This window comes from Pseudomonas frederiksbergensis (assembly GCF_001874645.1).
GTDB classification, from domain to species: Bacteria; Pseudomonadota; Gammaproteobacteria; order Pseudomonadales; family Pseudomonadaceae; genus Aquipseudomonas; species Aquipseudomonas frederiksbergensis_B.
In genome coordinates this window covers 1,291,267-1,744,037 of record NZ_CP017886.1, presented here as the reverse complement: position 1 = coordinate 1,744,037, position 452,771 = coordinate 1,291,267, and the positions used below count along the sequence as shown (strand labels likewise).

421 protein-coding genes, 4 tRNA genes and 10 pseudogenes (2 of these 435 only partly in view) are annotated in these 452,771 nt (G+C 59.0%); 246 read left to right on the top strand and 189 right to left on the bottom strand.

Annotated features, from left to right (window positions below; all coding sequences use genetic code 11):
- From BLL42_RS08690 to BLL42_RS08675, 4 genes are all read left to right on the top strand, one after another.
- A protein-coding gene (locus BLL42_RS08690) for a DsbC family protein (protein WP_071551689.1) crosses the window boundary here: on the top strand, positions 1–75 show its end. It extends 657 nt beyond the left edge of the window; 75 of the gene's 732 nt are visible here — the last part of the coding sequence; its start codon lies off the left edge, out of view; its stop codon occupies positions 73–75.
- A 136-nt stretch (positions 76–211) separates the two neighbouring features.
- Positions 212–1,516 carry a homoserine dehydrogenase gene (locus BLL42_RS08685; protein WP_071551688.1) on the top strand — a complete coding sequence of 435 codons (1,305 nt, stop codon included), beginning with the start codon at positions 212–214 and terminating at the stop codon, positions 1,514–1,516.
- A 66-nt stretch (positions 1,517–1,582) separates the two neighbouring features.
- Entirely contained in the window at positions 1,583–2,992 is a 1,410-nt protein-coding gene (gene thrC, locus BLL42_RS08680; RefSeq protein ID WP_071551687.1) for a threonine synthase, read from the top strand.
- 255 nt (positions 2,993–3,247) lie between these two features.
- Complete coding sequence (locus tag BLL42_RS08675; protein WP_071551686.1) at positions 3,248–3,535, top strand: DUF3509 domain-containing protein; 288 nt, start codon at positions 3,248–3,250, stop codon at positions 3,533–3,535.
- Between the two features lie 167 nt (positions 3,536–3,702).
- On the opposite strand, the gene BLL42_RS08670 is transcribed toward BLL42_RS08675, so the two are convergent.
- Together BLL42_RS08670 and BLL42_RS08665 are read right to left on the bottom strand one after the other, a co-directional pair.
- On the bottom strand, positions 3,703–4,656 hold the full coding sequence (locus tag BLL42_RS08670; protein ID WP_071551685.1) for a TIGR02285 family protein: 954 nt from the start codon (positions 4,654–4,656) through the stop codon (positions 3,703–3,705).
- Entirely contained in the window at positions 4,610–5,809 is a 1,200-nt protein-coding gene (locus BLL42_RS08665) for a CaiB/BaiF CoA transferase family protein (RefSeq protein ID WP_071551684.1), read from the bottom strand. Before BLL42_RS08665 ends, BLL42_RS08670 begins: the two co-directional genes overlap by 47 nt.
- 149 nt (positions 5,810–5,958) lie before the next feature.
- Between BLL42_RS08665 and BLL42_RS08660 the strand changes: the two genes are divergently transcribed.
- The 3 genes and pseudogenes from BLL42_RS08660 (at position 5,959) to BLL42_RS08650 (ending at position 9,593) form a co-directional block, all read left to right on the top strand.
- Positions 5,959–6,501, top strand: coding sequence for a YaeQ family protein (locus BLL42_RS08660; RefSeq protein WP_008151638.1), 543 nt, complete (start codon positions 5,959–5,961; stop codon positions 6,499–6,501).
- 66 nt (positions 6,502–6,567) lie between these two features.
- On the top strand, positions 6,568–8,277 hold the full coding sequence (gene recJ / locus BLL42_RS08655) for a single-stranded-DNA-specific exonuclease RecJ (protein WP_071551683.1): 1,710 nt from the start codon (positions 6,568–6,570) through the stop codon (positions 8,275–8,277).
- A 210-nt stretch (positions 8,278–8,487) separates the two neighbouring features.
- A pseudogene (locus BLL42_RS08650) lies at positions 8,488–9,593 on the top strand (NADH:flavin oxidoreductase/NADH oxidase).
- Between the two features lie 120 nt (positions 9,594–9,713).
- On the opposite strand, the pseudogene BLL42_RS08645 reads toward BLL42_RS08650, so the two are convergent.
- Positions 9,714–9,980 (bottom strand): annotated as a pseudogene (locus BLL42_RS08645) (glucan biosynthesis protein); the annotation flags it as partial.
- Between the two features lie 447 nt (positions 9,981–10,427).
- On the opposite strand from BLL42_RS08645, the gene BLL42_RS08640 reads away from it, so the two are divergent.
- From BLL42_RS08640 to BLL42_RS08570, 15 genes and pseudogenes are all read left to right on the top strand, one after another.
- Positions 10,428–10,613: a hypothetical protein gene (locus BLL42_RS08640; RefSeq protein WP_071555721.1), complete on the top strand. Its 186-nt coding sequence runs from the start codon at positions 10,428–10,430 to the stop codon at positions 10,611–10,613.
- A 204-nt stretch (positions 10,614–10,817) separates the two neighbouring features.
- A pseudogene (locus tag BLL42_RS08635) lies at positions 10,818–11,167 on the top strand (DUF6124 family protein).
- A 155-nt stretch (positions 11,168–11,322) separates the two neighbouring features.
- On the top strand, positions 11,323–12,945 hold the full coding sequence (locus BLL42_RS08630) for a methyl-accepting chemotaxis protein (protein ID WP_071551682.1): 1,623 nt from the start codon (positions 11,323–11,325) through the stop codon (positions 12,943–12,945).
- Positions 12,945–13,481 (top strand): chemotaxis protein CheW, encoded by a 537-nt coding sequence (locus tag BLL42_RS08625; protein ID WP_071551681.1) that lies wholly within the window; start codon positions 12,945–12,947, stop codon positions 13,479–13,481. Before BLL42_RS08630 ends, BLL42_RS08625 begins: the two co-directional genes overlap by 1 nt.
- Positions 13,478–14,743 carry a CheR family methyltransferase gene (locus BLL42_RS08620; protein WP_071551680.1) on the top strand — a complete coding sequence of 422 codons (1,266 nt, stop codon included), beginning with the start codon at positions 13,478–13,480 and terminating at the stop codon, positions 14,741–14,743. The genes BLL42_RS08625 and BLL42_RS08620 overlap by 4 nt, the downstream gene beginning before the upstream one ends.
- Complete coding sequence (locus tag BLL42_RS08615) at positions 14,740–15,423, top strand: chemotaxis protein CheW (RefSeq protein WP_071551679.1); 684 nt, start codon at positions 14,740–14,742, stop codon at positions 15,421–15,423. The genes BLL42_RS08620 and BLL42_RS08615 overlap by 4 nt, the downstream gene beginning before the upstream one ends.
- Entirely contained in the window at positions 15,420–17,708 is a 2,289-nt protein-coding gene (locus BLL42_RS08610) for a hybrid sensor histidine kinase/response regulator (RefSeq protein ID WP_071551678.1), read from the top strand. The genes BLL42_RS08615 and BLL42_RS08610 overlap by 4 nt, the downstream gene beginning before the upstream one ends.
- Positions 17,705–18,715 (top strand): chemotaxis response regulator protein-glutamate methylesterase, encoded by a 1,011-nt coding sequence (locus BLL42_RS08605; protein WP_071551677.1) that lies wholly within the window; start codon positions 17,705–17,707, stop codon positions 18,713–18,715. The genes BLL42_RS08610 and BLL42_RS08605 overlap by 4 nt, the downstream gene beginning before the upstream one ends.
- A 42-nt stretch (positions 18,716–18,757) precedes the next feature.
- A complete protein-coding gene (locus BLL42_RS08600) occupies positions 18,758–19,759 on the top strand; it encodes a response regulator (protein WP_071551676.1) in 1,002 nt (333 codons plus the stop codon).
- 106 nt (positions 19,760–19,865) lie between these two features.
- A protein-coding gene (prfB, locus tag BLL42_RS08595; protein ID WP_129586940.1) for a peptide chain release factor 2 occupies positions 19,866–20,961 on the top strand; the annotation gives its coding sequence in 2 pieces (ribosomal slippage) (positions 19,866–19,937 and positions 19,939–20,961; 1,095 coding nt in all).
- A gap of 110 nt (positions 20,962–21,071) precedes the next feature.
- A complete protein-coding gene (gene lysS, locus BLL42_RS08590; RefSeq protein ID WP_071551674.1) occupies positions 21,072–22,574 on the top strand; it encodes a lysine--tRNA ligase in 1,503 nt (500 codons plus the stop codon).
- 114 nt (positions 22,575–22,688) lie between these two features.
- Positions 22,689–23,393 (top strand): TetR/AcrR family transcriptional regulator, encoded by a 705-nt coding sequence (locus tag BLL42_RS08585; RefSeq protein WP_071555720.1) that lies wholly within the window; start codon positions 22,689–22,691, stop codon positions 23,391–23,393.
- A 153-nt stretch (positions 23,394–23,546) separates the two neighbouring features.
- The gene (locus BLL42_RS08580) at positions 23,547–24,824 is read left to right on the top strand and encodes a flavohemoglobin expression-modulating QEGLA motif protein (protein ID WP_071551673.1); all 1,278 of its coding nucleotides are present in this window, start codon (positions 23,547–23,549) and stop codon (positions 24,822–24,824) included.
- Between the two features lie 30 nt (positions 24,825–24,854).
- Positions 24,855–25,769 (top strand): alpha/beta hydrolase, encoded by a 915-nt coding sequence (locus tag BLL42_RS08575; RefSeq protein WP_071551672.1) that lies wholly within the window; start codon positions 24,855–24,857, stop codon positions 25,767–25,769.
- Complete coding sequence (locus tag BLL42_RS08570; RefSeq protein WP_071551671.1) at positions 25,766–26,092, top strand: PA3694 family proteiin; 327 nt, start codon at positions 25,766–25,768, stop codon at positions 26,090–26,092. The genes BLL42_RS08575 and BLL42_RS08570 overlap by 4 nt, the downstream gene beginning before the upstream one ends.
- Before the next feature lie 186 nt (positions 26,093–26,278).
- Here BLL42_RS08570 and BLL42_RS08565 read toward each other — a convergent pair whose 3' ends face one another.
- Positions 26,279–26,623 carry a pilin assembly protein gene (locus tag BLL42_RS08565; RefSeq protein WP_071551670.1) on the bottom strand — a complete coding sequence of 115 codons (345 nt, stop codon included), beginning with the start codon at positions 26,621–26,623 and terminating at the stop codon, positions 26,279–26,281.
- A gap of 181 nt (positions 26,624–26,804) precedes the next feature.
- On the opposite strand from BLL42_RS08565, the gene ppc reads away from it, so the two are divergent.
- The 7 genes from ppc (at position 26,805) to BLL42_RS08530 (ending at position 34,086) form a co-directional block, all read left to right on the top strand.
- Positions 26,805–29,435, top strand: a complete 2,631-nt coding sequence (gene ppc, locus BLL42_RS08560; protein WP_071551669.1) for a phosphoenolpyruvate carboxylase — start codon at positions 26,805–26,807, stop codon at positions 29,433–29,435.
- 289 nt (positions 29,436–29,724) lie between these two features.
- Positions 29,725–30,372 (top strand): adenylate kinase, encoded by a 648-nt coding sequence (gene adk / locus BLL42_RS08555; protein ID WP_071551668.1) that lies wholly within the window; start codon positions 29,725–29,727, stop codon positions 30,370–30,372.
- Between the two features lie 93 nt (positions 30,373–30,465).
- Complete coding sequence (tsaB, locus tag BLL42_RS08550; protein ID WP_071551667.1) at positions 30,466–31,140, top strand: tRNA (adenosine(37)-N6)-threonylcarbamoyltransferase complex dimerization subunit type 1 TsaB; 675 nt, start codon at positions 30,466–30,468, stop codon at positions 31,138–31,140.
- 208 nt (positions 31,141–31,348) lie between these two features.
- Entirely contained in the window at positions 31,349–31,657 is a 309-nt protein-coding gene (locus BLL42_RS08545; protein WP_071551666.1) for a hypothetical protein, read from the top strand.
- Complete coding sequence (locus BLL42_RS08540; protein ID WP_071551665.1) at positions 31,657–32,517, top strand: DUF72 domain-containing protein; 861 nt, start codon at positions 31,657–31,659, stop codon at positions 32,515–32,517. Before BLL42_RS08545 ends, BLL42_RS08540 begins: the two co-directional genes overlap by 1 nt.
- A 32-nt stretch (positions 32,518–32,549) precedes the next feature.
- Complete coding sequence (locus BLL42_RS08535; protein WP_071551664.1) at positions 32,550–33,371, top strand: isocitrate lyase/PEP mutase family protein; 822 nt, start codon at positions 32,550–32,552, stop codon at positions 33,369–33,371.
- Between the two features lie 16 nt (positions 33,372–33,387).
- On the top strand, positions 33,388–34,086 hold the full coding sequence (locus BLL42_RS08530; RefSeq protein WP_071551663.1) for an extensin-like domain-containing protein: 699 nt from the start codon (positions 33,388–33,390) through the stop codon (positions 34,084–34,086).
- Between the two features lie 22 nt (positions 34,087–34,108).
- On the opposite strand, the pseudogene BLL42_RS08525 reads toward BLL42_RS08530, so the two are convergent.
- Positions 34,109–34,728: pseudogene (locus tag BLL42_RS08525) on the bottom strand (energy transducer TonB).
- A gap of 93 nt (positions 34,729–34,821) precedes the next feature.
- Between BLL42_RS08525 and BLL42_RS08520 the strand changes: the two are divergent.
- The gene (locus BLL42_RS08520; RefSeq protein ID WP_071551662.1) at positions 34,822–35,604 is read left to right on the top strand and encodes a class I SAM-dependent methyltransferase; all 783 of its coding nucleotides are present in this window, start codon (positions 34,822–34,824) and stop codon (positions 35,602–35,604) included.
- 133 nt (positions 35,605–35,737) lie between these two features.
- Here the strand turns inward: BLL42_RS08520 and BLL42_RS08515 are convergent, their stop codons facing one another.
- Entirely contained in the window at positions 35,738–36,385 is a 648-nt protein-coding gene (locus BLL42_RS08515; protein ID WP_071551661.1) for a TetR/AcrR family transcriptional regulator, read from the bottom strand.
- A 93-nt stretch (positions 36,386–36,478) separates the two neighbouring features.
- Here BLL42_RS08515 and BLL42_RS08510 point away from each other — a divergent pair, with 93 nt between their 5' ends.
- From BLL42_RS08510 to BLL42_RS08500, 3 genes are all read left to right on the top strand, one after another.
- The gene (locus BLL42_RS08510) at positions 36,479–37,567 is read left to right on the top strand and encodes an efflux RND transporter periplasmic adaptor subunit (protein ID WP_071551660.1); all 1,089 of its coding nucleotides are present in this window, start codon (positions 36,479–36,481) and stop codon (positions 37,565–37,567) included.
- Positions 37,568–37,573: 6 nt separating this feature from the next.
- On the top strand, positions 37,574–40,639 hold the full coding sequence (locus BLL42_RS08505) for an efflux RND transporter permease subunit (RefSeq protein WP_071551659.1): 3,066 nt from the start codon (positions 37,574–37,576) through the stop codon (positions 40,637–40,639).
- Between the two features lie 198 nt (positions 40,640–40,837).
- Positions 40,838–42,190 (top strand): Fic family protein, encoded by a 1,353-nt coding sequence (locus BLL42_RS08500; protein WP_071555719.1) that lies wholly within the window; start codon positions 40,838–40,840, stop codon positions 42,188–42,190.
- A 53-nt stretch (positions 42,191–42,243) separates the two neighbouring features.
- Here the strand turns inward: BLL42_RS08500 and BLL42_RS08495 are convergent, their stop codons facing one another.
- The 3 genes from BLL42_RS08495 to plsB all read right to left on the bottom strand — a co-directional run bounded on the left by BLL42_RS08495 (position 42,244) and on the right by plsB (position 46,453).
- Positions 42,244–42,618, bottom strand: a complete 375-nt coding sequence (locus tag BLL42_RS08495) for a DUF6124 family protein (RefSeq protein ID WP_071551658.1) — start codon at positions 42,616–42,618, stop codon at positions 42,244–42,246.
- A gap of 610 nt (positions 42,619–43,228) precedes the next feature.
- Entirely contained in the window at positions 43,229–43,918 is a 690-nt protein-coding gene (locus tag BLL42_RS08490) for a DUF4197 domain-containing protein (protein WP_071551657.1), read from the bottom strand.
- Between the two features lie 30 nt (positions 43,919–43,948).
- Positions 43,949–46,453 (bottom strand): glycerol-3-phosphate 1-O-acyltransferase PlsB, encoded by a 2,505-nt coding sequence (gene plsB, locus BLL42_RS08485; protein ID WP_071551656.1) that lies wholly within the window; start codon positions 46,451–46,453, stop codon positions 43,949–43,951.
- Between the two features lie 247 nt (positions 46,454–46,700).
- Between plsB and BLL42_RS08480 the strand changes: the two genes are divergently transcribed.
- Positions 46,701–46,910 (top strand): cold shock domain-containing protein, encoded by a 210-nt coding sequence (locus BLL42_RS08480; protein WP_071551655.1) that lies wholly within the window; start codon positions 46,701–46,703, stop codon positions 46,908–46,910.
- 98 nt (positions 46,911–47,008) lie between these two features.
- Here BLL42_RS08480 and BLL42_RS08475 read toward each other — a convergent pair whose 3' ends face one another.
- The 4 genes from BLL42_RS08475 to BLL42_RS08460 form a co-directional block, all read right to left on the bottom strand.
- The gene (locus BLL42_RS08475; RefSeq protein WP_019692072.1) at positions 47,009–47,386 is read right to left on the bottom strand and encodes a hypothetical protein; all 378 of its coding nucleotides are present in this window, start codon (positions 47,384–47,386) and stop codon (positions 47,009–47,011) included.
- Positions 47,387–47,484: 98 nt separating this feature from the next.
- Positions 47,485–48,294, bottom strand: a complete 810-nt coding sequence (locus BLL42_RS08470) for a putative RNA methyltransferase (RefSeq protein WP_071551654.1) — start codon at positions 48,292–48,294, stop codon at positions 47,485–47,487.
- Positions 48,294–49,445: a succinyl-diaminopimelate desuccinylase gene (gene dapE / locus BLL42_RS08465; RefSeq protein WP_071551653.1), complete on the bottom strand. Its 1,152-nt coding sequence runs from the start codon at positions 49,443–49,445 to the stop codon at positions 48,294–48,296. The genes BLL42_RS08470 and dapE overlap by 1 nt, the downstream gene beginning before the upstream one ends.
- Positions 49,446–49,590: 145 nt before the next feature.
- Positions 49,591–52,182: a glycosyltransferase gene (locus BLL42_RS08460; RefSeq protein ID WP_071551652.1), complete on the bottom strand. Its 2,592-nt coding sequence runs from the start codon at positions 52,180–52,182 to the stop codon at positions 49,591–49,593.
- 268 nt (positions 52,183–52,450) lie between these two features.
- On the opposite strand from BLL42_RS08460, the gene tcdA reads away from it, so the two are divergent.
- The gene (tcdA, locus tag BLL42_RS08455) at positions 52,451–53,260 is read left to right on the top strand and encodes a tRNA cyclic N6-threonylcarbamoyladenosine(37) synthase TcdA (RefSeq protein ID WP_167368535.1); all 810 of its coding nucleotides are present in this window, start codon (positions 52,451–52,453) and stop codon (positions 53,258–53,260) included.
- Between the two features lie 94 nt (positions 53,261–53,354).
- On the opposite strand, the gene BLL42_RS08450 is transcribed toward tcdA, so the two are convergent.
- The 7 genes from BLL42_RS08450 to map form a co-directional block, all read right to left on the bottom strand.
- Positions 53,355–53,762 carry a SufE family protein gene (locus BLL42_RS08450; RefSeq protein WP_071551650.1) on the bottom strand — a complete coding sequence of 136 codons (408 nt, stop codon included), beginning with the start codon at positions 53,760–53,762 and terminating at the stop codon, positions 53,355–53,357.
- On the bottom strand, positions 53,759–54,964 hold the full coding sequence (locus tag BLL42_RS08445) for an aminotransferase class V-fold PLP-dependent enzyme (RefSeq protein ID WP_071551649.1): 1,206 nt from the start codon (positions 54,962–54,964) through the stop codon (positions 53,759–53,761). Before BLL42_RS08445 ends, BLL42_RS08450 begins: the two co-directional genes overlap by 4 nt.
- Positions 54,965–55,039: 75 nt before the next feature.
- On the bottom strand, positions 55,040–56,074 hold the full coding sequence (gene dapD, locus BLL42_RS08440; RefSeq protein WP_071551648.1) for a 2,3,4,5-tetrahydropyridine-2,6-dicarboxylate N-succinyltransferase: 1,035 nt from the start codon (positions 56,072–56,074) through the stop codon (positions 55,040–55,042).
- Positions 56,075–56,107: 33 nt separating this feature from the next.
- Positions 56,108–56,416, bottom strand: coding sequence for an arsenate reductase (locus BLL42_RS08435; protein ID WP_236721989.1), 309 nt, complete (start codon positions 56,414–56,416; stop codon positions 56,108–56,110).
- 345 nt (positions 56,417–56,761) lie between these two features.
- Positions 56,762–57,961, bottom strand: a complete 1,200-nt coding sequence (dapC, locus tag BLL42_RS08430) for a succinyldiaminopimelate transaminase (protein WP_071551646.1) — start codon at positions 57,959–57,961, stop codon at positions 56,762–56,764.
- 43 nt (positions 57,962–58,004) lie between these two features.
- The gene (locus BLL42_RS08425; protein ID WP_071551645.1) at positions 58,005–60,707 is read right to left on the bottom strand and encodes a [protein-PII] uridylyltransferase; all 2,703 of its coding nucleotides are present in this window, start codon (positions 60,705–60,707) and stop codon (positions 58,005–58,007) included.
- Positions 60,708–60,750: 43 nt separating this feature from the next.
- The gene (map, locus tag BLL42_RS08420) at positions 60,751–61,533 is read right to left on the bottom strand and encodes a type I methionyl aminopeptidase (protein ID WP_071551644.1); all 783 of its coding nucleotides are present in this window, start codon (positions 61,531–61,533) and stop codon (positions 60,751–60,753) included.
- Between the two features lie 371 nt (positions 61,534–61,904).
- Here map and rpsB point away from each other — a divergent pair, with 371 nt between their 5' ends.
- The 23 genes from rpsB to ispD all read left to right on the top strand — a co-directional run bounded on the left by rpsB (position 61,905) and on the right by ispD (position 88,128).
- The gene (gene rpsB, locus BLL42_RS08415) at positions 61,905–62,642 is read left to right on the top strand and encodes a 30S ribosomal protein S2 (RefSeq protein ID WP_003219330.1); all 738 of its coding nucleotides are present in this window, start codon (positions 61,905–61,907) and stop codon (positions 62,640–62,642) included.
- A 205-nt stretch (positions 62,643–62,847) separates the two neighbouring features.
- Positions 62,848–63,711: a translation elongation factor Ts gene (gene tsf, locus BLL42_RS08410; protein ID WP_071551643.1), complete on the top strand. Its 864-nt coding sequence runs from the start codon at positions 62,848–62,850 to the stop codon at positions 63,709–63,711.
- Between the two features lie 210 nt (positions 63,712–63,921).
- The gene (gene pyrH, locus BLL42_RS08405; RefSeq protein ID WP_019692086.1) at positions 63,922–64,665 is read left to right on the top strand and encodes a UMP kinase; all 744 of its coding nucleotides are present in this window, start codon (positions 63,922–63,924) and stop codon (positions 64,663–64,665) included.
- Entirely contained in the window at positions 64,662–65,219 is a 558-nt protein-coding gene (gene frr, locus BLL42_RS08400; protein ID WP_071551642.1) for a ribosome recycling factor, read from the top strand. Before pyrH ends, frr begins: the two co-directional genes overlap by 4 nt.
- A 13-nt stretch (positions 65,220–65,232) precedes the next feature.
- Complete coding sequence (gene uppS / locus BLL42_RS08395; protein ID WP_071551641.1) at positions 65,233–65,988, top strand: polyprenyl diphosphate synthase; 756 nt, start codon at positions 65,233–65,235, stop codon at positions 65,986–65,988.
- A complete protein-coding gene (locus BLL42_RS08390; protein WP_071551640.1) occupies positions 65,988–66,794 on the top strand; it encodes a phosphatidate cytidylyltransferase in 807 nt (268 codons plus the stop codon). The genes uppS and BLL42_RS08390 overlap by 1 nt, the downstream gene beginning before the upstream one ends.
- Positions 66,791–67,981 carry a 1-deoxy-D-xylulose-5-phosphate reductoisomerase gene (ispC, locus tag BLL42_RS08385; protein ID WP_071551639.1) on the top strand — a complete coding sequence of 397 codons (1,191 nt, stop codon included), beginning with the start codon at positions 66,791–66,793 and terminating at the stop codon, positions 67,979–67,981. The genes BLL42_RS08390 and ispC overlap by 4 nt, the downstream gene beginning before the upstream one ends.
- Positions 67,982–68,035: 54 nt before the next feature.
- A complete protein-coding gene (rseP, locus tag BLL42_RS08380; protein WP_071551638.1) occupies positions 68,036–69,388 on the top strand; it encodes a sigma E protease regulator RseP in 1,353 nt (450 codons plus the stop codon).
- Positions 69,389–69,462: 74 nt separating this feature from the next.
- Positions 69,463–71,841 (top strand): outer membrane protein assembly factor BamA, encoded by a 2,379-nt coding sequence (bamA, locus tag BLL42_RS08375; RefSeq protein WP_071551637.1) that lies wholly within the window; start codon positions 69,463–69,465, stop codon positions 71,839–71,841.
- A 45-nt stretch (positions 71,842–71,886) separates the two neighbouring features.
- Complete coding sequence (locus tag BLL42_RS08370) at positions 71,887–72,390, top strand: OmpH/Skp family outer membrane protein (RefSeq protein ID WP_071551636.1); 504 nt, start codon at positions 71,887–71,889, stop codon at positions 72,388–72,390.
- A gap of 3 nt (positions 72,391–72,393) precedes the next feature.
- Positions 72,394–73,449 (top strand): UDP-3-O-(3-hydroxymyristoyl)glucosamine N-acyltransferase, encoded by a 1,056-nt coding sequence (gene lpxD / locus BLL42_RS08365; protein ID WP_071551635.1) that lies wholly within the window; start codon positions 72,394–72,396, stop codon positions 73,447–73,449.
- Positions 73,450–73,557: 108 nt separating this feature from the next.
- Complete coding sequence (fabZ, locus tag BLL42_RS08360) at positions 73,558–73,998, top strand: 3-hydroxyacyl-ACP dehydratase FabZ (protein ID WP_071551634.1); 441 nt, start codon at positions 73,558–73,560, stop codon at positions 73,996–73,998.
- Positions 73,995–74,771, top strand: a complete 777-nt coding sequence (gene lpxA, locus BLL42_RS08355) for an acyl-ACP--UDP-N-acetylglucosamine O-acyltransferase (protein WP_071551633.1) — start codon at positions 73,995–73,997, stop codon at positions 74,769–74,771. Before fabZ ends, lpxA begins: the two co-directional genes overlap by 4 nt.
- Positions 74,772–74,773: 2 nt before the next feature.
- Complete coding sequence (gene lpxB, locus BLL42_RS08350) at positions 74,774–75,907, top strand: lipid-A-disaccharide synthase (RefSeq protein WP_071551632.1); 1,134 nt, start codon at positions 74,774–74,776, stop codon at positions 75,905–75,907.
- A gap of 11 nt (positions 75,908–75,918) precedes the next feature.
- Positions 75,919–76,545, top strand: a complete 627-nt coding sequence (rnhB, locus tag BLL42_RS08345; protein ID WP_071551631.1) for a ribonuclease HII — start codon at positions 75,919–75,921, stop codon at positions 76,543–76,545.
- A gap of 139 nt (positions 76,546–76,684) precedes the next feature.
- Positions 76,685–80,206 (top strand): DNA polymerase III subunit alpha, encoded by a 3,522-nt coding sequence (dnaE, locus tag BLL42_RS08340; protein WP_071551630.1) that lies wholly within the window; start codon positions 76,685–76,687, stop codon positions 80,204–80,206.
- Between the two features lie 152 nt (positions 80,207–80,358).
- Positions 80,359–81,306 (top strand): acetyl-CoA carboxylase carboxyltransferase subunit alpha, encoded by a 948-nt coding sequence (locus tag BLL42_RS08335; protein WP_071551629.1) that lies wholly within the window; start codon positions 80,359–80,361, stop codon positions 81,304–81,306.
- Positions 81,307–81,435: 129 nt separating this feature from the next.
- Entirely contained in the window at positions 81,436–82,773 is a 1,338-nt protein-coding gene (gene tilS, locus BLL42_RS08330) for a tRNA lysidine(34) synthetase TilS (protein WP_071551628.1), read from the top strand.
- Between the two features lie 274 nt (positions 82,774–83,047).
- Positions 83,048–84,679, top strand: coding sequence for a CTP synthase (gene pyrG, locus BLL42_RS08325; RefSeq protein WP_071551627.1), 1,632 nt, complete (start codon positions 83,048–83,050; stop codon positions 84,677–84,679).
- A gap of 5 nt (positions 84,680–84,684) precedes the next feature.
- On the top strand, positions 84,685–85,530 hold the full coding sequence (gene kdsA / locus BLL42_RS08320) for a 3-deoxy-8-phosphooctulonate synthase (RefSeq protein ID WP_071551626.1): 846 nt from the start codon (positions 84,685–84,687) through the stop codon (positions 85,528–85,530).
- 156 nt (positions 85,531–85,686) lie between these two features.
- On the top strand, positions 85,687–86,976 hold the full coding sequence (gene eno / locus BLL42_RS08315) for a phosphopyruvate hydratase (RefSeq protein WP_071551625.1): 1,290 nt from the start codon (positions 85,687–85,689) through the stop codon (positions 86,974–86,976).
- A 169-nt stretch (positions 86,977–87,145) separates the two neighbouring features.
- A complete protein-coding gene (gene ftsB, locus BLL42_RS08310; RefSeq protein ID WP_019692104.1) occupies positions 87,146–87,424 on the top strand; it encodes a cell division protein FtsB in 279 nt (92 codons plus the stop codon).
- Complete coding sequence (ispD, locus tag BLL42_RS08305) at positions 87,421–88,128, top strand: 2-C-methyl-D-erythritol 4-phosphate cytidylyltransferase (RefSeq protein WP_071551624.1); 708 nt, start codon at positions 87,421–87,423, stop codon at positions 88,126–88,128. The genes ftsB and ispD overlap by 4 nt, the downstream gene beginning before the upstream one ends.
- Positions 88,129–88,609: 481 nt before the next feature.
- Here the strand turns inward: ispD and BLL42_RS08300 are convergent, their stop codons facing one another.
- Entirely contained in the window at positions 88,610–89,506 is an 897-nt protein-coding gene (locus BLL42_RS08300; protein WP_071551623.1) for a LysR substrate-binding domain-containing protein, read from the bottom strand.
- A 106-nt stretch (positions 89,507–89,612) separates the two neighbouring features.
- Between BLL42_RS08300 and BLL42_RS08295 the strand changes: the two genes are divergently transcribed.
- The 8 genes from BLL42_RS08295 (at position 89,613) to rpoS (ending at position 96,743) form a co-directional block, all read left to right on the top strand.
- On the top strand, positions 89,613–90,725 hold the full coding sequence (locus BLL42_RS08295; protein ID WP_071551622.1) for an S-(hydroxymethyl)glutathione dehydrogenase/class III alcohol dehydrogenase: 1,113 nt from the start codon (positions 89,613–89,615) through the stop codon (positions 90,723–90,725).
- An 8-nt stretch (positions 90,726–90,733) separates the two neighbouring features.
- Complete coding sequence (gene fghA, locus BLL42_RS08290) at positions 90,734–91,579, top strand: S-formylglutathione hydrolase (RefSeq protein ID WP_071551621.1); 846 nt, start codon at positions 90,734–90,736, stop codon at positions 91,577–91,579.
- A gap of 42 nt (positions 91,580–91,621) precedes the next feature.
- Entirely contained in the window at positions 91,622–92,095 is a 474-nt protein-coding gene (gene ispF, locus BLL42_RS08285) for a 2-C-methyl-D-erythritol 2,4-cyclodiphosphate synthase (RefSeq protein WP_071551620.1), read from the top strand.
- On the top strand, positions 92,092–93,150 hold the full coding sequence (truD, locus tag BLL42_RS08280; protein ID WP_071551619.1) for a tRNA pseudouridine(13) synthase TruD: 1,059 nt from the start codon (positions 92,092–92,094) through the stop codon (positions 93,148–93,150). The genes ispF and truD overlap by 4 nt, the downstream gene beginning before the upstream one ends.
- A complete protein-coding gene (surE, locus tag BLL42_RS08275) occupies positions 93,138–93,887 on the top strand; it encodes a 5'/3'-nucleotidase SurE (protein WP_071551618.1) in 750 nt (249 codons plus the stop codon). The genes truD and surE overlap by 13 nt, the downstream gene beginning before the upstream one ends.
- A 41-nt stretch (positions 93,888–93,928) precedes the next feature.
- Positions 93,929–94,564, top strand: coding sequence for a protein-L-isoaspartate(D-aspartate) O-methyltransferase (locus BLL42_RS08270; protein ID WP_174553351.1), 636 nt, complete (start codon positions 93,929–93,931; stop codon positions 94,562–94,564).
- A gap of 211 nt (positions 94,565–94,775) precedes the next feature.
- Positions 94,776–95,633: a peptidoglycan DD-metalloendopeptidase family protein gene (locus BLL42_RS08265; protein WP_071551616.1), complete on the top strand. Its 858-nt coding sequence runs from the start codon at positions 94,776–94,778 to the stop codon at positions 95,631–95,633.
- 105 nt (positions 95,634–95,738) lie between these two features.
- Positions 95,739–96,743, top strand: a complete 1,005-nt coding sequence (rpoS, locus tag BLL42_RS08260; RefSeq protein WP_071551615.1) for an RNA polymerase sigma factor RpoS — start codon at positions 95,739–95,741, stop codon at positions 96,741–96,743.
- Positions 96,744–97,326: 583 nt separating this feature from the next.
- Here the strand turns inward: rpoS and fdxA are convergent.
- The 3 genes from fdxA to BLL42_RS30995 all read right to left on the bottom strand — a co-directional run bounded on the left by fdxA (position 97,327) and on the right by BLL42_RS30995 (position 101,679).
- Entirely contained in the window at positions 97,327–97,650 is a 324-nt protein-coding gene (gene fdxA, locus BLL42_RS08255) for a ferredoxin FdxA (protein ID WP_071551614.1), read from the bottom strand.
- A 139-nt stretch (positions 97,651–97,789) separates the two neighbouring features.
- The gene (gene mutS, locus BLL42_RS08250; protein WP_167368557.1) at positions 97,790–100,357 is read right to left on the bottom strand and encodes a DNA mismatch repair protein MutS; all 2,568 of its coding nucleotides are present in this window, start codon (positions 100,355–100,357) and stop codon (positions 97,790–97,792) included.
- Between the two features lie 1,127 nt (positions 100,358–101,484).
- Positions 101,485–101,679 carry a hypothetical protein gene (locus BLL42_RS30995; protein WP_408004020.1) on the bottom strand — a complete coding sequence of 65 codons (195 nt, stop codon included), beginning with the start codon at positions 101,677–101,679 and terminating at the stop codon, positions 101,485–101,487.
- A 393-nt stretch (positions 101,680–102,072) separates the two neighbouring features.
- Here BLL42_RS30995 and BLL42_RS08240 point away from each other — a divergent pair, with 393 nt between their 5' ends.
- Both BLL42_RS08240 and BLL42_RS08235 read left to right on the top strand, forming a co-directional pair.
- Entirely contained in the window at positions 102,073–102,651 is a 579-nt protein-coding gene (locus tag BLL42_RS08240) for a PglD-related sugar-binding protein (protein ID WP_071551612.1), read from the top strand.
- Between the two features lie 138 nt (positions 102,652–102,789).
- Entirely contained in the window at positions 102,790–104,436 is a 1,647-nt protein-coding gene (locus BLL42_RS08235) for a hypothetical protein (RefSeq protein WP_071551611.1), read from the top strand.
- 55 nt (positions 104,437–104,491) lie between these two features.
- Here the strand turns inward: BLL42_RS08235 and rffA are convergent, their stop codons facing one another.
- The 5 genes from rffA to BLL42_RS08210 form a co-directional block, all read right to left on the bottom strand.
- The gene (rffA, locus tag BLL42_RS08230; RefSeq protein ID WP_071551610.1) at positions 104,492–105,631 is read right to left on the bottom strand and encodes a dTDP-4-amino-4,6-dideoxygalactose transaminase; all 1,140 of its coding nucleotides are present in this window, start codon (positions 105,629–105,631) and stop codon (positions 104,492–104,494) included.
- 13 nt (positions 105,632–105,644) lie between these two features.
- Positions 105,645–106,397, bottom strand: coding sequence for a class I SAM-dependent methyltransferase (locus tag BLL42_RS08225; RefSeq protein WP_071551609.1), 753 nt, complete (start codon positions 106,395–106,397; stop codon positions 105,645–105,647).
- Positions 106,394–106,804 (bottom strand): GtrA family protein, encoded by a 411-nt coding sequence (locus tag BLL42_RS08220; protein WP_071551608.1) that lies wholly within the window; start codon positions 106,802–106,804, stop codon positions 106,394–106,396. The genes BLL42_RS08225 and BLL42_RS08220 overlap by 4 nt, the downstream gene beginning before the upstream one ends.
- Before the next feature lie 78 nt (positions 106,805–106,882).
- Complete coding sequence (locus tag BLL42_RS08215; protein WP_071551607.1) at positions 106,883–107,806, bottom strand: glycosyltransferase family 2 protein; 924 nt, start codon at positions 107,804–107,806, stop codon at positions 106,883–106,885.
- The gene (locus tag BLL42_RS08210; protein ID WP_071551606.1) at positions 107,803–108,489 is read right to left on the bottom strand and encodes a WbqC family protein; all 687 of its coding nucleotides are present in this window, start codon (positions 108,487–108,489) and stop codon (positions 107,803–107,805) included. The genes BLL42_RS08215 and BLL42_RS08210 overlap by 4 nt, the downstream gene beginning before the upstream one ends.
- Before the next feature lie 256 nt (positions 108,490–108,745).
- Here BLL42_RS08210 and BLL42_RS08205 point away from each other — a divergent pair, with 256 nt between their 5' ends.
- The 20 genes from BLL42_RS08205 to recX all read left to right on the top strand — a co-directional run bounded on the left by BLL42_RS08205 (position 108,746) and on the right by recX (position 124,506).
- Positions 108,746–109,480 (top strand): XRE family transcriptional regulator, encoded by a 735-nt coding sequence (locus BLL42_RS08205; protein ID WP_071555718.1) that lies wholly within the window; start codon positions 108,746–108,748, stop codon positions 109,478–109,480.
- 506 nt (positions 109,481–109,986) lie between these two features.
- Positions 109,987–110,334 (top strand): phage holin family protein, encoded by a 348-nt coding sequence (locus BLL42_RS08200; protein WP_071551605.1) that lies wholly within the window; start codon positions 109,987–109,989, stop codon positions 110,332–110,334.
- 162 nt (positions 110,335–110,496) lie between these two features.
- On the top strand, positions 110,497–111,081 hold the full coding sequence (locus BLL42_RS08195) for a phage tail terminator protein (RefSeq protein WP_071551604.1): 585 nt from the start codon (positions 110,497–110,499) through the stop codon (positions 111,079–111,081).
- On the top strand, positions 111,078–111,260 hold the full coding sequence (locus BLL42_RS08190; RefSeq protein ID WP_071551603.1) for a DUF2635 domain-containing protein: 183 nt from the start codon (positions 111,078–111,080) through the stop codon (positions 111,258–111,260). Before BLL42_RS08195 ends, BLL42_RS08190 begins: the two co-directional genes overlap by 4 nt.
- Complete coding sequence (locus tag BLL42_RS08185) at positions 111,260–112,756, top strand: phage tail sheath subtilisin-like domain-containing protein (RefSeq protein WP_071551602.1); 1,497 nt, start codon at positions 111,260–111,262, stop codon at positions 112,754–112,756. The genes BLL42_RS08190 and BLL42_RS08185 overlap by 1 nt, the downstream gene beginning before the upstream one ends.
- Positions 112,757–112,822: 66 nt before the next feature.
- Positions 112,823–113,170 (top strand): phage tail tube protein, encoded by a 348-nt coding sequence (locus BLL42_RS08180; RefSeq protein WP_071551601.1) that lies wholly within the window; start codon positions 112,823–112,825, stop codon positions 113,168–113,170.
- Complete coding sequence (locus BLL42_RS08175; protein WP_071551600.1) at positions 113,167–113,463, top strand: phage tail assembly protein; 297 nt, start codon at positions 113,167–113,169, stop codon at positions 113,461–113,463. The genes BLL42_RS08180 and BLL42_RS08175 overlap by 4 nt, the downstream gene beginning before the upstream one ends.
- A 130-nt stretch (positions 113,464–113,593) precedes the next feature.
- On the top strand, positions 113,594–115,111 hold the full coding sequence (locus tag BLL42_RS08170) for a phage tail tape measure protein (RefSeq protein WP_071551599.1): 1,518 nt from the start codon (positions 113,594–113,596) through the stop codon (positions 115,109–115,111).
- On the top strand, positions 115,098–116,336 hold the full coding sequence (locus BLL42_RS08165) for a DNA circularization protein (protein WP_071551598.1): 1,239 nt from the start codon (positions 115,098–115,100) through the stop codon (positions 116,334–116,336). The genes BLL42_RS08170 and BLL42_RS08165 overlap by 14 nt, the downstream gene beginning before the upstream one ends.
- 3 nt (positions 116,337–116,339) lie before the next feature.
- Positions 116,340–117,380, top strand: a complete 1,041-nt coding sequence (locus BLL42_RS08160; RefSeq protein ID WP_071551597.1) for a phage baseplate assembly protein — start codon at positions 116,340–116,342, stop codon at positions 117,378–117,380.
- A gap of 146 nt (positions 117,381–117,526) precedes the next feature.
- A complete protein-coding gene (locus tag BLL42_RS08155; protein WP_071551596.1) occupies positions 117,527–118,036 on the top strand; it encodes a phage baseplate assembly protein V in 510 nt (169 codons plus the stop codon).
- On the top strand, positions 118,036–118,434 hold the full coding sequence (locus BLL42_RS08150) for a phage GP46 family protein (RefSeq protein WP_071551595.1): 399 nt from the start codon (positions 118,036–118,038) through the stop codon (positions 118,432–118,434). Before BLL42_RS08155 ends, BLL42_RS08150 begins: the two co-directional genes overlap by 1 nt.
- Positions 118,424–119,464 (top strand): baseplate J/gp47 family protein, encoded by a 1,041-nt coding sequence (locus BLL42_RS08145; protein WP_071551594.1) that lies wholly within the window; start codon positions 118,424–118,426, stop codon positions 119,462–119,464. The genes BLL42_RS08150 and BLL42_RS08145 overlap by 11 nt, the downstream gene beginning before the upstream one ends.
- The gene (locus tag BLL42_RS08140; RefSeq protein WP_071551593.1) at positions 119,452–120,051 is read left to right on the top strand and encodes a YmfQ family protein; all 600 of its coding nucleotides are present in this window, start codon (positions 119,452–119,454) and stop codon (positions 120,049–120,051) included. Before BLL42_RS08145 ends, BLL42_RS08140 begins: the two co-directional genes overlap by 13 nt.
- A gap of 11 nt (positions 120,052–120,062) precedes the next feature.
- A complete protein-coding gene (locus BLL42_RS08135) occupies positions 120,063–121,211 on the top strand; it encodes a phage tail protein (RefSeq protein ID WP_129586939.1) in 1,149 nt (382 codons plus the stop codon).
- Between the two features lie 18 nt (positions 121,212–121,229).
- Positions 121,230–121,793: a glycoside hydrolase family 19 protein gene (locus BLL42_RS08130; RefSeq protein ID WP_071551591.1), complete on the top strand. Its 564-nt coding sequence runs from the start codon at positions 121,230–121,232 to the stop codon at positions 121,791–121,793.
- The gene (locus BLL42_RS08125; RefSeq protein WP_071551590.1) at positions 121,775–122,311 is read left to right on the top strand and encodes a lysis system spanin subunit; all 537 of its coding nucleotides are present in this window, start codon (positions 121,775–121,777) and stop codon (positions 122,309–122,311) included. Before BLL42_RS08130 ends, BLL42_RS08125 begins: the two co-directional genes overlap by 19 nt.
- Before the next feature lie 82 nt (positions 122,312–122,393).
- A complete protein-coding gene (locus tag BLL42_RS08120) occupies positions 122,394–122,894 on the top strand; it encodes a CinA family protein (RefSeq protein WP_071551589.1) in 501 nt (166 codons plus the stop codon).
- 83 nt (positions 122,895–122,977) lie between these two features.
- Positions 122,978–124,030 carry a recombinase RecA gene (recA, locus tag BLL42_RS08115; protein WP_054595966.1) on the top strand — a complete coding sequence of 351 codons (1,053 nt, stop codon included), beginning with the start codon at positions 122,978–122,980 and terminating at the stop codon, positions 124,028–124,030.
- Positions 124,031–124,038: 8 nt separating this feature from the next.
- Positions 124,039–124,506: a recombination regulator RecX gene (gene recX / locus BLL42_RS08110; protein WP_071551588.1), complete on the top strand. Its 468-nt coding sequence runs from the start codon at positions 124,039–124,041 to the stop codon at positions 124,504–124,506.
- Positions 124,507–124,548: 42 nt separating this feature from the next.
- Here the strand turns inward: recX and BLL42_RS08105 are convergent, their stop codons facing one another.
- Positions 124,549–125,664, bottom strand: coding sequence for an LOG family protein (locus tag BLL42_RS08105; protein ID WP_071551587.1), 1,116 nt, complete (start codon positions 125,662–125,664; stop codon positions 124,549–124,551).
- 505 nt (positions 125,665–126,169) lie between these two features.
- On the opposite strand from BLL42_RS08105, the gene BLL42_RS08100 reads away from it, so the two are divergent.
- A complete protein-coding gene (locus BLL42_RS08100; protein ID WP_071551586.1) occupies positions 126,170–126,364 on the top strand; it encodes a hypothetical protein in 195 nt (64 codons plus the stop codon).
- Here the strand turns inward: BLL42_RS08100 and BLL42_RS08095 are convergent, their stop codons facing one another.
- Positions 126,365–126,790: a PA3611 family quorum-sensing-regulated virulence factor gene (locus BLL42_RS08095; RefSeq protein WP_071551585.1), complete on the bottom strand. Its 426-nt coding sequence runs from the start codon at positions 126,788–126,790 to the stop codon at positions 126,365–126,367.
- Between the two features lie 189 nt (positions 126,791–126,979).
- Between BLL42_RS08095 and BLL42_RS08090 the strand changes: the two genes are divergently transcribed.
- The 3 genes from BLL42_RS08090 to BLL42_RS08080 all read left to right on the top strand — a co-directional run bounded on the left by BLL42_RS08090 (position 126,980) and on the right by BLL42_RS08080 (position 129,051).
- Entirely contained in the window at positions 126,980–127,738 is a 759-nt protein-coding gene (locus tag BLL42_RS08090) for a tRNA-uridine aminocarboxypropyltransferase (protein ID WP_071551584.1), read from the top strand.
- A 224-nt stretch (positions 127,739–127,962) separates the two neighbouring features.
- On the top strand, positions 127,963–128,613 hold the full coding sequence (gene erdR / locus BLL42_RS08085; RefSeq protein ID WP_071551583.1) for a response regulator transcription factor ErdR: 651 nt from the start codon (positions 127,963–127,965) through the stop codon (positions 128,611–128,613).
- A 75-nt stretch (positions 128,614–128,688) separates the two neighbouring features.
- Complete coding sequence (locus BLL42_RS08080; protein ID WP_071551582.1) at positions 128,689–129,051, top strand: diacylglycerol kinase; 363 nt, start codon at positions 128,689–128,691, stop codon at positions 129,049–129,051.
- A gap of 25 nt (positions 129,052–129,076) precedes the next feature.
- Here BLL42_RS08080 and BLL42_RS08075 read toward each other — a convergent pair whose 3' ends face one another.
- Complete coding sequence (locus BLL42_RS08075; RefSeq protein ID WP_167368534.1) at positions 129,077–130,003, bottom strand: LysR family transcriptional regulator; 927 nt, start codon at positions 130,001–130,003, stop codon at positions 129,077–129,079.
- A gap of 148 nt (positions 130,004–130,151) precedes the next feature.
- Between BLL42_RS08075 and fpr the strand changes: the two genes are divergently transcribed.
- A complete protein-coding gene (gene fpr / locus BLL42_RS08070) occupies positions 130,152–130,931 on the top strand; it encodes a ferredoxin-NADP reductase (RefSeq protein WP_003189055.1) in 780 nt (259 codons plus the stop codon).
- 143 nt (positions 130,932–131,074) lie between these two features.
- Here the strand turns inward: fpr and tsaA are convergent, their stop codons facing one another.
- The 5 genes from tsaA to rimO form a co-directional block, all read right to left on the bottom strand.
- Positions 131,075–131,779, bottom strand: a complete 705-nt coding sequence (gene tsaA, locus BLL42_RS08065; RefSeq protein ID WP_071551580.1) for a tRNA (N6-threonylcarbamoyladenosine(37)-N6)-methyltransferase TrmO — start codon at positions 131,777–131,779, stop codon at positions 131,075–131,077.
- A gap of 2 nt (positions 131,780–131,781) precedes the next feature.
- Complete coding sequence (locus BLL42_RS08060; RefSeq protein ID WP_071551579.1) at positions 131,782–132,249, bottom strand: YehS family protein; 468 nt, start codon at positions 132,247–132,249, stop codon at positions 131,782–131,784.
- 67 nt (positions 132,250–132,316) lie between these two features.
- The gene (locus BLL42_RS08055) at positions 132,317–133,027 is read right to left on the bottom strand and encodes an rRNA pseudouridine synthase (protein ID WP_071551578.1); all 711 of its coding nucleotides are present in this window, start codon (positions 133,025–133,027) and stop codon (positions 132,317–132,319) included.
- 82 nt (positions 133,028–133,109) lie between these two features.
- The gene (locus tag BLL42_RS08050; protein WP_071551577.1) at positions 133,110–133,583 is read right to left on the bottom strand and encodes a GNAT family N-acetyltransferase; all 474 of its coding nucleotides are present in this window, start codon (positions 133,581–133,583) and stop codon (positions 133,110–133,112) included.
- A gap of 115 nt (positions 133,584–133,698) precedes the next feature.
- On the bottom strand, positions 133,699–135,033 hold the full coding sequence (gene rimO, locus BLL42_RS08045) for a 30S ribosomal protein S12 methylthiotransferase RimO (protein ID WP_071551576.1): 1,335 nt from the start codon (positions 135,031–135,033) through the stop codon (positions 133,699–133,701).
- A 322-nt stretch (positions 135,034–135,355) separates the two neighbouring features.
- On the opposite strand from rimO, the gene BLL42_RS08040 reads away from it, so the two are divergent.
- A complete protein-coding gene (locus BLL42_RS08040) occupies positions 135,356–137,257 on the top strand; it encodes a potassium transporter Kup (RefSeq protein ID WP_071551575.1) in 1,902 nt (633 codons plus the stop codon).
- A gap of 153 nt (positions 137,258–137,410) precedes the next feature.
- Here BLL42_RS08040 and BLL42_RS08035 read toward each other — a convergent pair whose 3' ends face one another.
- The 5 genes from BLL42_RS08035 to BLL42_RS08015 all read right to left on the bottom strand — a co-directional run bounded on the left by BLL42_RS08035 (position 137,411) and on the right by BLL42_RS08015 (position 142,370).
- The gene (locus BLL42_RS08035) at positions 137,411–137,704 is read right to left on the bottom strand and encodes a DUF3077 domain-containing protein (RefSeq protein ID WP_071551574.1); all 294 of its coding nucleotides are present in this window, start codon (positions 137,702–137,704) and stop codon (positions 137,411–137,413) included.
- Between the two features lie 75 nt (positions 137,705–137,779).
- The gene (locus tag BLL42_RS08030) at positions 137,780–139,075 is read right to left on the bottom strand and encodes a virulence factor family protein (protein WP_071551573.1); all 1,296 of its coding nucleotides are present in this window, start codon (positions 139,073–139,075) and stop codon (positions 137,780–137,782) included.
- The gene (gene mprF, locus BLL42_RS08025; protein WP_071551572.1) at positions 139,075–141,717 is read right to left on the bottom strand and encodes a bifunctional lysylphosphatidylglycerol flippase/synthetase MprF; all 2,643 of its coding nucleotides are present in this window, start codon (positions 141,715–141,717) and stop codon (positions 139,075–139,077) included. The genes BLL42_RS08030 and mprF overlap by 1 nt, the downstream gene beginning before the upstream one ends.
- Before the next feature lie 278 nt (positions 141,718–141,995).
- A tRNA-Met gene (locus BLL42_RS08020) sits at positions 141,996–142,072 on the bottom strand.
- A 221-nt stretch (positions 142,073–142,293) separates the two neighbouring features.
- A tRNA-Met gene (locus tag BLL42_RS08015) sits at positions 142,294–142,370 on the bottom strand.
- Positions 142,371–142,669: 299 nt separating this feature from the next.
- Between BLL42_RS08015 and dinB the strand changes: the two genes are divergently transcribed.
- Positions 142,670–143,731 carry a DNA polymerase IV gene (gene dinB / locus BLL42_RS08010; protein ID WP_071551571.1) on the top strand — a complete coding sequence of 354 codons (1,062 nt, stop codon included), beginning with the start codon at positions 142,670–142,672 and terminating at the stop codon, positions 143,729–143,731.
- A gap of 79 nt (positions 143,732–143,810) precedes the next feature.
- Here the strand turns inward: dinB and BLL42_RS08005 are convergent, their stop codons facing one another.
- The 4 genes from BLL42_RS08005 to BLL42_RS07990 all read right to left on the bottom strand — a co-directional run bounded on the left by BLL42_RS08005 (position 143,811) and on the right by BLL42_RS07990 (position 148,547).
- Positions 143,811–144,764, bottom strand: a complete 954-nt coding sequence (locus BLL42_RS08005; protein WP_071551570.1) for a hypothetical protein — start codon at positions 144,762–144,764, stop codon at positions 143,811–143,813.
- A 17-nt stretch (positions 144,765–144,781) separates the two neighbouring features.
- Positions 144,782–146,497, bottom strand: coding sequence for a proline--tRNA ligase (locus tag BLL42_RS08000; protein ID WP_071551569.1), 1,716 nt, complete (start codon positions 146,495–146,497; stop codon positions 144,782–144,784).
- Positions 146,498–146,626: 129 nt separating this feature from the next.
- A complete protein-coding gene (locus BLL42_RS07995; RefSeq protein ID WP_071551568.1) occupies positions 146,627–148,189 on the bottom strand; it encodes an AmpG family muropeptide MFS transporter in 1,563 nt (520 codons plus the stop codon).
- 43 nt (positions 148,190–148,232) lie between these two features.
- Positions 148,233–148,547, bottom strand: a complete 315-nt coding sequence (locus BLL42_RS07990) for an MGMT family protein (protein WP_236721988.1) — start codon at positions 148,545–148,547, stop codon at positions 148,233–148,235.
- Between the two features lie 203 nt (positions 148,548–148,750).
- Between BLL42_RS07990 and BLL42_RS07985 the strand changes: the two genes are divergently transcribed.
- Positions 148,751–149,758 (top strand): DUF481 domain-containing protein, encoded by a 1,008-nt coding sequence (locus BLL42_RS07985; protein WP_071551566.1) that lies wholly within the window; start codon positions 148,751–148,753, stop codon positions 149,756–149,758.
- 63 nt (positions 149,759–149,821) lie between these two features.
- Here BLL42_RS07985 and BLL42_RS07980 read toward each other — a convergent pair whose 3' ends face one another.
- On the bottom strand, positions 149,822–150,031 hold the full coding sequence (locus tag BLL42_RS07980) for a cold-shock protein (protein ID WP_002554837.1): 210 nt from the start codon (positions 150,029–150,031) through the stop codon (positions 149,822–149,824).
- 353 nt (positions 150,032–150,384) lie between these two features.
- Between BLL42_RS07980 and dcd the strand changes: the two genes are divergently transcribed.
- Together dcd and BLL42_RS07970 are read left to right on the top strand one after the other, a co-directional pair.
- On the top strand, positions 150,385–150,951 hold the full coding sequence (gene dcd / locus BLL42_RS07975; protein WP_071551565.1) for a dCTP deaminase: 567 nt from the start codon (positions 150,385–150,387) through the stop codon (positions 150,949–150,951).
- 107 nt (positions 150,952–151,058) lie between these two features.
- Positions 151,059–151,277: a hypothetical protein gene (locus tag BLL42_RS07970; protein ID WP_071551564.1), complete on the top strand. Its 219-nt coding sequence runs from the start codon at positions 151,059–151,061 to the stop codon at positions 151,275–151,277.
- Positions 151,278–151,300: 23 nt separating this feature from the next.
- Here the strand turns inward: BLL42_RS07970 and BLL42_RS07965 are convergent, their stop codons facing one another.
- The 6 genes from BLL42_RS07965 to BLL42_RS07940 form a co-directional block, all read right to left on the bottom strand.
- Positions 151,301–152,065, bottom strand: coding sequence for an ABC transporter ATP-binding protein (locus BLL42_RS07965; RefSeq protein ID WP_071551563.1), 765 nt, complete (start codon positions 152,063–152,065; stop codon positions 151,301–151,303).
- Between the two features lie 13 nt (positions 152,066–152,078).
- Positions 152,079–153,197, bottom strand: a complete 1,119-nt coding sequence (locus BLL42_RS07960) for a succinylglutamate desuccinylase/aspartoacylase family protein (RefSeq protein WP_071551562.1) — start codon at positions 153,195–153,197, stop codon at positions 152,079–152,081.
- A gap of 12 nt (positions 153,198–153,209) precedes the next feature.
- Entirely contained in the window at positions 153,210–153,920 is a 711-nt protein-coding gene (locus tag BLL42_RS07955; RefSeq protein WP_071551561.1) for an ABC transporter permease, read from the bottom strand.
- Positions 153,917–154,645 (bottom strand): ABC transporter permease, encoded by a 729-nt coding sequence (locus tag BLL42_RS07950; RefSeq protein ID WP_071551560.1) that lies wholly within the window; start codon positions 154,643–154,645, stop codon positions 153,917–153,919. Before BLL42_RS07950 ends, BLL42_RS07955 begins: the two co-directional genes overlap by 4 nt.
- A gap of 58 nt (positions 154,646–154,703) precedes the next feature.
- Positions 154,704–155,483, bottom strand: coding sequence for a transporter substrate-binding domain-containing protein (locus tag BLL42_RS07945; RefSeq protein WP_071551559.1), 780 nt, complete (start codon positions 155,481–155,483; stop codon positions 154,704–154,706).
- 240 nt (positions 155,484–155,723) lie between these two features.
- Positions 155,724–158,174, bottom strand: coding sequence for a penicillin acylase family protein (locus BLL42_RS07940; protein WP_071551558.1), 2,451 nt, complete (start codon positions 158,172–158,174; stop codon positions 155,724–155,726).
- A 209-nt stretch (positions 158,175–158,383) separates the two neighbouring features.
- Here BLL42_RS07940 and BLL42_RS07935 point away from each other — a divergent pair, with 209 nt between their 5' ends.
- A complete protein-coding gene (locus BLL42_RS07935; protein ID WP_071551557.1) occupies positions 158,384–158,932 on the top strand; it encodes a cysteine hydrolase family protein in 549 nt (182 codons plus the stop codon).
- A gap of 46 nt (positions 158,933–158,978) precedes the next feature.
- Here the strand turns inward: BLL42_RS07935 and BLL42_RS07930 are convergent, their stop codons facing one another.
- The 4 genes from BLL42_RS07930 to BLL42_RS07915 form a co-directional block, all read right to left on the bottom strand.
- Positions 158,979–159,197 (bottom strand): SEC-C metal-binding domain-containing protein, encoded by a 219-nt coding sequence (locus BLL42_RS07930; RefSeq protein ID WP_046046248.1) that lies wholly within the window; start codon positions 159,195–159,197, stop codon positions 158,979–158,981.
- A 5-nt stretch (positions 159,198–159,202) separates the two neighbouring features.
- Positions 159,203–159,688 carry an LEA/WHy family protein gene (locus BLL42_RS07925; RefSeq protein ID WP_071551556.1) on the bottom strand — a complete coding sequence of 162 codons (486 nt, stop codon included), beginning with the start codon at positions 159,686–159,688 and terminating at the stop codon, positions 159,203–159,205.
- An 88-nt stretch (positions 159,689–159,776) separates the two neighbouring features.
- Complete coding sequence (locus tag BLL42_RS07920) at positions 159,777–160,253, bottom strand: YchJ family protein (protein WP_071551555.1); 477 nt, start codon at positions 160,251–160,253, stop codon at positions 159,777–159,779.
- 4 nt (positions 160,254–160,257) lie between these two features.
- A complete protein-coding gene (locus BLL42_RS07915) occupies positions 160,258–160,755 on the bottom strand; it encodes a DUF6231 family protein (RefSeq protein ID WP_071551554.1) in 498 nt (165 codons plus the stop codon).
- 252 nt (positions 160,756–161,007) lie between these two features.
- Here BLL42_RS07915 and BLL42_RS07910 point away from each other — a divergent pair, with 252 nt between their 5' ends.
- Positions 161,008–161,286, top strand: coding sequence for a DUF1145 domain-containing protein (locus BLL42_RS07910; protein ID WP_071551553.1), 279 nt, complete (start codon positions 161,008–161,010; stop codon positions 161,284–161,286).
- Entirely contained in the window at positions 161,279–162,037 is a 759-nt protein-coding gene (locus BLL42_RS07905) for a collagen-like triple helix repeat-containing protein (protein WP_071551552.1), read from the top strand. The genes BLL42_RS07910 and BLL42_RS07905 overlap by 8 nt, the downstream gene beginning before the upstream one ends.
- A gap of 130 nt (positions 162,038–162,167) precedes the next feature.
- Here BLL42_RS07905 and BLL42_RS07900 read toward each other — a convergent pair whose 3' ends face one another.
- The gene (locus tag BLL42_RS07900) at positions 162,168–162,542 is read right to left on the bottom strand and encodes a DUF6124 family protein (RefSeq protein ID WP_071551551.1); all 375 of its coding nucleotides are present in this window, start codon (positions 162,540–162,542) and stop codon (positions 162,168–162,170) included.
- A 510-nt stretch (positions 162,543–163,052) separates the two neighbouring features.
- Between BLL42_RS07900 and BLL42_RS07895 the strand changes: the two genes are divergently transcribed.
- Together BLL42_RS07895 and BLL42_RS07890 are read left to right on the top strand one after the other, a co-directional pair.
- The gene (locus tag BLL42_RS07895; RefSeq protein ID WP_071551550.1) at positions 163,053–164,477 is read left to right on the top strand and encodes a pyocin-S2/colicin E7-DNase domain-containing protein; all 1,425 of its coding nucleotides are present in this window, start codon (positions 163,053–163,055) and stop codon (positions 164,475–164,477) included.
- Positions 164,474–164,731, top strand: a complete 258-nt coding sequence (locus tag BLL42_RS07890) for a bacteriocin immunity protein (protein WP_071551549.1) — start codon at positions 164,474–164,476, stop codon at positions 164,729–164,731. The genes BLL42_RS07895 and BLL42_RS07890 overlap by 4 nt, the downstream gene beginning before the upstream one ends.
- A gap of 256 nt (positions 164,732–164,987) precedes the next feature.
- Here the strand turns inward: BLL42_RS07890 and BLL42_RS07885 are convergent, their stop codons facing one another.
- A complete protein-coding gene (locus tag BLL42_RS07885; protein ID WP_071551548.1) occupies positions 164,988–165,452 on the bottom strand; it encodes a CopD family protein in 465 nt (154 codons plus the stop codon).
- Positions 165,453–165,551: 99 nt separating this feature from the next.
- On the opposite strand from BLL42_RS07885, the gene dinG reads away from it, so the two are divergent.
- From dinG to pdxH, 5 genes are all read left to right on the top strand, one after another.
- Positions 165,552–167,696, top strand: a complete 2,145-nt coding sequence (gene dinG, locus BLL42_RS07880) for an ATP-dependent DNA helicase DinG (RefSeq protein ID WP_071551547.1) — start codon at positions 165,552–165,554, stop codon at positions 167,694–167,696.
- A gap of 94 nt (positions 167,697–167,790) precedes the next feature.
- The gene (locus BLL42_RS07875) at positions 167,791–170,175 is read left to right on the top strand and encodes a beta-galactosidase (protein ID WP_071551546.1); all 2,385 of its coding nucleotides are present in this window, start codon (positions 167,791–167,793) and stop codon (positions 170,173–170,175) included.
- 152 nt (positions 170,176–170,327) lie between these two features.
- Positions 170,328–171,473 carry a serine hydrolase domain-containing protein gene (locus BLL42_RS07870; protein WP_071555717.1) on the top strand — a complete coding sequence of 382 codons (1,146 nt, stop codon included), beginning with the start codon at positions 170,328–170,330 and terminating at the stop codon, positions 171,471–171,473.
- A gap of 142 nt (positions 171,474–171,615) precedes the next feature.
- Complete coding sequence (locus BLL42_RS07865) at positions 171,616–172,662, top strand: OmpA family protein (RefSeq protein ID WP_071551545.1); 1,047 nt, start codon at positions 171,616–171,618, stop codon at positions 172,660–172,662.
- Between the two features lie 40 nt (positions 172,663–172,702).
- Positions 172,703–173,350, top strand: a complete 648-nt coding sequence (gene pdxH, locus BLL42_RS07860) for a pyridoxamine 5'-phosphate oxidase (protein WP_071551544.1) — start codon at positions 172,703–172,705, stop codon at positions 173,348–173,350.
- Positions 173,351–173,355: 5 nt separating this feature from the next.
- Here the strand turns inward: pdxH and BLL42_RS07855 are convergent, their stop codons facing one another.
- Positions 173,356–173,592 carry a hypothetical protein gene (locus BLL42_RS07855; protein WP_071551543.1) on the bottom strand — a complete coding sequence of 79 codons (237 nt, stop codon included), beginning with the start codon at positions 173,590–173,592 and terminating at the stop codon, positions 173,356–173,358.
- 168 nt (positions 173,593–173,760) lie between these two features.
- On the opposite strand from BLL42_RS07855, the gene BLL42_RS07850 reads away from it, so the two are divergent.
- Positions 173,761–174,225: an outer membrane lipoprotein gene (locus tag BLL42_RS07850; protein ID WP_071551542.1), complete on the top strand. Its 465-nt coding sequence runs from the start codon at positions 173,761–173,763 to the stop codon at positions 174,223–174,225.
- Positions 174,226–174,304: 79 nt separating this feature from the next.
- Here the strand turns inward: BLL42_RS07850 and nhaA are convergent, their stop codons facing one another.
- Positions 174,305–175,492, bottom strand: coding sequence for a Na+/H+ antiporter NhaA (gene nhaA / locus BLL42_RS07845; protein ID WP_071551541.1), 1,188 nt, complete (start codon positions 175,490–175,492; stop codon positions 174,305–174,307).
- 277 nt (positions 175,493–175,769) lie between these two features.
- Between nhaA and BLL42_RS07840 the strand changes: the two genes are divergently transcribed.
- A complete protein-coding gene (locus BLL42_RS07840) occupies positions 175,770–176,864 on the top strand; it encodes a PLP-dependent cysteine synthase family protein (RefSeq protein WP_071551540.1) in 1,095 nt (364 codons plus the stop codon).
- Between the two features lie 99 nt (positions 176,865–176,963).
- Here the strand turns inward: BLL42_RS07840 and BLL42_RS07835 are convergent, their stop codons facing one another.
- The 3 genes from BLL42_RS07835 to BLL42_RS07825 all read right to left on the bottom strand — a co-directional run bounded on the left by BLL42_RS07835 (position 176,964) and on the right by BLL42_RS07825 (position 180,081).
- Positions 176,964–178,577 (bottom strand): NAD(P)/FAD-dependent oxidoreductase, encoded by a 1,614-nt coding sequence (locus BLL42_RS07835; RefSeq protein WP_071551539.1) that lies wholly within the window; start codon positions 178,575–178,577, stop codon positions 176,964–176,966.
- A gap of 110 nt (positions 178,578–178,687) precedes the next feature.
- Entirely contained in the window at positions 178,688–179,362 is a 675-nt protein-coding gene (locus tag BLL42_RS07830) for a COG3650 family protein (protein WP_071551538.1), read from the bottom strand.
- A gap of 119 nt (positions 179,363–179,481) precedes the next feature.
- On the bottom strand, positions 179,482–180,081 hold the full coding sequence (locus tag BLL42_RS07825) for a short chain dehydrogenase (protein ID WP_071551537.1): 600 nt from the start codon (positions 180,079–180,081) through the stop codon (positions 179,482–179,484).
- 104 nt (positions 180,082–180,185) lie between these two features.
- Between BLL42_RS07825 and BLL42_RS07820 the strand changes: the two genes are divergently transcribed.
- Complete coding sequence (locus tag BLL42_RS07820; protein WP_071551536.1) at positions 180,186–181,094, top strand: LysR family transcriptional regulator; 909 nt, start codon at positions 180,186–180,188, stop codon at positions 181,092–181,094.
- A gap of 139 nt (positions 181,095–181,233) precedes the next feature.
- On the opposite strand, the gene BLL42_RS07815 is transcribed toward BLL42_RS07820, so the two are convergent.
- The 9 genes from BLL42_RS07815 to BLL42_RS07770 form a co-directional block, all read right to left on the bottom strand.
- Positions 181,234–181,746 carry a DoxX family protein gene (locus tag BLL42_RS07815; protein ID WP_071551535.1) on the bottom strand — a complete coding sequence of 171 codons (513 nt, stop codon included), beginning with the start codon at positions 181,744–181,746 and terminating at the stop codon, positions 181,234–181,236.
- On the bottom strand, positions 181,743–182,516 hold the full coding sequence (locus tag BLL42_RS07810) for an HvfC/BufC N-terminal domain-containing protein (RefSeq protein ID WP_071551534.1): 774 nt from the start codon (positions 182,514–182,516) through the stop codon (positions 181,743–181,745). Before BLL42_RS07810 ends, BLL42_RS07815 begins: the two co-directional genes overlap by 4 nt.
- Positions 182,513–183,403: an MNIO family bufferin maturase gene (bufB, locus tag BLL42_RS07805; protein WP_129586938.1), complete on the bottom strand. Its 891-nt coding sequence runs from the start codon at positions 183,401–183,403 to the stop codon at positions 182,513–182,515. Before bufB ends, BLL42_RS07810 begins: the two co-directional genes overlap by 4 nt.
- Positions 183,404–183,428: 25 nt before the next feature.
- Positions 183,429–183,737 (bottom strand): BufA1 family periplasmic bufferin-type metallophore, encoded by a 309-nt coding sequence (locus tag BLL42_RS07800; protein ID WP_071551532.1) that lies wholly within the window; start codon positions 183,735–183,737, stop codon positions 183,429–183,431.
- A gap of 288 nt (positions 183,738–184,025) precedes the next feature.
- A complete protein-coding gene (locus BLL42_RS07795; RefSeq protein WP_071551531.1) occupies positions 184,026–184,727 on the bottom strand; it encodes an ABC transporter ATP-binding protein in 702 nt (233 codons plus the stop codon).
- Positions 184,728–185,495, bottom strand: a complete 768-nt coding sequence (livG, locus tag BLL42_RS07790; protein ID WP_071551530.1) for a high-affinity branched-chain amino acid ABC transporter ATP-binding protein LivG — start codon at positions 185,493–185,495, stop codon at positions 184,728–184,730. It lies immediately after the preceding gene.
- Positions 185,492–186,748, bottom strand: a complete 1,257-nt coding sequence (locus BLL42_RS07785; RefSeq protein ID WP_071551529.1) for a high-affinity branched-chain amino acid ABC transporter permease LivM — start codon at positions 186,746–186,748, stop codon at positions 185,492–185,494. Before BLL42_RS07785 ends, livG begins: the two co-directional genes overlap by 4 nt.
- The gene (livH, locus tag BLL42_RS07780; RefSeq protein ID WP_019692183.1) at positions 186,745–187,668 is read right to left on the bottom strand and encodes a high-affinity branched-chain amino acid ABC transporter permease LivH; all 924 of its coding nucleotides are present in this window, start codon (positions 187,666–187,668) and stop codon (positions 186,745–186,747) included. The genes BLL42_RS07785 and livH overlap by 4 nt, the downstream gene beginning before the upstream one ends.
- A 231-nt stretch (positions 187,669–187,899) precedes the next feature.
- Positions 187,900–189,027, bottom strand: a complete 1,128-nt coding sequence (locus BLL42_RS07770) for a branched-chain amino acid ABC transporter substrate-binding protein (protein ID WP_071551527.1) — start codon at positions 189,025–189,027, stop codon at positions 187,900–187,902.
- Between the two features lie 347 nt (positions 189,028–189,374).
- Here BLL42_RS07770 and BLL42_RS07765 point away from each other — a divergent pair, with 347 nt between their 5' ends.
- Entirely contained in the window at positions 189,375–189,680 is a 306-nt protein-coding gene (locus BLL42_RS07765) for a DUF2288 domain-containing protein (RefSeq protein WP_071551526.1), read from the top strand.
- A 262-nt stretch (positions 189,681–189,942) separates the two neighbouring features.
- On the opposite strand, the gene BLL42_RS07760 is transcribed toward BLL42_RS07765, so the two are convergent.
- The gene (locus BLL42_RS07760) at positions 189,943–192,120 is read right to left on the bottom strand and encodes a hypothetical protein (protein ID WP_071551525.1); all 2,178 of its coding nucleotides are present in this window, start codon (positions 192,118–192,120) and stop codon (positions 189,943–189,945) included.
- A 194-nt stretch (positions 192,121–192,314) separates the two neighbouring features.
- On the opposite strand from BLL42_RS07760, the gene BLL42_RS30990 reads away from it, so the two are divergent.
- Positions 192,315–192,491, top strand: a complete 177-nt coding sequence (locus tag BLL42_RS30990) for a hypothetical protein (RefSeq protein ID WP_201788757.1) — start codon at positions 192,315–192,317, stop codon at positions 192,489–192,491.
- A 158-nt stretch (positions 192,492–192,649) separates the two neighbouring features.
- Here the strand turns inward: BLL42_RS30990 and rapA are convergent, their stop codons facing one another.
- Positions 192,650–195,496 carry an RNA polymerase-associated protein RapA gene (gene rapA / locus BLL42_RS07750; protein ID WP_071551524.1) on the bottom strand — a complete coding sequence of 949 codons (2,847 nt, stop codon included), beginning with the start codon at positions 195,494–195,496 and terminating at the stop codon, positions 192,650–192,652.
- A 207-nt stretch (positions 195,497–195,703) separates the two neighbouring features.
- Here rapA and BLL42_RS07745 point away from each other — a divergent pair, with 207 nt between their 5' ends.
- The 3 genes from BLL42_RS07745 to ccoM all read left to right on the top strand — a co-directional run bounded on the left by BLL42_RS07745 (position 195,704) and on the right by ccoM (position 196,616).
- Positions 195,704–196,045, top strand: coding sequence for an aspartate-semialdehyde dehydrogenase (locus tag BLL42_RS07745; protein WP_071551523.1), 342 nt, complete (start codon positions 195,704–195,706; stop codon positions 196,043–196,045).
- Between the two features lie 147 nt (positions 196,046–196,192).
- Positions 196,193–196,354 carry a hypothetical protein gene (locus BLL42_RS30190; RefSeq protein WP_007906621.1) on the top strand — a complete coding sequence of 54 codons (162 nt, stop codon included), beginning with the start codon at positions 196,193–196,195 and terminating at the stop codon, positions 196,352–196,354.
- 145 nt (positions 196,355–196,499) lie between these two features.
- Entirely contained in the window at positions 196,500–196,616 is a 117-nt protein-coding gene (gene ccoM, locus BLL42_RS30850; RefSeq protein ID WP_007926603.1) for a cytochrome c oxidase subunit CcoM, read from the top strand.
- 523 nt (positions 196,617–197,139) lie between these two features.
- Here the strand turns inward: ccoM and BLL42_RS07740 are convergent.
- From BLL42_RS07740 to BLL42_RS07730, 3 genes are all read right to left on the bottom strand, one after another.
- Positions 197,140–198,615 carry an inorganic phosphate transporter gene (locus tag BLL42_RS07740; RefSeq protein ID WP_071551522.1) on the bottom strand — a complete coding sequence of 492 codons (1,476 nt, stop codon included), beginning with the start codon at positions 198,613–198,615 and terminating at the stop codon, positions 197,140–197,142.
- Positions 198,616–198,992: 377 nt separating this feature from the next.
- Positions 198,993–199,193 carry a hypothetical protein gene (locus BLL42_RS07735; protein ID WP_071551521.1) on the bottom strand — a complete coding sequence of 67 codons (201 nt, stop codon included), beginning with the start codon at positions 199,191–199,193 and terminating at the stop codon, positions 198,993–198,995.
- Positions 199,194–199,197: 4 nt separating this feature from the next.
- The gene (locus BLL42_RS07730) at positions 199,198–199,503 is read right to left on the bottom strand and encodes a hypothetical protein (protein ID WP_071551520.1); all 306 of its coding nucleotides are present in this window, start codon (positions 199,501–199,503) and stop codon (positions 199,198–199,200) included.
- A 412-nt stretch (positions 199,504–199,915) separates the two neighbouring features.
- On the opposite strand from BLL42_RS07730, the gene pcaR reads away from it, so the two are divergent.
- The 12 genes and pseudogenes from pcaR to pcaC all read left to right on the top strand — a co-directional run bounded on the left by pcaR (position 199,916) and on the right by pcaC (position 209,715).
- Positions 199,916–200,758, top strand: coding sequence for a pca regulon transcriptional regulator PcaR (pcaR, locus tag BLL42_RS07725; protein ID WP_054596029.1), 843 nt, complete (start codon positions 199,916–199,918; stop codon positions 200,756–200,758).
- Positions 200,759–200,944: 186 nt separating this feature from the next.
- A pseudogene (locus tag BLL42_RS29560) lies at positions 200,945–201,085 on the top strand (aromatic acid/H+ symport family MFS transporter); the annotation flags it as partial.
- Positions 201,085–201,210, top strand: a pseudogene (locus BLL42_RS30440) (hypothetical protein); the annotation flags it as partial. The pseudogenes BLL42_RS29560 and BLL42_RS30440, both read left to right, overlap by 1 nt.
- A gap of 259 nt (positions 201,211–201,469) precedes the next feature.
- Complete coding sequence (locus tag BLL42_RS07720) at positions 201,470–202,327, top strand: CoA transferase subunit A (protein ID WP_071551519.1); 858 nt, start codon at positions 201,470–201,472, stop codon at positions 202,325–202,327.
- Entirely contained in the window at positions 202,324–203,106 is a 783-nt protein-coding gene (locus BLL42_RS07715; protein ID WP_174553350.1) for a CoA-transferase subunit beta, read from the top strand. The genes BLL42_RS07720 and BLL42_RS07715 overlap by 4 nt, the downstream gene beginning before the upstream one ends.
- Positions 203,103–204,308 (top strand): 3-oxoadipyl-CoA thiolase, encoded by a 1,206-nt coding sequence (gene pcaF / locus BLL42_RS07710; protein ID WP_174553349.1) that lies wholly within the window; start codon positions 203,103–203,105, stop codon positions 204,306–204,308. The genes BLL42_RS07715 and pcaF overlap by 4 nt, the downstream gene beginning before the upstream one ends.
- Positions 204,309–204,348: 40 nt before the next feature.
- Positions 204,349–205,053: a protocatechuate 3,4-dioxygenase subunit beta gene (pcaH, locus tag BLL42_RS07705; RefSeq protein WP_071551516.1), complete on the top strand. Its 705-nt coding sequence runs from the start codon at positions 204,349–204,351 to the stop codon at positions 205,051–205,053.
- A gap of 1 nt (position 205,054) precedes the next feature.
- The gene (gene pcaG, locus BLL42_RS07700; protein WP_071551515.1) at positions 205,055–205,621 is read left to right on the top strand and encodes a protocatechuate 3,4-dioxygenase subunit alpha; all 567 of its coding nucleotides are present in this window, start codon (positions 205,055–205,057) and stop codon (positions 205,619–205,621) included.
- Between the two features lie 171 nt (positions 205,622–205,792).
- Positions 205,793–207,088 (top strand): MFS family transporter, encoded by a 1,296-nt coding sequence (locus tag BLL42_RS07695; protein ID WP_071551514.1) that lies wholly within the window; start codon positions 205,793–205,795, stop codon positions 207,086–207,088.
- 49 nt (positions 207,089–207,137) lie between these two features.
- Positions 207,138–208,499 carry a 3-carboxy-cis,cis-muconate cycloisomerase gene (locus BLL42_RS07690; protein ID WP_071551513.1) on the top strand — a complete coding sequence of 454 codons (1,362 nt, stop codon included), beginning with the start codon at positions 207,138–207,140 and terminating at the stop codon, positions 208,497–208,499.
- A gap of 12 nt (positions 208,500–208,511) precedes the next feature.
- Positions 208,512–209,312 carry a 3-oxoadipate enol-lactonase gene (pcaD, locus tag BLL42_RS07685; protein ID WP_071551512.1) on the top strand — a complete coding sequence of 267 codons (801 nt, stop codon included), beginning with the start codon at positions 208,512–208,514 and terminating at the stop codon, positions 209,310–209,312.
- A gap of 10 nt (positions 209,313–209,322) precedes the next feature.
- Positions 209,323–209,715 carry a 4-carboxymuconolactone decarboxylase gene (gene pcaC, locus BLL42_RS07680; protein WP_071551511.1) on the top strand — a complete coding sequence of 131 codons (393 nt, stop codon included), beginning with the start codon at positions 209,323–209,325 and terminating at the stop codon, positions 209,713–209,715.
- 75 nt (positions 209,716–209,790) lie between these two features.
- Here the strand turns inward: pcaC and BLL42_RS07675 are convergent, their stop codons facing one another.
- Positions 209,791–210,690, bottom strand: coding sequence for a polysaccharide deacetylase family protein (locus BLL42_RS07675; RefSeq protein WP_071551510.1), 900 nt, complete (start codon positions 210,688–210,690; stop codon positions 209,791–209,793).
- 151 nt (positions 210,691–210,841) lie between these two features.
- Positions 210,842–212,104, bottom strand: a complete 1,263-nt coding sequence (locus tag BLL42_RS07670; RefSeq protein WP_071551509.1) for an OprD family porin — start codon at positions 212,102–212,104, stop codon at positions 210,842–210,844.
- Between the two features lie 756 nt (positions 212,105–212,860).
- On the opposite strand from BLL42_RS07670, the gene BLL42_RS07660 reads away from it, so the two are divergent.
- A complete protein-coding gene (locus tag BLL42_RS07660) occupies positions 212,861–214,021 on the top strand; it encodes an aKG-HExxH-type peptide beta-hydroxylase (protein ID WP_071551507.1) in 1,161 nt (386 codons plus the stop codon).
- Positions 214,022–214,184: 163 nt separating this feature from the next.
- Here the strand turns inward: BLL42_RS07660 and adeC are convergent, their stop codons facing one another.
- From adeC to emhA, 3 genes are read right to left on the bottom strand one after another with little or no spacing between them, the layout of a single operon-like run.
- A complete protein-coding gene (gene adeC, locus BLL42_RS07655) occupies positions 214,185–215,645 on the bottom strand; it encodes an AdeC/AdeK/OprM family multidrug efflux complex outer membrane factor (RefSeq protein ID WP_071551506.1) in 1,461 nt (486 codons plus the stop codon).
- Complete coding sequence (emhB, locus tag BLL42_RS07650) at positions 215,642–218,806, bottom strand: efflux RND transporter permease subunit EmhB (RefSeq protein WP_071551505.1); 3,165 nt, start codon at positions 218,804–218,806, stop codon at positions 215,642–215,644. The genes adeC and emhB overlap by 4 nt, the downstream gene beginning before the upstream one ends.
- A 3-nt stretch (positions 218,807–218,809) precedes the next feature.
- On the bottom strand, positions 218,810–219,967 hold the full coding sequence (emhA, locus tag BLL42_RS07645; protein ID WP_071551504.1) for an efflux RND transporter periplasmic adaptor subunit EmhA: 1,158 nt from the start codon (positions 219,965–219,967) through the stop codon (positions 218,810–218,812).
- Positions 219,968–220,233: 266 nt separating this feature from the next.
- Between emhA and emhR the strand changes: the two genes are divergently transcribed.
- Together emhR and BLL42_RS07635 are read left to right on the top strand one after the other, a co-directional pair.
- Entirely contained in the window at positions 220,234–220,866 is a 633-nt protein-coding gene (gene emhR / locus BLL42_RS07640) for an efflux system transcriptional repressor EmhR (RefSeq protein WP_071551503.1), read from the top strand.
- A gap of 162 nt (positions 220,867–221,028) precedes the next feature.
- Positions 221,029–221,913 (top strand): DMT family transporter, encoded by an 885-nt coding sequence (locus BLL42_RS07635; protein ID WP_071551502.1) that lies wholly within the window; start codon positions 221,029–221,031, stop codon positions 221,911–221,913.
- A 71-nt stretch (positions 221,914–221,984) separates the two neighbouring features.
- Here the strand turns inward: BLL42_RS07635 and BLL42_RS07630 are convergent, their stop codons facing one another.
- Genes BLL42_RS07630 through BLL42_RS07620 form a run of 3 tightly spaced genes read right to left on the bottom strand, consistent with a single transcriptional unit; the run spans position 221,985 to position 224,562 of the window.
- Positions 221,985–223,034 (bottom strand): alkene reductase, encoded by a 1,050-nt coding sequence (locus BLL42_RS07630; protein ID WP_071551501.1) that lies wholly within the window; start codon positions 223,032–223,034, stop codon positions 221,985–221,987.
- 15 nt (positions 223,035–223,049) lie between these two features.
- Positions 223,050–224,222, bottom strand: coding sequence for an MFS transporter (locus BLL42_RS07625; RefSeq protein WP_071551500.1), 1,173 nt, complete (start codon positions 224,220–224,222; stop codon positions 223,050–223,052).
- Positions 224,223–224,256: 34 nt separating this feature from the next.
- Entirely contained in the window at positions 224,257–224,562 is a 306-nt protein-coding gene (locus BLL42_RS07620) for an ArsR/SmtB family transcription factor (protein ID WP_071551499.1), read from the bottom strand.
- A 154-nt stretch (positions 224,563–224,716) separates the two neighbouring features.
- On the opposite strand from BLL42_RS07620, the gene BLL42_RS07615 reads away from it, so the two are divergent.
- Positions 224,717–225,289 (top strand): acyl carrier protein phosphodiesterase, encoded by a 573-nt coding sequence (locus tag BLL42_RS07615; protein WP_071551498.1) that lies wholly within the window; start codon positions 224,717–224,719, stop codon positions 225,287–225,289.
- Between the two features lie 87 nt (positions 225,290–225,376).
- On the opposite strand, the gene BLL42_RS07610 is transcribed toward BLL42_RS07615, so the two are convergent.
- Positions 225,377–226,171: a lysophospholipid acyltransferase family protein gene (locus BLL42_RS07610; RefSeq protein WP_071551497.1), complete on the bottom strand. Its 795-nt coding sequence runs from the start codon at positions 226,169–226,171 to the stop codon at positions 225,377–225,379.
- A complete protein-coding gene (gene olsB, locus BLL42_RS07605; protein WP_071551496.1) occupies positions 226,171–226,926 on the bottom strand; it encodes an L-ornithine N(alpha)-acyltransferase in 756 nt (251 codons plus the stop codon). Before olsB ends, BLL42_RS07610 begins: the two co-directional genes overlap by 1 nt.
- 140 nt (positions 226,927–227,066) lie before the next feature.
- Between olsB and BLL42_RS07600 the strand changes: the two genes are divergently transcribed.
- The 5 genes from BLL42_RS07600 (at position 227,067) to BLL42_RS07580 (ending at position 231,280) form a co-directional block, all read left to right on the top strand.
- The gene (locus BLL42_RS07600) at positions 227,067–227,948 is read left to right on the top strand and encodes an acyl-CoA dehydrogenase family protein (protein WP_071551495.1); all 882 of its coding nucleotides are present in this window, start codon (positions 227,067–227,069) and stop codon (positions 227,946–227,948) included.
- 80 nt (positions 227,949–228,028) lie between these two features.
- The gene (locus tag BLL42_RS07595) at positions 228,029–229,123 is read left to right on the top strand and encodes a serine hydrolase domain-containing protein (RefSeq protein ID WP_071551494.1); all 1,095 of its coding nucleotides are present in this window, start codon (positions 228,029–228,031) and stop codon (positions 229,121–229,123) included.
- Entirely contained in the window at positions 229,120–229,446 is a 327-nt protein-coding gene (locus tag BLL42_RS07590) for an amidase (RefSeq protein ID WP_071551493.1), read from the top strand. Before BLL42_RS07595 ends, BLL42_RS07590 begins: the two co-directional genes overlap by 4 nt.
- A gap of 84 nt (positions 229,447–229,530) precedes the next feature.
- Positions 229,531–230,121 carry a YceI family protein gene (locus BLL42_RS07585; RefSeq protein ID WP_071551492.1) on the top strand — a complete coding sequence of 197 codons (591 nt, stop codon included), beginning with the start codon at positions 229,531–229,533 and terminating at the stop codon, positions 230,119–230,121.
- Position 230,122: 1 nt separating this feature from the next.
- Positions 230,123–231,280, top strand: a complete 1,158-nt coding sequence (locus tag BLL42_RS07580; protein ID WP_071551491.1) for a phospholipase D-like domain-containing protein — start codon at positions 230,123–230,125, stop codon at positions 231,278–231,280.
- A gap of 97 nt (positions 231,281–231,377) precedes the next feature.
- Here BLL42_RS07580 and bglX read toward each other — a convergent pair whose 3' ends face one another.
- Positions 231,378–233,669, bottom strand: coding sequence for a beta-glucosidase BglX (gene bglX, locus BLL42_RS07575; protein ID WP_071551490.1), 2,292 nt, complete (start codon positions 233,667–233,669; stop codon positions 231,378–231,380).
- Positions 233,670–233,909: 240 nt separating this feature from the next.
- Here bglX and BLL42_RS07570 point away from each other — a divergent pair, with 240 nt between their 5' ends.
- The 3 genes from BLL42_RS07570 to BLL42_RS07560 all read left to right on the top strand — a co-directional run bounded on the left by BLL42_RS07570 (position 233,910) and on the right by BLL42_RS07560 (position 235,299).
- A complete protein-coding gene (locus BLL42_RS07570; protein WP_071551489.1) occupies positions 233,910–234,527 on the top strand; it encodes a TPM domain-containing protein in 618 nt (205 codons plus the stop codon).
- A gap of 123 nt (positions 234,528–234,650) precedes the next feature.
- On the top strand, positions 234,651–234,953 hold the full coding sequence (locus tag BLL42_RS07565) for a response regulator transcription factor (RefSeq protein WP_071551488.1): 303 nt from the start codon (positions 234,651–234,653) through the stop codon (positions 234,951–234,953).
- Positions 234,940–235,299 carry a putative holin gene (locus BLL42_RS07560; RefSeq protein WP_071551487.1) on the top strand — a complete coding sequence of 120 codons (360 nt, stop codon included), beginning with the start codon at positions 234,940–234,942 and terminating at the stop codon, positions 235,297–235,299. The genes BLL42_RS07565 and BLL42_RS07560 overlap by 14 nt, the downstream gene beginning before the upstream one ends.
- A 300-nt stretch (positions 235,300–235,599) precedes the next feature.
- Here the strand turns inward: BLL42_RS07560 and BLL42_RS07550 are convergent, their stop codons facing one another.
- Positions 235,600–236,025, bottom strand: coding sequence for a helix-turn-helix domain-containing protein (locus tag BLL42_RS07550; protein ID WP_167368533.1), 426 nt, complete (start codon positions 236,023–236,025; stop codon positions 235,600–235,602).
- Between the two features lie 300 nt (positions 236,026–236,325).
- Here BLL42_RS07550 and BLL42_RS07545 point away from each other — a divergent pair, with 300 nt between their 5' ends.
- From BLL42_RS07545 to BLL42_RS07535, 3 genes are all read left to right on the top strand, one after another.
- Entirely contained in the window at positions 236,326–236,601 is a 276-nt protein-coding gene (locus BLL42_RS07545; RefSeq protein ID WP_071551486.1) for an Ogr/Delta-like zinc finger protein, read from the top strand.
- Between the two features lie 2 nt (positions 236,602–236,603).
- The gene (locus tag BLL42_RS07540) at positions 236,604–236,966 is read left to right on the top strand and encodes a hypothetical protein (RefSeq protein ID WP_071551485.1); all 363 of its coding nucleotides are present in this window, start codon (positions 236,604–236,606) and stop codon (positions 236,964–236,966) included.
- A gap of 134 nt (positions 236,967–237,100) precedes the next feature.
- A complete protein-coding gene (locus BLL42_RS07535) occupies positions 237,101–238,318 on the top strand; it encodes a class I SAM-dependent methyltransferase (protein ID WP_071551484.1) in 1,218 nt (405 codons plus the stop codon).
- Positions 238,319–238,348: 30 nt separating this feature from the next.
- Here the strand turns inward: BLL42_RS07535 and BLL42_RS07530 are convergent, their stop codons facing one another.
- A complete protein-coding gene (locus BLL42_RS07530) occupies positions 238,349–239,278 on the bottom strand; it encodes a DMT family transporter (protein ID WP_071555715.1) in 930 nt (309 codons plus the stop codon).
- A gap of 288 nt (positions 239,279–239,566) precedes the next feature.
- On the opposite strand from BLL42_RS07530, the gene BLL42_RS07525 reads away from it, so the two are divergent.
- Positions 239,567–240,148: a DJ-1/PfpI family protein gene (locus BLL42_RS07525; protein WP_071551483.1), complete on the top strand. Its 582-nt coding sequence runs from the start codon at positions 239,567–239,569 to the stop codon at positions 240,146–240,148.
- 14 nt (positions 240,149–240,162) lie between these two features.
- Complete coding sequence (locus tag BLL42_RS07520; protein ID WP_071551482.1) at positions 240,163–240,468, top strand: ribbon-helix-helix domain-containing protein; 306 nt, start codon at positions 240,163–240,165, stop codon at positions 240,466–240,468.
- 27 nt (positions 240,469–240,495) lie between these two features.
- Here the strand turns inward: BLL42_RS07520 and BLL42_RS07515 are convergent, their stop codons facing one another.
- The 3 genes from BLL42_RS07515 to BLL42_RS07505 all read right to left on the bottom strand — a co-directional run bounded on the left by BLL42_RS07515 (position 240,496) and on the right by BLL42_RS07505 (position 244,674).
- Positions 240,496–243,054: a TonB-dependent receptor gene (locus tag BLL42_RS07515; protein WP_071551481.1), complete on the bottom strand. Its 2,559-nt coding sequence runs from the start codon at positions 243,052–243,054 to the stop codon at positions 240,496–240,498.
- Between the two features lie 121 nt (positions 243,055–243,175).
- Positions 243,176–244,141 carry a FecR family protein gene (locus BLL42_RS07510; RefSeq protein WP_071551480.1) on the bottom strand — a complete coding sequence of 322 codons (966 nt, stop codon included), beginning with the start codon at positions 244,139–244,141 and terminating at the stop codon, positions 243,176–243,178.
- Positions 244,138–244,674: an RNA polymerase sigma factor gene (locus BLL42_RS07505; RefSeq protein ID WP_071551479.1), complete on the bottom strand. Its 537-nt coding sequence runs from the start codon at positions 244,672–244,674 to the stop codon at positions 244,138–244,140. The genes BLL42_RS07510 and BLL42_RS07505 overlap by 4 nt, the downstream gene beginning before the upstream one ends.
- A gap of 170 nt (positions 244,675–244,844) precedes the next feature.
- Here BLL42_RS07505 and BLL42_RS07500 point away from each other — a divergent pair, with 170 nt between their 5' ends.
- Positions 244,845–245,189 carry a YegP family protein gene (locus BLL42_RS07500; protein WP_071551478.1) on the top strand — a complete coding sequence of 115 codons (345 nt, stop codon included), beginning with the start codon at positions 244,845–244,847 and terminating at the stop codon, positions 245,187–245,189.
- A 20-nt stretch (positions 245,190–245,209) separates the two neighbouring features.
- Here BLL42_RS07500 and BLL42_RS07495 read toward each other — a convergent pair whose 3' ends face one another.
- On the bottom strand, positions 245,210–246,229 hold the full coding sequence (locus BLL42_RS07495) for a DUF4917 family protein (RefSeq protein ID WP_071555714.1): 1,020 nt from the start codon (positions 246,227–246,229) through the stop codon (positions 245,210–245,212).
- A 155-nt stretch (positions 246,230–246,384) separates the two neighbouring features.
- Here BLL42_RS07495 and yiaY point away from each other — a divergent pair, with 155 nt between their 5' ends.
- Positions 246,385–247,533 carry an L-threonine dehydrogenase gene (yiaY, locus tag BLL42_RS07490; RefSeq protein WP_071551477.1) on the top strand — a complete coding sequence of 383 codons (1,149 nt, stop codon included), beginning with the start codon at positions 246,385–246,387 and terminating at the stop codon, positions 247,531–247,533.
- 94 nt (positions 247,534–247,627) lie between these two features.
- A complete protein-coding gene (locus BLL42_RS07485; RefSeq protein WP_071551476.1) occupies positions 247,628–248,368 on the top strand; it encodes a PA3715 family protein in 741 nt (246 codons plus the stop codon).
- 13 nt (positions 248,369–248,381) lie between these two features.
- Here the strand turns inward: BLL42_RS07485 and BLL42_RS07480 are convergent, their stop codons facing one another.
- Both BLL42_RS07480 and relB read right to left on the bottom strand, forming a co-directional pair.
- A complete protein-coding gene (locus BLL42_RS07480; RefSeq protein ID WP_071551475.1) occupies positions 248,382–248,666 on the bottom strand; it encodes a type II toxin-antitoxin system RelE/ParE family toxin in 285 nt (94 codons plus the stop codon).
- Positions 248,656–248,895 (bottom strand): type II toxin-antitoxin system RelB family antitoxin, encoded by a 240-nt coding sequence (relB, locus tag BLL42_RS07475; RefSeq protein WP_071551474.1) that lies wholly within the window; start codon positions 248,893–248,895, stop codon positions 248,656–248,658. The genes BLL42_RS07480 and relB overlap by 11 nt, the downstream gene beginning before the upstream one ends.
- 126 nt (positions 248,896–249,021) lie before the next feature.
- Here relB and fos point away from each other — a divergent pair, with 126 nt between their 5' ends.
- The 4 genes and pseudogenes from fos to BLL42_RS07455 all read left to right on the top strand — a co-directional run bounded on the left by fos (position 249,022) and on the right by BLL42_RS07455 (position 251,777).
- On the top strand, positions 249,022–249,435 hold the full coding sequence (fos, locus tag BLL42_RS07470; RefSeq protein WP_071551473.1) for a fosfomycin resistance glutathione transferase: 414 nt from the start codon (positions 249,022–249,024) through the stop codon (positions 249,433–249,435).
- A gap of 35 nt (positions 249,436–249,470) precedes the next feature.
- A pseudogene (locus BLL42_RS07465) lies at positions 249,471–249,671 on the top strand (LysE family translocator); the annotation flags it as partial.
- A gap of 106 nt (positions 249,672–249,777) precedes the next feature.
- Positions 249,778–251,121 (top strand): sensor domain-containing protein, encoded by a 1,344-nt coding sequence (locus tag BLL42_RS07460; protein WP_071551472.1) that lies wholly within the window; start codon positions 249,778–249,780, stop codon positions 251,119–251,121.
- 131 nt (positions 251,122–251,252) lie between these two features.
- A complete protein-coding gene (locus tag BLL42_RS07455; RefSeq protein WP_071551471.1) occupies positions 251,253–251,777 on the top strand; it encodes a DUF4142 domain-containing protein in 525 nt (174 codons plus the stop codon).
- A gap of 145 nt (positions 251,778–251,922) precedes the next feature.
- On the opposite strand, the gene BLL42_RS07450 is transcribed toward BLL42_RS07455, so the two are convergent.
- From BLL42_RS07450 to BLL42_RS07430, 5 genes are all read right to left on the bottom strand, one after another.
- Entirely contained in the window at positions 251,923–252,462 is a 540-nt protein-coding gene (locus tag BLL42_RS07450) for an AidA/PixA family protein (protein ID WP_071551470.1), read from the bottom strand.
- A gap of 122 nt (positions 252,463–252,584) precedes the next feature.
- The gene (locus BLL42_RS07445) at positions 252,585–253,088 is read right to left on the bottom strand and encodes an inclusion body family protein (RefSeq protein ID WP_071551469.1); all 504 of its coding nucleotides are present in this window, start codon (positions 253,086–253,088) and stop codon (positions 252,585–252,587) included.
- A gap of 316 nt (positions 253,089–253,404) precedes the next feature.
- Entirely contained in the window at positions 253,405–254,391 is a 987-nt protein-coding gene (locus BLL42_RS07440) for a hypothetical protein (protein WP_129586937.1), read from the bottom strand.
- 144 nt (positions 254,392–254,535) lie between these two features.
- Positions 254,536–255,732, bottom strand: coding sequence for a DUF1501 domain-containing protein (locus BLL42_RS07435; protein ID WP_071551467.1), 1,197 nt, complete (start codon positions 255,730–255,732; stop codon positions 254,536–254,538).
- Between the two features lie 21 nt (positions 255,733–255,753).
- Positions 255,754–257,289 (bottom strand): DUF1800 domain-containing protein, encoded by a 1,536-nt coding sequence (locus BLL42_RS07430; RefSeq protein WP_071551466.1) that lies wholly within the window; start codon positions 257,287–257,289, stop codon positions 255,754–255,756.
- Between the two features lie 306 nt (positions 257,290–257,595).
- Between BLL42_RS07430 and BLL42_RS07425 the strand changes: the two genes are divergently transcribed.
- Positions 257,596–257,925 carry a YXWGXW repeat-containing protein gene (locus tag BLL42_RS07425; RefSeq protein ID WP_071551465.1) on the top strand — a complete coding sequence of 110 codons (330 nt, stop codon included), beginning with the start codon at positions 257,596–257,598 and terminating at the stop codon, positions 257,923–257,925.
- Between the two features lie 195 nt (positions 257,926–258,120).
- Complete coding sequence (gene tam / locus BLL42_RS07420; protein WP_071551464.1) at positions 258,121–258,891, top strand: trans-aconitate 2-methyltransferase; 771 nt, start codon at positions 258,121–258,123, stop codon at positions 258,889–258,891.
- Between the two features lie 24 nt (positions 258,892–258,915).
- Here tam and BLL42_RS07415 read toward each other — a convergent pair whose 3' ends face one another.
- From BLL42_RS07415 to BLL42_RS07380, 8 genes are all read right to left on the bottom strand, one after another.
- Entirely contained in the window at positions 258,916–259,323 is a 408-nt protein-coding gene (locus BLL42_RS07415) for a type II toxin-antitoxin system HicB family antitoxin (protein WP_071551463.1), read from the bottom strand.
- 31 nt (positions 259,324–259,354) lie between these two features.
- A complete protein-coding gene (locus BLL42_RS07410; protein ID WP_071551462.1) occupies positions 259,355–259,537 on the bottom strand; it encodes a type II toxin-antitoxin system HicA family toxin in 183 nt (60 codons plus the stop codon).
- A 469-nt stretch (positions 259,538–260,006) separates the two neighbouring features.
- The gene (locus tag BLL42_RS07405; protein WP_071550690.1) at positions 260,007–261,032 is read right to left on the bottom strand and encodes an IS110 family RNA-guided transposase; all 1,026 of its coding nucleotides are present in this window, start codon (positions 261,030–261,032) and stop codon (positions 260,007–260,009) included.
- A gap of 151 nt (positions 261,033–261,183) precedes the next feature.
- Positions 261,184–261,257: transfer RNA gene (locus BLL42_RS07400), tRNA-Gly, on the bottom strand.
- A gap of 248 nt (positions 261,258–261,505) precedes the next feature.
- Positions 261,506–262,390 (bottom strand): alpha/beta fold hydrolase, encoded by an 885-nt coding sequence (locus tag BLL42_RS07395; RefSeq protein WP_071551461.1) that lies wholly within the window; start codon positions 262,388–262,390, stop codon positions 261,506–261,508.
- Between the two features lie 311 nt (positions 262,391–262,701).
- Positions 262,702–263,394 (bottom strand): pseudouridine synthase, encoded by a 693-nt coding sequence (locus BLL42_RS07390; RefSeq protein WP_071551460.1) that lies wholly within the window; start codon positions 263,392–263,394, stop codon positions 262,702–262,704.
- 44 nt (positions 263,395–263,438) lie between these two features.
- Entirely contained in the window at positions 263,439–263,645 is a 207-nt protein-coding gene (locus tag BLL42_RS07385; protein WP_071551459.1) for a cysteine-rich CWC family protein, read from the bottom strand.
- Positions 263,638–265,125 carry a sensor domain-containing diguanylate cyclase gene (locus tag BLL42_RS07380; RefSeq protein WP_071551458.1) on the bottom strand — a complete coding sequence of 496 codons (1,488 nt, stop codon included), beginning with the start codon at positions 265,123–265,125 and terminating at the stop codon, positions 263,638–263,640. Before BLL42_RS07380 ends, BLL42_RS07385 begins: the two co-directional genes overlap by 8 nt.
- Positions 265,126–265,340: 215 nt before the next feature.
- Between BLL42_RS07380 and BLL42_RS07375 the strand changes: the two genes are divergently transcribed.
- The gene (locus BLL42_RS07375; RefSeq protein ID WP_071551457.1) at positions 265,341–265,619 is read left to right on the top strand and encodes a hypothetical protein; all 279 of its coding nucleotides are present in this window, start codon (positions 265,341–265,343) and stop codon (positions 265,617–265,619) included.
- 245 nt (positions 265,620–265,864) lie between these two features.
- Positions 265,865–266,269 carry a hypothetical protein gene (locus tag BLL42_RS07370; protein WP_071551456.1) on the top strand — a complete coding sequence of 135 codons (405 nt, stop codon included), beginning with the start codon at positions 265,865–265,867 and terminating at the stop codon, positions 266,267–266,269.
- Positions 266,270–266,321: 52 nt separating this feature from the next.
- Here the strand turns inward: BLL42_RS07370 and dspII are convergent, their stop codons facing one another.
- The gene (gene dspII / locus BLL42_RS07365; RefSeq protein WP_071551455.1) at positions 266,322–267,434 is read right to left on the bottom strand and encodes an enoyl-CoA hydratase/isomerase DspII; all 1,113 of its coding nucleotides are present in this window, start codon (positions 267,432–267,434) and stop codon (positions 266,322–266,324) included.
- A 131-nt stretch (positions 267,435–267,565) separates the two neighbouring features.
- Here dspII and ung point away from each other — a divergent pair, with 131 nt between their 5' ends.
- Entirely contained in the window at positions 267,566–268,258 is a 693-nt protein-coding gene (gene ung, locus BLL42_RS07360) for a uracil-DNA glycosylase (RefSeq protein ID WP_071551454.1), read from the top strand.
- A 99-nt stretch (positions 268,259–268,357) separates the two neighbouring features.
- Here the strand turns inward: ung and BLL42_RS07355 are convergent, their stop codons facing one another.
- From BLL42_RS07355 to BLL42_RS07345, 3 genes are read right to left on the bottom strand one after another with little or no spacing between them, the layout of a single operon-like run.
- Positions 268,358–269,866, bottom strand: a complete 1,509-nt coding sequence (locus tag BLL42_RS07355) for a tripartite tricarboxylate transporter permease (RefSeq protein ID WP_071551453.1) — start codon at positions 269,864–269,866, stop codon at positions 268,358–268,360.
- Position 269,867: 1 nt separating this feature from the next.
- Positions 269,868–270,326 carry a tripartite tricarboxylate transporter TctB family protein gene (locus tag BLL42_RS07350; protein ID WP_071551452.1) on the bottom strand — a complete coding sequence of 153 codons (459 nt, stop codon included), beginning with the start codon at positions 270,324–270,326 and terminating at the stop codon, positions 269,868–269,870.
- Between the two features lie 58 nt (positions 270,327–270,384).
- Positions 270,385–271,374 (bottom strand): Bug family tripartite tricarboxylate transporter substrate binding protein, encoded by a 990-nt coding sequence (locus BLL42_RS07345; RefSeq protein WP_071551451.1) that lies wholly within the window; start codon positions 271,372–271,374, stop codon positions 270,385–270,387.
- Positions 271,375–271,844: 470 nt separating this feature from the next.
- Here BLL42_RS07345 and tctD point away from each other — a divergent pair, with 470 nt between their 5' ends.
- Both tctD and tctE read left to right on the top strand, forming a co-directional pair.
- The gene (gene tctD, locus BLL42_RS07340) at positions 271,845–272,516 is read left to right on the top strand and encodes a two-component system response regulator TctD (RefSeq protein WP_071551450.1); all 672 of its coding nucleotides are present in this window, start codon (positions 271,845–271,847) and stop codon (positions 272,514–272,516) included.
- On the top strand, positions 272,509–273,894 hold the full coding sequence (tctE, locus tag BLL42_RS07335) for a two-component system sensor histidine kinase TctE (RefSeq protein ID WP_071551449.1): 1,386 nt from the start codon (positions 272,509–272,511) through the stop codon (positions 273,892–273,894). The genes tctD and tctE overlap by 8 nt, the downstream gene beginning before the upstream one ends.
- A 6-nt stretch (positions 273,895–273,900) precedes the next feature.
- Here the strand turns inward: tctE and BLL42_RS07330 are convergent, their stop codons facing one another.
- Together BLL42_RS07330 and ygfZ are read right to left on the bottom strand one after the other, a co-directional pair.
- Positions 273,901–274,722 (bottom strand): HDOD domain-containing protein, encoded by an 822-nt coding sequence (locus tag BLL42_RS07330; RefSeq protein WP_071551448.1) that lies wholly within the window; start codon positions 274,720–274,722, stop codon positions 273,901–273,903.
- Positions 274,723–274,758: 36 nt separating this feature from the next.
- A complete protein-coding gene (gene ygfZ / locus BLL42_RS07325) occupies positions 274,759–275,700 on the bottom strand; it encodes a CAF17-like 4Fe-4S cluster assembly/insertion protein YgfZ (RefSeq protein WP_071551447.1) in 942 nt (313 codons plus the stop codon).
- 149 nt (positions 275,701–275,849) lie between these two features.
- On the opposite strand from ygfZ, the gene BLL42_RS07320 reads away from it, so the two are divergent.
- Positions 275,850–276,104 (top strand): FAD assembly factor SdhE, encoded by a 255-nt coding sequence (locus tag BLL42_RS07320; RefSeq protein ID WP_007944081.1) that lies wholly within the window; start codon positions 275,850–275,852, stop codon positions 276,102–276,104.
- A complete protein-coding gene (locus BLL42_RS07315; RefSeq protein ID WP_071551446.1) occupies positions 276,088–276,540 on the top strand; it encodes a protein YgfX in 453 nt (150 codons plus the stop codon). Before BLL42_RS07320 ends, BLL42_RS07315 begins: the two co-directional genes overlap by 17 nt.
- Here the strand turns inward: BLL42_RS07315 and nadB are convergent.
- The gene (nadB, locus tag BLL42_RS07310; RefSeq protein WP_071551445.1) at positions 276,509–278,125 is read right to left on the bottom strand and encodes an L-aspartate oxidase; all 1,617 of its coding nucleotides are present in this window, start codon (positions 278,123–278,125) and stop codon (positions 276,509–276,511) included. The two genes, BLL42_RS07315 and nadB, sit on opposite strands and share 32 nt — an antisense overlap.
- A 556-nt stretch (positions 278,126–278,681) precedes the next feature.
- Here nadB and rpoE point away from each other — a divergent pair.
- The 4 genes from rpoE to BLL42_RS07285 all read left to right on the top strand — a co-directional run bounded on the left by rpoE (position 278,682) and on the right by BLL42_RS07285 (position 282,526).
- Entirely contained in the window at positions 278,682–279,263 is a 582-nt protein-coding gene (gene rpoE / locus BLL42_RS07305; protein ID WP_019692537.1) for an RNA polymerase sigma factor RpoE/AlgU, read from the top strand.
- A gap of 31 nt (positions 279,264–279,294) precedes the next feature.
- Positions 279,295–279,882, top strand: coding sequence for a sigma-E factor negative regulatory protein (locus BLL42_RS07300; RefSeq protein WP_071551444.1), 588 nt, complete (start codon positions 279,295–279,297; stop codon positions 279,880–279,882).
- An 8-nt stretch (positions 279,883–279,890) separates the two neighbouring features.
- A complete protein-coding gene (locus tag BLL42_RS07295; protein ID WP_071551443.1) occupies positions 279,891–280,850 on the top strand; it encodes a MucB/RseB C-terminal domain-containing protein in 960 nt (319 codons plus the stop codon).
- A gap of 248 nt (positions 280,851–281,098) precedes the next feature.
- Entirely contained in the window at positions 281,099–282,526 is a 1,428-nt protein-coding gene (locus tag BLL42_RS07285) for a DegQ family serine endoprotease (RefSeq protein ID WP_071551441.1), read from the top strand.
- A 62-nt stretch (positions 282,527–282,588) separates the two neighbouring features.
- Here BLL42_RS07285 and BLL42_RS07280 read toward each other — a convergent pair whose 3' ends face one another.
- A complete protein-coding gene (locus tag BLL42_RS07280; protein ID WP_071551440.1) occupies positions 282,589–284,022 on the bottom strand; it encodes a M48 family metalloprotease in 1,434 nt (477 codons plus the stop codon).
- A gap of 97 nt (positions 284,023–284,119) precedes the next feature.
- On the opposite strand from BLL42_RS07280, the gene BLL42_RS07275 reads away from it, so the two are divergent.
- Positions 284,120–284,359: a sulfurtransferase TusA family protein gene (locus BLL42_RS07275; protein ID WP_071551439.1), complete on the top strand. Its 240-nt coding sequence runs from the start codon at positions 284,120–284,122 to the stop codon at positions 284,357–284,359.
- A gap of 30 nt (positions 284,360–284,389) precedes the next feature.
- Positions 284,390–285,460, top strand: a complete 1,071-nt coding sequence (locus BLL42_RS07270) for an AI-2E family transporter (protein ID WP_071551438.1) — start codon at positions 284,390–284,392, stop codon at positions 285,458–285,460.
- Between the two features lie 88 nt (positions 285,461–285,548).
- Here the strand turns inward: BLL42_RS07270 and BLL42_RS07265 are convergent, their stop codons facing one another.
- The gene (locus tag BLL42_RS07265; RefSeq protein ID WP_071551437.1) at positions 285,549–286,022 is read right to left on the bottom strand and encodes a peroxiredoxin; all 474 of its coding nucleotides are present in this window, start codon (positions 286,020–286,022) and stop codon (positions 285,549–285,551) included.
- 10 nt (positions 286,023–286,032) lie between these two features.
- Complete coding sequence (locus BLL42_RS07260; protein WP_019692529.1) at positions 286,033–286,593, bottom strand: glycine cleavage system transcriptional repressor; 561 nt, start codon at positions 286,591–286,593, stop codon at positions 286,033–286,035.
- Between the two features lie 329 nt (positions 286,594–286,922).
- On the opposite strand from BLL42_RS07260, the gene dapA reads away from it, so the two are divergent.
- From dapA to BLL42_RS07230, 5 genes are all read left to right on the top strand, one after another.
- Entirely contained in the window at positions 286,923–287,801 is an 879-nt protein-coding gene (gene dapA / locus BLL42_RS07250) for a 4-hydroxy-tetrahydrodipicolinate synthase (RefSeq protein WP_054596114.1), read from the top strand.
- Between the two features lie 17 nt (positions 287,802–287,818).
- The gene (bamC, locus tag BLL42_RS07245) at positions 287,819–288,934 is read left to right on the top strand and encodes an NlpB/DapX family lipoprotein (protein ID WP_071551436.1); all 1,116 of its coding nucleotides are present in this window, start codon (positions 287,819–287,821) and stop codon (positions 288,932–288,934) included.
- Between the two features lie 4 nt (positions 288,935–288,938).
- Complete coding sequence (locus BLL42_RS07240) at positions 288,939–289,697, top strand: MBL fold metallo-hydrolase (RefSeq protein ID WP_071551435.1); 759 nt, start codon at positions 288,939–288,941, stop codon at positions 289,695–289,697.
- A gap of 28 nt (positions 289,698–289,725) precedes the next feature.
- A complete protein-coding gene (gene purC, locus BLL42_RS07235) occupies positions 289,726–290,436 on the top strand; it encodes a phosphoribosylaminoimidazolesuccinocarboxamide synthase (protein ID WP_071551434.1) in 711 nt (236 codons plus the stop codon).
- Between the two features lie 84 nt (positions 290,437–290,520).
- Positions 290,521–290,610: transfer RNA gene (locus BLL42_RS07230), tRNA-Ser, on the top strand.
- Between the two features lie 197 nt (positions 290,611–290,807).
- Here the strand turns inward: BLL42_RS07230 and BLL42_RS07225 are convergent.
- Both BLL42_RS07225 and BLL42_RS30775 read right to left on the bottom strand, forming a co-directional pair.
- Entirely contained in the window at positions 290,808–292,025 is a 1,218-nt protein-coding gene (locus BLL42_RS07225) for a multidrug effflux MFS transporter (protein ID WP_071551433.1), read from the bottom strand.
- A 3-nt stretch (positions 292,026–292,028) separates the two neighbouring features.
- The gene (locus BLL42_RS30775; protein WP_269086209.1) at positions 292,029–292,160 is read right to left on the bottom strand and encodes a hypothetical protein; all 132 of its coding nucleotides are present in this window, start codon (positions 292,158–292,160) and stop codon (positions 292,029–292,031) included.
- Between the two features lie 92 nt (positions 292,161–292,252).
- Between BLL42_RS30775 and pdxR the strand changes: the two genes are divergently transcribed.
- Entirely contained in the window at positions 292,253–293,806 is a 1,554-nt protein-coding gene (pdxR, locus tag BLL42_RS07220; protein WP_071551432.1) for a MocR-like pyridoxine biosynthesis transcription factor PdxR, read from the top strand.
- 128 nt (positions 293,807–293,934) lie between these two features.
- Here the strand turns inward: pdxR and BLL42_RS07215 are convergent, their stop codons facing one another.
- Positions 293,935–295,353, bottom strand: a complete 1,419-nt coding sequence (locus BLL42_RS07215; protein ID WP_071551431.1) for an MFS transporter — start codon at positions 295,351–295,353, stop codon at positions 293,935–293,937.
- Between the two features lie 158 nt (positions 295,354–295,511).
- Here BLL42_RS07215 and BLL42_RS07210 point away from each other — a divergent pair, with 158 nt between their 5' ends.
- Positions 295,512–296,126 carry a helix-turn-helix transcriptional regulator gene (locus tag BLL42_RS07210; RefSeq protein ID WP_201788752.1) on the top strand — a complete coding sequence of 205 codons (615 nt, stop codon included), beginning with the start codon at positions 295,512–295,514 and terminating at the stop codon, positions 296,124–296,126.
- 108 nt (positions 296,127–296,234) lie between these two features.
- Here the strand turns inward: BLL42_RS07210 and BLL42_RS07205 are convergent, their stop codons facing one another.
- The 11 genes from BLL42_RS07205 to BLL42_RS07155 form a co-directional block, all read right to left on the bottom strand.
- The gene (locus BLL42_RS07205; RefSeq protein WP_071551429.1) at positions 296,235–297,104 is read right to left on the bottom strand and encodes a TauD/TfdA family dioxygenase; all 870 of its coding nucleotides are present in this window, start codon (positions 297,102–297,104) and stop codon (positions 296,235–296,237) included.
- Positions 297,101–298,648: an AMP-binding protein gene (locus BLL42_RS07200; RefSeq protein ID WP_071551428.1), complete on the bottom strand. Its 1,548-nt coding sequence runs from the start codon at positions 298,646–298,648 to the stop codon at positions 297,101–297,103. Before BLL42_RS07200 ends, BLL42_RS07205 begins: the two co-directional genes overlap by 4 nt.
- Positions 298,645–299,253 carry a thermostable hemolysin gene (locus tag BLL42_RS07195; protein ID WP_071551427.1) on the bottom strand — a complete coding sequence of 203 codons (609 nt, stop codon included), beginning with the start codon at positions 299,251–299,253 and terminating at the stop codon, positions 298,645–298,647. Before BLL42_RS07195 ends, BLL42_RS07200 begins: the two co-directional genes overlap by 4 nt.
- 580 nt (positions 299,254–299,833) lie before the next feature.
- Positions 299,834–300,703: a glutathione S-transferase C-terminal domain-containing protein gene (locus BLL42_RS07190; RefSeq protein ID WP_081427293.1), complete on the bottom strand. Its 870-nt coding sequence runs from the start codon at positions 300,701–300,703 to the stop codon at positions 299,834–299,836.
- Between the two features lies 1 nt (position 300,704).
- Complete coding sequence (locus tag BLL42_RS07185; RefSeq protein WP_071551426.1) at positions 300,705–301,352, bottom strand: FMN-dependent NADH-azoreductase; 648 nt, start codon at positions 301,350–301,352, stop codon at positions 300,705–300,707.
- A 222-nt stretch (positions 301,353–301,574) separates the two neighbouring features.
- The gene (locus BLL42_RS07180; RefSeq protein WP_071551425.1) at positions 301,575–302,012 is read right to left on the bottom strand and encodes a PaaI family thioesterase; all 438 of its coding nucleotides are present in this window, start codon (positions 302,010–302,012) and stop codon (positions 301,575–301,577) included.
- A gap of 10 nt (positions 302,013–302,022) precedes the next feature.
- Complete coding sequence (locus BLL42_RS07175; protein WP_071551424.1) at positions 302,023–303,099, bottom strand: acyl-CoA dehydrogenase family protein; 1,077 nt, start codon at positions 303,097–303,099, stop codon at positions 302,023–302,025.
- Positions 303,100–303,109: 10 nt separating this feature from the next.
- Positions 303,110–304,234 carry an FAD-dependent monooxygenase gene (locus tag BLL42_RS07170; protein WP_071551423.1) on the bottom strand — a complete coding sequence of 375 codons (1,125 nt, stop codon included), beginning with the start codon at positions 304,232–304,234 and terminating at the stop codon, positions 303,110–303,112.
- Entirely contained in the window at positions 304,231–306,177 is a 1,947-nt protein-coding gene (asnB, locus tag BLL42_RS07165; protein ID WP_071551422.1) for an asparagine synthase (glutamine-hydrolyzing), read from the bottom strand. The genes BLL42_RS07170 and asnB overlap by 4 nt, the downstream gene beginning before the upstream one ends.
- A gap of 99 nt (positions 306,178–306,276) precedes the next feature.
- Positions 306,277–307,059, bottom strand: a complete 783-nt coding sequence (locus BLL42_RS07160) for an enoyl-CoA hydratase-related protein (protein WP_071551421.1) — start codon at positions 307,057–307,059, stop codon at positions 306,277–306,279.
- Positions 307,059–308,258, bottom strand: a complete 1,200-nt coding sequence (locus tag BLL42_RS07155) for a hydroxymethylglutaryl-CoA synthase (protein WP_201788751.1) — start codon at positions 308,256–308,258, stop codon at positions 307,059–307,061. Before BLL42_RS07155 ends, BLL42_RS07160 begins: the two co-directional genes overlap by 1 nt.
- 819 nt (positions 308,259–309,077) lie before the next feature.
- On the opposite strand from BLL42_RS07155, the gene BLL42_RS07150 reads away from it, so the two are divergent.
- On the top strand, positions 309,078–310,001 hold the full coding sequence (locus BLL42_RS07150; RefSeq protein WP_071551420.1) for a LysR family transcriptional regulator: 924 nt from the start codon (positions 309,078–309,080) through the stop codon (positions 309,999–310,001).
- Between the two features lie 33 nt (positions 310,002–310,034).
- On the opposite strand, the gene BLL42_RS07145 is transcribed toward BLL42_RS07150, so the two are convergent.
- From BLL42_RS07145 to BLL42_RS07130, 4 genes are all read right to left on the bottom strand, one after another.
- The gene (locus BLL42_RS07145; protein ID WP_071551419.1) at positions 310,035–311,423 is read right to left on the bottom strand and encodes a TolC family outer membrane protein; all 1,389 of its coding nucleotides are present in this window, start codon (positions 311,421–311,423) and stop codon (positions 310,035–310,037) included.
- 89 nt (positions 311,424–311,512) lie between these two features.
- The gene (locus BLL42_RS07140) at positions 311,513–314,599 is read right to left on the bottom strand and encodes a MexW/MexI family multidrug efflux RND transporter permease subunit (RefSeq protein ID WP_071551418.1); all 3,087 of its coding nucleotides are present in this window, start codon (positions 314,597–314,599) and stop codon (positions 311,513–311,515) included.
- 46 nt (positions 314,600–314,645) lie between these two features.
- Entirely contained in the window at positions 314,646–315,761 is a 1,116-nt protein-coding gene (locus BLL42_RS07135) for an efflux RND transporter periplasmic adaptor subunit (RefSeq protein ID WP_071551417.1), read from the bottom strand.
- 1 nt (position 315,762) lies between these two features.
- Entirely contained in the window at positions 315,763–316,422 is a 660-nt protein-coding gene (locus BLL42_RS07130) for a DsbA family oxidoreductase (RefSeq protein WP_071551416.1), read from the bottom strand.
- Between the two features lie 422 nt (positions 316,423–316,844).
- Here BLL42_RS07130 and BLL42_RS07120 point away from each other — a divergent pair, with 422 nt between their 5' ends.
- From BLL42_RS07120 to BLL42_RS07110, 3 genes are all read left to right on the top strand, one after another.
- On the top strand, positions 316,845–317,036 hold the full coding sequence (locus BLL42_RS07120; protein WP_071551414.1) for a YegP family protein: 192 nt from the start codon (positions 316,845–316,847) through the stop codon (positions 317,034–317,036).
- A 165-nt stretch (positions 317,037–317,201) separates the two neighbouring features.
- A complete protein-coding gene (locus BLL42_RS07115) occupies positions 317,202–318,140 on the top strand; it encodes a LysR substrate-binding domain-containing protein (protein WP_071551413.1) in 939 nt (312 codons plus the stop codon).
- 84 nt (positions 318,141–318,224) lie between these two features.
- The gene (locus BLL42_RS07110; protein WP_071551412.1) at positions 318,225–319,415 is read left to right on the top strand and encodes a low temperature requirement protein A; all 1,191 of its coding nucleotides are present in this window, start codon (positions 318,225–318,227) and stop codon (positions 319,413–319,415) included.
- Positions 319,416–319,463: 48 nt separating this feature from the next.
- On the opposite strand, the gene BLL42_RS07105 is transcribed toward BLL42_RS07110, so the two are convergent.
- Together BLL42_RS07105 and BLL42_RS07100 are read right to left on the bottom strand one after the other, a co-directional pair.
- The gene (locus BLL42_RS07105) at positions 319,464–320,399 is read right to left on the bottom strand and encodes a LysR family transcriptional regulator (protein ID WP_071551411.1); all 936 of its coding nucleotides are present in this window, start codon (positions 320,397–320,399) and stop codon (positions 319,464–319,466) included.
- A 195-nt stretch (positions 320,400–320,594) separates the two neighbouring features.
- Positions 320,595–321,506 carry a DMT family transporter gene (locus BLL42_RS07100; protein ID WP_071551410.1) on the bottom strand — a complete coding sequence of 304 codons (912 nt, stop codon included), beginning with the start codon at positions 321,504–321,506 and terminating at the stop codon, positions 320,595–320,597.
- A 318-nt stretch (positions 321,507–321,824) separates the two neighbouring features.
- On the opposite strand from BLL42_RS07100, the gene cynR reads away from it, so the two are divergent.
- Positions 321,825–322,697, top strand: coding sequence for a transcriptional regulator CynR (gene cynR, locus BLL42_RS07095; RefSeq protein ID WP_071551409.1), 873 nt, complete (start codon positions 321,825–321,827; stop codon positions 322,695–322,697).
- On the opposite strand, the gene BLL42_RS07090 is transcribed toward cynR, so the two are convergent.
- The gene (locus BLL42_RS07090) at positions 322,691–323,479 is read right to left on the bottom strand and encodes a transporter substrate-binding domain-containing protein (RefSeq protein ID WP_071551408.1); all 789 of its coding nucleotides are present in this window, start codon (positions 323,477–323,479) and stop codon (positions 322,691–322,693) included. The genes cynR and BLL42_RS07090 overlap by 7 nt on opposite strands.
- Positions 323,480–323,739: 260 nt before the next feature.
- Between BLL42_RS07090 and tssI the strand changes: the two are divergent.
- The 3 genes and pseudogenes from tssI to BLL42_RS30435 all read left to right on the top strand — a co-directional run bounded on the left by tssI (position 323,740) and on the right by BLL42_RS30435 (position 328,865).
- Positions 323,740–327,098: pseudogene (gene tssI, locus BLL42_RS07085) on the top strand (type VI secretion system tip protein TssI/VgrG).
- Positions 327,091–327,759 carry a DUF2931 family protein gene (locus BLL42_RS07080; RefSeq protein ID WP_071551407.1) on the top strand — a complete coding sequence of 223 codons (669 nt, stop codon included), beginning with the start codon at positions 327,091–327,093 and terminating at the stop codon, positions 327,757–327,759. The pseudogene tssI and the gene BLL42_RS07080 overlap by 8 nt, the downstream one beginning before the upstream one ends.
- A 14-nt stretch (positions 327,760–327,773) precedes the next feature.
- A complete protein-coding gene (locus tag BLL42_RS30435; RefSeq protein ID WP_236721976.1) occupies positions 327,774–328,865 on the top strand; it encodes a hypothetical protein in 1,092 nt (363 codons plus the stop codon).
- 142 nt (positions 328,866–329,007) lie between these two features.
- Here BLL42_RS30435 and BLL42_RS07070 read toward each other — a convergent pair whose 3' ends face one another.
- Positions 329,008–329,283, bottom strand: a complete 276-nt coding sequence (locus BLL42_RS07070) for an HU family DNA-binding protein (RefSeq protein WP_071551405.1) — start codon at positions 329,281–329,283, stop codon at positions 329,008–329,010.
- 160 nt (positions 329,284–329,443) lie between these two features.
- Between BLL42_RS07070 and BLL42_RS30185 the strand changes: the two are divergent.
- From BLL42_RS30185 to BLL42_RS07050, 5 genes and pseudogenes are all read left to right on the top strand, one after another.
- A pseudogene (locus tag BLL42_RS30185) lies at positions 329,444–329,551 on the top strand (hypothetical protein); the annotation flags it as partial.
- Positions 329,552–329,659: 108 nt separating this feature from the next.
- Positions 329,660–330,322, top strand: a complete 663-nt coding sequence (locus BLL42_RS07065; RefSeq protein WP_071551404.1) for a class I SAM-dependent methyltransferase — start codon at positions 329,660–329,662, stop codon at positions 330,320–330,322.
- Positions 330,323–330,434: 112 nt separating this feature from the next.
- The gene (rnd, locus tag BLL42_RS07060; protein ID WP_071551403.1) at positions 330,435–331,568 is read left to right on the top strand and encodes a ribonuclease D; all 1,134 of its coding nucleotides are present in this window, start codon (positions 330,435–330,437) and stop codon (positions 331,566–331,568) included.
- Entirely contained in the window at positions 331,565–331,858 is a 294-nt protein-coding gene (locus BLL42_RS07055; protein ID WP_019692499.1) for a YcgL domain-containing protein, read from the top strand. The genes rnd and BLL42_RS07055 overlap by 4 nt, the downstream gene beginning before the upstream one ends.
- Positions 331,859–331,985: 127 nt before the next feature.
- Positions 331,986–332,918 (top strand): D-2-hydroxyacid dehydrogenase, encoded by a 933-nt coding sequence (locus tag BLL42_RS07050; protein WP_071551402.1) that lies wholly within the window; start codon positions 331,986–331,988, stop codon positions 332,916–332,918.
- A gap of 90 nt (positions 332,919–333,008) precedes the next feature.
- On the opposite strand, the gene BLL42_RS07045 is transcribed toward BLL42_RS07050, so the two are convergent.
- Entirely contained in the window at positions 333,009–333,602 is a 594-nt protein-coding gene (locus tag BLL42_RS07045; RefSeq protein WP_071551401.1) for a nitroreductase family protein, read from the bottom strand.
- Between the two features lie 156 nt (positions 333,603–333,758).
- Between BLL42_RS07045 and BLL42_RS07040 the strand changes: the two genes are divergently transcribed.
- Both BLL42_RS07040 and BLL42_RS07035 read left to right on the top strand, forming a co-directional pair.
- Positions 333,759–334,208 (top strand): YcgN family cysteine cluster protein, encoded by a 450-nt coding sequence (locus tag BLL42_RS07040; RefSeq protein ID WP_071551400.1) that lies wholly within the window; start codon positions 333,759–333,761, stop codon positions 334,206–334,208.
- A 39-nt stretch (positions 334,209–334,247) separates the two neighbouring features.
- Positions 334,248–335,477 (top strand): hypothetical protein, encoded by a 1,230-nt coding sequence (locus BLL42_RS07035; protein WP_071551399.1) that lies wholly within the window; start codon positions 334,248–334,250, stop codon positions 335,475–335,477.
- 94 nt (positions 335,478–335,571) lie between these two features.
- Here BLL42_RS07035 and BLL42_RS07030 read toward each other — a convergent pair whose 3' ends face one another.
- The 4 genes from BLL42_RS07030 to BLL42_RS07015 form a co-directional block, all read right to left on the bottom strand.
- Positions 335,572–335,874 carry a YgaP family membrane protein gene (locus tag BLL42_RS07030; protein ID WP_071551398.1) on the bottom strand — a complete coding sequence of 101 codons (303 nt, stop codon included), beginning with the start codon at positions 335,872–335,874 and terminating at the stop codon, positions 335,572–335,574.
- A 77-nt stretch (positions 335,875–335,951) separates the two neighbouring features.
- The gene (locus BLL42_RS07025; RefSeq protein WP_019692493.1) at positions 335,952–336,422 is read right to left on the bottom strand and encodes an RNA methyltransferase; all 471 of its coding nucleotides are present in this window, start codon (positions 336,420–336,422) and stop codon (positions 335,952–335,954) included.
- Positions 336,423–336,566: 144 nt separating this feature from the next.
- Positions 336,567–336,941 carry a YajD family HNH nuclease gene (locus BLL42_RS07020; RefSeq protein ID WP_003184246.1) on the bottom strand — a complete coding sequence of 125 codons (375 nt, stop codon included), beginning with the start codon at positions 336,939–336,941 and terminating at the stop codon, positions 336,567–336,569.
- Between the two features lie 49 nt (positions 336,942–336,990).
- On the bottom strand, positions 336,991–337,677 hold the full coding sequence (locus tag BLL42_RS07015; protein WP_071551397.1) for a spermidine synthase: 687 nt from the start codon (positions 337,675–337,677) through the stop codon (positions 336,991–336,993).
- 117 nt (positions 337,678–337,794) lie between these two features.
- On the opposite strand from BLL42_RS07015, the gene BLL42_RS07010 reads away from it, so the two are divergent.
- Positions 337,795–338,085 carry a hypothetical protein gene (locus tag BLL42_RS07010; RefSeq protein WP_071551396.1) on the top strand — a complete coding sequence of 97 codons (291 nt, stop codon included), beginning with the start codon at positions 337,795–337,797 and terminating at the stop codon, positions 338,083–338,085.
- On the opposite strand, the gene BLL42_RS07005 is transcribed toward BLL42_RS07010, so the two are convergent.
- Positions 338,082–338,555: a cyclic nucleotide-binding domain-containing protein gene (locus tag BLL42_RS07005; protein ID WP_071551395.1), complete on the bottom strand. Its 474-nt coding sequence runs from the start codon at positions 338,553–338,555 to the stop codon at positions 338,082–338,084. The two genes, BLL42_RS07010 and BLL42_RS07005, sit on opposite strands and share 4 nt — an antisense overlap.
- A gap of 86 nt (positions 338,556–338,641) precedes the next feature.
- Positions 338,642–340,696 carry a S9 family peptidase gene (locus tag BLL42_RS07000; RefSeq protein ID WP_071551394.1) on the bottom strand — a complete coding sequence of 685 codons (2,055 nt, stop codon included), beginning with the start codon at positions 340,694–340,696 and terminating at the stop codon, positions 338,642–338,644.
- Positions 340,697–340,796: 100 nt separating this feature from the next.
- Between BLL42_RS07000 and BLL42_RS06995 the strand changes: the two genes are divergently transcribed.
- The 3 genes from BLL42_RS06995 to BLL42_RS06985 are packed head-to-tail and all read left to right on the top strand — an operon-like array spanning position 340,797 to position 342,659.
- The gene (locus BLL42_RS06995) at positions 340,797–341,294 is read left to right on the top strand and encodes an MFS transporter (protein WP_071555712.1); all 498 of its coding nucleotides are present in this window, start codon (positions 340,797–340,799) and stop codon (positions 341,292–341,294) included.
- Positions 341,295–341,326: 32 nt separating this feature from the next.
- Positions 341,327–342,103, top strand: coding sequence for a class II glutamine amidotransferase (locus BLL42_RS06990; RefSeq protein WP_071551393.1), 777 nt, complete (start codon positions 341,327–341,329; stop codon positions 342,101–342,103).
- 13 nt (positions 342,104–342,116) lie between these two features.
- On the top strand, positions 342,117–342,659 hold the full coding sequence (locus tag BLL42_RS06985) for a DUF2937 family protein (protein ID WP_071551392.1): 543 nt from the start codon (positions 342,117–342,119) through the stop codon (positions 342,657–342,659).
- A gap of 73 nt (positions 342,660–342,732) precedes the next feature.
- Here the strand turns inward: BLL42_RS06985 and BLL42_RS06980 are convergent, their stop codons facing one another.
- A complete protein-coding gene (locus BLL42_RS06980; protein WP_071555711.1) occupies positions 342,733–343,920 on the bottom strand; it encodes an MFS transporter in 1,188 nt (395 codons plus the stop codon).
- A 283-nt stretch (positions 343,921–344,203) separates the two neighbouring features.
- Between BLL42_RS06980 and BLL42_RS06975 the strand changes: the two genes are divergently transcribed.
- The 3 genes from BLL42_RS06975 to BLL42_RS06965 are packed head-to-tail and all read left to right on the top strand — an operon-like array spanning position 344,204 to position 346,571.
- A complete protein-coding gene (locus BLL42_RS06975) occupies positions 344,204–344,956 on the top strand; it encodes a 5-oxoprolinase subunit PxpA (RefSeq protein WP_071551391.1) in 753 nt (250 codons plus the stop codon).
- On the top strand, positions 344,953–345,657 hold the full coding sequence (gene pxpB, locus BLL42_RS06970; protein ID WP_071551390.1) for a 5-oxoprolinase subunit PxpB: 705 nt from the start codon (positions 344,953–344,955) through the stop codon (positions 345,655–345,657). The genes BLL42_RS06975 and pxpB overlap by 4 nt, the downstream gene beginning before the upstream one ends.
- Positions 345,654–346,571 (top strand): 5-oxoprolinase subunit C family protein, encoded by a 918-nt coding sequence (locus tag BLL42_RS06965; RefSeq protein ID WP_071551389.1) that lies wholly within the window; start codon positions 345,654–345,656, stop codon positions 346,569–346,571. The genes pxpB and BLL42_RS06965 overlap by 4 nt, the downstream gene beginning before the upstream one ends.
- A 100-nt stretch (positions 346,572–346,671) precedes the next feature.
- Here the strand turns inward: BLL42_RS06965 and BLL42_RS06960 are convergent, their stop codons facing one another.
- Both BLL42_RS06960 and BLL42_RS06955 read right to left on the bottom strand, forming a co-directional pair.
- Entirely contained in the window at positions 346,672–347,850 is a 1,179-nt protein-coding gene (locus tag BLL42_RS06960) for a vWA domain-containing protein (protein ID WP_071551388.1), read from the bottom strand.
- A 32-nt stretch (positions 347,851–347,882) separates the two neighbouring features.
- Positions 347,883–348,728 (bottom strand): AAA family ATPase, encoded by an 846-nt coding sequence (locus tag BLL42_RS06955; RefSeq protein ID WP_071551387.1) that lies wholly within the window; start codon positions 348,726–348,728, stop codon positions 347,883–347,885.
- A 256-nt stretch (positions 348,729–348,984) separates the two neighbouring features.
- On the opposite strand from BLL42_RS06955, the gene cysK reads away from it, so the two are divergent.
- Entirely contained in the window at positions 348,985–349,959 is a 975-nt protein-coding gene (gene cysK, locus BLL42_RS06950) for a cysteine synthase A (RefSeq protein WP_071551386.1), read from the top strand.
- A gap of 260 nt (positions 349,960–350,219) precedes the next feature.
- Entirely contained in the window at positions 350,220–351,158 is a 939-nt protein-coding gene (locus tag BLL42_RS06945; protein WP_071551385.1) for an aspartyl/asparaginyl beta-hydroxylase domain-containing protein, read from the top strand.
- 86 nt (positions 351,159–351,244) lie between these two features.
- On the opposite strand, the gene BLL42_RS06940 is transcribed toward BLL42_RS06945, so the two are convergent.
- On the bottom strand, positions 351,245–352,153 hold the full coding sequence (locus tag BLL42_RS06940; protein ID WP_071551384.1) for a DMT family transporter: 909 nt from the start codon (positions 352,151–352,153) through the stop codon (positions 351,245–351,247).
- Positions 352,154–352,283: 130 nt separating this feature from the next.
- On the opposite strand from BLL42_RS06940, the gene aceK reads away from it, so the two are divergent.
- From aceK to BLL42_RS06910, 6 genes are all read left to right on the top strand, one after another.
- The gene (gene aceK, locus BLL42_RS06935; protein ID WP_071551383.1) at positions 352,284–354,005 is read left to right on the top strand and encodes a bifunctional isocitrate dehydrogenase kinase/phosphatase; all 1,722 of its coding nucleotides are present in this window, start codon (positions 352,284–352,286) and stop codon (positions 354,003–354,005) included.
- A 220-nt stretch (positions 354,006–354,225) separates the two neighbouring features.
- Positions 354,226–358,137, top strand: coding sequence for an ATP-dependent RNA helicase HrpA (gene hrpA / locus BLL42_RS06930; protein WP_071551382.1), 3,912 nt, complete (start codon positions 354,226–354,228; stop codon positions 358,135–358,137).
- 331 nt (positions 358,138–358,468) lie between these two features.
- On the top strand, positions 358,469–359,590 hold the full coding sequence (locus BLL42_RS06925) for a beta-ketoacyl-ACP synthase III (protein ID WP_071551381.1): 1,122 nt from the start codon (positions 358,469–358,471) through the stop codon (positions 359,588–359,590).
- Positions 359,591–359,616: 26 nt separating this feature from the next.
- On the top strand, positions 359,617–360,231 hold the full coding sequence (locus BLL42_RS06920; protein WP_071551380.1) for an RNA polymerase sigma factor: 615 nt from the start codon (positions 359,617–359,619) through the stop codon (positions 360,229–360,231).
- A complete protein-coding gene (locus tag BLL42_RS06915; protein ID WP_071551379.1) occupies positions 360,225–360,461 on the top strand; it encodes an anti-sigma factor family protein in 237 nt (78 codons plus the stop codon). The genes BLL42_RS06920 and BLL42_RS06915 overlap by 7 nt, the downstream gene beginning before the upstream one ends.
- A 123-nt stretch (positions 360,462–360,584) precedes the next feature.
- Positions 360,585–361,709, top strand: coding sequence for a GNAT family N-acetyltransferase (locus tag BLL42_RS06910; RefSeq protein WP_071551378.1), 1,125 nt, complete (start codon positions 360,585–360,587; stop codon positions 361,707–361,709).
- A gap of 128 nt (positions 361,710–361,837) precedes the next feature.
- Here BLL42_RS06910 and BLL42_RS06905 read toward each other — a convergent pair whose 3' ends face one another.
- The 4 genes from BLL42_RS06905 to BLL42_RS06890 form a co-directional block, all read right to left on the bottom strand.
- Positions 361,838–363,670, bottom strand: coding sequence for an ABC transporter ATP-binding protein (locus tag BLL42_RS06905; protein ID WP_071551377.1), 1,833 nt, complete (start codon positions 363,668–363,670; stop codon positions 361,838–361,840).
- A gap of 88 nt (positions 363,671–363,758) precedes the next feature.
- Positions 363,759–364,325, bottom strand: coding sequence for a peptidylprolyl isomerase (locus BLL42_RS06900; RefSeq protein ID WP_071551376.1), 567 nt, complete (start codon positions 364,323–364,325; stop codon positions 363,759–363,761).
- 3 nt (positions 364,326–364,328) lie between these two features.
- Entirely contained in the window at positions 364,329–365,132 is an 804-nt protein-coding gene (locus BLL42_RS06895) for an alpha/beta fold hydrolase (protein WP_071551375.1), read from the bottom strand.
- A 14-nt stretch (positions 365,133–365,146) separates the two neighbouring features.
- Positions 365,147–366,070, bottom strand: a complete 924-nt coding sequence (locus tag BLL42_RS06890) for a PA3225 family LysR-type transcriptional regulator (RefSeq protein ID WP_071551374.1) — start codon at positions 366,068–366,070, stop codon at positions 365,147–365,149.
- 49 nt (positions 366,071–366,119) lie between these two features.
- Between BLL42_RS06890 and BLL42_RS06885 the strand changes: the two genes are divergently transcribed.
- From BLL42_RS06885 to BLL42_RS06875, 3 genes are all read left to right on the top strand, one after another.
- Entirely contained in the window at positions 366,120–366,434 is a 315-nt protein-coding gene (locus BLL42_RS06885; RefSeq protein ID WP_071551373.1) for a 3-phosphoglycerate kinase, read from the top strand.
- A gap of 149 nt (positions 366,435–366,583) precedes the next feature.
- Entirely contained in the window at positions 366,584–367,183 is a 600-nt protein-coding gene (locus BLL42_RS06880) for an FMN-dependent NADH-azoreductase (protein WP_071551372.1), read from the top strand.
- Between the two features lie 250 nt (positions 367,184–367,433).
- The gene (locus BLL42_RS06875) at positions 367,434–368,300 is read left to right on the top strand and encodes a carboxylate/amino acid/amine transporter (protein ID WP_071551371.1); all 867 of its coding nucleotides are present in this window, start codon (positions 367,434–367,436) and stop codon (positions 368,298–368,300) included.
- Positions 368,301–368,380: 80 nt separating this feature from the next.
- Here BLL42_RS06875 and BLL42_RS06870 read toward each other — a convergent pair whose 3' ends face one another.
- The gene (locus BLL42_RS06870) at positions 368,381–369,679 is read right to left on the bottom strand and encodes a mechanosensitive ion channel family protein (protein WP_071551370.1); all 1,299 of its coding nucleotides are present in this window, start codon (positions 369,677–369,679) and stop codon (positions 368,381–368,383) included.
- A 193-nt stretch (positions 369,680–369,872) separates the two neighbouring features.
- On the opposite strand from BLL42_RS06870, the gene BLL42_RS06865 reads away from it, so the two are divergent.
- The 5 genes from BLL42_RS06865 to BLL42_RS06810 all read left to right on the top strand — a co-directional run bounded on the left by BLL42_RS06865 (position 369,873) and on the right by BLL42_RS06810 (position 389,512).
- Complete coding sequence (locus tag BLL42_RS06865) at positions 369,873–371,219, top strand: DEAD/DEAH box helicase (RefSeq protein WP_071551369.1); 1,347 nt, start codon at positions 369,873–369,875, stop codon at positions 371,217–371,219.
- A gap of 229 nt (positions 371,220–371,448) precedes the next feature.
- Positions 371,449–373,167 (top strand): ShlB/FhaC/HecB family hemolysin secretion/activation protein, encoded by a 1,719-nt coding sequence (locus tag BLL42_RS06860; protein WP_071551368.1) that lies wholly within the window; start codon positions 371,449–371,451, stop codon positions 373,165–373,167.
- Positions 373,168–373,192: 25 nt separating this feature from the next.
- A complete protein-coding gene (locus BLL42_RS06820) occupies positions 373,193–388,525 on the top strand; it encodes a two-partner secretion domain-containing protein (protein ID WP_081427292.1) in 15,333 nt (5,110 codons plus the stop codon).
- On the top strand, positions 388,507–388,995 hold the full coding sequence (locus BLL42_RS06815; protein ID WP_129586935.1) for a hypothetical protein: 489 nt from the start codon (positions 388,507–388,509) through the stop codon (positions 388,993–388,995). Before BLL42_RS06820 ends, BLL42_RS06815 begins: the two co-directional genes overlap by 19 nt.
- A gap of 34 nt (positions 388,996–389,029) precedes the next feature.
- On the top strand, positions 389,030–389,512 hold the full coding sequence (locus tag BLL42_RS06810) for a tetratricopeptide repeat protein (protein ID WP_071551366.1): 483 nt from the start codon (positions 389,030–389,032) through the stop codon (positions 389,510–389,512).
- Positions 389,513–389,573: 61 nt separating this feature from the next.
- Here BLL42_RS06810 and BLL42_RS06805 read toward each other — a convergent pair whose 3' ends face one another.
- On the bottom strand, positions 389,574–390,959 hold the full coding sequence (locus tag BLL42_RS06805; RefSeq protein ID WP_071551365.1) for an IS4 family transposase: 1,386 nt from the start codon (positions 390,957–390,959) through the stop codon (positions 389,574–389,576).
- A gap of 275 nt (positions 390,960–391,234) precedes the next feature.
- Between BLL42_RS06805 and BLL42_RS06800 the strand changes: the two genes are divergently transcribed.
- The gene (locus tag BLL42_RS06800; RefSeq protein WP_071551364.1) at positions 391,235–391,729 is read left to right on the top strand and encodes a hypothetical protein; all 495 of its coding nucleotides are present in this window, start codon (positions 391,235–391,237) and stop codon (positions 391,727–391,729) included.
- A gap of 303 nt (positions 391,730–392,032) precedes the next feature.
- Positions 392,033–393,195, top strand: a protein-coding gene (locus tag BLL42_RS06790) for an IS3 family transposase (RefSeq protein ID WP_129586922.1) whose coding sequence is annotated in 2 segments (ribosomal slippage) — positions 392,033–392,288 and positions 392,288–393,195 — 1,164 coding nt in all. Because the reading frame shifts where the segments join, the coding sequence is not laid out codon by codon here.
- Here the strand turns inward: BLL42_RS06790 and BLL42_RS06785 are convergent.
- A complete protein-coding gene (locus BLL42_RS06785; protein ID WP_236721975.1) occupies positions 393,126–394,505 on the bottom strand; it encodes an IS4 family transposase in 1,380 nt (459 codons plus the stop codon). The two genes, BLL42_RS06790 and BLL42_RS06785, sit on opposite strands and share 70 nt — an antisense overlap.
- A 140-nt stretch (positions 394,506–394,645) precedes the next feature.
- Between BLL42_RS06785 and BLL42_RS30310 the strand changes: the two genes are divergently transcribed.
- On the top strand, positions 394,646–395,404 hold the full coding sequence (locus BLL42_RS30310) for a hypothetical protein (RefSeq protein WP_201788750.1): 759 nt from the start codon (positions 394,646–394,648) through the stop codon (positions 395,402–395,404).
- A complete protein-coding gene (locus BLL42_RS06775; protein WP_071551363.1) occupies positions 395,401–395,691 on the top strand; it encodes an immunity protein CdiI family protein in 291 nt (96 codons plus the stop codon). Before BLL42_RS30310 ends, BLL42_RS06775 begins: the two co-directional genes overlap by 4 nt.
- A 92-nt stretch (positions 395,692–395,783) precedes the next feature.
- Here BLL42_RS06775 and BLL42_RS30430 read toward each other — a convergent pair.
- The 6 genes and pseudogenes from BLL42_RS30430 to BLL42_RS06740 form a co-directional block, all read right to left on the bottom strand.
- Positions 395,784–396,032 (bottom strand): annotated as a pseudogene (locus tag BLL42_RS30430) (IS4 family transposase); the annotation flags it as partial.
- A gap of 257 nt (positions 396,033–396,289) precedes the next feature.
- Positions 396,290–396,556, bottom strand: coding sequence for a short-chain dehydrogenase (locus BLL42_RS06765; protein WP_071551362.1), 267 nt, complete (start codon positions 396,554–396,556; stop codon positions 396,290–396,292).
- Positions 396,553–396,837, bottom strand: coding sequence for a DUF3077 domain-containing protein (locus BLL42_RS06760; protein ID WP_071551361.1), 285 nt, complete (start codon positions 396,835–396,837; stop codon positions 396,553–396,555). Before BLL42_RS06760 ends, BLL42_RS06765 begins: the two co-directional genes overlap by 4 nt.
- 671 nt (positions 396,838–397,508) lie before the next feature.
- Positions 397,509–398,243 carry a DUF899 domain-containing protein gene (locus tag BLL42_RS06750; protein WP_071551360.1) on the bottom strand — a complete coding sequence of 245 codons (735 nt, stop codon included), beginning with the start codon at positions 398,241–398,243 and terminating at the stop codon, positions 397,509–397,511.
- A 102-nt stretch (positions 398,244–398,345) separates the two neighbouring features.
- Positions 398,346–399,233, bottom strand: a complete 888-nt coding sequence (locus tag BLL42_RS06745) for a DUF6279 family lipoprotein (protein WP_071551359.1) — start codon at positions 399,231–399,233, stop codon at positions 398,346–398,348.
- Positions 399,234–399,408: 175 nt separating this feature from the next.
- Positions 399,409–399,597 (bottom strand): PFL_1563 family small protein, encoded by a 189-nt coding sequence (locus tag BLL42_RS06740; RefSeq protein ID WP_030131898.1) that lies wholly within the window; start codon positions 399,595–399,597, stop codon positions 399,409–399,411.
- 351 nt (positions 399,598–399,948) lie between these two features.
- Here BLL42_RS06740 and BLL42_RS06735 point away from each other — a divergent pair, with 351 nt between their 5' ends.
- Together BLL42_RS06735 and BLL42_RS06730 are read left to right on the top strand one after the other, a co-directional pair.
- Positions 399,949–400,785: a CvfB family protein gene (locus tag BLL42_RS06735; protein WP_071551358.1), complete on the top strand. Its 837-nt coding sequence runs from the start codon at positions 399,949–399,951 to the stop codon at positions 400,783–400,785.
- A 97-nt stretch (positions 400,786–400,882) separates the two neighbouring features.
- A complete protein-coding gene (locus BLL42_RS06730) occupies positions 400,883–401,812 on the top strand; it encodes a DMT family transporter (protein WP_071551357.1) in 930 nt (309 codons plus the stop codon).
- On the opposite strand, the gene BLL42_RS06725 is transcribed toward BLL42_RS06730, so the two are convergent.
- Positions 401,760–402,938, bottom strand: coding sequence for an MFS transporter (locus BLL42_RS06725; RefSeq protein WP_071551356.1), 1,179 nt, complete (start codon positions 402,936–402,938; stop codon positions 401,760–401,762). The genes BLL42_RS06730 and BLL42_RS06725 overlap by 53 nt on opposite strands.
- A gap of 103 nt (positions 402,939–403,041) precedes the next feature.
- Between BLL42_RS06725 and ptrR the strand changes: the two genes are divergently transcribed.
- Together ptrR and BLL42_RS30770 are read left to right on the top strand one after the other, a co-directional pair.
- Positions 403,042–403,977: a putrescine utilization regulator PtrR gene (gene ptrR / locus BLL42_RS06720; protein WP_236721974.1), complete on the top strand. Its 936-nt coding sequence runs from the start codon at positions 403,042–403,044 to the stop codon at positions 403,975–403,977.
- A gap of 72 nt (positions 403,978–404,049) precedes the next feature.
- Positions 404,050–404,178 carry a PA1414 family protein gene (locus tag BLL42_RS30770; protein ID WP_009042667.1) on the top strand — a complete coding sequence of 43 codons (129 nt, stop codon included), beginning with the start codon at positions 404,050–404,052 and terminating at the stop codon, positions 404,176–404,178.
- 169 nt (positions 404,179–404,347) lie between these two features.
- On the opposite strand, the gene BLL42_RS06715 is transcribed toward BLL42_RS30770, so the two are convergent.
- Both BLL42_RS06715 and speB read right to left on the bottom strand, forming a co-directional pair.
- Complete coding sequence (locus tag BLL42_RS06715) at positions 404,348–405,727, bottom strand: sodium:solute symporter family protein (protein ID WP_071551355.1); 1,380 nt, start codon at positions 405,725–405,727, stop codon at positions 404,348–404,350.
- 175 nt (positions 405,728–405,902) lie between these two features.
- Complete coding sequence (gene speB, locus BLL42_RS06710) at positions 405,903–406,853, bottom strand: agmatinase (protein ID WP_071551354.1); 951 nt, start codon at positions 406,851–406,853, stop codon at positions 405,903–405,905.
- A 195-nt stretch (positions 406,854–407,048) separates the two neighbouring features.
- On the opposite strand from speB, the gene BLL42_RS06705 reads away from it, so the two are divergent.
- Positions 407,049–407,942, top strand: a complete 894-nt coding sequence (locus tag BLL42_RS06705) for a LysR family transcriptional regulator (protein ID WP_071551353.1) — start codon at positions 407,049–407,051, stop codon at positions 407,940–407,942.
- Between the two features lie 13 nt (positions 407,943–407,955).
- Positions 407,956–408,549: a tRNA-uridine aminocarboxypropyltransferase gene (locus BLL42_RS06700; RefSeq protein ID WP_071551352.1), complete on the top strand. Its 594-nt coding sequence runs from the start codon at positions 407,956–407,958 to the stop codon at positions 408,547–408,549.
- 86 nt (positions 408,550–408,635) lie between these two features.
- Here the strand turns inward: BLL42_RS06700 and BLL42_RS06695 are convergent, their stop codons facing one another.
- The 4 genes from BLL42_RS06695 to BLL42_RS06680 all read right to left on the bottom strand — a co-directional run bounded on the left by BLL42_RS06695 (position 408,636) and on the right by BLL42_RS06680 (position 412,784).
- Positions 408,636–409,598, bottom strand: a complete 963-nt coding sequence (locus BLL42_RS06695) for a class I SAM-dependent methyltransferase (RefSeq protein ID WP_071551351.1) — start codon at positions 409,596–409,598, stop codon at positions 408,636–408,638.
- 105 nt (positions 409,599–409,703) lie between these two features.
- Positions 409,704–411,644, bottom strand: coding sequence for a cyclic di-GMP receptor LapD (lapD, locus tag BLL42_RS06690; RefSeq protein ID WP_071551350.1), 1,941 nt, complete (start codon positions 411,642–411,644; stop codon positions 409,704–409,706).
- Positions 411,645–411,790: 146 nt separating this feature from the next.
- The gene (locus BLL42_RS06685) at positions 411,791–412,186 is read right to left on the bottom strand and encodes a YbaN family protein (protein WP_071551349.1); all 396 of its coding nucleotides are present in this window, start codon (positions 412,184–412,186) and stop codon (positions 411,791–411,793) included.
- A 10-nt stretch (positions 412,187–412,196) separates the two neighbouring features.
- Positions 412,197–412,784, bottom strand: coding sequence for a UPF0149 family protein (locus tag BLL42_RS06680; protein ID WP_071551348.1), 588 nt, complete (start codon positions 412,782–412,784; stop codon positions 412,197–412,199).
- A gap of 276 nt (positions 412,785–413,060) precedes the next feature.
- On the opposite strand from BLL42_RS06680, the gene recQ reads away from it, so the two are divergent.
- The 4 genes from recQ (at position 413,061) to BLL42_RS06660 (ending at position 417,924) form a co-directional block, all read left to right on the top strand.
- On the top strand, positions 413,061–415,190 hold the full coding sequence (gene recQ / locus BLL42_RS06675) for a DNA helicase RecQ (protein WP_071551347.1): 2,130 nt from the start codon (positions 413,061–413,063) through the stop codon (positions 415,188–415,190).
- A gap of 118 nt (positions 415,191–415,308) precedes the next feature.
- Positions 415,309–415,743: a MarR family transcriptional regulator gene (locus tag BLL42_RS06670; RefSeq protein WP_071551346.1), complete on the top strand. Its 435-nt coding sequence runs from the start codon at positions 415,309–415,311 to the stop codon at positions 415,741–415,743.
- A gap of 125 nt (positions 415,744–415,868) precedes the next feature.
- On the top strand, positions 415,869–417,512 hold the full coding sequence (locus BLL42_RS06665; RefSeq protein ID WP_071551345.1) for a motility hub landmark protein FimV: 1,644 nt from the start codon (positions 415,869–415,871) through the stop codon (positions 417,510–417,512).
- A gap of 130 nt (positions 417,513–417,642) precedes the next feature.
- A complete protein-coding gene (locus BLL42_RS06660) occupies positions 417,643–417,924 on the top strand; it encodes an Rdx family protein (protein ID WP_071551344.1) in 282 nt (93 codons plus the stop codon).
- A gap of 45 nt (positions 417,925–417,969) precedes the next feature.
- Here BLL42_RS06660 and BLL42_RS06655 read toward each other — a convergent pair whose 3' ends face one another.
- Together BLL42_RS06655 and BLL42_RS06650 are read right to left on the bottom strand one after the other, a co-directional pair.
- Positions 417,970–418,863, bottom strand: a complete 894-nt coding sequence (locus BLL42_RS06655; RefSeq protein ID WP_071551343.1) for a DMT family transporter — start codon at positions 418,861–418,863, stop codon at positions 417,970–417,972.
- A 112-nt stretch (positions 418,864–418,975) separates the two neighbouring features.
- Positions 418,976–419,734, bottom strand: a complete 759-nt coding sequence (locus BLL42_RS06650) for a helix-turn-helix transcriptional regulator (protein WP_071551342.1) — start codon at positions 419,732–419,734, stop codon at positions 418,976–418,978.
- Positions 419,735–419,868: 134 nt separating this feature from the next.
- On the opposite strand from BLL42_RS06650, the gene BLL42_RS06645 reads away from it, so the two are divergent.
- A complete protein-coding gene (locus tag BLL42_RS06645) occupies positions 419,869–420,690 on the top strand; it encodes a UDP-2,3-diacylglucosamine diphosphatase (protein ID WP_071551341.1) in 822 nt (273 codons plus the stop codon).
- A gap of 92 nt (positions 420,691–420,782) precedes the next feature.
- Here BLL42_RS06645 and BLL42_RS06640 read toward each other — a convergent pair whose 3' ends face one another.
- The gene (locus BLL42_RS06640) at positions 420,783–421,373 is read right to left on the bottom strand and encodes an HD domain-containing protein (RefSeq protein ID WP_071551340.1); all 591 of its coding nucleotides are present in this window, start codon (positions 421,371–421,373) and stop codon (positions 420,783–420,785) included.
- 227 nt (positions 421,374–421,600) lie between these two features.
- Between BLL42_RS06640 and BLL42_RS06635 the strand changes: the two genes are divergently transcribed.
- Complete coding sequence (locus tag BLL42_RS06635) at positions 421,601–422,662, top strand: AraC family transcriptional regulator (protein WP_071551339.1); 1,062 nt, start codon at positions 421,601–421,603, stop codon at positions 422,660–422,662.
- Here BLL42_RS06635 and BLL42_RS06630 read toward each other — a convergent pair.
- Positions 422,619–424,073 carry a TrkH family potassium uptake protein gene (locus BLL42_RS06630; protein ID WP_071551338.1) on the bottom strand — a complete coding sequence of 485 codons (1,455 nt, stop codon included), beginning with the start codon at positions 424,071–424,073 and terminating at the stop codon, positions 422,619–422,621. The genes BLL42_RS06635 and BLL42_RS06630 overlap by 44 nt on opposite strands.
- A 120-nt stretch (positions 424,074–424,193) precedes the next feature.
- On the opposite strand from BLL42_RS06630, the gene BLL42_RS06625 reads away from it, so the two are divergent.
- On the top strand, positions 424,194–424,760 hold the full coding sequence (locus tag BLL42_RS06625; RefSeq protein ID WP_071551337.1) for a nitroreductase family protein: 567 nt from the start codon (positions 424,194–424,196) through the stop codon (positions 424,758–424,760).
- Between the two features lie 109 nt (positions 424,761–424,869).
- Here BLL42_RS06625 and BLL42_RS06620 read toward each other — a convergent pair whose 3' ends face one another.
- From BLL42_RS06620 to BLL42_RS06595, 6 genes are all read right to left on the bottom strand, one after another.
- Entirely contained in the window at positions 424,870–426,222 is a 1,353-nt protein-coding gene (locus BLL42_RS06620) for a sensor histidine kinase (RefSeq protein ID WP_071551336.1), read from the bottom strand.
- A gap of 67 nt (positions 426,223–426,289) precedes the next feature.
- A complete protein-coding gene (locus BLL42_RS06615; RefSeq protein WP_071551335.1) occupies positions 426,290–426,730 on the bottom strand; it encodes an LTXXQ domain protein in 441 nt (146 codons plus the stop codon).
- 239 nt (positions 426,731–426,969) lie between these two features.
- Positions 426,970–427,647 carry a response regulator transcription factor gene (locus tag BLL42_RS06610; protein WP_071551334.1) on the bottom strand — a complete coding sequence of 226 codons (678 nt, stop codon included), beginning with the start codon at positions 427,645–427,647 and terminating at the stop codon, positions 426,970–426,972.
- Between the two features lie 7 nt (positions 427,648–427,654).
- The gene (locus tag BLL42_RS06605; RefSeq protein WP_071551333.1) at positions 427,655–428,065 is read right to left on the bottom strand and encodes an SH3 domain-containing protein; all 411 of its coding nucleotides are present in this window, start codon (positions 428,063–428,065) and stop codon (positions 427,655–427,657) included.
- A 108-nt stretch (positions 428,066–428,173) separates the two neighbouring features.
- Positions 428,174–428,473 (bottom strand): YciI family protein, encoded by a 300-nt coding sequence (locus tag BLL42_RS06600; RefSeq protein ID WP_071551332.1) that lies wholly within the window; start codon positions 428,471–428,473, stop codon positions 428,174–428,176.
- Position 428,474: 1 nt separating this feature from the next.
- The gene (locus tag BLL42_RS06595) at positions 428,475–429,071 is read right to left on the bottom strand and encodes a septation protein A (RefSeq protein ID WP_071551331.1); all 597 of its coding nucleotides are present in this window, start codon (positions 429,069–429,071) and stop codon (positions 428,475–428,477) included.
- An 87-nt stretch (positions 429,072–429,158) separates the two neighbouring features.
- On the opposite strand from BLL42_RS06595, the gene BLL42_RS06590 reads away from it, so the two are divergent.
- From BLL42_RS06590 to arfB, 9 genes are all read left to right on the top strand, one after another.
- The gene (locus BLL42_RS06590; RefSeq protein WP_071551330.1) at positions 429,159–430,022 is read left to right on the top strand and encodes a PHP domain-containing protein; all 864 of its coding nucleotides are present in this window, start codon (positions 429,159–429,161) and stop codon (positions 430,020–430,022) included.
- Between the two features lie 13 nt (positions 430,023–430,035).
- Positions 430,036–430,665 carry an L-threonylcarbamoyladenylate synthase gene (locus BLL42_RS06585; RefSeq protein ID WP_054598268.1) on the top strand — a complete coding sequence of 210 codons (630 nt, stop codon included), beginning with the start codon at positions 430,036–430,038 and terminating at the stop codon, positions 430,663–430,665.
- On the top strand, positions 430,666–431,484 hold the full coding sequence (locus BLL42_RS06580) for a segregation and condensation protein A (RefSeq protein WP_071551329.1): 819 nt from the start codon (positions 430,666–430,668) through the stop codon (positions 431,482–431,484). It begins immediately after the preceding gene.
- A gap of 12 nt (positions 431,485–431,496) precedes the next feature.
- Entirely contained in the window at positions 431,497–432,486 is a 990-nt protein-coding gene (gene scpB, locus BLL42_RS06575) for an SMC-Scp complex subunit ScpB (RefSeq protein WP_071551328.1), read from the top strand.
- Positions 432,487–432,776: 290 nt separating this feature from the next.
- Positions 432,777–434,048, top strand: coding sequence for a 23S rRNA pseudouridine(2605) synthase RluB (gene rluB, locus BLL42_RS06570; RefSeq protein ID WP_071551327.1), 1,272 nt, complete (start codon positions 432,777–432,779; stop codon positions 434,046–434,048).
- 910 nt (positions 434,049–434,958) lie between these two features.
- Positions 434,959–436,377, top strand: coding sequence for an amino acid permease (locus BLL42_RS06565; protein ID WP_071551326.1), 1,419 nt, complete (start codon positions 434,959–434,961; stop codon positions 436,375–436,377).
- 142 nt (positions 436,378–436,519) lie between these two features.
- Positions 436,520–437,020, top strand: coding sequence for an Hcp family type VI secretion system effector (locus BLL42_RS06560; protein WP_071551325.1), 501 nt, complete (start codon positions 436,520–436,522; stop codon positions 437,018–437,020).
- Between the two features lie 70 nt (positions 437,021–437,090).
- Positions 437,091–437,702 (top strand): DUF4225 domain-containing protein, encoded by a 612-nt coding sequence (locus tag BLL42_RS06555; RefSeq protein WP_236721973.1) that lies wholly within the window; start codon positions 437,091–437,093, stop codon positions 437,700–437,702.
- Positions 437,703–438,410: 708 nt separating this feature from the next.
- A complete protein-coding gene (gene arfB / locus BLL42_RS06550) occupies positions 438,411–438,824 on the top strand; it encodes an alternative ribosome rescue aminoacyl-tRNA hydrolase ArfB (protein ID WP_071551323.1) in 414 nt (137 codons plus the stop codon).
- On the opposite strand, the gene BLL42_RS06545 is transcribed toward arfB, so the two are convergent.
- The 6 genes from BLL42_RS06545 to phhA all read right to left on the bottom strand — a co-directional run bounded on the left by BLL42_RS06545 (position 438,821) and on the right by phhA (position 443,193).
- On the bottom strand, positions 438,821–440,035 hold the full coding sequence (locus BLL42_RS06545; RefSeq protein ID WP_071551322.1) for an MFS transporter: 1,215 nt from the start codon (positions 440,033–440,035) through the stop codon (positions 438,821–438,823). The two genes, arfB and BLL42_RS06545, sit on opposite strands and share 4 nt — an antisense overlap.
- Before the next feature lie 115 nt (positions 440,036–440,150).
- On the bottom strand, positions 440,151–440,333 hold the full coding sequence (locus BLL42_RS06540) for a hypothetical protein (RefSeq protein WP_071551321.1): 183 nt from the start codon (positions 440,331–440,333) through the stop codon (positions 440,151–440,153).
- A gap of 74 nt (positions 440,334–440,407) precedes the next feature.
- The gene (locus BLL42_RS30765) at positions 440,408–440,539 is read right to left on the bottom strand and encodes a hypothetical protein (protein ID WP_256676601.1); all 132 of its coding nucleotides are present in this window, start codon (positions 440,537–440,539) and stop codon (positions 440,408–440,410) included.
- A gap of 229 nt (positions 440,540–440,768) precedes the next feature.
- Positions 440,769–441,965, bottom strand: coding sequence for an amino acid aminotransferase (locus BLL42_RS06535; RefSeq protein ID WP_071551320.1), 1,197 nt, complete (start codon positions 441,963–441,965; stop codon positions 440,769–440,771).
- Complete coding sequence (locus BLL42_RS06530; protein WP_071551319.1) at positions 441,965–442,321, bottom strand: 4a-hydroxytetrahydrobiopterin dehydratase; 357 nt, start codon at positions 442,319–442,321, stop codon at positions 441,965–441,967. Before BLL42_RS06530 ends, BLL42_RS06535 begins: the two co-directional genes overlap by 1 nt.
- An 80-nt stretch (positions 442,322–442,401) precedes the next feature.
- On the bottom strand, positions 442,402–443,193 hold the full coding sequence (phhA, locus tag BLL42_RS06525) for a phenylalanine 4-monooxygenase (protein WP_071551318.1): 792 nt from the start codon (positions 443,191–443,193) through the stop codon (positions 442,402–442,404).
- A 278-nt stretch (positions 443,194–443,471) separates the two neighbouring features.
- Between phhA and BLL42_RS06520 the strand changes: the two genes are divergently transcribed.
- The 8 genes from BLL42_RS06520 to BLL42_RS06485 form a co-directional block, all read left to right on the top strand.
- A complete protein-coding gene (locus tag BLL42_RS06520) occupies positions 443,472–445,031 on the top strand; it encodes a sigma-54-dependent transcriptional regulator (protein WP_071551317.1) in 1,560 nt (519 codons plus the stop codon).
- A gap of 263 nt (positions 445,032–445,294) precedes the next feature.
- The gene (locus tag BLL42_RS06515; RefSeq protein WP_071551316.1) at positions 445,295–446,035 is read left to right on the top strand and encodes a flagellar basal body rod protein FlgF; all 741 of its coding nucleotides are present in this window, start codon (positions 445,295–445,297) and stop codon (positions 446,033–446,035) included.
- A 45-nt stretch (positions 446,036–446,080) separates the two neighbouring features.
- Positions 446,081–446,866, top strand: coding sequence for a flagellar basal-body rod protein FlgG (gene flgG, locus BLL42_RS06510; protein WP_071551315.1), 786 nt, complete (start codon positions 446,081–446,083; stop codon positions 446,864–446,866).
- A 51-nt stretch (positions 446,867–446,917) separates the two neighbouring features.
- Positions 446,918–447,598 (top strand): flagellar basal body L-ring protein FlgH, encoded by a 681-nt coding sequence (gene flgH, locus BLL42_RS06505; RefSeq protein WP_071551314.1) that lies wholly within the window; start codon positions 446,918–446,920, stop codon positions 447,596–447,598.
- A gap of 15 nt (positions 447,599–447,613) precedes the next feature.
- Entirely contained in the window at positions 447,614–448,723 is a 1,110-nt protein-coding gene (locus tag BLL42_RS06500; RefSeq protein WP_071551313.1) for a flagellar basal body P-ring protein FlgI, read from the top strand.
- Between the two features lie 10 nt (positions 448,724–448,733).
- On the top strand, positions 448,734–450,029 hold the full coding sequence (gene flgJ / locus BLL42_RS06495) for a flagellar assembly peptidoglycan hydrolase FlgJ (RefSeq protein ID WP_071555709.1): 1,296 nt from the start codon (positions 448,734–448,736) through the stop codon (positions 450,027–450,029).
- 23 nt (positions 450,030–450,052) lie between these two features.
- Positions 450,053–452,116 carry a flagellar hook-associated protein FlgK gene (gene flgK / locus BLL42_RS06490; protein ID WP_071551312.1) on the top strand — a complete coding sequence of 688 codons (2,064 nt, stop codon included), beginning with the start codon at positions 450,053–450,055 and terminating at the stop codon, positions 452,114–452,116.
- Between the two features lie 13 nt (positions 452,117–452,129).
- On the top strand, positions 452,130–452,771 hold the start of the coding sequence (locus tag BLL42_RS06485) for a flagellar hook-associated protein 3 (protein ID WP_071551311.1). 927 nt of this gene lie beyond the right edge of the window; 642 of the gene's 1,569 nt are visible here — the first part of the coding sequence; its start codon is at positions 452,130–452,132; the stop codon falls past the right edge of the window.

Below are 452,771 nucleotides of genomic sequence, written 5' to 3'. Positions count from 1 at the left end.
TTGGCCGATGGCCAAGTGATTCCGGGCTACCAGCCAGCACCACAAGTCGCCAAACTGGCACTGGGTGCGAAATAATCCTGCGTCGTCACGGTAAGCCTTTGACGATCATGGAGCGACGACAGCAGTCGCCGTTCCATTAATAGAGAGCCGCACAGCGTGCGGCTGTTTTCCACGGCCGACCTTGAGTCGGCCGTTTTATGGGGAGTTCACAGTGAAACCGGTCAAAGTAGGCATCTGTGGGTTAGGGACCGTCGGTGGCGGTACCTTCAACGTACTTCAGCGCAACGCCGAGGAAATTGCTCGTCGTGCCGGGCGTGGAATCGAAGTGGCACAAATTGCCATGCGCACGCCAAAGCCTCAGTTCCAGACGACCGGTATTGCGATTACCAACGATGTCTTCGAAGTGGCCACGAACCCTGAGATCGACATCGTTATAGAGCTGATGGGCGGCTACACCGTTGCCCGCGAGCTGGTACTCAAAGCCATCGAGAATGGCAAGCATGTGGTCACCGCGAACAAGGCACTGATCGCCGTTCACGGTAATGAAATTTTCGCCAAGGCCCGCGAGAAAGGCGTGATCGTCGCGTTCGAAGCGGCCGTGGCCGGTGGCATTCCGGTGATCAAGGCGATCCGTGAAGGTCTGTCGGCCAACCGCATCAACTGGGTCGCCGGCATTATCAACGGTACCGGCAACTTCATCCTCACCGAAATGCGTGAGAAGGGCCGGACCTTCGAAGACGTGCTCGCCGAAGCCCAGGCCCTGGGTTACGCCGAAGCCGATCCGACCTTCGACGTCGAAGGCATCGACGCGGCGCACAAGCTGACGATCCTGGCGTCCATCGCGTTCGGTATCCCGCTGCAATTCGACAAGGCTTACACCGAAGGCATCACCAAGCTGACCACCGCTGACGTGAACTACGCCGAAGCGCTGGGTTATCGCATCAAGCACCTGGGCGTGGCGCGTAGCACGGCTGCCGGCATCGAACTGCGTGTGCACCCGACGCTGATCCCGGCCGATCGCCTGATCGCCAACGTCAACGGCGTGATGAACGCCGTGATGGTCAACGGCGACGCTGCCGGTTCGACCCTGTTCTACGGTGCCGGTGCCGGCATGGAGCCAACGGCTTCGTCGGTGATCGCCGACCTGGTGGATGTGGTTCGCGCCATGACTTGCGACCCGGAAAACCGCGTACCGCACCTGGCCTTCCAGCCGGATTCGCTGTCGGCCCACCCGATCCTGCCGATCGAAGCCTGCGAAAGTGCCTACTACCTGCGCATCCAGGCCAAGGACCATCCGGGCGTGCTGGCCCAAGTTGCGAGCATTCTGTCGGAGCGCGGTATCAACATCGAATCGATCATGCAAAAGGAAGTCGAAGAGCACGACGGCTTGGTGCCCATGATCCTGCTGACCCACCGTGTGCTGGAACAGCACATGAACGACGCCATTGCAGCGCTCGAAGCCTTGCAGGGCGTGGTCGGTCCGGTGGTGCGGATCCGCGTCGAGCACCTGAACTAAGTCGTTATTGTTCACCGGGCTTGTGCGCGAGCCCGGGTTTGCGAACTCTGAATAGTGGAGCCAGTCATGCGTTATATCAGTACCCGCGGCCAGGCACCGGCCCTGAATTTCGAAGACGTGCTGTTGGCCGGTCTGGCCAGTGACGGCGGCCTGTACGTGCCGGAAAACCTGCCACGTTTCACCCAGGAAGAAATCGCTTCCTGGGCCGGCCTGCCATACCACGAGCTGGCTTTCCGGGTGATGCGCCCGTTTGTCACCGGCAGCATTCCTGACGCCGACTTCAAAAAAATCCTTGAAGAAACGTACGGCGTGTTCTCCCACAACGCTGTGGCGCCGTTGCGTCAATTGAACGGCAACGAATGGGTGCTGGAACTGTTCCACGGCCCGACCCTGGCGTTCAAGGACTTCGCCCTGCAATTGCTCGGTCGTCTGCTTGACTACGTGCTGGAAAAACGCGGTGAACGCGTCGTGATCGTCGGCGCCACCTCGGGTGATACCGGTTCGGCCGCCATCGAAGGCTGCAAGCACTGCGAAAACGTCGACATCTTCATCCTGCACCCGCACAACCGTGTGTCCGAAGTGCAGCGTCGCCAGATGACCACTATCTTCGGCGAGAACATCCACAACATCGCCATCGAAGGCAACTTCGATGATTGCCAGGAAATGGTCAAGGCGAGCTTCGCCGACCAGAGCTTCCTCAAAGGCACGCGTCTGGTGGCGGTGAACTCGATCAACTGGGCGCGGATCATGGCCCAGATCGTCTACTACTTCCACGCAGCCCTGCAGTTGGGTGGCCCGGCGCGCTCGGTGTCGTTCTCGGTGCCAACCGGCAACTTCGGTGACATCTTTGCGGGCTACCTGGCACGCAACATGGGCCTGCCGATCAACCAGTTGATCGTCGCCACCAACCGCAACGACATCCTGCACCGCTTCATGAGCGGCAATCAGTACGTCAAGGAAACCCTGCACGCCACACTGTCGCCGTCGATGGACATCATGGTTTCCTCGAACTTCGAGCGCCTGCTGTTCGACCTGCACGGTCGCAACGGTGCCGCCATTGCCGGCCTGATGGACACCTTCAAGCAAGGTGGCGGTTTCAGCGTCGAGCAAGAGCGCTGGACCGAAGCGCGCAAACTCTTCGACTCGCTGGCCGTGGATGACGCGCAAACCTGCGAGACCATCGCAGACGTCTTCGAGCAAACCGGTGAGTTGCTCGATCCGCACACGGCCATCGGCGTCAAGGCTGCGCGTGAGTGCCGTCGAAGCCTGGATATTCCGATGGTGATTCTGGGAACGGCCCATCCGGTCAAATTCCCTGAAGCCGTCGAAAAAGCCGGTGTAGGAAAAGCGCTTGAACTACCAACCCATCTTTCTGATTTGTTCGAGCGAGATGAGCGCTGCACCGTTTTGCCAAATGACCTGAAAGCTGTGCAGGCCTTTGTCAGCCAGCATGGCAACCGCGGCAAGCCACTCTGACCGGAAAACCTGTCACAAGTTGAAGCCCGTCTCCTGACGGGCTTTCTCATCTCTGCAGGGCACACGTGTCGTCTCTCCGCTCCTCAAGCGCCCGTTAAACCTGCTGTTTTTTTCTTGTCATCTTTCCCATGCATGCTCTGACGACTCAGGGTAAAGCGGCATACCGTCAGTTGAGTTCAGAACTTTCTTCTCGGGCCAGTGGTCATTTATCACGCCCTTGGCACTTTGTTTTCGGACTATTGAGTGGTGATCGAGATGGAAAGTATCAGCCTATTGCTGGGTGAGGCATTGAGCCCGTATCAGGTAACGCTGACCCCGTCAGGTGCCCGTGGCGAATGCCTGGTGACATTGAAGAGTGCCACTGGCGCGATCGTGGTCGAACGTGAGTTCAATCAGGCGCAGTTCACGGACAAACGACTACTGACAGACGTTGTCGACGGCTTGCATCGCGATGTGCTGATTGCCGAGGGGCGGCTGGAGCCCAGTGTGATTGCGGCTATGCGCAATGTTGCGCAAGACAAACGTCTGGTTGGCAGAAACTGATGTGTTTTTTGTGGGAACCTTCCTGCAATCAGGTTAGTCAGACCCTGTATCAACAAGAGCAAGCATTGTGCTCCGGTGCTTGTCGCTTGTTGTACGGGTCCTTGTAGGCCACGTTTAACCCCGAGTCGTCTCCCCACTTCTCGGGGTTTCTTTTGCCCGGCGTTTGGTCAGGGCGTTTCATTCCGGAAAAATTTCCTGGCGTCTTCCAGATACTCGCTGCGCATTTGTGGGTCGAGCCATTGGGCGTAAAGCTCGACCAGCCTGGTCTGCCCCGGTCCGCGCAATATCGTGTTGATGTGAGTGATGGCCTGACGACCCTGCTCGGTATCCGAGCAAGCAATGTGAATCGACTGGTACTTGTCCGTGCCGCGAATCGCGTAGAACTCCAGTTCGTCGGGCGAAATGCCTTGCTGTTGCGCCTGATAACGAATTTCCGGCCAGTACCCCAGCAGGGCAGTCAAACGCCCCAGGCGCTGCATTTGCAGCAGACTGCCAAGGGCGTCGTTGCCGTAATGGGCTGACAGACTGTTGCTCGGTGCCCGTTGCAGCAGGCGGTCAACGACCTGACCGTAACTGCGCTCGGCGACCACCCCCAGTTTCTTGTCCTGGTGAGCCAGCAGTTGTGCCAGATCGACGCTGTTGTCGATGATGAAGGGCGCAAGCGCTCCGCGGTCCGCATGGCGTATCACAATGCCGTTGCCAAGGACTCGATAGGCCGCGATGGAATAGGTGATGTGTTTTGCCCGCTCCGGGCTCCACAGCAACGAAGGATCGCAGGTGAAGCTGGGTTCCAGGAGCATTTGCATGCCTCGTGCGCGGTTGACTCGAAACGTTGTGTGTTGGTACTCGGGCATGCTGGCGATCAACACCGGTAAAAACCGGTCGATCACGCCCTGGCTTTTTTGCGGCCCGTCGAAAATCGTCAGCGGCGGTAAATCGCGCAGCAACCAGATCAGCGTGTCCTTGGCTTGAGCGGCCGGGGGAATTGCCAGCAGGCATGATAGTGTTGCGCCGAAACCCAGCACGCGAAGGTGCTGCGCCACGCACCTGCGAATGGCTGATAATCCTTTCAGCTTAGATAGCCCCATCTGCACGCAGTCGCGTGATCTGTTCCGCGTCATAGCCAAGCTCGCTCAACACCTGCACGTTATGTTCACCCAGCTCTGCTCCGACCCATTCGCAAGCGCCTGGTGTTTCAGAGAGTTTCGGCACGATGCCCGGCATCTTGAAGTCCTTGCCGTCGGGCAGCTTGGCTTGCAGGAACATTTCCCGGGCAAGAAATTGCGGGTCGCTGAACATGTCTTCGGCGCTGAAGATACGGCTGGCCGGCACTTCAGCCAGGTTCAATTGCTCGATCACCGTATCCAGCGGCAACGAACTGACCCACCGATCAATGACCCCATAAAGCTCATCACGACGGCTATCGCGGCCATCGTTGCTGGCAAGCAGAGGATCGTTGGCCAAGTCGTCGCGACCGATGGTCTGCATGAAGCGCTTGAAGATCGCATCGCCATTGGCACCGATCTGAACGTGTTTGCCGTCGGCGCTGGTGTGGATGGAGGAGGGCGTGATGCCGGGCATGATGTTGCCGGTGCGCTCGCGGATAAACCCGAACACATCGAACTCCGGGACCATGCTTTCCATCATGGCGAAGATCGCTTCGTACAACGCCACGTCCACCACTTGCCCCTGACCACCGTTGACCTCGCGGTGACGCAAGGCCATCAGCGCGCCGATCACGCCCCAGAGCGCGGCAATCGAGTCACCGATGGAAATCCCGGTGCGCACCGGCGGTCGATCCTCGAACCCGGTGATGTAACGCAAGCCGCCCATGGACTCGCCAACCGCGCCGAAGCCCGGTTGATCCTTCATCGGCCCGGTTTGCCCAAAGCCGGACAGACGGACCATCACCAGTTTCGGGTTCAACGCATGCAGCACGTCCCAGCCCAGGCCCAGTTTTTCCAGCACACCGGGGCGGAAATTTTCGATGAGAATGTCGGCTTCACTGAGCAGTTGTTTGAGGATCGCCAGGCCATCGGGGTGCTTGAGGTTCAGCGTCAGGGATTTTTTGTTGCGTGCCTGGACGAACCACCACAGCGACGTGCCCTCGTAGAGTTTGCGCCACTTGCGTAACGGATCACCGCCATCCGGAGATTCGATTTTGATCACTTCGGCGCCGAACTCGGCACAAATACGCGAGGCGAAAGGCCCGGCGATCAAGGTGCCGAGTTCGATGACTTTCAGGCCGGCAAGCGGTTTGGCGGTGAGCGGCATGGGCAATCCTGTAGGACAAAGGCTGAGCGAATACAGCGTTTTAGCATAGCCCGAGCCTCATCGCCCACGCTTGATGGCGGTCATGATTCGTTGATTGCCCCCGGCATCGGTTAGACTTGCCGCCTTTCCTCGTATCAAGAAGCCCGTTCATGGCCCAGCCGTCCACGACCTACAAGTTTGAACTGAACCTTACCGACCTCGACCGCAGCGTGTACGAGAGTGTCAAGCAGACCATCGCCCGTCACCCTTCGGAAACCGAAGAGCGCATGACCGTGCGGCTGCTGGCCTATGCTTTCTGGTACAACGAGCAACTGTCCTTTGGTCGCGGTCTGTCGGACGTGGACGAGCCTGCGCTGTGGGAAAAGAGCCTGGATGACCGCGTTCTGCACTGGATCGAAGTCGGTCAGCCAGACGCCGATCGTCTGACCTGGTGTTCGCGCCGTACCGAACGCACCAGCCTGCTGGCTTACGGCAGCCTGCGTGTCTGGGAAACCAAAGTGATCCCAGCGATCAAAAACCTGAAAAACGTGCACATCGCTGCCGTGCCTCAGGACGTGCTGGAAACCCTGGCCAAAGACATGCCCCGTGTCATCAAGTGGGATGTGATGATCAGCGAAGGAACGATTTTCGTCACCGACGACCGTGGTCAGCACGAAGTCCAGTTGCAGTGGCTGAGCGGCGAACGCGGCTGATTTTTCGCCGCAGGATCGCATCACCTGGCTTTATCCTACGTATTCAAGAGAAGCACCTGTCACCCCATGCGCATCGAACCTCGCCTATTGCCCGACACCCTGCCATTCCTCGGTGATATTCCACCCCTGCTGACCCGTTTGTACGCGGCGCGGGGCGTGCAGTCCGAGGCGGAACTGGACAAGGGCCTGGCGCGCTTGATCCCGTATCAACAGCTCAAGGGGATCGAGGCGGCGGTGGACTTGCTGGTGGTGGCGCTGGAGCAACGTCAGCGGATTCTGATCGTCGGCGACTTCGACGCGGATGGCGCGACTGCCAGTGCCGTCGGCATGCTGGGGTTGCAGCTACTGGGCGCGGCTCACGTCGATTATCTGGTGCCCAACCGCTTTGAGTACGGCTACGGCCTGACCCCGGAAATCGTCGCGGTGGCGCTGGAACGCCAGCCACAGTTGCTGATTACCGTGGACAACGGCATTTCCAGTGTCGAAGGTGTGGCGGCGGCGAAAAAGGCCGGGCTCAAGGTCCTGGTCACCGATCACCACTTGCCCGGTGACGAGCTGCCGTTGGCCGATGCCATCGTCAATCCGAACCAGCCAGGTTGTGAGTTCCCGAGCAAGGCGCTGGCCGGTGTCGGGGTGATTTTCTATGTGCTGATGGCGTTGCGCGCACGCTTGCGCAGCCTGGGCTGGTACGAAAGCAAGCCGCAACCCAATATTGGCGAGTTGCTCGATCTGGTAGCGCTGGGCAGTGTTGCCGACGTGGTGCCACTGGACGCCAACAACCGGATTCTGGTGCATCAGGGCCTGGAGCGGATTCGCGCCGGTCGGGCTCGGCCGGGCATCAAGGCGATCCTTGAAGTAGCCAAGCGCGATCACTCGCGCATCACCTCGACCGATCTGGGCTTCATCCTCGGCCCGCGCCTGAATGCGGCTGGGCGTCTGGACGACATGAGCCTGGGCATCGAATGCCTGCTCACCGAAGACGTGGCAATGGCCCGTGAAATGGCTGCGCAACTGGACGGCATGAACCAGGACCGCAAATCCATCGAACAAGGCATGCAGCGCGAAGCGTTGGCGCAGCTCAAGGACTTGCCACTGGAGTCGATGCCGTTTGGCCTGTGCCTGTTCGACCCCGAGTGGCACCAAGGTGTCATCGGAATCCTCGCGTCGCGTATGAAGGAGCGTTATTTCCGTCCGACCATTGCCTTTGCCGATGCCGGTGACGGCATGCTCAAGGGCTCGGGACGTTCGGTGCAGGGCTTTCATATTCGTGACGCCTTGAGTGTGGTGGCGGCGCAGCATCCGACACTGATCAGCAAGTACGGTGGCCACGCCATGGCGGCGGGTTTGACGCTACCGGAAGTGAATTTTCCGTTGTTCGCCGAAGCCTTCGACGCTGAAGTCCGCCGGCAAATGCGTGAAGAGGATCTGACCGGGCGGTTGCTGTCGGACGGCACCCTGGCGGTCGAAGAGTTTCACCTGGAACTGGCCCGCGCCCTGCGCCATGCCGGCCCTTGGGGCCAACACTTCCCGGAGCCGCTGTTTCACGGGGTGTTCCAGTTGGTCGAGCAGCGAGTGGTCGGCGAGCGCCACCTCAAAGTGGTGCTGAAAAGCGAATGTGGCTCGGTGAAACTCGACGGCATTGCCTTTGGCATTGACCGTGACGTCTGGCCGAATCCGACCATTCGCTGGGTTGAGCTGGCCTACAAACTCGACGTCAACGAGTTCCGAGGGCAGGAAACCGTCCAGCTGATGATTGCCCACATCGAACCGCGCTGAAAAAAACGACAGGTGTACGCCATTCCTGCGATCTTTTCTTGAGCCCTCCCTCATCCGCCGATGTCGACTAGGCTCTAATCACTGCTTGATTGGCCTTGTGACGTTTTGTCCATTTTTTACCCGCGGGGGCGGGTGCCGCATCCTTTCCTGTCACTCGTCGACTATTCAAACAGAACCCTGGAGCCTGCCCACTGATTTGAGAGGTGCCCCATGAGTCTGCTGCTTGAACCCTACACCCTTCGTCAATTGACCCTGCTCAACCGCATCGCGGTGTCGCCGATGTGCCAATACTCCAGCGTCGATGGACTGGCCAATGACTGGCACCTGGTACACCTCGGCAGCCGTGCCGTGGGCGGGGCCGGTCTGGTTTTTACCGAAGCCACGGCAGTCACCGCCGACGGTCGGATCACCGCTCAGGACCTGGGCCTTTGGAACGACGATCAGATCGAACCACTGCAACGCATCACCCGCTTTATCACCGCCCAAGGCGCCGTCGCCGGTATTCAACTGGCCCATGCCGGACGCAAGGCCAGCACTCACCGGCCGTGGCTGGGCAAACACGGCAGTGTCAAACCGGCGGATGGCGGCTGGACCCCGGTCGGCCCCTCGCCGATTGCCTTCGACCCTCAACACACCCCCCCACACAACTGACCGAGGCGCAGATCGCCGAAGTGATTCAGGCGTTCGTCGAATCGGCCAAGCGTGCGCTGACCGCAGGCTTCAAAGTGGTTGAAGTGCATGCGGCTCACGGCTATCTGCTGCATCAGTTTCTGTCGCCGTTGAGCAATCAGCGGCGCGATCAGTACGGCGGGTCTTTCGAAAACCGCATTCGTCTGGTGCTGCAAGTGACTGAAGCGGTGCGCGCGGTCTGGCCTGAAGAGTTGCCCTTGTTCGTTCGTGTATCGGCCACCGATTGGGTCGAGGATGGTTGGAACCCGGATGAAACCGTAGAGCTGGCGCGTCGTTTGAAAGCGTTGGGGGTCGACCTGATCGACGTGTCATCCGGCGGCACTGCGGCGAATGCGGAGATTCCGACCGGGCCGGGTTATCAGACACGGTTTGCCGAGCGCGTGCGCAAGGAGTCGGGGATTGCTACCGGCACTGTCGGATTGATTACTGAACCGGCGCAGGCTGAACACATTTTGCGCACCTGTCAGGCCGACATCATCCTGCTGGCTCGCGAACTGTTACGCGACCCGTACTGGCCGCTGCACGCCGACGATGACCTGGGCGGCCGCAAAGCTACCTGGCCGGCGCAGTATCAACGAGCGACGAGCCGCGATCAGCCGATCCATGAGTCGGATTTGCGGGACTGAGTGAGGTTGTAATACCACGGGGGCTTTTAACATCAAAAGATCGCAGCCTGCGGCAGCTCCTACGTGGGATCGTATTCCTTTGTAGGAGCTGCCGCAGGCTGCGATCTTTTGATTTTGCCGTCAGGTGTACTTGCGTTTGTCTGGCGCTGGCGGGAAATGCTGATACAACCAGGTCTCGCTCAATGTCCGGTCATGGGTGCGGATGAACATGCGCAGCTCTACCGGCGCCACGCTATCGTCGGCAGGGACCCAGTCGAAGGTGATTCGATAGCCTTTGATGTCATCCAGACCCAGCACATTGAAATCCTTGACCTGACCGTTCGACGTCGTGACCACCGGTTCGATTCCGGTGCCTTCAGGCAAGCGATCCAGACCACCGCCGGTATAGAGGCTCGGACAAGCCTTCGGCCAAACGCGTCGGATTTTAAACACATGCCAAATAAGATAAAGCGTTCGAAACAACTCGAGAAATGATGGGTTTTCACTTCACACAAACCACCTGCAGATCACTTCAGAAGGGCGCCCACGCTCAGCGAACGGCGCGAAGTGAGCAATGAGCTTTACGCGTGCAGGACGGCCAGCGACTGCTGTGTCGCAGCATCTGTTTATCGAACCACTGCTGCGTTTCAAATAAGTGTTTTCATTTATTTGACTAATTACTCTAAAAACAGCTCGCGAACGTTTTTTTGACCCTATTCTTAGGCTCATGACCGGTCTTTGCCCTTGAGGCCGGTGAACGTTCAGCCGGGCTCACGCAAGTGCCGGCATGGTTGAAACAGGAGCAGGGCGATGAGGTATCTGAAGTTTTATTTCACGTGCAGAGGGACATCGTCCATGGCAAAAGCGCAAGGCATCATCGGATTTTTAGGGGTTTTCTCAGGCTTGAGCATCTCGCGAAGGTCGCGCCGGCTCAGTTCAGAGGAGGTGAAACTCGTCGAGCAATACCGCGAGTTATCGGAGAGTGACCGCATTGCAATGCGCTATCTGGTGGATGCGATGCACCGTGTTTCGCAATTTTGAGGCGGGTTGACGGTCCCTCCCATGTTCGCTTATGGGGGTGACCATAGATTTTTGTGCTCGCAGTTCTGCGTTATGGCGGTTGTGCGTGGGAGACCTTCGGGTCTGCCGGGTACCTTTTGCCTTGGTTTTCCAGCCCGCGTACAACTGCCACCCTTTCGCCTGGAAACGAAAACGGCAGCTCCTCAACGCAAAAGGAGCATCACCATGTTCAAAGCCACACCCAATCCCCCCGAAACCGACCCCGTTTCCCGCTGCGCCTCCCTCGATTCAAAAGAACTCCACGCCGCCGCGCACCGTGCGCTCGATCACTATCTGGAATTGTTAGCCGACCGACGCCCCGGCTGCATTTTCGTCATCGCCCCGACGTCGACAGCGAAACCCTGCTGGCCCACGCCTGCGAGACCGTCGCCTCGGCGAATGTCATGGCCAGCGATCTGGCGTTTGAACTCGAAGGCCCCAAGCGCAATACTGCGCTGGCGATTCAGCAGATGATTTCCCTGGCCGAACGGGCGATGAATCGGGCGCTGGATAACGTTGATCAGCCAGAGACTTAGTCGCACCACATTGATCGTTCCCACGCTCCCGCGTGGGAACGATCAAAGCAGATACACGCTTTTCACTCGGGATGAGGCGCCGTGCGCAACAGCTTATAAAACGCCGCGATCCCTCGGTATACTCACCTCCATTTGAACCGCCTCGAGGACTGACTGTGAAGAACTGGACGTTGCGCCAACGCATTTTGGCGAGCTTTGCGGTAATTATCGCCATCATGCTGCTGATGGTCATGGTCTCGTTCTCCAGTCTGCTGAAGATTGAAACCAGTGAGGAAACGGTCCGAACGGATGCCGCTCCGGGGGTGTATTACAGTTCGATGATTCGCAGCGCCTGGGTCGACAGCTACGTCCTGACCCAGCGGATCGTTGGCCTCTCTGAACATCGCGACATGACTGCCGCTGATCTGGAACTGTACAAGAGCTACGAAGCGCGCCTCGAACAGGAGATGGACAACTATCGGAAAACCATTTTCGATGCCGGGGATCAGGCCGATTTCGACGCATTCGAAGTTCGTCATAAAACGTTCAATCAGGCGTTTAATAAAGTCATCGATCTGTATCAGCACAAACAATACGAACAGGCCCGCATAGCGCTGGAGCAGGAGTTGACACCCGCGTGGGTCGATGGCCGCAAGCAGTTGAGTGTTGTGATTGATCGCAATCGTGATCAGTCCGCTGATGCCACCGAGGCAATCCGCCAAGCGGTCACCGCGGCAAAAATCAGCATGGGCCTCTCTTTGCTGATCGCGATTCTCGCTGCCGGTCTCTGCGGCCTGCTATTGATGCGCGCGATCATGGCGCCGATGAACCGCATTGTGCAGATCCTCGACATCATGCGTACCGGCGATCTCAGCAGCCGTCTGAACCTGGACCGCAAGGACGAATTCGGCGCGGTGGAAACCGGCTTCAACGACATGATGACCGAGCTGACCTCACTGGTGTCCCAGGCTCAGCGCTCCTCGGTACAGGTCACCACGTCGGTGACCGAAATTGCCGCCACCTCTAAACAGCAGCAGGCGACCGCCACTGAAACTGCGGCCACTACCACCGAAATCGGCGCCACCTCGCGCGAAATCGCTGCGACCTCGCGGGACCTGGTGCGCACCATGACTGAAGTCTCCACCGCCGCCGATCAGGCCTCGGTGCTGGCCGGTTCCGGTCAGCAGGGCCTGGCGCGGATGGAAGACACCATGCACTCGGTGATGGGCGCGGCTGACCTGGTCAATGCCAAACTGGCGATCCTCAACGAGAAGGCCGGCAACATCAATCAGGTGGTGGTGACCATCGTCAAGGTCGCCGATCAGACCAACCTGCTGTCGCTGAACGCCGCCATCGAGGCCGAAAAGGCCGGTGAATACGGGCGCGGTTTCGCCGTGGTCGCCACCGAAGTTCGACGTCTGGCGGACCAGACTGCCGTCGCTACCTATGACATCGAACAGATGGTTCGCGAGATCCAGTCGGCGGTGTCGGCCGGGGTCATGGGCATGGACAAGTTCTCCGAAGAGGTGCGCCGCGGCATGTCCGAGGTGCAGCAGGTCGGCGAGCAGCTGTCGCAGATCATCCACCAGGTTCAGGCGCTGGCGCCGCGGGTGTTGATGGTTAACGAAGGCATGCAGGCCCAGGCCTCTGGGGCTGAACAGATCAATCACGCGCTGGTGCAGTTGGGCGATGCCAGCAGTCAGACAGTCGAGTCCCTGCGCCAGGCCAGTTTCGCCATCGACGAGCTGAGTTCGGTGGCCGTGGGGCTGCGCAGCGGCGTCTCGCGATTCAAAGTCTGATGAGCGAACTCGTGGCGAAACGCGCGGCAGGCATGGCACCCCGGCAGTCATTGTTTCTGGTGTTTCGCATCGGCGACGAGCGCTATGCGCTGCAAGCCATCGAGGTGGCTGAAGTGCTGCCGCGCCTGGCACTCAAGCCGATTGCCAGGGCGCCGTCCTGGGTCGCAGGGGTGTTTGCCTATCGCGGCGCGGTGGTGCCGGTGATCGATGTCGGCGAGCTGGCGTTCGGTCAGCCGGCCCAGGCTCGCACCAGCACTCGATTGGTCCTGGTGCACTATCAACCGGACGACGCTACGCCAGGGCAATTGCTCGGGTTGATTCTTGAACAGGCCACCGACACCCTGCGTTGCAACCCGGCGGACTTCCAGCCTTATGGCCTGGATAATCGCCAGGCGCCGTATCTGGGGCCGGTGCGTGAAGACGCGCAAGGGCTGCTGCAATGGGTTCGTGTCGCGGACTTGCTGGATGCTCAGGTGCGGGCGCTGCTTTTCCCGTCGCCGCCGCTCGACCTGGCGATGCTTGAGGAGCACCCATGAGCGATGACCAGCGTTTTTTCGATTTCCTCAAAGAGCGCATCGGCCTGGACGTGAACTCCGTCGGCCCGGCGATCATCGAGCGGGCAGTGCGTCAGCGCACGGCGGCGCAGCACCTGGAAACAGCTGATGAGTACTGGCAGCGGCTGCAAGGCTCACGAGACGAACAACAGGCGCTGATCGAAGCAGTGATTGTCCCGGAAACCTGGTTTTTCCGTTACCCGGAATCCTTTGCTACATTGGCCAGACTGGCGCTCAAGCGTCTGGCCGAGATCAAGGGCATGCGCGCGTTGCGGATTCTCAGTCTGCCGTGCTCCACCGGCGAAGAGCCGTATTCGATTGCGATGGCGTTGTTCGATGCCGGGCTTGCGCCGCATCAATTCAAGGTCGAAGGATTGGACGTCAGCCCGCTGTCGGTTGAGCGGGCCAAATGTGCGCGGTACGGCAAGAACTCCTTTCGTGGGCAACACGCCGATTTCCGCGAGCGGCATTTCAGCGCTGAAGATGAGGGCTATCGCCTCAGCGATCGGGTGCGCGAACAGGTGCGTTTGCAGGTGGGCAACCTGCTGGATCCGGCCCTGCTGGCCAATGAGCCAGCTTATGACTTCGTATTTTGTCGCAACCTGCTGATCTATTTCGATCAGCCAACCCAGAAGCGGGGTTTTGAGGTGCTCAAGCGCCTGACTCATGGGGAGGGCGTGCTGTTTATCGGCCCGGCAGAAGGCAGTTTGCTGGGAGGTATGGGCATGCGCTCGATCGGTATTCCACAATCCTTCGCCTTCAGCCGTCACTGCGAGCCTGAGACCGCACCGCCCCCCGCGTTTATTGCACCGCCGTTGCCGGTGCGCAGCGTTCCATTGCCTCCGGTGTCCAGCCGACCTTTTGCCGCCGTTGCACTCGCACCGCGCCCGAGCGTTGAGAGGGTGTCAAATACCGACGCCAGCGTTCTGCTGGCAAACATTGCAACCTTGGCCAACGAAGGTAAAAGCCTCGACGCGCGGGCTGCCTGTGAGCTGTACCTGCGCAGCCATGAGCCGCAGGCGCAGGTGTTTTACTGGCTGGGCCTGCTCAGCGATGTCGCCGGCAGTGTGCTGGAAGCCCAGGGTTTTTATCGCAAGGCGCTTTATTTGCAACCGCAGCACCCCGAAGCGCTGATGCATCTGTCTGCGTTGCTGGCGTCCCAGGGCGATGTGGTTGGCGCCCGGCGATTGCAGGAGCGTGCCGCCCGCAGCGAGCACACCGCTGACAGTGAGCGTAAACGATGACCGGTTCTGTTGTGTTGAACGTGACTCATGAAGATGCCCAGGCCATTGACGACTGCTGGAACCGTATCGGTATCCACGGCAACAAGTCCTGCCCCCTGCTGGTCGAGCACATTCACTGTCGCAATTGCGCGGTGTATTCCGCCGCGGCGACGCGTTTGCTGGATCGTTATGCCTTGCAGCAGGACGACCGCGCACAAGCGTCCATTGGTGTCGAGTCGGATGTCGTCACGCGCTCGTTGTTGATGTTCCGTCTCGGCGAAGAATGGTTCGCCCTGGCCACCCGCAGCCTGGTGGAAGTGGCGCCGTTGCAGGCGATTCATTCGCTACCGCATCAGCGTTCGCGGGCCTTGCTGGGGGTGGCGAATGTGCGTGGCGCGCTGGTGGCTTGCCTGTCGTTGGTGGAGTTGCTGGGGCTGGACGCGGTCACAGGTGTCGCCTCGGCAGCACGGATCATGCCGCGCATGTTGATCATTGCTGCTCACGGCGGCCCGGTGGTGGTGCCGGTGGATGAGGTGGACGGGATTCACGCCATTGATGAGCGGATTCTCAACGCCGCGTCTCGGTCAGGCCAGCAGGCCAGCGCCAAATATACCCGTGGCGTACTGCAATTCAGAGGTCGCAGTCTGTGCTGGCTGGATGAAGAACAGTTGTTGTCCGCCGTGACCCGGAGCCTGACATGACCCCCGATCAAATGCGCGACGCGTCACTGCTGGAACTCTTCAGTCTTGAAGCCGAGGCCCAGACCCAGGTGCTCAGCGCCGGGTTGCTGGCGCTCGAACGTGACCCGACCCAGGCCGATCATCTGGAAGCCTGCATGCGCGCCGCGCATTCGCTCAAGGGGGCGGCGCGGATTGTCGGCGTGGATGCCGGGGTCAGCGTTTCCCATGTGATGGAAGATTGCCTGGTCAGCGCGCAGGAAGGTCGACTTTTTCTGCGCCCCGAACACATCGATGCGCTGCTGCAAGGCACGGACTTGCTGATGCGCATCGCCACGCCAGACAGTGCCAACGTGGGGCCAGGCGACATCGAAACCTACGTGGCGTTGATGGGGCGTTTGCTGGATCCCTCGTCGGTCGTTGCACCTGCCGTAGTGCAGCCCTCATTGCCCCCCGAGCCACCGGCACCGCGAGTCGAGCCACCAGACCTGGTGTCAGAACTCGAGTCGTCGCTGGCGGCCTCGGTAGAGGCATCGCGTAAAGCCAAACGCGTCACCGAGGGCGGCGAGCGGGTGTTGCGGGTGACTGCCGAGCGCTTGAACAGCCTGCTTGATCTGTCGAGCAAATCGCTGGTGGAAACCCTGCGTCTCAAGCCCTACCTGGCGACGATGCAGCGCCTCAAACGCACGCAGAGCAACAGCCTGCGCGCCCTGGAAGCCCTCAACGTTCACCTCAAGGAGCAAGACCTGAGTCTTGAGGCCCAGGAGGCACTCGGCGATGCACGGCGGCTATTGGCCGAATCCCAGCAGTTGCTGGCAGAGAAAACCGCTGAGCTGGATGAGTTCGCCTGGCAGGCGAGTCAGCGCGCTCAAGTGCTGTACGACACGGCGCTGGCCTGTCGCATGCGGCCGTTTGCCGATGTGCTGACCGGGCAGGCGCGGATGGTTCGCGATTTGGGGCGTAGCCTGGGCAAGCAAGTGCGGTTGGAAATCGAGGGTGAAAAGACCCAGGTCGACCGCGATGTGTTGGAGAAACTCGAAGCACCGCTGACCCATTTGTTGCGTAATGCCGTGGACCACGGCATTGAAATGCCCGAGCAGCGCCTGCTGGCCGGCAAGCCTGCCGAAGGGCTAATCCGATTGCGCGCATCCCATCAGGCCGGGTTGCTGGTGCTGGAGTTGAGCGATGACGGTAATGGTGTGGATCTGGAGCGGGTCCGCCGCAGCATCGTCGAGCGTCAATTGTCACCGGTCGAGACCGCGGCGCAGCTGAGCGAAGCAGAGCTGTTGACGTTCCTCTTCCTGCCGGGCTTCAGCCTTCGCGACAAGGTCACCGAGGTGTCCGGGCGTGGCGTTGGCCTGGATGCGGTTCAGCACATGGTCCGCCAGTTGCGTGGCGCAGTGGTGCTGGATCAGAAGGCGGGCGAGGGCAGTCGTTTCCATCTTGAGGTGCCACTGACGTTGTCGGTGGTGCGCAGCCTGGTGGTGGAAGTCGGTGAGGAGGCGTATGCCTTTCCACTGGCGCACATCGAGCGCATGTGCGATTTGGCGTCGGACGACATCGTCCAAGTGGAAGGTCGTCAGCACTTCTGGCACGAAGGTCGGCACGTTGGCCTGGTCGCGGCGAGCCAGTTGCTGAACCGTCCGCCGAGTCAGAACAGTCCGGAAACACTCAAGGTCGTGGTCATCCGTGAGCGCGACGCGGTGTACGGTGTGGCCGTCGAGCGCTTTATCGGCGAGCGCACGTTGGTGGTGCTGCCGCTGGATGAACGCCTGGGCAAGGTTCAGGATATTTCTGCCGGAGCCTTGCTCGATGACGGTTCGGTGGTGCTGATCGTCGACGTCGAAGACCTGCTCCGCTCGGTGGACAAGCTGCTCAATACCGGTCGCCTGGAGCGGATCGCCCGGCACAGCCAACAGGCCATCGTTGCGCGCAAACGTATTCTGGTGGTCGATGACTCACTGACGGTTCGTGAGTTGCAACGCAAGCTTCTGCTCAATCGTGGTTATGACGTGGCCGTTGCGGTTGACGGCATGGACGGCTGGAACGCGCTGCGGGCCGAGGATTTCGATCTGCTGATTACCGACATTGATATGCCGCGCATGGACGGGATCGAGCTGGTTTCGTTGTTGCGACGTGACAATCGGCTGCAATCGCTGCCGGTGATGGTGGTGTCCTACAAAGATCGTGAAGAAGACCGTCGTCGTGGGCTGGACGCTGGAGCCGACTACTATTTGGCCAAGGCCAGCTTTCATGACGATGCGCTGCTCGATGCAGTGGCAGAGCTCATAGGAGGAGCGCGTGCATGAAGATCGCTATCGTCAACGATATGCCCATGGCCGTGGAGGCCCTGCGTCGAGCCTTGACGTTCGAGCCCGCGCATGAGTTGGTCTGGGTTGCCCGTAACGGTGCCGAGGCAGTGCAACGCTGTGCCGAACTGACCCCGGACCTGATCCTGATGGACCTGATCATGCCGGTCATGGATGGCGTCGAAGCGACCCGCCGGATCATGGCCGAGACCCCGTGCGCGATCGTTATCGTCACGGTGGACCGGCAGCAGAATGTCCACCGGGTGTTCGAGGCCATGGGCCACGGCGCGCTGGATGTGGTTGATACCCCGACCCTCGGCGCAGGTGGTCCGAAAGAAGCTGCAGCGCCACTGCTGCGCAAGATCATGAATATCGGCTGGCTGATCGGCGAACGCGGTAACCGCGTGCAATCAGCACCGACCCATCCTCGTATCTCCGGGCAACGCCAGAGCCTGGTGGCCATCGGTTCTTCTGCCGGTGGGCCGGCGGCGCTGGAAATCTTGCTTAAGAGCCTGCCACGCGATTTTGCGCCGGCCATCGTACTGGTTCAGCATGTTGACCAGGTATTCGCGGCAGGTATGGCTGAATGGCTTGGCAGCGCCAGCGGTCTGGATGTACGCCTGGCTCAGGAAGGCGAGCCGCCGCAAAGCGGGACGGTGTTGCTGGCGGGCACCAATCACCATATCCGTTTGTTGAAGAACGGTACGCTGGCCTACACCGCCGAGCCGGTCAACGAGATCTATCGACCCTCGATCGACGTTTTTTTTGAAAGCGTGGCCACTTACTGGAACGGGGATGCAGTAGGGGTGCTGCTGACCGGCATGGGGCGCGACGGCGCCCAAGGACTTAAATTAATGCGCCAGCGGGGCTACCTGACCATTGCTCAGGATCAGCGCAGCAGTGCGGTCTATGGCATGCCGAAAGCGGCCGCCGACATCAACGCCGCTGTAGAAGTTCGCCCGTTGGATAAGATAGCGCCACGATTGCTGGAGATCTTTGCAAGATGACTCATTATTTCAGCTGTACTTGCCTGACTCAGGTGCCCGCACATGGATGATTTACAGCTCGACGCCTTTAAAACCGATGAAAACGCCGCGATGGTGCTGCTGGTCGACGATCAGGCGATGATCGGCGAAGCCGTGCGCCGCGGGCTGGCAAACGAAGACAATATCGACTTCCATTTTTGCGCCGATCCGCACCAGGCCATCGCCCATGCGATTCGTATCAAGCCGACCGTGATCCTGCAGGACCTGGTTATGCCCGGTCTGGACGGCCTGTCACTGGTGCGCGAATACCGCAACCACCCGGCGACCAAGGACATTCCGATCATTGTGCTCTCGACCAAGGAAGACCCGCTGATCAAGAGCGCGGCGTTTGCTGCGGGGGCCAACGATTACCTGGTCAAGCTGCCGGACAACATCGAACTGGTAGCGCGCATTCGTTATCACTCGCGCTCCTACATGACCCTGATCCAGCGCGACGCGGCTTACCGGGCGCTGCGGGTCAGTCAACAACAGTTGCTCGACACCAACCTGGTGCTGCAACGCCTGATGAACTCCGACGGCCTGACCGGCCTGTCTAACCGCCGCCATTTCGACGAATACCTCGAACTGGAATGGCGCCGGGCCTTGCGTGAGCAGACGCAACTGTCGCTGTTGATGATCGATGTCGACTATTTCAAGTTGTACAACGACAGCTTCGGCCACCTGGAAGGCGACGAAGCCCTGCGCAAAGTCGCCACGGCGATCCGCAATGCCAGCAGCCGTCCTTCCGATCTGCCGGCGCGTTATGGCGGTGAAGAGTTCGTCCTGGTATTGCCCAATACCTCGCCGGGCGGGGCGCGTCTGGTCGCGGAGAAACTCCGGCAGACCGTGGCCGGAATGAAAATCCCGCATGTTTGCCCGGCCGAAGGTGCGAGCCTGACCATCAGCATCGGCCTCTCGACCATGACCCCGCAATCGGGCACGGATTGCCGTCAATTGATCTCGGCGGCGGACAAGGGGTTGTACCTGGCGAAGAACAATGGGCGCAATCAGGTGGGCATCGAATGAACCAACGCGTTCATTCACCGCTAAAGCCGCCAGGCGGGCTGCCGTGACAGCTTGATTACGTTATACTCGCCGGCTTTCAAAAGTTCGCCAACGAGTGCTGCCCGCCATGGAAATCAACCCGATCCTTAACAGTATCAAGGACCTGTCCGAGCGCTCCGAAACTATTCGGGGGTATCTTTGACTACGATCAAAAGCATGAGCGTCTGACCGAAGTCAATCGCGAGCTTGAAGATCCGAATGTCTGGAACAACCCGTCGTACGCTCAGGAACTGGGCCGCGAGCGCTCGCTGCTGGCGCAGATCGTCGAAACCCTCGACCAGATGCACAGCGGCCTTGCCGACGCCAAGGACCTGCTGCTGATGTCCGCCGAAGAAGAAGACCAGGCCGCCGTCGATGACGTCGCTGCCGAAGTCGAGCGTCTGCGCGAGGCCCTGGAAAAACTCGAATTCCGCCGCATGTTCAGCGGTGAGATGGACGCCAACAACGCCTACCTGGACATCCAGGCCGGCTCCGGCGGTACCGAAGCCCAGGACTGGGCCAACATCCTGCTGCGCATGTACCTGCGTTGGGCGGACAAACGCGGTTTCGACGCGACCATCATGGAACTCTCTGCCGGTGAAGTCGCCGGGATCAAAGGCGCAACCCTGCACATCAAGGGTGAATACGCCTTTGGCTGGCTGCGGACCGAGATCGGCGTGCACCGCCTGGTGCGCAAGAGCCCGTACGACTCCGGTAACCGTCGTCACACCTCATTCTCGGCCGTGTTTGTGTCGCCGGAAATCGATGACAACATCGAAATCGACATCAACCCGTCGGACCTGCGCATCGACACCTACCGCTCCTCGGGTGCCGGTGGTCAGCACGTAAACACCACAGACTCGGCCGTACGTATCACCCACGTACCGAGCAACACCGTGGTCAGTTGCCAGAACGAACGTTCCCAGCACGCCAACAAAGACACCGCGATGAAAATGTTGCGGGCGCGCTTGTACGAGCAGGAAGTGCAGAAACGCAACGCTGCCTCTCAAGCCCTGGAAGACACCAAGTCGGACATCGGCTGGGGTCACCAGATTCGCTCATACGTGCTCGACCAGTCGCGAATCAAGGATTTGCGTACTAACGTCGAACGCAGTGACTGCGACAAGGTGCTCGACGGCGACATCGACGAATATCTGGTAGCCAGCCTCAAGCAAGGGCTGTAATCAGGCAACACCGGAAATCTGCGAAGCCGCCACGGTCCTGTAGGAGCGTGGCGAAGCCCGCGAACCCTCGAAGCCGGGGGCAACGAACCTGTGATGGAATTTTTAAAGACATGAGCGACCTAGAACTCGATCCGCAAGCCCTGCAACAGGAAGAAAACTCCCTGATCGCCCTGCGCAAGGAAAAGCTTGCTGCCGAGCGCACCAAGGGGCAGGCCTTCCCCAACGACTTCCGCCGCGACGCCTACTGCGAAGATTTGCAGAAACAGTACGCGGACAAGACCAAGGAAGAGCTGGCAGACGCTGCGATCCCGGTCAAGGTTGCCGGTCGTCTCATGCTCAACCGTGGCTCGTTCATGGTGATCCAGGACATGTCCGGGCGCATTCAGGTTTACGTCAACCGTAAAACCCTGTCCGAAGAAACCCTGGCCGCGGTGAAAACCTGGGACCTGGGCGACATCATTGCTGCCGAAGGCACCCTGGCCCGTTCCGGCAAAGGCGACCTGTACGTTGAAATGACTGACGTACGTTTGTTGACCAAATCCCTGCGCCCACTGCCAGACAAACACCACGGCCTGTCCGACACCGAGCAGCGCTATCGCCAGCGTTATGTTGACCTGATCGTCAACGAAGACGTGCGTCAGACCTTCCGCGTGCGTTCGCAAGTGATTGCGCACATTCGCAGCTTTCTGATGAAGCGTGACTTCCTGGAAGTCGAAACCCCAATGCTGCAAACCATTCCGGGTGGTGCGGCAGCCAAGCCTTTCGAGACTCACCACAATGCGCTGGACATGGGGATGTTCTTGCGCATTGCGCCTGAGCTGTACCTCAAGCGGCTTGTTGTGGGTGGGTTTGAAAAGGTGTTCGAGATCAACCGCAACTTCCGTAATGAAGGTGTCTCGACTCGTCACAACCCTGAATTCACCATGTTGGAGTTCTACCAGGCGTACGCCGACTATGAAGACAACATGGACCTGACCGAAGAACTGTTCCGTGAGCTGGCGCAGCTGGTTCTGGGCAGCACCGACGTGCCTTACGGCGACAAGGTGTTCCACTTCGGCGAACCGTTCGTGCGTCTCTCGGTGTTCGACTCGATCCTCAAGTACAACCCGGAGCTGACCGCTGACGACCTGACCGACATCGACAAGGCCCGCGCCATCGCCAAGAAGGCCGGCGCCAAAGTGCTGGGCTTCGAAGGTCTGGGCAAGCTGCAGGTGATGATTTTCGAAGAGTTGGTCGAGCACAAGCTGGAACAGCCGCACTTCATCACCCAGTACCCGTTCGAAGTGTCGCCGCTGGCCCGCCGCAATGACGAGAATCCGAACGTCACTGACCGTTTCGAACTGTTCATCGGTGGCCGCGAAATCGCCAACGCCTACTCCGAGTTGAACGACGCGGAAGACCAGGCCGAGCGTTTCATGGCTCAGGTGGCCGACAAGGACGCCGGCGACGACGAAGCCATGCACTACGACGCTGACTTTGTTCGCGCGCTGGAGTACGGCATGCCGCCGACCGCCGGTGAAGGTATCGGTATCGACCGTCTGGTGATGCTCCTGACCAATTCACCGTCGATACGCGATGTGATCCTGTTCCCGCACATGCGGCCGCAAGCGTAAATGTTTCAATTAAAAAGCCGCCTATAACAGGCGGCTTTTTATTGCCTGTCTGGTACAAACGTATCAATTGGTTACTTTTGACGTTAGAGAGGAATACCGGTCGTGAATCGTGCAATTGCTCAAGAAGGAGCAGCTGGCATCGCCACTGCGGTCGCTGAAAGCGTCCAATACCAGGGTCGCAAAGCCAGTCGACAGGGAAGTGAGCAGCGTCGACAGGAAATTCTCGATGCGGCGATGCGCATCGTCGTGCGCGACGGTGTCCGTGCGGTACGTCACCGTGCAATAGCCGCCGAAGCCGGTGTGCCGCTGTCGGCGACGACTTACTATTTCAAGGATATCGATGACCTGCTTACCGATACCTTCGCTCAATACGTCGAACGCAGTGCCGCCTACATGGCCAGGTTGTGGGCCAATAACGAAGGCTTGTTGCGTGAGTTGGTCATCAGCGGTGATGGCAGCCCCCAGTCCCGCTCACAGTTGGCTGACGATATAGCACGGCTGATGGCGGACTATGTCCAGCGGCAATTGATCAACCGCCGCGAGCACTTGATGGCCGAGCAGGCCTTCCGTCAGGAAGCGTTGCTCAATCCGCGCCTGGCACTGTTGGTGCGCTCGCATCAGCAAATTCTCTTGCAGGGCACTTGCCAGCTTTTCCAGGTATTGGGTTCCCGAGAGCCGCAGCAGGATGCCAAGGTGTTGACGGCGATTGTCGGACGGATGGAATATCAGGGCCTGCTCAACGACGCAGAGCCGCAGGCCGAGCAAGAGATGCTCGGCATCCTGACGCGGTACATGCACCTGGTGCTGGCGTCGGTGTAACACGATCCCTGTAGGAGCTGCCGAAGGCTGCGATCTTTTGATCTTGCTGTACAAAAAAGAAGATCAAAAGATCGCAGCCTGCGGCAGCTCCTACGCCAAGCCAAGCCAGGCCAAGCCAGGCCAAGCCGTCCAATTTTTCAAAGGGAGCACCGGGTGGACGAATACCAGCAGACGATACGCACCTTGTCCGATCGCATAGTGCTGGCGCAAACGCCGATTCGGGTACTCGATGCGGTCAAGTGGGACGACAACATCCGCAAGGGTTTCCTCAAGGCCAAAGGCAAGGAAATGCCGGCCGTGGACCGCGACTACTACCTCAATCGGCCGCTGTCCTTCGACTCCAGCAAAGTGAAGCTGGAATTCCAGAACATCGAACGCGACATCACCCGTCAGCTCGGTCAGTTCAACCCGGTCGGGCAGATCATGCGGCGCATGTGCAAGGAATACCGCATGGTGGTGCGGATGCTCGAAGCGCGTGGCACCGAAGATTTCGGGTTGATCTCCCAGGAGCTTTACGGCGCGGCGTCCGATGCGTTCCACGCCGGTGACCCGACCCTGGCCGACCTCGGCTTGATGATGTCCGACTACCTGAACAACATCGATGGCCGGGGCGACCTCAAGGATGAGCCGAAGATTCTCACCGCTAAAGAAGCGGTGCACTTGCTGCAAACCCGCTTGAACAAGGTCTTTGGCGAAGCCGAGGAAACCATTCGGGTGTTCGAGTCCGACGGCATCGTCGCGGATGCGGCGGCCGGTGCCGACTACATCAAGATCCGCGCTGACGCGATGTTCAACGAACGCGATGTGCGCGCCCTGGAAGTCCATGAAGGGCTGGTGCATGTCGGCACCACCCTTAACGGTCTTAACCAGCCGATCTGCACCTTCCTGTCCAAGGGGCCACCGTCCTCGACCGTGACCCAGGAAGGCCTGGCGATCCTGATGGAAATCATCACCTTCGCGTCCTACCCGAGTCGCTTGCGCAAACTGACTAACCGTACTCGTGCGATTCATATGGTCGAGGAGGGCGCGGACTTCTTGCAGGTCTTTGAGTTCTTCCGCGCACAAGGCTTCGAGATGGCTGAAAGTTATAGCAATACCAGCCGGGTTTTCCGTGGTTCGGTGCCAAATGGTCTGCCATTTACCAAAGACTTGTCCTACCTCAAGGGCTTTATCATGGTTTACAACTACATTCAGTTGGCCGTGCGTAAAGGCAAGCTTGAGCAGATCCCTTTGCTGTTTTGCGGCAAAACCACTTTGGAAGACATGCGAACCCTGCGTCAGTTGGTGGATGAAGGTCTGGTGGAGCCGCCCAAGTATCTGCCGGACCAGTTCCGTGACATGAACGCCTTGTCGGCCTGGATGTGTTTCTCCAACTTCCTCAACCACCTGAGCCTGGACCGGATCGAAGCGGATTACTCGAATATCCTGTAACACTGATCGTTAATTGCGAGGCTTCAACGGATGAGAATCCTCGGCATCCTTTGCCTTCTCCTGACCCTCGGCGGCTGCAGCTCCTTGCTGTTCTACCCCGATCCCGGTCTACCGTTTACCCCGCGCAAAGCCGGGCTTGAATACCATGACGTCAGCCTGACCACCGCCGATGGCGTGAAACTCAGCGGTTGGTGGCTGCCGGCCAAAAAAGGTGTAGCAGTCAAGGGCACGGTGCTGCACTTGCACGGTAATGGCGGGAATCTCGCCGGGCATCTGGGGGCCAGTTGGTGGCTACCGAAGCAGGGTTACCAGGTGCTGCTGGTGGACTATCGCGGGTATGGACTGTCGCAGGGTAAACCCAGCCTGCCGGCGATCTATCAGGACATCGACGCAGCATTCAAATGGCTGGACCAGGCGCCCGACGTTCAGGGCAAACCGTTGATCGTCCTGGGCCAGAGCCTTGGCGGTGCGCTGGCCGTGCATTATCTGGTTGAACACCCCGAGCGTCAGCGCCAGCTCAAGGCGCTGGTCCTCGACGGTGTGCCGGCCAGTTACCGGGATGTCGGGCGGTTTGCGCTGAGTACGTCGTGGATGACCTGGCCGTTTCAGGTGCCGTTGTCCTGGCTGGTGCCGGACTCGGACAGCGCGATCAACTCGATGCCGCAGCTCAATGGCGTGCCAAAGCTGATCTACCACAGCATCGACGATCCGCTCGTGCCTCTTTCCAATGGCATCCGACTGTATCAAGCTGCGCCGCCGCCGCGAGTGCTGCAATTGACCCGAGGCGGTCACGTGCAGACGTTCGCCGACCCGGTCTGGCGCAAAGTCATGCTGCGCTACCTCGAAGACCCGCAGCACTTCAACGGTCTGCGCCGCCTGGGCGAAACGTCCAATTACCCGGCACCCCCGAATTCAGAAGTTGAACCTCCAGAGAGCCCGCAATGAGTGAAGAACGTAACGCCATCCCGCTGATCATCACCGGTATCTGCAGCATCCTCGGCACCGTCGGGGCCCTGTGGTTCTACGGTTACCTGCACTTCGCAAAACCCGAAGATGCACTGCTGCTCAACGACTTCACCATGCTCAAGACCGTACCGGGCGAAGACTATAAAGTCTCCCTGGAGCCGGCCGCGGAAGTCGCCCAGTGCGTCGATGGCGTGCTGGTGTTGTTCGACACCGAACAGAAAGGCCTGACCGGCGTGCTGGTCAACAACAAGAAGAAAGCCGTGCGCTGCATGGGGCAGGAAACGCCACAGCTGGAACAGTAAACACTGCCGGCCCCAAAGATCGCAGCCTGCGGCAGCTCCTACGTAAGCCCGTTGCGATCCGTTGATTTTCAACATGCCAAAGCCCGGTCCCCCGTAGGCGCTGCCGAAGGCTACGATCCATTGATTTTCAACATGCAAAAGCCCCGCCTGATCAGATCAGGCGGGGCTTTTGCTTTACAGGCTGTCTCAGTGTTTTTGCTTGCCGCTCTGAGCCGATAAATCGTGTAAATGTCGCCGCGACAATTCGAGAAAACGCGGTGTCGGGCCGACGTCTTCGTAGAGCGGGTCACCTTCCTCATCGGTCGCGACCACATGTTGCCCCTTGATGTAGGGAAAGCTCGCTTCGAGCTCTTCCAGGGCCGCACCGATCAGTTCGCCCAGCAGTTCTTCTGGGTGGCGTTTGGGGTACATCTCGGTAATCGCCGCCAACCGCGCCGCGGCTTCGACGTCCAGGTGAATGGTGTAGCCGGTCTTGGTCAAACGGCCTGTGGCGGTTTCTTCCCAATGCTGGGCTAACTCACGGATTTTCATGATGACCTCACTATGCACCTGCTCGTGGCAGGGTGTGATGAGTGTCCGGCCGTGGCCGGTGGCAAGCCTTTGTACGGCTTATCTATGAGACTAGCTTTAAAGTCGATTCGTCGCCCGGCTTGTAAGAACCCGCTGCGGACGGCACTCTTGGGGTCGACTGCCATTCGCTGGAGAACTGCTGATGACTGATATCGATGCACGCTTGCGCGAGGATGTTCACCTGCTGGGTGAGTTGTTGGGCAACACTATTCGTGAGCAGTACGGGGATGGTTTTCTCGACAAGATCGAGCTGATCCGCAAAGGCGCCAAGGCTGACCGACGTGGCTCGACGGACGCCGAACTGCGCGCCAGCCTCAACCAGTTGACTGAAGATGAACTGCTGCCAGTAGCGCGAGCATTCAACCAGTTCCTGAATCTTGCGAACATCGCCGAGCAATATCAGTTGATTCACCGCCGTGAAGAATCCCAGCCGGCACCGTTCGAGGCGCGGGTGCTGCCCGAACTGCTGGCCCGCCTGCGTGCCGAAGGGCATGGCAGCGACGCGCTGGCGCGACAACTGGGGCGGCTGGAGATCGAACTGGTGCTGACGGCGCACCCGACTGAAGTCGCCCGCCGGACCTTGATCCAGAAGTACGACGCCATCGCCGCGCAACTGGCAGCGCAGGATCACCGCGACCTGACGACCGTCGAGCGCGAGCAGATCCAGCAGCGTTTGCAACGCTTGATCGCCGAAGCCTGGCACACCGAAGAAATCCGCCGGACCCGGCCAACCCCGGTCGATGAAGCCAAGTGGGGCTTTGCGGTGATCGAGCATTCGCTGTGGCAGGCGATCCCCAACTACCTGCGCAAGGCCGATCAGGCCCTGCATGCCGCTACCGGCCTGCGTTTACCGCTGGAGGCGGCGCCGATTCGTTTCGCCTCGTGGATGGGCGGCGACCGTGACGGCAACCCGAACGTCACTGCTGCGGTGACCCGTGAAGTCCTGCTGCTGGCGCGCTGGATGGCGGCTGACCTTTACCTGCGCGATGTCGATCAGTTGGCCGCCGATTTGTCGATGCAGCAGGCCAGCACCGAGTTGCGGACCCAGGCCGGGGACAGCGCCGAACCTTACCGTGCCGTGCTCAAACAACTGCGCGAGCGCCTGCGTGCGACCCGTCACTGGGCGCAGGCCTCCCTGACCGAGACCACTGCGGCATCGGCCGAGGTGCTGCAACACAACCGCGAGCTGCTCGATCCGCTGGAGCTCTGCTATCAGTCGCTGCATGAATGCGGCATGGGCGTGATCGCCGACGGTCCGTTGCTCGATTGCCTGCGTCGGGCGGTGACCTTCGGCCTGTTCCTGGTGCGCCTGGATGTGCGCCAGGACTCGTCGCGGCATGCGTCGGCGATGACCGAAATCACCGACTATCTCGGGCTCGGTCGCTATGAAGACTGGGACGAGGAAGCGCGTATTCGCTTCCTGATGGGCGAGCTGAACAATCGTCGGCCACTGTTGCCGGCCTATTTCAAACCTTCGGCCGACACCGCCGAAGTCCTGGCGACCTGTCGCGAAATCGCCGCGGCGCCGGCGGCGTCGCTGGGCTCTTATGTGATCTCCATGGCGGGCGCCGCTTCGGACGTACTCGCCGTGCAGTTGCTGCTTAAAGAGGCCGGCGTGCTGCGGCCGATGCGCGTGGTGCCGCTGTTCGAAACCCTCGCCGACCTGGACAACGCCGGACCGGTGATCGAGAAGCTGTTGCTGCTGCCGGGTTACCGCTCGCGTTTGCAGGGCCCGCAGGAAGTGATGATCGGCTATTCCGACTCGGCCAAGGACGCCGGCACGACAGCGGCGGCCTGGGCGCAGTATCGGGCGCAGGAGCGCTTGGTGGATATCTGCCGCGAGCAGCAAGTCGAACTGCTGTTGTTCCATGGTCGCGGCGGCACCGTGGGCCGTGGCGGTGGCCCGGCGCACGCGGCGATTCTGTCGCAGCCTCCGGGATCGGTGGCCGGGCGTTTCCGCACCACCGAGCAGGGGGAAATGATTCGTTTCAAGTTCGGTCTGCCGGACATCGCCGAACAGAACCTCAACCTGTACCTGGCCGCGGTGCTGGAAGCAACGCTGTTGCCGCCTCCGCCGCCGGAACCGGCGTGGCGTAGCTTGATGGACGAATTGGCGGCTGATGGCGTCAGCGCTTATCGCGCCGTGGTGCGGGAGAATCCGCAGTTCGTCGAGTATTTCCGTCAATCCACACCTGAGCAGGAGCTGGGGCGTCTGCCGCTCGGCAGCCGTCCGGCCAAGCGTCGTGCTGGCGGGATCGAAAGCCTGCGGGCGATTCCGTGGATTTTCGGCTGGACCCAGACCCGCCTGATGCTGCCGGCCTGGCTCGGCTGGGAAGCGGCGTTGAGCAACGCCTTGGCGCGGGGTGAGGGTGAGTTGCTGGCGCAGATGCGTGAGCAGTGGCCGTTCTTCCGCACGCGCATCGACATGCTGGAGATGGTGCTGGCCAAGGCTGACGCGGACATAGCCCAGTCCTACGACGAGCGATTGGTTACGCCTGATTTATTACCTTTGGGGGTGCATTTACGCGACCTATTGTCGCAGGCGTGTTCGGTGGTCCTGGGCTTGACTGGTCAGTCGCAACTGCTGGCCCATAGCCCCGACACCCTGGAGTTCATCCGTTTGCGCAACACCTACCTCGACCCGCTACATCTATTGCAGGCTGAACTGTTGGCCCGCTCGCGGCAGCCGGAAGTGGCGCAGGGCAGCCCGGTGGAACAGGCGTTGCTGGTGTCTGTGGCGGGGATTGCCGCCGGTTTGCGCAATACCGGCTAAGGTATTTGCGGGGTGTCGCAGGCCGCTTTACTGTGACAAGCGACCGGTCCGCAGGGGGCGGTCGCGGTTGTCAGGCGACACTTTGTTATGGGGGGGCGACTTGGATCGCCTCGTCGCCAGGGTGTAACAGGCACGGGTTGCTCCGACTTTCGGCGGCTTGTGTGGTCAGGGCCTGCTGTGTATCTTGATCAGCCTTTGGCCGTTTGGGCGGCCCACGACCCTATTTTTGAGATTGGCCCCACGCGGCAAATCCGATCGTTATCTAAATAAGAAATTGAGGAGCACATCGATGCGCGTCATTCTGCTGGGAGCTCCCGGGGCCGGTAAAGGTACTCAGGCTCAGTTCATCACTGAAAAATTTGCTATTCCACAGATCTCCACTGGCGACATGCTGCGTGCTGCAGTCAAGGCTGGCACCGAGCTGGGCATCAAGGCCAAGGGCATCATGGATGCGGGCGGTCTGGTTTCCGACGACCTGATCATCGCGTTGGTCAAGGATCGTATCGCTCAGGCTGATTGCGCCAACGGTTTTCTGTTCGACGGTTTTCCGCGCACCATCCCTCAGGCTGAAGCCTTGGTCGATGCCGGTGTAGAACTGGACCATGTGGTTGAAATCGCCGTCGATGACGAAGAAATCGTTCAGCGTATCGCCGGTCGTCGTGTACACGAAGCCAGCGGCCGCGTTTACCACACCGTGTACAACCCGCCGAAAGTCGCGGGCAAGGACGACATCACCGGTGAAGCGCTGGTGCAGCGTAAAGACGACACCGAAGAAACCGTGCGTCATCGTCTGTCGGTCTACCACTCCCAGACCAAGCCGCTGGTGGATTTCTACCAGCAGCTGTCGGTTGCTAAAGGCAAGCCGGTTTACAGCCACATCGCAGGCGTTGGCTCCGTAGAAGCGATCACCGGCAAGGTGCTTGAAGCGCTGAGCTGAGAAAGCTGATTGGCTTTACGTTCAACGGCCCGCTTGCGGGCCGTTGTTGTTTATACTGGCGCACTTTTTCCACTTCTCTTTACGGAAACATCGATGAGCACCTTGCTGGCCCTGGACACCGCGACTGAAGCTTGCTCCGTTGCCTTGCTGCATGACGGCAAGGTTACGAGTCATTACGAGGTGATCCCGCGCCTGCATGCGCAGAAGTTGCTGCCGATGATCCAGCAGTTGCTGGCCGACGCGGGCACCACCTTGCAGGCGGTCGACGCGATTGCCTTTGGTCGCGGCCCGGGTGCGTTCACTGGCGTGCGAATTGCCATCGGCGTGGTTCAAGGCCTGGCGTTTGCGCTGGATCGTCCGGTGCTGCCGGTGTCCAACCTGGCGGTGCTGGCGCAGCGCGCATTGCGTGAGCACGGTGCACATCAGGTTGCGGCGGCCATCGATGCGCGGATGGATGAAGTCTATTGGGGCTGCTACCGAGAAACTGCCGGTGAAATGCGTCTGGTGGGGGCTGAGGCGGTACTGCCGCCGGAAGTTGCAGCATTACCGGCAGATGCCACGGGCGACTGGTTCGGCGCAGGCACCGGTTGGGGCTATGGCGAGCGAATCGCGGTCAATCTGATCGGTCAGGATGCTGGCATGTTGCCTCACGCCGAAGACTTGCTGACCCTGGCCCGTTTCGCCTGGGAACGTGGCGAAGGCATCCCGGCGGACGACGCACAACCGGTTTACCTGCGCGACAAAGTGGCGACCCCCAAGGCCCGTTGAGCTTCGAAGATCAAAAGATCGCAGGCTTCGCCAGCTCCTACAGGCGATCCGGAGTAGCCTGCGATCTTTTGATCGCCACTGCCAATCGTCAGTTTCTACACGGCGCGTTTAAACCTTTTCCGGTTTATGTGCTCTAGTTATCACTTGGGAGTTTGCGCACACCGGTAAGTGCCGCTAAATTGCCATCATCGATAGCGAGATTGTACATATGCGCATAGACGGCCTTTCCTCTCAGTCCTACCCCATCAAGCGCAAGCCTCGCAAAGGCAATGTGTCGGTGGACGAGTCTCTCGAGGATATCGATGGCGAGCAGGAGTTCCCTTCTGAAGAGCAACTGGCCGCCCGCGCCGCCAAGGCTTCTGCGCAACGTCTGAGCAATCTCCCCGCCCGTCAGCAGGACATGATCTACCACCGCGCCATGAGCAAAAGCGTGGCGATGGCCCTGGCCAGCTACCTGAGCACCGCGGCTTTCGTCGATTGGGATATGGAAGTGCTGGGTCTCGACCTGCACATCTGATGCGGCTGCCCTATTGCCTCGGTTGCCCGTCCTGGAGCGAAAACGCCTGGCGCGAGTACCTGTATCCGCAAAATGCCCGTCCCAATGAATTTCTCGGCCTGTATTCGCAGGTGTTCAATGCCGTTGAAGGCAACACCACGTTCTACGCGCGCCCTGCACAGGCGACGGTGGAGCGCTGGGCGCAGACGATGCCGGAACACTTTCGTTTTACCGCCAAATTCCCCGGCGACATCAGCCACGGCGGCGACCTGCGCGAGCAACTGAGCGCCGCCGAAACCTTCGTGCAATTGCTCAGTCCGCTCGGTGAGCGGGTTTCACCGCTCTGGCTGCAGTTGTCGGCAGCGTTTACCCCGCAACGGCTCGCCGAGCTGGCCGGGTTTATCGATGGGCTGCAGCGGCCTTTGGCGGTCGAAGTGCGGCATCGGGATTTCTTCGCCAAAGGCGATGCCGAACGCAGACTCAATCGCCTGTTACTGGACCGTAGCGTGGAGCGCATCTGCCTCGATCCACGGGCGCTGTTCAGTTGCACGTCGACTGAACCCTCGGTGCTCCACGCACAAGCGAAAAAACCCAAGGTGCCACCTCGTCCGGCGGCCTTCACCCAGTTCCCGCAGGTGCGTTTCATCGGTCATCCGGTGCTTGAAGCCAACGATTCGTTCCTGACGCCGTGGGTCGAGAAAATCGCCCAATGGATCGAAGAGGGCCGCACTCCGTACATCTTCCTGCACACCGCCGACAACCTGCTGGCCGCCGCTTTGGCGCAACGCTTTCATACTCGGTTGATGGCACGATTGCCTGGCTTGCCGGCCCTGCCTGAGCTATACAGAGAGCCCGCCGCCGAGCAGCTTGGGTTGCTCTGACGACGGGTTTTCCCTTCTACAGGAGCGAGCCAATGGATGCGCAAACCCTTAGAGCCCAGGCGTTCAAGGCCTTACATGAAAGCCCCGGGGCTTTTGTGATTCCCAATCCGTGGGATGCCGGTTCGGCAAAAATGCTCGCCAGCCTGGGTTACCAGGCATTGGCGACCACCAGTGCCGGTTATGCTTTTTCGCTGGGCCGCCCGGACGGCGCGGTAAAACTTGAAGAGACGCTGGCCAACGTTCGGGCGATTGTCTGTGCGAGCGATCTGCCGGTCGCGGTTGATCTGGAAAATGGTTTTGCCGACAGCCCGCAGCAATCCGCCGAGAGCCTGCTGCGCGCCGCCAGTGTGGGTGCGGTCGGTGGCTCGATCGAAGACGCCACCGGCCGTGAAGACGGCCCGATTTACTGCTTTGAACACGCCGTCGCGCGGATCGAAGCGGCTGTCGCCGCAGCGCGCAGTTTGCCGTTCCCGTTCATCCTGACCGCGCGTGCCGAGAATTACCTGCACGGTAATCCGGATCTGGTCGATACCATTCGCCGCTTGCAGGCCTTTGCCGAGGCCGGCGCCGATGTACTTTATGCGCCGGGCCTGCGCAGCGCTGAAGAGATACTGGCGGTGGTGCGTGCCGTGGCGCCGAAACCGGTCAATGTGTTGATGTCTGGCGGTCTCAAGTTGAACGTGGCGCAGCTCAGTGAAATGGGCGTCAAGCGGATCAGCGTCGGCTCGGCCATGGCCCGTGCCGCCTACGGAGCGTTTTATCAGGCCGCGCAGGAAATTCAGGGGCAAGGCACCTTCGACTTCGCCGATTGCACGCTGCCGTTTGGGCAGATCAATCAGATGTTCAAAGGCTGACTCACAGGGAGTTGTCGTGCGGGTTCTGAAAGTGTTGTTGGGGGTGATGCTGGTGATTGGCGGGTTGCTGGTGGGGGTCTGGCGCGGCTGGCTGCCGTTGCCAGCGGCCTGGAACCCTTGGGCGCCGCTGGATGTCCGGGCCCCGCCGAACCTGCTGACACGCTTCAAGTTGATGAGACTGCGCGATAATCCGCCACTCTGCGACCAGGTGCTCAGCGGTGCCGGGTTGAAGTTCACCCGCCAGGCCGACAGCAACCCGGACGTTGATTGCCCGCTGAACAACACGTTGCGCGTGCAAGGCGGCGAGGTGGCGCTGAGCAGCAGCTTTCTCGCCAGTTGCCCGTTGGCAGTGGCATTTGTGCTGTTCGAGCGGCACGCCCTGCAACCGGCAGCAGAGGCCACTTATGGGCAGGCAGTGGCGCGGGTCGATCACCTCGGCAGTTTTGCCTGCCGCAATATGTACAACCGCGAAAACGGTTCACGCAGTCAGCACGCGACGGCCGATGCACTGGATATTGCCGGCTTTCGCCTGGCGGACGGGCGCAGTATCAGCGTGTTGCGGGACTGGCCGAAGGACAATGACGATGCGCGCTTTCTACGCAAGGTTCGCGATGGCGCGTGTGACATGTTCAGCGTGGTGTTGAGCCCGGACTACAACGCCGCTCATCGCAACCATTTTCATCTGGATGTCGGGCCGTGGTGGGTTTGCCGCTAGGGGAAAAGGCTAAAACTCAGGATCAGGCAGCGATGCGCAGGTTTTGCAGGACAATCGGGCGGGCCCAGCCGTTATCGAAGTCGAATTGCTTCTGTTGCTCGACCAGCTCTGCGTGAGGGTAGGGGGTTGCCGGCTTGTCCAGCAGATCGAGTTCGAACTCGGCAATCGGCAGGTGCAACGGACGCGGTTGCGGTGCCGGGCCCGGCGTAGGCGGTGGCTGACCGGCAGCCAGGACGATCGGGCGCACCCAAGCGCTTTCGAAGTCGTGTTGTTTCTGTTGCGCGAGAATTTCTTGCGGCAGGAACGGCGGTGCCGGTTTGTCGGCCAGGTCCATTTCGAACTCGGCAATCGGCAGGAACAGCGGCTCCGGCGGGCGGACTTCGGTGTCCTTCACGTCGCAGGTGCGCTGCGTGACGATGTGTTCGAGCAGCTCAGCACCAGCGGTCGGTTCGACCGGGCCATCGACGGCGACGGGGGTGAAACTGCCAGGAGCCGGTGCAGCATCGCCCAAATGATCAGCCAGCGCCTGGGCAAAAAATCCTGCCACAGGTGACTGACGCCGCTCAGTGCTTGGGAATTGCGCAGGCCATAATCGCCGACGGGCGAAAGGTAGCCTACTGATGTGCGTTGAATGTCTGACATTTCTCTCGGTCGACGCTCAGCTCTGGCAAAATGCTCGATAGTTTTGTTATCGGCCGTTTTTGCCGATCATTAATTTTTTGAGTGTGTTTTCTGATGAGTGAGCAACCCGCGGCCAGCCGCATCAAAGTCCAGGCCCTGGCCGAGGCGTTTCAGGCACGCGCCGAACAGTGGGCCGAGCGATTGAACTTGCCATTGCTGCTGGACGATGCCGAGTTTGCACTGCAAGTGGGTGAGCACGGTTTGCAACTGCAACAGCTCGGCCCGGACGCACCGGGGCCGGTGCGGGTGGACTTTGTCGAGGGCGGCGCCGCCCATCGCCGGTTGTATGGCGGCGGCAGTGGTCAGATGATTGCCAAGGCTGTCGGGGTCGCTCAAGGCGTGCGGCCGAAGGTGCTGGATGCCACGGCCGGGCTGGGCAAGGATGGTTTCGTGCTGGCAAGCCTGGGCTGCGAAATGAGCCTGATCGAGCGTCAGCCGTTGATTGGCGCGTTGCTGGAAGACGGTTTGGCTCGCGCCGCGGAAGATTTTGAGGTGGCGCCGATTGTGGCGCGGATGACGTTGCTCAAGGGCAACTCGATCGAGTTGATGCGCAACTGGGAAGGTGAGCCGCCGCAGGTGATCTACCTTGACCCGATGTTCCCGCATCGTGAGAAAACCGCGTTGGTGAAGAAGGAAATGCGCCTGTTTCGCCCGTTGGTAGGCGATGACCCGGACGCGCCGGCACTGCTCGAAGCCGCACTCGCACTGGCCAGCCACCGAGTGGTGGTCAAACGCCCACGCAAGGCGCCGTGCATCGAAGGGCCAAAGCCGAGCCATGCGCTGGACGGCAAGTCCAGCCGGTACGACATCTACCCCAAGAAAGCGCTCAAACCCTGATGTGTCCCCGGCGTAGGAGCTGCCGAAGGCTGCGATCTTTTGATTTTTTGGTGCCTTGAAAAGATCGCAGCCTTCGGCAGCTCCTACGCAAAGCAAAGCAAAGCAAAGCAAAGCAAAGCAAAGCAAAGCAAAGCTATCGCGTTGTGTCTGGCCGATACGCCCGTATAAACAACCCCACCACTTCCTGTATGTGAGCCTCGGCCGCGTCCTCGGTCAAGGGTTCGCCACAGCCGTAGAGCAAGCGAAAGTTCGCTGCGCCTTTGAGCAGGCAGAAGAAGTGCTCGGCGGCATTGAGCGGCTTGTCGATGCTCAAGGCGCCGATCTGGTCGATCCTGGTCAGCAAGCGCTCCATGCCCAGCAACATCCGCTGAGGACCTGCTTCGAAGAAGATCAGCGAGAGTTTCGGGTCCTGACTCCCCAGCGCCATGATCAGGCGATGCAGGTTCACCGATTCAGCGCTGTTGATCAGCAGATGAAAGCCTCGGGCGATGTTCAACAGCACGTTCTCGATCGGCATGCCGTCGGGCAGTTCGAAGAACAGTGTGGGCAATTGCTCTTCGCATTTGGCCATCACGGCGGAGGAGAACAGCGTCTCCTTGTCGTTGAAGTGACTGTAAACGGTCAGCTTCGACACACCGGCTTCAGCCGCCACCGTGTCCATGCTGGTGCTCGCGTAACCATTGCTCAGAAAAAGACGTTTCGCCGCTTCGAGGATCGCCTCGCGCTTGGCGAGGTCCTTCGGGCGGCCGGGGCCGTTAGGTGCAGGAAGATTGTTGGACATTTTTCGCTTTAATACTGGACTGGTGAGTTTGCTATTAATAACATACTGGCCAGTATAATTATTCAAAGCTCCATTAGCGAAGGATCGTTCACCATGTTGCGCTTTGCGTTGCCAGTCAGCCTGGCATTCCTGTTGTCTGCGTGCGGCCACGAAGAGCCGGTGCAAGTCACCGTGCGTCCGGCCATGGTGGTTCAGCCGGAGCCTTCCGCGCAGGCAATGGACAGCTATCCCGGCGAAGTCCGCGCGCGTTACGAGCCAGACCTGGCCTTCCGTATTGGCGGCAAAGTCAGCCGACGACTGGTCGAGGAAGGCGAGCGGGTCAAGGCGAATCAGCCACTGGCAGAACTCGATCCCCAGGACGTACGCCTGCAACTGGAAGCGACTCGCGCGCAGGTTGCCGCCGCCGAGGCCAACCTGAATCTGGTGCGTGCCGAGCGTGATCGCTACAAGACCCTGATGGAGCGTCAGATGGTCAGCCGCTCGCAGTACGACAATTCTGAAAACCTCTACCGGGCAGGTGAAGCACGACTCAGGCAGATCAAGGCCGAGTTCGACGTCGCCAGCAACCAGGCCAGCTACGCCGTGCTTCGAGCCCCGCGTGACGGTGTGGTGGCCAAGCGCGCCGTGGAAGTTGGGCAAGTGGTGGCTGCCGGGCAAACCGTCTTCACCCTGGCCACCGACGGCGAGCGTGAAGTGCTGATCAGCCTGCCGGAGCAAAGCTTCGGCCGTTTCAAGGTCGGCCAGCCTGTCACCGTTGAACTGTGGACCCAGCAAGGTCAGCGGTTCGCTGGCAGCATTCGTGAGCTGTCGCCAGCCGCCGATCCAAAATCGCGGACCTTTGCCGCGCGCATCACCTTTACCGCTGGCAAGGTCCCGGCCGAGCTTGGCCAAAGCGCCCGGGTATTCATTCAAATCGCCGACGTGGTGCCGCTGTCGGTGCCGCTCTCGGCGCTCACCGCCGAAAACGGCGCGACGTACGTCTGGGTCGTGGGTGCCAACAACACCCTGAAAAAGGCTCCGGTTCGTGTAGGCGCCTTCGGTGAGAAAACCGTGCCGGTGCTTGACGGCCTGAGCCCCAGCGACTGGGTGGTGGCGGCCGGGGTTCATGTGCTCCATGAGGGCCAGCAAATACGGCCGGTGGATCGCTCCAACCGCGTGGTCAATCTGGCGGTCAAGGAGTAATCCCCGATGCGTTTCAACCTTTCCGAATGGGCGCTGCATAACCGCCAGATCGTACTGTTCCTGATGATTTTGCTGGCGGTCGTCGGCGCGTTGTCCTACACCAAGCTGGGCCAGAGCGAAGACCCGCCGTTCACCTTCAAGGCCATGGTGATCAAGACCAATTGGCCGGGTGCGACGGCCCAGGAAGTCTCGCGGCAAGTCACCGAGCGTATTGAAAAGAAACTGATGGAAACCGGTGAGTACGAGCGGATTGTCTCGTTTTCTCGCCCTGGTGAATCCCAGGTGACCTTCATGGCCCGGGACTCGATGCATTCGGCGCAGATTCCCGACCTCTGGTATCAGGTGCGCAAAAAGATCAGCGACATTCGCCAGACGTTGCCGCCGGGTGTTCAGGGACCGTTCTTCAACGATGAGTTCGGCACCACCTTCGGCAACATCTATGCGCTGACCGGTGAGGGTTTCGATTACGCGGTGCTCAAGGATTACGCCGACCGTATCCAGATCCAGCTGCAACGGGTCAAGGATGTGGGCAAAGTCGACTTGCTCGGGCTGCAGGACGAGAAGATCTGGATTGAACTGTCCAACGTCAAACTCGCGACCCTGGGGCTGCCGTTGGCCGCGGTGCAGCAAGCGCTGGAAGAACAGAACGCGATGTCCAACGCCGGGTTCTTTGAAACCACCAGCGAGCGTTTGCAGCTACGGGTGACGGGCAACTTTCAGACCGTCGACGAGATCAGGAATTTTCCGATCCGCGTCGGTGACCGGACCTTCCGTATCGGCGATGTGGCTGACGTGCGCCGAGGCTTCAACGATCCACCGGCACCGCGCATGCGCTTCATGGGCGAGGACGCTATCGGTCTTGCCGTGGCGATGAAGGAGGGCGGCGACATTCTGGTGCTTGGCAAGGCGCTGGAGCTGGAGTTCGAGCGTATCCAGAACAACCTGCCGGCCGGCATGCAACTGCGCAAGGTCTCTGACCAGCCAGCCGCGGTGAAAACCAGCGTCGGCGAGTTCGTCCAGGTGCTGGTAGAGGCACTGGCGATTGTCTTGCTGGTGAGCTTCTTCTCCCTCGGTGTGCGCACCGGCATGGTGGTCGCGTTGGCCATTCCACTGGTGCTGGCAATGACGTTTGCCTGCATGTATTACCTCGGAATCGGCCTGCACAAAATCTCTCTCGGCGCGTTGGTACTGGCCTTGGGGCTGCTGGTGGACGACGCGATCATCGCCGTGGAAATGATGGCGATCAAAATGGAGCAGGGCTTTGACCGGCTCAAGGCTGCCAGCTATGCCTGGACCAGCACTGCATTCCCGATGCTCACCGGGACGTTGATCACCGCGGCCGGTTTCCTGCCGATTGCCACCGCGCAATCCGGCACCGGTGAATACACCCGCTCGATCTTCCAGGTCGTGACCATCGCGTTGTTGGCCTCGTGGGTCGCTGCCGTGGTGTTTGTGCCCTATCTCGGTGAAAAGCTGCTGCCGGATCTGGCGAAAATTCACGCCGCGAAACACGGTGCCGGCCAGCCGGACCCTTACGGCACGCCGTTTTATCAACGTGTCCGGCGTCTGGTTGAGTGGTGCGTGCGCCGACGCAAAACTGTCATTGCGCTGACCATCTTGTTGTTTGTGGCCTCGGTGGTGCTGTTCCGTTTTGTGCCACAGCAGTTCTTCCCGGCCTCGGGGCGGCTGGAGCTGATGGTTGATCTGAAACTGGCCGAAGGCGCCTCGTTGAGCAACACCAACGAAGAGGTCAAACGGCTGGAAGCGATGCTCAAGGAGCACGCCGGCATCGACAACTATGTCGCCTATGTCGGCACCGGTTCGCCGCGTTTTTACCTGCCACTGGACCAGCAGTTACCGGCGGCGAGCTTCGCGCAATTTGTGGTCCTGGCGAAAACGATCGAGGAGCGTGAAAACCTGCGCACCTGGCTGATCGCAACCCTCGATGAACAATTCCCGGCCTTGCGCTCGCGGGTCACGCGCCTGGAAAACGGTCCGCCAGTGGGGTATCCGGTGCAGTTCCGGGTGACCGGTGAACACATTGAAGAGGTTCGCGCCCTGGCACGTAAAGTCGCGGCCAAGGTGCGTGAGAACCCGCATGTGGTCAACGTGCACCTGGACTGGGAAGAGCCGAGCAAGGTGGTGTACCTGAACGTCGATCAGGACCGCGCGCGAGCCTTGGGCGTGAGCACGGCAAACCTGTCGAAGTTTTTGCAAAGCTCGCTCACAGGTTCCAGCGTCAGCCAGTACCGCGAAGACAACGAGTTGATCGAGATCCTCTTGCGCGGCACCTTGCACGAACGCACCGAGCTGTCGTTGCTGTCTAGCCTGGCGGTGCCGACTGACAACGGCAAAAGTGTCGCGCTGTCGCAGGTGGCTACCCTGGAATATGGCTTCGAAGAGGGCATTATCTGGCACCGCAACCGCTTGCCGAATGTAACGATTCGCGCCGACATCTATGGCAAGGAGCAACCGGCAACCCTGGTCCAGCAGATTCTTCCGACACTGGAGCCGATTCGCGCCGAACTGCCTGACGGCTATTTGCTGGACGTCGGCGGCACGGTGGAAGACTCGACCCGTGGCCAGAACTCGGTGAACGCCGGCGTGCCGTTGTTTATCGTCGTCGTGCTGACCTTGTTGATGCTGCAATTGCGCAGCTTCTCACGCACCGCGATGGTATTTCTGACTGCGCCGTTGGGATTGATCGGCGTCACCTTGTTCCTGATGGTGTTCCGTCAGCCGTTCGGTTTCGTGGCCATGCTCGGGACCATCGCGCTGTCGGGGATGATCATGCGTAACTCGGTGATTCTGGTGGACCAGATCGAACAGGACATCCGCGCCGGGCTCAAACCCTGGCAAGCGATCATCGAAGCCACGGTACGGCGTTTCCGGCCGATCGTGTTGACCGCACTGGCCGCCGTGCTGGCGATGATTCCGCTGTCGCGCAGCGTGTTCTTCGGGCCGATGGCGGTGGCAATCATGGGTGGACTGGTGGTCGCGACAGCGCTGACCTTGCTGTTCCTGCCGGCGCTGTATGCGGCGTGGTTCAGGGTCAAGAAAGAGCCGCTCTGACCCCGGAACCGCAACCCCGCGACCGTGACCCCGCAACCGTAGGAGCTGCCGCAGGCTGCGATCTTTTGACTTTCAAACATCAAAAGATCGCAGCCTGCGGCAGCTCCTACGGTTGTCTCAATTTGTTGAGATATTGAGACAATCCTGCATCTATGCTGTACTCCTGACTCAGTTTCACGAGTTTTTGAGACAGCGATGATGAAAAGCCCTCCAGCCATAGACCCCAGCCTTTTCGAAGCGCTCGGGCAATCGCCCCACAAGGAAAAACTGGTCGACTATCTGGCACTCCTCAAGCCGCTGGATGATCAGGGGCGCTATCTGCCGTTCGATGATCTGCGTTTTCGCTGGCCGCCCGGTCTTGATCCGACCTTGTGCTGGGCCTTGGTGAAAAAGGCCCGAGTGGCGCAGTACGTGCGTTTGTTGCCGCTAGGCGAACCGAGTCAATGGGGTCAGTTCGTTCTTACACCGCTGGCACAGAAAACCCTCTCGACGGTTGATCGTCAGGCAACGACCGCCGCGCTGGAGTACATGACTCATCATATCGGTGAGACGGCGCATTTCAGTTACCTGCTCAATGACCTGATCGAAGACGAAGCCATCAGCAGTAGCCAGCTTGAGGGCGCCGCGACCACCACGCTGGTGGCCAAGGACATGCTCAAGCGCAATCGCCTGCCGCGTACCCCGGATGAGCGGATGGTCATCGGCAACTACAAAATGATGATTTTCGCTTGGGAAAAACGTCACGAGCCATTGAGTGTCGAGCTGATCCGGCAACTTCATCGCGTCGGCGTCGAAGGCATTGATGACTCGCTGTATTCGCCGGGGCTTTTTCGCAGCAATGATCAGGTGGTGGTGCAGGATGGTGAGGGCAATACCGTTCACACACCGCCACCTGCAGCGGGTATCAGCGCTCGGCTCAATGGATTGGCGACCTGGATCAACCAGCCCCACGACGACCCTCTGCGCGCTGATTATGTGCATCCGATGATCAAGGCCATCGCCCTGCATTTTGCGCTGGGCTACGAGCATCCGTTCCGCGATGGCAATGGCCGGGTGGCGCGGGCGTTGTTTTACTGGTTCATGTTCAAGAATGACTTCTCGGCATTTCGCTACATCGCGATCAGCATTCTGCTGCGCAATGCGCCGGTGAAGTACGGTCGCTCTTATGTGCATACCGAGAGTGATGGGCTGGACCTGACGTACTTCATCGATTACCAGTGCTCGGTGATTCTGCGGGCGGTAACCGGGTTCACGGCGGCTTATCAAAAAAGCCGGGTCTACGCCGAAGGTTTTGATCGTTGGCTCGAGGAGTCCGGGCTTTTCAAGCAGTTGACCGAGAAGCAGCGCACGCTGTTTCAGATCGCCAAGAGCGGCATGGCCAAGGAGTTCACCGCGGTCAATGTGAAGGAAAACCTGAACTGCTCCTACAACACCGCTGCCACGACCTTGAACGGATTGGTTGAGTTGAAGCTGTTCGAGAAGAAAAAGATGGGACGCGAGTGGGTGTTCTTTTTAAGTGGCTCATCACACATCGAAACAGATCAGACGTAGGAGCTGCCGAAGATCAAAAGATCGCAGCCTGCGGCAGCTCCTACGCTGTGGTGCTAAGTCTCTGGCTGATCAACGTTATCCAACGCACGGTTCACCGCCAGTTCCGCCAGGGCAACCATCTGTTGAATCGCCAATGCGCTGTTGCGTTTGGGACCGTCGAGTTCAAACGCCAGGTCGCTGGCCATAACATTGGCCGAGGCCAGGGTTTCGCAGGCGTGGGCCAGCAGGGTTTCGCTGTCAACCTGCGGGGCGATGACGAAGATGCAACCGGGCCGGCGGTCGGCCAGTAGTTTCTTGGTTTCAGGTAACAGCAGGTAATGATCGAGCGCCCGGTGAGCGGCGGCGTGAAGCTCTTTGGAGTCGAGGGACGCGTAGGGGGAAACGCTTTCGGCGTCGGCTTCGGGGGGATTGGGTGTGGGTTTGAACATGGCGAAACTCCTCAGTGAGTGGAGTCGCAACCTATGGGCTACCAACCAATAGGGTGGCGACTGAACGCAGGTTGGTAGCCCGGCCACCAAGGAAACCGGTGCGCCCGAAGGCGCCCTGCGCACAGCCGCCATAACAAACAGCAGGCCAAAAGAAAGCGCCCACCGTATGGAAATGTCGGCGCTGTGCGCCTTGGAAAAAGCTCGGGCTACCAAACCCGGTCGCTGAATATGCAGCGACTCGGTAACGATAGAGACGAGGCCCAAAGCGCACAAGCCGGCGGATTCTGGCGTAGGTGTAGGGCGCAACGCAAGGCGCTGTGGCTTGTGACGAATGCAGTTGCCATGCAATTAAACACCACAAACCTGATGGAGGAGTGGCGGTGCGGCGACCCGAAGAAAGAACCGCTCAGACCCCGCAACCGGACCCCGCACCGTGACCCCGGAACCGTAGGAGCTGCCGAAGGCTGCGATCTTTTGATCTTGATCTGCCATTGATTTTCAAGATCAAAAGATCGCAGCCTTCGGCAGCTCCTACGGGGACGGGGTGTGTTGGTTATCGATCGTTCCCACGTGGGAACGATCGAGTCGTTTCGGGGTGTGTTTTCGCGGCTTAGAGCAAGCCGAAGACTTTCTTCGCCAGGCTGGTCGCTGCTTCCGCCGGGTTGGCGCGGATGCCTTCTTCCTTCTGGGCGATCATCTTGAACAGACCGTCCAGGGTCTTTTCCGTCACGTAGCCTTCAATGTTGGCACTCTTGGCATCGAGCACGCCGAAGGTTGCCGCCTGCCCGGCGAACGAGTTGTACTGCTTGGCCAGGCCCACCTGGTCGGTGGCTTGCTTGACGATCGGCAGGAACCTGGCGCGGATTTGTTCGCGGCTGGTCTTGTCCAGGTACTGGGTGGCCGAATCCTTGCCACCGGTAAGGATGCCCTTGGCATCGGTCACGGTCATCTTTTTCACCGCATCCACCAGCAGGGCCTGGGCCTGCGGCATGGCCGCCTCTGCCGCCTTGTTCATGCTGGTTTCCAGTTGATCGACCTGGGCCCCCATGCCGAACTGTTTCATCTTGCTGGCGACCTTGCCCAGATTGCCCGGCAGTTCGATCTTCACTTCAGGGTTATTGCTGAAACCGCCCGGTTTGCCGAGCGTGGTGACGGCCGCTACGGCCCCTTGGGCCAGGGCGTCCTTGAGGCCGCCCGAGGCTTCTCCCTGGGAAAGGCTGCCCAGAGACAGGGCCAGAGCGCTGGCGGAGATCATCAAGCCTGCGCACAGGCCGGCGAAGCGAAGGGTAGGGCGGAGCATGGCAGTTTCCTTGTTCGATAAAGGTAGTGGTTAGTCGGCTTGCGGCGCAGGTACGGGTTGATCCGCCGCATCTTCGCTGCGATGCAGCGCCACCTGACGGATCGACAAGCGAATCTCCGCCGGCAATACCCGTTTGGCGGCGCCTTCAGCCAGTTCGCCGAGCAGTTCGTGATGGCTCAGCTTGCCGGCTTCGTCGCGCTTGAGCACGTCGAGGTCCAGCAGGGTCTGGATGAAGTGGCGGAACAGGCTCTTGTCGAAGAACTCCGGGGCGTTCAGGCCATGCAGAATCGACAGGCGCTGGGCCATGACCGTGCACAGGTCTTCCAGCTCTTCGGCGCTGAGGGTGTTCTGGCCGCTGTTGAGCAGCAGGGAAACCGTCATGTAGAAGCGCTGCAAGGTCTGCGCGATGCTCTTGGACAGCAAGGTCAGCAGCACGAAATGCCGGGAGCTTGGCGCCGGGCGCAGGTACACATTGTTCTCGAAGCGCAGCAGGCCTTGTTCGACAAAGGCGTCGAGCCATTGATCGATCACCGCATCCAGTTCGTCCAGCGACCAGCGGATGAACAACTCCGATTGCAGGTACGGATACAGCGCGCGGGCATAGCGCAGGATCTGTTCGCGGCTCATGCGCGATGCGCTCTGGAAGAAGCTCGCGAGCAGCGCCGGCAGGGCGAAAATGTGCAGCACGTTGTTGCGGTAGTAGGTCATCAGAACGGCGTTTTGCTCGTCCAGATAGAGGATTTTGCCCAGTGCATCGCTTTGCTCGCAAAGCAGGTCCATGTCCTTGACGTGTTCGATCAGCGCACGGCCGTCACCTTCCGGCAGCGTGGTGTGCGGCGAGTAAGGTACGCGGCGCAACAGCGCCAGATACAGGTTGAGCACCCGCGCCATGGCGCGATCGTCCAGCGCCAGACGGCTGGTGGAGAGCAGGGCCAGCGCCACCAGGTTCACCGGGTTGATGGCGGCCGCTTCATTCAAATGCCGCGCCACACGTTCGCCGAGGCGGTTGGTGGTTTCGTTGAGCCAGGCCGGCTTGAACTGCGGGCCGAGCTCCTGAGTGCGCCAATCCGGTTGTTCGCTGTCGAGGAATTGCGCCAGTTTGATTGGCTCGCCGAAGTTCACCGCCACCTGGCCGAAGCGCTGTTTGAGCGCACCGATGACTTTGAAGATGTCGAAGATCGACTCTTTCTTCTTGCTCGCGCCACGCAGTTCACCGAGGTAGGTCCGGCCTTCCAGCACCCGCTCGTAACCGATGTACACCGGGATGAACACGATCGGCATCCGCGACGAACGCAGGAAGCTGCGCAGGGTGATCGCCAGCATCCCGGTTTTCGGTTGCAGCATGCGCCCGGTGCGCGAGCGGCCGCCCTCGACGAAGTACTCCACCGGGAAGCCTTTGGTGAACAGGGTGTGCAGGTATTCATTGAACACCGAGCTGTAAAGCGGATTGCCCTTGAAGGTGCGGCGCATGAAGAACGCCCCGCCACGGCGCAGCAGGCTGCCGATCACCGGCATGTTGAGGTTGATCCCGGCGGCGACGTGCGGCGGGGTCAGGCCGTTGCGAAACAGCAGGTACGACAGCAACAAATAGTCGATATGGCTGCGGTGGCAGGGCACATAGATCACTTCGTGACCCTGGGCGACTTTCTGCACGCCTTCGATGTGGTTGACCTTGATCCCGTCGTAGATCTTGTTCCAGAACCAGCTCAGTACCACTTCCATAAAACGGATCGCGGTGTAGGTGTAGTCCGAGGCGATCTCATTGCCGTAGCGCAGCGCTTGAGCCTTGGCCTTCTCGGGCGAGATGTTCTCGCGCTCGGCTTCGTCGATAATCGCCTGTTTGACCAGTGGCTGATTCAGCAGGCCTTTGACCAGGTTGCGACGGTGGGAAATGTCCGGACCGATGACCGCGGCTTTGAGGTTGCGAAAGTGCACCCGCAAAATGCGTTGGGCCATGCGCACGGTGCGTTCGTGGCCCTTGTTGTGTTCGATCAGCTCGCGCAAGTGGATCGGCGCGGAAAACTGCACGCGGGTCTTGCGCCCCAGAATCATGATGCTCAGCAGACGGCGCAGGCGCCCGGTCACCGCCCAGCTGTCAGCGAAGAGCAATTTCCACGGGCTCGACTCGCTGTCCGGCGACTGGCCCCAGAACACGCTGACCGGAATGATTTGCGCATCTTCGGCCGCATTCTGGCTCAGGGCACTGACCAGCCGGGTCAGGGTGGGCGGTGCGCCGCGTTTGTCCTGGCGGCCAAGCCAGTCGGGCTCGGGAGTCAGGTAGAAGAACGCCGCAGGCTCCAGCAGATTGCCCACCGATGTTGGCAGTACCGGGCGCGGCAGCCCGGCTTTGCTGCATTCGGTATCGACCACGGCGAGGTCGGTTAGCGAAGGATTTTGCAGGACGTAGAACACCGGACGACTGCGGTCGAGGTTGAGGGTAAAGGACGATTGGTTGATCGTCTCCGAGCGAACCCAGAGGTACAACAGTCGGCGCAAGGTGCCAAACACCAGACGGCGGAACGGGGAACGGGTCATACGGCTTCTGCTTTAGTTGAAAAAACCGAGCAAGCGCTCGGGGCCGGTAGTGTGCCGTATTCGTCGAAAATCGGCAAAAAAGCGCCGAAGTAATCTTGAGTTGAGAGTTTTTGCGGCTGTCATATACTCGGCCGGCCGTTTGCCACTATCGGTGCTGTTTCTTACAGTCAACCGAGTGCGGGCAAACGTTATCAAGGCTTGTCCGTGAACAGGCCGACTCAATAATAAAAAGAGGGGGTATTGATTGATGGCAACGCGCGAGACCGGCAACGTGAAGTGGTTCAACGACGCCAAGGGCTACGGCTTCATTCAGCGTGAAGACGGGGCAGACGTGTTCGTGCACTACCGCGCGATCCGTGGCGAAGGCCACCGCTCGTTGGCCGATGGCCAGCAGGTTGAATACGCAGTGGTAGACGGGCAGAAAGGCTTGCAGGCTGAGGATGTAGTAGGTTTGTAACCTTTAAGATCAAAAGATCGCAGCCTGCGGCAGCTCCTACGGGGGCCGGGTACACCTGATCGGCGTAGGAGCTGCCGCAGGCTGCGATCTTTTCGGTATTACGCGGTTTTCCAGGTGATCTCTTCTTCACCGTCGACGCTGATCCGAATCCAGCGGTCCGCCGATTCTTCACCTTCTTCCTCGACCCAGGTTCCCGGCGCGCAGCGCACTTCGACGTTCAGCGCAGCAAAGGCGGCGCGGGCGCAGGCGATGTCGTCGTCCCACGGCGTCTGGTCGCTTTCCAGGTACAGGCTGTTCCACTTGCCCACGGCTTTTGGCAGCCAGGTCACGGGCACGTTGCCGGCCTTGCACTTGTAGGTCTGACCTTTCTGAACCCAGTCGGTGCAAGGGCCCAGAGCCGCGCCGAGCCAGGTCGCAATGGCCTTGTAGTCGACGTCGGCGTCTTTCAGGTAAATCTCGATATCGGGTTGGCGCATGGATGTTCCTCACTGCGGGTTTCGAAAAATCCACTCGCGGATTTAGCCGGCCTCAAGCCACTGCTCAAGACCAAAAGTTAAAGGGTGCTCTCAAACAATTACTGCAGAACGAAATAATCGTAGCGCATCGACACGCTGACCTCGAACGGCTCGGCCTGCTCGATCACATTGGCCCGGCGTTCGGCACTCGCGCGCCAGCCGTGAGGCGTCATGGCCAGCAGGTTGGCGCGGTCCTGGCCGCTGACCAGATTCAGTTTGAATTCCAGGGTTTCGCTGTGTTGCAGCGTCATGCCTTCCGGCACCAGCGCCAGGTGCTTGTCATCGGTGTATTCGCGCACTTCGTCGTACAGACGCTCACGCAGTTCCATCAAATGACCGCTGGTCGGGCCGACTTTCATCAAGCCGCCACCCGGGCTGAGCAGGCGTTTGGCTTCCTGCCAGTCGAGCGGGCTGAACACGCTGGCAAGGAACTGGCAGCTGGCATCGGCCAACGGCACTCGGGCCATGCTGGCGATCAACCAGGTCAGCTGCGGGTTGCGTTTGCAGGCGCGTTTGACCGCTTCGCGGGAGATGTCCAGCGCGTAGCCGTCGGCGTTTGGCAGGGCGTCGGCGATTTGTGCGGTGTAATAACCCTCGCCACAACCGATGTCCAGCCAGCGCTGCGGCGCACGTTCGGTGGCCAATTCGGCAAGACGCTTGGCCACCGGCGCGTAGTGCCCGGCATTCAAGAAGTCACGGCGGGCTTCGACCATGGCCTGGTTGTCGCCCGGATCACGGCTGTTCTTGTGCTGCACCGGCAGCAGGTTCAGGTAACCCTGGCGGGCGCGGTCGAAGCGATGCCCGGCCGGGCACGCTACGCCGTTGTCGACCGCATTCAGCGGCGCGCTGCAGATAGGGCAGGCGAGCATCAGGCGAGCAACTTGATCAGGGTCTGGTAGTAGATTTCGGTCAGCAGATCGAGGTCGCTGGCCAGCACGCGTTCGTTGACCTGATGGATCGTCGCGTTGACCGGGCCAAGCTCGACCACCTGGGTACCCATGGTGGCGATGAAGCGCCCATCCGATGTGCCGCCGCTGGTGGACGCCTTGGTCTCGCGACCGGTGATGGCCTTGATGCTCGCCGATACCGCATCGAGCAGTGCGCCCGGTTCGGTGAGAAAGGGCAGGCCGGACAGCGCCCAGTCGATGTGCCAGTCCAGGCCATGTTTGTCGAGGATAGCGGCCACTCGCTGTTGCAGGCCTTCAACGGTCGATTCGGTGGAGAAACGGAAGTTGAATACGGCCACCAGATCACCCGGGATCACGTTGGTCGCGCCGGTGCCGGAATTGACGTTGGAAATCTGGAAACTGGTGGGCGGGAAGAAATCGTTGCCGTGATCCCAGTGCTCGGCGGCCAGTTCGGCGAGGGCCGGGGCGGCGAGGTGGATCGGGTTCTTCGCCAGGTGCGGGTAGGCCACGTGACCTTGCACACCGCGCACGGTGAGCTTGGCGCCCAGGGAGCCGCGACGGCCGTTCTTGACCACGTCACCGACCAGGGTGGTGCTCGACGGTTCGCCGACGATGCACCAGTCCAGACGTTCCTTACGCGCCACGAGGCGTTCGATCACAGCTTTGGTGCCGTGATGCGCCGGGCCTTCTTCGTCGCTGGTGATCAGAAACGCAACCTTGCCCTTGTGGTCCGGGTAGTCGACGACAAACCGTTCGGCCGCCACGGTCATGGCTGCGAGGCTGCCTTTCATGTCCGCCGCGCCACGGCCGCAGAGCATGCCGTGTTCGTCGATCACTGCGTCGAACGGATCGATCTGCCAGGCCTGCACCGGGCCGGTCGGCACCACGTCAGTGTGACCGGCGAAGCACAACACCGGGCCTTCGTGTTTGCCGTGGGTGGCCCAGAAGTTATCCACATCTTCGATGCGCATGGGCTCAAGCGCAAAACCGGCATCGCCCAGGCGCTGCATCATCTGCTTCTGGCAATCGGCGTCGAGCGGCGTCACGGACGGACGACGGATCAGGTCGATGGCGAGTTGGAGGGTCGGCGAAAGGTCGGCGTGGGCCGTCATGTGAGAACTCCGATAAGCGCACGTATAAAACCGTAGGAGCTGCCGCAGCCTGCGGCAGCTCCTACCAGTTATCTGGCATGGAAAATGGCAAGTATTCTAAAGCAAAACGGCGGCCAGAGGCCGCCGTTTAGTGGTTTGCGCAGATTTAAGCGGCAGGTGCCGGCTCGGTCTCAGGCGCAGGTTTTGGCAGCGAGGACAGGAAGGCCATGATCAGCGCTGCCAGATACGGCAGCGACTGCACCAGCAACATGGTCACCCAGAAGCGCATGTCGTTGCTCGGGATGCCCTGCACCAGGTAAATCCCCAGTGCCGCGCCCCACAACAGCAGCATGATGAACAGCTCTTCGCGCGCTTCCGAAATCGCCACCCAGAAGCCGTGGTTATCGGCATTTTTCGGGGTGCGGAAAAACGGAATACTGCTGGTGAAGAAGCCGTACAGCACCGCCTTGGCGATGGTGTGAGACAACGCCAGACCGGCCAATGCCGCGCAAAATGCGTCCTTCAGGTTGACCCCGACCGCACGGCGGTAGAGGAAAATGATCTTGCCCACCTTGAACACGAACAGCGCCAACGGCGGGATTGCGAAGATCAGCAGTGGTGGATCGACCCGTTGCGGCACGATGATCATCGCCGCCGACCACAACAGGGCGCCGACCGTGAAGAAGATGTTCATGCCATCCGCCACCCACGGCAACCAGCCCGCGAGGAAGTGGTAACGCTGGCCACGGGTCAGCTCGGTGTCCTTGCCGCGCAACAGGCTGGCGGTGTGCCGCTTGATGATCTGAATCGCTCCGTAAGCCCAGCGGAAACGCTGTTTCTTGAAGTCGATAAAGGTATCGGGCATCAGGCCCTTGCCATAACTGTTGGGGTAGTACGCCGCCGACAGGCCTTTCTCGAACACTCGCAGACCCAGTTCGGCGTCTTCACAGATGCACCAGTCCGCCCAGCCGAGCTCTTCGAGCACGGAACGGCGGGTCATGGTCATGGTGCCGTGCTGGATGATCGCGTCACGGTCGTTACGGGTGACCATGCCGATATGGAAGAAGCCTTTGTATTCGGCGTAGCAGAGCTTCTTGAAGGTACTTTCGTTCTGGTCGCGATAATCCTGCGGAGACTGCACGATGGCGATTTTCGGATCGGCGAAGTGCGGCACCATGTGCTTGAGCCAATTCGGATCGACACAGTAGTCAGAGTCGATCACGGCGATGACTTCGGCATCCTTGGCGGTGTGCGGCAGCAGGTAGTTCAGCGCGCCGCCCTTGAAACCGGCCAGCGGCGCGACGTGGAAGAACTTGAAGCGCGGGCCGAGGGTTTCGCAATAGGCCTGCACCGGTTCCCAGACGGCCGGGTCCTTGGTGTTGTTGTCGATGATCAGGACTTCGAAGTCCGGATAGTCGAGGTTGGCCAGGGCGTTGAGGGTCTGTTTGACCATCTCCGGCGGCTCGTTGTAGCACGGGACATGGATCGAGACTTTCGGGCGGTAGTCCGAATCACCCACCACCGGCAGGAATTCACGCCGGCGTTTGTGAGTCCAGACGGCCTCGGCCAGTTCATGAGCCTCGGTGAGAAGGACGATAAACACCCCGAGCGCGCCGAGGGCGAGCAAGAAGCCCACCGTCAGGCTGAACCAGGTGCTGTATTGCTGGCTGTAGTCGTAACCGATCCACACCAGCACCGATCCGCAGAGGAACGCGATGAAGGTCAGGAAGGTGCGACCACGCTGGCGCAGGGCCGAGCCGTCGATCATCAGCAGGGTCAGGGACAACAGCGCAAACACGACGGAGCCGATAGCCAGCACTCGCCATTGCGGAATTGCAACCACCGGGCCTTCAAAGTTGAATTTCTGCTGACGCGCAGCGTTGAACACGCCCCAATAGGCGCCTACCGAACCTTCGTCGCTGGCTTTCCATGGCTGGTCAAACGCTTCGATCACGAAGTAGTTGAAGCCCTGGCGATTGAGCTTGTTCACCAGCGTGCGCAGGTAAATGGCCTGGTCAGCCGGGGTCGCATCAGCTCCACCGCGCATGCGGCCATTGCTCGGCCAGCCCACTTCGGACAGCAGCAGCGGCTTTTTCGGGAACAGCTTTTTCAGGTCACGGGCACGGTCCAGAACAAACTGACCGGCCTGGTCCACCGGGATGAATTCCCAATAAGGCAGGATGTGAGCCGCGATCAAGTCGACGTGCTTGGCCAGCATCGGGTTTTCTTCCCAGACGTGCCACTGTTCGGAAGTGGTTACCGGGACTTTGACCGCTGCGCGTACGCGATCGAGGATCACGCTTAACTGCTCGGCGGTGATTTCCTTACGGAAGATCGCTTCGTTACCGACCACCACGCGCACGACACTGCGCGAGCTGTTGGCCAACTCGATGGCGCGCTGGATCTCGCGCTCGTTGCGCTCAAGGTCCGGGCTGATCCAGATCCCGAGCGTCACGCGCAGGCCGAATTCTTCCGCCAGTTTCGGGATGTCCTCCAGCGTACCGTCGACGGAGTAGGTCCGAATGTTGTCGGTCAGCTTGCTCATGATCTCCAGGTCGCGACGCATTTCATCGTCGGACGGGAACTGGTTTTTCTGTGGGAACTGGCCTTGCTGGAACGGCGAGTAAGAAAAACCGGAGATCTGCTCAGGCCAGTTGGGGGTCGTGACCGGGCGGTTGATTAGCGCCCAGAAACCGGTGAACAGCGCGGCAATCGCCAGCACTACCACCAGATTGAGTCCAAATTTACGCGATGACATAGCTATTTCGGGTTCCAAAAGGTGCGGAACGAGGGGACGGTTGGCACGCGCCAATCGGCGCGCATCCTACACTGGCCTTGAACTGAGCGTATAGCAGACAGAAAAAAGCCGGACATTGGGCAAGCCATCTTCGCTTAAGTTCTTTTGTGTGACAAAAAATGTACAAATGTTGGCTTAATTAAAGCAGGACTCGCTGCCGTTTATAGCGCAAAGATGTTCTTGGCACGCATCGGCCCTATAATGCGCGCCGGTTTTTAGGGTAGTGGTCATGAGTACAGAAGATCCGCGGTTTGCTGGCATTGCCCGTTTGTATGGCATCGAAGGCCTTGCGCGTTTGCGCGCGGCCCATGTGGCGATTGTTGGCGTCGGTGGCGTCGGTTCCTGGGCGGCCGAAGCCATGGCCCGTTGCGGTGTCGGCGAAATCTCGCTGTTCGACCTCGATGACGTGTGCGTCAGCAACGTCAATCGTCAGTTGCATGCACTGGACAGCACCGTCGGAAAACCCAAGGTCGAGGTGATGGCTGAGCGCCTGCGCGGGATCAACCCGGAGTGCATCGTGCACACGGTGACGGATTTCGTCACACGCGAGACCATGGCCGAGTACATCACGCCAAACATCGACTGCGTAATCGACTGCATCGACAGCGTCAACGCCAAGGCTGCGCTGATCGCCTGGTGCAAACGTCGCAAGATTCAGATCATCACCACTGGCGGTGCAGGCGGGCAGATCGATCCGACGCTGATCCAGGTGTGTGACCTGAACCGTACCTTCAATGACCCGCTGGCCTCGAAAGTGCGCTCCACGCTGCGTCGCGATTATGGTTTCTCGCGCACCGTGACCCGTCACTACAGCGTGCCGTGCGTATTCTCCACCGAGCAACTGCGCTATCCGAAACCCGATGGCAGCATTTGCTTGCAGAAAAGCTTTGTCGGCGATGGCGTGAAACTCGACTGCGCCGGCGGTTTCGGCGCCGTGATGATGGTGACCGCGACTTTTGGCATGGTCGCCGCGACCAAGGCTGTGGATAAGATTGTCGCAGGTGTGCGGCGCCCTGCGGACAAGATCAAACCCCTGTAGGAGCTGCCGCAGGCTGCGATCTTTTGATCTTTCTTTTGATCTTCGGCGTAAGTGATCACGCTATAGATCAAAAGATCGCAGCCTGCGGCAGCTCCTACACGTCGCTCAAGCTCCGCATCCGTTGCAACACCGCATTCAAGCCATTACTGCGTGACGGCGACAGCTGTCGGCTCAGGCCCAATTGATCAAACCAGTCCGGCAGATCAACCTGCTGCAGTGCTTCAGTGGATAACCCGTTGACCCGCGCCAGCAGCAACGCCACCAGTCCGCGTATCAACCGCGCATCGCTGCTGGCAGCAAACTGCCAATGGCCGTCTTGCAGCGCGCCCACCAGCCACACCTGACTTTCGCAGCCGTGTACGCGATTGGCGTCGGTCTTGTCTGCATCGCTCAACGCTGGAAGTCGTTCGCCCCATTGCATCAGCAACCGGGCACGTTGTTCCCAGCCAGCGGCGGCCTGAAAGGTTTCCACTGCCGTAATGGCATCCGCCGGCAGGCTCATCGCAACAACTCCAGCGCCTGATCAAGCGCTTCGAAAAAGCGCTCAAGGTCTTCCGAGTCGTTATACAGCGCCAACGAAACCCGTATCGCTCCCGCCAGTTCGAAGCTTTTCAGCAACGGCATGGCGCAGTGGTGCCCGGCGCGCACGGCAATGCCCTGTTCGGTGAGCAGATGCGCCAAATCGGCGTTGTGCACGCCTTCAACGACAAAACTGGCCAGTGCCAGTTGCGGTTTGCCCAGCAGGCGAATGCCATTGCGCGCCTGCAAGCCCTTCAACAGGTAATCATGGAGCGCGGCTTCGTGGGCGCACACGGCGTCCTGGTCCAGGCCGGTGAGATAGTCGAGGGTCGCCCCCAGGCCAATCACGCTGGCAATCGGTGGTGTGCCGGCTTCAAAGCCCAGCGGGGCCGGGCGGAAACGCGCATCGTGGTAGTTGGCGTCCAGCACCATCTCGCCGCCGAACTGCCATGGGCGCAGCTGTTGCAAGGCTTCGTTGCGGCCATACAACACGCCGAGACCGTCCGGGCCATAGAGTTTGTGGCTGGAAAAAACGTAGTAGTCGCAACCCAGCGCCTGCACGTCATGACGGCCATGGACCACGCCTTGGGCACCGTCGACCACGGTCAGGGCGTTCTGTGCCTTGGCCAGCGCCAGCAACGGCGCTAACGGCTGCCACGCGCCGAGCACGTTGGACAACTGGCTGACCGCCAGCAACCGCGTGCGTGGGCCGATCAGTTGAGCGGCGGCATTGAGATCGATCAGGCCGCCCACGTCCAGTGGCAACACCACCAGTTTCAGCTCGCAACGGTGCGCCAGTTGCTGCCACGGCAACAGGTTGGCGTGATGTTCCAGGGCACTGATGACAACTTCATCGCCAGGATTGAACAGGTGCTCCAGGCCATAGGCCAGGAGGTTCAGCGCGGAGGTTGCGCCATGGGTAAAGATGATTTGCCCGCTGTTGCCAGCATTGAGCCAGTGCGTGACTTTGCTGCGGCTGTCTTCGAACGCCTGCGTGGCGTGGGCGCCGGGCAGGTGTTGCGCACGATGGACGTTGGCCGCGCCGTTGGCGTAGTAATGCGCCAGCGCATCGAGCAGGGCTTGGGGTTTCTGGGTGGTGGCGGCGTTGTCCAGATAGGTCTGGTCTTGCCGTTGCAGAGCGGCGATGGCCGGAAAATCGGCGCGCCAGGGCGAGGGCACAAGCATGGTGGTCAAGACTCGTTTGAGCAGGCCGGGCGCTGATAATAGCGCCCGGTTGCTCGTAGGGCATCGAGTGGCTGCTTAGTTGTGAGCGTGCAGCGCTTCGTTCAGTTCGATGGCCGATTTGTGGGTTTTGCATTCCACGGCACCGGTCTCCGAATTGCGGCGGAACAACAGGTCAGGCTGGCCGGCCAGTTCGCGGGCCTTGAGCACTTTGACCAGTGTGTTGTTTTCGTCCAGCAACGCCACTTTGGTGCCTGCGGTCACGTACAGGCCCGATTCAACGGTGTTGCGGTCGCCCAATGGAATGCCGATACCGGCGTTGGCGCCGATCAGGCAGCCTTCGCCGACCTTGATCACGATGTTGCCGCCACCCGACAGGGTGCCCATGGTCGAGCAGCCGCCGCCCAGGTCCGACCCCTTGCCGACGAACACGCCAGCAGAGACGCGGCCTTCGATCATGCCCGGGCCTTCGGTGCCGGCGTTGAAATTGACGAAACCTTCGTGCATCACCGTGGTGCCTTCGCCAACGTAGGCGCCCAGACGGATACGCGCGGCGTCAGCGATACGCACGCCAGCCGGCACGACGTAGTCGGTCATTTTCGGGAACTTGTCGACCGAGAACACTTCCAGCAGTTCGCCACGCAGACGGGCTTCGAGTTGATGCTCGGCCAGTTCGTTCAGGTCGATTGCGCCCTGGCTGGTCCAAGCCACGTTCGGCAGCAACGGGAAGATCCCGGCCAGGTTCAGGCCGTGTGGCTTGACCAGGCGATGGGACAGCAGGTGCAGCTTGAGGTAGGCCTCAGGGGTGGAACTCAGTTGTGCGTCTTCGGCCAGCAGGGTGGCGACCAACGGCTTGTGGCTTTCGGCCAGGCGGGTCAGCAGCGCCGCTTGTACAGCGTCGATACCTTTCAGGGCCTCAGCCAGTTGCGCGGCCTGGGCGGTGCTGAAAGCGATGGCCTGATTGCCTTCGGTGTAGCCCAGAATCGGGGCAATAGCGGCGACCAGTTCGGCCGATGGCTTGAGGACTGGGGCTGCGTAAAACACTTCCAGCCATGCACCTTGACGGTTTTGCGTGCCGACACCAAAGGCCAGGCTGAACAGGGTAGTGGACATGTTTATACCTCTAACAAAATTGAACGGGCTGGCTTACTTGAGCGCTGCCGCGTAAATGTCTGGCTTGAAGCCAATCAGGGTTCGGTCACCGAGATCGAGCACCGGGCGCTTGATCATCGAAGGTTGTGCGAGCATCAGTTCGATAGCTTTCGTCTGGTCGAGATCGGCTTTGCGTTCGTCGTCGAGTTTGCGAAAGGTCGTGCCTGCACGGTTGAGCACCACTTGCCAGCCGTGTTCGTTGCACCACTGGGTCAGGTGTTCACGGTCGATTCCGGCCGTTTTGTAATCATGAAAGTCAAAATGAACAGCGTTTTCATCGAGCCAGGTGCGCGCCTTCTTCATGGTGTCGCAGGCTTTGATGCCGAAAAGGTGCAACGTTTTGCTTGAAACGGTCAAGGAATTGCCCCCCTTTGGAGGTGCTGAAAATAAAAGGTGAAGGATTATGCCATGACCGGACGGGTTCGGCGTCGACCACGACCGGGCTTTGCCACATTGCCAGTTGCGACTTTTGTACAGCTGTCAGCAGGCAGCTTAAGCGAGCAATATGGCACTTCAATGGCGATTGATTAGGAGCCCTGGGCGGATTTCATGCAGGAGCTGCCGCAGGCTGCGATCTTTTGGCGCCATCAAGGGCGCCGGAAATCAAAAGATCGCAGGCTTCGCCAGCTCCTACGGGCGACGTAACTGTTATCGACGGCGCTGGATGAATGCGCGAATCCGCTCGGCGGCCTCAACGCATTCAGCCAGCGGTGCGACCAATGCCAGGCGCACCCGGCCAGCCCCCGGATTTAAACCGTCAACTTCACGGGACAGATAAGACCCCGGCACCACCGTCACGTGTTCTTCGACAAACAGATCACGGCAGAACGCGGCATCATCGCCTTCAACGTTCGGCCACAGGTAGAAACCGCCGTCCGGGCGCTGTACATCCATGACCGGGCTGAGGATTTCCAGTACCGCATCGTATTTCTCGCGGTACAGCGCACGGTTGGCCCGTACATGCACTTCGTCATTCCACGCGGCAACGCTGGCGAGTTGGGTCTGAATCGGCATCGCGCAGCCGTGGTAGGTGCGATACAGCAGGAAGCCTTTGAGAATGTCGGCGTCCCCGGCGACGAAACCCGAGCGCAGGCCCGGCAGGTTGGAACGCTTGGACAGGCTGTGGAAAACCACGCAGCGTTTGAAATCCTTGCGACCCAGTTCCACGCAGGCGCTAAGCAGGCCTGGCGGTGGAGTCTGTTCGTCGAAGTAGAGCTCGCTGTAACACTCGTCGGCAGCGATGACGAAGTCGTGTTCGTCGGCCAGGGCGATCAGTTTTTTCAGGGTTTCGGCCGGGATCAGCGCGCCAGTCGGGTTGCCCGGCGAGCACAGGAACAGGATCTGGCAGCGTTTCCAGATATCGTCCGATACCGCGTCGAAGTCCGGGTTGAAGCCGTTTTCATCCAGGCACGGCAGGTAATGCGGTTTGGCGCCTGCGAGGAACGCTGCGCCTTCATAGATCTGGTAGAACGGGTTCGGGCTGACAATCAGTGCGTCGTCGCCGCGGTTGACCACGGTCTGAGTGAAGGCGAACAGCGCTTCGCGAGTGCCGTTGACCGGCAGCACGTTGCGCGCCGGGTCGATCCAGCCACTCGGTACGCCAAAGCGGCGCTCGCACCAGCCTGCAATGGCTTCGCGCAGGGCCGGGATGCCGAGCGTGCTCGGGTACACCGCCATCTGATCCAGATTGTTCGCCAGCGCTTCCGCCACAAAGCTTGGCGAGCGGTGCTTCGGCTCGCCGATAGACAGTGCAATCGGGCGCTTGTCAGGGGTTGGCGTCACCGCACCGAGCAGGGCGCGCAGTTTCTCGAACGGGTAAGGCTGGAGCTGGTTCAGGGCGTTGTTCATCGGTGCGGGGTCTCACTCAAAGCAGTTAGATCTTGGTGTGCATTCAGATGCTGATGCGCGCCAGTTCGATAGAGGGTTCAGGGCTGACGCTCAGTTGTTCGACGATCGCCTCCTGCAAGCGGCTGCACAGCTGTGGGTCGGACAACGGGTGATGGTTCGCGTCGGTGATGAAGAACACGTCTTCGACCCGTTCGCCGAGGGTGGCAATCTTGGCATTCTGCAGTGACAGGTCGAATTCGAGAAAGATTGTTCCGATCCGCGCCAGCAGGCCAGGACGGTCCGGGGCGCTGAGTTCCAGCACCGTCACCTGGCGCAGGGCGTCGTTGTGGATCGTCACTTGCGGTGCGAAGGCGAAATGCTTGAGCTGGCGCGGTACACGGCGCTGGATAATGGTCGGGTAGTCGTCCGGGTTGTGCAGGGCTTCGGTCAGGCCGTCGCGGATCTGCTTGACCCGCGCCGGGTTATCGCCAATCGAGTCGCCGTCGGTGTCGAGCACGATATAGGTGTCGAGGGTGAACTGGCTGGTAGAGGTGATAACCCGGGCGTCGTGAATGTTCAGGTTGAGTTGGTCCATCGCCGCCACGGTCACGGCGAAGAAGTCGTGCTGGTCCGGTGCATAGATGAAGATCTGCGTACCGCCCTCGAATTCGCGCTGGGTGGTTTCCTTGATCAGTACCAGTGGCCCGCCGTCGGCTGGCTGCTGGAGGATTGCATCACTGTGCCAGGCCACGTCACCCGCGGTGTGACGGAGGAAATAATCATCGCCCAGTTGCGACCAGAGTTGTTCGACATCGTCCGGGTCGGTGCCGCCGCGCACCAGAATGTCCAGGGCGGCACTTTGGGTCTGGCGAATCTGCTCTTCGCGATCGACCGGGTTTTCCAGGCCGCGGCGCAAGGCCCGCTTGGTTTCGGTGTAGAGCTGGCGCAACAGGCTGGCGCGCCAGGAGTTCCATAGCGTCGGGTTGGTGGCGTTGATGTCCGAAACGGTCAGCACGTACAAGTAATCGAGGCGGATTTCGTCGCCGACGATCTGCGCGAAGTCGTGGATCACTTGCGGGTCGGACAGGTCCTTGCGCTGTGCGGTGGTCGACATCACCAGGTGGTTTTGCACCAGCCAGACAATCAGTCGGCTGTCCCACACGGGCAGTTGATGCCGCTGGCAGAATGCTTCGGCGTCGACCGCACCGATATCCGAGTGATCGCCATGCCGGCCCTTGCCAATGTCGTGGTACAGCCCGGCAAGGTAGATCAGCTCCGGCTTGGGCAGCTTGCCCATGAGCTTGCTGGCCAGCGGGAATTTCTCGGACACCTGGGTGTACTGCAACTTACGCAGGTGTTTGATCAGGTTCAGGGTGTGGGCGTCGACCGTATAAATATGGAACAGGTCGTGCTGCATCTGCCCGACGATAAAACCGAACTCTGGCAAGTAGCGCCCGAGAATGCCGTAACGGTTCATCCGTCGCAGATTGCGGTGGATGCCGATCTTGCACTTGAACAGTTCGATGAACAGGCTGGTATTGCGAATGTCATTGCGGAAATCGTCATCGATCAGGTGCCGGTGTTCCCGCAGCAGACGAATAGTGTCAGCCCGCACGCCTTTGATTTCCGGCTGTTGGGCCATCAGCACGAAAATTTCCAGCATGGCAAACGGCGTGCGTCTGAACACGTTGGTGTTGATCGCCTCGATGTAGCCGTCATGCAACTGGAAGCGCGAGTTGATCGGTTGCGGCGGCGCTTCATCTTCCGGCGCGAGGATCACTTCTTCGAAATGCTGGATGATCAGGTCGCTGAGCTGGGCAATGCTCATCACCACCCGGTAGTACTGCTGCATGAAGTTTTCGATGGCGTGTTTGGCGTCATCGCCTGCAAAACCCAGCAGCCCGGCGATCGAGCGCTGGTGGTCAAACAGCAAGCGGTCTTCGGAGCGACCGGCGAGCATGTGCAGGGCGTAGCGAACCTTCCACAAAAACTCCTGGGACGAGGCCAGCAGGGCGTTCTCGCTTTCGACCAGGAAGCCTTCGCCCGCCAGTGCGCGCAGGTTGAGCGTGCCGTATTGGCGGCGTGCCACCCATAGAATCGTCTGAATATCCCGTAGGCCGCCAGGCGAACCTTTGACGTTGGGTTCCAGGTTGTATTCGGTGTCGTTGTATTTGTGGTGACGTGCCTTTTGTTCAGTGTGTTTGGCCAGGAAAAACTCCTTGGCCGGCCACATGTGCTCGGTGCTGGTGACATCGAGCATGCGCTGACGCAAATGCTCGGGGCCGGCAATGGTACGGCTTTCCATCAGGTTGGTGATGATGGTCAGATCGGCGCGGGCTTGTTCGGCGCATTCGTCCACCGAGCGTACGCTCTGGCCAACTTCCAGGCCGATGTCCCATAGCAGCGTCAGAAAGCGCTCGATGGAATCGCGGAAAACTTCGTGATCGGCGTTGTCCAGCAGAATCAGCAAATCGATGTCGGAGTAGGGGTGCAACTCGCCGCGGCCGTAGCCGCCGACCGCGACCAGCGCGATGTCGGCGTCTTCACTCCAGTTGAACTGCTCCCAGGCCTTTTGCAGGATGTTGTCGACGAACCAGGCACGATCCTCGATCAACCGGCGAATATCGCGCCCGCTGCGAAAACGCTCGTCGAGCACCTCTCGCGCCTGGCGGATGGCCTTCTTGAAGGCCGCAATCGGGCTTGCCTTCAGGGCCAGTTCAGCCTGGAACTGGCCGCGGTCGAAGAGTTCGGGGTCCACCTGCGGCATCGATTGGCTTTCCTTCTATAGGCTGGGTGCAGAGCGTGTCAGATCAGGCCGAAACGCGAGGGATGGTGTCATCGCTGCGCAGGGTGAATATCTCGTAGCCGGTTTCGGTCACCAGCAGGGTGTGCTCCCACTGGGCCGACAGCTTGCGATCCTTGGTGATTGCGGTCCAGCCGTCGCCGAGTACCTTGGTGTCGGCACGGCCCTGATTGATCATCGGCTCGATGGTGAAGGTCATGCCGGCTTTCAGTTCCATGCCGGTACCGGCGCGGCCGTAATGCAGGATTTGCGGTTCTTCGTGGAACACTTTGCCGATCCCGTGACCGCAGAACTCGCGAACCACCGAGAAGCCATTCTTTTCAGCGTGCTTCTGGATGACTTCGCCGATATCGCCGAGGCGGCAGCCAGGCTTGACCAGCTCGATGGCCTTGTACATGCATTCCTGGGTGACTTGTGACAGGCGTTCGGCCCAGACCGGCACGCTGCCGACGTGGAACATGCGGCTGGTATCGCCGTGATAGCCATCTTTGATCACAGTGACGTCGATGTTCAGTGTGTCGCCATCTTTAAGCGGCTTCTCGTTCGGGATGCCGTGGCAGACCACGTGGTTGATCGAGGTGCAGATCGACTTCGGAAAGCCTTTGTAGTTGAGCGGGGCAGGGATGGCTTTCTGCTCGTTGACGATGTAGTCGTGGCAGATGCGGTCCAGCTCTTCGGTCGTGACGCCCGGCTTGACGTATTCGGCAATCATTTCCAGCACATCGGCGGCAAGTTTGCCGGCGATACGCATTTTTGCGATGTCCTCTGGGGTTTTGAGGGTGACGGTCATACAGGCTCTCTCTACGCTCAGTGGCGCTTTCTATACGGAATGGGCTCTGCGTGATGCTGCTCGCAGCCCTGAAAAACGCGATTCTAACAGACGATCACGGCAAATCTGCGCCTCTGTGCATCGCTTCTGTTTATAGAATGGCGCATTCTGGGGGGATTCCAAGGGCCGGAACAAAAGCACTTATCGGGTTTTAAGAATCCGGGTTTCGTTTTCGCCCTCCTTGTGGTATAAAATGCGCCGCTTTCCGGGTATACCCCGAAAAGCTTAAATCCACACACGTGTCGACACGATGACCTGGGTGCCTTCAGCTGATGCTGCTGGTTGGTCATTGGGATACGTGGAGGCCAAACCCGACTTATTAAGGAACTATCATGTCCCAAGTCAACATGCGCGATATGCTGAAGGCCGGTGTGCACTTCGGTCACCAGACCCGTTACTGGAACCCGAAAATGGGTAAGTACATTTTCGGCGCGCGTAACAAGATCCACATCATCAACCTTGAAAAAACCCTGCCAATGTTCAACGAAGCTCTGACTTTCGTAGAACGTCTGGCCCAGGGCAAAAACAAGATCCTGTTCGTCGGCACCAAGCGTTCCGCTGGCAAGATCGTTGCTGAAGAAGCAGCACGTTGCGGTTCGCCGTACGTCGATCACCGCTGGTTGGGCGGCATGCTGACCAACTTCAAAACCATCCGTGCTTCCATCAAGCGTCTGCGTGACCTTGAAGTGCAAGCCGAAGACGGTACTTTCGCCAAGCTGACCAAGAAAGAGGCGCTGATGCGCACTCGCGACCTGGAAAAGCTGGATCGTTCCCTGGGTGGTATCAAGGACATGGGCGGTCTGCCTGACGCACTGTTCGTTATCGACGTTGATCACGAGCGCATCGCGATCACCGAAGCCAACAAGCTGGGCATCCCGGTTATCGGCGTAGTCGATACCAACAGCAGCCCGGAAGGCGTTGACTACATCATCCCAGGCAACGATGACGCAATCCGCGCTATCCAGCTGTACATGGGTTCGATGGCTGACGCTGTAATCCGCGGTCGCAACCACGTTGCTGGCGGCACCGAGCAGTTCGTTGAAGAAGCTCCGGTAGCAGCAGCTGAGTAATTGACGCCTTGGCGTTGACTCAGTAAGCAAAAAGGGGGCTTGGCCCCCTTTTTGCCACCTCGAAAACCATTTGTTGGCGCCTGTTTTTAGAGGTGTCGCTACTGCATCTGTAATGTGCAGCAGCTAACAAGGGTGGTTCGGGAAGAATTGAACGCCCGTTCGGTCGGGTGGAATGGTTGATAACCTATCCAAGAGGAATTTTGAAATGGCAGAGATTACTGCAGCGTTGGTCAAAGAACTGCGCGAGCGTACCGGCGAAGGCATGATGGATTGCAAAAAGGCCTTGACCAAGGCTGGCGGCGACATCGAAAAAGCCATTGATGACATGCGTGCTTCCGGCGCCATCAAGGCTGCCAAGAAAGCAGGTAACGTCGCTGCTGAAGGCGCTATCGCTCTGAAGGAAGACGGTAAATCCGCAGTCCTGCTGGAAGTGAACTCGCAGACTGACTTCCTGGCTCTGCAGGACGACTTCAAGGCATTTGTTGCTGCTAGCGTTGAAAAAGCGTTCGCTGACAAACTGACTACCGTTGAGCCTCTGATCGAAGCTCAAGAAGCCGCTCGCCTGGTATTGGTCGGCAAGGTTGGCGAAAACGTCAACATCCGTCGCCTGGCTCGCGTTGAAGGTGATGTTGTCGGTGGTTACCTGCACGGCAACAAAATCGGTGTAGCTGTTGTTCTGAAGGGCGGCAACGTTGAGTTGGCCAAAGACATCGCTATGCACGTAGCGGCGACCAACCCTGAATTCCTGCTGCCATCGGAAGTTTCCGCTGAAGCGGTCGAGCGCGAGAAAGGCGTGTTCCTGACCCTCAACGCTGACAAGATCGCCGGCAAGCCAGAAAACATTGTTGAAAACATGGTCAAAGGCCGTATCAGCAAGTTCCTGGCTGAAGCAAGCCTGGTTGAGCAGGCGTTCGTTAAGAACCCTGAAATCAAGGTTGGCGAACTGGCTAAGAAAGCCGGTGCTGAAATCGTTTCCTTCACCTACTTCAAAGTAGGCGACGGCATCGAGAAGCCAGTCGACAACTTCGCTGAAGAAGTTGCTGCTCAACTGGCTGCTGCCAAGCAGTAAGACGGTTTTTTAAACTGTCGCCCTGAAGAGGCTGCCCGCTTACGCGCGCAGCCTCTTTTCAGATGGGGAGCCAATTTATTTGGTTTTCTGTCGGAACTGGCTTACAAAGCCGTGTTCCGATGGCGCTGTGATAGCGTCACGTTAGAGTGAACGCAGGCTGCAAACAGCCCGCAAAGAATTTTTTAAAATACGCCGCAGGAGAGATTCGCAATGGCTCAGCAGGGCAGTGGTTATCAGGCTCGCTATAAACGCATTCTACTCAAGCTTAGCGGCGAGGCCCTGATGGGCTCCGAAGAGTTCGGGATCGACCCCAAGGTTCTGGATCGCATGGCGCTGGAAGTCGGCCAACTGGTCGGTATCGGTGTTCAGGTCGGTCTGGTGATTGGTGGTGGTAATCTGTTCCGCGGCGCGGCACTGAGTGCGGCCGGCATGGATCGGGTCACTGGCGACCACATGGGCATGCTGGCCACTGTGATGAACGCTCTGGCCATGCGTGATGCGCTGGAACGTGCGAATATCTCGGCCATCGTGATGTCGGCTATTTCCATGGTAGGCGTGACCGATCACTACGATCGCCGCAAAGCCATGCGTCACCTGAACGCCAAGGAAGTGGTCATCTTCGCTGCCGGTACCGGCAACCCGTTCTTCACCACGGACTCGGCAGCCTGCCTGCGTGCGATCGAGATCGATGCTGATGTCGTGTTGAAAGCGACCAAGGTTGATGGTGTGTACACCGCTGACCCATTCAAAGACCCGCATGCCGAGAAGTTCGATCATCTGACCTACGATGAAGTGCTGGATCGCAAGCTGGGTGTGATGGATCTGACGGCTATTTGCCTGTGCCGCGACCACAAGATGCCGCTGCGCGTATTTAACATGAACAAGCCCGGCGCCCTGCTGAACATCGTACATGGCGGCGCTGAAGGAACCCTGATCGAGGAAGGCGAACAATGATCAACGAAATCAAGAAAGACGCTCAAGAGCGCATGACCAAATCCTTGGAATCGCTGGCGCACGCGTTCAGCCGAATCCGTACTGGCCAGGCTCACCCAAGCATTCTGGGTGGCGTGATGGTGCCTTACTATGGCGCTGATACTCCATTGAACCAGGTGGCCAACGTCACCGTTAAAGATTCGCGGACCCTGCAAGTCGTGGCCTTCGAGCGCAACATGCTGGCGGCCGTCGACAAGGCAATCCAGAGCTCGGGCCTGGGCTTCAACCCGACCAACCTGGGCGAGCTGTTGCTGATCTCCATGCCGGCGCTGACCGAAGAAACCCGCAAGGGCTTCACCAAGCAGGCGCGTGAAGCGGCAGAAGACGGTCGTGTGGCTGTGCGCAACATCCGCCGTGACGCTTTGAGCCAGCTCAAGGACCTGGTCAAAGAGAAAGAGATCAGTGAAGACGAAGAGCGTCGCGCAGCTGACGATATCCAGAAGCTGACTGACAAGTTCGTCGCGGAAATCGAAGCAGCCGTGAAGCAAAAAGAAGCGGATTTGATGGCCGTATAAGGGTCGCGCTTTTATGGAAAAGACCAAGCAGCCAGTGCCGTCCTCGGTGCCGCGTCACGTCGCGATCATCATGGACGGCAATAATCGCTGGGCAAAAAAACGTTTCTTGCCCGGTGTTGCCGGGCATAAGGCTGGCGTCGATGCTGTACGCGCGGTCATTGAGGTGTGCGCTGAAGCCGGGGTTGAAGTACTGACCCTGTTCGCCTTCTCCAGTGAAAACTGGCAGCGTCCAGCCGATGAAGTCAGCGCCTTGATGGATTTGTTTTTCAAGGCGTTGCGTCGCGAGGCCAAGCGCCTCAACGACAACAACATCACGTTGCGTATCATCGGCGATCGTTCGCGTTTTCATCCCGAGCTTCAAGCAGCCATGCGTGAGGCAGAGGCAATGACAGTCGGCGCCAATCGTTTTGTCCTGCAGATCGCGGCCAACTATGGCGGCCAATGGGATATCGCCCAGGCTGCGCAACGTCTGGCGCGAGAAGTTCAGGCCGGGCATTTGCGTCCGGATGACATCACTCCAGAGTTGCTGCAGACCTGTCTGGCTACCGGTGATCTGCCGTTGCCGGATTTGTGCATTCGTACCGGCGGCGAACATCGCATCAGTAACTTCCTGCTGTGGCAGTTGGCGTACTCCGAGCTGTATTTCTCCGACCTGTTCTGGCCGGACTTCAAACACGAAGCCATGCGTAATGCATTGGCCGATTTCGCTTCTCGCCAGCGTCGCTTCGGTAAAACGAGTGAGCAGGTCGAGGCTGGAGCCCGGGTTTAATGCTTAAACAACGAATCATCACTGCGCTGATCCTGCTACCGATCGCCCTGTGCGGATTTTTTCTGCTCGAGGGTTCCGGTTTTGCCCTGTTTATCGGCCTGGTCGTGACTCTTGGTGCCTGGGAATGGGCGCGTCTGGCGGGTTTCACTGCGCAACCGATCCGCGTCGCTTATGCGGCGGTGGTCGCGTCGATGCTGTTTGTCATGCATGTGCTGCCGGGGCTTTCGCCTTGGGTGCTGGGTGCGGCGGTACTCTGGTGGGCGGTGGCAACCTACCTGGTGCTGACCTATCCCAAGACCAGCGAGCATTGGGCCTGCGCGGTCTGCAAGCTGGTAATCGGCCTGCTGATCCTGTTGCCGGCCTGGCAAGGTTTGATCCTGATCAAGCAGGAACCGCTGGGTAACTGGCTGATCATGGCCGTGATGGTGTTGGTCTGGGGTGCAGACATTGGCGCTTACTTTTCCGGTCGGGCATTCGGCAAACGCAAGCTTGCTCCGCAGGTCAGTCCTGGCAAGAGCTGGGAAGGCGTGTACGGCGGCTTGTTGCTGAGTCTGGTGATCACCGCCATCGTTGGTCTGATGCGTGACTGGACGACTGGCGAGATGCTGAAAGGGTTGATCGGCGCAGCGATTATCGTGTTTATCTCGGTGGTCGGCGATTTGACCGAAAGCATGTTCAAGCGCCAGTCGGGCATCAAGGACAGCAGTAATCTGCTGCCGGGTCATGGTGGCATTCTGGACCGTATTGACAGTCTCACCGCCGCGATTCCGGTGTTTGCGGTATTGCTGTGGATGGCTGCATCGTGAGCCGCCCACAACAGATCACTGTCCTGGGGGCGACCGGCTCTATTGGTCTGAGCACCCTTGATGTCATCGCGCGTCATCCTGAGCGCTATCAAGTCTTTGCCTTGAGCGGCTTCTCTCGCCTGAGTGAGCTGTTGGCTTTGTGCGTCCGCCATGTGCCGCGCTTTGCTGTTGTGCCAGAGCCCGTGGCTGCCCGGCGTCTGCAGGACGATCTGCAGGCTGCGGGCCTTTCGACACGGGTGCTGGTGGGGGAGGAGGGCTTGTGTCAGGTCGCCTCCGACGCTGAAGTCGATGCGGTGATGGCGGCGATTGTCGGTGCGGCGGGATTACGTCCGACACTGGCGGCGGTCGAGGCAGGCAAGAAGATTCTGCTGGCCAACAAAGAAGCGCTGGTGATGTCCGGCGCGCTGTTCATGCAGGCTGTCCACAAGAGTGGGTCGGTGCTGCTGCCGATCGACAGCGAGCACAATGCGATCTTTCAGTGCATGCCCGCAGACTTTTCCCGTGGGCTCGGCGCGGTAGGTGTTCGACGGATTTTACTGACAGCCTCTGGCGGTCCGTTCCGGCAGACATCCATGGCTGAGTTGGCGCATGTTACGCCAGAGCAGGCGTGTGCCCATCCCAACTGGTCGATGGGGCGCAAGATTTCGGTCGATTCGGCCAGCATGATGAACAAGGGCCTGGAGCTGATCGAGGCGTGTTGGCTGTTTGATGCCAAGCCGTCACAGGTCGAAGTGGTGATTCATCCGCAAAGCGTGATTCATTCGCTGGTCGACTATGTAGATGGTTCGGTATTGGCGCAGTTGGGCAATCCGGATATGCGGACGCCGATCGCCAATGCGCTGGCATGGCCTGAGCGCATCGACTCCGGGGTTGCGCCACTTGATCTGTTTGCAATCGCGCGTCTGGATTTCCAGGCGCCCGACGAAGAGCGCTTCCCGTGCTTGCGTCTGGCGCGTCAGGCGGCGGAGGCCGGGAACAGTGCTCCGGCGATGCTGAACGCCGCGAATGAGGTGGCTGTTGCAGCCTTTCTCGATGGGCGTGTCCGTTACCTGGAGATCGCGAGTATCATCGAAGAGGTGTTAAACCTCGAACCTGTGGTTTCGGTCGATGATCTCGATGCGGTTTTCACTGCGGACGCGAAAGCGCGTGTCCTGGCCGAGCGTTGGTTGAGTCGTCACGGGCGATAGGTGTTGCGGCTGGTTGGCTTGCGGCAGCACTGAATAGGATTGCGGAGAAAGTAGATGAGCGCACTCTATATGATTGTCGGCACCCTGGTGGCTTTGGGCGTGCTGGTCACCTTCCATGAATTTGGCCATTTCTGGGTCGCGCGTCGCTGTGGCGTCAAGGTTCTGCGTTTCTCCGTGGGCTTCGGCTTACCGTTGCTGCGCTGGCATGACCGGCGCGGCACCGAGTTCGTGATCGCCGCCATCCCTTTGGGTGGTTACGTGAAGATGCTCGATGAGCGTGAAGGCGAAGTGCCGGCCGATCAGCTTGATCAGGCCTTTAATCGCAAATCCGTTCGTCAGCGCATCGCCATCGTTGCTGCCGGGCCTATCGCCAACTTTTTGTTGGCGTTGGTGTTTTTCTGGGTGCTGGCGATGCTTGGCACCGAGCAGGTGCGCCCCGTCATCGGTGCGGTTGAAGTCGGCAGCATGGCCGCCAAGGCCGGTTTGAATCCGGGGCAGGAAATCGTCGCCATCGATGGCGAGCCGACTTCGGGTTGGGCGGCAGTGAATCTGCAACTGGTCCGGCGTCTTGGTGAAAGCGGTTCGTTGCAATTGCTGGTGCGCGAACAGGGCTCTACCGCCGATTCTCCGCGTGAGCTGGTCCTGGACCATTGGCTCAAGGGGGCCGATGAGCCGGATCCGATTCGTTCGCTGGGTATTCGTCCTTGGCGTCCGGCATTGCCGCCCGTGTTGGCTGAGCTGGATCCTAAAGGCCCGGCGCAGGCTGCAGGCCTGAAGGCGGGTGACCGTCTGCTGGCGCTCGATGGCCAGGCGCTGACCGATTGGCAGCAGGTGGTTGATTGGGTCCGTGTGCGTCCTGATACCAAAATTGTGCTGCATATCGAGCGTGACGGTGCTCAAATCGACGTCCCGGTTACCTTGGCAACCCGCGACAAGGCGAAAGTGGCCAGTGGTTATCTGGGGGCCGGGGTGAAGGCTGTCGATTGGCCGCCATCCATGATTCGCGAGGTCAGCTTCGGTCCTGTGGCAGCCATTGGCGAAGGTGCTCGACGCACTTGGACCATGAGTGTGTTGACCCTTGATTCACTAAAGAAAATGTTGTTCGGCGAGCTCTCGGTAAAAAACTTGAGTGGACCGATAACCATTGCTAAAGTGGCGGGCGCTTCTGCCCAGTCGGGTGTCGCTGATTTCCTGAATTTCCTGGCTTATCTGAGTATTAGCCTGGGCGTTCTGAATTTGTTGCCCATTCCTGTACTGGATGGGGGGCATTTGTTGTTTTATCTGATCGAGTGGGCGCGTGGTCGTCCCTTGTCGGATCGGGTGCAGGGTTGGGGGATACAGATCGGTATCAGTTTGGTGGTCGGGGTGATGTTGCTTGCTCTGGTCAACGATCTGGGTCGACTGTAACGCTTCGCTGAATTGCGAATCTGCCGCATTTTGCGGCAGTTTGTTTATTGCCAGTTGGAATAAGAAAGGACTTCATGAAACGTCTGCTGCTAACTGCGGTTCTCACCGTATTGATGATCGCCGAAGTTCACGCCGAGTCCTTCACTATCTCTGATATTCGTATCAATGGCCTCCAGCGGGTATCCGCGGGTAGCGTCTTTGGTGCCTTGCCGTTGAACGTCGGTGAACAGGCGGATGATCGTCGCCTGGTGGATTCCACTCGTGCGCTGTTCAAAACCGGGTTCTTTCAAGATATCCAGCTGGGCCGCGATGGCAATGTCCTGGTCATTACGGTAGTCGAACGCCCGTCGGTCGCCAGTATCGAGATCGAAGGCAACAAGGCGATCTCCACTGAAGACCTGATGAAAGGCCTTAAACAATCCGGTCTGGCCGAAGGCGAGATCTTCCAGCGTGCGACGCTTGAAGGCGTGCGTAACGAACTGCAGCGTCAGTACGTCGCTCAAGGTCGCTACTCGGCCACCGTCGACACTGAAGTTGTTCCTCAGCCGCGCAACCGCGTTGGCTTGAAGGTCAATATCAACGAAGGCACTGTCGCGGCTATCCAGCACATCAACGTGGTGGGTAACACGGTTTTCCCTGACGAAGACCTGATCGACCTGTTCGAACTCAAGACCAGCAACTGGCTGTCGTTCTTCAAGAACGATGACAAGTACGCTCGTGAAAAACTTTCCGGTGACCTGGAACGTCTGCGTTCCTACTACCTGGACCGTGGCTATATCAACATGGATATCGCTTCGACCCAGGTTTCGATCACTCCGGACAAAAAACACGTCTATATCACCGTTAACGTCAACGAAGGTCAGAAGTACAACGTTCGTGACGTGAAGCTCAGCGGTGACCTGAAGGTCCCTGAAGACCAGGTCAAGGCGTTGCTGCTGGTGCAAAAAGGTCAGGTGTTCTCGCGCAAGCTGATGACCACCACCTCTGAATTGATCACCCGTCGTCTGGGTAACGAGGGTTACACCTTCGCCAACGTCAACGGTGTACCGACTCCGCATGACGACGATCACACGGTTGATATCACCTTTGTGGTCGATCCGGGCAAGCGTGCTTACGTAAACCGTATCAACTTCCGCGGCAACACCAAGTCGGAAGACGAAGTGCTGCGTCGTGAAATGCGCCAGATGGAAGGTGGCTGGGCTTCGACCTACCTGATCGACCAATCCAAGACCCGTCTGGAACGTCTGGGCTTCTTCAAGGAAGTCAACGTCGAGACTCCGGCTGTACCGGGTGTCGATGACCAGGTTGACGTGAACTACGCCGTTGAAGAGCAAGCTTCCGGTTCGATTACTGCCAGCGTTGGTTTTGCTCAGAGCGCCGGTTTGATCCTGGGGGGTTCGATTACCCAGAACAACTTCCTGGGTACCGGTAACAAGGTCAGCATCGGCTTGACCCGTAGCCAATACCAGAGCCGTTACAACTTCGGTTATGTCGACCCGTACTGGACTGCCGATGGCGTGAGCCTGGGTTACAACGCTTTCTATCGCACCACTGACTACAAAAACCTCGACGTCAACGTATCCAGCTATGCGGTAGACAGTCTGGGTGCGGGTGTCAGCGTCGGTTATCCGATCAGCGAGACTTCGCGTCTGACCTTTGGTCTGACTGCGCAGCAAGACAAGATCAAGACCGGTCAGTACACCGTTGACGAGATTTTTGACTTCGTTAACCGTGAAGGCGACCAGTACCTGAACTTCAAGGCTTCGGCCGGTTGGTCTGAATCGACCCTGAACAAAGGCGTGCTGGCGACCCGTGGTCATTCCCAGAGTTTGACGATGGAAGCGACGACACCGGGTAGCGACCTGTCTTTCTTCAAGCTCGATTACCGTGGTCAGCTGTTCCAGCCATTGACCGATAACTACACCATGCGTCTGCATACAGAGCTGGGCTATGGTGATGGTTACGGTTCGACCAATGGCCTGCCGTTCTACGAGAACTACTACGCGGGTGGTTTCAACTCGGTTCGCGGCTTCAAGGACAGCACTCTGGGTCCTCGCAGTACGCCGAGCCGTGGCGTTAACCCGGGAACTTCCGTCGACCCGGACCAGAATCCGCTGCCGTTTGGTGGTAACGTCCTGATTCAGGGCGGTGTAGAGGTTCTGTTCCCTCTGCCGTTCGTGAAGGATCAGCGTTCCTTGCGCACTTCGGTATTCTGGGACGTGGGTAACGTGTTCGACTCGAGTTGCACGCAGAGCACTAACGCCGATGGTTCGAAGTCCAAAACACTGTGCAACGACATCAGCCTGGCCAATATGGCGAGTTCGGTGGGTGTTGGTGTGACTTGGGTTACCGCCCTTGGTCCGTTGAGCTTCGCCTTGGCAATGCCGGTCAAGAAACCGGACAGCAATGCAGAGACTCAGGTGTTCCAATTCTCCCTCGGTCAGACTTTCTAATAGTCTGATCCAAGATAATGACAATGGATTTTGTAGGAGTGCATCGTGCGTAAGTTGACTCAATTGGTTCTCCTGGCAACTGTCCTGGTAGCAACCCCGGCATTTGCCGAAATGAAAATCGCGGTACTGAACTATCAAATGGCGCTGCTGGAATCTGACGCGGCGAAGAAGTACGCCGTGGATGCCGAGAAGAAGTTCGGCCCGCAGCTGACCAAGCTCAAGACCCTGGAAAGCAGTGCCAAAGGCATCCAGGATCGTCTGGTTAGCGGTGGCGACAAAATGGCCCAGGGCGAGCGCGAGCGTCTTGAGCTCGAATTCAAGCAAAAGGCCCGTGACTTCCAGTTCCAGTCCAAAGAACTGAACGAAGCCAAAGCCGTTGCTGACCGTGAAATGCTGAAGCAGCTCAAGCCGAAACTGGACAGCGCTGTGGAAGAAGTCATCAAGAAAGGTGCTTATGACCTGGTCTTCGAGCGTGGCGCAGTGATTGATGTCAAGCCTCAGTACGACATCACTCGCCAGGTTATCGAGCGCATGAATCAGCTGAAGTAATCCATGACAGCGACTATAAAGCTCGGCCAATTGGCCGAGTTCCTCGGCGCCACTCTCCGTGGCTCCGCGGAGAAAGAAATCACTGGGCTAGCCACTTTGCAGGAGGCTGGCCCAGCTCAGTTGAGCTTTCTGGCAAATCCCCAATACCGTAAATATCTGGCCGACAGCCAGGCCGCAGCCGTGTTGCTGAAGGCCGCTGACGCAGAAGGCTTTGCCGGTGATGCGCTGGTTGTGCCTGATCCGTACCTGGCGTATGCACGGGTTTCCCATCTGTTTGATCCCAAACCAAAGGCTGCTGCCGGTATCCATCCGACAGCGGTTGTGGCAGTGGATGCAGTGGTTGATCCGGCGGCGAGTATTGGTGCGTTTGCCGTGATCGAAAGCGCTGCGCGGATCGCCGCAGGCGTGACGGTCGGTGCACACTGCTTCATTGGTGCGCGCAGCGAGATCGGTGAGGGCGGCTGGCTGGCCCCGCGTGTGACGCTGTACCACGACGTTCGCGTCGGCAAGCGCGTGGTCATTCAGTCCGGTGCGGTGCTCGGTGGTGAAGGCTTTGGTTTTGCCAACGAAAAAGGCATCTGGCAGAAAATCGCCCAGGTCGGTGGGGTGTTGATCGGTGACGATGTGGAGATTGGCGTGAATACCGCCATCGACCGCGGTGCGTTGGCCGACACCATCATCGGCAATGGCGTGAAGCTGGATAACCAGATTCAGATCGCCCACAACGTGCAAGTCGGTGACCATACCGCCATGGCGGCGTGCGTGGGGATTTCCGGCAGCACCAAAATCGGCAAGCACTGCATGCTGGCGGGTGGTGTAGGGCTGGTCGGGCACATTGATATTTGCGACAACGTATTCCTGACCGGAATGACCATGGTGACTCACTCGATTACCGAGCCGGGTTCCTATTCGTCCGGGACGGCCATGCAACCGGCTGCCGAGTGGCGCAAAAGCGCGGCACGTATCCGTCAGCTCGATGATATCGCGCGACGTCTGCGACAGCTGGAAAAGCGTGTTGGGGGCGTGACCCCTGACAGCAATGCTTCATCAGATGGCTGATACCATTTCCATATCAAGTGTGCACAGCCGTTAGACTGCCTCCTTGATTTGCTAGAGGAGTGTGCATCAGTCGCGCGCTCCCAATCTTTACATAGGCTTCCCCCCGAAATGATGGACATCAACGAGATTCGCGAATACCTGCCTCACCGTTACCCGTTCCTGTTGGTGGACCGGGTAGTGGAGCTGGATGTTGAGGGCAAGCGCATTCGCGCCTACAAGAATGTCAGCATCAACGAGCCGTTCTTCAACGGTCACTTCCCGGCGCATCCAATCATGCCGGGCGTACTGATCATTGAAGCGATGGCTCAGGCTGCCGGAATCCTTGGTTTCAAAATGCTCGACGTCAAGCCTGCCGATGGCACGCTTTACTACTTCGTCGGCTCCGACAAGCTGCGTTTCCGCCAGCCGGTTCTGCCGGGTGATCAGTTGATTCTTGAAGCCAGGTTCATCAGCTGCAAGCGTCAGATCTGGAAGTTCGAATGCCAGGCTTCGGTCGATGGCAAGCCAGTCTGCTCTGCTGAAATCATCTGTGCGGAACGCAAACTATGAGTTTGATTGACCCTCGCGCAATCATCGATCCGACGGCCATTCTGGCCGACGACGTCGAGGTCGGCCCGTGGTCGATCGTCGGCGCTGGTGTGGAAATCGGCGAGGGGACAGTGATTGGGCCGCATGTGATTCTCAAAGGCCCGACACGTATCGGTAAGCACAACCGCATTTACCAGTTTTCCTCGGTAGGTGAGGACACGCCCGATTTGAAGTACAAGGGTGAAGAAACCCGTCTGGTGATCGGTGACCACAATGTCATCCGTGAAGGCGTGACGATTCACCGTGGCACCGTTCAGGATCGTTCCGAAACGACCCTGGGTGATCACAACCTGATCATGGCCTATGCCCATATTGGCCATGACAGCGTTATCGGCAATAACTGCATCCTGGTCAACAACACTGCATTGGCCGGTCATGTGCACGTCGACGACTGGGCGATCCTGTCCGGTTTTACCCTGGTCCATCAGTATTGCCATATTGGCGCCCACAGCTTTTCCGGCATGGGCACGGCCATCGGCAAGGATGTTCCGGCCTATGTCACGGTGTTCGGCAACCCTGCCGAAGCCCGCAGCATGAACTTTGAAGGCATGCGTCGCCGTGGCTTCAGCGAAGATGCGATCCACGCATTACGCCGTGCCTACAAAGTGGTTTATCGCCAGGGTTTGACGGTCGAGCAAGCACTTGCCGAGTTGGTCGAGCCGTCGGAGGAGTTCCCGGAAGTCGCGGTGTTCCGTGACTCCATCCAGTCTTCGACTCGCGGCATCACCCGTTAATCATGGCCAGTCTGCGTATTGCGCTGGTGGCGGGCGAAGCCTCCGGCGATATTTTGGGCGCGGGTCTGATGCGTGCGCTCAAGGCACAGCATCCTGCGGTTGAGTTCATCGGCGTCGGCGGTCCGCTGATGCAGGCTGAAGGCTTGACCTCTTACTTCCCGATGGAGCGCTTGGCGGTCATGGGCCTGGTCGAGGTGCTCGGTCGATTGCGCGAGTTGTTGGCCCGCCGCAAAAAGCTGATCGCGACCCTCATAGCCGAAAAGCCGGATGTTTTCATCGGCATCGACGCTCCGGATTTCACCCTTAACATCGAACTCAAACTGCGCCAGGCCGGGATCAAGACCGTGCATTACGTCAGCCCGTCGGTTTGGGCGTGGCGTCAAAAGCGCGTGCTGAAGATTCGCGAAGGCTGCGATCTGATGCTCACGCTGTTCCCGTTCGAAGCCAAATTCTACGAAGAGAAAGGCGTACCGGTGCGGTTTGTCGGTCACTCCCTGGCCGACGCGATTCCTCTTGAGGCTGACCGCTCAGCTGCGCGCGCCGAGCTGGGATTGCCAGAAGGCAGCCCGTTGGTTGCGCTGATGCCCGGCAGTCGGGGGGGGGAGGTTGGGCGCCTGGGTGCCTTGTTCCTCGACACCGCCGAGCGTTTGCGGGCCATGCGCCCCGGCGTTCGGTTCGTCATGCCATGCGCCAGCCCCGAACGCCGTGTGCAGCTCGAAGAACTGTTGGCTGGCCGCGATTTGCCGGTGACCTTGCTTGATGGTCGTTCCCATCAGGCACTGGCTGCTTGCGATGCGGTGCTGATTGCTTCGGGAACCGCGACGCTGGAAGCCCTGTTGTACAAGCGGCCGATGGTTGTGGCTTACCGCTTGGCGCCGCTGACGTTCTGGATTCTCAAGCGCATGGTGAAAAGCCCTTACATCTCCTTGCCGAACTTGCTGGCTCAGCGTCTGCTGGTGCCCGAATTGCTGCAAGACGATGCGACCCCCGAGGCATTGGCGCTGACGCTGTCGCCGTTGATCGATGGCGGTGAAGAGCAAACCACCGGTTTTGACCAGATTCACCGGACCTTGCGCCTCGACGCCTCGAACCAGGCCGCCGAAGCCGTCCTCAATCTGATCGGCACACCTCAATGAGTAGCGGAAAGATGCAAATGGGCCTGGATTTTACCCTCGTCGCAGACGCCGAGGACCTGGTCGCCGGTGTCGATGAGGTGGGTCGTGGCCCGCTCTGCGGCGCAGTGGTGACGGCGGCGGTAATCCTCGATCCGAACCGGCCGATCCTGGGTCTCAATGACTCGAAGAAGCTCACCGAAGCACGCCGTGAAAAGCTCTACGACGAAATTTGCGAGAAAGCCCTGAGCTGGTGCGTTGCACGTGCCGAAGTCGAAGAAATCGATGAGCTGAATATTCTGCACGCCACCATGCTGGCCATGCAGCGTGCCGTCGAAGGTCTGCACATCACGCCGAAGCTGGCGATGATCGACGGTAACCGCTGCCCGAAACTGGCCATGCCGGCTGAAGCGGTGGTTAAAGGCGATAGCAAGGTCCCGGCCATCGCAGCGGCATCGATTCTGGCGAAAGTCAGCCGTGATCGCGAAATGGCGGCATTCGAATTGATTTACCCGGGTTACGGTATCGGCGGCCACAAAGGCTACCCGACGCCCGTTCATCTGGAGGCCTTGGCCCGACTGGGGCCGACACCGATTCACCGTCGTTCGTTCGCTCCGGTGCGCCTCGCTTATGAGGCGCGTGAAGGCCTGACTGAGGTTTAGTCGACAGGCTGATGTTTTGCTCCGGGCCCGGTACAATCCGGTGCTTTAAAGCGTAACGAGCGCAGGATTACCAAGCGCAGTCGCTTTAAAGTACCGGATTTCCGGGCCTTGTCGTTTAAAAGCTTCCTACAGGATCACTATGCCGGCTTCATTCATTCACCTACGCCTGCACACTGAATATTCCCTGGTCGACGGTCTGGTGCGGATCAAGCCGCTGGTCAAGACCCTGGTCGGCATGAACATGCCTGCCGTGGCGGTCACCGACCAGAACAACATGTGTTCCCTGGTCAAGTTCTACAAAAACGCCATGGGCGCCGGGATCAAACCGATCTGTGGCGCCGACCTGTGGCTGTCGAACAAGGACCCCGATAACCCGCTGAGCCGGATCAGCTTCCTGGCGATGAACGCCGTAGGCTACCGCAACCTCACCGAGTTGATTTCGCGCGGCTTCATCGACGGCCAGCGCAATGGCCAGATCATCATCGAGCGCGAGTGGGTGGCCGAGGCGAGCGAAGGCTTGATCATGCTCTCGGCGGCGAAAGAGGGCGAGATTGGCATTGCCTTGCTCAGTGGCAATCCGGACGAGGCCGAGACTCTGGCCCGTGAGTGGATGGCGGTGTTCCCGGATCGTTTCTATCTGGAAGTTCAGCGCACTAACCGCCCAAACGACGAAGAACAACTGCACGCCGCCGTGGGCCTGGCCGACAAGATCGGCGCGCCGCTGGTGGCGACCAACGATGTGCGCTTCATCAAGCGCGAAGACTTCGAAGCTCACGAAACCCGCGTTTGCATCGGTGAGGGGCGGGCGCTCGACGATCCGCGCCGTTCGAAGAACTACAGTGATCAGCAGTACCTCAAAAGCGCCGAGGAAATGGCTGAGTTGTTCAGCGATTTGCCGGAAGCGCTGGAAAACACTGTCGAGATCGCCAAGCGCTGCAATATCGATGTGAAGCTCGGCAAACACTTCCTGCCCAACTTCCCGATTCCCGATGGCATGACCATCGACGAGTATTTCCGCAAAGTCTCCTTCGACGGCCTGGAAGAGCGTTTGAGTGTTCTGCTGCCCAAGGACACTACCGAGGATTACGATGCCAAGCGTCAGGTCTACGTTGATCGGTTGAATTTCGAGCTGGATATCATCATCCAGATGGGGTTCCCCGGTTACTTCCTGATCGTTATGGACTTTATCCAGTGGGCCAAGAGCAACGGCGTACCGGTGGGGCCTGGCCGTGGGTCGGGTGCCGGGTCACTGGTGGCCTATGTGCAGAAGATCACCGACCTCGACCCGCTGGAATATGACCTGCTGTTCGAACGTTTCCTTAACCCGGAACGGGTTTCCATGCCCGACTTCGACGTCGACTTCTGCATGGACGGTCGCGACCGGGTGATCGACTACGTGGCCGAAAAATACGGCCGCAACGCGGTCAGCCAGATCATCACCTTCGGTTCCATGGCCGCCAAGGCCGTGGTCCGTGACGTGGCGCGGGTCCAGGGCAAGTCCTACGGACTGGCGGATCGTCTGTCGAAGATGATCCCCTTCGAAGTCGGCATGACCCTGGAAAAAGCCTACGAACAGGAAGAAATCCTCCGGGACTTCATCAAGGTTGATGAAGAGGCCGCAGAAATCTGGGAGATGGCACGCAAGCTTGAAGGCGTTGTGCGTAACGTCGGCAAGCACGCCGGTGGTGTGGTTATCGCGCCGACCAAGCTGACCGACTTCTCGCCGATCTATTGCGACGAAGAGGGCGGCGGCCTGGTCACCCAGTTCGACAAGGACGACGTCGAGGCTGCTGGTCTGGTGAAGTTCGACTTCCTGGGTCTGCGAACCCTGACCATTATCGACTGGGCGCTGAAGACCATCAACCGTGACCGCGCCAAGGTCGACCAGCCGCCGCTGGACATCGCCTTCATCCCACTGGATGACAAGCCGACGTACCAATTGCTGCAAAAAGCTGAAACCACCGCGGTGTTCCAGCTCGAGTCGCGCGGTATGAAAGAGTTGATCAAAAAGCTCAAGCCCGACTGTCTGGAAGACTTGATCGCACTGGTGGCATTGTTCCGTCCGGGCCCGCTGCAATCGGGCATGGTGGATGACTTCATCAACCGTAAGCACGGTCGTGCCGAACTGGCGTACCCGCACTCGGACTACCAGTACGAAGGCCTCAAGCCGGTATTGGCGCCGACCTACGGCATCATCCTGTATCAGGAACAGGTGATGCAGATTGCTCAGGTCATGGCCGGTTACACCCTCGGTGGTGCGGACATGCTGCGTCGGGCCATGGGTAAGAAAAAGCCCGAAGAAATGGCCAAGCAGCGCGGCGGTTTCATTGAGGGTTGCGCGACCAATAATATCGATGCCGACCTGGCCGGCAACATCTTCGACCTGGTAGAGAAATTCGCCGGTTATGGCTTCAACAAATCTCACTCCGCCGCCTATGGCCTGGTGTCGTACCAGACGGCCTGGCTGAAAGCTCACTACCCGGCGCCGTTCATGGCCGCGGTACTGTCGGCGGATATGCACAACACCGACAAGGTCGTGACCTTGATCGAAGAAGTGCGGACCATGAAGCTGCGCCTCGACGCGCCGGACGTGAACACCTCGGAGTTCAAGTTCACGGTGAACGACGAAGGCCGCATTATTTACGGTCTGGGGGCAATCAAGGGGGTTGGCGAAGGGCCGGTTGAAGCGATTACTGAAGCGCGTCAGGAAGGGCCGTTCAAGGATCTGTTCGATTTTTGCGCCCGGGTCGACCTCAAACGCATCAACAAGCGGACCCTCGACGGGTTGATCCGCAGTGGTGCGCTGGACCGACTTGGCCCGTATTTCCATGATGAGCCTAAAGCCTATCAGGCCAATATCGACCGCAATCGAGCGGTCTTGCTGACGGCCATGGAAGAAGCGATCAAGGCGGCCGAGCAGACTGCACGGACTCACGACAGTGGTCACGCTGACCTGTTTGGCGGCCTGTTTGTCGAAGAAGACGCCGACGTCTACGCCAATCACCGCAAGGCCAAGGAGCTGACGCTCAAGGAGCGCCTGAAGGGTGAGAAAGATACTCTGGGGCTGTATCTGACCGGTCACCCGATTGATGAATACGAAGGTGAAATCCGCCGCTTTGCCCGTCAACGCATCATCGATCTGAAACCGGCGCGTGATACACAGACAGTCGCCGGCATGATCATCGCCTTGCGGGTGATGAAAAACAAAAAGGGCGACAAGATGGGCTTCATCACCCTCGACGACCGCTCGGGACGGATCGAAGCGTCGCTGTTTGCCGAGGCGTTCCATTCCGCGCAGTCGCTGTTGCAGACCGACGCGATGGTGGTGGTCGAAGGCGAAGTCAGCAATGACGACTTCTCCGGTGGCCTGCGCTTGCGGGTCAAGCGGGTGATGAGCATGGAAGATGCGCGCACCAACCTGGCCGAAAGCCTGCGCTTGAAGGTCCAGACCCAGGATTTGAAAGGTGATCAGTTACGCTGGCTGGGCGAGTTGTTCAAGCGTCACCGCGGCGCGTGCCCGATTACCATGGAGTACACCAGCCCTGACGCCAAGGCCTTGTTGCAGTTCGGCGAGACCTGGCGAATCGATCCGGCGGATGCCTTGATTCAAGCCCTGCGTGACCAGTTCGGGCGAGACAACGTCTTCCTCCAATACCGTTGACGGTCAGGTGCCATTCTTTACCATTTAGAGCGTGGCCTGATCTCGACCCCATTTTTAATCTCGACCTGAACGCGCCTGTCCCTTAAGGTAGGGCGCGAATAGACAACCGGCCGGCCCAAGCTCTCTTGGACGTCGACCCAAGACGGACGCCTATGAACCCGAATTTTCTTGATTTCGAACAGCCGATCGCCGACCTGCAAGCCAAGATCGAAGAGTTGCGCTTGGTCGGTAATGACAATTCGCTGAATATCGGCGATGAAATCTCCCGCCTGCAAGACAAGAGCCGCACGCTCACCGAAGACATCTTCGGCAAGTTGACCAGTTGGCAGATTGCACGGCTGGCGCGTCACCCGCGTCGCCCGTACACCCTGGACTACATCGAACACATCTTCACCGAGTTCGATGAATTGCACGGTGACCGTCACTTCTCCGACGACGCTGCAATTGTCGGTGGTGTTGCCCGTCTGGACGACCAGCCGGTGATGATCATCGGCCACCAGAAAGGCCGTGAAGTGCGTGAGAAGGTTCGCCGCAACTTCGGCATGCCGCGCCCGGAGGGCTACCGCAAGGCCTGCCGTCTGATGGAAATGGCTGAGCGTTTCAAAATGCCGATTCTGACTTTCATCGACACCCCGGGTGCATACCCTGGCATCGACGCTGAAGAGCGCAACCAGAGCGAAGCGATTGCCTGGAACCTGCGTGTCATGGCCCGCCTGAAAACCCCAATCATCGCCACCGTGATCGGTGAGGGTGGTTCCGGTGGTGCACTGGCGATCGGCGTTTGCGATCAGCTGAACATGCTGCAGTACTCGACCTACGCGGTGATCTCGCCGGAAGGTTGCGCCTCGATTCTGTGGAAAACTGCCGAGAAGGCACCGGATGCCGCTGAAGCCATGGGCATCACCGCCGAGCGCCTGAAAGGCCTGGGTATCGTTGATAAAGTGATCAGCGAGCCAGTGGGTGGCGCTCACCGTGATCCGGCCGCTGCTGCTGCCTCGATCCGTGCCGAGCTGAGCTCGCAACTGGCGATGCTGAAGAAGTTCGACAACGACGCGCTGTTGGCGCGCCGTTACGAGCGTCTGATGAGCTACGGTCTCTGATTCGCGGCTGACCTTGTGCCCGGGGTTGCCGATTAAAAGATCGCAGCCTGCGGCAGCTCCTACATATGACACCGTGTAGGAGCTGCCGCAGGCTGCGATCTTGGCGATCTCGCTGGCAAAGGTATTAAAATGCTCACCCACTTGCGCAACAGCAATGATTTGCCCGCGAAGCTGCTTCAGGTGTTGACCCCCTGGCGCACCGCGCCGACCTGGCGTGTCGCCTTCTCCGGTGGTCTCGACTCCACCGTTCTGCTGCACCTTCTCGCGCAACTCGCAAAAAGCCATTCCCTGCCCAAACTCAACGCTATTCACATCCATCACGGCCTTCAGGCTGCGGCTGATGCGTGGCCGGGACATTGTCAGTCGGTGTGTGACGCACTGGGTGTGCCATTACAGGTTATTCGGGTTCAGGTCCTGCCTGGTGCGAGTCTTGAGCGTGCGGCCCGTGAGGCGCGGTATGGCGCCTTTGTCGAGGTCACCGAAACCAATGGGGTGCTACTGACGGCCCAGCACCGCGACGATCAGGCCGAAACTTTGTTGTTTCGTCTACTGCGCGGGGCAGGGGTGAAAGGATTGTCGGCGATTCCGCCGCAGCGTCCGTTGGGTCGTGGGTATTTGGTGCGGCCGTTGCTCGACGTCTCAAGGGCTGAGCTCGAAGCCTATGCCGCCGAACATCAATTGAGCTGGATCGAAGATCCCTCGAACGTTGATCAGCAGTTCTCTCGTAACTACCTTCGCCTGCAGATTTTTCCAGTGCTCACTCAGCGTTGGCCGCAGGCCGTGACCACCATTGCCCGCAGTGCCGCGCACTTGAGTGAGGCGCAGGGTCTGCTCGATGAGTTGGCCGAGATAGATCTGGCTCACGCCACAACCGTCAGCGAATTCGATTGGTTGGGCGTGCCGTCTCTGGAAATGGCCGCGCTTGAAAAACTTTCCGCCGCTCGCCAGCGCAATGCCCTCAGCCACTGGTTGTCGCCGTTGACGCGTATGCCCGACAGTGACCATTGGTCGGGTTGGGAAAATTTGCGCGATGCAGCGACGGATGCGCGGCCGATCTGGCGTCTGGCAGAAGGTGAATTGCATCGTGCGAACGGGCGAATCTGGTGGTTGACCGGCCATTGGCTGAGCCTCCCCGAGCCAGCGCAGCTTTGGTCTGATCCGTCGGCGGCACTGCTGCTGCCCAATAACGGCCGGTTGACCTTCAGTGGGACCGTTCCTGCCGGTGTGTTAAGCGTGCGCTACCGGCAGGGCGGTGAAGTCATGCATGTGCCTGGGCGGGGACATCGGAACCTTAAGCGTTTGCTCAATGAAAGCGGCCTGCCGCAGTTCGCCCGTGGCAGATTGCCGCTGCTCTACTGCAATGAACAATTGCTCGCGGTGGCAAACCTGCGCGGGCTCGATGGTAGCGCGGGGGGAAGCTGCCTTTTGCAGTGGCAGCCAGTGATCAACGATCAAGGTTTGAGCTGAAAGGGGCTTTCCGGTAGACTACGCTCCCTTCTTGATACAACTTCTGTGGATTCGCCTGAATTGCAGGAGTTGCCGATTACCAAGCAGTCTTTGCTGGGCGATTCCAAAAAATGTGTAGCGAGCAACGTACCGGTGATTCTTCTTCCGGTCTGTCCCAACGCGGCGGTTTTTTTGAAAGATGCACTGTAATTAATGCAGGTGATCGGGGGCTTCGGCCTTCCTTCGCTTTCCCCGGCGGCTCGGACCGCTTTAACGCAGACTTCTAGGGTTTTTCATGACGCGCTACATATTCGTCACGGGCGGTGTTGTTTCTTCATTGGGGAAAGGCATTGCATCGGCTTCATTGGCGGCCATCCTGGAGGCGCGGGGACTTAAGGTCACCATGCTCAAGCTGGACCCGTACATCAACGTTGACCCGGGCACCATGAGCCCGTTCCAGCACGGTGAAGTGTTCGTCACTCACGACGGCGCCGAAACCGACCTGGACCTGGGCCACTACGAGCGGTTCATCCGCACGACCATGACCCAGAACAACAACTTCACCACCGGCCGTGTCTACGAGCACGTCCTGCGCAAAGAGCGCCGTGGTGATTACCTGGGCGCAACCATCCAGGTGATTCCGCACATCACCGACGAAATCAAGCGCCGCATCATCAAGGGCGCTGGCGATGCCGACGTGGCCATGGTCGAGATCGGTGGCACCGTGGGTGACATCGAATCCCAACCGTTCCTCGAAGCCATCCGTCAATTGCGTTTCGAAGTCGGCGCCAAGCGCGCGATGCTGATGCACCTGACGCTGGTGCCGTACATCGCCACTGCCGGTGAGACCAAAACCAAGCCGACTCAGCACTCGGTCAAGGAACTGCGCTCCATCGGCCTGCAGCCAGACGTGCTGGTGTGCCGTTCCGACCACCCGATCGATATCTCTTCGCGTCGCAAGATTGCGCAGTTCACCAACGTTGAAGAACGTGCGGTCATCGCGCTCGAAGACGCCGACACCATCTACAAGATCCCGGGCATTCTGCACTCCCAGGGCCTGGATGATTTTGTCGTCGAGCGTTTCGGCCTGCAATGTGGTGGTGCCGATCTGTCCGAGTGGGAAGCCGTGGTCGATGCCAAGCTCAACCCGGAGCACGAAGTCACCATCGCCATGGTCGGCAAGTACATGGAGCTGCTGGACGCCTACAAGTCGCTGATCGAAGCGATGAGTCATGCCGGCATCAGCAACCGTACCAAGGTCAACCTGCGTTACATCGACTCCGAAGACATCGAGAACCAGGGCACTGCGCTGCTTGAGGGCGTTGATGCGATTCTGGTTCCAGGCGGCTTCGGTCTGCGTGGCGTGGAAGGCAAGATCACCGCCGTTCAATACGCTCGCGAAAACAAGGTTCCGTACCTGGGTATCTGCCTGGGTATGCAAGTCGCCGTGATCGAGTTCGCCCGTAACGTGCTGGGCTGGAAAGACGCCAACTCCACCGAATTCGATCGCGCCAGCGGTCACCCGGTCGTGGGTCTGATCACCGAGTGGGAAGATGCCACCGGCGCTGTTGAAACCCGTACCGAATCGTCCGATCTGGGCGGCACCATGCGTCTGGGTGCTCAGGACTGCCTGCTTGAAGCCGGCTCCCTGGTCCACGATTGCTACGCCAAGGACGTGATCGTCGAGCGTCATCGTCATCGCTATGAAGTGAACAACAAGCTGCTGCCGCAACTGACCGAAGCCGGTCTGAAAATCTCCGGTCGTTCCGGTGACGGCGCGCTGGTTGAAGTGGTTGAAGCGCCGAACCACCCATGGTTTGTTGCTTGCCAGTTCCACCCTGAGTTCACCTCGACGCCGCGCGACGGTCATCCGTTGTTCAGCGGTTTCGTCAAAGCAGCTTTGGCTCAACACCAGAAGAAGGCTTGAACCTGATGGCTCAAAAGATCATCCGCGTAGGCAACATCGAAATCGCCAACGACAAACCGATGGTGCTGTTCGGTGGCATGAACGTGCTGGAAAGCCGTGACATGGCGATGCAGGTCTGTGAAGAGTACGTAAAGGTCACCGAGAAACTCGGTATCCCTTACGTGTTCAAGGCCAGCTTCGACAAGGCCAACCGCTCGTCGGTAACTTCCTATCGGGGCCCCGGTCTCGAGGAAGGCATGCGGATTTTCCAGGACATCAAGCAAGCCTTTGGCGTGCCGATCATCACCGATGTCCATGAGCCTGAGCAGGCTGCGTTGGTTGCTGAAGTCTGCGACATCATCCAGTTGCCGGCCTTTCTGTCGCGCCAGACCGATCTGGTCGTCGCGATGGCCAAGACTGGCGCGGTGATCAACATCAAGAAAGCCCAGTTCCTCGCCCCTCAGGAAATGAAACACATCCTGAGCAAATGCGAAGAGGCCGGCAACGATCAGTTGATCCTCTGCGAGCGTGGGTCGAGCTTCGGCTACAACAACCTGGTAGTGGACATGCTCGGCTTCGGCATCATGAAGCAGTTCGAATACCCGGTGTTCTTCGACGTGACCCACGCGCTGCAAATGCCGGGTGGTCGCTCCGACTCTGCCGGCGGCCGCCGCGCCCAGGTCACTGACCTGGCCAAGGCGGGCATGAGCCAGTCGCTGGCGGGTCTGTTTCTGGAAGCCCATCCGGACCCGGACAATGCCAAATGCGACGGCCCTTGCGCCTTGCGTCTGGACAAGCTGGAACCATTCCTGGCTCAGCTCAAGGCTCTGGACGAACTGGTGAAGAGTTTTCCGACGGTAGAAACCGCGTAATCCTCAATTCTCCGGTAAAGTACCGCACGATTTAAGGCTCAGACCCTCGGGCCTGAGCCTTATCGTCCGCAAGTCTGCCCGCTGCATATCACTTGCCGACGGTAAAAAATTTCCTACAGCTGCGTCGTTTTCGTCAACTCTGGAGTGTTTACAACAATGGCAAAAATCGTCGACATCAAAGGTCGTGAAGTTCTCGACTCCCGTGGCAATCCCACCGTCGAAGCGGACGTGCTTCTCGATAACGGCATCATCGGCAGCGCCTGTGCGCCGTCCGGTGCTTCTACCGGCTCGCGTGAAGCGCTCGAGCTGCGTGATGGCGACAAGAGCCGTTACCTGGGCAAGGGTGTACTGAAAGCCGTGGCCAACATCAATGGCCCGATTCGCACCGCGCTGCTGGGTAAAGACCCGGTTGACCAGAAAGCCCTCGACCGCATCATGATCGAGCTGGACGGTACCGAGAACAAAGGCAGCCTGGGCGCCAACGCGATCCTCGCCGTGTCGCTGGCTGCTGCCAAAGCTGCTGCCCACGACCAGGACCTGCCGCTGTACGCACACATCGCCAACCTGAACGGTACTCCGGGTGTTTACTCGATGCCGGTTCCGATGATGAACATCATCAACGGTGGCGAGCACGCCGATAACAACGTCGACATCCAGGAATTCATGGTTCAGCCAGTTGGCGCCAAGACTTTCTCGGAAGGTCTGCGCATGGGCACCGAAATTTTCCATCACCTCAAAGCTGTGCTGAAGGCTCGTGGCCTGAGCACTGCGGTGGGCGACGAAGGTGGTTTCGCACCGAACCTGGCATCCAACGAAGATGCACTGAAAGTGATCTCCGAAGCCGTGGCCAATGCTGGCTACAAACTGGGCACCGATGTGACCCTGGCTCTGGACTGCGCGGCCAGCGAATTCTACGAAGATGGCAAGTACAACCTGTCCGGTGAAGGCCAGGTGTTCACCGCCGAAGGCTTTGCCGACTACCTCAAAGGCCTGACCGAACGTTACCCGATCATCTCCATTGAAGATGGCCTGGACGAGTCCGACTGGGCTGGCTGGAAAATCCTCACCGACAAGATCGGCGAAAAAACCCAGCTGGTGGGCGACGACCTGTTCGTGACCAACACCAAGATCCTGAAAGAAGGCATCGACAAGAAGATCGCCAACTCGATCCTGATCAAGTTCAACCAGATCGGTACTCTGACCGAAACCCTGGAAGCGATCCAGATGGCCAAGGCCGCTGGTTACACTGCCGTGATCTCGCACCGTTCCGGCGAAACCGAAGACTCGACCATTGCCGACCTGGCTGTGGGCACCTCGGCAGGCCAGATCAAAACCGGTTCGCTGTGCCGTTCCGATCGCGTTTCCAAATACAACCAACTGCTGCGCATCGAAGAGCAATTGGGCGCTAAGGCCAAGTACAACGGTCGCAGCGAGTTCCGCGGCTGATTGGTAAATGATAAAAGGACACCGGATTGTGTCGGAAAAATCGCTACAGCGACGTTTTTGCCACTAATCTGATGCCTTATAAGTACGAGCCTGGTTCTTCCAGGCTTCGTGCTATCAGAAGCTTCAAAGTTGGCATGGCTGTCTTTTTTCACTGGATACCTGATATTCGATGCGCAGTCCTTACTGGTTGTTTCTTGTCTTGCTCTTGCTGCTGGCTGGCCTGCAATACCGCCTGTGGGTGGGGAATGGCAGTCTGGCGCAAGTGGCCGAGCTGACTCAGCAGATTGCCGATCAGCACGCTGAGAACGAATCGTTGCTGGAGCGCAATCGGGTCATGGACGCTGAGGTCAGTGAATTGAAAAAAGGCATGGAGACCGTTGAAGAACGGGCTCGCCATGAGTTGGGCATGGTCAAGGACGGTGAAACCCTTTACCAGTTGGCTCAATGATGCACACGTTACCGGCCTTCTGGGCCGTGATTCCTGCCGCGGGCGTCGGTGCCCGTATGGCCGCGGACCGTCCCAAGCAATATCTGCAACTGGGCGGGCGCACTATTCTCGAACACAGCCTTGGCTGTTTCCTCGATCATCCAGCCTTGAAAGGTCTGGTGGTCAGTCTTGCAGTTGATGATCCTTATTGGCCGACCTTGGCTTGTGCTACCGATCCGCGTATCCAACGAGTGGACGGTGGTGAAGAGCGCTCGGGTTCGGTGCTTAACGCGTTGCTGCATTTGCACGCGCAAGGGGCTGCCGATGAAGACTGGGTGTTGGTCCACGACGCTGCACGACCGAACCTGACCCGCGACGATCTCGACAAGTTGTTGTCGGAATTGGCTGACGATCCTGTCGGCGGGTTACTCGCAGTACCTGCGCGTGACACGCTCAAGCGTGTGGACAAGCGCGGTCGGGTCCTTGAAACCGTTGACCGCAGTTTGATCTGGCAGGCGTACACGCCGCAGATGTTTCGTCTTGGTGCTTTGCATCGGGCGTTGGCGGACAGTCTGGTGGCTGATGTGACTGTTACCGATGAGGCCTCTGCGATGGAATGGTCGGGTCAGGCGCCGCGCTTGATCGAGGGGCGATCCGATAACCTCAAAGTCACTCGCCCCGAAGACCTTGAATGGCTGCGTCAGCGTTGGGCTAATCGCCACTGATACCTGTGTCGCACTGCTCAACTAATGTGGGGCTTGCTCGCGATGGCGGCCTGACAGCCGACCTATCTTTTGCAGGTGTACATATCCGTTGCTGCGGTAACGGCCGCTTAGGGTTCCGCCCTTACGGCGCCTCACTTTTTTTACAAGCGCCTAAAAAAAGTAAGCAAAAAAACGCTCGCCCCAAGCGTACGGCACCTCGCTTAGGCTCTGCGTTCCCTCTCTCCGGTGTCCATCAGGGGGCATCGCCTACGGTCTGCTGCGCGACGACCTCCTCTCGATGTGTCCGGCTGCGCCGTACGGCGCTGCGCGCCCACCCCCTGATGAACACCTGCGCTCGGCCTGCCGAAGGGGCGGGTGGATCAAGATCAAAAGCGGCAGGCGAGCTAACGCTCGGCCTGTTGAGTGGTGGGGGCGCGTCACTTCATTGTGGGGGGTGATGTCCGTAGGAGCTGCCGAAGGCTGCGATCTTTTGATCTTTTGATCAAGCGCGGTATTCCGGCCTTTTTGCCAACCCTTCCTTTAAGTAGTCCACCAGCTTGCGCACCTTCGGTGACAGATGCCGTTGCTGTGGATACAGCGCCCACACGGCAGTGTTCGGCGGTTGATGAGGATCCAACAACGACACCAGTGCGCCGCTGTTCAGGTGTTCCAGCACGTAATAGTCCGGTAGCTGACACAATCCGACGCCTTGTAGCGCTGCATCGAGTACTGCTTGCCCACTGTTGCAGCGCCAATTGCCTTGTACCCGCTGGGAAAACTCTCTGCCGTCCTGCTCCAGTTGCCAGATATCCGAGCTGCCGATCAGGCAGTTGTGCCGACTCAGCTCGGACAAACTGTGTGGTCGGCCATAACGTTCCAGGTAGGACGGCGAGGCGCACAAGTACATGCGCCGTGGTGCCAGGCGCGTGGCCACCAGTCGTGAGTCTTGCAGGCGGCCAAGCCGGATCGCCAGGTCCAGGCCTTCGTGCACCAGATCGAGTGGGCGGTTGCTCAACTCGATATCGACCCGCAATTGTGGATAAAGCCCCATGAAACTGGTCACCAACGGCACGATGAAACGCTCGCCGTATGCCACTGCACAGGTCATGCGCAGCATGCCTTTGGGTTCGCTGGTCAGGTCGCCGACGGCGCGCAAGGCTTCTTCGCGTCCGTCTTGCAGGCGTTGGCAGTGTTGCAGGAACGTTTGCCCGGCTTCGGTCAGCGTTACCCGGCGGGTACTGCGATAGAGCAGACGGGTTTGCAGACGCTCTTCAAGGCGTACGATTTGTCGACTGATGTGCGAAGACGAAACCCCAAGGCGTTCGGCGGCAGCCGTGAACTGGCTGCATTCGGCGACGGCAACGAACTCATCGATGCCTTCCCAGCGGTTCTCGGACATGAAGATTATCCCTGTGCGGCAATAATGTTTTGCTTTTGGCTGGATTATTCATCGTCTGGTGGTGATTTACACTCGCTGTCTCGTTTTTATTCGCTGGAGAGTCAGGATGATCAAGTCGCGCGCCGCCGTTGCCTTCGAGGCCAAGAAACCCCTTGAGATCGTTGAAGTCGATGTCGCCATGCCCAAGGCGGGTGAAGTCCTGTTGCGTGTGGTCGCGTCCGGCGTTTGCCATACCGACGCCTACACCCTGTCTGGCGCCGACCCGGAAGGCATCTTCCCGTCGATCCTCGGCCACGAAGGTGGCGCGATTGTCGAAGCCATCGGCGAAGGTGTGACCTCGGTCGCGGTGGGCGATCACGTGATTCCGCTGTACACCCCTGAATGCGGCCAGTGCAAGTTCTGCAAGTCGGGCAAGACCAACCTCTGCCAGGCCATCCGTGCGACCCAAGGCAAAGGCCTGATGCCAGACGGCACCACGCGCTTCTCCTACAAAGGTCAGCCGATTTTCCACTACATGGGCACGTCGACCTTCTCCGAATACACCGTGTTGCCGGAAATTTCCGTCGCGAAGATTCCTAAAGAAGCGCCACTGGAAAAAGTCTGCCTGCTGGGCTGCGGCGTCACCACCGGCATTGGCGCTGTCATCAACACCGCCAAGGTCAAGCCGGGCGATACCGTGGCCATTTTTGGTCTGGGCGGCATTGGCCTGTCCGCCGTCATCGGCGCGGTCAAAGCCAAAGCCGGGCGAATCATCGCGATCGACATCAATCCGGCCAAGTTCGAAATCGCCAAGCAGTTGGGCGCCACCGATTGCGTGAACCCGAAAGACTTCGACCGTCCGATTCAGGAGGTGATCGTCGACATGACTGACGGCGGCGTCGACTTTTCCTTCGAATGCATCGGCAATGTGCAGTTGATGCGTGCGGCGCTGGAGTGTTGCCACAAGGGTTGGGGTGAGTCGGTGATCATCGGTGTTGCCGGTGCTGGCCAAGAAATCTCCACCCGTCCGTTCCAGTTGGTGACCGGCCGCGTCTGGCGCGGTTCGGCATTCGGCGGCGTGCGCGGTCGCACCGAGTTGCCAAGCTACGTGGAAATGGCTCAGACCGGAGAAATCCCGTTGGACACTTTCATCACCCACACCATGGGCCTGGAAGACATCAACAAGGCATTTGACCTGATGCATGAAGGCAAAAGCATCCGCTCTGTCATCCATTTCTGAGGTCGGCCATGAGTCTGGAAAATCTCTCATGCCAGAAGAGCTTCGGTGGCTGGCATAAACGCTACAAGCATCATTCGCAAGTGCTGGGCTGCGACATGGTGTTTGCCGTGTACCTGCCGCCGCAAGCGGAGCAGGGCGGAAAACTGCCGGTGTTGTACTGGTTGTCGGGATTGACCTGCACCGACGAGAACTTCATGCACAAGGCCGGCGCCCTGCGCATGGCGGCCGAGTTGGGGTTGATCATCGTCGCGCCGGACACCAGCCCGCGAGGCGCCGATGTTCCGGGCGATCCGGATGGCGCATGGGATTTCGGCCTGGGTGCCGGGTTTTATCTGAATGCCACGCAGGAGCCATGGTCCAAGCACTATCGGATGCATGACTACGTGGTGCAGGAATTGCCTGCGTTGGTCGAAGCGCACTTTCCGGCATCGGATAAGCGCGGCGTCAGCGGCCATTCCATGGGGGGGCACGGCGCGTTGGTCTGTGCCTTGCGTAACCCTGGGCGGTATCAGTCGGTGTCGGCTTTCGCGCCCATCAACAATCCGATGGATTGCCCGTGGGGTCAGAAGGCGTTTTCGCGCTACCTGGGTGAAGAGCGTTCGAAGTGGCGCGAGTGGGATGCCAGCGTGCTGATCAGCGAGGCCAGCGAAAAGCTGCCGTTGCTGGTGGATCAAGGCGATAGGGATGACTTCCTCGCCACTCAGCTCAAACCCGAAGCGCTGCAGCAGGCGGCGAAACTGGCCGGCCATCCGCTGACCTTGCGTCTGCAACCGGGCTACGACCACAGCTATTTCTTTATCGCCAGCTTTATTGATGATCACTTGCGACATCACGCACACGCTCTAGGCGCCTAAAGCAGGTAGAATCACGCCCTGACTAAATCGGGGCGTTTTTTTATGCGTATTGGCCACGGCTATGATGTGCACCGTTTCGCTGAAGGCGATTTCATCACTCTGGGCGGTGTGCGGATTGCACACAGCTTCGGGCTGCTCGCCCATTCCGACGGCGACGTCTTGCTGCACTCGTTGAGCGATGCCTTGCTCGGCGCAGCGGCGCTGGGTGATATCGGTAAACACTTCCCGGACACCGACCCGCAATTCAAAGGCGCAGACAGCCGCGTACTGTTGCGTCACGTTGTTGCACTGATCCACGCCAAGGGCTGGAAGGTCGGCAATGTCGATAACACCATCGTTGCCCAGGCGCCGAAAATGGCCCCGCATATCGAATCGATGCGCGCGCTGATTGCCGCGGATCTTCAAGTTGAGTTGGATCAAGTGAACGTGAAAGCTACCACCACCGAAAAGCTTGGCTTTGTCGGTCGCGAAGAAGGCATTGCCGTGCACTCCGTTGCCTTGTTGCTGCGCGCATGAATGAACTGCAATTGCTCGGCCCTCGTGCTTACGGTGAAGCCCTCGGTACAGCTGTACTGAAAGCCATTGCGGAAGATTTTCAGGTCGATGAAGTCCTCGACATTCCACTGACCGGCGAAGGCGAACACCTGTGGATCTGGGTGGAAAAACGCGGTCTGAACACTGAAGAGGCGGCCCGGCGGATTGCCAAGGCTGCCGGCGTGCCATTGCGCACCGTCAGTTATGCCGGGTTGAAAGATCGCCAGGCACTGACCCGCCAGTGGTTCAGCGTGCAATTGCCCGGCAAGGCCGATCCTGACTTGTCCGCGGCAGAAAACGACACACTGAAAATCCTCAAGACCGCACGGCATAAACGCAAGCTGCAGCGCGGCGCGCATTCGGCCAATGGCTTTACCTTGCGCTTGACCCAGTTTGCTGGCGACAAGGACGCGATTGACGCGCGTCTGCAACTGATCGCCAAACAAGGCATTCCCAACTACTTCGGCGCGCAGCGTTTCGGCCATAACGGCGGCAACGTGGTGGATGCTCGTGACTGGGCAGCCCGCAAAGCCTTGCCGGAGCAGCGCAACGTGCGTTCACGCCTGCTTTCTACCGCGCGCAGCTTTCTGTTCAATCAGGTGTTGGCGGCGCGAGTCGCCGATGGCAGTTGGCAGTGCGCCCAGGTGGGTGACTTGCTGGCCTTCACCGACAGCCGCAGCTTCTTCCCGGCAGGTGAGGCCGAATGCAGCGACCCGCGTCTGGCGATCCTTGACCTGCATCCGACCGGGCCGCAGTGGGGCGAGGGCGAGTCACCCGCGAGCGGTGCGACTCATGAACTTGAGCAACAGGTCGCGGCACGCGAAGCGGATCTGCGCGATTGGTTGATAAACGCTGGAATGAGCCATGAACGTCGTATCCTCCGGCTGCCCATTGGCGGGTTGACGTGGCATTATCCCGAGCCTGACATTCTGCAACTGGAATTCGTCCTTCCGGCCGGATGCTTCGCCACCGTATTGGTGCGTGAACTCGTCGATCTGGTGCCGGTGGGGCAGACGGATAGCCCATGCGTATTCTGATTTCTAACGACGATGGGGTAGCAGCACCCGGTCTCGCTGCGCTTCATGCTGCGCTGGCGGATTACACCGAGTGCGTGGTTATCGCCCCTGACCAGGACAAAAGCGGCGCCAGCAGTTCGCTGACGCTCGACCGTCCGTTGCATCCGCAAACGCTGGCCAATGGCTTTATCAGCCTTAATGGTACGCCCACCGATTGCGTGCACCTGGGCCTCAACGGTTTGCTGGAGCGCGAGCCGGATATGGTGGTTTCCGGGATTAACCTGGGGGCCAACCTGGGCGACGATGTGCTGTATTCCGGCACGGTCGCGGCGGCGCTCGAAGGGCGTTTCCTTGCGCTGCCATCCTTTGCCTTTTCGCTGGTATCGCGGCAAGTGGAAAACTTGCCGACGGCGGCCTACTTTGCGCGCAAACTGGTAGAGGCTCATGCCGAGCTTGAATTGCCACCGCGTACGGTGCTGAACGTGAACATTCCCAATCTGCCTCTGGATCACATTCGAGGCATCCAGCTGACCCGCCTGGGCCACCGCGCCCGTGCTGCTGCGCCGATGAAGGTGGTTGACCCGCGTGGCAAGTCCGGCTACTGGATTGCCGCGGCCGGCGATGCGGAAGATGGCGGGCCGGGCACGGATTTCCATGCGGTGATGCAGGGTTATGTCTCGATCACCCCGCTGCAACTCGATCGCACCTTCAATGATGCCTTTAGAAGTCTTGATGGCTGGCTGGAGGGGCTGCGCTGATGGCTCGTGAACAAGACGATATGCTGCGTCGTGGTATCGGGATGACCTCCCAGCGCACACGCGAACGGCTGATCCAGCGTCTGTATGAGGAAGGTCTGTCCAACGCCCAGGTGTTGGAGGTGATCCGTCGTACACCACGTCATCTGTTTGTCGATGAAGCCCTGGCGCACCGTGCCTATGAAGACACGGCGTTACCGATCGGCCATAACCAGACCATTTCGCAGCCCTATATGGTGGCTTGCATGAGCGAACTGCTGTTGGAGGCCGGTCCTCTGGATAAAGTGCTGGAGATCGGCACCGGGTCCGGTTACCAGACGGCAGTGTTGTCGCAATTGGTCGAGCGGGTGTTTTCCGTCGAGCGCATCAAGGTTTTGCAGGATCGCGCCAAGGAGCGCCTGGTCGAGTTGAACCTGCGCAACGTGGTGTTTCGGTGGGGCGACGGTTGGGAAGGCTGGCCGGCGCTGGCGCCGTACAACGGCATTATCGTCACTGCGGTGGCGACCGATGTGCCTCAGGCGTTACTGGATCAGTTAGCGCCAGGTGGGCGGCTGGTGATTCCGGTTGGTTCAGGGGAGGTTCAGCAATTGATGTTGATCATCCGTGAAGAACAAGGCTTTTCCAGACGCGTTTTGGGCGGGGTACGCTTTGTGCCATTGCTCCATGGGCCACTGGCTTAAGCATTTATTTAAAGACGTTGAATTCTGTTTGATTACCTGGGTCTTACAGCGGCATTGATCGGTTAAACGCGATTGAACAGCGATCAGTAAACGTTTGCGTGTGTCGATTTTGCTTTGCCGTCGGTAAAGCCCGAACGGCCAGTTATACTGGCGACATTTCATGCCTGAATACGGCGATTTTTATCTTCAACCACCACAAAGGGAGCGGCGGGTGAGTCTCACAGTCATTGCGCAGCGTATCGGTACAACAAGCTTTCAGCGCCTGGTGACTGGCCTTGTCTTGAGTTCCTTGTTGGTCGGTTGCTCCAGCACGCGTTCAAGCGATGTGCGAGTGGTCGATCGTAATAACGCGGCGGCCCAACGCCCCGCAGTAACCACCGGCCAATACGTGGTCCGTCGCGGCGATACGCTGTTCTCGATCGCCTTTCGCTACGGCTGGGATTACAAGGCCCTGGCGGCACGCAACAACATTCCTACGCCTTACACAATCCATCCAGGTCAGACGATTCGCTTCGATGGGCGTTCCGGCTCAACGCCGACTGAGGTGGTGACCCAGTCCGGAGCAACCGATTCTTCTTCGAGCAAATTTACCGTCACCCGGCGTCCGGCATCCGGTGCTAGCCCTGCCAAAGAGACGGCTGCACCGTCCGTCGCAAACAAGCCAGCGCCTGCGCCACTGCCTCCTGCAGGGCCTGCGCCGACAGGCTGGGGATGGCCATCTAACGGCATTTTGATTGGAAAATTCTCTTCAAACGGTAGTTTGAATAAAGGAATTGATATCGCCGGGGATTTGGGACAGCCTGTTTTAGCCGCGTCTGATGGGACGGTGGTTTACGCCGGGAGTGGCTTGCGGGGCTACGGCGAATTGGTCATCATCAAACACAGCGATACCTACGTCAGTGCCTACGGTCACAACCGCAGGCTGTTGGTTCGGGAGGGGCAGCAGGTCAAAGTCGGACAGACAATTGCCGAAATGGGGTCAACGGGTACAGACCGGGTGAAACTGCATTTTGAGATTCGCCGACAAGGTAAACCTGTAGATCCGCTGCAATTCCTGCCACGTCGTTGATTTGTTACCAGCCTGTTCCGTCACGTAGAGGGAACAGGCTCCAGCGCTGCCAAGGATAAAGGCGCCGCTTGAGCTTGAGGTCGAACTCACCAAAGGACTATAACAATGGCTCTCAGTAAAGAAGTGCCGGAGTTTGACATCGACGATGAGGTTCTCCTGATGGAGGCCGACGTCGCATCGGATGAGATGTCGAATGAAGGATCAGCTACGCCTTCAGTTCGCGCCAAATCCAGACACTCCGCAACACTCAAGCAGCATAAGTACATCGACTACACCCGAGCACTCGATGCGACTCAGCTGTACCTCAACGAAATCGGCTTTTCCCCCTTGTTGTCGCCGGAAGAAGAAGTTCATTTTGCGCGCCTGTCGCAAAGTGGCGATCCGGCTGGGCGCAAACGCATGATTGAAAGCAACCTGCGACTGGTGGTGAAAATCGCCCGACGCTACGTCAATCGTGGACTGTCGCTGCTTGACCTGATCGAAGAGGGTAACCTCGGGCTGATCCGGGCAGTGGAAAAGTTCGACCCGGAGCGCGGCTTCCGCTTTTCGACCTACGCTACCTGGTGGATCCGTCAGACCATCGAGCGTGCGATCATGAATCAGACCCGGACCATCCGGCTGCCGATTCATGTGGTCAAAGAGCTCAACGTCTACCTTCGGGCAGCACGGGAGCTGACGCAAAAGCTCGATCATGAACCCTCACCCGAAGAAATCGCCAACCTGCTGGAAAAACCGGTGGGAGAGGTCAAGCGCATGCTGGGCCTGAACGAGCGGGTTTCTTCGGTCGACGTCTCGTTGGGTCCGGATTCGGATAAAACCCTGCTGGACACCCTCACCGATGACCGCCCTACTGATCCTTGTGAGCTGCTTCAGGATGATGACCTGTCGCAGAGCATCGATCAGTGGCTCTCGGAGCTGACGGACAAACAGCGCGAGGTGGTGATCCGCCGCTTCGGTCTGCGCGGCCACGAGAGCAGTACGCTGGAAGACGTAGGCCTGGAAATTGGCCTGACCCGTGAACGGGTCAGACAGATTCAGGTTGAAGGTCTGAAACGCTTGCGTGAAATCCTTGAGAAGAATGGCCTTTCGAGCGAGTCGCTATTCCAGTAACTGGAACGCGTTTGCCCGATAACAAAAAGCCCCGTCTGTTTCGGGGCTTTTTGTTATTCGCCTATCAATGTGCTGTTTAAGCTTTGTAAGAGTTATTCGGACGCTTTCGCAGGTTGGCGTAAGCCATGGCTTACTCTTTCGTAAGTGTTCGGTTTTTCTACCGGGTAGTGGTCGTCTATCTTTGGTGGCTAAATTAAATAACTAATTGATTTATAATGACATTTTTTATAGTTAAACATTCCGTTTCACCCAGGCTTACCCGTGGCAGATGATTGCTCTTGTCGGGGAACTCTTTAATATCAGCCCTGTGTCGACGGATAGACACAGCCATCAAGGACGATGGTCAAGGAACATCGCAGGGACGTGATTCATCAGGACGATGAAAAGGAACACAGGGAATAGGGAAAAAATGTGGGCGGGTCATACCGCCCCTTTTTTTGCCCGCAGAAAAGTCAAAAGATCGCAGGCTTCGCCAGCTCCTACGGATGTATACAAAACCATGTAGGAGCTGCCGAAGGCTGCGATCTTTTGATCTTAAAAACAAAAAAGGCCCGCAAGGGCCTTTTCGAGAGCGCAGCGATGATCAGCGAACGAGGTCTTTGATCTTGCCTTTGACGCCATCAAACTCTGCCGCGTCTGGCAGCGGATCTTTCTTCTCAGTGATGTTGGGCCAGATCTCGGCCAGATCAACGTTCAGCTGAATAAATTCCTTCATCTCATCCGGGACTTCGTCTTCAGAGAAGATGGCCACAGCAGGGCATTCTGGCTCGCACAGGGCGCAGTCAATGCACTCATCCGGGTGAATCACCAGGAAGTTCGGGCCTTCGTAAAAGCAGTCCACCGGACACACTTCTACGCAGTCGGTGTACTTGCACTTGATGCAGTTGTCGGTGACGACGAAGGTCATTTCTAATTCTCTCCTCAGGCGCGGCTTGCTGCGCCCCTTCACGGTGGGGTCGCCAGGTTTGGGAGCGATAGTCTGCAAGCAGGCTAAGCCTGCAGCATCCCAAACCGCGCGAGATTCTAACAGCTTGCAGGCATCTGCGTTAGATCCGTGTCTTCAGTGTATAGAGCATTTCGAGTGCGCGACGCGGCGTCAGGTCATCCAGATCGAGTTTTGCCAGTTCATCCAGCACCGGATGCGGCAAGCTGGCGAACATATCGCTCTGTTGCGGTGCGGCCAGTTTGCCTTTGGTTGGTTTCGCAGTTTCGTGAGGCAGCGCCGTGGCTTCCAGGCGACCCAGATGCTCGCGAGCCCGCACGATTACCTCGGTGGGTACGCCGGCCAGTTGCGCAACCGCCAATCCGTAGCTCTGGCTGGCAGGGCCAGGCAGTACGTGGTGGAGGAATACGATGCGCTCGTTGTGTTCGGTGGCGTTGAGGTGGACGTTGGCCACCAGCGGCTGGCTTTCCGGCAGTACTGTCAGCTCGAAGTAGTGGGTGGCGAACAGTGTGTAGGCGCGCAGCTGAGCCAAACGCTCGGCTGCTGCCCAGGCCAGCGACAGGCCGTCGAAGGTGCTGGTGCCGCGGCCGACTTCGTCCATCAGCACCAGGCTGCGTTCGGTGGCGTTGTGCAAGATGTTCGCGGTTTCGCTCATCTCGACCATGAAGGTCGAACGGCCACCGGCCAGGTCATCGCTGGAGCCGATCCGGGTGAAGATCCGGTCCACCAGCGATAATTCGCAACTGGCGGCCGGCACGAAGCTGCCGATATGCGCCAGCAGCACAATCAGTGCCGTTTGCCGCATGTAAGTGGATTTACCGCCCATATTCGGACCGGTAATCACCAGCATCCGTGTGCTGTCGTCCAGGCCCAGGTCGTTGGCCACGAACGGCGTGGTCAATACTTGTTCGACCACCGGGTGACGACCCTGGCTGATACGCATGCAAGGCTCGCTGACGAACCGTGGGCAGTTCAGGTCAAGGTTCAGCGCGCGCTCGGCCAGGTTGCTCAAGACATCCAGCTCGGCCAGTGCCGCGGCGGTGTCCTGCAGCGGTGGCAGTTGGTCGATCAGGTCTTCGAGCAAGGCTTCGTAAAGCATCTTCTCGCGGGCCAGCGCACGGCTCTTGGCCGACAGCGCCTTGTCTTCGAAGGCTTTGAGCTCAGGCGTGATAAAGCGCTCGGCACCTTTGAGGGTCTGGCGGCGGATGTAATCGGCCGGCGCCTGTTCTGCCTGTTTGCTTGGCAGTTCGATGAAGTAACCGTGAATCCGGTTGTAGCCGACTTTCAGGTTGGCCAGGCCGGTACGAGCCTTCTCGCGGGCTTCGAGGTCGATCAGGAATTGCCCGGCGTTTTCACTCAGCGATTGCAGCTCGTCTAGCTCAGCGTCGTAACCGGTTTTCAACACGCCGCCGTCACGGATCACCGCGGGTGGGTTGTCGATGATGGCTTTTTCCAGCAGGGCGGCCAGCTCGGGATAAGTGCTGGTGGTCACGGCCAGTTGGTTCAGGTGTGGCGCCTCAAGCTCGGTCATCGCCACTTGCAGTTCTGGCAGGGCGCCGAGGGCGTCGCGCAGGCGAGCCAGGTCACGAGGACGAGCGTTACGCAGGCCAATACGCGCCAGGATCCGCTCGATGTCACCGATTTCTTTCAGCTGCGGTTGCAGTTTCTCGAAGCGGTATCCGTCGAGCAGGCAGGTGATCGAGGTCTGGCGTGCCAGCAGCACGGTCAAATCGCGCAGTGGGCGGTTCAGCCAGCGGGTCAGCAAGCGGCTGCCCATGGCGGTCTGGCAACGGTCGACTACCGATTGCAGGGTGTTCTCACGGCCACCGGCAAGGTTGGTGTCCAGCTCCAGGTTGCGACGGCTTGCGCCGTCCAGCACCACGGTATCGTCCAGGCGCTCATGACGCAGGCTGCGCAAATGCGGCAGGGCGGTGCGCTGGGTTTCCTTGGCGTAGCTCAACAGGCAGCCGGCGGCACCGATGGCCAGGGTCAGGTTCTCGCAGCCAAAACCTTTGAGGTCCTGGGTGGAAAATTGCTGGCAAAGACTTTTCAGCGCCGAATCACGTTCGAAATCCCACGGTGCACGACGACGAACGCCACGACGCTTCTCTGCCGGCAAGTCTTTTGGCCAGTCATCCGGAATCATCAGCTCGACCGGATTGACCCGCTCCAGCTCCGCCAGCAGGTTTTCCCAGCCTTTGATCTCCAGCACGCTGAAGTTGCCGCTGGTGATGTCCAGCACGGCCAGGCCGAACAGACGTTCGTCACCCAACACGGCGGCGATCAGGTTATCGCGACGTTCATCCAGCAGCGCTTCATCACTGACGGTGCCGGGGGTGATGATCCGAACCACCTGACGATCCACCGGGCCTTTGCTGGTCGCCGGGTCGCCGACCTGCTCACAGATCACCACCGATTCACCGAGCTTGACCAGTTTCGCCAGGTAACCTTCCGCAGCGTGGTAAGGAATCCCGCACATTGGAATCGCCTGCCCAGCTGATTGCCCACGGGCGGTCAGGGTGATATCCAGCAATTTGGCGGCCTTCTTCGCGTCTTCATAGAAGATCTCGTAGAAGTCGCCCATACGGTAGAACATCAGCTGGTCGGGGTGCTGGTTCTTCAGACGCCAGTACTGCTGCATCATCGGGGTGTGGGAGGACAAGTCGGAAATTGCTTTATTCATCAGTGGCTTATGGGTAAATATCAAAGTCTTTGGGGCGAAAATGAGGCATTCCGATTCGCAAATACCGAACCTATAGCCTCGCGTGATCAGCACATATCATAAGGTTAACATGCCTGCGCCCAAGGTTGCCGACAGGCTGCGGGACCATTGGCTGCGGCCCTGTTTTGTGACGTTAATACGCCATCATGACCTTGGATAGGGTTTCGTGTGAAAGATATTTTCTCTACTTGTTTTGCTACAGATGAGGAGTGGTGCAGCAAAATCTGGCAAGAGTGCTTCCTGGTTTTTTATAAGAGCTTCCTGATTGCTGTCTATAAAGCGCTCCGAGCATGCGCGCTATGACTTTGTCCGGTCGTTAGGTGTCTGGCTGTGAAATTTTTGCCGGGTTGGGTATGAGTTTCAGGCGGTTCGATAAGTCAGCGCTTCTCGATAGGCGACTTCTAATTGGGGGCTGAAAGCCTTTTTCTCTTAGGTTGAAAAATGTGCTTTATAAAAGCGGGGGCGGTAGTTAAATATATTTGTAACTTGCATACGGACATGGCAGGGCAGTGGCGCAAATTGATATAAAAGTAATGGTTGGGTATAAGTCGGTTCTTTTTTTTGGAAGGCGGGCACATAAAATATAGTTATCGAGTGAGATGAGTAAGTTTAGTAAGACCAGTCCCCGAGCTTGCTTATGTGCAACCTTTCGCAGAGGCGGTGCTCTTGCGAAAACAGGGTAAGTACTATAGCTGCACATGGCAACCCAATGCGCAAGGGGGGGCGACGGATCCTGAAGTGGCAATTACGATTGTAGATGTTGCGAGGATAAATATTGCTGCAGTTAGAGGTGCCGATTGGTGGTGGCCGCGCTTATAAATCTCGGTAATAAAAATTCCAAGCAGGAAATTGTAAATTGTTGGTGTTCCGTAGAGGGTGAATGCGCCTCCGAGTTTTGGTGTGGATGTTTGCATGAGTACTATTCCAATAAAAGGTCCTGTCGCTAAAAAATATTTAGGCATGAAAAGAGATAAAGCCCAAACAACATAAAAAGCCGCTTCGAAATTTAAAGTCCGCCCTGCAGATACTACTGGGAGTGATCTAGGTTCTGGGAGCTGGCAAAAATAATATGTTTTTTAGAAAAAATACAAGTTGCTGCCAAGGGCCGGCATTGTGTTGGCAGCACTAACTATTGTTAGTGCTGTGATAAGGGTGTATAGCCAGTACGCTGGGACTATTCGAGCTATTCGGTGTGTTGCAAACTCTTTTGGAGAGATTGTTTTTTTAGAGGCTGATGCGTCAATCACAAAGCCGCTGATGGTAAAGAAAATATCTACGCCTATTGACTAGTGGCTGTGGGGTGGTGGTGTAGTCATGTTGCTGTCTTTGTTTTCGGAAAGTTGTACGTAGTGATGCAGTACTACGATCCATGCGGCAAAAGCCCTAAGGAACTCTATGGAATTTAGCATTTATTTGTGTCTTGAAACTTCCAGGTATATCAGTGGTGATAAGGGCGTGTAGTCTTTTATAGGTTCCATGGGCATGAAGCTGCGTAGTATGAAACCTGGCTTCAATGACTCTCATCTCCTGCCGGCTATCGAGTGGGTGTTTTTTTCCTGGTGCTGATTTGATTTTTACTTCAGGGAGTCTGATACCTTAGAGCGTATGCATGAGGAGCTAGGCTTCCTGGCATGTAATCGACTTTGAGGAAGTGGCCGCGATCAATGAAGAAGAAAATTCTCGTTTATGGTTCTACAGAGTTTGGCGTCGTTGTGCGCGAGCTGGTACGGCACAGCGGGGCGTATTTCGCCGGTTTCGTCGATGACTGGCATACCGGAGAGGGTATTGTCGGAACGCTGGAAGACGTCATCCATAAATGCCCGCCTGATGAGTATGATTTTGCCATTGCCATCGGGTACAAACACCTTGAGGCACGTCAGCGCAAGTTCGACGAGCTGCTTGCTCACGGCTACAGTCTGCCGTCTTTCATTCACCCGCAGGCCTATGTGAGCGACAGCACCACGGTTGGCGCTGGCGCCATGGTCATGGCTCGTGCTGTTCTCGACATCAGGGCGCATGTCGGGGATCTGGTTGTCGTATGGCCCGGGGCTGTGATCAACCACGACTGCGTGGTAGATGGAAACACGTTCATTTCCCCGAACGCCACCCTCTGTGGGTATTCCCGAGTAGGAATCGATACCTTCATTGGTGCTGGTGCGGTGGTGGTCGACCATACGGCTGTGCCAAGTGGTTCCTTCATAAAGGCAGGATCGGTCTATGTTCAGAAGCGGGCGAGCCACTAAATATCTAGAGAGCATCAAGGCAACTAGCGGGCGATTTGAGTGCAGCCCGAAGAGGTTTGTTGTAACTACGCGCTTCACTCACTGGCCGGCTAATGATAGCGTGCGCACCTCCTTCGTCTATCGGCTTGGCGTTTAACCATGCGTAACGCTGTATGTAAAAAAATTCTCCAGCTGATGCCGATGGTGCTGATCTGTGCGCTGCTCAGCGGAGTGTTTTTGCCGGTTTACTCTGATGAGATTATGACCAAGTTCAACAACGCGCGCTTTTTCCTGGAAAGCGGGCAGATGCTCTCGTTTTTTCCACAATGCACCACTACTGTCGGCCATGGGGTAGCTTGGGTCTTTTATCCGGCGGCAATACTGATTTCTTCAGTTTATGCTTACCTGGAGCCTTTGGGCCTACGTGTGAGTGGCGTTGTACTCGCGTTGGCTTGGTTCGGGCTGTTGGCTTACTGGTGTCATAGACAGGCCGCTGGGGAAGGAGCCAAGCGCTTTACCTTTCTGGTTGCTTTCGCGTCACTGGGGGTAATGCCCTATCTCTGGGTGCTGTCGCGCCCGGAGCAGTTTATGTTGTTGCCGGTTCTGATCTTTTGCATGTTGGCAGTGCTCACCCCTGCGCAGGGCAGCGGAGGAAGGCAATTGGCCGTAATGGGCGGGTTGGGGCTGCTGCTGTCGGTGTTTTTCTATGCTCATCCCAAGAGCCTGTTTTTCACGCCATTTCTTCTTGCTACCGTGTGGATTGCCACCCGAGGCTTCAATCTGCTGATTCGCGCGGGCCTGGTTCTCTATGTACTTGCGTTGAGTGTGCAAGTGTTGCGCGATGCCAGTTTGTTGGGGGGATGCCAGGATGCACCAGCCATCCAGGCGTTGCTGGCTGCCAACAGCCTGATGCCCGGTATGCTATTGAGCGACCCTGTTGCGTTCTTTGGAGCTGTTTGGCAAAACATCAGCCTGTTTCCCCAGCGCATGCTCGTTCACTTGACCTTCAGTCCGACCTTTCAATCGGGTTGGCTTCCGCCCTTGACGGAAAAACCTGACCTGTTGCTCTGGTTGAATCCACTCATTTACAACACCCTTCTGGTGTTAGTGGTGGGCAGCCACTTGCTGGCGTTGGGGATGGCAGTGATCTCCCTGGCACGTCGGCGGATGTCGGCTGCACTTCTCCTGGCGTCACTGCTGGCCGCGGGCGATCTGATCAATGTCGCGCTGTATAACCTCCAGAACTTTTATGCCGGCATTCAGTATGTCCCACTGTCTATTGTTATCGTCGCCTTGCTGTTCCAATGCCTGCCGGTTGTCCGGCCATGGTTTGCGGTCAGGGTAGCTGGGCACCTGACATTGGCGTTTGTGGCCGGTCTGTCGCTAATATCGTTGTTCACGCTGTTCTACCTGGTAACACCGAACCTGCTGCGCAATGCCGAATACGCAAACGCCAGTATTCCTGGTCAGCCGCTGTCCGTACCGGTACTGGGCGCCAAGGCACACCTGGATTCGATCCGGGAACTAGGCGAGTCCTGTCATATTCCGGCGGATCACGCTGAGCACGTGGTGGTCGATCACATGACCTACTTCGCCTATCTGAAAGATCGTAGCCCTGTACACGTCCTGTATGTTTCGGAGTTTGGCTACGGCGGGGATCTGCTCAATGGCAAGTTGCTGCCATTTCTCAAGGAAAGGAATAGCCCGGGCCTGATCACGCGCTGTGAGTGGGTGCCCAATGAGTTTCGCGATGTCCAGCGGCAGAATGACCGTGGTTATTGCTGCGTCGATTTTGGTGTCAGGTAGGAGGGGCGCCCGCTCCTACAGCGCAGGCGCGTAGTGAGCGGGACTACTGAGGAACTCAGCCAATAGCTGCAACGAGTACGGCAATGACGCGATCCTGCTGTTCAGGCGTCAATCCTACCCACAGGGGCAAGCGGATCAGTCGTTCCGATTGCTGGTCGGTCACGGCCATTGAGCCATGGACCCTGCCATAGCGTTTGCCGGCTGGCGACGAATGCAGGGGAACGTAGTGGAACACTGAGTGAATGCCCGCGCTTTTTAGCGCATTGAGCACCGCCTGGCGGTCAATCTGCGAGTCCAGCAGTACGTAGTACATGTGGGCGTTGTGGGTGCAGTCGGCGGGTATGATCGGGCGTCTGAGCAGACCCTTCTGCTCCAGGGGCGCCAAGGCATCATGGTAGTGCTGCCAGCAGGCCAGCCGCTGCTCGGTGATGCCTGTAGCTTCCTCCAGTTGTGCCCAGAGAAATGCTGCGATCAATTCGCCAGGCAGAAATGACGATCCGACTTCTTGCCAGGTGTACTTGTCCACTTCACCACGGAAGAAGCTGCTGCGGTCTGTGCCTTTTTCGCGAATGATCTCAGCGCGTCGAACCAAGGCCGGATCGTTGACCAGCAGCGCGCCGCCTTCGCCGGATATGACGTTCTTGGTTTCATGGAAGCTCAATGCGCCAAGGCTGCCAAGGCTTCCCAGTGGACGTCCTTTGTAACTGGCCATGATGCCTTGTGCGGCATCTTCGACAACGTGCAAGTCGTGTCGTTGTGCGATCGCCAGAATGCTGTCCATCTCGCAGGCTACGCCCGCATAGTGCACGGGAACAATAGCCCGGGTGCGCGGGGTGATGGCTGCCTCGATCAAGCGCTCGTCGAGGTTAAGCGTGTCTTCGCGAATATCCACAAACACTGGTACACCACCACGCAGCACGAACGCGTTGGCGGTGGAGACGAAGGTGTAGGACGGCATGATGATCTCATCGCCGGGCTGGATATCCAGCAGCAGGGCAGCCATTTCCAGCGCTGCGGTGCAAGAGTGAGTCAGCAGTGCCTTGTTGCAACCGCTGGTGTTTTCCAGCCACTGGTGACAGCGCTTGGTGAACGGCCCGTCGCCTGCCAGCATGTTGCCGAACTTGGCTTCGGCGATATAGTACAGTTCCTTGCCGGTCATGTGAGGGCGGTTAAATTGAATTTTTTCGCTAGTCATCGCAGTATTCCGATCAGGGTTTAGTGGCGATCATCAACAGTGAGCCGCCGATGGGAAAACGTACGCCCGTCTTGATCAGCAGCAGTTCGATTTGCATCACCGTTTCCAGGGAACGGTTAAGCCAGCGAGGGATGTTCAGTTCGTTCATGGGGTCATGCTGCTTGCTCGCGCGTTTTCTGGAGAGCCACATCAAGGGGATCAGTAGACTGACGAAAGAGCTGACATAGCTCACTTGTAGGCCGGCTCGCTGAACCTTTTCCACCAGTTCGGCTCGGCTGTATCGACGCACATGGCAGGCATATTCGTCGACCTGCGACCAAAGCCAGCGATGTTGCGGTACCGTCAGCACCAGGGAGCCTCCAGGACGGATGGCCCGGGCAAGGTTGCGCAATACTGTCTCGTCCTGCTCTATATGTTCGATGACGTCGAATGCACTGACTACGTCATATCGATCGACTTCATCCAACTGGGTCGCGTCCAGCTGTCTGAGCTGCGCGGTTGGAATGCGCTTGCGGGCGTACTCAAGTCCTTCCTCGAAGTATTCCGAACCGTGTAGCTCAATCTGCGGCCAGACACGACTGATTCCTTCGAGTACATAACCGGTGCCACAGCCAATCTCTAGCAGGCTGTTAAAGGGCCTTACTTTTTTTGTCAGGGCCCAGAGCACTAGCTTATTGCGCACTTTGAACCACCAATGACCCGACTCCGCCTGAGCAAGTTGACCATAGGACGAGGACGGAAAAGGCGAACGATCGGACGAGGTCATTGGGTTGCCTTGAATACGAAGAGTTTGAGGGTCACGAACAGATAGCCGGCGACCACTAAGATGGCCGCCGCTTGTACCCACTGGTGCGCATAACCGAAGTGATCGACAAACACGGCGAGTAGACAGAAGTTGATGCCATAACCAATAGTGTGGGCCAGGATGTAGCGTATGCCTGAACCTAGGATCCCACCTTGGTAGGAGAAGGTCAGACGGCGGTTTCCGAAGAAACCGATCAGCGCGCCAGCCACATAAAGTGCAGTCATGGTCAGCTTCGGAGTGCTCCCCAGTTCAGTCAGCAACAGATAAAGGGCATAGCCACAGGCATTGCTGAGTAAGCCGACCAAGGCATACTTGAGCAGTTGCGCAGTGGGTATCCGGTTTTTCAGTCGAGCGGTCAGGCTGTTCATTCAGTTGCCACGTCCAGCGCTAGGGTGAGAGCCAATATACTTACACCGCCAAGGCAGAGGAAAACCAGCCGCTTGTCGTCATGAGCGACCATAAATATTCCTGACGATGGTGTAGGGGCGGCGCTTGCTTTCGGAGAATATTTTGGACAGGTAGATGCCGATGACGCCCATGCATGAGAGGACCAGACCGCCAAGCAACCATATCGAGACCATCACTGAGGTCCAGCCCGCCATGGTATAGGAGAAGAACAGCGAGTTGATCGTCAGATAGACGGTATAGCAGCAGGCAAATGAGAAGATAATCAGGCCGAGGTAGAAAATGGCGACCAGCGGCAGGACGCTGAAAGAGGTGACGGAGTTTACCACCAGCGACAACTTGCGCCTCAAGGTGTAGGTCGACTGGCTACTGCTGAGTTTTTGTATGGTGACAGCCTTTTGTACGAAGCCGGTGATTTGAAACAGCCCTGCCATGAACACCTCTCGTTCTTCATGGCACAACAGCGCATCGACATAACGCCGACTCATCAAGCGAGCGGTGACCACGTTGGCGGGGATCGACAGACCCGACAGCCGGTTGATCAACGTCCAGAAGAGACCTCCGCTCAAGCGTTCGAACCAGCTGCCTTTGCGCTGCTCCTGCACCCCAAAGACCACGTCACAGTCCTCGCCGCGCATTTGCTCGGAAAAGGTCAGCAGGCACTCTGGAGGCTCCTCCAGGTCGCTGTCAATCAAGAACACCTCGTCGCCCTTGGCGTGGGCGAGCCCTGTCATCATCGCCTTGTGATGGCCGAAGTTTCTTGAAAGATCGACCAACACCACATGGCGATCAGTTTCCGTCAGGCGAATGGCTCGAGCCAGGCTGTCATCGGGCGAGCCGTCGTTGACCAGGACGATTTCATAGTCATCGCCTGCAAGTGCATGCGCGACGCTGCTGCAGCGTGCATGAAACTCTTGGAGGTGGAGGGCTGACTGATACAGGGTGGCGACGATGGACAGTCTCATAAGGTGACATGCTTCATGTAAGTTTTAGATCCAGTGCCGCAGTTGAAGAGCAGGTCAAGAATGCTGACCCCGTGGACGAACGGGCCCCACAGTTGCGGGTATTCGCGGTAGTCACTGTAGTCGAACCAGTGCAGACCGATGCCTTGCGCCTGGAATTGTTCGGGCTGCAAGTAATCCTTGGCGGATGGCCCGGAAATATAGTCACTGGCGCCTGCCTGCCGGCACAAGTCGACCAGACGCTCGGTCTTTCCTTCGCTCATCTGGTAATCCCAGGAGCAAGAAATCCGTGTATTGATGCCCAGGTAGACGCAGATGGCCTTTATCAGGTTGCTGTTCAATTGGGTTAGGTGGCTGTAGGACGTTTCTAAGTACAGTGGACGAAGCCAGGTAGCGATAGCATCGAAATGTGCTGCCCGTCGGTAGTTACTCTCTAGGGTCTTCCAGTGTTTGATCTGCCAGCCATCGACCAGAGGTACATCACGGATACGCCGACGAATATCCTGCCCGACTGGCACTGTAAGCCACTGTACGCCCTGTGGCGTCTTGATCTGGTTACGGTTGCGCCAGTCGTTTTTGGTGAACTGCATATCATCGTAAAGGATAAATTCATCCACCGCAGCGATGAGGTCGAAGTAACCCTTCCAAGGGATATAGTTGGACTGCAGGATGGCAATTTTCTTCACATTGAAATCCGTTCGCGAGCAAGCGCACTGCCTATTTTGGAATCAGTGCTGTTGCCTGTGTATATTCGGAGGCTTTTCCATATGCTAACAGTAACAAGCGCAGTGGGTTACCCAAGGCATCCGCAGTCGCTTGAACCCTGGTGCTCGATATGCCCGGCGCAGGCATGAAGATCCCGCGATACGTTTCTGCGATTCATGCATTTTTTATGCAAATCAGCATTTGTCATCTTCGAAAAGAACACGCACTATGCGCGTTATGCAAAAACGCAATGTTTCTACCGTCTTAAGAGCGCTGCTCGATCAGCACGGGATCTCCCCTACGGAGCTTCACCGTCGCACCGGCGTGCCTCAATCCACCCTCTCGCGAATTCTCGGCGGGAAGATTGTCGATCCTTCGGATAAACACATTTCGAAGATCGCCGAGTACTTCCGTGTGAGCACCGACCAGTTGCGTGGCCGCGCAGACGTTGCGCCGGCCTCTGTGTCTGCACGCGAAGAGTCGCATTCGGAACTCAAGGACATAAGCCTGTGGGATGACGATACCCCCGTTGATGACGACGAGGTCTCGGTTCCCTTTCTTCGCGAGGTTGAATTGGCTGCTGGATCAGGAAGATTCGTCATCGAAGAAAGCGAGCGCTCAAGCTTGCGCTTCGGCAAGCGCAGCTTGCGACATAACGGTGTGCAGTTCGACCAGGCCAAATGCGTGACAGTGCGCGGCAACAGCATGTTGCCGGTGCTGCGCGATGGCGCGACGGTCGGGGTCAACGCCGGCAAGTCCGGAATTGGCGACATCGTTGATGGTGATCTGTATGCCATCAACCATAACGGCCAACTGCGGGTGAAACAGCTCTATCGTCTACCGACCGGTATTCGTCTGCGTAGCTTCAATCGCGATGAACATCCGGATGAGGACTACAGCTTCCAGGAGATCCAGGAAGAGCAGATCGTCATCCTCGGTCACGTCTTCTGGTGGGGCATGTACGCCCGTTAACCTCACCGCTGTCAGATAAAACCCGCTACCCAGCGGGTTTTTTTCGTCTGCCGAAAACCGCCAACGCCTTTGTCTACGGGGCTTCCATGCGTTTGTGCATTTTCAATGCATAAATAAATGCATTTATGCATTGACTGTATATGCATTCATGCATATTCTTTGTCTCAAGCCGCTCAACAACGGCTCGTAACGAAGCTCTTTAGTTTCACAGCAAAGGCAGCGATGAACCGGCCTCAACGGTTCAGAGGGTTGGCAACTGACCCGGGTGTGCAGCGTAAAGCACCAGAAGCAGTTATCCGGCGGACAGGGTCGCGGTCGGAGGAACAATTTGAATGGATCCGTACCGCGCCAGTCGCGCCGAAAGATCAGATAGCTGGACCGCATTACTGAAAAGCCCGGCAGGCGACGGGCTTTTTGGAATGCCTACCTACCGTCAGGCACATCCAGAGACAACGTTTGAACAATACACAAACCCATCACCTATTTATCAACGCAGGAGGCGTGACATGACAAACGAGCAGCAAGCGTTGCTGGACATGCCTATCTGGCTTGTCATTGCGCTGGCGGTCGTCGGCGGGGTGTCCGGAGAAATGTGGCGCGCCGACAAGGAGGGCGCTCGCGGCTGGCCACTGTTGCGGCGCCTGGCGCTGCGCTCCGGGGCCTGCATGGTCTGCGGGGTCTCGACCATCATGCTGCTGTATGCCGCCGGCATATCGATCTGGACCGCCGGTGCTTTCGGTTGCCTCACCGCGATGGCCGGTGCCGACGTCGCCATCGGCTTGTATGAGCGCTGGGCGGCCAAGCGGATTGGCGTCGGTGAAGTGTCGCCGCGTGATTCCAGCCAGGACCGCTAATGGTATTGGCAGCAAAGAGGATCACCGCTGAACAAGTCCAATGGACTGGCTGACGGGGGGCGTAGACAACGACCCCGACCTGCAAGGATGCGGGTTATCGACGGCAACTGCCCTTTACTCAAACCCGCCTCCGAGCGGGTTTTTTATTGCCCGGTGAATCCCATGCACATCACCCCGATCCTCAAGCAACTCCGCGATCAATGCCCATCGCTCGCCAACCGTGTGGTTGTTGGCATCGATCCGCAAACCCCACCCACCTCCCCATCGCAACCCACTCCCGTTGCTTATGTCGCGGTGATCGCCGATCTGGCGAGCAAGAACACTGCGCAAAACGCGTTTCGGCAAACCATCCGCGACCGCTTCGAAGTGACGCTATTGCTCGACGCCACGGATGCCGCGCTGGCGCTGGATCAGTTGCAGCGGCTGCGGGCCGAGTTGTGGCGGGCGTTGGTGGGGTTCAAACCTGGCGGCGATTACGACGCCATTGAATACGACGGCGGTGAGTTGGTTTCGATCAACGCCAGCCGCGTGCTTTACCGCCTGCGCTTTTTCGCCGAGTTCCAGTTGGGCCGCAACCGCTCCAGTGAACCGGCGGAAACCTGGCATGAGCGTGAACTGGACGGTTTGCCGTCCTTTACCGGGGTGACCGTGCGGGTCGATGCGATCGACCCGGCGGACCCCAACCTGAAACGTCCGGGGCCTGACGGGCGCCTGGAACTGACTTTCTCTGGAGACGTAAAGCAATGAGCAAACGCATCACTGTGCTGCCGGCCGAAGGCCGTGCCGTGCCCGACCCGGAAGCGGGCGATCTGTTGCCTCTCGAAGGCCGTGAAGTGCTGGACAACGCCTGGTGGCGTCGACGTTTGGCCGATGGCGATATCACTACCAACGCCGTGGAAGCGGCAAAACCACAGGGAGCCCAATAATGGCGATCGGATTCAGCAACATTCCTGCGGACATTCGTGTTCCGCTGTTCTACGCCGAGATGGACAATTCGGCCGCCAATAGTGCGTCGTCGGCCATGCGCCGGTTGATCGTTGCCCAGGTCAACGACAACGTCGCCAGCGCCGAGGTCGGCAAACTGGTGCTGGTGTCCAGCGTGGCGCTGGCCAAAAGCATCGGTGGTCAAGGCTCGATGCTGGCCTCGATGTACGAGACCTGGCGCAAGACCGACCCGGTCGGCGAAATCTGGTGCCTGCCGGTGCATAACACCGTGGGCAGCATTGCCAAAGGCGTGCTGACCCTGACCGGTACCGCCACAGAAAGCGGCGTGCTCAACCTGTACGTCGGTGGCGTGCGTGTTCAAGCGGCCGTGGTCAACGCCGCAACCGCGGCTCAGGCCGCCACTGCACTGGCCTTGAAAATCAACGCCAACGCCGATTTGCCGGTCACCGCCGCTGCGGTTGAAGGCGTGATTACCCTGACCGCCAAATGGACGGGTGACAGCGCCAACGATATCAGTCTGCAGTTCAATCGCCTGGGCAAGAGTAATGGCGAAGACACGCCGGCGGGTCTGACCACTGCGATCACCCCAATGGTCGGTGGCGCTGGCGTGCCGGATCAGGTGGCAGCAGTCGCTGCACTCGGCGATGAGCCGTTTGAATTCATCTGCATGCCGTGGACTGACGCAGCGACCCTCAATACCTGGCAAGCCGTCATGGATGACAGCGTCGGTCGATGGTCGTGGGCCAAGCAATTGTTCGGTCACGTCTACACCGCCAAACGCGGCACCGTTGGCACCCTGGTGGCCGCCGGCCAAACCCGTAACGACCAGCACATGACCATTCAGGCGCTGGAGTTGGGTGTGCCGCAACCGTTTTGGGTTCAGGCTGCCGCACTGGCTGCGCGCACCTCGGTGTTCATCTCCGCCGACGCCAGCCGTCCGACCCAAAGCGGCAGCCTGCCGGGTGTCGAACCGGCCCCGGCCAGTGAGCGTTTCACCCTGACCGAGCGCCAGTCGCTGCTCAACTACGGCATCGCTACCGCGTACTACGAAGGCGGCTACGTACGCATTCAGCGTGCGATCACCACCTATCAGAAAAACGCTTATGGTCAGGTGGACAACTCCTACCTGGACAGCGAAACCATGCACCAGTCGGCGTTCATCGTACGTCGCCTGCAAAGCGTGATCACCAGCAAGTATGGTCGCCACAAACTGGCCGCCGACGGCACCCGTTTCGGCGCCGGCCAGCCGATCGTTACTCCGAGCTCCATTCGCGGTGAACTGATCGCCCAGTACGCCAAGCTCGAACTGGAAGGCCACGTGGAAAACGCCGAGCTGTTCGCCGAGCACCTGATCGTCGAGCGCGACAGCCAGGACCCGAGCCGCGTCAATGTGCTGTTCCCGCCGGATTACATCAACGGTCTGCGCGTGTTCGCGCTGCTCAACCAATTCCGTCTGCAGTACGACAACGCGGCTTGAATGCCGCGTTTCACTGTATGAGTTCAGCCCACCTTGAGTGGGCTTTTTATTGAAGGGAGAAACACCATGGGTCAACTGATTGCGGGCACCTGCTACGTCAAAGTGGACGGCGCTCAACTGACCATCAACGGTGGCTGTGAAGCACCGCTGATGTCCACCAAACGCGAAACACTGGTGCCGGGTTTCTACAAGGAAACCGACATCACCCCATCGTTCAAAGTCACGGCGCTGCACACCCCGGACTTCCCGCTCAAGCAACTGGTCGCCGGTACCGACATGACCGTCACCTGCGAATTCAGCAACGGTAAAGTCTTTGTGCTGGCCGGTGCCTATCTGGTCGATGCCCCGATTTCCAAGGGCGATGACGCGTCCATCGCGTTGGTCTTCGAAGGCGTGAAGGGGACCTGGCAATGACTCAAGCCGTGAAGCTGCAAGTGGCCATTGAGGCCCACGGCGAGCCGCTGACCGAACTGACCCTGCGCCGTCCGACGGTGCAGGAGGTGCGGGCGATCAAGGCCCTGCCGTACAAGATCGACAAGAGCGAAGAAGTCAGCCTGGACATGGACGTCGCGGCCAAATACATCGCGGTTTGCGCCGGCATCCCGCCGTCGTCGGTCAACCAGCTGGACCTGGCTGACTTCAACGCGCTGAGCTGGGCCGTCGCGAGTTTTTTCATGAGTGCGGCATCGGCGCCATCACCGAGCTGATCGCTGCCGCCTATGACCTGGCCTGGTTCTGGAAGGTTGACCCTGAACAGATGATGGCCAGGCCACTGGACGTGCTCCGTGAATCACTGGAGCACGCGCAACGGATCAATGCGATGCAGCAGGTGCAGTGATGGCAGAGACAGAAAAGATTGAGAAAAAAGCGGTCTTGCTGACAGGCATCGATGAACTTTCACCCAAGCTCAAGGACCTTCGGGCGAAAGTCGATGGCTTCAAAACCAACCTTGAACAGGCCGGCATGGGCAAGCTGGACATCAGCGGCTTGTTCAAGGGCGGCAGCGTGGTCACGCCCTTCGTTGAAGGTATCAAATCGGCCGCAGCGTTCCAGGGCAAATTGGCCGAGGTCAGCGAGTCGGCAAAGAGCGTTGATGTACCCAGCGTGCCCAGCAGTGCTGCACAAAACCTGAACGTTTTCAGCGCTTCGATGGACAAGGTGTCGGTCGCGGTTGACGCGGCATTGCTGCCGGCGGTCAGCGCTGTAGTGGTCGGTCTGGAGCCGTTGCTCAACGGCGTCGGGACGTTGCTCAACGACAACCCGGAACTGGTCCAGGGAATTGCTGCGGGTGCTGTCGCGTTCTCGGCGATTCAATCGGCGGTGACGGGTGCTTCACAAGCGCTTGATCTGATGAGCACGGTGCTCAAGACCAGTCCGCTGATGCTGATTGCCATGGGCATTGCGTTGGTGGCCGGGGTGATCGTTGCGAACTGGAAGCCGATCTCGGCGTTTTTCGCCGGGCTCTGGCAAGAGATTGCGCCGGTGGTCATGCCGATGGTCGAGTTCTTCAAGACGATGTTCGCCTTCACGCCATTGGGGCTGATCATCAACAACTGGGGGCCGATCAGTCAGGTATTCGCCGCGCTCTGGGACGTGATCAAAGCGGCGGCTTCGTTGCTGTTCGATGCGTTCAAGGTGATCTTCAGTTGGACGCCACTGGGGATGATCGTCAATAACTGGCAACCGCTGGTTGGATTGTTTTCAGCCATCTGGGATTTGCTTCGGGCATTGTCCGTGCCCGTGATCGACTTCTTGAAAGGCCTGTTTGACTGGTCGCCGATGGCTCTGGTCAGTGCGGCGTGGGAACCATTGAGTGGATTCTTCTCTGGCTTGTGGGACTCGCTGACCAACGTCACGGCACCGGTCAGGGAACTGTTCAAAACGCTGTTCGATTGGTCTCCGATGGAGATGATTACCGCGAACTGGACGCCGATCATCGCGTGGTTCAGTGGGCTGTGGGAAAAACTCAAGGCGATAATCGAGCCGATCAAGGACATGTTCGGCGGTAGTTTCAGTGGCTTCATTGCGAAGATCACCGGCAAGGTCGAAGGCTTGACCGAGGCGCAACAGAAAACCAACGCCGAGGGCAAAGGTGAACTGGCGCCAGCTTTTTTCGGTGCCAGTAACGATCAACCGTTGCTGTCGAGCGATTTGCCTAAAGGCTCCAACGCCCTGGTGCAACAAAGCGCCGCCAACAACCGCGCGCAACTGGAGGGCGGCCTGACGGTGCGCTTTGAAAATGCACCGCCCGGCATGCGCACCGATCAACCACAGACTAACCAACCTGGCCTGGCCCTGACGTCGCAGATCGGCTATCGCTCACTTTCTCTAGGAGGTTCCAATGAGTTGGCGTGATCGTTTGTTGCCGGCGTCTTTTCGTGGCGTCGGATTCTGGGTCGATCAGGCGAAAACCCCGGTCGGCCAGAAAGGTCAGCTGCATGAGTATCCCCAGCGTGGCCAGCCGTTCTTCGAGGGCCTTGGCCAACAGGCGAAGATTCACGACCTGACGGCCTTTATCGTCGGGCCGGATTGCCTGGAGCAGCGTGACACACTGCTCAAGGCGCTGGAGGAGGGCGCGGGTGAACTGGTTCACCCGTGGCTGGGGCGGATGCAGGTCAAGGTCGGCGAATGCGAAATGACTCAGACCCGTCAGGACGGCGGGCTGGTGACGTTCACCCTGAAGTTCTACCCCGATCAGCCGCTGCAGTTCCCCACCGCTCAGGTCAACACTCGCGAGCAATTGCTGGTGTCGGCTGACAGCTTGTTGGGGTCGATGGTGCGACGCTTCGAGGATGCCATGAGCCTCATCAAGGCGGCGCGGATCGGCATCAAAGAACTGCGCGATAGCCTCAAAGACGTCTACGAGGTCATCGCGCACGAGTTCAAGGCGTTGATCGAGACCTATAAGGAACTCAGTTTGCTGGTCAAGGCCATCAAGGAACTGCCCCGTGAAGTGAGCGCGGAGTTCAAGGGGTTGCTCGGCGACATCAAGGAACTCGGGGACTTCGCTCGTGAGGGTTACCGTGGCGTTCTCGCCAGTGCCTCACAGCAGGTCGAAGCGCTGAAAAAGATCGATGCACCCAAGCTCACCACCGGCAAGGACACGGTGGCGGCGGCTCAGGCTTTGGCCAATCTGGTGCAGGACGCGTTGTTGGTGAAGCTCGGCTATCAGGTGGCGCAGATGCCGGTGGCCACCCCGGTGGTCAAATTGAACGCCACGCCGTCCCTGGCGCAGCAAGCGGTGCAACCGGTGCGGCGAGTGGACGTGCCGGTGGCCGACGATGTGCTGACCTTGCGTGACGCGCTCAACGAAGCGATCTGGCAAGCCGCCCTCAAGGCTGACGCTGTGCACTATCAAACGCTCAATGCATTGCGCCAGCAACTGTTTGGGCATCTGACGGCAGTGGCATCGTCCGGTGTGCGGCTGATCACCCTGTTTCCCAATCAGAGCATGCCGGCACTGGTGCTCACCTATAAATACCTGGGGGATGCCACGCGGGTGGGTGAAGTAACGCAACGCAACGGTGTGATTCACTTTGGATTCCTGCCCCCGGGCGGCCTGCAAATCGCCCGGGAGTAAACCATGACCGACCTTGCAAACGCTGTCAGCCTGACTGTTGACGGTCTGGATTATGGCGGCTGGAAAAGCGTTGAAATCAGTGCGGACCTGGAGCGTCAGTTCCGCACCTTCACACTCAACATCACCTGGCAATGGCCAGGGCAAACGCTGGCGGTTCCGATCAAACCCGGTTCGCGTTGCCAAGTGCGGATCGGTTGCGATCTGGTACTCACGGGGCACGTCTACAAGGCGCCGATCAGTTACGACGGCAAGCAGATCAGCCTGAGTATCGAGGGCAGTTCGCTGACCCAGGACCTGGTGGATTGCGCGGCGATCAACCGTCCGAGCCAATGGCTGGAGCAAAGCGTGCTGAGCATCGTCCAGGCCCTGGCATCGCCTTATGGCGTGGGGGTGGTCAGCGAGATTCCACAAACCGCCAAGCTGAGCAAACACAGCATTGTCCCGGGTGAAACGGTGTTTCAGTCCATCGACCGCTTGCTGACCCTGTACCGGGTGTTCTCCACCGACGATGCCGAAGGCCGTGTGCTGTTGGCGAAACCGGGCAGCGGCGGGCGGGCCAGTGATGTGCTGGAACTGGGCAAGAACATCCTCTCGGCCACTGCACCGATGGATTTCAGCCAGGTGTTTTCCGAATACCGGGTGATTGGCCAGCACAAGGGCAGCGACACCAAAAGCGGTAGTGCGGTGAGCGAGGTGTCGGGTGTGGCGACCGATGCCACGACCCCGCGCAAACGGGTCACGGTGATCAGCGAAAGCGCGCAACTGACGACGGAGCTGGCGCAGCAACGCGCCGACTGGGAAAGCGCCACCCGCACCGGCAAGGCATTGACGACGACCTACCGTGTGCAAGGCTGGCGACAATCCAACGGCGACTTGTGGCGGCACAACACGCGGGTAAAGGTGATCGACAAGGTGCTGGGTTTTGATCAGGACATGCTGATCTCGAAGGTCACTTACTCGCTCTCTGAACAGGGCTCCATCACCACCCTGCAAGTGGCGCCGCCGCATACCTTCGACGCCAACCCGGTGCCACCCAAGAGCTGATTTCGGTCGGCCCTCCAAAAGATCGCAGCCTCCGGCAGCTCCTACAGATAAACGACCTACCTCCGTAGGAGCTGCCGAAGGTTCGGGCCGCGTTCGGACGATCTTGGACACCTCGGGGCACCCTTTTCGTATCCAAGGAAAACCCAATGAGCCTACTGACACGCCTCTTGGCGCGCGGCACTGTCGTGCTCGCCAATTCGGCTACCAAGCTGCAATCGCTGCAAATGCGTCTGACTGCCGGTGAAGTGAATGACGACATGGAGCACTTCGAACCCTACGGTTTCACCAGCAACCCGCTGGCCGGCGCCGAAGGTATTGCGACCTTTCTCGGCGGGGATCGCTCTCACGCCGTGGTACTGGTGGTCGCCGATCGCCGCTATCGCCTCAAGGCGCTGGCACCCGGTGAAGTGGCGATCTACACCGACGAAGGTGACAAGGTCCACTTCAAGCGCGGACGGATCATCGACATCGAAACCACCACGCTGAACATCCGCGCCAGCGCTGCCGTCAACATCGACACGCCGACCCTGACCCAGACCGGCAAGATCGTCTCTCAGGGCGATCAGATCGCCGGCGGTATCAGCCAGATCAAACACGTGCACCCGGGCGTCCAGCCGGGCAACGGCCAGACCGCAGCACCGGCAGGAGGTCAATGATGTTTATCCGTCGTGACCTCAAAGCCGCCCTGACCCGTTCGGTGCTGATCAGCCTCTTCACCTGGCGCCGCGCCGCCGCCGATGACTTCCTCGGTGACGACGAACGCTTCGGCTGGTGGGGCGACAGTTTCCCCACGGTGGCCGACGACCGTATCGGCTCGCGACTGTGGTTGCTGCGTCGGGTCAAGCTGACCCGGCAGACCCAGGTCGACGCCGAATTTTATGCCCGCGAAGCCCTGCAATGGCTGATCGACGACGGCCATTGCAGCGCTATCGAGATCCTCAGCGAGCGCCTCGACGACCAGCGCTTGAACCTGCGCACGGTATTGACCCTGGCCGACGGTGAGCGTCTGGACATCAACCCTGAACACAGTTGGCAGGTGACCTATGCCGTTTGAAACGCCTTCGCTGCCGGTGCTGATCAAACGCACCCAAAGCGACCTGGCCAGCGATTCGCTGCGCCAGTCCGATGCGCAAGTTCTGGCCCGAACCCTCGGCGGCGCCGCCTTTGGCCTGTATGGCTATCTGGACTGGATCGCCGAGCAGATTCTGCCGGACAAAGCCGATGAAGCCACTTTGGAACGCATCGCCGCGCTACGCCTCAACCAACCGCGTAAAGCGGCACAATCAGCCCGCGGATCTGTCAGCTTTACCGCCACGGCTGGCGCGGTGCTGGATATCGACACCCTGCTGCAATCGAGCGATGGTCGCACTTACAAAGTGACTGCCGCGAGCACCACCAGCAATGGCCTCAACAGCACCACCATCGCCGCGCTGGACGCCGGATCTCTCGGCAATGCCGACGCCGGCATGACGCTGATCCCGGTGCAACCGATCCAGGGTATTGGCGGAGTCTTCACCGTGTTGGCGCCGGGACTGACCGGAGGTGTTGCTCGTGAAAGTGTCGAGTCGCTGCGCTCGCGGGTGATTCGCTCGTACCGCATCATCCCTCACGGTGGCTCGGCGCAAGACTATGAAACCTGGGCGCTGGAGTGCCCGGGGATCACCCGCGCCTGGTGTCGCGGCAGCTATTTGGGGCCGGGCACGGTCGGTTTATTCGTTATGCGTGACGACGACCCGCAACCGGTCCCGGACGCGACACAGCTGGCGTTGGTCCAGGCGTACATTGAGCCTTTGCGCCCGGTCACTGCCGAGTTGCATGTGCTGGCGCCGGTGCAATTGCCGGTGACCTACCGTCTGCGCCTGACCCCCGACACCAGCGCCGTGCGCGCCGCCGTCGAAGCGCAGTTGCGCGACTTGCACAACCGCGAGGCCGGGCTCGGTGACACTTTGCTGCTGACCCACATCGCCGAAGCCATCAGCAGCGCCACTGGTGAAAGCGATCACAAACTGGTCGCGCCAGCCGCCGACGTTACGGCCGGGAGCAATCAGCTGCTGACGTTCGGAGGTTGCGTATGGCTGCAATAAGAACCGCCGCGCAATACCAGGCCCAACTGCGCAGCCTGCTGCCCAGCGGCCCGGCCTGGGATCCCGAGCGAGTGCCGGAGCTGGAACGCGTCCTGGAAGATGTCTCTCAGGAACTGGCTCGCCTCGACGCCCGCGCCGCCGACCTGCTCAACGAAATGGACCCGGCCGGCGTCAGCGAACTGGTGCCGGACTGGGAGCGGGTGATGAATCTGCCCGACCCGTGCCTGGGCTTGAACCCACTGTTCGACGACCGCCGCCTCGCCGTACGTAGGCGATTGCTCGCGGTTGGTGCTCAGACCGCGGTGTACTTCGTTGAAATCGCCCGCAGCCAGGGGTATCCGAATGCCACTGTCACGCAATCGCGAGCACCACGCATGGGGCGCTCAAGGTTTGGATCGGCGCACTTCGGTACATGGCAGGCTCAGTTCATGTGGACGCTCAATACCGGCGGCCGCCTCCTGCTGGGTCGCCGCTTCGGCGCCAGCTACTGGGGCGAGCGCTTTGGCATGAACCCAGGGTCCGCCCTGGAGTGCCTGATACACCGCAGTGCACCTGCTCATACGCAGGTGCAAATCAATTATGACTAGGGGATAGAAGAGTGGATTACCCAAAGAGTGTGCCCAGCGTAGGGCTGGTAAATGGAAAGTTTGTCGACGAGAACCCGCTGAATGGTACCCCGGGGTCACTGATACCTGCCGCGTGGGGGAACTCGGTTACAGAAGAGTTACTGGCTGTGATCAAAGGCGCGGGGGTTGTTCCTGACGAAGTCGAGCTCGGGCAATTGCTGCTGGCTGTACGCAAAATCAATCAGGCGGGATTGGTTGATTATGCATTGGACACTGGCAAGGCCGATGCCTATGCCGCCAATTATGCACCGGTGCTCATCAATCTGGTCGACGGCCTGGTGTTGCGCTTCAAAGCGTTGCACGCCAATACCGGAGCGAGCACCTTTTCGCCTAACGGGCTGGCTGCCAAACCCATCGTCGGTACTGACCATAACGCCGTCCAGGAAGGAGAGATCACTGCCGCAGGCGATGTTTGGGTGCAATGGAACAGCTCGATTGCGGAGGGGGCCTGGGTGATGGTCGCCAGCACCGGAATGATCAAGCAGACCGGCAGTGATATTGGTGACATCAAAACCGTAGCGACTGCAGAACCGTCAAAAGGCTGGCTGAAATGCAACGGTGAAATCGTTTCTCGCACGCAATATGCCGCGCTTTTCGCGGCCATCGGTACGCGTTTTGGCGCAGGTAATGGAAGTACGACCTTTGCCCTGCCGGATCTGCGCGGTGAATTTGTACGTGGCTGGGACGATGGCCGCGGAGTCGATGCAGCACGGGAATTGGGCAGCGCGCAAGGCGGACAAAACGCCTCGCACACCCATGCGGCCTCGACTGCCGGCGCGGGTACACATACCCATGGCGCCTCGACAGGAGGCGCAGGCACCCACACCCACACCGGCATCACTAACAATTCCGGGGATCACCAGCATGGCGTTTATGCCAATGGTAACAACACGTCTTATGGTCGTCAGGGCACCGGCAGTGGGCCGGGCGACTATAACGCGGTGACTGCAGCAGGGGGCAACCACGGCCATAGCCTGGCGATCAATGCTGTGGGTGACCACGCCCACACCGTCGCGGTAGCTGCCGTTGGCGATCACGCTCACACCGTTACCGTGGCAGCGGTCGGCGGCAATGAATCGCGTCCTCGCAACGTCGCGTTGCTGTACGTAATCAAATACTAGGCAGCAGGACATTGGTTTATGCCTCTAACAGAACAGCAACTGCTCAACATCATGCCGAACGCCCGCCCTCAAGCGGGCGTTTTCGCTTCTGCTCTCAACACCGCCATGACCCACCACAACATCAATACCCCCAAACGCATCGCCGCGTTCCTTGCGCAAGTCGGCCATGAGTCGGGGCAGTTGCGTTACGTGCGTGAGTTAGGCAACGACCAGTACCTCAGCAAATACGATACCGGCGCGCTGGCCATTCGCTTGGGCAACACGCCTGAAGCTGACGGTGATGGGCAGCTTTACCGGGGGCGAGGACTGATCCAGATCACCGGGCGCGACAACTATCGTCGATGCAGCCTCGCGCTGTTTGGCGATGAGCGTTTGCTGTCCTTGCCTGAGTTGCTTGAGCAGCCGCAGTGGGCGGCCGAATCGGCGGCCTGGTTCTGGGAGCTGAACGGCTTGAACGAACTGGCCGATCGTGGGCAGTTCAACAGCATCACCCGCCGGATCAACGGTGGGTTGAATGGGCTGGAAGAACGTTTGCAGCTCTGGGCGCGGGCGAGGGCGGTGTTATGCCAGCCTTCGGTCTGATGCCGATTTCTTACCGGGCAATTGGCGTCGCTGTACTGTTGGCCATTGTGGCTGGCGGTGCCGCGGCACTGTCCTGGCACATTCAGGATTGGCGTTACGGCCGGCAGTTGGCGGATCTCGCCAAAACCCAGGCTGAGGCGCTGAACCAACTGACCCTGGCGGCGGCGAATCAACAGCGCGCCGAACAGGACAAGCGCCTGGCTCTGGAGCAGCGTCTTCAAGCCAGCGATCAAACCTATTCAAAGGCCTTGAGCGATGCACAACGTGATCAAGGTCGCCTGCGCGACCGTCTTGCCACTGCTGATTTGCGCCTGTCAGTCCTTGTCGACCCCAGTGATGCCGACGCCGGTTCTGGTGTGTCAGCCGCCTCCGGAGCCGGCGGCATGGTTCATGGAACCGTACGAGCCCGACTTGAGCCAGCGCATGCTCAACGAATTATCGGCATCACCGACGCAGGCGACCGCGGACTGATTGCCTTGCAGGCCTGTCAGGCCTATGTCAGAGCGCTCGCTCGCTAACATTTTGATCTAGCCTGCGTCTTGCAAGCGTGATTCGCTCGTGTACGGTAGAGCGCATGCCCGCCTGATCAAGGAGAGAGTCGTGAACGAAATTACCCAGCTTGCCGCGGAACTAGGCCGGCGTTTACAGGTTCTCAATGCCCACGTCAGCACGGCTGAGTCTTGCACGGGTGGCGGGATCGCCGAAGCGATCACCCGGATTGCCGGCAGCTCGGCGTGGTTCGAGGCCGGCTATGTCACCTATTCCAATCGCCAGAAGACCCAGCAACTGAATGTGCCCGCCGAGTTGTTCACTGAGGTCGGGGCGGTCAGCCGTGAAGTGGTCGAAGCCATGGTACGTGGCGCCCAGCACAAGAGTCGCGCGCGTTTTGCCGTGGCGGTCAGCGGTATTGCGGGGCCGGACGGCGGTACGCCGAACAAACCGGTGGGCACCGTGTGGCTGGCCTGGGGTGTCGCAGATGCAGTGTATTCGGAGTACCGACACTTCCCCGGCAACCGCGATGAAGTCCGCCGACAAACGGTGAAGGCCGCGCTAGAGGGGTTGCTGCAGTATGCCGCCGGAGAAATCTCAAATCAGGGGTAGGCGATCCCGAAACGCTGTGGAATAATACTGGCTACTTATACAGGTGTTGGCCGTCAGGCCTTATTGATTACGTGAGGACTTTAATGGACGACAACAAGAAGAAAGCCTTGGCTGCGGCCCTGGGTCAGATCGAACGTCAATTCGGCAAGGGTGCCGTAATGCGTATGGGCGATCAGGACCGTCAGGCGATCCCGGCTATTTCCACTGGCTCTCTGGGTCTGGACATCGCACTCGGCATTGGCGGTCTGCCAAAAGGCCGTATCGTTGAAATCTACGGTCCTGAATCCTCCGGTAAAACCACGCTGACACTGTCCGTGATCGCCCAGGCTCAAAAAGCCGGCGCGACCTGCGCATTCGTCGACGCCGAGCACGCCCTGGACCCGGAATACGCCGGCAAACTGGGCGTCAATGTCGACGACCTGCTGGTTTCCCAGCCTGATACCGGCGAGCAAGCCCTGGAAATCACCGACATGCTGGTGCGTTCCAACGCGGTTGACGTGATTATCGTCGACTCCGTGGCGGCCCTGGTACCGAAGGCTGAAATCGAAGGCGAAATGGGTGACATGCACGTCGGCCTGCAAGCCCGTCTGATGTCCCAGGCGCTGCGTAAAATTACCGGTAACATCAAGAACGCCAACTGCCTGGTCATCTTCATCAACCAGATCCGGATGAAAATCGGTGTGATGTTCGGCAGCCCGGAAACCACCACCGGTGGTAATGCGCTGAAGTTCTACGCTTCGGTTCGTCTGGACATCCGCCGCACCGGCGCGGTGAAAGAAGGCGACGAAGTGGTCGGCAGCGAAACCCGCGTCAAAGTCGTCAAGAACAAGGTGGCTTCGCCGTTCCGTCAGGCCGAGTTCCAGATTCTTTACGGCAAGGGCATCTACCTCAATGGTGAGATGATCGACCTCGGCGTACTGCACGGCTTCGTTGAAAAATCCGGTGCCTGGTATGCCTACAACGGCAGCAAGATCGGTCAGGGCAAGGCCAACTCGGCCAAGTTCCTGCAGGACAACCCGGACATCGCTGCCACCCTTGAGAAGCAGATTCGCGACAAGCTGCTGACGCCGACTCCAGACGTCAAAGCTTCGCCGGTCAAAGAGACCGCCGATGATCTGGCTGATGCTGATATCTGATTGATCCGATGACCGCCGTACTCGATACCCTCGTCGCGGTGCGGCGAACCGCAATGGACCTGCTCGCGCGACGCGAGCACGGTCGAGTCGAGCTGACGCGTAAACTGCGTCAGCGCGGTGCTTCTGATGAAATGATCGACACAGCACTCGACCGTCTGACGGAAGAGGGGCTGCTGTCCGAATCCCGCTACCTTGAAAGCTTCGTTTCCTACCGTGCCCGTTCCGGTTATGGCCCTTTGCGCATCCGCGAAGAGTTGAGCCAGCGCGGCTTGCAACGTGCCGATATCGAACTCGCCCTGCGTGAGAGCGGAATCAGCTGGCAAGAAAACCTGGAAGACACCTGGCGACGCAAGTTTGCCGGGCATTTGCCGATAGACGCCCGTGAGCGCGCCAAGCAAGGGCGCTTTCTTGCCTATCGGGGATATTCCATGGAAATGATTGGCCGCTTGTTCAGCGGCCGAGGATTGGATGACTGACTGAAGAGGCCTGACTATTGAAATAGTCGGGCCTTTTTTTGATCAAGTGACCTTGACCGGTTCCCGTTTGCGCTGTGATGCGGGCTGGGCCGTGGCCCAGTTTTCCGGCAGGTTGATGTAGTCGACCAACTCACGCAGGCGTCCGTGATCACGGGCGTTGAAGGTGAAGGACAGTCGCGCCAGATGACTGAACTGAGCCTCGTCGTGCTCCTCGCCACTGTAAGCATGTTGATGAAAGTGATCGCTTAGGCACAGGTCGGCAAAGGCCTCCTGCATATGCTCAAGCGCTTGGTCGTTGAGTGGGTGATTCATGCGAATCACGAACTGACGTTTCAGCCAACGGCTGGAGTGGTAGTTGCTGTAGAACTGATTGATCTCCGACACGGCCTCATCGACGTTGTACACCAGACGAATCAGCTTCAGGTCGCTCGACAGGATGTAACGGTTGGCCTCCAGTTGATTGCGGATGAAGTCCAGCACACTTTCCCAGAAACTGCCACCGGGAGCATCCAGCAACACCACGGGAACCAGTGGGCTTTTACCGGTCTGGATCAGGGTCAGTACTTCCAGGGCTTCGTCCAGGGTGCCGAAACCGCCTGGACAGAGCACCAGTGCATCGGCTTCTTTGACGAAGAACAGTTTGCGGGTAAAGAAAAAGTGGAAGGGCAGCAGGTTGGCTGTGCCGCCGACGGTCGGATTCGCATGCTGCTCGAAGGGCAGGGTGATATTGAATCCAAGGCTGTGATCCCGGCCTGCACCTTCGTGGGCGGCGGCCATGATGCCGCCACCGGCACCGGTGATGACCATCAGGTTCGATTGAGCGAGTTTTTCGCCCAGTTCCCGGGCCAGGGCGTACAGCGGATGTTCGACCGGTGTACGAGCGGAGCCGAAAACGGTGACTTTGCGCCGTCCCTTGAACTGCTCCAGCACGCGGAAGGCGTGCTCCAGTTCGCGCAGGGCTTGCAGGGTGATCTTGGCGTTCCAGCGATTGTGGTCTTCTTGCGCCATGCGCAAGACCGTCAACATCATGTCGCGATAAATCGGAATATTCGGGCTATTGGGTGAAACCAGGTTGAGTTGCTCTTCGATCTTGCTGGTGAGATCGACGCCGATGCTTTGAAAATGACGCACCAGAAGGTCATTTGGTTGGTAAGGCATTCAACTTCTCCTTCTACACAGAACCTTCGGCCCGAACGAGAAATTCGCCTGAGCCGCGACACTGCTTGTGTCGCTGTCAGCCCGCAAAGAGGGCTGGGCACTACACCCGACTCGACAGCACCGTGAAGCGTTGAAGTAGCGGTCGAGTCATCCAGACGGGTTCTGTTTATCCCTTGGATGAAAGAAACGTTCGCACGACAAGACTCTGAATGGGCAGCCCCTTTTCTGCCTTGAATATTGAACACGAATACACTGAATCTAGACGCTCGCTGTGAGTTGTGCTGACTTGATCATGGTCCTCGAAAGTCTTTGCTGGCAATCACTTATTACGGGTTTGCAATCGCCTTTCACCGCCCGTCAGAACCTCTGCCGGATGTCCATGGCTCTGATTTACTAAGTGACAGGCACAACAAGACAGCATTGCGTCCAAGGCAAGGCGCAACGCTTCAGGAGCTGTGGGGAATCATCGCGCAATGACTGGCGATCAAATGCAAGGAGGCAGGCAATGAGCCTGATGATTCTGGAGGTCGATACGCAACTGTATCGATTGCTGCAGTCGGCGGCCGCGCGCAATCACGTGAGCCTCGAAGAGGAATGTCGTCGACGCCTGGAAGGTACAGAACAACGCTCGCCTTATTTGCAGGCGCTGGTGGCAGAGCTGCGCGCCGAAGATGAGCAACGACGCGCGGGCTCGCAGTGATTACTTTTTCTTTTGCGCAGTCTGCGCAGGGCAATCCGATTCCTGGTAGCTGGCCGAGCCTACGGGGCGATTGGTTTTGTTTTCCGAGAAGTCGTAACGCATGATCGCGCCCTTGGCCATCAGCTTGCGATAGTTCGCGTTGCGGCAAACGCTGGCGCCCAGTTGCAGATAAACGGCTTTCGGATTGGCACGCATTTCGTCGGCATAACCGGATTGCACGCTGATGTGGTCGATCAGTTGTTTGCCTTCAACCGTATAGCCTTGGTCGAGCAGGTTCTCATTGATTTCCCGAGGCAGGCCGACGTTACTTTCCGCAGCAACCTTCTCCAGCATCTTGCCCAGATTCAAGTCATTCAGGGAGGCTGCTTGAGCGCTGAAAGGCAGGGCCAGCAGAAGGGCAGCGGTGGGGACGATAAGGCGCAGCATGAAACTCTCCTGGTTCAGTGACTGGTGCTTCGACCAGCCACATGGCGGTGCGTTCAGTGGCGGCGGATTATAGGCGAGCGGGGGTAGGCGGTACAGGCTTGGGCTGGCTGCTCTGGTAAACTGCCGTGACTTTCTGCCCTGCCGAGTGTGTTTCGTGTCGATTTTCCTTCCCCGCCGGCGTTGCCAGCGATGAGTCATGCAGTTTCGCGTTTCGCCATGAACGCTGTAGCCCGCCTGCGCGATGAGCGCGAAGAAGAGAGCACCAAGCCTTTTCTGGCCCGCGGTTCACGGGCACCTCGTTGCCACACATGCCGTGTGATCGAGAGTCACTGTCTATGCAGCTGGCGCCCTCAGGTCGAATCGCGGGCCGGCGTTTGCCTGATCATGACCAGGAAGGAAGTGTTCAAACCGAGCAATACCGGCTGGCTGATCGCTGACGTGGTGAGGGATAACTTTGCCTTCATCTGGTCGCGTACCGATGTCGATCCTGAACTGATCAAGCTTCTATCTGACCCGCAGTGGCAGCCTTACCTGGTCTTTCCCGGCGAATACGTTGCGCCCGAACGGGTGACTCATACCGTTGAGGCGACTGGCGAGAAGCGCCCACTGTTCATCCTGCTGGATGCAACCTGGACCGAGGCGAGAAAGATTTTTCGCAAAAGCCCTTATTTCGACGGGTTTCCGATTCTGAGCCTGCTCCCCGAAAAGCTCTCACGATACCGCTTGCGAAGGTCGACCCGCAGCGAACACCTGTGCACCGCGGAAGTGGCTGCCTTGTGCCTGGATCTGGCGGGGGATGTAGATGCTGCATCGGCACTGGATGCCTATTTCGATGTGTTCAGCCAGCATTACCTTGATGCCAAACATCAGCTGGAATTGAATGTCTCGACCCCGGCCCATACAGAGTTGTTGCCATTCGTTGAACACACAGCGCCGGTCATGCCCTGAGAGTCGCCCATACTGAGTTAACCACGGGTTTGCGGCTTGACCACCCAGGCTTCGCTGGGCATCCTTGGCGCCGATTGGGGTGCGGCCGAAGATTGAAACGCTGGTTTTATGGGCTCTTGGCGTTGAACGTGCCCTGTTGGTGCCGCTGTCTGGTGGTGCCTCGAGTTGCCTTGGCGAGGCCTGAATGCATCAGGTCAGCCATAAAAAACAGGATCATTTGAAAAATGGCCACATACGAAATCCTGATTGCCGATGACCACCCACTCTTTCGTAGCGCGCTGCACCAGGCCGTGACCCTGGGCCTTGGCCCCGAGGTTCGTCTGGTGGAAGTGGCGAGCATTGCCGAGCTGGAAGCCCGTCTGACCGAAAAGGCTGACTGGGATCTGGTGCTGCTGGACCTGAACATGCCGGGCGCGTACGGGTTTTCCGGGCTGGTGCTGTTGCGCGGTCAATACCCGCAGATCCCGGTGGTGATGGTTTCGGCTCAGGAAGAAGCCTCGATCATGGTGCGTTCCCGTGAGTTCGGGGCCAGTGGTTTCATTCCAAAATCCAGTTCATTGGAAGTGATTCAACAAGCCGTGCGCTCTGTGCTGGATGGCGATGTCTTTTGGCCACCGCAGGCATTTGAAGCAGTCAGCGTTTCGGACGAGGCCAAGGCTGCCAGCGAAGGCTTGGCCAGTCTGACGCCACAGCAGTTCCGTGTATTGACCATGGTCTGCGAAGGTCTGCTGAACAAGCAGATTGCCTACGAATTGAGTGTGTCGGAGGCGACGATCAAGGCGCACGTGACGGCGATATTCCGCAAGTTGGGTGTGCGTACCCGGACTCAGGCGGCGTTGCTATTGCAACAACTTGAGTCGATTTCGAGCCACTAAAGGCTCTTTCATTCACGCTTTTTTAACTTCTGTTGATCTAGCTTTTCTACTCCTTCTGGTTCAGTTGCCTACTCTATGTCGCCTTTCAAAGGTCAAACCGGTCTCAAGCGCATTCTCAATGCGGGTGGTTATTCTCTTGACGGTCTGCGTGCAGCCTTCATCGGCGAAGCCGCATTCCGTCAACTGGTTCTGCTCAATGTCATCCTGATTCCGGTAGCGTTTGTGCTGAACGTCAGCCACGTCGAGCGTGCCTTGCTGATTGCCGTCTGTATGCTGGCGCTGATTGTCGAGTTGCTCAATTCGGCCGTGGAAGCGGCAATTGACCGGATTTCCCTTGAGCGGCACCCGCTGTCGAAAAATGCCAAGGACATGGGCAGCGCTGCTCAGTTAGTGGCCTTGAGCATGATCGCGATGGTGTGGACAGTCATTCTGATCTAATACCCGGGAAGTTTTCGTACGGGCCCTAGGCAATCGTCGGCAAAACGATCTCGTCGCTGCGCTGAACCCCTGCGGTGAAAGCGCGGCACAGTTCGAGAAACTCTCGCATGGCCGACGTCTGATATTTCTGCTTGTGCCAGATGAAATAGAACTGCCGCGCCAGATCCAGATCCGGCGTTTCCACCGCCACCAGACTGCCGCGTCGGAACGCGTCGCGCAGCGCCAGCCGCGAAATACAACCAATCCCAAGACCAGACTCCACCGCGCGTTTGATCGCTTCGGTGTGTTCCAGCTCAAGCCGGATGTTCAGTGTGCTACGGTGATGACGCATGGCCTGGTCAAAAGTCAGGCGCGTGCCGGAGCCCTGTTCGCGAAGGATCCATGCCTCGTGGGCCAGTGCTTCCATTGTCGCCTGACCACGGGCGGCCAGCGGGTGTTGCGGGGCGCAAAACACCACCAGCTCATCCTCGACCCAGCTTTGTACCTCGATGTCCGGGTGGCTGCAGTCGCCTTCGATCAGACCTAGATCAATTTCATAGTGGGCGACTTGTTGCACGATGTTGGCGGTGTTCTGCACGTGCAGCTTCACCTGGCTTTCCGGATGGCGCTGCATGAAGCTGCCGATCAGCAAAGTCGCCAGGTAGTTGCCGATGGTGAGGGTGGCGCCGACCGCCAGCGAGCCGAAACCGGACTTGCCGTTGAGCAGGTCTTCGATTTCTTTGGCCTGGTCCAGCAGTGCCACCGCCTGCGGCAATAGCTGCTTGCCCATGGCGTTGAGGCTCAGCCGCTTGCCTGCGCGGTCGAACAATTGGCAGCTGGATTGGCGCTCAAGTTCGGTGATCGAGGTGCTGGCCGCCGACTGCGAAAGGTTGAGCAGACCTGCAGCACGGGACACACTCTCTTGCTGAGCGACGGCGACGAAGACTTGAAGTTGACGTAGAGTAAATCGCATATCTATATAACCGATAACCCTTATCTTAATAATCCATTTAACAGATATTGTCGCTGCCATTAGAATGCTATGCAATCGCGCTCAGCAGCTCATTTTTGCGGAGCAGGCGCAGAGCATGCGCAGACAAATTTCCAGGAGTCCCCCGTACATGAGCAACATGAACCACGAGCGTGTCCTCAGTGTTCATCACTGGAACGACACTCTGTTCAGCTTCAAGTGCACCCGCGATCCGGGCCTGCGCTTCGAGAACGGCCAGTTCGTGATGATCGGCCTGCAACAGCCCAACGGCCGCCCGCTTATGCGCGCTTACTCGATTGCCAGCCCGAACTGGGAAGAGCATCTTGAGTTTTTCAGCATCAAGGTTCCCGATGGTCCGCTGACTTCCCAGTTGCAACATCTGAAGGAAGGCGACGAGATCATTATCAGCAAAAAACCGACCGGCACCCTGGTGCTGGACGATTTGAAGCCTGGCAAGCATTTGTACCTGCTCAGCACCGGCACCGGTCTGGCGCCGTTCATGAGCGTCATCCAGGATCCGGAAACCTACGAGCGTTTCGAAAAAGTGATCCTGTGCCACGGCGTACGTTACGTCAACGAAGTCGCTTACCGCGAGTTCATCACCGAGCACCTGCCGCAGAACGAATTCTTCGGCGAGGCCCTGCGTGACAAGTTGATCTACTACCCGACCGTGACTCGCGAGCCGTTCGAAAACGAAGGTCGTCTGACCGACCTGATGCGCAGCGGCAAACTGTTCAGCGACATCGGCTTGCCGCCGATCAATCCAGAAGACGACCGCGCCATGCTCTGCGGCAGCCCGAGCATGCTCGACGAAACCAGCGAAGTGCTCAACAGCTTCGGCCTGAAAGTTTCGCCGCGTATGCGTGAGCCGGGTGACTACCTGATCGAGCGTGCGTTCGTCGAGAAGTAAACAGACGCCTCATTGAAAAGCCCGCGTTGCCTTCCCAGGCAACGCGGGTTTTTTTATTGGCGCCGTTTCTGTAGGAGCTGGCGAAGCCTGCGATCTTTTTGCTGGCGGGAAGAAGATCAAAAGATCGCAGCCTACGGCAGCTCCTACAATTTGGGTGCGACCGGGATGACTTCCAGGACGCGGATCAGCCCGGCCTCGGGGTAATGCCAGCGTACGTCCAGGTCCCAGAACTGTGCGCCGTACTCGCGTTCGGGTGCAGGCGTCTGGTAGGCCGGGCGTGGGTCTTGCGCCAGGCATTGCTCGATCAGCTCGACCAAGGGCTCTTCAAGGCGCTGAGCATGCGTACGAGCCTGTTGCAATGCGGCATCCACCCACTGCACTGGAATCAACTGCGGCGCGGCGCTGGCGATCTCGTTGGACGCGCCCGGGATGATGTCGGCGTAGGGCACGTAGGGTTTGATGTCGAGAATCGGCGTACCGTCCAGCAGGTCGATGCCGGAGATCCATAGGCGATTGGCTTCAACCTTGTCCAGCTTGACCACCGATTGGCCAATGCCATTGGGCCGATGGGTCGCACGCGTGGCGAACACGCCCATGGACTTGTTACCGCCCAAGCGCGGCGGGCGGACCTTGAGTCGCGGTTTGTCTTCCAGCGCCTGATGAAACAGGAACAGCAGCCAGACATGGCTGACCTGCTCCAGGCCTTGCACCGCATCGCCTTGATCGAACGGCGCCACCAGTTCCAGAATGCCGCGAGCGGCCGGGGCCAGTTGCGGCTGACGCGGAATGGCGAACTTCTCCTTGAAGCAGGAGCGCACGAAGCCGATGGGGGAAACGCTGTAGGTCATCGTCAGCCGCGAACGCGCAGGGTCAGGCCCTTGAGGAAGTTGCGCAGCAACTGGTCGCCGCATGGGCGGTAGTTGGTGTGGCCGAACTTGCGAAACAGCGCGCTCAGCTCCGGCTTGGAGACCGGGAACTCGGCAGCCTTGAGAATCGCGTGCATGTCGTCTTCTTTCAGTTCGAAGGCCACGCGCAGTTTTTTCAGGATGATGTTGTTGGTGACCGGCAGCTCGATCGGCTGCGGCGGACGGCTTTCATCCTTGCCACGCTTGAAAATCACCAGGCCATCAAGGAAGTGGGCCATGACTTCGTCCGGGCAGCGTACGAAGCCTTCCTCATCTTCTTCTTTCTTGTCGAGGTACGTCACCAGATCTTCCAGGGTGACGTCCATTCCGCCGAGCTTGATGAGCTCGATGACTTTCTTGTCACTGATGTCGAGCATGTAGCGCACGCTGCGCAGTACGTCGTTATGAATCATGTGTGCAGTCCTGATCATTCAGCTATGGGCGTTGCCGGTACCGGCGACGCCGAAATGTGTGGCCGCCTTAGAATTTCTCTTTGGCAGACAGATAGCGCCATTGGCCCACCGGCACTTTGCCGATGGAAACACCGCCGATACGGATGCGGCGGATGGCGACGACCTTGAGGCCGACAGCCTGGCAGAGCTGGGCGATGATGCCCGGTTGCGGGTTTTTCATCGCGAAGCGCAGGCGATTTTCGTTTTGCCAGCTGGCTTTGACCGCTGGCAGTTCCTTGCCCTTGTAGGACAGGCCGTGGGTCAGGCGATTGAGCCCGTGAGCGACCATGTCGCCTTCGACCTCGACCACATACTCTTGCTCGATCTTGCTGGCATCGGCCGTGAGCTTGCGCAGAATCTTCCAGTCCTGGGTGAACACCAGCAGTCCGCTGGCATTGGCTTGCAGATCGGCGCTGGCGGTCAGGCGCAGGAAGTGGCCTTTGAGCGGGCGTTTGCTGAAGCGGTGTTCTTCGCTCAGGGTCTCGGGGCCGATCAGTTGCAGGGCGGTGTCGGCATCCATGCCCGCGGGTGCGTGCAGCAGGATGGTCACTGGTTCCGGCGCGGTGGCCTTGGCTTCGGGGTCGAGTTCGACTTTCTGGGTGTCGACCTTGAACTGCGGCTCATCGATGACTTCGCCGTCCACGGTGACCCAGCCGCCCTCAATGAACAGCTCAGCCTCCCGACGGGAACAGCCGACGAGCTCGATGAGGCGTTTGGAGAGACGAATCGGGTCAGTCATGACAGGGGCCGTTACAAAAGGGGGGAGGCATTGTACCTGCCTCGCGCCGGTTAATCGCGGGTCCTTTTGTCTCGTGTGGCTTTTAACCGCGCCGAGCCTGTTGATTGGCCTGCTTCAAGCGCATGTGCAGCAGCGGATACGGCTGGCCCATGCCATCGACTTCCGAGCGTCCGATGACTTCAAAACCTTGCTTGAAATAAAACCCCAAGGCTTGCGGGTTTTGCTCGTTGACGTCCAGTTCATCGGCGTTCAGGTGCTCGAGCGCGTAGCGCAGCAGCTGTTTGCCCAGACCCTCGCCACGGTGTTCGGGGGCGATAAAGAGCATTTCGACCTTGCCTGCCGCAACGCCGGCGAACCCGGTGATGTGCCGGCGTCGGTCGCGGGTGCAGATCAGCATGACGGCATCCAGATAGCGGGTGAGCACCAGATTCTTCAGCAGTTCGATGTAACTGTCCGGTAAAAAGTCATGCGTGGCGCGTACCGACGCCTCCCAGACCCGGGTCAGTTCTTCGTAGTCGCTGTGTTTCGGTGTGTGGATGACCGAATGATGGCGCATGCCCGCCTGCCCCTTGTGCCGTGAGTGAGGTTAAATCCTCTTGCTGAACAATACGATAGACGTAAAAAAGCCCCGCATCTCGTGAAGAGAGCAGGGCTTTTCATATTTTTTGCGTTTAGATCTGTTCAGCCCACAGGTCGTATTCGTCGGCGTCGGTCACTTTGCACCAGACCTTGTCGCCCGGCTTGAGGTTGCTGCCGTTGTCGATAAACACGTTGCCGTCGATTTCCGGGGCATCGAAGAAGCAACGGCCGACCGCGCCTTGCTCGTCGACTTCATCGACCAGCACTTCGATTTCACGGCCGATGCGCATTTGCAGGCGCGCCGAGCTGATGGCCTGCTGGTGCGCCATGAAGCGATCCCAACGGTCTTGCTTGACGTCATCCGCAACGATCTCCAGATCCAGATCGTTGGCGGGTGCGCCTTCAACCGGCGAGTACTGGAAGCAGCCGACGCGATCGAGCTGGGCTTCGGTCAGCCAGTTCAGCAGGTACTGGAAGTCTTCTTCGGTTTCGCCCGGGAAGCCGACAATGAAGGTCGAACGGATGATCAGGTCCGGGCAGATCTCGCGCCAGTTCTTGATGCGCGCCAGGGTCTTGTCTTCGAACGCCGGGCGTTTCATCGCCTTGAGTACTTTCGGGCTGGCGTGCTGGAACGGGATGTCCAGGTACGGCAGGATTTTCCCGGCGGCCATCAGCGGGATCAGCTCGTCGACGTGCGGATACGGGTAAACGTAGTGCAGGCGAACCCAGACGCCGAGCGTGCTGAGCGCTTCGCAGAGTTCGGTCATGCGGGTTTTCACCGGCGCGCCGTTCCAGAAACCGGTGCGGTACTTGACGTCAACGCCGTAGGCGCTGGTGTCCTGGGAAATCACCAGCAGCTCTTTGACGCCGGATTTGACCAGGCGCTGGGCTTCGTCGAGCACATCGCCGACCGGACGGCTGACCAGCTTGCCGCGCATCGACGGGATGATGCAGAAGCTGCAGCTGTGGTTGCAGCCTTCGGAAATTTTCAGGTAGGCGTAGTGGCGCGGAGTCAGCTTGATGCCTTGCGGCGGCACCAGGTCGATCAGCGGGTTGTGGTCCTTGCGCGGTGGCACGACGTCGTGCACCGCGTTGACCACTTGCTCGTACTGCTGCGGACCGGTGACGGCCAGCACGCTTGGGTGTACGTTGCGAATGTTGCCTTCTTCGACGCCCATGCAGCCGGTGACGATGACCTTGCCGTTTTCCTTGATGGCTTCGCCGATCACTTCCAGGGATTCGGCCTTGGCCGAGTCGATGAAGCCGCAGGTGTTGACCACCACGACATCGGCGTCCTGATACGTGGACACGACGTCATAGCCTTCCATGCGCAGTTGGGTAAGGATGCGCTCGGAGTCGACCAGTGCTTTCGGGCAACCCAGGGATACGAAACCAACTTTAGGGTTGGCCGGCGTTGTGGTGGACATGTCTAACCTCGGTGTTTTGTGACGCCTCCAGCCGAAAACGGCAAGGCGACAGATGGGCGCTTGACGCGCCTCTGATCAAAAAGTGCGCAATTCTAGCGATGGCCAGCGCACTTGACCAGCATTATGCAGGGAAATACGACGAGTGCTGCGCTATGCTTCGCGCCGTTACACCCAGGCGTATTTTTTCAGTCAACAAATCGTCTGTATCAATAAGTAAAACGGTGCATGCTGCATGGCAGTCTGCGCAGGTTGCAAAGCGTAGGCGCTTGCTAGGCGCTGTGCTTTTTATATGAAGCCCCGGTCTTGGTGGCAGGAGTGGTTGATGAGTCAGGCAAGTAGTCAGGCAGTAGGCTCAGGGCATTCCGGGGCAAAGCCCTTGGGAATGCTGGTGGCGGCGGTCGGGGTGGTTTATGGCGATATCGGTACCAGCCCGCTCTACACCCTCAAAGAGGTGTTTACCGGCGGCTATGGGGTACAAGTCAACCATGACGGGGTGTTCGGGATTCTGGCGCTGATTTTCTGGTCGCTGATCTGGGTCGTCTCGATCAAGTACGTGTTGTTCATATTGCGTGCCGACAACCAGGGCGAAGGCGGGATCATGGCCCTGACTGCACTGGCGCGGCGAGCGTCGGCATCGTATCCGCGGCTGCAATCGGTGCTGGTGATCCTCGGCCTGATCGGCGCTGCGCTGTTTTACGGCGACAGCATGATCACCCCGGCGATTTCCGTATTGTCGGCGGTGGAAGGTCTGGAGCTGGCGTTTGACGGCCTCGAACGTTGGGTCGTGCCGTTGTCGCTGATCGTGCTGGTAGGGTTGTTCCTGATCCAGAAACACGGCACAGATCGCATTGGCAAGTTGTTCGGCCCGGTGATGGTGTTGTGGTTCGTGGTGCTGGGTGTACTGGGTGCTCTTGGCATCTCCCAGCACCCGGAAGTGCTGAATGCGCTGAACCCGGTCTGGGGCGTGCGCTTCTTCACGAATCATCCCGGCATGGGCATCGCCATTCTCGGTGCTGTGGTGCTGTCGCTGACCGGTGCTGAAGCGCTGTACGCAGACATGGGGCACTTCGGTCGCAAGCCGATTGCCCGTGCCTGGTTCGCCTTGGTGTTGCCGGCGCTGGTGCTTAACTATTTCGGCCAGGGTGCCTTGCTGCTGGAGAACCCGGACGCGGCGCGTAACCCGTTCTATCTGCTGGCGCCGGGCTGGGCGTTGGTTCCATTGGTGGTGCTGTCGACGCTGGCGACCGTGATCGCTTCTCAGGCAGTGATTTCCGGGGCGTTCTCCCTGACTCGTCAGGCGATTCAACTCGGTTACATTCCACGCATGCACGTTCAGCACACCTCCAGTGCCGAGCAAGGCCAGATCTACATTGGTGCAGTGAACTGGACCCTGATGGTCGGCGTTATTTTGCTGGTGATCGGTTTTGGATCGTCCAACGCTCTGGCTTCGGCCTACGGTGTCGCGGTGACCGGGACCATGCTGATCACCAGTATTCTGGTGGCGGCGGTCATGCTGTTGCTGTGGAAATGGTCGCCTATCCTGACGGTGCCGATCCTGGTTGGCTTCCTGCTGGTGGACGGGCTGTACTTCGCTGCCAACGTACCCAAAATCGTGCAGGGCGGTGCCTTCCCGGTATTGGCGGGGATTGTGCTGTTTGTCCTGATGACCACCTGGAAGCGCGGTAAAGAGCTTCTGGTGGATCGGCTGGATGAGGGCGGTCTGCCGTTGCCGATTTTCATCAGCAGTATTCGCGTACAGCCACCTCACCGGGTCCAGGGCACAGCGGTGTTCCTCACGGCACGAGCGGATGCGGTTCCTCATGCGTTGTTGCACAACTTGCTGCACAACCAGGTGCTGCATGAACGGGTGGTGCTGCTGACAGTGGTTTACGAGGACATTCCACGGGTGCCGATGCAGCGACGGTTTGAGGTCGACTCTTACGGCGAAGGCTTCTATCGGGTGATCCTGCACTTTGGCTTTACGGACGAGCCGGATGTGCCGCAAGCGCTGAAGCTGTGTCCTCTCGATGAGCTGGACTTCAGTCCGATGCGTACGACTTACTTCCTCAGTCGAGAAACGGTCATCACCTCCAAGCTCGTCGGCATGGCTCGCTGGCGTGAGGTGTTGTTCGCCTTCATGCTGAAAAACGCCAACGGCAACCTGCGGTTCTTCAAGTTGCCGGTGAACCGGGTGATTGAGCTGGGTACACAGGTAGAGATGTAAGCCCCACAAAAAGATCGCAGCCTCCGGCAGCTCCTACGCGAAAACTGCGTACAACTTGTAGGAGCTGGCGCAGCCTGCGATCTTTTGATTTTGCTGCTCACAAAAAGCCCCCGTTGCCAGTTTGGTAGCGGGGGCTTTTTCGTCTCTGTGCCTTTAGTTGCTTTCAGGCCGTTGGTCTTCAGATTTGGTCTTTGTCCGGGCAGGTCGCGGGGTCAGGACCTTTACCACATCATCAATCACTGCCTTACTCATTGCCGTCAGATAATGCGCGGCCCAGGCGTGGCGGTCGGTGCCTTTTGCGAAGGCGGCATCCTGAGCAAATGATCTGGCGAGGAACAGCAAATCGGAGGCTTGTGTCAATGCTTCGACGATGGGGACGCCGGCGCGGACGTTGAATAACGCCTGATCCGAGCAGTAGATCAGTGGCGTGAAACCGATGGTTTTCAGTTCTGAGGGTGAGAACCATAAAAAAGCCCCCGTTACCTTGCGGTAACGGGGGCTTTTTGTTGAGCCCGGTTCAGATCACTGTTCAGCAACCTTGTCCTTGCTCTGGCGCTTCACGATGGCATCGACCAGACGTTTGGCCAGGGCCGGGTAGTTCTCGTCGAAGTGGTGGCCGCCGGGTAGCTTCATGGCTTCGCCAACAGCAGTCTTGTCGGTGCATCCGCTCTCGGCGATTTCTTCTGCGCCGTAGATGCATAGCACCTTGTCGGCCGGCAGCTTGGCCATTTCCGGGCCGGTGGCGGCTTCTTTGCCGGCGTTGCCGAGCCAGCCATCAACTTCGATTTCGAAGCTGCCGGTGCGAGCGAACGCCAGCAGGATGATTGCATCGACCCGTTGCTGTTCGCTTTCCGGCATGCGGTTGTAGATCGCTGGCAAGACGTCAGCGCCGAACGAGTAGCCCGTCAGGATGAAGCGTTTGGTGCCCCACTTCTGGCGGTAGTGCTGCATCAGTTCGGCAAGGTCGATGGCGCTTTGCTCAGGGCTCTTGTGCTGCCAGTAGTAGCGCAGGGTGTCGATGCCGACCACCGGGTAGCCGATCTTCGCCATTTCACCGGCCACGTCACGGTCCAGGTCGCGCCAGCCACCGTCACCGGAAAGGAACAGGGTAACGGTGTCCTTGGCCTGGCCGGCAGGCACTTCGACCACCGGAATATTCAGGCCGCCGTTGCCCTTGTCGGCGCCGACGAGGATCTTGCGCAGTTCGTTGTTGAGGACTTGCGGCAGGTTGATGTCGTAGTCGCTGATGCTGGTTTCGGCATTGGGTTGATCGCGTACAAATCCGGCGCTGGTGTCGTCCGGGTTATCGTTCCATGCGACCAGCCAATGACCGTGAGCTGCGCTTTTTGGCAGCAAGTGGGTGCAGCCGGGTTTTTCCAGCGCCAGGTCTACTGAAACGGCCTGGGACTTGTCGTCTTTTTGCTCGGCCAACCAGCGCCAGGCCAGGACGGCGCCAGGGCCGATGCCGCTGACCAGGGTCGCTGGGCCTTTGAGCTGTTGGATAGCCGATTGCAGGGCGCTGCCTTGCTGCGTGCAATCCGTGGGCAGGACCACCTGAACGATTTGCGCGGCACCGCCTTGGCTCAGGGTCATCAGCTGCTTGTCGCTGAGCTTTTGATCTTCGTTCACCGCGACCACCACCTGGGCGCGCGGCGTGGTGCCGGGAATGACACGGGTCATTGCCGGACCATCAATGGGCGTCAGCAGTTCGAGCGTGGGCTCTGGTGCCGGGCGGTTCCAGTACCAGTAACCGCCACCGAGGATCACAGACAGCACCACCAGAGTGGCCAATACATACCGCCAGGAGCGTTGAATCATCAGCGTTTCACCAATCCAGTCAAGCCGCCCGCAATCAGGGCGGCGGTATCGGCCAGTGCCACCAACGGATCGAGTCCGGCGGGCACGGCCATGTAACGAGGTTCCCAGTCAGGCTGGAATTTGTCCTTGAAGCGGCGCAACCCCTGGAAGTTATAGAGCTGCTCGCCACGGCGAAACACCATAGAGCCGAGGCGTTGGGTCAGTGGCGCGCCACGACGGGGTTGCAGACCCGACAGCGGCACCATGCCCAGACTGAAACGTGCATATCCATGGTTTTTATAATGTTGAATCAGGCCGACCATCATGAACTCCATGGTCAGCTTGGGGGCGTCCGGGTGTGCGCGCATCAGGTCGAGGCTGGCCAGGTCGTGGCTATACGTCTCGAGCAGGTTGGCGAATGCCACCGGGCGACCTTCAAAGTGAATGATCGCGATACGGAAGTGCTTGAGGTAATCGTCGCTGAAACGGCCGAGAGAGAAGCCTTTCTCGCGAACGTTCTTGCCGGTCAGCCAGGCATCGGAAATGACCTTCAGTTCATCCATTGGTGCGTGACCCGGTTCGTAGATTTCCAGCGACAGGCCATCGCGGGAGCCACGGTTCCAGGTGTAACGCAGGTCCTTCATCTCTTTGCCCTTGGCTTCGAGATCAAAGCGCAGCAGGTCAACCCGGGCTTCTTCGCCCAGTTTGATCGCGGTCAGGCCGATGTCCATGTAGTACGGCAGGTTTTCGGCGCGGACCTGATAAAACACCGGACGGGCGTGATGAAGGTCGCAGAGGTCACGGAACTGCCAGATCATCTCCGCGCGTTGCTGGGTCGGGCCGATCGGGTCGTACAGGGCCACCAGGCTGCGGCCACGACGCGCATACATCAAGAACGCTTCGTCGTTAGGGTGGAACAGTAGCGCCTTGTCACCGGTCAGCGCCAGACCACCGTCCGGTTGCGACGAGGCCATCAGGATTTTCACCGCCTTATCCAGTTCTGCGGCGTCGGGCTGATGAATCACCGGGCGCGCAGTGCGCAGCAGCCAGGTCAGAGACACCACCACCAGCAAGACTGCCGCGCCAAGCAGCGAGCGCAGGCCGCGTGGGGCATCAGAGTCCAGGGTGAACTGCCACCACAGTTGATGGCTGTACGGCACATCCTGATAGGCGAACAGCAGCAGCCAGATCGAGGCACCCAACACGCACAGGCTGGCCACCAGGTACAGCGGCGAGAACGGCACTTCGGTCAAACGGCTTGGACGGTAGAAGGAGCGACGGAAGATCGCCAGCAGGCTGGCGGTCAGGATCATCAGGCAGGCTTCTTCCCAGTCGAACCCTTTGAGCAGCGAGAGCACGGCACCGATCATCAGCAAAATGGTGGTCAGCATCCACGCGGCCGAGAGGCGACGGCGCAGGCCTTGAGCCAGCAGCAGGCAGAGCACGCCGATCAGACTGGCACCGAAGTGCGAGGCATCGACCAGGCGATGGGGGATCAAGAATCCGATGTGTTCCAGGCGGGTGTCGATTTCCGGTGTCGCACCGGAGAACAGCAATACGACGCCAGACAGGAACACCAGTATCGCCAGTACCGGCGCGGCCATGCCCGAGGCGGCGCGCAGCGATTGACGGGTGTTGAACAGGCGTTGTGCTTCATTGATCAGCAGCAGGACGCAAGCCGCCAATAGCGGCAGAACCACATAGATCAGGCGATACAGCAGCAGGGCGGCCGCCAGTGGCGCAGCGCCGAGTTTGTCGGCAAAGGCCGCCAGCAGAATCGCTTCGAATACCCCGACACCGCCCGGCACGTGGCTGAGCACACCAGCGGCCAGGGCCAGCAGATAGACCAGCAGGAAGGCGCCGAACGGTGGCGCTTCCGGCAGCAGCAGATAAAGCACGGTCGCAGCGGCTGCCACGTCCAGTGCGGTAATCACCAATTGCAGGAAGGTCAGGCGACGACCCGGCAAGCGTAGCGTGCGTCGACCGATGCGAACCAGCAGATTATCCGTATACGGTTGCTCTGGCAGGCGGCGGCGGTAGATGCCGATGGCCAATACCGAGCAGAGCAGCAGCACGGCAATTGCAATTGCGCCCAGCAACGGCTGTGACAAATGCAGCGCAGTGGAAGCGGCAGGCAGGTTGCTGAGTGTCGCCAGGGCCGCGAGCGGTGGCAAAGCGCAGCCCAATGACAGGCTGGCAAACAACGTCATGTGGGCGACTTCCGACGCCCCGAGACCGTGACGTGCGTACAGGCGGTAACGCACCGAACCGCCGGACAGCAGCGAAAGGCCAATGGCGTTGCCGATGGCGAATGCGGTGAAACCACCCAGAATCATCGTGCGCGGCGGCAGGCTCACGCCAGCGTAACGAGTGGCCGACCATTCATAGCCGAGCAATATGATGAAGCCTGCAATGGTTGCGCCCAATGCGCCGAGCAGGGCCGGCTTCGGCACTTCCAGAATCGAGTCGTGCAGGGCGTAGAGATCGAGTTCGCTTAATAGATGGCGACAGGCAATCAACGCGATAGCGAACAATAGCAACGTGACCGCCAGGCCAATGGGCTGACGGTACTTGCTGACCAGATCCAGCCAATGTAGACGGGTGGCAATGATCGGTTGTGTCGCTGTGACGGTGTCTTGTGAATCAGACGAGTTGGCGCGCATCAATCACCTCTTGGATTGTGCGCGACAGGATGGGGGTATCCAGCCAAGTTACCAATCCCTGTAGAAAAAAATAATCACAAATATTAACGCGTATCACCGAGCATCGGGGATTACGCACACTCAATCGTAGAGAGGCTTGCCTGCGACTCAGCATAGCCTGATCTGGTGGACCCTGAAGAGCGCCAAAGGTTCTTGACACATTGCCAGATCATTGTTGCGAAAGGACTTTTCTACAGATACAAAAAAGGCCGCTCTTTCGAGCAGCCTTTTTTGATGTTTGGTTGCGGGAGCCGGATTTGAACCGACGACCTTCGGGTTATGAGCCCGACGAGCTACCAGACTGCTCCATCCCGCGTCTGTGTGGCGGCATTCTACAGGCGATCGCCTGAGTGTCAACCGTTAATAGTCCGCTTGGTCAAATTAACGTTAATTAGCGTCGAGCGGTCGCTGCGCTCAGGTTAAGTATAAGAAGCGAAAAGGGTTTTTCTCGGCTCAGGCGACGAGAGGGGAGGATGAGAGACGAAAAACATACGCGCACAAAAAAGGCCACTCTTTCGAGTAGCCTTTTTTGATGTTTGGTTGCGGGAGCCGGATTTGAACCGACGACCTTCGGGTTATGAGCCCGACGAGCTACCAGACTGCTCCATCCCGCGTCTGTGTGTCGGCATTCTACAGAGGATCGCTGGGGTGTCAATCGCTAATTCAGAAAAATCTGTTCCTGTTCAATTGCTTAGCGTATCAAGCTGGAGGTCGAATAGGGCTTGAGGGCTTGCTGTGCAAGGCTTTCAGCTCTATTGACGGATTAAGTTCGATTGAAAAAATAAATCCAGCGAAGGCGTTTCCTACTGCTAATAGAGAAGAATCAAAGCACTGGTGCTATATACAGTTGTCAGTGAGATACTGGCGATCCGGTTCGCCGTAGTCCCTTTTCCTTCATCGAACACCGCCTTATATGACGCAGCGCAAAATCATCCACGTCGATTGTGACTGCTTCTATGCCGCCATCGAGATGCGTGACGACCCGACTCTGGCGAGCAAACCGCTGGCGGTGGGTGGCTCGGCGGATCATCGCGGTGTTATCGCGACGTGTAATTATGAAGCGCGGGCGTATGGGGTGCGCTCGGCCATGTCATCACGGCATGCCTTGAAGCTGTGCCCGGACCTGGTCATCGTCAAGCCGCGAATGGATGCCTATAGAGAGGCGTCGAAAGAGATCCAGACGATTTTTCGTGATTACACCGACCTGATCGAGCCACTGTCGCTGGATGAGGCGTACCTGGATGTGTCCGAAAGTACGCATTTCGCTGGCAGTGCCACGCGAATTGCCCAGGACATTCGGCGCCGGGTCTCCAATCAGCTGCATATCACCGTCTCGGCGGGTGTGGCGCCGAACAAGTTTCTCGCGAAGATCGCCAGTGACTGGAAAAAGCCCAACGGGTTGTTTGTGATCACGCCGGATCAGGTCCAGGACTTTGTCTCACAGTTGCCGGTGACCAAGCTGCACGGCGTCGGCAAAGTCACCGCCGACAAGCTGGCGAAGCTCGGTATCGTCGATTGCCTGCAGTTACGCGATTGGAACAAGTTGGCGCTGGTGCGCGAATTTGGAAGTTTTGGCGAGCGTCTGTGGGGTCTGGCGCGTGGGATCGATGATCGGCAGGTGCAGAACGACAGTCGTCGGCAGTCGGTGAGTGTCGAAAACACCTACGATGTGGACCTTCCGGATCTGCTCAGTTGCCTGGATAAGCTGCCGGAGCTGCTGGAAACCCTGAACGGGCGTATGGCGCGGATCGATAGCAGCTACCGTCCGGGAAAGCCGTTCGTCAAAGTGAAGTTTCATGACTTTACCCAGACGACGCTGGAGCAAGCCGGGGCGGGGCGAGACCTTGGCAGCTATCAGCTGTTGCTGGCACAGGCTTTCAATCGGGGTGGCAAACCCGTGCGATTATTGGGGATTGGTGTGCGTTTGCAGGATCTGCGGGGCGGGTTCGAGCAGTTGGATCTGTTTGAGCGTTGAAAAGATCGCAGCCTGCGGCAGCTCCTTGGGGATAGGTGTGCATTCTGTAGCTGCCGCAGGCTGCGATCTTTTCAAACTATCAATTGGCGCCTGGATCCGCCACCAATCGCCCGGCATCCTTGGTCAACGACTTGAGAAACTCGCTTTGCAACTCGGGATCGTTGCGGGTCAGTTCGATCAGGCTTTGTTCCAGCTCGCTGGCTTCTTCTTCCAGACCCAACTCCGACAGGCGTTTGACCCGGTGCACCCACTGGCTCACTTCGTCGTCTTCAAGGTCGTCGTAAATCAGCGAATGAGCTTCCAGCAGCTTGCTGCGCAAGGTGCTGCTGATTGTCAGGGACGAGTCGGTGTGCACGTCGTCCTGAGCATCTTCGACAGTGATCTGCAGCTTGCCGATATGATTCAGGTCCTGCTCCGCGAACGGGCTGTCGAGCAGGTTCAGGCGCAACACGCCGTTGCGGTCAGTGGTGAGCTCGAAGGTCTGCTTGCCGGCCCTGACCTCTACCGGGCGCTCGTTCCATGGCAGACTTGAGTATTCCATGCGTTTATCACGCTGGACTTCATCGATGCCGGCCAGGTTCTGTTGTGCGCGACCGCGGGACTGTACGTTCATGAACGGGTTGAGCCCGTCAATGCCAGTGCTGATCCAGTCCCTTGTCATGCTGTCTGGCAGATTACCGAGGGCGAACACGTTGACGATGTTCGCGCCGACGCCAGCCACCAACGCCACCGCGCCCAGCGGGATCTCGTAGACCTTGCGCCAGGGTTGGTACGGCGTGTAGCGATCGTAGCGGCGGGTGACGTCGTATTCGGTGACTTCGAAGGTTTTCTGCTCGTGAATCCGTACCCGGCGTTGCGGCAGCTCAAGCACCTTAGGCTCACCGACATCGATCTGCAGGCTGTGATCGAGCAGTTTGCGCTCGATGCGCTCCTCGTGCTCGCTGCGTTGTGACATCTGATTGGCGCAGCCGCTGAGCAACAGGGTGCCGCACAGGGCGGCACCACCGAGGTTTAAGGTGTTTCGCTTGAACATGACTTCTCTATCTGGTGTCAGCGGCGGATACGAGCCTGGAGAAACGACAGTACGTCAGCGACCGGCAACGCTTGTGGCTCGGCCTCGGTACGGCTCTTGTATTCCAGGTTGCCGTCGGCGAGGCCGCGGTCACTGACCACGATCCGGTGAGGAATGCCGATCAGCTCCATGTCCGCAAACTTGATGCCCGGGCTGGTTTTCTTGTCGCGATCGTCCAGCAGTACCTCGAAGCCGGCGGCGGTCAGTTCCGCATACAGCTTGTCGGTAGCTTCGCGAACCTGCTCGGTCTCATAGCGCAGAGGCACCAGGGCGATCTGGAATGGCGCGAGGGCGTCGCTCCAGATGATGCCTTTCTCATCGTTGTTCTGCTCGATGGCCGCCGCTACTACGCGGGACACGCCGATGCCATAGCAACCCATTTCCAGGGTTACCGGCTTACCGTTCTCGCCGAGCACTTCGCACTTCATCGCTTTGCTGTACTTGTTGCCCAGCTGGAAGATGTGCCCGACTTCGATGCCGCGTTTGATTTCCAGGGTGCCTTTGCCGTCAGGGCTCGGGTCACCGGCCACGACGTTACGCAGGTCGGCCACGGTCGGTACTGGCAGATCGCGCTCCCAGTTCACGCCGAAGTAGTGCTTGTCGTCGATGTTGGCACCGATGCCGAAGTCGCTCATCAGCTCGACGGAGCGGTCGATGATGATTGGCAATGGCAGATTCAGCGGGCCGAGAGAGCCAGCGCCGGCACCGATAGCGTCACGCAGTTCAGCTTCGGAGGCCATGACCAGTGGGCTGGCAACGCCAGGCTGGTTGGCGGCCTTGATTTCGTTGAGTTCGTGGTCGCCACGAATGATCAGCGCGATCAGCTTGCCGGCTTCTTCGGCGTGAACCACCAAGGTCTTGATGGTTTTTTCGATCGGCAGATTGAAGCCTTCCACCAGTTGCGCGATGGTTTTTGCGTTCGGTGTGTCGACCAGGCGCAGTTCTTCGGCAGGTGCAGGGCGAGAAGTCTCGCGTGGCACGGCTTCGGCTTTTTCGATGTTCGCTGCGTAGTCGGAACCGTTGCTGAAGACGATGTCGTCTTCGCCGGATTCGGCCAGTACATGGAACTCGTGGGAGCCGGCGCCACCAATGGAGCCGTTGTCGGCTTCAACCGGGCGGAATTTCAGGCCGAGTCGGGTGAAGACGTTGCAGTAGGCCTGATGCATGCGGTCGTAAGTGACCTGCAGCGATGCCTGATCAGCGTGGAACGAGTAGGCGTCCTTCATGATGAACTCGCGGCCGCGCATCAAACCGAAGCGTGGGCGGATTTCATCGCGGAATTTGGTCTGGATCTGGTACAGGTTGATCGGCAGCTGCTTGTAGCTGCTCAACTCGTTGCGCATCAGGTCGGTGATCACTTCTTCGTGAGTCGGGCCGGCGCAGAAGTCGCGACCGTGGCGATCCTTGAAGCGCAGCAATTCAGGGCCGTACTCTTCCCAGCGACCGGATTCCTGCCACAGCTCAGCCGGTTGAGTGCTCGGCATCAACACTTCGAGAGAGCCGGCGGCGTTCATTTCTTCACGAACGACGGCTTCGACCTTGCGCATCACTCGCAAGCCCATCGGCAGCCAGGTGTACAGGCCGGAGGCGAGTTTGCGGATCATGCCGGCGCGCAGCATCAGCTGATGGCTGATGACGACCGCATCGGAAGGCGTTTCTTTCTGTGTGGCGAGCAAATATTGACTGGTACGCATGGTAGGCCGTTGTCGGTTGCTGAAGACTAGAAATGACGGAGCATTGTACGGGCGAGATTTGCTGGCGTACAGGATTGCGGCCGGCGGCGTGGCTCGAAGGCGGGGAAACTCCCGCGCCTTCGAGGGTTCTTACGATTCTTCTGCGGCGGTAGCGGTCTGGGCCGGCTCGGGCGTTGGTGTCGGACCTTCGCGACGGTTTTCCTGGAACCAGTGCAGGGCGATCAATAGCAGGGTCGGCACGCCAAGCAGCGTCGTGATGATGAAGAAGTTGTGATAACCGTACTTCTCCACCATGACTCCAGAGTAGCCGCCGATCAGGCGTGGCAGCAGGAGCATGATCGAGCTGAGCAGGGCGTACTGGGTCGCGGAAAACTTCAGGTTGGTCAGGCTCGACAGGTAGGCGACGAAGGCTGAGGTGGCCATGCCCGAACTGAAGTTGTCCAGGGAGATGGTGACGATCAGCATCTCCAGGTTGGCGCCCATGTCGGCGAGCATCACAAACAGCAGGTTGGTGGCGGCTGACGCGAACCCGCCGATGAACAGAATCGGCAGAATGCCGAAGCGCACGATCAGCAGGCCGCCCATGCCGGCGCCTATCAGGGTCATGATCAGGCCGAAGATCTTGCTGACGCCGGCGATCTGATCCTTGGTGAAGCCCAGGTCGATGTAAAACACGTTGGCCATTACGCCCATGACGGTGTCGGACATCCGATAGGTGGCGATCAGGCCTAGCAGCAGAAAGGCCTGCCAGCGGTAGCGTACAACAAAGTCGTTGACGGGCGTCAGCACCGGGGCCAGGCCGCGGCGTCCCATGGCAGAGAGGCACAGGCTGGTCAGGATGATGTAGAGCAGCGCCCGTAGAAACGCTCGATCTTCCAGCAGTAGATCCATTGGGCTCATGGCGCCCGTGATCACGCTGGCGAAGTCAGTGTTGTAGAGCTGAGTAAACATCGCGGGTACGGATACCAGCAAGACGATGAGTACGAATACCGACACCAGTTGGTGCGCAAAGCTGTAGCGTCCGGCGGACAGTTGGGTGCGCAGCGGCACGGGGGGCTCGCGCATGAGCAGGGTGGTCACCAGCGCCGGGATCATCAGCAGGCCGAACAGCGCGTAGGTGCCGGTCCAGGCCGAGTGTTTGTAATTGAATCCGGTGGAACCGAAGCCTTCGGCAATGAATAGCGCGCCCGCTGTCGCCAGGAGGGCCGCGACCCGATAGCCGGACATATAACTGGCCGCCAGTGCTGCCTGGCGCGTGTCGTCGACAATTTCCAGGCGATAGGCATCGACGGCAATATCCTGGGTGGCGGAGGCGAATGCGACCAGAACGGCAATCGCAATCAGCCAGGACAGGTGTTTTTGCGGGTCGCAGAAACCCATGCCGATCAGGCCGAGGATCAGCAGTATCTGCGCCAGGACCAGCCAGGAGCGTCGTCGGCCGAGTTTGCCGAGTAATGGCAGGCGCCACTGGTCGAGAAGTGGCGACCACACCCATTTAAACGCGTAGGCCAGCCCGATCAGGCTTGCATAACCAATCGTTTCACGGGCGACACCAGCCTCACGCAGCCAGACGGAAAGCGTTGAGAACACCAGCATGTAGGGTAGGCCGGCGGCGAAACCCAGTAGCAACAGTACGAGCGTCGAGGGGCTGGCATAAGCAGCGAGCGCGGCGCGCCAGGTTTTACGGGGCATGGGCTGGAGTCTGCCTCAAAATTGCGAAAACAAAGCGCGCACTCTAACCGCTGTGCTCTACCGGACGCCAGCCATGACGCTGAATATCAACGCGATTGTTCAGGATACTGACCCCTTCCATGTGTAAGCGTGCCCGCTGTTCATCCCCTGAGGGGCTGCCCACTGGCAAGCTGAGGCGACCGCCGGCACCCAATACGCGGTGCCAGGGCAGTTTGGTGTCGCCGGGCAACTGACTCAATGTGCGTCCCACCCAACGCGCGGCCCGCCCCAGGCCTGCCAGTTCGGCGAGCTGACCGTAACTCACCACTTTGCCTTCCGGAACCTGGGCCAGGGTCAGGTAGAGCGTGGTTCGGCGCATCTGTGCCGGGTTTTCGGTTTCATTGTTGGCGTCAGTCACGTTGCCGCTTCCTGATGAAGGTGTTGAGGCTTTCTCTAGAGTAAATCTTCAGCGGGCGAATGAGAAATCAACTCAAAACAAATGCTTGGGTCAGTCCTTGCCAAGGCATTTACGGAGGGGATAATACCGCCTCCTTACAGCAAACCTGAGTCTTGTCCTTGTTTATGTTGTCCAGAACCCTGATGTGTCTCGCCGTTATCAGTGCTTCTACGCCCTTGCTGGCCGATACGGTCTGGTTGAAAAACGGTGACCGCTTGAGTGGCAAGATCAAGGTCTTCGACGGCGGGAAGCTGTTGATTCAGACTGAATACGCCGGGGCGATAGCGATTGACTGGAAGCAGGTCAAAACGCTGGAAAGCGATCAGGAGTTGCTGGTCAAGCAGGATGCCTATACCGGCGAAAAAGCCAAATCACTGCGGGCTGCCGAAGCCGGCAAAGTGACCCTGGCCAATGGGGAGGCGCCGAAAACTGTCGAACTGGCGAGTATTCAGCAGATCATCAAGCCCAGGCCGGTCATTGAAGACATGGTGTGGAAAGGCAATGTCGATATGGCGCTGGATTACCAGCGAGCGGAAAAGGACACCAATAGCTACGACATTGATTTCAAGACCAGCGCCCGTCATGGCAAGTGGCGTCATACCGCTGAGGGTGAGTACAACCGCGAATTCCAGAATGACGTGGTCACCACGGATAATTGGCGTGCTGAATACGCCCTCGACCGCTTCATCACCGAAAAATGGTTCTGGGAAGGGCGTTTGACCTACAGGCGCGACAAGGTTGAAGACCTGTCCCGCCAGCGCACGGTGGGTACCGGCCCGGGCTATCAATTCTGGGACGATGAGCTGGGGGCGTTTTCTCTGGGCTCGCTGCTCAACCGTACCGACTATGAGTACAAGGGTGGCGGTCAAGACAACTTCTATTCCCTGGCAATGAAGTGGGACTACAACCGCTACCTGATCGGCAAGACAGTTCAGCTTTTCTCCAGTGGTGAGGTCGGCAAGCCGTTGTCTGGCGTCGCGAACTACGCCCTCGATGCGGAAGTTGGGTTGCGCTACAAGGTGACGGAGTGGGCATCGCTCAATCTGAAGGCCGAGCGAGACGTGATCAGCGGCACTGAGAATAGTGATCTCAGCAAGACTCGCTATACGGCAGGCTTTGGTGTGGCCTGGTAAAAACAGACGGGCACAAAAAAGCCCCGCTTTTGAGGGCGGGGCTTTTTACTAAATCAGGACAAGTTAGATAACTTGAACTTCTTCAGCTTGCATGCCTTTCTGACCGCGGGTAGCGATGAAAGAAACCTGTTGGCCTTCTTTCAGGCTTTTGAAGCCGTCGGATTGGATAGCTTTGAAGTGAACGAACAGGTCGTCACCGGATTGTGGAGTGATGAAGCCGAAGCCTTTTTCATCGTTGAACCACTTAACGGTACCGGTTTGGCGATTAGACATGGTGTAACTCCTTGAACAAAGATAACTGCGACTCAGGAAGAACCCTGGCCGAGACTGAGTGCAAAGAGCAGGAAAAATTCTTGTAGATGGTTGGATCGAAATTCAACATATCGTGTAGAGATTCTCAGTGACACAAGCAGCACAGTGGCGCCACCTTAACCCTTTTTCCTGAACGTGCCAATGGTCTTTACGAAGGTTTCTCTGTTTTCATGACTGACGGTGCGCTGTATTGCCGCGAAGACCCGGAAGTCGTAGGGGATCGGCGAGAATTGTGCCCCGGACTTTGAACCGGCGGCGCGCCCCGGTAAGATGCCGGACAGAATTTTTCCACCTCGCTATTCAGGACACCCGCCATGAGCATCAAATCGGACAAGTGGATTCGCCGCATGGCCCAAGAGCACGGCATGATCGAGCCCTTCGTAGAGCGCCAGATGCGTGGCGAAGGCTCCGAGCGGCTGATTTCCTTCGGCGTATCGAGCTACGGCTACGACGTGCGTTGCGCCGATGAATTCAAGGTGTTCACCAACATCAATTCGGCGACCGTCGATCCGAAGAACTTCGATGAGAAGAGCTTCGTCGACGTCAAAAGCGATGTGTGCATCATTCCGCCCAACTCGTTCGCGCTGGCCCGTACCGTCGAATTTTTCCGTATTCCGCGTAACGTATTGACGATCTGCCTGGGCAAGAGCACCTACGCTCGCTGCGGCATCATCGTTAACGTCACGCCGCTGGAGCCGGAGTGGGAGGGCCACGTGACCCTGGAGTTCTCGAACACCACCACGTTGCCGGCGAAGATCTACGCCAACGAAGGCGTGGCACAGATGCTGTTTTTCGAGTCTGACGAAGAGTGTGAAGTGTCCTACAAGGACCGTGGCGGCAAGTACCAGGGCCAGCGTGGCGTGACCCTGCCGCGTACCTGAGTCAGCCGTCTGACAAGCCGTTGGAATTCCTGAGCGGGCGTACACTCTATGGGGTGTACTGCTCCGATGCGCGCAAGGCGCATCGGGCCATCGCTCAGGAGTGATTCATGAAGATCGATCCGCGAATAAGTGCCGAACTGGCAAGGCTTGAGCCCAATCAAGTGGGCCTGCTGGCCTGGTCATTGCTGGCGCATCCGCCTGTCACGCTGGCCGGCGGAATCCCTGGTCAACCCGACCCCGATACCCCGAACGAACAACCGACCGAGCCTGGCGAGCCTGGCGAACCCACCTTGCCGGATAAGCCGCCTCCCGCGCCGGTTGCCTGACGAAAAGCGAGGCAGGGCCGGGGTTACTTGAGATTGCCGCTAAGGAATTGCTTGAGGCGTTCGCTTTTCGGGTTACCGAGCACGTCTTCGGGCGCGCCTTCTTCCTCCACCCGCCCCTGATGCAGGAACAGCACCTGATTGGACACCTTGCGGGCAAAGCTCATTTCATGGGTCACCATGATCATGGTCCGGCCTTCTTCGGCCAGCCCCTGGATCACCTTGAGCACTTCGCCCACCAGTTCCGGGTCCAGCGCCGAGGTCGGTTCGTCGAACAGCATGACTTCCGGCTCCATCGCCAGGGCGCGGGCAATCGCCACCCGCTGTTGCTGGCCGCCCGACAGAAACGCCGGGTATTGATCCGCCACACGCGCCGCCAGGCCGACCTTGTCCAGATAACGCCGGGCGCGATCTTCTGCGTCCTTCTTGCTGACCCCCAGCACCCGGCGCGGGGCCATGGTGATGTTTTCCAGCACCGTCATGTGGCTCCACAGGTTGAAGTGCTGGAACACCATGGCCAGTCGGGTACGGATTCGTTGCAGTTCGGCTTCGTCGGCCACCCGCATGCCATGGGGGTCCTTGATCATGCGAATCGCTTGACCGTCCAGGCTCATGGCGCCGTCGTTGGGTTGTTCGAGAAAGTTGATGCAGCGCAAAAAGGTACTTTTGCCCGAGCCGCTGGCGCCGATCAGGCTGATCACGTCACCGGTCTTGGCCTTGAGCGAAACACCCTTGAGCACTTCATGGGTGCCGTAGCATTTATGCAGGCCTTCGATGGTCAGTTTGTACATGGGGCATGCATCCTCAAGGCGAAAGTAGGTAACCGGTGCGATAGGCTTCGAGCCCCGCAACATGGGCGATCACCATGCCGGCAGTGGCCATCCGGCGAGTCGAACGGGCATAGAGCAGGCCGGCGTTGGCGCAATGAACCGGGGTCACGCGGTCGCCGATCGGATCGATGATTTCGGCGATCAATTGTCCCGGCTCAAGGTATTCGCCGGGCATCACGCTGTACACCAGCAAGCCGCCGACCGGGGTCGCGACCGGCTCTACCGCGGCCAGCGGAGTGGCAGGGTAGGGCAGTTCGGGCAACGGCGCGGCCTCACCTTCGATGGCACCGAAATGAATCAGATAATCGATCAGCGCCTGGCAGTCGAGGCTGGCCAGCGGATGATTGACGTCGCCTTGACCGCGCAATTCGACGGTCACCGAGAAACTGCCCAGCGGAATGTTGAAGTGCTCACCGAAGCGTTCCTGCATTTGCCACCAGACCAGCGTGAAGCACTCGTCGAACGAATGACCGCCGGAGTCGGTGGCCAGCAGGCTGGCTTCGGCGCCGATGTAGCGCGCCAGTGGCTCGACCTGCGGCCAGGCCTCGGGCGTGGTGTACAGGTGCGCAACGGCCTCGAAGTCACAATGCAGGTCCAGCACCATGTCGGCATCGCAGGCCAGTGTTTGCAAGGTCAGGCGCTGGGATTGCAGTTGAGTACTGGCGGTTTGCCGAGCCAGCGCGTTGCGCAGGCTGCTACGGATCAGCTCGAGGTTGTGTTGCGGGTCGCCGTTCAGTTGCCCTTCGATCTCGTTGCCGATTTCTTCACCGAGGTCAACGAACCAGCGGTTGAAGTTCTGTCCGCTTTCCAGCTCGTAGCGGCCCAGTGGCACGTCCATCAGCACTTGTTCGAGGCCAATTGGGTTGGCCACGGGCACCAGCACGATCTCGCTGCGCAGACGGCCGGCGGCTTCGAGCTCCGCCAGACGCAGCTTGAGGTGCCAGGCCACCAGCATGCCGGGCATTTCGTCGGCGTGCAGCGAGGACTGGATGTAAATCTTACCCTTGGCCTGGGTCGGGCCGAAGTGGAAGCTGTGGATCTGTCGTGCAGTGCCCGGCAGCGGGGCAAGCAGGTCATGGATCTGGTGGCGCATTTGAAAAAAATCCTAGTGGGTCGGTCCGAGGAACGCCAGCCATCGGCGTTCGGCCAGTCGGAACAGGCCGACCAGTGCAAAGGTGACGGTCAGGTAAATCAGCGCGGCAATGCCGAACGATTGAAAGGTCAAAAAGGTCGCCGAGTTGGCATCCCGCGCCACTTTCAAAATGTCCGGGACGGTGGCGGTGAAGGCCACAGTGGTCGAGTGCAACATCAGGATCACTTCGTTGCTGTAGTACGGCAACGAGCGGCGCAGGGCCGACGGCATGATCACGTAGGCATACAACTTCCAGCCCGTCAGGCCATAGGCCTTGGCCGCTTCGACTTCGCCGTGGTTCATGCTGCGAATCGCCCCGGCGAAAATCTCCGTGGTGTAGGCGCAGGTGTTCAGGGCAAAGGCGAGGATGGTGCAGTTCATCGCATCGCGAAAGAACGCATCGAGCACCGGTTGCGCGCGGACCGCGGCCAGGCTGTAGATCCCGGTGTAGCAAATCAGCAGCTGGATATACAGCGGCGTACCGCGAAACAGGTAGGTGTAGAACTGCACCGGCCAGCGCACGTAGAGCGTGCGGGAAACCCGGGCAATCGACAGCGGAATCGACACCAGGAAACCGATGAAGATCGAGGCGCTGAGGAGCCACAGGGTCATGGCCAGGCCGGTGATGTGGTAACCGTCGGTGTAAAGAAACGGTTTCCAGTAGTCCTGTAGAAGTTCGATCATCGTATGGCCTCCCGGGCACCGGCGGCATAACGGCGTTCAAGCCTGCGCAGGACATAGTTCGAAGCGCTGGTGATCAGCAGGTAGATCAAGGCGGCCAGCACCAGGAAGTAGAACAGTTGATAGGAACTTTTACCGGCGTCCTGAGCTGCTTTGACCAGATCGGCCAGGCCGATGATCGACACCAGCGCGGTGGCCTTGAGCATCACCATCCAGTTGTTACCGATACCCGGCAGGGCGAAACGCATCATTTGCGGGAACACCACGAAGCGGAACCGCTGACCGCGTTTGAGGCCGTAGGCAGTGGCGGCTTCGACCTGACCCCGGGGCACGGCAAGGATCGCACCGCGAAAGGTTTCAGTGAAGTACGCGCCATAAATGAAGCCCAGGGTGATGACCCCGGCGCTGAACGGGTTGATTTCGATGTATTCCCATTCCATAAAGTCGGTCAGGGAGGTCAGCCAGGTTTGCAGGCTGTAGAAAATCAGCAGCATCAACACCAGGTCCGGTACGCCGCGAATCAGTGTGGTGTAGACCTGGGCTGGAACTCGCAGCAGTTTGAGGCTGGAGAGTTTGGCAGTGGCGCCGAGCAGGCCGAGCAACACGGCTACCAGCAGCGACAACACCGATAATTTGAGGGTCATCCAGGTACCCTGTATCAGCAGCGGGCCAAAGCCCTTCAAGCTGAAGGCAGAAAGCCCGAGGTTTTGTAACAGCTCTTCGAACATAAAATCTGCGACCTGATAGCGTGAAAAAAGCGCCCATCACGAGGATGGGCGCCGGGCATTATTTGCCGCTGTACAGATTCAGATCACCGAAGTGTTTCTTTTGAATGGTCGTGTAGGTGCCATCATCGTGTAACGCTTTGATACCTTTATCGAGAAGGGCTTTGAGCTCTTTGTTACCTTTCGAGATACCGACAGCTGTTTTGGCCGGCAGCAAAGGATCGTTGACCGGCTTGCTGACTTCGTAAGCGGCACCTTGTGGCGACTTCAAAAAGCCCAGTTGGGCTTGCAGCATGTCCTGGATCGAGGCGTCCAGACGGCCGGAAGTCAGGTCAGCGTAAACCTGGTCCTGGTTGGCGTAGGCCTGAGTGGTCACGCCAGCCTTGTCCAGCACGGCCTTGGCGTAGGCTTCCTGGATGGTGCCTTGCTCGTAGCCGACCTTTTTACCCTTGAGCGAGGCCACGTCAGAAATGCCGGAGCCTTTCTTGTAGACCAGTGCGGTCGGGCCGGAGAACAGCTCGCTGGAGAAGTCGATGACTTTTTCGCGGGCTTCGGTGACGGTCATGGAAGAGATCACACCGTCGAATTTATTGGCCTTGAGGCCCGGAATCATACCGTCGAAATCGCTTTCGACCCATTTGCACTTGACCTTCAGCTCGGCGCAGATCGCGTTGCCCAGATCGATGTCGAAGCCCACCAGGCTGCCGTCGGCCGCTTTGGACTCGAACGGAGCGTAGGAAGGGTCAACGCCAAAACGCAGTTCTTTGTATTCCTTGGCCAGTGCGGAACCAGCGGCCATGCACAACGCCAGTGCAGAAAGGGTCAGCAATGCTTTTTTCATTATTCAATCCCTAAGAACCAAGATGAGCGCTTGTGGCGCGGAATTATTGTTACTGGAAAGCGTAAGACCTTATGAAAGTAGCAATTTCCGAACCAGAGTCCCGAACAAGCGTTTTAAAAGTTGATTCAAGAGCGTCTGGAGAGAAATCGTGCCCGAAAACGGGCACGAACAATTTGTCGCACCAAAGTAGAGCGATTCATCGCAAGGAAGCAAGCGCCCTTGCCACAGATCCCCAACGCATTACTTACCCGGCACCAGGGTCAGCCGCGTTTTGCCATACGCCTTGTCGAAGTTCTGCGGTTGCATCGGCAAGCTCATGTATTGGCCTTTGAGCCACGGGTCGATGCTGTCGATATAATTCGGGCTGGCCGGGTTTCCGGATTGGCCGGTACCGTTCTGGCCCATTAGCGGTTCGGCCTGGCCGAAGTCGACAATGAAACGCATCGTCGGCACCAGTGTCACGTTGAAATCCTGTCCCCAAGTGTAGGCGGCAGCGTTCAACGTGGAGTGGTCACCTCCGGCAGACAGGGCACTGCGTACGGTCTGGCCGCGGGTGTTTTTCCATTCGTAGTGGTGCAGTTTGCCCCACTGCCAGGCTTTGTGGTCGGCGCCCATCTGGCTCTCGCCAGCCGTGATGGCCGCGGCCAGGCTGCGGGCGAGAATGGTCGGTTTGTCTTCTTTTTGCGGCGTGCGGATGTCATCCCAGAACGGGCTGTCTTCGCGGCCCAGCAAATGGTCGGCCTGGGCCGAATAGGACAATTTGCCGTTGGCGACGAAGGCCTTCCACGTCGGGCTGGACTCCGGGCCGAGTTCGTCGAGGAAGATTTGCTTCATGCTTTCTTGCAGGAACAACTCGTAGATCGCTGCGTCGGTCGAGGTCGGGCTGAGCTTGCCGTCGAACGCCATCAAGCGGCTGAACGCCTCGCGCGCTTTGTCGGCTTCAGCAGCGGGCAGGGCGTTGATTGCCTGTTTAAGCGGCTGCGACATGCCGGGGGCTTCAAACATCTTTTTCAGCTTGGCGGCGAACAGCGTGGTCTGGTCGTACTGCATGGCAATCATGCTGCGGCTGTCATGCTTGCTGGCACCCGCCAGCTCGGCGATACGCTCGCCACGCTCAGGGGCGGCCCAGGAATTGGACAGCTGCATGCCGTAACCGTGGGGGATGACCCGCTGGTTGGCGGTGCCGATCCAGCCCTGGGCCGGGTCCTGGTCGTAAGGGTGAAGCATCGGGTCGGCATAGCCGTCCCAGTCGTAACGACCTTCCCAGCCTGGCGACGGCAGCAAGCCTTCACCTTCGCGGCGGTTCGGGAAACGCCCGGTGACTTGCCAGCCGATGTGGCTGGCGTCGGCGAATACCATGTTCAACGCGATAGCGCGGATCTCACGGCTGGCGTCTGAGGCTTTCTCTGCGCTCTGCGCCCGGGACAGGTCGAAGAAAGCGTCCAGGCTCTTGTCGTCCGTAAAGTTCGGCATCTGCAATGCCAGACCGAAACCATTGCCCAGTGCACTGCCTTGGGCGCTGTTGAGCAGTGGTCCGTGGCGGGTTTCGTACACGACTTCGCGAATCGGCCGCTGGCCTTTGACGAAGTAGGTTTCGTTGCGAACGGTTGCTGGCTGCCATTTGCCTGCGACTTCGTAGGCAAGGCCATTGCCCTGACGCTTGAGCTTCTCGAGGAACAGGTCCTGGTTATCGCCCATGACCGCAGTCATGCTCCACGCCACCTTGCCGTTGAAACCGGCGAGGACCATAGGAATACCGGCGATGGAAACCCCGGCAGCCTGGTACTTCGGCGCACGAATTTGCACGTAGCTCCACAGCGACGGCACGCCAATCGGGAATTGGCTGTCGCTGGCCAGCAGGCTTTTGCCGCTGCGGCTGCGTTGCGGGGCAATTGCCCAGTTGTTCGACGCCGTGGCGCCGAGCAGATTCAGCGCGGACAGCTGTTCGCCGGCTTTGCTGAGTTCGCTCAGGCCCGGGATCGTACCGTTGAGCTTCACGCCTTTAAGCTTTTCAGCTTCGGCGAGCGGCAGTTTTTCATCCGGATAGGACGGCGACAGCCACGCGAGTTTGTCTGTAGTGACGGTTTGCGCCATCACCAGCGAGGCGATTTCTTGCGGCAGATTGGCTGACTGGCTGAAGTTCAGCAGGCAGAAAATCAGCGCCGAATCTTCCGGTTTCCAGTATTCCGGCTTGTAGCCAGTGGCGGCCAGGTCCGACGGCAGCTTGTCGCGATAACGGAACAGGTAGGCGTTGACCCCGCGGGCATAGACTTCGAAGAAGCGTTGCAGGCGCGGTGAGGACGCTTTGTAGAGTTCGTCGGCACTTTTCTTCAGGTTGACTGCGCGCATGTAGCGGTCAGCGTCCAGCATTTCCGCGCCGGACATTTCCGATAAGCGACCCTGGGCCAGCAGGCGCATGGTAACCATCTGGCTGATGCGATCACTGGCGTGTACGTAACCGAGGGTGAACAGCGCATCGTGGAAGGTGTTGCTTTCGATCAGCGGCATGCCCATGGCATTGCGGCGCACTGATACGTTCTGCGCCAGCCCTTTGAGCGGCTGCACGCCGGAAGTGGGTGGCAGGCTGTCCTGGGCATTCCAGGTCTGGCAACCGGTGAGGCTGAGCACACTGGCCACTGCTGCGGCAACGCCGAACCGGGGAAGAAAAGATGTAAGGGCTGGCGAGGCCATGGCAAAGCTCCTGCGGGGGTAGTACCGATTAGTGGCGCTACGTTAGTGAGCGGCAGGGGGCCGCGCAAGCGGAGGGCGATCTTATTTCAAGGTTTGTCCGATAAATCACAGGATTTGACGCAGGTGGTAAGCGTTCCACGACTTGCCTATCGGAAAAGGTGGTGCTCAAGTGTCAGGATTTCGATGACTCGTACAGGAGAAGATTTGCCATGGAGCTACACACCAACGCAGCGTTGATCCTCATTGATCAACAAAAAGGCATTCACCACCCCAAGCTCGGACCACGTAATAACCCCGACGCCGAGGAGTACATGGCGCAGTTGCTGAGCGAATGGCGGCGCATGGCGCGGCCGGTGATTCATGTGCAGCACTTGTCCCGCTCACCGGAATCAGTGTTCTGGCCGCAGCAGTCGGGTGTCGAGTTTCAGGAAAGGTTCGAGCCGCTATTGGGCGAGCGTGTGATCCAGAAGCAGGTGCCGGATGCGTTCAGTGGGACGACGCTTGCGGCGAGTCTGCGTGAGGCGGGAATCGAGCAACTGATCATTGTCGGCGTGGCGACCCACAACTCGGTCGAGTCCACGGCGCGTACGGCGGGCAATCTGGGGTTTGAAACCTGGGTCGTGGAAGACGCCTGCTACACCTTCGACAAGGTCGACTTCTTCGGCAAGAAGCATTCGGCGCAGGAGGTGCATGCCATGTCGCTGGGCAATCTGCACGGGGAATACGCAACGGTGATCCGAATCACAGAGATCCTGTAGGAGCGGCCGGGCGGCGTTCCTACAGGGGATGCGTTCGGCTAGAGAATCAAGCGCCGTGGCACTTCTTGAACTTCTTGCCGTTGCCGCATGGGCAAGGGTCGTTGCGGCCAACGTCTTTCAACGCGTTGCGCACCGGCTCCTGGTGAGCGTGGCCGCAGTTCGGGCCGTGGACATGGCCATGGTCGTGATCATGGTGGTCGTGATGGTCGTGATGGTCATGATCGTGGTTGCAGTCAGGTCCATGGACATGGGGTTGCTGGGTCATCGAGGTTACTCCGGAATAAAATCGCCGGGAATTATCTCGCCATAACGGGCCTGGTGCACGTCATTGCCGATGAATAATCCGGTTTTCAACTCACCCTCCAGGCGATAGGGGATCGGCTGGTCGGGTTTCTTCAGCAATTTCACCACCTCGCGCAGGTGCTGCCAGAGGTTGGTACGAATCGGCACCTCGAAATAGCTGCTGCTTTTTGGGTCGACGGTGAACCATTCGCTGGACTCGCCTTCGGCCAGCAGGAACTCGTTCAAGTGAATCCGGTACACCAGGCCGCGAACCGTAAGGTTGGAGTCGTTGGGGTTGTCGACGCGAAAATACAGCATGAATTTCTGCTCAAGGAGTTTGGCGCGCACCACTTCGACTTTGAGCAGGTGAACTTGCGGGTCGAGGGTGTCGTCAGCGAACCAGGATGCACAGCCGCCGAGGCTCAGGACCATTAGCAGGGTGAGGGTTTGTAAGGCACGTCGCTGACTGGTCATGGTGGTGTTTCTCCTGGCCCCCAAAGATCGCAGCCTGCGGCAGCGTACACCCTGAGCTGCCGCAGGCTGCGATCTTTTAGGGCCCACCTCACGCAGTGAAATAACTCGCGCAGCATTTCTTGAATTTCTGCCCGCTGGCACAGGGACATGCATCATTGCGTCCGGCCTTGAGCTGCACAGTCGGGTCGATGAAGTACCAGCGACCGGCGTTTTGCACAAAGGATGAACGTTCGCGGTGGCTGTGCTCGCCGGTGCTGTCGTGCCAGCGTGCGGTGAAGGTGACGAATGCATGTTCGGGCTGGCCGCCGAATACCTCAGAGCTTTCCACTTCAAGGCCAAGCCAGGTGCTTTGTGCGCTCCAGTCGCTGATTGACTGGCGATCCAGGCCAGCCTGTTGGGCGGGCAGGGTGGTGGCCAGCAGATAGTCGATAAGGCCCAGCACATAGGCGCTGTAGCGCGAGCGCATCAAGGCTTCCGCGCAAGGCGCGGGGTGGCCGGCGTGGTAGTGGCCGCAGCAGGCATCCAGCGGGGTGCCACTGCCGCACGGGCAAATGGATGTACTCATCGTGTTACCACCAGTATTTTCCGAAGTTTTCCGGATTGGCCCAGAACCGTGAATTGAGCCAGTCAGGCACTTGTTTGTAGTCAAGCAGATCGTAGGTAAACAGCGTAAGGACCTGTTCGTCACGCTGGAAGCGTTCGCTGGCCTGCAGTGCCAGGGAAAAGAAGTCGGTTTCTTGCCAATCGCAGGCTTTCAGGTCCGCAAGCACTGCGATGCGGTTGGCGTTGAGATTGCGAATCCCGCCGAGCAGGTTCAAGCCATCGCGTTTGGGCAGATGCTCAAGGCAGTCAAGCGCCAGTACCAGGTCGAAGCGTTGTGCAGCAAGCGCAGGTGGCAGAGGGCCGGGGGCGACGTGAGCGACACAGGCATCCGGGTGCGCGAGCTTGAACGCTTCGAGCGCGGGGAAGTCGCTGGCGCCGATCAGCAACAGACGTTGTGGCGCATAACGGTCGAGCAAGGCGGCGAGCGCTTGCTGGGGCGTGCGCGAAGAAATACCTGCGGTCATCGAAGATCCTCAATCAGATGTGCGAAGACTAGCCTGCCCCGGCTTCGGGGCCTAGAGCCGGTTTGCAGGCAATGGCGGGAGCTGCCGTAAATACGGGGCGCAAAGCCGTTGGGTTGAACGGCTGATGGGTCGCTGATCGACAGTTGCGACGCTCTAAACCGCCCGTTCAGAAGAATTTTCGTTGGCCTCTGGCTTATCCGTTGTGGAAGTCGGTACTGTGCGCGCAAAGAATAATGATCTGCGGGGGCGTATATGAAGGTGCTTTGGGGCTTGGGGAAGGGTTTGACCCTGTTGTTCTGGCTGGTGCTGCTGGTGAATCAGATCAGCCCGTTGAACAGTCCGTTTCATCTTATGATCAATCTGGCCGGTAGCCTGTTGCTGATGACCCATGTTGTGGAGCTGGTGCTCTATAACCGTAATCTTAAAGAGCGGGCTCATCCGTGGCGTGATCGCTTGCAGATCCTCGTTGTCGGTATTTTCCATGTGCAAACCCTTGCAGCTCCTGCCGCCGGGGAGGTTCGTCATGCGTAAGCTCTGCCTGCTCGCCGCCTTGATCAGCCCAATGGCGATGGCTCAAGTGGTTACGGTCGAGACCAACTCGCTGCTGCGTTTGCCCAATACCGCCAGCACCTTGCAGCTGGAGCGCCTGGAAGTCGCCGATAATGGCACGCTGCTGATCCCCTCGAACGTGACCGAGCTGAGCGTTGGCGAGTTGCGTCTGGGCCGTGAGGCGCGGATCGCCATTGTCCCCAGCGAACAGGGGCTGCAACTGAATATCAGCCGTGCGCAGCTTGCCAGTGGCAGTCAGATCACCTCGCGAGGTGCGCCGGGTACCTACCTCAAGGCCGCCCGCGCCGGGCGCAACCTGAATCTGCGGATTGCCTCGCTGAACGCTCCCGAGTTGTCGGTGGATGCCCGCGGCGGTGCCGGTGCGCCGGGTTACGAGGGGCTCGATGGCGGCAACGGTCAGGAACCGGGTTGCACGTGGGGCCAGGCCGGGCATGGGGCGGATGGCGATAATGGAGGCGATGGTCATGCCGGGGCGCCGGGCGCGCAGGTGCGTGTGGAATTACCACGTGATTATCCGGCCCGGCAGATCAAGGTGTTGGTCGACGGTGGCGCCGGCGGCGTGGCGGGTGCCGGCGGCAAACCGGGCGCGGGCGGCAAGGCCAAAGGTTGCTTCGTCTACCGTACCGACGGCGGCAAAAGCGGTCGTGCGGGGGCGCAAGGTCAGCCAGGTCCTGCCGGCGCGGCAGGTGCCGTGACGGTGCAACGGTTGTAAGTAATCGTTCTCACACACTGCGCTGATCGTTCAGTGGCATGCACGGCAAGGGGGAGCAAGCTCCCCCTTCTTCAGTTTTTCCCGGGCACTAGTGATGCGTGAGCGTGGGAACGATCAACGCCTTGGCTCACTACTGCGGCGAGTCCGGTGGATCGAGGTGATCCAGTGCGCGATTCACCGCCAACTCGGCCAGAGAAATCATCTGCTGAATCGCCAGCGCGGTATTGCGCTTGGGACCTTCAAGCTCAAACGCCAGATCGCTGGCCATGACATTGGCCGAGGCGAGCGTCTCGCAGGCATGGGCCAGCAGGGTTTCGCTGTCGACGTCGGGGGCAATGACGAAAATGCAGCCGGGACGTCGGTCGGCTAACAGTGCCTTGGTTTCAGGCAGTACCAGGTAATGATCAAGCGCACGGTGCGCGGCGGCGTGGAGTTCTTTCGAATCGAGAGAGGCGTAGGGGGAGGTGCTTTCGGTATCAGGGGGATTGGGAGTGGCTTTGAACATGGTTACGGGTCCTTAAGGTTGGAGCTGCCACCGCTTCGCGACTAAACAAAGGGTGGCGGCTGTACGCAGGTTAGTCGACCGGGGACCCAAGGAAATCCGGCGCGCCGAAGCGCCCTGCGCACAGCCACCATCAAGTGCAGGGATAGGGAATGCCTGACTGATTGTTGCGTGATACGCCTTGGAGAACCGCGAGCGACTAAACCCGATCACTGATGAGCAGTGACACGGAAACAATAGGAGCCAGGGCCAAAGCGCACAAGCCGGCGGATTCTGGCGCAGGTGTAGGTTGCGACGCAAGGTGATGTAGGGAGTGGGTGGTGAGACACACACGACGTTATGGTACTCGCGGTCCAAAGGGATAGATTCCGCTTCCGGGAAAATCGCGAAGCCCCGGCGAGAATTTAGCCATAACGTCCATTATGCGAAGCCTTCTTTTGGACTGGCTATCAGCCAGCATTTGAGAGCATTTTCACCGCCGTTATCCTTGTCGTCTTAAACAAGGAAAGTGATATGGCCAGAAACAAGGACTTACCTCAGGTTTGGCAATCTTATAGTGGCGGTGGTGGCTCCGGCGTTGGAGGCCGTTACCTGCGCGACATGACAGCGGCCGAAATCGCCACGCGTGAGGCTGAACAAAAACCTTATGCCGATATGCTGGCCAGACAGCAGGCGTATGAAGATCAGCTGGTTAAACCTTCTCAAAAGCAAGAACGGGTCGCTGCCGGGTGTTCATTTACTAAACCCTGCAAGCTGCCTGATGGCACCATCAACTACGTCAGTCCCTCCGGAGCCATTCCCACCGATGCGATCAAAGAGTATGGCGAGTTCGCCTTGCTCGGTGGTCGTGAAACGGATGCTGCGGGCAACATCGAGCTGAAGAAAATCAGTGGTAGCGCCTTACCTGCTGCACTGGGAACCATCTTGCTGGGCGGATCGGCTGTTGCCACTTCCGGTGCTTCCTGTGGCGGCCTTTGCACCGCTGGAGCAGCTGTTTCCGGGGTGGGTACAGGGACTGCTGCAACCGGCGCGGGGACTGGAGCAGGCGTATTCACGGCAGGTGTTGCAGCCGGTGCCTTGGCTGGTGTGGTTGCGCTGCTCTGGCCGTCAAGCCTCGGCGACAGCAGCCTGTACACTGACGAGCAGCTCAAGTCGCTCAAGGAAGGCCGAACGCGTGTTCGCTTGTATATCGAGCAACAAGCCGATGGCACCTTGAAGGGGTACGGTTACAACACCCAGAAGCGCCGCGATTGGGAAATGATTCCGGTTGTGCAGTTCCAGGCAAAAGGCTCTCAGCAAGTGGCCGATTTCGGTGATGGGGTAACCCTGATATGGACACCAGCGGTTGACCCATCCAGCACTTCGGGGATTCCCCCATTAGAAGGCGCACCACAAGCCCCGCAAATCTGGATTTATCCGCCGACCGAACAAGCGGATAACATCATCATCAATCCGATCTACCCGCCTGAATACAAGGATTTTATCCTTGTGTTCCCGGCTGATTCCGGTGTCCAGCCGCTGTATATCGTGATGAATGTTCGCCTTGACCCAGGCGTAGTGACAGGGCAGGGGCAGGACGTAACAGGTATCTGGCTGGCAGGGGCTGGGACGGGTCTCGGTGCCCCCATTCCGACACGGATTGCCGAACAGTTGAGGGGCAAAAGTTTCAGTAGTTTTGACGCATTCAGGAAGGCATTTTGGATTGCAGTGGGCAATGATTCTGAACTACTCAGCCAGTTCAAGCCAACCAACCAAGGCAAGCTCTTGAGCGGCAAAGCGCCATTTGCCCAAAGACCCGAACACAATGGGGAAAATGCTCGCTATGAAATCCATCACATCGAAAATATTCAGCATGGCGGTGCGGTTTATGATGTGGACAACCTCGCAGTAGTGACGCCGAAACGACACGTCGAGATTCACAGGGAAGACAGACAATGACTTTGAAAAATAGTGTTTCAGATTACACAGAAGAAGAGTTCGTCGGGCTGCTTCAGCGCATCATTGGGAACGATACAAGTGAAGAGGAAGAGAACAAGCTTGTGCATCATTTCAACACCATATGTGAGCACCCGGCAGGCTCTGATTTGATCTTTTACCCGGAGGACGGCGCGGATGATTCCGCGGAGGGCATCACCCAAACGGTCAAGGCTTGGCGTGCAGCCAATGGTTTGCCGGGTTTTAAAGACGCTTGAGGCCATACCTCGACCTGCCCGAATGGCAATAGGCACCAAGCACACCCAATGCCAGACACTGAAGCTTTCGCGCCGATACCCGGCAACGCCGGCCCGATCCGCCCAAAGGAAAACCCCAGCGATCGTCAATTCACTGGGTTTTTTTTCGCGTACAAACCTCTCGCAGCACCTCATAGCCATGTCGCGCATTGTTCAAGCAGGAAAGCGCCTTCAGTTTTCCCCGGACGCTAGTGGCGCAGGGCCGTGGGAAGGGGAATCAGAGCATCGGCCGAGCCGAAGCCACCGCCACCAGCAACAATCCCAGTAACAAATTGATCCCCACCAGACGCCGAATCTTGCCCAAAGTCGCCGCCCCCGTCGGCCAATCCTCGGCCAGCACCGCTTTACGCAACTCCGGTAGATTCAGCGCCTGAATGCGGATAAACAGCGCGGTCATCACCAGATACAACCCCATCATGATCTGCACGTAACGCGGTGCGGTTTCAAAGCCGCTGAAGCGCAGATGAATCAGCCCGACGCCACTGATCGGCAAGATCACCACGGCGACCCACACCCAGACAAAAAAACGCTGAAACACTTCTACCCAGAGCTTCAGCCGCGCAGGCCCTTCAAGTGCCTTCATGGCGGCGGGGCGCAGGACCATCCAGGCGAAAAACATCCCGCCGACCCAGATCAGGGCCGCCAGTACATGCAGGGTATATATGAGTGCGAAAGGTGTCATTGAGGTACTCCGTTCTGCGCGGGATTAATTAGCGGGGTATGATAGCGGCCGATCCGAACCACTGAAAATTTATCCAGCGTTTTTTGCGCCCGACAATCCATGATCAGCACTGAACTCAAAACCACGATCCAGGGCGCCTACTCGCGTTTTCTCGAAGCCAAGAGCCTCAAGCCGCGTTACGGCCAGCGCCTGATGATCGCCGAAATTGCCAAGGTCCTCGGTGACATCGACACCGACGACGAAGGCCGGCGCAGTGGCGACCCCGCGATTGTCGCGGTGGAAGCCGGCACCGGTACCGGTAAAACCGTGGCCTACAGCCTGGCAGCGATTCCGACCGCGAAGGCCGCCGGTAAACGCCTGGTGATCGCCACTGCGACCGTCGCCCTGCAAGAACAGATTGTCTACAAGGACCTGCCGGACCTGATGCGCAACAGCGGGCTGAACTTCAGTTTTGCGCTGGCCAAGGGCCGTGGCCGCTACATGTGCCTGTCCAAGCTCGACATGTTGTTGCAGGAAGGCCACGCACAAACCGCTACCGCACAGCTGTTCGAAGAAGAAGGCTTCAAGATCGAAGTCGATGAGGCCAGTCAGAAGCTGTTTACCAGCATGATCGAAAAGCTTGCCGGCAATAAGTGGGACGGCGATCGCGACAGTTGGTCCACGGCCCTTGAAGATGCGGACTGGGCACGTCTGACCACCGATCACAGCCAGTGCACCAACCGGCATTGCCCCAACTTCGGTCAGTGCGCCTTCTACAAGGCCCGCGAAGGCATGGGCAAGGTTGACGTGATTGTCACCAACCACGACATGGTCCTGGCCGACCTGGCATTGGGCGGCGGCGCCGTCCTGCCCGACCCGCGCGATACGATTTACGTGTTCGACGAAGGTCACCACTTGCCAGACAAGGCGATCGGCCACTTCGCCCATTACACGCGTCTGCGCTCCACCGCCGACTGGCTGGAAGCGACCGCCAAGAACCTCACTAAATTGCTGGCCCAGCACCCGTTGCCGGGCGATCTGGGCAAGTTGATCGAGCAAGTGCCGGAGCTGGCCCGCGAAATCAAGACCCAACAGCAGTTCATGTTCACCGCCTGCGAACAGGTCGCCGATTTCAAACCCGGCGAAGACGTCGAGGGCCGCGAACGGCCGCGTCATCGTTTCGTCGGCGGGGTGATTCCCGAACATATGCGCGAGATGGGCATCGAACTGAAGAAAGGCTTTTCACGCCTGACCGACGTATTTACCCGGCTCACCGAACTGCTCAAGGAAGGCATGGATGGCGAGGTCAACATTGGCATCGCCAGCAATCAGGCCGAAGAATGGTATCCGCTGTTCGGCAGTTTGCTGTCCCGTTCTCAGGGCAACTGGGAGCTGTGGACGGCATTCACCGCCGAAGACCCGGAAGACAACCCGCCGATGGCGCGCTGGCTGACCTTGGCCGAAAGTGGTTCGCTGTTCGACATCGAGGTCAACGCCAGCCCGATCCTGGCGGCGGAAATGCTCCGACGTAACCTGTGGAATGTGGCTTACGGTGCGCTGGTGACCTCGGCCACCTTGACCGCACTCGGCACCTTCGATCGTTTCCGCATGCGCGCCGGTCTGCCGAAAAAAGCCGTGACGGCGGTGGTGCCGAGCCCGTTCCATCATGCCGACGCAGGCGTGCTGCGGGTGCCGGACCTGCGCGCCGACCCGCGGGACGCGGCAGCCCACACCGCAGCGATCATTCGTGATCTGCCGGAGCTGGTCGAAGGCTCGCGCGGCACGCTGGTGCTGTTCTCTTCGCGCAAACAGATGCAGGACGTGTTCGACGGCCTGGACCGCGACTGGCGCAAGCAAGTGTTCATTCAAGGCAACCTGTCGAAGCAGGAAACCCTGAACAAGCACAAGGCGCGGGTCGATGGCGGCGATTCCAGTGTGCTGTTCGGCCTGGCGAGTTTCGCCGAGGGCGTCGACTTGCCGGGCGCTTACTGCGAGCACGTGGTGATTGCCAAGATCCCGTTCTCGGTCCCGGACGATCCGGTCGAAGCCGCACTGGCCGAATGGATCGAAGCCCGAGGGGGTAATCCGTTCATGGAAATCTCGGTGCCCGACGCCTCGCTCAAGCTGGTTCAGGCTTGCGGGCGTCTGCTGCGCACCGAAGAAGACCGCGGCACCATCACCTTGCTTGACCGGCGTCTGGTCACGCAGCGCTACGGCAAAGCGATCCTCAACGCGCTACCGCCGTTTCGCCGCGAAATATCTTAAGACACGGTGGGCGAAATCGCCCACTTCGTTGTCTATCCCCCGTCATCGATTCCACGCAGGCCGTTCACTGGTCGTTAGGGAGAACCTGGTTCATATGATTCGCCGTTCGTTACCCGCTGTTTTTGCACTGATGTTCGCTGCGCCACTGCTGGCGGCTCCGGCCGGACAACAGACGCTGTTCAACTTTGTCCGGCCCGCCGATGTGGTCCAGGTGGCGACTCAGGACGCCAGCCTGCCGCAGTCCAATGCGGAGCAAACGGCCGAAGGTGAAGTGCTGCGCCGGGTGACCTTCAACCCGGCGGCTCAACCGAATCTGCGCCTGACTCCGCAAACTGGCGCCTGGGACTGGTCGCAGTCTGGCGTCATGAGCCTGCGTATCCAGAGCGCGATGAACTGGGCCATGACGCTCTACGTGAAAATCCAGAGTAACGACGGCAAGACCCTGGTCAGCCGCATCGATCTGCCGGCCGGGCCTGCGCAAACCTTACTGGTACCGCTGACACCGAGTTCGCCACTGAGCCAGGGCATGAAAGCCGGGCCGCCGATGCCGATCACTGTCGAAGGCCAGCGCGTATTGCTGGCCAGCAGCGCGGGTGAACTGGATCGCAGCCAGGTGGTGTCGGTGACGCTGTCGATGGATCAGCCAAAAGTCGCCCAGAGCATCATGCTTGAGCGCTTTGGTGTGCAGGACGGTGAGGCGGTGGTCAAAGCCGCCTACGGCTCGTTAGTGGACGCTTATGGTCAGTCCACACGAGCGAAATGGCCGGAAAAAGTCGCCAGCGACGAGCAGCTCAAAGCCGCGGCGAATAAAGAACAACAGCAACTGAAAACCTGGCTGGCCGAGCGCGAGCTCTCCTCCCTGGACACGTTCGGTGGCTGGAACAAAGGCCCGGCGTTCAAGGCCAGCGGCTTCTTTCGTACTGAAAAACGTGATGGCCGCTGGTATCTGGTGACACCGCAAGGTCACCCGTTCTATTCCCTGGGGGTCAATACGGTCACCGCCGATACCAGCCAGACCTACGTCGGCGGGCGGGAAGCCATGTTCGAGTCGTTGCCCGCTAACGACGAGCCATTGGCCAGCCATTACGGTGACGGTGACAACCGCAGCGGTAATGGCGCCGATCAGGGGCGTGGGTTCAATGCCGGTCGCTGGTATGACTTCTACGGTGCCAACCTGCAGCGCACTTATGGCCAGCCGTGTGCGGTCGTGAGTGAAACCAGGGCTGATGAAGCCAAGGCAGACGCCGCCGCACCGTGCAATGCGCATGCTTTCGACGAAAAGCGCTGGACCCGTCATACCCTCGACCGTCTGCAAGCCTGGGGATTCAACACTGTCGGCGACTGGAGCGCTCCGGCACTGGGCCTGAATGACCGTGTGCCGTACACCTTGCCGTTGTCCATCGTCGGCGATTACGCCAGCATCAGCACCGGCACTGATTGGTGGGGCGGCATGCCGGATCCGTTCGACCCGCGTTTCGCCATGGCCACCGAGCGTGCCGTGGCCATTGCTGCACGCGATCACCGTGATGATCCATGGCTGATCGGTTACTTCGCCGATAACGAACTGGCCTGGGCCGGTCCCGGCGATGACCCGAAAGCCCGTTACGCCTTGGCGTACGGCACCTTGAAAATGACCACCGATGTGCCGGCCAAACGGGCGTTTCTCAAGCAACTGCGCGACAAGTACCGTAACCAGGCGGGCCTGTCGAAAGCCTGGGGCATCGACCTGCCGGCCTGGGAATTGATGGAAGACCCGGGTTTCGTGCCGCCGCTGCCGAGTCCGGAACACCCGGAAATCGAAGCCGACTTCAAATTTTTCCAGAAAGTCTTCGCCGACACCTATTTCAAGACCATTGCCGACTCGCTGAAATGGCACGCTCCCAACCACCTGCTGCTGGGTGGTCGGTTTGCCATCAGCACACCTGAGGCTGTCGAGTCCTGCGCGCAGTATTGCGACGTCCTGAGCTTCAACATGTACACACTTAAACCACAGGACGGTTATGACTTCGCCAAGCTACAGGCGTTGGACAAACCGGTGCTGATCACCGAATTCAACTTCGGCTCGCGTGATCGTGGTCCGTTTTGGGGCGGTGTGACGGAGCTGGCGAAGGAAGAGGACCGAGGGCCGGCCTACGCCAATTTTGTCAAGCAAGCGGTGAGTGAGCCGTCGATTGTCGGCGTGCATTGGTTCCAGTACCTCGATCAACCGGTGACCGGCCGTCTGCTGGACGGTGAAAACGGCCATTTCGGTCTGGTCGGGATCACTGACCTGCCGTTTCAAAGCTTTGTCGAGAGTGTGCGCAAGGCCAACTTGCAGGCCGTCGATCAGCTCGGCAAAGAAGCCGAGAAGGCCAAGGCTGCGGCCGATAAAGCCGACAGTGCCAGTCATGACGACGCTGGCGGGAAAAAAGGCCACGACAGCAAAGGTGCAGGGCAGGGCGAAGGCCATGCGGGTGGGCATTCCGGCAATGGTCATTAAAGCCGCAGCCTCTGTAGGCGCTGCCGCAGGCTGCGATCTTTTGATCGATCAACGATAACGCCAACCACCGAACCTGCCCCCTGTTCCCAAATCCCTCAAGGGCTGGAACAATGCAGGCCATTGTGTCGAAACGTTTTTTCGGAGAATTACGGGTGCTGATTCAGGGTCATTACGAGCTTAAATTTGAAGCGGTGCGTGAGGCTTTCGCTGCTCTCTTCGACGATCCCCAGGAACGCGGCGCGGCACTGTGCATTCAAATCGGCGGTGAAACCGTCGTCGACCTCTGGGCCGGTACCGCCGACAAGGACGGTCGCGAGGCTTGGCACAGCGACACCATTGCCAACCTGTTCTCCTGCACCAAGACCTTTACCGCGGTGACTGCCCTGCAACTGGTCGCCGAAGGCAAGTTACAGCTCGATGCGCCGGTCGCCCGGTACTGGTCGGAGTTCGCCGCGGCCGGCAAGGACGCGGTCACACTGCGCCAGTTGCTCTGCCATCAGGCCGGTCTGCCGGCATTGCGCGAGTTGCTGCCGCCTGAAGCCCTCTATAACTGGCAAACCATGGTCGACGCGCTAGCCGCCGAAGCCCCTTGGTGGACACCCGGTGAAGGCCATGGCTATGCGGCGATCACTTATGGCTGGCTGGTCGGGGAATTGCTGCGCCGCGCCGATGGCCGTGGTCCGGGCGAGTCGATCGTGGCGCGTGTTGCACGACCGCTGGGTCTGGATTTTCATGTCGGCCTGAAGGATGAAGAGTTTCATCGCGTGGCGCACATCGCGCGTGGTAAGGGCAATGTCGGCGATGCGGCGGCGCAGCGCTTGCTGCAAGTGACGATGCGTGAGCCGACGGCCATGACCACGCGCGCTTTCACCAATCCGCCATCGATCATGACCAGTACTAACAAGCCCGAATGGCGTCGTATGCAACAACCGGCGGCGAATGGCCACGGCAATGCTCGCAGCCTGGCCGGGTTCTACAGCGGTCTGCTCGATGGCAGCCTGCTTGAAAGCGAGATGCTCCAGGAACTGACGCGTGAGCACAGCCTGGGCGAAGACAAGACTTTACTGACCCGGACCCGTTTCGGTCTGGGTTGTATGCTCGATCAACCGGATGTACCCAACGCGACTTTCGGCCTCGGCCCTCGAGCGTTTGGTCATCCGGGTGCTGGTGGCTCCATCGGTTTCGCTGACCCGGAACATGATGTGGCCTTCGGTTTTGTGACCAATACCCTTGGGCCGTATGTGCTGATGGACCCGCGTGCGCAGCAGCTTGTGCGGGTTTTGGCCGCTTGTCTGTAAAGGGTGGCTGTAAGGCATTTTTTGGAAAAAAACTTGCCCAATGGTCACAGGGCGGAATCCTGTGGCTTCTATAGTTTTAAAGCGTCTGTTTATACGGGTCGTAGCGACCCACAGCTTTCTATCTCATTTTGTGGATATCCCCATGTCACCGAACAAATCTCTAGCCTTGGCACTGTGTCTCAGCATTACCGGTTGCGCGCAAACTCCACAAAATGATGCAGACGGGGGGCACTGGTGGTCATTCGGTTCCGGTTCGGACAAGGTTGCGGACAAAGCGCCTGCCGCACCGGACGTGAAACCGGACGCCAAGGCGGCTGAAGCTGCTGCCGCCGCCAAGGCCAAAGCGACCGCAAGTGCTGCTGCGCCAGCCACCCCGGCAGCCGTTCCAACCACCGCAGCTGCTGCAGCGGCCAAAGCCGATAGCGAAAGCAAATGGTGGTGGCCGTTCGGCGACCAGCCAAAGGCCATAACCAAGGCCGATATCAAAGACGTGCCAATGCCTGATCCGAAAATCACCCAGGCTTGGCTGGACAGCTACGAGCCACGCTTGCGGGCTGCGGTCCAGGACAGCCATTTGCAGGTGGAACGTCGCGAGAGCGTGCTGGTGGTCGTAGTGCCAGTGGATGACTCTTTCAACGCGAAACGTCCAGCCATGTTGCTGCCGTCGTCCCTGGGTCAGTTCACCAAGATCGCCAAGCTGGTTGAGACTGACACCCAGGCTTCCATCCTGGTACTCGGCCACGGCGACACGACGGGCACCGCTTCCGAGGCTCAACAGTTGAGCAAGGACCGTGCGACTTCCGTTGCGTCGATCTTCAGTCTCAGTGGTTTGAAGCGTGATCGTCTGATGCTGCGTGGTATGGGTGCCCTCATGCCGCGCGCTGCCAATGACAGCACCCAGGGCCGCGCCTTGAACCGTCGCGTGGAAATCATGCTGACCCAGCGCACCACCATGCTGGCATTGCTGAACAAGTACAGCCAGCCGACCCCACCACCGGTGGAAATGCTTGCAGTGCAGACCGCTAAGCCAGCAGCGCCAGCCGTGGCCGAGAAAAAAGCGACTTCGAAGAAGAAAGGCGCTGCCTCGAAAAAGGCTCCGGCGAAGAAAGCTCCGGTCAAAAAACAGCCGGCCAAGAAGCCAGCTGCAGACAAAGCGGATACGGCGGCAAAAAGCACCAGCGGCCAGTAACCAGGCCAGGAACTGACTGATCAAGTACAAGGAAAACGCCATGCCCCGGACTCTGGCTGATATGCGTCGTGATTACACTCGTGATGGTTTGACCGAGGCTCAGGCCCCGGCCGAGCCATTCGCACTGTTCCATCAGTGGTTCGCCGAGGCGGTGAATACTGAACAACCTCCGGTCGAGGCGAATGCCATGACTGTGGCCACTGTTGATCAGGACGGTCGCCCGCATTGCCGGATCCTGTTGCTCAAGGGGCTTGATGATCAGGGCTTTACCTTCTTCACCAACTACGACAGTGCCAAGGGTCAGCAGCTGGCGGCCAATCCGTTTGCTGCCATGACCTTCTTCTGGCCGACCCTGGAGCGCCAGGTGCGTATCGAGGGGCGGGTGGTGAAGGTCACGCCGCAGGAATCCGATGCCTATTTCCAGGTACGGCCGCTGGGCAGTCGCCTGGGGGCCTGGGCGTCACCGCAGAGTCGGGTGATTGCCGATCGTACCGAGTTGGAAGGATTGATCAAAGCCACCGAACAGCGTTTTAGCGATAGCCAGCCGGATTGTCCGGAACACTGGGGCGGCTATCGTTTGCTGCCAGAACGCATCGAGTTCTGGCAAGGTCGTGCGAGCCGTTTGCATGATCGTCTGAATTATCGCCTGCAAGGCGCCCGCTGGAGTCGCGAGCGCCTGGCGCCCTAAACCGGTTACACAGTGGGGTAGGTGGCTGCGGCCGCCTCCAGCCACTGTGGCAGGTCCCGACGTTTGACTTTCTGCTGCCGGGCACTGGCCAGTTGTTGCAGCATGAACGCCTTTTTCTGCTCGTCATTGCCGGCAAGTGCCAGCGCCAGATCACGGTCCATCCAGCGTTTGATCCGTACATACAGCCACCAGTGGAAGTACAGTCCGGCAACGGTGGTGACGACAATGATGAAGTAATCCATGAAAATCCTTGGTGCAATGGCGCAGATTCTGGAATTTGGCGCTACTGTGTGCTGAGTTCTCAAGTGCGACTGTACTGCACCTGAATGAAACCAATTTTATCCGGGCGGTGCCGTGACAGGCGTCAAGCTGCGGAGTTTAATGAATACCTGTCCTTTGGAGTTGATGCTATGCGTAAGTCTGTTTTGCTGGTTGCTTCTTTTTCTACGATGGCGATGTTGCTCACCGGTTGCCAATCGAGCCTGACCGGTGACTCCTACTCCCGTGACGAAGCACGTCGGGTGCAGACGATCCGCATGGGTACCATCGAGTCCCTGCGTCCGGTGAAAATCGAAGGCACCAAAACCCCGATCGGCGGCGCAGCCGGTGCGGTCGTGGGTGGCGTCGGCGGTAGTGCCATTGGCGGTGGCAGAGGCAGCATTGTCGCTGCGGTAATCGGCGCAGTAGCCGGCGGCCTGGCGGGTTCTGCTATCGAAGAAGGCGTGACCCGCACCCAAGGCGTGGAAATCACCGTTCGCGAAGACGACGGCAGCATGCGCGCCTACGTTCAGGAAGTTCAGCCGAACGAAGTGTTCCGTGTGGGCGAGCGTGTGCGCATCTCCACCGTCGGTGGCACCAGCCGCGTTTCGCACTAAGTTTTACGCGTTTAAAACAAAACCCCGATCAGGTGACTGGTCGGGGTTTTGTGTTTTCAGCCTTTAAAGCCATGGTTGCTTAAGCGCTCGACACCGCATTCTTGCGACTGGCTGCTGCGGTCACCGCGTAACCGATCAATGCGGCGAGGATCGAGCCCGTGAGAATGCCCATGCGGTCCATGCCGGCGTATTCGCTGCTGCCCGGCACAAAGGCCAGGGAACCGACAAACAGGCTCATGGTGAAACCGATACCGCAGAGGATCGCCACGCCGAGTACCTGGCCCCAATTGGCGCCAGCGGGCAGGGCGGCGATACCGGTTTTGACGGCCAGCCAGGTCAGGCCCAGGACTCCGATGGTCTTGCCCAGCAGCAAACCGGCGGCAATGCCCATCGGTACATGATGGGTGAAGCTCTCAAGGTTGACGCCAACCAGTGAAACACCGGCATTGGCGAAAGCGAACAGTGGCAGGATACCGAAGGCCACCCATGGGTGCAGCGCGTGCTCCAGGCTCAGCAGCGGTGAAGGTTCGGCGTTTTTCGTACGTAGCGGAATGCAGAACGCCAGTGTCACACCGGCCAGCGTCGCATGGACACCACTCTTGAGTACGCAGACCCAGAGGATCAGGCCGATGATCATGTAGGGGCCGAGCTTGACCACGCCTAGCCGATTCATCGCCACCAGCGCCACCAGACAGGCGGCGGCCAGCATCAACGACAAGGTCGACAGTGCGCCCGAGTAGAAGATCGCGATGACGATGATTGCACCCAGGTCATCGATGATCGCCAGCGTCATCAAAAACAACTTCAGCGAGACTGGCACACGCTTGCCCAGCAAGGCGAGCACGCCCAGTGCAAAGGCGATGTCAGTGGCCATCGGGATCGCCCAGCCACCTAGGGCTGGCGGGTTGTCCTTGTTGAGGAACCAGTAGATCAATGCCGGCACGACCATGCCGCCGATGGCCGCAGCGCCAGGCAGTACGATCTGCGAGGGTTTGGACAGGTGGCCTTCAAGGATTTCGCGTTTGACCTCAAGGCCGATCAACAGGAAAAACATCGCCATCAGGCCGTCGTTGATCCATAACAACAGGGGTTTGGCGATTTTCAGGGCGCCGATCTGGGCGACCACGGGAGTGTCCAGCAGGCCGTTGTAGAGCCAGGACAGCGGTGAGTTATTGATGATCAGGGCAAGAGCTGCAGCGGCAATCAGTAACAGACCGCTGGCAGCTTCCAACTGAAAGAAACGCGTGAAAGTGCTACGCAGAGGCAAGGTCGCTCTCCATCTATCGGTTCAAAAGGTGGACCACCCTAACCCGTACGGTTAGTTGTTAAAACAAAAGTTATATTCTTTTTTGTTATATGTCGTTACAACCAAGGTTGTCGCGCTGAGCCTAGCAGTTGGCTGGCGTATTGGGCCTCAGCTGTACCTGTGCGTTATGCAGGTTTTTTCCTAAGCTTACTGACTGAGCCTTTCGACCAGGTCAATCCGTTGCCTGTTGTCACCGCCAGGTTTCCCTACGCCTAATCGATTCAACGAGAAAAAGACCATGAGCGACAACCGTCAGTGGGCCCGCGAAGCTATCCGGATCATCGAAGCCGACTTCCAGCGCAGCGCCGATACGCACCTGATTCCTTTGCCACTGCCGGGATTGCCGGGCATCGAGTTGTACTTCAAGGATGAATCCAGTCACCCCACCGGTAGCCTCAAACATCGACTGGCGCGTTCATTGTTTCTCTACGCGCTGTGTAACGGCTGGCTCAAGCCAGGGGCGCCGGTGATTGAGGCGTCCAGCGGCTCGACGGCGATCTCCGAGGCGTATTTCGCGCGCTTGCTCGGCTTGCCGTTTATTGCCGTGATGCCGGCCACCACGTCTCAGGAAAAGATCGCACAGATCGCTTTTTACGGCGGCAAAAGCCATCTGGTGCAGGACCCGACTCAGATCTACGCCGAATCCGAGCGTCTGGCTCGGGAGCACGATGGCCATTTCCTCGATCAGTTCACCTACGCCGAGCGTGCGACCGACTGGCGGGCGAACAACAACATTGCCGAGTCGATCTTCCAGCAGATGCGTTTTGAGCGTTACCCGGAGCCGAGCTGGTTGATTTCCAGCCCTGGCACCGGCGGTACGACGGCAACGCTGGGGCGCTATGTGCGTTATCGTCAGCATTGCACCCGCGTGTTGTGCGCTGATGCCGAGCGTTCGGTGTTCTTCGAGTACTACCAGACCGGCGACGCGAGCTTGCGTCTGGATTGCGGTTCACGGATCGAAGGTATTGGGCGGCCACGGGTCGAGGCGTCGTTCTTGCCAAAGGTCATCGATGCGATGGTCAAGGTGCCGGACGCGTTGTCGCTGGCGGCCATGCATTACCTGGCGCAGCGCTTGGGCCGGCGGGTGGGTGGTTCCAGCGGGACTAACCTGATTGGCGCCTTGATGGCGGCGCAGCAGATGGTGACAGCGGGGGAGAGTGGCTCGATCGTGGCGATTCTGTGTGATGGCGGCGAACGCTACGCGACCACCTATTACGATCAGGACTGGCTGAAGGCTCAGGGGTATGAACTGAGTGGCCTGATCGCGGCCGTTGCGGCCAGTGTCGAACGCGGTGAGCCTCTGCCGGCCAGCGTGTTGCGCGCCGGTATTTAAACAGGCCTGAAAAAGATCGCAGCCTGCGGCAGCTCCTACGTCGGATCGACGTACATCCCGTAGGAGCTGCCGCAGGCTGCGATTTTTTGATCTAGAGGTTTAGGCCTCGATGCCGAGGATATCCCGCGCCACCGCTTCGGCAATGCGAATCCCGTCGACACCCGCCGACAGAATCCCACCGGCATAACCGGCGCCTTCACCGGCCGGGAACAGGCCTTTGACGTTCAGGCTCTGCATCGACTCATTACGGGTAATCCGCAGCGGCGAAGAGGTGCGGGTTTCGATCCCGGTCAGCACCGCGTCGTGCAGCGAATAGCCGCGAATCTGCTTCTCGAAGGCTGGCAAGGCTTCACGAATGGCGTCGATGGCAAACGCCGGCAAGGCCAGCGCCAGATCGCCCAGTGCAACCCCGGGTTTGTAGGACGGCTCGACGCTGCCCAGAGCAGTCGACGGCTTGCCTGCGATGAAGTCACCGACCAGTTGCGCCGGTGCTTCATAGTTGCTGCCACCCAGCACAAAGGCGTGGGATTCCAGACGCTCCTGCAACTCGATTCCGGCCAGCGGGCCGCCTGGATAGTCGACTTCCGGGGTGATGCCCACCACAATCCCGGAGTTCGCGTTACGTTCGTTACGCGAATACTGGCTCATGCCGTTGGTCACCACACGGTTCGGCTCGGATGTCGCCGCCACCACGGTCCCGCCCGGGCACATGCAGAAGCTGTAGACCGAACGACCGTTCTTGGCGTGGTGCACCAGTTTGTAGTCGGCGGCACCGAGTTTCGGGTGGCCGGCATATTTGCCCAGGCGCGCGCTGTCGATCAGCGATTGCGGGTGTTCGATACGGAAACCCACCGAAAACGGCTTGGCTTCCATGAACACGCCACGGCCGTGGAGCATGCGGAAGGTGTCGCGGGCGCTGTGGCCGAGGGCGAGGATCACGTGTTTCGAGTGGATCTGTTCGCCACTGGCAAGCTCGATACCGGTCAACTGGCCGTCTTCGATCAGCACGTCGGTGACGCGCTGCTGGAAGCGTACTTCACCGCCCAGCGCGCGAATCTGCTCACGCATGTTTTCGACGACGCCCGTCAGACGGAACGTACCGATGTGCGGTTTGCTGACGTAGAGGATCTCTTCCGGCGCGCCGGCTTTGACGAACTCGTGCAGGACTTTGCGGCCGTGGTGCTTGGGGTCCTTGATCTGGCTGTACAGCTTGCCGTCAGAGAATGTCCCCGCGCCGCCTTCACCGAATTGCACGTTGGACTCAGGATTCAGCACGCTTTTGCGCCACAGGCCCCACGTGTCTTTGGTGCGCTGACGCACTTCTGTGCCACGCTCAAGAATGATCGGCTTGAACCCCATCTGCGCCAGCAGCAGCCCGGCGAAAATCCCGCACGGACCGAAACCGACCACGATCGGCCGTTGGCTCAAATCCGTCGGCGCCTGGCCGACGACCTTGTAGCTGACATCCGGCGCCGCATTGACGTTACGGTCATCGGCGAACGTGTGCAGCAACGTCGCCTCATCGCGCACGCTGAGGTCGATGGTGTAGATGAAGCACAGTTCGGAAGATTTTTTGCGCGCATCGTAGCTGCGCTTGAACAAGGTGAAGTCGAGCAGGTCATCACTGGCGATGCCCAGGCGCTGCACGATGGCAGGCCGCAGGTCTTCTTCGGGATGGTCGATCGGCAACTTGAGTTCGGTGATTCGTAACATGACGGGATCCGGTTCGCGGGGCGCACAACTGCGCCAAAGGCGTTTCACAAACCGGCGATTATAAGCCTCAACGGCCCGTTCCGGTGAGGCTAAAACAGCATCCTGTCGAATCAGTCGTTACGTGAGCCGCCGAAATACGCGCAGCCACGTTGTACCTGGCCGTTGACCCGCAGCTCGGCGCTCATGAATTGAACGCTGCCGTGGGCGCTGTCGACGCAGCGTTGTGGTGCGATCCAGAGTTCAACGTGTTGGTCATTGGCTTCGCTACTGAGGCTGAAACGCCCGTCACCGAGTTGTTCTTCCAGAAACGGCAAGGCCAGCGCTGGCTGGCCGGCGCGCTCGATCACCATGCCCTTGGTGTTGACCTTGACGTTCCAGTCGGGCGTGTTGCCGCTGGCACGCAGGATCAGCCGCTGGAAGTTGGGGTCTTCACAGGCCGCGGCCGAGCGTTCGACACGGTATAGCTGCTGCACGTCGAACCGGGCACCCGCATCAGCTGATTTGCCCGCGGCAACCCGGCCACGCACGTCAGCGAAAATGGTGTGCTGCGTGCCTGCCAGTGTTGCGGCTTCCTGCAGGATGCTGGTGCTGCCGGCGTCATTGACGACATACAGCTTGTTTTCCTGGCACGGCTGAAACACCAGCTTGCCGTTGTCCATGCTGAGTTCGCCCTGCAGGCGGGTCAGGCCCGCCGTGGACGGTTTTTCAGGCTGGCTCTGCAGCAGCTGGCAACCGGCGAATACAGGAAGCAGGGCGACAAACATCAGGGAACGGGCAGCACGCATCGTAGGGTCTCCAGACAAGTGCCGCCACGTTACTCAGGCTGACCGCTCATCACAACCCTGCATTGCGCCGACCTTCTGTAGGAGCTGGCGCAGCCTGCTCCTACAAAAACGTGTTGGTCTTAGCCGACGTTGTAGGTCTGGCCGGTTTGCAAGCCTTCGACACTTTTAGCGTAGGCCAGCGCCACATCGGCGGCTGGAACCGGTTTGAATCCGCGGAAGTACGGTGCGTAACTGCCCATGGCTTCGAGCAGGACGTTCGGGCTGACCGAGTTGATGCGCAGACCGCGCGGCAATTCGATAGCTGCCGCGCGGACGAAGCTGTCGAGGGCACCATTGACCATGGCCGCCGAGCTGCCGGTACGAATCGGGTCGTGGCTGAGAATGCCGGTGGTGAAGGTGAAGGAAGCACCGTCATTGGCGAACTCGCGACCGATCAGCAGCAGGTTGACCTGGCCCATCAGCTTGTCCCGCAAACCCAGCTCGAAGTCTTTTTCGGTCATGTTCGCCAGCGGCACGAAGTTGACGCTGCCGGCGGCGCAGATCAGTGCATCGAAGGTGCCGGTCTGTTTGAACAGTTTGCGGATGGACTCGCTGTCACTGATATCCACCTGAAAATCCCCGCTCTTGCGGCCAATGCGGACGATTTCATGGCGCGGTGCCAGTTCGCGATCAATGGCTGAGCCCACAGTACCGCTGGCGCCAATCAGTAGAATTTTCATCGTGCTGCTCCTTAATGGGTTGGACCAGGTTTCAGTTTAGTGTGGTTTTTTTCATTGATAAGCGTGCTAATGGGCAACCTTTGGTTTTCAAATGGAAACAATCCATGAGCGAAATGGACGATCTGGCGGCGTTTGCAGTGTTGATCGAAGCCGGCAGTTTCACTCTGGCAGCGCAGCAATTGGGGTGTAGCAAAGGGCAGTTGTCCAAGCGCATCAGCTTGTTGGAGACACGTTTCAGCGTGGTGCTGCTGCAGCGAACAACACGGCGCTTGAGTCTGACAGCGGCGGGTGCGGCGTTGTTACCGCAAGCGCAGGCGCTGGTGATTCAGGTAGAGCGGGCGCGACAGGCCCTGGCACGGTTGAAGGACGATATGGCGGGGCCCATTCGGATGACGGTCCCGGTGTCGCTGGGAGAGACTTTTTTCGATGGGTTGCTGCTGGAGTTTTCCCGAGAGTACCCCGAAGTGCAGATCGAGCTTGAGCTGAACAACAGTTACCGGGACTTGTCACGGGATGGGTTCGATCTGGCGATTCGTTCAGAAGTGGCCAACGACGAGCGAATGGTGGCGAAGCCGCTGTTGGCCTGGCACGAGATGACCTGCGCGAGCCCGGCTTATCTTGAGCAGTTTGGTGAGCCGCAGACACCGGCGGACCTGGCCGATCATCGTTGCCTGCTCAACAGCCATTACAGCGGCCGGGAAGAGTGGCTGTATCACCAGCAACATGAACTGTTGCGAGTGCGGGTTTCGGGGCCGTTCGCCAGTAACCACTACAACCTGTTGAAGAAGGCTGCGCTTGCCCACGCGGGCATTGCACGCCTGCCTTCTTACTTGTTGCAGGCTGAACTGGCCGATGGCCGTTTGCGCTGGCTGCTGCGCGACTATCAGACCCGCAGCATGCCGATGTATCTGGTGCATCCGTATCAGGGCGGCTTGCCCAAGCGTACGCAGGTATTGGCCGACTATCTGATGGGGTGGTTCAAGCGCAGCGGCGAAGCGCTGGATCGGCTGTAGCAGCTGCCGAGCTGGCGAGGCTGCGTCCGGGGACGAAGTCCTCGCAAACCCTGAATATGCAGTTTACTTGAAAGCGCGTGTCGCCTGATGTACGAGCGCTTCGCACTCGAACGCAGCCTTCGGCAGCTGCTACAAGGGCTTAGCGTTTGGCGGAGTAACGTTTGGCGATCAGATGATCGATCGACAGCACGCCCGGACCTCTGGCCATCAGGTACAACAGAATGGCTGCCCAGGTGCCGTGAGTCGGGTAGGCGTCCGGGTAGACAAAGGTTTGAATGGTCAGGGTCATGCCCAGTAGCGCCAAGGCCGAGAAGCGTGTGGCGAAGCCGACGAGGATCAGGATCGGGAAGAAATGCTCGGCGAAGGCCGCCATGTGCGCCGCCAGTTCCGGGGACAGCAGCGGCACGTGGTATTCGCTTTGGAACAGCGGAATGGTCGAGTCTGCCAGGCGCGGAATACCGAGTTGGAAGGTCCCGTCGAACAGGTCGATAGCCAGGCCCTCGACCTTGGTCTGGCCAGACTTCCAGAACACCGCGGCAATGGAGAAGCGTGCAACGAAGGCGATCAGGCTGTGGGGGATCCTTTCGAACAGTTCGATGAACCGTTCGATCAGGCGGGTGATGGCATTCGGGTGCTCTGTGCGGGTGTTCATGGCGATACCTTGTCGTGTTGTAAATGGGTAATGCCGTTGTGGCCGATCAGCAGTGCCAGGCACTGGCTCAGGTCGAACACCGGCGCGGCGTACAGGGCATCGGCTACCGCTTGCCCCAGAGGACGGTTGTTTTGCAGGCTGTGGATGAAGGTCGCAGTGCCGACATCAATCGCAAAGACCTCGACCTCCAGGCCGTTGCGCAGCACCAGCGCGCTTTGCGGGTGATACGGCTCAAGGTCCTGGGGTGGCGTGTCAGCCTGGTGGGCGGCCCATAGGGCAACCACGGCGTACGGGGAGTTCAGCGTGAACGTTGAGGGATGCAGATGAATGTGCAGTTGTGCGAGCGCTTCGGGCTCGCTCATGGCCGCTGCAATGTGTGCAGGGTCGACGACGTTGGCATCCGCCGCGTGATAGGCCATCACTCGCAAGCGCTCCAGGCGTGCGACGTCCGCCAGATACGGCACCGAAGCGGCGGGTGCAAAGTGTTCGATGAAGCCTGAAAAGTCGCTGCCATAATCGTTGATCAGTGGGCTGGTGGGTACAAATGTTTTTACGTAGAACTGGGCCATCGCCCGAAAAAACTCTTCCCCTACCAACTGCAAGACCACCGGATAACTGTCGGCCAAGGCGTTGATCAGCGAACCCTGCACGTTGTTGCGGTACACCGCGAAGCGGCTATCCGGCTCAGCGCCGTTGGCGCTGAACAACCCGTCAGGGCAGGGTCGTTGAGGATCAAACAGGGCGGCGGCGAAATCGGCTTGAGTGCTCATCGGCGAACCCCGGTGTAACCCAGCAACTCATCGGCCTGACGGGCCTCGGCGTGCAGCACGGAGAACGTGGGTATTTGATTGTCGCGTTCAATCAGCGTGGCTACCGGGCCTATGCGCTCCAGAACGCGCGCGTACAGCGCCCATACGGTGTTATCGATGGGCGCGCCGTGATCGTCGATCAGCAGACGATCACCGAGGCTGTCGGTGTCTTCGGCAAATCCGGCCAGATGAATCTCACCCACAGCGTGCAGTGGCAGTGCGTCGATGTAGGCCAATGGATCGCGCTGGTGATTGATGCAAGAGACGTAGACGTTGTTCACATCCAGCAGCAGTCCGCAGCCGGTGCGGCGGATGACTTCAGCGATGAAGCTGGCTTCTTCCATGCTGGAGCGTTGGAACTGCAAGTAGGTCGCCGGGTTTTCCAGCAGCATGGGGCGTTTCAGATGGTGCTGGACCTGGTCGATATGTTCGCAGACACGCTGCAGTGTCGACTGGTCATAGGCTAATGGAAGCAGGTCATTGAGAAACACCGGGCCGTGGCTCGACCAGGCCAGGTGTTCGGAAAAGGACTGGGGTTGATAGCGTTCGATCAGATGGGCGAGCCGGGCAAGGTGCTCAGTGTTCAACGGGCCTTCGGCACCGATTGACAGGCCGACACCATGCAGCGACAGCGGATACTGCTCGCGAATCAAACCCAGGTAATGATGAAACGGGCCGCCGGCCACCATGTAGTTTTCGGCGTGGACTTCGAAGAAGCCGATGTCCGGGCGGGTGCCGAGAACTTCACCGAAGTGCTCGGTCTTGAGCCCTAGCCCCGCGCGGGGCGGCAGCTCGGACGCCAACGCCTGAGTGTGAGGATGTACGCTGTGCAGCGATGAAGTGGTCATCATCAACACTCAGGCAGAGGTGGGGTTACGACTTGGCTTTGTAGGCGGCCAGTTGACCGAAGCCGGTCGGTGAGGTTGGGCTGGCAGTCTTCTCGCAAGTGCCTTTAGGCATCAGCTTGAAGTGGTTGCTCTCGTAGTCGACTTTTGAGGTGCCGGCGCAGGTAGTGCCTGCACCTGCGGCGCAATCGTTCTTGCCTTTCATGGCGACGCCAAAGCATTTTTCCATGTCGGCAGCTGCGGCATGGGCGGTGGTCGGCAGAGCCGTGATGCTCAAAGCAGAACCCAAGGCCAGGGCAAGGGCGGCAGCGGACAGGGTGCGAGTGGTAGCAGTCATGATGTTTCTCCAAACAAGGGTGGGTTCAAGTAAGCGTGGTTGCTTGCTTACCCTAGTAGAGAAAGGTCATTCGGGTTCGTTACAGCCGACTCAAAATTTTTTCAGAAAAGCGCATGTCCTCCCGTAGAAGCTGCCGCAGGCTGCGATCCTTTCTCTCGATGTCACTTGAGTTTCAAGTGAAAGATCAACAGATCGCAGCCTGCGGCAGCTTTTACAGTGGTTTTACAGTGGATTGTCTCAGGCAATAAAAAACGGCCCGCAGGCCGTTTTTCATGGTTGCAGCAGTACTTAGCCGCCCAGGTATGCGTCGCGTACTTTAGGGTCGTTCAGCAGGGCTTCACCGGTGCCTTGCATCACCACCCGGCCGTTTTCCAGCACATAGGCGCGGTCGGCGATTTTCAATGCCTGATTGGCGTTCTGTTCTACCAGGAACACCGTCACACCATCCCGGCGCAGTTGTTCGATGATGTCGAAGATCTGCTGGATGATGATTGGCGCCAGCCCCAGCGACGGCTCGTCGAGCAGCAGTAGCTTGGGTTTGCTCATCAGCGCCCGGCCGATGGCGAGCATTTGCTGCTCGCCGCCAGACATGGTGCCGCCGCGCTGGGCGAAGCGTTCCTTCAAGCGTGGGAAAAGTCCCAGGACCTTATCCATCTGCTCCTGGTAATCACCCTTGTCGGTGAAGAACCCGCCCATCGCGAGGTTTTCTTCCACGGTCAGACGGGCAAACACCCGACGACCTTCTGGAACCACGGCGATGCTTTTACGCATGATCCGCGCGGAGTCCTGGCCGACCAGTTCTTCGCCCATGTAGCGAATGCTGCCGCTATGGGCTTGCGGCGAACCGCACAGGGTCATCAGCAGGGTGGACTTGCCGGCACCGTTGGCACCGATCAGCGTGACGATTTCGCCCTGACGGACTTCGACGGTGACGCTGTGCAGGGCCTGGATCTTGCCGTAGAAGGTGGAAACGTTTTCGAACTGCAGCATTTACGCTTCCCCCAGGTAGGCTTTGATCACATCAGGATTGTCGCGGATCTGTTCCGGCGTGCCGTTGGCCAGTGGAGTGCCCTGGTTGATCACGAAGATGTGGTCGGAGATGCTCATGACCAGTTTCATGTCGTGTTCGATCAGCAGCACGGTGACGTCATGCTCTTCACGCAGGGTGCCGATCAGCGCCTTGAGGTCGTCGGTTTCTCGTGGGTTGAGGCCGGCGGCCGGTTCGTCGAGCATGAGGATGCTGGGACGGGTCATCATGCAGCGGGCGATTTCCAGGCGACGCTGCTGACCATAGGCCAAGGTGCCGGCCGGACGGTTGGCGAACTCCTTGAGGTTGACCTTGTCCAGCCAGAACTCGGCGTATTCCATGGCCTCGCGTTCGCTGCGGCGAAACGCCGGCGTCTTGAACAGACCGGCCAGGAAGTTGGTATTCAGGTGCCGGTGCTGAGCAATCAGCAGGTTTTCCACGGCGGTCATTTCCTTGAACAACCGCACGTTCTGGAAGGTCCGCACCACGCCTTTACCGGCGATCTTGTGGCCGGGCAGGCCTTCGATCGCTTCACCGTTGAGCTGGATAGTACCGGCGGTGGGTTTGTAGAAACCGGTCAGGCAGTTGAACACGGTGGTCTTGCCGGCGCCGTTAGGGCCGATCATCGACACCACCTGTTTCTCTTTCACGCTCAGGGCAACGCTATTGACCGCCAGCAAGCCGCCAAAACGCATGCTCAGGCCATCTACTTTCAGGATCTCTCTGCTCATTTACGCAGCTCCATGTGAGGACGTTGCATAGGCAGCAGACCTTGAGGACGCCAGATCATCATCAGCACCATCAAGGCGCCGAACATCAACATGCGGTATTCGCTGAAGTCACGCATCAGCTCGGGCAATAGAATCATCACGACGGCCGCGAGGACCACGCCCAATTGCGAGCCCATGCCGCCCAGCACCACGATGGCGAGGATGGTGGCCGACTCGATGAAGGTGAACGACTCCGGCGTGACCAGACCCTGACGCGCGGCGAAGAAGCTACCGGCAAAACCGGCGAAGCAGGCACCCAGGGTGAAGGCGGAAAGCTTGATGATCGTCGGGTTCAGGCCCAGGGCACGGCAGGCGATTTCGTCTTCACGCAGCGCTTCCCAGGCACGGCCGATCGGCATGCGCAGCAGACGGTTGATCACGAACAGTGCGAACAGCGCCAGCAACAGCGCTACCAGGTAGAGGAAAACCACCTTGCTGACCGGGTTGTACGTCAGGCCGAAGAACTCGTGGAAGGTCTGCATGCCTTCGGCGGCCGTTCTGTCGAAGCTCAGGCCGAACAGCGTCGGTTTGGGAATGTTGCTGATGCCGTTCGGTCCGCCCGTGAGGCCCGTCAGGTTACGCAGGAACAGACGGATAATCTCGCCAAAGCCCAGGGTCACGATTGCCAGATAGTCACCGCGCAGACGCAGTACCGGGAAGCCCAGCAGGAAACCGAAGGTCGCCGCCATCAAGCCGGCGATGGGCAGGCAGATCCAGAAGCTCAGGCCGTAGTAGTGCGACAGCAGCGCATAGCTGTAGGCGCCCACGGCATAGAAACCGACGTAGCCCAGGTCGAGCAGACCCGCCAGACCGACCACGATGTTCAGGCCCAGACCGAGCAGCACATAGATCAGAATCAGCGTGGCGATATCCACCGCGCCGCGCGAACCGAAGAACGGCCAGACCAGAGCGGCGGCGATCAATCCCATGATCACCCAGCGCTGGGTGCTGGGCAGGGTCAGGAAGTGGCTCGCGCCGGCCGGGATCAATTTACCTTTGGGCACGGAGCGCATGGCGGCCGTGTATTGGCGGTCGAATATCACCCGCAGGAACATCAGCACCGAGCAGGCGGCGATGATGATCAGCGTGGAGGTACTGGCACCCTGTACTTCGAGGTTGATGCCGGCGATGGACAGTTTCAGACCAAGTACCGGGTACGCCACAGCCCAAACCAATAGCGCGCTGAACAGCGCCTGTTTAAGATTCTTAGTCATACTTTCTCAACCTCCGGACGGCCCAACAGGCCGGTTGGCCGGAATAACAACACCAGAACCAGAAGGCCGAAAGCCACCACGTCCTTGTACTGGTCACCGAATATATCGGCGCCGAATGCTTCGGCCACCCCCAGCACCAGACCACCGAGCATGGCGCCCGGAATGCTGCCGATGCCGCCCAGAACCGCCGCGGTAAAGGCCTTGAGGCCCACCAGGAATCCGGCGTTCGGGTTGATCACGCCGTACTGCATGCTCAGCAGTACAGCCGCCACAGCCGCCAGGGCGGCACCGATGACGAAGGTCAGGGCGATGATGTTGTTGGTGTTGATGCCCAGCAGATTGGCCATCCTGATGTCTTCGGCACAGGCCCGGCAGGCCCGTCCCAGACGTGAACGCGAAATGAACGTGGTCAGGCAGAGCATCACCACCAGGGTCACCACGAACACCAGGATCTGCATGTAGGAGATCAGCACTTCCTGTGCTCCGCCCGGACCGAAGCTGAAGCTGCCCGGAATCAGGTTGGGGATCGATTTGTCCTTGGAGTCCTGCGAGAGCAGTACGGTGTTTTGCAGGAAGATCGACATGCCGATGGCCGAGATCAGCGGGATCAGGCGGTTACTGCCCCGCAGAGGGCGGTAGGCGATCCGTTCGATACTGTAGCCGTAGGCACTGGTGACTACGATGGTCGCCAGGAATGCGGCGGTCATCAACAGCGGTAGAGAATGGATACCCAGCATGGCCAGTCCGGCAAGGACGATGAAGGCCACGTAGGAACCGATCATGTAGACCTCGCCGTGGGCGAAGTTAATCATTCCAATGATGCCGTAAACCATCGTATAGCCGATGGCGATCAGGGCATACGTGCTGCCAATGGTCAGACCATTAACCAGCTGTTGGAAAAAGTGATAGATCTCAGGCATTACAGCGCTCCTAAAAACCTGATACGCATTTCACTGGTGGAGTCATTTTCCCGCTCAGGCCCCGTGGATCTGCATCCACTTCGAACGTGAGTTTTGCCAGCGAACCGCTGATGACGGTTTTGAGATTTTCAGGTGGGGAGGCTTCCGGATCACGGAGGCACGGCCCATTACCTCGTAAAACAAAGCCCACGGCACGCCGTGGGCTTTATTGGCAGTCAGTCAGGCAGCACCTTACTGAGGCGAAACTTCGGTTTTAGGTTTGCCAAAGTGCCACTGGTAAACCACGAACTTGAAGTTCTTCAGGTCGCCCTTTTCGTCGAACGACAGGTCGCCAGTAGGGGTCTTGAAGGTGCCGGCGCGGATAGCAGCGGCCACTTTGGCGGTGTCTTCGCTCTTCGCTGCCTTGATGCCTTCAGCGATCACTTCGACTGCCGAGTAGGCCGGGAACACGAACGGACCGGTCGGGTCCTGCTTCTTGGCGGCGAACGCGTCAACCAGCGCCTTGTTGGCCGGGTCCTGGTCGAAAGACTTCGGCAAGGTCACCAGCAGGCCTTCGGAAGCGTCCTGGGCGATCTGCGAGATGGAGTCGTTGCCGACGCCTTCTGGCCCCATGAACTTGGCGTTCAGGCCTTTTTCCTTGGACTGACGCAGGATCAGGCCCAGTTCCGGGTGGTAGCCGCCGTAGTAGACGAAGTCGACGTTGGCTTGCTTGAGTTTCTGGATGATCGAGGAGAAGTCCTTGTCGCCGGCGTTCAGGCCTTCGAACACGGCAACCTTGACGCCTTTGCTTTCGAGGGTTTTCTTCACGGCGGTGGCGATGCCTTCACCGTATTGCTGTTTGTCGTGCAGAACAGCAACGATTTTCGGTTTTACGTGATCGGCGATGTAGTTGCCGGCCGCAGGGCCCTGGGCGCTGTCCAGGCCGATGGTGCGGAACACCATTTTGTAGCCACGGTTAGTGATGTCCGGGCTGGTGGCGGCTGGGGTGATCATGATCACGCCTTCGTCTTCGTAGATATCGGACGCTGGCTGAGTGGAGCTGGAGCAAAGGTGACCGACCACGAACTTGACGCCGTCGTTGACCACTTTGTTGGCAACGGCAACGGCCTGTTTAGGGTCGCAGGCGTCATCGTATTCCTTGGCTTCGAGCATCTTGCCGTCGACACCGCCCTTGGCGTTGATCTGCTCGATGGCCATTTTGGCGCCGGTGAACTGCATGTCACCGTACTGGGTCACTGGACCGGTTTTAGGGCCGGCGATGCCGATCTTGATGGTGTCAGCTGCGAACGAATGGCTGGCAACCCCGGCCAGAACCATAGCGGCAAACAGTTTGGAAATCTGCTTAGTAGCCTTATTCATAGTGCTCCACTCTTACTGTTGTAGTTTTTATAGTCCTGGCAGCCTGAGCCACAGAACCGGATCGATATCTTGGATATCCCCCGGAAATGCCCCCGGCAACTGTACCGGTACAGTGTAGAGCGCCGATTGTTCGCTTGGAAAGCTGGCGCTCAGGGACAAAACCTGAGGGTGTCGCATTTTTGAAAGAAAAAGACAGAATTGCGGCGGGATTTTGGCTGCGTAGTGACCCGATTCAGCGGCTATCCTTGCTTTCCTGCAGTTCTCGATCAATGACTCTATTGCATCCGGGTTTTTCTGCCAGAGCTCCGACGTTATGATTGCGCCGATTTCAATTCCGGACAGGGCCCATGACTCAAGAACCTAGCACCCTCTATGCCAAGCTGCTTGGTGAAACCGCATCTATTACCTGGAAGGAACTCGAACCGTTCTTCGCCAAGGGTGCCCTATTGTGGGTCGACCCAGGTCTGGATTTGATCGCTGCTGCCGAGGCGGTTGCCCAGGACGAAGGCGAGAAAGTGGCTGCCTGGCTGGCCGCCGACAAAGTCGCCAAGCTGTCTGAAACGCGGGCGCTGGATCTTTTCGAACGCGATCCAGAGTTGTGGGCAGTGGTTGTTTCGCCGTGGATTCTGATCCAGGAAAGGGCGCAGGTCTGAAGACTTGCACCTATTTGGTGCTTATGACGCTCGTGCAAAAGTGTGTAGCCGAGTAGCGCGATGGCAGGTTTCCGTAGAGAAATACCACAGACGGGGATGGGGGAAGGTTACGTAAACGTAACGAGAACAGTTGAGAGAGCAGCCTGAGGGCTGCTTAATTGTTTCTGATATTTTGAAAAACAAAAGATCGCAGCCTGCGGCAGCTCCTACGGCTGGGTCGGTGGAGCTGCCGCAGGCTGCGATCTTTTCGGCGGCTACGCCATTACGCCGTCTTGCCGGTGTGGTTATTCAGCGAAATGACCTTGGTCTTGCCGATACGGTGACGGTAGATCTCGCGCAGGTACTTGATGGCCTTTTTCACGCAATCACGCGACAGGCGGATGTCGTTGATCGAGACAAATTTGTCTTTGTCGTTGATCAGCTCGCGGTACTTCTTCTCGTACATCGGCTTGATCGCGTACCAGTTGGTGTCGAGGATCTTCGCCGGGTTTTCGAACTCGTTGAGCAACTCGTCGATCCTGTCCTCGTCGAAGTCTTCATGAATGATGAAGTCGAGGATCGAGTTGTCCAGTGTTTCGTCGAAACGGTACGGAGTGCGGGCAAAGCAGCGTTTGATGAACGCCACGATCAAGGTCAGGAAATCGTCTGACAGACACGGGCTCTTGGCGATCAGGGTGGTCAGCGAAAGGTTGGCCGAGGCGCCGATCACCAGTGCATAACGCTTGAGCGTGGTGTTGGGGAACAGGCTGTTGAGGTGGGTCTTCAACCGGTTCAGGTCCATGTAGGACAGCTTGTAATCCTTGGGCAGCGACACGATCGATACCACCGACGAGCAGTTCTTGAAGAAATGCAGGTCATGCAGGGCCGCAGCGTCGTAACCCGAGTTCTTGTATTGCTCCAGCGACGCGCGGTACCGCTTGGACTCAATCGGCAACAGGCTGATGCCTTCGATGGCCTGGGTCACTTTGTTGAAGTGCGGCAGGTCGATGGAGCGGAAGAACAGGTCGTCGATGTTCAGGCGCAGCGGCTCTTTGTCGAACACCTTGAACTTGTCACTGCTCGGTGCCGGTTGTTCTGGCACCACCGACTCGGCGTAGGCAATTGCTACTGGCCCGGCCAGGCTCATGAACAGATCATTGGCGTCCAGGCGAATGGTTTCGCCGATGTCGATCCCAGCCCGACGGAAGTAGTTCTGGTCGTAGTCGGTGGTGACCGCCTGGGCCGTCAGGATGTTGAAGATCTGCTGCGAGATGTACTGGTTGGCGTGCTTTTCCATGGCATTGACATCAATGTTCTGGATATTGCCGTCATCGTTCTCTTCGGCGTAACGCATGATGTCGTTGGAGATCAGCATCATTGCATTCCATGGACGGATACGGCCCATGACGCTGGCTTCACTGCTGTCTTCGTTGGCGAAGTTGTATGAGAAATCCCATTCTTCCGACAGGTACTTGCACAGTAGACGACCGGCGTTGATGTGCAGTGCTTCAGACATTTCGCTGCGGTGATCGGAAATGTTCGGCAGTACGCAAATGCCGCTGGTGAAGATCGGCTCGAAAACGAAGGAGTGGCCGCTCTTGCTGTCGTGCTCGTCCACCGGTTTGGTGTCGAACGTCTTGTTCATGTACGAGTGTTGCTGGGCCAGGCCGAACTCCGAGGCCATACCCGAACCGGTACCGCCACCGGCGCTGAAGATCGAGAAATACAGGCGCGACTGGTTAGCCTTGATGCCGCAGCTGTCGATCAGGTACGAGTGGATCATTTTCCAGTCGGGGCTGGAGAAGCGCTGGGTGTCCTTGTTCAGGATGATCTTCGCCAGGTACTGGCCGAGGATCGGCGCGTTACCGGCGCCGCCGGCATGGACTTCCGAGAGGTCCATGATCTTCATTTTGCTGTAGTCGCGCAGGAAGCCGCTTTTTTCGCCCTTGCGCGAGAAGCGGATACGTCCGGCGATGTCTTTGTCCAGGTCGCCGAGCATCACCAGTGGCTCGACCAGGAACACCGGTTTGGTGGCCTTGCCGACACCCAGTTTCAGGTTGTTACGAATCCATTGCGCAGGGCTGTAGCCCTTTTCAGCATAGGGCTTGTCTTCGTTGTTGAACTCGTTGAGGTAGAACTTGCGGGCGTTGTACACCAGTTCCGCGACGTCCAGCGCAATGTTCGAACCGCAGCGACCCAGGCCGATCAGGCACACCGAGGGGAACTCCTGCTGATGCAGTTCGTGGGCGTCCTCCAGGTGTGGCGGCTTGGGAAACACCAGATCACGCAGGCCATCGAGGTTGTCGAGGATGCGATCGGTGTTGGTCTCGGTGAAGTACAGGTACTGCTGAGTCGCAAGCGGGCGTGAGCTGGTCAATGGCTTCGGGGCTGAGGGTTTATCCGTGGCGGCGGTGAGCGTCAGTTCGGATACCGCTGGGGCAGGATTATTTTTAGAAGTCATTGTGCGCCATGTGCCTGGACTGGTTGGTTCGGCGGCGAGATATCATCAAGCCATCACGAATATAGAACTCGCGACTTTACAGCGCGATAGTGTCCCCAGCGATAGGGCTTTACCTGAGCGTCGCTAGGGGGAATCCTTTCCTGATTCATGATGAATCGGCCAATATTCGGCGATCTTTAATCGAACAGAGGCAAATGGGTGGCAACGTTACCTTCGCTCGCGTTCGCTGGAATCGGCTTGATGGGGTTACCGATGTGCCGGCGCTTGTTGGCCGCGGCCTATTGCCGCGCCTGCATGGTGGGCAGGGCTATCTGGAAAAAGATCCCGCGACATTGATCCATCTTTACCGCGAGCCAGACTCAAAGGATTGATGGCGTGTGCGTGCTTGCGCTGGTTGATCTCGTTCAGTACCGAACGTAGTTCAACCAGCGGCACTTCGGCTCTTTGCTGCGCATGGGAACGATCGGATCAAGAACAAAAAAGGCCCGCATCGCTGCGGGCCTTTTGTTTTAACGCGGTAGGGGAGGGATTAACCCGCCACCAGCACCCGGATCGCTTCCAGTCGCAGTGCCGCTTTGTCGAGCATGGCCAGGCCTTGCTCGCGCTGCTGACGCAAGGCAACCAGTTCGCTGTCGCGCACGGTCGGGTTGACCGCTTGCAGGGCGGTCAGGCGCGCCAGTTCTTCTTCGGTATCGGCCGCCAGACGGCGTTGCGCTTCGGCGACACGTTCGGCGTGGCGCGGGGTGATCTTCTCTTCACCGGCATTGATGCGCGGTGTCAGTTGATCACGCTGAGCCTGGACAAACTTGTTGGCGCTGGCGCGTGGCACGCTTTCGAGCTGGTCGTTGAGGGTTTCGAATGAAACGCGACCCGACAGGTCGTTGCCGTTGGCATCGAGCAGGCAGCGCAGGGCGGCCGGCGGCAGGTAACGGCCCAATTGCAGCGAGCGCGGGGCAACCACTTCGCTGACGTAAAGCAGCTCCAGCAACACGGTGCCGGGCTTGAGTGCCTTGTTTTTGATCAGCGCCACGGCGGTGTTACCCATCGAGCCGGACAGGACCAGGTCCATGCCGCCCTGAACCATCGGGTGCTCCCAGGTGATGAATTGCATGTCTTCGCGAGACAGCGCCTGGTTGCGGTCGTAGGTGATGGTTACGCCTTCGTCGTCGCCCAGCGGGAAGCTGGCGTCGAGCATTTTTTCGCTCGGCTTGAGGATCAGCGCGTTTTCCGAGTGGTCTTCGCTGTCGATGCCGAACGCGTCGAACAGGGTTTCCATGTAAATCGGCAGGGCGAACTGATCGTCTTGCTCAAGGATTGCCTCAACCAGCGCGTCACCTTCGCCCGCGCCGCCGGAGTTGAGTTCCAGCAGGCGGTCACGGCCGCTGTGCAACTCGGCTTCCAGGTTTTCACGGGTGGTACGGGCTTCGTCAATCAGCGCTTGCCACTCACCGTCATCGGCGTTTTCCAGCAGTGGCAGCAGGCGTGGGCCGAACTGATGCTGCAAGGCGTTGCCGGTCGGGCAGGTGTTGAGGAACGCGTTCAGCGCTTCGTGATACCACTGGAACAGGCGCTCTTGCGGGCTGGTTTCCAGGTACGGCACATGCAGTTCGATGACGTGCTTCTGACCGATCCGGTCGAGACGCCCGATCCGCTGTTCCAGCAGGTCCGGGTGCGATGGCAGATCGAACAGCACCAAGTGGTGGGAGAACTGGAAGTTGCGACCTTCACTGCCGATTTCCGAACAGATCAGCACCTGGGCGCCGAACTCTTCGTCGGCGAAGTAAGCCGCCGCACGGTCACGTTCAAGGATGTTCATGCCTTCATGGAACACCGTGGCCGGGATGCCGGAACGTACGCGCAGGGCGTCTTCCAGGTCCATGGCGGTTTCGGCGTGGGCACAGATCACCAGCACTTTGGTGCGCTTGAGCATTTTCAGCTGGTCGATCAGCCACTCGACCCGTGGGTCGAAGCGCCACCAGCGTTGTTCTTCATCGATATCCGGCTGAGCCTGGAAGCTGACTTCCGGGTACAGCTCGGCGTGTTCGCCCAATGGCAGTTCGAGGTACTCGTCCGGGCACGGCAGCGGGTACGGGTGCAGTTTGCGTTCCGGGAAGCCTTGTACCGCGGCGCGGGTGTTACGGAACAAAACGCGGCCAGTGCCGTGGCGGTCCAGCAGTTCGCGAACCAGGCGGGCGCTGGCCTCAGCGTCGCCTGCGTTGACGGCAGTCAGCAGGGCTTCGCCTTCATCACCGAGGAAACCCTGGATGGTTTTGTGTGCGGCCGGGGACAAGCGCCCCTGGTCCATCAGCTCCTGAACGGCTTCGGCCACCGGGCGATAGTTTTCGCTCTCGGCGCGGAAGGCTTTCAGGTCATGGAAGCGGTTTGGATCGAGCAGGCGCAAGCGAGCGAAATGGCTGTCCTGACCCAGTTGCTCTGGGGTCGCGGTCAGCAGCAGCACACCGGGAATGGTTTCTGCGAGTTGCTCGACCAGCGAATACTCAGAGCTGACCTGATCTTCGTGCCACACCAGGTGGTGCGCTTCGTCGACCACCAGCAGGTCCCAACCGGCAGCGAACAGCGCGTCCTGGGCCTTCTCGTCGTCCACCAGCCATTCCAGAGCTACCAGGGCGAGCTGGGTGTCTTCGAACGGGTTGCTGGCATCGCTTTCGATGAAACGTTCTTCGTCGAACAGTGCGACTTGCAGGTTGAAACGGCGGCGCATCTCCACCAGCCACTGGTGCTGGAGGTTTTCCGGAACCAGGATCAGCACGCGGTTGGCGCGTCCCGAGAGCAGCTGGCGATGGATGACCAGACCGGCTTCGATGGTCTTGCCCAGACCGACTTCGTCCGCCAGCAGAACCCGCGGCGCGATACGGTCAGCGACTTCGCGGGCGATATGCAGTTGGTGGGCGATAGGCTGCGCACGTACGCCACCCAGGCCCCAGAGCGAGGATTGCAACTGGCGGCTGGTGTGTTCCAGGGTGTGGTAACGCAGGGAGAACCAGGCCAGTGGGTCGATCTGCCCGGCGAACAAACGGTCGCTGGCCAGACGGAACTGGATGAAGTTCGAGAGTTGGGTCTCAGGCAGCGTCACTCCTTCGTTCTGCGCGTTGAGCCCGTGGTAGACCAGCAAGCCGTCGACGTCGTCGACTTCACGCACGGTCATTTTCCAGCCTTCGAAGTGAGTGATCATGTCACCCGGCGAAAACCTCACGCGAGTGAGGGGCGCATTCCGTAGCGCGTACTGACGAGTGTCGCCAGTGGCCGGATAGAGCACGGTCAGCAAGCGACCGTCCTGTGCCAGAACGGTGCCTAAACCTAGCTCGGCTTCGCTGTCACTAATCCAGCGTTGCCCCGGTTGATACTGCTGCGCCATGCTGCCTGACTCCCGCCTTGAAAAAGCCGACTATGTTAACGGATCAGTGCCTTCAGAGCCAAAGGACTCTCATAAAAACTACTAGGCTTACGGTAGCGCAAGGAGGCGATTGTCGATTGTATGTGTCAAGCGGGTCGCAAGTTTGCGACCGATGGCTCAAGTCACCCCTCCAGCAGCCGACAGCCTGCCGTCAGGAGACTAACAACTATGCTGCCACCGATGCTCCCCTTGAGTGCCGTACCGATCACTTCCCAGCAGGATCCGGTCCGCCAGCGGCCGGATATTCCGCCGGTGGTGCCGGTGGAGGCGAGCTCCAGCGAAAGTACGATCGACCTGCACAAGCGCCATGCCGAAGAGTCGGCGCTGTTGTTACGCGAAGAGCAGCGGCGTCAGCAAGAGCGCGACAAGCGTCGCCGCGAAGCCGAAGATGATCCTGAAAAGCACCTGGCCGTGCCGGGTGACGAGTTGAACGCCGACAACACGGTGCCCGTGGTCCCGCTGATGGAAGATCAGCCGCGTCAGGGGTTGTGGGTCGATATCGAGGTCTGACGTTCACACACGTTTTGTTGCGCTCTGATGCTGCTGGCGGCTGGTCAGCGCCGGCCATTGGCCGCATTATTGGCAAACCTTGAGCGGGCAGGGTGACGGTGGTCGCTGTGCTACGCCTGTATTGACCTTGAAGATGTAAGCCACGCCATGAGCCAAGACGACAAGCTGATCGACCTCAACACCGAGCGTGCCAAGCGCGTGCATGACCTTAATGAAAAGCGCCTGAATGAAGTGCGTCAGGCTTTCGAGCAGGCCATGCCTTTGGGTAAAGCGAAGAAAAAGCCGAAAAACAAACCGAAAAAGCGTTGATCCTCCCTGTTTCTATTGATACAGGTCAGTTATTTCCCTTCCTTTTACGCCCGGTCTTGGGCGGCATTGATCCCGATCAATTTTCTTCTGCGCCCGATTGGTTAACTTAGCCCCATCGCAACAGGGCAAGTGCAGGAGGCCAGTCATGTTTTTCGATAATGTGGTGATCGCCGGAGTGCTGACAGTTGGCCTCATGGTTCTGTTTTTTGCCGGGTTTGGATTCTTTATCTGGAAAGACGCACATAAGCGTAAAAAGCCTTAGGTCTTTCTGGAAGCACGAGCACGCAAGGCATTTTGGGCGACTTCGGTCGCCCTTTTTTTTGCCTGCGGTTTCTTGCCGAGTCAGCGCTTGCGGGTGTACATATCCGTTGCTGCGGTAACGGCCGCTTAGGGTTCCGCCCTTACGGCGCCTCACTTTTTTTACAAGCGCCTAAAAAAAGTAAGCAAAAAAACGCTCGCCCCAAGCGTACGGCACCTCGCTTAGGCTCGGCGTTCCCTCTCTCCGGTATCCATCAGGGGGCATCGCCTACGGTCTGCTGCGCGACGACCTCCTCTCGATGTGTCCGGCTACGCCGTACGGCGCTGCGCGCCAACCCCTGATGAACACCTGCGCTCGGCCTTCCGAAGGGGCGGGTGGATCAAGATCAACAGCAACAGCACGGCGGCCTGACAGCCGGCCTGAGTGGTTGGAGCGCAGAGCGTGGGAACGATCAACGATCCAAAAAAATCGGCAATAAAAAAGGCGCGACCTCCGGGAGGGCGCGCCTTTTTGGTTTGGCGATGAATCAGCTGCCGAGTGCCTTCGATGCCAGCCAGAACAGGCCGGCCGACAGGGCCACCGTCGCAGGCAGGGTCAGGACCCAGGCCAGCAGGATGGTTTTCACGGTGCCGCCTTGCAGGCCGCTTTTGTTGGCGATCATGGTCCCGGCCACACCCGAAGACAGCACGTGGGTGGTCGATACCGGCAGGCTGAAGATGTTCGCCAGACCGATCATGCCCGCCGTGGTGATTTGTGCCGACATGCCTTGAGCGTAGGTCATGCCTTGCTTGCCGATTTTCTCGCCGATGGTCAGTACCACGCGTTTCCAGCCCACCATGGTGCCCAGGCCGAGAGCCAGGGCGACTGCCAGAATCACCCAGAACGGGGCGTATTCGGTGGTGGTAGTCAGGTCTTTACGCAGTTTGTCCAGGTCGGCCTTTTCGCGGGCATCGAGGCCAGGCAACTTGCCGACCTTTTTCGCCGTGTCGTCCAGGCAGAGCAGGTAGCGACGCACTTCAATGCGGCTTTCCTGCGACAGCGAGTGGTAGTCCGCTACACCCTTGAGGGTGCCGAGCAGGGCGGCAATGGTCGGTTCGGTCTGTTGCGGGTTGCAGCGGAACTTCTCCGGCAAATCGCCATCCAGACTTTTGCCCAAGGCCAGGAACTCACCCAGAGTATCGGCATTGCGCTTATAGAACTGGCTCAGGTGCAGGGTCGCATCGCGAGTCCGTTCGATCTGGTAGGTGCTGCTGCTCAGGTCGAGTACGAACTGTGCCGGTACGATACCGATCAATACCAGCATGATCAGGCCGATGCCTTTCTGGCCATCGTTGGAGCCGTGAACAAAGCTGACAGCCATTGCCGAGATCACCAGAACCAGGCGGTTCCAGAACGGCGGGTGTTTCTTGTCGTCAAGATTGCGGCGCTGGTCCGGTGTCTTGTGCATCTTGGACAGGGGACGCCACCATTTCAGGCCAATCAGCACCAGTGCGGCTACCAGGAAACCGGCCATTGGCGAGAACACCAGCGAGGAGCCGATATCAATCGCTTTCTGCCAGTTAACACCGTCAGCCAATGGAATGTCGTTGATCAGGGCGTTCGCCAGACCCACACCCAGGATCGAACCGATCAGGGTATGAGAGCTGGAGGCCGGGATACCGAAGTACCAGGTCCCCAGGTTCCAGGTGATGGCCGCAGCGAGCAACGAGAACACCATCGCCAGCCCGTGGCCGGTATTCACATTGATCAGCAACTCTACCGGCAGCAGGTGGACGATGGCATACGCCACGCCAACGCCGCCCAGCAACACGCCGAGGAAATTGAACACACCGGAAAAGAACACTGCCAGATGAGGCGGCATGGCTTTGGTGTAAATAACAGTGGCAACCGCGTTAGCGGTGTCATGAAAGCCGTTGATGAACTCGAAGGCGAGGACAAAGGCCAGGGCGAGCAAGAGGCTCACAAGCACCCAAGCATCCAGTCCGCTGAATAAATCGATCATGAAGGTTTTCTGACCCGGTCATAAGGGGGCGCGATTATGCCAGAAAACCCTGCTAATCAATGCACTTGCTGCTCATCGGTTACATTCTTCAACGATTTAGTGTGTAACAAGGCCTTAAATCCCAGCGTTGTCGTAGGTTTTTCAAGTCTTTGATTTCATTGGCTGTTGTGGCGCGCGCCAGCATTTCAGCTACTTCGATGGGAGGCTGAATCGGGTGTGTGAAATATCTGTAAGGAGGGCCAGCCAAGCGCCAATAACCTCATCCGGTGGGATTAAGGTGGCAATCGCCGGCTTTTAGCAGGCGCGATATGGAACGCCAATCCATTCAGCGTGTGGCTGAAGGCGACGCAGGCCCTTGAGGACTCAAGCCTGAGCGATTATGGCTCTTCGGCTTTGAGTTCCTTTTCCATCTTCTGCAGTTCCTGGGTAAAAGCCTGATCGAGGATGCTGGCGCGTTTACGCCAAGGTTTGCGTTCCGGGTCGGGCTGAGCGGCGTAGGTGGTGACTTCCCCGCCGTAAACTTCCTTGTAACGTTGTTCCTGGCGCTCAAGTTCCGCGCGCAGTTCGTCTTTCGTCACAGTGTTACCTAATTGAGTTGAGATAAATTCTGGTGATACGCACTGCATTCGTTGTGTCGGTCACAAACGTCTCGAGCAAAGTGTCCGGGAAGGCACCCACTGCGACGGCGTTGTGCTTGACAGCTTCCTTCTTGCAGGCGGCCACGGCACCAGAGCAGAACCACTGACGTAGCATCAGTTTCTTTGTTTTTTGCAAACGCATGGGTCGGGCATTCGAAATGAACGTCAAGCGTTTGCCAGCAGGAAGCGGCGTTGAAACCTCGCGCTGCCTGAGTGATTGGACCCCGTAGTTGCCAAAAAGTACGGTCATCACTGAGTTGCATTATAGCGACCGATCGGCAGAACACTATCTCGAATAATTTAAAAGTGCTTCGTTCTGTGAATTTGTTTTGTTACCCGCAAGTTTTGTGTGCAGTGCACTTTTTGGCAGCGTCTTTACAAGCCTGTTTCCTGGCGCCATTAAGTCGTACAAGTTGAGTGGATTAGAACGCGGCTGTTATTCAGTGTCAGCTAAAGTGTCAAAATCTGTAATGAGCGTTTCCCGGTCTTATAGGAAAATGTCCCTGCGGTCGTTGGCAACCCTCATGCCATTTAGCCATGTCGTCAGTTGATTGCGATTATCGATTAATGGTTCGATAATCGCCCAGCCTTGGCTGCCGATGCTTGTGCGCAAGATCCGGAGCAGCTTGTAATAGCTATCGAACTCTGGGGAATGACCTGAAATGAACGATCAATTGCGCAATTCCTTTGCTTCAGTGGCGCCGCCGATCGTTGCTTCGCCGGCCAAGCGGATTCAGGCATTTACTGGCGATCCGGACTTCATGACTTCCCTGGCCCGTGGCTTGGCGGTGGTGCAAGCCTTTCAGGAGCGCAAGCGGCACCTGACCATCGCGCAGATCAGCCATCGTACGGAAATTCCCCGCGCCGCCGTACGCCGTTGCCTGCATACGCTGATCAAGCTCGGCTATGCGACCACCGACGGTCGAACCTATTCGCTGTTGCCCAAAGTCCTGACCCTCGGCCATGCCTATCTGTCCTCGACGCCGCTGGCGGTATCGGCCCAGCCTTATCTGGACCGCATGAGCGAGCAACTGCACGAGGCTTGCAACATGGCCACGCTGGAAGGTGATGACATCCTGTACATCGCGCGTTCGGCAACGACCCAGCGTTTGATCTCCGTCGACCTGTCGGTGGGTGGGCGTTTGCCGGCTTATTGCACCTCCATGGGTCGGATTCTTCTGGCCGCGCTGGACGATGCATCGCTGCACGATTATCTCGAACATGCCGAATTGCAGGCCAAGACCAGTCGCACCCTGCATACGCGCGAGTCGTTGCTCGAATGTCTTCAGGAGGTTAGGCAGCAAGGCTGGTGCATTGTGGACCAGGAGCTCGAGCAAGGCCTGCGCTCGATTGCCGTTCCGGTGTACGACGCATCCGGTCAGGTGCTGGCTGCGCTGAATGTCAGCACACACGCCGGACGGGTCAGTCGCAACGAACTGGAGCAGCGCTTTTTGCCGGGGTTGTTGAGTGCCAGCCGTGAGTTGAGTGCCCAGCTGTTTGCGTAAGCTGTTCGATAAACGCACAGAGTCGCGTTGGGTGAATTGACGCTGTTTCCCTTGCCTCATTAATGTCGCGGCAGCGTCATCCGGTGCTGTTGGCCACTGCGCCCAGCACCGGGTGGCGACCCAATAATAATGATGAGGCGATTGCCCGCACGTGTTCGCCTGCGTTTCTTGCGTGGAATAACAATAATGAACCAGCCTCAATCCGTTGTCGGGAACTGCCTCGATGTGCAGTCCTTTATCAATACCCACCGCTGTCGCGCTATCAATGGCGGGTGGTGATCCTGTGTTTCCTGATTGTGTTTCTCGATGGCCTGGACACAGCGGGGGGGGCGACGTTGCTGGGCCTGGGCTGGAATTTCGAACAGGTGCTGACGGCATTGGTGATTCCGGCGGCGTTGGCCACCACGGCGGTGGTGATCAAAGGCATGGTCAGCCATGCGGATGCGACTTGAGTTGATTGAACGGTTGAAAAGATCGCAGCCTCCGGCGGCTCCTACAGGAATAATTACCTCCGTAGGAGCTGGCGCAGCCTGCGATCTTTTGCGCCTCTACAGAACCGATAGCCTGACAACAATATGTTCGATAAACGAACACTTAGTCGATTATCGGATTGTTTGGGGTTTTTCGGCGGCTTAATCTTCAGTCATTCCGGCGCTGCTTATCGCGCCTTGTCCTCCACATCGGTTTACTGAGAATCGGGAGTCCAACCCCATGGCTGAAATCCTTTCGCTGCACGACGCGGTGAAGCAATTCGTCAACGACGGCGATACCGTCGCGCTTGAAGGCTTCACTCACTTGATTCCGACCGCGGCGGGTCATGAAATCATTCGTCAGGGCAAGAAAGATCTGACGCTGGTGCGCATGACCCCTGATCTGGTCTATGACCAGTTGATCGGTGCCGGTTGCGCTCGCAAGCTGATTTTCTCCTGGGGCGGAAACCCGGGCGTGGGTTCGCTGCACCGTCTGCGCGATGCCGTCGAGAAACAGTGGCCGCATGCGCTGGAAATCGAAGAGCACAGCCACGCCGATCTGGCCAATGCCTACGTTGCGGGCGCTTCCGGCCTGCCGTTTGCCGTGTTGCGGGCTTACGCCGGTTCCGACTTGCCGAAGGTCAACCCGCGGATCAAAAGCGTGACCTGCCCGTTCACCGGCGAAGTGCTGGCGGCGGTGCCATCGGTGCGCCCGGACGTCACGGTGATCCACGCGCAGAAGGCCGATCGCAAGGGCAACGTCTTGCTCTGGGGCATTCTTGGAGTGCAGAAGGAAGCCGCATTGGCCGCCAAGCGCTGCATCGTCACGGTCGAAGAAATCGTTGATGACCTGAAGGCACCAATGAACGCCTGCGTATTGCCGACCTGGGCCTTGAGCGCGGTGTGCCATGTGCCCGGTGGCGCGCATCCGTCCTACGCCCACGGTTATACCGAACGCGACAACCGCTTCTACCAGGCTTGGGACCCGATTGCCCGCGACCGTGAAACCTTCACCGCGTGGATCAACGAATACATCCACGGCAGCGCTGACTTCAGTGAGTTCCAGGCCAAGCTGGCCAAAGCGTCGGAGGCTCAATAATGGCTTACTCCACCAATGAAATGATGACCGTCGCCGCTGCTCGCCGATTGAAGAATGGCTCGGTGTGCTTCGTCGGCATCGGCCTGCCGTCGAAAGCGGCCAACCTGGCACGCCTGACGTCTTCGCCGGACGTAGTCCTGATCTATGAATCGGGTCCGATTGGTGCCAAGCCGACGGTATTGCCGCTGTCGATCGGTGACGGCGAGCTGGCGGAAACCGCCGACACTGTCGTGCCGACCGGTGAGATTTTTCGCTACTGGTTGCAAGGTGGGCGCATTGACGTCGGTTTTCTCGGTGCCGCTCAGGTCGACCGTTTTGGCAACATCAATACCACCGTGGTCGGCGATTACCATCAGCCGAAAGTCCGTCTGCCGGGTGCCGGCGGTGCACCGGAGATCGCTGGCTCGGCGAAAAGCGTGTTGATCATCCTTAAACAGTCGGCTCGCTCGTTTGTCGACAAGCTCGACTTTATTACCTCAGTCGGCCATGGCGAAGGCGGCGATTCGCGCAAGCGTCTCGGCCTGCCGGGCGCCGGTCCCGTGGGGATCATCACTGACCTGTGCATCATGGAACCGCAAGCCCCCAGCAATGAATTCGTGGTCACTGCGCTGCACCCAGGCGTGACCCGCGAGCAGGTCATTGCCGCCACCGGTTGGGCCATCCGTTTTGCCGATCAGGTGGAACACACCGCCGAACCGACCGAGGTCGAATTGTCTGCGCTGCGCGATCTTGAAGCGCGTACCGCTGCTGCCCACGGCCAAGCACCGGGAGAAGCCTGATGCGCGAGGTTTATATCTGCGACGCAATTCGCACCCCCATCGGCCGTTTTGGTGGCGGCTTGTCGACGGTTCGTGCCGACGATTTGGCCGCTGTGCCGATCAAGGCACTGATGGAGCGCAACCCGAGCGTCGATTGGAGTGCAGTGGACGAAGTGTTCCTCGGTTGCGCCAACCAGGCCGGCGAAGACAACCGCAACGTGGCGCGCATGGCATTGTTGTTGGCCGGGCTGCCGGAAAGCATTCCCGGCGTGACCCTCAATCGTCTGTGCGCCTCGGGTATGGACGCCATCGGCACGGCGTTCCGGGCGATCGCCAGCGGAGAGATGGAGCTGGCGATTGCCGGCGGTGTCGAGTCGATGTCCCGCGCGCCGTTCGTGATGGGCAAGGCTGATGCGGCGTTCTCGCGCACCATGAAACTGGAAGACACCACCATCGGCTGGCGCTTCATCAACCCGTTGATGAAGGCTCGGTACGGCGTCGATGCGATGCCGCAGACAGCCGACAACGTGGCCGATGATTACGCGGTTTCCCGCGCTGATCAGGATGCCTTCGCACTGCGCAGTCAGCAACGGACGGCGGCCGCGCAAGCGGCAGGCTATTTCGCCGAAGAAATCGTCCCGGTGCGCATTGCTCACAAGAAGGGTGACAGCGTGGTCGAGCAGGACGAGCATCCTCGCGCTGACACCACCCTGGAAACCCTGAGCAAACTCAAACCGGTCAACGGCCCGGACAAAACCGTCACCGCTGGCAATGCCTCAGGCGTGAACGACGGTGCCGCAGCGCTGATTCTGGCGTCCGCCGAAGCCGTGAAAAAACACGGTCTGACGGCCCGCGCTCGGGTGTTGGGCATGGCCAGCGCTGGCGTTGCGCCACGGGTGATGGGGATCGGCCCGGTGCCGGCGGTGCGCAAGTTGATCGAACGCCTGGGCGTGGCGGTCAGCGATTTCGATGTGATCGAACTCAATGAAGCCTTTGCCAGCCAGGGCCTGGCGGTGTTGCGTGAACTCGGTCTGGCCGACGACGCAGCGCAGGTCAACCCGAACGGTGGCGCCATCGCTTTGGGGCATCCGCTGGGCATGAGCGGTGCACGGTTGGTGCTGACGGCCCTGCATCAGTTGGAAAAGACCGGCGGCAGGAAAGCGCTGGCAACCCTGTGCGTTGGCGTTGGCCAAGGTCTGGCGCTGGCAATCGAACGGGTCTGAGGCGCACCCGCCCTACCGAACAACAAAAGAGGACAGTTTCATGACTGACAAGCCTGGTTACCGTCGCCCGCAAGCGGGCACCCAGCCGGAATATTTGCACCCAGCCTATCAATCGACCAACCGTCGTTCGCCGTCCAAGCCGTTGGTGTTCTTGCCTCACTCATTGTCGGAAATCACCGGCCCGACCATCGGCGCCGAGTCTCTGCAAGAGCGGGACAATGACCTGACCGCTCAGCATTCGGGCGAGCCTTTGGGTGAGCGAATCATCATTCACGGCCGCGTGCTGGATGAGAACGGTCTGCCGGTGCCAGGAATTCTGCTGGAGATCTGGCAGGCCAATGCCGCCGGTCGCTACCACCATGACCGCGACCTGCATGACGCGCCGCTGGACCCGAACTTTACCGGTACCGGCCGCACCGTGACCGACGCCGATGGCGGTTACCAGTTCCAGACCATCAAGCCCGGCGCTTACCCGTGGGGCAATCACCACAATGCCTGGCGCCCGGCGCATATCCATTTTTCGCTGTTCGGGCCGAGCATTCTGACGCGTCTGGTCACGCAGATGTACTTCCCCGGTGATCCGCTGCTGGCCTACGACCCGATTTACAACTGCGTACCCGATACCGCCGCCAAAGAACGCTTGATCGCCAGTTTCGACCTGGAAAAAACCATCCCGTCCTACGCCCTCGGTTATCGCTGGGACATTGTTTTGCGCGGCCGCGATGCCACGCCGATGGAGAAATAAGATGACGCTGAACGCGACGACGTCCCACACCGTAGGGCCGTACTACCACATTGGATTGACCTGGCTGAACCGTGAAAACCTGACCGTTGAACACACCCTCGGCGAGCGGGTGGCGATCGCCGGGCAAGTGATCGATGGCAACGGCGATTTCGTCAACGACGCGATGCTGGAAGTCTGGCAGGCCAACGCCGCTGGCAAGTATGACCATCCAGACGACGAGCAGGACAAACCGCTGGACCCGAATTTCGAAGGGTTTGGCCGAGTGCCGGTGGACGCAGAAGGGCGATTCCGTTTCACCACCATCAAACCGGGAACTGTTCAGGGCCTTAAGGGCAGCACTCAGGCTCCGCATCTGGTGGTGCTGGTGTTTGCCCGTGGCCTGGTCAAGCACTTGTTGACGCGAATCTACTTCGACGGTGAACCGGCCAACGCCAGTGACCCGTTGCTGGCCTGCGTGCCTGAAGAGCGACGCACGACCTTGCTGGCGAAAGCCAATGGGACGGGCGCGTTGCAGTGGAACGTGATCCTGCAGGGCACCGATGCCGAGACGGTGTTTTTCGATTACTGAGATTAAGGTCAAAAGATCGTCCGAACGCGGCCCGAACCTGCGGCAGCTCCTACAGGGGGCGCGTGTTCTCCCGTAGGAGCTGCCGCGGGCTGCGATCCTTTTCGGTCTCTGTGAAACGGGGCTGTTGCAAAGTATGTCTAGACTCTCACTGTCCCCATCGAGTGAAAAACCATGACAACAATAACCGGTCTCTACACCGCTGAAGAGCGTGGCAAAAGGATCTTTGCGATTGTCGGGGCGTCTTCCGGCAACCTGGTCGAGTGGTTCGACTTCTATGTTTACGCCTTCAGCGCGATTTATTTTGCCCCGGCGTTTTTCCCCTCCGACAACCCCACGGTGCAACTGGTTAATACCGCCGGGGTGTTCGCCGCAGGGTTTTTGATGCGTCCCATCGGCGGCTGGCTGTTTGGCCGGGTGGCCGACAAGCACGGGCGCAAGAATTCGATGATGATTTCGGTGCTGATGATGTGCGCCGGCTCACTGCTGATCGCCTGCCTGCCGACCTACAAGGACATCGGCGTCTGGGCACCACTCCTGCTGCTGCTGGCTCGCCTGATTCAGGGCGTGTCGGTGGGCGGTGAATATGGCACCACCGCGACCTACATGAGTGAAGTCGCGCTCAAAGGCCAGCGCGGGTTTTTCGCCTCGTTCCAGTACGTGACCCTGATCGGTGGACAGTTACTGGCGGTGCTGTTGGTGGTGATCCTGCAACAGTTCCTGACAGAGGACGACCTGCGCGCCTGGGGCTGGCGGATTCCGTTCGTGGTCGGTGCTGTCGCGGCCTTGATTTCGCTGTTCTTGCGTCGTTCGCTGAAAGAGACCACCAGCAAGGAAATGCGCGCAGACAAGGACGCCGGCAGCATGGCCGCGCTGTTCAAGAACCACACTGCTGCATTTATTACCGTGCTTGGCTACACCGCCGGGGGGTCGCTGATTTTCTACACCTTCACCACGTATATGCAGAAGTACCTGGTGAACACCGCCGGGATGCCCGCCAAGACCGCCAGCTACATCATGACCGGCGCACTGTTCCTTTATATGTGCATGCAGCCATTGTTCGGCATGTTGGCCGACAAGATCGGCCGGCGTAACTCGATGCTTTGGTTTGGTGCCCTGGGGACGCTGTTCACCGTACCGATCCTGCTGACCTTGAAATCGGTGAGCAGTCCGTTCCTGGCGTTTGGACTGATCACCCTGGCGCTGGCGATTGTGAGTTTTTACACCTCCATCAGCGGTCTGGTGAAAGCCGAGATGTTCCCGCCGCAAGTCCGTGCGCTGGGTGTGGGCCTGGCCTACGCCGTGGCAAACGCGATCTTCGGTGGTTCGGCCGAGTACGTGGCCTTGAGCCTGAAATCGGTCGGTATGGAAAACTCCTTCTACTGGTACGTGACAGTGATGATGGCGGTCGCCTTCCTGTTCAGCCTGCGTCTGCCGAAACGGGCAGCGTATCTGGAAAACGATCTTTGAATTGTCGGCGCGCGCCTGAATCGGGCGCGCGCCGCGTAAGGAATCCCCTATGCAACGACCGAGCAATCAACTGTTCGATAGCTATTTCACTGCTCGAAATATGCGTGAAGTGTTCAGCGATCAGGGTCGGGTTCAGGCCATGCTCGATTTTGAAGCCGCACTGGCGCGGGCCGAGGCGTGGGTCGGACTGATTCCGGCGTCTGCCGTTGCACCAATAGAGGCGGCCTGCCGAGCCGAGCACTACGACTTTTCTGCCCTTGGCGAGGCGATAGCGATTGCCGGTAACTCGGCGATTCCGCTGGTCAAGGCGTTGGGCAAGCAGATCGCTGCGCATGACCAGGACGCCGAACGGTACGTGCATCTGGGCGCGACCAGTCAGGATGTGATGGACACGGGCCTGGTGCTGCAACTGCGCCAGGCACTGCAATTGATTGAGAGCGATCTGGCGCGGCTTGGCGAAGCATTGGCCATTCAGGCCCGGCGCCATGTGCTCACGCCGCTGGCCGGACGCACCTGGTTGCAACATGCGACGCCGGTCACGCTGGGGATGAAAATCGCCGGTTGGCTGGGGGCGGTGACGCGCAGTCGGCAACGTCTGCAAGCACTCAAGCCGCGCCTGTTGGTGCTGCAATTTGGTGGCGCCAGTGGAACCCTCGCGGCCCTCGGCGAGCAGGCCATGCCGATCGCTGAAGCGCTGGCGCAGGCGCTGCAACTCACGTTGCCGGAACAACCCTGGCACACCCAACGTGACCGGTTGGTGGAGTTCGGCGCAGCGCTTGGCCTGATCGCCGGCAGCCTCGGCAAACTGGGCCGCGACATCAGCCTGTTGATGCAGACCGAGGCGGCGGAAGTCTTCGAACCGTCATCGCCAGGCAAGGGCGGATCCTCGACCATGCCGCACAAACGCAATCCGGTGGGCGCGGCGGTGCTGATCAGTGCCGCGACCCGTGTTCCCGGTTTGCTCTCGACATTGTTCAGCGCCATGCCTCAAGAGCACGAACGCAGCCTGGGGTTGTGGCACGCCGAATGGGAAACCCTGCCGGAAATCTGTTGCCTGGTGTCCGGCGCCTTGCAGCAAGCGTTGCTGGTGGCCGAAGGGCTGGAGGTCGACGCCGAGCGCATGGCGCAAAACCTCGATTTGACCCAAGGCCTGGTGCTGGCCGAAGCGGTGAGCATCGTCCTCGCCCAACGGATCGGTCGCGACAGCGCGCACCATCTGCTGGAACTGTGCTGCAAGCGTGCGGTGGCCGAGCAGCAGCATTTGCGTGCGGTGCTCGGCGATGAGCCGCAAGTGACCGCCGAGCTCTCAAGCGCTGAGCTCGATCAATTGATGAACCCTGCGCATTACCTCGGCCAGGCTCAAGCCTGGGTTGAGCGTGCGCTGGCCGAGCATTTTGCCCTGACTGCCTGAAGGAGTATTTCTGTGGGATTCGTACAACTCGCCGACGGCGAACTGAACTACCAACTCGACGGTCCTGAACACGCCCCGGTGCTGGTGCTGTCCAACTCGTTGGGCACCAACCTGCACATGTGGGACGTGCAGATTCCGGCGTTCACCGAGCACTTTCGGGTGCTGCGTTTCGACACTCGCGGTCATGGCCGTTCGCTGGTGACGCCGGGGCCGTACAGCATCGAGCAGTTGGGCCGTGACGTGCTGGCGTTGCTGGATGCCTTGCGTATCGAACGTGCACATTTTTGCGGTCTGTCCATGGGCGGGCTGATCGGTCAGTGGTTGGGGATCAACGCCGCTGAGCGTCTGCGCACACTGGTGGTGTGCAACACCGCAGCGAAGATCGGTGATCCTTCTGGTTGGAACCCGCGTATCGAAACCGTACTGCGCGACGGTCCGGCGGCGATGGTCGCACTGCGCGATGCGTCGATTGCCCGTTGGTTTACCCCGGACTTTGCCGACGCCAATCCGGCGGTGGCGAAGCAGATCACCGACATGCTCGCCGCCACTTCACCACAGGGCTACGCGGCCAATTGTGCAGCGGTACGCGATGCTGATTTCCGTGAGCAACTGGCATCGATCACGGTGCCGACCCTGGTCATCGCCGGCACTGAAGACGCGGTCACGCCACCTTCCGGCGGGCACTTTATTCAAGAGCAGGTGAGAGGCGCCGAGTACGCCGAGTTCGTTGCGGCGCACCTGTCCAACGTTCAGGCCGGTAGTGCGTTCAGCGAACGAGTGCTGGACTTTCTGTTAGCTGAAAAGCATCTCTGAGGGGTTACTTGTGGACGAGAAACAACGTTATGACGACGGCATGCACGTGCGTCGCGCCGTGCTCGGCGACGCCCATGTCGATCGCAGCCTGGCGACCCTGACCGAGTTCAATTCGGAGTTTCAGGACATGATCACCCGCCACGCCTGGGGTGACATCTGGACCCGCCCCGGCCTGCCACGTCACACCCGTAGCCTGATCACCATCGCCATGCTGATCGGCATGAACCGCAACGAAGAACTGAAAATGCACCTGCGTTGCGCGGCGAACAACGGCGTCACCCGCGCCGAGATCAAGGAAGTGCTGATGCAGAGCGCAATCTACTGCGGCATCCCGGCGGCCAATGCAACCTTCCACCTGGCCGAGTCGGTGTGGGATGAGTTGGGCGTCGAATCGCGCGAGTAGTAACAACCTCAGGCCCTGACACGACTGTCAGGGCCGCAATGCCTCAGCGCGGACTCCCCGTTTACACGGTGTGCCTCAATGGGAGTTGCTGTCCCAGAACCAACTCCACACGCCAGGCAAATGGACCGGTTGGTTGGCATCGCGAACCGTGCGGGCCAGAGCCGCATCTCGCAAGGCTATATGTTCGTCGTAAAAAGGTTTGGCGGCGGTGGTCACGCCGGTCTCGCGTGCGCTGTCGAGCAGAATCTGCAGGTATTCCTCCATATGCCAGGACGTGTAGCGATTGAGGTCGTGAAACGTCACGACCACCGGAATGACGCCATCAACCGTCGGCAGTTCGCCGGCCGCTATTCGTTCGCGTACCTCGGACATTTGCCTGAGCATGTTGGCACGCCGGCGCGGGCTGCCATTGAACCCCCATATTTTGCCGTCATTGGCGCTCAGATCGGTCAGCAACACTTGTAAGCCATGCTGTTGATACGCCGCGAACGTGCGTTTGTCGTAATTCCAGAACGGTGGGCGCAACAGCATCGGCGGGCTGCCGGTGATCGAAGCTATGTCCGCAGAGCCTTGGGTGAGCGACCGTTCGAGTTCTTCCGGGGAAAGCGAGCGGTGATTGGTATGCCATGGCGTGGCCGTGTGGAAGCCCAGGATGTGCCCCTCGGCCTGTTCACGCTGCATGATTTTTTTGCCCAGTTCGCTGCCACCGGCCCGGGGGGCTTGGGTCTGCACGAAGAACACGGCCTTGATCCCCGGTTCAATCGGGTTGTTGGCGAGTGCGTCGAGAACGGCACTGGTTGGATTGAAGAAACCGGACGCGCTGGGACCATCGTCGAAGGTCAGCAGAAAGCGGATCGGCGGGGTCGAACGCAGAATCTGCTCGGTCTTCGGGGTCAGTTCGATCGGTGGGCCGATACAACCGCTGAGGCCGACCGTAACGGCAAGGACTGATAAGGCAGCAGCGATCAGTTTCATGTCTTTTGCTTTGGCCTACGACAGATCAGGACGAATGCAGACTGTCGGCGCGCAGTGATTCACCACGCCGCAAACCGTCGCTCCTATGGAAGTCTCCATAGGAGCATAACGATGCTGAACGGTTCATGTCCTCGCGGTATTTTTTATCGAGTCAGAGCAGGTTGATTGGATAGCTGACGATCAGGCGGTTTTCGTCGAATTCGTTGTTGCTGTAATCCCGACGCATGCTCGAGTTACGCCACCTGACGTTGAGGCTTTTCAGGCTGCCGCTTTGCACGGTGTAGCCGATTTCGCTCTCGCGCCCCCATTCCTTGCCGTTGGTGATGGTCCCGGTGTGTACGTTATCGCCGCTGATGTAGCGGTTCATCAGGGTCAGGCCGGGAATGCCTGCGGCGGCGAAGTTGTAGTCGTGGCGCAGTTGCCAGGATTTCTCCTGGGCGTTGTCGTAGCTTGAGTTGTAACTGTCGTTGGCCAGCGTCCCGCCGCTGGTGCCGTTGACCCGCATCCAGGCACTGTCGCCGGTGAGTTTCTGCAAGCCGACATAGAACGTGTTGCCGCCATATTTGGCCGAGAACAACCCGGACCAGGTTTTGTTATCGAGGTCGCCGGCCCGCGCGCTGCCATCTTCCTTGCCATAGAAAAAGCCCAGGTTGGCACCGAGGGTCCAGTCACCCAATGGCTGGGTGTGGACCAGGTTGATGAACTGCTGACTGTAGATGTCCTTGAGTTGGGCGTTCCACAACCCGATCATGCTGCGCTTGTCGTTGAAGGTGTATTCGCCGCCCTGGAAGTTGAAACGGTCGGAAGTGATGCCCGGTTTACCGTTCATGAACATGGCGGTCATGCTCGAGTCGTTGCGTGGGCTGTTGTTCTGGAACTGGCCACCGTAAAGCGTCAGGCCGTCGATTTCCTTCGAGGTGATCTGCCCGCCACGAAAGGTTTGCGGCAGCGAGCGACCATCGTCAGAGCGCAGGATCGGCAGCACCGGCATCCATTCGCCGACCTTCAGTTCAGTCTTGGAAATCCTCGCCTTGAAGGCCACGTCCAGGCGCCCGAAGTTGCTCGCGGGTTCCCCGTCACCGTCCAGCGGCAGCAACTGCGTACCACCGGTACCACGCCCACCATCGAGCTTGACCGAATACAGCCCCAGCACATCCAGACCAAAACCGACGGTGCCTTGGGTGAACCCGGATTTGGCATCGAGGATGAAGCTTTGCGTCCATTCTGCCTGCGTGTGTTGCGCATGGGTCGGGTTGGTGAAGTTGCGGTTGAAGTAGAAGTTGCGCAGGTTCAGGTTGGCGCTGGCGTCCTCCAGAAAACCTGACTCAGCGGCCATGGCCGGCAGGGCCGCGCTGACCAGTGCGGTGGTCAATAGAGTCGGAAAAAGCTGTTTTGCACAGGTGGAAGGCTTCATGAAGTCAGGTCTCTCTAATTGTTAGGGATGAAGCAGGACACAGCCGCAACCAGGGTTGCAGACAAAAAATCGAATTCGAATAAAGCGAAGGGGCGAGGTCAGCCGGAGCGGGTAGGGCACGCAGTCATGGTGTCGGACCTGTTGTTATTGGTTCTTGTCGGTGCGGGGGAATGGTGCGGGGGATCGATGAGGGGGTTCAATCGGGGAGACGGGTTTTTGGGCGATCAGCGAACACTAATCGACGACGGTCGGGCTGCTGATGCATGGAACATTGTTAATTAAAATCACTGGTTATCCGGGGCAATGGTGGGGGGGCGGCGTCGCGTTCTATTAATGGCGCATGTGTTCTGTTGGTTGATAGTAAATAGAAGTGTTTATTACTTTGGTTGTAAGAGGTTTCCTATGGTTGTTTCTGTTATTAGGCGGCGATCGATAATTGCCAGTTAACCTTAAGAATCGGTGTTGTCGATTATCGTGAAACGGTTTAAAGGGAACCCTGGGCATGGCTGGAAAAGAGCAGGGGTCTTGCTATATTCAAGGTCCTCAGGGCGGGAAAAGGAAAGTTTCATGCTTCGTCAGGGGGGTACGTTTTTCGTCATGCCGAAATAACAAGGAGAAGTTTAATGAGTCATGAAGTCAATCAGGAATGTTTGGCCTCGGTTCTTGGGTGCGTCGTCTTTACGAACAATTAGGGTATGGCATCGCCAGTCTGACGATGGCGAAGCCGTTGCCGTCAGCTTAAGGGAAGGTTGCAAAATGGATATCGGGAACAGTGGTCTGCGTGAGCTATCCGATGACGAGTTATTTCAGGGCACGACATTCCTGCCGGATGCGGAGCTTTCACGATTTGAGGTATTGCTGGAGCGTGTCAGTCGGAATCGCTACACGCGCTTTGACGCGCTGTACACCGAACTTTTTCAACGGTTTCCCAATGCTCCGCAGTTGGCGGAGTTTTTCGAGCAAGCGTTTAATCTTATCGTGCCTCCGACCCGTGAGCAGCGTTTGATTATTAATGATCCGGTGTTTCAAGTGTGGAATGTATTGACCGCTCATTATGCCCATCGGGTCATCACGAAAAAGGTTGCTGATACGGATGCGTTAGAGAAAATGCTGATCGGGTTTCCACAGATGCTGGCGCGGGTGAAAACAACCGACAGTGTTCGCACGAACGATTATTGCCCCCCTGTGTATCGGTTTGATGTCGATCCGCTGGTGGCGAGAGTGGCGCCGCCCAGTTATGAGTTTCCGAAAGATGAAGCGACCCGCAAACAATTGGAGCGTAATGGTCATTCCGTGAATTTCTTTTGCGACGTGGTGAATATTGCGCTATTGCGGATAGAACACACGTGGCCCGCCTGTCGCGAACAGTTTAGAAAACTGGTCAAGTCCATTTGTTATTTGCCCGATGGTTCATTTCGAAGCTGTTCGGCGTCGCGCTTCATCGGGATCATCTTCATATCGAACCGGGATGATTCGATACTCGACCTGGAAGAGTCGCTGGTGCATGAGGCCACCCATCAATTGCTCTACAACATTGTCGAAGTGTGCCCAGTCGTCAAGGATGAGACCTCGCGGGAGGTGTTGTTCACTTTGCCGTGGTCGGGGCAGGCACGTGATTTTCATGGCTATTTCCATGAGTTTTTCGTGTGCGTCGCATTGGTCAAATACCTGGGACGGGTTCGCTCACGCTCGTCGCATGAACTGCAACGGGCGCAAAACCGTCTGGTGTTCATCCTGCAAGGCTTGATCAAGGCGTTGCCGGATTTTGAAGCCAGCACGGATTTCACACCTCAAGGACGTCAGCTTCTGGAAAACCTGGCCAAAGAGGTCAGAGGGCTGGAAAGTCACCACGCCGGGCTGTTGGCGATATCGGGAACTGCGGAGGGGGCTGCACGCTTGCTGGGTATGACCGGTTGATGCCAGGGAGGCGCGAGTTTCTGCACATGCCCCGGCGGCTGTGCGACAAAACCCGCTGTTGGCTTCATCACCGGTGAAAGCGAGTCGCCAGCTTTTTTATGGACAACAAAAAGCCCACCGGAGGGTGGGCTTCATTTTTGCCGTTGTTATCAGAGCATTGCTATCAGAACATCTTCAGTTTCGGTGCTTCTTCTTTCACCGGCTCGTTCTTTGCGGTTTGCGCGTTCCAGCCACCACCCAGAGCCTTATACAGGTTCACTTCACTGACCAGTTGCGACAGGCGGTCGGTGATCAGCGATTGCTGCGCGCTGAACAACTGACGCTGGGCGTCGAGGAAGGTCAGGTTGCTGTCGACACCGATGCGGTAGCGACGCTCGGCCAGGCGGTAGTAATTCTGGTTGGCGGCCACCAGATCACGCTGGGCCTGCAACTGTTCGTTGAAGGTCAGGCGTGCGGCGAGGCCGTCGGAGACTTCCTGAAAGGCTGTCTGAATCGACTTCTCGTACTGCGCGATCGTGATGTCTTTCTGGATTTTCGAATAATCCAGGCTGGCGCTCAGAGAGCCGGCATTGAAGATCGGCAGGTTGATTTGTGGCTGGAACAACCAGGTCCCTGAACCGCCCTTGAACAGACCGGAAAGGTCCGGGCTCAGGGTGCCGGCATTGGCGGTCAGGCTGATGCTCGGGAAGAACGCCGCCCGCGCTGCGCCGATGTTGGCGTTGGCGGCCTTGAGCTTGTGTTCGGCTTCAAGGATGTCCGGGCGACGTTGCAGCAGGTCAGACGGCAGACCGGCCGGTACTTCGCTGAGCAGGTCATCGGACAACGGCTGGCCCGCTGCCAGGTTGGCCGGTACACCGGTGCCCAACAGCAGTGCCAGGTTGTTTTCATCCTGGGCAACCAGGCGAGTGAATTTCGCCTGTTGTACCTTGGCGGTCTCCACGGACGTACGCGACTGGCTCAGGTCCAGCGCCGACGCCACGCCGACTTCGTTGCTCCGGGCGGTGAGCCGGTAGCTTTCTTCGAAGGCGGCCAGGGTGTCCTGGGACAGTTTCAGCTGTTCCTTGTCGGCCTGCCAAGTCAGGTAGGCGTTGGCCACACTGGCCACCAGGCTGATCTGGGTACTGCGGCGCGCTTCTTCAGTGGCGAAGTACGATTGCAGCGCTTGTTCGTTCAGGCTGCGAACCCGACCGAACAGGTCGAGCTCATAGGCGCTGACGCCCACGGTGGCCGAATAGGAACTGCTGATACCCGCTTTGCCAGTCTGCGAGGCTCGCGCCGGAACCCGCTGACGGCTGCCGGTGCCGGTCGCCGAGACGGCCGGGAACAAGTCGGCGCGCGAGATGCGGTATTGAGCCGCAAAAGCGTCGATGTTCAGTGCCGCGACACGCAGGTCGCGGTTGTTCTCCAGAGCGGTCTGGATCAGCTGTTGCAGCGCCGGGTCATGGAAAAACTGCTTCCAGCCTTGTTCGGCGGCTGCCTGGCTTGCGGCCTGGGCCGGTGAGTACGCCGGACCTTGTGGGTATTGCGGCGCAATCGGTGCGGCAGGCTGCTGATAATCCGGTATCAGCGAGCAGCCACCGAGCACGAACGCGGCGATGGCTAGGGAGAGTAGCGACTTGCTCATTGGCTAGCCTCTTTAGGAGTTTCAATAGCGTCATCCTGGTCCGCAGTCTTGCGTTGACCTATCGACGACACGGTGACAAAGAACAGTGGGACCCAGAAGATCGCCAGTACGGTGGCGGTCAGCATACCGCCGATGACCCCGGTACCGATCGCATGTTGGCTACCCGAACCTGCGCCGGTGGAAATGGCCAGAGGTACCACACCGAGGACGAAGGCCAGCGAGGTCATGATGATCGGTCGCAAACGCATCCGACACGCTTCGATGGCTGCGTCCGTCAGGCTGCGCCCTTGTTCATGCAGTTCCTTGGCAAATTCGACAATCAGAATGGCGTTTTTCGCCGCCAGACCGATGGTTGTCAATAGACCCACCTGGAAGTACACGTCGTTGGACAGACCGCGAAGGCTCGTGGCGAGCAGGGCACCGATGATCCCCAGCGGTACAACCAGCATCACCGCAATCGGAATCGACCAGCTTTCGTACAGCGCCGCCAGACAGAGGAAGACCATCAGCAATGACAATGCGTACAGCGCCGGAGCTTGCGAGCCGGACAGACGTTCCTCATACGACAGACCGGTCCAGGAAATACCCACGCCCGTCGGCAGTTTCTGGGCCAGGGCTTCGACTTCGGCCATGGCCTCACCGGTACTGTAACCAGGCGCTGGAGCCCCGAGGATTTCCATCGCTTCTACGCCGTTGTAACGCGCCAGCTTCGGTGAGCCGTAGATCCACTCGCCCTTGGCGAACGCAGAGAACGGAACCATGGTCCCCTGGCTGTTGCGTACGTACCATTTCTTCAGGTCTTCAGGGCTCATGCGAGCACCCGGCTGGCCTTGTACGTAAACCTTTTTCACTCGACCACGGTCGATGAAGTCGTTGACGTAGCTACTGCCCAATGCGATCGACAGCGTGTTGTTGATCTCGGTCATCGTGATGCCCAAGGCACTGGCCTTTTCATCGTCGATTTCCAGTTGGTATTGCGGTTCGTCGTTCAGACCGTTCGGACGGACCTGCGACAACACCTTGCTCTGCGCCGCCATACCGAGGAACTGGTTACGGGCAGCCATCAACTTGTCGTGACCAATGCCGGCACGATCCTGAAGGAACACGTCGAAACCGGTGGCGTTACCCAACTCCAGTACCGCGGGTGGCGCGAACGCAAACACCATGGCGTCACGGAAGGTGAAGAAGTGCTGTTGGGCACGGGCCGCGACCTTGAACACGCTGTTGTCGGCGTTCCGCTCGCTCCATGGCTTGAGCATGATGAACGCCATACCCGAACTCTGACCACGGCCGGCGAAGTTGAAGCCGGTCACGGTAAACACTGAGTTCACCGCATCGCCTTCACCGCCATCCTTGCCAGGACGCAGCAGGAATTCACGCATCTCGTCCACGACCACTTGGGTGCGCTGGGAGGTGGAGCCGGCCGGGGTCTGGACCTGGGCAAAGAGTACGCCCTGGTCTTCTTCCGGCAGGAACGCCGTTGGGATGCGGGTGAACAGCCAGATCATGCCGACGATGATGATGATGTAGGCCAGCAGGTACGGCGCCTTGTGTTTGAGCATGTTGCCGACACCGCGCTCGTAGCTTCTGACGCTACGGTCGAAGTTGCGGTTGAACCAGCCGAAGAAGCCGCGTTTCGGAACGCCGTGCTCGCCTTTCGGAATCGCCTTGAGCATGGTGGCGCAGAGCGCCGGGGTGAAGATCAAGGCGACCAGGACCGACAACGCCATGGCCGAAACGATGGTGATCGAGAACTGCTTGTAGATCACCCCGGTCGAGCCGCTGAAGAACGCCATCGGCAGCAATACCGCCGACAGAACCAGTGCGATACCGACCAGTGCACCCTGGATCTGGCCCATGGATTTCTTGGTGGCTTCCTTGGGCGAGAGTCCTTCTTCGCTCATCACCCGTTCGACGTTTTCCACCACGACGATGGCATCGTCCACCAGCAAGCCGATGGCGAGCACCATGCCGAACATGGTCAGGGTGTTGATGCTGAAACCGAACGCCGCGAGGATCCCGAACGTACCCAGTAGAACCACGGGTACGGTCATGGTCGTGATGACCGTGGCGCGGAAGTTTTGCAGGAACAGGAACATCACCAGGAACACCAGCACGATTGCTTCAACCAGGGTTTCAACCACACCCTTGATCGACTCGGTCACCACCGGAGTGGTGTCGTACGGGAATACCACTTCCATCCCTTCCGGGAAGAACGGCTTGAGGTCGCTGATGGTCTTGCGCAGGGCTTTAGCGGTGTCGAGGGCGTTGGCACCGTTGGCCAGTTTCACCGCCAGACCGGAAGCCGGGCTGCCGTTGAATTGGGCGCTGATGCTGTAGTTCTCGCCACCGAGGCCGACATCGGCAACGTCCGCCAGGCGAACCTGCGAACCATCCTTGTTGACCCGGAGCAGGATTTCCTTGAACTGCTCGGCCGTCTGCAAGCGGGTCTTGCCGATGATCGTGGCGTTCAGTTGCTGGCCGGGCAGGGCTGGCAGGCCGCCGAGTTGGCCGGAGGAGACCTGGACGTTCTGTGCCGCGATGGCGGTTTTGACATCGACCGGGGTCAGGTTGAAGTTGTTCAACTTGGCCGGGTCGAGCCAGATACGCATGGCGTACTGGGCACCAAACACCTGGAAGTCACCGACACCCGCCGTCCGCGAGATCGGGTCCTGCATGTTGGACACGATGTAGTTGGACAGGTCGTCCTTGGTCATGCTGCCGTCGCGCGAGACCACGCCGATGACCATCAGGAAGTTTTTCACGGCCTTGGTCACGCGGATACCCTGTTGCTGCACTTCTTGCGGCAGCAGCGGGGTGGCCAGGTTCAGTTTGTTCTGGACCTGAACCTGCGCGGTATCGGGGTTGGTGCCCTGCTCGAAGGTCGCGGTAATGGTCATGCTGCCGTCGGAGTTACTTTCCGAGGACACATAACGCAGGTTATCGATACCGTTGAGCTGCTGCTCGATCACCTGCACCACGGTGTCCTGCACGGTTTGTGCAGAAGCACCCGGGTAGGTGACGGAAATGGCGATCGCCGGCGGGGCGATGCTCGGGTACTGGTTGATCGGCAACTTGAGGATCGATAGTGCCCCGACCAACATGATCACCAGGGCAATTACCCAGGCGAAAATTGGACGGTCGATAAAAAATTTCGACATGGTTTACTCCCCTTTGCCGCCGGCGGCATTGTTAGCTGCCTGTGCGGGGGCTGGGTTCTTTGCGCCAACGTTAGTTGCTTCAGTGGTTTTGACTTCAACGCCAGGTCTGACGAATTGCAGTCCTTCGGTGATCAGGCGATCGCCGGCCTTGAGGCCATCTTCAACCAGCCATTGGCTGCCAACAGTGCGGCTGGCCTTGAGCTGACGCAGTTCGACCTTGTTGTCCGCACTGACCACCAGAGCGGTTGGCGTCCCTTTGAGGTCACGGGTCACGCCCTGTTGCGGCGCAAGAATCGCGGCGGCATTCACACCGGCTTGCAGTTGGGCGTGAACGAACATGCCCGGCAGCAACGTGTGATCAGGGTTCGGGAACACTGCGCGCAAGGTCACGGAACCGGTGGTCTGGTCAACCGTGACTTCGGAGAACTCAAGCTTGCCCTGTTGCTTGTACTGGCTGCCGTCTTCGAGGGTCAGTTTGACCATGGCGGCATTCTCGCCAGCCTTTTGCAAACGACCGCTTTCCAGTTCGCGGCGCAGTTCCAGCAGTTCGACCGAGGACTGGGTAACGTCGACGTAGATCGGGTCCAGTTGCTGGATGACGGCCATGGCGTCGGTCTGGCCATTGTTGACCAGTGCGCCTTCGGTGACCGAAGAGCGGCCGATGCGACCGGAAATCGGTGCATAAACCTTGGTATAGCGCACATTGATCTGCGCGGTTTTCAGGGCAGCTTCCGATTGCAAGCGGTTAGCCACGGCGGTGTCGTATTCCTGACGGCTTACGGCTTGCTCGTTGACCAGTTGTTTGTAGCGATCGGAAATCGACTTGGTCGATTGCAGATTGGCTTGCGCACTGTTCAGCGTGGCTTCATAGACCGAAGGGTCGATCTGGTAGAGCTGTTGGCCTTCCTTGACTTCACCGCCTTCTTTGAACAGGCGCTTGAGAATGATGCCATTGACCTGTGGGCGAACTTCCGCCATGCGGTAGGCCGTTGTGCGGCCCGGCAGCTCGGATGTCAGGGTAAAGGCTTGAGGTTGAAGGGTTACGACGCCGACCTGAGGGGCTGGAGCGGCAGGGGCCGCCTCTTCCTTTTTACATCCGCTGAGCAGCGATGCCAGGGCGACGGCAGTAACCAGAGCGGTAACAGCTGGCTTGAATTGCATGAAGATCCTCGGGTCAGGCGCGCAAAATGCGCACAAGAAAAGTGGAAAGGTAAAAAAACTGTGCTGGGTGGATAAGTAGCTTGCTAAGGAATATACTTACGTTCATGGTTGTTTGTAAATAGCTTGGCTGAGTACCAACCCGGTTACAAAAGTCGAGGCAAGGCGTGAATTGTAGGCCGGGGACGAGACTCCAGAGAGCTCGCCCCACATTTGTTCAGACGGTGTGCAGACATCGCTGAAGCATTCCTGATTGAGGTTTTACTGCCATGGTCCGTCGCACCAAAGAGGAAGCTCAAGAAACCCGTAGCCAGATACTCGAAGCGGCAGAAAAAGCCTTTTACGAAAGGGGCGTGGCGCGCACGACACTGGCGGACATTGCTACCCTGGCCGGTGTTACGCGTGGGGCCATCTACTGGCATTTCAGCAATAAGGCCGATCTGGTTCAGGCCATGCTCGACAGCTTGCATGAGCCGCTGGATGAAATGGCCAGGGCGAGCGAAAGTGAAGAGGAAGAGGATCCGCTGGGATGCATGCGCAAACTGCTGATTCATTTGTTTCATCAAGTTGCCCTGGACCCGAAGACCCGACGCATCAATGAGATTCTGTTCCACAAGTGCGAATTCACTGATGAAATGTGTGATCTGCGCCAGCAGCGCCGCACCGTCAGTCTGGAGTGCAATGTGCGTATCGAACTGGCATTGCGTAACGCGGTGAAACGGGGTCAGTTGCCGGATAATCTCGACACGGCCCGCGCTGCGATCAGCATTCATGCCTATGTTGACGGCATCCTGTATCAGTGGCTGCTCGCTCCCGACAGCTTTCAGCTACACACTGAAGCCGCGCGCTGGGTCGACACGGGTCTGGACATGCTGCGCTTGAGCCCCAGCTTGCGTCATTAAGACAACATGCGTAATTGAGTCCAGTTGTGTCAACACTTAAGGCGAGCGAAGATCCTGTCTTCGTTCACCTTGTTGCGATGGGGTGCTTTTATATACGCACGCTCGCCAAGTTGATAGATAGCGAGCTACGTATTTTGTAGGGAATTTGTTGCGGGTTTGTGAATGAGTGTGAGTAACCCGATTTTCAAAGGCACGGAACAGCCCATCAAAGGCATTGCGTTGATTTGTCTGGCGGTATTGTTGTTCGCCAGTCATGACACGTTGTCCAAATACCTGTCAGGTTTTTATCCCATCGTCATGGTGGTCTGGGCCCGTTATGTGGTGCACACGCTACTGATGTTGGTGATCTTCGTGCCGCGCAGTGGTTTTTCTGCGGTGGTGCGCACCAAGCGCCCGGGGCTACAATTGCTTCGTGGGTTGTGCCTGATCGGCACCAGTCTGTTTTTTACCACCGGGCTGCGCTACATCCCGTTGGCGGAAGCTACGGCCGTTACGTTTCTCGCCCCTTTGTTAGTGACCGCGCTTTCTGTGCCGTTTTTGGGTGAGCGCGTCACTCGTAATCAATGGCTGGCGGTGCTCGCCGGTTTTGTCGGGGTGCTGATTGTGGTACGTCCAGGCGGAGCGTTGTTCACCCCGGCGATGTTGCTACCGATGTGCTCGGCGTTGTGTTTCGGTTTCTATCAATTGCTGACCCGCAAACTCAGCGGCATTGACAGTCCGACCACCAGCAACTTCCTCACCGGTATTCTCAACAGCCTGATCATGAGTGCATTGCTGCCATTTTTCTGGAGCACGCCGACGTTGACGCACGCCGCGTTCATGCTCGGATTGGGGACTTGCGGCATGTTCGGCCACTTGCTACTGACCCAGGCGTACCGTCACGCGGCACCGGCGATGCTGGCGCCGTTCAGTTACGGGCAGATTCTGTTCGCCGGGATGTACGGCTACCTGATCTTCGGCCATACACCGGATAGCGCCGCAATTGCCGGGATCGCGGTTATTTGCTTGAGCGGTCTGGCGGTGGCGTGGGGGCAGCGCAAGCGCTAGCCCTGAAATGATCACACTGCAAAAAGCCCCGACTCGCGAGAGTCGGGGCTTTTGTTTTTAGCGCGATTTACTTACAACGTCGGATAGTCGATGTAACCGACCGGGCCTTTGCCGTAGAACGTTTCAGGGCGCGCTTCGTTGAGCGGTGCATCGGCTTTCAGGCGTGCCGGCAGGTCCGGGTTGGCAATGAACGGTACGCCGAAGGCGACCGCATCGGCCTTGCCGCTGGCGAGCCAGGCGTTGGCGCTGTCCTTGGTGAAGCGTTCGTTGGCAATGTACGGGCCACCGAAGGCTTCTTTCAGTTGTGGGCCGAGGCTGTCGCCGGCTTCTTTCTCACGGGAGCAAATGAACGCGATGCCGCGTTTACCCAGTTCGCGAGCGACGTAGGTAAAGGTCTCGGCCAGGTTGTCGTCACCCATGTCGTGGGAGTCGGCGCGTGGTGCCAGGTGCACACCGACGCGACCTGCGCCCCAGACTTCGATCGCTGCGTCAGTCACTTCCAGCAACAGGCGGGCACGGTTTTCCAGGGAGCCACCGTAATTGTCGGTGCGCTGGTTGGTGCTGCTTTGCAGGAATTGGTCGAGCAGGTAGCCGTTGGCGCCGTGGATTTCCACGCCGTCAAAACCGGCCGCTTTGGCGTTTTCCGCACCGACGCGGTAAGCGTCGATGATGTCGGCGATTTCAGCGGTTTCCAGTGCGCGCGGCGTTGGGTAGTCGGCCAATGGACGAACCAGGCTGACATGACCTTTTGGCGCAATGGCGCTCGGTGCAACCGGCGCTTCGCCGTTCAGGTAGGACGGGTGGGAAACCCGGCCAACGTGCCACAGTTGCAGAACAATCTTGCCGCCGGCGCCGTGGACCGCTTTGGTCACGTTGCTCCAGCCACGCACCTGGTCGTTGGACCAGATGCCGGGGGTGTCCGGGTAGCCGACACCCATCGGCGCGACCGAAGTGGCTTCGCTGAGGATCAGGCCAGCAGAAGCGCGCTGCACGTAGTATTCAGCCATCAGCGCGTTTGGCACACGACCTTCGTCGGCGCGGCAGCGGGTCAATGGCGCCATGATGATGCGGTTCGCCAGTTGCAGGTCGCCCAGTGTGATCGGATCGAAAATAGTCGTCATGAGATACAACCCTCGTTAATGATCAGTGATAGCAGGAGCCAGCTCGGCATTGCCGCTCTGACGGAAAGTAATCAAGGTCACCAGCAGCGCCAGGATCGCCAGCACAGCGGCCGCGAGAGGCACGCTGGTCAGGCCGAAACCGTGGGCGATGACGCTGCCGCCGACCCAGGCACCGAGTGCGTTGCCGACATTGAAAGCGCCGATGTTCAGGGTCGACACCAGGTTCGGTGCTGCCTTGCCGAAGGTCACTACATTCACTTGCAGGGCGGGTACGGCGGCAAAGCACGCGGTGGCCCAGAGGAACAGCGTGATTTCGGTCGGGATCAATGCAACGCTGGTCCAGGTCAGCACGGTGGAGACCACCGCCATGGTGATGAACACGCCGATCAGCGTCGTCGCCATGCTTTTGTCAGCCAGCTTGCCGCCGATGATGTTGCCGACCGTCAGGCCCAGCCCGATGAGCATCAGGCTCCAGGTCACGCCGCGTGGCGAGACACCGGTGACTTCGCCCAACAGCGGTGCGACATAGGTGAACAAGGTGAAGACCGACGCGGCGAACAATGCGGTCATGCTTAGCGACAGCCAGATCCCGGCGCCTTTGAGGGCCGCCAGTTCGGCGCGCATGTCGAGTTTTTCTTCGTCACGTTTGGCCGGCAGGAAACGGATCAGGCCGATCAGCGCAATCACACCGATCACGGTCACCGCCCAGAAGGTCGAACGCCAGCCGGCTTCCTGGCCGAGCGCGGTACCCAGCGGCACACCGAGTACGTTGGCCAGGGTCAGGCCGGTGAACATCAGGGCCACGGCCGAAGCGCGCTTGTTGGCCGGAACCAGACCCGCAGCGACCACCGAACCGATACCAAAGAATGCGCCGTGGCAAAGGGCAGTCACCACACGGGCAAACATCAGCACGTTGTAGTCACCGGCCAGGGCGCAGAGCAGGTTGCCGATGATGAAAATGCCCATCAACGCAACCAAAGCAGCCTTGCGCGGCAGTCTGGCGGTGGCCAGTGCCATGAACGGCGCACCGATGGCCACGCCCAGGGCGTAACCAGTCACCAACCAGCCGGCACCGGGGATCGACACGCCGAGGTCGGTCGCCACATCGGGCAGCAAGCCCATGATGACGAACTCGGTGGTGCCGATGGCAAAGGCGCTCAGGGCCAGAATGAGTAGCGAGAGGGGCATTGTCGATTCCTTATCGGCGTACTGACGTAAAGGGTCAGAGCTCTTTGCTGAAGCTGCGGAGGAATTCCTGAATGGTTTCCTCGTTGCGTTTGAAAAAATGCCACTGGCCGACTTTACGGCTGCTGATCAGGCCGGCGCGTTGCAGGGTCGCCAGATGGGCAGAAACAGTGGACTGCGACAAACCGCAACGTTGATCGATCTGTCCGGCGCAGACGCCGTGCTCGTTGCTGTGGGATTGGTCGGGGAATTCGACGGTCGGGTCTTTGAGCCAGTGCAGGATTTCTCGCCGTACCGGGTGCGCCAGGGCTTTTATTATTTCGTCGAGGTCAATGGTGGACATGGCAGTGCTCGGGTTGGGTAAAACGTTATATCGCGATGAGGCGAACTTTAAATCGGTATTTCGCGATATACAAATATGATTTTGGTCTGAGGTCAGCCAAAATCGGTATATCGAGTTATAACGATATGAATGGCGCAGTGCTAAGCTACGCGTCATGAACTATCTCGCACATCTTCATCTCGGTGGCCAGCGTCCCGGTCAATTGCTCGGCAGTTTGTATGGCGATTTCGTCAAAGGTCGGCTGCAAGGGCAATTCAATCCGGAGATCGAAGCGGCCATTCAGCTGCATCGCAGCATCGACGTGTTTACCGACCGCCATCCGTTAGTCGACCTGGCGTTGTCGCGATTTACGCTAACGCGACGACGGTATGCCGGCATCGTGCTCGATGTGTTTTTCGACCATTGCCTGGCGCGGGACTGGACACTTTACGCTGACCAGCCGCTGGAACAGTTCACTTCGGATGTGTACCGGGTGCTCGCTGCCGAACCGCAGCTGCCAGGACGACTGGCGCAGATTGCCCCGCACATGGCAACGAATGACTGGCTCGGTTCTTATCGCGAATTTGCGGTGCTGGACCAAGTGCTGCGGGGGATTTCACGGCGCCTGTCGCGGCCTGAAGAACTGGCCGCCGCGATGGCGGATCTGGAGCGATTGTATGAACCGTTGAGTGATGATTTCCGGTTGTTCTATCCGCAGTTGCAGGATTTTGCGGGGCGGCGGTTGTAGATCAGGTCAAAAGATCGCAGCCTGCGGCAGCTCCTACAGTGGGAACGTGTACACCCTGTAGGAGTTGCCGCAGGCTGCGATCTTTTTTCAGGCGGCGATCAATTCGCCGGCACGCCGCGGTTCGACAGGTTGAGCCACGTCGCCAAACAACGCCTTCTGCACCGCTTGCTGAGCCGCAAAGGCCAGCGCTGCGCGTTCCTGGCCGTGGCAGGCAATCGGTTTGAGCAGATGGATCTCGACGTCGCCCTGATCGTTGGCGAACAAGCGCATCAAGTGAGAGAGCAAGTCGTCATCACCAATGAACGGTGCAAGCGGGTCGATCTGACCGTCGCGCAGATAACGAACGGCCACCGGTTGCAGCGCCACGTCTGCGTCGATGGCTGCGGACAACAAGCGACCGTGAAAGGTGCGCAACGAACGGCCATCGGTGGTGGTGCCTTCCGGGAACATCAGTAACGGATGGGCTTGCTCCAGGTGGCGGCTCATCTGCTTGCGGATCAGTTGGCTGTCACCCGAACCTCGACGAATGAACAGGCTGCCAGCCTTGGCCGCGAGCCAGCCGGCGACCGGCCAGGTGCGCACTTCGGCCTTGGACAGGAAAGACAAGGGCGTGAGCATGCCCAATAACGGAATGTCGGTCCAGGACACATGGTTGCTGACCCAGAGCATCGGCTTTTGCGGCAGTTCGCCGTGGACTGTCACGCGAAAGGGCAGGGCGTTGCTCAGCCGCGTCATGAAAAACCGCGACCAGCGTTGGCGCCGCACCATCGAGTTGGCAATACCCATGCGCTCGAACAGCCCGAACACGCTGGCCATGCTCAAGCCCAGTGCGACCACCAGCAGCACTCGCGCGATCCGCGCGTACACCCGCAGCCGGCTCATCAGACTGCTGCCTTGAAGTGTTTGGCATAACGCGGGCACAGCTCGTCGCGTTTAAGCAGGATGAACACGTCGGCGACCTGGAAGTCTTCGTCCCAGCACGGCTCGCCACAGATCTTCGCACCCAGACGCATGTAGGCCTTGAGCAGCGGCGGCATTTCTGCGATCACGTTGGACGGAATGTCGAGGGCCGGCAGCGGTTTCTTCGGTTCGGCGCGCAGGTGTTCGGTGCACAGATACCGTTCACGCAAGCGCTGCATGATCGCCTGGGCCTGAATCCCGCCGTCCTGCATCGGGATGCTCGCGCAACCCATCAGGTAGCTGTAGCCGCCCTGATTCAGCACTTCGGCCAGCTCGCCCCAGAGCACGGCGATGGTGCCGCCGTTGCGGTAGGCCGGGTCGACGCAGGTGCGACCGATTTCCAGGATGGGACCTTGCAGATGTAACAGGCCGTGCAGGCTGAATTCTTCTTCGCTGTAGAAACGCCCCAGGCTGCTGGCGGCCTGGTGGTCGAGCAAACGCGTCGTCGCGACCAGGCGTCCGGTATTCAAATCACGCACGCCAATGTGGGCGCAATGAACATCATAGTCATCCATGTCCAGACCTAACTCTGCGCCTTTGAGCTTGGCGTTGAACTCGCCGCTGAACACGTTGAAGCGCAGGGCCTGGGCTTCCTGCAACGCCTCGGCGCCGATCAGGCGTTCGGCTTGCAGGCGGCGTTCATTGCCGGTGTCGCTGATGCGGGCGAGCTGAGTCATTGCGAATCTCCGTACGGGCTGCTCACCCGTCTTGGGTTGCAGTCGATCGACTTTGTTGTGCAAAGTCAGGCTATGTAGCCCCGGTGTCATCGCCATGAAGCTTTGGTGATGCTTGTGTGACAGCCCTTGAGGACCCGTTTATGCCTTGGCAAGCCTTGTTGAACTGCGACCAGCGTCAGCTCGAAAACCCTGACCTGGCAGAGGGATATGCGACGTTGCTGCATGTGTTGGGTACAGTGACGCCGTTCGAGTTGGCGGTGCGCGGCGGGCGGATGATGGCAACGCCGGGGTTGGCCTTTCTGGTGGGTTACCAGGCTGCGTTGCGCATGTTGTGGCCCAGCGCGCCGCCGAGCCTGGGGGCATTGTGTGCGACCGAACAGCGCAGCCTGCGCCCGGCAGACATGCAAACCCGTCTCACAGATCTTCGCTTGAGCGGGCGCAAGGATTTCGTCACCGCGGGTGATGCGGCGGGCTGGTTGCTGATTGCTGCGCGCAGCGAAGAGCAGGGCCAGTCACCGCGTTTGAGTCTGGCGGTGGTTTATCCCGGCGAACCCGGCGTACGGGTTGAAAAACTTCCGGCCATTGCGTTGATGCCGGACATCAGTCACGGTCGGCTGTTTCTTGACAACGCGCTGTGTGAATTGCTCGCTGGAGATGGCTGGGACGCGTATGTCAAACCGTTCCGCACCCTTGAAGACATCTATGTACTGAGCGCCATGAGTGCCTGGTTGTACGGTGTCGGTCGGGACAGCGACTGGCCACAAAGCCTTCAACTGAAATTGCTGGCGTTGCTGGCGGGGTGTGCGGAAGCCAGCCGCCAACCGCCGAACAGCAGTGTCGGGCATGTGTTGCTGGGCGGACTGTTTGCGCAGTTTGATGGGCTCAAGGCGTCGCTTTATGAAGCCTTTGCCGACGGGCCGCCGCCATGGGCGGCGTTGTGGACGCGCGATCAGACGGTGCTGGAGCTGGCGGCGGGGGCGCGGGCCAAACGGTTGGCCAAGGCGTTGGCGGGATCTATGTAATCGCTGGTTTTGGTATTCACATTCGAAACCGTCATCTGCCTCGACTACGCTCAGAGGGTTAATCCCTCCGAGTGACTGCCGTGTTCAAACGCCTGTTGCTGCTGTTGATGTTGCTGGTCAGCCTTCCGGTTCTGGCGGAAAACTGGCCCACCGAGCAATGGTCGTCTGGCCCGAAAATCACCGGCCCGCAGCTTCAGGCATTGGAGAATTACGCCTTTGCGCCGCGTGATGACGTCAGCCGTAAAGGCGTTCGTACCGATGCCTTGCTGGTGATTCGTGACGGGCAATTGATCTACGAACGCTACGCTGGTCCAACGACGGCCGACACTGCGCACCTGACCTGGTCCGTCAGTAAAAGCCTGATAGCCACGGTGCTGGGCGTGGCCTATGGTGAAGGCTTGTTCAAATTGCAGGACCCGGCAGCGAATTTTTACCCACCCTTGCAGAGCCATCCGAATGTTTCCATCGCCGATCTGCTGCACTGGGCCTCGGGGCTGGACTGGCAGGAAAGTTATGAATATGCGCCGCTGAATTCTTCGGTGGTGGCGATGCTCTACACCCATGGACGCCAGGACATTGCCGCATTCGCCGCCGACCATGGCGAGTTCAGCCTGCCGGGCGAGGCGTTCCGTTACTCCAGCGGTGACAGCAATCTATTGTCCGCAACGCTGAAGACCATGGTCGGTGCGCAGCGCTACGCCGACTATCCATGGACCGCGTTGTTCGGCCCCTTGGGGATTCGCAGTGCGGTTTGGGAAACCGATGCGACGGGGACATTTGTTGCCTCCTCCTATGCCTATATGACGGCTCGCGATCTGGCGCGGATCGGCCTGTTGATGCAACGCGACGGTCGCTGGGGTAACCGGCAGTTGCTGCCAAAGGACTGGGTCGAGTTCAACCGCCAACCGTTCAATCGCTTCAAAGCCAATCAGGATGAAGCCGTTCCCGGGGGACATTGGTGGCTCAATCGTGCGGTCGACGGTGCGGAGAGACCCTGGGAGGACGCCCCTGATGACACCTTTGCCGCCCTCGGCCATTGGGGGCAGGCGTTGTATGTGATGCCCAGCGAGAAACTGGTGATCGTGCGCTATGGCGATGATCGCGACGGCAGCTACCAGCACAACGAATTGCTCAGACTGGCACTGGCGGCATTCGCGCAGAAGGTGCAGCCATGAATTTCGGTGTTATTCGCCGTCGACCACGGCTCAGCGTGTTGCTGTTGTTGATCGCCGTGTTGCTCGGCTGGGTCTGGCAGGAGCGGGTCGCGTTGTGGGCATTTCCAGACATCATTAGCGCCTACACCGCCAAGGAATATTGCTCGTGCCGTTATGTCGAGAACAACCCGGCGGATTATTGCCAGGCCTATGTGAAGCAGTACGTGCCCATCAGCGGTTTTCTCGATGACGCCCCAAACAAGCGTGTGACGGCCAGCGGCATGGGACGCAGCCATACCGCTGTATGGCTCGGTGCCCGTCAGGGTTGCCGCTTGACTCCGTAGGCGGTGGTCTTTTGCCCTGCGCGGTTTGCAAGCGCGTTCACTCAGGCTAAGGTTCGGCTCAGGTTTACTGACTCATGAGTGTTTATGTTCAAGCGGTTTTGCTGCACAGCCCTGGCCTTGCTGCCGTTGGCTTTCGTTACCTCGCCAGCCCACGCCGACTGGTATCTGGACGGTGAGTCTTCACGTCTTTCGTTTATCTCCACCAAGAACGCCAACCTCTCCGAAGTTCAGCGCTTTCTGGTGCTGCATGGAAAAGTCGACGCCACAGGCCAGGCGCAAGTGCAGGTCGAACTGGAGTCGGTCAATAGCGGAATCCCGCTGCGCGATGAGCGTATGCGCAAGGCGCTGTTTGAGATCAAGACGTTCCCTGAAGCACTGATCAGCGCGCAGATCGATTTGCGGCCGATCAAGGATCTGGCCTCCGGCGCGCAACTCGAATTGCGTTTGCCACTGACGGTCAGCCTTCACGGTAAAGAGCACGCTTACAACGCCGAGTTGCTGGCGACACGGCTCGATGATCGGCGCTTTCAAGTGGTGACCCTGGAGCCGCTGGTGCTCAATGCTGCGGATTTCGATCTGCTGCCAGGGCTGGAAAGCCTGCGTACCGTCGCCGGCCTGTCGGCCATCAGTTTGTCGGTGCCGGTGGGTGCGGTGCTGATTTTCACGGCGCGCTGACATGAAGGGTGCAGTGTTTCCGTGGCGAGAAGGCAATCGCTATGAGCTGTTGATCGACGGGCCACAGTTTTTTCCACGGATGCTGACGGCAATTGCCAGCGCGCAGGAGCAGATCGAACTGGAACTGTACCTGGTGGAGGCGGGCGCTTGCGCCGAAGCGATGGTTCAGGCGCTGGTGCAAGCCGCCGAGCGCGGTGTACGCGTGCGTTGTCTGTTCGATGACTATGGAAGCCTGGCGTTCACCCTGAGTCTGCGGCGACGCCTGATCGAGGCTGACGTGGAGCTGCGCTTCTACAATCGCCTGAGCTGGCGGCGCTGGGTGCGCAATCTTTACCGTGACCACCGCAAGTTATTGCTGGTCGATCAGACGCTGGCGGTGGTCGGCGGCACGGGTGTCACTGATGAGTTCTGGACGCCCGGCCATGACACCAGTGAATGGCATGAAGTGATGGTGGAAATCAGCGGCCCGCTGGTGCTCGACTGGCAGTTGCTGTTTGACCGTCAATGGATCGCCAACCGTCACCGTCGTGCCTGGAAACCCGCCTCACACTTCGGTTTACCGCGTTTGCCACGGGTGCCGTCGATGAGCGAAGGGATGGGCCGGGTAGCGTATGCCGACGCCAGGCAACACCGGGACATCCTGCAGTCGCTGTTTCGCGCCTTGAACAGCGGCCAGCGTCGGATCTGGCTGGCCACGCCTTACTTCCTGCCGACCTGGAAAGTCCGCCGCTCGCTGCGCAAGGCCGCCGCACGGGGCATTGATGTACGCCTGCTGCTGACCGGACCGCGCACCGATCATCCGTCGGTGCGTTACGCCGGGCATCGCTATTACCCACGCCTACTCAAGGCCGGGGTGAAGATCTTCGAATATCAGCCGTGTTTCCTGCACTTGAAAATGGTCCTGATCGATGATTGGGTGAGCATCGGCTCGTGCAATTTCGATCATTGGAATCTGCGCTTCAACCTGGAAGCCAATCTGGAAGCCCTTGATCCGGCGCTGACCCTGGCGGTGGCGGCAAGTTTCGAAAAGGACTTTGCCTTGAGTCAAAGAGTCAGTCTTGAGGAATGGCAACGCCGGCCGCTATGGCGACGGGTCAAGCAGCGGGTGTGGGGATGGGTGGATCGGGTGGTGGTGAATCTGCTGGATCGGCGGGGGTAGGTTTCAAGATCAAAAGATCGCAGCCTCCGGCAGCTCCTACAGGGTTTTGTGTACGCCTGTAGAGGCTGCCGAAGGCTGCGATCGTTGCTTTACAAGGTTAAAGCAACTCAAAGCTCTGCTGCGTCACGTCCTCGGAATCGAGGCCGATCTGCACGTTGAACTTGCCAGATTCTGCTGCGTATTTGAGCTGGGCGTTGTAGAACTTCAGGTCGTCCTCTTCGATGGTGAAGTGGATGACTTTCTGTTCGCCGGCCTTGAGCATTACCTTCTGGAAGTTTTTCAGCTCTTTGACCGGGCGGATTATCGAACCGATCACGTCCTGAATGTACAGCTGCACCACGGTTTCGCCGTCGCGCTTGCCGGTGTTTTTAACGGTCACGCTGGCGTCGATCTTGCCGGTTTTATTCAGTGTGGTCGACGACAGGGCCATGTCCGACAAGCTGAAGCTGGTGTAGCTCAGGCCGTAGCCGAATGGATACAAGGGACCCGTGGTGTCATCGAAATACTGCGAGGTGTAGTTACCCGGTTTGCCTGGGGTGAACGGGCGACCGATGCTCAGGTGGTTGTAGTAGGTCGGAATCTGCCCCACCGAACGCGGGATGCTGATCGGCAGTTTGCCGGACGGGTTGTAGTCACCGAACAGTACGTCAGCAATCGCGTTACCGCCTTCGGTGCCGGTGAACCAGGTTTCAAGGATCGCGTCAGCCTGTTCCTTCTCATCGAGAATCGTCAGCGGACGGCCGTTCATCAGCACCAGCACCAGCGGTTTACCGGTGGCTTTCAGGGCCTTGATCAGGTCGCGCTGGTTAGCCGGGATGTTCAGGTCGGTACGGCTCGAGGACTCGTGGGACATGCCGCGCGATTCACCCACCGCCGCCACGATCACATCGGACTGCTGCGCGGCTTTCACCGCTTCGTCGATCATGACCTGCGCCGAGCGCGGATCATTCACCACTTCCGGAGCGTCGAAGTTGAGGAAGTTCAGGTAGTCGAGGACTTTCTTGTCCTCGGTGATGTTGGCGCCGCGGACGTAGGTCAACTTGGCCTGATCGCCGAGGGTACGGGTCATGCCATCGAACAAGGTGACCGACTGTTCCGGTTTACCGGCGGCAGCCCAGCTGCCCATCATGTCGATCGGTGCCTTGACCAGCGGACCGACCAGAACGATTTTCGCGGTTTTCTTCAGGGGCAAGGTTTCGTTCTGGTTCTTCAGCAACACCATGCTGCGACGGGCAACGTCACGGGCTTCGGCGCGGTGCAGACGGCTGTCGGCGTAAGTGTCGGCCGGATCATCCTCGGCCTTGCCGATACGCAGGTACGGGTCTTTGAACAGGCCCATGTCGTACTTGGCGCCCAACACTTCACGCACGGCGTTGTCGATGTCGCTCTGCTGGATCTCACCGGATTTCAGCAGCCCTGGCAATTCCTTGCCGTACAGGGTGTCGTTCATGCTCATGTCGATGCCGGCCTTGATTGCCAGCTTCGCCGCTTCGCGACCGTCGCGGGCCACGCCATGCTTGATCAGCTCGAAGATCGCCCCGTGGTCACTCACCGCCAGGCCTTTGAAGCCCCATTCTTTGCGCAGCAGGTCCTGCATCAGCCACAGGTTCGCGGTGGCCGGTATGCCGTTGATCGAGTTCAGCGCAACCATCACCCCACCGGCGCCGGCATCAATGGCGGCGCGGTACGGCGGCAGGTAGTCCTGGTACATCTTCACCGGACTCATGTCGACAGTGTTGTAGTCGCGACCGCCTTCGACCGCGCCGTACAGGGCGAAGTGCTTGACGCTGGCCATGATGCTGTCGGCCGCGCTCGGGGTCTCGCCCTGATAGGCCTTGACCATCACTTTGGCAATGCGCGAGACCAGATAGGTGTCTTCACCGAAACCTTCGGAGGTGCGACCCCAACGTGGGTCGCGGGAGATGTCGACCATCGGTGCGAAGGTGATGTCGAGGCTGTCGGCCGCGGCTTCCTTGGCGGCAATGCGCCCGCTGCGGCCGATGGCGTCCATGTCCCAGCTCGAGGCCAGGGCCAGAGGGATAGGGAAAATGGTCCGGTGGCCGTGGATCACGTCATAGGCGAAGAACATCGGGATCTTCAACCGGCTGCGCATGGCCGCGTCCTGCATCGGACGGTTTTCCGGGCGAGTGATCGAGTTGAATGTGCCGCCGATGTTGCCGGCGGCGATTTCCTTGCGGATCAGCTCGCGCGGCATTTCCGGGCCGATGCTGATCAGGCGCAATTGGCCGATCTTTTCTTCCAGGGTCATCTGCTTCATCAGGTTGCTGACGAAAGCGTCCTTGTTTTCAATCGGTGCAGGCGTTGTGTCGGCCCATACCGAGTGACTGGCCAGGCCGATGGCAAGGCCCAGCAAACACAGCTTCTTCATGAATAGTTTTCTCAAAAGCCTAAACGGACGCTGTGGTTACGCGCCGGTCAGCCAAAAATTAGGGAGCGTCTGTTGTTGTTCGGGTAAATGCAGCAAACTTCTGAACGCTTTTCGCGCTGGGCATCTTTTAGCCGATTGGCTCGATGCAATCCAGTGGCGGGGCAGATTATGCCTCAGTACTTGGGGGGAGTGGTTTCAGAGGCAGCAGGTCATAACAATAATGAATGAGCGTTCAACACCATGGCATTACTGAGTGAGTACGAACAGCGTCAGGTCGCCGAAGCGATTGCCCGTGTCGAGCGCGACACCGACGCTGAACTGGTCACCGTGCTCGCGGCCCGGGCCGACGACTACGCCTACATCCCGTTGCTTTGGGCCAGCCTGCTGGCGCTGATCGTGCCGGGCATCGTGCACTACGTTTCCGGCTGGCTGAACATGCACACTTTGCTGCTGGTGCAGTGGGCAAGTTTTATCGTGTTATGCCTGGTGTTCCGGATTCCGTCGATCACCACGCACTTGATCCCGCGTTCCGTGCGCCACTGGCGCGCCTCGAACCTGGCGCGTCGGCAGTTTCTGGAGCAGAACCTGCACCACACCGCTGGCAGCACCGGCATGCTGATTTTTGTCTGCGAGGCGGAACGCTATGTGGAGATTCTGGTGGACGAAGGGATTTCCAAACGGCTGGGCAACAAAACCTGGGAGCCGATCGTCGTAGCCTTCACCCGACAGGTGAAACAGGGCCAGACGTTGCAAGGCTTTGTGACCTGCATCGAGGCCTGTGGCGCGTTGCTCAAGGTGCATGTGCCGGCGACTCATGCGCGCAACGAGTTACCCAATCGCCTGGTGGTGCTCGGCTAGTGTTGTGTAGGACTTCACGCTACAACGGGTGATCGTTGTCTGAGTGCCGGCCGATCTTCATCATCTTTCTTTATCTGAGAGCGCCCAGATCACGGACGTTCTGACGTAGAGGGAGTTCTTGTCATGTCAAAGCATCAACCATTCGACTCGTTTGACGGTGTAGCTCATGCGGGTGGGGTTCAGTCTGCGCCGGCCATGCTGACCGCCAAAGAGACGCAAGCCCTGCTATGGAGCTTTCAGGGGAAAACCTCCTGGGAGATCGCCAGGATTCAGAATTGCTCGGAAGCCACGATCAATTTTCACTTCAGTAACATTCGCCGCAAATTTGCGGTGACCTCGCGTAGCGCAGCCTTGCTCAAGGCCATTGAGTCGGGCGTGATTACCGTTGCAAAGACCGGTACGCGAGGCGCCCATGAGCCTGACTGATTCGGCGTACAGCAGCATCAGTGCGTTGTTGCTGGGGTTGGGCATGGCCGCGACATTACCCGTGATCGATGGGGAGGCACTGTTTGGTGCTGCCCTCGGCGCCTGGCTGGTCACGACCACCCGCAACAACTTCAAGGCCTGGCAGCGCGTCGGTTCATTGTTGTTGTCGGCGGGGGTTGGCTACCTGTTCACCCCCGTGGCGTTGCCGCTGGTCCCCTTTTTGACCGGGGGTGTGACGGCATTTCTGTGTGCGCTGATCGTCATTCCGATCAGTATCAAAATCATGCTGTGGGTCGACGGCACCGGTATCGCAGAAATTATCCGGCACTTGAGAGGGAAGGGATGATGGGCAGTGAAATGCTTGTTCTGGTCTGTATAACCGCTGCCGCCCATTTGCTCAGCGCATTCAGACTGGCATGTTACCAGTGCGACGAAGAGCGCTATTGCTGGCGAGATGGGTTATGGACCGGCCTGTGCGGGGGGTGTTTTGCCTGGCCGGTATGGATGTAATGCTGGCACTTCAACCCGTGAGCCCGTGGCATGCGCTCCTCAGCGTTTTGTTATGTGCACTGATTATTCGCCGCGGCGGCAACATCGCTGTTTTGTGGCATACCTTGAAATAGCAAATGCCGAGCAACTTATGAATTTATGTGTCGTTGGAAAGTTGAAGTGCTGACAGGAGTGTGGCCATTTCCGCAAGTTTGAGTTCCATCTCGCGCAGACGTTTCTTTTCCTCCAGTGCTCTTTGAATGGCGCAGCGATCATCTTCGTTGAGTAATCGCCATAGCGCGAGAATCGTATGTTCGCGTGTTGTACTTTCTTGAGTGTGCTCAGTGTTATTGGCATGCGCATGCCGCTGTATGGGTCCTTCACCTAACAGAAGCCAGTCCAGAGAGATGCCACGCGCTTGCGCTATATCTACGCATAATGCGTATGGCGTGCTGTCGCGTCCTTTCCAGCTGCTGAGGGTTTGAGGGCTGATCTGCAACGCTGAAGACAAGGATGTATCGGTTTTTGTGCCGGTAATTTGCTTCAGGCGATCCAGAACAGCTTGTGATTTTTTGCTACGCAATTTGAGCCTCTTCCTTTTGACATATTCTTTTTGAGTGCCTAACTTATGCGTAATGAGTACTTTTTTTTGTATGAGTAATCAACCGTCAACTATGAATCAGAAGAATACGATGCCGAAACGTCCTAATAGTATCAGGGGAATTTCCTACGGGCTTGGCTCATACCAATTACGTGTCTGCTCACTGCACTTCCTTATGTCTGGCAGACGTTTGTCGCAAGCGCGGACAGCGCCGATCAATGCAGCAGGCAGTATTGCGTTTGATCAAGTTGATTGCCACCAGATGACCAGTGGGAGCCCGGCATGAGTACCTACAAAATGGTCTGTCCGCACTGCTTGAGCAGGATGCGTATTCGCACCAGCGAAGGCCGTCATATTTTCCTGCGGGTGGCATATTTACAATGCACATCGGAAGTCTGCGGCTGGTCGGTTCGGGCGGAGTTCGAAATGACCCATGAACTGTCGCCCAGCGGTATGCCCAACCCGGCCGTGCGTTTGCCTTGCGCAGGCCCCGACCTGCGTCGTGCTGCGCGACCTGTTGCGGTGGAGCTCGCGACGGAAAAACCAGTGGAGTCGTGAGCATGAGTGGAACCGATGACAGTCTCGATCTGAACGAGGAGTTACTGGCCATTGCCCAGGCATTTCTGGCCCGTCACGAGAGCGATGTCTCCGTCGACGATCAGGTGCTGTTCTGCCGCGCAGTGAAGCACTTGCAGGGCATTGATGTGCCGTTGCACTTGGCTGAAAGGCAGGTGAGCCACGCCTATGGCATTCTCAAATCCAGCCATGATCGTCGGCGTCTGGATATCGCGGCCAGCTCCGAAACCGTGGCGGTGGTCACTGATCCGGCCAATGGCCTGACGTGGGCGGTGCCGGTGGGGTTGATTGTCAAGTACGTCATCAACTCGCCAAGCAGCCGCAAACTCCGGCTGGTGGAACCCTGAGGTTTTTTGGGGGTGTGATCAGGTCTTGGGTTGCGCTTCCCGGGCCTGGTGAAAAATAAGCCCGTGCCCTAACCCCCCATCCCCCCTAAAATACCCGCCATTCCCTGATCCGCATCGCCCGAGGCGTTTTTGACATGTCCGTTACCGTAACTCCCGCCAGCCTCACGCCGGATCATCACGCGCAATTTATCGACCTGCTGAGCACCAGTCTGGCGCAGAACGCCTTTATCAAACTGGTGCTGGCCAAGTACGTCGGTGCTGAAGTCGACTTGCAGCGAATCATCATCAAGCAGCTGACAGTCAAGGATCAGCCGTGCCTGTCCTTCGTCTATCGCTACAAGACGCGCGACATCACCAAGAATTTTCCGATTGAAGAGGGCGTGGCGACGATTGCTGCGCTGTTGCCGCAGGACTTCAAAAACGCTCACTTGCTGTCGCTGACCGATGAAGCCCAGCTCGAATACAGCAAGAAGGGCAAGAGTTCGCTGTTCAAGAGCAAACCGCAGCAACTGCGCGAAGTGCCGTCTGCCGAGCACAACCGCGAGAAGAACCGCTTCCTGGACCTGAGCCGGCCGTTCCTTGCGGACCTGGGCGTGACCAACAAGCAGCATGAGCTGATCCCGGCGATGTCGCGCAAGTGGAAGCAGATCAACAAGTTCATTGAAGTCTTCAGCCATGCACTGACGTCTTCACCGCTGGCGCTGGATAAACCGGTACGGGTGGCGGACTTCGGTTCAGGCAAGGGTTACCTGACCTTCGCCATTCACGATTATCTGCGCAACACCTTGCACGCCGAAGGAGAGGTGACCGGGGTCGAGCTGCGTGAAGACATGGTTACCCTGTGCAACACCGCGGCCGCACGCCTGGAGCATCCGGGTCTGGTGTTCAAATGTGGTGATGTGCGCAGCGTGGCGCCGAGCGAGCTGGACGTGATGATCGCCTTGCATGCCTGTGACATCGCCACCGATTACGCGATCCATACCGGCATTCGCTCCGGTGCGGCGATCATCATGTGCTCGCCGTGCTGCCATAAGCAGATTCGCCTGCAAATCCAGAGCCCGGCGCTGCTCAAGCCGATGCTGCAATACGGTTTGCACCTCGGTCAGCAGGCGGAAATGGTTACCGACAGCCTGCGGGCGTTGTTCCTCGAAGCGTGCGGTTATGAAACCAAGGTCTTCGAGTTCATCTCCCTGGACCACACCAACAAGAACAAGATGATCCTGGCGGTCAAACGCGCTGAACCGGTGGACCCGGCCCAGCTGTTGGTGAAAATTCAGGAGCTCAAGGCGTTCTACCACATCACCGAGCATTGCCTGGAAACCCTGCTGCGGGCCGATGGCTACCTAAATTAAGAGCGAAAAGATCGCAGCCTGCGGCAGCTCCTACGGTTTCCCGCGGTCGGCGTAGGAGCTGCCGAAGCCTGCGATCTTTTGCTGTTCAGCCGGGCGCACGCTGGTTTTGCGCCCGAGCATCACGGTGACGATCACCCCGACCGCAAACAGCCAGGTAATCGGTTCGATGTGTTCGCCAAAGAACAGCGCCGAGAAGGCGATGGTGAAGAAGATCTGCAGCAATTGGATCTGACTCACCCGGGCGATGCCACCCATCGCCAGTCCGGCGTACCAGGCGAAGAAACCGATGAACTGCGAGAACAGCGACACATAACCGAAGGCCCACCAGGTTTTCGCCGAAATCCCGCCTTGGTGCTGTAGCGCCAAATACGTCACCGGGCCGATCAACAGCGGTGTCGACAGCACCAGCGCCCAGCAGATCACCTGCCAGCCGCCTATCTCCTTGGCCAACCGGCCACCTTCGGCGTACCCCAGACCGCCGATGGCAATCGCTCCGAGCATCAACACATCACCGGCCTGGATGCTGCCGGCACCACTGATCAACGCGTAACTCAGGACCAATGCACTGCCCAATGCAGCACAGGCCCAGAAGGCTTTCGACGGTCGCTCATGGGACAACCACGCCGCATACAGCGCCACGCACAGCGGCTGCAAACCGTTGACCAGCGCGCCATGGGACGCTGGCAGCGTTTGCATGGCCCAGGCCGAGAGCACCGGGAAGCCGAGAATAACTCCGGCGATCACCAGGCTCAGACCTTTGATCTGTTTCCAGGTTGGCCATTTCTCCCGTCGCCAGAGCAGCAACAACGCCGCCGGAATCGCCGCGAACAATGCTCGGCCCAGACCATTGAGCAACGGATGGACTTCCTGCACCACGATCCGGGTGAAGGGCAGGGTCAGGCTGAAGATGACGACGCCGAGCAGGCCCAGAGCCATGCCGGTGTTTTCGCGCGAGGACATAACGGTAACCAGCATTCGAAAGTGGCGGGAGAGCTTTCATCTAGCCATAAACCCCGGATTTACGCGCTTACAGCTGGCCGCAAAGTTATCCGTACAGTTGGGGGTGATGCCCCCAACGTAGGAGCTGCCGAAGGCTGCGATCTTCTAGCGATTCCAGCAACACCAAAAATCAAAAGATCGCAGCCTGCGGCAGCTCCTACGTAGTAGCTGGTTATTACCCGTCCCGCAGGATTCGGACTACCTTGAATACTCCTTCCTGCCCAAGTATTTACCAGAGGAGTCATCCCCATGGCCGCGAAAAAAATTCTGATGCTGGTCGGCGATTATGTCGAAGACTACGAAGTGATGGTGCCGTTTCAGGCGCTGCTGATGGTCGGTCACACGGTGCACGCGGTGTGCCCGGACAAAACCGCCGGGCAGACCGTGCGCACTGCGATCCATGATTTTGAAGGCGACCAGACCTACAGCGAGAAACCCGGTCACCTGTTCGCGCTGAACTTCGACTTTGCCAAGGTCGATGCGGCGGACTACGACGCGTTGCTGGTGCCGGGTGGTCGGGCGCCGGAATACCTGCGCCTGAACGAAAAAGTCCTGCAACTGGTGCAAGCCTTCGACAAGGCCGGCAAACCGATTGCGGCGGTTTGCCATGGTGCGCAATTGCTGGCGGCGGCGGGGATTCTGGAAGGTCGCGAATGCAGCGCTTATCCCGCCTGTGCGCCAGAAGTGCGTTTGGCCGGTGGCACGTTCATCGATATTCCGGTGACGCAAGGCCACGTTCAGGGCAATCTGGCGACGGCACCCGCCTGGCCGGCGCACCCGAGCTGGCTGGCCGGTTTCCTCGGTCTGCTGGGCACCCAAATCACCTTGTAAGCGGAGGGCTGCGCATGTGCGAGCTGTACGTCAAAGCCGACCCGATTCTGTACGAGTCACGCTCGCGCTCGCTGCGCATCTGTGGGGTGGTGACCACGCTGCGGCTGGAGAACTCGTTCTGGGACATCCTCAGCGAAATCGCCGAAGTCGATGGCATGACCACCAACCAGTTGATCGCCAAGCTCTATGAAGAGGTAATGGACTACCGTGGCGAAGTGGTGAATTTCGCTTCGTTTCTGCGGGTCAGTTGCACCCGCTACTTGAGCCAGCGCCGGGTTGCACCACCGGAGTTGGCGGTGGTGCGTACAGCGCAGAAATGATCGTTCCCATGCAGGAACGATCTGCTGTCAGAAGAACCGCGTCACGCTGACCTTGGCATTGCGCCCTTGGGTGTAGGCGCGGTCACCGCTGAGGGCCGGGCGGAACTCGCTATTGAACAGGTTATCGACCGTGAAGTTGACCTCGGTGCCTTTGAGGTATGGCTGCTGCGGTTTCCAGTTGGCGAACAGTCCCTGGGTGTTGTAGCTGTCGTTGGGGTACTGGTCGTAGAACACGTCACCGACGGTGTTTTTACCTGAGCCGTAGTGGTCACTGGGCAGGCGATCAGTCTTGCGCACGAACTCACCTTGCCAACCGACCTGAGCGTCCCAGCTCGGGATTTTCACACCCAATACGGCAATCCATTTGGCCGGCGGAATATCTCGCGCCCACACGTCCGGTCCCCATGGGTTGGTGTAGGCACCTTCATGCTTGCCGGTAATCCATGAGTAGGACAACGAGCCGAACAGATACGTGGAGTCGTAGAAACTTTCGACTTCGAAGCCCTTGATGGTCAAACCACCGATATTGCGGTAGTTGCCCATCGGCCCCATGTTCTTGCAGTCCGAGGCAATGGTCCCGCCCTTGATCGCCTGATGCTCGCAGCCGACACCGGTGGCCCGGAAAATCTCGTCTTCGATCTTGTTATGGAACAGCGTAGTGCGGATCTGCACGCTGTCGCGGTCGGCAAAGACGTTGGCGAAACTGGTGATGTTGCCGGCGCGCAACGCAGTGATGCGTTCCGGATCGAGATCGGTGCTGGTGGCGGTGCGACTGCCCAGGCCCTGCACTTCGTACTGCTCGTCGATGACCGGCGCGCGCCAGGTTTTGCTGTAGTCGGCGAACAGCGCCACATTGGGTGTGACTTTCCAGAACGCCGACAGCCGTGGCGACCATCCGGTGTAGGTCTGATCGCTGTAGTCGTGGCCGAAGGCCGGATTCGGGTTGTTGTAGTACGGCGCCTCGTTGGCCTCGCCACGGTTGCGTACGTGGTCGTAACGCAGGGATGGCGTCAGGGTGAAGTCGCCCAGGGTGACGGCGTCCTGCACGTAGAAACTGTGGGTGTCGACTTTACCCTGCGGCATGAAGTTGGGCTGGAAGTAACCGTAGTTGTACTTTGCCGTGTCGTAGGCCTTGCCCGGCATCCACATTTCGGTATCGCGGGAGTGTTTGCGGATTTGCACGCCGGTGGTCACGGCATGTTCCAAAGGCCCTGAGGCAAACAGGCTGATGTTGCGTAGCTCAAGGATCCGATCCTTGTAGGCCGTGTCCATTTTTCGCCCGCCGGTAGCGGTCTGGTAAAACGCCGTTTCACCGCGTTCGTCGGTCTGGTCGGTGTTGGACTCCGAATAGCTGATCTTGAAATCCACCAGCGGGTTATCCAGCGGTTGATACAGGTACTTGGTCGACCAGGTGGTGTCGGTGGTCTGGCGGTTGGCGAGGAAGCGCTTCAAGGCATTTTCGTAGCCGTACTTGTCGATGGCGGCCTGGTTCGGCGGGCTAGGGAAACTGGCCGACGAAAACGGTGTCCAGCGCTCACTGTAGGAGCGCGAGTAGGACATGCCGACGCTGTGCCCATCGTTCAGGTGCAAATTGAGCTTGAACAGCTGACCGTCCAGGTCCTGCGCGCTGTTCGGCAGGCGCTGAGGGTTGATCGGGAAATTATGCTCAGGGTCGTCGATTTTTCCGGCCAGCTTCATGTCGCCGCCGTCACGTTGGGTGATGTACACCAATGCATCGGCGCGGCCATCGTCGGTACGCCCGAACAGCGCCGAGCTGTAAACCTGCTGATGGTCGTTGCTGGAGTAGCCATATTTGACCATGGCACCGGTGTCGCGACCTTCTTGCAGCAGGTCCGGGGCGTCCTTGGTTTCCATGTGCACGGTGCCGCCGAAGCCACCGTTGCCGGTGAAAGGCGAGTGCGGACCTTTTTCGACTTCGATGCTTTTGATCAGCTCGGGCTCGATGAAAATCGTCCCTTGCTGATAACGCTCGAAGCCACTTTTAGTCGCACCGTCGACGGTCATCGGTACGTCTTCAGCATCGCCCAGGCCCCAGATGTTAATGGTCTGGCCACCCGGTTTCATCGAGCCGCCCATGGTGACGCCGGGCAGGGTTGCCAGCAGGCTGGGGATGTTGTTGGGCTGGTGGCGGTCGATGTCGGCCTGGTTCAGGGTTGAGCGACCGACCGTGCTGGAGTCGACTTCGGTGCCGGTGCCGATCACGCTCTGGGCATCGAGTTGCAGGGACTGGCCACTGCTGGTGCTGCTGCCCTCCAGGCGCACGACGAACGTCTGGTCGATCTTGATCAAACTGAACGGGCTGTTCTTCAGCAATTGGCGGATGGCCGCTTCCGGGCTGAACTCGCCATCGAGCGCCGGGGCAGTGACAGTGCGTAACTGCGCCTCATCGAACAGCAACTGGATCTTCGCCTGCTGGCCAATCTGACTCAGCGAGGTCGCCAACGGTTGGACTGGCAAGTGCAGGCTGATCGATTCGGCTTGGGCTTGCAGGCTGAACGCCAGGCAGGCGGCGATCAGGGTCGGGCGAGAGCACAGCAGTTGAAGATGATCAGACGCGCGAAACATTAAATCCCCCGGGGCGGCAACAAAGGCCAAAAAGGCGTGCGTACACAACGCAGACCCGAGGAAGACGCGGTAGCGAAAAAAAACCTCACATGCGAATGAAAAATATTCTCATGTGGGTACTTCATCGGGCTTCAATGCGCACCCGACCGTCTGCCAGGGCCACGGTTTTGACCGGGATCAGCGCCGGCAGGGCTTTGATCAATGCATCCGGATCGTCGACGTCGAGCGTGCCCGAGACCTTGAAACGGCTCAGCGGGCCATCGGCCAACAGCACTGGTTTGGCTCGGTACAGGTTCAACTCATCCACCAGGCTGGCCAGTTCGCGGTTGCGAAACGACAAGTGCCCGCTGCGCCAGTCAGCCACTTCGCCGTCGCTCAGGGTTTGCTGTTGCAAGGTGCCCTTGGTGAAATCCCAGGTGGCTTGTTGTCGGGCGCCGAGCAAGGTCGAGGTCGTGGTGGTGCTGTCCGGGGCGAACGCCACCTGACCGTGGGCGACACTGACAACCATCTGCTGGTGCCCGCGACGTACGTCAAAACCGGTGCCGACCACGCGTACAGTGGCCTCGCCAGAATGCACCCACAGCGGGCGCTCCTTGTCTGGCGCGACTTCCAGATAGAGCTGACCCTGATCGAGGTAGAGGTTGCGTTGCTGGTTGTTGAAGTCGATGCGCAATCGGGTATTGGCGTTCACATGGAGCGTGCTGCCGTCCGGCAAATTGAAGGTTCGCGAGCCTTTGACATGTGCGGCGATCTGGCGCTCGAAGACTTCATGGGGCGCTCCGAGGTTGAAAGCCAGTAGCGCGCAGACCAACGCCGCGGCAATCGCCAGGGACGCACGCCACGCAGCGGGTTTGCGCACGGGCAACGGCAGGGAAATGTTGAGTGGCTGCAATTGGACCAGATCAGCCCACAGCTGTTCGAACTCATGGTAGGCCAGGGCGTGGGCAGGTTCGGCCATCCAGAGGCTGAAGGCCTTGCGTGTGGCATGGCTGTGGTCGTTGCGATTGCGCGTGAACCAGTCAGCAGCCTGAGCATCGATGCTGTTGTGACGATCGATGTCGTTGTCGATGCCTGAAAGGCCGGTCATTCTGGCTGCTCCTTGCTGCGTTCTTGTTGTAGGCGTTGTTTGCAATGCAGCAGGGCAAAGGCGATGTGTTTTTCCACCATGCTGATGGAGATCCCCATGCGTTCGGCGATCTGCGCCTGGCTCAGTCCTTCGAAGCGGTGCAGCATCAGGGCTTCCTTTCGGCGTGGCGAGAGTTCGGCCAGCACCTCTTTCAAGCGCTCCAGGTGTTGCAGGCGTTGAGCGGCCGGCAAGGGATCGTTTTTCTCATCGGCGGTTGGCTCGTTATTGACCGCCGATTCAGTGTGCACAACATGCCGGACTTTCTGTCGTCGCCAATGATCGCGGAGCAGGTTGCGCGCCATCTGAAACAGAAACGCACGCGGCTGCTCGACCTTTGCCCGATCACGGTAATCGAGCCATTGGGTGAAGACGTCCTGGGTCATGTCCGCCGCATCGCTGGCGTTGTCTGTGCGTTTACGCAGGTAATGCAGGATGTCCGCATAAAATCCGCGAAAGGAGTCAGCCGACAGTGGGTCGGGCTTGAGGTGAGGCATGGATATCCTTCTTGTCGAAGTCGGGCGCAGAAATGCCGCGAATGATATCGAGAATTATTACTATTTGTCTCGTGGCATATGAGCTGTGCCTTTCGAAGTGGTCAAATGCTTAAGAAGGGCTTTACTCAGTGGGCGTAGTCCCAGCCCTTTCAATCGACAGGAGTAGATGCATGTCTGGATGGTATGAGTTGAGCAAAAGCAGCAATGGCCAATTTCGCTTTGTGCTGAAAGCGGCCAACGCCGAAACCATTCTCACCAGCGAGCTGTACACCACACGCAGCGCCGCTGATAGCGGCATCGCCTCGGTTCAGACCAATAGCCCACTGGATGAATGCTACGAGAAAAAGTCCACCAAGGATGGCCATCCTTATTTCAACCTCAAGGCTGCCAACCATCAGATCATCGGCAGCAGTGAAGCTTATTCTTCCGACGCTGCGCGGGAAAAAGGCATCGCCAGCGTCAAGGCCAACGGGCCGACCAAGGTGATCAAGGACAAAACCTTGCCGGTGTTTTGAATACATTGGGGAACGATCCGTCAGACCTCGACCGGAACGGTCAATTGGGGGCTACCCAACGCATGGCTCTTCGAATCAAAAAACCGTAGCTCCACGCCGATTCCTTCAAACACCTTCGCGTAATGCCGCTTCTGGCTCTGGATGAACGCCGCGCTGCGCGGGTAAATCGAGATCGCCACGGTCTTCGGTTGCGCCTGGCGCAGCGCATGAATGATGTGATTGTCCTGCTTGCCCAGGCTGTGGCCGAAGATGCACAGTGCGTCGTGCTGGCTCAGTAACTGGTCGTAGCAGAACGACAGGTAATCCGAACTGCGGATGGTCTTGAGCTTGTCTTCAGAGGTGCCTTCGCTAACGAACAGCGGCACATCGTCGAGGGTTTTGATCGTGTTGTTGATTGCAAAACTGCCCAGCAGCGTGCCCTCGGTCGAGGTCAGTTTGCGTGCGGTGCCGTCTTGGTTGCGCACCAAGTGCAGGCCGCCGTGCAGGTAAAGCAGGCGGGTTTTGTCAGCGGCGCTGGCACTCAGGTCGAAGCTCGGCTCGGTGCCGTGAAACAGGTCGCTGATAGCGTCGGGTTGGTGCTGGATCGCCCAATAGTTGAGCAGGTCGTAGTTGGTGGTGAACACCGTCGGATACGTGCTCAATTCCTGATTGATCGCCGCCAGGCTTGCGGCTTGCACCAGGCGCCACGGGATGTGCACCGTGTGCACGGTGTTGATCAGTGCTTCCTTGATCGCGTAGTAGCGATTGCGTGGTGCGGCGGAGCTCACGGCCAAGGCCTTGTTGACCCGGCTGGTGGTTTTCAGCGCCCCCAGCACTTGTTCAAAGCTGCGGGTTTGCATCGCGTCGAACACGCTCAGCTCGGACTGGCTCAACGGCTTTTCTTCGACCGTGCGGGCGTTCTCGAACAGCGAGTCGTAACCAAAGTCATCCCACACCGCGCGGCTGGCGCCGTTACCCACCAGCAGGCCGCTGAACGGGGTGGTTGCGCGCAACGCATTCCAGTCTTCTAGTCGGGCATCAAATTCCTGGAAATCGGTCATCGCGTCGGTCATCTCAAGCAGGTGGAGTGCAGGGCGCAGACTTTATCACGACCGGGTGTTGAGCCAGATCAACATGCGCGGTAACGGATGGGTCGATCCTTTGGGGATCCGCTGAATCGGGGTTGCCGGTTCGGCCCTATCGAAAAGGAATGGTCATGACCAGCACGTTTTTCATTCCCGCCGTGAACATCATGGGCATCGGTTGCCTCGACGAAGCCATGACCGCCATTCGCAACTATGGCTTTCGCAAGGCCTTGATCGTGACGGACGCAGGATTGGCCAAGGCTGGCGTGGCAACCCTGATCGCGGAAAAACTGGCGGTGCAGGACATCGACTCGGTAATTTTCGAGGGTGCCAAACCGAACCCGACCATTGCCAACGTCGAGAGCGGCCTGGAACTGCTCCGGCGCAACCAGTGTGATTGCGTGATTTCCCTGGGCGGCGGCTCGCCCCACGACTGTGCCAAAGGCATCGCCCTGTGCGCCACCAACGGCGGCAAGATCGCGGATTACGAAGGCGTCGACCAATCTATCAAGCCGCAGTTGCCGCTGATCGCGATCAATACCACGGCCGGTACTGCCAGCGAGATGACCCGTTTCTGCATCATCACCGACGAATCGCGTCACGTAAAAATGGCCATCGTCGACCGCAACGTCACGCCGCTGCTGTCGGTCAACGACCCGGCGCTGATGGCCGCGATGCCCAAAGGCCTCACCGCAGCGACCGGCATGGACGCCTTGACCCACGCTATCGAAGCTTACGTCTCCACGGCCGCCAATCCGATCACCGACGCTTGTGCGCTGAAAGCCATCGAGCTGATCAGCCGCAATCTGCGCCTGGCCGTGCGCGACGGCAGCGACATGATCGCCCGGGAAAACATGGCCTACGCGCAGTTCCTCGCCGGCATGGCATTCAACAATGCTTCGTTGGGGTTTGTGCATGCGATGGCTCATCAGTTGGGCGGCTTTTATGACTTGCCTCACGGTGTATGCAACGCGGTACTGCTGCCGCACGTGCAGAGCTTCAACGCCGCCGTCTGCGCCGAACGCCTGGCGGTGGTGGCGCGCGCTCTGGGTGCTGACACCCGTGGTGTCAGCCCGGAGGAGGGCGCCCAGGCGGCCATCGTGGCGATCCGCACGTTGGCCAGGGATGTGGAGATTCCCGGCGGTTTGCGCGACCTCGGCGCCAAGCTGCAAGACATCCCGATCCTCGCCGCCAATGCCTTGAAAGACGCCTGCGGCCTGACCAATCCACGGGCGGCGGATCAGCGGCAAATCGAGGAGATCTTTCGTAGCGCGTTTTGAATGGCGGCATTGAACGGGTTGAATCGACAGATCGGGCAGGCGATAGTGCATGGCTGATTTTTTATCGATTGATGACGTTCGCAAGGAACAGGGAATGACCTTGAAATACAGCTGGCTGGGATGTGTAGCAATGAGTGGTGCGCTGGGTGCGACCCAGGCGTACGCAGAGTGTGGAACACCGCCGTTGCCCGAGGGGGTACCGGGTTATTCGGTGTGCAAGGACTGGCCGGCCTACGACGGTCAGACCATCACCGCGTTGTCGCAGATCGAGCCGGATCCGACCCTCACCGATGAGCCTGCCGGCACTGGGATGTACGACTTGAAACTGGCCGTGGTGTCCAACGTCGACGGCAAGCCGCTGGCCCGCTATTCCAAAGCCTCGGTGTTCAGCTCCGATGCCTTTCGGTTCGATGGGCTGAGCATTGACACCGCGCGCTACAAGCTCACCTCCGACCTGCGGGCATTCGGTGTGCGTGCGGGTTTCACCGGCTCGTCACGGGCCAATCCTTTCGACGAGGCCTGGCTGTCGCTGTATGTTCGCGAGGGCAACACACTGCGCCCAGTGCTGGAACAACTGGTGATCGAATCCGGTAGCGGTGAGTGGGATACCAACTGTGCCGGCGAATTCTCGCGCACCAAACGCACCTTGGACATGGCCAAAACCAGCAGCCATGGTTTTGCTGACCTGATCGTCAAATCGGTGACCACCGGCTCGCTGAATACTGTGAAAAACGGCGAGTGTGAGTACAACGATACGGTGGGGAAAACGGTACTGACGACGCTGCGGTATGACGGTCGGCAGTATGTGGTGCCGAAAGAAATGCAGGGTTCATGACACAGGTTGAGACCTAGCATGCTCCGGGTGGTAGACGGCGGGTGTGGAACACTCGTAGAACCTGAAGACGCCCTTGGCGAACACGATAAGGGATGAGGTAGGGGCGGTCAGTTAGTACCCACTCTCGGGTACCGGGCAGACGGCCTTCACGGCCAATCGCAGGAAATTGGGCAAGGTGGTCGACACTGGCGAAGATGGTTTTGACGAAGTCAGCGGCGGCTTTCGGGTTTTCCAGCGCGATGTAAGCGGCTTCGTCATCAATATTTTTTAGTGCGGTTCTCAGCCACTCAACGCGCATTGCTGGCCCACTTGTTGGCGAGGGCGTTTACTTCTTCATCACTGGCAAAGTCTCCAGCGTCAGCCTCTTTCAAGGCGTGTTGAATTTCCTCTATTTGCCAGGCTTCTCGAGCCAGGTATTCACGTAGAGCATCTACGGCGAGAAAAGATTTGCTGCGGCCTGTCGCTTTAGCCAGATTGGCGAGGGTGTCGGCGATTTCGTCTGGCAGACGCAATGACATGACGGACATGGCAGTCTCGATGTAGTGGTTTGTAATACAACATACTACATCGCTGTCAGGGGGGCGGTGCTAGCTCCATTCGTCTGTTGCCCCCAAAACCTTTGATTCAAAACATCACCCACAAGGTATTCCTGCATGCTCTCCGGCCTCAACCACCTGACCCTGGCGGTCACCGATCTGGACCGCAGCGTGGCGTTCTATCAGGGCGTATTGCAACTGCGCCTCGACGCCACCTGGGACAGCGGCGCCTACCTGTCGTTGCCGGGGTTGTGGTTGTGTCTGTCGCTCGACCCAATGCGTCAGCCTGAAGCCGCAGCCGATTACACCCATTACGCCTTCAGCGTTGGCGCCAACGACTTTTCGATGTTCGTTGAACGCCTGCGAGCCGTGGGTGTTCTAGAGTGGCGGGACAATCGCAGCGAAGGCGCGTCGTTCTATTTTCTGGATCCGGATGGACACAAGCTCGAAGCCCATGTTGGAGATCTGATATCGCGGCTTGAGGCATGTCGTCAGAAACCTTATGCCGGGATGAAGTTTTTTACGTCGTGACCGGGCGTGCTCGCGGTATTCGGGATTGGCGCGGCCCATGGCTGATATTTCTGAGCCTCGCTGGCGGTATCGCCGCATACGCTATTCTGATCGGCATTCTGGGCACTCGTCGGATACGCACGCTGTATCAGCGTCATGAGCTGGCAATTACCCGGATGTGCGGGGTAATGTTCATCGGCTTCGCCGCCAATGCCTTGCTGCACGCGGTGCCGGGGTTGCTGGCGAATAAGGTTTGAGGCTGCGCGCAGGGCTGCGACAGCTGCATCAGGACATCCTTTTTAGCGATGGCCCGGTCCAGGGATTGATACTCACAGCTGTACTTTTGGACAGTATCTTTCCACGATGACCACCAGAAATTCCGCGCCGCTGGCGAGCTACATCGATCTTTTGCTCGACGTCGTGTGTGCGGTCGATGGCCAAGGGCGCTTCGTCTTTGTCAGCGCCGCTTGCGAACGAGTGTTCGGTTACACCCCGGACGAGTTGATCGGTCAGCCGATGATCGAGATGGTCCACCCGACCGATCGCCAACGGACTCTGGACGCCGCCCGAGAAATCATGCGCGGCCAGCCCAACCCTAATTTTGAAAACCGCTACCTGCGCAAGGATGGTCAGGTGGTGCATCTTCTCTGGTCGGCGCGTTGGTCTGAAGTCGACCAACTGCGCATCGCCGTGGCCCGTGACATCACCGAGCGCAAACAGGCCGAATCCCGGCAGGCCGCACTGTACGCGATCTCCGAAGCCGCCCATGCCGCTGAGGATCTGCTGGCGCTGTTCAAGCTCGTTCATCAACTGATTGGCGAATGGTTACCGGCGTTGAACTTTTCGGTGGCGCTCTATGACGAGCACTGCGAACAATTGAATTTCCCGTACCACGTCGATGATCACGAGCACGATCCGCTGTTCAGCGTTACCGGCCGGCTCTGCGCCGAGGTGATTCGCACGGGGCAGCCGGTTCTGGTAACGCCTGACCAACCTGTCTCGATGCCCGGACTGTGCGAGGTCGTCAATGACCAGGATTCACCCTGCTGGCTGGGCGTGCCGCTGAACTCACAAAAAGGCACCATCGGTGCGCTGATCGTCAAAAGCGTACCCGGTGGCGAACACTATACCGAGCGTGACAAGGAGCTGCTGCAATACGTCTGCGCCCAGGTCGCGGCGGCCATTGAGCGCAAGCAATTGCACAGCCGGCTGCAATTCATGGCGCAGCACGATCACTTGACCCGATTGCCCAATCGCGAACTGCTGCGTGAACGCCTGTTGGCCGCTCTCGGTAAAGCCAGAAAAGAGTCGGGGCGCATGGCACTGCTGTACGTCGACCTGGACCACTTCAAACAGGTCAACGACACCTATGGCCATGGCGTCGGCGACATGTTGCTGCAAGCGGTGGCCAATCGACTTCAAGGCTGCGTGCGTGAGTCCGATACGGTGGCGCGCATTGGCGGTGATGAGTTTGTCGTCCTGCTCGACAGCATTCAGGCTGCCGAAGACGCGGCCCGTGTGGCGATCAAAATCCGTCAGGTGCTCGGCCAGCCGATGCGCCTGGACAGCCACAGCCTGAACATTCTGCCGAGTATTGGCATCGCGCTTTACCCCGAGCATGGCAGCGAAGAAAAGCAATTGTTCAAGCATGCGGATGAGGCCATGTACGCTGCCAAACGCCTGAGTGGACGCCTGGACCGCGTCTGATCCGGCTTTCATGCGGGGCGCCGTTCGTCGCGTCCGGCTCAATTTTTCTAAACCTTTGTGGTGTTTTAACTTCAGACGTCAGGCGGGGGAAACCCGCAGCACTCATTTGTCAGTTCAAGGAGGGCGTGACCATGAAGCGTATGGCCAGCCGATTATTGACCATCAGTTTTGCCGTGTTGCTGGGCTTGGGCGCTAGCAATGCTTTTGCCCAGTCGCCAGCCGACTTTATCAACGACACCTCAGTCAATGGCATGGCCGACATCGAGGCCAGCCGCCTGGCTCACCAGAAAACCGAATCCAAAGAGGTCAAGGATTACGCGATTGTGGTGATTAACGACCGCACCACCGCCAACCAGCATCTGGCGAAAATCGCCAAAAAACTCGATCTGCCCGTTGCCCCCAGAGAGGAGGTGGCCAGCAAGGCCAAGGCGTTGATTCCTGAGGTCAAGGAGGGCGACTCATTCGACGCGACCTTTGCCGCCAGCCAGGTACAAACCACCCAAGAAGCCATTGAGCAGTTGAAGCAGGAAGCACAAACCACCGACGTGCCGGAGATCAAGGCCTTCGCTGCAGAGACGCTGCCCAAACTCGAAAACCACCTGCAAATGGCCAAAGCGCTTCAGGCCGGTCGTCAATCTGCTCGGGTGGATGGCTGACTCAGGTGCCGTTCAGCACTGACGTTGATCGTTCCCACGCGGGAGCGTGGGAACGATCAGGCCGAGCGCAACCTTTGGCAGATGCTACGGAACATGTGGTGGGCCAGGACCGCTTCGAGCCAAACCACAAAACAGTCCAGGCGCTTCAAGCCGACAGCTTCACTCCAACCGTCCAACTGAAATACCCCAGCGTTTCACAGTTGCTGTTCACCAGCATGAAACTCAGCTCGCACTGCTCGATACCGGTGCTCAACTGCTGACAGTGCCAGTAGTAATCATCGGCTTTTACCGCGATCGGTTCGGTGGGGGTATCAGGGTTGGGGGCGGGTAAGGTCTGGCCGTTGTGCACCACCAGATGCGGTTTTGCGAACACCCCGGCACTGCCCACGGACAGGTCGTAAAACACCACGCTGTGTTCGGCGTGCAGGCCGACGGTTCGGCCACGTAAATGGAAGGTTTTTGCGGCGTTTGCGGCCAGCTCAAGGCAGGTGCCCTTGGTCGCAGGCGTTGTCCCTTGAGCTGCGCCAAAGGTGAAAATGAAGCCGTCCTCGATCACGGTCGGGTGCAGGGGATCGAGGCTCGGTTGTGGGTAGCGGGTGAGCAGGGTTTCGGCGTCGACAATCAGCAACACATTGGTGGCCTGCTCAGTGGTGGGTGACGGGTTTGCGCAGGTATCTGTCGACATCACGGCTTCCTTTCATGATGTGGGTGGATTGCGGCGCGCCGCTGCGGCTTACGCAAGACATCCAGTTCCAGTCGGGGCGCGAGGCGAGGGGAAAGCCCCTTGTCGCCAAGGGGCCGCCCAGATCAGTTACGGATGGTGATGAACGGATCCCACGAGCAGCAACCTACAATTTTGCAGTCCCGATCCACGATCAGGAAGTTGAAGTGATAGGTCACGCTGCCGGTGGCGAGGGTTTCCGAAGACCAGTAATGGTTATCGACTTTCTGGCAGCTAGGTACTGACGGGTTGCTGGTGTTTGGCACGGCAACACACGCGGTGGCTTTACGCGGAGTCGGTGTAGAGATCAGCTCGTTACCCACGTTGCCGATGAACTTGTAGAAAATCACCGCTGTTTCGAAACTCTGCGACAGGCTGGTTTCGCGCCAGCGAATCAGGTCGCCGACCTGGGCTCTCAAGTTGAGCTCGCCACCGGCCTGGCCATTGATCACGTTGTTCTGGTTGGTGACCATGTACACGTGATTGACATCGATCATGGTTGGCGCGGCAGGGTTTTTGCTGATGTTCGGGTAGTTTTTCAGAATGGTTTCGGTGTCGATCGAAACAAGCACATCCGTGACTCGAGACATAGTAAAGCTCCTTGTTCATAGTGAGCGCCTGGCATCTACCAGGCACAACAACGCTTGATTGCCTTGCGACTGTTGTTGAGCGCGCTACTACGGGGAACCCACCGATCACAGGGTACGAGCTGGCCTGGCTCCTTGCCTATAAAAGTGACCGGCCCGGGTTCCTTCCAACAGGCCGCGTCTGCACTATAGATGCCCATCTGAAGCTGTCAAAACAGAGGACGCTTCGCTCGACGGGCGGTCGTTTTGCTTTTAACTTCCGATGATTTGGCGATAAGGAAACAGCGATACAGAGCGTTTCCCAGGCGTTGATTTCTCTCTAAATCGTGTGCCATCGAGCAACGATTACCGATCCGGGCAGTTTCACTTCCAGGGTGCCGGCGAACTGATCGTCGATGGCTTTGAGCAGGCCGTGCGCAGGTGTACGCCCCAAGCTGATGGCCTTGAGTCCGGAGCTTGCGACCATCAGCGTCTTGAGGTCTTTCAACGGTCCTTTGATGGCTTTGGCACTCGACAGATCCTTGGTGTGCAGCAAGTCGGGCGAGGCGAAAAACTCCGCATCTCCCAAGCCCGCCGCCGTCATTTGTTCCAGGTTGTCCGGGTCAATTTCCGCGTAATGCGTTGCGCCTGCGAGGAACTTTCGGTTCGCTACCTCGCCGTCGATCGCCAACAGAAAGAAGGTAAACGCCGTGTTGCCCAGGCGCACCCAATCATCCTGGTTGGTGTTGCTGCCCTGGGTTCTTTGCAGGGTTTTGATCTTGCGGTGCACCAGTTCAAAGTTCGATGAAATGGTGTTGAACGGTGGGGGACCGTCCTTTGACGTGGTGTAGTGCCGGAGGGTGAATTTCTTGTCCGCGACTTTCGCGAGATCGGCGTCGGTCGCCTTCTTGTTGCTGAACTTCAGGTTGTCATCCGTGACCGAATGCATGATGTCGAACGGCTGAGTCCGGTCCTGTGGCTGATAGTTCGCCTGGTGCTGTTCATACATTTCCAGCGCCGAAGCCGGCTTTTGCGAAGAGGATGATGCGGCGCTGGAAGGTTGAGTCAGGCAGGGGCCTTGGTGATTGGATTTGCACACGGCACATAGTTTGGGGACTAGAAACGCTGTGGGTTTTGGGACGATGGCAGGCGCTGCTTGAGGGGGCGGTGCCGATGCGTTTGATGAAGACGCCAGGGAGCTTTCGATCGGGGGAAAGACATTGCTGTTCCTGGGTTTTTGACCCGCAGGCGGCGTGTTGGGTGTTGCAGGAGACGGCACGATGGGCATGGGGCCTTTGCCCGCATTCGATCCGGAGTTTTTCAGCACAGTAGTCACTCTCTTGTAGTAGACGGTGCTCCGTTACGTCTTGAAGCGATTGCCCATGTTTATAACCGAGGTCTGTGTGAGAGTTGCCGGAGGAATTGTTAGATGAAATTTCCTACGTGTAGTGATGCATGTTTCTTACGCCTATCACAGCAACTGCAATGCATCCGGACGTGCACCGGGAAATACGCTCTGCAACTGCGAAGCGGACAAACCCCACGTCCGGCCAAGCAATCCACCGAGCAGGTTCCGGTAATTGTTGAGCACCGGGTAATCGCGATTTTGCAGCAGACTTTGCGGGTTGACCGCTACCTGTTCGCCAACGATGCGCCCGCCGCGAACGTTACCGCCCAGTACCCAATACACCGTGCCATGCCCGTGATCGGTGCCCCTGGCGCCGTTTTCACGAAAGGTGCGGCCGAACTCCGAGACCACTACCACAGTGGTGTTATTCCATTCATCACCCAGCGCCTGGGCATAGGCGACCAGACCTTCGCCGAGGTTCGCCAGGTTGTTGGCCAGTTGGCCGCTGGTGCTGCCCTGATTGACGTGGGTATCCCAGCCGCCGACATCGACGAAACCCAGTCGGTACTGGTCGCGCATCAGCGTTGCCATACGCCGGGTCTGGGCAGCGAAATTCTGCGCATTTGGCGCACCACGATTGGCCTTGACCATCTCTTCTTGCAGATCCTTTGACACCTGCTGGCGCAGTTCAAGGCCATCGGCTGCGGAGGCAGCGTAGGGTGTGTTTTTGTACATCGACGAGAGAATCTCCGACTGCCGGGCATCAAAGGCCGGTTTCGAGGCGCCGCGCATCGAGAGGTTGGGGATGGCGTTGCCGCCCTGAAAACTCAGGGGCAAGGCATCGGTGAAGGCAATGGGCGCACTGTTCGGCACCTGACGCGACAAGCGTGCAAGAAAGCCCGAGTGGTAACGGTTGCGCTGTTGGGTCGGTTCGCCAGACTCGATGTTGTCCTGAGTCTCGAAGTGACTGCGGGACAAGTCATCGGTCCCGGCGAATGGCACGAAGGCGATCTGTTTGCGTTGCCACAACGGGTAGATCGAATCACGTAAAACCGGGTTCAGACCCCAATGGCTGTCCAGTGCAATGGCGCTGTTGGGGTTATGCGATTCCGGGCGGGCAATGGCGAGAGTCGGACGCGACTCGTAGTAAAAATCGCTGGAGTAGGGCACCAGCAGATTGTTGCAGTCGTAGCCGCCGCGCAGAAAGACCATCAGAAAGCGTGGCGCCGAAACCGGGGCGGCGAACAGCTTCGCGGAAAAGGACAAGGACGGCAGAGTCGCGGCTGCCGCAGCGGCAATCAGCAGTTCTCGACGATTCATGGCGGTACCTCATTTCGCAGCTTAGCGGTTATTGAAGTCAGGTGAGGCGAGCAAAAAGGTGTTCCATTCCTGAGGCGACACGGCCTTGTTCAGCGCGCTAAGGGTCGCTGCTGAAAGGTGTGGAGAGATGGCCTCGTAGAACAAGGGTGTGGTGATCATCGGAAACCCGGGACCGGGCAGGTTGCTGCCTTCCGGGGTAAACAAACGGTTATCTCCGCGCCCGATTGCCCGGGCGATTTCGAAGCGTTTGGACATCTGCCCTGAGCTCGACCAACCGCTGGATTCCAGCGGCCAGCCATCTGGTGTCACGCGGCCGAACACCGGTTGCCCCAACTGGTTGAGCCAATTGATCATCGGTCTCGCGTTGGCCAGCGGTTTCCCGTCATAGGCCAGCCGCACCGCCGACACGACAAACTGCATCGGGTCCTTGAACTTGGTGCCGGTGCTTTGCAGTAACTCCTTCGACTCGAACAACGTGTGCATCACTTGGGCGATATCACCATCGCTGTTCTGGAAGGTTTTGGCCATCCGTTCCACCAGCGCGGGCGGGGGCTGATCGGCAACGAAGTACTCGGCCAGTTGCTGCGAGACAAAATGCGCACAGGCCTTTTGCCGGGTAATCAGTTCCACGGCCTGACGAATCTCGTCAAAACCGCTGCCTGTGATCGGTTGGCCGAGCAGCACCTTGTCGCTGAAATCGTGACGGCGCGGGTTGAATTCGAACAGCCCCTCGCGCACGACTCTGGCCTGCTGCTGGGGTCCGAATTTCTGCACCCGGCCGTCGAGCGGTGCCAGCCCGGCACCGGTCAGAATCAACGCCAGCTGCTGCACATCTTGCTGGGTGTAGCCCGAGCCGACGCCCAGGGTGTGCAGTTCCATCAATTCGCGGGCGTAGTTCTCGTTGACCTTGCCCTGGGCATTTTGCGCGTTATCCAGGTATTCAAGCATCGCCGGACTCTTGAGGGTGGCCATCACCAGGTCCTTGAACTTGCCCAATGCGTGTGGGCGGATCGTGTGTTCTGCGTAGTCCGCGGTCAGCACCCGTATGCGACCTTTGCCCTGAAACACGCTGAAGTGGTTGAGCCAGAAACCCACCAACTGCTCTTTGAGCTGATTGGGCCCATATACCGCACGCAACAGCACGGCTTCACGTGCTTGCTCTGCGAGTTCGTTGGCTTGTTGTTGTGCATCTTTTTTCGCGGCGTTTTTGGCGTCGCCTTCGGGCATGGCCTTGAGCTGTTCCTGCTGGCTCTTGAACGCCAGCAACAAGGATTCGGGCGGCGTGCTCAGTACCGGATAATTGTGCAACAGCGCGTTGATCGCGGGTGGCAACGGGTCGTTGATGCGGTCGGCCAATTGAGCTTGAAGCAGCCCCTCGCGGCCCATGCTACGCAATCGCGCCAGGTTGGCGGCATCCAGATCGAAGCCATCGCGGCGTAGCCAGGCAATGTCGCTCGGGTTGAGCGCCACGGGCGTGCCGGCCAAGGCCAGGGAGGAAAACAACAGCAAACAGGCCGACAGACACAAGAGGCGAAAAACGGCATGTGGCACGTGCATGTAGGAGGTTCCCGAGTATCAAGAGAGACGTCGACAGCAGCTAGTGTAGTTTCCACCCGCGTAGCTGACGTTATGCTGAATAACGTGCATCTAGAACAGCTCAACAAAGAAGGCGTTGCACTTTTTCTCGCAGGTTCTGCGAGTTGTGGAAGGTCAACTTTTCTTTACACACTTCCTGTGGGTGGGTTCAGGTATTAGACAGATATCTGCTGGTACAAATATTCATACGCCAAGCAGGAGCGCGGCGGTAAAGGGGGCATGGTTTTACGGGGTTACTCTATTGGCCGATGAGCCTCAGGAGGCAGCATGTTGTTACGTTACGCGGCATTGGTAGCAGTGGTCATCGCGGCCTCCGGTTGCGTACAGGAGCGGGTGGTTCACGACCGGCGTCCGCCGCCGCGCGAGTACGTCGAAGTGATCGCACCGCAGCCGCCACCGGTGCGTGTCATTGAGGTGGAGCCAGAGGGCCGGCCGGGTTATGTCTGGTCGCACGGTTACTGGCGCTGGGAAGGCGGACGTTATGTCGCCATTCGCGGGCACTGGGAACCGGAACGCCGGGGCTATCGTTACGTGCACCCGCATTGGGAACAGCGCAACGATGGCTGGCATTGGCGAGGGGGCGGCTGGGTCAACTAGATCCAGCGTTTCGCCAAATCAAAAAGAGCGACCTTCGGGTCGCTTTTTTTGTGCCGCTCGGCAGAGTGGTTCAGATGTTTCAACCGGTTACCGAGTCTTGACGAGATTGGCAGGGCCGTCGCTTACTGGCGCCCCACGAGCGAAACGCAGAGTCTAGCGCGTCGCTCACTTCCTGACCTGTCACAGGAGTACGCGATGAGTTGGTCTGCCAAACAGTATGTGGCTTTCGAAGATGAGCGCACGCGCCCGGCGCGTGACTTGCTGGCCGCTATCCCCAACACCGATGCGCGTTCGGTGATCGACGTTGGTTGCGGCCCCGGCAACTCTACCGAATTGCTCGTGCAGCGTTTTGCCAACGCCACGGTGCGTGGGCTGGACAGCTCGGCGGACATGATCGACGCCGCCCGCAAACGCTTGCCGGACGTACGCTTCGACACTGCCGATATCGCCACCTGGAGCGAGCCTGGCCCGTTCGATGTGATCTTCGCCAACGCGGTGTTCCAGTGGTTGCCCGACCACGCCACGCTGTTGCCGTCGCTGGTGGCCAAGCTCGCGCCCGGTGGCAGCCTGGCGATTCAAATGCCTGACAACCTCGATCAACCGTCGCATCGGATGATGCGTGAAGTGGTCAGCAAGGGGCCTTGGGCCAGCAAGCTGGCGGACGTCGCCGGGCAACGGACGACCCTGGACGATGCCAATACTTACTACCAGATGCTGTGTTCGTGCTGCTCGCGGGTCGATGTGTGGCGCACTACTTACCATCACCCGCTGGCGGGTGGTCCTGCGGCCGTGGTCGAGTGGTTCAAGGGGAGCGGTTTGCGGCCGTTTCTTGAGCCGCTTGATGAGGCGGAAAAGGCGCAGTACCTCGAGCTGTATCTGGAAGCACTTGAACCCTTCTTCCCGGTGCTGGCCGATGGCTCGGTGCTGCTGCCGTTCCCGCGCTTGTTCATCGTCGCGACCCGCTAGGGGGGGGCGCCGCTGCATCTGGCTTCAGCCTTGTTGCAACACTTTCAACGCCGCCGAGGCCAGAAAGCCGGAGCGGCTTTTCTCTTCCGGGTGATGCAGTACGTATTCGTCGATACGGGTCAGCAGATAGCCGGGCAGGGTGATGTTGAGTTTCTGCGCCTTGCCCAGGTACTTGGTGACATCAATGTCCACCAATGCCCAGGTGACGCCGGCGTACTGCGGATTGGCCGCATGCACGGTGACTTTGTTGGCGGGCGGAATCGCCGAGCCGTCTTCGGCGAGTATCTCGAAGTGGCCTTCGATGGCTTCGCGCGCCATGGCGATCGCATCGTCCAGGTCATCACCGGCCGAGAAACAGCCCGGAATATCCGGCACCTCCACGCCCCAGGCGTGTTCGTTATCGCCCATTGAAATCGCAATTGGGTAAAGCATGTTCGTTGTCCTCTGGGTGCTGTTCGCCGATTCAATACAGCAGGGCCTGTTGCAAGATGCTGACGGCAGTCTTGGTCAGTAAATCCTTTTTCGGGTGTGGGACGTTGACCAGACCGGGCTTCGTTGGATGCTTGAAGTGGTGGTGGCTGCCCCTGACCCGTACCAGATACCAGCCGTCTGCGACGATTTGGGTTATCAAATATCGGCTATTCACATCACTTCCCTGTGCTGTGTAGGTGGTTACTATACCTACTGAAATTTAGTTATCAACACTATAACCACCACTGGCGGTGACAGAATGGATGAGTGGTAGGGGACAGTGTAGGAACCACCGCAAGGCGCAGTGTCCGGGAACAGCGCTGGAGTGTTGCTGATTCCTTCAACACCAGCGCAACGTGTGTTGTTGCTGAACGACACGCATAAAAATCTATGGTCACCCCCGTTTTTGCAATACTGATTAATGGGTGAAGTGGTTGGCTTGCTTAAATCTATCCGGCGTCTGTTTGGGGCATGCCCCGCGCCACGATGAGAGTCGCGCCTGACGATCCTGAAAAAACCGACGGCTTTCTAAAGCCGATTTTTGTGCCAGGTTGTTCGTCAGGCCGGTGGGCCGTTCACGTCATCCGTTGTTCAGCTATCGCAAAACCTGAAGGGTGGTTCGTGGTACTGCAACAACCGCAGGGTCAGGCGTTCAGCGCGTCTGGCCCTGCTTCATACTGCGTATGGTGGGCCGCTAGCGCCCACGCGATCCGCGCCAGCTTGTTAGCCAAGGCACAGGCCACCACGTTCGAGTGGCGTCGCGTCAGCATTGAGCGTACCCAGTCGGCCAAACGGCCGCGCTGGTAGTCCAGCCTTTGCATGTAGACCCGAGCACACTGCACCAGCAATTGCCGTAGGTGCTTGTCACCGCGCTTGCTGATGCCGAGCAAATTCGCCTTGCCACCGGTGCTGTATTGTCTGGGCACCAGACCCACAGACGCGGCGAAGTCGCGACTGCACTTGTACTGTTGGCCGTCGCCCATTTCGACAGCCAACAGGCTGGCGGTGATCGGGCCGACACACGGCATGCTCAGCAGGCGACTGCCCAGATCATCGGCGGCCAGTTGGCTTGCCAGCTCTTTATCCAGTTCCTTGATCTGCTCATCCAGGCAAACGAAGTGATCGTGCAGTTGTTGCAACAGCCCGGTGAGCCGAACCGGCAACTCATGCTCGGCCAAGATACTCGCCAAACGTTTCATGATCGCCAGACCTTTGGGCAGGCTGATACCAAACTCCAACAGGAAACCGTGCATCTGATTGGCGGCTTTGGTGCGGTCGTGCACCAGCGATTCGCGCAGGCGGTGCAGAACGGAAAGAGTCTGCTGGGCCTCGGTTTTAGGCGAGACGAAGCGCATCGACGGACGTGAAGCGGCTTCGCAAATGGCCTCGGCATCCACGAAGTCGTTTTTGTTGCCCTTGACGAAGGGCCGGACGAACTGCGGAGAAATCAGTTTGGCCTGATGCCCCATGGCGATCAGCTGACGAGCGACAAAATGCGCGCCGGCACACGCCTCCATCACCACGGTACAGGCCGGTAGGTTGCCGAAGAACTGCATCATCTGTGGGCGCGAGAGCTTCTTGCGAAACACCTCTCGCCCGGATTTGTCCTGGCCGTGCAGATGGAAACTGTGTTTACCGAGATCGATTCCGATCAGCGCTGACTCGCTCATGATGATGGCCTCCGAAAACAAAACACCCTGCGAAAGCGTAGCCCTCGCAGGGTGTGGGGGTGACCATCTCATTAAACCGGTCACTGAGGACCGGTTTTTTCTTGTCTCTGCATCCCCCGTCAAAACCATCGCGACGTTGGACTCAATAATGTGGAGCGGGTGAAGGGAATCGAACCCTCGTTATCAGCTTGGGAAGCTGGAGTAATGCCATTATACGACACCCGCTCAGAGCGGCTGACTTTGTACCAGATGTGGCCTTGGATTTGAAGTTTTTCTTTGTCGGATCTGCGGTTACGTGGTTTTTTGCAGGTATTGGCAGGCAAGGCAATGCGTTATCGGCAGCAGGGGCCAGCGCGGGCGATGTGGACGATACACAGGGTTTGAAAGCGTGTTGCGGCCTGTCGCGGGCAATCCTCGTTCCTACAGGTAATGCGTGTAGTCAGGAAGACGAGGTTGCTCGCGAGGACGCTGTTTCAAATGGCCAATGCATGGTGTTCCTGGGTGGAGTAGGAGCGCGTTCGGCCGTCATGATGAGCCGGTTTCAGGAACCCCATCAGTGCATGGCGGCTGTCTCGGCAGGCGGCTTTGTGCTCCATGTCGAGAAAGTGCCCGGTGGCCCGGAGGGTGCTGAACGTGCTGTGTTGCACGTGGCTGGCGAACAGATGGGCATCGCTGGCGGCGGTGTACTCGTCCCATTCACCGTTCATGAACAGCACCGGCACGTCGATTTGCTTGGCTGCCTTTAGGTAGCACAGGCGATCGCTGTTGAGCACGTGGCTGATGTGGAAGTGCATTTGCCCGTATTCGTGTTCGGCCAAGGTGCTGACGTGACGATAGTTGAAGCGTTTGAACAGCGATGGCAGGTGCTTGCCGATGGTGTTGTTGACCAGGTGGCCGACACGGTCGCGGTCGAGCTTGCCGAGGTAGTCGACACCGCGCTCCAGATAATCGCGCATGTGCTCGTTGACCACCGGCGAGAACGAGCTGATCACGGCCTTTTCGATCCGGCGCGGGCGCTGCGCCAGAGCGATCATAGTGGCTGCGCCGCCCCACGAGAACGACATCACGTGTTCTGCGGCGAAATGATCGATCAGCTCAAGGAGGATCTGCCCTTCGACTTCCTTGGTGAGCATTTTCTCGTGCAGATTGTGGGCTTTGGACTTGCCTGCGTAGGGTTGGTCGTACAGCACCACATTGAACTGCGGGTGCAGATTTTTCACGGTCTGTGCAAACGACGCAGTGGTGGCCATCGAGCCGTTGACCAGAATAATGGTCTTCTCTGCGGCGTCTGCGCGATAGAACTCCGTGTAAACCCGGTACTGACCTTGTATATCCAGCACAGCGATTTCTGGCCTCATGTCGTAAGACTCCTGGCAAGCGGGTATGCGCGCAACTGAGTGTGCACGGGCTTTATGACAGGTAGGCATACGCCTGGAATTTAATGGCCCATGTCGATCCGGTGACGGCTGGTCGACGGGTATTGTTATAGGCGGGCAGTCTGTCGGGGAGGTGGAGCCTAGAGGCTCTCTGCCGACAAAAAGTTTCTTAGAAGTATGTTATGACTTGCCGGTCACATTTCGGCCGACGTCCTGATTCAAGCAGGAGAGTGGCCATCGCGCAAGTGCCGTTAGTAAATTGTTCGACAACTTCTGCTCGACGGTCGCTTGCTTCAGATCAGCTGGATCTCTTCGTCGCTCAGTGGGCGGTACTCACCCGGTCTCAATGTGTCATCAAGTACCAGCGCCCCCATGCGTTCGCGATGCAGGCGCAAGACCTTGTTATCGAAGTGACCGAACATCCGCTTCACCTGGTGATAACGGCCCTCGACGATGCTCAATCGTGCACATTTTTCGCCCAGCACCACCAGTTCGGCGGGCTGGGTGGTCAGGTCCTCAAAGGCGAAGTACAGGCCTTGGGCGAAGGTCTGTGCGTACTTTGGCGTGATCGGCTGTTCGGTTTCGACGTAGTAGATCTTCGGCAGTTTGGTCTGTGGTTGGGTCAGGCGCCGCGACCAGGAACCGTCGTTGGTGATGAGCATCAGCCCGGTGGTGTTGAAGTCCAGTCGCCCGGCGATGTGCAGGTCGTCCTTTTCAGGTTCAAGGATCAGGTCGAGGACGGTCGGGTGTTCCGGGTCGCGAGTGGCGCTGACGCAGCCTCGTGGTTTGTGCAGCATGAAGTAGCGCGGGGGTTTGCCGGCTTGCAGCACTTCGTCGTCGCACTCGACACGGCTGAACTCGCGCACTTCAAAATGCGGGTCGCTGACGATCTGCCCGTCGACCTTGATCCGCCGTTCGACCAACAGCAGACGCACCTGTTTACGGTTGAAGCGGGGCAGGTTGCTGAGGAAGCGGTCAACGCGCATGACGGTCGGCAGATCGGAAAAGGGTGAGCATCTTACTCGACAGGCTAACGGGCTGCTTGCAGCTGCGACTCGACCTGAGCGCAGCGCGGGCACAGGCACGACTGGTCGCGCAGTTCGGCGGGTAACGCCAGAAGCACTGCCGGGTCGATAGTCACGGCGTAGCACCAGCAGGCCTGGTCGGCGGTTCGCGGGTCGGCCAGACTGCAATCGTTGCCGGCGCCGCAGGCCGGGCAGAGGTCAGGTTTACTCATAGCTGGAGTGAGGCATTTCTGTGCAGGTTCGGTTACGGCCGGTTTGTTTGGCTCGGTACATCGCCTGGTCGGCGCGCGACAGCAGGTTGTGCAGGGTGTCACCGGGTTGCAGGGCGGTCAGGCCGATGCTGACGGTAACCTGTAGGACTTGTCCTTCATAGAGGTAGCGTTGTAACTCGATCAATTGGCGAATTTTCTCGGCTATTTTCAGACCGTTGGTAGAGTCGGTGTCCTTGAGCAGCACGATGAATTCTTCGCCTCCCCAGCGGCAGACAATGTCGGACTGGCGCAAACAGCTTTCGAGGTCACGGGCGAATCCGGCCAGCACATGGTCACCGGCGAGGTGACCATAGGTGTCGTTCAGGCGCTTGAAGTGGTCGAGGTCGAGCAACATCGCCATCAGTGACTTGGGTTCGCGTTGGGCCTCCTGCATCGCTTGCACTGCCAGCAGGTCGAAACCGCGCCGGTTGGGCAGACCGGACAGGCTGTCGAGGGTGGCCTGGGCTTCGATTCTTGTTTGGTAACGTTTGATCACCCGGTTGAGCAGGGCCAGCACGATCAACGTGATGATCAGGCAGATCAGCAGGTTGAGGTAGAGCGACTGACGGATTTCGTTGAGGGCACTGCCTTCACGTTTGTCGACGAACAGGTACCAGTTCAACTCAGGGATAAATCGTACGTTGAGGAAATGCCCCTGACCTTGAGTCGAATATTCGTAGCTGCCGCTTTGCGGTTTGGGCAGTTTGGTCATCAGGTCTTTCATGCTTTCCAGCTCGCTCAGGGCTTGCCCGACCCGGGCGCCCTGTGGTCCACCCTCGGCACCGGTGAGCACGACTCGTCCGTCGGTGTCGACGAAGTACACGCTGCGTTGGTAGCGTTGCTGATAGGTATCGATCAGCTTGATCACCGAATCGACCGTCAGACCGACGCCGGCCGCGCCGATGAAGTTGTCCTGGTAGTCGTAGACCTTGTAGTTGATGAAGAAGGTCAGGTTGTCCTGATTGGCCATGTCCACATCAACGTTGATCTCATAGGGCGTGGACATGTCGCGCACGCGAAAGTACCAGGCATCGCGCGGCTCATCGGTGCTGACCTTTTTCAACACGCCTTTGGCCTGATAGTAGGTCAGGCTGTTGTTGGACACGAAGAACGCGGTGTAGGTGCCATAGTGGGTCATGACCTCCTTGAGGTAGCGGGTCATTCGCTCGGGATCGCGCTCACCGGCCACCACCCAGTCACGCAGGAAGGTGTCACGCGACATCATCGAGGAGATCAGGACGGGGCGGACCAGGTCTTTCTGGATCTCTGAATAGACCGTGTCCGAGGTCAGCGGCAGTTCGGTGTTGATGATGTTGTCGCGAATCGAGGTTCGCGAGGCGTAGTAGCTGAGAAAGGACGTGGCAAGAAATCCTGCACCCAGCAGGGCGATCACTGTGAGGACCAACGAACGTTGCGAAAACAGCGCAGAGCGAAGCGGCATGATGATTCCGTTGGCGGAGATTCAATCAGAGCATTCTAGTGGCACCGAGGGGATATGACGGAGTCATTTTCGCGTGCCGGCCACTGATCTGAAGTCTTGCGTGGCGAGGCACTTGGCGGTTGTTTCGGTGTCTTAAATGATGTCAGCCGCTCAGTGTTCCGACTGATGCCGACCAGCGTTGCTGGTATGTGCTGCCTGCGGTCCAGGAGGCCGCCATGTATCGTCGAATCTTGCTCGGTGCGTTGCTTGGATTGAGTCTTTCTGCCTGTTACTACTACGCAGAACCCGGCTATTACGGTTCTGCGGTGTACACAACGCCAGCACCTTATTACTACGGTGGTTATTACTCGCCTTTTTACTACGGCGGTTATTACTACTACAGCCCTCGCTTTTACGGCGGCTTCCGGCCTTATTACTACGGTGGCTACTACCCCTATTACTACGGCGGTCATGGGGGGCGTTATCACGGTGGCTACGCTCACGGGCACCGTTAAACCCTAGTAAATCGGACCGGCTTGATCGATTTTCAGTTTCTCCGTAGGCGGCGCTTTCTGGTGAGGGAAGCGCCGTTTTTTATGCAGGCTAATCGGCGGTCGAGAAGCGTTATCTGTTACTTGTTTCAATATTTGTTGAATCGCACCAGATTCCGATTTTGATGTCAGATATTTCGTCAGTCAGATAATTGGCTGCCGCCGACCAGCGTCGCTGGTATGGCTCATTCGCGGTCCAGGAGGCCGCCATGTATCGCCGACTTCTGCTCATCGCTTCATTGGGTTTGACTCTTTCTGCGTGTGCTCCCTATTACGACGAAGGTCCCGGTAATTACGGCTCTGCGGTCTACACTTCGCCGGCGCCGGCTTATTACTACGGCGGTGGCCCCTATTACTCCGCACCCCCTGCGCGTTACTACTCGTCGCCGCGCTATTACCAGCCAGCGCCGCGTTATTACCAGGCACCACCGCGAGTCGAGTACCGGGCTTACCAGAGCCGCGGCTGGGATGACCGCGGCCGCCAAGGCTGGGGTCATCACGAAGAGGGTGGCCATGGCCGCCGGGGCTGGGATGATGACGGCCATCGTGGCGGGCGTGACCACGACAGGCGTGGCGACCGCGAGGGTCATGACAGAGGCGACCGTAACCACTAAGTCTTGCAATGAACAAGCGGCGTACTCAGCGCCGCTTTTTTTGTCTGGAATTTCAGTAGCCCGACAAATCCGCCAGCGGATGTCGACCTTCCCAGACCTTATGAAAATGCGCCTGAACCACCGCCTCAGGGATCGTGTTGATGTCCGGCCAATGCCAATGCGGCTTCTGGTCCTTGTCGATCAAACGCGCACGAACGCCTTCGCTGAATTCCGGGTGCCGACAGCAGTTCAGGCTCATGGTGTATTCCATCTGGAAGACCTCGGCCAATGACAGGTGCCGAGCACGCTGGATCTGCTCCCAGACCAGATGGGCGGTCAGCGGGCAACCCTCGTGCAGGGTTTTCGCCGCGCGGGCCAGCAGCAAGTCGCGGTGATCGCGCAACAGACTGATGGCGCGCCAGGCACTGCGTACATCGCTGACATCCAGCCACTCATCAATCTGCTGGCGTCGTGGCAGCCATTGGGCCTCGGGCATTTGCCCGACGGCTTCTTGCTGCAAGGCCTTGAGCAGGCTGTTGAGCTGCATTGGCGTCTGTTCCTGCCAGTTCAATTGCAGCAGACCTTCGATGAGCTCTTCCTGTTGCTCATCCAGCAAGAAGCGGTCAGCCAGGTCCAGATCAATGGCGTCGCGTCCATTCATCTGCGCGCCGCTCAAGCCAAGAAACAGGCCGAGCTTGCCAGGCAGTCGTGACAAAAACCAACTGGCACCAACATCCGGGTACAGGCCGATGCTGATTTCGGGCATGGCCAGGCGGCTGCTGGGGGTGACGATGCGGATGTTCGCGCCTTGCAGCAAACCCAGGCCACCGCCGAGGACGTAACCGTGGCCCCAGCAGATCAGTGGTTTGGGGTAGGTGTGCAAGCGAAAATCAAGGCGATATTCCGCCGCAAAAAACTGCGCGGCCAGGGGCGGGACTTCACCGGGATGGGTGCGACAGGCTTCTACCAGGCTGCGTACTTCACCGCCGGCACAAAACGCCTTGGCGCCGTGACCGCGTAACAGCACGCAGACAATTTGAGGCTCTTTGGCCCAGACCTCCAGTTGATCGCTCAAGGCCCTGATCATCGGCAGCGAGAGGGCGTTCAGGGTTTTTTCGGCATCCAGGCTGGCGATACCAATGCGTGCGCCGTCCGTGCCGGTGAGTTCTTCGAAGTGCAGATTCATTTTGACCTCGATGACTGAATTGAACGTTCAGTATGATCGCTGTATGAGAAAGTGCTGGATCTGTGTCAGATCAATTGACAAGCGCGGTGGGCTTTCCTAGGGTTCGCCCCATTGAATACTCGGGTGTAACCATGACTGCTGAAGACCGTATCAAACTCGAACCGAGCTGGAAGGAAGCACTGCGTGCCGAATTCGACCAGCCTTACATGGCTGAGTTGCGCGAGTTTCTGCGGCAGGAAAACGCTGCAGGCAAGGAAATCTATCCGCCGGGGCCGATGATCTTCAACGCCCTCAACTCGACGCCGCTGGACAAGGTCAAAGTGGTGATCCTCGGCCAGGACCCGTACCACGGCCCAGGTCAGGCCCATGGCTTGTGCTTCTCGGTGCAACCGGGTGTACCGGCACCACCGTCGCTGGTGAATATCTATAAAGAGTTGAAGCGGGACCTGAACATCGACATCCCGAACCACGGTTACCTGCAAAGCTGGGCCGACCAGGGCGTGCTGATGCTCAACACCACCATGACCGTGGAGCGGGCCAATGCGAACGCCCATGCGGGCAAGGGCTGGCAGTTCTTTACCGACCGGATTATCGAGTTGGTCAGTGAGCATCAGTCGCATCTGGTGTTTTTGCTGTGGGGCGCTCACGCGCAGAGCAAGCAGAAACTGATCGACGCGACCAAGCATCTGGTGCTGACGTCGGTGCATCCGTCGCCGCTGTCCGCTTATCGCGGATTCCTCGGTTGCGGACACTTCAGCCGCACCAACAAGTTTCTTGAGCAGAATGGCGAGACGCCAATCGAGTGGCGGTTGCCGCCGGTCTGAGAATGCCATCGCGGGCAAGGGCTAGGCGCCCCCCCGCCCCTACAGATATCGGTGATCTGTAGGAGCAAGGCTTGCCCGCGATGGGTTCGACTCGGTTCTTCAGGCGCTAGCGCGCCGTGCCGCGGAGCGTTTGCGCCAGATGCGCAGGATCGGCATCAGCAACATGATCGCCGTCAGCACCCAGCAACCGAAGGTGATGGGGCTTGACCAGAGGATCTCCAGCGCACCGTTGGAAATCGACAGCGCACGACGCAGGTTCTGCTCCATCAGCCCGCCGAGAATGAAACCCAGCAGGACCGGTGACAACGGGAAATCGAGCTTGCGCAGGATGTAGCCGAAGATGCCGATGCCGATCATCAGGAACAGGTCGAAGGTCGTCGCGTGCACGGCGTAGACGCCGATCCCGGTTATGATCGCGATCACCGGCACCAGTGCCCAGTTCGGCACGGCAAGGATACGGGTGAAGAGGCGGATCATCGGGATGTTGAGGATCACCAGCATGACGTTGGCGATGAACAACGAAGCGATCAGGCCCCAGACGATGTCCGGTTGTTGTTGGAACAACAGTGGCCCTGGGGTGATGTTGTACAGCGACAATGCGCCGATCATCACTGCGGTGGTGCCCGAACCCGGTACGCCGAGCGTCAGCATCGGTACCAATGCGCCGCAAGCTGCACCACCGATGGCAGTTTCCGGTGCCGCGAGGCCGCGTTTGTCGCCCTGGCCGAAAGTGCCGTTGGCACCCGCAATACGTTTCTCGGTCATGTAGGCAACGGCACTGGCCAGCGTTGCGCCAGCACCCGGCAACACACCCATGATGAACCCCAGAACGCCGCAACGGATGTTCACCACGAACACCGAGGCGGCTTCCTTGAAGTTGAACATCATCCGCCCGGTGGTTTTCACGGCTTCCTGGCCATGATGGGTTTTTTCCAGCAGCAACAGGATTTCGCTGATGGAGAACAGGCCCAGCACCAACACCACGAATTGAATACCGTCAGTGAGGTGGATGTTGTCTCCGGTGAAACGGTAGACACCGCTGTTGGCGTCGATCCCGACGCACGACAGAAACAACCCGATCAGCGCGGCAATAAAGGTTTTCAGTGGTCGATCACCGGCCATGCCACCGAGACAGACAATGGCGAAGACCATCAGCACGAAGTATTCCGCAGGGCCGAAGGCAATGGCCCATTTCGCCAGCAGCGGGGCGAACAGCACCATGCCGCAGGTGGCGATGAAAGCGCCAATGAACGAACTCCAGGCCGACAACGACAGCGCCACCCCGGCCATGCCCTGGCGGGCCATCGGGTAGCCGTCGAGGGTGGTCATGACCGTGGACGCTTCGCCCGGGATGTTCAGCAGAATCGAGCTGATGCGCCCGCCGTATTCGCACCCCAGGTACACCGCCGCCAACAGGATCAACGCGGACTCCGGCGGAAGGCCAAGGGCGAAAGCGATCGGGATCAATAGCGCGACGCCGTTGATTGGCCCCAGGCCCGGCAATAAGCCGACCACGGTACCGATCAGGGTGCCGCACAACGCGGTGACCAGGTTGTAAGGGGTCAGTGCGACGCCGAAACCCTGGCCGAGGTAGTTAAGGGTATCCATGTCAGTTCTCCAGAATGTCGAGCAGACCCAACGGCAGTGGCACGTCCATTAACCGATCGAACAGCATGTACAGAGCAACGCTCATCAAGCTGATGATCGCCACGCTCGGCAACCAGCGACCACCATACAAACGGGCCATCGGTACACCGATGAGGATGCTCGAAACAATGAACCCGAGGGGTTCGAAGGTTCCGGCGAACACCAGCAGCAGAACGACACAGATACCGATCTTGGTCAGGGTTTCGCGGTCCAGTGGCGGCTCGTCTTCACTGTGTTTGATGGGCGCGGGGCGAAACACCATGTACAACAGTGCCACGCCCATCAAGCCGAGCATCAGCAGCGGAAAGGCTCTAGGGCCGACAGGTTCATAGGAAAAAGCCGCCTGATAAGGCCAGGCCATCAGTGCCAGGCCGAGACAGGCCAGTAACAGCACCGAAGCAACGATACGTTGTAAGAGCATGACAAACTCCTGGGCCAGCCCCTGGATGCGCAAGGGGATGACCGCGAGACAGAGGCGATTACTGAATCAGGCCGAACTCTTTGGCCAGCAGTTTGTAGTCCGCTACCTGCTTCTTCACGTAGGTGTCCAGCTCCGGCCCGGTCATGGCGAACGGGAACAGTTCACGCTGATCGCGCAGCGTGGCGAAGTCTTCCGAAGCGAGCAGTTTGTCGAAGGCGTTTTTCCACCAGGCGTATTCCGCATCGCTGACTTTTGGCCCGAGGTAGAAACCCCGAACTACTGGCCAGACGATGTCGTAGCCTTGCTCTTTGGCGGTCGGAATATTCTTCATTTCCGGCTCGTCCAGACGCTCGTTGGCAAACACGGCCAGCAGGCGCATGTCACCGCTCTGAATGTGCGGCATGGAGTCGGAGATGTCGGTGCTGCCGACCTGAATGTGACCACCCAGCAGTGCGGTAGCGATTTCGCCGCCGCCTTCGAGGGCAACGTAGCGCAAGTCACGCGGGTTGATCCCGGCAGCCTTGGCGATCAAGGCGGTTTGCATCCAGTCCTGACTGCCGACCGTGCCGCCGGAACCGATCACCACTTTGCTCGGGTCTTTCTTCAACGCCTGAACCAGATCGTCGAGGTTCTTGTAGGGCGAATCGCTTTTCACCGCGATGGCGCCATAGCTGGTGCCGACCGCCGCCAGCCAACGCACGGCGTTTTCATCAAAACGACCGAACTTGCCTTGGGCCAGGTTCAGCAGCGAGCCGCTGGACCAGGCCACCAGGGTGCCAGCATCCGCAGGGCGCTGGGCGACAACGGCGTTGTAGGCTACCGCGCCGACACCGCCGGGCATGTAGGTCACGCGCATCGGTTTGGTCAGGATTTTTTCGTTCACCAGCGCGCTTTGCGCCAGTTTGCAGGTCAGGTCGAAGCCCCCGCCAGGGGATGCCGGGGCGATGCATTCCGGGCGCTTGGGCTCGCCGGCAACGTCGGCGAACAGTGGGCCGGCGAACAGCAGGCAGCTGGCGGCCAGGGCGAATTTACGCAGTGATGGGTTCATGTGAATCTCCATATTGTTGTTATTGGATGAGTCTAATGACCAAAGTACAAGGCTATCGCTCACCAGCCCCGGTGGTGCTGCGAACGTCGCGGTTGTAGTACCTGTTGCGGATTTCGAGGGGCGCGCGACTGTCTTCGAGTGAAGGCAGGTTCACTGATCGGCGAGAGTCCGGTGAGGGCGGTGGAGCCGAGACGGGAATAACGAGCAGGCAGGCATGCGTTTGGCTGTGTGGACAGCATCTTGAACGACTCCGTTATTGTTCTTATTGGCGAAAACGCTTCGAAGCGTTTTGCGGGTATCTACTGCCTGTGTACGGCAGACGAAACTGCCCGTGACTGGACTCTAACGATCCAACCTTTCACGAACCTTTCAGCAGGCTTTCACGGTTTTCAGGCTTCACAGCGACGGATGCGGCTGTAAACTCCGCGCCAAAGAATGGCGTCGACCATCCCCAATTGAGGTAAGAATCCATGCGTGTTCTTCTCGTCGAAGACCATCTGCAGTTGGCCGAAAGTGTCGCCCAAGCGCTCAAGAGCACCGGCCTCACCGTCGATGTGCTGCACGATGGGGTGGCCGCCGACCTGGCCTTGAACAGCGAGGAATACGCGGTGGCGATCCTTGATGTCGGTCTGCCGCGCATGGACGGTTTCGAGGTGTTGGCGCGTTTGCGCAGTCGCGGCAAGAATCTGCCGGTGCTGATGCTCACGGCCCGTAGTGACGTCAAGGATCGGGTTCACGGGCTCAACCTTGGCGCCGATGACTACCTGGCCAAACCCTTTGAGCTGACCGAGCTGGAAGCGCGGGTCAAGGCCCTGTTGCGCCGCAGCGTACTCGGCGGCGAACGTCAGCAACGCTGCGGCGTGTTGGTGTATGACCTGGACACTCGGCGCTTCACCCTCGGCGACGAGTTGCTGACTCTGACTTCCCGCGAACAAGCGGTGCTCGAAGCGTTGATCGCACGACCGGGGCGAGTGATGAGCAAGGAGCAGCTCGCCTCCCAGGTGTTTGGTCTGGATGAAGAGGCCAGCCCCGACGCCATCGAAATCTACGTCCACCGGTTGCGCAAGAAACTCGACGGCCATGCGGTGGCAATCGTGACCTTCAGGGGGCTCGGTTACCTGCTGGAAACCCGCGATGCATAAGCCCGGCAGTCTGCGCTGGCGGTTACTGTGGAACCTCGCACTGCTGCTGGTGGTGCTGATGATCGCCAGCGGTTTGAGTGCTTACTGGAACGGTCGCGAAGCAGCCGACACGGCGTATGACCGAACCTTGTTGGCCTCGGCGCGAACTATCGCCGCCGGGCTTTCTCAGCGAGACGGCAGCCTCAGCGCCGATGTGCCATACGTGGCGCTGGACACGTTCGCCTACGACAGCGCCGGGCGCATTTACTACCAGGTTAACGACATCCATCAGAATCTGATTTCCGGTTACGAAAACCTGCCCGGGCCACCGCCAGGTACGCCGCGAACCGACGATTATCCAGCGCTGGCGCGGTTCTATGACGCCATTTACCAAGGGCAGAACGTGAGGGTGGTGAGCCTGCTCAAGCCAGTGATCGAGCCGAATATGAACGGCATGGCAGAAATCCGTGTGGCGGAAACCGACGAGGCGCGCGTGCGTATGGCCCGCAGCCTGATGACCGATACCCTTCTGCGTCTGGGCATGCTGGCGGTGGGGGCGTTGCTGTTGGTGTGGTTTGCGGTGAGCGCTGCATTGCGCCCGCTCGAGCGTTTGCGCACGGTGGTGGAAGAGCGGCAATCGGATGACCTTCGGCCTCTACCGTTGGTGGAAGTGCAGCGTGAATTGTGGCCGCTGGTGCGAGCTCTTAACCACTTTACCGAGCGCTTGCGTGGGCAGTTCGAGCGCCAGGCGCAGTTCATCGCCGATGCGGCCCATGAGTTGCGAACGCCGTTGGCGGCCCTCAAGGCAAGGCTCGAATTAGGGCTGCGGGCGAGCGAGCCAGATACCTGGAGAAATACGTTGGAGAGCGCCGCTCAGGGCACCGATCGGCTGACTCATTTGGCGAATCAATTGCTGTCGCTCGCGCGCGTCGAGAACGGTGCGCGGGCGATTTCCGAGGGTGGGGCGCAGTGGCTCGATTTGAGTCAGCTGGCTCGCGAATTGGGCATGGCCATGGCGCCGTTGGCCCACGCGCGGGGCGTCGCTTTGGCGTTGGAGGCTGACGAACCGGTATGGCTGCGTGGTGAGCCAACGCTGTTGAATGAACTGTTGAGCAACCTGGTGGATAACGCCTTGGCCCACACGCCCCCCGGCGGCAATGTGATCTTGCGCGTCAGTGCGCCAGCCGTGCTGGAGGTCGAGGATGATGGTCCGGGAATTCCTCTTGAGGAGCGCGACCGGGTGTTCGAGCGCTTCTACCGGCGTAATCAGCAGGTGTCGGGTTCAGGTCTGGGCCTGGCGATTGTCGGTGAAATCTGCCGCGCCCATCTGGCGCAAATCAGCCTGCACGATGGTGCGCAGGTCGGGTTGAAGGTTCGGGTCAGTTTTATCGCGGGATAAGGGGGCTTAATAGAACATTGATCGTGATTCTTCGAGGTCGTTGCACATCGCCATGTCCTCTGGATCAATCCCCAGTTTTTTGAACGCCGGCACGCTGAGTTCATCGATTCTGGACAGCGGATGATCGGTGTCCTTATGGCAATACAGGCTGGCGATCTGCACCAGGTCAACATAGTCGACCTGCTCGGACTGACGCTTGAAGTCCAGATACTGCCCCGGCAGTTTCACCAGCATTTCCGGGAACTCCCAGACCTGCAGCAGCTTGTCGCCGAGCAACGGATGAATCTGCTCGATGACATGGTTGAGGCTGACCGGGTCCGACAGCAGCTCGTAGTGGTCTTCTGCGTAGGTCAGAATCGGCAACACGCCGATCTGATGCACCAGTCCGCCAAGGGCCGCCTGATCCGGTTTCAATTGGGTGTGGCTGCGGCACAGCGCATAGCTGACGCCAGCGATTTGCAGACTCTTGCGCCAGACTTCGCGCATCTTCTGTTCCACCACTTCGGAACGGGCATGGAAAATCTGTTCCATGACCAGGCCGATGGCCAGGTTGCTGCTGTAATTGATGCCCAGTCGGGTGATCGCCGTGTGCAGATCGGTCACTTCCTGAGCGGCACGAAGCAACGGACTGTTGACCACCTTGATCAGTCGCGCCGACAGCGCGGTGTCGCGGCCGATGACTTTGCTCAGGGTGGAGACGCTGATTTCCGGGTCTTCGGCGGCCTTGCGAATCTGCAGGGCCACTTCCGGCAACGTTGGCAGAACCAGGTCATCGTTATCGATGGCCTCAACCAAATCCTGTTGGACCTTTTCCGCCAGCTCGCTCATTTATGTTCTCTAGGGTATTGCAAAAAAATGCTGCAATTAACGCTGGATTTCGCGGTCGCGATCCAGTGGGTAAGGCAGGTCGAGCAGGTGCAGGGCAGGGCCATCGAGAGCGCCAAGGTACAGGTCGCCACTTTCCGCGGCTTCGGCTTGCAGCACCGCCAACAGCTCGATGTTCTGTTCGGCACGAGCGGCAATCACCACTTCACCAATGGAGCTGCCGTGAGTTGGGGAAAACAGTGCGGTGCCTGGCTCGGGCAGTTTGGTGGTGTCGAGTTGCAGGCGATACAACCGACGTTTGAGTTTGCCCAGGTACTGCATGCGCGCGACGATTTCCTGGCCGGTGTAGCAACCTTTCTTGAAACTCACACCGCCCACCGCTTGCAGGTTGAGCATTTGCGGAATGAACAGCTCGCGGGTGCTCGGCATGACCTGGCCAATTCCTGCGCGGATCTGCCCCAGCAGCCACTGATTGAGCGTGCCGTGCGCCAGTGTTGCCGAGAGTTTTTCTTTCAAGGCTTCGGCCTGGTCGGCAGCGGCCCACAGCTCGGTACGGCCGGGAGAAACTCGAATGGCGATCAAACCGTTATTGCGCGTGATCGAGTCGGTTGCCGGGGGAACGTCGAGGCCAAGGGCAGCCAGCGCCACATCGGCATCGCTCAGGCCGAAGCGAACCCAGGCAGCGCTTTCGTCGGTCAACTTGGATTTGGAGAACACCGCGTACTTTTTCAGGTCTGCCAGTTGTGGCTCCAGCAACTCGCTGGCCATCGCCAACAGAACCCCGTCACCTTCCAGCAGGATGCGAAAACTCGACTGCATGCGGCCTTTTTGGGTGCAGCGCGCACCGAGGCTGGCCTGGGTGTCGCTCAGGTAATTGAGGTTGCAGGTCAATTGTCCCTGAAGGAACTTGCTGGCATCGGAGCCGCGGACGGCGAGCACGCCTTCATGGGACAAGGTGCAGAAAAAAGCAGAATCAGCCATGGGTCATCGCAGGGTAAAGAGTCTGGAGGACATCATAAGGGGGCGCCCTTGAAATGGGTAGTTCACAAAGGTTCGAGGGTGCCCGACCAAAGCCGACTGTTCGACAGGGATTGGGGCTGTATACTTGCGCTCTATTTGAGGAGCGCTCCATGGTCGAAGATGTTGAACTGAACCGCCTCTACTGGCACAGCCGTCGCGGCATGCTTGAGCTTGACGTGTTGCTCGTGCCGTTTGTCAAAGAGGTCTATCCGCACCTCAACGATGTAGATCGCGACTGCTACCGCAAACTGCTCGAATGCGAAGATCAGGACATGTTCGGCTGGTTCATGGAACGCGCCGAATCGGAAGACCCTGAGTTGCAGCGCATGGTTCGCATGATTCTGGACCGTGTCCAACCCAAGTAACTCGTTTGAGTGCCGCTGGCATGCCTCACGGCAGTTGCTGGCGGCTTATCTTCTCGCCCAGCTGTTCGCGCTGGGGTCGCTGTTTCTGCTTTCTATACCGGTATGGGCCAGTTTGCTCGGCATCGCGTTGTGCGTGGCTCACTGTTTCTGGGTGTTGCCGCGACAGATTCTGCTGACACACCCGCAGGCATTTTGCGGCTTGCGCCGGGACGCCGATGGTTGGCAGTTGTGGAATCAGTTGTCGGGTTGGCAGGCAGTCCAGTTGTGTCCAGACAGCCTGGCGCTACCGTTGGTCGTCGTGTTGCGTTTTCGTTTGCGCGGTGAGCGGCGGGTACGGGCGATCTGTGTGCCGCGTGATGCGCAGGCGGTGGATGTTCACCGACGCCTGCGGGTCCGGCTCAAGTTCAGTCGGCGTAGGTGGGCGGCACCAGAATAGTGTCCAGCGCCTCTGGCAGCATGTTCGGGTAATCGAGGGTGTAATGCAGGCCGCGACTTTCCTTGCGCTCCATGGCTGAGCGAATCATCAGCTCGGCCACCTGAGCCAGATTGCGCAGTTCGATCAAATCCCGGCTGACCTTGTAGTTACTGTAGAACTCGTCGATCTCGTCCAGCAGCAGGCGCACACGATGCTGCGCGCGTTGCAGGCGCTTGTTGGTGCGCACGATGCCCACGTAGTCCCACATGAATCGCCGAAGCTCATCCCAGTTGTGCGCAATGATCACGTCTTCGTCGGAGTCGGTGACCTGACTGGCGTCCCAGGCGGGCAGGGCGCTCGGAATCGCGACGTGCGGCAATTGTCCAAGAATGTCTGTCGCCGCCGAGCGGGCGTAGACGAAGCACTCCAGCAGCGAGTTGCTGGCCATGCGGTTAGCGCCGTGCAGGCCGGTGAAGCTGGTTTCGCCAATCGCATACAGGCCTGACACGTCGGTGCGACCGTGTTGGTCGACCATCACTCCACCGCACGTGTAGTGTGCGGCCGGAACCACCGGGATCGGCTGCTGGGTGATGTCGATGGAGAATTCCAGGCAGCGTTCGTACATCGTCGGGAAGTGCGACTTGATGAAGGCCGCTGGCTTGTGGCTGATGTCCAGGTATACGCAGTCGATACCCAGGCGCTTCATTTCATGGTCGATCGCCCGGGCGACGATGTCCCGTGGCGCCAATTCGGCGCGCGGATCAAAGCGCTGCATGAAGCGTTCGCCGTTCGGCAGCTTCAAGTGCGCGCCTTCACCGCGCAGGGCTTCGGTAATCAGGAAGCTTTTGGCTTGTGGGTGGTAGAGGCAAGTAGGGTGGAACTGGTTGAACTCCAGATTCGCCACCCTGCAGCCTGAACGCCAGGCCATGGCAATGCCGTCGCCGCAAGCCCCGTCGGGGTTGCTGGTGTAGAGATAGACTTTCGCGGCACCGCCGGAGGCGAGGATCACGAAGCGCGCGCCATAGGTATCGACTTCGCCGGTGCTGCGATTGAGTACGTAGGCGCCAAGGCAGCGATCACCTTCCAGGCCCAGGCGCTTTTCGGTGATCAGGTCAACGGCAACCCGTTGCTCCAGCAACTCGATGTTCGGTCGTTGCCGTGCTTGATCAAGCAAAGTATTGAAAATCGCAGCGCCTGTGGCATCGGCGGCATGAATAATGCGCCGATGACTGTGGCCGCCTTCGCGGGTCAAATGAAACTCGAAACCGCCGTCTTCAGTGCCGGACTGTTCGTCGCGGGTGAACGGCACGCCCTGATCGATCAGCCATTGAATCGCTTCGCGACTGTGCTCGACGGTAAAGCGCACGGCATCTTCGTGGCACAGGCCACCGCCGGCATTGAGGGTGTCATCGACGTGGGATTCAACGGTGTCGGTGTCATCCAGCACGGCAGCGACACCGCCCTGGGCCCAATAGGTCGAACCGTTGGCGAGGTTGCCTTTACTCAGTACGGCAATGCGCAAATGATCGGGCAAGGTCAGTGCCAGACTTAAACCGGCAGCGCCGCTGCCAATTACCAGAACATCGTGTTGAAACTGTTGGCTCATTTCAGGATTCCGCTCAAAGCGACCCGGGTCGGGGTTGGCGCAAGACACCTGATCGGCGAGTCGAGACAGCCACGCAGCGTACTAGTATATAGAGGGGTGGATCGGCACAATAGTCGGTCCTACGTGGCAATGTGGAACTATGGTGACGAAAAAGGTTGGGTGTTGTGTCGGATAATTTACCCATTCAAATGCTGAATCGGCAGCCTGATCGCCGAAGAAACGCTATTTTTCGCCTCACGCTAGCACATTGTTCGTTTCACGCGACTATAAAGATTGGGAACTTTGCCAGGCGCCGAAGCTCAATAGAAGGTTGCCTGAGACAAGGGACAGCGTCGGTTTCACGCAGGATTTGTGTTTTGGTCTTTGCGGGTGGATTCGACGACAAGATTATTCGCGCAGCCGGCCCAGCCCGTGCTGCGTCTTTCGTGTGTGCCAAATCAGAGCGCGCAGGAAACTTGCTTGGAGGGGGAGAACTTTTGCGAAAAGCCCGAGTCTATGTTTGCAAGCCTGATCGATTAGTTATGCAAGCCTCCTCCGAGCTTATCGAGGAGTGTTCATGCTAACCCAGGAAGAGGATCAGCAGCTGGTCGAGCGCGTTCAACGCGGCGACAAGCGCGCTTTCGATCTGCTAGTGCTGAAATACCAGCACAAAATTCTCGGGTTGATCGTGCGTTTCGTGCACGACACCCATGAAGCCCAGGATGTCGCACAAGAAGCCTTTATCAAGGCCTACCGTGCACTTGGAAATTTTCGCGGCGACAGCGCGTTTTATACGTGGCTTTACCGCATCGCCATTAACACGGCGAAAAACTATCTGGTTTCACGTGGCCGTCGGCCGCCGGATAGCGATGTCAGTTCTGAGGATGCGGAGTTCTACGATGGCGATCATGGCCTCAAGGATCTCGAGTCGCCGGAACGTGCATTGCTGCGTGATGAGATCGAAGGCACCGTCCATCGAACCATCCAGCAACTGCCAGAAGATTTACGTACGGCATTAACTTTACGTGAGTTTGATGGTCTGAGTTACGAGGACATTGCGAGCGTCATGCAGTGTCCGGTGGGTACCGTGCGCTCCCGGATTTTCCGCGCTCGGGAAGCCATCGACAAAGCCCTGCAGCCGTTGTTGCAGGAAAGCTGAGACAGCGGCGACAGCCAAGAGAGGAACCGCCATGAGTCGTGAAGCCCTGCAGGAATCGCTGTCCGCAGTGATGGATAACGAAGCGGACGAACTGGAGTTGCGTCGGGTATTAAATGCCTTTGACGATGTTGAAACCCGCGAGACCTGGGCCCGTTACCAGATCGCTCGGGCAGTCATGCACAAGGACCTGTTGATCCCGCGTCTGGATATTGCTTCGGCCGTTTCCGCAGCGTTGGCTGACGAAGCCGTACCGGCAAAAGCCACTCGTGGTCCATGGCGTAACCTGGGTCGTCTGGCAGTGGCCGCATCAGTGACCCTTGCTGTTCTGGCTGGCGTGCGTCTGTACAACCAGGATGAGATCGCCGGTGTCGAATTGGCCCAGCACTCCACTCAACCGAGTCTGGCCGTTCCTCAAGTAAAAGGTCCAGCCGTTTTGGCAGGCTACAATGAGAGTTCGGAAGCCACTGGTCCTATGGCCAACGGCGTATTGCAAGGTCAGCCAGGCTGGCATGATCAGCGTCTGCCAGGCTACTTGCGCCAACATGCTCAACAAGCTGCACTGAAAGGCACTGAAAGCGCTCTGCCTTACGCTCGTGCGGCAAGCCTGGAAAACCGTTAAGGAGGATCATGCGCGCCATCCCTCTACTTACGCTGCTGCTCACTGGCTGGTTTGTTGTTCCAGCCTATGCAGATGAAGCTCAGGACTGGTTGACCCGTCTGAGTCAGGCTGAACAACAGCAAAGCTTCCAAGGTACTTTCGTCTACGAGCGTAACGGTAGTTTTTCTACCCACAACATCTGGCATCGCGTCCAGGATGGCAGAGTCCGCGAGCGTTTGCTTCAGCTTGACGGTTCTGCTCAGGAAGTCGTCCGTATTGATGGGCATACTCAATGCGTCAGCGGCAGCCTGGTGGCAGGGCTGGGGGATTCCCCCGACTCTTCTGCTCGTGCACTTGATCCGCAAAAGCTCAAGAATTGGTACGACCTTGCCGTCATCGGCAAGTCGCGCGTGGCTGGACGCCCGGCGGTGATTGTTTCACTGACGCCGCGTGATCAGCATCGTTATGGTTTTGAATTGCACCTGGACCGCGAAACCGGTCTGCCGTTGAAATCATTGCTGTTGAATGACAAGGGGCAGTTGCTGGAGCGTTTCCAGTTTACCCGGCTGGATACGACTGACGTACCGGCTGAGCGTGATCTGCAGGCGAGTTCCGAATGCAAGGCGGTGGCGCTCGACAGCGACAAGGCGTCAGCGGTGAAAGCCGCTCAGGTATGGCATTCCGACTGGTTGCCACCAGGTTTTGAACTCAGCAGCAGCAGCGCGCACAAGGATCCGGAGACCAAAGTCCAGGTCAGCAGTTTGATGTATGACGACGGTCTGGCACGTTTTTCGGTATTCCTGGAGCCGCTCAATGGCGCAGTGGTTACCGATACGCGTACTCAGCTCGGCCCGACCGTCGCGGTTTCGCGACGTCTGACCACGCCGGATGGCGAGATGATGGTTACCGTGGTCGGTGAGATTCCGATCGGTACTGCTGAACGGATTGCGCTCTCCATGCGCACCGATGCCGCTGCGGCCAAGCAGTGAGTTGATCCAGTGATGCTCATCGAGCAGCCAGTTAGTTGTGAAAGAGGCCAGCAATTGTCCATTCCACAATTGAGATGTCGAAATGTTTGGTGAGCATTTCTATTTGCAAAATTCCCAGAAATTTTCTATAGGTCAGAGCCCCACGGCTCTGGCCTTGTTTGTTGTTCCCGGAACAAAAGTACCGGTGTATGTTTCCCGGTATTCCTTGCTCCATATCGCTTAACCATGCTCGTCGTAACGGGAGCCGTATGTCGATACCACGTTTGAAATCCTACCTCTCCATTTTTGCCGCTGTATTAGTGCTCGGTCAGGCAGTCAGTGCCCTGGCGGCCGAACTGCCTGATTTCACGCAGCTGGTCGAGCAAGCCTCGCCTGCGGTGGTGAACATCAGTACCACGCAGAAGCTGCCGGACCGCAAAGTATCCAATCAGGATATTCCGGATCTGGAAGGCTTGCCGCCGGCGCTGCGCGAGTTTCTTGAGCGTGGCATGCCGCCGCAGCAGCGTTCGCCTCGTGGTCGCCAGCGTGAAGCGCAATCCCTGGGCTCAGGGTTCATCATCTCGCCTGATGGCTACATTCTGACCAACAACCATGTGATTGCCGATGCTGATGAAATCATCGTGCGTCTTGCTGATCGCAGTGAACTGAAAGCCAAGTTGGTCGGCACTGACCCACGTTCCGATGTGGCGTTGCTGAAGGTCGAGGGCAAAGATCTGCCTGTGCTCAAATTGGGTAAATCCCAGGACCTGAAAGCCGGGCAGTGGGTGGTTGCCATCGGTTCGCCATTTGGTTTTGACCACACTGTGACCCAAGGCATCGTCAGTGCCGTTGGTCGCAGCCTGCCGAACGAAAACTATGTGCCGTTCATCCAGACCGATGTGCCGATCAATCCGGGTAACTCGGGTGGTCCGCTGTTCAACCTGGCGGGTGAAGTGGTAGGGATCAACTCACAGATCTACACCCGTTCCGGTGGTTTCATGGGGGTGTCGTTTGCGATCCCGATCGATGTCGCCATGGATGTTTCGAATCAGCTGAAAAGTGGCGGGAAAGTCAGCCGAGGCTGGTTGGGTGTGGTCATTCAGGAAGTGAGCAAGGATCTCGCCGAGTCCTTCGGTCTGGAGAAACCGGCCGGTGCGCTGGTGGCTCAGATCCAGGAGGGTGGCCCGGCTGCCAAAGGTGGTTTGCAGGTCGGTGACGTGATCCTGAGCATGAACGGTCAGCCGATCGTCATGTCGGCGGATCTGCCGCATCTGGTGGGCGCACTCAAGGCCGATGCCAAGGCCAATCTCGAAGTGATTCGTGACGGCAAGCGCAAGAACGTCGAGCTGACGGTTGGCGCGATTCCGGAAGAAGGCAAGGAGCTTGATGCCCTTGCCAAGCCCGGTGTCGAGCGCAGCAGCAATCGACTGGGCGTAGCCGTGGCCGATTTGAGCGATGAGCAGAAGAAAGCCTACGACCTCAAGGGCGGCGTGGTGATCAAGGACGTTCAGGAAGGTCCTGCTGCCCTGATCGGCCTGCAGCCAGGCGACGTGATTACGCACTTGAACAATCAAGCGATTGGTTCTGCCAAGGAGTTCACGGAAATCGCCCAGGCGCTGCCAAAGAACCGCTCTGTATCGATGCGGGTCTTACGTCAAGGGCGTGCCAGCTTCATTACCTTCAAATTGGCCGAGTAAACCGGTTAGTCACTGAATAAAAAACGCCTCGAAAGAGGCGTTTTTTATGGGTCAAAGAAACGTCAGCCCATCATGTCCTTGACCAGGCGCTCTTGCTCCATCAGCTCCCGTTGACGCGCATCGATGCGTGACGACAGCGGGAAGTTGGTGCCTGCGCGACGTTTGGCGAAGTCCAGTTGCTGGATCGCCTGACGGTAATCGCCGATCAGTGCGAAGTACTCGGCACGGGCCTGATGCAGGCCAATGATGTTGCCGGACAGGCCGCGAGTCTCGGCCACCATGTACCAGACGTCCGGATCGTTCGGGCGGGTCTTGAGCAGGACTTCAAGGGCTTTCTCGGCGTCAGCCGGGCGGTTCTGCTTGAGCAACAAGTCGACCCGTACCTGATTCAGCGGATAGTTGCGCGGGTACTGCGCGAGCATCCGGTCGACCCGCGTCTGTGCATCCGGCAGGCGATTGTTGACGATGTCCAGATCGACTTGCGCCAGGTTGTAGATGATTTCGTCAGGCGACTTGGCCAGCAACTGCTTGAGGTTCTCGCGGGCGTCATTGAACTGGCTGCCTTTGATCTGGGCGATTGCCAGACCATAACGAGCTACGTCGCTCTTCGGGTTTTCATCGAGTTGGGCGCGAAAGCGTTTAGCGGCAAGACCTGGACTGTCTTCGTAGAACAACTGGACGCGCGCGCGAATCAATTGATACGTCTGGCTGTCTTCCTTGCCGCCCGGTTTGAACTGCTCGGCACGGTTGCGGGTGTCGGCGATCCGCGATTCGGTGACCGGGTGAGTCAGCAGGAATTCGGGCGGTTTGGAATCGAAGCGGTACTGGCGCATCAGGCGTTCGAACATGGTCGGCATTGAGCGCGGGTCGTAACCGGCTTTCTCGAGGTTGAGCATGCCGATACGGTCGGCCTCCTGCTCCTTCTCCCGGGAGAAGCGTAGTTGCTCCTGAATGGCCGCTGCCTGGGTGCTGGCGATGGCGGCGATACCAGCGTCTCCGGCGCCAGCCGCTGCCACGATGATCCCGCCGAGCAGAGCGGCCATCATCGGGATTTGCATGCGTTGCGAGGCTTCGACGCCGCGAGCAAAGTGGCGTTGCGACACGTGAGCCAGTTCGTGGGCGAGTACCGAGGCGTATTCGCCTTCGGTCTGGGCATTCAGAAACAGGCCGCCGTTGACCCCGACAATCCCGCCGGGTGCGGCGAAGGCATTGAGTTGCGGGCTGTTGATCAGAATGAACTCCAGGCGCCGGTCGTTGACCTGACTGGTTTCCACCAGTTTGTAGACACTGGTCTCGACGTAATCCTTGAGCTGTGGGTCGTTGAGCTGTGACACCTGGCTGCGCAGCATCGCCAGCCATGCGCGGCCTAATTGGTATTCCTGCTGTGGCGATACGATGGCAGAACTGGCATCGCCAAGTGACGGCAGGTCGTCGGCAAAGCCTGGTGAGGCTAGCAGGCAAGCGAGCGTCAGCAGGGTGGGGCGCAGAAAAGTCATGCACGAAGCCTTAGTCGACAAAGACCTTACTGTAGCCGGACACATGCGTTGCGACCAGATATTCTAGACCACTCAATCACCTGTCCGGAGTGAAGCAATGACCGACGCTGTAGAGCATGACGCCGAACTGGACGCCAGTGGGTTGAACTGCCCATTGCCGTTGCTCAAGGCCAAGCTAGAACTCAATCGCCTGGCCAGCGGCGCAGTACTCAAGGTGATCGCCACCGATGCGGGTTCGCAGCGCGACTTCCGCACCTTTGCCCGTTTGGCCGGTCATACGCTGCTTCGTGAAGAAGACGAGGCTGGCGTTTATCGCTACTGGCTGAAAAAAGCCTGAGTGTGCGGCGTTCATTGTTAAGGAATATTGATGTTCAAAGTGTTACGCGACTGGATTCAGCGCTACTTCTCCGACGAGGAGGCCGTGGTGTTGGCCGTTCTGCTCTTTCTGGCCTTCACGGCGGTCCTGACCCTGGGCGGAATGCTCGCGCCAGTATTGGCGGGGATGGTGCTGGCGTATCTGATGCAAGGTCTGGTCAGCACCCTTGAACGCCTGCATTTGCCCGGTGCTGCCGCGGTGGGGCTGGTGTTCGCGTTGTTCATGGGCATGTTGCTGCTATTTCTGGTCGTGGTGCTGCCGTTGCTTTGGCATCAACTGATTACCTTGTTCAACGAGCTGCCAGGCATGCTCGCCAAATGGCAGTCGTTGCTGCTATTGCTGCCCAAGCGCTATCCGCATCTGGTGTCCGATGAACAGGTGCTGCAGGCCATCGAAGTGGCGCGCGGCGAGATTGGCAAGTTCGGTCAGTGGGCGTTGACGTTCTCGTTGTCCAGCTTGCCACTGCTGGTGAACATCATGATCTATCTGGTGCTGGTGCCGATTCTGGTGTTTTTCTTCCTCAAGGACCGGGCGATGATCGGGCAGTGGGTCCGCGGGTATCTCCCGCGTGAGCGTGCACTGATCACCCGCGTTGCCGAAGAAATGAACCGGCAGATCGCTAATTACATTCGCGGCAAGGTCATGGAAATGGTCATTTGCGGCGGGGTGACCTACATCGGCTTCGTTGCCTTGGGGCTCAACTACGCTGCGCTGCTGGCGCTGTTGGTCGGCGTTTCGGTGGTGGTGCCGTATGTCGGGGCGGTGGTGGTGACCGTGCCGGTGCTGTTGATTGCCTTGTTCCAGTGGGGCTGGAGCGATCAGTTCATCTACTTGATGGCGGTCTACGGGATCATTCAGGTGCTGGACGGCAATGTGCTGGTGCCACTGCTGTTTTCGGGGGCAGTTAATCTGCACCCGGTGGCGATCATTTGCGCGGTGCTTCTGTTCGGCGGGCTATGGGGGTTCTGGGGCGTGTTTTTCGCGATTCCGCTGGCCACCCTGTTCAAGGCAGTGCTGGATGCCTGGCCGCGCAAAGAACCAATTGTCGCGCCGCTGTTGTAATGATGAAAAAGATCACAGCCTGCGGCAGCTCCTACGCCGAACACGGTACCTCTGTAGGAGCTGCCGCAGGCTGCGATCTTTTTCGTTATCAGGCCTTGTTCAGCGTTTGGGCTGCAGCCAGCACTGCATCAACATGCCCCGGCACTTTCACACCGCGCCATTCCTGACGCAGCACACCGCTCTTGTCGATCAGGAAGGTGCTGCGATCAACGCCCATGTATTCCTTGCCATAGAGCTTTTTCAGCTTGATCACGTCGAACAGCTGACAAATGGCTTCGTCCTTGTCGCTGATCAGCTCGAACGGGAACTCCTGTTTGCACTTGAAGTTCTCGTGGGACTTCAAGCTGTCGCGCGACACACCGAACACTTCGGTGTTGGCCGCGGTGAACTGTGCATACTGATCGCGAAAGCCTTGTCCTTCGGTGGTGCAACCCGGCGTGCTGTCCTTGGGATAGAAGTAGATCACCACTTGCTTGCCCTGGAGGGCTGTGAGGCTGACGATCTGCCCGCTCGTGGCAGGCGCTTCGAAGTCGGCGACAGGTTGGTCGATAGCAACGGCCATGGGAGCTTCCTTACATTGGGTTCTGTGGGCGCCACGGTTCGATCAGCGCATCGAGGTTCAGCGCGTCGGCGAAATCCAGGAACTGATCGCGCAGCCAACTGATCTGCACGCCGGCCGGTAGCGTCACAGTAAACGTGGCGTTGAGCATGGTGCCGCCGGTTTGCGGCGCCTGATAGGTGTCGCAGGTCAGGTTTTCCAGCTCGACGTTGTGGTCCATGAAGAACTGGCACAGCTCGTTGATGATGTCCGAGCGGTAAGCCGAGCTGACATAGGCGACATAGGGCAAGGCCTGTGGACGGTTCTCCAGCGCCGCGCTGCGTACCACATTGACCGTGAAGGCGTGCTTTTTGGCGAGGCTCGACAGGCTGCCTTCAAGGCGCGCCAAGGCGTCCCAGCTACCGGAAATCTCGAGGACCAACGCACTGCACTCACCATGACGGGTCAGGCGAGAGGTGACCACGGCGCAGCGATTTTCATGGCTGGCGCGGCACAGGACGTTAGTCAGCTCCATGGGGTTGGCGCCGAGGGCACTGATGACAAGGAATTGTTCGCGAACTGTGGGGGTGGACATGCAGCATTCCTAAAGCGATGAGCGGTCGGTACTTACTAGGGGCCGATTCGTCGGGGTGGGCGTCCGGATGCGAAATCAAAAAGCCCGAGCCAGATGGTTGCGGCGAGCTCCAGTGAGGCGAGATCGGGTAGGCGGCAACGCAGGATCAGGGCTTGTGAGGTCGAAAGTGGAGGCTGGAACCCGGCGTACGAGCCTGTCGGTACTGATCAAAGTCTGAAGGGTAGCGAAAACCGGCGCCTAGGGGAATGGCGCGAGCGCAGTACTTCGCTTGTACAAGCATCTTGGCGCCAGTACCATTACCGTTCTCTTTTTCCGGCAGGAGCGGTTGCATGATTGCGGGCAGTATGGTGGCACTGGTCACACCCATGGATGCACAGGGTCGTCTTGACTGGGACAGCCTGAGCAAACTGGTGGACTTTCACCTGCAAAACGGCACCCACGCCATTGTGGCGGTCGGCACCACAGGCGAGTCGGCGACCCTTGACGTGAACGAACACATCGAAGTGATTCGTCGCGTGGTCAAGCAGGTCAATGGTCGTATTCCGGTGATCGCCGGTACCGGCGCCAATTCGACGCGCGAAGCGATCGAACTGACCACCAATGCGAAGACCGCCGGCGCCGATGCGTGCCTGCTGGTAACGCCGTACTACAACAAGCCGACACAAGAAGGCCTGTACCTGCACTTCAAGACCATCGCCGAAGCTGTCGACATCCCGCAGATCCTCTACAACGTGCCGGGTCGTACCGCGTGCGACATGCAGGCCGAGACGGTCATCCGCCTGTCGACCGTGAAGAACATCATCGGTATCAAGGAAGCCACGGGCGATCTTTCGCGCGCCAAGGCCATCCTGGACGGTGTCAGCAAGGACTTCCTGGTGATTTCCGGTGACGACGCCACCGCAGTCGAGCTGATCCTGCTCGGCGGCAAAGGCAATATCTCGGTAACCGCCAACGTTGCTCCGCGTGACATGAGCGATCTGTGCATTGCCGCCTTGAACGGTGATGCCGTGAAAGCCCGGGCGATCCATGAAAAGCTGATGCCGCTCAATAAAACCCTGTTTATCGAATCCAACCCTATCCCCGTGAAATGGGCGCTGCATGAAATGGGCTTGATGCCGGACGGTATTCGTCTGCCGCTCACCTGGCTCAGCGAAGCCTGTCACGAACCGCTGCGACAGGCCATGCGCCAGTCCGGCGTATTGGTTTAATTGAGGAAGTACAACGCATGAAGCGAATGGCCGGACTTTCCGCACTTGCCTTGATTATCTCCAGCACCAGTGGCTGCGGATGGATCTGGGGCCCGGAAGGTTACTTCCGTGACCGTGGTAGCGATTACCTGGAAGCGCAACAGACTGCACCGATGCAACTGCCGCCGGATGTCCATACCTCCAAGCGCCTGGACCCGCTGTTGCCGATTCCGCGCAACGTGGCCAATGACACGTTCAAGGGCGAATACATCGTTCCTCGTCCGCAGCCGTTGTCGGCGATTGCCGATGCCAGCGATTACAGCCTGCAAAAAAGCGGCGACTCGCGTTGGGTCATGGCCCAGCATCCACCGGCTGAAGTCTGGCCAGTGGCTGTGCAGTTCTTCCAGGACAACGGTTTCCGTCTGGATGAACAGCGCCCGCAAACCGGCGAGTTCACCACGGGCTGGCAGCGTCCTGAGCAGCTTTCGGCGACGATGGCCAAACGCATGACCAGTGCCGGCATTGCGTCTGACAGCGAAACCCGCGTGCGAGTGCGCATCGAGCCAGGCGTGCAGCGCAACACCAGTGAAGTCTACGTGGTCAGCGCCCAGCGTCCTGCCGGCAGCAGCGCCGATGTCGCGTTCACCAACCGTTCGGTCAACACTGGCCTGGACGCTGCACTGGTCGACGATATGCTCGCCAGCATGAGCCGCACATCGGAGAAGGGCGGTTCGGTCTCCATGCTCGCTTCGCGTGATTTCGATACGCCAAACCGTGTCAGCCTGACTGAAGACGGCAGCGGTAACCCGGTGCTCAACGTCGGTACCGACCTTGACCGCGCCTGGTCGAGCGTTGGGCGTGCGTTGGAGAAGGGCGAATGGCGTGTTGAAGACATCAACCGCAGCCTGGGCCTGTACTACATCAACCTCTCCGAAAAAGCCGAGAAGAAAAACGAGAAGCCAGGCTTCTTCAGCGGCCTGTTCGGCAGCGCGCCGAGCAAGGAAGAAGTTGAAGCCCGCGCCGAGCGTTATCAGGTTCGCCTGAGCAAGGTTGGCGAGAGCGTACAAGTGACCGTCGAGAAGAACATCAACACCGTTGCGCCGGCTGAAGTGGCGCGCAAAGTGTTGGGCGTGATTCAGGACAACCTGGGCTGATCAAATGCGTTTCGCCGTTCTCGGCAGTGGTAGCCAAGGGAATGGCACGCTGATAGCCAGTGATGACACGTGCGTCCTGGTCGATTGTGGTTTCTCCTTGCGCGAAACCGAAAAACGCCTACTGCGCCTGGGTGTAAGCCCGACGCAGTTGAGCGCGATACTGGTGACCCACGAACATGCCGACCACGTGCATGGCGTGGGTTTGCTGTCTCGGCGCTACAATCTTCCTGTCTACTTGAGTCGTGGCACCTTGCGCGGGATGCGCAAACCGGTTGAACCGGCAGGCTTTGTCGCCGGTGGTGATCAGTTGCAGATCGGCGGGTTGAGTATCGGCGTCATTGCCGTGGCCCACGATGCGCAGGAACCGACGCAATACGTCTTCAGTGACGGTTCGCGGCGTTTCGGCCTGCTGACCGACCTTGGTTCGTACTGCGCCACGGTGTTGGACGGTTATCGGGATCTCGATGCATTGATGATCGAATCCAACCATTGCCGCGACCTGCTGGCCCGCGGTCATTACCCGTACTTTCTCAAGCAGCGGGTAGGCGGTGAACTGGGACATTTGAACAACCATCAGGCCGCAAGCCTGGTGGCCGAGTTGGGCTGGCAGGACCTGCAACACCTGGTGCTGGCCCATCTGAGCAGCAAGAACAACCTGCCGCAGCTGGCCCGGCAATGTTTTGTCGACACCCTCGGGTGCGACCCGGACTGGCTGCAATTGGCCGATCAAGATTCAGGGCTCGACTGGCGACATATCGCCTAGCCCATCTACTTAGCAAGCGGAGCCCATCATGGAAAAACGTGAAGAACTCTACCGCGGCAAAGCCAAATCGGTTTACAAGACCGATGACGCTGACCGCTTGATCCTGCTGTTTCGCAACGACACCTCGGCGTTCGACGGCAAGCGCATCGAGCAGCTCGACCGCAAAGGCATGGTGAACAACAAGTTCAACGCCTTCATCATGCAGAAACTCGAAGAAGCCGGCGTGCCGACCCAATTCGACAAACTGCTGGGCGACAACGAGTGCCTGGTGAAGAAGCTCGATATGATCCCGGTCGAATGCGTCGTGCGTAACTATGCTGCCGGCAGCCTGGTCAAGCGTCTGGGCGTCGAAGAGGGCATGAAACTCAACCCTTACACCTTCGAACTGTTCCTGAAGGACGACGCCAAGGGCGACCCGTTCATCAACGAATCCCACGTCGTGGCGTTCGGTTGGGGCAAGGCCGAGCAACTGGTTCGCATGAAAGAACTGTCGCTCAAGGTCAACGAAGTCCTGAGCAAGCTGTTCGACGACGCTGGCCTGCTGCTGGTCGACTTCAAACTCGAATTCGGCGTGTTCCACGGTGAAATCGTCCTCGGCGACGAGTTCAGCCCGGACGGCTGCCGCCTGTGGGACAAGGCCACCGGCAAGAAAATGGACAAGGACCGCTTCCGTCAGGGCCTCGGTGACGTCATCGAAGCCTACGAAGAAGTCGCCAACCGCCTCGGCGTACCGCTGTAATCGACGCAACCATCTGATAGCACGGAAAAAAATTCACTTAGGGGGTTCGCTTCCGGTGAATGTGCTGTTATGATGCGCGCCGTTGGAGAGATGCCAGAGTGGCCGAATGGGACGGATTCGAAATCCGTTGTACCTTCACCGGTACCTAGGGTTCGAATCCCTATCTCTCCGCCATTACATAGAAAAAGCCCCCGTAGCTGAAAAGTTACGGGGGCTTTTTCGTTTCTGGCGTTTTTATTTGGCGTGCGGTATCAGGCCAGCGCCGCCTGCGATCCCTTGACCCTGGCCAGCGGCGTCGTGCAATCACTGACGTCGGCGGCACTGGTTCAGGCTGCTGGCGTACCGCGAAAAGCCGTTCCTGGTGCGTTGCTTCAGCGTTCGCCCAGCGCCTCGTCCAGCGGGGCAGCCTCTGATTTGAACAGCCGCCAGACCAGGCAGAAGCTGACGCTGCAGATCGAGGTCATGATGATCATCGGGTAGACGCTGCCATCCGAGAGTTTGCCGGTGACGAAGCCGCACACCGCAGTCATGGCCATCTGGATAAAGAAAAACAGCCCGGACGCGGTGCCGGCAATGGCCGAGAAGGGTTGCAGTACCGCCAGTTGGCAGGCCGGGATGGCGATGCCCACCGAGAGCATGATCAGCAGCATCGGGCAGACGATCGACAGCACTGCCTCGGGCCAGAGTCGGGTGGCCATGATCAGTAGCGACGAGCCCGCCAGGTTCAGGGCGATGGCGTAGCCGATCAGGGTATCGGCGTCGTGTCTGGCGGACAGGCGACGGAACAGATTGGAACCCAGCACATAACCGGCCACGGTGACGGCGAACACTTGGGCATATTCCATCGAGGACAGGTGCAGGGTGCGTTGCAGCAGGGTCGAGGATTCGGCGATAAACGGAAAGTAGGTGCAGTAGACGCAACCTATGGCCAGAGAGTAGCGCAGGAAATAGCGGTCGCGCAGCAGTCGTGCGTAAATGTGCAGGGTGCCTTGCTGGCGGGTCTCAGGCTGGGCGGGCGGACGGGTTTCCGGCAGCAGCAGGCTGATCAGGATCAGCGTCAGCGCGGCAATCACGGTCAGGGCCACAAACACTCCACGCCAGCCGAAGGCGGTTTCGATAAGGCTGCCGATAATCGGGGCCACCATCGGCGAAATGGCCATGCCCATGGAGATCCGGCTGAGCAGGCGGGTCTGTTCATGGCGGTCGAAACGGTCGCGGACCATGACCCTGCCGATCACCGTGCCGCAGCAGCCACCGAGGGCCTGGAGCATCCGGGCGACGATCAGCATCTCGACATTGCGGGCGAGCACGCACACCAAGGTCGCCACCAGGTACAGCGCCGTGCCGCCAATCAGCACCGGCCGCCGGCCAAAACGATCGCAGAGCGGGCCGCCGATCAGCATCGAAAAAGCGTACCCGACCATGTACAGGGTGAGGGTCAGTTGCAGTTGGGCATCACTGGCATGCAGGGCATCGGCCATCGCCGGCAATGAGGGCAGGTAGATGTCGATGGTGACGCGTGGCAGGCAGACGACCACCAGCAACAGCGCCGACCAGATCCAGGGTGCCAGGTGAGGTTTTACAGGCATGGGTTACTCCGTAGGGGCGAGCAATGGCGAGGCGAGGCGAGCGGCAGGCGCCGAGAGATGCAGGAACGCCACGCAGGTGCCACCGCCGCCAATGACCGCGAGGGTGAACTCAGGGTGTTGTGTTGTAGAAGCCATGTTGCCCTCGAGTATCCATTACAGGGCCGCGACGTTAGGCGCTTTGTGGTTTAATTCCGAGAGCCGTTTATGAGTATTTTGATTGGACCACTATGAGTCGAGGCAAGGTTTCTGTTCCGCTTGATCTGCCCCAGCCCTGCAGCCTGAGCGATGGCAATCGGGTGTTGACCAAGCAGGAAAGTGCCTATGAGGCATTGCGCGCTGCGATCCTGGAAAAACGCCTGCCCGCCGGTAGCCAGTTGCCCTCTACGCGGACCTTGGCGCTGCGCTGGTCGCTGTCCCGAGGGACGGTGGAAACGGTCTTCGACCGCTTGCGCAGCGAAGGTTATGTGACCCGGGTGTCGGGTTCGGGGACCCGGGTCAGTGCGGTGGTGCCCGATCTCTTTATCCGCGCGCCCCAGGTCCGGGCGGCCCTCCAGGCGCGGGAGCAGCAGACGCCAGCGGAACCGCCGCCGGCGCTGGAGACCGCGGTCCGGGTGGGGCAGCCCTTCGTGGCGCGCCTGGCAGACCCGGCGCTGTTCCCCATTCGCGTGTGGTCGCGGGCGGTGGTCAAGGCCATGGCCGAAGCCTCGGCGCAGTTGCTCTGTTCGCCGGACCCGGGCGGCATGCTGGCCCTGCGCGAACAGATTGCCGATTACCTGGCCAAGTACCGTGGCATCCGCTGCAAGCCGGACGACCTGATCGTGACCACGGGCATTCGCCACTCTCTGGATCTGGTGGCCCGCAGCCTGGTGATGCAGGGCGACAAGGTGTGTATCGAAGATCCGGGCTACCTGTCGGCGAAAAGGATTTTCTCCATGGCCGGAGCGCGGCTGGTGTATATCCCGGTTCTCGAAGATGGCATCGACGATGGGGCGCTGCGCCGGCACTGCGATGCCCGGCTGCTCTATGTCACGCCCGCGCACCAGTCGCCGCTGGGGGTGACCCTCTCGGTGTCGCGGCGTTTGGCCCTGCTGGACTGGGCCAGCCGGACCGATGCCTGGGTGGTGGAGGATGACTACGACAGCGAATTCAACTACAACAGCGCGCCACTGGCGGCCCTCAAGGCCCTGGACCGCAATGACCGGGTGATCTACTGCGGCAGCTTCAACAAAACCCTGTTCGCCGGGCTGCGCGTCGGTTTCATGCTGGTGCCCAGGGCGTTGCGCAATCGCCTGCTGGCTACCCTGCAGACCACCGGCCGCTCTGTTGGGGTCACCGAGCAGGCGGCGCTGGCGGAATACATGAGGAGCGGGGCGTTCGTGCGTTACCTGCGTTCGGCGCGCCAGGCCTATCAGGAACGTCGTGACGTGCTGTTGGCTTGCCTGGCGGAACAGGCGCCGGGAGGTTATTCGGTTTCCGGGCAACATGCCGGTCTGCACTTCGTCCTGGAGTTGCCTGCGGGCAGCGACGAATCCGACTTCTGTCGCCGTGCCAGCGCCATCGGGCTGGCCTTGCAACCGGTCAGCGAATTCTGTCAGGAGGTTCGACGGCCGGCGGCGGTGATGATCGGATTCACTGCCCTGAGCCTGTCGCAGATCCGCTTCAGTGGTCGCCAGCTCGGGCAACTGCTGGCCGGGCAGGCGGCACTTCTCGCATCAGGTTCAGGTGATCTCGATTCAGGCTGCCGGGCTGCTATGGAAGGCTTCCAGCGCTTCGGCGTATGACAAATCACAGGCTGCTGTACGCAATACATGGAAAGCCCCGTAGCTGAAAAGTTACGGGGCTTTTTGCTTTCCGAATACAAAAAGAACCCCGGCCAACGCCGGGGTTTTTTATTGAAGCGTGAGCCGGCTCAGGCCGCTGCGAGGTCTGGCCGAATCCGCGCCGAACGGACCGCAGTCACCAGTGCCAGAATCGGCGCAATGGTAAACAGCGCAAACAGCCAGCGCGCGGCGTTGGCGGTGCCCTCGGCGTTGGAAGGGTCGTTGAGCCCGGCCATGTTGGCGATCATGCCGGCCAGTGCGGCGCCGAGTGCGGTGGCGAACAGCTGTACGGTGGTGATGGAGGACGCGGCTGAGTCCTGGTCTTCGGCCGAGGCCACTTGCAGGACCCGGGTCAGCAGGTGTGGCCAGCCGATGCCGATGCCGAATCCCACCAGGGTCAGGGCAATGCAGATCGGGGTGAGCAGTGCCCAGTCTCCGCCACTGTTGAATGGTGTGGTGACGGCGAGGATGATCAGTCCGACCAGTACGAACACCGGGCCGCTGATGATTGCGCGGCGCACGCCACGCTCGCGCCAGCCGGAGCTCATCACTTCAGACAACGTCCAGCCAGCGGCCATGAGGGCCGCCAGGTAGCCGGAAATCAGCGGCGTCTGCCCGTGCAGGGTTTGCAGGAAGTACGGTACGAAGATCTCGCTGGTCATGCCGATCACCAACAACCCCATGGTCGCGTACAGCGCACAGAGTGGGGTATTGAGCCGCAAGGCGTCCTTGGGCAGCAGGCGCGTCAGGGTGCTGGATTCATGACGAACCAGGAAAAACACCAGCAGCAGGCAGAGGCCTATGCCGAGCAGGTTCCAGGTTGGAAGCGACGAGGCGCTGCCGGCGCATACCGATAGCACTGCCGCGGCCAGCAGGAACAGTTGCAGCAAGGGCAAGCGGCCCACGGGCGGTTGGTTCATGTCACGTTTTGGCAACACGTTGCTGGTCAGCAGGATGTACGCCAGCGTCACAGGGACCAGCGCGCCAAAGGCGGCACGCCAGGCATCCATTTCAGCAAAAATGCCGCCGATGGCCGGGCCGATCAGCGTGGCGATCCCCCACATACCCGAGACCAGGGCCATGGCTCGAGGCCAGAGACGCTCTTCGAACACCAGCTGAATCATCGAGTAGCACAGGGCGAACATCAAACCACCGCCCAGACCTTGAACCGAGCGACCGACCAGCATCACCGGCATACTCGGCGCCAGTGCGCAGATGAAGCTGCCGGCGAGGAAAAATAACGCGGCTATCGCATAGGAAACACGTGGCCCTGTGCGTTGCAGGACTTTGGCCGTGAGCGCGGAGCCGAGGATCGATGCAACGACGAACAGTGTGGTGTTCCAGGCGTACAGGTCGAGCCCGCCGATTTCCTTGACCACTGAGGGCAGGATGGTCGTGGCGATGTAAATATTGATCGCGTGCAGCGCAACGCCTCCTGACAGTGCGATGGATCGCGCGGCGTTTTTTCCGGAGAGTAAATCGCTCCAGCTGCTTTCTTCCGTAGACATACAACCTCCTGCTCTGACTCGCGACCCGACGGATTGCGAGAGTCAATTGCCTGTTTTCAAGGCCTGGGTTAGATTTACCAAGTAAATTCTTTAATTATTGAAGCTGCGGGGTCCGTTGTTTGTCAAGAAAATACTTGGAAAACCAGGATGAAGTGTCGATGTCGCCAGCCGACCGACTGCTTCACATGCTCAAGACCCGCGGCCCGCAACTGGCGGCCGATGCCGGACGCGCGCTGGGTACCACGGGGGAAGCGGCGCGCCAGCAGTTCGTCAAACTGGCCGCCAGCGGCCTGGTGGAGGCTCAGTCCGAGGCCCGGGGCGTGGGGCGCCCGTCGCAGGTCTGGCACCTGACGGCGGCCGGCCATGCGCGGTTTCCCGATACCCATTCGGAACTGACCGTGCAGCTCTTGCAAACTGTCCGCGAGACCTTCGGACCCGAGGCCATCGATCGTCTGATCGATGTTCGCGAGCAGCAGAGTCGCACCTTGTACCTGCAAGAGCTGGCCGGTGCCGAGACCCTTCAGGAACGGGTCAAACGCCTTGCGGCCCTGCGGGCCCGTGAAGGCTATATGGCCGAGTGGAGCGAGCAACCGGACGGGGCCTTCGTGTTGATCGAAAACCATTGTCCAATCTGTGCGGCGGCCGCCGCGTGTCAGGGTTTTTGCCGTGCCGAACTGAATGTGTTCGAGCAGGTTCTGCAAGCCAGGGTTGAGCGCGTGGAACACATTCTGATGAATGCCCGCCGTTGCGCTTATCGCATTACCCCGGCCTGAAGAACCCGCCGCTGAGGTCAATCAGTTGATGGCCGTGGTTATCGATGAAACTTTCGTACTGGCCTTCGACGGCCCAGGTCTGCCCTGGGTGATTCGTCATGGCGGCCATTACCGATAGCTCAGCGCATTGAAGATGCGACGCTGCTCATCGATGATCGCTTGCCGGCCGTGCATGACCCGACGGTTGTCGATCATCACCACGTCCAGGTCCTGCCAGCCCACGGTGTGAGTATTGCGCTCGGTGACCTCGGTGATTTCCGCCAGCAGGTTGGCAGGAATGTCCTCGCCGTTCTCGAAGTCGATCACCGGTTTTTCGTAGTTGAAAGACGGCCCGAGAATGCTGTTGGCGAAGGCCGGGTGCTCACAGAAACTGGAGGTCTGGCACGCTGGGACGCTGTAGGCATAGGCCACGCAATCGGTGCCTGGGTTGTATTCCATCCGAGTGTTGGGGTCTTGGCCGATGATCTCGCTCAGGTGCTCGAAACTGGCGTCTTCCAGCTGCTGGATTTCCGGTTTGTAGTAGCAGACGATCTTGCGCCACTTTTCGCCCGGTACCGTGCGGCGGTAGCGGATACGGCTGCTCTCGAAGCGCTGGCGAGCCTCTTCGCTGAGTTCCTGGTAGACCTTCACCCCATCGCACAAGGTGGTTTGCGAACCTTTGGTAGGGGCGATTTCGCAGAAGAACCATGTCAGGTCCGGCCAGATCGGCGCGTTGCCGTTTTCGCAGTGCAGGCCTACGGCGTCGGTGCCGGCGTCCACCAGTTGTGCAACGCCTTTGGCGATCACGCGGCCCGGGTCCAGGCTCAGGCGCGAGCTGTGTTTTTTCACGAAGGCACCGAACTCGTCCAGCGACTGGATGCAGTTGCGGAAGATAATCACGCCGGCATTCGAAAGCTCTTCGAAAACCGCCGCGGTGTCGGCATTCAAGGCATACGCGCGATCGGTGATGACACTCGCCTGATAAGTAGATTGAGTCATGTCGCTAGTCCTTTAGTGAGTACATGTTGACGATGCAGGTCGGTGGCGTGGGCTCTACGGGCCGGGCCGTTGAGGGCATAGAGGCTTTGCAGCTGCGGGGCGTCCGGCGCCAGTGGCCAGATGGCCTGCGGTCGCTCGACTTCCGAGAAGCGCTGCTGCGCCCAGTCCTGGGTGTGCTGGTGGTTGAACTGCGGCCCGACGCTGAGCACGATCGCCAGTTGACTGTCTGCGGTCATGAACATCAGTGCATCGTTCACGCCGGTTTGCTCTTTGAACTCCAGCTCGATTTGTTCCGGAGAAACATTGCGGCCGTTGGGCAGGCAGATGATGTTTTTCTCGCGTCCGGTGATGAACAGGAAGCCCTCGTCATCGAACTCGCCGATATCACCTGTGCGCAGCCAGCCATCCTCGGTGAAGGAACAGGCACTCGGATCGATCCAGGAGTAACCCCGGAACATTGAGGTGCTTTTGATTTCTACCCGTTGCTGATCCGTTACCCGGACCTGGACGTGCGGCAAGGGTTTGCCAACGCTGCCCAGCTTGCTGTTGGCAGGGGTGTTGACGCTCACCACCGAACCGTTCTCGCTCAGCCCGTAACCCTGATGAACCTGAATACCCTGCGCGCTCAGGCGTTGCAGCTTTTCGCTGCTGATCGGAGCGCCACCGGCGGTGATGTACAACTCGTTGCGCAGCAACGACAGCAGCTCTGGGTCGGTGTTTTGCTCGGCCACTTCAAGGAACACGTCGAGCATCATCGGCGGTACGGTGACCGCGCTCGCCCGGGTTCTGAGCAGTTGCGCAAGAATCGCCGAGGTGGTGTAGCCAGTCTCGCCGATCAGCGGCGTGTGCTCGTCCAGAAAGTACACCGTGCCGCCGGACAGCAGTGGCAGGTAGACCGCCGTGACCTGTTCGATCAACAGGCTCAGCGGCACCACCGACAGGTAGCGTTTCTGAAAGGTGGCCGGGACCACGCCGAGTAGCGATTGCAGCACCGCGCTCAGGCCGCCCAGACTTTGCTTCACGCCTTTGGGCTTGCTGGTGGTGCCGGAGGTGTGGATGACTTTGCAAATCCATTCAGCATCGGCGCTGTCGATGAAGCGTGGGCCCGCCGGCAGCGGAATCGGGGTCTCAAGTGCGCTGGGCACATGGACCAGAAGGCTGGCGTTGAGGTCGATTCCCCAGCGCTTTTCCAGCGTCTCCAGGCCTTTGTCATCGACCAGGAAACCCGAGCATTCGAAGGCCAGGTGTTCGGCCTGGTACTTACTGAAACCCAGTGGCAGCGGCAAGGAGGTGAAGCCGAAGAGCAGACAGGCGAAGTCGGCAATGACCCAGTCGCTGCTGTTGCGCATGACGATGCCGATGGTGCGCTTTTCGTCGGTGAACTGACGGTTCATGTGTTGCCCAAGCTGCCGGGCATGCTCCAGCACCTGGGTGTAGGTCAGGCGGCGCCCGCCCGTGCCGTCCGCCGCAGGAATATCGACGACGCAGACGGCGTCCGGTGTGCGTTGGGCCTGGGCCAGCAAGTCTTCGACGAAATGCGTCATGCTGCTTGCTCGCTCTGCATGTCGAGTCGGAAAACGGTCTTGAGGACGGTCTCGTGATAGTGATGCTTCATCTCGGCCAGCTTGATGTAGCCAGTGATGGGCGTCTGCTCGTAGTAGGAGCCCCATTCGACTTCCGCTTGTGGGGTCATGCGTTGCGGGTCGGCATCGCAGATCTTGTGGACCTTGACGTTGCAGTAGCCCATCGATTTGATCAATTGGGGTGTGCAGGTGCACAGCACGTAGCGTGCGCCCATGCACCAGGTCACCATTGAGAGCATGTTGAACAGGGTCTGGCCGGCAGCCGAATTGATCGACGCGGTATTGCCGATTTCGACGATGCAGTCGCGTTCGATCCGGGTGTTGGTGATTCTCGACAGCGTCTCCTCGGACGGTGAGTCCAGATAACATTCGGACAATAGAGGGCCTGACTTGGCGAAACTGAAACCGGCACACGACTGAATGGAGTCATGGTTATCGAATACGATTAAAAAGTACTCGGGAGATGGTTCGATGATGGCGTTAAAGGATTTCATGTACCGACGTTTTACAAAGTCAACGGCGGACTGCCAGAGTAGGGTGTTGCGTTTGGCTACTTGAGTACGCATGTAAGTTTTCCTTTCTTTTCTGCGTGAGTCGATAGACAGGTTGTTGAGTTTCCTGGTTGTTCTGGTACGTGTGTGCTAATTGATCTTGTTGTTATTTACGGCAATAGGGGATCTTCCATGTCCCCTGTAACAGCCGGGTCTGATCAGCTGTTTTGCCCTGTTCCTCGAAGGTCTTCGTTCACACTGGGATGCCTGTTGTTTTTAGACTTCCATTCGTCTCCACCGCTAAAGCCACAGCAGTCTGTGGGGCTTTCTGGTCGGGAACGATGGTTGGCGTAGTTCGGTGTATCAGTGAAGAGTGAGTCCTTTCGAAGAGGTAATTAGACAGCGTCCTGCTGAGATTCAATTTTTCTCATACGTGGCGTGATTGTTTAAAGTGAATTAATTGGCCGGTACCTATTCAGAATCTTCATGTGAGGCATGAGGCCGATATCCGGTGCTTTTTTAATGGACAAAAAAACAAATAAAAACAGCGCGTTAATTATGTCGTTCTAGTTGTATGACAGAAAGAATACAGGCGAGGGGGATGTCGCAGGATAGGAGTCCGGGCAGGGCCCGGACTCGGAGGGTGCATATTCGATCAGGCGGGTTGTGCCAGCCAGGCCAGTTGCGGGCCGTCGGGAACGATTCGTGTCGGGTTGATGTGGTTGTGAGAGTAGTAGTAATGCAGCTTGATGTGTTCCATGTCGATGGTGCGCCGCACGTCTTCGCGCTGGGTCAGCCGGCACAGGTAGTCGTACAGTGCCGGGTAGTCTTGCAACGGGCGCAGATTGGCCTTGAAGTGCAGGCAATACACGGCCTCGAAACGAATCAGCGTGGGTAACAGGAACAGGTCGGATAACGTCAGTCGGTCGCCGAACAGGTAGCGTTGGTCAGCGAGACGCGCTTGCAGTTCGTCCATGGCGTTGAAGAACACCGTAAACGCCTCGCTGTAACTCTGCTGGTCGCTGGCAAACCCCATGTTGTAAACCATGCGATTGACGTGCGTGTGCAACCAGTCGTTGAGGCTCGCGATTTCGTCGCTCAGGTCGTCGGGCACAAGTTCCATGGGCGTCTTCGCCAGCAGCAGCAACCGGGTCGCCATCTGCCAGGCGAGGTCTGCGGAGTCGTTATGGACGATCCGCTCCTGGTGCTTGTCCCACAGCACGGGCACCGATTGATTGCCGGTAAACCCAGGGCGGGAATGTTCATACAGCGTGGAGAGCAAGGACACTTCTTCGTGCAGAGGGTCCTGGTCCACGTTGTCGAATTCCCAACCCCGGTCATGGCGGCGTGCGGCAACCGACGAGACGTCCAGTACACCCTCAAGCCCCAGTACGCTCAGGACCAGATAGGCACGGTGCGAAAAGGGGCAAGCCTGTGAGATGTACAAATGGTAACGGTCGGTTTCGGCCACGAGCTCCGAGAGAAACAGCTGATCGTTGAGGGTGTTGTTCACCGCTTTGGTCATGTTACCTCCCTTGCGAACCAACCATTTTCAGGCGAGGTCGTTCGCCCAGTTCGTTGATCGCCTGATCGATCTCGTGGCGCGCTTGCTTGAGACCCTTGGCCAGGCTTTCTTCACCCATGCCCAGGCCTTCGGCGTAGACGTATTTGATCTGGGTCAGGCCGATGAAACCGAGGATCTGCGACAGCCACAGGGCCAGGGTGTCCGGGCCATTGCTGTAGAGGCCGCCGCTGGCGGTCAGGACGTACACCGGCTTGCTGTCGATCAGGCCGACAGGACCGGTTTCGTTGTACTTGAAGGTCACGCCGGAGATGACCAGTTGATCGATGTAGGCGTGGATCAGCGACGGCGCACCGAAGTTGTAGCGCGGCAGGCCGATGACGATGCGGTCGGCTTCGTTGATTTCTTCGATCAGTTCGTTCGACAGGCTCAGGGCCTGGCGCCCTTCATCATCGCTCGGCTCGCGGCCATACAGCGCGGCCATGGTGTTGGCATTGAGGTGGGCAATCGGCGTCTTGGCGATGTCGCGAACGACGATGGAGGATTCAGGAATGACTTCTTTGAGCTGGTCCAGGAAGTAGTCCACCAGTTGCCCGGAAAAACCACCATCGGTTTTGATCGACGAACGTATCACCAGTATTTTTTGACTCATGGCTTTCTCTCTCTCAGGTAATGCAGCGACTGTTTGAGAGGAAGTTTTGAACAATCGGAGAAGCAGGAATAGCGCATAAATTCAGGTTCACCCACCCATGCCATTCATGTATTTCTCAAGGCCCTTCTTGCAGGGGCTTTGTCGGCGTTTTGAGGCGTGAAAGTTAATGCGACTGAAGGTCGGGAGGAGGGCTGGAAAGCCCCAGGAACGGGGCTTTCGAGGTTACCACTGATGTTTCAGGCGGAACTTGCTTAATTGCGCAGAGGCGATTTTAGTTCGGGTTTGATCGCTGTTTATTTTCCAAGCAGCCGCTTGAGTAAAGATCAGGTTTCGGCCGTTCCTTACAACGTCGGCCTCAATAATTACTTCGCTGTGCAGGGGCGTGGCAGACATCAACATGCTATTGAAACTGTTGGTCAGCGCATATTCATCGGGCCCTAGCAGTGGCAGTGTGGCAAGCATGCTGACGACATCCAGCATCGAGTAAATGACCCCACCGTGGAGCGTGTGACTGAGGTTGTCGATGGCCTCGCTGACCACCAGTCGACATTGGCAGAACCCTTCTCGTTGCTCCACCAGACGCAAACCGCAGTAGCGCTGGTAGGCGTGTTCCAGCAGTGCACTGGAATGGGCGGCGGCGTGTTCGCTGATTTGGCGCATGTCCTTGCTCCTATAAAGATCGTCCGATGATGTCCAGCATGATTTCGTGGGTGCCGCCGCCGATGGCCAACAGGCGCGCGTCGCGATGGATCCGCTCCACCAGGGCCGGTTCGATGCAGCCGTGGGCGCCGTGCACTTGCACTGCGCCACGAGCGATTTTCTCCAGTACGGCGACCGCCTGGTTCTTGGCGATGGCGACCCGGCGTGGATCGAGAATGCCCTCGGCCATCCAGTTCACGGCCGACTCGACATAGTGTTGCGCCACCGCGAGTTCCGCGTGGTATTCGGCCAGTCGTTGACGGATCACCGATTTGTCGAAGAGCGGCTTGCCCCCCACCTGACGCTGCTTGCACCAGTCGATACTGGCTTGCAGCGCCATGTCGGCGGAGGTGATGGCCATTACCGCAAGATTCAGGCGTTCCTGCAGCAGGCTGTTTTGCAAGATCCGCCCGACCCCGGAGCCTTGGGTGAGACGGATCACCGGGGTGTTCTCAAAGTGCAGGTCGGTCAAGGGCAGGCACCGCCAGCCGAGGCACCGCTGCGGGGCGTGCCGGATGCCGGGGGCATGGCCTTCGGCGAGAAACAGCGCCAGACCGTTCGGCGAATGCGCAATCAGTAACAGCCAGTCTGCCCGTTCACCGTTGCAGACAAAGGCCTTGGTGCCGGTCAGACGGTATTGCCCGTTTTCGAGGACGGCACGACAGCTCATGCCGCGCAGGTCCGAACCGGCCTGGGGTTCGGTCAACGCCAGGGAAATACTGCATTCACCGCTCAACACTGCGGGCACCACACTGCTTGCCAGCTCTGGGGTACAGAGTTGCAGCGCCTTGAGGCTGACAAAGTGTGAGGCCAGGCCCATGGTGATGCCCTGCGCGCCACTGCGGGTCAGTTCCTGCACCAGGATGGCCACGGCGCGCGGATCATCGGGCAGTTGGGTCTGGTTCTGACCCAGTGCCAACAGGCCGGCAAGGCCTGCGCGCTGGTACAGTGCCGGCGGGTAGGCGCCCAGGGTTTCCCACTCGGCGACATGGGGCGTGATGTGTTCCGCGACAAACTGTGCGACCCGCTTGCGAAAGAGTTCGCTCATGGCAGTTCCCTCAAAAAACCGTGGTCAGGGCCAGGTCCTGGAAGCGGTTGACGATGGGGGAGATGCGCGTCGGTGTCATGGCTCGGTCTTCTTCGAAGTAATACAGATCCGTCATGTCGCTCATCACCTTGAGCATCGACCGTGAGCGTTGCGCGGCGCGAATCTCGTAGCGTTGCAGTGCGCTGTCGAGGTTGTCATCGCAATGGCCGATCAGTGCCTGGGCCAGCATGAAGCCGTTCTCAAGACCCAGGGTCAGGCCATAGCCGAGGGTCGGCAGCATCGCGTGGATACTGTCGCCGAGCATCACCACCCGTGAGCGATGCCAAGCGCCGTCGCCGGTCAGGGCGGTCATCTTGTGGGTGAGAATGTCCGACTCCTCGGTGGCGGCGATCATCCGCACCACCTCGCTCGGCAGCTCGGCGAACAGTTTCAGCAAGCCGGCCCGATCATGCAGGGGCTGGTGATGATGCTGATAAGCGGCGAACCAGTAGCGATAGTTGCTATGGGCATCCAGCGGGTACGTCACTACCCGCGAGAAGGCCGAGGTGAAGATCTGGCAGCGATCGGACTTGAGCAGGTCCGAACCGAAATCCACCATGCCGCGGCTGGCCACCAGACCGGTGTCGTAAGGCGCAAGGTTCGGGTTGATGAATTCGCGCACGGTGGAACCGACACCGTCGGCGCCGATCACCAGGTCGAAGTCTTCCTCGCTGTTGTCGCTGAAGCTCACCCGGGTCTTTTGTCCCAGATCCTGCAAGCGGTTGCAGCCCATCTGAAAGCGCACGGCGCCGTCGCCCAGTTCCTGCAACAGCAGGCGGAACAGCTCGGTACGCCGGAACATCATGGCCGGTGCGGGGATCCCCAGCCCGCTCGGTCGCACCGGCTGGCTGTGGATCAACTGGCCTTCGCGTGAGTAGGTGTCGAGGAACTCGATCGCCTTGCCGTGCTCCAGGAACTCGCGGTTATTGAACAAAAAGCGCAGCACTTGCACGCCTTGGGGCCAGACGTAGATCCCGGTGCCCGAGTCGCGAGGACCCAGGCTGCGTTCATACACCGTGCAGGACAGCCCGAAGCGTTTGAGCATCAGCGCACAGGCGAGGCCATTGAGGCCGGCGCCAATGATCGCGATTTTCATGCGGCAACTCCTCGTACCCACTGCGGGTTGACGGTGGCTTGCATCTTGTAGCGACGCTGCAACAGGCAGAGGCTGGTCAGCTCCATCAGCATCGGATCGAGCAGGCCTTGTTCCAGTGGCGTCAGGCCTGGCAGACGATCGAGCAGCTGACGGACTTTTGCCGCATCGAAGAACGGCAGGTTGTCCAGCTCGCTGCCATGCAGCACGTCCTGCACCAGTTGATACAGACGACCTTGCTGCTGCAGCGTGGCCGGTGGTGCCCGGAAGTAATGCTTCTTGCGCTCATACAAGGCTTGCGGCAGGTAAGGGCGCATGGCTTCGCGGAAGATGAACTTCTCGGTCGAACCACGGACTTTCATCCAGACCGGCATCTTGCAGGCCAACTCGACCACGTGGTGATCGAGCAGCGGTACGCGACCTTCGATGCTGTTGGCCATTTCCATGCGATCGCCCAGGGTGGTCAGCACGAAGTTCGGCAAGTACGACTTGGCCCACAGGTACATCGACTTGTGCACCGGGTCGCGACCTTCGAGCTGGTTGTGATCGAGGCGGTCGAAGAACTGACGATACGGGTCAATCCCGCTGAAGTGATCACGGAAGTCGCTGCTGTACAGGCTTTCCAGCGCCTTGAACCAGCCGGCCTGATTGTCCAGCCAGGACACGCCGTGGTTGAGCTGATTGATCATCCAGTGAATGTCATCCGGCATTTCGGAACGGGTATAGCCCTGTTCGTTTTCCTCGATGCGCTGGCGCAACTTGCTGATGACCTGCGGGTCTTGGCGTTCGACGTTGTAGAGCAGCATGTCACGACGGAAGTGCGGGTAACCGGCGAACACTTCATCCGCGCCCTCACCGGTGAGTACGACCTTCATGCCGGCCTTGCGCACTTCCTGGCTGAGGATGTACTTGGCTACGCCGTGGGCATTGAAGAAGGGTGTTTCGTTGTGCCACAGCGCCTGTTCGAAATTGTCCGCCAGGTCATCCTGGGTAATTTCGATGGTGTGGAAGCGTGCACCATTGTGCTCGGCGGCCAGGCGCGCGAAACGGTTTTCGTCGTAGTCTTCCATGTCGGTGAACGACAGGTTGAACGCATCCAGGGGCTTGCCCGTCAGCTGCGTGGCGAGCCCGAGCATCGCCGAGGAATCGATGCCGCCGCTCAGGTAGACACCGATTGGCACGTCGGCACGCAGGCGCAGGCGCACCGATTCCTCGACGGCCGAGCGAATCGCTTCGATCATGCCCTGTTCGTCGGTAGGGTCCGGCGCATCCTTGCGGGCGAACTCCATGTCCCAGTAACGGCCACCCTGCATGCCGCCGTTATCCACCAGCACCCAGCAACCGGGTTTGACGCTGCGCACGCCCTTGAACAGGGTATGGTCGCGCAGGTAGAACGCACGGCTGGCGTAAGCGTCTTCATCCCACTCGCACGGCACGCCGGCCGCGAGGATGGCTTTGACTTCCGAGGCGAAATACCAGGTGCCTTCGTGTTGGGTGTAGAACAGCGGCTTGATGCCCAGACGATCACGCACCGCCAGCATCAGGCGACGTTGGCGGTCGAACAGCACGAACGCGAACTCGCCGCGTAGGCGCTTCAAGCCGGCCATGCCGTAGCGACGGTACAGGTGCAAGGCGATTTCGCTGTCGGATTCGGTCTTGAATACGCAGCCTTCGGCTTCCAGTTCCAGGCGAATACGCTCATGGTCATAGAGTTCGCCGTTGACCACGATCACCAGGTCGCCTTCGTCGGCAACGATAGGCTGTGCGCCGTTGTCCAGACCGATGATGCTCAAGCGCGTATGGCCCAGGGCCGCACGGCCCGCCGGATCGCGCCAGACGCTGCTTTCGTCCGGACCGCGATGGTTGATGCTCTGAAGGGCGTCGGCGATGGCCTGTTCGGACATGGCTCCTGGAGCGGCTTGATACATACCGATAAAACCACACATAAAAATTTTTCCTTTAGAAAATCAATAATGTTGGCGACGCTTCACTGCGTCTGCTCCGAGCCCGTGGACCGAGTGTTCACGCACGGTCCGGGCGATGTTTCAGAGGGCCCAATCAGGTTTGCGATTGTTGAAGAAGGCGTTCAGGCCGGCCTGTCCCTCGGGGGAGGTACGGACCTTGGCGATCAGGCGAAGATTGTCGGGCTGCTCTTCCAGCAGACCGTCGTGCTTGCCCAGTCGGCGCAGCATGGTTTTGATTTCACGGCAGGCTTGCGGCCCGCCTTTGTGGATATGCCCAAGCCACTGATCGCGACTGCTGTGGAGTGCCGAGGTCGCGGTCTGTCGATGCACCAGGCCGAGGTGCACGGCGCTGGCGGTATCGAAAATCTCGGCCGACAGCATGTAGTGCCGTGCCTGGCGCATACCGATGGCGCGTACCACATAGGGACTGATCAATGCGGGGACCAACCCCAGGCGGGCCTCGCTGAACGAGAACCGCGCATCGTTGCTGGCGAGCACATAGTCGGCGCAGCTGATCAAACCCAGGGCGCCGCCGAACACCGAGCCCTTGGCCAGGGCGAGTACGGGAACCGGGAACTCGTCGAGCCGCTGCAGCACGATGGCCAGGCGCTCGGCATCGTCCAGGTTCTGCGCGTGACTGAACGCCAGGCTGCGGCGCATCCAGTGCAGGTCGGCGCCGGTGCACAAGTGCGGTCCCTCTCCATCGAGCACCAGGGCCCGAAGGTCATCCCGGCTGGCCAGCAGCTCAAGATGCTCGGCCAGTTGCAGCAACAATGCTTCGTTCAGTGCGTTACCTGCATGGGGCCTGTTCAGTGTCAGGCAGGCCACGTCTGGAGTGATCCAGCTCAGCAGAACCTCACTCATTACGCGACTCTCAAGGCTTGCTGAGTGTTTTCTTCATACAGCCGGCGATAGCCTTCGGTGCCGGCGAAGCGATAGCTGGCGCTGCTGATACGTGGCGTTTGATAGGTTTCGGCATCGCTGTGTTTGTCGCCATAGAACCAGTCGGCGTACTGCGCGTGTTCCAGCTGTGTGCGGCGCTCAAGCATGTTGGCGTGGAAGCGCTTGCGCGAATGCTTTGCGTAGCCCTTGACCACCGTGCCGGAGAAGAACTCGCCAACGCTGCCGGAGCCGTAGCTGAACAGGCCGATGTTTTTGCCAGAGAGGTCTTGCGCGTTGTTTTCCAGCAGTGACAGCAGTGCGATGTAAAGCGAGGCGGTGTAGCAGTTGCCGATGGCTTTACCGTAGATCTGGCTGTCGGCGTAGCTGCTTTCGCCGAGCGCGGCGGCTGCGACTGGCTCCAGGGTTTCGAACACCGAAAAGGCTTTCTTGGCCATTTTGGTGAACGGCTGATGGAAGCACAAGTAGCTCAAATCGGTGAGCGCCAGGCCACCGTCATTGCGGTAGTTCTGCCAGGAATGCTTGAGCGACTCCATGTAAATATCGATCGACAGCTTGCCGTCGACAAACGCGGTGGAGGCGAAGTTCGGTCGCCAGAAATCCATGACGTCCAGGCTGTATTTACCCTGATGCGGGTGAATTTCCAGAATGCGCGGGTCCTTGGCGATGATCATCGCGATGGCCCCCGCGCCTTGGGTGCATTCGCCTTCCGAATCCTGTTTGTAGCGGGCGATATCCGAGGCAATCAGCAGGATTTTTTCGTTTGGACGCTGGCGTACCAGTGCGCAGGCCATTTGCAGGCCGGCGGTCGCGCCGTAGCACGCCTGTTTGAATTCGATCACTCGGCAATCGGCTTTGAGCCCCAGCATCCGGTGCACGAAAAGCCCGGCGGATTTGGACTGGTCGATACCACTCTCGGTGGCCAGGATGACGGTCGAAATGGACGCTCTCAGCTCGTCGGTCAACAGCGGTTGGGTGGCGTTTGCGGCCATGCTGACGATGTCTTCGTCAGGCGCTGGAACCGCCATGAATTCCTGACCAATACCCACCAGGTATTTGTTGGGATCAATGTCATGCCGCACAGCAAGTTCGTGAAGCGGGAAGAAGTGCTCCGGTACATACAACCCAATGTCATCGATGCCGATCTTCATGTTCAATTCCATGATCTTTTATTCCATAGGTTAGGTGTTGGTGTTCTGCAGTGCGGCGTCGATTTATTAAGTAATCAAATGACGACAAATTATTGCCGTAACCCTCTCACGCTGGAAAAGCGAAATATTCCGATTGGATCCAGTACCTCCCTTCATGTTTTTCATTACGCTTATGCATGTGATTGTTTTTAGGCGGCCATCAGCCATCATGCACAGTTTTGGCGCAGGCTTTATTCATATAAAAATCGGTGATTCTGCTGCACACGGCACCGATGTGGCTGTTTTATGAACAGCGGTAGAGACGGGGTGTGACAGAAAAGTTACAAAGGTATGCTTAAGGTGTTGGCCGGTTTACCCCTGAAAAAAACAAGGTCTGTGGCTCTGGCAAGGGGCTTGTGGAGGAGGGCGCTAAAGAAGGGAGTCATTCAGGAGTTGAAAAACTTAAATAACAACGCAACAGACTGCGCACCCACTGGAGTGATCAGTCAGTCGTAGGGAAGTTGAAAGAGACGGTGTTTTTTACAGTGACCTAAGGCGATGATTTGTTTTTTCTTAAACAGGCTCCTGGCGTGTTGTGCGATAGCAGTATTTGGAACGCGAGTACCAGTGTTTGCGGCGGGTAACCTTGAGAAAGGTAAAGAGCGGGTCTGGAAAAGTGAATTAAGTTGAGTCAACCCAATCATTGTTTTCATGTGTTCTAAAACGACACGGATCGACCGTGTGCACGCACGAATCAAGAGCGTCGATGGAGTAGGGTGAGAGGGTTTTTTGTGGTAAAACGCCACGTCGCAGTAGCTCTGATGTTTACCCGATACGGACAAGGAGGTTCGAATGTTTTCCAAGATCAGTCTCGACCAGTGGCAGGCTTTTGTTTCTACGGTTGAGTGTGGCGGTTTCCAGCAGGCCGGCGAGCACATGTTCAAGTCGCAGTCGGCCATCAGCCATTCGGTCAACCGCATGGAAGCCCTGCTGGGTCAGGAACTGTTCCTGATTGAGGGACGCAAGGCCGTATTGACGCCTCTGGGCCAAGCCCTGCTGCCTCAGGCCAAGCACTTGCTGGGTTCGGCGCAAAAGCTTGAGCGACTGGCCAATCAGTACCAGCCAGGGCTGTTTACCGAACACGCGCTGGCGGTCGACATGCTGTTTCCCGCCGATTTGCTGGAGCAGGCGCTGTTCCGGTTTTCCTCCGTCCTGCAAGGGCACCGTATCCGGCTGTACGAAACAGCGTTGTCCGGCGCACGCGAACTGCTGGAAGACGGCAAGGTCGAGCTGGGCATCGCCAGCAGTCTGCCGGCGGGTTACATGCAGGAATTCTTGCTCAACGTCTCGCTGCTGTGCGTCGTGGCGTCCGATCACTCACTGGCCCATTTCAACGGCGAGCTGAGCCTTACCGACATGAAAGACTACCGGCAAATCGTGATTCGCGATTCGGGCATGCGCACCTCGCAGAACAGCGGTTGGCTCGGCACGTCGCAGCGCTGGACCGTGAGCAACCTGAGCACCGCGTTGACCTTTGTCGAACGAGGCCTGGGCTTTGCCTGGCTGCCGGAGCACATGGTCAGCGAGAAGCTGGCGAGCGGTCAGTTGCGCACGGTGCCGCTGTGCCATCAGCGTGAACGCGAAGTGCCGATGTATATGGGCTTTCCGGAAGAGTACAAGCTCAACCCGGAAGTCCGGCTGATGACCGACATCATTCGCGAGCTCTGCCAGGGCATCAAGAGCGACAAGTCCGAGGCCCTGGCCCTGGCGCTCTGAAACCGTAACCTACTTGTGGCGAACCGGTTTTCCTCAGAGTGTCTTGACGCCTTGTTGCGTCAGGTCTGCCGGCAGGAAGTCCTTGTCGGGGTCGTAATCGGGTTTCAGGTACTGCGCCAGACTTTGCAGGTCAGCGGGGCTCAAGGTTCCGGCCGCAAGTTTCAGGCGCAGGCCGCTGAGAATGTAGCTGTAGCGGGCCAGGTTGTATTCGCGTACCGCGTTGTACAGATCACGCTGGGCGGACAGGATGTCGACGATGTTGCGATTACCCACTTCATAGCCGACTTCCGTCGCGTGCAGCGCGCCCTGGCTGGAGATGATGGTCTGGCGCAAGGCGCGCACCTGTTCGCGCTCGCTGTTGACCGAACGAAAGGCATTGCGTGAGGCCTCGACCACCTCCCGTTGCAGGCTGGTCTGGTCGTATTCGCTTTCGTCGAAACGGTGATAAGCCTCGCGAACCCGAGAGCTGGTGCGCCCACCGCTGTACAGCGGCAGCTTGAAGTTCAGCAGCACCGAACTCTGTTTCTCATTACCGCCGCGGTGGCCGAAGGCGGGTGGGTTGTCCATCACATCGGCGTCACCCTCTGCATATCCCAATTGCAATCCCAAGGTAGGCAAGTGTTCGGCCTTTTGGCTGCGCAGGTTTTCCTGTGCCGCCTGGGTTCTCACCTGACTGGCACGCAGGCGCAGGTTTTGTGTCAGCGCCTGGTCAACCCAGGACTGGGCTTCGTTGGGCACCGGTGGCTCGACGGGGAGGGTATGGCGGATGCCGATCAAGGGTGCCTGAGGCTGGCCGGTCAGGCGATTCAGCGCCTGGTAAGCGTCGTCGGTCAGGCGCTGGGCATTGATCACGCTGGCATGGGAACGGTCGAAGCTGGCCTGCGCCGAAAGTACGTCGTTCTGGTCCGATAGGCCGGCGTCGTAGCGCTGCCGGGTCTGGTTCAACTGCCGCTCGAAAGCGCGCAGTTCGGCTTTGGTGGCGGCCAGGGTGTCTTCGGCCAGCAGCGTGTCGAAATAGGTCTGGGCGGTCTTGAGCACCAGCTCTTGCTGGACGGTGGAGAAGTCCAGTTGAGCCTGCTCGCTCAAGGAGTGCGCGGACTTGAGGTTGAACCAGTGCGCGGCATCGAACAGCGGCTGGTTCAAGGTCACGCGGTACAGGCTGCCATTGCGAGTGTCGACATCGTGCAGGTTGGTCCGGGTGCTGCCGTTCAGGGCTTGCAGGTCTATCTGCGGCAACAGGTCGGCCCGTGCCTGGGGCACGGCTTCGCGGCGGGCGAAGTAGTCTTCCTGAGCGGCGGCTATTTCGCTGTTGTGTTCCACGACCTGGCTGTACACCGACATCAGTGTGCTGCGTGGGGATGTTTCAACGGCGTTGGCATGGGTGGCGAGGATCAGCAGGGTTATCAAAGACAATCTGAACATGGCAGGTACTCTTTTTCGGCCAGCCTGTCCCGCAGAACCCGGTGCGGGTTCTGGGGCAGGTGGCAAGATGAAAACAGTTGGGGGCGGAATCAGTTCGTCAGGGCGTTGCTGACCTGGCTGAGTTCCTGATTGCGGGCCGAGTGCTGAGCCGCTCGGTGATCCTTGGCCAGGTAGGTATAAACGGTGGGCAGGATGAACAGCGTGAACAGCGTGCCCACCAGCATCCCGACCACAATCACCAGACCCAGGCTGAATCGGCTGTGGGCACCCGCGCCGCTGGCCAGCAGCAGTGGGATCAGCCCCACCACCATGGCGGCGGTGGTCATCAGAATCGGCCGCAAACGGATCAACGCCGCCTGTTCGATGGCGGTGCGCCGGTCGAGTTGCTGGCGCTGTTGCAGTTCGTTGGCGAACTCGACCATCAGGATCCCGTGCTTGCTGATCAGACCGATCAGCGTCACCAACCCGATCTGGGTATAGATATTGACGGTGGCGTAGCCCAGGTACAGCGGAATCAACGCGCCGCAGATCGACAACGGCACACTGATCAGAATCACCAACGGGTCGCGCAGGCTCTCGAATTGCGCTGCCAGTACCAGGTAGATCACCAGAATCGCGAAGGCGAAAGTGATCATCAACGCGCTGCCTTCCTGGACGAATTGGCGGGCATCCGACAGCCAGTCATGGGTAAAGCCGGTAGGCAATGTCTGGGCTTGTGCGGTCAGGAATTTCACCGCATCGCCGATGCTGACACCGGGCGCGGGAACGGCTTGCAGGGTGGCCGAGTTCAGCTGGTTGAACTGGGTCAGTTTGTTCGCTTCCACCGCCATCTCGAAACTGACCAGTGTCGACAGCGGAATGTGCGCGCCGTTGGCCGCCTCGACGTATTGGCCGACCAGCAGTTCGCCGGACACACGCTGGTTGCGCGGCACCTGCGGAATCACATCGTAGGCCCGACCATTGAGGGCGAAGCGGTTGATGTAGTTTTCGCCCACCAGCACTGCCAGTGAATCGCCGATCGCCTGCATGCTGATACCAAGGTCGTTAGCCTTGGTGCGGTCGATCTTGATGTTGACCAACGGGCTGTTGAAGTCCAGGTCGCTGTCGACCACGGCGAACAGCCCGCTGTCGCGCGCCGCTTGCTTGATGCGTTCCAGTTCCTCGAACACCACGCGGTGATCCTGGGAGCTCTGAATCACCATCTGCACTGGCAGACCACCGGTGGACCCCGGCAACGACGGCAACTGGAAGGCAAAGATGCTCATGCCTTCGATCTCGTTCGCTTCCTGCTGCACCTGGGCCTGAATGGTGTCAGCACTGCGGGTGCGTTTGTTCCATTCGCTGAGGTTGGCGCCACCGAATGCACTGCGTGGTCCGTCGTTGCCGACCACGACCCAGGTCATGTCGGTTTCCGGGTAGGTGCCCAACAAGGTATCGAGTTTGCGCGAGTAGGTTTCGGTGTAGTCGATGTTGGCGTATTGCGGGGCCTTGGCTACCGCCAGCACTTGCGCCTGGTCTTCGCCGGGGGCCAGTTCACGCTGGGCGTTGAGGTAGAGGAACGGCAGGCTGGCGAATACCAGCACGGCAATCACAGCAGTGATCCACGCGTGGTGCAACGAGAAGTCCAGCACGCGGCCGTACTTGTCGCCCAGCCAGTGGAAGAACCGTTCCGCGCCACGGGCCATCACGCCTTCGTTGGACTTGCTGGTGAGCAGCAACGAGCTCATCAGCGGCGACAGCGTCAAGGCGACGATCCCGGAGACAATCACCGCCCCTGCGAGGGTGAAGGCGAACTCTTTGAACAGTGCGCCCGTGAGGCCGCCCATCAGGCCGATGGGTGCGTAAACCGCCGCGAGGGTGATGGTCATGGCGATCACCGGACCACTGATTTCCCGTGCGCCCACCATCGCCGCATGCAGCGGTGACTTGCCTGACTCGATATGCCGGTGGACGTTCTCCACCACCACAATGGCGTCGTCCACCACCAGCCCGATCGCCAGTACCATCGACAGCAACGTCAGCAGGTTAATGCTGAAGCCGAACAGGTGCATCATCGCCGCGGCGCCGACCAGCGACAGCGGAATCGTCACCAGCGGAATCAGTACCGTGCGCATCGAACCGAGGAACAGGAAAATCACTACGGCAACGATGACCACCGCTTCCAGCAAGGTGCGCATCACTTCGTCGATGGACGCCTTGATAAAGCGCGCGACCTCGAAAACGATGTTCATGGTCATGCCCGGCGGCAGGGTTTTCTGCACGTGAGGCATCATGTCCTCGACCCCTTTGACGATGGTCAGCGGGTTGCCGCTGGGCGTCGGGTGCAGGCCGATGAAGACGCTCTTCTCACCGTCCATGATGCCGCTGGTTTCATAGGCGGTGGCGCCCAATTCGGCAGTGCCGATGTCACTCAGACGGATCAGCGTGTCGCCCTTGCTCTTGATCACCAACTGGCGAAACTGCTCGACGCTGGTCAGGTCGGTGTTGATGTTGATGTTGGCCGAAACGTACGCGCCCTTGGTCTGGCCGGGGGCTGCCTGGAAGTTGTTCTTGCGGATCGCCTCGGCCACGTCGCCGGCGGAGATATTGCGCGCCGCCATGCGCACCGGGTCCAGCCACAGGCGCATGGCCAGGGTCTGACCGCCGAGCACTTCGGCATTGGCGACGCCGTCGATGGACGAATACAACGGCTGGATCACCCGCGACAGGTAATCGGTAATGGCCGGCAGGCCGATATCCTTGCTGGAGAAACCCACATAGATCACCGCCGTACCTTCACCGGACGACTTGGCGATCACCGAGTCATAGGCGCCTTCGGGCAAGCGGTATTTCACCTGATTGACCGCCGCCATGATTTCCGTCAGTGCCTTGTTGGAGTCGGCGTTAAGTTTCAGGCGGATGCTGATCAGGCTCTTGCCCTGGGTCGAACTGGACGTCAGGTAATCGACCCCGTCCACCGAGGCTACGGCCTGGGAGATCGGTTGGGTGACAAACCCCTGCATCAGCGACGATCGCGCGCCGGGATAACTGGTGGTGACGGTGATGGTCGCGCTTTCCAGCGCCGGATACTGGCGTATCGGCAGGTTGAGCAGGGCCAGAACGCCGAGCATCACGATCAGCGCGCTGACCACCAGCGTCAGCACGGGGCGACGAATAAACAGGTCGGTGAATTTCATACCGGAACAGAGCCTTCTTCAGTTGCTCGTTGGCGAGGGGAACGCTTCATTGCTTTTGCGCCATATCCAGGAGCGGGCCATTGTTCTGGGCCATGGCATCCTCGGTGATGCGCACCGGCAGGCCGTTGCTCAGCTTGATCTGGCCGGAAATCACCACGCGCTCGCCGGGTTTGATCGCATCGAGCACGACGATGCGATCGCGATGACGGGGGCCGACCTTGACGAACACCTGCTCGACCTTCAGTTGGCCGCCGTTGTCGCGCACCACAAACACCGAGTTGCCGTAGGCGGTGTAGTTGATCGCGGTTTCCGGCACGGTCAGGGCGGTGGTCGGGTTGGGCAGTGAAATCGTGACGTCGGCGAACATCCCCGGTTTGAGCAACAGGTCAGGATTGTCCAGCGTGGCCTGGACCTGCATGGAGCGGGCGCCCGGATCGATCTGCTGTTCGAGGGTGCTGACAATGGCCTTGAACAACCGGTCCGGGTAGGCGTCGACGCGCAAATGGACCTCTTGGCCAGGTTGCAACTGGGCCGCGGTCTGTTCCGGCATCGGGAAGTTGACGAACAGGCGCGAGAGGTCGGTCAGGGTCACCACCGGATCGCCGGGGTTGAGGTACTGGCCCAGGTTGGCGCGGCGAATACCCAGGACCCCGGCGAACGGTGCGCGGATGGTCTTCTGATTGATCACCGCCTGGACGCCGGCGATCTCCCCGCGCACCTGATCATAGTTGGCCTGAGCCTGATCCAGTTGCGATTGCGTGGAGGCCAGCAGCAAGACTTTGCGGGTGCGTTCCAGGGCCAGCCGGGCGTTCTTGGCCTGGGCCTGTAGCTTGCTCATGTCACCCTGGTCGGGTTCATCATTGAGCTTGATCAGCACCTGGCCGGCGCTGACGCTTTTGCCGGAGGTGAAGTTCAGTTGCACGATCCGCCCGCCGACTTCCGGCGAGACCTGGACCTGATTCACCGCTTCGAGGGTGCCGACGCCGGAAAGCTCCACCGGGATCGGGCCGGAGATCACGCTGGCCACGGCCACCGGGGTCAGCGCGGCCACTGATGCGGCAGGCTTGTCGGCCTTGCCGCTGGCCAACAGCGGGGTGAAGGCGGCAATCCCGATCGCCGCTGCCAGCGCAGTGCCGCCGCTGAGCCAATAAGTCATTTTCATCTCAGTTGTCCTCGACGATCGGCAGGTTGTCAGCAGTGGCTTGCTGGATTTGTTTGAAGTTGCCGCGCAGCATGTCCAGCGACAGAGCCCCCGGTATTACCCACAGTCCTTCGACCACCAGGCTCGGCACCGAGCTGATGTTCAGGGCCCGGCCTCGGGCGAGGTCGTTTTCCAGGGCACTCAGCGCGTGCTGTTCCAGGTACTGGGCGAAGTGTTCCGCGGTGAAGCCTTGCTCCTCGGCCACTTCGAGGATGGTCTGCAGGCTGCCGATGTTGCGGCTCTCTACCAGATGGGCGCGTTGCAGTCGGTCAAACATCAGTTCGTGGGCCTTGGGACCGGCCAGGGCCTGGGCGGTCTGACAGGCTTTGGCGGCCAGCAGGCCCGAGGGGTATTCAAAATCCTGTTGGCGCATGCCTTCGATATTGATGCGCTTGACCTCTTCGGCTTTTGCGCACTGTTCCCAGTGCTGGAGGATTACTTCCTTGGCCTTGGGCATCGAACCGAAACGCTGGATCATCTGCGCGTTGTTCGATTGCAGGACGAAACTGCGATGCTGGATATCCAGATCGAACTCTTCGCTCAACGCTTTCAAACGAGGGCTCAGTACAAAGCACCAGCCACACACAACATCATGAAAATATTCAACTTTTAGAGACGGCATGGGGTATTTCCTGAAATCAATGAGATGGCAGGACTATCCCTTGGCGGGTGATGAACAAAAAAGCGACTTTTTTGAGGTATATCCACCCATGGTGCTCATCATCGGACGGATAGCTGTCGTAGTAGGCAGGTATGGGGGGCGGCGGAATGACGGAGCGATCTTGTTTGTGCTGAGCTTTTTGTGAGCGGATCGGGATGAATGCGGTATAGGCGCTGTATGAAAAATAAGTACTGTTTCCTGAAAAGTGACTGTACTTAGTCACCCTTTTTACGGGCCTCAGTGTCTGTTGGCTTTCGTCGAGACGGAGTGTTTTTTGGGCAATGTTTGCTTACTTTTGAGCGCCGTTAAATCTTGAATCACTCGTCTACTCTGCGTGCACAGACCAGGAGTCTGTCGTTATCAGCTGTCGCAAGGAGCGAACCATGTACTTTGAGATTTACAGGCAGTCGCGAGGCTCCCCGCTTACCGGGAAGGGCCAATGGCGCTGGCGTTTAAGGGCGGCCAATCATGAGACGGTTGCCAGTGGCGAGTCGTACGTCAACAAGGCGGATTGCCTGCACGTGATCGGGTTGATCAAAAGCGTCCACAACGAAACGTCGGTGAAGGAAATCTAGGCAAGTACCTGCTGGAGTGTTGAAGCGAATCTGCCCGGACATGTCGGGCAGCTTCGTGTCGCAGGTCCTGATTGCGGGGGCCGTACAGGGAATTTTTCTTGCCGATAGACGGCGCTCCCCACAGCTTCATAAACTGTCTCCAGTCTTGAGGACTGGAGGCAGCTGATGAATCGTAATGAACTGCGTAAGGCCGACATCAATTTGATGGTGGTGTTCGAGACGCTGATGCTCGAACGCAACGTGACGCGAGTGGCGGAGAAGCTGTTTCTCGGGCAACCGACCATCAGCTCGGCACTCAACCGTTTGCGTGCGATGTTCAACGATCCGCTGTTTATCCGGGTCGGCCACCGCATGGAGCCGACAGCGAGGGCCGAGGAGCTTATTCAACACCTCTCGCCGGCGCTGGATGCATTGTCCTCGGCGTTGAGCCTGACCCACCACTTCGATCCTGCCAGCAGCAACATGACCTTCCGCATCGGGTTGTCCGATGACGTCGAGTTCGGTTTGCTGCCGCCGCTGTTGCGCGCCTTGCGTCAGGAAGCGCCGCAAGTGGTGTTCGTGGTTCAGCATGTCGATTACTGGCGAATTCCGGACTTGCTGGCGTCCGGTGACATCACGGTAGGCATCAGCCAGACCCGCGGCCTGCCGGCCAATGCCAAGCGCAAACTGCTGCGGCACATTCAGCCCTGCATACTGCGCGCCGATGCCTCCGCTACACCCCTGACCCTCGATGAGTACTGTTCGCGGCCCCATGTGCTGGTTTCACACACGGCCAATGTCAGCGGTTTTGCCGATGAGTGGCTGGCCGAAATCGGTCGCAAGCGCCAGGTGGTGCTCTCGGTGCCGCAATACAGTGCCTTGCCGGCCCTGCTCGCGGGGACCGATCTGATTGCCAGCTTGCCGGACTACACCGCAACAGCGATGGCCGCCTTGGGCCAGTTGTTCAAGGAGCCGTTCCCGTTCAAGACGCCGACCCTGGACCTGTCCATGGTCTGGCTGAGTCATGTTGATACCGACCCCGCCGAACGCTGGCTGCGCGCACGTCTTGAAGCCTTTATGAGTGAGCACGGTGTGTCCGGGATACAGAGCGACAAGTTGCTCTGACGGTCGCCGACGGCGGCTTGCTTGCTCGACACAGTGCTGTTTTGCTGCAAGTGTTTTCCCGAACATTCACCGGAGACTCATCCCATGAGCAGTTCCCGTTCTCTGTTGCGTGGGCGCGGCAGTTACGACAGTGGCAAGGTTGGCATGGTCGAGCTGTTTTTCGATCTGGTGTTCGTGTTCGCCGTCACCCAGCTTTCCCACTCCTTGCTCGCGAACCTGACGATAGGTGGCGCGGTGCAGGTCGCGTTGATGATGGTGGCGGTGTGGTGGGTGTGGATCTTCACCTCTTGGGTAACCAACTGGCTCGACCCGGAAAAGTTGCCGATCCGCCTCGGTCTATTCGGTTTGATGGTCGCCGGCCTGTTGCTGTCGTCGTCGATTCCCAAGGCCTTTACCGAGCGTGGAGTGATGTTCGCCGCAGCCTTTGTGTTCATGCAGGTCGGCCGCACGCTGTTCGCGATCTGGGCGGTGCGTGGCGAACCGTTGAACATGACCCGCAACTTCCAGCGAATTCTGGCGTGGATGGTGCTGTCCGGGGTGTTCTGGATCAGCGGTGCGCTGCTTGAGGGCGATCAGCGCCTGGCCTGCTGGGCTCTGGCATTACTGATCGAACTGATCTCGCCGTCGCTGTACTTCTGGGTGCCGGGGCTCGGTCGTTCAACGCTGGCCGACTGGAACGTCGAGGGCAGTCACATGGCCGAACGCTGTGGTCTGTTCGTGATCATTGCTCTGGGCGAGTCGCTGCTGGTGACCGGTGCAACCTTCGCCGAGCGGGTGCTGAACGGGCAGGCGCTGACGGGGTTTCTGATTGCCGTGCTGGGCAGCGTGGCCATGTGGTGGGTGTATTTCGACAGCGGCGCGGAGCGCGCTCACCATCGAATCGCACATTCCAGCGACCCTGGGCGACAGGCGCGAATTGCCTACACCTACCTGCATGTCTTGATCGTTGCCGGGATCATTGTCAGCGCAGTGGCCGATGAGTGGGTGCTGGTGCATCCGGAGTACGCGAGCGATGCCGGGATCATTGTGATCGTCGCCGGGCCCTGGCTGTTCTTGTTGGGATGTGCGTTGTTCAAGTGGGTCATGGCCGATCGGATTTTGCCGCCGCTGTCTCATCTGGTGGGCCTGGCGCTGCTGCTCGCACTATTGCCTGCTGCGCTGAATCAGCTGTTTTCCGCGTTACTGCTGGGTGGGCTGACGACCGCGGTGATGATTCTGGTAGCGGCGTGGGAAACGCGGGCACTGCGTGAATCGCTACCGGCGCAGGAGCATTGAGGCGTCAGATGGACTGCCATCAGCCACTGACGATTCGTGTGCTGGCCCTCAGAGAAAACCCTGTTCTGCGCAGGCCTTGACCACTTGCTCGCGAAGCCAGGTGTTGGCGCTGTCCAGCTCGCGGGTTTGACTCCATTGCATCTCGAGGGTGAACCCTGGTACGCCGTTTGGTGCCTCGCAGTGGCTGAAGATCGCGTCTTTGGCCAGCAGGTGCTGGATGCGCCGGGGCATGGTCAGAATGAAGTCAGTCCCGGTGATCAACTTCAGTGCAGCGCTATAGCTGTTGGAGCGTGCAACGATCTGGCGTTTGTGCGCCTGTTGGGCGAGCCAGCCGTCGACCATGTTGGTGCTGGAAGTCCATGGCGTAGGGAACACGTGTCGGCGTTCGACGTAGGCTTTCAGGCTGATGCGAGGTTCCAGCGGTGTCGCCCGTTTATCGAAAACGCACACCAGATCGTCCTCAAGCAACACCTGGGATCTGAAGTCATGGTGGCTGCGGTGAAAGTTCGGGCCGAAGCCAATCACCAGGTCGAGGCTGCCATCGCGCAGTTCTTCGGCGGGGATGTCGGTTTCGAGTTTGTGCACATTGACGATCACCGGCAGGTCGGCGAAATCGAAGTTCTTCAATAGCCGCGGCAGGATCAGATGCTCGAAGTATTCCGGCGCACAGATATTGAAGGTCACGGCTTGCCGCGTCGGGTCGAATGCCTGAACCCCGGCATGGCACAGGTTGATGCTTTCGAGAATCTTCAGCACGTGTGTGTACATGGTGCCGGCTTTGTAGGTCGGACGCATACCGGTGCGGGTATTGATAAACAGCTCGTCCTCGAAACTGGTGCGCAGTTTCTTCAGGCAGTAACTCACCGTGGACTGGCTGACAAACAGCGCTTCAGACACACCGGTGACGCTGCTTTGCTCATACACGGCGATGAACACCATGAGGTCCTGCATGTCGAGCTTTCTAAGCAAGTTACTGTTCAGCATCCGTACTGTCTCACTCCGCTCGTTGCGCAAGTTGTGCGCAAACGTGTGCGAGTGATGCTAACGGAACGATCGTCCTAGGAGAATGGCTCGTAGGACAATTCACAGACAAGTGTGGGACAGAAACTGTAACGAATACGACGTCTGTCCCACCGGAGCCCGGGGTTGCTGAAACCCTTCAGCGGTGCGCGGCGATGTTTACGCCGTTACCGGGAGCGCGCGGCGGCTGGAGATCACCAGCGCGAGCATCCCGATGGCCACCAGCAAGGCACCCACGAGTTCCAGCATCAACGGTTGCTGCGACAACCAGAACCAATGGAACAAGGTAATGAACAACGTGCTGAGGTAGACGTAGGAAATGACCGTGGACGGTGCAATCACCCCGATCGCCCGGTGCAGCAGCCAGAAGGTTGCCAGGGTCGCGAACAGCGCCAGGTAGACCAGCCAGAACAGATCATGGGCAGACAACAGGGCGCCGGATCGCCAGCCGCCATTGACCAGGCAGAACGCGAACAGAAACAGCGAGCCGAAGAGCATGTTCCAGAACGTCATCACCACTGGCCCACGGCCCTTGAGGCTGTGCGCCTTGAAGCGCTGACTCAGTGGTGAGTAAAGCGCCATCGCCAGGCAGCCAACCCCGAACACCGTCACCGCGTAGAGCGAAGGGACTTCGCCGGGGCCTGTGCCCTTGAGGATCAGCAGCAGCGCACCGGCCGCCGCAATCAGCATCGGCAGCAGGCGGCTTTTCGAACGATTGCCAGGTGTCAGGAAGGCCTCGAAGAACAGCGTCATCAACGGCACCAGGGTAAACAGGGTGCCGGTGTTGACCGCCGAGGTGTAGCGCAGCGCTTCAAACAACGAGCCGAAATACACGGCCAGCAACAGCCCAAGCCAGGCATGACTGACAAGGCCTTTAGCGGTGATCGTTGTGCCGCCGTTGAGCAGCAGCATCGGCAGAAACGCCAATGCCGAAAACAGCAGCCGCAGGCCGGTCAGCAGGATCGGGTCGATGGATTGGCTGACTTCGGCGGCGGCAAAAAACGAGGCGGCAACCAACACCGCCCAAAGCAACATGCCCGCGTTGGCGGAGGCGAAACTGGTGTGTTTCATCGGTGTGTCCCTGATTAATCAATGGGGTTGGTGTAACAGGTGTTGCGGGCTGAGGATCACGGCGATCATCAGCCAGACAGCAGGCTGGGAGGTGACGCGAACGTTTCCATCACGTTGCCTTGAAGGGCAAGGTCTGGATTAGGCGGTGCGCGGCGGGAGTCGGCAAATCAGAAAGTCATGTGCGGTATTTAAAAATCAAATACTGTTCGGGTTACCGGAAAATATCGCAAAGGATAGCGCACGGATAACGTTTCCAGCGATAGCCTTACGGACCGGCTTGTGATGCTCTCCATAATCCATGTCTATAGTTGAGCCGGCATGCTGCTACGCCATATCCGTTACTTGCTCGCCGTCGCTGAGCATCGCAACTTCACTCGGGCCGCCGAGGCCTTGCATGTCTCGCAGCCAACGCTGTCGCAGCAGATCAAGCAACTTGAGGATGTCCTCGGTGCGCCGTTGTTCGATCGTTCCGGGCGTACGGTGCGTTTGACCGATGCCGGCGAGGCGTATGTGCGTTATGCGCGGTTGGCCTTGCAGGACCTGGAGGCAGGCAAACGCGCGATGCACGACGTGCAGGATCTGACACGCGGCTCGTTGCGGCTGGCCATGACGCCGACCTTCACCGCTTACCTGATCGGCCCGTTGCTGGCGCGCTTCAACAGTCTGTATCCGGGCATCAACCTGAGCGTCGAGGAAATGACCCAGGACCAGATCGAGGCCGCGCTGGCCGCAGACCGACTGGACATCGGCATCGCGTTCACCGGCAGTCACCTGGCGGACATCGACAGCCAGACGCTGTTTGCCGAAACCTTGAGCCTGGTCGTCAGTGAGGCGCATCCAGGGTTTGCCCGGCAACAATCACTCGATGCGCAGGCGCTGGGCCAGCAGTCGCTGGTGTTGCTCAGTGGCGATTTTGCAACCCGCCAGCACATCGACCTGTATTGCCGACAGCAGGGCATCGCGCCGCGTATCGCCATCGAAGCCAACTCCATCAGCGCGATAGTCGAGATTGTTCGTCGCGGGCAACTGGCGACCATTCTCCCCGAGGCCATCACCCGGGAGCTGCCGGGATTGCGCCCGCTGGCGCTGCAACCGGCGTTGCCACAACGCACGGTGGCATTGCTCAGTCGCAAAGGGGCTTATTGCAGCGCGGCGAGTGAGGCATTCAGGGCGCTGGCCAGTGCTCAGTGACCGGGAGCGGGAGCGGCCAGCCACTGGGCGAGCACTGCATCATAGGCACCCGTGGCTTTGCTCAGGTGTAGCCACTGATCCACATAGGCTTTCCAGGCCACATCATCGCGAGGGAGCAAGTAGGCTTTCTCGCTGTACTGCAAGTACTGCTCAGGATTGACCGCGCACAAACCGGGTTTGAGCTTTTGCTGATACCGCGCTTCAGAGGCGTCGGTGATCATCACGTCTGCCTTGTTTTCCAGCAATTGCTCGAAAATCGTTACGTTGTCCGGGAACAGAGTCAGCGTGGCGTTGGGCAGGTGAGTGCGGGCAAAGACTTCGTTGGTACCGCCTGCGGGCTCGATCAATCGCACGGAAGACTGGTTGAGCTGTTCGACGGATTGATAGCGTTGCTGATCTTCGCAACGGACCAGCGGGATTTTTCCGTCGACGCCGAGCGTGTCGCTGAAAGAGGCCTTTTTCTGCCGCTCCAGTGACACCGAAATGCCGCCCATAGCGATGTCGCAGCGATTGGCCAGAAAATCCGTCATCAGGTTCTTCCAGGTAGTGGGAACCCATTGCACGTCAACGTTCAGACTTTTCGCCAGGGAGTGGGCCATGGCGATATCGATCCCTTCATATTCTCCCTCTGTGCGCAGGTAGGTGTAAGGCTTGTAATCGCCGGTGGTACAGACCTTCAGGTGACCGCGTTCAATCACCTGGTCCAGGTGCGACGGTGCATTCTGGGCATAGACCTGGACGCTGAACGTGAGCAAGGAGCAGAGCAGTAAACGTGCTTTCATCGGGTCGTCCTTGAGTGTTGCCAGAGGATGAGGAGTGATCGGCGTCAGTTTAACAAGCACTGCAATAAGCGTCCGACTGCACTGTTTTTGTCGTTGGCTAACGCAACACTTTGAAACACGGAGCGCTCCGACTGACGTTAGGGAGCCTTCCTACATTATTCCGCTTGCCAGCTTGTTAGCGTGTCCAGAAGTTCACGCGAGCAAGACCAAGGACGGTTTGGATATCGCGCGTTGTTGCCATCCCGCTAAAGGATAAGCGAATGTTCCAACCGTCCAATACGGCGCACGTTTCACTGCAGGTTCCCGGTGTTCGCAACGACTTCAAGGTGCTGGCCTTCGACGGCACCGAAGCCATCAGCAGCCTGTATGCCATTCGGGTGGAGCTGGTCAGCGAGTACCCGGATTTCGATCTGGAGAGCCTGCTCAGCCAGCCGGCCTTTCTCCAGTTCGGTCATCACGGCGAAGGTATTCATGGGCGTATCGAAGAAGTGGCGGGGGGCGAACCCGGCAGGCGTCTCACCCGCTATCACCTGACGTTGGTGCCGGCGCTGTACTACTTGCAGTTCAGCCATGACCAACGGATTTTCCAGCACCTGACGGTGCCGCAAATCGTCGCACAGGTGCTCAAGGGGCACGGCATTCAGAGCGATGCCTTTACCTTCCACGTCAGGACCTGCCCCGAACGCGAATACTGCGTTCAATACGGGGAAAACGATTTTGAGTTCATCCAGCGACTGTGCGCCGAAGAGGGAATCGCGTGGCACTACCAGCATTCCCCGGACGGCCATTTGCTGGTGTTTACCGAGGATCAGGTGTTCGTCCCTACACTGGGCGAAACCCCTTACCGACAAGACTCCGGCATGGTGGCAGAGCACCCGGTCATCAACCAGCTCTCCTTGAGCTTCAAGACCCGAACCAGCACGGTCACCCGCCGGGACTATGACTTCCAGCGCCCCAGTCTGTTACTGGAAAACCGCATTACCGCCGAATTCACTCCAACCCTCGAAGACTATCGCTTTCCACTGTCGATGGAGACCGAAAAGCGCGGCAAACAGCTGGTCCAGCAGGCGCTGGAACGACACCGTACTGACTATGCGGTGGCCAAGGGTCAAAGCAATCAACCCCTGTTGCGCAACGGCCACTTCTTCGGGCTGACCGAACACCCGAACAAAAAGTACAACGATCTGTGGCTGTTACTGAGCGTGACGCATGCAGGAAAACAACCTCAATCACTCGAAGAAGCGCTCACCAATGACGCCGTGCCCAAGGACGGTTTCACCCAAGGCTACCGCAACACATTCGCGGCGATTCCGTGGGACGTGGCCTACCGCCCACCGCAGCCCTCCCGAGAACCCATGGTCAACCAGACCGCTCGCGTCGTCGGGCCTCCCGGCGAAGAGATTTATTGCGATGAACACGGGCGGGTAAAGATCAAATTTCCGTGGGACCGGGCGGAACTCAACAACGAAAGGAGCAGTTGCTGGGTGAGGGTTTCATCCAACTGGGCGGGTGAAGGGTTCGGGGCAGCAACTATCCCGCGTGTTGGCATGGAAGTCGTGGTGAGTTTTCTGGAGGGTAATCCCGACAAGCCGGTAATCACCGGTTGCGTGCCGAACAAGGTCACGTCTGTGCCCTACCCCTTGCCCGAGAACAAAACCAAAACCGTGCTGCGCAGCCACAGCACTCCCAGCACAGGTGGTTACAACGAACTGTCGATCGAGGATCGCGCCGGGCAGGAGTTGATCTACCTGCGTGCCCAGCGGGACATGGAGCAGAAGGTTGAAAACGACAGCCGGCTGGAAGTGGGCAATGAACGCCGGGAAACCATCAAGGGCAACTATCATTTGCAGGTTGCCGGGAACAGCTATACGCAAATAGGCGAAACGCTGGTGATCGAGGTCGATGAGACGGTTCATATCGACGCCGGAATCAGTATTACGATGGAAGCGGGAGCCAGTGTCACTTTCAAGGCAGGGGGCACTTCCTCACGATCAATGATGACGGAGTTTTCACCAGTACCGCGATTAAGCCGTGTAATCCGCTTGCACCTGGGACAGCGGCCCAAGTCATATTGCCGCCGGAGATGTTGGAGAGGTTGCTGGCGGCCAAACCCCTCTTGCAGCCGGAAAACGACGCGTCGGACGAGTTGGAGGAAGAGGAGGAAGAAGTCGAACTGGAGGGGATTACCTTACGGATCGGCGTGTTCTTTGATGGCACCGGCAACAACAAAGCCAACAGCGAAACCGTGGCGGCCTGCTATGCCCCGGACGCCAATCTGGTCGAAGCCGCCGAGGAGATACAAAAGCACTGCGCCGCCAATGGGTATGACGGCAATGGGAGCACGCCGGACGATAGTTATGGGAATGATGTGAGCAACATTGTGCGGCTCTACAAGCTTTATGAAGATCAAGTGGACGAAACCGTCCTACCAACCGCAACCAAGACCTCAATTGCCATTTACGTCGAAGGCATCGGAACCACCAGCAATGATGCTGACTCGCTTTACTCGCAGGCAACGGGTCTGGGCGAAACAGGGGTAGTTGCCCGAGTCGAACAGAGTCCGGCACTTATCATGGAGCAGCTGCGCCGGCTAAACGAAAAGAACCCGGACATGGCAGTTGATCGGATTGAATTCGATATTTTCGGTTTCAGCCGGGGGGCGGCAGCGGCGAGGCACTTTGCGAACGAAGTGCTCAAGGGCGAGCACAGCATTCTGGCGAATGCACTGCCAACTGGTTCTCCAATTTTGTCCAGCCGCTTTAACTGGACCGATGTCACCATCAACTTCATCGGCCTGTTCGATACCGTGGCAGCTATTGCCAACCCTTGGTTGTTCGATTTCAGTGGCGCCAACAGCAGAAACCCCGGCGTCAATCTCGGGCTGCCGGAGGGCTGCGCCAACAAAGTGGTGCATCTGGTTGCCCGCGACGAAATCCGCGAAAACTTCGCCCTCAACAGCGCCGGTAGCGCGGATCTGCTCTTGCCCGGTGTGCACTCGGACCTCGGCGGCGGTTATCTGCCAAAGGCCAGGGAAAAACTCCTGCTGGGCAAACCCGTTACCAGCAAAATTAGCCAGGATCGAGCATCGAACCGCAGTGCCGCTTACCTTATCGCCGAAAAAGAATTGTTCACCTGGTATGAAAAAGGCGTCACCGAATTCGACGGCCCAGGCGACGAGCTTAGAGTGGCACTCTGGGAACGCCCCTTGCCCCAATCAACAGAACGAGGCAGAACCAATCCAGACCCAGAGAAGGAGGTTTTTGCCGCGGCCAGTATTGAGCGCCCGGTGCGCGGTGAACTGTCGCTGGTGTATTTGCGCATCATGCGCGAATTGGCCGTCAGGCATGACGTGCCGTTTGACATCATTGATGTCAACGACCCAAAACTGGCCTTGCCTGACGAGCTGGACCCCATCCACAAAAAGCTCCAAGCATACGCATTGGGGGAATCGGCAATCGAGGGGCTGACGTTTGAAGAACGGGCCTTGTTACGCAGTCGCTATATCCACCTTTCCGCGCACTGGAACGCCGTCAAAAACCTGAACAGCAGCGGCATGGACATTGTGTTCATCAACCGCCCAGCCGAAAAAAACCAGCGTGTGGTGCATCCCAATGAGTAACTTCGGCCGCCTTATCAAAAAAGGCGAAGGCCTGCTTTTGGCGCTGATGTTGTTTGGCTGCACACAAAGCTTCGCGCAATCCAGTAATGACCTGCCCTGGTTCTTGGGCTTTTCAGCACCGGCCTATATGGACGTCTGGATCGAAACAGCGGACGTGGTGGATATCCATGAACGTGTATTCAAGGGGGCGGGAGGCGGTATCGCTTCTGTTCCAAAACCTCCAAATAATCAAGGTGTCGCCAAAGGATGGAGCAGCAGCAATGGTGGTGGTAAGGGACGACATGTTACTGGCGCCGACTTGCCCCGATTGATCTACATTCGCTGGCAATCCTTAGTCGAACCGCAAACCTACGAGGCCTACATCGTCATTCCCGAGTCAGCACGGGAGATCATGCGCAAACCCGAAAAAGCCTTTTGCAGAGCTGACGGCAAATGGATCACCGACTACCGCGACGACATCGGCATTGGTCTGGCGCCGGGCGGCATTGCCAAAGTCTGGCTCGGTGGGCCCTGCCTGAAGGCAGTCGAGATTGCTCGGGTGGAAGGGACTATCAACCCGAAAGGCCCTTATGAAGGTAAATCCGGCGGCAAACATCGGCCCCTGTCTGAAGTATCCAAAGCCTACATAGAAAAATTCGGCATCCCCTACGGGAGCTGGTAAAGGAGCGTTAATACATGGATTTAAGAACTCTATTTTTCGCAGCGTTTATGTGGCTGCCCACCGCCTACGCCGCAGCCGAACCCCGCCCGCTGGAAGGGCATTACTACTTGCGCGGCGCAATGGAAATGGGAGCGGAGTTGTTGCTACGAAAGGACGGTACTTTTGCCGGGGGTGTGGCTTATGGAAGTGCCGGTGGTATCGCCAAGGGGACATGGCATGTCGAGGACGACATCCTGACGCTAGAGACTGAGGCCGATTCTCAACCGGCAAAGAAACTCGCCTTCAACTTTTCTAGAGAGAGAACCCTGGCTGAACTTGAGGAGTATTCCCAATACAGCAATAACGACAATGTTGATCTAGTGCGCAAAAACTATGTGATGGAGATGCGGTACGCTCGTCTCCACCCTAAGCCACCGGCCATCAAGCCTGTGTACGTCAGTTTCGAATTTTCCCAAGGACCTTCCAGCCAGCTGCTATTGAATTCGAATGAACAAACAGACCTTTGGTTGCCATACGATCCGCAACGAACACTGAAAAAAATAGGTTTCGCCACCAGCCGCAGTTCAAGTCCAAGCCAGTGGTTCGACGTTTCACCTGCCAGTCGCTCATTCAGCATTGGCTGGAAAAAGCCGAAAAACCAACCGATATCATTTGAAAAACCTGAAGAGAGCGGACTGGCCGAAACTCAACGTTTCTTGGCGGCTGACGCGCAAGATCGTATCAGCAAGAATTACATGGTTACGCTGTTTCACTACGACCCCATCACTCCACCCGCCGTCAATCCAGTCGATGTGTACTGGCAATTTCAAGACGGATCAACCCAGCAACAAATCTGGGCGGATTCGAACCAGCTAAAGTTGACCCAGCCCTATAGCGCCACACAAACCTTGCAAAAAGTTGGCCTGCGGATGAAAGGTTCGACCAAGGATATTCAGTGGTTTGATATCACGCCTGACACCCGATGGCTGGGTTTTGAGTGGGAAGCCTACCCCGATCCCGCAAATGGCGATTTGTCTGTCCTGTTTCAAGATCTGCGGCTGGCGATTGAACCCGACTGCCTGGCAGTGGATTTCGGCAATGGTAAAGCCTGCTTTCGTCGTAACTGACCACGTGCACAAGCGCCCCCGACACATGCGAGCACCTTGATCCAACGCACCGCTATCAACCACAAAAAATGGGCACCCGATTCAATCGGCGTGCCCATTTTCATTACGACTCTCCCCCCGCGATTCAGGGAGTTCGCAGCATTTATGGATTGACGCTGTCTTTCAACGACTTGCCCGGTTTGAACGCAACGGTGTTGCTGGCCTTGATTTTCACTAGCTCACCGGTTTGCGGGTTCTTGCCGGTGCAAGCGCCACGGTGACGCTGCAGGAAGGTACCGAAGCCCACCACGGTGACGCTGTCTTTACAGTGCAGAGCGCCGGTGATTTCTTCGAGAACGGCGTTGAGGACGCGATTTGCCTGCTCTTTGGTGAGGTCAGCCTTTTCAGCGATGGCTGCGGCGAGTTCTGGTTTACGTATGAGTGAAGCCTCTTTGACGGTTTTTTGTTGTTATGTCCGTGCTGTTCTTCCGGAACAGCGCCCGAGGCGCCTCAGGCTCTACTCTGCGGCAGACGGGAGTGAGGATGGCATGAGGCCACGAACGCCCGAGGTCTACGGGGTGCGTGAGCTGGAACAGATCGAGCCGTTTCTCGCCGATCTCTACCTGGCCGTGAAGCGCGCCGAATACCGGCAGTTCATGGGCAAGGTCGGGGAGCAGGACGGGCGCTGGTATTTGCACCAGGCGTGATGCTGAAAGCGGCAGGCTAGAGCCGGCATCGTGATTAAACCTTTTTTTCACGCGCCGCTTGATAACCTGTCGCCCGTAAGTCGTTCCCTTTATCAAGAGTCGCCAGTTATGTCTGCGCAACCCCCTTCCTCAGTCGAGCACGAATGTGCTCGACGCTACGATCAGGAGCACGCGCGAGTCTGCCTCCAGCCGCATCCCCGTGGGCTTGTGCAGCGTTTTTTGCAGTGGCGTGGCAAGCGACTGGTGCGGCGCGCACTCAAGGCGGCCGGCGAGCCGGGGCTGATTCTTGATGTGGCCTGCGGGGCAGGGGGCAACTGGCCGGTGCTGGCCGAGCACACCAATCGGGTGATTCTCGCCACCGACCCGTCCCAGGAAATGCTCGACCACGCCCAGACGCATCATCCGGCCGAGCTGCTGAAACGGGTCAAAACCTTTCAGAGCTCGGCATTCGCCATCGGTTTGCCGGAAAATGCCGTGGATTGCATTTTTTGCATGCGGTTGTTTCAGCACATCGACAACAGTGAGCATCGCTTGGCGATACTGCGTGAGTTTTACCGGGTCAGTCGCGACGCGCTGATCGTGTCAGTACAGCGAGACGGGTATCTCAAGTTGCGTGCGCGGTTCGGCGAGGATGCACAACCGCGTCAGTGGGCCACCAAGGTTGAGCTTGAGGCGGAGTTCCGGCAAGCGGGCTTCAAGACGCTCAAATACCTGGACACCCTGCCTGGCAGCGACCTGCCGCGAGTCTACGTGCTGCATAAAGCTGACTAGCTGTCCTATTCTTCTCGTGTAGCGGGAGTTTCGCTCAAGCTCTTGCTCAGTCAGTGCGCGGAAATCGCCGGGGCCGATATATACTGCGCGCCATTCTTCAAGGGAGAGCCGTGTGGCCATCGATATTCACTGGATTCGCGACAACGATAGCCTCGGTCAGTTTTGCGCCCAATGGCAGCGGTTGCCGTTCGTCGCCCTCGACACCGAATTCATGCGGGTCGACACCTTTTATCCGATCGCCGGCCTGTTGCAGATTGGCGACGGCGAGCGCGCTTTCCTGATTGATCCTTTGACAATCGACAACTGGCAACCGCTGGCCCAATTGCTGGAAAACCCGGCAGTGGTCAAAGTGGTGCATGCCTGCAGTGAAGACCTCGAAGTCCTGTTGCGTTTGACCGGTAGCCTGCCAGTGCCATTGTTCGATACGCAATTGGCCGCCGCCTATCTGAACCTGGGCTTCTCCATGGGGTACTCGCGTCTGGTGTCGGAGGTGCTCGGCATCGACCTGCCCAAGGGGGAGACCCGTTCCGACTGGCTGCAGCGTCCGCTTTCGGACACCCAGATCAGCTACGCCGCCGAAGATGCGTTGCATCTGGCGGAGGTTTTCGTGCGTCTGCGGCCGAAGCTGTCAGACGACAAGTACGCCTGGGTCCTGGAAGATGGCGCCGAACTGGTGGCCAACCTGCGCCGCGAAGTCGACCCTTACGAGGTGTATCGCGAGGCCAAGCTGGCCTGGAAGCTGTCCCGCGCGCAACTCGCCGTGCTGCGCGAACTCTGCGCCTGGCGCGAGCACGAAGCCCGCGCCCGCGATCTGCCGCGCAACCGCATTGTGCGCGAGCATTCGTTGTGGCCGCTGGCACGCACCCAGCCGGACAATCTCGCGGCACTGGCGAAAATCGAAGACATGCACCCGCGCACCGTGCGTCAGGACGGTGAGTTCCTGCTGGGTTTGATCAAGCAGGCGGGCAGTGTCTCGCCGGACCAATGGCCGCCAGCGGTGCCGGAGCCTTTGCCGGTGGAAGCCGCAGCCTTGGTCAAGCGTCTGCGGGCGCTCGGTCAGGCCGAAGCTGAACGTTTGAACATGGCCCCGGAACTGATGCTGCGCAAGAAAACCCTCGAGGCCTTGCTCAAGAGCGGCTTCCCTGAGGGCCCTTACCAATTGCCTGATTCGCTGCGTGGCTGGCGCCGCGAATTGATGGGCCAGGCCCTGCTCGACAGCCTGGCCACTGCCGGAGAACAGCCTTGAAACGTATTTGCTCTATCTACCGAAGCCTGAAGAAAAACGAGATGTACCTCTATGTGCTCAAAAGCGATGCACTGGAGCGCGTCCCGGAAAACCTGCTGCTGGCGTTCGGCAAACCGCATCACGCCTTCGACCTGGTGTTGACCCCCGAGCGCAAGCTCTCGCGCGAAGACATCACGGTGGTGCTGGAAAACCTCGACAAGCAGGGCTATCACCTGCAAATGCCGCCGGCCGAAGACGAGTACATCGAGCACTTGCCGGAAGAGCTGCTGCGACGCAATGATCCGGTTTGACGGATGTCTGTAGGGGCTCTGTCCAGAGCCTCTGGAAACAATGGAATTGATTATTTTGGCGAGGGCCGCGATCGAGGGGGAAACACTCCTTCGGCGGTCCTGTGCACTGTTTTTGAAGGTTTGAACCATGCGCGTTCTGATTGCCGAACACGACCACGCTGTGTATGCCCAACTGTTGCGTCAGGCCGCGCCTGAACTGCAAGTCCTGACCAGCGGCGACTCCGCTGAATTGGCCAGCCTGGCCGCCGACTGCCCGGTCTGGCTCGGCCAACCGGACCTGTTGGCGACGCTGCTGCGTCAAGGTCACGAGCCTCAATGGCTGCAATCGACCTGGGCCGGCATTACACCGTTGCTCGCCGACGGCTTGCCCCGCCACTACCGGCTGACCCGTGCGGTCGGGATTTTCGGTCAGGTCATGGCTGAATACGTGCTGACCTACATGCTTGGCCATGAGCGCGAAGTACTGGCGCGACTGGTCAGCCAGGTCGAGCGCAAGTGGGACAATCGCCTGGGCCAGAGCCTGGCGGGGCGCAAGGTGCTGATCGTCGGTGCCGGCGACATCGGTCAGAGCGTGGCGCAGTTCCTGATGCCCTTCGGCGTCAAGCTGTACGGGATCGCCAGTGAGCCGCGCGAGCAGGCGCCGTTCATTGAAGTCGCGGGGCTGGAGGATTTGGGGCGCCTGGTCGGTGAAGTCGATTACGTGGTCAACCTGCTGCCGAATACGCCGAACACTCACGATCTGTACAACGCCGCGTTGTTCAAGCAGTTCAAGTCGACCGGTTTGTTCATCAACGTCGGGCGTGGCGTGGCGGTGGTCGATGCGGACCTGGTAGAGGCCTTGAAGGAAGGGCATCTGGCGGGTGCGGTGATCGACGTCTGCCGGCAGGAACCGTTGCCGCAGCGTCATCCGTTCTGGACCGCCTGGGGCTTGCTGCTGACCGGCCACAGCTCGGCGCCCACCTCACCGTCGATGATGGTGCAATTATTTCTCGAAAACCTGCGGGCGTATCAGGCGGGCGAAACGTTGCGCGGGGAAGTGGATTTCACGCGGGGTTATTGATAGCTGATTGAAAAGATCGCAGCCTGCGGCAGCTCCTACGCGGTATTCGCATTTACCGTAGGAGCTGCCGCAGGCTGCGATCTTTTGCTTTTACAGGCTGAAATCACCCTCAGCCGCCAGCTCGCTCAATGGGCGACGCGGGCTTGGGACTTCCCGGGCTTGCAGGTAATCAGCGAGCGTCGCCTTGTCACCCAGCTTGCCGATCGCCACCGCCGCGTGCAGCGCGTAGCCTTCAGGAATATTCAGCTCCTTGCGGGTCAGCTCCTGATCGAAACCGGCCATGCCGTGGGTGTGCCAGCCGCTGATAGAGGCTTGCAGGGCCAAATGGCCCCAGGCGGAACCGGTGTCGAAGGTGTGCCACAGGGCGGCGGTTTCTTCGGAGGCGCCAGGCGCGGTGAAGGTGGTTTTCGAGATCACGATCACCAGGGCCGAGGCGTGTTGCGCCCAGCTGCGGTTGAACTCGTTCAGCAGACCCAGGTAGCGCTCCCAGTTCGGCGTGTCGCGGCGCGCGTAGAGAAAGCGCCATGGCTGCGAGTTGTAGGCCGACGGCGCCCAGCGAGCCGCTTCGAAAAAGCTCAGCAGGGTTTCTTCAGGGATGCTTTCACCGGTGAAGGCGCGCGGCGACCAACGGTCGGTGAACTGTGGATGAATGGCATATTCGGCAACGCGGGGATTAGCGCTCATGGACGAGTTTCCTGACTACGGTTATGACGCGCAAAGCTACTTCGCGGCGTGATAACTGACAAGTCCTGTTCTACCGATAGTCGCCAGCACTTGGCCCGCGGGGGCTGGGGCACTAGACTGGCGGCCTTTTCACCACCTGATGTTGATGCTTGAGCCATGGCCGCCAAAGTCGAACCTTTCTGGATACGCAAAACTCTCGAACAACTCGATCAAGAGGAGTGGGAGTCGTTGTGCGATGGGTGTGGCCTGTGCTGCCTGCAAAAGCTTGAGGACGAGGAGGACAACAGCGTCTACTACACGCGCATCGCCTGTAAATTGCTCGACCTGAAAACCTGTCAGTGCACCGACTATCCGAACCGTCGCGACTCGGTGCCAGACTGCATCCAGCTCACGCCGGGCAAGGCAGACCAGTTCAAGTGGCTGCCGCCGACCTGCGGTTACCGCCTGGTCAGTGAGGGTAAGGACTTGCCGCTTTGGCATCACCTGGTCTGCGGTGATCGAGACGCGGTGCACCACGAGCGCATTTCCCAGTCCGGGCGCATGCTCGCCGAAGGCAGCGTGGCTGAGGATGATTGGGAAGATCATCTGATTTTTCGGGCGGGTTAAGCACCTGTCGTAGTACGAGCATGTCACGAAGGAGTGTGTATGGCTGTGGCGTTTAGGCTGCCGTTGGCATTGTCGCTTTTATTGCTGAGTTCACCGGTGTGGGCGGCAAAAAAAGTCGATCTGGATTACCACGTACGATTGTTGCCGCAAAGCGATCAGGCTGAAGTGCGCTTGACCCTGGCACGCGGCTCGGCGGTGCGCAGCCTGGATTTTGATCTGGGCGATGGCAGCCAGTACAGCGACTTCAAGGCCGATGGTCAGTGGCAGCTCACACCGGGCAACGTGGCGCGTGGCGTCTGGCGTCCGGCCGCTGACAAGGCCAGCCTGACTTACCGTGTACGCATCAGTCACGCCCTCAACAACGCCAGTTTCGATACCCGCATGACGCCGAATTGGGCGTTGATGCGTGGCGACGATCTGGTCCCGGCGGCGCGCCTGGATCAGCAGGACGGCGTCGAGCTGGTGTCGCGGCTGGAGTTCGAATTACCGGAAGGCTGGAAAAGCGTCGAGACCGCCTGGCCACGGGTTGGCAAGAACCGCTTTCGCATCGACAACGTTTCTCGGCGGCTCGACCGGCCTACGGGCTGGATGCTTGCCGGCAACCTGGGCAGTCGCCGTACGCGCCTGGGCGAAACCGAAGTCACGGTCGCCTCGCCGCAAGGGCAGGGCATGCGCCGGATGGACGTGTTGACGCTGCTGACCTTCGTCTGGCCGCAAGTGCAGGCGTTGTATCCGCGTCATCCCGGAAAACTGTTGATTGTGGGGGCCGCCGACCCGATGTGGCGCGGCAGCCTGGCCGGGCACGAATCGATTTATCTGCACAGTCATTTGCCGTTGGTCAGCGAAAGCGGCAGCAGCCCGTTGATCCGTGAGTTGGCCCAGGTATTCGGGCGAATCAAGGACAGTGATCGCAGTGACTGGATCAACGAAGGCTTTGCCGAGTACTACGCGATTGAACTGCTGCGCCGTGCCGGTGGCATGAGCGATGAGCGTTATCAGACACTGGAAGACAAAATGGCCAAGGTCAGCCATAAAGTCAGCACCCTGCGCGCAGATCAGCTCAGCGCGGCGCAGGTCGCCAAAGCCGTGTTGCTGCTACAGGAGCTGGACCGCGAAATTCGTCTGAAAACCCGCAACAAGCGTTCGCTGGACGACATGTTGCGCGGCGCCATGGACCTCGGAAGGGTGAGCACCAAAGAGTTTGTGGTGCTGGCCGAAAGCATTATCGGCGAGCCGTCGAAAGTGCTGGATACCGAGTTGCTGCGCTAACACCGAAAAAGATCGCAGCCTGCGGCAGCTCCTACGAGTTCACACGGGCACCTGCGTAGGAGCTGCCGCTGGCTGCGATCTTTTGATCTTTTGATCAGGCCCCGGTCTTGGGCGACTTCAGCTCTTCACCGGCCCGTTCGATTTTCGAACGGACGTTGGCCATGTTCTGACGACTTTTTTCGAAGAAGCTTTTTGCCGAGCTGTGACCGGTGATGCCGCGAGCCAGGGCTACACCGCCGAGCGCCACCTCAATCAGCCCGAACACGCCGCCACGGCGCAGGCCTTTGCCGACCATTACCACACCGCCGGCCGTGCTCGCGATGCGTTCCCAGCCCTGGACGTTTTGCGTCGGTGGCGTCTGGAACGGCGCGGGCTCTATGCGTTTGATGTCGCTCATGATCTGTCTCCTGAGGGGCAATGGATATAAAGCTGACTGCGCTGGCGGCTGACTCGTTCCATCCGGTGTTCGGTCTGTCAGCGGAATTTTGGACCGGAACGAGTGTTATTGCCCTTGGCCATGCGGTCGTAAAGCACCACGTTGACGGTGGCGGCCAGATTCATGCAGCCGGTGGTCGGGATGTAGACCACGTCTTCGCACCACTCACGAATCTCTTTATCGAGCGAACCGTCTTCCGGGCCGAAGATATACAGCGCACGGTCCGGGTGGGTGTACTCGGGCAACGAACGGGCGCCATCAACCAGCTCGACCGCCACCGGGACGCAGCCCAGCGGGAGGATTTTTTTCAGGTCGTCGATGCCGATCAGCGGAATGTCGTGGTGGATTTTCTTGGTGTCGGTGACAAAGTCACGGGCGCGTTCATAACGCTTGCCGGTGTAGAACACCGACGCCACGCCGTAACAGCCGGCGGCGCGCATCACCGAACCGACGTTCTCCGGTGATTTGGGGTTATACAAACCAATGCAGCTGTACCGTTTGTTTGCCACGAGCGGGGTGCCCTTCGAGAAAAACCACGATTATACGGGTTTGTGAAGGTCGCGGTGGCGTCAAAAAGATCGCAGCCTGCGGCAGCTCCTACGCGGTATTCGCATTGACCTGTAGGCGCTGCCGGAGCCTGCGATCTTTCGGTTTTACTCGTCTTTTTTCATCAGCCCGGCCAGCGCGGCAAACGGGTTATGCGTCGCCTTGGCAATTTTCGGTGTGCTCAGCGAGCCATCGCCGAAGTACTGCTGGTCGGTATAGCGCGAGTGTTCGTTGTCGTGGCAGTACAGACACAGCAGCTCCCAGTTGGAGCCGTCTTGCGGGTTGTTGTCGTGGTTGTGGTCGCGGTGGTGCACGGTCAGCTCGCTCAGGCGCTTGCCGGAGAACTCACGAGCACAGCGCCCGCAGACGTGCGGGTACATCTTCAGGGCCTTGTCGCGGTAACCCATTTCACGGTCGCGCTGGGCGTCGGCGAGGATGCGGTCCAGTTTGGCCGTGTTGGAGGGAGGCGTTGACGAACTCATGGGTTCACCTTTGTAAAAAGACTAATGACGGTTATACGGCAAGTTTAGCTCAGGCCTTGAGCTTCTCGGCAATCCAGATTGTGTGCCGGGTGCCTTTGTTGCCGTGGGCGAACACTTGCACTTCTTCGGCCTTGAAGCCGGATTTTTTCAATTTGTCGGAGAACTGCCGGTCGGCGCTGGCCGACCACACGGCCAGCACGCCTTTGGGGCGCAAGGCCTTGGCGCAGGCGCTCAGGCCGCCGGCCGAGTACAGCCAGCTATTGGCTTTCTGGGTCAGGCCTTCGGGGCCATTGTCGACGTCGAGCATGATGGCGTCGAAACCTTGCGGCTCGGCCTGCAGGACCTTGGCCACGTCTTCCATGCGGATGACCGTGCGCGGGTCGAGCAGCGGTCGTCCGGATTTTTCACCCAGCGGCCCGCGGTTCCACTCGACCACCCCCGGCACCAGTTCGGCGACCACTACTTCAGCGGTCTTGCCCAGGTGCTTGAGCGCAGAGGCGAGGGTGAAACCCATGCCGAGGCCACCGATCAACACCCGAGAATTCGGGCGGCCGGCGACCTTGCGGCAAGGAATCTCGGCCAGGGCGTCTTCGGAACCGTGCATGCGGGTGTTCATCAATTGCCCGCCGTCACCGCCCTGGATCTTGATGACGAAATCTTCGCCGTACTCGAACAGGCACAGAGCACCGCCGTTTTCGGGGATTGGGGTGGTGTCGAGCAGAACGAAACGTTTCATGGGGCTCTCTTTAAGGAGGGAAACTGGCATCAGGGAGGAGAAACCGGCATTGAGAAGGGCAATCTTGCGCGGTTGGGAGTAGCCTTAAGGCAACAAGCAAGGGCAATGGAGCCATTGATGAAGCGCAACATTCTAACGGTCATTGTGTTGGCCGCGCTCTCGATAAGTGCAGCGCAGGCGCAAGAGTTGCAAGCGGTCCCCGTTACACCCCCGGCAGCCCCCGGCTCACCCGGCACCGCAACCCCCACGCCATACCCGCAGATTACCCCGACCACTGTGCCCAAGGTCGGCAGCAGTAGCGGTGGTGAACCGTTGTTGCCACCGATTGAAATGCCCAACCCACCCAAGGACCAGACCTTGCCGGGGCTTGAGCAGAGCCAGCAGAAAGCCAAGTCCCCTGGCGGTTAAATCTGTTGCGAGAGCAATTGGCCGTCGGCCATGCGCAGGCGTTTGGACAACGACACGGCGATGGCGCGGATGATCTTCGCAGCAATTTTCGGTGCGTCGTTGAGCATCTTTTCCAGCGAGTCCTTGCCCAGATTGAGCAGTTGGCAATTGCTCGCCGCCACGCAACTGGCCGAACGCCGTTCGCCGTCGAGTACGGCCATTTCGCCGAATGCCCGGCCGCTGCGCAGCGTTGCGATCGTCACCGGCTGGCCATCGCTATTGGTTTTCTGCACCGCCACCTGGCCCGAGTGAATGATGCACATGAAGCTGCCTGCATCACCTTCGTGGAAGATCTCTTCGCCCTGGGCGATGGTGCTGAGGCTGAAGTAGCCGGCAGCTGCCGTGAAATCGGCCAGTTGCAGCTGATCGAACAGGCCGCAGTCCATCAGCCAGTCGCGAATTTCTTTGTTCAACAGGGTCGGTTCTGACATGTCATCACGGTCTTTTTCTTGTGCTTTACATTAGGGCACGCAGGCCAGCGGCCCAGTGTTCAGACCGGGCCGGCGGGCAGAGTTCCTCAGGCGATACCCAATACCTTGAATACAAATGCGTATTCGAGCGCTACGTCACGTAATCCTTGATAACGCCCACTCATCCCGCCATGGCCGGCACCCAGTTCGGTCTTGAGCAGCAGCAGATTGTTGTCGGATTTGGTCGCTCGCAACTTGGCCACCCACTTGGCCGCTTCCCAATACTGCACACGGCTATCGTTGTAGCCAGCGATCACCAGGGTCGCCGGATAGGCGTGAGCGCTGACGTTTTCATAGGGTGCGTATGCCTTGATCCGATCATAAACCGCTGGCTCTTCAGGATTGCCCCACTCGTCGTATTCGGTGACGGTCAGCGGTAGATCCGGGTCGAGCATGGTGTTGAGCACGTCGACGAACGGCACCTCGGCAATTGCCGCCGCGAACAGCTCCGGCCGTTGGTTGAGTACCGCACCGATCAGCAAACCGCCGGCACTGCCGCCGCTGATGGCCAGTTGCTTCGCGGTGGTGTAGCCGTTGGCGATCAGGTGTTCGGCGCAGGCGATGAAGTCGCTGAAGGTGTTCTGCTTGTGCTCCTGCTTGCCGGCGCGATACCAGGCTTCGCCCAGTTCACCACCGCCGCGCACGTGGGCGATGGCGAAGGCAATGCCGCGATCGAGCAGGCTCAGGCGCGCATGGGAGAACCACGGGTCGAGGCTTTCGCCATAGGCGCCATAGCCATAGAGGTAAAGCGGCGTCGGTTTGCCCAGCATGTCGCGTTTGACCACCAGGCTGACCGGCACCTGTGTGCCATCGGGCGCAGTCGCCCACAGGCGCTGACTGACATAGGCATCGGCGTCGAAGGGGCCAAGCACCTGGGTTTCCTTGAGCACTTTCTGTTCGCCGCTGGCGAGGTCGAGCTGACGAATCTGCGCCGGGCGATTCAGCGCCTCGTAGCGCAGACGGATCTTGTCGCTCGCAAACTCCAGGCTGTTTTGCACATGCAGGCTGTAGGCCGCGTCCGGCAGTTGCACGCGGTAAGCGGGCAGGCCGTGCGCGTGAACTTCGATGATCGGCAAACCGCCTTCGCGCAGACTCAGGGTCATGGCCGAGGCATTCAGGCTCAGGCCATCGAGCATCACGGTGTCGCTGTGAGGGATCAGGTTTTGCCAGTCGGATTCGGAGGGTACAACGCCGGTGTCGGCGGCCTGATACAGCGCGAAGTTGATGCCGTCGCGGTTGCTGCGAATCAGCCAGGTCCATTGGTCGTCGAGCTTGCCGTGGTCGACGTCGTACTCGTGATCTTCAACCCGTGGCGCCAGGCAGGTGAATGGCTGTTGTGGCTGCGAAGCATCGAGCGCCCAGACTTCGCTGGTGGTTTTGCTGCCCAGCGACAGCAGCAACTGGCGTTCGGAGCTTGAGCGATAGCAGTGCAGGAAAAACCGCCCGTCCGGTTCAAAGAAGACTTCTTCGGCGGCGGTACTGTCGAGACGATAACGAAACAGCTTGTGCGGGCGATGAGTGTCATCCAGCTCGCCGAAGAACAGCGTCAGGCTGTCGTTGGCCCAGGTCATGCTGCCGTCGCAATGCTCGAATTGCAGTTCGCTGACCTTGCCGCTGGACAGTTCCTTGACGAACAGCGTGTAAATCTCTTCACCGCTGGTATCGAGGCTGTAGGCCAGGCGCTGGTGGTCCGGGCTGATGCTGAAGGCGCCCAGCGAGAAAAAGCCGCCATTGGCCAGCACGTTGGGGTCGAGCAGCAGTTGTTCCTGACTTTCGTCGACCTGCAGGCTGTCGTCGGCCGGGCGCGGGCAGCGGTAATGCCGGGCATATTCGTCACCGGCGGTGGTGCGGGTGTAATAAAGGTACGGCCCCCATGGGGAGGGCAGCGACAGATCGGTTTCGAGAATCCGGCTTTTTATTTCGTTGAACAGGGTTTCTCGCAGTTCGGCCTGGTCGGCCAATTGTGCTTCCTGGTAGCTGTTTTCAGCCTTGAGGTAGTCGAGCACCTGTGCGCTGTCGCGCTCCTGCAGCCAGGCGTACGGGTCATCGCCGTCGGCCTTGTGGGCAATCGGGGCGCTGCAAACGTGGGCGATTAGGGGCATGAAGGACTCTCAGGGGTTAAGCAAAAAGGGCTTCACAGACGGCGGGGCAGCCTGATCGGTGAAAAGCCGTTATCATAAGCGCCTCTTTGCCTGCCTTGCCATGGACACCATGACCGAGAACGACTATCTGATCGCTTGGGGCTTTTACGCCTTTGCCGCTTTAGGCTGCCTATTGGTGTGGATGCGACTGACCCGCTGGATGTGGCGCTGGTTGCGCGAGCCACTGCGTCTGCTCATGGTCGTGCTGTTGTTCAGCCCGACCATCATCGACCCGGTGAAGGAAAAATTCGCTCCAGCCGTCGCCATTACTGCCCTGGACTTGATGTTCAAGGTCGGGAACAACGCCTGGCGCGCGATCTCCGACCTGGTCATGTACGGCATGATCGTCTTCGGCATTTACCTGGTTTTCGTGTTGATCCGCTTTCCCATCGAGCGCGCTTCCAATGCTCACAAGGAACGGGAAGCCGCCGCGAAAGCCGCTGCCAAGGCCGCCGAGCCTGATGATGATCAGCCCTTTGGCGGTGCTGGCGATGATCGTTATGGTCGTCCGCCGGTTCCGAGTAACCCCCAGCGTTCTCGAGTAGAACCCCGTCTTTGACGTTACGCCGGCATTGAAGCGAGAGTCCAGGCATGTGTGAGTTATTGGGCATGAGCGCCAATGTCCCGACCGATATCGTGTTCAGCTTCACCGGGCTGATGCAGCGTGGCGGTCGAACCGGCCCGCATCGGGACGGTTGGGGCATCGCGTTCTATGAGGGCCGCGGCCTGCGCTTGTTTCAGGACCCGGCGGCGAGTTGTGATTCTGAAGTCGCACTGCTGGTGCAGCGCTATCCAATCAAAAGCGAAGTGGTGATCGGGCATATCCGCCAGGCCAACGTTGGCAAGGTCTGCCTGTCCAACACTCACCCGTTCGTGCGTGAGTTGTGGGGACGCAACTGGTGTTTCGCGCATAACGGCCAACTCTCCGATTTCCAGCCGACCGCCAGTTTTTACCGGCCGATTGGCGATACCGACAGCGAAGCGGCGTTCTGCGATGTGCTCAACCGCGTGCGTGAAGCCTTCCCGGAACCGGTCGAGGTCGAGCAATTTCTACCCGACCTGGTGGCGGCGTGTGCCGAATATCGCAGCAAAGGCGTGTTCAATTGCCTGTTGAGCGACGGTGACTGGCTGTTCTGTTATTGCTCGACCAAATTGGCGCAGATCACCCGTCGTGCGCCGTTTGGTCCGGCACGTTTGAAGGATGTGGACGTTATCGTCGACTTCCAGGCCGAAACCACACCCAACGATGTGGTGACGGTCATTGCCACCGAACCCCTGACCGAAAACGAAACCTGGACCCGTTACGAACCGGGTCAATGGAGCCTTTGGCGACGCGGTGAATGCGTCAGCCAGGGCAAGACCGAATAAGGAACACCTTTCTATGTTGCTCAGTTATTTGCGGCTGGTGTTGTTTGCGATCGGCCTGTTGGTGGGTGTGCAGGTGCCGGGTTTCATCAACGATTACGCCAAACGGGTCGAGGCGCATCTGATTGAAGCGCAGACCGGCTTGCGGGGTTTTCAGGGCACCGCCGAGCAGTTTTTCAAAGGTGATTTGCAAGCGCTGGTCGCTCATTACCGTGCCAGTGACGACCCGGTGTTTCGCAGTGATGCGGATAGCCTGAGCACCTTGCTCACTCGCCAATTGGCGCTGGACAAGCAATTCCAGGCCATGCAAGGCCCGTGGTACATCCGCGTCTTGCAGGTGGTGTTGGCGGCTGACCCGGATATTCGCAAGGAAACCTGGAATGGCTACAGCTACCAGCTGTTGCTGACGCCTGAAGCCATGGGCTGGGGGCTGAGCGGGGCGATGTTGCTGTCGTTCGGGCTGGAATGTCTGTTCCGTCTGATCGACTGGGTGGTGTTGGGCGGCAAGCGCCTGCGCCAGAGCCGGCCGATCGAAGAGCGCGATATGCGCGGTTTGTAACACCGTCGAACGTGCAGGGTCGGCTTGCCGGCGATTGAGCGATGCGGTGCGCTTGACCGGTTAAAACGCATCTTCATTGCGAGGAGCCGGGCGTGGAGGTGAATGACCGCACCCAGCGGATGCCGATGGCGGCCAGCGCGTAGGTCAGCGCTACCAGCCAGAAGCTGTGAGCCAGCCCCACCATTCCCATGCCGATCCCACCGAGAACGGCCCCCAGCAAAGCGCCAGCCTTGGCCGCGCTGTTGCCGAGGCCGAGGGCAAAACCCTGTTGGCTTGAAGAAACGGTGTTGGCGATCAGCGCATAGGCGACGGGCAGCAGGGCGCCTTGCCAGATACCCCAGACCAGCCGGCTGACGAGAAACCCCAGCCATTCGTTGGCCAGCGCCGTGGCCGCGAGCGTCAGGGCGCACAGCCAGGCGACGCCTTCGATGACGCGCAAGGTGTAGGCCGGTTGCCAGCGGTCGAACAGACGTCCCCACAGCGGGGCGGAAATGGCCAGGGTCGCGGCGCTTGCCGCATAAGTGGCGCCGATCAGCCAGCTCGGCGCGTGCAGAATCTCGGCGACGTACAACGCGTAGAACGGCTGCGGCATCATCTTCGCGGCCTGAATCAACACGATCACCAACAGGATTCCACCGAGCCAGCCTTTGGGCTGGGCCACCGGTGCGAGCGGTTTTTTCTTCGAGGCCCGCGCCTTGTCGGCCGGCAGGAAAAAACTCCCCAGTGCACACAGCAGGCAAATCGCCGTTGCGCCATAACAGAGCAGGGCGAACCCCGAGACGTCCATCAACCAGCCACCCCACACCGGGCCGATCAACGAGCCGACGGCGGTCGCCGATTGCAGGCGTGCCAGGGTGTGACCACGCCGGGAACTGTCGCAGCAGGCCAATGCATAGGCTTGCGCGGCGGCGAGAAACCCGGCCAATGCGCCTTGCATCACTCGAATGCCCACCAGCAGCCACGGGTCGAGGGTGATGGCCGCCAACCCTTGGCACAGCGCGAGTGCCAGCAACGCCCGAACGATCATCGGCTTGTGCCCGGTGCGATCACCCAACCGGCCCCACACGGGAGTCAGGAGCATGGCCGCGAGCATCGGGCCGGCATAGACCAGCGCCGATAACAGCGCGGTGTAGCCGGCGCCCTCTGGCCCGAGCAGATGCTGGATCTGCAAGGGCCAGAACGGGCCGCTCATTTCCATCGCACCCATGGAGACCAACTGGATGACGACCAGCAGCCGCAATGCGCGACCGTCAGCAGGCAATAGCGGCTGTTTTTGCGTGTGAGCGCGCATCACGTCCGATTCCTTCTGGACAGGTGTTTAGCTGAAAGCGCGCAGAGAGTACCGGCTTAATACACAATTCAAATGATAGTAATTCCTGCTTTTAGCGTGGGAATCTTCCTTATCTACGGTCAATGCTTTTTTAGGTTGAAGCGTTGGTGCCGCAAACCCGGGGCAAGCCACTCGATGCGCAGTAACTGATAATCTGCGGGACCGCTCGAAAGTCCCTCGGTCAAAACGATAAAAACCCTCAGGAGTACTCACCGTGAGCCGCCTGTTATTGAACTGCGATATCGGCGAAAGCTTTGGTCACTGGACCATGGGGCTGGATGCCGAAGTGATGCCGTACATTGATTGCGCCAACATTGCCTGCGGGTTTCATGCTGGTGACCCGAGCATCATGCGCAAGACCGTCAGCCTGGCGCTGAGCCATGGCGTGCAGATTGGCGCGCATCCGGCCTATCAGGATCTGGTGGGGTTTGGCCGCCGTTCCATGGCCTACACCGCGCAGGAGCTTCAAGATCTTCTGCACTACCAGATCGGCGCGCTGGACGGCATTTGCCGGGCTCAGGGGGCTCGCGTGAGTTACGTCAAACCCCACGGTGCGATGTACAACGACATGATGGCCAATCCGGCGCAGCTGCGGGCGGTGATTCAGGCCGTCGCGACGTATGACCGGCAACTGCCGTTGATGCTGATGGCGACCCGTGACAACAGCGCGGCTCAACTGATGGGCGATGAGTACGGTGTGACGCTGTGGTTCGAAGCGTTCGCCGATCGTGCCTATGACAGCGCCGGGCATCTGGTTTCGCGGCAGTTACCGGGTGCGGTGCATCATGATCCCGAGAAAATCATTCAACAGGCGCTGACCATCGCTCGCGGTGACAATCTTGTCGCCAGCGACGGCAGTGCCTTGCATTTGCAGGCCAACACCCTGTGCGTACATGGCGACAACGCCAGTTCGGTGGCGGCTGTGCAGCGGATCCGTGAAGCATTGAATCAGCAGAGTGCGCCATGAAACCACGGGTTGAAGTGGTGGCCATCGATTGCTTGATGGTGCGGCTGTTCGATGAAATCGCCGAAGCCAACATGCCGTGGTTGCTCGCCGCCAGCGAGCGACTGCGTGCAGGGTTCGCCGGACATTTGATTGATCTGGTGCCGTCTTATACAACCCTGATGGTGCATTACGATCTACGCGCCTTGAGCCCGGTTCAGGCGCGGGAACTGATCGCCGAAGCCTTGAGCGATCTGACCCCCAACGCCCGGGCCAATGGCCAATGCCATGTGTTGCCGGTCTGGTATGACGTGAGCGTTGGGCCTGAACTGAGCCTGCTTGCGCAACGCAGCGGGCTGGCGGTGGAGGAGGTGATTCGCCGTCACAGCGAGCGCGAGTATCAGGTGTTCGCGTTGGGGTTTGCGCCGGGCTTTGCCTTTATGGGGCTGGTTGAAGACGTGCTGGCCGCGCCCCGTTTGAATACCCCACGCAAGCGCGTGGCGGCTGGCAGCGTAGGAATTGCCGAGCGGCAGACAGCGGCTTATCCGGTGGTGTCGCCGGGTGGCTGGAACCTGATTGGGCGCACCCCCGCCAAACTGTTCGACCGCGAACGTGAGGGCTACAGCCTGATGCAGCCGGGCGATACGGTGCGTTTTGCGGCGGTCAGTCATGCCGAGTTCGTCAATCTGGGCGGCGACGATACGCCGCTGGAGGTGCTGGCATGAGCCGTTTGACGATCGAAGCCAGCACGCCGCTGTGCCTGTTGCAGGATGCCGGCCGGTTCGGTGTGCGGCATCTGGGCGTGACCCAGGGCGGTGCGGCGGATTGGCTGTCGATGTCCTGGGCCAACTGGCTGCTGGGCAACTCGCCGGAGGCCGCGGTGATTGAAATCACCCTCGGCGGTTTGACCCTGGAGGCACGGGACGATTGCTGTCTGGCGCTGGCGGGAGCGGACCTCGGTGCACTGCTCGACGGCCAGCCGCTGGCGCCGTGGCGCAGTTTTCAGCTGAAGAAAGGCCAGCGTTTGCAATTCACCCAACCCTTGCTCGGTGCCCGTGCCTATCTGGCAGCGCCCGGCGGTTTCAACGCGCCCCAGGTGTTGGGCAGTTGTGCGACGGTGGTGCGTGAAGAACTCGGTGGTCTGGACGGTTTTGGTCGGCCCTTGGCACGAGGTGCCGAGCTGAGTTATTCGGGGCAGGCGCAGGCTCTGCGGGAGGTGCCGCGCGAGCGGCAACCGGACTTCACGCTGAATCAGCCGCTGGATCTGGTGCTCGGTGCGCAACATGGCGAGTTCAGCGGGCAAAGCCTGTTCGATGCCTTCAACCGTGTCTGGACCCTCGACAGCCGTGCCGACCGCATGGGTATTCGCTTGCTGGGGACGGCGTTGCAGTATCAAGGCAAGCCGATGATCTCCGAAGGCATCCCGCTGGGCGCAGTTCAGGTGCCGCCGGACGGGCAGCCGATCGTGCTGCTCAATGATCGGCAGACCATTGGCGGTTATCCACGGTTAGGCGCGTTGACGCCGTTGGCGTTGGCACGATTGGCGCAGTGTTTGCCGGGGCAGCAGATCCGGTTGACGCCAGTGGTGCAAGAGACGGCGCATCAACAACAGGTCGAGTATTTGCAGCGGTTTGCGTGACCCGACGTAGGAGCTGCCGAAGGCTGCGATCTTGGTTTGTTGCCACATCAAGATCAAAAGATCGCAGCCTGCGGCAGCTCCTACACTGCGATCTTTTCAATCATTTCGAGAGAAACCGCATCCCCTCTTCCAGCCCGCGCAAGGTCAGCGGGAACATCCGGTCTTCGATCAGATCGCGCACGATGTGGGTCGAGGAGGTGTAACCCCAGGTGTCTTTCGGGTAGGGATTGATCCAGATGAGTTTTTTGTACTTCTCCATGAAACGCTGCATCCACACGTAACCGGCTTCTTCGTTCCAGTGCTCGACGCTGCCGCCGGCCTGGGTGATTTCGTAAGGCGCCATGGCGGCGTCGCCGATGAAGATCACTTTGTAGTCGGCGCCGTATTTGTGCAGCAGGTCCATGGTTGCCGTGCGTTCCGAGCCACGGCGCATGTTGTTCTTCCACACCGATTCATAAATGAAGTTGTGGAAATAGAAGTACTCCAGGTGTTTGAACTCGGTCTTGCAGGCCGAGAACAGCTCCTCGCAGATCTTTACATGGGCGTCCATCGAGCCGCCGATGTCAAACAACAGCAACAACTTGATGGTGTTGCGTCGCTCCGGGCGCATCTGAATATTCAGCAGCCCCGCGTCGCGGGCGGTGTGGTCGATGGTGCCGTCGATGTCCAGCTCATCCGCCGCGCCTTGACGGGCGAACTTGCGCAGACGCCGCAGGGCCACCTTGATGTTGCGCGTGCCCAACTCGACCTGATCGTCGAGGTTCTTGTACTCGCGCTGGTCCCAGACCTTGACCGCTTTGCCCTGGCGTTTGCCGGCATCGCCAACCCGGATGCCTTCCGGGTTGAAACCGCCGGAGCCGAACGGGCTGGTGCCACCGGTGCCGATCCACTTGTTGCCGCCGGCATGGCGTTCTTTCTGTTCTTCCAGACGCTTCTTGAACTCTTCGATCAGCTTGTCGAGCCCGCCGAGAGACTGGATCTGTGCCCGTTCCTCAGCGGTCAGCGAGCGTTCGAATTCCTTGCGCAACCAGTCTTCGGGAATCAGCGCCTGAAGGTGATCGTCGAGTTTTTCCAGGCCATTGAAGTAGGCCCCGAACGCCCGGTCGAACTTGTCGAAATGCCGTTCGTCCTTCACCAGAATTGCCCGCGACAAGTAGTAAAACTCGTCCATGTCGGCGAAGGTCACGCGCTGTTTCAGCGCGTTGATCAGATCCAGCAGCTCACGCACCGAGACCGGCACCTTGGCTGCACGCATTTCATTGAACAGGTTGAGCAGCATGGCTATCGCCTACGACTTTGTGAAAAGAGGAATCAGCGGGTGCCGCGACGGCTCATAAAAGCCAGCCGCTCAAGCAACTGCACGTCCTGTTCGTTCTTCACCAGGGCGCCGGCCAGCGGCGGGATGGCCTTGGTCGGATCGCGTTCGCGCAGTACCGCTTCGCCGATGTTGTCGGCCATCAGCAGCTTGAGCCAGTCCACCAGTTCGGACGTCGAGGGTTTCTTCTTCAGGCCCGGGACTTTGCGCACGTCGAAGAACACGTCCAGCGCTTCACTGACCAGGTCTTTCTTGATGTCCGGGTAGTGCACGTCGACGATCTTTTGCAGGGTGACGCGGTCCGGGAAGGCGATGTAGTGGAAGAAGCAGCGGCGCAGGAAGGCGTCCGGCAGCTCTTTCTCGTTGTTTGAGGTAATGATGATGATCGGGCGCTGCTTGGCCTTGATGGTTTCGTCGATCTCGTAAACGTAGAACTCCATCTTGTCGAGTTCTTGCAGCAGGTCGTTCGGGAACTCGATGTCGGCCTTGTCGATTTCGTCGATCAGCAGAATCACCCGCTCCTCGGACTCGAAGGCTTCCCACAGCTTGCCCTTTTTCAGGTAGTTACGGATGTCATGGACCTTGTCCGCACCCAACTGCGAGTCACGCAAGCGGCTGACCGCGTCGTACTCGTACAAGCCCTGGTGAGCCTTGGTGGTGGACTTGATGTGCCAGGTGATCAGCTTGGCACCAAAGGACTCGGCCAGTTGCTCGGCCAGCATGGTCTTGCCGGTGCCGGGCTCGCCCTTGACCAGCAAAGGGCGCTCCAGGGTGATGGCGGCGTTGACCGCCAGCTTCAGGTCATCGGTGGCGACGTATGCGCGGGTGCCTTCGAACTTCATCGGTAATTCCTCGAACGGTAACGCCAATCTGCGCCGGGCAGGGCGGGCGAAATAAAAGTATGCCCGACTATAACGCGGCGCCCGGTCGACTGTGAACGCAGACGGCGTATTCAGTCTCTGAATGGGGCGTCACAGGGTGACTCGGTCAGCTCAAGAAATGGATACAAAGTATGTGCCCCTGTTCGTCGTGACTGGACGCCCAAGGGGGCGAGGCATACCCTTGAAGGCCTCTCCAACGCTGCATAAGGACCCAGCCATGAGCCGCATTTTTGCTGACAACGCGCATTCCATCGGCAACACGCCATTGGTTCAGATCAACCGTATTGCGCCTCGTGGTGTGACCATTCTGGCGAAGATTGAAGGGCGCAATCCGGGCTATTCAGTCAAATGCCGGATCGGCGCGAGCATGATCTGGGACGCTGAAAGCAGCGGCAAACTCAAGCCGGGCATGACCATTATCGAACCGACTTCGGGCAACACCGGCATCGGTCTGGCGTTCGTCGCCGCTGCGCGTGGTTATAAGCTGATGCTGACCATGCCGGCGTCCATGAGCATTGAGCGGCGCAAGGTGCTCAAGGCCCTTGGCGCCGAACTGGTACTGACCGAGCCTGCCAAAGGCATGAAAGGTGCCATCGAAAAGGCCGCAGAAATTCTGGCCAGTGATCCGGCCCGGTACTTCATGCCGCAGCAGTTCGAAAATCCGGCTAACCCTGGGATCCACGAAAAAACCACCGGCCCGGAAATCTGGAACGACACCGACGGCGCGATCGACGTGCTGGTCTCGGGTGTTGGCACCGGCGGGACGATTACCGGTGTCTCTCGGTATATCAAGAACACCAAGGGCAAGCCGATCCTGTCGGTGGCGGTGGAGCCTGTGGTCTCGCCGGTGATCACCCAAGCCATGGCCGGCGAGGAAATCAAGCCAAGCCCGCACAAGATCCAGGGCATCGGCGCTGGTTTTGTGCCGAAAAACCTCGATCTGTCGATGGTTGACCGGGTTGAACTGGTCAGCGATGAAGAATCCAAGGCCATGGCCCTGCGCCTGATGCAGGAGGAGGGGATTCTCTCCGGGATTTCCTGCGGTGCGGCCATGGCGGTTGCCGTGCGTCTGGCCGAAACCCCGGAAATGCAGGGCAAGACCATTGTGGTGATCCTGCCGGACTCCGGCGAGCGTTATCTGTCGAGCATGTTGTTCAGCGATTTGTTCACCGAACAGGAATTGCAGCAGTAACGCTCAAAAGATCGCAGGCTGCGCCAGCTCCTACATGGGGCACGTCATTCAGCGTAGGAGCTGGCGCAGGCTGCGATCCGTTGATCTTGATCAGTCACGGTTCAGGAGCCTTATGTTAATAACTGCTTTGTTGCGCAATCCTTAATACTGATTGTTCAGTTATGCGGGTTTTTCCGAAGGGCGGTAGTGTTTATCATGGCCGACTGCCGCGCCGGATAAAGGGTGATGCGCAGCGTTGTTTATTCTGAAGGAGTTGTTGCATGACCTTATCCTTTGCCGCCAAGGCCTCGCTGTTGCTGCTGTTTGTGGGCAGCACCCTGTACGTGCATTTGCGCGGCAAGGCGCGTTTGCCGGTCTTGCGGCAGTTCGTTAACCACTCGGCGCTGTTCGCTCCTTACAACGCCTTGATGTACCTGTTCTCGGGAGTGCCGTCCAAACCGTATCTGGACCGCAGCAAGTTTCCGGAACTGGATGTGCTCAAGGAAAACTGGGAAGTCATTCGTGACGAGGCCATGCATTTGTTCGACGAGGGCTATATCCGCGCCGCCGAGAACAACAACGACGCCGGTTTCGGTTCGTTCTTCAAGAAGGGCTGGAAGCGTTTCTACCTCAAGTGGTACGACAAACCACTGCCGTCGGCCGAATTGTTGTGCCCGAAAACCGTCGAACTGGTCAGCCGCATCCCCAACGTAAAAGGTGCGATGTTTGCCCTGTTGCCTGGCGGTAGCCACCTCAACCCGCACCGTGACCCGTTTGCCGGTTCCCTGCGCTATCACCTGGGCTTGTCGACACCGAACTCCGACGACTGCCGTATTTTTGTCGACGGTCAGGTCTACGCCTGGCGCGACGGCGAAGACGTGATGTTCGATGAAACCTACGTGCATTGGGTCAAGAACGAAACCGAAACGACTCGGGTCATTCTGTTCTGTGACATCGAGCGACCGCTGAGCAACCGCTTGATGACGCGTATCAACCGTTGTGTCAGTGGTCTGCTGGGCCGTGCCACGGCGCCGCAAAATCTCGATGACGAGCGCGTCGGCGGGATCAACAAGGTCTACGCCTGGAGCAAGACTTCCAGCGACAAATTCAGCGGAGTGGTGAAAAAGTGGAAGCGCCGTAATCCGAAGCTGTACCGCATCCTGCGGCCGGTATTGGCGGTTGTGGTGCTGACGGCGCTGGGTTACTGGTTGTTTGGCTGAAGGCTCTTCAATAAAAAACCGCTCCTTGAGAGCGGTTTTTTTTTGATCTGGCGAATGTTACGGGCGTCAGCAGCAGCGCTTGAAAACTACCGTGCCACCACCTCGGAAGGCTTCACCACCGCAGGCTTCAACACCAGCCACAACGCCCCCGCAATCAACAGCCCGCCATACAGATGCGCCATCGACAGCGGTTCATCGAGAAACAACGCGCCCCACAACACGCCGAACGGCGGGATCATGAAGGTCACGGTCATCGATTTGACCGGGCCGATCGAGCTGAGCAGGCGGAAATACAGGATGTAGGCAAACGCCGTGCACCCCAGGCCCAAGCCCAGCAGCGACAACCAGACGCTCCAGCCACCCCAGCTAACGGGCGGTTGGTTGATGACGCTATAGCCGAACAACGGCAACAGAAGCAGCGTTGCACCGAGCATGCTGCCCAGCGCCGAAAGACGGCTGTCGAGGCCGCCTTGATGGTCGAGCCAGCGCCGCGCCAGGAAGCCGGCGAAACCGTAGCAAGTGGTCGCGAGCAGGCAGGCCAGTGCGCCCATCAGCAATTCCATGTCGAAGGCCACGGGACCGGCACGGGTCAGGATGGCGACGCCAAACAACCCAAGGGCAACTCCGGCAATCTTCGAGAGGGTGAGTCTTTCGCTGAAGAACAGTCCGCCGATCAACACGCCCATCAGCGGGGTGGTGGCGTTGAAAATCGCCGAGTAACCGGCCGGCAGCACTTGAGCGGCCACCGAGTACAGGGTTGCTGGAACACCAGAGTTGATCATTCCGAGCAGCAGCACGGTTTTGAACTTGCCACGGAAGTCCCAACTGACCCGCATCAGCGCTAAAATCACCAACAACCCGGTCGCGGCGATCGACACGCGGAAAAAAGCAGTGGGGATTGTGCCAATCACTGGGGCAATGATGCGCATAAACAGGAAACTCGCCCCCCAAATGGCAGCGAGTGACAACATACGCAGAATATCGACGGGGATCACGGCTCGTTCCTTCCATTATCAGGGCGCAAGTGTCGCTGCCGCAGGGAGCCAAGGCAATGGTTGCGTTGCGTAACAATTGACCTCTAAGCTCAGCCTCCAACGATAAGAATCATCCCGTAGAGGTCTTCACATGCCGCAGCCATGGCCCGCCGCCGAAATCGCTCAGATGATCCTCGACGGCTTCGACGATTACCGCGAGCATTTCCGCCAGATCACAGACGGTGCCCGGGCGCGATTCGAGCAGGCGCAGTGGCAGGAAGCGCAGGTTGCGTCGGCGGCACGGATCAACCTCTACGAAGCCAAGGTCAGCGAAGTGGTGGGGTGCCTGCATGCCGCCTTCGAGACGGATGTGCTGATGGATGTCGGCTGCTGGCCGCTGGTCAAAAGCGCCTACATCAGTCTGATCGACCTGCGCTTCGACGATGAACTGTCCGAGACCTGGTACAACTCGATTTTCTGCGGGCTGTTCAGCCACGACCTGATCAGCGACGGCTGCATGTTCATCCACACCACACGGCCCAGCCTGCGCCGTCCCCGGGCTGCGCAAACCCGGTCCTATAAACCGCAAGGCCAGTTGTCGAACATGCTCGCAAGCATTTTTGCCGACTACCACTTCAGCGAGGATTACGCGAACCTGGCCGGCGACCTGCGCCGACTTGAAGCGCAACTGCGCGAGAACCTGCCCGATTGGGTTTGCAAGGACCCGGAGTTGAGCGTCGAGCTGTTTTCCTCGGTGCTTTACCGCAACAAGGGCGCCTACCTGGTGGGACGCATCTACACCACGGACGAGCAATGGCCGCTGGTGATTCCGCTTCTGCACCGCGAAGGTCGGGGGATTCAGATCGACGCCTTGATCACCGATGAAGCCGACGTGTCGATCATTTTCTCGTTCACCCGCTCGTACTTCATGGTCGATGTGCCGGTGCCAGCGGAGTTCATCGGTTTTCTCAAACGCATCCTGCCGGGCAAGCACATCGCCGAGCTGTACACCTCGATCGGTTTCTACAAACACGGCAAATCCGAGTTCTACCGGGCACTGATCAACCACCTGGCCAACACCGACGACCAGTTCATCATGGCCCCCGGTGTGCGCGGCATGGTCATGAGCGTGTTTACCCTGCCGGGGTTCAACACCGTGTTCAAAATCATCAAGGACCGTTTCTCGCCGTCGAAGAACGTCGACCGCGCCACGGTGATCGAGAAATACCGCCTGGTAAAAAGTGTCGACCGGGTCGGGCGCATGGCCGATACCCAGGAGTTCGCGGATTTCCGTTTCCCGTTGAGCAAGTTTGATCCGGCGTGTCTGGCCGAGCTGCTGGAAGTCGCCGCGTCGACGGTTCAGGTGGAAGGCGACACGGTATTGATCCGTCACTGCTGGACCGAGCGGCGCATGACGCCGTTGAACCTCTACCTGGAAAACGCCAACGACGCTCAGGTGCGTGAAGCGTTGGAAGATTATGGCTTGGCGATCAAGCAACTGGCGGCGGCGAATATTTTTCCCGGCGACATGCTGCTGAAGAACTTCGGCGTCACCCGACACGGGCGGGTGGTGTTTTATGACTACGACGAGATTTGTTTTCTCACCGAAGCCAACTTCCGCCACATCCCGCAGCCGCGCACACCGGAAGACGAAATGGCCTCCGAGCCCTGGTATTCGATTGGACCGCTGGACGTGTTCCCTGAGGAATTCCCACCGTTCCTGTTCGCTGATTCCGGGCAGCGACGGTTGTTCGATCAACTCCATGGCGAGCTGTACAACGCCGATTACTGGAAAGGCCTGCAAGCGGCGATTCGCGCGGGCAAGGTGATTGATGTGTTCCCGTATCGGCGCAAGGGGCTCGACAACGAATAATCGGCTTCGCACGACCCTGTAGCAGCTGGCGTAGCCTGCGTCCGAGGACGAAGTCCTCGCAAAACCGGTACTCGCGGTACATCAGGAATACTCGGGAGGCAGGTTTTACGACTGCTTCGCAGCCGAACGCAGGCTACGCCAGCTGCTACAGGGATCTCGTTCGCTCGTTAAATCTGCGACAATCACCCCCCTGCGCCACTAGACGACCTTTGCGTACCTGATGACTGACGAATCGCCTTCCATCGACAAACTGCTGAAAAACCTCGACCACGCCATGCTTGCCGACCGCCACCGGCTGCGGCGGCAGTTGCTTGAGCTGCGCAAGAAGCCCGACGACGCCAAGCTGGCCTTGTGGGTGACGCGCATGCAAGCGTCCTGCGACCAGGTGTTGGCGCGGCGCGCCAGCCTGCCGGTGATTCGTTACGACGACAGCCTGCCGATCGCCGCCAAGCGCGACGAAATCAAGGAGGCGCTGCTCAAGCATCAGGTGCTGATCATCGCCGGCGAAACCGGCTCGGGTAAAACCACTCAGCTGCCGAAGATCTGCCTGGAAATCGGACGCGGCCAGCACGGTCTGATCGGTCACACCCAGCCGCGTCGAATTGCTGCGCGCAGCGTGGCGAGCCGCGTGGCCGAAGAGCTGGCAACGCCGCTGGGTGCCTTGGTTGGCTATCAGGTGCGGTTCGAGGATCAGAGCGATGCCAACACCCTGATCAAATTGATGACCGACGGTATCCTGCTGGCGGAAACCCAGAACGACCGCTACCTCGAACGCTACGACACGATCATCGTCGACGAAGCCCACGAACGCAGCCTGAACATCGATTTCCTGCTCGGTTACCTGAAAACCTTGCTGCCGCGCCGGCCGGACCTGAAAGTCATCATCACCTCGGCGACCATCGATCTTGAGCGCTTTTCCAAGCATTTCGACGATGCACCAATTGTCGAAGTCTCGGGCCGCACCTTCCCGGTGGACACCTGGTATCGGCCGTTGACGCTGGAACAGGACGAAGAGGGCAACCGGGTCGAAGACGACCTGACCGTGGATCAGGCGATCCTCGCCACCCTTGATGAAATTGCCGCATTCGAACGCAGCGAACGCCGCAGTCCCGGTGATGTGCTGGTGTTCCTGCCGGGTGAGCGTGAGATTCGTGACGCGGCGGACATGCTGCGCAAGGCCCAGCTCAAACACACCGAAATTCTGCCGCTCTACGCACGGTTGTCGCCGGCCGAGCAGCAGCGGATTTTCCAGTCCCATCCGGGCCGTCGCGTGGTGCTGGCAACCAACGTCGCGGAAACCTCGCTGACCGTGCCGGGCATTCGTTATGTGATCGACAGCGGTACCGCGCGGATCAGTCGCTACAGCTACCGGGCCAAGGTCCAGCGCTTGCCGATCGAGGCGATTTCCCAGGCCAGTGCCAACCAGCGTAAAGGTCGCTGCGGGCGGGTCGAGCCGGGCATTTGCATCCGTCTGTACAGCGAAGAAGATTTCATCGGCCGGCCAGAATTTACCGATCCGGAAATTCTCCGTACCAACCTTGCGGCGGTGATTTTGCAGATGCTGCACCTGCGCCTTGGTGAAATTACCGACTTCCCGTTTATCGAGCCGCCGGATGGCAAGGCCATCAGCGACGGTTTCAACCTGCTGCAAGAACTCTCGGCCGTCGACCGCAACAGCCAGCTGACGCCGCTGGGCCGGCAACTGGCGCGTTTGCCGGTGGACCCGCGCATGGGCCGGATGCTGCTTGAAGCGGCGAAACTCGGCAGCTTGCAGGAAGTGCTGATTGTCGCCAGCGCGATGTCGATCCAGGACCCGCGCGAGCGTCCGCCGGAGCGTCAGCAGGCCGCCGATCAGGCTCACGCACAATGGAAAGACGTGGACTCGGACTTCGCCGGGCTGGTCAATCTGTGGCGTGGTTTTGAAGAACAACGCCAGGCCCTGACCGCCAGCCCGCTGCGCAATTGGTGCCGCAAGAACTTCCTGAATTACCTGCGCCTGCGCGAGTGGCGCGACTCCCATCGTCAGTTGAGCCTGATCTGCCGCGACATGCAGTTGAGCCTGAACAAAGAGCCGGCGGACTACCCGAAACTGCACAAAGCCGTGCTGTCCGGTTTGCTCAGCCAGATCGGCCAGAAAACCGAAGACGGCGATTACCTGGGCGCGCGTCAGCGGCGCTTCTGGATTCACCCGTCATCGGGCCTGGGCAAGAAGCGTCCGCAATGGCTGATGACCGCTGAGCTGGTGGAAACTACCAAGCTCTATGCGCGCATGGTGGCCAAGATCGAGCCGGACTGGATCGAGCCGCTGGCCGGGCACCTGATCAAGAAGAACCACTTCGAACCCCATTGGGAGAAGAAGCGCGGCCAGGTCGTGGCCTACGAGCAGATCACCTTGTTCGGGCTGATCGTGGTCGGCCGCCGTGCCGTGCATTACGGACCGATCGACCCTGTCACCTCGCGTGAACTGTTTATCCGTGAAGCGCTGGTACGGGGTGAGATTCAGTCGAAGGCCACGTGCCTGTCTGCCAATGCGCAACTGTTGGAACAGCTCGACGAACTGGAGGCCAAGGCCCGTCGCCGGGACATTCTGGCGGACGAGGAAACCCTGTTTGCCTTCTACGATGCGCGTTTGCCGGCAGAGATTCATCAGACCGCCACCTTCGACAGCTGGTATCGGGTCAACAGCCAGAAAGACCCGCAGCTGCTGATCATGCGCGAAGAAGACGTGCTGGCTCGCGAAGCCAGCGAAGTCACCGCCGCGCATTACCCGGACACCCTGCGCCTGGGCGATCTGACCCTGCCGTTGAGTTACCACTTCGAGCCCAACCATCCCCGCGATGGCGTGACCCTGCGCGTACCGGCACCGCTGTTGCCGGCGCTGCCGCCGGAACGCCTGGAATGGTTGGTGCCAGGGGTAATCGAAGCCAAGTGCATCGCGCTGGTGCGCAACCTGCCCAAGGCGTTGCGCAAGAATTTCGTGCCGGTGCCGGACTTCGTCAAAGCCACCTTGCAGCGCATCACGTTCGCCGAAGGTTCGCTGCCTCAGGCGTTGGGTCGGGAACTGTTGCGCATGACCGGTGCGCGGGTCAGTGATGAAGCCTGGACCGAAGCTGCGCAGCAGGTCGAAAGTCATCTGCGGATGAACCTGGAAATCGTCGATGGCCAAGGCAAGTTCCTCGGCGAAGGTCGTGATCTGGCGGAGCTGACGGCGCGATTCGCCGAGGCCAGTCAGGCCGCATTGGCGGTACCGCAGACGGCGAAAAATCAGCAGCCGGTGGAGGCCAAGGTCTTCGCGGCAGTGGCCGAAAAGACTCAACAGAAGATCGCCGGGCTGTCGATGACGGTCTACCCGGCGCTGGTGGAAGAGGCCGGTACGGTCAAGGAAGGGCGTTTCTCAACGTCGGCCGAGGCCGAGTTCCAGCATCGTCGGGCGTTGCAGCGGCTGCTCATGCAGCAACTGGCCGAGCCGGCGAAGTTTCTGCGCGGCAAGTTGCCGGGGCTTACGGAGCTGGGCCTGATGTACCGCGAACTGGGGCGTATCGACAGTCTGGTGGAAGACATTCTGCTGGCGAGCCTCGACAGCTGCATTCTCGACGGCGAAGCGAGCTTGCCGCGTGACGGCGCTGGTTTGGCCTCGCTGGCCGAGCGCAAGCGCGGTGCGTGGACTGAGCATGCCGAGCGACTGGCGAAACTGACGCTGGAGACTCTCAAGCTCTGGCACGGTTTGCAGAAGCGCTTCAAGGGCAAGATCGATCTGGCGCAAGCGGTTGCCTTGAACGATATCAAGCAGCAGCTCAGCCATCTGGTCTATCCGGGTTTCGTTCGTGAAACCCCGATGCAGTGGCTCAAGGAACTGCCGCGTTACTTGAAAGCTGTCGAGCAGCGCTTCGAAAAACTGGGCGCTCAGGTGCAGAAGGACCGGGTCTGGAGCGGCGAGTTGTCCGGTCTCTGGACCCAATACCAGACCCGCGCCAACAAGCACGCCCAGGAAGGCAAATGCGATCCGCAACTTGAGCTCTATCGCTGGTGGCTGGAGGAATACCGGGTTTCGCTGTTCGCCCAGCAATTGGGGACCAAAGTGCCGATCTCCGACAAACGCTTGAGCAAGCAATGGACCCAGGTCGAACCCTAACCACGGTCCCTGTAGGAGCTGCCGCAGGCTGCGATCTGTTGATCTTCTGTTGTCGCGGCATAGAAAGATCAACAGATCGCAGCCTGCGGCAGCTCCTACGGTATCGCGTTGTGTTTGAAGCAGGCGCTTGCTCTTGCAAAAGGGGCAAAACGCCAATGTTTATGGCAAACTTCGCTGTTATAAACACCGGCCCCGCAGAGTTGAGCCTTCGCAGCCCGGGCGGATCGGAATAAAGCGATGTCAGGTCGATGCCCTTTGACGGGATAAGGCCCTTTATGTGTTGGTACGTCGGTGCCAGCACTTTCTGCCTGAACAGATTAGAGAAACGACCATGCATAATGTCGTCATCAGCGGCACCGGCCTGTACACCCCGGCCAACAGCATCTCCAACGAAGAGCTGGTGCAGTCTTTCAATGCTTATGTCGCTCAGTTCAATGCTGACAACGCTGACGCCATCGAGCGTGGCGAAGTGCAGGCACTGACCGAATCCAGCGCCGCCTTTATCGAAAAAGCCTCCGGGATCAAAAGCCGCTTTGTCATGGACAAGGAAGGCATTCTCGATCCACAGCGCATGGCACCTCGTTTGCCCGAGCGTACCAATGACGAATGGTCGGTGCTGTGCCAGATGGCCATTGGCGCTGCCGAGCAGGCCCTGCAACGCGCCGGCAAGACTGCGGCGGACATCGACGGGGTGATCGTCGCCTGCTCCAACCTGCAACGCGCCTATCCGGCCATTGCCATCGAAGTCCAGGAAGCGCTGGGTATCGAAGGTTTCGGTTTTGACATGAACGTGGCCTGTTCCTCGGCAACGTTCGGCATTCAGGCCGCCGCCAACAGCGTTCAGTTGGGCCAGGCCCGGGCGATCCTGATGGTCAACCCGGAAGTCTGCACCGGTCACTTGAACTTCCGTGACCGCGACAGCCACTTCATCTTCGGCGACGCCGCCACTGCGGTCATCATCGAACGTGCCGATCTGGCTACATCGAAGTACCAGTTCGACGTGGTCAGCACCAAACTGCTGACCAAGTTCTCCAACAATATTCGCAACAACTTCGGCTTCCTCAACCGTGCAGCGGAAGAGGGCGTCGGTGCCCGTGACAAACTCTTCGTCCAGGAAGGTCGCAAGGTGTTCCGTGATGTCTGCCCGATGGTCGCTGAACTGATCGCGACCCATCTGGACGAAAACAAGCTCAACGTCAGCGACGTGAAGCGTTTCTGGCTGCACCAGGCCAACCTCAGCATGAACCACCTGATCGTCAAGAAGTTGCTGGGCCGCGAAGCCACCGAAGTAGAAGCCCCGGTGATTCTCGACACCTATGCCAACACCAGCTCCGCCGGTTCGGTGATTGCCTTTCACAAGAATCAGGACGATTTGCCAGCCGGTTCGCTGGCGGTACTTAGCTCGTTTGGTGCCGGTTATTCGATTGGCAGCGTGATTCTGCGCAAGCGCTGAGTTCACGAACCGGACGCGAGGTATCAATGGCCGCAGTTGACGACACGCAACTGCTCGAACGCCTGTTGGCGGGCGAGCAAAAGGCTTTCAAGGAGTTGGTCAGCACCTACCAGAGCGCCATGCGGGCGGTGGCCTATGCCATCGTCGGTAACCGGAATGCCGACGAAGTGGTGCAGGATGCCTGGTTGTCGGTGGTGCGCAACCTGAACGGGTTCGAGGGGCGTTCCAGCCTCAAGACCTGGTTGTTGACCATCACCGCCAACGCGGCAAAAGGTCGATACAAACAAAACCGCCGGGAAGTCTTGCTCGATGACCTGCCGTCACCCCACGGCACCATCGATGATGATCGGTTCTCCCCCGGAGATGGCCACTGGCTGGTGGCGCCGTTCAGCTGGCATCAGGACACTCCTGAAGCGCTGCTCACTGAAAACGAACTGCGTGAATGCCTGGAACACACCTTGCTCAGCCTGTCGGAACTGCAAAGCAGCGTGCTGCTGTTGCGTGAGCGCCAGGGCCTGGAGCTGGAGGAGATTTGTAATCTTCTGGAGATCTCGCTCTCCAATGTTCGGGTGCTGCTGCACCGGGCACGGTTGAAGGTGTTTGCGACCGTGGAGCATTTTGAGGAAACCGGCGAATGTTGACCTGCAAGGAACAAGTGGCGCGGTCCAGTGATTATCTCGATGGCCAGTTGAGTTTTCGTGAGCGACTGATGGTGCGTCATCATTTGATGTTTTGCCCCAATTGCCGGCGGTTCATTCGGCAGATGCGCTTGATGCAGGCGACCTTGCGCGTCATGCCCGAAAAGCCGGTTCCAGGTGTCGATGAGCTTGCCGAACGCCTGGCTGCCGAGCGTCAAAAAGCTAAGGAGTAGCTTCAGGTCGCACCTCCCTCATACTTATTTTCGACCCCGCCTTGGCGGGTTTTTTTATATCGGCAAGCGCCGGGGATGGGCGATACTCGGCGGGTCTGTAGGCAACAACCGCTGGGGAACAGGATGCCGTTACACGTTTTGGACAGTCTGTCCGCCATCGCGCCGCAAGAGTGGGATGCGCTGGTGCCCGAGACTCAGCCGTTTCTGCGTCACGCCTTTCTGGGTGCGCTGGAAGACAGTGGCAGCTTGGGGCCGCAGTCTGGCTGGCAGCCGGAGCATCTGCTGCACATCGAAGACGGTCGGCTGATCGCGGCATTGCCGAGTTACCGCAAATGGCATTCCTACGGCGAATACGTGTTCGACCATGCCTGGGCCGATGCTTGCGAGCGGGCCGGGATTGATTACTACCCCAAACTGTTGACGGCTGTGCCATTCAGTCCGGTCAGCGGACCCCGGTTGTTGGCGGCCACCGTGCAGGACGGTTTCGAACTGCTGAACAGCGTGCCGGGTTATCTGGAAGTTGAAGGACTTTCCAGCGCCCATATCAACTTTACCGACGCCTTTACCGATGCGGCATTGGCCGAGCAACCGGGCTGGTTGCAACGCATCGGTTGCCAGTATCACTGGCAGAATCGCGGTTATCGGGATTTTCAGGACTTCCTCGACGCACTCAGTTCTCGCAAGCGCAAGCAGATGCGCAAGGAACGTGAACAAGTGGCGGGGCAGGGCATTGAGTTTGAATGGCTTGAAGGGCATCAGCTCGACCAGGCGCAGTGGGATTTTGTCTACGCCTGCTATGCCAACACCTATGCCGTGCGTCGGCAGTCGCCGTACCTGACGCGGGATTTTTTCAGCCTGTTGGCCGAACGCATGCCCGAAGCTATTCGGGTGGTCTTGGCCAAACAAGGATCACGACCGGTGGCCATGGCGTTCAGCCTGGTCGGTGGCGACAGTTTTTATGGACGTTACTGGGGTTGCCTGGCGGAGTTCGACCGCCTGCACTTCGAGACCTGTTTCTATCAAGGCATGGACTACGCAATCGCCAACGGCTTTCAGCGTTTCGATGCCGGCGCACAGGGCGAACACAAACTGATTCGTGGTTTTGAACCGGTGATCACCCATTCCTGGCACTACTTGCGTCATCCTGGATTGAAGGCAGCAGTGAAAGACTTTCTTGAGCGCGAACGCGTGGGGGTCATGGGGTATGCAGAAGAGGCGAAGAGCGCCTTGCCTTACCGACAAGGCTGATCGTTTCTGCGCGGGCGCAAATAGGTGTAGGAGCTGCCGCAGGCTGCGATCTTTTAGCGTCCTCAAAGGCGCCGAAGATCAAAAGATCGCAGCCTGCGGCAGCGCCTACGCAGGTTGTACAGTGCTTCTCAATCGATTCCGACAAACCCGCCGGTCTGGTGCTGCCACAGCCGCGCATACAACCCGCCATGGGCCAGCAATTCGGTATGGCTGCCGCTTTCGGCAATGTGGCCTTTTTCCAGCACCACCAGACGATCCATCCGGGCGATGGTCGAGAGTCGGTGAGCGATGGCGATCACGGTTTTGCCTTGCATCAGGGTTTCCAGGCTTTCCTGAATCGCTGCTTCGACTTCCGAGTCCAGCGCCGAGGTGGCTTCGTCCATGATCAGGATCGGCGCGTCCTTGAGCAGCACTCGGGCGATGGCGATCCGCTGGCGCTGGCCGCCGGAGAGTTTCACCCCGCGTTCACCCACATGAGCATCGAAGCCGGTGCGGCCTTCAGCATCCGACAGCAACGGGATGAACTCGTCAGCGCGGGCCTTGCGGACCGCCTCCCAGAGCTCTTCGTCGGTGGCGTCGGGTTTGCCGTAAAGCAGATTGTCACGGATCGAACGGTGCAGCAGCGAGGTGTCCTGAGTGATCATGCCGATCCGCTCGCGCAGGCTTTCCTGGGCCACGTTGGCGATGTTCTGTCCATCGACCAGAATCTGCCCGTCCTGCAGATCGTAGAGGCGCAGTAGCAGGTTGACCAAGGTCGATTTGCCCGCGCCTGAAGGACCGATCAATCCGATTTTTTCGCCGGCTTTGATGGTCAGGTTGAGGTCGCCGATGATTCCGCTTTTCTTGCCGTAGTGAAACGCCACGTGTTCGAAACGCACCTCGCCACGGGCTACTTCCAGGCGCGGCGCCGGTTCGCGGTCGGTGACGCTGATCGGTTGGGCGATGGTTTGCAGGCCGTCCTGGACCATGCCGATGTTTTCGAAGATGCCGTTGACCACCCACATGATCCAGCCCGACATGTTGACGATGCGGATCACCAGGCCGGTGGCCAGGGCAATGGCCCCCACCGAGATCAGCGACTGGGTCCACAGCCACAGCGCAAGGCCCGTGGTGCCGACGATCAGCAGGCCATTCATGCTGGTGATGACCACGTCCATGCTGGTGACTACGCGGCCGGCCAGTTGGGATTTTTCAGTTTGCTCTGCGATAGCTTCGCGCGCGTATTGCTGTTCAAAATGGGTGTGGGCGAAGAGTTTCAGCGTGGTGATGTTGGTGTAGCCGTCGACGATCCGGCCCATGAGTTTGGAGCGCGCATCGGAGGACACCACCGAACGTTCCTTGACCCGCGGCACGAAGTAGCACAGTGCGCCGATGTAGCAGGCGATCCAGGTCAGCAGCGGGATCATCAGGCGCCAGTCGGCTTCGGCGAACAGCACCAGAGCGCTGATCGCGTAGATCAGTACATGCCATAAGGCGTCTACAGCTTGCACCGCGGAGTCGCGCAGGGAGTTGCCGGTTTGCATGATCCGTTGGGCGATGCGCCCGGCGAAGTCGTTCTGGAAAAAATTCAGGCTCTGTTTGAGCACGTAACTGTGGTTTTGCCAGCGAATCATGCTGGTCATGCCGGGGCTCAGGGTTTGATGCACCAGCAGGTCATGCAGGCCGACGAATATCGGCCGCAGAATCAGTGCGACTGCCGCCATCCAGGCCAGCTCGACACCGTGAATCTTGAAGAAGTCTGCATTGGGCGTGCCTTGGGCCAAATCGATGATTCGACTCAGGTAACTGAACAATGCCACTTCGATCAGCGCGCCGATCAAGCCGACGACCAACAGCGCAGCAAAACTCGGCCAGACCTGACGCAGGTAATAGGTATAGAAGGGGAGAACCCGGCTCGGCGGAGCCGCCGTCGGGGCGTCACGGAAAATATCGATCAGTTTTTCGAAACGACGATAGAGCATCAGATAAACACCCGCGTACGGGCTCTCCTTTTTTCGATGCGAGCGGCACGGTGAACACACCGCTGCCGCTCAGGACGCCTTATGCAGTTTAGTCGATGCGCTTGGCCGACTTGATCAGCACCGGGTCGATCGGCACATTCTGCATGCCTTGCTTGGTGGTGGTTGGCGAGTTGACGATGACATCGACCACGTCCATGCCCTTGACCACCTTGGCGAATACCGCATAACCGGCATCGCGGCCAGGGTCGAGGAAGTCATTGTCCTTCACGTTGATGAAGAACTGGCTGGTGGCCGAATCCGGATCCGAGGTGCGCGCCATCGACAAGCTGCCGCGCACGTTGTGCAGGCCGTTGCTGGCTTCGTTCTTGATCGGCGCCTCGGTCGGCTTTTGCACCATCTGCGCGGTGAAGCCTCCCCCTTGGACCATGAAGCCCGGGATCACCCGGTGGAAAATCGTGTTGGTGTAGAACCCCTTGTCGACATAGGCGAGGAAGTTCTTGGTACTGACCGGTGCATGGACCGGGTCCAGCTCGATTTCAATGGTGCCGTTGGTGGTCACCAGCTCTACGTGCGGCGCCTTGGCGGCATCGGTGGCAGCCATCAGGTTGGCGGCGAACAGTACTACGCCTGTGACGAGGGCGATTTTTTTCAGCATGGGTCAGTGATCCTGAGTAGTGGTGTCGACTGCGGTTAGAAATTCAAGCAGGGTTTGGTTGAAACGGTGTGGCTGGTCCAATGGCGTTGCGTGGCGTGAATCTTCGATCACCACCAGCCGCGCATCGGGCAGCAGTTTTACATAGGCTTCTTTCAGCGCCACCGGCGTGTAGTCGCGGTCGGCGCTGATGATCAGGGTTGGACAGGTGACTTTCGCCAGTCGTTCCTGAACCCCCCAACCCACAATGGCATTGAAGCTGGCGAGATAAGCACGTTTGTCGTTTTTTGCCCAGCGTTCGGCCATTTTATGCCGCAAGTCCGCCTGTTCGGGTTTGGGGAACAGTTTACCGCCCAAGGCCGTGCCGATGGTGCGCAGACTGAGGATGCGCATCAGGCTCCAGCGCTTGAACCACTGCCAGTAATCATCCGCCGTGCGGACTTTGACCTCGGGGGCACTGTTGACGATGCACAGGCTTTTAAGCAGCGATGGCTGATCCACCGCCAGCTGAAAACCGATCATCCCGCCCATGGACAACCCGACCAGATGCGTTGGGCCAAGGTTCAGGTACTCGATCAGCGCGACCAGGTCGGCGCTGAAGCTGGCAATGCTGTAGCGCTCGCGGGGTTTGTCGGAGCGACCGTGGCCGCGTACATCCGGGATGATCACGCGGTAGCGGGTCGAGAGCTCCGGGATCTGTTTTTCCCAGTCCAGCGTACTCGAGCCCAGCCCGTGAACCAGCAGCAGGGGTGTGCCGTGGCCATATTCCTCGTAGTGCAAGGTGCAACCTTCATGTTCGAAATAGGCCATGGTGCAACTCCTTGTCAGGCTTGTTCTGGGGCAGCGAAAGGCGCATCCAGCGGCGCGGTATCAAAGGTGCGCAGCAACTCGACGAGAATCTGTGTGGCCGGCCCCAGGGGTTTGTCCTTGTTCGAGTACAGATAGAAACTCGGGTTACGGCTGCCGCCCTGGTCCAACGGTAGCAGCTTGAGCGTACCTTCCTTCAATTCCCGTTCGATCATGTGCCGGGGCAACCAGGCGAAACCCAGGCCGCTGCTGACGAAGGAGGCGGCAGTGGCCAGGCTGCCGACGGTCCAGCGCTGTTCGGCGCCGAGCCAACCGACATCACGCGGTTGCTGGCGGCCGGAGTCGCGGATCACCACCTGCATCTGGGTTTCCAGGTCCTGGAAGTTCAGTTCGCGGTTCAGACGATGCAGCGGGTGTTCGGGGTGGGCGACGGCCACGAATTCTACGTCGCTCAATTCCGCGCCAAGGTAACCGGGAATACTGAGACCGGTGATGGCCAGGTCCGCCACGCCTTCAAGCAGGACTTCTTCGACACCCGACAACACTTCTTCACGCAGACGCACCCGGCAGCCGCGACTTTGCGGCATGAACGCGGTCAAGGCACGGACGAGGCGGGCGTTCGGGTAAGCGGCGTCGACTACCAGCCGCACTTCCGCCTCCCAGCCTTGCTCCATGTGGTGCGCGAGGTCTTCAAGCTGACTGGCCTGTTTGACCAGTTGCCGCGAGCGGCGCAGCAGCACGCCGCCGGCTTCGGTCAGCACGGCCTTACGGCCGTCGATGCGCAACAGCGGCACGCCGAGCTGGTCCTGCATGCGCGCTACGGTGTAGCTGACAGACGACTGCGAACGGTGCAGCACTTCGGCGGCCTGGGCGAAACCACCGTGGTCGACCACGGCTTGCAATGTGCGCCATTGATCAAGGGTCACGCGGGGCGCTTTCATGATGAGCTCCTCTTGTCCTAAGCTGGCAGCTTCCATTGGAGGCTGCCGAATGAAAAAAATCTGTTGTGTGGTGCTGGCGATGCTGCCGCTGACTGCGTTTGCCTACCCCATTGATGTAGAGAAAAACCTCAATGGCCTGAAGATCAACTACGCCACCTACGCCACGACTTACGACATGGGCGCCATTACGCTGAACAACGACAGCGATAAAGCCGCCGAATGCTCGGTGGTATTTCGCAACGGCCCGGAATCGCCGCGTACTCGCCGTGTGAGCCTGGAGGCTGGCAAGAGCGCCGACCTCTCGGCCAAGTTCAACCGCGAAATCATCAAGCTGTACATCACCCTGACCTGCAAGCCCAAATAAGGGTTGTTGCACAGGCGGGGCAGATACGCTCCGCTTATAAACGAATTTATTGATGGTTTATAGCAGTTATTTGTGCTTTTTCATCGATACGACTCTGTTTAATCTCCACTCCATCGACCTACAGCATTCACCGATGGAGGCTACATCCCATGTCCCGCGTTCTGATCATCGAAAGCAGCGCCCGCCAGCAAGACTCGGTATCGCGTCAGCTGACTCAAACCTTCATCAGCCAATGGAAAGCCGCGCACCCGGCCGACCAGATCACCGTTCGTGACCTGGCGACCCATCCGGTTCCGCACCTGGACGCCAACCTGCTGGGTGGCTGGATGAAACCTGCCGAGCAACGCAACGAAACCGAACAGTCGTCGCTGGAGCGCTCGAATCAGTTGACCGACGAACTGCTGGCTGCCGACGTATTGGTCATGGCCGCTCCGATGTACAACTTCGCGATCCCCAGCACGCTCAAAGCCTGGCTCGACCACGTGCTGCGTGCCGGTGTGACCTTCAAGTACACCGACACCGGCCCGCAAGGTCTGCTCAGCGGCAAGCGTGCTTATGTGTTGACCGCTCGCGGCGGCATCTACGCCGGTAGCCCGTCCGATCACCAGGAACCGTACCTGCGTCAGGTCATGGCGTTCATCGGTATCCACAACGTCACCTTCATTCACGCCGAAGGCATGAACCTGGGCGGTGACTTCCACGAAAAGGGTCTGAACCAGGCCAACGCCAAGCTTGCCCAAGTCGCCTGAGCCGTTAATCGCCAGATAATCACCAGATGTTCAAGTAGCGCTCGTACACCCCTTCAAGCCGGTTCGCGCATCGAACCTCCCTTTGCACTTGTTGCTCATGAGTGCTCTAGCCCGATTGAACGCTTTAGCGAGATCGGGCTTTTTTTTGTCTGCGATTTGTGTGGCCGGGCACGAACTTGTGGGAGCGGTTGACTGTTCGCGATAACGGGCAAAACCCGCTATCGTCGCCGCCATTCGAAACGAGGCGAGCATGGGCTATCTACTTTTTGTCACGCTGATTCAGGCGTTTTCCTTCAGTTTGATCGGCGAGTACCTGGCTGGGCATGTCGACAGCTATTTTGCGGTGCTGGTGCGGGTGTTACTGGCGGGGCTGGTGTTCATCCCATTAACGCGCTGGCGTCAGGTGGAACCGGCGTTCATGCGCGGGATGCTGCTGATCGGCGCATTGCAGTTCGGCGTGACCTACGTTTGCCTGTACCTGAGCTTCCGGGTGCTGACGGTGCCGGAAGTCTTGCTGTTCACCATCCTCACGCCGTTGCACGTGACCCTGATCGAAGATGCGCTGAACCGTCGCTTCAATCCCTGGGCGCTGGTGGCGGCATTGGTGGCGGTGCTCGGCGCGGCGGTGATCCGCTATGACCGGATCAGTCCGGACTTCTTCATGGGTTTTTTGCTGCTGCAACTGGCCAACTTCACCTACGCCGCAGGACAGGTGCTGTACAAGCATCTGGTGGCACGCCATCCGAGCGACCTGCCGCATTATCGGCGCTTTGGTTACTTCTACCTTGGTGCGCTGGCGGTGGCCTTGCCGGCGTTTCTGCTGTTTGGCAAACAGAACTTCCTGCCGGAAGCGCCGTTGCAATGGGGCGTGCTGGTATTCCTCGGACTGGTGTCTACCGCGTTGGGCCTGTACTGGTGGAACAAGGGCGCTTGCCTGGTCAACGGCGGGACGCTGGCGGTGATGAACAACCTGCACGTGCCGGTAGGGCTGCTGATCAACTTGCTGATCTGGAATCAGCATGAAGAGTTGGGGCGGCTGATGTTGGGTGGGATGGTGATTCTGGCGGCGGTGTGGATCAGTCGGTTGGGTATCAGACGCGACACAAAACTCGCGTAGGAGCTGCCGAAGGCTGCGATCTTTGATTTTGAGGGTCAAAAGATCGCAGGCTGCGCCAGCTCCTACGAAGGACTGTTCTGCTACATCGAGCGTTTTTCAGGCGCAGGAATGTGGCTCGCGCCCAACACCGCCGGCAACAACCCTGCGCGCAAATCATTACCGCTCGGTTGCTGGTACAGGCTCAAGCCAAACTCCGGCAGCACCGCCAACAGGTAATCGAAGATATCGCCCTGAATCCGCTCGTAATCGGCCCACACCGTGGTGCGGGTGAAGCAATAGATTTCCAGCGGCACGCCTTGAGCGGTGGTTTGCATCTGGCGGACCATGCAGGTCATGTTCGGCTGAATCTCTGGATGGTTCTTCAAATACGCCAGCGCATACGCACGAAAGGTCCCGATGTTGGTCATCCGCCGACGGTTGGCCGACATGGCCGCAACGTTGCCCTGGGCCTCGTTCCAGCTCTTGAGCTCGGCCTGCTTGCGGCTGACGTAGTCGGTGAGCAAGCGTACCTGCGTCAACTTCTGTTCTTCATTGTCATGGATGAAGCGCACGCCACTGGCGTCGATGAACAGGCTGCGCTTGATCCGTCGGCCGCCTGACTGCTGCATGCCGCGCCAGTTCTTGAACGATTCGGACATCAAGCGCCAGGTCGGGATCGAAACGATGGTCTTGTCGAAATTCTGTACCTTGACCGTGTGCAGGGTGATGTCCACCACGTCACCGTCGGCGCCCACTTGTGGCATTTCGATCCAGTCGCCAACCCGCAGCATGTCGTTGCTGGTCAGTTGTACGCTGGCGACGAACGACAGCAGGGTGTCCTTGTAGACCAACAAAATCACCGCCGACATGGCGCCGAGCCCCGACAGCAGCAACAGCGGCGAACGGTCGATCAGGGTCGCGACGATGATGATCGCGCCGAACACGAGCAGCACCATCTTCGCCAGTTGCACGTAGCCTTTGATTGAACGTGTGCGGGCATGTTCGGTGCGTGCGTAGATGTCCAGCAAAGCATTGAGCAGGGCGCTCAGGGCCAGCACCAAAAACAGGATGGTGAAGGACAGGGCGACATTGCCGAGGAAAGTTTGAATGGTTTTGCTCAGTTCCGGCACCAGGTTCAAACCGAACTGGATCACCAGCGACGGGGTCATTTGCGCCAGGCGATGGAACACCTTGTTGTGGAACAAGTCATTGAACCACTGCATCGCCGGTTGCCGGCCAAGCAGTTTGACGGCATGCAGTACCACATAACGCGCCACTCGTCCGAGCAGCAAGGCGATTACCAACAGCACCGCCAGCGCCAGGCTGGCATGCACGAGTGGGTGCTGATCGAGAGTACCCCAGAGGTCTTGGGTATTGAGCCAGAGCTGTTTGAGATCCATGGGCTAAAACGATTCTTCTATTGGACGAGACGGGTCGATTAGAGCATTTAAGACGCATCGGGTTACGTTCGGGGACAAATCAGCTAACAAAATAGCCATTGTTTGCGTCCGTTTGCATAAAGAAACTCGGCCTTCGCGCTCGAAACCGTTACCCTATGCAGCTGATTTTTTGTATTTCTTCGAGGTAGCACCCGTGTTTTCCCAATTCGCCCTGCACGAACGCCTGCTCAAAGCCGTGGCCGAGCTTAAATTTGTCGAGCCAACGCCTGTGCAAGCAGCGGCTATCCCGCTCGCGCTCCAAGGGCGTGACCTGCGGGTGACTGCGCAAACCGGCAGCGGCAAAACCGCTGCATTCGTTTTGCCGATCCTCAACCGTTTGATCGGCCCGGCCAAAGTCCGCGTCAGCATCAAAACCCTGATCCTGCTGCCAACCCGCGAGCTGGCCCAACAGACCATCAAGGAAGTTGAACGCTTCGCGCAGTTCACCTTCATCAAGTCCGGCCTGATCACTGGCGGTGAAGACTTCAAGGTCCAGGCAGCCATGCTGCGCAAGGTGCCGGACATCCTGATCGGCACCCCGGGCCGGATGATCGAGCAACTGAACGCCGGTAACCTCGACTTGAAAGAAGTTGAAGTGCTGGTGCTCGACGAAGCCGACCGTATGCTCGACATGGGCTTCGCCGAAGACGTACAGCGCTTGGTCGACGAATGCACCAACCGTCAACAGACCATGTTGTTCTCCGCCACCACCGGCGGTTCGGGCTTGCGCGAGATGATCGCCAAGGTGCTGAACAACCCTGAGCACTTGCAGCTCAACAGCGTCAGCCAGCTGAACGCGACCACCCGTCAGCAAATCATCACCGCTGACCACAACCAGCACAAAGAACAGATCGTTAACTGGCTGCTGGCCAACGAGACGTACCAGAAGGCCATCGTCTTCACCAACACCCGGGCCATGGCCGACCGTATCTACGGCCGTCTGGTGGCGCAGGAGTACAAGGCGTTCGTCCTGCACGGTGAGAAAGACCAGAAGGATCGTAAACTGGCGATCGACCGTCTGAAGCAGGGCGGGGTCAAGATCCTCGTCGCCACCGACGTTGCCGCTCGCGGCCTCGACGTGGAAGGCCTGGACCTGGTGATCAACTTCGACATGCCGCGCAGCGGCGACGAATATGTTCACCGCATCGGTCGTACCGGTCGTGCCGGCAACGATGGCCTGGCCATCTCGCTGATCTGCCACGGCGACTGGAACCTGATGTCGAGCATCGAGCGCTATCTCAAGCAGAGCTTCGAGCGCCGCACCATCAAGGAAGTCAAAGGCACCTACGGCGGACCGAAAAAGGTCAAGGCCTCGGGCAAGGCCGTTGGCGTGAAGAAGAAAAAGGTCGACGCCAAAGGCGAGAAGAAAAAAACCGGCGCCAAGGCACCGACCAAACGCAAGATCGCCAACCGCCCGAAGACCGACGCCCTGTCGCTGGTCAGCAAGGATGGCATGGCGCCGCTCAAGCGCCGCAAGCCAGAAGCACCGGCCGCTGAATAACGCGCCACGGTGATTCACCCAAAAGCCCGGACAAGTGTCCGGGCTTTTGCGTTTTCAGCCTATGGCGATCTTGAGATCGAGCCTGACGTCTGCGCCGTCAGGAGCCTCTTTCGTGTCAATTTGGACATATTCTGCAACAAATTCGTAACAAGATTATTGACGTCAATATGATGGCAACTTAATATCGCGCCATCATATTGATATCACTTGTCGTCTCGAGGGATCGAACATGTACTTGCACCCCCTCGGGAAGAGGCTGTGTGCGGCTTTGCCGTGTCTATTGCTGTGTTTCACCAGCGTAAACCTTGCCCACGCCGCACCCACCCCTGGTGATACCGATCTGATCCGCGAACGTCAGGATCGATTGCTCGAAGAGCAGCGCCGACGTCTCGAAGAGCTCAAGGAACTGCCTGGCAAAGCGGCCAAACCGACGGCCCCGGCGGCGCCTGCCGATACCCGCTGCTTCCCGATCAAAGACATCGAACTCAAAGGTGCCGACAGCCTTTCGGCCCGTGAGCGCGAGCGTTTGCTCAAGCCTTACGTCGGTCAGTGCCTGGGCGTCACCCAGCTCAACGAGCTGCTGAAAGTCATCACCGATGAGTACCTTGAGAAAGGCCTGGTGACCAGTCGTGCTTACCTGCCGCAGCAGGATCTGTCTGCCGGTCATTTGAAGGTGCTGGTGGTCGAGGGCAAGCTTGAAGGGATCAAAGGTGCAGAGGGCAGCCAGCTGTCGGACCGTGAGCTGGCGATGGCCTTTCCCGGCAAGGCGGGGGAGTTGGTCAACCTGCGCGAGATCGAGCAACTGGTCGATCAGTTGAACCGCTTGCCCTCCAATCAGGCGCAGATGGAACTGGCACCGGGCAAGCAGGTGGGCGGCAGCGAAGTGCTGGTCAAGAACACCCCGCAAAAGCCCTGGCGCGCCGGTTTGTCGCGCAATAACGAAGGCCAGCGCAGCACCGGCGAGCAGCAGTGGGGCACGACCTTTGACTGGGACAGCCCGCTGGGGTTGGCCGATCAGTTGATGTTGCGCGGTGGTCACGATGCGGTGAGCGATCATAACCACACCTCAAGCAACGCCATGCTCACTTACAACCTGCCGTGGGGTTGGTGGAACTTCAACTACAGCTACAGCCAGAGCGATTACCGCTCGCAGATTGCCGCCAATGGTTACAACTTCAAGCAGACCGGCGACAGCAAGACTCACCAGTTCAAGGCCGAGCGAGTGATCTATCGCGATGCCGTGAGCAAGACGTCCTTGAGCGCCGGCGTGTCCCACTTGCGCAGCAACAACTTCATCGAAGACAGCAAGCTGGCCCTGAGCAGCAACCATCTGAGCGAAGCGCAGTTCGGGATCAACCACGGGCGGCGTGTCGGTTCGGCCTTCGTCAACCTCGACCTGGGCATGCAGAAAGGTATCGGCGCCTTCGATGCCCAGAGCAACGGTCATCCCGGGCCCGGCGAAGCGGATGCGCGCTACCGCAAATACACCGGCACCCTGAGCTACTTGCAGCCGTTCAAACTCTGGGGCGAGTCGTTGAGCTTCAACAGTTTGATGACCGGCCAGCACAGCGAAGATGTGCTGTTCAGCCCGCAACGCACCAGCCTTGGCGGGTTGTCGTCGATCCGTGGTTACAAGGACCAGTCACTGTCCGGTGACAGCGGCAGCTACTGGCGCAACGACCTGCGTTGGAGCCGTCCGGTGAGTTGGGAATGGCTGCGTCCGGTGTTCGCTGAATACGGCACCAGCCTGGGCTACGACCAGGGCGTGATCAGTCATGGCCGCTACAACGGCGAGCAACATGGGCGGATGTCGAGCGACTCGATCGAACTGTTCGCTCGTGGTCAGTACGTGTCAGCCAGCGTGACCTTCGCCCACTCCCTGGAGCGGCCGGATACGTTGACCGAGCGTGAAGCACCGATCTATTTCCGCGTGGATTTCTCCCTCTAATTTATCGCTCTGTCGAGACCTGAATATGGACGTTCGCCAACTGGCCTTTCTGGCCGGCCAGCCATCTGCTGCCCTGAAAACCCGCGAGCATTTCTGCGGCATGCCGAAACGCGGTCTGGCGTTCCTCCTCGCCAACGTGATGTTCTGGCAGCCGATGTGGGCTCAGGCGGACGGCATTGTGGTCAGCGCGCCGGGTACGACGCTGGACCGTGCAGGCAATGGCGTGCCGATCGTCAACATCGCCACACCCAATGCGACGGGTCTCTCGCATAACCAGTTCCACGACTACAACGTGACCCAACAGGGTTTGATCCTCAACAACGCCTCCACCCAGACCCAGCAAACCCAACTGGGCGGATTCATCGTCGGCAACCCGAACCTGAAAGGCAGCGGTCCGGCGCAAACCATCCTCAACGAAGTCAACGGCGGCAGCCCGAGCCAGTTGAACGGTTACACCGAAGTGGCGGGGCAGTCGGCGCGGGTGATCGTCGCCAACCCGTATGGCATCAGCTGCAACGGCTGCGGCTTCATCAACACCCCACGGGTGACCTTGACCACCGGCAAACCGGTGCTCGACAACGGGCGACTGGATCGCTTTCAGGTCGATCAGGGCAGCGTCTCCATCGACGGTGCGGGGATCAATGCGAGCAATGTCGACCGCTTCGAAATCATCACCCGCAGCGCAAAAATCAACGCCCAGATTCAGGCGAATAACCTGACCATCGTTGCCGGTCGCAACGACGTCAATGCCGACACTCTCAACGCCACCGCCCGCGCCAATGACGGCAGCGTGCCACCGGAACTGGCGATCGACTCCTCGGCGCTCGGCGGCATGTACGCCGGCGCGATCAAACTGGTTGGCACCGAAACCGGCGTCGGGGTGAAACTCGACGGTAAACTGATCGCCAGCGGTGGCGACATCCAGCTCGATGCCAACGGCCACCTGAGCCTGGCCGATACCTCGGCAGCCAATGGCGCGGTGAACATCAAAGCTGCCAGCCTCAATGCCCAGGGACCGGTCTACGCCGGCAGCGCCCTCACCGTGCAAACCCAAGGTGATCTGAGCAACCAGCAAAACCTCGCTGCTCGTGACAGCATCAGCCTGAGTGCCGGCGGCCAGTTGACCAACAATGGCATCATCGAAGCCGGGGTCAACGCCGACACCGGCCGCAACGCCAACGGTGACGTCAACCTCAGCGCACAGAACCTCAACAACAGCGGCAAAAGCGTAGTCGCCAGCCGCAACCTGACGGTCAACACCGCGCAAACCCTGAGCAATCAGGGCGGCACGTTGAGTGCACAAAGCAGCGCGAATATCACCGCCGGGACGCTGGATAACCAGAACAAGGGACGGGTGCTGAGCACCGGTAGCCTGAACCTCAATGCCAATCAGTGGCTCAATACCCAGGGCGGGCTGGTGACCGGCAACGGCGAGCTGATCGCCAATGTGGGAGCACTGAGTAACGGCGCTGCTGAAATCTCCAGCCTGGCTGGGGTTACCTTGAATGTTGCGTCCCTGGATAACGTCGCCGGACTGGTGTCGGCTGGCAGCGCCCTGAATATCAATGCCAGCGGTGCCTTCAACAATCAGGGCGGTCGCCTGGCCGCCCAGCACAGTCTGCAACTCGCGGCAGCGTCCCTGAACAACAGCCAGCAAGGCTCAATCATCAGTCAGGGCACCTTGGGCCTGACGGCGTTCGGTGCACTGGACAACCATCAAGCGGGCAAGATCCAGAGCACCGGCAGTGCGGTGATCAACAGCGGCAGCCTCGACAACAGCCAAACGGGCCTGCTGAGCAGCAGCAACGCGTTGAACCTGACCAGCGGCCAGGTGAACAACAGCGAAGCCGGGCGGATCGCCAGCGCCATGGTCCTGACCGCCAGTGTCAGTGGTCTGGACCAGCACAATCAGGGCCAATTGAGCGCAGCCACCGGCCTGACCCTGGACCTGAATAATGGCGTGCTCAACAACCAGAACGCCCTGATCACCACACCCGGCGCGTTGCTGCTGAAGAACCTGAATACAGTCGCCAACCAGGGCGGTGAAATCTCCAGCCAACAAGGCTTCACACTGGCCGCCACCAGCCTCGACAACACCGGCGGCAAGGTCCTTAGCCAGCAGTCTCTGGCGTTGATCGTCAACCAGGCCTTGAACAACCTCAACGGACAGGTTTCAGGCAACACGCTGGCGATCAATGCCGGCAGTGTGCTCAACACCGGTGGCCACATTACGGGCCAAACGGCACTGGATTTGAACGTTGGCAGCCTCGATAACAGCGTCGGTGGCAGCGTTTCCAGCCAGGGGCGGTTGAACCTCAGCAGCGCCGGCGTGTTGAACAACCAGGGCGGTCAGATCAGCAGTGGAGCGGGCCTGAGTATCAACAGCGCCAGCCTCGAAAACAGTCAGCACGGTGTCCTTCAGGGTAAGGGCCCGACACAAGTCGCGACAGGCGTTCTGCACAATCAGAGCGGTCAGCTTTCCAGTGACGATACCCTCGATCTGAGTGCCACTCAGGTGGATAACAGCCAGGCCGGGCAGATCAATAGTGCGAACGCACTGACCGTTCGAGCGACCGGGCTCGATCAAACCAGCGGCGGCCACTTGTTCAGCGGCACCCGTTTGAGCCTGGACCTCAATCACGGCGTATTGAATAACCGGGGTGGTTTGATCAATGCCCCGGGCCAATTGCTGTTGAGCAATCTGGGGGCGGTCGGTAACCAGCAGGGTGAGATTTCCAGTACACAGGGTTTCAACCTGAGCGCCGACAGTCTCGACAATACCGGCGGCAAAGTCCTCAGCGAGCAAGCGCTGGTCCTGCGGATCGCCCGAGCCCTGGACAACACCGGGGCGCTGATGTCCGCCTCCGCCCTCGATTTGCAGGCCGATAGCCTGAACAACCAGCTCGGCACGATGAACGTTGGCACCGGGCTGAACCTGCTGCTCGCCGGCAGCCTGAACAACCAGAGTGGCAAACTGAGCGCCCGTGACATCACTGTGCAGGTTGCTGAGCTGGACAACCGTCAGGGGCATCTGACCGGCGATAACAGTCTGACGTTGAGCAGTCAGGGCGCGATCAACAACGCCACGGGTTCGATGACCGCCGGCCAATTGTTGAAGGTGCAAGGCGCTAGCCTCGATAACACCCAAGGCACACTGACGGGGAGTTCGAGCCTGACCGCGAAGATTGCCGGACAGTTGCTGAACCAGGCTGGGTTGGTGTCCTCGAACGGTCTGCTGACCTTAGGCAGTGCCAGCCTCGACAACCAGCTCAAGGGGCGGATCGTCAGCAAGGCCGATCTCAACCTGAGCACGGTGGGGTTGCTGGATAACCGTACCGGCAGTCTCAGCGCCGGTGGCGCTCTGACGCTCGATGCCAACCGGGTGGACAACCGTCAGGCGGGTTCGCTGAGCGCTGCCCAGGGCCTGAACCTGAACATCGACAGCCTCGACAATCAGGGCGGCAACGTCTCCAGCCAACGCCACTTGAACCTGACGGGCTCGACACTGGACAACGGCCATGGCGGCCAACTGCTTGCCAATGGCGACATCAATCTGACCCTCGCCCAGCTCAATAACCAACTTGACGGTCAGCTGTCCGGTCAGGCCGGTTTACACCTCAAGGCTGCGCAACTGAACAACGGTCAGGGTGGCAATCTCTACGCCAAAGGCAAGCTGGACCTGACACTGAGCGAACAGTTGCTTAACGCCCGAGGCACGCTCAAGGGCGATGGCGCGATTCTGCTCAGCGTCGGCAGCCTGAACAACGACGGCGGCAACCTCTCCAGCGTCAAGGACTTGAAACTCACCAGCCTCGGCACCGTCAGCAACCTGGGCGGCACACTGATCAGCGGCGATACGCTCGACCTCATCAGCAGCCAGCTCAACAACGGCGCCAAAGGCAGTATTTCCAGCACCAAAGCCCTGACCGCAAGCGTCAGTGGCCTTGATCAGCAAAACGGAAAACTGTTCAGCAGCACCGGGCTGAGCCTCGATCTGAATCACGGCCAGCTCAATAACCAGAACGGACTGATCAACGCCCCCGGCCAGTTATTGCTGAACAACCTCAAAAACGTAGCAAACCAAAACGGCGAGATATCCAGTAATCAGGCCTTCAGCCTCAATGCGGTCAGTCTGGACACTAGCGGCGGCAAGGTCATCAGCCAGCAGGCTCTGATCCTGCGCATCGACCAAGCGCTGAACACAGCCAAAGGGGTAGTCTCGGCCAAGGGCCTGGATGTCCATGCCGGTAGCCTCGACAACGACGGAGGCACGTTCGGCAGCGACGCGGACCTGACCCTGAACGTCGATGGCGCCATCACCAACCTCAAGGGCGCGCTGGGCAGCGCCGGCAGTTCGACCCTCAAGGCCGCCAGCCTGGACAATACCCAGGGCCGCCTGACGGGAGACCTGGGGCTGAGCATCGACCTCGGTGGCGCGCTGGATAACCACGGCGGCACCCTCGGTTCAGGCAAGGCGCTGAGCCTGACCGCCGCCAGCCTCGACAACCGCGCGGCCGGTAGCCTGCTCGCCGCCGATGGCGCGCTGACGGGGCATATCAGCGGTGTCTTCGACAACCGGGAGCTAGGAAAATCAAGAGCCACCGGTGGCATCGATCTGACCACCGGCAGCCTGGATAACCGTGGCGGCAGTCTGGCCGGCAAGGACCGGCTGACCTTGCGCAGCGATTCGGCGGATAACCGGGGTGGGCTGATCGAAGCTGACAAGGATCTGGGGCTGCTGGTCGGGCAACTGGATAACCGCGATAAGGGCGTACTGACCGGCAAGGCCGCGATCAGCTATGAAGGCTCGCGCCTGGACAACAGTGGTGGCCTGCTCAGTGCGGTCGGGCCCGTGACGCTCAAGGCCCAGGACATCACCAACAGCAAAGGCCGGATCGCCAGTCAGACTGACCTTAGCGCTACCCTCGACACCTTGAACCAGCAGGGCGGTGAGTTGGTCGCCCAGGGCAGTTTGCTGCTGACCGGCAAGACCCTCGACAACCGCAACGGCGGTCTGGTGGGCAGCACACACGCGCTGACCGTCAATGTCGAGCAGATCGACAACCGGGCAGGGGAAATCTCCAGCACCGACAACCGCTTGAACCTCACCGGCAAGCGTCTGGACAACAGCGACGGCGGCAAACTGCTGTCCGCGACCGACCTGCAACTGACGGTGGCGCAACTGATCAACCAGAGCAAGGGCAAGCTGTTCGCCAAGGGCAGCGCTCGCCTGGCCGGCACCACACTTGACAACACCAGCGGCAGTTTCTCCGGCCTCAAGGGGCTGGACATCCGCCTGGATGGGGCGCTGCTCAATAACGCCGGGTTGCTCAGCGGCGAAGGCGGATTAACCCTCAACGCCGCCACGCTGGATAACAGCGCAGGCAAGCTCAGCAGCGCCGGCGCCCTGGCGGTCACCAGCCTGGGGGCGTTGCTCAACCAGGCTGGTTCGATCATCACCGACCAGGGTTTGACCCTGACCAGCGCCAGCCTCGATAACAGCCAGAAAGGCCTGGTCAACGGCAAGGGCGCAACCCGTGTCACCACCGGTATTTTGAATAACAGCCAGGGCGGTCATCTCACCAGTGACGATACGCTGGACCTGACCGCAACCCAGGTCAGCAACGGCGCCACCGGCCGCATTGCCAGCGAAAAAAACCTGACGGCCAGCATCACCCGTCTGGATCAACAAGGTGGCGAACTCTTCAGCAAAACCCGCCTCGACCTGGACCTGAACAACGGCCAACTGAACAACCAAAACGGCCTGATCAACGGGCCCGTGCTGGTGCTCAACCACCTCAAGGACATCGCCAACCAGAACGGCGAAATCTCCAGTGCCCAGGCCTTCACCGTCGCTGCGCAAACTGTCGACAACAGCGGTGGCAAGCTGCTGAGCAACCAGGGCCTGACCCTGCGTATCGCTCAGGCCCTGAACAACCTTAACGGGCTGATTTCTGCGGCGTCCCTCAACAGCCGAAGTGCCAGTCTGGACAACAGCCATGGCCTGATCAGCAGCCGTGGCGACGTTGATCTGGGCGTGACCCAGTCTTTCACCAATCAGAGCGGCACCCTGATCGGCGACGGGGTGGTGTTGTTGGCGGCCAACAGTCTCGACAACAGCAACGGCTCGGTCGCCGGCAAGGCCGATGTGTCGGCCACCGTCACCACCCTCAATAACCAGAACGGTCAATTGATCGCCAGTGGTGCCCTGAGCCTGATCGGCGGCACGCTCGACAACCGCCAGAATGGCCTGGTAGGCGCTACAAAAGCGCTGAAACTCAATGTCGGTGATATCGACAACCGTGGCGGCGAACTCTCCAGCAGCGCCGACATCAGCCTGACCGGCAACCGCCTGGACAACAGCGACAGCGGTCAGATCATCGCCGCCATGGGCTTGACCATGACCCTCGGCCAGGTGCTCAACCGCAATCAGGGCCTGATCAATGGCAAGGCCGGGTTAACCCTGGATGGCCAGACCCTGGACAACACCGCTGGCCACCTGCTCAGCGGGCAAGATATCCGGCTGGGCCTGAGCAGCGACCTGACGAACAATCAAGGCCTGATCAGCAGCGAAGGCCAGCTCGACGTCAACAGCGCCAACCTGAGCAACACCGGTGGCAGCCTGTCGAGTGCCGGTGCCTTGAAGGTCAATGCCAGCGGTGCGCTCGGCAACCAGGGCGGGCAACTGGTCAGTGACGGCAGCGTCGATCTGACCAGCGCCAGCCTCGACAACCGTCAACAAGGGGTGATCAGCGGCAAGGGCGCGGTTGGCGTGACCACGGGCACCTTCGACAACAGCCAGAACGGTCGCCTGAACAGTGGCGACAGCCTGACCCTCACCGCCGGCCAGGTCACCAACCAGAACGGTGGCAGCATCGGCAGCGCCAAGGCACTGACGGCCAGCGTCACCGGCCTCGATCAGATGGGCGGCAAACTCTTCAGCAACACCAGCCTCAGCCTTGACCTGCACCAAGGCCAGTTGAATAACCAGAACGGCCTGATCAATGCCCCGTCACTGGTGCTCAATAACCTCAAGGGCGTTAACAACCAGGGCGGCGAAATCTCCAGCGCCCAGGCCTTTAGTCTCGCCGCTGACAGCCTCGACAACAGCAACGGCAAAGTCCTCAGCAACCAGGCCATGATCCTGCGGATCAACCAAGCCTTGACCAACCTCAAGGGCCAGATTGCCGCAGCAGCCCTCGACGTACGCGCCGCCAGCCTCGATAACGCTGACGGCACCCTTAACAGTCGCAGCGACCTGACCCTGAATGTCGCGGGTTTGCTGAGCAACCCAAATAAAGGCCTGATCAACGCGGCACAGAACCTGACGCTGAGCAGCGCCGACCTGAACAACCAGGGCGGCGTCCTGCTCGGTGGCAGTGCCGTGACCCTCAACGCGATGGCGCTGAACAACAGCACCAACGGCCTGATCAACAGCCAGGGTGGTTTAACCCTGACCGCCAACAGCCTGAACTCCAGCAATGGCGGCGAAGTCTCGGCTAAAGGCGATATCGCACTGAACCTGGGCGCACTGAGCCAAAACGGCGGGCGTTTGCTGAGCGATGCCGGGATCACGCTTGACCTGAGCGGTGGCGACCTGAGCAACCAGAACGGTTTGATCACCGCCAAAGGCCCGCTGAGCATCAGCCGCCTGCGCGACCTGAACAACCAGAGCGGCGAAGTCTCCAGCAGCCAGAGCTTCACCCTGGCCGGACGCACCCTGGATAACGGCGGCGGCAAACTGATCAGCAACAATCAGTTGGGCCTGACAGGCGACACCGTGCTCAACCAGGGCGGTTTGATCTCTGGCTGGCAGGGACTGACAGTCAACAGCGGCAGCCTCGACAACCGCAACAACGGCACGCTCTCCAGCCGCAGCGGCAACCTTGGCGTGACCTTGAGCGGTGCCTTGCTCAACAGCGGCGCCGGCGCGCTGGTCAGCCAGAAGACGCTGACCGTCAACGCGGCGAGCCTCGACAACAGCGGCGGCATTCTGTCCAGCGGCGCTGACCAGGCCCTGACAGTCAGCGGCCTGCTGAACAACGGCCAGAACGGCCTGATCGACAGCGGCGCGGCCCTCACCGTGCAAGCCATGACCCTCGGCAATGCGGCGGGCGTGATCAACGCGCAACAAAGCCTGAGCTTCACTGGCAGCACGCTGGACAACAGCGCCGGCAGCCTGGTCAGTAACGGTGCGCTCACCCTCGACCTGCTCGGCGCATTGACCAACACCCATGGCAAACTCGCCAGCGCCGGCCCGCTGCTGATCCAGCGCAGCAGCCAGATCAACAACCAGGGCGGTCAACTGGCCAGCCAAGGTCTGATGACCCTGCTCACGGGTGGCCTCGACAACCGCAATCGCGGCACCGTCGCGAGCAACAACAACCTCGTCATCACCACCTCCGGCGCCGTCCAGAACAGCGGCGACGGCCTGATCTACAGCCAGAACGGCAACCTGCAACTCACCGCCGCCAGCCTGGCCAACGCCAAGGGCACTGTGCAAAGCCTGGGCGCGATGAACCTGTCCGTAGCGAGCGATATCGACAACCAGAGCGGCCGGCTCCTGGCCCAGAACGGTGACCTTACGGTCAGTGCCAATAATCTGGACAACCGCGGCGGCACCCTCGCCAGCATCAAGGGCGCACTCGAAGCGCGCGTCGTTGGTGTGCTGAAAAACGGTTACGACCTGACCAACAACCGTCAGGGCGGTATCGTTCAGGCACAGCGTCTGAACCTCAGTGCATGGGGCGGCATCGATAACTACGGCGGCCGCATTTCGGCGCAAAGCGGCGATGCGATCATCGCCACCCGCGATTTCGACAACCGCAATGGTGGTTTCTACGCCAAAGGCCGGGTCAGCGTCACCGGCAACAACTTCGACAACAGCGGCGACAACGACGGCCAGATCGCCGGCAACCAGATCGACCTGAATCTCACCGGCGCCCTGAACAACCGCCTCGGCATCATCGAGAGCGACAGCACCCTGAGCGTGCGCGCCGCCAGCCTCGACAACCAGACCGGCCAGTTGCGCGCCTTGGGCACCAGTGGCAAGACCGACTTCCAGATTGGTGGTTTGTTTGACAACCGCAACGGCAAGCTGGAAACCGCCAACAGTGACCTGACGCTCAACGCAGCGGGTTTCCTGAACCAGGGCGGTAGCTTGCTGCACGTCGGCACCGGCACGTTTGATATCGCTACGGCCAACATCACCAATGCCGGCGGCAGCCTCGTCACTCGCGGCGGGCTTACGCTCACGGCTGACAGCTGGACCAACAGCAGCGTGATTCAGGCCGGGCGCCTGACCGTCAACGTCAACAACCTGAACCAGACCGGCAGTGGGCAATTGCTGGCGTCCACCAGCCTGGTGGGTAACGGGGTCAACTGGAACAACGATGGTTTGATTGCCAGTGATGGTACGGCCAGCCTTGCGCTGGGCGGCAATTATGGCGGCAACGGTCGCTACAGCAGCCTGGGCAATCTGGGGCTGACAGCCGCCTCGATGACTCTGGGCGGTGCGGCCAGTGTTGCCAGTGGCGGGGACGCCTCGATCAATGTCGGCGGCCCACTCAACAACTATGGTCGGATGACGTCTGCCACCGGGATGACTGTCAATGCCGGGTCAATCAATAACTACGGGACCCTGGGCAGCAGTGGCAATCTGCGGTTGAGTACGTCCAGCTTGCTGAATCAGAATGGTTTGATCTTCAGCGGTGGCGACACGGCGTTGCAGGTCAACAGCTTCACCAACCATTCGGCCCAGCTTTACAGCCTGGGTGCCGTCAGCATCGACGGTTATGGCGGCGCGGCCCAGGCGGCCCAGGTCAGCAATATCTCCGGGTCGCTGGAAAGCACCGGCAAGTTCAGCATCAATGCCGCCAACTTCGAGAACCGCACGGAGGGTTTCAGCCTGGGGCGCAAGTTGGTCTCGGGTTTTATCGCGATTAAATGCATCGAATGTTGGGGGAATGATTACGCTGCCAGTATCGTCGCTCGTGAGACTTTCGAAGGGCAGGACAACGACACCAGTGCCACCGCGTCGCTCTCGGCGGGAGGCGACTTTACCTTTCGCGGTGGCAGCTTTCTCAATAGCAAAAGCACTATCAGTGCCGGCGGTAATATTGCCATTCAGGCCGATAATGTGAAAAACGTAGGGGCAGTCAGCGGCACGATTGAGCGCACGCGCAGCTATCGGACGGGTGATATTGATAAGGATTTAATCAATGAGTTTGCTGGCGCTGCGTTTAATTACAACGCGCGAAACAATCCTGATTTTCCGAACATCTACTACATCAATGATTCTGGTGGCCTGAGTAGGGCACTCGCGGTGGATTCTATGCGCCGCATAGGTGGGCATGACGGGGATCAGATACCGGTTATTCGGTTCAGGGACGCTGTTACTAATGTGACAGTGAATACCTTCGACTTACCCCCTATTTACAACTATTTAAGCACCAAACCGCAATCCCAGTATGACCCCAACAACCTGGTAGCGCTGCCCAGTCAACTGCTGTCACCCACGCAGGGATACACCTTGACCGGTGACGTCGAAGCCGCCAAGGACGGCATTGGCTCAAGCCGCAGTGCTGTTATCCAGGCGGGCGGCAATGTCTCGATCTCCGCGACCCAGGACCTGACCAATAGCGTTATTCATCAGGACTACGGGTTCAGCGCTGGAGCCAACAAAGTCCAGGGCACTCAGGTAGCCGGAGCGGGCGCGCCGGTCGTGGTCCGGATCAATGCCCAACTGCCACCGAACCTGGCCCAGCAGCAGGTCAACCCCCTCGCGCTACCGGGTTTCAGCTTGCCCTCTGGGCAAAACGGCCTGTTTCGCTTGAGCGGGCAAGGCGGGGCGGTTCAGCAGGCGACTCAGGCCAACATCGGCCCGCAAAGCTGGACCATGGGCAGCGCCTCGGTCAGCACCGCTCAGCGTCAACAAAACCTGCCGGAGGTTCAGGCGCGTAGCGTCCAGATCGGTGATATCGCCCAAGTGGCCTCCAGTGACCGGCAACTGACCCGGATCACCCGTCAGGTCACCGACAGCAACGTGAACGCTAGCGCAATCACGGTCAGTGCTCCCGCCGACAATGGCGGCACCCTGCTGTTGCCGGGCCATGAAGGCAACGCTGGAGCGATCACTCAGGTGGGGACCGTGCATGTCGATGGCGCCAGCCATAGCGCGGTCGCTACCGGTCCAGACCTGAGCGTTCCAACACTACCGCTCAACCCGCGTGACCCGTTGGCCACCGTGACCGCTCCTGTGGCCGCGCCTCTTGTGCCGCCCGTGAATACTCAAACTCCCGGCGCCTCGATCACTGCCCCGACAGTCAGCACTCCGCTGATCGGTACCCCCGTGGCCAGTCAGACCGTGGCTCGGGTCCAGGGCCTGCCGGATACCTCGTTCAAGTCCAACCCGCAGAAGTACTTGATCGAAACCAACCCGGTGCTCACCGACCTCAAGCAGTTCATGAGCTCGGACTACCTGCTGGCGAACCTCGGCTACGACCCGGACAAAAGCGCCAAACGTCTGGGTGACGGCCTCTACGAGCAAAAGCTGATTCAGCAAGCGGTGGTCGCCCGCACCGGCCAGCGTTTCATCGACGGCCAGAACTCGGACGCTGCACTGTTCAAGTACCTGATGAACAACGCCATCACCAGCAAGCAGCAGCTCAACCTGTCGCTGGGCGTGAGCCTGACCTCTGAACAGGTCGCGGCCCTGACCCACGACATCGTCTGGATGGAAAACGCCGAGGTGAACGGCGAGCAAGTGCTGGTGCCGGTGCTGTACCTGGCCAATGCCAACAACCGTCTGGCCGCTAACGGCGCGCTGATTCAGGGCAGCGACGTATCACTGATCGCCGGCAAGGACCTGAACAACGCCGGTACTTTGCGGGCCAGCAACAACCTGTCAGCGGCTGCCGGCAACGACCTGGTCAACAGTGGCCTGGTGGAAGCCGGCAATCGCCTTGACCTGTTGGCGGGCAACAACCTCGTCAACAAGGCCGGCGGCATCATTGCCGGACGTGATGTGAGCCTGAGGGCGGTCAACGGCGACGTGATCAACGAACGTAGCGTGACCACCCACAACAGCAGCGTCGACAGCTACAGCCAGCAACGGACGTTCGTCGACAGCGCCGCCCGAATCGAAGCGGCCAACAACCTGAGCCTCCAGGCCGGGCGCGATGTCAGCAATAGCGGCAGCGTGCTGCAAAGTGGTGGCGATACGGTGATCAGCGCCGGGCGGGACATCAATATCGAGGCCACTGAGAGCCGTAACAAGGACGACTACGGCTCGAATAGAAACGGTAGCTCCGTCACCCAATATGGCGCCACCGTCAGCGCCGGCCGCGACCTGCACATGAACGCCGGCCGCGACCTCTCGGCCATCGCCAGCCAGATCGAAGCCAAGCGCAACATCGCCATGGCCGCGACGGAAAACCTGACCCTGGCCTCGGCAGCGGACGAGAGCCACTCCTACTCCAAGACCAAGAAGGAGACCCGTCAGGAGGATCATGTCAAACAGATCTCCAGCACCGTGACTGCCGGTGGCAGCGTTGCGTTGAGTGCGGGTAAGGACATGACGCTGATCTCCAGCCGCATCAGCGCGGGCGACGAAGCGTATCTGGTCGCCGGAGACAAGCTCGAACTGCTGGCCGCACAAGACAGCGATTACTCGCTGTACGACATGAAGAAAAAAGGCAGTTGGGGCAGCAAGAAAACCCAGCGTGATGAAGTGACCAAGGTCACTAATGTGGGGAGCGAGATCAAGACCGGTGGGGATCTGACCCTGGTCAGTGGTGGGGATCAGAAGTATCAGGTGGCCAAGCTCGAAAGCGGTAAGGACCTGACCCTGCAAAGCGGTGGAGCCATCACCTTTGAAGGGGTGAAGGACCTGCATCAGGAGAGTCATGAGAAGAGCGACAGCGACCTCGCCTGGAACTCCATGGAAGGCAAAGGCAACACGGATGAAACCCTGCGTCAGAGCCAACTGGTGGCTCAAGGCAATCTGGTGATCAAAGCCGTCGATGGCCTGCACATCGACGTCAAGCAAATCAACCAGAACACCGTCAGTCAGACCATTGACGCGATGGTCAAGGCCGACCCGCAACTGGCCTGGCTCAAGGATGCCGAGAAGCGTGGGGATGTGGATTGGCGGCAGGTTAAGGAAGTGCACGACTCCTTCAAGTACAGCCATTCCGGGCTGGGCGCCGGGGCGATGTTGGCGATCATTATTATCGTCACGGTGTTGACTGCGGGGGCGGCGAGTGCTGCGGTGGGGACTGCGGCAAGTGCGACGGCGGGCTCTGGAACTGCGATGGCCGCTGCAACTACGTCTGAGGCCATTGCGGCGGGGGCAGAGTTTACGGCGGCAGGTTGGGGCAATGTGATGGCTTCGGCTGCGCTGACCTCGATGGCCAGTACCGGTGCCGTCAGTATGATCAACAACAGGGGGAACCTGGGCGCAACTCTGAAGGACATGACCTCATCATCCAGCCTGAAAGGATATGCGCTGGCTGGTATCACGGCCGGGATAGGCTACACGATGCCTTACAACCCTGCGGTGTTCAGTGTGAACACCCTTGAAAAGGCCGCTGTTACGTCAGTTGCCGACGCAGCAGCGAAAACTGTCATTGAAGGCGGGAGCCTGAAAGACAACCTAGTTAGCTCGCTGGCGGGCGCAGCGATTAATGTCGGCGGCGCGACATTGGCCAACGATATCGGTGGTACCACCTTACCCAATGGCTCGCTGACGAAGATTGGCCTGCACGCGTTGCTTGGGGGCGTACTGTCCGTCGCCCAAGGCGGGGATTTTAAAACTGGTGCGCTTGCGGCCGGTTTTGATGAAGCTGCCGTTCAGACGTTGTCCGACTGGGTCATGCCTGATCCTGCTACGGCCAACATCGTGACCACACAGGAAGGGCAGAAGAGGCTGGTTGCCATGTCAGGGCTGATGGGGATCCTTGCCGCGACGGCGACGGGGGGCGATCCTGCAATTGCTGCTTCCGTGGCGGAAAACGCTACGCTGAACAATTTTCTGGGACCGAACTCACAACAGAAGCTAGCTGAAGCCCGCGCCGCAATGGAGGCCGGTGATCGATCACTGCAGACTGAAACTCTGCTAAAAATATCTGAACAGACAGACCACCGTAGCGACGGATTGCTCGCCAAGTACCTGGCGGATCCTAAATCTCTTACTGCTGAGGAACAAACCACGCTTGATGGCTATGTGGGGGCGTATTACTCGGAGCTGGCGGCTAAATATGGTCCCGACAAAGCACTCACTATGAAACAGGATCTGCTGAAAAACGGTAATCCATACAAGACTTATGATTTTCCTTACGCCGACACCACCGAACAAAAAATCGCAGCTACTGATGCAGCACAAGAGGCCGCCGGAGGTCTCTGGTCGCTGCTGCTGAATCCGCGGCAAAAAAGCGAAAACGAAATACTCTATAACCTCACGACTCAAAATCAGCTCATCACGGATGAGCAGCAGGGCCTGTCAAATATTGGTACGCCCGCCCTGTACGCGTTGCCGGGTAGTCTTGGGTTGGGTATTGCTGCTATAGGTGCGGCAAACAGTTTGGGCCAAGTAGGGTATGGGGTATGGCAGGGGAGTAACGGTGACTACACAGACGCTGCCGGCAATATTATCCTGGGTGGGGTTGGGATCTTGGGGGCGTGGGGCTCTAGGGCGGGGGTAGCTGGCTTATCCTCTGGGGTCTCTCGAATTGACGCAGCAGCTGGAAACGTGGCAGAAGGGGCTGGAGCTGCTCTCGCTAAAGTTGGGACAAATAGTGCCGCCGACCAAACAGTCAGTCTTTTTGGTTTCCGTGGGGCGGGTTCCACCTCTGATTTGTTAGCTGCTGATGCTCCCCACCCATATGCGGTCACGGGGCATGTGGGTTACTCGTTCGATGGCGGGAAAACAATCTACGGTTTTGGCCCAAGCGTACGTGAAGGAATGTCTGCCTACGATGCCGTTCAATCCCTTAGAAATGGCGCAAGCTACCCTGGTGTTATTTCCAACGACACCACCGTTTTTGAATCGGTAGCGAATAACCCGACGGTAGGTCGTGGCCGGGTTCCGCAGACTGTGTATCAGCAGAAAATTCCAGTTTCACAAGCGCAGTTTGATGCCATGAAAGCGGCACATGATTCAATAGGGGTTGGTAACCCTATGGACAATGTGGTTTACGGCTTCCCACCAAAAGGTGGAGCCGCACCTGTCGGCTGTTACTTTAATTGCGCCACTTTCCCGAGTAGTCTTGGAATACCGATCCCGGAAAGTACCGGAATAATGAGGACTTATATGCCCGAGCTTGAGAAAATAGGGACGCCTTGGATGCCACCAAAATGAGCAGGGAGTTAAGTTTTTTATTTGACAAGGTGGCGAGGCATGATCTCGTTTTGGTCAATGTTGTTGATGCGCCACGCCCACAAATATTGCGGGCAAAGGTTGAGCGGATATATACGACAGGAAAAGGGATTGACAGCGCTTCCCTTGGTTCAGAGATTGAATTCGTTCGATCTGGTGGAAGCTGGGGAGATGTGGCTTTAGCTGTTGGAGATAAAGCTCTTTTATTTGTCAAATTGATTTCTGGAAAACTGTATGAGGATGCTTGGCACGGGCATATGGTCGTGGAGGAGATTGAGGGGGATTTATACGCGATCTTCCAGCATAAGGAATTGTGGCTAAGTGAAGATGTTCCATCTTCGATTAGAGAATGTTCACGACAAGATCCGAAACGCCCGTATGCGACGGCGATCCGCTTCGATATCATGGAAACTTATCTATTAAGTCTGATTGAGGGAATTGAACAGCGGTGAGTGTTGAATACAGAATTTATCGAGGAGTGGTTGCATGAATGAAAAGAAGATTGACCTATCCGCCTTTTGCATGAGAGCGAGAGGATTCCTGTCCCAAGGTCGGAGTGATGATGCGCTTGGTTTATACGGGGATGTCATCCACATCGATCCAGACAATGCTTTGGCATATGCTGATCGTGGTACAGCGTATGCAATGCTGAAGAAATTCGATATGGCGCTCAGTGATTTGGAGCGGGCGTTTGCGCTTGGGTATGCTGATGCGTCAGCTTATAGCACTGTGGCTACAATCTATTTTGAATTGAAGCAATTTCCAGATGCGCTCAAGTATTTTGCTCAAGCCATTGGGTTAGACCCGAGCTATCCTTTAGCCTACTACAATAGGTCTAATGTTTTGCACGAATTGGGAGATGATAACGCCGCTATTGCAGATCTTGAAAAATGTCTTGGATTCGAGATGGAAGAGGACTTCAAGAGGTTGATTCTGAGTCGCCTTGATTTATTGAAGTCTCAGCAATAGAGATAGTCAATACTGTGCCGGTCGTGGTGAAGTACGAAAAGGGGACAGATTTGAATGGCACTTACTTAACATGTTTGGCATGCCCACTCTTCCTAACATCCGCCCTTGCTGACCGACGTGGTTTGGTCAGCAAGGGGTAGGCTTGAGGTCTTCGTTTTATGGCTCGCGGCTCGATACGACCAGGTCGGTTTCCAACGCGCCTTTGAGCGATCAGCGTCAGTAAATTTGATAGGCCATCCTCTTCTTCAGGGCTGCCATATTGTCGCAGCGCCAACCATAGCTGAAGGCTGTGTTTGAAGCTCAGTTCGCGAGGTAAGCAGTCTGCTAACAGAGCCGATTGTGCCATGAGCATACGGATCAGATTGTGTGCCAACAGATAGACCCATAACTCCTTGACAGCCATGCCCGGAGTTTTACAGCTCAACTTTCCCAGCCCCAGCGTAGCCTTGAGATTGCGCAGATCCAGTTCGACATGCCAACGCCCTTTGTACAGTGACTTGAGGGCTGACTTGGGTGTTTGTTGTGGACACTGCAACGTGGTCACCAACGTCTTTCCGCCAGCCTTCAGCTCCCGCACTGTCAGTCTTTCAGGCGCCTGTTCGTATTGCGTTTGACTCATCCAGGGGGGTCTTCTTTCGGGCCTTTTCAACTCGATCAGATGGTCTTCCGAGCCGAGACTTTGCCCCAGGCGAAAGTCCGTGCTGCGCCGTCGAGCGCCATATTGTTCGAACACGCCATCGATACCTCTTCGTTGCAACTCGCACAGCAGGAAATAGGTAGCGTAATAAGCGTCGCCCAACAAAATGTCGCCTGTTTTCAGCGTATCGAGCATTGATCTGAGCAGCGTCTGCTCATCGCCGCCCTTGCCTCGGAAACGTCCAAGGGCGGCATCTAAAACGGCACCGCTGGAGAGGCAAACGATGCCGACCACTCGACACAACGGAAAACCAAGACCGACTTTCTGGCCGCGTGACTGCGGATAGGCACCTTGATTGGCAGTCGTATCGGGCATCGAAACCGTTGTCCCGTCGACAAGGCGTACGGGTCGCCCCATCCAGCGCCACGAGGACGGTGCCTGATCACTGATAGACGAACCGGTATGCCGAACCAGCGTGGATACCATTTCCACCGGTAAGCGTTGTCTGGCTTTACAGAAGGCGCCCGTGCGAGTGCTGTTGGGTTTCATGCCGCTACAGGATCGCTTGATGGAGAAATCGTTGACGGCGTTCTGACAGGAGCGATCGGCACTCATCGCTTGAGCCAGAAACATCGAAAGGGTTTCGGTTGGTGGAAACAGGCGCTCTCGATGCTCTGGCAGTGCTGACTCGACGCGCTGTAGCAGCTCGGGAGCCGTGAGGAGGTTGAAAAAAGCATAGGCATCACAGTTCGAAGCATGGCGGCGAAAACGTTGCTGTTGATGCTGGAGAATTTGGCGTCTACGATCCATGAGGGCTGTGTCCTTGGTTTTTGGTGTGTGTTCGCAACTATCACCGTAGACCAAGACCAGCCCTTCTTCATTTTTTGCTTTCAGCTCAAGTGGTTAGCTGCTAAGTAAGTGCCATTCAAATCTGTCCCCTTTTTGTTTTATGTTAATCATGTTGTTAAGTACTTTTCGGGTGATAAGCAAGGGGTGGCGGGCGGGGTCGATATTTTGGATTATAAGTCCAGGGTAGAGTTCGGTTGCAAGCTGCTAGGTTATAATGCGACGCAAGGGTGTGCGCCATGAGTAATGGACGATATCCGTCTATGAGGGTTTTTACAGTATTTGTGCTGTGCCCATTATTGACGGGGTTTGTAGTTGGGATCGTTGCCCTGATAGTAACGATTTTTCATTTGGTTAGTAATCCGCGCTTGTTGGGTGAGGTGCGAGGGGCTGAGAGTATGTTGGTGCTTGTCATGGCGCCGCTCATGGCTGAGTTGGTATTTATTATTCCATTTTCTGTTTTTGGTTTTTTTGTGGTGGTACAGAAGGTTAGAAAAACGGCAAGTGCCTTGCGGGCTATTTCTATAATTGGTGGTTCTGTAGCCTCACTATGGGGGTTGCTTATTATTCTTGTGATTAATGGTGGAGGGCAGAAGACTTATATTTCTGGTTATGGTTTTTTGCTAGTGGCGGTTTTTTTTGTAGCTATGTTATTCACAGGTTTTTCAGCTTATTTTGTTTTGCCTGAAAAAAATACAATCTCAGTGCTCGAAAGGCTCAAAGATAAACCTTGATAAAAAAGCCACAGTGCTCAACCGAAAAAAGGGGGCGAAAGACAAAAAGGGGACAGATTTGAATGGCACTTACTTAACATGTTTGGCATGCCCACTCTTCCTAACATCCGCCCTTGCTGACCGATGTGGTTTAGTACGAAAAGGGGACAGATTTATTTTTAGAGCGAAAAGGGGACAGATTTGAATGGCACTTACTTAACATGTTTGGCATGCCCACTCTTCCTAACATCCGCCCTTGCTGTAGTGGTCTAATGATTCCGGACACCCATTTAGGCGAGAATACCCGCCAGATCGAGGTGTCAGATGACCAAGCAACGCCGTACCTTTTCCGCTGAATTCAAACGCGAGGCTGCCGACCTCGTGCTCAAGCAAAACTACAGCTTCATCGAGGCCAGCCGCTCGCTCGGCGTTGGCGAATCGGTTCTGCGCCGTTGGGTCGACCAGCTTCAGCAGGAGCGCACAGGCATCACCCCACAGAGCAAGGCGCTAACTCCAGAGCAGCAAAAAATCCAGGAGCTGGAAGCTCGGATCGCTCGCCTTGAGCGCGAGAAATCGATACTAAAAAAGGCTACCGCGCTCTTGATGTCGGAAGATCTCGAGCGTACGCGCTGATCAATCAGTTAAGCGTCCATGAGCCAGTTGATTGCTTGTGCGAGGTGTTCGAAGTCGCCCGCTCGAGTTACTACGCACATCGTCTCAGACGGCTAACCCCTGACGTTGAGCGGCTCAGGCTGCGTAGTCGAGTGAACGAGTTGTTCACCCGGGGGCGAAGTGCGCCGGGCAGCCGCAGCATCACCGTGATGATGCAAGAAGAGGGTGAGCAAATCGGGCGGTTCAAGGTACGCGGCCTGATGCGCGAACTGGAGCTGGTCAGCAAGCAGCCGGGATCACACGCCTACAAAAAAGCGACGGTGGAGCGGCCTGATATCCCGAACATCTTGAACCGGGAGTTTGATGTCGAGGCGCCCAACCAGGTCTGGTGTGGCGATATCACCTACATTTGGGCGCAGGGTAAATGGCACTACCTTGCGGTTGTCCTGGATCTCTACGCGCGTCGAGTTGTGGGCTGGGCGTTATCAGAAAAGCCGGATGCAGATCTGGTGGTCAAGGCGCTGGACGTGGCTTACGAACAACGTGGAAAGCCTCAGGGGTTGCTGTTTCACTCGGATCAAGGATCGCAGTACGCCAGCCGCCAATTTCGCCAACGACTGTGGCGCTACCGTATGCGCCAGAGCATGAGTCGCCGAGGAAATTGCTGGGATAATGCGCCGATGGAACGGGTGTTTCGCAGTTTGAAAACAGAATGGATACCGACCACTGGCTACATGACCGGCCAGCAAGCTCAGCGAGACATCAGCCAGTACCTGATGCATCACTACAACTGGATCCGACCCCATCAATTTAACGATGGGTTGGCCCCGGCGAAAACTGAAGAAAAACTCAAAACCGTGTCCGGGATTAGTTGACCACTACATGCTGACCGACGTGGTTTGGTCAGCAAGGGGTAGGCTTGAGGTCTTCGTTTTATGGCTCGCGGCTCGATTCGACCAGGCCGGTTTCCAACGCGCCTTTGCGCGATCAGCATCAATAAGTCTGACAGGCCGTCCTCGTCTTCAAGGCCCCTATATTGTCGCAGCGCAAGCCATAGCTGAAGGCTGTGCTTGAAGCTCAGTTCGCGAGGCAAGCAGTCTGCTAACAGAGCCGATTGTGCCATGAGCATACGGATCAGATTGTGTGCCAACAGATAGACCCATAACTCCTTGACAGCCATGCCCGGAGTTTTACAGCTCAACTTTCCCAGCCCCAGCGTAGCCTTGAGATTGCGCAGATCCAGTTCGACATGCCAACGCCCTTTGTACAGTGACTTGAGGGCTGACTTGGGTGTTTGTTGTGGACACTGCAACGTGGTCACCAACGTCTTTCCGCCAGCCTTCAGCTCCCGCACTGTCAGTCTTTCAGGCGCCTGTTCGTATTGCGTTTGACTCATCCAGGGGGGTCTTCTTTCGGGCCTTTTCAACTCGATCAGATGGTCTTCCGAGCCGAGACTTTGCCCCAGGCGAAAGTCCGTGCTGCGCCGTCGAGCGCCATATTGTTCGAACACGCCATCGATACCTCTTCGTTGCAACTCGCACAGCAGGAAATAGGTAGCGTAATAAGCGTCGCCCAACAAAATGTCGCCTGTTTTCAGCGTATCGAGCATTGATCTGAGCAGCGTCTGCTCATCGCCGCCCTTGCCTCGGAAACGTCCAAGGGCGGCATCTAAAACGGCACCGCTGGAGAGGCAAACGATGCCGACCACTCGACACAACGGAAAACCAAGACCGACTTTCTGGCCGCGTGACTGCGGATAGGCACCTTGATTGGCAGTCGTATCGGGCATCGAAACCGTTGTCCCGTCGACAAGGCGTACGGGTCGCCCCATCCAGCGCCACGAGGACGGTGCCTGATCACTGATAGACGAACCGGTATGCCGAACCAGCGTGGATACCATTTCCACCGGTAAGCGTTGTCTGGCTTTACAGAAGGCGCCCGTGCGAGTGCTGTTGGGTTTCATGCCGCTACAGGAGCGATCGGCACTCATCGCTTGAGCCAGAAACATCGAAAGGGTTTCGGTTGGTGGAAACAGGCGCTCTCGATGCTCTGGCAGTGCTGACTCGACGCGCTGTAGCAGCTCGGGAGCCGTGAGGAGGTTGAAAAAAGCATAGGCATCACAGTTCGAAGCATGGCGGCGAAAACGTTGCTGTTGATGCTGGAGAATTTGGCGTCTACGATCCATGAGGGCTGTGTCCTTGGTTTTTGGTGTGTGTTCGCAACTATCACCGTAGACCAAGACCAGCCCTTCTTCATTTTTTGCTTTCAGCTCAAGTGGTTAGCTGCTAAGTAAGTGCCATTCAAATCTGTCCCCTTTTTGTTCTCGTGCTCGATGCGCAGGGCGGCTTCCGCTCATCAGCCCAAGTTGACGGACAAGCGTTCAATCCACGCTTTATGCCTTGTGGTGATGCCTCTTGCGTAGCGGTTGGGGCTAACATAGATCTGAATGATCCAGAGACCAAGCGTTGGATTGAAGCCGGGGATGCAAAAGCCAAGAGTGACGCGCTGGCCATTGGGTCACTTGCGCCGGTACCGATGTCCTGGGTTGGAAAGGTTCTCGGGTCGATTCTTGGCAAGGGGGCTTTGAGAGAGGCGATTGTTGCGGGTGAGGCGGCGGGTGCTGCAAAGAGTACGGGAGCCTCGTCTGTTTGGGAAAACGCGGTATCGAGAGCAGATGGGGACTTTGGATACTTAAATCAGACACCAAAATTTGGAGTGAATCCGAATTGCCTCGAGGAAATGACAGCAAATGGAGTGAAATATACTCCTGAAAATGTTATTGCAACGACTCGTAGCCAAAGTGGGCAGGTTGTGTTCTTAGAAGTAGGAAATTCTAAGGCAGGTTTACAACATATTATTGAAGAGCATGGTACTCAATTTACGCAAATGGGTGTCACTGAAGCACAAATTCCTAGCGTTGTAATGAAAGCTGTTTCTGAAGGCAAGCTTATTGGCTATCAAGGTTCTGGGGTTGGTCGTCCGATTTATGAGTTGACTATAAACGGGCAATCTCAACGAATAGCGGTAACTGTTGGTAATAATGGTTATGTTGTTGGCGCTAATCCAAGGAGAGGGGTGAAATGAGGTATATAAAATTGATGGCCGATTATCAGTGTCACCCGCTTTGGGATATTTCTCCGGATGAGTATGGGGACATAGATCCTAGTACTCTTCCTATTTCTAAAGAGCTTAAATGTCGGTTGGCGAAATGGGCTTGCTTGTATGATGAAACCCTGGATTTTGATTGTCCGCAGAATTCCGGATTTAAAACTGAAGAGTTGGAGGTTGAATTTAAAAGAGAAGGTAGGTTGCTTGTTGATTGTCTACAAAGCGAGCTTGGCGCTGATTTTGTTGTTACAGCTAAAATTTAGTTTCTACAAAATGCGAAAAGGGGCAGATTTATTTATTGATGAACGATTTTGGCCGTCGAAAATAAATCTGCCCCTGAGAGATCCCCACAAATCTACTCCAAAGCCTGCGCCTGTTGACGTACTTCGTCTCGTAACGCGTGCTCAAGTCTCTCCAAGGCTTTTCGAGAGCTTGAGCCGCGTCCGCTACGCCAGTATTCCAAGCCCAGTCGCCACAGCGACAACACCCTTCGACATTTAAGGCTGTTGCTTTGAAAGCGATGGTCATGACTCGCTTTGCGGGTCTGCAAACCCGTTAAGCAAAGGATGTCGTTGGCCAATGCCGAGATCAGCAACAGCACCTCACCTCACCTCACCTTGACTTGAGATCGGCGAATAGGTGTCCCCTTTTTGGTGCAGATTGATTGCGGCTTGGAAAGCTCCGTCATTAGGCTCACTCTGAAAACGAGCCTTACTCTCAAATAAATCGTACCCCGCGATGAGGTACATAGTTATCGCGGGGTACGGCGTTGAGCACCATCGTTTTGCAAGATTTTGCACGCACGGCCTGAGGCTCAGTGGGTCCTTCCCCGCAAAGTGCGGGAACAGCGTATGCGTTACTTCAGTGCTGCGCCCGAATCTGGCGCCCCAACACATCCATCACATCGCAGCCATCACGCAGCAGCATGGCCGCTGCGTGGGCGATTTGCTGCACGTCTGCGCCTTTGGCATGGGCAATGTCGAGGCTGGCCAGGCTTTCCATCATCTGCGTGACCGCCAGAAACCGTGCAACGGCGTTGCTGTGCAGCACATCCAGCGGCGCCTGAGTGGCGACCAGCAGCACCGGGATATCGCCATCGTTGTTGGTCATCGGCATGTGCGGGTTCATGCGTCATCTCCCGGTTGGGCGGCGTGCAGTCCGTCGATCGAAGCCTGGACCAATGATCGGGCGGTGCCGAGCATCTGCTGGCTGGCCCAGCGTAACGAGACGATGTGTTCCGGGCGGGTGGCGGTGGGGGCTTGATGAGCGAGGGCTTCGGCGCAGCTCAGGTAAACCGAGGCGTGTTCGAGTGCATCGAGTAACGGGATGTCGGGTTGGACGGCGAACAGGTAATGGTCGACATGGTCGCAGCGGGCGAAGGGGGTGGCTTTTGTGGTTGGATCGGTCATGGGTGTAGCTCCTTAGTGATCAAGAGCTGCCACGTGGTCGCCGTCAAACGATAGGGTGGCAACTGTGCGCAGGTTGACGGACCGGTCTAAGGCACCCGGCGCACTCGAAAGTGCCCCGCGCACAGTCACCATTAAGTTTTGCATCGAGCACAGAAGTGCACGAGCAAAGTTGAAGGACAGTGCGCGCCTTAAAACCACCGAGCCGTCAAACCCGATCACGAATGAGTCGTGACAGGCGCGAGGATAGGGAGTGAGGCTGTGGCAGTCAATCGGCCTAAGGTCTGACGCAGATGGTTTGTTTGTAGGTTTGTTCCGAGACTGACAGTTGCCGTGTGCGCAGATACCGATCGCCAATTGCGATGAGCGCAACTGGGGCGGGATTAACGGTCTGAGGAAAAGGGGGCGGCACGCTCAACCGCTCAACGCAACGTATGTACACTTTCCGCTCGGTGATTTTGGCCACTTACTTGGCCAGGTGTCCGCGTTGGGCGGTGACTTCTTCGGGGAGTGCAGGCCAGTGCTGAGGGAGCAAGCTCCCTCGCCACAGCTGTGGTTTAGCGTTTCTTCACCGCGATACACATATCCATTTCCATCACATCGGTCTTCTGGTCGTAGGAAGCGTCTACCGGGTAGCGTTCGAAGCAGGGACGTTTGTCGAGGGTCAGCCTGAGTTACTCGCAGCAGTGTTTGGTGCCCGGCGCGGTCTCGTAACGATCGTGATGGCGCACCCATTTCATGCCTTGCTCTTCGTTGCGGCCCTTGGGCGTCAGGTCGAGGTAGTTATAGGCGCCGACCAGCAAGTCCAGGCCGCGAGCGTAGGTGGAATAGGTGTGGAAGATTTCGCCGGCGTCATTGCGATAAAACACGCTCAGCCCCGGCAGTTCACCTTCGGTGCTGGTGCTTTTTTCGTAGTTGTAGGTCGCGGTGCCGTCCGCGAGTTCCTGCTCGCTGATGGTCACCTTGTAGTCGGCGTTGAAGTCGCTGCCAGCTGAGGAGACCCATTTGAACTGCCAACCCATGCGTTTGCGGAATGCCTGGAATTCTGCCAATGGCGCGTGGGAAACCACCACCAGTGAAATGTCGTGGTGCGCCAGGTGCTGGTTGGCGCCGTCGATGTGATCGGACACAAACGAGCAACCGTGGCAGCCTTCTTCCCAGCCCTTGGCAAACATGAAGTGATAGATGATCAGCTGGCTGTTGCCAGCAAAAAGGTCCGCGAGGTTTTGCCGTCCGTCGGGGCCTTCGAACAGATAGTTCTTGTCGACTTTCACCCAGGGCAGTGCGCGACGTTCGGCGCTGAGTTTGTCGCGCTCCCGGGTAAAGGCTTTTTCGTGAATCAGATGCTGTTGACGGGCCGCGAGCCATTCTTCTCGGGACACGACCTTGTGCGGGTGCACGCTGTTCATGACGTTTCCTCCTGCGAGGTTGGCGTGTTATGGCTTACACAGCCTAGTCGTTTGACCGACGCCGTAATCGACAAGCCGCTGATCGGTTGTCGGCATTTTCATTCATGCACCTGGAGGGGCATTGGGCTGAGCCGCGACCTTCAAGCACTTCAAGGCGCTGAAATCCCCGCGCATCTTGTCGATTTTTTTCAGCAAGTGCTGGCGTTGATCGGCCGTACTGTCGGCCATCAGGTCGACAATCAGGCTGCGCGCCTGGGCTTCGGTGTTGGTGTAAGCCTGGCGATAGGCTGGGGTCCATAGGGTCTCGCGATCGACCAGCAGGGTTTCGATGCGTTGCGCAAAGTCGCTGTTATGGCGTTGTTCGACTGCTGCACTGAACTGTGCCTGCCAATGAGCGCGGTTGGCGATCCATTGCTGATTTTGCTCGCCCAGCGCGTTGGCCCAGGCAACAACGCGCTGCGCCTGAGCAGTGTTGAGCGGGCCAAGCCAGTCGTCCAGACGTTTATCCATCCGCTCGATGCGGTGTTTGATCTGCAGCGCCAGCGGTGCGTTGAGGTATTTTTCCTGATGCACGCGCTGGTCTTTGGCGAAGGCCTGCTTCATCTCGTTGACCTGTTGGTCATTCAAACCCTGCAACAACTCGACCGCCGACGGGGTGATTTCCCGGGCGGTCTGGGCGATGGCTTGCTTGGCTTCGAGGATTCTGGCTTGCAGCGCGGCGTCTGTGACTTGATTGGTTTCGACCATCTGCTGCAAACGGTCGAGCCAGTCGACGTAGCCGGGTAATTGCGTGGAGCAATGCCAACTGAGGTGTTCCTTGAGGCGTTCGCTGAGCCAGCCTTTTTGCTCGCTGTTCATGCCCAGGTAGTCGTTGAGCGTCCAGGGAATGATGATGTCGAGATTGCGGTAGGCCAGGCTCACCCGGTTGCAGGCCAGTAGTGCGAGGCACAGGGTCAGGAGCAGAGCCAGGTGTTTCAACCAGCGCAACATGAGCCAATCCTTGCAAGGGCGTAGTTCTGGTATCTGAATGCAGGATGGACCCGGCTGTTCAGCTGATCAAATAGAACGCACGTTTGGTCTTGAAGGATGTTGCTGGGGAGAGGGTTCCAGTCCTAGCGCTTCGAAGCTCAAAGCGCTTAGGGACCAGGGTGACGCGAGGGGGGTATTACTTTTTGCCGAGCGTGATTTGCTTGGACGGGCCGAATGTCTGGCCGCTGACGCCTTTGGCAATTTGCTGGATCTCGCCGCCGGACTTGAGGAAAGCAGCAATCTGGTCGTTGATCGATTCGCTGGTTTCAACGGCTGGAGCTGGCTTTGCTTTGCTGTTGGATGCTTTTACACGCATGGCGGCCATTAACCTGTAGAAAATTAACTTGGCCAGGCATCGTACAGGAAATACTTGACAATTGCTTGGTAAATATCCCCCTGAAATAACCGAGGGCGGGTGTCGATTATTTATAAGTTGCTGTTCGCAATAACCGCCTAAGCCACTGTTTTAAATAAGAACACTGACGTGAAAAAAAGCGTGTTTTGCTTACCGATATCAGCGAAAACCGTCTGGATGGTCTGACGAGCGGGCTCTGCTCTGGTGCAAAACCCAGGAAAAATGAGCCTCGCAGCGGATTTTTCTTCGCAAGCCGGCCAGTCACCCAACGGCGTCGGCAAAACCGGGTAGAATGCCGCCCAAGCAATGAGGGTATTGGAAATGGCTTTAGTCGGGCGCTACAACAGCTTGCAAGTGGTTAAACACACTAACTTTGGTTTATATCTGGACGGTGGCGCGGATGGCGAAATCCTTCTGCCGAATCGTTATATTCCCAAAGATATTCCCAGCGAAGATGAAGACTGGCTGAACGTTTTTGTTTATCTGGACAGCGATGACAAACTCATCGCAACTACGGAAAAACCGAAAGTTCAGGTCGGTGAATTCGCCAGTCTTAAAGTCGTTGAAGTCAACAGCATCGGTGTGTTTCTCGACTGGGGTCTGCCCAAGGACCTGCTGCTGCCGTATTCCGAAGAAAAGCGTCAAATGACCGCTGGCGAATACTGCGTGGTACACGTCTACCTCGACAAGCACACCCGCCGTATCACCGCGACCGCGCGTCTGGATCGTTACCTGGACAAAACCCCGGCCAACTACAAACCTGGCCAGGAAGTTGACCTGTTGGTGGCTGAAGCGACCGAGATGGGCTTCAAGGCGATCATCAACAACAAGCATTGGGGCTTGATCCACAAGAACGAAATCTTCAAGTTCATGCGTGCCGGCAAGGAAGAGAAGGGCTTCATCAAGGAAGTTCGCGCCGACGGCAAGATCAGCCTGAGCCTGCAGCCAGTCGGTGAAGAAGCGGCCACCAGCCTGAACTCGAAGATCCTCGCCAAGTTGCGCGACAACAACGGCACCTTGCCGGTCAGCGACAAGAGCGACCCGGCGCTGATCAGCAGCCTGTTCGGCGTCAGCAAAGGCAACTTCAAGAAGGCCATCGGTGCGCTCTACAAGAACGGCCAGATCGTCATTCACGCGGATCGCATCGAGCTGAGTTGAGTTGTGCTGAGCTGACCTCACTGCCCCGGCCAAGTACCGGGGCATTTTTATTCTATTGAGTAACTGCCATGTCGTTGACCGTTCGCGAGGTTTCGCGGTGATCGCCACTCGGCGCAGCGCCGATGGTTTTGCCCTGCAAGTGATGCTCGGCTTGTGCCTGGTCTGGGGTGTCCAGCAGGTGATGATCAAATGGGCGGCGGCAGACATCGCCCCCGTGATGCAGGCCGCCGGGCGTTCCGGAATGTCCGCGTTGCTGGTGGGGTTGCTGATCTGCTGGAAGGGCGGCTGGAATCAGGTTGGCAGCACCTGGCGCGGCGGTTTGCTGGCGGGCAGCCTGTTTGCGATCGAGTTTTTGTTCATCGCCGAGGGTCTGCAACTGACCACGGCGGCGCACATGTCGGTGTTCCTCTATACCGCGCCGATCTTCACCGCATTGGGCGTGCATTGGTTGCTGCCAAGCGAGCGTTTACGACGGTTGCAATGGCTGGGAATCCTGCTGGCGTTTATCGGTATTGCCGTGGCATTTGCCGGTGGCGTGTCCTGGGACAGTCTGGACCAGCGGATGCTGCTCGGCGATGCCTTCGGCGTTCTGGCCGGGGCCGCCTGGGGCGCGACTACCGTGGTAGTCCGAGCCTCGCGGTTGTCGGAAGCCCCAGCGACCTTGACCCTGTTTTATCAACTGATTGTCGGCTTTCTCGGCCTGCTGTTGATTGCCGCCCTGAGCGGGCAGATTACCCATGTTCACCTGACTCAGGTGGCGGTGGCCAGCGTGCTGTTCCAGGGGCTGGTGGTGTCGTTTTTCAGCTACCTGACATGGTTCTGGCTGCTGCGCCGTTACCTGGCGTCGAACCTCGCGGTGTTCTCCTTCATGACGCCGCTGTTTGGTGTCACCTTCGGGGTGTTGCTGCTCGATGAACCGTTGAGTGTCAACTTCGTCGTCGGTGCCGTGCTGGTGTTGCTCGGCATCACCTTTGTCAGCGCAGAACAGTGGGTGCGCCGTCGTTTGCGCAAAGCGCTGGAGCGTTGAGCGGACGCAGCAGCAAACCGCCGGCCAGCAGCATGCCGCTGCCAGCCACCATCAACGCCGGTTGCAAACCACCGCTGAAGTGGCTGCTCAGCGCCGCCAGCAATGGCCCGCTCAGCTGACCTACGGCAAAACACGCGGTCAGCAGGCCGGCATTGCGCTGGGTGGCATGTGGCGCCAGTTCTCGCGAGCGTTGCATCACCAGTTGCATGCAGGCCAGAAACGGCGTGCCGCAGAGAATCACCCCCAAGGCCAGACCGAGACCACTGCCCAGCAGGCAAGCGAAGACTCCGGCCGCTTGCAGCCACAACGTCGCGATCAACCAGTGACGCGTGGCATTGGGGTTATGCCGGCGCAAACTTACCAGCAACACACCGGTGGCGGCCGCCAGACCGAAACACGGCCAGAACAAATCTGCCTGCCATTGACCGTGAAAACGAGCGCTGGCCATCTGTGACAGGAAGGTCGCAGGAATGATGTAGCCCAGGCCGTACAGCGCGTAGATCACACCCAGCCGCGCAATTCCAGCACTCTTTGAGGCGACGGCAGTGGGGGCGGCTGCCACGCTCGCGGCCGGTTGCGGCAGGATCGGCAAAATCACCAACAGCATTGCCAGGCCCACGCCGGCATACACCAGCCACAAGGTTGCGGAGCTTTGTCCCAACAGGTTCGAGCCAAGAGCGAGCAAACCCGTCAGAAAAATCCCCAATCCCGGTCCGGCGAATACCAGTGCGCCCAGTCGTGGGCGCCCGGCGGCCAACGCCAATGGCTGACTCAGCGCGGTGATCATTACCAGTACCCAGGCGCTGGCTACGCCGGTACCGAAGCGCAACAACAGATGCGGCCAGAAGCCCTTGGCCCAGAACGAGGCGAGGGTCAGTAGCACGCATAGCCACAAACCGCCGAGCAAGCGTCGACGGACTTGCTCGGGGCGGCGAGAGAACATCGCGTCCACGGCGCCGATGAAGTAGCCCAGGTAATTGGCTGCCGCAATCAGACCCGCGGCGGTCAGGTCGATCTGACCTTCGCTGAGCAAATGCGGCAGCTGTGGGGTGAGCGCAAAGCGGCCAATGCCCATGGCCATCATCAAGGCAATGAAACTGCCGAGTAGGCGTACAAGTGGCGACATGATCAGGATTCCTGCAAAGGAGCAATGACCGTCAGGCTAGGACTGATTGACTTTCTTTAAAAATGAATAATAGTGAGTAACTTGTTCTTATTTGGAGAAAGGTGTGGAATTCAGCCAATTGCGCATCTTCCAGGCTGTGGCCGAGGAAGGTTCCATCACCCGCGCCGCCGAACGCCTGCACCGGGTGCCGTCCAATTTGTCGACCCGGCTCAAGCAGCTTGAGGATCAGCTGGGCGTAGAACTGTTCTTGCGTGAGCGTCAGCGTTTGCAGTTGTCACCCGCAGGCAAAGTGCTGTTGGACTACACCGCCAAGCTGTTTGCCCTGCATGACGAAGCCCACACAGCCGTGCAGGGCGGGCAACCGGCCGGAGATTTCGTGCTTGGCACCCTGTACAGCACCGCGGCGATTCATCTGCCGGGTTTGTTGGCGCGCTATCACCGCACCTATCCGGCGGTGAACCTGCAAGTGCAGTCCGGGCCCAGCGGCGAGTTGCTCGAAGGCCTGCTCACCGGGCGCCTTGATGCCGCACTGGTTGATGGCCCGCTGCAGCTGGCCGGGCTCGACGGTGTGCCGCTGTGTGATGAAAAACTGGTGCTGATCAGCGAGGCCGATCATCCACCGGTGCGCAGTGCGCTGGATGTACAGGGACGCTCGGTGTTCACTTTTCGCCAGGGCTGTTCCTACCGGATGCGCCTGGAGGCCTGGTTCGCGCATGATCACGCGGTGATGGGGCGGGCGATGGAAATCGAGTCCTATCAAGGGATGCTGGCGTGTGTGATTGCCGGCTCCGGCGTGGCGCTGATGTCCGAGTCGATGCTGGCCAGTCTGCCCGGACGCGAAAGTGTGGCGGTGCATGCGTTGGCCGAGCCTTTTGCCAGTGCCACCACCTGGCTGATGTGGCGCAAGGGCATGGTGGGTGCCAATCTCAATGCCTGGATCAAAGTGCAACAAGCGGCGTTCGGTGGTGGCTGCCCGGTTGGGGCTGATTTTGATGAATTCGGTAACAGATCTTTGCCTTTTGAGGCGAGCATTGCGTAAGACTTCGGACTACTATCTGTATGAAGCGTCTATAGAACCCGGTCGCTCAGCACTACCCTGAAGGGGGGCACCATGAAAGAGAAACTGCAAAACTGGCTCCATGACCTCGGTGTCGCGCTTGGTTTGATCGAACCACCTCTGCAGCCCGTGCCAATCCGGACTGACGATGAGCAACGTCGGCGTCAGCAACGCCGCCGGTAAGCACCTTCCAACGCCGAAGATCGCAGCCTTCGACAGCCCCTGCTGGCATCGCGCCAAACCGTAGGAGCTGTCGAAGCCTGCGATCTTTCTGTTTCTCCAGACGAAAAAAACGGGTGTGGCAACCGACGCCACACCCGCCGAAGAAAGCGGTTCTATTTATAGTCTGTGATCAGGCAGCGCTGGCCTGTGCAACCGGGCGAGGGGACAGCAGACTGACCACGACGAAGCTGATCAGACCGATAGCCAGGCTGTAGTAGATCGGCGTGTTGGCATCCAGACCATCCTTGAACATGAACACCAGGGCAGTCACGAAGCCCAGGCCCATGCTGGCGATAGCGCCGGAGGTGGTTGCACGTTTCCAGAAAATGGCGCCGATCAACGGGACCAGCATGCCGCCGACCAACAGGTTGTAGGCCAGTGTCAGGGCACTGATCACGTCACTGACCACCAGGGCGATACCCAGCACGACAACACCGGTCAACATAGTGAACAGGCGGTTGATTTTCAGGCTCGACTGTTTGCCACCGCGCAGTTTTGGCAGCAGGTCTTCGGTCAGCGTGGTGGACGCGGCGAGCAAGCCGGCGCTGGCGGTGGACATCATGGCCGCCAGGGCAGCAGCGATGACCAGGCCACGAATACCATCAGGCAAGGACAGTTTGACGATCGCGGCGAAGGCGTTATTGACGTTGTCCAGGTCCGGGATCAGCACATGTGCAGCCATACCGATCAGCGCGCAGGCCAGACCGTAGAGGATGCAGTAGAAACCGGAGATCGTGCCTGCGTACTGAGCGACTTTTTCGTTCTTGGCGGTGAACACCCGTTGCCAGATGTCCTGACCGATCAGGATGCCGAAGAAGTAGATCATGAAGTAGGTGATGATGGTGTCCCAGCCAATGGTGGTGAAGCTGAAGCTGGATGCCGGCAGTTTCAACACCAGCTCATCCCAGCCACCCACGCGGTACAGGCAGATCGGCAACAGGATGAACATCAGGCCAACGGTCTTGATCACGAACTGAACGATGTCGGTCAGGGTCAGCGACCACATGCCGCCGATGGTCGAATACACCACCACCACGCCACCGCCAAGCACTACCGAGATCCAGAACGGCAGGCCGAACAGCACTTGCAGTACGGTGCCGATCGCGAGGATCGAGGTCACGCCGATCATCAGCGCGTAGGCCAGCATGATCACCGCACTGGCCTGGCGGGCCATTGGGTTGTAACGCTTTTCGAGGATCTGGGTAACGGTGAAGATCTTCAGTTTGAGCAGCGGCTTGGCCAGGAACAGGTTCAGCGCAATGATCCCGCAACCCAGTGCAGCACACAGCCAGAAACCGGAAATACCGTGGACGTAGCCCAGGCGAACGGTACCGACGGTCGATGCGCCGCCCAGTACGGTGGCGGCCATGGTGCCCATGTACAGGGTTGGCCCGAGGTTACGACCGGCCACGAGGTAGTCTTCGTGGGTCTTGGCCTTGCGCATGCCGTAATAGCCCAGCACGAGCATGCCGGCGGCATAGATGAGTACTACGAATAAATCCAAAGCCATGATGGCGTCTCTCCGATTGTCTTTCTTATAAGAGTTTTGCAGGAGCGGGGGTTCTGGGGTGTAGTAAGCGAATCCGGTATCGGTGCTGAAGCACGCGGGGGACGTTGCGGACAAACGCCGACACCCGTCAGGTGGCGGCGTTCACGCGCTGATCACGTTTGCTTGGGGTCAATCCTCAGCGGTGAGCCACGCCCGGCAGTACGCAGAGCATTTCGTACAGCAGATTGGCGCCCAGCAGCGAGGTGTTGCCGGTGGTGTCGTACGGCGGCGAGACTTCTACCAGGTCGCAGCCAACCAGGTCGAGGCCTTGGCAGCCACGAACGATTTCGATCGCCTGAATGGTCGTCAGGCCGCCGATTTCCGGGGTGCCGGTACCTGGAGCCCAGGCCGGATCGATGCCGTCGATGTCGAAACTCAGGTACACCGGGCCACCGCCGACTTTTTCGCGGACTTCAGCCATCAGGGGTTCCAGCGACTTGTGCCAGCACTCTTCAGCCTGAACCACGCGAAAGCCTTGTTTGCGGCTCCAGTTGAAGTCTTCAGCGGTGTAGCCCTGCGCCCGCAGACCAATTTGCACGACACGGTCGCAGTCCAGAAGGCCTTCTTCAACGGCGCGACGGAAGGTGGTGCCGTGGGCGATCTTCTCGCCGAACATGTGATCGTTCACATCGGCGTGGGCGTCGATATGCACCAGGCCGACCTTGCCGTGCTTTTTATGGATGGCCCGCAGGATCGGCAGGGTGATGGTGTGGTCGCCACCGAGGGTCAGCGGGATCACGTCGTGTTCGAGGATCTCGTTGTAAGACTCTTCGATGATGCGCACGGCGTCCAGCAGGTTGAAGGTGTTGATCGCCACGTCACCGATGTCGGCAACCGACAGCGAGTCGAACGGCGCAGCGCCGGTGGCCATGTTGTACGGGCGGATCATCACCGATTCAGCACGAATCTCGCGCGGTCCGAAACGGGTGCCTGCGCGCAGGGAGGTGCCGATGTCCAGCGGGATGCCAATGAAGGCAGCGTCCAGGCCAGCGGCGGATTGCAAATGGGGGAGCCGCATCATGGTGGCAATGCCGCCGAAGCGCGGCATTTCATTGCCGCCCAGTGGTTGGTGAAGAATCTTGTCCACGGGTATGGCCTCATCATCATTGTTTTATTTATGGGGTTGCACAGCGCAAAGGGATCGCACAGGCACCTGTTGAGCGGATTCTGCGAAATGTAGATCAGGAGAAGAATCGCTACCGACAAATACTTAGTTCAGATTTTTCTAAACTAATGGACGCGGCAACGATAGACTTCACACCGATCGTTTGGAGTGCCTCCCATGGCCAACGCTTTACCTGACCTGAAACTATTGCGCATCTTCGTCAGCGTGGTGCGTCATCAGGGGTTTGCCAATGCGCAGCATGAGCTCAACCTCTCGACATCGGCCATCAGCACCTACATGAGCCAGCTCGAAGCGGCGCTGGGGCTGGTGCTCTGCCATCGTGGGCGTGGCGGTTTCAGCCTGACCAGCAAGGGCGAGCTGTTCCATCAGGAAACGTTGCGTCTGTTCGGTGAACTTGAAGGTTTCGAGCAATACGCTGCGGCGCTCAAGGGCGAACTGCGTGGCACGCTCAACCTCGGGGTGATCGATTCGACCGTCAGCGACAAGGCCTTGCCATTCGCCGAAGCCATTGGTGCCTACAGCCAGGAGCACCCGGCCGTGCATTTGCACTTGTCGGTAATGAGCCCTTACGAGCTGCAACTCGGCGTGCAGGACAACCGACTCGATCTGGCCATCGGTGCGTTCTCCACGCGCATGAGCGGGCTGGTCTACATGCCGCTCTACCGTGAACAACATTGGCTGTATTGCAGCAATCGTCATCCATTGTTCAGCGAGCGACGCATTCCCGAACAAGTCATCACCCAGCAGCGCATGGTCGGTCGCGGTTACTGGAGCCAGGCCGAATTGGCCCGCCACGGCTTCAAGCATAGCGCGGCGACTGTGGAGAGTATGGAAGCGCAACTGATTCTGGTGCTGTCCGGCGCCTACATCGGCTACCTGCCGGAGCACTACGCCCAGGCCTGGGCCGACAAGGGCGATTTGCGTGTACTGCTGCCAGCCACCTTCGGCTATCAGGCGCCGTTTTCGATGATCGTGCGTCGCGGACGCAGCCGTGAGCCGTTGATTCAGACCTTCCGCGATTTGCTCAAAGCACAGCTCAATCAGGCCTGATCGGGAGAATCTTATGTCCAGAAGCCAGTGCGCCCGTTGCCTGCGCCCGCAAACCCATTGCCTGTGCCCGTTGATCCCCAGCCTCGACAGCCGCACTCGGGTGCTGCTGTTGCAGCATCCGAGCGAGGTCAATCATGCGTTGAACACTGCGCGGCTGGCGGCGCTGGGGCTGAACAATGCCGAGCTGATCGTCGGCGAAGTGTTCGAGGATCTGCCGCAACGGCTGAATCAACCGGGTTATCAGGCCCGCTTGCTATTCCCGGCCGACGACGCGCAACCGTTGCAGGTCTATGCGCCTTCCGATCAACCGCTGCTGCTGGTGGTGCCGGACGGCACCTGGCGCAAGGCGCGCAAGATACTGCACCTCAATCCATTGCTGGCAGCGTTGCCCCGAGTGACATTGGCCGAAGGCGCGGTCTCGCGTTATCGGTTGCGCAAGGCGCCGGGGCCCGGGGCGTTGTCAACGGTGGAGGCGATCGTGCAGGCATTGCAGGTGCTTGAGGCACCGACCTCGTTCGAGCTGTTGTTAAAGCCGTTCGAGGCATTGATCGAGGGGCAGATAGCGGCGATGGGGGAGGAGACGTATCAGCGAAATCATGGCGGCTAGAAGGGAAAAGATCGCAGCCTGCGGCAGCTCCTACATGGGATTGCGTACACCTGTAGCTGCCGCAGGCTGCGATCTTTTGATCTTTATCACCTCGGTACGGGTCTTGAGCAGGTCAGCGCCGAGGCCAGGATTGCCGCACTGGATTTAAGGATCGGCAGCGACTTGAGCACCGGAAAACACAGCCCGGTGTCCTGTGAGCAATAGAATCCCTCCAGGTTTTCCAGCGGCAGGTTGGAGCCCGGCACCGAAAACACCTCGGTGGGACGGCGGCCGGACGGAGCAGGGCGGGTCGCCACGTCGGGCGGGGTGATGACAAAGCAGACCGTGGGGTTGAGCGGGTTTGGGGACGTCTTTATCGGGATCTGCTCGACCACGGTTGCACCGAGCTGTTCAGCGACCCCTGCAATGTTCTTGATGTAACCCAGCCGGTCCATACGCTGCCGGCCCTGTTCACTGTTGATCTCGTAGCACGGCTCAAAGAGCATCAGTTTGTCGATCGTCACGCGGAACAATTCTTCCAGCAGTTCGCTGAGTGTTTCACCGTTGGGCTCAAGCGCATGGCTTGAAACAGTGACGTTGACGGATTTGTCGAGCAAGGGGATTTCGCTGATGTCGGCAATAAACGGTGTCAGTCGCTCGAACGTCTTGCCCATGTGTTGCTGTGCGAATGCCATGCCCTTATGCACCCGCGACCAACTGATGTCGAAGGCATAAAGCTGTTCGGGCGGGAAGGGCAATTGCCGGGCGATCAGGCTCAGGGTCGTCAACTCACCGGTCCCGATGTCCAGCAGTGAGTCCAGAGGCTTGAGGTGCTGGCTCAACAGGCTGGCCAGTTCACCGGCGTAGGCGTGGGCCTGGGTGAGGTTGTTTTCGACGTAATCGATGTAGGTGCCGGCCTGCAAATCGTAGGCGGCCTCAATGATCTCGGGGGAGTTGTAGCTCAGTTGCTTTTGCTGGCGAAGCAGCTCCGTTATGTTCATGCCCTGCGCGTAAGCTTGCCGGGCGGCGAGCATATCGAAATGCTTGAGCGCAGTCTTTGTCTTGTTCATTAGCGGTCGCTGTGTCGAATGTGGAGGTCAAAATCGCGCACAGTTTGCCCTGCTTTGAACCCTGCCGGGCAAAGGCTGGGCTAAAAAATCCTGCCCTGGCCAATGTCACATGGGCTCTGGCGGTCCGATCAGCCGGCCCATGACGCCGAACAGTCCCAGCGACGTGATTACCTCCAGTTCTCCCTGCGTCTCGACCTGCTCGGCAATCAACGGCAAACCGATGCTGTTGGTCGCGCGGAAAATGGCTTCGATGAACAGGCGTTTATCGCTTTGCCGGTCGATGGCGCGAAGGTAGCTGCCGTCGATTTTCAGGTAGGCCAAACCCAGCTGGGTGAGGTTACCGATCTGGCTGAAGCTGCCACCGAAGTGCTGCAGGCCGATCCCATAGCCGGTGTTGCGCAGGCTCAAGCTCAGTTGACGCAACTCTTCGGGGGGCGGCAGTTGGCGTTCGTCGACCTCAAGGGTCAGCAAGGGGGCGAGGCCGGGCAGGCCGTCGAGCATATCGAGGATCAGGCGCCGTTGCGTGGCATCGCGCAGGGTGCTGCCGGACAAGCTCAGGGCTAGCGGCCAGCGGTGTTCGGCAAGGTAGTCGAGGGTGTGTTCAAGCATTGCCAGGTCGAATCGCGCTGACCAGCCCAGACGTTCTATCCAGGGCAGAAAATGCCCGGCGCAAATCGCTTTGCCCTGCGGGTCGAGCAGTCGCGCCAGCACCTTGTGGTGCAGCACCTGGCTGGTGTCGGCGCATTGCACCACGGGTTGGAAGTACAGCTGCATTTTGCCGTGGGTCAGGGCGTCATCGATCCAGGTGCGCCAGTCGTGCTGCGTCTGGTTCGGTGTGTTATCGGACTGCTTCAGATACACCCACGGCCGTTCTGGATGCTGCTGGGCCTGAGTCAGCGCCTGATCGAGGCGCAGCAGTATGTCGGTGGACGCTGCGCCGGGTGTGTAGGCGACTATTCCCAGATGCGCCACTGGCATGCAGTCACTGGCGCCGGTCAGGCGCAGGTTTTCCAGGGTGGCGCTGATCTCTGCGGCCAGGCGTGCCGCGTCTTTGCTGTCCAGGCCTGGGGTCAGCAGGCTGAACTCGCCACCACGATTGCGTGCGGCCAGCCAGGCATGGCGATCCGGCTGTTGAATCAGGCGTTTGAGTAACTGAGCCACTACGGTGATCAGTGCGTTGGTGCGCTGGCCCCCCAGTCGCTGGTTGAGCCCGGTCAGGTCATTGATCCGCAGCATCAGCAGGTGTCCGGCGCTGCTCTGCTCGGTCACCAGCAACTGATCGGTGAGTTGCTCGTTGAGCAAACGTCGGTTGGCCAACCCCGTGAGACTGTCCTGAAACGACTCGGCGCGCAGTTGTTCGCTACGCGCGGCCTCGTCGGCAAACAGCTCTTTGAGCTTTTCGACCATTTGGTTCATCGCCAGCACCACGCGTTTGAGCTCCGGGGTTCTAGGCAACTTCGGCAGGCTGAGAAACTCGCGTTGGTTGATGGCTTCGGCCTGTTCGACCATGGCGTCCAACGGACGCAGTTGCCGACGCAGCAACCAGCCGCCGAACACCGCGCTGAGCAATCCGCACAGCAGTAACCAGATCAGACTGCCGAGGGTACTGTCCCACAGTTTGATCAGCGCGAACTGTGGGTTGCTCACCACTTCAACGCGCGCGGTTTGCTCCCAACCGCGCATGACCAAGGCATCCCCGCCTTGCGGGTGCAGGTTCACCAGATCGACGAACCAGCCCGGTACACCTTCGGCAGTGGCGGCCGCGTTGCGCTCGACCAGGACGCGCTCGTCCTCGATGTTGATGACCCGAATACTGGAAAAGTAGCCGCTGTCGAAGACCGAGCTGACCCTCAATTCAATCATCGCCAGATCGTCGATCTGTGTGGTCAACGACCGCCCCAGCGCAGTGGCAGCGTCCTGGGCATGGGAGCGCAATTGGCCGAGCATCTGCGCCCGCGAGCTTTCCAGGCTGACAAAAAAACTGCCGCTGAAAGCGACCAGCAAGAACAGGCAGATGGCCAAAAACAACTGTTTGAGTAGCGACATGAGACGCTCCAGAGCGTTGACCTTCCTGGACGACAGGATTTGTCTGGCCGCTGACGTGCAGATGTCTGGAGTTTAGGTGCTGTTTTGTGGGAAGCAGGGCTGATTGTCGGGGAGCGGGATAGATGAGCTTATGTGGCGAGGCGTATTCAGGATTTGCTGAGGGTTTTCTGCCGCAGGATATACACCGTCACCAGCACCGCGCTGGTCAGCATGAAGCCGCGTGCCCAGGGCAGGGGCACAAGGACGCAGGACAGGCCGATGCTCAGCCACATCAGACCAATGGCGTAGACCTTGCCCTTGAGCGGGATGCCATTGCCGTCCAGATAGTCGCGAATCCATGGGCCGAGTCGTGGATGCTCGACCAGCCATTGATAAAAGCGCGGCGAGCTGCGGGCGAAACAGGCGGCCGCCAGCAGCAGGAAAGGGGTGGTGGGCAGTACGGGCAGGAAGATCCCGATCACCCCCAACGCTACGCTCAACCAGCCGATGGCCAGCAGCACGTAACGCAGGATCAGGGGGCGCTTGCCTATGGGGTCAGCCACAGGCAAGGACTTAGTGGTGACGAGGCTTGAGGATCGCCGGTTTTTCGTCTGGCGCGTTGCACAGCAAGTACAGCGCGGTCAGGGCTTCCGGGATCTGCACGATCATGTCGTCCATCAGGTTGGCATCGGCTGCGATGTCGGAGAACTCAGGCTGTTCGTCGAACAGGCCGGAACCGACCATGATCGGCAGCAGCATTTCGCTGACTTCGTCTTCGGCGGTTTCGAACCAGGCTTCTTCACGCAGGAATACGCCTTCCATGAAACCGATGCACCAGCCGCGCAGGTCGGAATCATCCGGCTCTTCGCCCAGGTCCAGGTCGCACGGCAGCTCGAATTCTTCATCGGAGGCCAGTTGGCGAGCGATATGAGCCTTGAGGGCCAGCAGAGTCGATTCGATTTCTTCACGCTCGGCGTCGTCGCGATAATGCGGCTCTTCGGCGAACAGCGCATCGATCCATTCACGATCAGGTACCGTCTCGGAACAGATCGACAGGGCTGTCAGATAGCCGTGGGCGGCCACATAGTCCAGCGCCTCGTCATGCAGCTCGTCGGCGTCGAGGAAGGCTTGCAGGCGGGTTAGTTGCTCAGCGAAGGACATTGAAGGGCTACCTTGGGAATATACGATGCCCAATTCTAGGCGTTCTTGAGCGGTCAGGCCAGCCGCGCGGCAGATTTGCCCGCATTGTATGCGCCCAAGGCTATTCGTCAGTGACGCCCTTTGCCCGGGATGCCTCGGGTATACTCGCGCGTTTTGCAAAGCCCTGCAGGTGTCTCGACGGCTCAGGACAAATCCGCTTACGGATCTGTCCGTGAACAACGTGGTTTTTTGATCCAGCCTGCACGCAGGGATATTCAGCACCATTTGGAGTTTTTCATGCTCGAACAGGCTCAGCGCGTCCTCAAGGACATCTTCGGCTACGACAGTTTCCGTGGCCGTCAGGGTGCCATCATTGAGCGCGTGGCCAGCGGCGGTGACGCTCTGGTGCTGATGCCGACCGGCGGCGGCAAATCGTTGTGCTTCCAGGTCCCGGCACTGTTGCGCGACGGTTTGGCGGTGGTGGTTTCACCGCTGATTGCCTTGATGGACGATCAGGTCGCGACCCTCGAAGAACTCGGCGTGGCCGCAGCGGCGCTCAATTCGACCCTGAGCGCCGAGCAACAGCGCGATCTGGCGGCACGGATCAAGCGTGGTGAAGTGAAGATGCTCTACCTGGCGCCCGAGCGTCTGGTCCAGCCACGGATGCTGGCGTTTCTGCAAAGTCTTGAAATCGCTCTGTTTGCCATCGACGAAGCTCACTGCGTGTCCCAATGGGGTCACGATTTCCGCCGGGAATACCTGCAACTGGGCCAGTTGGCGGAGTTGTTCCCCAACGTCCCGCGCATCGCCCTGACCGCCACGGCCGACAAGCGCACCCGGGAAGAAATCGTCGAGCGCCTGCATCTGCAGAACGCCGAGCGCTTTCTGTCGAGTTTCGATCGGCCGAACATTTTCTACCGTATCGTGCCCAAGGAGCAGCCGCGCAAGCAGTTGCTGGCGTTTCTGGCTGAGCGGCGCAGCGATGCCGGCATCGTTTATTGCCTGTCGCGCAAGAAGGTCGACGAAGTGGCCGTGTTCCTCAGCGAGCAAGGTTTCCCGGCGCTGCCGTACCACGCCGGTCTACCCAACGATACGCGGGCACACCATCAGAAGCGCTTCCTCAACGAGGAAGGCCTGATCATGGTCGCCACCGTGGCGTTCGGCATGGGCATCGACAAGCCCAACGTGCGTTTTGTTGCGCATCTGGACTTGCCGAAATCCCTTGAGGCCTATTACCAGGAAACCGGTCGAGGCGGCCGTGACGGTCTGCCGGCAGATGCCTGGATGGCTTACGGCCTGCAAGACGTGGTGATGCTCAAGCAGATGCTGCAGAACTCCGAAGGCGATGAGCGCCACAAGCGTCTGGAGCAGCACAAGCTCGACGCCATGCTCTCGCTGTGCGAAGAAACCCGCTGCCGCCGTCAGACGCTTCTGGCCTATTTCGACGAAGACATGCCGCAGCCCTGTGGGCATTGCGACAACTGTGTCGACGGTGTGCAGACCTGGGACGCCACCGAACCGGCCCGTCAGGCACTTTCAGCGATCTACCGCACCGGCCAGCGCTACGGCGTCGGGCATCTGGTTGACGTGTTGCTGGGCAAGGACAACGAAAAGGTCCGCAGCTTCGGCCATCAGCATCTGTCGGTATTCGGTGTCGGCAAGGCGCGGGCCGAAGGTGAATGGCGTTCCCTGTTCCGACAGTTGGTGGCGCGCGGTCTGGCGGACATTGATCTGGAAGGCTACGGCGGCCTGCGGTTGAGCGACAGTTGCCGGCCGCTGCTCAAGGGTGAAGTGACCCTGGAACTGCGCCGCGACCTCAAACCGCAAACCACCGCGAAAAGCAGCAGCACCAGCCAGGCCAGCCAACTGGTGCGAGGCGAAGAGCGCGAGCAGTGGGAAGCCTTGCGCGCCCTGCGCCGCAAGCTCGCCGAAGAACATGGCGTGCCGCCGTACGTTATCTTCCCCGATTCGACCTTGCTCGAAATGCTCCGCAGCCAGCCAAGCTCCCTGCCGGAAATGGCCAAGGTCAGCGGCGTCGGTGCGCGCAAGCTGGAGCGCTATGGCGAGGCCTTCCTCGAAGTGCTGGGCGGTCAGGCCGAGGCGCCGAAAGTGGTCGCCGACCTGCGTCATGAATTGATCACTCTGGCGCGCGCCGGCATGACGCCGCTGCAGATTGCCGGTCAGTTGCAGTGCTCGGAAAAGAACGTGTACACGATGCTCGCCGAGGCCATCGGCAAGCAGCAACTGTCGCTGGAGCAGGCGCTGGACCTTCCGGAAGACCTGATGGGTGAAGTCCAGGACGCGTTCCTGGACGGCGAGGGCGAGTTGCCGCCGGTGTCGGAGATTTCCGCGTTGTTTGCCGGCCGCGTTCCTGAGGGCGTTTTGTACTGTGTGAGAGCGGCGCTACAGTCGGAGTTTGAAATTTAAGTGCCGAAGATCAAGATGTAACGATTCAGTACAGACCGAGCCTTGCCTAGAGTCGAGGGTCATGCTTAGCTGGCTAATAATTAGTTTCAGCCTATTTCAGTCTAACCATGAGTTTTTTATGCCGTTAACCGATCAACACCGTTTTGGCATGCAGTTGGCGCAGATGTCTCGCGGCTGGCGCGCCGAACTGGATCGCCGTCTCGCCGGCCTCGGCCTGTCCCAGGCCCGCTGGCTGGTGCTGTTGCACCTGGCGCGTTTCGAAGAAGCCCCCACTCAGCGTGAATTGGCACAAAGCGTCGGTGTTGAAGGCCCGACGCTGGCCCGCCTGCTTGATAGCCTGGAAACCCAAGGGCTGGTGCTGCGTCAGGCCGTGGTGGAAGACCGCCGGGCGAAAAAGATCGTGCTGTGTGCGTCCGCCCGTCCCGTGATCGAACAAATTGAAACCATTGCCACCGAGTTGCGCCACGAACTGTTCGAGGGCGTCGACGAGGAAGATTTGCGGGTGTGCATGCGGGTTCATGGGCACATTCTGGCCAATCTGGAAAAATCTTGAGGCATAACCACACAGCAGATTTTTGAGAACTGGCGAAGAGCAGACTATAAGAATTACCAGGCAGTAACGTTCGTGATGGAAGTACGAATGCGCACAGGTTGATTCTGGTTAGCTAAGGGATGCTCATGCTCGAGAGTTTGCGGTCTGTGTTACGGCGCTCCGTCAGCCTGTTGTCGGTCGCGGGTGCCTTGTTTTACTCGGCATTGGCACCCGCGCTGGGGTTGGGCGACGTTACGTTGCACTCAGCCTTGAACCAGCCGTTGAATGCCGAAATCGCCCTGGTCGACCCAGGTAGTCTGGCCGACGGTGAACTCTCGGTCAGTCTGGCGACGGCGGACGAGTTCGCCCGTGCCGGTGTCGAGCGAGTGTTTTTTCTCAACGACCTGCGCTTTACCGTCGTACTGCGTGGCGATCGCAGCGTGATTCGGGTGGTGTCCAGCAAACCGGTCAATGAGCCGTTCCTGAATTTCCTGGTGCAGGCGAACCAGCCCAATGGGCATTTGCTGCGCGAATACACGGTGCTGATCGATCCACCAGGCTCGCCTGGGATCGTACCGGCAAGTGACGTCGAGCCGGCCCCGGCGATCAGCCAGCCACCCACTGCCGCCGCACCCGCCAAAACGCCTGCTGCTGCGCCGTCGAGCACGGCGCCTGCGGCTACCGACCCCACTTCCGAGTTGCTGGCAGCCAGCGTCCTGGAAAACCAGCAGCTGAAACAAACTGTCGATCAGTTGAACGCCCGGCTACAAACCCAGGATGAGCAGATCGCCAGCCAGCGAAAGCAAGTCAGCGATCTGCAAGCCGAGTTGGCCGAAGCCAAAAAGCCCTTACCCGCCCCCGCCATTCCTGCCGCGCCAGTCCCGGTGCCCGTTGCCCCCATGGATGAGTCGAGCGGTGGATGGGTGTTGTGGCTGATCGGCGGCCTGCTGGTAGTTGGCGTGCTGTTGCTGCTGGGCCTGTTTGCGCTCCGTCAGCGGCGGGTACAGCCTGTGCTGGAGCCTGTGTCACGACATGAGCCGATAGTCGGTCGGGGAGCGCCCGATACTGCGCAGAAACCATCGATTGAGCTTTCTACGACGCAAGTCACCCCCGCGAACCGCGAAACCGTTCATGGGGCAGAAGTACTTGAGGGCGTCGGTATCTACCTGACGTATGACCGCTTCGCCGAGGCGGTCAGTCTTTTGCGTGAAGCCTTGCTCAAAGAGCCACAGCGCAGCGATTTGAACCTGAAGTTGTTGGAGGTGTTGGGGCAGCAGGGCGATAGCGCAGGTTATTCGGACCACGAAAACAGCCTGCTTGAAGCGGGTTACAGCGTTGAGGTGTTGGGGCAGATTCGTGCGCGTTCGCCAAAACTGGCCAGTGCACAATCTTTGGCGACTCTTGAATCGACGGCTGAGCCGGCTGCCTCGGTACGGGATGAGTTCCAGTTGAATCTGGATGACTTGTCGATGGATTCGAGCTGGGATCTGGTCAGCCCGTCCGACACAACAGCGGCAATGGCTAAACCCGTGGATCAGATGGGGCCGCTGGACGATGGCTTTCTTGACGATTTCGCCGATGCATCACCGACCCTGGAACTTGAGCCGTTGCCGGGTGAATTCGCAGTGCCTGCGCATGAAGAGATCCACGCCGGCAAACTGGAAGAGGCGCAGAACTGCATCGACGACGGTGATCTGGACAGCGCCATTCGGCTATTGAACGAGTTACTCAAGGACAGTGACGAGTCCTTGAAGCAAACCGCCCGCAGCCTGTTGGCCAGCATTCGCTGACGTCGTGCAGGCGCTGGCTGGTCGGTGATCAGTCATACACGGCGCGGACCAGGCTGCTGTTCTGGCCGGAAATCGAGCGGTAAAGGCGGCTATTATAGCGGCGCCATCGAGCTCAGGAGTCCAGCACGCCATGACCACACACAGACCGGAAGTTGTCATCACTTACTGCACGCAATGCCAATGGCTGTTGCGCGCCGCCTGGCTGGCCCAGGAGCTGCTCAGTACCTTCGGTGACGACCTGGGCAAAGTTTCACTGGTGCCGGGAACCGGCGGGGTGTTTTTCATTACCTGCGATGGGGTACAGCTCTGGGAACGCAAGGCCGACGGTGGCTTCCCGGAAGCCAAGGTGCTCAAGCAGCGCGTTCGCGACCAGATCGATCCAAACCGCGACCTCGGCCACAACGACCGTTAGGTGACGAAAACCGCCTGATCTTCGCTCGGCTGGTTTTCGTCGAACCTAATGAGAGGCTGCTTCGGCCGCCACGTTTTTCTTGCTTGAGCTGCCAGACAGACTGCTGGACACCACAATCGCGATGATGATCAGCGCACCGCCCATCAACATCCGCAGCGTCGGATTCTCGCCGAACAGCAGCCAGGCGACGGTGATGCCGTAAACCGGCTCCAGGGCAAACACCACCGCGGCGGTGCGAGCCTTGATCACCGCCAGGCTGGCAACGAACAGGCTGTGGGCGACGCCGGTGCAGAACACCCCGAGCAGACCGATCCACAGCCAATCGATGGCGCGTACTTCGCTCAAGCCCGGTGCCGCCACCGGCAGCAGACAGAGTGCGACCACTACGTTCTGACACAGCGCGGCCTGCACGGCGGGTATACGCCCGGAGCTGGCGCGGTTGGTCAGCGACAGCAAGGCAAACAGCAAGCCCGAGCCCACGGCCCAGAGCAGACCGCTGGTGGCTTCACTGGCGAGGTCGAAATCCGGGGTGACTAATACCAGGCCGACGCTCACCAGCACCACGAGGAGGATTTCATTGGCGCGAATCCGCTCGCGGAAGATCAGGCCTTCGAGGATCACCGTGAACGCCGGGAAACTGGCAAAACCCAAGGTCGCAATCGCCACGCCGGCGACTTTCACTGCAATGAAAAAGCTCACCCAATGCCCGGCCAGCAACAGACCGCTGAGCAGCAGGCGCCGCCAGTCCACCGCTTCGAGTTTCTGCCAGCCAGTATTGCTGGCGAAACGGGCAAAGAACGCCAGAGCGATCACCGCGAATGCCGCACGGCCAAAGACAATGATGGCAGGGGAGGCAGCGGCGAGTTTGCCGAACACACCGGTCAGGCCAAACATCAATGCGCCGATATGCAGGGCGCCAAGGGCGGTACGCGGAGTCATTTCAATCCTTAATCCGTAGTGTAGGAGCTGCCCGAACCTGCGGCAGCTCCTACATTGAAGCGCGTGATTGCCTGATCTGTCTGTTGCCAGACTCGCATGTTTTATCGCCAGCCTAGCGTTTGCTCACCGCACGTCGCAGCTTGCCCGGGGATGCGCCAAATTCGCGCATCACCGCCGCGGCGAAGGCGCTTTGGGAGCTATAGCCGACACGGCTGGCGACCTCGCCGATGGGCAGCGCGGACTCACGCAGCAACTTCACCGCGATATGCAGGCGGCGACTGCGGATGTAATCCATCGGCGTCTGTCCGCATTCAGCAACAAATCGTGCGTGCAGACGCGCGCTGGACAGCCCGGCGATGCGTGCCAGATCGGCAACTTGCAGTGGATAGGCGGCGTATTGGTCAATGTGCGCATTGAGCGCGGCGTAAGGCAACCGTCGCCCGGCGATGCTGTTCGGCGCGGCGTTGTTGAGGCTGGCGAGCAACAACACGGCGCCTTGCTGGGCGATTAGCGGGTCTTCTACCTGGCTGCTCGCCAGCCAGCTCACCAGCTGACTTTGCCCGGCGTCCAGCGGTAAGCGCCCAGGGTTGTCGAGCAAGCGCCGACTGGCATCGGCATGCTCGCCCAGCGATTGCGAAACCCATTGATCGCTCGGCACATCGAGCACCAGGCAGCGGCTGCCATTCGGGCTGCCACACGCGTGATGAGCACCAGAAGGCACGACCATGAAACTTTGCTGTACCACTTGGCTGCCATGGCCACCGACCTCGAAGTCGAGCGCACCCGACAGAGCGAACACCAGTTGCGCGTGGTCGTGGCTGTGGACGATCAAGTCGTGGGTGTATTGGCGCAGCGTGAGGATCGGTCTCATCGCAGTCTCCTGGGCAGTCTCGCAGTCTACACCGGTCGTACCTGGGTTCGGGTTGTCATCAGACTGCCGTATTTGTGTCATGGGCTATTAATCGCTGCGGTGCAAGCTGGCGAAAAATCTCGCAGAGGTTGCCCATGACCAGCGCCGAACTTGCCAAACCCAGCCGTAAACAACGCGTGCGCACCTTGTGGATTTCCGATGTGCACCTCGGCACCCGGGATTGTCAGGCCGAGCATTTGTCGCAGTTTCTCAAGGGCTATCAGGCTGACAAGATTTATCTGGTCGGCGACATCATTGATGGCTGGAAGCTGCGCAGCGGCATGTACTGGCCGCAGGCTCACACCAACGTCATCCGCCGTCTGCTGACCATGAGCAAGCGCGGCACCGAGGTGATTTACGTCACCGGCAACCACGACGAGTTTCTGCGGCGTTATTCAAAGCTGATCCTGGGCAATATTCAACTGGTGGACGAGGCGGTCCACGTTACTGCTGATGGCCGGCACCTGTTGGTGATTCACGGCGATCAGTTCGATGTGATCACCCGCTATCACCGCTGGCTGGCGTTTCTCGGCGACTCGGCCTACGAGTTCACCCTGACCCTCAACCGCTGGCTCAATCACTGGCGTGCACGGTACGGCTACGGTTACTGGTCGTTGTCGGCGTACCTCAAGCACAAAGTCAAAACTGCGGTCAGTTTCATCAGCGATTTCGAAGAGGCCATCGCCCACGAGTGCGTCAAGCGCGAGCTGCACGGGGTGGTTTGCGGGCACATCCATCATGCGGAAATCCGCAAGGTCGGCGAGGTGGACTACCTCAATTGCGGGGATTGGGTGGAGTCGTGCACGGCCTTGATCGAGCATTGGGACGGCACGATCGAGTTGTACCGGTTGGCGGATGCGCAGGCGCGAGAGGCGCAATTGAAAGCGGAGTTGGTGAAGGTCGCGGAACCGGTTTGATGCCGAAAAGATCGCAGCCTGCGGCAGCTCCTACGGGATCGGGTTAACACGCGAACATCGTAGGAGCTGCCGCAGGCTGCGATCTCTTGATCTCAGGCCGGCGCGTGTACTTCTATTGCCGCCATGTAGATCGAGTTTTTTGGCCGGGCAAACAGGCGCTCCATCATCGGCTCGAAGAAACTCAGCGGCAAGGTCTCGTAGGCCGGATCAAAGGCTGCGGCGTCATACTCGGCGCAGAACTCGATGGTTTGCCGGTACTGCGGGTGTTCGCGAAATTGCTCGCGCAGATGCCGGTCCATGCCCAGATGATGGAAGAAGTAATAGCCCTGGAAAATCCCGTGTTTTTCCACCATCCACAGGTTTTCAGCGCTGACGAATGGCTTGAGGATCGCCGCCGCAATGTCCGGGTGGTTGTAGGAGCCAAGGGTATCGCCAATGTCGTGGAGCAGCGCACACACCACGTATTCCTCATCCCGGTCATCGCGCCAGGCGCGGGTGGCGGTTTGCAGCGAGTGGGTCAGGCGATCGACCGGGAAGCCGCCAAAATCACCCTCCAGCAATTTCAAGTGCGCCACAATCCGTGTCGGCAATTGTTTGGCGTAGGCACTGAACTCTGCGGCGATGATCGCCCAGTCTTCCTGCGTACCATCCTTCATGTGGGTGAAGCGGGCATGCGCATTCATCAGCTATCCTCTTATTATTTTCGAAGGGGCGTTGTGCAGTGTAGATCTTGGATCCAATGCCGCACTGGCCGCGTGGGACGGCTTGATGGCCCTGCGAGCCTGGAAGGAGGCTGGGGAGCTTATTTAAGTCTAGAGTCACCAGCGGCAACCGCCAGTGACGATCGGCGCCACTTTAGTATTGTTCTGAAATTGGCCGTGCCAGACGGCTCATCAAGTAAGAAAACGCCATGAGCGAACGAACGACTTCTGCAAGCTGGGCGATGGGGATTGTCAAGGCACTGGAGATGGACGGCCTGGATTGCCGGGTCTTGTTCAAACAACTGGGGCTCGACTATGCGGCGCTGGATGATCCGGATGCGCGCTTTCCTCAAGATTCGATGACGCGGCTCTGGCAGCGTGCGGTAGAGCTGTCCGGCAACCCTGCGATCGGTTTGAACATGGGCAAGTTGGTCCGTCCGGCATCGTTTAATGTGGCCGGTTATGCCTTGATGTCCAGCCAGACCCTGGCTGAAGGCTTTCAACGCCTGGTGCGCTATCAGCGGATCATCGCCGAAAGCGCCGACCTGAGTTTTCGCCTGTTACCTGAAGGTTATGCACTGATTCTGACGGTGCATGGCGACCATCTGCCACCCACCCGACAAAGTGCCGAAGCTTCACTGGCCTGTGCGCTGGGGTTGTGCGGCTGGCTGACCGGGCACACCTTGCAGCCACGCAAAGTATTGATTCAGGGCGATCAGCCCGTAGATCTCGAACCCTACAAATTAGCCTTTCATGCGCCGCTGGAGTTCAATGCCCCGTATGACGCGCTGATTTTCGAACGGGCGGATATGGAGGCGCCGTTGCCGACCGCCAATGAGGCCATGGCGTTATTGCATGACCGGTTTGCCGGTGAATATCTGGCGCGATTTTCCGAAAGTCGGGTTACCCACAAGGCGCGGCAAGTGTTGTGTCGCTTGCTGCCCCTGGGTGAGCCCAAGCGCGATACGGTGGCGCAAACCCTGCATTTTTCCCCGCGCACCTTGCAGCGACGCTTGCAGGAAGAGGGCACGAGTTTTCAGACGCTGCTCGACGACACGCGTCGCGAGTTGGCCGAGCAGTACCTGGCGCAACCGAGTATGACCTTGCTGGAAATTGCCTACCTGCTGGGGTTCGCCGATCCGAGCAATTTCTTCCGGGCTTTTCGGCGCTGGTTCGATACCACTCCCGGCGAGTACCGGGTGCGGCTGATGGAAGCACCGAAAGAACTCAGTGACGCCAGAACGCCGGAATACACAGCACAAACACGGTAATGATCTCCAGTCGCCCGAGCAGCATGCCGAGGGACAGAATCCACTTGGCGGCGTCGGGCAGGCTGGCGAAATTGCCGGCGGGGCCGATGGTTTCGCCCAGTCCCGGCCCCACGCCCGAAACCGTGCTGGCCGCACCGGTCAGCGCAGTCATCCAGTCCACGCCCAGCAGCGATAGCGCCAGGGCGATGGCGCAAATGGTGATCGCAAAGAAGAACGAAAAAGTCAGAATCGAGCGGACAATCTCTTCGTCGAGACGATGACCGTTGTACTTCTGCTTGATCACCGCACGCGGGTGGATCAGTTGATTAAGGTTGGCCTTGAGCAAGATAAAGGCCACCTGAAAACGGAAGATCTTGATCCCGCCAGCGGTCGAACCCGAGCAACCACCGACAAAGCCCAGATAGAAGAACAGCATCAGTGAGAAGTTGCCCCACAGGCTGTAATCCCCCAGCGCAAAACCAGTGGTGGTGACCACCGAGGTGACGTTCAGCGCGACATGGCGCAGTGCGTCAAGCCAATGCAGATGGGTGGTCCACCAGTACCAGGTGCCGAGTACCAGCCAGGTCACGAGCAACATACCAAGCAATCCCTGCACCTGCTGATCCTTGATCAACGCCCGCCGATTGCCGCGCAAGGTCGCCACGTACAAGGTAAACGGCAGGCTGCCGAGAATCATGATCACCACCGCGACCCAGTGCACGGCCGGTTGCGTCCACTTGGCCAGGGACTGGTCGGAGGTTGAGAAGCCGCCGGTGGATATTGCCGACATCGCATGGTTGACTGCATCGAACGGGCTCATGCCCGCCCACCAGAACCCCAGGCTGCCGAGGATGGTGATGCCGACGTAGGCGGCGACGATCAGCCGAGCCACCATGTGCGAACGAGGCATGACCTTTTCGGAACGGTCCGACGATTCGGTCTGAAACAGCCGCATGCCACCAATGCGCAGCAGTGGCAGAATGGCGACCGCCATGCCGATAAAGCCGATACCGCCCAGCCAGTGCAGTAATGAACGCCACATCAGGATGCCCGGAGACATGCTATCCAGGCCGCTGAGCACAGTAGAACCGGTGGCGGTGATGCCCGACATGCTTTCGAAAAACGAGTCGGTGTAACTGATGTGCTGGGTCAGCAGAAACGGCAATGCCGCGAATAGGCAGACCACCACCCAGCTTGAAACGGTGAGCAGGTACATGTCCCGCGGGCGCAGGTGCACATGCTCCGGTCGCCCGGGGATGACCAGCGCCAGACCGGCAACAAAGGTAATCGTGCTGGCCCAGAGGAACGACGGCAGGTCGCTGGTGCGGTCGTAAATCACCAGTGTTGCCATCGGCACAGCCATGCTGATGGCCAGGGTGATCAGGAAGATGCCGATGATGAAACCAATAGTCCGTAAGGTCGGCAACGCCATGAAATCCGCTCGGGCTGATAGGGAAGGGCGCCATTCTACCTGCGAGGCCGGGCATGTAAACCGGCACCCCCGAAGCACTTGACGCTAGAATAGCCAGACATTTTTTTCAGGAGGTGGCCGATGCAGGCTCTCGACGCTTTGCTCAACCGTGTATCCGTTCCACGTTTGCTCGACCCGGCGCCCACCGCTGCACAGCGGGAAGTGTTGTTTGCCGCAGCCATGCGTGCACCAGATCACGGGCATTTGCAGCCGTGGCGTTTTCTGACGGTCGAAGGTGCGGCGCGCGAGCAATTGGGCGAGATACTGGCTGAGGCTGCACGCCTGCAAGACGCCGATGTGCCTCAGGCCCAGGTGGACAAGGCGCGTAACGGCCCGCTGCGTGCGCCGTTGGTGGTGGTGGTAGTGGCGCGCCTGCAAGACCACGTCAAAGTGCCGAAGTCCGAGCAGTTGCTGGCCGCCGGTTGTGCGGCCCACGGTATCTTGCTGGCGGCTTACGCTCAGGGTATCGGCGCAGTGTGGCGTACCGGCGAACTGGTCTATTCGGCGCATGTGGCCCAAGGGTTGGGCCTGGCGGAAGGTGAAGAGGTGATTGCATTTCTTTACCTGGGCACACCGCAGAACGAACCGCGAGTGGCAGGGAAAGTCGATCTCGCCGAGTTTGTCAGCGCCTGGTCGCCAGAGGCCTGAAGATCAAAAGATCGTCCGAACGCGGCCCGAACCTTCGCCAGCTCCTACAGACGATTGCATTCCCCTGTGGAGCTGCGGCAGGCGGCGATCTTTTTTGCATCACCAAATATTACGGTTGAACCACCGCCCCCGGTTCCAACGGCAACTCCAGGCTGGCAATGAATCCGCCCTCCGGGTGATTGGCCAGAATCAGGCTGCCGCCGTGGCGCTCCGCTGCGCGACGGGCGATGGCCAGTCCCAGGCCGTGGCCGGCCGCCGTCTGGCCGGGTGCCCGGTAAAACGGCTCCCCCAGTTGGCTCAAATGCTCGGCCTCTACACCGGGACCATGGTCGCGCACGCTGACCACAATCCGTTCTCCCTGACGCAATGCCAGCACTTCAATCGGTTGTCCTTCCGGATTGAAGCGTTGGGCGTTACGCAACAGGTTGTCCAGCGCCCGCTCGATCATGGTCGGCCAGCCCTTGAGGCTCAATTGCCGTTCGGCTTCTATCTGTATGCTTTGCTCCGGCGAGCCGAGCTGAGCGTCTTTTTGCACCGTATTCAGTAGCGCATTGAGGTCAACCTCTTCGGCACTCGCGTTGTCGGCGTCGACCCGTGCCAGCACCAGAATTTCACTGATCAGTGCTTCAAGGCGATCACATTCGCGAGTCAATCGTGGCCAGAGTTTTTCGCGTTCTTCGGGGCCGGCCCGTTCCGCGAGCGCCAGGGCGATACGCAATCGGGCCAACGGTGAACGCAGCTCGTGAGACACGTCGCGCAGCAGTTGTCGCTGGCTACCGATCAGACTTTGCAGGCGTGCGCCCATGCGGTTGAAGTCGTTGGCCAGCACGCCAAACTCGTCACGCCGGTTGGCCAGCCGTGCCAGGCTGTTTTGCTGATAGGTCGTCTGACCGAGGTCATGCACCGCACCGCGCAAACGGCTCAACGGGCGGGTGATGGACAGCGTTACCAGCAGGCTGAACAGCGTCAGCACCACCAAGGAAATTGACAGCGCACTGAGGGGCCAAAGCAGGCTGGTGCGGTGCCAGGCGTTGAGCTCCGGATGCGGAATACGGTAGATCAGCAAGTAAGTTTCAGCGCTTTTCGGGCTGGTGTACTCGACGGTCAGACGTCGCCAGGGCAGGCGACGGTCATTGTCGTCGGGGTAGTCGTTCTGCCGTGCTTCCAAAGCCGCCGCGCGGCGAGGAAAGGTGCCGCGCACCACCGGGTCGCCACTTTCGTTCAGCACCTGAACATCAATGTGGTAACGCCGTTTGCGTTGTTCGAGCAACGTTTGCGCAGCGTCCTCGCCCTTTTCTTCGTAGAGCTGCGTCCACTCTTGCGCCAGGGTGCTGAGGCCCGGGTGGCGACTGAGAATCCAGGCGTCCTGGTTCAACATGTGCGCGAGCAGAATCGACAGCCCTGCAACCAGAGCGATGGCCAGCCAGAAACTGGCAAGGATGCGCCAGAACAATGAACGCACGGTAAGTCCTCAAACAAAGAAAGCCCAATGGTGATTGACCATTGGGCTGGGGAGTAACTCTAGAGCATTATTGCGTTTTTTGCGGTTGTTGGGCTTTCCACGCCTGGAACTGGGCCCATTCGGCTTTGCGTTCGGCCTGCTTCTTTTGGATAGCGTCGAACTTCTGCTGCTGGTCCGGCTTGAGAAGGGCACGAATGTCCTTCTCGGTTTTCTGGCGGCCGGCCGCCATTTGGTCTTTCATGGCCTGCTGATCAGCGGGTGAGAGTTTTTGCAGGTACTGCTCTACCAGCTCTTGACGCGCATGCATTTGCTCGCCAATCAGTTTGCGGATCTGCTCGCGTTGTTCGCGGCTCAGGTCCAGTTCTTTGTAAGCGCCTTTGCCGCCGTGCATGTGTTCGCTGTAACCGTGGCCATCCATTGGGCCCGTCGGGCCTTGGCCTTCTTGCGCTGCCATGGCAATGGTCGGCAGTGCAGCAGCGAACATCAAAGCGATAAGGGTCTTGCGCATAGTGTGTCTCCTTGTCTCGTTCCCGGTGTGTTCCGGATGAGTACAGATTACGGAGATCAAGGTCAGCGGCGGTCAGCGGAGCGTAAAGCTTGGGTAAAGACGCTTTTCTCTCGTCCTGACAAAACAAACCCCTGTAGAAGCTGCCGAAGGCTGCGATCTTTTGATCTTGGCCGTCGTCATTGCACAACTTCGCTAAAAGATCGCAGCCTTCGGCAGCTCCTACACGGGGGGCGTCGGGTTCAGAGGCTGTAGTAATAACCGCGGCTGCGCAGGGCAACGATGCGCGGGCGGCCATCGGGGTGTGGGCCGATCTTCTTGCGCAGGTTGCTGACGTGCATGTCCAGGCTGCGGTCGTACAGGGTCAGCTTGCGCCCGAGGGCGATCTGCGCCAGCTCCTGCTTGTCCAACGGTTCGCCGGGTTGCTTGAGCAGGGCTTCGAGCAGGCGACTTTCAGAGACGGTCAGGGTGAATTCCTGTTCGTCGATGTTGACCACGCCACGGACCGGGCTGAAGCACAGATCGCCGAGCTCCATCTGGCTCGATACCGCCGCTGGATGACTGCGCCGCAGCACTGCGCGCAGACGGGCAGTCAGCTCCCGCGGGTCACAAGGCTTGGCCAGGTAGTCGTCGGCGCCCAGCTCGAGGCCGAGGATCCGGTCCAGTGGCTCGCCACGGGCCGAGAGCATCACCACCGGCAGGTCCGGGTGGTCGTTGCGCAATTGCTTGAGCAGCTCCAGACCGCTGCCGTCGGGCAGCATCACGTCCAGTACCACCGCTGCCGGCGCAGACTCGGCCAAGGCGCGGCGAGCACTCAGACCGTCGTGGCAAGCGCGCACGACAAAACCTTCCTGGCTCAGCCAACTGCTCAGGAGCTCACACAGCTCCTGGTCATCATCAATTAGTAACAGCTCGCTCATGACTCACTCAATTTAGCCATTGCCGACGCTTTCTACGTCCACCACTGGCGAAGATACCGCAGAGCAGGGCCAATAGCGCTACTCCCGCGCCTGTGACGAACCACTGCTGTTGATCGGTCAGCAGGCGCGGCAGCGGGTTTGCCTGGGCTTCCTTGAGTTGCAGCTTGAGGCGCTGATTCTCTTGGCGTAACCGGCCCAGCAAGGCGCTTTCGCGTTCGCTATCGGCATTTTGCAGTTGTTTATTCAGCTCTTCTCGTTGCCGCTCGCTTTCTTTCAAGCGCTGCTGCAATTCAGTGATCTGGCTTCCGGCGCTTAACGACAGAGGCGTTGAATAGCCTGAGTCCGAGTGTTCTTCGGCATGGGCGAAGGCCCCGATCGATAATGTGACCAACAGCAGACACAGCGGACCTTGGCGCATCGAAACTCCTGATTCCAATCGAGTGTTGGGCAGGTTGTCGGCCGTTGAACGAGAATAATGAGCAATTGAACACGCGATGAACCGAAGGTTCATCGCGCGGGTGCTGTGTTATGGCAGGACTTGTTTGAACGGTTTGACCAGAACGCTGGCGTAGACGCCTGCGGCGATATACGGATCGGCGTCGGCCCAGGCCTTGGCGGCTTCCAGGGAGGTGAAGTCGGCGACGATCAGACTGCCGGTGAAACCTGCTGCGCCCGGATCATTGCTGTCGATGGCAGGGTGCGGGCCTGCCAGAACCACGCGGCCTTCGGCTTGCAGTTTTTGCAGCCGCTCGATGTGTGCAGGGCGCGCAGCCAGGCGGTTTTCCAGGGAGTTGGCGACGTCTGTAGCAATGATTGCGTAAAGCATGTCAGTCCTCGGTTTTTGGCGTAGTAGTGTCGGCGTCGTGCAGGTGGCGGGACAGGTAAATGCCCTGGCCGACCAGGAACAGCAGGGTCATGCCCAGGCTGCCGAAGACTTTGAAGTCGACCCAGTAGTCCTGGAAGGTGAACGCTACAAACAGGTTGGCGGCACCGCAGAACAGGAAAAAAACGATCCAGGCGATGTTCAAGCGCAGCCAGACCGGATCAGGCAGGGTCAGCGCATGGCCCATGATGCGTTTGATCAGCAGGCGGTCGCCGATGAAATGGCTGCCGATAAAGGCCAGGGCGAACAGCCAGTTGACCACCGGTGCCTTCCATTTAAGGACGGTTTCGCTGTGGAAGGCCAGGGTCAGGCTGCCGAAGACCAGGCAGGCGATCAGGGTCAGCCACTGGCTCTTCTCCAGCGTGCGCTGTTTGATGAACAGCGTGCCGTAGACCACCAGGGAGCTGATGATCAGCATCGCAGTGGCGCTGTAAATACCGCCTACTGTCAGTTGATGACCGGCGATGTCGACGACCCGTGGATCGATTTTGTAGACGATGAAAAACAGCAGAAGCGGGATGAAGTCGATGAATTGTTTCACAGTGGCAGCCAGAAGCAGGATGTGGCGGCATAATAACAAACATATTGAGTCGCGAAAGCGTCAGCTGATTTGAGGTTACACAGTCCTGTGAATGTTGATTTGCACTGCCATAGCACGGCCTCCGATGGCGCCCTGGCGCCTGCGGTACTGGTTGCGCGTGCGTTCGAGAAAGGCGTGCGAGTCCTGGCCTTGACCGACCACGACACCCTCGAAGGCCTCGACGAGGCCCGCAGCGCAGCAGTCGCGCTGGGGATGCAACTGATCAACGGCGTCGAATTGTCCTGCACCTGGGGTGGCGCGACCATTCATGTGCTCGGTTACGGGTTCGACGTCAATGCCCCGGCGTTGGTCGAGGCGATTGCAAAATTGCGTGACGGGCGCTGGCTGAGGTCCGAAGAAATCAGCCGCAAGCTTGAACTCAAGGGTATGCCGGGCGCGCTGGACGGCGCGCGGGCTATCCAGCAGGAGCTCGGTGACAGCGGCAATGCGCCGGCCCGACCGCACTTTGCCGACTATTTAGTCCGTGCAGGCTTCGTCAAGGACCGCGCCGAAGCCTTCCGCAAGTGGCTGGGCGCCGGCAAGCTGGGGGACGTCAAGCAGCACTGGCCGACCCTGGAAGAAACCGTCGAAACCCTGCGCGCTGCCGGAGCCTGGGTCAGTTTGGCGCACCCTTGGCACTATGATTTCACCCGCAGCAAACGCCGTCGCCTGATTGCCGACTATATTCAAGCAGGTGGCCACGCTATTGAGGTGGTCAATGGTCATCAGCCGGCCGAGCAGGTCGGCAGCCTGGCTATTCTTGCACGTGAGTTTGGTCTGCTGGTCAGTGCCGGCAGTGATTTCCATGGACCCGGAGGCTGGTCCGAGATCGGCGAATACCGCCCGCTCCCGGAGGACCTGCCACCGCTTTGGTGTCGGTTCAAACATGACCCAGCCGTTATTGCCGTCTGAACAGGTAGACAATGTGAGTCAATTTTTCCAGATTCATCCGGAAAACCCGCAAGCGCGCCTGATCAAACAGGCTGTCGAGATTATTCGCAACGGCGGGGTGGTGATTTATCCAACTGACTCGTCCTACGCCATTGGCTGCCAGATCGGTGACAAGAACGCCGTCGAACGTGTGCGTCGGTTGCGGCAACTGGATGAAAAGCACAATTTCGCGCTGATTTGCAGCGACCTGTCGCAACTTGGGCTATTCGCCAAGATCGACACCGGCACCTTCCGCTTGCTCAAGGCCCATTTGCCGGGGCCGTACACTTTTATTCTCAACGCCACCCGCGAAGTGCCGCGCCTGTTACTGCACCCGAAGAAGCGCACCATCGGTCTGCGGGTGCCAAGCCATCCGATTGCCCTGGCGTTGCTCGAAGAACTGGGCGAGCCGCTGATGAGCGTGACCCTGATCATGCCCGGCGACACTGATCCACTGAGCGATCCGTATGAAATGCGTCAGTTGCTGGAGCATCAGGTCGATCTGATCATCGACGGCGGTTTTGGTGGTATCAAAGCCTCCACGGTGATCAACCTGGCCGACGGCGAGCCAGAAGTGATCCGCGTCGGTTGCGGTGATCCCGCGCCGTTTACGGTTGAGGCCTAGATGTCCGCAGTAGAGCCCGTCGATAGCCAGGCCGGCGCACAGCAAGAGCTGCCGTTCGCCATGGTGTATGGCCAGGCGGTCATGGAAATGCCGCTGGACCTGTACATTCCGCCGGATGCACTGGAAGTTTTCCTTGAGGCCTTCGAAGGCCCGCTCGACTTGCTGCTGTACCTGATCCGCAAGCAGAACATCAACATCCTCGACATTCCGGTGGCGGAAATTACCCGACAGTACATGGGTTATGTCGAACTGATGCAATCGGTGCGCCTGGAGCTGGCCGCCGAGTACCTGGTAATGGCGGCCATGCTCGCCGAGATCAAGTCGCGGATGCTGCTGCCGCGTTCGGCCGAGATCGAAGAGGAAGAAAATGATCCGCGCGCCGAGCTGATCCGGCGCTTGCAGGAGTACGAACGCTTCAAGGCGGCCGCTGAAGGCATTGACGGCCTGAGTCGGGTCGGCCGCGATGTAGTGGTGCCCAAGCTCGATGCCCCGGAGGCGCGGGCGCGCAAGTTGCTGCCGGACGTGAGTCTGGAAGAGTTGCTGATGTCCATGGCCGAGGTCCTGCGCCGTGGCGATATGTTCGAAAGCCATCAGGTCAGCCGCGAGGCGTTGTCGACGCGCGAGCGCATGAGCGATGTGCTGGAACGGCTCAAGGGCGGCGGTTTTGTGCCTTTTGTCGAGCTGTTCACCGCAGAAGAAGGACGCTTGGGTGTGGTCGTGACCTTTATGGCGATCCTCGAACTGGTCAAGGAATCCTTGGTCGAGCTGGTACAGAATGAGCCGTTTGCGGCTATCCATGTGCGGGCGCGAGCCGAATAACGAGCAAAATCAATGAATCTGAGTGAACCCCGCGAGCTGGCGCCACTGCTTGAGGCCTTTCTGTTGGCCTCGGGAAAACCGCAGTCGATGGAGCGTCTGTTCGAACTCTTCGAAGAGGGCGAGCGCCCGGAGCCGCCGGTCTTCAAGAAGGCCTTGGCGATTCTCGCGAAATCCTGCGACGGTCGGGCCTTTGAGCTGAAGGAGGTCGCCTCGGGCTACCGTCTGCAAATTCGCGAGAAATTCGCGCCATGGGTCGGACGTCTGTGGGAAGAACGCCCGCAACGCTATTCCCGAGCGATGCTGGAGACCATGGCGTTGATCGCCTATCGCCAGCCGATTACCCGTGGCGAGATCGAGGATGTGCGCGGTGTGGCGGTCAACAGCCACATCGTTAAAACCCTGCTGGAGCGTGAGTGGATCAGGATCGTCGGTTACCGTGACGTACCGGGCAAGCCCGCGATGTTTGCCACCACCAAGGCGTTTCTCGATCATTTCAACCTGAAGAACCTCGACGACCTGCCGCCGCTGGCCGAACTGCGCGAGCTTGCGCCCGAGCCGATGCTCGAGTTCGACGACGCACCAGTGCCGCAGAGCCTGCAAGAACTGGCCGATGCCAGCGCAGAGCCGGAAGAACCGAAAGACGAGACCAGTTTCCATACCTTGTTGCTCGAGCTGGACTCGATGGAGGAGGGAATCAAGACCGATTTCGACGACTTGTTGCGAGATGGCGGGGGCAGCGAGAGTGAGCCGCAGACACCTGGCGACGTGCCCGCCGATGTTGCGGTAGAGACCGAACTTCAGGTCGAAGCCGAAGCCGAGGCTGAAGTTGAGGAAGAGGCTGAAGATGACATCCTTGGCGTTGCCGAAGCTCGCGAGAAACTGCTCGCTGCCGTCGCCGCGCTGGAACAGCCCAAGCCAGAATCCGAGCTGAGCGACGAAGAAGCCGAAGCCCTGGCCCTCGCCGAAGCGATCGAGAACGAACGCCGCCAGTTCGAGGATTGAGGGGCGCCAAAAGATCGCAGCTTTCGGCAGCTCCAACACCGACCGTATTCACATTCCGATGATGGTGGTGTGCGCGATCCCGTAGGAGCTGCCGCAGGCTGCGATCTTTTGATCCTTGTGTGTCACCGGTCGGCGGAAAAACAACCAACCGACCGTTTATCCGCTAGTCTCTGATGCGCGAGCGGCGCCATGCGCGTATGATTCGCGACCCTTTGGCGATCCTTTGGCCCAAAGACCAGACTTCAAATCTTCAGGCCAGGCCTGAACAGACCACACCGGGAGGTGCCCAGATGAGTATCAACGACCAGAAAGACGACCAGGAAATTGGCCCAGCAGGCGAGAAACTGCAGAAAGTCCTCGCCCGTATCGGCGTCGGCTCGCGCCGCGACGTAGAAGCCTGGATCAGTCACGGCCGCATCAAGGTCAACGGCAAAGATGCCACCCTTGGCCTGCGTGTCGACCTGCACGACGCCATCACCATTGATGGCAAGGTGATCAAGCGTGAAGAAGCGGCCGAATCGGTCCGCCGCGTGATCATGTACAACAAACCCGACGGCGAAATCTGCACCCGTGACGACCCAGAGGGCCGTCCGACCGTGTTCGACAAGATGCCGCGTCCAAAAGAAGGCCGCTGGATCAACATCGGTCGTCTGGACATCAACACCACCGGTTTGCTGATGTTCACCACCGACGGTGAGCTGGCCAACCGCCTGATGCACCCTTCCTACGAAATGGACCGCGAGTACGCGGTACGTGTACGTGGCGAAGTCGACGACGAAATGATCGAACGCCTGAAGGCGGGCGTCGTTCTCGAAGACGGTCCGGCCAAGTTCACCGACATCAAGCAGGCTCCAGGCGGTGAAGGTTTCAACCACTGGTACCACTGCGTGGTGATGGAAGGTCGTAACCGTGAAGTCCGTCGCCTGTGGGAATCCCAGGGTCTGGTGGTCAGCCGTCTGAAGCGCGTGCGTTTCGGTCCGGTGTTCCTCAACTCTGACCTGCCGATGGGTCGCTGGCGCGAAATGAGCCAATACGAAGTCGACGTGCTGAGTGCTGAGGTCGGTTTGACTCCGGTGGCCATGCCGCAAATGAACGCCAAGAGCAAAGACAAGCTTGAGCGTATGCAGCGCAAGTCGTCCCGTCCGGTCGGCAAGAGCGAGCGTGTGCGGACCTTGCGTCCAGCCACCGCTGCTCCTGCTGCCGGCCCGCGTCCAGCGCGCGAGCCGCAGATCGAAGGCGAGCGTCCGGCACGCAAGCCAGCACCACGTCAGGACGGCGAGCGCGGTCCACGTACACCGCGTCCGGCCAACGGTCGCACTGAACGTGGCGAAGGCCGCGGTGCTCCAGCCGGTGGTCGCGGTGCTCCGGCAGGTCGTGGTGAATCGGGTCGCGGTACGCCAGTGGCAGACCGTCCGTCCGACACCAAGCGCCCGGCCAAGCCAGCGCCGAAGAAACGTCCAGGCATCGTCCTGGTCGACCGTGACGCGCCATCGGGCAAACGTCGCGGCGCACCGGCCGGTTCCGGTCAGCGTCCAGGCTTTGGTCGTCGCAAACCGGAATAATCGGTAAGCGCCCATAAAAAGCGCCAACCCACGGGTTGGCGTTTTTTTTTGCCCGCTGATCGTTCCCATGCGTAGCAAAGGAATGCCTCAATGGACGCTCCGCGTCCGCTCTTGATATGCGACGCGGAACGTCACGGGCTGCTGCTCAGCGGTGTTTCAAATCAAGAGCCATTCCGATCGCTGAAGCTCAGGGTGGTGGCCCGGGAAATACGCTGGATCAGATGGCTGCTGAGCCCGGCGATACAAAAAGATCTGTAGTGGAAAAAATACGTTACGCATCGTAAAGAAGGCTTTACGAAAAGCGGCGTTCTGCACCACGGATTCACGTTGTCACGCGGGCTGTAAGGAAAAGCTTCCGGCAGGCGCTCGGCCATACGGTTTGCAGGGCTCTGGTCCGCTTGTTTCAGGACGGTTTCAGCGGTGAGATGCGCCCATGCCTGTCGTGCAGGTGCATAACAAGAAGGAGGCGCAATGAACGCCGTGAGTCATCTCCATCTCTCTTTGTGGGGCGATTTTTCCGTCGCCCCCGTCAATGACCCGCAAAGGTCTGACCCATTTTTTGCAGCCGCCCGAGGCACTCGGGGTGGACACAGGCTATCCCGGCAAACGACGCGCTGAATCCAGCGGAGTCTGGCAGCAGGGGGTTACAGGTGTACAATGCGCCGCGTTTTAACTGTGACCTCCCTGCGTAACTGCGCAAAATCAAGGCTATCCGCTTTGTTAACTCCGCCGCGCCACAAGCGTGTCGGGTTCGATTTCGTCACAGATAAAAACAAACAGGTGACGCATGACTGGTAAAAAAACGCTGAACTCCTGGTGCCTGCGCTGGGGTTTGATCCGCGCTGCTTAATCCCGATTCGAGCGGCAACGTCTTAACGAATATCATCAAACCTTGCGTGAGACCCTTTTCATGAGTGGACAAAACTCGCATTCAGGCGAGCTTAAACGCGGCCTGAAAAATCGCCATATTCAACTGATCGCCCTCGGTGGCGCGATCGGTACCGGGTTGTTCCTGGGTTCTGCCGGTGTACTGAAATCGGCCGGCCCGTCGATGATCCTCGGCTACGCGATCTGTGGCTTCATCGCGTTCATGATCATGCGCCAACTGGGCGAAATGATCGTTGAAGAGCCGGTGGCCGGTTCGTTCAGCCACTTTGCGCACAAGTACTGGGGCGGTTTTGCCGGCTTTCTGGCGGGCTGGAACTGCTGGATTCTGTACATCCTGGTGGGCATGTCCGAGCTGACTGCGGTCGGTAAATACGTGCACTACTGGTGGCCGGACGTCCCGACCTGGGCCTCGGCCGCAGTGTTCTTCGTGATGATCAATGTGATCAACCTGGCTAACGTCAAAGTCTTTGGCGAAGCGGAGTTCTGGTTCGCGATCATCAAGGTGGTGGCGATTGTCGGCATGATTGCCCTGGGCAGCTACCTGCTGGTCAGCGGCAACGGCGGACCGCAAGCCTCGGTGAGCAACCTGTGGGAACACGGCGGATTCTTCCCGAATGGCGTCAGTGGTCTGGTGATGGCCATGGCGATCATCATGTTTTCCTTCGGTGGCCTGGAAATGCTCGGTTTCACCGCCGCAGAAGCTGATAAGCCGAAAACCGTGATCCCGAAAGCCATCAATCAGGTGATCTACCGGATCCTGATTTTCTACATCGGCGCACTGGTGGTTCTGCTCTCGCTGACGCCATGGGACAGCTTGCTGGTGAGCCTGAACGCGTCCGGCGATGCCTATAGCGGCAGCCCGTTCGTTCAGGTGTTCTCGATGCTGGGCAGCAACACTGCGGCGCACATCCTCAACTTCGTGGTCCTGACGGCAGCGCTGTCGGTGTACAACAGCGGCACTTACTGCAACAGCCGCATGTTGCTGGGCATGGCTGAACAGGGCGATGCCCCGAAAGGTCTGGCGAAGATCGACAAGCGCGGCGTGCCGGTGCGTTCGATCCTGGCCTCGGCAGCAGTGACGTTCGTGGCGGTAGTGATGAACTACCTGATCCCGCAGCACGCGCTGGAACTGCTGATGTCGCTGGTGGTTGCGACGCTGGTGATCAACTGGGCGATGATCAGCTTCTCGCACTTCAAGTTCCGTCAGCACATGAACCGCACCCAACAAACGCCGCTGTTCAAGGCGCTGTGGTACCCGTACGGCAACTACATCTGCCTGGCGTTCGTGGCCTTCATCCTGTGCATCATGCTGATGATCCCGGGCATCCAGATCTCGGTGTACGCGATTCCGGTGTGGGTCGTGTTCATGTGGGGCTGCTACAACGTCAAGAACAAGCGCAGCGCTCAACACGTGCTGAGTGTGGCGCCTGTTGTGAAGTAAGCGTATCTGGTTTCAACGACCAACCCGGCCATGCGCCGGGTTGATTGTTTTCGGGGTTCATACAGTAAATTCAGAAATGGACTACACCCGACATTTTTCTTTTTGTCTTAGTCTGCCTCTCCGAAACAAAGGAGTGGCACGTATGGCTAGTCACAGCTACATGAGTATTACCGGCAAGCGACAAGGTTTGATTTCCGCCGGTTGCTCCGGTCCTGATTCTATCGGCAACAAATGCCAGATCGGCCATCAAGATGAAATCATGGTGCTGGCTTATTCACACGATATGCTCACGGGCAATGACGGCAGCATGGCGGGTGGACGCGGCAAGCACATGCCGATCATGATTACCAAGGGCATCGATAAGTCATCACCGTTGTTGGCCAGTGCGCTGCATGAGGGTGAAGAAGTGGAGTGCAAGATCAATTTTTACCGAACCTCTTCGGCTGGCGGCCAGGAAAGATACTATTCAATCCACCTGACCGGTGCGCGTATCGCCCATATCAGCCTGCAAGTTCCTCACGCTGTTCGTATGAACGATGCAGAACCGCAAGAGTTGGTATCCATTCGTTATAGAGATATTGCTTGGGCGCACGTTCCAGGGGCCACAAGTGCTTATAGTTCCTGGGGAAATGAGGGTGAATGAGGCTTCGTGCGATATCCACGACGTAACCAAGTCGGCTTCTGATCTTGTTGCAGTTGGATGCAGCATAGGCATGGCGCATATTCCTGATGGTTTTGCGCGGCTTCGATTTGGTTCGATTGTCTCTTCCTATGCTAATGAAATTATTCAGGCGGTTGATGAGGGGGTGATTAGTGCGTGGCAAGCGGTGCAGGAAATAAGAGCCGAGTATGAAGATTTATCGTCAAAGGCACGATTCTATCTTCAAAATGGTATTGGGGTTGCGGCGGGGGTGATGCAGGTTAGGACAGGGGCCACGATTGTCGGAGGCTCGGCAGTGCTCGGTGCGGCGCCGGGCGCACTCATGATTGGGCATGGTGTTAATAATATTTATGAAGGTATGGCGAATATCTACCGTGGGCCGGATGCGCCAAGTGCGGTTGGGCCTGTTAGGTATGCCTATAGAGCTGCGTTCGGTGATGACAAGGAGGATGTGGTTTATTACTCTATTGATTTGCTTATTTCTGCATACGGGGTGCTAAGGCCAGTGTCAAAACCTGGTTCGGTTGAGCTGTTCAGGCGTGATCCGGTTAATTATGAAATGGCTTACCGTCAGATGGGAAAACTGGCCTTGTCTTTTGAAGCGTTAGTTGATTTTTTTACTATAAATACGATGCTTTCAGAAGGAGAGGAAAAAAGCAGGTGACTCTGTTTTATGGGGCTTGGGTTCTATTCATAGAACGCCGCGCATTCTTGGAGGGTAAAATCGCAATCCCCAAATTACCATGGCTGTGTATGTTGTAAAAAAGATAGGCCAGAATTTTTCTTCTATGTTGAAAGTCATAACGATTCCGCGTGCAATGAGGCCGGAAGGCAGTGCGGAGCAAGCAAAAACCAGTAGGATTACTGATGTGTAGTATCGTATGTTTTCAAGGTTCATTGGTTTTAAATTTTGGCTTGTGAGAGGGGGGCAAGGGTTAATTGATGATTTGCAATGTATTTACGTAAGGTCGCGTAGCCTTGGGATATAAAAATGTAAGCCAAATAATACGATAGGGGCATAGGTTGCTATGTAGGCGATTTTTAAAAAACGGCCTTCAAGTGGGATTATCTCGGTTATTGCCCAGACAACCATTCCCATGATCGGAATTGAACAGCCTAAAACCAAGAGGGTGACTGCGATATGGTATCGAATATTTTCAAGATTCATTATCAATCATGCTCCGTTGATGTGAGCCACGAGATTAGTACGGCCATTCAAAACAAATCAACTCTTCTTCAGTAGGTGCAGGAGCAGTGTTTGTAAGTTAATTTTACCGACGGCCATGCCCGGCTTCACCTGCTCGCCGTGATGATCCGCTATTACGAACGGCATTCGCGGTATCCTGAACGCCCTGACCCCGGACCGTTTTCCATGCTGGTGATTTCCAACAACGTGCATCTGCCGGATGCCGAGATCGAATTGACCGCCATTCGCGCGCAAGGTGCGGGAGGGCAGAACGTCAACAAGGTCTCGAGTGCGGTGCACCTGCGCTTTGATATTCCGGCGTCGTCCTTGCCAGAGTTCTACAAGGAACGGTTGCTGGCGCTGCGTGACAGCCGGATCACCAGCGAAGGCGTGATCATCATCAAGGCCCAGCAATACCGCACGCAGGAAGCCAACCGCGCCGATGCGTTGGCGCGCCTCACCGAGTTGATCCTCAGCGCCACCAAGGTTGAAAAGAAGCGTCGTCCGACCAAGCCGACCCTGGGTTCGAAAAAGCGTCGGCTGGAGTCAAAAACCAAGCGCGGCTCGATCAAGGCCGGGCGGGGTAAAGTCGACTTTTAGCGCGTTTCGCGTTCTTCGCGGTACTTTTCGTTCAGGTGCTGTGGCGCTTGGCGGTACAGGTAAACGCTGAGCATCAAACCGCTCAACGCGGCGAGGGCGGCGAACAGGAAGATCGAGGCAAAGCCGAATCCTGCCGCGATGGCACCCGCCAAAGGTCCGGTGATCCCCAGCGACAAGTCGATGAAGAGCGAGTAAGCCCCAACCGCTGCGCCACGGCTGGAGGCGGGCACCAGATTCACGGCCTCCACGCCCAGCGCCGGGAACACCAGCGAGAAGCCGAACCCGCTCAACGCCGCGCCCGCCAGTGCCCAGTGTGCGTCCGGGGCCAGCCACAACAGCAGCAAGCCGAGGGTTTCGACCGACAGGCAGGCAATCGCCACGCGAAAGCCACCGAGGCGATTGATCAGGTTGCCGAACAGCAGGCGCGCGCCAATGAAGCAGGCGCCGAACAAGCTCAGGCAGAGCACGGCGTTATCCCAGTGTCGGGTGGCGTAATACAGGGTGATGAAGGTGGCGATGGTGCCGAAACCGATCGAGCCCAGTGCCAGTCCGCAACCGTGGGGCAGCACCCGTCCCAGGACATGCATGAAGGGCAGGCGTTCACCAGCAACAATCGGTGCGGCGGTCTTCGGCCAGGCCAGCAACAGCCCCAGCGCTGCGAGCAAGAGAATGCTCACGCCCATGCTCCACAGTCCGAGGTGATGAGCCAGCAGTACGCCGAGCGGCGCGCCGACGGCCAGTGCGCCGTAACTGGCGATGCCGTTCCAGGAGATGACCTTGGCGGTATTCGCTGCACCGACCCGGCCGATGCCCCAGCCAATCGATCCCGAACCGACCAGGCTTTCAGCGCTGCCCAGCACCAGTCGACCGATCAGCAGGCTGATCAGGCTCAGGGTCGGCAGGCTTTGGGTCCACGCCGACAGCAACATGAACACACCGCTCAAGCCGCACCCGGCCAGGCCGTACAGTACCGCGTGTTTGCTGCCCTGGTTGTCAATGATCCGCCCCGCGTACGGGCGGCTGAGCAGGGTGGCGAGGTATTGCACACTGATCACCAAACCTGCGATCACCGCGCCAAAACCCAGGTCGCTGTGCACATAACCCGGCAAAACGGCCAAGGGGATGCCGATATTCAGATAGCCGATGAAGGTAAACAGGACGATGGAAACGACTTGCAGCGTGACCGCCATGGGGCGCTGAGGATCTGGCATGGGAATGGGTCCACGGGACAGCAGGATAGATAGGCTGCTTATGATACCGGTGGTTGGAGACGCAGAGGGGGAGAAATTGGCGCCAGGTGTCGGCCATTGTGTTGCCTGGCCGGAATCAGGATTTGGCGGGTGCGACCAGTTGCGTGGTCACCAGTGCGGCGAGGGCGTTTTCCTGGCTGCCGAAGCGGGCCAGTAGCAGGGCTTGTTTCTCGGGCGTCAGGCGGTTCCAGACATCGATCATCTTTTCAGCAGTGCCGATCAGTACGCTGGCCTGGCTTTCGGTGAAGGTGTCGGTCATGTGCGGGTCCTTGGTTCAGGCTGTGTGGAAAGCGCATGAGTTAGCGCTTTCCACACGGTCTGGGTAGTGCTTTTTCAGTCTTCGCTGTCGGCCTTGCGGCTGCCAGTGGCTTCTTTCGGCTCGGGCTGTTGGGCGCCGGCTTGTTGCGGGGTTGTCTGCGCAGTCTCGTGCAGGCTTGGGAAGGGGAGATTAGGAATCTCGTGCATGGTGGTTGCTCCTCGCAAGGTCTGTTTTTAAATCGCTGTGTAGATCCGCGCTTTTAAAAAGCCTTGGCAGGATACAGCAGGGGAGATGACAAAAAGACTTTTATCTCCCTTTGTTGCGACGGATGGCCGCAGGAGGAGGTGCAAATGAACGGCAAAAGATCGCAGCCTGCGGCAGCTCCTACAGGATGTACGTCGATCCAATGCAGGAGCTGCCACAGGCTGCGATCTTTTAAGGGCGGCAGACGTCGGCGATGGCTTGCGCCAGCACATCCAGACGTGTGGCATCAATCCCGGCGACGTTGGCGCGGCCGGAGTTGACCATGTACACGCTGTGGTTGTCCCGCAGGTTTTTCACCTGCGCCGGTGTCAATCCGGTGTAGGAAAACATCCCGCGTTGCACACCAATATGCGCGAAGCGTTCGCCCAGTCCGTGTGGCTCCAGCGCTTCCACCAGGCCCGAGCGCAGTTGCGCAATGCGCAAGCGCATGGCCTCCACTTCATCGGCCCACAGCTGTTTCAGCTCCGGGTCGCCGAGGATGGTCGCCACCACGGCAGCGCCGTGATCCGGTGGTGTCGACCACAGGTTGCGGGCGATGTTGGCCAATTGGCTGCGGATATCCACAAGCTTCTCGGCATCCTCCGTGCAGACGATCAACGCGCCGGTGCGGTCGCGGTACAGGCCAAAGTTTTTCGAGCAGGAACTGGTGATCAGCAGCTCTGGCAGTTCAGCAGCAAACAACCGCACTGCCCAGGCGTCCTGCTCCAGACCATCGCCAAAACCCTGATAAGCGAAGTCGATCAGCGGCAGCAGTTCTCGGTTGCGAACCACTTCCAGCACGCGGCGCCAGTCATCGTGCGACAGATCGAAACCGGTCGGGTTGTGGCAGCAGGCGTGCAGCAGCACCACGTCGCCCTTGGGGATCAGGTTCAGGGTCGCCAGCATCGCTTCGATGTCGAGGCGGTTGTCACTGCCCACGTACGGGTAGTGGCTAACCTTGAGGCCGGCGGTGGCGTAGATGGTTTCGTGAATCGGCCAGGTCGGGTTGCTCAGCCAGATGCCGCGCCCTGGCAGGCATTGCGCAATGAAGTCTGCGCTCAAGCGCAAGGCGCCCGTGCCACCCGGAGTCTGGGTGGCGCCGGCACGCTGCTCGGCGATCAGCGCGGAATCGGCGCCGAGCACCAGCTCATTGATCGCGTTACCAAACGCCGCGTCACCGTGACCACCGATGTAGGTCTTGGTGGTCTGGCGATCCACCAGCCGCAGTTCGGCGAGTTTCACCGACTGCGGAATCGGCGTCAGGCCCTGGGCATCCTTGTAGACGCCTACGCCAAGGTCGAACTTGCGCGGATTGCTGTCCTGCGCATAGGCCTCCATCAGGCCGAGAATCGGGTCGCCGGGTACTCGGCCGATGGCGTCGAAATGCATTATTTGCGGCCCTCGGCGTCTTTCGCCATTTCGTCAGTGCGCGCGGCCATGATGAAGTCGTTGCGGTGCAGGCCTTTGATCGAGTGGCTCCACCAGGTCACGGTGACTTTGCCCCACTCGGTGAGCAGGCCAGGGTGGTGACCTTCGGCCTCGGAGATTTCGCCCATGGCGTTGGTAAAGGCCAGGGCGAATTTGAAGTTCTTGAACAGGAAGACTTTTTCCAGCTGCATCACGCCGTCGCGAACTTCGATGTTCCAGTCAGGGATCTGCTTGATCAGTACCGGCAGTTCTTCGTCGCTGACGTGTGGGGCATCGGCACGGCAGGCTTCGCAATGGGCTTGGTTCAGAGCGTTCATGGTTTATTCCTGAATTCAGTTCTTGTTAGACGTTGTTACTTTTTACGGGCATTTGCAAGGTTGCCGCGACTGCGGCGCACTCAGGCTGCCTTGGGTTTAGGCGGAAACTTCGGTGCGTGCAATCCCAGCTGCATACCTTTGTGGGCCATGCCCATGATGTCCTCGTGGGCCAGATCGAACAGGCGCTTGAGGTTGGGCAGGACAAAGTACAGCGGTTGCAGGATGTCGATGCGATACGGCGTGCGCATCGCTTCCAGCGGATCAAAGGCTTGATGCTCTGGCTCGCCGGACAGGCTGTACACGGTTTCTTTCGGCGAGGAGAGGATGCCGCCGCCGTAGATGCGTTGACCTTCTGGGGTGTCGACCAGGCCAAACTCGATGGTCATCCAATACAGGCGCGCCAGATAGACACGTTCTTCCTTGGAGGCCTGGAGGCCGAGTTTGCCGTAAGTGTGGGTGAATTCGGCGAACCAAGGGTTGGTCAGCAGCGGGCAGTGCCCAAAGATTTCGTGGAAAATATCCGGCTCTTGCAGGTAATCCAGTTCTTCGCGAGTACGAATAAAGGTCGCGACCGGAAACTGCTTGTTGGCCAGCAATTCAAAGAAGGTCTGGAACGGAATCAGCGCCGGTACGCGGGCGACTTGCCAGCCGGTGGTCTCGCCGAGGACTTTGTTGATTTCGTCGAGTTGCGGAATGCGGTCATGGGGCAGGCCGAGTTTTTCGATGCCGTCCATGTATTCCTGGCACGCACGACCCTCGAGCACTTTCAGCTGGCGAGTGATCAGCGTGTTCCACACTGCGTGTTCTTCAGCGGTGTAGTGAATAAAACCTTGCGCATCGGGCTCGCGGGCCACGTATTGCGTCTGCTTCATGCTGCTCTCCTGCAAAGGGATACGTTCTTGTTATGTCTTGCGTATAGACCTAGAAATACGCCGAAGTGTGCGACCTTGCAGCAGGGTTTGAGCGTTGCGCGTAGGGAAAGTCGCGGTTTTTCGTAAAGTATTCGTTACGAATTGGCGGCTGTGGCGCAGGTATTGAGATTTTCGGGTTTGAAAAGGCCTTGAGCTGTCACATAATCTTGACGATAAACTTCGCGTCTCGGCAGAAAAATCCTCGCCATGCGCCCCATTCACCACCGTTGGGCCTTTATATGCGTATCAAAGTCCATTGCCAGAACCGCATCGGCATCCTGCGCGACATCCTCAACCTGCTGGTGGAGTACGGGATCAACGTTGCTCGAGGTGAGGTCGGCGGCGAACATGGCAACGCGATCTATCTGCATTGCCCGAACCTGATCAACATTCAGTTCCAGGCGTTGCGTCCAAAGTTCGAGGCAATAGCTGGTGTATTCGGCGTCAAGCGCGTAGGGCTGATGCCCAGCGAGCGTCGGCACATGGAGTTGAATGCCTTGCTCGGCGCGCTGGAGTTTCCGGTGCTGTCGATCGACATGGGCGGCTCAATCGTTGCGGCCAACCGCGCCGCCGCGCAATTGCTCGGTGTGCGGGTGGACGAGGTGCCGGGCATTCCCTTGTCGCGTTATGCCGAGGACTTCGATCTCCCGGAACTGGTTCGAGCCAACAAATCGCGGATCAATGGCTTGCGGGTCAAGGTCAAGGGCGATGTGTTCCTGGCCGATATCGCGCCGTTGCAATCGGAGCATGACGACAGCGAGGCCATGGCCGGCGCTGTGCTGACGCTGCACCGGGCGGACCGGGTCGGCGAACGCATCTATAACGTGCGCAAGCAGGAGTTGCGCGGGTTCGACAGCATTTTCCAGAGTTCCAAGGTCATGGCCGCGGTGGTTCGCGAGGCGCGGCGCATGGCGCCACTGGATGCGCCGCTGCTGATTGAAGGCGAGACCGGCACCGGTAAAGAACTGTTGGCGCGCGCCTGCCATCTGGCCAGCCCGCGTGGGCAGTCGCCGTTGATGGCGCTCAATTGCGCCGGGCTGCCAGAGTCGATGGCCGAGACCGAGCTGTTCGGTTATGGCCCGGGTGCGTTCGAAGGGGCGCGGGCCGAAGGTAAGCTCGGGCTGTTGGAGCTGACGGCGGGCGGTACATTGTTTCTCGACGGTGTCGGGGAAATGAGCCCGCGCTTGCAGGTGAAACTGCTGCGGTTTTTGCAGGACGGTTGCTTCCGCCGGGTCGGCAGCGATGAAGAGGTTTACCTGGATGTGCGGGTGATCTGCGCCACTCAGGTCGATTTGTCTGAACTGTGTGCCAGCGGTGAATTCCGTCAGGATCTTTACCATCGTTTGAATGTGCTTTCACTGCACATCCCGCCGCTGCGTGAATGCCTCGACGGTCTGACACCGCTGGTAGAGCACTTCCTCGATCAGGCCAGTCGGCAGATTGGTTGTCCATTGCCGAAGCTGGCACCGGCGGCGATGGATCGGCTCAGCCATTATCACTGGCCGGGCAATGTCCGGCAGTTGGAGAACGTGCTGTTTCAGGCGGTTTCGTTGTGTGACGGCGGCACGGTCAAGGCTGAACATATTCGCCTGCCTGATTACGGTGTGCGCCAGCCTCTGGGGGATTTCTCGTTGGAAGGTGGGCTGGATAAAATTGTCGGGCGTTTCGAAAAGGCTGTGCTGGAGCGGCTGTATTCCGAGTACCCCAGCAGTCGCCTGCTGGGCAAGCGCCTTGGCGTTTCCCACACCACCATTGCCAACAAGTTGCGTGAGTACGAAGTGGGTAAGGACAATACCTGAAGATCAAAAGATCGCAGCCTGCGGCAGCTCCAGAATGAACCCCTATTCAGCGTAGGAGCTGCCGCAGGCTGCGATCTTTGCCGCCAAGCGGCATAACCGCGCCGGTTTTTCGTCTTTGACACCATTGCCCATTCCCCTCCAGTTCCTCCCAAGTCCTTTGTTTAGAGGGCTTCGAACCCCTGCGTGAAAGTTGGTCTGCAAATTGCTTGAGGCTCAGCAGTACAGCGGTGGGCGGCAAACGTCCGACATGCAGAGGAAAGACTGTGGACAAGTACCTTTATGTGGCAATGACCGGCGCCAGCCAGAACGCACTGGCGCAAAAGGCTCATGCCAACAACCTGGCGAACATCTCCACCAACGGTTTTCAAAAGGACCTGGAGCAGGCGCGGTCGATGCCGGTGTTTGGTGACAGCTTTCCGGCGCGCGCGTTTGCCCTGACCGAACGTCCGGCCACCGACTTCTCTCCTGGCTCAATGATAGAAACCGGTCGTGACCTCGATGTGGCGGTCCAGGGTAATGGCTGGATTGCCGTACAGAATCCGAGCGGTGGCGAAAGCTATGTGCGCACCGGCAGTCTGAATATCGACGCTCTGGGCGTGTTGCGCGCTGGCAACGGTATGCCGGTCATGGGCAATGGTGGTCCGATTGCCGTGCCGCCCGAGCAGAAAATCGAAGTGGGTCAGGACGGCACCATCAGCATTCGGTCGATGGGTGAAGGTCCGCGCGTCATGGCAGAAATTGACCGCATCAAGCTGGTCAACCCGGACATCAAGAACATGACTAAAGGTCTGGACGGTTCGATCCATACCGCCGACGGCAAGCCGGCACCGGCCGATGCCAACGTGCAACTGGTGTCGGGTTTTCTTGAGTCGAGCAACGTCAACGCCGTTGAAGAGATGACCTCGGTGTTGGCCTTGTCCAAGCAATTCGAGCTGCACATCAAGATGATGAACACCGCCAAAGACGACGACCAGGCCATGGCTCGGGTCTTGCAGATCAGCTAATTATCAGAACGTCGCGCCGTAAAACAGGCGCACGAGGAGAATTGAATGCTTCCGGCTCTATGGGTTGCCAAAACAGGTCTGTCCGCCCAGGACACCAACCTGACGACTATTTCCAACAACCTGGCGAACGTATCGACCACGGGTTTCAAACGTGACCGTGCCGAGTTCCAGGACTTGTTGTACCAGATCAAGCGTCAGCCAGGCGCCCAGTCGACCCAGGACAGCGCACTGCCGTCGGGTCTGCAATTGGGTACCGGTGTGCGCATTGTCGGCACTCAGAAAAACTTCACCGCCGGTAGCCTGCAAACCACCGATCAACCGCTGGACATGGCGGTCGACGGTCGGGGTTTCTTCCAGATCCGGCAGCCGGACGGCACGACCGCCTACACCCGTGACGGTACGTTCCACCTGGACTCCAATGGCCAGATCGTTAATGCCAGTGGCTTTGCCCTTGAGCCGGCTATCGTGATTCCGAACAACGCTCAGACCTTTACGGTCGGTCGTGACGGTACGGTGTCGATCACCGTTCCAGGCGCCGCCGCCGCGCAAGTGATCGGCAACCTGCAAACCGCCGACTTCATCAACCCGGCCGGCCTGCAGGCGACGGGTAACAACCTGTTCCAGGAAACCGCCGCCAGCGGCGCGCCGCAAGTCGGCACCCCGGGCCTGAACGGTTTTGGTACCACGCTGCAGAACACCCTGGAAACCTCCAACGTCAGCACCGTTGAAGAGATGGTCAACATGATCACCACTCAACGTGCCTACGAGATGAACTCCAAGGTGATCTCCACCGCCGACCAGATGCTCTCGTTTGTCGCGCAGAATCTGTAATCAAGTCTATGAGGTGGCATGAAGCCGCCTGCAACACCGTGAGGTAGGGTCATGAATCGCTTTGTATCTGTTCTCGCACTGAGTGGGATCGCCGTGCTCGCGGGCTGCGTCGGCCCGACGCCGAAGCCCAATGACCCGTACTACGCGCCCGTGTTGCCTCGTACGCCGCTGCCGGCAGCGGCGAACAACGGCTCGATCTATCAGGCCGGTTTCGAGCAGAATCTGTATGGCGACCGCAAGGCATTCAGGGTCGGTGACATCATCACCATTACCCTGAACGAGAAGACCCAGGCCAGTAAAAACGCCAACTCCCAGGTGGACAAAACCAGCAAGACCGGACTCGGTCTGACCTCGTTGTTCGGTGGCACCCCGGCCACCAATAGCCCTCTGAGTCTGAGTGCCAATTACAGCGGTGACCGCGCAACCAAGGGTGACAGCAAGGCAGGGCAGGGCAACAGCCTGGTCGGTTCGATCACCGTCACCGTTGCCGACGTGTTGCCCAACGGCATCATTGCCGTGCGTGGCGAGAAGTGGATGACCCTCAACACCGGTGATGAGCTGGTGCGCATTGCCGGTCTGGTCAGGGCGGACGATATCGCTACCGATAACACGGTGTCGTCGACGCGTATCGCTGATGCGCGCATCACCTATTCGGGGACCGGTTCGTTTGCCGACGCGAGTCAGCCAGGCTGGTTCGACCGTTTCTTCTTAAGCCCGTTGTTCCCTTTCTAGGTGATGAAACGACTCATGTTTAATTTCAAGCACCTGATGGCGGCCATGTTGTTGCTGTCCACCTCCCTCGGCGTTCAGGCCGAGCGGTTGAAGGACATCGCCAGTATTTCGGGCGTGCGTTCCAACCAATTGATCGGCTACGGCCTGGTCGTCGGGCTTAACGGCACGGGTGACCAGACCACGCAAACCCCGTTCACCCTGCAGACCTTCAACAACATGCTCTCGCAGTTCGGCATCAAGGTGCCGGCCGGTTCCGGCAACGTGCAGTTGAAGAACGTCGCGGCGGTGTCGATCAGTGCCGACTTGCCGGCGTTCGCCAAGCCGGGTCAGCAGGTTGACATCACCGTGTCCTCGATCGGTAACTCCAAGAGCCTGCGCGGCGGCACCTTGCTGCTGACGCCGCTCAAGGGGATCGACGGTAACGTTTATGCGATCGCTCAGGGCAACCTGGTGGTCGGTGGTTTTGATGCCGAGGGGCGCGACGGTTCGAAGATCACCGTCAACGTTCCGTCGGCCGGTCGCATCCCGGGCGGTGCGTCGGTCGAGCGTTCGGTGCCGAGCGGTTTCAATCAGGGCAACAGCCTGACCCTCAATCTCAATCGCTCCGACTTCACCACCGCCAAGCGCGTTGTCGACAAGATCAACAACATGCTCGGCCCTGGTGTTGCGCAGGCCATTGATGGCGGTTCGATCCGCGTCACGGCGCCGCTCGATCCGAGTCAGCGCGTCGACTACCTGTCGATCCTCGAAAACCTCGAAGTCGATCCGGGGCAGGCGGTGGCCAAGGTCATCATCAACTCGCGGACCGGCACCATCGTGATCGGTCAGAACGTCAAGGTTTCACCGGCCGCCGTGACTCACGGCAGCCTGACCGTGACCATCACCGAAGACCCGATCGTTAGTCAGCCAGGGCCTTTGTCCAATGGTCAGACGGCCGTCGTGCCGCGCTCCCGGGTCAATGCTCAGCAGGAAGCCAAGCCAATGTTCAAATTTGGCCCTGGCACCACGCTGGACGAGATTGTCCGTGCGGTGAATCAGGTCGGCGCGGCGCCGGGTGACTTGATGGCGATCCTTGAAGCGTTGAAGCAGGCTGGCGCCCTGCAAGCCGACCTGATTGTGATTTGATATGGCGAACATGGATCTTCACAAGAGCGGGCTGGTCAGCAGTGGCGATTCGGGTTCGTACTCGGACCTGAACCGGCTTAACCAGCTCAAGGTCGGCGACAAGAACAGCGATGCGAACATGCGCAAAGTGGCGCAGGAGTTCGAATCGCTGTTCCTCGGCGAAATGCTCAAGTCCATGCGCTCGGCCACCGAAGCACTGGGCAAGGACAATCCGCTCAACACGCCGGCGGCCAAGCAGTACCAGGAAATGTACGACCAGCAGCTGGCGGTTTCCATGTCCCGTCAGGGCGGTGGTATTGGTCTGGCCGACGTGCTGATGCGCCAGATGTCGAAGAACAAGCCGCTGGCTCCGGGCGAGGCGGCGGCGTTGTCTGCTGCCAAGCAGGAAGCAGCAAAAGCGGCAGTGTCGACGCCGGTGGCTGCCGGTACGGTGGGCGCCAATGGGCCGTTGTCGCGGCTCAATGGTCAGCGCCCATTGTGGGCGTCGCGCGCGATCAATCCGCCGCAGCAATCGCTCGACGGTCACCGCAATGATGTGGCGATGCTCAACCAGCGGCGTCTGGCACTGCCGCCGAAACTCACGGACCGCTTGCTCGCCGGTCTGGTGCCGTCGGCATCGACGACGGCTGCGGTCGCTGTGACGGCGCTCAACAAAACCCAATTGCCTCAGGGCACCAAGACTGCTTCCGATCCCCTGTTCAACGGCGATTGGCTGGCCTCGCAAACGGACTCGGCGTCGAGCGGAAGCCTGCAGATTTATGGTCGTGCCATGGCTCAAATACCACTGGCGCCAGCGAAGAAGGCCTTCAGTTCTGCCGACGAATTCGTCAATGCGATGATGCCGATGGCCAAAGCCGCCGCCGACCGCATTGGTGTCGATCCGCGCTATCTGGTAGCCCAGGCAGCGCTGGAAACCGGTTACGGCAAATCGGTCATGCGCGCCCAGGACGGCACCAGCAGTCACAACCTGTTCGGCATCAAGGCCGGCAGTAGCTGGCAGGGTGCTCAGGCGCGGGCAATCACCAGCGAATTCAGAAATGGCGCGATGGTCAAGGAGACGGCCGAGTTCCGTTCCTACGACTCTTATCAGGACAGTTTCCATGACCTGGTGACGTTGTTGCAAAGCAACAATCGCTATCAAGATGTGCTGAAGTCGGCCGATAACCCAGAACAGTTTGTGCGCGAGTTGCAAAAGGCCGGGTATGCCACCGACCCGAACTACGCCAGCAAGATTTCGCAGATTGCCAAACAGATGAAGAGTTACCAGAACTACGCTGCGGCGGGCTCTTCCATGACGCCTTTATAGGCATAAGTTATAAGGTCTGAACCATGAGTTTGCTCAATATCGGGATGTCGGGGTTGAATGCGGCCTCATCGTCTTTGGCGGTGACCGGCAATAACATTGCCAACGTTGACACGGCCGGCTATTCGCGTCAGCAAACCGTGCAGAACAGCAAGTCTTCGATTCAGTACGGCAACAACGTATTCATCGGCACGGGCACGACCCTGGCGGACGTGCGTCGGGTGTACAGTGCCTACCTCGACACCCAGTTGCAGACCACCACCTCGCTTAACGGTCAGGCATCGTCCTACCTGGGGAAAATTACGCCGGTCGACACGCTGCTGTCCGACAAGGACACCGGCCTCAGTGGCGCGCTGCAGAAGTTCTTCACTTCCCTGCAAGCTGTCGCGACCACGCCTTCCGATGATGCGTCCCGCCAATCGGTGATGACCAATGCCAAGGGTCTCAGCGATCGCTTCAACTCGATTTCCAAGCAGTTGAGCGACCAGAACACCGGCATCAATTCCAACCTGTCGGACATGGCGTCCCAGGTGAATAAGCTGGCGAACTCGATCGCCCAGTACAACCAGCAAATTTCTCAAGCGTCGGGCAGCAACGCCAGCAACAGCAGTGGGCCGAGCGACCTGCTCGACAAGCGCAACGAGGCGGTTCGTCAGCTGTCCGATCTGGTCGGTACTCAGGTTGTCGAGCGTGGCACCAACTACGATGTCTACATCGGCAGCGGTCAGCCGCTGGTGATGGGCAGCACCACCAATACCCTGGAAACCGTACCGGGCAAGACTGACCCGAGTCAGTCGATGCTCCAGCTGAACCGCGGTTCGAGCGTCATCGATATTACGTCGGTGGTGACGACGGGGCAGATGGGTGGCTTGCTGAGTTATCGCAGCGAAGTGCTCAACCCGGCAATCAACGAGCTGGGACGGGTCGCGCTGGTAGTTGCCGATCAGATGAACCAGCAACAGGCCCAGGGCATCGACAAGAACGGTAACTTCGGTTCGGCGATCTTCAGCAACATCAACAGTGCGACGCTGATCTCTCAGCGCAGCATTGCCCAGGCAGGTAACAGCGCCGGATCGGGTAACCTCAATGTCACCATCAACGACACGGGCAAGCTGACCACCAACGATTATCAGGTGACTTTCAGCAGCGCCACGAACTACAGCGTCACGCGCTCCGATGGCACCAACATGGGTGCCTTCAGCACCGCCACGACACCGGCTCCGGTGATCGACGGCTTCAGCATGGCGCTCAATGGCGGCGGTGCCATGAGCGCCGGCGACACCTTCAAAGTGACGCCGACCCGCAGCGGTGCCAGTGATATCCAGACCGTGATCACCGATCCGAAAACGCTCGCCGCGGCGGCACCTCTGAGCGGTGTCGCCAGTGCCAACAACAAAGGCACCTATAGCCAGCCAACGTTAACCAGTACCCTGGATATCTACAAGCCGGCGGCCAATGCCGACCTGCAAACCGGGCTCCAGTATTCGACGCCGGTCAAAGTGGTGTTCGATCCCGCGGCTGCCGGGACTCAGGGTTACAAGCTATACGATGCCAAGGGTGTCAACATGGGCTCTGGAACCATCGTTCCCGGTCAAAGCAATACCCTGAACCTGCAAGTGAATATGGTCGATGGCACGGGCGCCCCGATCATGGATAACTCGGTCGTGCCGGCAGTGCAGAAGACGTTCTCGGTTCAAACCACCGTCAGTGGCTCGCCTGCTTCGGGCGAGAGCTTCAGCATTTCGTTGACCGGTGCCAGCTCTTCGGACAACCGCAACGGTACCGCGCTGGTCGGCTTGCAAACCAAGCAGACGGTGGAAACCGGCTCGGCGAGCAAGGGCGTCAGCCTCTCGGACGCTTACGGCAAACTGATTTCCAATGTTGGTGCCCAAGCTGCCCAGGCCAAGTCTGACAGCGATGCCGCCACGGTGATTCTGACCGGCGCCAAGAGCGCCCGCGATGCCCTGTCGGGTGTCAACCTCGATGAAGAGTCCGGCAACCTGGTGAAGTACCAGCAGTACTACACAGCCTCATCGCAGATCATCAAGGCTGCGCAGGAAACCTTCAGCACGCTGATCAACAGTCTTTAAGGAGTCGTAATTCATGCGCATTTCTACCGCCCAGTATTACGAAACGACCGCTGCCAACTATCAGCGTAACTACAGCAACGCACTGCAGACCAGCGCCGAGGCGAGCAGTATGACCAAGATCAACACGGCCGCCGATGACCCGATTGGTGCGGCGCGTCTGATTCAGCTCGGCCAACAGAGTTCGATGCTGGATCAGTACGCTGGCAACATCAGCAACCTCAAGGGCTCGTACAGCCAGGCCGAAACCGCCTTGAGCGCCATTGGTACTGCCTTGCAGCGGGCCAAGGAGGTGACGTTGGGTGCCAGCAACGGCACACAGACCAATGCCGATCGTCAGGCTGCGGCCCAGGAGTTGGGGCAGATCCAGAACCAGGTGCTGGGCCTCATGAACAGTCAGGACGCCAATGGCAACTACCTGTTTGGCGGCTCAAAAACCAGCACGCCTCCCTACACGGCAAACTCCGATGGCACCTACACCTACAACGGTGACCAGTCCGAGGTAAACCTGGCCATTGGTGACTCCATGTCGGTTGCCAGCAACATTACTGGTTGGGATGCTTTCCAGAAGGCGGCCAATACCACTCGCTCTCAGACCACTATGACCGCACCTGCGGTGGATGACGGTCGCGTGACGCTGTCCAATGGCCAGATCAGC

Excerpts from the sequence above, each read along its gene's own strand:
- tsaA (WP_071551580.1), bottom strand. The coding sequence starts at position 131,779 with ATGACCTACAGCGTTTCCCCCATCGGCTTCGTGCGCTCCTGCTTCAAG.
- BLL42_RS08075 (WP_167368534.1), bottom strand. The coding sequence starts at position 130,003 with ATGCGATTTACTCTACGTCAACTTCAAGTCTTCGTCGCCGTCGCTCAG.
- BLL42_RS07950 (WP_071551560.1), bottom strand. The coding sequence starts at position 154,645 with ATGTTCGAAGAGCTGTTACAAAACCTCGGGCTTTCTGCCTTCAGCTTG.
- erdR (WP_071551583.1), top strand. The coding sequence starts at position 127,963 with ATGGCCACATACGAAATCCTGATTGCCGATGACCACCCACTCTTTCGT.
- BLL42_RS06500 (WP_071551313.1), top strand. The coding sequence starts at position 447,614 with ATGTTTAATTTCAAGCACCTGATGGCGGCCATGTTGTTGCTGTCCACC.
- BLL42_RS08565 (WP_071551670.1), bottom strand. The coding sequence starts at position 26,623 with ATGAAAATCCGTGAGTTAGCCCAGCATTGGGAAGAAACCGCCACAGGC.
- lpxD (WP_071551635.1), top strand. The coding sequence starts at position 72,394 with ATGACAGCGACTATAAAGCTCGGCCAATTGGCCGAGTTCCTCGGCGCC.
- BLL42_RS07275 (WP_071551439.1), top strand. The coding sequence starts at position 284,120 with ATGACCGACGCTGTAGAGCATGACGCCGAACTGGACGCCAGTGGGTTG.
- BLL42_RS07285 (WP_071551441.1), top strand. The coding sequence starts at position 281,099 with ATGTCGATACCACGTTTGAAATCCTACCTCTCCATTTTTGCCGCTGTA.
- ygfZ (WP_071551447.1), bottom strand. The coding sequence starts at position 275,700 with ATGGCTGATTCTGCTTTTTTCTGCACCTTGTCCCATGAAGGCGTGCTC.
- BLL42_RS06750 (WP_071551360.1), bottom strand. The coding sequence starts at position 398,243 with ATGAACAGCGTGCACCCGCACAAGGTCGTGTCCCGAGAAGAATGGCTC.
- BLL42_RS06920 (WP_071551380.1), top strand. The coding sequence starts at position 359,617 with ATGGCCGCAGTTGACGACACGCAACTGCTCGAACGCCTGTTGGCGGGC.
- rpoE (WP_019692537.1), top strand. The coding sequence starts at position 278,682 with ATGCTAACCCAGGAAGAGGATCAGCAGCTGGTCGAGCGCGTTCAACGC.
- BLL42_RS07535 (WP_071551484.1), top strand. The coding sequence starts at position 237,101 with ATGTCCGTTACCGTAACTCCCGCCAGCCTCACGCCGGATCATCACGCG.
- emhR (WP_071551503.1), top strand. The coding sequence starts at position 220,234 with ATGGTCCGTCGCACCAAAGAGGAAGCTCAAGAAACCCGTAGCCAGATA.
- dapE (WP_071551653.1), bottom strand. The coding sequence starts at position 49,445 with ATGACGGCCCACGCCGACCTTTCGCCGACCCTCCAACTCGCCATCGAC.
- BLL42_RS07130 (WP_071551416.1), bottom strand. The coding sequence starts at position 316,422 with ATGCCGTCTCTAAAAGTTGAATATTTTCATGATGTTGTGTGTGGCTGG.
- rnhB (WP_071551631.1), top strand. The coding sequence starts at position 75,919 with ATGCAAATGGGCCTGGATTTTACCCTCGTCGCAGACGCCGAGGACCTG.
- BLL42_RS08190 (WP_071551603.1), top strand. The coding sequence starts at position 111,078 with ATGAGCAAACGCATCACTGTGCTGCCGGCCGAAGGCCGTGCCGTGCCC.
- BLL42_RS06655 (WP_071551343.1), bottom strand. The coding sequence starts at position 418,863 with ATGACTCCGCGTACCGCCCTTGGCGCCCTGCATATCGGCGCATTGATG.
- BLL42_RS07160 (WP_071551421.1), bottom strand. The coding sequence starts at position 307,059 with ATGAGTGAGGTTCTGCTGAGCTGGATCACTCCAGACGTGGCCTGCCTG.
- BLL42_RS07670 (WP_071551509.1), bottom strand. The coding sequence starts at position 212,104 with ATGAAGCCTTCCACCTGTGCAAAACAGCTTTTTCCGACTCTATTGACC.
- BLL42_RS07955 (WP_071551561.1), bottom strand. The coding sequence starts at position 153,920 with ATGATCGAACTTCTACAGGACTACTGGAAACCGTTTCTTTACACCGAC.
- bglX (WP_071551490.1), bottom strand. The coding sequence starts at position 233,669 with ATGAAGAAGCTGTGTTTGCTGGGCCTTGCCATCGGCCTGGCCAGTCAC.
- arfB (WP_071551323.1), top strand. The coding sequence starts at position 438,411 with ATGCTGGTGATTTCCAACAACGTGCATCTGCCGGATGCCGAGATCGAA.
- BLL42_RS07030 (WP_071551398.1), bottom strand. The coding sequence starts at position 335,874 with ATGAGCGACATCAAACGCATAGAGCCCGCGCCGTTCCAGACGCCACCG.
- pcaH (WP_071551516.1), top strand. The coding sequence starts at position 204,349 with ATGACTGACAAGCCTGGTTACCGTCGCCCGCAAGCGGGCACCCAGCCG.
- BLL42_RS07370 (WP_071551456.1), top strand. The coding sequence starts at position 265,865 with ATGTATCGCCGACTTCTGCTCATCGCTTCATTGGGTTTGACTCTTTCT.
- BLL42_RS06760 (WP_071551361.1), bottom strand. The coding sequence starts at position 396,837 with ATGACCGATCCAACCACAAAAGCCACCCCCTTCGCCCGCTGCGACCAT.
- BLL42_RS08145 (WP_071551594.1), top strand. The coding sequence starts at position 118,424 with ATGCCGTTTGAAACGCCTTCGCTGCCGGTGCTGATCAAACGCACCCAA.
- lapD (WP_071551350.1), bottom strand. The coding sequence starts at position 411,644 with ATGTCGCTACTCAAACAGTTGTTTTTGGCCATCTGCCTGTTCTTGCTG.
- pcaG (WP_071551515.1), top strand. The coding sequence starts at position 205,055 with ATGACGCTGAACGCGACGACGTCCCACACCGTAGGGCCGTACTACCAC.
- ccoM (WP_007926603.1), top strand. The coding sequence starts at position 196,500 with ATGTTTTTCGATAATGTGGTGATCGCCGGAGTGCTGACAGTTGGCCTC.
- BLL42_RS07460 (WP_071551472.1), top strand. The coding sequence starts at position 249,778 with ATGACCACCAGAAATTCCGCGCCGCTGGCGAGCTACATCGATCTTTTG.
- BLL42_RS07280 (WP_071551440.1), bottom strand. The coding sequence starts at position 284,022 with ATGACTTTTCTGCGCCCCACCCTGCTGACGCTCGCTTGCCTGCTAGCC.
- BLL42_RS08450 (WP_071551650.1), bottom strand. The coding sequence starts at position 53,762 with ATGAGCCTGCCGGCGGATGCCATTACGGCAGTGGAAACCTTTCAGGCC.
- BLL42_RS07900 (WP_071551551.1), bottom strand. The coding sequence starts at position 162,542 with ATGTTCAAAGCCACTCCCAATCCCCCTGATACCGAAAGCACCTCCCCC.
- BLL42_RS06600 (WP_071551332.1), bottom strand. The coding sequence starts at position 428,473 with ATGCTTTACGCAATCATTGCTACAGACGTCGCCAACTCCCTGGAAAAC.
- BLL42_RS07795 (WP_071551531.1), bottom strand. The coding sequence starts at position 184,727 with ATGCTGCAGTTCGAAAACGTTTCCACCTTCTACGGCAAGATCCAGGCC.
- flgJ (WP_071555709.1), top strand. The coding sequence starts at position 448,734 with ATGGATCTTCACAAGAGCGGGCTGGTCAGCAGTGGCGATTCGGGTTCG.
- BLL42_RS08040 (WP_071551575.1), top strand. The coding sequence starts at position 135,356 with ATGAGTCAGGCAAGTAGTCAGGCAGTAGGCTCAGGGCATTCCGGGGCA.
- recA (WP_054595966.1), top strand. The coding sequence starts at position 122,978 with ATGGACGACAACAAGAAGAAAGCCTTGGCTGCGGCCCTGGGTCAGATC.
- BLL42_RS07505 (WP_071551479.1), bottom strand. The coding sequence starts at position 244,674 with ATGCCTCACCTCAAGCCCGACCCACTGTCGGCTGACTCCTTTCGCGGA.
- BLL42_RS06735 (WP_071551358.1), top strand. The coding sequence starts at position 399,949 with ATGGCTTTAGTCGGGCGCTACAACAGCTTGCAAGTGGTTAAACACACT.
- BLL42_RS06535 (WP_071551320.1), bottom strand. The coding sequence starts at position 441,965 with ATGCATTTCGACGCCATCGGCCGAGTACCCGGCGACCCGATTCTCGGC.
- truD (WP_071551619.1), top strand. The coding sequence starts at position 92,092 with ATGAATGAACTGCAATTGCTCGGCCCTCGTGCTTACGGTGAAGCCCTC.
- BLL42_RS07205 (WP_071551429.1), bottom strand. The coding sequence starts at position 297,104 with ATGACTCAATCTACTTATCAGGCGAGTGTCATCACCGATCGCGCGTAT.
- BLL42_RS06800 (WP_071551364.1), top strand. The coding sequence starts at position 391,235 with ATGAGTAATGGACGATATCCGTCTATGAGGGTTTTTACAGTATTTGTG.
- BLL42_RS08160 (WP_071551597.1), top strand. The coding sequence starts at position 116,340 with ATGACCGACCTTGCAAACGCTGTCAGCCTGACTGTTGACGGTCTGGAT.
- uppS (WP_071551641.1), top strand. The coding sequence starts at position 65,233 with ATGGAAAAGACCAAGCAGCCAGTGCCGTCCTCGGTGCCGCGTCACGTC.
- BLL42_RS08170 (WP_071551599.1), top strand. The coding sequence starts at position 113,594 with ATGGCAGAGACAGAAAAGATTGAGAAAAAAGCGGTCTTGCTGACAGGC.
- BLL42_RS06545 (WP_071551322.1), bottom strand. The coding sequence starts at position 440,035 with ATGCCAGATCCTCAGCGCCCCATGGCGGTCACGCTGCAAGTCGTTTCC.
- dinG (WP_071551547.1), top strand. The coding sequence starts at position 165,552 with ATGATCAGCACTGAACTCAAAACCACGATCCAGGGCGCCTACTCGCGT.
- BLL42_RS07385 (WP_071551459.1), bottom strand. The coding sequence starts at position 263,645 with ATGAGTAAACCTGACCTCTGCCCGGCCTGCGGCGCCGGCAACGATTGC.
- adeC (WP_071551506.1), bottom strand. The coding sequence starts at position 215,645 with ATGAGCAAGTCGCTACTCTCCCTAGCCATCGCCGCGTTCGTGCTCGGT.
- BLL42_RS07405 (WP_071550690.1), bottom strand. The coding sequence starts at position 261,032 with ATGAGCGAGTCAGCGCTGATCGGAATCGATCTCGGTAAACACAGTTTC.
- BLL42_RS08205 (WP_071555718.1), top strand. The coding sequence starts at position 108,746 with ATGCAAAAACGCAATGTTTCTACCGTCTTAAGAGCGCTGCTCGATCAG.
- BLL42_RS08640 (WP_071555721.1), top strand. The coding sequence starts at position 10,428 with ATGGCAAAAGCGCAAGGCATCATCGGATTTTTAGGGGTTTTCTCAGGC.
- fpr (WP_003189055.1), top strand. The coding sequence starts at position 130,152 with ATGAGCAACATGAACCACGAGCGTGTCCTCAGTGTTCATCACTGGAAC.
- BLL42_RS06555 (WP_236721973.1), top strand. The coding sequence starts at position 437,091 with ATGGCGCATATTCCTGATGGTTTTGCGCGGCTTCGATTTGGTTCGATT.
- recQ (WP_071551347.1), top strand. The coding sequence starts at position 413,061 with ATGCTCGAACAGGCTCAGCGCGTCCTCAAGGACATCTTCGGCTACGAC.
- BLL42_RS08670 (WP_071551685.1), bottom strand. The coding sequence starts at position 4,656 with ATGACGCGGAACAGATCACGCGACTGCGTGCAGATGGGGCTATCTAAG.
- BLL42_RS07945 (WP_071551559.1), bottom strand. The coding sequence starts at position 155,483 with ATGAAAAAAGCATTGCTGACCCTTTCTGCACTGGCGTTGTGCATGGCC.
- BLL42_RS06875 (WP_071551371.1), top strand. The coding sequence starts at position 367,434 with ATGGGCTATCTACTTTTTGTCACGCTGATTCAGGCGTTTTCCTTCAGT.
- BLL42_RS08150 (WP_071551595.1), top strand. The coding sequence starts at position 118,036 with ATGTTTATCCGTCGTGACCTCAAAGCCGCCCTGACCCGTTCGGTGCTG.
- BLL42_RS08575 (WP_071551672.1), top strand. The coding sequence starts at position 24,855 with ATGAGAATCCTCGGCATCCTTTGCCTTCTCCTGACCCTCGGCGGCTGC.
- BLL42_RS07240 (WP_071551435.1), top strand. The coding sequence starts at position 288,939 with ATGCGTTTCGCCGTTCTCGGCAGTGGTAGCCAAGGGAATGGCACGCTG.
- BLL42_RS07625 (WP_071551500.1), bottom strand. The coding sequence starts at position 224,222 with ATGCCCCTCTCGCTACTCATTCTGGCCCTGAGCGCCTTTGCCATCGGC.
- BLL42_RS08000 (WP_071551569.1), bottom strand. The coding sequence starts at position 146,497 with ATGCGTACCAGTCAATATTTGCTCGCCACACAGAAAGAAACGCCTTCC.
- BLL42_RS07425 (WP_071551465.1), top strand. The coding sequence starts at position 257,596 with ATGTTGTTACGTTACGCGGCATTGGTAGCAGTGGTCATCGCGGCCTCC.
- BLL42_RS07570 (WP_071551489.1), top strand. The coding sequence starts at position 233,910 with ATGGCATTACTGAGTGAGTACGAACAGCGTCAGGTCGCCGAAGCGATT.
- BLL42_RS07960 (WP_071551562.1), bottom strand. The coding sequence starts at position 153,197 with ATGCGCCACCAGATCCATGACCTGCTTGCCCCGCTGCCGGGCACTGCA.
- BLL42_RS07295 (WP_071551443.1), top strand. The coding sequence starts at position 279,891 with ATGCGCGCCATCCCTCTACTTACGCTGCTGCTCACTGGCTGGTTTGTT.
- BLL42_RS07415 (WP_071551463.1), bottom strand. The coding sequence starts at position 259,323 with ATGCTTTACCCAATTGCGATTTCAATGGGCGATAACGAACACGCCTGG.
- BLL42_RS07770 (WP_071551527.1), bottom strand. The coding sequence starts at position 189,027 with ATGAATAAGGCTACTAAGCAGATTTCCAAACTGTTTGCCGCTATGGTT.
- BLL42_RS07990 (WP_236721988.1), bottom strand. The coding sequence starts at position 148,547 with ATGCGCCGAACCACGCTCTACCTGACCCTGGCCCAGGTTCCGGAAGGC.
- BLL42_RS07730 (WP_071551520.1), bottom strand. The coding sequence starts at position 199,503 with ATGACCGTACTTTTTGGCAACTACGGGGTCCAATCACTCAGGCAGCGC.
- olsB (WP_071551496.1), bottom strand. The coding sequence starts at position 226,926 with ATGACTCAGCTCGCCCGCATCAGCGACACCGGCAATGAACGCCGCCTG.
- BLL42_RS07375 (WP_071551457.1), top strand. The coding sequence starts at position 265,341 with ATGTATCGTCGAATCTTGCTCGGTGCGTTGCTTGGATTGAGTCTTTCT.
- BLL42_RS07565 (WP_071551488.1), top strand. The coding sequence starts at position 234,651 with ATGTCAAAGCATCAACCATTCGACTCGTTTGACGGTGTAGCTCATGCG.
- BLL42_RS07265 (WP_071551437.1), bottom strand. The coding sequence starts at position 286,022 with ATGGCCGTTGCTATCGACCAACCTGTCGCCGACTTCGAAGCGCCTGCC.
- BLL42_RS08030 (WP_071551573.1), bottom strand. The coding sequence starts at position 139,075 with ATGATTCAACGCTCCTGGCGGTATGTATTGGCCACTCTGGTGGTGCTG.
- BLL42_RS07875 (WP_071551546.1), top strand. The coding sequence starts at position 167,791 with ATGATTCGCCGTTCGTTACCCGCTGTTTTTGCACTGATGTTCGCTGCG.
- livG (WP_071551530.1), bottom strand. The coding sequence starts at position 185,495 with ATGAGCAGAGAGATCCTGAAAGTAGATGGCCTGAGCATGCGTTTTGGC.
- BLL42_RS07585 (WP_071551492.1), top strand. The coding sequence starts at position 229,531 with ATGTTCAAGCGGTTTTGCTGCACAGCCCTGGCCTTGCTGCCGTTGGCT.
- dcd (WP_071551565.1), top strand. The coding sequence starts at position 150,385 with ATGAGCATCAAATCGGACAAGTGGATTCGCCGCATGGCCCAAGAGCAC.
- BLL42_RS08220 (WP_071551608.1), bottom strand. The coding sequence starts at position 106,804 with ATGAACAGCCTGACCGCTCGACTGAAAAACCGGATACCCACTGCGCAA.
- BLL42_RS07020 (WP_003184246.1), bottom strand. The coding sequence starts at position 336,941 with ATGAGTTCGTCAACGCCTCCCTCCAACACGGCCAAACTGGACCGCATC.
- BLL42_RS08470 (WP_071551654.1), bottom strand. The coding sequence starts at position 48,294 with ATGCTCGCCTGCCCTATCTGCAGCGCGCCGCTGAATGCGGTCGACAAC.
- BLL42_RS07855 (WP_071551543.1), bottom strand. The coding sequence starts at position 173,592 with ATGGATTACTTCATCATTGTCGTCACCACCGTTGCCGGACTGTACTTC.
- BLL42_RS08295 (WP_071551622.1), top strand. The coding sequence starts at position 89,613 with ATGATCAAGTCGCGCGCCGCCGTTGCCTTCGAGGCCAAGAAACCCCTT.
- BLL42_RS06700 (WP_071551352.1), top strand. The coding sequence starts at position 407,956 with ATGTCCAGAAGCCAGTGCGCCCGTTGCCTGCGCCCGCAAACCCATTGC.
- BLL42_RS06540 (WP_071551321.1), bottom strand. The coding sequence starts at position 440,333 with ATGACCGACACCTTCACCGAAAGCCAGGCCAGCGTACTGATCGGCACT.
- phhA (WP_071551318.1), bottom strand. The coding sequence starts at position 443,193 with ATGAAGCAGACGCAATACGTGGCCCGCGAGCCCGATGCGCAAGGTTTT.
- BLL42_RS07115 (WP_071551413.1), top strand. The coding sequence starts at position 317,202 with ATGAATCGTAATGAACTGCGTAAGGCCGACATCAATTTGATGGTGGTG.
- BLL42_RS07985 (WP_071551566.1), top strand. The coding sequence starts at position 148,751 with ATGTTGTCCAGAACCCTGATGTGTCTCGCCGTTATCAGTGCTTCTACG.
- aceK (WP_071551383.1), top strand. The coding sequence starts at position 352,284 with ATGCCGCAGCCATGGCCCGCCGCCGAAATCGCTCAGATGATCCTCGAC.
- rapA (WP_071551524.1), bottom strand. The coding sequence starts at position 195,496 with ATGGCGCAGCAGTATCAACCGGGGCAACGCTGGATTAGTGACAGCGAA.
- recX (WP_071551588.1), top strand. The coding sequence starts at position 124,039 with ATGACCGCCGTACTCGATACCCTCGTCGCGGTGCGGCGAACCGCAATG.
- BLL42_RS06670 (WP_071551346.1), top strand. The coding sequence starts at position 415,309 with ATGCCGTTAACCGATCAACACCGTTTTGGCATGCAGTTGGCGCAGATG.
- BLL42_RS07345 (WP_071551451.1), bottom strand. The coding sequence starts at position 271,374 with ATGAACCCATCACTGCGTAAATTCGCCCTGGCCGCCAGCTGCCTGCTG.
- BLL42_RS06530 (WP_071551319.1), bottom strand. The coding sequence starts at position 442,321 with ATGAACGCTCTGAACCAAGCCCATTGCGAAGCCTGCCGTGCCGATGCC.
- BLL42_RS07920 (WP_071551555.1), bottom strand. The coding sequence starts at position 160,253 with ATGAGTACATCCATTTGCCCGTGCGGCAGTGGCACCCCGCTGGATGCC.
- BLL42_RS06860 (WP_071551368.1), top strand. The coding sequence starts at position 371,449 with ATGTACTTGCACCCCCTCGGGAAGAGGCTGTGTGCGGCTTTGCCGTGT.
- BLL42_RS08520 (WP_071551662.1), top strand. The coding sequence starts at position 34,822 with ATGAGTGAGCAACCCGCGGCCAGCCGCATCAAAGTCCAGGCCCTGGCC.
- BLL42_RS06695 (WP_071551351.1), bottom strand. The coding sequence starts at position 409,598 with ATGAACAAGACAAAGACTGCGCTCAAGCATTTCGATATGCTCGCCGCC.
- BLL42_RS07500 (WP_071551478.1), top strand. The coding sequence starts at position 244,845 with ATGTCTGGATGGTATGAGTTGAGCAAAAGCAGCAATGGCCAATTTCGC.
- BLL42_RS07995 (WP_071551568.1), bottom strand. The coding sequence starts at position 148,189 with ATGCCCCGTAAAACCTGGCGCGCCGCGCTCGCTGCTTATGCCAGCCCC.
- BLL42_RS08460 (WP_071551652.1), bottom strand. The coding sequence starts at position 52,182 with ATGTCATCGCGTAAATTTGGACTCAATCTGGTGGTAGTGCTGGCGATT.
- BLL42_RS07810 (WP_071551534.1), bottom strand. The coding sequence starts at position 182,516 with ATGAGCACTCAAGCCGATTTCGCCGCCGCCCTGTTTGATCCTCAACGA.
- BLL42_RS07835 (WP_071551539.1), bottom strand. The coding sequence starts at position 178,577 with ATGTTACGAATCACCGAACTCAAGTTGCCGATCGACCATCCCGAAGAA.
- BLL42_RS07430 (WP_071551466.1), bottom strand. The coding sequence starts at position 257,289 with ATGCACGTGCCACATGCCGTTTTTCGCCTCTTGTGTCTGTCGGCCTGT.
- BLL42_RS08165 (WP_071551598.1), top strand. The coding sequence starts at position 115,098 with ATGAGTTGGCGTGATCGTTTGTTGCCGGCGTCTTTTCGTGGCGTCGGA.
- BLL42_RS06990 (WP_071551393.1), top strand. The coding sequence starts at position 341,327 with ATGTGTGAGTTATTGGGCATGAGCGCCAATGTCCCGACCGATATCGTG.
- BLL42_RS06775 (WP_071551363.1), top strand. The coding sequence starts at position 395,401 with ATGAGGTATATAAAATTGATGGCCGATTATCAGTGTCACCCGCTTTGG.
- BLL42_RS08615 (WP_071551679.1), top strand. The coding sequence starts at position 14,740 with ATGACCGGTTCTGTTGTGTTGAACGTGACTCATGAAGATGCCCAGGCC.
- BLL42_RS06560 (WP_071551325.1), top strand. The coding sequence starts at position 436,520 with ATGGCTAGTCACAGCTACATGAGTATTACCGGCAAGCGACAAGGTTTG.
- BLL42_RS06665 (WP_071551345.1), top strand. The coding sequence starts at position 415,869 with ATGCTCGAGAGTTTGCGGTCTGTGTTACGGCGCTCCGTCAGCCTGTTG.
- BLL42_RS08060 (WP_071551579.1), bottom strand. The coding sequence starts at position 132,249 with ATGATTCATAACGACGTACTGCGCAGCGTGCGCTACATGCTCGACATC.
- pyrG (WP_071551627.1), top strand. The coding sequence starts at position 83,048 with ATGACGCGCTACATATTCGTCACGGGCGGTGTTGTTTCTTCATTGGGG.
- BLL42_RS07925 (WP_071551556.1), bottom strand. The coding sequence starts at position 159,688 with ATGACCAGTCAGCGACGTGCCTTACAAACCCTCACCCTGCTAATGGTC.
- BLL42_RS06995 (WP_071555712.1), top strand. The coding sequence starts at position 340,797 with ATGGACACCATGACCGAGAACGACTATCTGATCGCTTGGGGCTTTTAC.
- BLL42_RS06915 (WP_071551379.1), top strand. The coding sequence starts at position 360,225 with ATGTTGACCTGCAAGGAACAAGTGGCGCGGTCCAGTGATTATCTCGAT.
- BLL42_RS07695 (WP_071551514.1), top strand. The coding sequence starts at position 205,793 with ATGACAACAATAACCGGTCTCTACACCGCTGAAGAGCGTGGCAAAAGG.
- BLL42_RS06765 (WP_071551362.1), bottom strand. The coding sequence starts at position 396,556 with ATGAACCCGCACATGCCGATGACCAACAACGATGGCGATATCCCGGTG.
- BLL42_RS07980 (WP_002554837.1), bottom strand. The coding sequence starts at position 150,031 with ATGTCTAATCGCCAAACCGGTACCGTTAAGTGGTTCAACGATGAAAAA.
- BLL42_RS06960 (WP_071551388.1), bottom strand. The coding sequence starts at position 347,850 with ATGCTGCTCAACCTGTTCAATGAAATGCGTGCAGCCAAGGTGCCGGTC.
- BLL42_RS08435 (WP_236721989.1), bottom strand. The coding sequence starts at position 56,416 with ATGAAGAAGGCGCGCACCTGGCTCGATGAAAACGCTGTTCATTTTGAC.
- relB (WP_071551474.1), bottom strand. The coding sequence starts at position 248,895 with ATGTCCGTCATGTCATTGCGTCTGCCAGACGAAATCGCCGACACCCTC.
- BLL42_RS06870 (WP_071551370.1), bottom strand. The coding sequence starts at position 369,679 with ATGGATCTCAAACAGCTCTGGCTCAATACCCAAGACCTCTGGGGTACT.
- BLL42_RS08185 (WP_071551602.1), top strand. The coding sequence starts at position 111,260 with ATGGCGATCGGATTCAGCAACATTCCTGCGGACATTCGTGTTCCGCTG.
- BLL42_RS07515 (WP_071551481.1), bottom strand. The coding sequence starts at position 243,054 with ATGTTTCGCGCGTCTGATCATCTTCAACTGCTGTGCTCTCGCCCGACC.
- BLL42_RS08300 (WP_071551623.1), bottom strand. The coding sequence starts at position 89,506 with ATGTCCGAGAACCGCTGGGAAGGCATCGATGAGTTCGTTGCCGTCGCC.
- BLL42_RS08100 (WP_071551586.1), top strand. The coding sequence starts at position 126,170 with ATGAGCCTGATGATTCTGGAGGTCGATACGCAACTGTATCGATTGCTG.
- BLL42_RS08570 (WP_071551671.1), top strand. The coding sequence starts at position 25,766 with ATGAGTGAAGAACGTAACGCCATCCCGCTGATCATCACCGGTATCTGC.
- BLL42_RS07110 (WP_071551412.1), top strand. The coding sequence starts at position 318,225 with ATGAGCAGTTCCCGTTCTCTGTTGCGTGGGCGCGGCAGTTACGACAGT.
- BLL42_RS07100 (WP_071551410.1), bottom strand. The coding sequence starts at position 321,506 with ATGAAACACACCAGTTTCGCCTCCGCCAACGCGGGCATGTTGCTTTGG.
- BLL42_RS07760 (WP_071551525.1), bottom strand. The coding sequence starts at position 192,120 with ATGACTTCTAAAAATAATCCTGCCCCAGCGGTATCCGAACTGACGCTC.
- BLL42_RS06785 (WP_236721975.1), bottom strand. The coding sequence starts at position 394,505 with ATGGATCGTAGACGCCAAATTCTCCAGCATCAACAGCAACGTTTTCGC.
- BLL42_RS06520 (WP_071551317.1), top strand. The coding sequence starts at position 443,472 with ATGCGTATCAAAGTCCATTGCCAGAACCGCATCGGCATCCTGCGCGAC.
- BLL42_RS07135 (WP_071551417.1), bottom strand. The coding sequence starts at position 315,761 with ATGAAAATGACTTATTGGCTCAGCGGCGGCACTGCGCTGGCAGCGGCG.
- pyrH (WP_019692086.1), top strand. The coding sequence starts at position 63,922 with ATGGCTCAGCAGGGCAGTGGTTATCAGGCTCGCTATAAACGCATTCTA.
- BLL42_RS07355 (WP_071551453.1), bottom strand. The coding sequence starts at position 269,866 with ATGGATACCCTTAACTACCTCGGCCAGGGTTTCGGCGTCGCACTGACC.
- BLL42_RS07150 (WP_071551420.1), top strand. The coding sequence starts at position 309,078 with ATGTTTTCCAAGATCAGTCTCGACCAGTGGCAGGCTTTTGTTTCTACG.
- BLL42_RS08505 (WP_071551659.1), top strand. The coding sequence starts at position 37,574 with ATGCGTTTCAACCTTTCCGAATGGGCGCTGCATAACCGCCAGATCGTA.
- BLL42_RS07525 (WP_071551483.1), top strand. The coding sequence starts at position 239,567 with ATGGCCGCGAAAAAAATTCTGATGCTGGTCGGCGATTATGTCGAAGAC.
- BLL42_RS07895 (WP_071551550.1), top strand. The coding sequence starts at position 163,053 with ATGGCCAGAAACAAGGACTTACCTCAGGTTTGGCAATCTTATAGTGGC.
- BLL42_RS08335 (WP_071551629.1), top strand. The coding sequence starts at position 80,359 with ATGAACCCGAATTTTCTTGATTTCGAACAGCCGATCGCCGACCTGCAA.
- BLL42_RS07395 (WP_071551461.1), bottom strand. The coding sequence starts at position 262,390 with ATGAGGCCAGAAATCGCTGTGCTGGATATACAAGGTCAGTACCGGGTT.
- flgG (WP_071551315.1), top strand. The coding sequence starts at position 446,081 with ATGCTTCCGGCTCTATGGGTTGCCAAAACAGGTCTGTCCGCCCAGGAC.
- BLL42_RS07935 (WP_071551557.1), top strand. The coding sequence starts at position 158,384 with ATGGAGCTACACACCAACGCAGCGTTGATCCTCATTGATCAACAAAAA.
- cysK (WP_071551386.1), top strand. The coding sequence starts at position 348,985 with ATGAGCCGCATTTTTGCTGACAACGCGCATTCCATCGGCAACACGCCA.
- BLL42_RS07065 (WP_071551404.1), top strand. The coding sequence starts at position 329,660 with ATGTCTGCGCAACCCCCTTCCTCAGTCGAGCACGAATGTGCTCGACGC.
- lysS (WP_071551674.1), top strand. The coding sequence starts at position 21,072 with ATGAGCGACCTAGAACTCGATCCGCAAGCCCTGCAACAGGAAGAAAAC.
- BLL42_RS08080 (WP_071551582.1), top strand. The coding sequence starts at position 128,689 with ATGTCGCCTTTCAAAGGTCAAACCGGTCTCAAGCGCATTCTCAATGCG.
- BLL42_RS08490 (WP_071551657.1), bottom strand. The coding sequence starts at position 43,918 with ATGCTCCGCCCTACCCTTCGCTTCGCCGGCCTGTGCGCAGGCTTGATG.
- BLL42_RS07180 (WP_071551425.1), bottom strand. The coding sequence starts at position 302,012 with ATGCGCCAAATCAGCGAACACGCCGCCGCCCATTCCAGTGCACTGCTG.
- BLL42_RS06885 (WP_071551373.1), top strand. The coding sequence starts at position 366,120 with ATGAAAAAAATCTGTTGTGTGGTGCTGGCGATGCTGCCGCTGACTGCG.
- BLL42_RS07080 (WP_071551407.1), top strand. The coding sequence starts at position 327,091 with ATGAGTAACTTCGGCCGCCTTATCAAAAAAGGCGAAGGCCTGCTTTTG.
- bamA (WP_071551637.1), top strand. The coding sequence starts at position 69,463 with ATGAAACGTCTGCTGCTAACTGCGGTTCTCACCGTATTGATGATCGCC.
- ppc (WP_071551669.1), top strand. The coding sequence starts at position 26,805 with ATGACTGATATCGATGCACGCTTGCGCGAGGATGTTCACCTGCTGGGT.
- BLL42_RS06925 (WP_071551381.1), top strand. The coding sequence starts at position 358,469 with ATGCATAATGTCGTCATCAGCGGCACCGGCCTGTACACCCCGGCCAAC.
- BLL42_RS06745 (WP_071551359.1), bottom strand. The coding sequence starts at position 399,233 with ATGTTGCGCTGGTTGAAACACCTGGCTCTGCTCCTGACCCTGTGCCTC.
- BLL42_RS08175 (WP_071551600.1), top strand. The coding sequence starts at position 113,167 with ATGACTCAAGCCGTGAAGCTGCAAGTGGCCATTGAGGCCCACGGCGAG.
- BLL42_RS08620 (WP_071551680.1), top strand. The coding sequence starts at position 13,478 with ATGAGCGATGACCAGCGTTTTTTCGATTTCCTCAAAGAGCGCATCGGC.
- BLL42_RS08605 (WP_071551677.1), top strand. The coding sequence starts at position 17,705 with ATGAAGATCGCTATCGTCAACGATATGCCCATGGCCGTGGAGGCCCTG.
- BLL42_RS07455 (WP_071551471.1), top strand. The coding sequence starts at position 251,253 with ATGAAGCGTATGGCCAGCCGATTATTGACCATCAGTTTTGCCGTGTTG.
- tsf (WP_071551643.1), top strand. The coding sequence starts at position 62,848 with ATGGCAGAGATTACTGCAGCGTTGGTCAAAGAACTGCGCGAGCGTACC.
- asnB (WP_071551422.1), bottom strand. The coding sequence starts at position 306,177 with ATGTGTGGTTTTATCGGTATGTATCAAGCCGCTCCAGGAGCCATGTCC.
- pxpB (WP_071551390.1), top strand. The coding sequence starts at position 344,953 with ATGAAACCACGGGTTGAAGTGGTGGCCATCGATTGCTTGATGGTGCGG.
- BLL42_RS06650 (WP_071551342.1), bottom strand. The coding sequence starts at position 419,734 with ATGAGACCGATCCTCACGCTGCGCCAATACACCCACGACTTGATCGTC.
- BLL42_RS07140 (WP_071551418.1), bottom strand. The coding sequence starts at position 314,599 with ATGAAATTCACCGACCTGTTTATTCGTCGCCCCGTGCTGACGCTGGTG.
- BLL42_RS07530 (WP_071555715.1), bottom strand. The coding sequence starts at position 239,278 with ATGTCCTCGCGCGAAAACACCGGCATGGCTCTGGGCCTGCTCGGCGTC.
- BLL42_RS07615 (WP_071551498.1), top strand. The coding sequence starts at position 224,717 with ATGAACTATCTCGCACATCTTCATCTCGGTGGCCAGCGTCCCGGTCAA.
- BLL42_RS30190 (WP_007906621.1), top strand. The coding sequence starts at position 196,193 with ATGAGCCAAGACGACAAGCTGATCGACCTCAACACCGAGCGTGCCAAG.
- BLL42_RS07970 (WP_071551564.1), top strand. The coding sequence starts at position 151,059 with ATGAAGATCGATCCGCGAATAAGTGCCGAACTGGCAAGGCTTGAGCCC.
- BLL42_RS08545 (WP_071551666.1), top strand. The coding sequence starts at position 31,349 with ATGCGCATAGACGGCCTTTCCTCTCAGTCCTACCCCATCAAGCGCAAG.
- pdxH (WP_071551544.1), top strand. The coding sequence starts at position 172,703 with ATGCCCCGGACTCTGGCTGATATGCGTCGTGATTACACTCGTGATGGT.
- BLL42_RS08240 (WP_071551612.1), top strand. The coding sequence starts at position 102,073 with ATGAAGAAGAAAATTCTCGTTTATGGTTCTACAGAGTTTGGCGTCGTT.
- BLL42_RS06955 (WP_071551387.1), bottom strand. The coding sequence starts at position 348,728 with ATGAAGTTCGAAGGCACCCGCGCATACGTCGCCACCGATGACCTGAAG.
- BLL42_RS07200 (WP_071551428.1), bottom strand. The coding sequence starts at position 298,648 with ATGACGCATTTCGTCGAAGACTTGCTGGCCCAGGCCCAACGCACACCG.
- BLL42_RS08390 (WP_071551640.1), top strand. The coding sequence starts at position 65,988 with ATGCTTAAACAACGAATCATCACTGCGCTGATCCTGCTACCGATCGCC.
- BLL42_RS06895 (WP_071551375.1), bottom strand. The coding sequence starts at position 365,132 with ATGGCCTATTTCGAACATGAAGGTTGCACCTTGCACTACGAGGAATAT.
- BLL42_RS07885 (WP_071551548.1), bottom strand. The coding sequence starts at position 165,452 with ATGACACCTTTCGCACTCATATATACCCTGCATGTACTGGCGGCCCTG.
- fos (WP_071551473.1), top strand. The coding sequence starts at position 249,022 with ATGCTCTCCGGCCTCAACCACCTGACCCTGGCGGTCACCGATCTGGAC.
- BLL42_RS08610 (WP_071551678.1), top strand. The coding sequence starts at position 15,420 with ATGACCCCCGATCAAATGCGCGACGCGTCACTGCTGGAACTCTTCAGT.
- BLL42_RS07890 (WP_071551549.1), top strand. The coding sequence starts at position 164,474 with ATGACTTTGAAAAATAGTGTTTCAGATTACACAGAAGAAGAGTTCGTC.
- BLL42_RS08130 (WP_071551591.1), top strand. The coding sequence starts at position 121,230 with ATGCCTCTAACAGAACAGCAACTGCTCAACATCATGCCGAACGCCCGC.
- BLL42_RS07740 (WP_071551522.1), bottom strand. The coding sequence starts at position 198,615 with ATGATCGATTTATTCAGCGGACTGGATGCTTGGGTGCTTGTGAGCCTC.
- BLL42_RS30990 (WP_201788757.1), top strand. The coding sequence starts at position 192,315 with ATGGGTGGCAACGTTACCTTCGCTCGCGTTCGCTGGAATCGGCTTGAT.
- BLL42_RS07560 (WP_071551487.1), top strand. The coding sequence starts at position 234,940 with ATGAGCCTGACTGATTCGGCGTACAGCAGCATCAGTGCGTTGTTGCTG.
- BLL42_RS07745 (WP_071551523.1), top strand. The coding sequence starts at position 195,704 with ATGCTGCCACCGATGCTCCCCTTGAGTGCCGTACCGATCACTTCCCAG.
- BLL42_RS07445 (WP_071551469.1), bottom strand. The coding sequence starts at position 253,088 with ATGTCTCGAGTCACGGATGTGCTTGTTTCGATCGACACCGAAACCATT.
- BLL42_RS06705 (WP_071551353.1), top strand. The coding sequence starts at position 407,049 with ATGGCCAACGCTTTACCTGACCTGAAACTATTGCGCATCTTCGTCAGC.
- BLL42_RS08200 (WP_071551605.1), top strand. The coding sequence starts at position 109,987 with ATGACAAACGAGCAGCAAGCGTTGCTGGACATGCCTATCTGGCTTGTC.
- BLL42_RS07910 (WP_071551553.1), top strand. The coding sequence starts at position 161,008 with ATGAAGGTGCTTTGGGGCTTGGGGAAGGGTTTGACCCTGTTGTTCTGG.
- BLL42_RS07035 (WP_071551399.1), top strand. The coding sequence starts at position 334,248 with ATGGCTGTGGCGTTTAGGCTGCCGTTGGCATTGTCGCTTTTATTGCTG.
- BLL42_RS08675 (WP_071551686.1), top strand. The coding sequence starts at position 3,248 with ATGGAAAGTATCAGCCTATTGCTGGGTGAGGCATTGAGCCCGTATCAG.
- BLL42_RS30435 (WP_236721976.1), top strand. The coding sequence starts at position 327,774 with ATGGATTTAAGAACTCTATTTTTCGCAGCGTTTATGTGGCTGCCCACC.
- BLL42_RS07545 (WP_071551486.1), top strand. The coding sequence starts at position 236,326 with ATGAGTACCTACAAAATGGTCTGTCCGCACTGCTTGAGCAGGATGCGT.
- rluB (WP_071551327.1), top strand. The coding sequence starts at position 432,777 with ATGAGTATCAACGACCAGAAAGACGACCAGGAAATTGGCCCAGCAGGC.
- BLL42_RS06580 (WP_071551329.1), top strand. The coding sequence starts at position 430,666 with ATGTCCGCAGTAGAGCCCGTCGATAGCCAGGCCGGCGCACAGCAAGAG.
- BLL42_RS06900 (WP_071551376.1), bottom strand. The coding sequence starts at position 364,325 with ATGCTGAAAAAAATCGCCCTCGTCACAGGCGTAGTACTGTTCGCCGCC.
- cynR (WP_071551409.1), top strand. The coding sequence starts at position 321,825 with ATGCTGCTACGCCATATCCGTTACTTGCTCGCCGTCGCTGAGCATCGC.
- BLL42_RS07155 (WP_201788751.1), bottom strand. The coding sequence starts at position 308,258 with ATGGAATTGAACATGAAGATCGGCATCGATGACATTGGGTTGTATGTA.
- flgH (WP_071551314.1), top strand. The coding sequence starts at position 446,918 with ATGAATCGCTTTGTATCTGTTCTCGCACTGAGTGGGATCGCCGTGCTC.
- dapC (WP_071551646.1), bottom strand. The coding sequence starts at position 57,961 with ATGAACAACGCCCTGAACCAGCTCCAGCCTTACCCGTTCGAGAAACTG.
- BLL42_RS08090 (WP_071551584.1), top strand. The coding sequence starts at position 126,980 with ATGAGTCATGCAGTTTCGCGTTTCGCCATGAACGCTGTAGCCCGCCTG.
- nadB (WP_071551445.1), bottom strand. The coding sequence starts at position 278,125 with ATGAGCCAACAGTTTCAACACGATGTTCTGGTAATTGGCAGCGGCGCT.
- BLL42_RS08495 (WP_071551658.1), bottom strand. The coding sequence starts at position 42,618 with ATGTTCAAACCCACACCCAATCCCCCCGAAGCCGACGCCGAAAGCGTT.
- BLL42_RS07965 (WP_071551563.1), bottom strand. The coding sequence starts at position 152,065 with ATGTACAAACTGACCATCGAAGGCCTGCATAAATGCTACGGCACCCAT.
- BLL42_RS08105 (WP_071551587.1), bottom strand. The coding sequence starts at position 125,664 with ATGCCTTACCAACCAAATGACCTTCTGGTGCGTCATTTTCAAAGCATC.
- BLL42_RS07800 (WP_071551532.1), bottom strand. The coding sequence starts at position 183,737 with ATGACTGCTACCACTCGCACCCTGTCCGCTGCCGCCCTTGCCCTGGCC.
- BLL42_RS06615 (WP_071551335.1), bottom strand. The coding sequence starts at position 426,730 with ATGCGCAAGACCCTTATCGCTTTGATGTTCGCTGCTGCACTGCCGACC.
- BLL42_RS30770 (WP_009042667.1), top strand. The coding sequence starts at position 404,050 with ATGAAAGAGAAACTGCAAAACTGGCTCCATGACCTCGGTGTCGCGCTT.
- BLL42_RS07390 (WP_071551460.1), bottom strand. The coding sequence starts at position 263,394 with ATGCGCGTTGACCGCTTCCTCAGCAACCTGCCCCGCTTCAACCGTAAA.
- BLL42_RS07630 (WP_071551501.1), bottom strand. The coding sequence starts at position 223,034 with ATGACGACTATTTTCGATCCGATCACACTGGGCGACCTGCAACTGGCG.
- lpxA (WP_071551633.1), top strand. The coding sequence starts at position 73,995 with ATGAGTTTGATTGACCCTCGCGCAATCATCGATCCGACGGCCATTCTG.
- BLL42_RS06625 (WP_071551337.1), top strand. The coding sequence starts at position 424,194 with ATGCAGGCTCTCGACGCTTTGCTCAACCGTGTATCCGTTCCACGTTTG.
- BLL42_RS06725 (WP_071551356.1), bottom strand. The coding sequence starts at position 402,938 with ATGTCGCCACTTGTACGCCTACTCGGCAGTTTCATTGCCTTGATGATG.
- purC (WP_071551434.1), top strand. The coding sequence starts at position 289,726 with ATGGAAAAACGTGAAGAACTCTACCGCGGCAAAGCCAAATCGGTTTAC.
- yiaY (WP_071551477.1), top strand. The coding sequence starts at position 246,385 with ATGACCAGCACGTTTTTCATTCCCGCCGTGAACATCATGGGCATCGGT.
- rpsB (WP_003219330.1), top strand. The coding sequence starts at position 61,905 with ATGTCCCAAGTCAACATGCGCGATATGCTGAAGGCCGGTGTGCACTTC.
- BLL42_RS08480 (WP_071551655.1), top strand. The coding sequence starts at position 46,701 with ATGGCAACGCGCGAGACCGGCAACGTGAAGTGGTTCAACGACGCCAAG.
- BLL42_RS07175 (WP_071551424.1), bottom strand. The coding sequence starts at position 303,099 with ATGAGCGAACTCTTTCGCAAGCGGGTCGCACAGTTTGTCGCGGAACAC.
- BLL42_RS06715 (WP_071551355.1), bottom strand. The coding sequence starts at position 405,727 with ATGGCTTTGGATTTATTCGTAGTACTCATCTATGCCGCCGGCATGCTC.
- BLL42_RS08510 (WP_071551660.1), top strand. The coding sequence starts at position 36,479 with ATGTTGCGCTTTGCGTTGCCAGTCAGCCTGGCATTCCTGTTGTCTGCG.
- BLL42_RS06660 (WP_071551344.1), top strand. The coding sequence starts at position 417,643 with ATGACCACACACAGACCGGAAGTTGTCATCACTTACTGCACGCAATGC.
- BLL42_RS07145 (WP_071551419.1), bottom strand. The coding sequence starts at position 311,423 with ATGTTCAGATTGTCTTTGATAACCCTGCTGATCCTCGCCACCCATGCC.
- flgK (WP_071551312.1), top strand. The coding sequence starts at position 450,053 with ATGAGTTTGCTCAATATCGGGATGTCGGGGTTGAATGCGGCCTCATCG.
- tctE (WP_071551449.1), top strand. The coding sequence starts at position 272,509 with ATGCATAAGCCCGGCAGTCTGCGCTGGCGGTTACTGTGGAACCTCGCA.
- BLL42_RS07005 (WP_071551395.1), bottom strand. The coding sequence starts at position 338,555 with ATGTCAGAACCGACCCTGTTGAACAAAGAAATTCGCGACTGGCTGATG.
- dspII (WP_071551455.1), bottom strand. The coding sequence starts at position 267,434 with ATGAATCTGCACTTCGAAGAACTCACCGGCACGGACGGCGCACGCATT.
- BLL42_RS07040 (WP_071551400.1), top strand. The coding sequence starts at position 333,759 with ATGGCCGCCAAAGTCGAACCTTTCTGGATACGCAAAACTCTCGAACAA.
- BLL42_RS06890 (WP_071551374.1), bottom strand. The coding sequence starts at position 366,070 with ATGAAAGCGCCCCGCGTGACCCTTGATCAATGGCGCACATTGCAAGCC.
- BLL42_RS06635 (WP_071551339.1), top strand. The coding sequence starts at position 421,601 with ATGAGCGAACGAACGACTTCTGCAAGCTGGGCGATGGGGATTGTCAAG.
- BLL42_RS07215 (WP_071551431.1), bottom strand. The coding sequence starts at position 295,353 with ATGTCTACGGAAGAAAGCAGCTGGAGCGATTTACTCTCCGGAAAAAAC.
- BLL42_RS07600 (WP_071551495.1), top strand. The coding sequence starts at position 227,067 with ATGCCTTGGCAAGCCTTGTTGAACTGCGACCAGCGTCAGCTCGAAAAC.
- BLL42_RS07320 (WP_007944081.1), top strand. The coding sequence starts at position 275,850 with ATGGTCGAAGATGTTGAACTGAACCGCCTCTACTGGCACAGCCGTCGC.
- hrpA (WP_071551382.1), top strand. The coding sequence starts at position 354,226 with ATGACTGACGAATCGCCTTCCATCGACAAACTGCTGAAAAACCTCGAC.
- BLL42_RS08005 (WP_071551570.1), bottom strand. The coding sequence starts at position 144,764 with ATGTTCAAGCGAAACACCTTAAACCTCGGTGGTGCCGCCCTGTGCGGC.
- emhB (WP_071551505.1), bottom strand. The coding sequence starts at position 218,806 with ATGTCGAAATTTTTTATCGACCGTCCAATTTTCGCCTGGGTAATTGCC.
- BLL42_RS08515 (WP_071551661.1), bottom strand. The coding sequence starts at position 36,385 with ATGTCCAACAATCTTCCTGCACCTAACGGCCCCGGCCGCCCGAAGGAC.
- BLL42_RS06910 (WP_071551378.1), top strand. The coding sequence starts at position 360,585 with ATGCCGTTACACGTTTTGGACAGTCTGTCCGCCATCGCGCCGCAAGAG.
- dapA (WP_054596114.1), top strand. The coding sequence starts at position 286,923 with ATGATTGCGGGCAGTATGGTGGCACTGGTCACACCCATGGATGCACAG.
- BLL42_RS07090 (WP_071551408.1), bottom strand. The coding sequence starts at position 323,479 with ATGAAAGCACGTTTACTGCTCTGCTCCTTGCTCACGTTCAGCGTCCAG.
- BLL42_RS06645 (WP_071551341.1), top strand. The coding sequence starts at position 419,869 with ATGACCAGCGCCGAACTTGCCAAACCCAGCCGTAAACAACGCGTGCGC.
- BLL42_RS08125 (WP_071551590.1), top strand. The coding sequence starts at position 121,775 with ATGCCAGCCTTCGGTCTGATGCCGATTTCTTACCGGGCAATTGGCGTC.
- BLL42_RS06680 (WP_071551348.1), bottom strand. The coding sequence starts at position 412,784 with ATGTCCTTCGCTGAGCAACTAACCCGCCTGCAAGCCTTCCTCGACGCC.
- frr (WP_071551642.1), top strand. The coding sequence starts at position 64,662 with ATGATCAACGAAATCAAGAAAGACGCTCAAGAGCGCATGACCAAATCC.
- BLL42_RS07765 (WP_071551526.1), top strand. The coding sequence starts at position 189,375 with ATGACTCAAGAACCTAGCACCCTCTATGCCAAGCTGCTTGGTGAAACC.
- BLL42_RS07690 (WP_071551513.1), top strand. The coding sequence starts at position 207,138 with ATGCAACGACCGAGCAATCAACTGTTCGATAGCTATTTCACTGCTCGA.
- tcdA (WP_167368535.1), top strand. The coding sequence starts at position 52,451 with ATGAGTACAGAAGATCCGCGGTTTGCTGGCATTGCCCGTTTGTATGGC.
- adk (WP_071551668.1), top strand. The coding sequence starts at position 29,725 with ATGCGCGTCATTCTGCTGGGAGCTCCCGGGGCCGGTAAAGGTACTCAG.
- BLL42_RS07840 (WP_071551540.1), top strand. The coding sequence starts at position 175,770 with ATGAGCGACAACCGTCAGTGGGCCCGCGAAGCTATCCGGATCATCGAA.
- BLL42_RS06820 (WP_081427292.1), top strand. The coding sequence starts at position 373,193 with ATGGACGTTCGCCAACTGGCCTTTCTGGCCGGCCAGCCATCTGCTGCC.
- BLL42_RS08195 (WP_071551604.1), top strand. The coding sequence starts at position 110,497 with ATGCACATCACCCCGATCCTCAAGCAACTCCGCGATCAATGCCCATCG.
- BLL42_RS07930 (WP_046046248.1), bottom strand. The coding sequence starts at position 159,197 with ATGACCCAGCAACCCCATGTCCATGGACCTGACTGCAACCACGATCAT.
- BLL42_RS07830 (WP_071551538.1), bottom strand. The coding sequence starts at position 179,362 with ATGCGTGCTGCCCGTTCCCTGATGTTTGTCGCCCTGCTTCCTGTATTC.
- BLL42_RS07170 (WP_071551423.1), bottom strand. The coding sequence starts at position 304,234 with ATGAAAATCGCGATCATTGGCGCCGGCCTCAATGGCCTCGCCTGTGCG.
- rffA (WP_071551610.1), bottom strand. The coding sequence starts at position 105,631 with ATGACTAGCGAAAAAATTCAATTTAACCGCCCTCACATGACCGGCAAG.
- BLL42_RS06965 (WP_071551389.1), top strand. The coding sequence starts at position 345,654 with ATGAGCCGTTTGACGATCGAAGCCAGCACGCCGCTGTGCCTGTTGCAG.
- kdsA (WP_071551626.1), top strand. The coding sequence starts at position 84,685 with ATGGCTCAAAAGATCATCCGCGTAGGCAACATCGAAATCGCCAACGAC.
- eno (WP_071551625.1), top strand. The coding sequence starts at position 85,687 with ATGGCAAAAATCGTCGACATCAAAGGTCGTGAAGTTCTCGACTCCCGT.
- BLL42_RS07010 (WP_071551396.1), top strand. The coding sequence starts at position 337,795 with ATGAAGCGCAACATTCTAACGGTCATTGTGTTGGCCGCGCTCTCGATA.
- BLL42_RS08665 (WP_071551684.1), bottom strand. The coding sequence starts at position 5,809 with ATGCCGCTCACCGCCAAACCGCTTGCCGGCCTGAAAGTCATCGAACTC.
- BLL42_RS07825 (WP_071551537.1), bottom strand. The coding sequence starts at position 180,081 with ATGAAAATTCTACTGATTGGCGCCAGCGGTACTGTGGGCTCAGCCATT.
- BLL42_RS06740 (WP_030131898.1), bottom strand. The coding sequence starts at position 399,597 with ATGGCCGCCATGCGTGTAAAAGCATCCAACAGCAAAGCAAAGCCAGCT.
- BLL42_RS07195 (WP_071551427.1), bottom strand. The coding sequence starts at position 299,253 with ATGCGTACTCAAGTAGCCAAACGCAACACCCTACTCTGGCAGTCCGCC.
- BLL42_RS07270 (WP_071551438.1), top strand. The coding sequence starts at position 284,390 with ATGTTCAAAGTGTTACGCGACTGGATTCAGCGCTACTTCTCCGACGAG.
- livH (WP_019692183.1), bottom strand. The coding sequence starts at position 187,668 with ATGCCTGAGATCTATCACTTTTTCCAACAGCTGGTTAATGGTCTGACC.
- BLL42_RS08095 (WP_071551585.1), bottom strand. The coding sequence starts at position 126,790 with ATGCTGCGCCTTATCGTCCCCACCGCTGCCCTTCTGCTGGCCCTGCCT.
- BLL42_RS30775 (WP_269086209.1), bottom strand. The coding sequence starts at position 292,160 with ATGGCTTCTACAACACAACACCCTGAGTTCACCCTCGCGGTCATTGGC.
- ispD (WP_071551624.1), top strand. The coding sequence starts at position 87,421 with ATGATGCACACGTTACCGGCCTTCTGGGCCGTGATTCCTGCCGCGGGC.
- BLL42_RS06565 (WP_071551326.1), top strand. The coding sequence starts at position 434,959 with ATGAGTGGACAAAACTCGCATTCAGGCGAGCTTAAACGCGGCCTGAAA.
- BLL42_RS07590 (WP_071551493.1), top strand. The coding sequence starts at position 229,120 with ATGAATTTCGGTGTTATTCGCCGTCGACCACGGCTCAGCGTGTTGCTG.
- fabZ (WP_071551634.1), top strand. The coding sequence starts at position 73,558 with ATGATGGACATCAACGAGATTCGCGAATACCTGCCTCACCGTTACCCG.
- recJ (WP_071551683.1), top strand. The coding sequence starts at position 6,568 with ATGCGCATCGAACCTCGCCTATTGCCCGACACCCTGCCATTCCTCGGT.
- BLL42_RS07210 (WP_201788752.1), top strand. The coding sequence starts at position 295,512 with ATGTCGCCAGCCGACCGACTGCTTCACATGCTCAAGACCCGCGGCCCG.
- BLL42_RS08270 (WP_174553351.1), top strand. The coding sequence starts at position 93,929 with ATGACCTCCCAGCGCACACGCGAACGGCTGATCCAGCGTCTGTATGAG.
- BLL42_RS06630 (WP_071551338.1), bottom strand. The coding sequence starts at position 424,073 with ATGGCGTTGCCGACCTTACGGACTATTGGTTTCATCATCGGCATCTTC.
- BLL42_RS08660 (WP_008151638.1), top strand. The coding sequence starts at position 5,959 with ATGGCCCAGCCGTCCACGACCTACAAGTTTGAACTGAACCTTACCGAC.
- BLL42_RS07350 (WP_071551452.1), bottom strand. The coding sequence starts at position 270,326 with ATGCTCTTACAACGTATCGTTGCTTCGGTGCTGTTACTGGCCTGTCTC.
- rseP (WP_071551638.1), top strand. The coding sequence starts at position 68,036 with ATGAGCGCACTCTATATGATTGTCGGCACCCTGGTGGCTTTGGGCGTG.
- BLL42_RS08500 (WP_071555719.1), top strand. The coding sequence starts at position 40,838 with ATGAAAAGCCCTCCAGCCATAGACCCCAGCCTTTTCGAAGCGCTCGGG.
- BLL42_RS07120 (WP_071551414.1), top strand. The coding sequence starts at position 316,845 with ATGTACTTTGAGATTTACAGGCAGTCGCGAGGCTCCCCGCTTACCGGG.
- fghA (WP_071551621.1), top strand. The coding sequence starts at position 90,734 with ATGAGTCTGGAAAATCTCTCATGCCAGAAGAGCTTCGGTGGCTGGCAT.
- BLL42_RS07540 (WP_071551485.1), top strand. The coding sequence starts at position 236,604 with ATGAGTGGAACCGATGACAGTCTCGATCTGAACGAGGAGTTACTGGCC.
- BLL42_RS07865 (WP_071551545.1), top strand. The coding sequence starts at position 171,616 with ATGTCACCGAACAAATCTCTAGCCTTGGCACTGTGTCTCAGCATTACC.
- BLL42_RS07380 (WP_071551458.1), bottom strand. The coding sequence starts at position 265,125 with ATGCCGCTTCGCTCTGCGCTGTTTTCGCAACGTTCGTTGGTCCTCACA.
- BLL42_RS07520 (WP_071551482.1), top strand. The coding sequence starts at position 240,163 with ATGTGCGAGCTGTACGTCAAAGCCGACCCGATTCTGTACGAGTCACGC.
- BLL42_RS08540 (WP_071551665.1), top strand. The coding sequence starts at position 31,657 with ATGCGGCTGCCCTATTGCCTCGGTTGCCCGTCCTGGAGCGAAAACGCC.
- emhA (WP_071551504.1), bottom strand. The coding sequence starts at position 219,967 with ATGCAATTCAAGCCAGCTGTTACCGCTCTGGTTACTGCCGTCGCCCTG.
- BLL42_RS07050 (WP_071551402.1), top strand. The coding sequence starts at position 331,986 with ATGCGCGTTCTGATTGCCGAACACGACCACGCTGTGTATGCCCAACTG.
- pcaR (WP_054596029.1), top strand. The coding sequence starts at position 199,916 with ATGAACGATCAATTGCGCAATTCCTTTGCTTCAGTGGCGCCGCCGATC.
- BLL42_RS08055 (WP_071551578.1), bottom strand. The coding sequence starts at position 133,027 with ATGACTGACCCGATTCGTCTCTCCAAACGCCTCATCGAGCTCGTCGGC.
- BLL42_RS07915 (WP_071551554.1), bottom strand. The coding sequence starts at position 160,755 with ATGACCGCAGGTATTTCTTCGCGCACGCCCCAGCAAGCGCTCGCCGCC.
- BLL42_RS06985 (WP_071551392.1), top strand. The coding sequence starts at position 342,117 with ATGTTGCTCAGTTATTTGCGGCTGGTGTTGTTTGCGATCGGCCTGTTG.
- rpoS (WP_071551615.1), top strand. The coding sequence starts at position 95,739 with ATGGCTCTCAGTAAAGAAGTGCCGGAGTTTGACATCGACGATGAGGTT.
- BLL42_RS08140 (WP_071551593.1), top strand. The coding sequence starts at position 119,452 with ATGGCTGCAATAAGAACCGCCGCGCAATACCAGGCCCAACTGCGCAGC.
- BLL42_RS07675 (WP_071551510.1), bottom strand. The coding sequence starts at position 210,690 with ATGAAACTGATCGCTGCTGCCTTATCAGTCCTTGCCGTTACGGTCGGC.
- tctD (WP_071551450.1), top strand. The coding sequence starts at position 271,845 with ATGCGTGTTCTTCTCGTCGAAGACCATCTGCAGTTGGCCGAAAGTGTC.
- BLL42_RS07510 (WP_071551480.1), bottom strand. The coding sequence starts at position 244,141 with ATGACCGGCCTTTCAGGCATCGACAACGACATCGATCGTCACAACAGC.
- BLL42_RS08225 (WP_071551609.1), bottom strand. The coding sequence starts at position 106,397 with ATGACCTCGTCCGATCGTTCGCCTTTTCCGTCCTCGTCCTATGGTCAA.
- BLL42_RS30765 (WP_256676601.1), bottom strand. The coding sequence starts at position 440,539 with ATGCACGAGATTCCTAATCTCCCCTTCCCAAGCCTGCACGAGACTGCG.
- BLL42_RS07185 (WP_071551426.1), bottom strand. The coding sequence starts at position 301,352 with ATGAGTCAAAAAATACTGGTGATACGTTCGTCGATCAAAACCGATGGT.
- dapD (WP_071551648.1), bottom strand. The coding sequence starts at position 56,074 with ATGTCCACTACCCTGTTCAGCCTGGCCTTTGGTGTCGGCACGCAAAAC.
- BLL42_RS07820 (WP_071551536.1), top strand. The coding sequence starts at position 180,186 with ATGAGCGAAATGGACGATCTGGCGGCGTTTGCAGTGTTGATCGAAGCC.
- bufB (WP_129586938.1), bottom strand. The coding sequence starts at position 183,403 with ATGACCACTTCATCGCTGCACAGCGTACATCCTCACACTCAGGCGTTG.
- dnaE (WP_071551630.1), top strand. The coding sequence starts at position 76,685 with ATGCCGGCTTCATTCATTCACCTACGCCTGCACACTGAATATTCCCTG.
- BLL42_RS07635 (WP_071551502.1), top strand. The coding sequence starts at position 221,029 with ATGAGTGTGAGTAACCCGATTTTCAAAGGCACGGAACAGCCCATCAAA.
- BLL42_RS06610 (WP_071551334.1), bottom strand. The coding sequence starts at position 427,647 with ATGAGCGAGCTGTTACTAATTGATGATGACCAGGAGCTGTGTGAGCTC.
- BLL42_RS07495 (WP_071555714.1), bottom strand. The coding sequence starts at position 246,229 with ATGACCGATTTCCAGGAATTTGATGCCCGACTAGAAGACTGGAATGCG.
- BLL42_RS07260 (WP_019692529.1), bottom strand. The coding sequence starts at position 286,593 with ATGTCCACCCCCACAGTTCGCGAACAATTCCTTGTCATCAGTGCCCTC.
- BLL42_RS07940 (WP_071551558.1), bottom strand. The coding sequence starts at position 158,174 with ATGGCCTCGCCAGCCCTTACATCTTTTCTTCCCCGGTTCGGCGTTGCC.
- BLL42_RS07045 (WP_071551401.1), bottom strand. The coding sequence starts at position 333,602 with ATGAGCGCTAATCCCCGCGTTGCCGAATATGCCATTCATCCACAGTTC.
- BLL42_RS06945 (WP_071551385.1), top strand. The coding sequence starts at position 350,220 with ATGACCTTATCCTTTGCCGCCAAGGCCTCGCTGTTGCTGCTGTTTGTG.
- BLL42_RS07720 (WP_071551519.1), top strand. The coding sequence starts at position 201,470 with ATGGCTGAAATCCTTTCGCTGCACGACGCGGTGAAGCAATTCGTCAAC.
- scpB (WP_071551328.1), top strand. The coding sequence starts at position 431,497 with ATGAATCTGAGTGAACCCCGCGAGCTGGCGCCACTGCTTGAGGCCTTT.
- BLL42_RS08155 (WP_071551596.1), top strand. The coding sequence starts at position 117,527 with ATGAGCCTACTGACACGCCTCTTGGCGCGCGGCACTGTCGTGCTCGCC.
- BLL42_RS06805 (WP_071551365.1), bottom strand. The coding sequence starts at position 390,959 with ATGGATCGTAGACGCCAAATTCTCCAGCATCAACAGCAACGTTTTCGC.
- BLL42_RS07485 (WP_071551476.1), top strand. The coding sequence starts at position 247,628 with ATGACCTTGAAATACAGCTGGCTGGGATGTGTAGCAATGAGTGGTGCG.
- mprF (WP_071551572.1), bottom strand. The coding sequence starts at position 141,717 with ATGCGCGCCAACTCGTCTGATTCACAAGACACCGTCACAGCGACACAA.
- dinB (WP_071551571.1), top strand. The coding sequence starts at position 142,670 with ATGACGCAGCGCAAAATCATCCACGTCGATTGTGACTGCTTCTATGCC.
- ftsB (WP_019692104.1), top strand. The coding sequence starts at position 87,146 with ATGCGCAGTCCTTACTGGTTGTTTCTTGTCTTGCTCTTGCTGCTGGCT.
- BLL42_RS07580 (WP_071551491.1), top strand. The coding sequence starts at position 230,123 with ATGAAGGGTGCAGTGTTTCCGTGGCGAGAAGGCAATCGCTATGAGCTG.
- BLL42_RS08215 (WP_071551607.1), bottom strand. The coding sequence starts at position 107,806 with ATGAGACTGTCCATCGTCGCCACCCTGTATCAGTCAGCCCTCCACCTC.
- BLL42_RS07905 (WP_071551552.1), top strand. The coding sequence starts at position 161,279 with ATGCGTAAGCTCTGCCTGCTCGCCGCCTTGATCAGCCCAATGGCGATG.
- BLL42_RS07015 (WP_071551397.1), bottom strand. The coding sequence starts at position 337,677 with ATGAAACGTTTCGTTCTGCTCGACACCACCCCAATCCCCGAAAACGGC.
- surE (WP_071551618.1), top strand. The coding sequence starts at position 93,138 with ATGCGTATTCTGATTTCTAACGACGATGGGGTAGCAGCACCCGGTCTC.
- bamC (WP_071551436.1), top strand. The coding sequence starts at position 287,819 with ATGAAGCGAATGGCCGGACTTTCCGCACTTGCCTTGATTATCTCCAGC.
- BLL42_RS07330 (WP_071551448.1), bottom strand. The coding sequence starts at position 274,722 with ATGAGCGAGCTGGCGGAAAAGGTCCAACAGGATTTGGTTGAGGCCATC.
- BLL42_RS06640 (WP_071551340.1), bottom strand. The coding sequence starts at position 421,373 with ATGAATGCGCATGCCCGCTTCACCCACATGAAGGATGGTACGCAGGAA.
- BLL42_RS07450 (WP_071551470.1), bottom strand. The coding sequence starts at position 252,462 with ATGTCGACAGATACCTGCGCAAACCCGTCACCCACCACTGAGCAGGCC.
- BLL42_RS06905 (WP_071551377.1), bottom strand. The coding sequence starts at position 363,670 with ATGCTCTATCGTCGTTTCGAAAAACTGATCGATATTTTCCGTGACGCC.
- BLL42_RS08180 (WP_071551601.1), top strand. The coding sequence starts at position 112,823 with ATGGGTCAACTGATTGCGGGCACCTGCTACGTCAAAGTGGACGGCGCT.
- BLL42_RS07105 (WP_071551411.1), bottom strand. The coding sequence starts at position 320,399 with ATGCTGAACAGTAACTTGCTTAGAAAGCTCGACATGCAGGACCTCATG.
- BLL42_RS06605 (WP_071551333.1), bottom strand. The coding sequence starts at position 428,065 with ATGCGCCAAGGTCCGCTGTGTCTGCTGTTGGTCACATTATCGATCGGG.
- BLL42_RS08600 (WP_071551676.1), top strand. The coding sequence starts at position 18,758 with ATGGATGATTTACAGCTCGACGCCTTTAAAACCGATGAAAACGCCGCG.
- lpxB (WP_071551632.1), top strand. The coding sequence starts at position 74,774 with ATGGCCAGTCTGCGTATTGCGCTGGTGGCGGGCGAAGCCTCCGGCGAT.
- tsaB (WP_071551667.1), top strand. The coding sequence starts at position 30,466 with ATGAGCACCTTGCTGGCCCTGGACACCGCGACTGAAGCTTGCTCCGTT.
- BLL42_RS06880 (WP_071551372.1), top strand. The coding sequence starts at position 366,584 with ATGTCCCGCGTTCTGATCATCGAAAGCAGCGCCCGCCAGCAAGACTCG.
- fdxA (WP_071551614.1), bottom strand. The coding sequence starts at position 97,650 with ATGACCTTCGTCGTCACCGACAACTGCATCAAGTGCAAGTACACCGAC.
- BLL42_RS08475 (WP_019692072.1), bottom strand. The coding sequence starts at position 47,386 with ATGCGCCAACCCGATATCGAGATTTACCTGAAAGACGCCGACGTCGAC.
- BLL42_RS07435 (WP_071551467.1), bottom strand. The coding sequence starts at position 255,732 with ATGAATCGTCGAGAACTGCTGATTGCCGCTGCGGCAGCCGCGACTCTG.
- BLL42_RS08235 (WP_071551611.1), top strand. The coding sequence starts at position 102,790 with ATGCGTAACGCTGTATGTAAAAAAATTCTCCAGCTGATGCCGATGGTG.
- ispF (WP_071551620.1), top strand. The coding sequence starts at position 91,622 with ATGCGTATTGGCCACGGCTATGATGTGCACCGTTTCGCTGAAGGCGAT.
- BLL42_RS07610 (WP_071551497.1), bottom strand. The coding sequence starts at position 226,171 with ATGAGCCGGCTGCGGGTGTACGCGCGGATCGCGCGAGTGCTGCTGGTG.
- BLL42_RS07850 (WP_071551542.1), top strand. The coding sequence starts at position 173,761 with ATGCGTAAGTCTGTTTTGCTGGTTGCTTCTTTTTCTACGATGGCGATG.
- BLL42_RS08535 (WP_071551664.1), top strand. The coding sequence starts at position 32,550 with ATGGATGCGCAAACCCTTAGAGCCCAGGCGTTCAAGGCCTTACATGAA.
- BLL42_RS08050 (WP_071551577.1), bottom strand. The coding sequence starts at position 133,583 with ATGCGCCATCATTCGGTCATCCACACACCGAAACACAGCGACTACGAA.
- rimO (WP_071551576.1), bottom strand. The coding sequence starts at position 135,033 with ATGTCCACCACAACGCCGGCCAACCCTAAAGTTGGTTTCGTATCCCTG.
- BLL42_RS08625 (WP_071551681.1), top strand. The coding sequence starts at position 12,945 with ATGAGCGAACTCGTGGCGAAACGCGCGGCAGGCATGGCACCCCGGCAG.
- pdxR (WP_071551432.1), top strand. The coding sequence starts at position 292,253 with ATGAGTCGAGGCAAGGTTTCTGTTCCGCTTGATCTGCCCCAGCCCTGC.
- BLL42_RS07480 (WP_071551475.1), bottom strand. The coding sequence starts at position 248,666 with ATGCGCGTTGAGTGGCTGAGAACCGCACTAAAAAATATTGATGACGAA.
- tilS (WP_071551628.1), top strand. The coding sequence starts at position 81,436 with ATGCTCACCCACTTGCGCAACAGCAATGATTTGCCCGCGAAGCTGCTT.
- BLL42_RS07000 (WP_071551394.1), bottom strand. The coding sequence starts at position 340,696 with ATGCCCCTAATCGCCCACGTTTGCAGCGCCCCGATTGCCCACAAGGCC.
- ung (WP_071551454.1), top strand. The coding sequence starts at position 267,566 with ATGACTGCTGAAGACCGTATCAAACTCGAACCGAGCTGGAAGGAAGCA.
- thrC (WP_071551687.1), top strand. The coding sequence starts at position 1,583 with ATGCGTTATATCAGTACCCGCGGCCAGGCACCGGCCCTGAATTTCGAA.
- BLL42_RS07620 (WP_071551499.1), bottom strand. The coding sequence starts at position 224,562 with ATGTCCACCATTGACCTCGACGAAATAATAAAAGCCCTGGCGCACCCG.
- BLL42_RS07225 (WP_071551433.1), bottom strand. The coding sequence starts at position 292,025 with ATGCCTGTAAAACCTCACCTGGCACCCTGGATCTGGTCGGCGCTGTTG.
- BLL42_RS08445 (WP_071551649.1), bottom strand. The coding sequence starts at position 54,964 with ATGCTTGTGCCCTCGCCCTGGCGCGCCGATTTTCCGGCCATCGCCGCT.
- BLL42_RS07300 (WP_071551444.1), top strand. The coding sequence starts at position 279,295 with ATGAGTCGTGAAGCCCTGCAGGAATCGCTGTCCGCAGTGATGGATAAC.
- BLL42_RS07785 (WP_071551529.1), bottom strand. The coding sequence starts at position 186,748 with ATGACTAAGAATCTTAAACAGGCGCTGTTCAGCGCGCTATTGGTTTGG.
- tam (WP_071551464.1), top strand. The coding sequence starts at position 258,121 with ATGAGTTGGTCTGCCAAACAGTATGTGGCTTTCGAAGATGAGCGCACG.
- plsB (WP_071551656.1), bottom strand. The coding sequence starts at position 46,453 with ATGACCCGTTCCCCGTTCCGCCGTCTGGTGTTTGGCACCTTGCGCCGA.
- BLL42_RS07190 (WP_081427293.1), bottom strand. The coding sequence starts at position 300,703 with ATGACCAAAGCGGTGAACAACACCCTCAACGATCAGCTGTTTCTCTCG.
- BLL42_RS06810 (WP_071551366.1), top strand. The coding sequence starts at position 389,030 with ATGAATGAAAAGAAGATTGACCTATCCGCCTTTTGCATGAGAGCGAGA.
- BLL42_RS07660 (WP_071551507.1), top strand. The coding sequence starts at position 212,861 with ATGGATATCGGGAACAGTGGTCTGCGTGAGCTATCCGATGACGAGTTA.
- map (WP_071551644.1), bottom strand. The coding sequence starts at position 61,533 with ATGACCGTCACCCTCAAAACCCCAGAGGACATCGCAAAAATGCGTATC.
- BLL42_RS08425 (WP_071551645.1), bottom strand. The coding sequence starts at position 60,707 with ATGCCGCAGGTGGACCCCGAACTCTTCGACCGCGGCCAGTTCCAGGCT.
- BLL42_RS07815 (WP_071551535.1), bottom strand. The coding sequence starts at position 181,746 with ATGAACACCCGCACAGAGCACCCGAATGCCATCACCCGCCTGATCGAA.